The organism is Bordetella tumulicola (assembly GCF_054779135.1).
Map to the genome: position 1 here is coordinate 1 of NZ_BAAGYU010000003.1, position 450,393 is coordinate 450,393.

General features: G+C 59.6%; 412 protein-coding genes, 1 tRNA gene, 2 other RNA genes and 1 pseudogene. 142 read left to right on the forward strand and 274 right to left on the reverse strand.

Features of this window, described 5'->3' with window-relative positions:
* Positions 1 to 777 (forward strand): RNA-guided endonuclease TnpB family protein (locus ACYVDM_RS00015; protein WP_460475289.1); only part of this gene is annotated, 777 nt, incomplete at its 5' end.
* On the opposite strand, the gene cysD is transcribed toward ACYVDM_RS00015, so the two are convergent.
* From cysD to ACYVDM_RS00060, 9 genes are all read right to left on the reverse strand, one after another.
* A complete protein-coding gene (cysD, locus tag ACYVDM_RS00020; protein ID WP_415790892.1) occupies positions 695 to 1,603 on the reverse strand; it encodes a sulfate adenylyltransferase subunit CysD in 909 nt (302 codons plus the stop codon). The two genes, ACYVDM_RS00015 and cysD, sit on opposite strands and share 83 nt — an antisense overlap.
* Positions 1,604 to 1,612: 9 nt before the next feature.
* Entirely contained in the window at positions 1,613 to 2,365 is a 753-nt protein-coding gene (locus ACYVDM_RS00025; RefSeq protein WP_415790890.1) for a phosphoadenylyl-sulfate reductase, read from the reverse strand.
* 2 nt (positions 2,366 to 2,367) lie between these two features.
* Positions 2,368 to 3,429, reverse strand: coding sequence for a sulfate/molybdate ABC transporter ATP-binding protein (locus ACYVDM_RS00030; protein ID WP_415790888.1), 1,062 nt, complete (start codon positions 3,427 to 3,429; stop codon positions 2,368 to 2,370).
* A gap of 13 nt (positions 3,430 to 3,442) precedes the next feature.
* Positions 3,443 to 4,345 carry a sulfate ABC transporter permease subunit CysW gene (cysW, locus tag ACYVDM_RS00035; RefSeq protein ID WP_415790886.1) on the reverse strand — a complete coding sequence of 301 codons (903 nt, stop codon included), beginning with the start codon at positions 4,343 to 4,345 and terminating at the stop codon, positions 3,443 to 3,445.
* A complete protein-coding gene (gene cysT, locus ACYVDM_RS00040; RefSeq protein WP_415790885.1) occupies positions 4,342 to 5,226 on the reverse strand; it encodes a sulfate ABC transporter permease subunit CysT in 885 nt (294 codons plus the stop codon). The genes cysW and cysT overlap by 4 nt, the downstream gene beginning before the upstream one ends.
* Before the next feature lie 21 nt (positions 5,227 to 5,247).
* Positions 5,248 to 6,273, reverse strand: a complete 1,026-nt coding sequence (locus ACYVDM_RS00045; protein WP_415790883.1) for a sulfate ABC transporter substrate-binding protein — start codon at positions 6,271 to 6,273, stop codon at positions 5,248 to 5,250.
* 220 nt (positions 6,274 to 6,493) lie between these two features.
* Positions 6,494 to 7,135, reverse strand: a complete 642-nt coding sequence (locus ACYVDM_RS00050; protein WP_415790881.1) for a peroxiredoxin — start codon at positions 7,133 to 7,135, stop codon at positions 6,494 to 6,496.
* Between the two features lie 151 nt (positions 7,136 to 7,286).
* A complete protein-coding gene (locus tag ACYVDM_RS00055) occupies positions 7,287 to 9,113 on the reverse strand; it encodes an acyl-CoA dehydrogenase (RefSeq protein ID WP_415790879.1) in 1,827 nt (608 codons plus the stop codon).
* A gap of 48 nt (positions 9,114 to 9,161) precedes the next feature.
* Positions 9,162 to 10,511: an SGNH/GDSL hydrolase family protein gene (locus ACYVDM_RS00060; protein ID WP_415790877.1), complete on the reverse strand. Its 1,350-nt coding sequence runs from the start codon at positions 10,509 to 10,511 to the stop codon at positions 9,162 to 9,164.
* A 111-nt stretch (positions 10,512 to 10,622) separates the two neighbouring features.
* Between ACYVDM_RS00060 and ACYVDM_RS00065 the strand changes: the two genes are divergently transcribed.
* Positions 10,623 to 11,597 carry a LysR family transcriptional regulator gene (locus tag ACYVDM_RS00065; RefSeq protein WP_415790875.1) on the forward strand — a complete coding sequence of 325 codons (975 nt, stop codon included), beginning with the start codon at positions 10,623 to 10,625 and terminating at the stop codon, positions 11,595 to 11,597.
* Between the two features lie 45 nt (positions 11,598 to 11,642).
* Here the strand turns inward: ACYVDM_RS00065 and ACYVDM_RS00070 are convergent, their stop codons facing one another.
* The 3 genes from ACYVDM_RS00070 to ACYVDM_RS00080 all read right to left on the reverse strand — a co-directional run bounded on the left by ACYVDM_RS00070 (position 11,643) and on the right by ACYVDM_RS00080 (position 14,318).
* On the reverse strand, positions 11,643 to 12,572 hold the full coding sequence (locus ACYVDM_RS00070) for an electron transfer flavoprotein subunit alpha/FixB family protein (RefSeq protein WP_415790873.1): 930 nt from the start codon (positions 12,570 to 12,572) through the stop codon (positions 11,643 to 11,645).
* A gap of 1 nt (position 12,573) precedes the next feature.
* Entirely contained in the window at positions 12,574 to 13,323 is a 750-nt protein-coding gene (locus tag ACYVDM_RS00075) for an electron transfer flavoprotein subunit beta/FixA family protein (RefSeq protein WP_415790871.1), read from the reverse strand.
* A gap of 71 nt (positions 13,324 to 13,394) precedes the next feature.
* Positions 13,395 to 14,318 carry a histone deacetylase family protein gene (locus ACYVDM_RS00080; RefSeq protein WP_415790869.1) on the reverse strand — a complete coding sequence of 308 codons (924 nt, stop codon included), beginning with the start codon at positions 14,316 to 14,318 and terminating at the stop codon, positions 13,395 to 13,397.
* Positions 14,319 to 14,331: 13 nt separating this feature from the next.
* Here ACYVDM_RS00080 and mltB point away from each other — a divergent pair, with 13 nt between their 5' ends.
* Positions 14,332 to 15,468, forward strand: a complete 1,137-nt coding sequence (gene mltB, locus ACYVDM_RS00085; RefSeq protein ID WP_415790867.1) for a lytic murein transglycosylase B — start codon at positions 14,332 to 14,334, stop codon at positions 15,466 to 15,468.
* A 100-nt stretch (positions 15,469 to 15,568) separates the two neighbouring features.
* Here the strand turns inward: mltB and cysM are convergent, their stop codons facing one another.
* From cysM to gyrA, 15 genes are all read right to left on the reverse strand, one after another.
* The gene (gene cysM / locus ACYVDM_RS00090) at positions 15,569 to 16,489 is read right to left on the reverse strand and encodes a cysteine synthase CysM (RefSeq protein WP_415790865.1); all 921 of its coding nucleotides are present in this window, start codon (positions 16,487 to 16,489) and stop codon (positions 15,569 to 15,571) included.
* A gap of 75 nt (positions 16,490 to 16,564) precedes the next feature.
* Positions 16,565 to 17,050, reverse strand: a complete 486-nt coding sequence (locus ACYVDM_RS00095) for a ComEA family DNA-binding protein (RefSeq protein ID WP_415790863.1) — start codon at positions 17,048 to 17,050, stop codon at positions 16,565 to 16,567.
* Positions 17,051 to 17,225: 175 nt separating this feature from the next.
* The gene (gene rfaD, locus ACYVDM_RS00100) at positions 17,226 to 18,218 is read right to left on the reverse strand and encodes an ADP-glyceromanno-heptose 6-epimerase (protein WP_415790861.1); all 993 of its coding nucleotides are present in this window, start codon (positions 18,216 to 18,218) and stop codon (positions 17,226 to 17,228) included.
* Positions 18,215 to 19,156, reverse strand: a complete 942-nt coding sequence (gene rfaE1 / locus ACYVDM_RS00105) for a D-glycero-beta-D-manno-heptose-7-phosphate kinase (RefSeq protein WP_415790859.1) — start codon at positions 19,154 to 19,156, stop codon at positions 18,215 to 18,217. Before rfaE1 ends, rfaD begins: the two co-directional genes overlap by 4 nt.
* Positions 19,153 to 20,382, reverse strand: a complete 1,230-nt coding sequence (gene lapB / locus ACYVDM_RS00110) for a lipopolysaccharide assembly protein LapB (RefSeq protein WP_415790857.1) — start codon at positions 20,380 to 20,382, stop codon at positions 19,153 to 19,155. The genes rfaE1 and lapB overlap by 4 nt, the downstream gene beginning before the upstream one ends.
* Positions 20,383 to 20,420: 38 nt before the next feature.
* Positions 20,421 to 20,735, reverse strand: coding sequence for a LapA family protein (locus ACYVDM_RS00115; protein ID WP_415790855.1), 315 nt, complete (start codon positions 20,733 to 20,735; stop codon positions 20,421 to 20,423).
* Between the two features lie 189 nt (positions 20,736 to 20,924).
* Complete coding sequence (locus ACYVDM_RS00120; RefSeq protein ID WP_415790853.1) at positions 20,925 to 21,284, reverse strand: integration host factor subunit beta; 360 nt, start codon at positions 21,282 to 21,284, stop codon at positions 20,925 to 20,927.
* 2 nt (positions 21,285 to 21,286) lie between these two features.
* The gene (gene rpsA / locus ACYVDM_RS00125) at positions 21,287 to 22,999 is read right to left on the reverse strand and encodes a 30S ribosomal protein S1 (protein ID WP_415790851.1); all 1,713 of its coding nucleotides are present in this window, start codon (positions 22,997 to 22,999) and stop codon (positions 21,287 to 21,289) included.
* 147 nt (positions 23,000 to 23,146) lie between these two features.
* Positions 23,147 to 23,839 carry a (d)CMP kinase gene (gene cmk / locus ACYVDM_RS00130; protein WP_415790849.1) on the reverse strand — a complete coding sequence of 231 codons (693 nt, stop codon included), beginning with the start codon at positions 23,837 to 23,839 and terminating at the stop codon, positions 23,147 to 23,149.
* Between the two features lies 1 nt (position 23,840).
* The gene (gene aroA / locus ACYVDM_RS00135; protein ID WP_415790847.1) at positions 23,841 to 25,175 is read right to left on the reverse strand and encodes a 3-phosphoshikimate 1-carboxyvinyltransferase; all 1,335 of its coding nucleotides are present in this window, start codon (positions 25,173 to 25,175) and stop codon (positions 23,841 to 23,843) included.
* Between the two features lie 5 nt (positions 25,176 to 25,180).
* Entirely contained in the window at positions 25,181 to 26,086 is a 906-nt protein-coding gene (locus tag ACYVDM_RS00140; RefSeq protein ID WP_415790845.1) for a prephenate dehydrogenase, read from the reverse strand.
* Positions 26,083 to 27,204, reverse strand: coding sequence for a histidinol-phosphate transaminase (hisC, locus tag ACYVDM_RS00145; RefSeq protein ID WP_415790843.1), 1,122 nt, complete (start codon positions 27,202 to 27,204; stop codon positions 26,083 to 26,085). The genes ACYVDM_RS00140 and hisC overlap by 4 nt, the downstream gene beginning before the upstream one ends.
* 126 nt (positions 27,205 to 27,330) lie before the next feature.
* Positions 27,331 to 28,416: a prephenate dehydratase gene (gene pheA / locus ACYVDM_RS00150; protein WP_415790841.1), complete on the reverse strand. Its 1,086-nt coding sequence runs from the start codon at positions 28,414 to 28,416 to the stop codon at positions 27,331 to 27,333.
* Positions 28,409 to 29,539 (reverse strand): 3-phosphoserine/phosphohydroxythreonine transaminase, encoded by a 1,131-nt coding sequence (gene serC / locus ACYVDM_RS00155; RefSeq protein WP_415790839.1) that lies wholly within the window; start codon positions 29,537 to 29,539, stop codon positions 28,409 to 28,411. The genes pheA and serC overlap by 8 nt, the downstream gene beginning before the upstream one ends.
* Positions 29,539 to 32,193 carry a DNA gyrase subunit A gene (gene gyrA / locus ACYVDM_RS00160; protein ID WP_415790837.1) on the reverse strand — a complete coding sequence of 885 codons (2,655 nt, stop codon included), beginning with the start codon at positions 32,191 to 32,193 and terminating at the stop codon, positions 29,539 to 29,541. Before gyrA ends, serC begins: the two co-directional genes overlap by 1 nt.
* Positions 32,194 to 32,576: 383 nt before the next feature.
* Here gyrA and ompA point away from each other — a divergent pair, with 383 nt between their 5' ends.
* From ompA to ACYVDM_RS00180, 4 genes are all read left to right on the forward strand, one after another.
* The gene (ompA, locus tag ACYVDM_RS00165) at positions 32,577 to 33,158 is read left to right on the forward strand and encodes an outer membrane protein OmpA (protein WP_415790835.1); all 582 of its coding nucleotides are present in this window, start codon (positions 32,577 to 32,579) and stop codon (positions 33,156 to 33,158) included.
* A 122-nt stretch (positions 33,159 to 33,280) separates the two neighbouring features.
* A complete protein-coding gene (ubiG, locus tag ACYVDM_RS00170; protein WP_415790833.1) occupies positions 33,281 to 34,009 on the forward strand; it encodes a bifunctional 2-polyprenyl-6-hydroxyphenol methylase/3-demethylubiquinol 3-O-methyltransferase UbiG in 729 nt (242 codons plus the stop codon).
* Positions 34,006 to 34,692, forward strand: a complete 687-nt coding sequence (locus ACYVDM_RS00175) for an HAD-IA family hydrolase (RefSeq protein ID WP_415790831.1) — start codon at positions 34,006 to 34,008, stop codon at positions 34,690 to 34,692. The genes ubiG and ACYVDM_RS00175 overlap by 4 nt, the downstream gene beginning before the upstream one ends.
* A gap of 287 nt (positions 34,693 to 34,979) precedes the next feature.
* Positions 34,980 to 36,161, forward strand: coding sequence for an MFS transporter (locus ACYVDM_RS00180; protein ID WP_415790829.1), 1,182 nt, complete (start codon positions 34,980 to 34,982; stop codon positions 36,159 to 36,161).
* 89 nt (positions 36,162 to 36,250) lie between these two features.
* Here the strand turns inward: ACYVDM_RS00180 and ACYVDM_RS00185 are convergent, their stop codons facing one another.
* The 6 genes from ACYVDM_RS00185 to ACYVDM_RS00210 form a co-directional block, all read right to left on the reverse strand.
* The gene (locus ACYVDM_RS00185; protein WP_415790827.1) at positions 36,251 to 37,750 is read right to left on the reverse strand and encodes a M81 family metallopeptidase; all 1,500 of its coding nucleotides are present in this window, start codon (positions 37,748 to 37,750) and stop codon (positions 36,251 to 36,253) included.
* A 27-nt stretch (positions 37,751 to 37,777) separates the two neighbouring features.
* A complete protein-coding gene (locus ACYVDM_RS00190) occupies positions 37,778 to 39,490 on the reverse strand; it encodes a dipeptide ABC transporter ATP-binding protein (RefSeq protein ID WP_415790825.1) in 1,713 nt (570 codons plus the stop codon).
* A gap of 31 nt (positions 39,491 to 39,521) precedes the next feature.
* Positions 39,522 to 40,409, reverse strand: coding sequence for an ABC transporter permease (locus ACYVDM_RS00195; RefSeq protein WP_415790823.1), 888 nt, complete (start codon positions 40,407 to 40,409; stop codon positions 39,522 to 39,524).
* A gap of 10 nt (positions 40,410 to 40,419) precedes the next feature.
* Positions 40,420 to 41,361 carry an ABC transporter permease gene (locus ACYVDM_RS00200; protein WP_415790821.1) on the reverse strand — a complete coding sequence of 314 codons (942 nt, stop codon included), beginning with the start codon at positions 41,359 to 41,361 and terminating at the stop codon, positions 40,420 to 40,422.
* Positions 41,362 to 41,368: 7 nt separating this feature from the next.
* Positions 41,369 to 42,940, reverse strand: a complete 1,572-nt coding sequence (locus tag ACYVDM_RS00205; RefSeq protein WP_415790934.1) for an ABC transporter substrate-binding protein — start codon at positions 42,938 to 42,940, stop codon at positions 41,369 to 41,371.
* Between the two features lie 73 nt (positions 42,941 to 43,013).
* Complete coding sequence (locus ACYVDM_RS00210) at positions 43,014 to 44,354, reverse strand: D-serine ammonia-lyase (RefSeq protein ID WP_415790819.1); 1,341 nt, start codon at positions 44,352 to 44,354, stop codon at positions 43,014 to 43,016.
* 99 nt (positions 44,355 to 44,453) lie between these two features.
* On the opposite strand from ACYVDM_RS00210, the gene ACYVDM_RS00215 reads away from it, so the two are divergent.
* Positions 44,454 to 45,422 (forward strand): LysR family transcriptional regulator, encoded by a 969-nt coding sequence (locus ACYVDM_RS00215; protein WP_415790817.1) that lies wholly within the window; start codon positions 44,454 to 44,456, stop codon positions 45,420 to 45,422.
* Positions 45,423 to 45,560: 138 nt separating this feature from the next.
* Here ACYVDM_RS00215 and ACYVDM_RS00220 read toward each other — a convergent pair whose 3' ends face one another.
* Positions 45,561 to 46,745, reverse strand: a complete 1,185-nt coding sequence (locus ACYVDM_RS00220) for an RNA-guided endonuclease TnpB family protein (RefSeq protein WP_415790815.1) — start codon at positions 46,743 to 46,745, stop codon at positions 45,561 to 45,563.
* Positions 46,746 to 47,062: 317 nt separating this feature from the next.
* Between ACYVDM_RS00220 and ACYVDM_RS00225 the strand changes: the two genes are divergently transcribed.
* Positions 47,063 to 48,331 (forward strand): TIGR03862 family flavoprotein, encoded by a 1,269-nt coding sequence (locus tag ACYVDM_RS00225; RefSeq protein WP_415790813.1) that lies wholly within the window; start codon positions 47,063 to 47,065, stop codon positions 48,329 to 48,331.
* 41 nt (positions 48,332 to 48,372) lie between these two features.
* On the opposite strand, the gene ACYVDM_RS00230 is transcribed toward ACYVDM_RS00225, so the two are convergent.
* Together ACYVDM_RS00230 and pcaQ are read right to left on the reverse strand one after the other, a co-directional pair.
* On the reverse strand, positions 48,373 to 48,870 hold the full coding sequence (locus tag ACYVDM_RS00230) for a GNAT family N-acetyltransferase (RefSeq protein WP_415790811.1): 498 nt from the start codon (positions 48,868 to 48,870) through the stop codon (positions 48,373 to 48,375).
* A 58-nt stretch (positions 48,871 to 48,928) separates the two neighbouring features.
* On the reverse strand, positions 48,929 to 49,879 hold the full coding sequence (gene pcaQ / locus ACYVDM_RS00235; RefSeq protein WP_415790809.1) for a pca operon transcription factor PcaQ: 951 nt from the start codon (positions 49,877 to 49,879) through the stop codon (positions 48,929 to 48,931).
* Positions 49,880 to 49,974: 95 nt separating this feature from the next.
* Here pcaQ and pcaH point away from each other — a divergent pair, with 95 nt between their 5' ends.
* The 9 genes from pcaH to dbpA all read left to right on the forward strand — a co-directional run bounded on the left by pcaH (position 49,975) and on the right by dbpA (position 59,320).
* On the forward strand, positions 49,975 to 50,691 hold the full coding sequence (gene pcaH / locus ACYVDM_RS00240) for a protocatechuate 3,4-dioxygenase subunit beta (RefSeq protein WP_415790807.1): 717 nt from the start codon (positions 49,975 to 49,977) through the stop codon (positions 50,689 to 50,691).
* 3 nt (positions 50,692 to 50,694) lie between these two features.
* Positions 50,695 to 51,285, forward strand: coding sequence for a protocatechuate 3,4-dioxygenase subunit alpha (pcaG, locus tag ACYVDM_RS00245; protein ID WP_415790805.1), 591 nt, complete (start codon positions 50,695 to 50,697; stop codon positions 51,283 to 51,285).
* Between the two features lie 241 nt (positions 51,286 to 51,526).
* Positions 51,527 to 52,546 (forward strand): Bug family tripartite tricarboxylate transporter substrate binding protein, encoded by a 1,020-nt coding sequence (locus ACYVDM_RS00250; RefSeq protein WP_415790803.1) that lies wholly within the window; start codon positions 51,527 to 51,529, stop codon positions 52,544 to 52,546.
* A gap of 100 nt (positions 52,547 to 52,646) precedes the next feature.
* Entirely contained in the window at positions 52,647 to 53,966 is a 1,320-nt protein-coding gene (locus ACYVDM_RS00255) for a Rieske 2Fe-2S domain-containing protein (protein ID WP_415790801.1), read from the forward strand.
* 28 nt (positions 53,967 to 53,994) lie between these two features.
* On the forward strand, positions 53,995 to 54,984 hold the full coding sequence (locus tag ACYVDM_RS00260; protein ID WP_415790799.1) for an ABC transporter substrate-binding protein: 990 nt from the start codon (positions 53,995 to 53,997) through the stop codon (positions 54,982 to 54,984).
* 27 nt (positions 54,985 to 55,011) lie between these two features.
* The gene (locus tag ACYVDM_RS00265) at positions 55,012 to 55,983 is read left to right on the forward strand and encodes a PDR/VanB family oxidoreductase (protein ID WP_415790797.1); all 972 of its coding nucleotides are present in this window, start codon (positions 55,012 to 55,014) and stop codon (positions 55,981 to 55,983) included.
* Positions 55,984 to 56,001: 18 nt separating this feature from the next.
* A complete protein-coding gene (locus tag ACYVDM_RS00270; protein WP_415790795.1) occupies positions 56,002 to 57,189 on the forward strand; it encodes a Gfo/Idh/MocA family protein in 1,188 nt (395 codons plus the stop codon).
* Positions 57,190 to 57,271: 82 nt separating this feature from the next.
* The gene (locus tag ACYVDM_RS00275; protein WP_415790793.1) at positions 57,272 to 57,817 is read left to right on the forward strand and encodes a MarR family winged helix-turn-helix transcriptional regulator; all 546 of its coding nucleotides are present in this window, start codon (positions 57,272 to 57,274) and stop codon (positions 57,815 to 57,817) included.
* A 114-nt stretch (positions 57,818 to 57,931) separates the two neighbouring features.
* Positions 57,932 to 59,320, forward strand: coding sequence for an ATP-dependent RNA helicase DbpA (gene dbpA, locus ACYVDM_RS00280; protein WP_415790792.1), 1,389 nt, complete (start codon positions 57,932 to 57,934; stop codon positions 59,318 to 59,320).
* A gap of 142 nt (positions 59,321 to 59,462) precedes the next feature.
* Here the strand turns inward: dbpA and ACYVDM_RS00285 are convergent, their stop codons facing one another.
* Genes ACYVDM_RS00285 through ACYVDM_RS00295 form a run of 3 tightly spaced genes read right to left on the reverse strand, consistent with a single transcriptional unit; the run spans position 59,463 to position 61,688 of the window.
* Positions 59,463 to 60,359, reverse strand: a complete 897-nt coding sequence (locus ACYVDM_RS00285) for an alpha/beta hydrolase (RefSeq protein WP_415790791.1) — start codon at positions 60,357 to 60,359, stop codon at positions 59,463 to 59,465.
* 13 nt (positions 60,360 to 60,372) lie between these two features.
* A complete protein-coding gene (locus ACYVDM_RS00290; protein WP_415790789.1) occupies positions 60,373 to 60,771 on the reverse strand; it encodes a RidA family protein in 399 nt (132 codons plus the stop codon).
* A gap of 8 nt (positions 60,772 to 60,779) precedes the next feature.
* Positions 60,780 to 61,688, reverse strand: coding sequence for a ferritin family protein (locus ACYVDM_RS00295; RefSeq protein ID WP_415790787.1), 909 nt, complete (start codon positions 61,686 to 61,688; stop codon positions 60,780 to 60,782).
* A gap of 146 nt (positions 61,689 to 61,834) precedes the next feature.
* On the opposite strand from ACYVDM_RS00295, the gene ACYVDM_RS00300 reads away from it, so the two are divergent.
* From ACYVDM_RS00300 to ACYVDM_RS00310, 3 genes are all read left to right on the forward strand, one after another.
* Positions 61,835 to 62,785, forward strand: a complete 951-nt coding sequence (locus tag ACYVDM_RS00300) for a LysR family transcriptional regulator (RefSeq protein ID WP_415790785.1) — start codon at positions 61,835 to 61,837, stop codon at positions 62,783 to 62,785.
* Positions 62,786 to 62,909: 124 nt separating this feature from the next.
* Positions 62,910 to 63,887 carry a Bug family tripartite tricarboxylate transporter substrate binding protein gene (locus tag ACYVDM_RS00305; RefSeq protein ID WP_415790783.1) on the forward strand — a complete coding sequence of 326 codons (978 nt, stop codon included), beginning with the start codon at positions 62,910 to 62,912 and terminating at the stop codon, positions 63,885 to 63,887.
* 155 nt (positions 63,888 to 64,042) lie between these two features.
* On the forward strand, positions 64,043 to 64,465 hold the full coding sequence (locus ACYVDM_RS00310) for a hypothetical protein (protein ID WP_415790781.1): 423 nt from the start codon (positions 64,043 to 64,045) through the stop codon (positions 64,463 to 64,465).
* Between the two features lie 142 nt (positions 64,466 to 64,607).
* Here ACYVDM_RS00310 and ACYVDM_RS00315 read toward each other — a convergent pair whose 3' ends face one another.
* The gene (locus tag ACYVDM_RS00315; RefSeq protein WP_415790779.1) at positions 64,608 to 65,147 is read right to left on the reverse strand and encodes a helix-turn-helix domain-containing protein; all 540 of its coding nucleotides are present in this window, start codon (positions 65,145 to 65,147) and stop codon (positions 64,608 to 64,610) included.
* Positions 65,148 to 65,247: 100 nt separating this feature from the next.
* Here ACYVDM_RS00315 and ACYVDM_RS00320 point away from each other — a divergent pair, with 100 nt between their 5' ends.
* The 3 genes from ACYVDM_RS00320 to ACYVDM_RS00330 are packed head-to-tail and all read left to right on the forward strand — an operon-like array spanning position 65,248 to position 67,718.
* Entirely contained in the window at positions 65,248 to 66,237 is a 990-nt protein-coding gene (locus tag ACYVDM_RS00320) for a Bug family tripartite tricarboxylate transporter substrate binding protein (RefSeq protein ID WP_415790777.1), read from the forward strand.
* A 14-nt stretch (positions 66,238 to 66,251) separates the two neighbouring features.
* Positions 66,252 to 66,905, forward strand: coding sequence for a glutathione S-transferase family protein (locus ACYVDM_RS00325; RefSeq protein WP_415790775.1), 654 nt, complete (start codon positions 66,252 to 66,254; stop codon positions 66,903 to 66,905).
* A gap of 9 nt (positions 66,906 to 66,914) precedes the next feature.
* Positions 66,915 to 67,718, forward strand: a complete 804-nt coding sequence (locus ACYVDM_RS00330; RefSeq protein WP_415790774.1) for an aldolase — start codon at positions 66,915 to 66,917, stop codon at positions 67,716 to 67,718.
* A gap of 33 nt (positions 67,719 to 67,751) precedes the next feature.
* On the opposite strand, the gene ACYVDM_RS00335 is transcribed toward ACYVDM_RS00330, so the two are convergent.
* The 5 genes from ACYVDM_RS00335 to ACYVDM_RS00355 form a co-directional block, all read right to left on the reverse strand.
* Positions 67,752 to 68,726 (reverse strand): Bug family tripartite tricarboxylate transporter substrate binding protein, encoded by a 975-nt coding sequence (locus ACYVDM_RS00335; protein ID WP_415790772.1) that lies wholly within the window; start codon positions 68,724 to 68,726, stop codon positions 67,752 to 67,754.
* Between the two features lie 23 nt (positions 68,727 to 68,749).
* Positions 68,750 to 69,520 (reverse strand): enoyl-CoA hydratase/isomerase family protein, encoded by a 771-nt coding sequence (locus ACYVDM_RS00340; RefSeq protein ID WP_415790770.1) that lies wholly within the window; start codon positions 69,518 to 69,520, stop codon positions 68,750 to 68,752.
* Entirely contained in the window at positions 69,517 to 70,722 is a 1,206-nt protein-coding gene (locus tag ACYVDM_RS00345) for a CaiB/BaiF CoA transferase family protein (protein WP_415790768.1), read from the reverse strand. Before ACYVDM_RS00345 ends, ACYVDM_RS00340 begins: the two co-directional genes overlap by 4 nt.
* A 237-nt stretch (positions 70,723 to 70,959) precedes the next feature.
* Positions 70,960 to 71,877 (reverse strand): LysR family transcriptional regulator, encoded by a 918-nt coding sequence (locus tag ACYVDM_RS00350; protein WP_415790766.1) that lies wholly within the window; start codon positions 71,875 to 71,877, stop codon positions 70,960 to 70,962.
* 82 nt (positions 71,878 to 71,959) lie between these two features.
* Complete coding sequence (locus ACYVDM_RS00355) at positions 71,960 to 72,949, reverse strand: quinone oxidoreductase family protein (protein WP_415790764.1); 990 nt, start codon at positions 72,947 to 72,949, stop codon at positions 71,960 to 71,962.
* Between the two features lie 88 nt (positions 72,950 to 73,037).
* Here ACYVDM_RS00355 and ACYVDM_RS00360 point away from each other — a divergent pair, with 88 nt between their 5' ends.
* Positions 73,038 to 73,775: a GntR family transcriptional regulator gene (locus tag ACYVDM_RS00360; RefSeq protein WP_415790762.1), complete on the forward strand. Its 738-nt coding sequence runs from the start codon at positions 73,038 to 73,040 to the stop codon at positions 73,773 to 73,775.
* Positions 73,776 to 73,819: 44 nt separating this feature from the next.
* On the opposite strand, the gene ACYVDM_RS00365 is transcribed toward ACYVDM_RS00360, so the two are convergent.
* From ACYVDM_RS00365 to ACYVDM_RS00375, 3 genes are read right to left on the reverse strand one after another with little or no spacing between them, the layout of a single operon-like run.
* Positions 73,820 to 74,791, reverse strand: a complete 972-nt coding sequence (locus ACYVDM_RS00365; protein ID WP_415790760.1) for a Bug family tripartite tricarboxylate transporter substrate binding protein — start codon at positions 74,789 to 74,791, stop codon at positions 73,820 to 73,822.
* 50 nt (positions 74,792 to 74,841) lie between these two features.
* Positions 74,842 to 75,705: an amidohydrolase family protein gene (locus tag ACYVDM_RS00370; RefSeq protein WP_415790758.1), complete on the reverse strand. Its 864-nt coding sequence runs from the start codon at positions 75,703 to 75,705 to the stop codon at positions 74,842 to 74,844.
* A gap of 35 nt (positions 75,706 to 75,740) precedes the next feature.
* Positions 75,741 to 76,529: a class II aldolase/adducin family protein gene (locus tag ACYVDM_RS00375; RefSeq protein ID WP_415790756.1), complete on the reverse strand. Its 789-nt coding sequence runs from the start codon at positions 76,527 to 76,529 to the stop codon at positions 75,741 to 75,743.
* Positions 76,530 to 76,608: 79 nt separating this feature from the next.
* Here ACYVDM_RS00375 and gcvA point away from each other — a divergent pair, with 79 nt between their 5' ends.
* Positions 76,609 to 77,517, forward strand: a complete 909-nt coding sequence (gcvA, locus tag ACYVDM_RS00380; RefSeq protein WP_415790754.1) for a transcriptional regulator GcvA — start codon at positions 76,609 to 76,611, stop codon at positions 77,515 to 77,517.
* Here gcvA and ACYVDM_RS00385 read toward each other — a convergent pair.
* The 7 genes from ACYVDM_RS00385 to ACYVDM_RS00415 all read right to left on the reverse strand — a co-directional run bounded on the left by ACYVDM_RS00385 (position 77,486) and on the right by ACYVDM_RS00415 (position 82,629).
* Entirely contained in the window at positions 77,486 to 78,478 is a 993-nt protein-coding gene (locus ACYVDM_RS00385; RefSeq protein ID WP_415790752.1) for a Bug family tripartite tricarboxylate transporter substrate binding protein, read from the reverse strand. The two genes, gcvA and ACYVDM_RS00385, sit on opposite strands and share 32 nt — an antisense overlap.
* Positions 78,475 to 78,771, reverse strand: a complete 297-nt coding sequence (locus ACYVDM_RS00390; protein ID WP_415790750.1) for a DUF3303 domain-containing protein — start codon at positions 78,769 to 78,771, stop codon at positions 78,475 to 78,477. The genes ACYVDM_RS00385 and ACYVDM_RS00390 overlap by 4 nt, the downstream gene beginning before the upstream one ends.
* 133 nt (positions 78,772 to 78,904) lie before the next feature.
* Positions 78,905 to 79,213, reverse strand: coding sequence for a hypothetical protein (locus tag ACYVDM_RS00395; RefSeq protein ID WP_415790748.1), 309 nt, complete (start codon positions 79,211 to 79,213; stop codon positions 78,905 to 78,907).
* Between the two features lie 325 nt (positions 79,214 to 79,538).
* Positions 79,539 to 79,742 (reverse strand): cold-shock protein, encoded by a 204-nt coding sequence (locus tag ACYVDM_RS00400; RefSeq protein ID WP_415790932.1) that lies wholly within the window; start codon positions 79,740 to 79,742, stop codon positions 79,539 to 79,541.
* 132 nt (positions 79,743 to 79,874) lie between these two features.
* A complete protein-coding gene (locus tag ACYVDM_RS00405; protein ID WP_415790746.1) occupies positions 79,875 to 80,849 on the reverse strand; it encodes a Bug family tripartite tricarboxylate transporter substrate binding protein in 975 nt (324 codons plus the stop codon).
* 69 nt (positions 80,850 to 80,918) lie between these two features.
* On the reverse strand, positions 80,919 to 81,272 hold the full coding sequence (locus tag ACYVDM_RS00410) for an AtuA-related protein (RefSeq protein WP_415790744.1): 354 nt from the start codon (positions 81,270 to 81,272) through the stop codon (positions 80,919 to 80,921).
* A gap of 1 nt (position 81,273) precedes the next feature.
* Complete coding sequence (locus ACYVDM_RS00415; protein ID WP_415790742.1) at positions 81,274 to 82,629, reverse strand: acyclic terpene utilization AtuA family protein; 1,356 nt, start codon at positions 82,627 to 82,629, stop codon at positions 81,274 to 81,276.
* A gap of 117 nt (positions 82,630 to 82,746) precedes the next feature.
* Here ACYVDM_RS00415 and ACYVDM_RS00420 point away from each other — a divergent pair, with 117 nt between their 5' ends.
* A complete protein-coding gene (locus ACYVDM_RS00420; protein ID WP_415790740.1) occupies positions 82,747 to 83,640 on the forward strand; it encodes a LysR substrate-binding domain-containing protein in 894 nt (297 codons plus the stop codon).
* On the opposite strand, the gene ACYVDM_RS00425 is transcribed toward ACYVDM_RS00420, so the two are convergent.
* From ACYVDM_RS00425 to ACYVDM_RS00475, 11 genes are all read right to left on the reverse strand, one after another.
* Entirely contained in the window at positions 83,637 to 84,530 is an 894-nt protein-coding gene (locus tag ACYVDM_RS00425; protein ID WP_415790738.1) for an NAD(P)-dependent oxidoreductase, read from the reverse strand. The two genes, ACYVDM_RS00420 and ACYVDM_RS00425, sit on opposite strands and share 4 nt — an antisense overlap.
* A gap of 137 nt (positions 84,531 to 84,667) precedes the next feature.
* Positions 84,668 to 86,128, reverse strand: coding sequence for an aldehyde dehydrogenase (locus ACYVDM_RS00430; RefSeq protein WP_460475290.1), 1,461 nt, complete (start codon positions 86,126 to 86,128; stop codon positions 84,668 to 84,670).
* A gap of 1 nt (position 86,129) precedes the next feature.
* Positions 86,130 to 87,194, reverse strand: a complete 1,065-nt coding sequence (locus ACYVDM_RS00435) for an amidohydrolase family protein (RefSeq protein ID WP_415790734.1) — start codon at positions 87,192 to 87,194, stop codon at positions 86,130 to 86,132.
* Positions 87,195 to 87,275: 81 nt separating this feature from the next.
* A complete protein-coding gene (locus tag ACYVDM_RS00440) occupies positions 87,276 to 88,187 on the reverse strand; it encodes a TauD/TfdA dioxygenase family protein (protein ID WP_415790732.1) in 912 nt (303 codons plus the stop codon).
* Between the two features lie 89 nt (positions 88,188 to 88,276).
* Positions 88,277 to 89,233 carry a Bug family tripartite tricarboxylate transporter substrate binding protein gene (locus ACYVDM_RS00445; protein ID WP_415790730.1) on the reverse strand — a complete coding sequence of 319 codons (957 nt, stop codon included), beginning with the start codon at positions 89,231 to 89,233 and terminating at the stop codon, positions 88,277 to 88,279.
* Between the two features lie 61 nt (positions 89,234 to 89,294).
* Positions 89,295 to 89,741 carry a Zn-ribbon domain-containing OB-fold protein gene (locus tag ACYVDM_RS00450; protein ID WP_415790728.1) on the reverse strand — a complete coding sequence of 149 codons (447 nt, stop codon included), beginning with the start codon at positions 89,739 to 89,741 and terminating at the stop codon, positions 89,295 to 89,297.
* On the reverse strand, positions 89,738 to 90,919 hold the full coding sequence (locus ACYVDM_RS00455) for a thiolase C-terminal domain-containing protein (protein WP_415790726.1): 1,182 nt from the start codon (positions 90,917 to 90,919) through the stop codon (positions 89,738 to 89,740). Before ACYVDM_RS00455 ends, ACYVDM_RS00450 begins: the two co-directional genes overlap by 4 nt.
* A 58-nt stretch (positions 90,920 to 90,977) precedes the next feature.
* Positions 90,978 to 92,138, reverse strand: a complete 1,161-nt coding sequence (locus tag ACYVDM_RS00460) for an acyl-CoA dehydrogenase family protein (RefSeq protein ID WP_415790724.1) — start codon at positions 92,136 to 92,138, stop codon at positions 90,978 to 90,980.
* Entirely contained in the window at positions 92,135 to 92,983 is an 849-nt protein-coding gene (locus tag ACYVDM_RS00465; RefSeq protein WP_415790722.1) for a MaoC/PaaZ C-terminal domain-containing protein, read from the reverse strand. Before ACYVDM_RS00465 ends, ACYVDM_RS00460 begins: the two co-directional genes overlap by 4 nt.
* Positions 92,984 to 93,181: 198 nt before the next feature.
* A complete protein-coding gene (locus ACYVDM_RS00470) occupies positions 93,182 to 94,411 on the reverse strand; it encodes an amidohydrolase family protein (RefSeq protein ID WP_415790720.1) in 1,230 nt (409 codons plus the stop codon).
* Positions 94,412 to 94,502: 91 nt separating this feature from the next.
* A complete protein-coding gene (locus ACYVDM_RS00475; protein WP_460475291.1) occupies positions 94,503 to 95,786 on the reverse strand; it encodes a CaiB/BaiF CoA transferase family protein in 1,284 nt (427 codons plus the stop codon).
* A 291-nt stretch (positions 95,787 to 96,077) separates the two neighbouring features.
* Here ACYVDM_RS00475 and ACYVDM_RS00480 point away from each other — a divergent pair, with 291 nt between their 5' ends.
* The 3 genes from ACYVDM_RS00480 (at position 96,078) to ACYVDM_RS00490 (ending at position 99,275) form a co-directional block, all read left to right on the forward strand.
* On the forward strand, positions 96,078 to 96,782 hold the full coding sequence (locus ACYVDM_RS00480) for a FadR/GntR family transcriptional regulator (protein ID WP_415790718.1): 705 nt from the start codon (positions 96,078 to 96,080) through the stop codon (positions 96,780 to 96,782).
* A 184-nt stretch (positions 96,783 to 96,966) separates the two neighbouring features.
* Positions 96,967 to 97,848 (forward strand): alpha/beta fold hydrolase, encoded by an 882-nt coding sequence (locus ACYVDM_RS00485; protein WP_415790716.1) that lies wholly within the window; start codon positions 96,967 to 96,969, stop codon positions 97,846 to 97,848.
* Positions 97,849 to 97,874: 26 nt separating this feature from the next.
* Positions 97,875 to 99,275 (forward strand): MmgE/PrpD family protein, encoded by a 1,401-nt coding sequence (locus ACYVDM_RS00490; RefSeq protein ID WP_415790714.1) that lies wholly within the window; start codon positions 97,875 to 97,877, stop codon positions 99,273 to 99,275.
* Positions 99,276 to 99,333: 58 nt separating this feature from the next.
* Here the strand turns inward: ACYVDM_RS00490 and ACYVDM_RS00495 are convergent, their stop codons facing one another.
* On the reverse strand, positions 99,334 to 100,236 hold the full coding sequence (locus tag ACYVDM_RS00495) for a LysR substrate-binding domain-containing protein (protein WP_415790712.1): 903 nt from the start codon (positions 100,234 to 100,236) through the stop codon (positions 99,334 to 99,336).
* 202 nt (positions 100,237 to 100,438) lie between these two features.
* On the opposite strand from ACYVDM_RS00495, the gene ACYVDM_RS00500 reads away from it, so the two are divergent.
* Both ACYVDM_RS00500 and ACYVDM_RS00505 read left to right on the forward strand, forming a co-directional pair.
* Complete coding sequence (locus ACYVDM_RS00500; RefSeq protein ID WP_415790710.1) at positions 100,439 to 101,428, forward strand: Bug family tripartite tricarboxylate transporter substrate binding protein; 990 nt, start codon at positions 100,439 to 100,441, stop codon at positions 101,426 to 101,428.
* Between the two features lie 19 nt (positions 101,429 to 101,447).
* Positions 101,448 to 102,794, forward strand: a complete 1,347-nt coding sequence (locus tag ACYVDM_RS00505) for an MmgE/PrpD family protein (RefSeq protein ID WP_415790708.1) — start codon at positions 101,448 to 101,450, stop codon at positions 102,792 to 102,794.
* Between the two features lie 66 nt (positions 102,795 to 102,860).
* On the opposite strand, the gene nthB is transcribed toward ACYVDM_RS00505, so the two are convergent.
* The gene (gene nthB, locus ACYVDM_RS00510; RefSeq protein ID WP_415790706.1) at positions 102,861 to 103,481 is read right to left on the reverse strand and encodes a nitrile hydratase subunit beta; all 621 of its coding nucleotides are present in this window, start codon (positions 103,479 to 103,481) and stop codon (positions 102,861 to 102,863) included.
* 21 nt (positions 103,482 to 103,502) lie between these two features.
* Positions 103,503 to 104,081 (reverse strand): nitrile hydratase subunit alpha, encoded by a 579-nt coding sequence (locus tag ACYVDM_RS00515; protein WP_415790704.1) that lies wholly within the window; start codon positions 104,079 to 104,081, stop codon positions 103,503 to 103,505.
* Positions 104,082 to 104,366: 285 nt separating this feature from the next.
* Here ACYVDM_RS00515 and ACYVDM_RS00520 point away from each other — a divergent pair, with 285 nt between their 5' ends.
* The gene (locus ACYVDM_RS00520; protein ID WP_415790702.1) at positions 104,367 to 105,518 is read left to right on the forward strand and encodes a metallophosphoesterase; all 1,152 of its coding nucleotides are present in this window, start codon (positions 104,367 to 104,369) and stop codon (positions 105,516 to 105,518) included.
* A gap of 61 nt (positions 105,519 to 105,579) precedes the next feature.
* Here the strand turns inward: ACYVDM_RS00520 and ACYVDM_RS00525 are convergent, their stop codons facing one another.
* The 3 genes from ACYVDM_RS00525 to ACYVDM_RS00535 form a co-directional block, all read right to left on the reverse strand.
* A complete protein-coding gene (locus ACYVDM_RS00525) occupies positions 105,580 to 106,491 on the reverse strand; it encodes a LysR family transcriptional regulator (protein WP_415790700.1) in 912 nt (303 codons plus the stop codon).
* A gap of 123 nt (positions 106,492 to 106,614) precedes the next feature.
* The gene (locus ACYVDM_RS00530; RefSeq protein ID WP_415790698.1) at positions 106,615 to 107,376 is read right to left on the reverse strand and encodes an SDR family oxidoreductase; all 762 of its coding nucleotides are present in this window, start codon (positions 107,374 to 107,376) and stop codon (positions 106,615 to 106,617) included.
* Between the two features lie 172 nt (positions 107,377 to 107,548).
* A complete protein-coding gene (locus ACYVDM_RS00535) occupies positions 107,549 to 108,460 on the reverse strand; it encodes a LysR family transcriptional regulator (protein WP_415790696.1) in 912 nt (303 codons plus the stop codon).
* 137 nt (positions 108,461 to 108,597) lie between these two features.
* On the opposite strand from ACYVDM_RS00535, the gene ACYVDM_RS00540 reads away from it, so the two are divergent.
* The 7 genes from ACYVDM_RS00540 to ACYVDM_RS00570 all read left to right on the forward strand — a co-directional run bounded on the left by ACYVDM_RS00540 (position 108,598) and on the right by ACYVDM_RS00570 (position 115,536).
* The gene (locus tag ACYVDM_RS00540) at positions 108,598 to 109,329 is read left to right on the forward strand and encodes a maleate cis-trans isomerase family protein (RefSeq protein ID WP_415790694.1); all 732 of its coding nucleotides are present in this window, start codon (positions 108,598 to 108,600) and stop codon (positions 109,327 to 109,329) included.
* 112 nt (positions 109,330 to 109,441) lie between these two features.
* Positions 109,442 to 110,257 (forward strand): putative hydro-lyase, encoded by an 816-nt coding sequence (locus tag ACYVDM_RS00545; protein WP_415790692.1) that lies wholly within the window; start codon positions 109,442 to 109,444, stop codon positions 110,255 to 110,257.
* Positions 110,258 to 110,347: 90 nt separating this feature from the next.
* The gene (gene dctP, locus ACYVDM_RS00550) at positions 110,348 to 111,466 is read left to right on the forward strand and encodes a TRAP transporter substrate-binding protein DctP (RefSeq protein ID WP_415790690.1); all 1,119 of its coding nucleotides are present in this window, start codon (positions 110,348 to 110,350) and stop codon (positions 111,464 to 111,466) included.
* 62 nt (positions 111,467 to 111,528) lie between these two features.
* Positions 111,529 to 112,089, forward strand: a complete 561-nt coding sequence (locus tag ACYVDM_RS00555; protein ID WP_460475292.1) for a TRAP transporter small permease subunit — start codon at positions 111,529 to 111,531, stop codon at positions 112,087 to 112,089.
* A complete protein-coding gene (locus ACYVDM_RS00560) occupies positions 112,086 to 113,360 on the forward strand; it encodes a TRAP transporter large permease (protein WP_415790686.1) in 1,275 nt (424 codons plus the stop codon). Before ACYVDM_RS00555 ends, ACYVDM_RS00560 begins: the two co-directional genes overlap by 4 nt.
* A gap of 96 nt (positions 113,361 to 113,456) precedes the next feature.
* Positions 113,457 to 114,125: an RraA family protein gene (locus ACYVDM_RS00565; protein WP_415790684.1), complete on the forward strand. Its 669-nt coding sequence runs from the start codon at positions 113,457 to 113,459 to the stop codon at positions 114,123 to 114,125.
* 16 nt (positions 114,126 to 114,141) lie between these two features.
* On the forward strand, positions 114,142 to 115,536 hold the full coding sequence (locus tag ACYVDM_RS00570; protein ID WP_415790682.1) for an amidase: 1,395 nt from the start codon (positions 114,142 to 114,144) through the stop codon (positions 115,534 to 115,536).
* Positions 115,537 to 115,628: 92 nt separating this feature from the next.
* Here ACYVDM_RS00570 and ACYVDM_RS00575 read toward each other — a convergent pair whose 3' ends face one another.
* Complete coding sequence (locus tag ACYVDM_RS00575) at positions 115,629 to 116,768, reverse strand: winged helix-turn-helix domain-containing protein (RefSeq protein ID WP_415790680.1); 1,140 nt, start codon at positions 116,766 to 116,768, stop codon at positions 115,629 to 115,631.
* 314 nt (positions 116,769 to 117,082) lie between these two features.
* On the opposite strand from ACYVDM_RS00575, the gene ACYVDM_RS00580 reads away from it, so the two are divergent.
* On the forward strand, positions 117,083 to 119,083 hold the full coding sequence (locus tag ACYVDM_RS00580) for a PhoX family protein (RefSeq protein WP_415790678.1): 2,001 nt from the start codon (positions 117,083 to 117,085) through the stop codon (positions 119,081 to 119,083).
* Positions 119,084 to 119,390: 307 nt separating this feature from the next.
* Positions 119,391 to 121,511, forward strand: a complete 2,121-nt coding sequence (locus ACYVDM_RS00585) for an NHL repeat-containing protein (protein ID WP_415790676.1) — start codon at positions 119,391 to 119,393, stop codon at positions 121,509 to 121,511.
* 75 nt (positions 121,512 to 121,586) lie between these two features.
* Here ACYVDM_RS00585 and ACYVDM_RS00590 read toward each other — a convergent pair whose 3' ends face one another.
* The 8 genes from ACYVDM_RS00590 to ACYVDM_RS00625 form a co-directional block, all read right to left on the reverse strand.
* A complete protein-coding gene (locus ACYVDM_RS00590) occupies positions 121,587 to 121,841 on the reverse strand; it encodes a hypothetical protein (RefSeq protein WP_415790674.1) in 255 nt (84 codons plus the stop codon).
* A 183-nt stretch (positions 121,842 to 122,024) separates the two neighbouring features.
* Positions 122,025 to 122,675 (reverse strand): 3-oxoacid CoA-transferase subunit B, encoded by a 651-nt coding sequence (locus ACYVDM_RS00595; protein ID WP_415790672.1) that lies wholly within the window; start codon positions 122,673 to 122,675, stop codon positions 122,025 to 122,027.
* 7 nt (positions 122,676 to 122,682) lie between these two features.
* A complete protein-coding gene (locus ACYVDM_RS00600) occupies positions 122,683 to 123,363 on the reverse strand; it encodes a 3-oxoacid CoA-transferase subunit A (RefSeq protein WP_415790670.1) in 681 nt (226 codons plus the stop codon).
* A gap of 39 nt (positions 123,364 to 123,402) precedes the next feature.
* Complete coding sequence (locus tag ACYVDM_RS00605; protein WP_415790668.1) at positions 123,403 to 124,185, reverse strand: SDR family oxidoreductase; 783 nt, start codon at positions 124,183 to 124,185, stop codon at positions 123,403 to 123,405.
* 19 nt (positions 124,186 to 124,204) lie between these two features.
* Positions 124,205 to 125,383, reverse strand: coding sequence for an acetyl-CoA C-acyltransferase (locus ACYVDM_RS00610; RefSeq protein ID WP_415790666.1), 1,179 nt, complete (start codon positions 125,381 to 125,383; stop codon positions 124,205 to 124,207).
* Between the two features lie 26 nt (positions 125,384 to 125,409).
* On the reverse strand, positions 125,410 to 127,497 hold the full coding sequence (locus tag ACYVDM_RS00615) for a 3-hydroxyacyl-CoA dehydrogenase NAD-binding domain-containing protein (protein ID WP_415790664.1): 2,088 nt from the start codon (positions 127,495 to 127,497) through the stop codon (positions 125,410 to 125,412).
* A gap of 79 nt (positions 127,498 to 127,576) precedes the next feature.
* Entirely contained in the window at positions 127,577 to 128,389 is an 813-nt protein-coding gene (locus ACYVDM_RS00620) for an IclR family transcriptional regulator (RefSeq protein ID WP_415790662.1), read from the reverse strand.
* Between the two features lie 18 nt (positions 128,390 to 128,407).
* The gene (locus ACYVDM_RS00625) at positions 128,408 to 129,364 is read right to left on the reverse strand and encodes a tripartite tricarboxylate transporter substrate binding protein (RefSeq protein ID WP_415790660.1); all 957 of its coding nucleotides are present in this window, start codon (positions 129,362 to 129,364) and stop codon (positions 128,408 to 128,410) included.
* A gap of 229 nt (positions 129,365 to 129,593) precedes the next feature.
* Here ACYVDM_RS00625 and ACYVDM_RS00630 point away from each other — a divergent pair, with 229 nt between their 5' ends.
* A complete protein-coding gene (locus tag ACYVDM_RS00630; RefSeq protein ID WP_415790658.1) occupies positions 129,594 to 131,399 on the forward strand; it encodes an acyl-CoA dehydrogenase in 1,806 nt (601 codons plus the stop codon).
* A gap of 100 nt (positions 131,400 to 131,499) precedes the next feature.
* On the opposite strand, the gene ssrA is transcribed toward ACYVDM_RS00630, so the two are convergent.
* Together ssrA and ACYVDM_RS00640 are read right to left on the reverse strand one after the other, a co-directional pair.
* Positions 131,500 to 131,887, reverse strand: a transfer-messenger RNA (tmRNA) gene (gene ssrA, locus ACYVDM_RS00635).
* 42 nt (positions 131,888 to 131,929) lie between these two features.
* On the reverse strand, positions 131,930 to 132,925 hold the full coding sequence (locus ACYVDM_RS00640; RefSeq protein WP_415790656.1) for a LysR substrate-binding domain-containing protein: 996 nt from the start codon (positions 132,923 to 132,925) through the stop codon (positions 131,930 to 131,932).
* Positions 132,926 to 133,209: 284 nt separating this feature from the next.
* On the opposite strand from ACYVDM_RS00640, the gene ACYVDM_RS00645 reads away from it, so the two are divergent.
* The 3 genes from ACYVDM_RS00645 (at position 133,210) to ACYVDM_RS00655 (ending at position 136,601) form a co-directional block, all read left to right on the forward strand.
* Complete coding sequence (locus ACYVDM_RS00645; RefSeq protein ID WP_415790654.1) at positions 133,210 to 135,048, forward strand: gamma-glutamyltransferase family protein; 1,839 nt, start codon at positions 133,210 to 133,212, stop codon at positions 135,046 to 135,048.
* An 87-nt stretch (positions 135,049 to 135,135) separates the two neighbouring features.
* Positions 135,136 to 136,107 (forward strand): Bug family tripartite tricarboxylate transporter substrate binding protein, encoded by a 972-nt coding sequence (locus tag ACYVDM_RS00650; protein WP_415790652.1) that lies wholly within the window; start codon positions 135,136 to 135,138, stop codon positions 136,105 to 136,107.
* Positions 136,104 to 136,601, forward strand: coding sequence for a GAF domain-containing protein (locus tag ACYVDM_RS00655; RefSeq protein WP_415790650.1), 498 nt, complete (start codon positions 136,104 to 136,106; stop codon positions 136,599 to 136,601). Before ACYVDM_RS00650 ends, ACYVDM_RS00655 begins: the two co-directional genes overlap by 4 nt.
* A 75-nt stretch (positions 136,602 to 136,676) precedes the next feature.
* On the opposite strand, the gene ACYVDM_RS00660 is transcribed toward ACYVDM_RS00655, so the two are convergent.
* The 8 genes from ACYVDM_RS00660 to ACYVDM_RS00695 all read right to left on the reverse strand — a co-directional run bounded on the left by ACYVDM_RS00660 (position 136,677) and on the right by ACYVDM_RS00695 (position 145,955).
* Positions 136,677 to 137,387 carry an SDR family NAD(P)-dependent oxidoreductase gene (locus ACYVDM_RS00660; RefSeq protein ID WP_415790648.1) on the reverse strand — a complete coding sequence of 237 codons (711 nt, stop codon included), beginning with the start codon at positions 137,385 to 137,387 and terminating at the stop codon, positions 136,677 to 136,679.
* A 2-nt stretch (positions 137,388 to 137,389) separates the two neighbouring features.
* On the reverse strand, positions 137,390 to 138,424 hold the full coding sequence (locus ACYVDM_RS00665) for a histone deacetylase family protein (protein ID WP_415790646.1): 1,035 nt from the start codon (positions 138,422 to 138,424) through the stop codon (positions 137,390 to 137,392).
* A gap of 35 nt (positions 138,425 to 138,459) precedes the next feature.
* Positions 138,460 to 140,103 (reverse strand): dipeptide ABC transporter ATP-binding protein, encoded by a 1,644-nt coding sequence (locus tag ACYVDM_RS00670; RefSeq protein ID WP_415790644.1) that lies wholly within the window; start codon positions 140,101 to 140,103, stop codon positions 138,460 to 138,462.
* Entirely contained in the window at positions 140,066 to 140,902 is an 837-nt protein-coding gene (locus ACYVDM_RS00675; protein WP_415790642.1) for an ABC transporter permease, read from the reverse strand. Before ACYVDM_RS00675 ends, ACYVDM_RS00670 begins: the two co-directional genes overlap by 38 nt.
* Positions 140,899 to 141,876, reverse strand: coding sequence for an ABC transporter permease (locus tag ACYVDM_RS00680; RefSeq protein ID WP_415790640.1), 978 nt, complete (start codon positions 141,874 to 141,876; stop codon positions 140,899 to 140,901). Before ACYVDM_RS00680 ends, ACYVDM_RS00675 begins: the two co-directional genes overlap by 4 nt.
* Positions 141,877 to 141,886: 10 nt before the next feature.
* Positions 141,887 to 143,482 (reverse strand): ABC transporter substrate-binding protein, encoded by a 1,596-nt coding sequence (locus ACYVDM_RS00685; protein WP_415790638.1) that lies wholly within the window; start codon positions 143,480 to 143,482, stop codon positions 141,887 to 141,889.
* 50 nt (positions 143,483 to 143,532) lie between these two features.
* A complete protein-coding gene (locus ACYVDM_RS00690) occupies positions 143,533 to 144,828 on the reverse strand; it encodes an aspartate aminotransferase family protein (protein WP_415790636.1) in 1,296 nt (431 codons plus the stop codon).
* A gap of 65 nt (positions 144,829 to 144,893) precedes the next feature.
* Positions 144,894 to 145,955, reverse strand: coding sequence for a phosphotransferase (locus ACYVDM_RS00695; protein WP_415790634.1), 1,062 nt, complete (start codon positions 145,953 to 145,955; stop codon positions 144,894 to 144,896).
* Positions 145,956 to 146,254: 299 nt separating this feature from the next.
* On the opposite strand from ACYVDM_RS00695, the gene ACYVDM_RS00700 reads away from it, so the two are divergent.
* Together ACYVDM_RS00700 and ACYVDM_RS00705 are read left to right on the forward strand one after the other, a co-directional pair.
* A complete protein-coding gene (locus ACYVDM_RS00700; RefSeq protein WP_415790632.1) occupies positions 146,255 to 146,938 on the forward strand; it encodes a GntR family transcriptional regulator in 684 nt (227 codons plus the stop codon).
* A 96-nt stretch (positions 146,939 to 147,034) separates the two neighbouring features.
* Positions 147,035 to 147,943 carry a D-hexose-6-phosphate mutarotase gene (locus tag ACYVDM_RS00705; protein ID WP_415790630.1) on the forward strand — a complete coding sequence of 303 codons (909 nt, stop codon included), beginning with the start codon at positions 147,035 to 147,037 and terminating at the stop codon, positions 147,941 to 147,943.
* Between the two features lie 10 nt (positions 147,944 to 147,953).
* Here the strand turns inward: ACYVDM_RS00705 and ACYVDM_RS00710 are convergent, their stop codons facing one another.
* The 3 genes from ACYVDM_RS00710 to ACYVDM_RS00720 form a co-directional block, all read right to left on the reverse strand.
* Positions 147,954 to 149,228, reverse strand: a complete 1,275-nt coding sequence (locus ACYVDM_RS00710; RefSeq protein WP_415790926.1) for a lytic murein transglycosylase — start codon at positions 149,226 to 149,228, stop codon at positions 147,954 to 147,956.
* Positions 149,229 to 149,322: 94 nt separating this feature from the next.
* Complete coding sequence (locus ACYVDM_RS00715) at positions 149,323 to 150,306, reverse strand: Bug family tripartite tricarboxylate transporter substrate binding protein (protein WP_415790628.1); 984 nt, start codon at positions 150,304 to 150,306, stop codon at positions 149,323 to 149,325.
* 63 nt (positions 150,307 to 150,369) lie between these two features.
* On the reverse strand, positions 150,370 to 151,572 hold the full coding sequence (locus tag ACYVDM_RS00720) for a pyridoxal phosphate-dependent aminotransferase (protein ID WP_415790626.1): 1,203 nt from the start codon (positions 151,570 to 151,572) through the stop codon (positions 150,370 to 150,372).
* A gap of 172 nt (positions 151,573 to 151,744) precedes the next feature.
* Here ACYVDM_RS00720 and ACYVDM_RS00725 point away from each other — a divergent pair, with 172 nt between their 5' ends.
* Complete coding sequence (locus ACYVDM_RS00725) at positions 151,745 to 152,689, forward strand: LysR family transcriptional regulator (RefSeq protein WP_415790624.1); 945 nt, start codon at positions 151,745 to 151,747, stop codon at positions 152,687 to 152,689.
* Positions 152,690 to 152,722: 33 nt separating this feature from the next.
* Here ACYVDM_RS00725 and ACYVDM_RS00730 read toward each other — a convergent pair whose 3' ends face one another.
* Positions 152,723 to 153,541, reverse strand: a complete 819-nt coding sequence (locus ACYVDM_RS00730) for a ferritin-like domain-containing protein (protein ID WP_460475293.1) — start codon at positions 153,539 to 153,541, stop codon at positions 152,723 to 152,725.
* Positions 153,542 to 153,613: 72 nt separating this feature from the next.
* Here ACYVDM_RS00730 and ACYVDM_RS00735 point away from each other — a divergent pair, with 72 nt between their 5' ends.
* The 4 genes and pseudogenes from ACYVDM_RS00735 to ACYVDM_RS00750 all read left to right on the forward strand — a co-directional run.
* Complete coding sequence (locus ACYVDM_RS00735) at positions 153,614 to 154,747, forward strand: GNAT family N-acetyltransferase (protein WP_415790622.1); 1,134 nt, start codon at positions 153,614 to 153,616, stop codon at positions 154,745 to 154,747.
* 191 nt (positions 154,748 to 154,938) lie between these two features.
* Positions 154,939 to 155,139, forward strand: coding sequence for a CsbD family protein (locus ACYVDM_RS00740; RefSeq protein ID WP_415790620.1), 201 nt, complete (start codon positions 154,939 to 154,941; stop codon positions 155,137 to 155,139).
* Between the two features lie 43 nt (positions 155,140 to 155,182).
* Positions 155,183 to 155,347, forward strand: coding sequence for a DUF1328 domain-containing protein (locus ACYVDM_RS00745; protein WP_415790618.1), 165 nt, complete (start codon positions 155,183 to 155,185; stop codon positions 155,345 to 155,347).
* Positions 155,348 to 155,419: 72 nt separating this feature from the next.
* Positions 155,420 to 155,758 (forward strand): annotated as a pseudogene (locus tag ACYVDM_RS00750) (BON domain-containing protein); the annotation flags it as partial.
* Between the two features lie 238 nt (positions 155,759 to 155,996).
* On the opposite strand, the gene ACYVDM_RS00755 reads toward ACYVDM_RS00750, so the two are convergent.
* The 9 genes from ACYVDM_RS00755 to ACYVDM_RS00795 form a co-directional block, all read right to left on the reverse strand.
* Complete coding sequence (locus ACYVDM_RS00755; protein WP_415790616.1) at positions 155,997 to 157,376, reverse strand: 4Fe-4S binding protein; 1,380 nt, start codon at positions 157,374 to 157,376, stop codon at positions 155,997 to 155,999.
* A gap of 58 nt (positions 157,377 to 157,434) precedes the next feature.
* Complete coding sequence (locus tag ACYVDM_RS00760) at positions 157,435 to 158,271, reverse strand: FTR1 family iron permease (RefSeq protein WP_415790614.1); 837 nt, start codon at positions 158,269 to 158,271, stop codon at positions 157,435 to 157,437.
* A gap of 12 nt (positions 158,272 to 158,283) precedes the next feature.
* Positions 158,284 to 158,643, reverse strand: a complete 360-nt coding sequence (locus ACYVDM_RS00765; protein ID WP_415790612.1) for a cupredoxin domain-containing protein — start codon at positions 158,641 to 158,643, stop codon at positions 158,284 to 158,286.
* Entirely contained in the window at positions 158,643 to 159,179 is a 537-nt protein-coding gene (locus ACYVDM_RS00770; RefSeq protein WP_415790610.1) for an iron transporter, read from the reverse strand. The genes ACYVDM_RS00765 and ACYVDM_RS00770 overlap by 1 nt, the downstream gene beginning before the upstream one ends.
* 123 nt (positions 159,180 to 159,302) lie before the next feature.
* Positions 159,303 to 159,875: a polyhydroxyalkanoate synthesis repressor PhaR gene (gene phaR, locus ACYVDM_RS00775; RefSeq protein WP_415790608.1), complete on the reverse strand. Its 573-nt coding sequence runs from the start codon at positions 159,873 to 159,875 to the stop codon at positions 159,303 to 159,305.
* Positions 159,876 to 159,973: 98 nt separating this feature from the next.
* Positions 159,974 to 160,711, reverse strand: a complete 738-nt coding sequence (gene phbB, locus ACYVDM_RS00780; RefSeq protein WP_415790606.1) for an acetoacetyl-CoA reductase — start codon at positions 160,709 to 160,711, stop codon at positions 159,974 to 159,976.
* Positions 160,712 to 160,785: 74 nt separating this feature from the next.
* Positions 160,786 to 162,408, reverse strand: a complete 1,623-nt coding sequence (gene phaC / locus ACYVDM_RS00785; protein ID WP_415790604.1) for a class I poly(R)-hydroxyalkanoic acid synthase — start codon at positions 162,406 to 162,408, stop codon at positions 160,786 to 160,788.
* Between the two features lie 142 nt (positions 162,409 to 162,550).
* Positions 162,551 to 163,336, reverse strand: a complete 786-nt coding sequence (gene pgeF / locus ACYVDM_RS00790; RefSeq protein ID WP_415790602.1) for a peptidoglycan editing factor PgeF — start codon at positions 163,334 to 163,336, stop codon at positions 162,551 to 162,553.
* Positions 163,324 to 164,298: an RluA family pseudouridine synthase gene (locus ACYVDM_RS00795; RefSeq protein ID WP_415790600.1), complete on the reverse strand. Its 975-nt coding sequence runs from the start codon at positions 164,296 to 164,298 to the stop codon at positions 163,324 to 163,326. Before ACYVDM_RS00795 ends, pgeF begins: the two co-directional genes overlap by 13 nt.
* Positions 164,299 to 164,400: 102 nt before the next feature.
* Between ACYVDM_RS00795 and ACYVDM_RS00800 the strand changes: the two genes are divergently transcribed.
* Positions 164,401 to 165,201 (forward strand): outer membrane protein assembly factor BamD, encoded by an 801-nt coding sequence (locus ACYVDM_RS00800; RefSeq protein ID WP_415790924.1) that lies wholly within the window; start codon positions 164,401 to 164,403, stop codon positions 165,199 to 165,201.
* A 54-nt stretch (positions 165,202 to 165,255) separates the two neighbouring features.
* Here the strand turns inward: ACYVDM_RS00800 and ACYVDM_RS00805 are convergent, their stop codons facing one another.
* Positions 165,256 to 167,376 (reverse strand): ATP-dependent DNA helicase, encoded by a 2,121-nt coding sequence (locus tag ACYVDM_RS00805; RefSeq protein ID WP_415790598.1) that lies wholly within the window; start codon positions 167,374 to 167,376, stop codon positions 165,256 to 165,258.
* Between the two features lie 141 nt (positions 167,377 to 167,517).
* Between ACYVDM_RS00805 and tex the strand changes: the two genes are divergently transcribed.
* The gene (gene tex, locus ACYVDM_RS00810) at positions 167,518 to 169,911 is read left to right on the forward strand and encodes an RNA-binding transcriptional accessory protein Tex (protein ID WP_415790596.1); all 2,394 of its coding nucleotides are present in this window, start codon (positions 167,518 to 167,520) and stop codon (positions 169,909 to 169,911) included.
* A gap of 65 nt (positions 169,912 to 169,976) precedes the next feature.
* A complete protein-coding gene (locus ACYVDM_RS00815; RefSeq protein ID WP_415790594.1) occupies positions 169,977 to 171,326 on the forward strand; it encodes a tryptophan--tRNA ligase in 1,350 nt (449 codons plus the stop codon).
* A gap of 122 nt (positions 171,327 to 171,448) precedes the next feature.
* Here the strand turns inward: ACYVDM_RS00815 and ACYVDM_RS00820 are convergent, their stop codons facing one another.
* The 12 genes from ACYVDM_RS00820 to ACYVDM_RS00875 form a co-directional block, all read right to left on the reverse strand.
* Positions 171,449 to 171,772: a DUF3325 domain-containing protein gene (locus ACYVDM_RS00820; RefSeq protein ID WP_415790592.1), complete on the reverse strand. Its 324-nt coding sequence runs from the start codon at positions 171,770 to 171,772 to the stop codon at positions 171,449 to 171,451.
* Positions 171,772 to 173,457: a PepSY-associated TM helix domain-containing protein gene (locus ACYVDM_RS00825; protein ID WP_415790590.1), complete on the reverse strand. Its 1,686-nt coding sequence runs from the start codon at positions 173,455 to 173,457 to the stop codon at positions 171,772 to 171,774. Before ACYVDM_RS00825 ends, ACYVDM_RS00820 begins: the two co-directional genes overlap by 1 nt.
* Positions 173,454 to 173,759 carry a DUF3649 domain-containing protein gene (locus ACYVDM_RS00830; RefSeq protein ID WP_415790588.1) on the reverse strand — a complete coding sequence of 102 codons (306 nt, stop codon included), beginning with the start codon at positions 173,757 to 173,759 and terminating at the stop codon, positions 173,454 to 173,456. Before ACYVDM_RS00830 ends, ACYVDM_RS00825 begins: the two co-directional genes overlap by 4 nt.
* Positions 173,760 to 173,864: 105 nt before the next feature.
* Positions 173,865 to 174,956 carry a cell division protein ZapE gene (gene zapE, locus ACYVDM_RS00835; RefSeq protein WP_415790586.1) on the reverse strand — a complete coding sequence of 364 codons (1,092 nt, stop codon included), beginning with the start codon at positions 174,954 to 174,956 and terminating at the stop codon, positions 173,865 to 173,867.
* Positions 174,957 to 175,038: 82 nt separating this feature from the next.
* Positions 175,039 to 176,466, reverse strand: coding sequence for a dihydrolipoyl dehydrogenase (gene lpdA / locus ACYVDM_RS00840; protein WP_415790584.1), 1,428 nt, complete (start codon positions 176,464 to 176,466; stop codon positions 175,039 to 175,041).
* A 473-nt stretch (positions 176,467 to 176,939) separates the two neighbouring features.
* Positions 176,940 to 178,160, reverse strand: coding sequence for a 2-oxoglutarate dehydrogenase complex dihydrolipoyllysine-residue succinyltransferase (gene odhB / locus ACYVDM_RS00845; protein WP_415790582.1), 1,221 nt, complete (start codon positions 178,158 to 178,160; stop codon positions 176,940 to 176,942).
* 45 nt (positions 178,161 to 178,205) lie between these two features.
* Positions 178,206 to 181,076, reverse strand: a complete 2,871-nt coding sequence (locus ACYVDM_RS00850; RefSeq protein WP_415790580.1) for a 2-oxoglutarate dehydrogenase E1 component — start codon at positions 181,074 to 181,076, stop codon at positions 178,206 to 178,208.
* 355 nt (positions 181,077 to 181,431) lie between these two features.
* Positions 181,432 to 183,486, reverse strand: a complete 2,055-nt coding sequence (locus ACYVDM_RS00855; RefSeq protein ID WP_415790578.1) for an OPT family oligopeptide transporter — start codon at positions 183,484 to 183,486, stop codon at positions 181,432 to 181,434.
* 78 nt (positions 183,487 to 183,564) lie between these two features.
* On the reverse strand, positions 183,565 to 183,816 hold the full coding sequence (locus tag ACYVDM_RS00860) for a hypothetical protein (protein ID WP_460475298.1): 252 nt from the start codon (positions 183,814 to 183,816) through the stop codon (positions 183,565 to 183,567).
* Positions 183,785 to 184,948: a DSD1 family PLP-dependent enzyme gene (locus tag ACYVDM_RS00865; RefSeq protein ID WP_415790574.1), complete on the reverse strand. Its 1,164-nt coding sequence runs from the start codon at positions 184,946 to 184,948 to the stop codon at positions 183,785 to 183,787. The genes ACYVDM_RS00860 and ACYVDM_RS00865 overlap by 32 nt, the downstream gene beginning before the upstream one ends.
* A 29-nt stretch (positions 184,949 to 184,977) precedes the next feature.
* Positions 184,978 to 186,534, reverse strand: coding sequence for a M81 family metallopeptidase (locus ACYVDM_RS00870; RefSeq protein ID WP_415790572.1), 1,557 nt, complete (start codon positions 186,532 to 186,534; stop codon positions 184,978 to 184,980).
* Between the two features lie 14 nt (positions 186,535 to 186,548).
* Positions 186,549 to 187,523, reverse strand: a complete 975-nt coding sequence (locus ACYVDM_RS00875; protein WP_460475294.1) for a Bug family tripartite tricarboxylate transporter substrate binding protein — start codon at positions 187,521 to 187,523, stop codon at positions 186,549 to 186,551.
* Positions 187,524 to 187,659: 136 nt separating this feature from the next.
* On the opposite strand from ACYVDM_RS00875, the gene ACYVDM_RS00880 reads away from it, so the two are divergent.
* Positions 187,660 to 188,574, forward strand: a complete 915-nt coding sequence (locus tag ACYVDM_RS00880; RefSeq protein WP_415790570.1) for a LysR family transcriptional regulator — start codon at positions 187,660 to 187,662, stop codon at positions 188,572 to 188,574.
* A gap of 81 nt (positions 188,575 to 188,655) precedes the next feature.
* Here the strand turns inward: ACYVDM_RS00880 and ACYVDM_RS00885 are convergent, their stop codons facing one another.
* Entirely contained in the window at positions 188,656 to 189,126 is a 471-nt protein-coding gene (locus ACYVDM_RS00885) for an Lrp/AsnC family transcriptional regulator (protein WP_415790568.1), read from the reverse strand.
* 127 nt (positions 189,127 to 189,253) lie between these two features.
* On the opposite strand from ACYVDM_RS00885, the gene mdeB reads away from it, so the two are divergent.
* The 3 genes from mdeB (at position 189,254) to ACYVDM_RS00900 (ending at position 195,099) form a co-directional block, all read left to right on the forward strand.
* Positions 189,254 to 191,989 (forward strand): alpha-ketoglutarate dehydrogenase, encoded by a 2,736-nt coding sequence (gene mdeB / locus ACYVDM_RS00890; RefSeq protein ID WP_415790920.1) that lies wholly within the window; start codon positions 189,254 to 189,256, stop codon positions 191,987 to 191,989.
* 127 nt (positions 191,990 to 192,116) lie between these two features.
* Positions 192,117 to 194,408: an NADP-dependent malic enzyme gene (locus ACYVDM_RS00895; RefSeq protein WP_415790566.1), complete on the forward strand. Its 2,292-nt coding sequence runs from the start codon at positions 192,117 to 192,119 to the stop codon at positions 194,406 to 194,408.
* 238 nt (positions 194,409 to 194,646) lie between these two features.
* Positions 194,647 to 195,099, forward strand: a complete 453-nt coding sequence (locus tag ACYVDM_RS00900) for a DUF2214 family protein (protein WP_415790564.1) — start codon at positions 194,647 to 194,649, stop codon at positions 195,097 to 195,099.
* Positions 195,100 to 195,439: 340 nt separating this feature from the next.
* Here the strand turns inward: ACYVDM_RS00900 and ACYVDM_RS00905 are convergent, their stop codons facing one another.
* From ACYVDM_RS00905 to ACYVDM_RS00935, 7 genes are all read right to left on the reverse strand, one after another.
* Positions 195,440 to 196,750: a citrate synthase gene (locus ACYVDM_RS00905; protein WP_415790562.1), complete on the reverse strand. Its 1,311-nt coding sequence runs from the start codon at positions 196,748 to 196,750 to the stop codon at positions 195,440 to 195,442.
* Between the two features lie 21 nt (positions 196,751 to 196,771).
* Positions 196,772 to 197,032 (reverse strand): succinate dehydrogenase assembly factor 2, encoded by a 261-nt coding sequence (locus tag ACYVDM_RS00910; protein ID WP_415790559.1) that lies wholly within the window; start codon positions 197,030 to 197,032, stop codon positions 196,772 to 196,774.
* 22 nt (positions 197,033 to 197,054) lie between these two features.
* Positions 197,055 to 197,771, reverse strand: a complete 717-nt coding sequence (locus ACYVDM_RS00915; RefSeq protein ID WP_415790557.1) for a succinate dehydrogenase iron-sulfur subunit — start codon at positions 197,769 to 197,771, stop codon at positions 197,055 to 197,057.
* A 13-nt stretch (positions 197,772 to 197,784) separates the two neighbouring features.
* Positions 197,785 to 199,563, reverse strand: coding sequence for a succinate dehydrogenase flavoprotein subunit (gene sdhA / locus ACYVDM_RS00920; protein WP_415790555.1), 1,779 nt, complete (start codon positions 199,561 to 199,563; stop codon positions 197,785 to 197,787).
* Positions 199,564 to 199,566: 3 nt separating this feature from the next.
* On the reverse strand, positions 199,567 to 199,950 hold the full coding sequence (gene sdhD, locus ACYVDM_RS00925) for a succinate dehydrogenase, hydrophobic membrane anchor protein (RefSeq protein ID WP_415790553.1): 384 nt from the start codon (positions 199,948 to 199,950) through the stop codon (positions 199,567 to 199,569).
* The gene (gene sdhC / locus ACYVDM_RS00930) at positions 199,950 to 200,363 is read right to left on the reverse strand and encodes a succinate dehydrogenase, cytochrome b556 subunit (RefSeq protein ID WP_415790551.1); all 414 of its coding nucleotides are present in this window, start codon (positions 200,361 to 200,363) and stop codon (positions 199,950 to 199,952) included. The genes sdhD and sdhC overlap by 1 nt, the downstream gene beginning before the upstream one ends.
* Before the next feature lie 120 nt (positions 200,364 to 200,483).
* The gene (locus ACYVDM_RS00935) at positions 200,484 to 201,263 is read right to left on the reverse strand and encodes a GntR family transcriptional regulator (protein ID WP_415790549.1); all 780 of its coding nucleotides are present in this window, start codon (positions 201,261 to 201,263) and stop codon (positions 200,484 to 200,486) included.
* Positions 201,264 to 201,536: 273 nt separating this feature from the next.
* Here ACYVDM_RS00935 and ACYVDM_RS00940 point away from each other — a divergent pair, with 273 nt between their 5' ends.
* The 3 genes from ACYVDM_RS00940 to prpC all read left to right on the forward strand — a co-directional run bounded on the left by ACYVDM_RS00940 (position 201,537) and on the right by prpC (position 205,040).
* A complete protein-coding gene (locus ACYVDM_RS00940; protein WP_415790547.1) occupies positions 201,537 to 202,526 on the forward strand; it encodes a malate dehydrogenase in 990 nt (329 codons plus the stop codon).
* Between the two features lie 318 nt (positions 202,527 to 202,844).
* The gene (gene prpB, locus ACYVDM_RS00945) at positions 202,845 to 203,738 is read left to right on the forward strand and encodes a methylisocitrate lyase (protein ID WP_415790545.1); all 894 of its coding nucleotides are present in this window, start codon (positions 202,845 to 202,847) and stop codon (positions 203,736 to 203,738) included.
* A gap of 93 nt (positions 203,739 to 203,831) precedes the next feature.
* On the forward strand, positions 203,832 to 205,040 hold the full coding sequence (gene prpC / locus ACYVDM_RS00950; RefSeq protein ID WP_415790543.1) for a bifunctional 2-methylcitrate synthase/citrate synthase: 1,209 nt from the start codon (positions 203,832 to 203,834) through the stop codon (positions 205,038 to 205,040).
* A gap of 87 nt (positions 205,041 to 205,127) precedes the next feature.
* On the opposite strand, the gene ACYVDM_RS00955 is transcribed toward prpC, so the two are convergent.
* From ACYVDM_RS00955 to ACYVDM_RS00970, 4 genes are all read right to left on the reverse strand, one after another.
* Positions 205,128 to 205,760, reverse strand: a complete 633-nt coding sequence (locus ACYVDM_RS00955) for a LysE family translocator (protein WP_415790541.1) — start codon at positions 205,758 to 205,760, stop codon at positions 205,128 to 205,130.
* Positions 205,761 to 205,915: 155 nt separating this feature from the next.
* The gene (gene prpF, locus ACYVDM_RS00960; RefSeq protein WP_415790539.1) at positions 205,916 to 207,112 is read right to left on the reverse strand and encodes a 2-methylaconitate cis-trans isomerase PrpF; all 1,197 of its coding nucleotides are present in this window, start codon (positions 207,110 to 207,112) and stop codon (positions 205,916 to 205,918) included.
* A gap of 42 nt (positions 207,113 to 207,154) precedes the next feature.
* Complete coding sequence (gene acnD / locus ACYVDM_RS00965; protein ID WP_415790537.1) at positions 207,155 to 209,770, reverse strand: Fe/S-dependent 2-methylisocitrate dehydratase AcnD; 2,616 nt, start codon at positions 209,768 to 209,770, stop codon at positions 207,155 to 207,157.
* Positions 209,767 to 210,486: a GntR family transcriptional regulator gene (locus ACYVDM_RS00970; RefSeq protein ID WP_415790535.1), complete on the reverse strand. Its 720-nt coding sequence runs from the start codon at positions 210,484 to 210,486 to the stop codon at positions 209,767 to 209,769. Before ACYVDM_RS00970 ends, acnD begins: the two co-directional genes overlap by 4 nt.
* 335 nt (positions 210,487 to 210,821) lie before the next feature.
* Here ACYVDM_RS00970 and ACYVDM_RS00975 point away from each other — a divergent pair, with 335 nt between their 5' ends.
* The 11 genes from ACYVDM_RS00975 to ACYVDM_RS01025 all read left to right on the forward strand — a co-directional run bounded on the left by ACYVDM_RS00975 (position 210,822) and on the right by ACYVDM_RS01025 (position 222,027).
* Positions 210,822 to 212,273: a bifunctional 2-methylcitrate dehydratase/aconitate hydratase gene (locus ACYVDM_RS00975; protein WP_415790533.1), complete on the forward strand. Its 1,452-nt coding sequence runs from the start codon at positions 210,822 to 210,824 to the stop codon at positions 212,271 to 212,273.
* Between the two features lie 528 nt (positions 212,274 to 212,801).
* Complete coding sequence (locus tag ACYVDM_RS00980; protein WP_415790918.1) at positions 212,802 to 213,224, forward strand: CopD family protein; 423 nt, start codon at positions 212,802 to 212,804, stop codon at positions 213,222 to 213,224.
* 31 nt (positions 213,225 to 213,255) lie between these two features.
* A complete protein-coding gene (locus ACYVDM_RS00985; RefSeq protein ID WP_415790531.1) occupies positions 213,256 to 214,932 on the forward strand; it encodes a THUMP domain-containing protein in 1,677 nt (558 codons plus the stop codon).
* 246 nt (positions 214,933 to 215,178) lie between these two features.
* Positions 215,179 to 215,379, forward strand: a complete 201-nt coding sequence (locus ACYVDM_RS00990) for a hypothetical protein (protein ID WP_415790916.1) — start codon at positions 215,179 to 215,181, stop codon at positions 215,377 to 215,379.
* A gap of 385 nt (positions 215,380 to 215,764) precedes the next feature.
* On the forward strand, positions 215,765 to 216,067 hold the full coding sequence (copM, locus tag ACYVDM_RS00995; RefSeq protein ID WP_415790529.1) for a CopM family metallochaperone: 303 nt from the start codon (positions 215,765 to 215,767) through the stop codon (positions 216,065 to 216,067).
* Between the two features lie 59 nt (positions 216,068 to 216,126).
* The gene (locus ACYVDM_RS01000) at positions 216,127 to 216,636 is read left to right on the forward strand and encodes an RDD family protein (RefSeq protein ID WP_415790527.1); all 510 of its coding nucleotides are present in this window, start codon (positions 216,127 to 216,129) and stop codon (positions 216,634 to 216,636) included.
* Between the two features lie 93 nt (positions 216,637 to 216,729).
* Positions 216,730 to 217,578 carry a UDP-2,3-diacylglucosamine diphosphatase gene (locus ACYVDM_RS01005; protein WP_415790525.1) on the forward strand — a complete coding sequence of 283 codons (849 nt, stop codon included), beginning with the start codon at positions 216,730 to 216,732 and terminating at the stop codon, positions 217,576 to 217,578.
* 141 nt (positions 217,579 to 217,719) lie between these two features.
* A complete protein-coding gene (locus tag ACYVDM_RS01010) occupies positions 217,720 to 219,381 on the forward strand; it encodes an acyl-CoA synthetase (RefSeq protein WP_415790523.1) in 1,662 nt (553 codons plus the stop codon).
* A 19-nt stretch (positions 219,382 to 219,400) separates the two neighbouring features.
* Positions 219,401 to 219,922, forward strand: a complete 522-nt coding sequence (locus ACYVDM_RS01015; RefSeq protein WP_415790521.1) for a gamma carbonic anhydrase family protein — start codon at positions 219,401 to 219,403, stop codon at positions 219,920 to 219,922.
* Between the two features lie 116 nt (positions 219,923 to 220,038).
* Positions 220,039 to 220,956, forward strand: a complete 918-nt coding sequence (gene hslO, locus ACYVDM_RS01020; RefSeq protein WP_415790519.1) for an Hsp33 family molecular chaperone HslO — start codon at positions 220,039 to 220,041, stop codon at positions 220,954 to 220,956.
* 348 nt (positions 220,957 to 221,304) lie between these two features.
* A complete protein-coding gene (locus ACYVDM_RS01025; RefSeq protein WP_415790517.1) occupies positions 221,305 to 222,027 on the forward strand; it encodes a TadE/TadG family type IV pilus assembly protein in 723 nt (240 codons plus the stop codon).
* Positions 222,028 to 222,148: 121 nt separating this feature from the next.
* Here ACYVDM_RS01025 and ftsB read toward each other — a convergent pair whose 3' ends face one another.
* The 21 genes from ftsB to ACYVDM_RS01130 form a co-directional block, all read right to left on the reverse strand.
* Positions 222,149 to 222,517, reverse strand: a complete 369-nt coding sequence (gene ftsB, locus ACYVDM_RS01030; protein WP_415790515.1) for a cell division protein FtsB — start codon at positions 222,515 to 222,517, stop codon at positions 222,149 to 222,151.
* Positions 222,518 to 222,614: 97 nt separating this feature from the next.
* Complete coding sequence (gene eno, locus ACYVDM_RS01035; RefSeq protein WP_415790513.1) at positions 222,615 to 223,901, reverse strand: phosphopyruvate hydratase; 1,287 nt, start codon at positions 223,899 to 223,901, stop codon at positions 222,615 to 222,617.
* 50 nt (positions 223,902 to 223,951) lie between these two features.
* Complete coding sequence (kdsA, locus tag ACYVDM_RS01040) at positions 223,952 to 224,806, reverse strand: 3-deoxy-8-phosphooctulonate synthase (protein ID WP_415790511.1); 855 nt, start codon at positions 224,804 to 224,806, stop codon at positions 223,952 to 223,954.
* Positions 224,803 to 226,455 carry a CTP synthase gene (locus tag ACYVDM_RS01045; RefSeq protein WP_415790509.1) on the reverse strand — a complete coding sequence of 551 codons (1,653 nt, stop codon included), beginning with the start codon at positions 226,453 to 226,455 and terminating at the stop codon, positions 224,803 to 224,805. Before ACYVDM_RS01045 ends, kdsA begins: the two co-directional genes overlap by 4 nt.
* A gap of 188 nt (positions 226,456 to 226,643) precedes the next feature.
* A complete protein-coding gene (locus ACYVDM_RS01050) occupies positions 226,644 to 228,455 on the reverse strand; it encodes an aminopeptidase P family protein (protein WP_415790507.1) in 1,812 nt (603 codons plus the stop codon).
* A 159-nt stretch (positions 228,456 to 228,614) separates the two neighbouring features.
* Entirely contained in the window at positions 228,615 to 229,769 is a 1,155-nt protein-coding gene (gene ampC / locus ACYVDM_RS01055) for a class C beta-lactamase (protein ID WP_415790505.1), read from the reverse strand.
* A gap of 32 nt (positions 229,770 to 229,801) precedes the next feature.
* Positions 229,802 to 230,620: a M55 family metallopeptidase gene (locus ACYVDM_RS01060; RefSeq protein ID WP_415790503.1), complete on the reverse strand. Its 819-nt coding sequence runs from the start codon at positions 230,618 to 230,620 to the stop codon at positions 229,802 to 229,804.
* A 134-nt stretch (positions 230,621 to 230,754) separates the two neighbouring features.
* Complete coding sequence (locus ACYVDM_RS01065; RefSeq protein WP_415790501.1) at positions 230,755 to 231,828, reverse strand: DmpA family aminopeptidase; 1,074 nt, start codon at positions 231,826 to 231,828, stop codon at positions 230,755 to 230,757.
* Between the two features lie 97 nt (positions 231,829 to 231,925).
* Positions 231,926 to 232,825 (reverse strand): glutathione ABC transporter permease GsiD, encoded by a 900-nt coding sequence (gene gsiD, locus ACYVDM_RS01070; RefSeq protein WP_415790499.1) that lies wholly within the window; start codon positions 232,823 to 232,825, stop codon positions 231,926 to 231,928.
* A 7-nt stretch (positions 232,826 to 232,832) separates the two neighbouring features.
* Positions 232,833 to 233,753 (reverse strand): glutathione ABC transporter permease GsiC, encoded by a 921-nt coding sequence (gene gsiC, locus ACYVDM_RS01075; RefSeq protein WP_415790497.1) that lies wholly within the window; start codon positions 233,751 to 233,753, stop codon positions 232,833 to 232,835.
* Positions 233,754 to 233,809: 56 nt separating this feature from the next.
* Positions 233,810 to 235,360 carry a glutathione ABC transporter substrate-binding protein GsiB gene (gene gsiB, locus ACYVDM_RS01080; RefSeq protein ID WP_415790495.1) on the reverse strand — a complete coding sequence of 517 codons (1,551 nt, stop codon included), beginning with the start codon at positions 235,358 to 235,360 and terminating at the stop codon, positions 233,810 to 233,812.
* 77 nt (positions 235,361 to 235,437) lie between these two features.
* Positions 235,438 to 237,318 (reverse strand): dipeptide ABC transporter ATP-binding protein, encoded by a 1,881-nt coding sequence (locus tag ACYVDM_RS01085; protein WP_415790493.1) that lies wholly within the window; start codon positions 237,316 to 237,318, stop codon positions 235,438 to 235,440.
* Positions 237,319 to 237,360: 42 nt separating this feature from the next.
* Positions 237,361 to 238,341 (reverse strand): isoaspartyl peptidase/L-asparaginase family protein, encoded by a 981-nt coding sequence (locus tag ACYVDM_RS01090; RefSeq protein WP_415790491.1) that lies wholly within the window; start codon positions 238,339 to 238,341, stop codon positions 237,361 to 237,363.
* On the reverse strand, positions 238,338 to 239,219 hold the full coding sequence (locus ACYVDM_RS01095) for a MurR/RpiR family transcriptional regulator (RefSeq protein ID WP_415790489.1): 882 nt from the start codon (positions 239,217 to 239,219) through the stop codon (positions 238,338 to 238,340). Before ACYVDM_RS01095 ends, ACYVDM_RS01090 begins: the two co-directional genes overlap by 4 nt.
* A gap of 109 nt (positions 239,220 to 239,328) precedes the next feature.
* Entirely contained in the window at positions 239,329 to 240,234 is a 906-nt protein-coding gene (locus ACYVDM_RS01100; protein ID WP_415790487.1) for a LysR family transcriptional regulator, read from the reverse strand.
* A 35-nt stretch (positions 240,235 to 240,269) separates the two neighbouring features.
* Entirely contained in the window at positions 240,270 to 240,851 is a 582-nt protein-coding gene (locus tag ACYVDM_RS01105) for a DUF924 family protein (protein ID WP_415790485.1), read from the reverse strand.
* Complete coding sequence (locus ACYVDM_RS01110) at positions 240,836 to 241,084, reverse strand: hypothetical protein (RefSeq protein ID WP_415790483.1); 249 nt, start codon at positions 241,082 to 241,084, stop codon at positions 240,836 to 240,838. The genes ACYVDM_RS01105 and ACYVDM_RS01110 overlap by 16 nt, the downstream gene beginning before the upstream one ends.
* 7 nt (positions 241,085 to 241,091) lie before the next feature.
* Complete coding sequence (locus ACYVDM_RS01115; RefSeq protein WP_415790481.1) at positions 241,092 to 241,865, reverse strand: SDR family oxidoreductase; 774 nt, start codon at positions 241,863 to 241,865, stop codon at positions 241,092 to 241,094.
* Between the two features lie 255 nt (positions 241,866 to 242,120).
* Positions 242,121 to 242,771: a CoA transferase subunit B gene (locus tag ACYVDM_RS01120; RefSeq protein WP_415790479.1), complete on the reverse strand. Its 651-nt coding sequence runs from the start codon at positions 242,769 to 242,771 to the stop codon at positions 242,121 to 242,123.
* 12 nt (positions 242,772 to 242,783) lie between these two features.
* Entirely contained in the window at positions 242,784 to 243,482 is a 699-nt protein-coding gene (locus tag ACYVDM_RS01125) for a CoA transferase subunit A (protein ID WP_415790477.1), read from the reverse strand.
* Between the two features lie 131 nt (positions 243,483 to 243,613).
* Positions 243,614 to 244,084: an acyl-CoA thioesterase gene (locus ACYVDM_RS01130; protein ID WP_415790475.1), complete on the reverse strand. Its 471-nt coding sequence runs from the start codon at positions 244,082 to 244,084 to the stop codon at positions 243,614 to 243,616.
* 112 nt (positions 244,085 to 244,196) lie between these two features.
* Here ACYVDM_RS01130 and ACYVDM_RS01135 point away from each other — a divergent pair, with 112 nt between their 5' ends.
* Positions 244,197 to 245,843, forward strand: a complete 1,647-nt coding sequence (locus ACYVDM_RS01135) for an electron transfer flavoprotein-ubiquinone oxidoreductase (RefSeq protein WP_415790473.1) — start codon at positions 244,197 to 244,199, stop codon at positions 245,841 to 245,843.
* Between the two features lie 5 nt (positions 245,844 to 245,848).
* Positions 245,849 to 246,703, forward strand: a complete 855-nt coding sequence (locus tag ACYVDM_RS01140) for an NAD-dependent epimerase/dehydratase family protein (RefSeq protein ID WP_415790471.1) — start codon at positions 245,849 to 245,851, stop codon at positions 246,701 to 246,703.
* Here ACYVDM_RS01140 and ACYVDM_RS01145 read toward each other — a convergent pair.
* The 7 genes from ACYVDM_RS01145 to ACYVDM_RS01175 all read right to left on the reverse strand — a co-directional run bounded on the left by ACYVDM_RS01145 (position 246,700) and on the right by ACYVDM_RS01175 (position 255,622).
* Positions 246,700 to 247,476 (reverse strand): enoyl-CoA hydratase/isomerase family protein, encoded by a 777-nt coding sequence (locus tag ACYVDM_RS01145; protein WP_415790469.1) that lies wholly within the window; start codon positions 247,474 to 247,476, stop codon positions 246,700 to 246,702. The two genes, ACYVDM_RS01140 and ACYVDM_RS01145, sit on opposite strands and share 4 nt — an antisense overlap.
* A gap of 51 nt (positions 247,477 to 247,527) precedes the next feature.
* Complete coding sequence (ltaE, locus tag ACYVDM_RS01150; protein ID WP_415790467.1) at positions 247,528 to 248,538, reverse strand: low-specificity L-threonine aldolase; 1,011 nt, start codon at positions 248,536 to 248,538, stop codon at positions 247,528 to 247,530.
* Positions 248,535 to 249,458, reverse strand: coding sequence for a DMT family transporter (locus ACYVDM_RS01155; RefSeq protein WP_415790465.1), 924 nt, complete (start codon positions 249,456 to 249,458; stop codon positions 248,535 to 248,537). The genes ltaE and ACYVDM_RS01155 overlap by 4 nt, the downstream gene beginning before the upstream one ends.
* A 301-nt stretch (positions 249,459 to 249,759) precedes the next feature.
* Complete coding sequence (gene acs, locus ACYVDM_RS01160) at positions 249,760 to 251,739, reverse strand: acetate--CoA ligase (protein ID WP_415790463.1); 1,980 nt, start codon at positions 251,737 to 251,739, stop codon at positions 249,760 to 249,762.
* Between the two features lie 240 nt (positions 251,740 to 251,979).
* Positions 251,980 to 253,332 carry an MFS transporter gene (locus ACYVDM_RS01165; RefSeq protein WP_415790461.1) on the reverse strand — a complete coding sequence of 451 codons (1,353 nt, stop codon included), beginning with the start codon at positions 253,330 to 253,332 and terminating at the stop codon, positions 251,980 to 251,982.
* Positions 253,329 to 253,736 (reverse strand): heme-binding protein, encoded by a 408-nt coding sequence (locus ACYVDM_RS01170; RefSeq protein ID WP_415790459.1) that lies wholly within the window; start codon positions 253,734 to 253,736, stop codon positions 253,329 to 253,331. The genes ACYVDM_RS01165 and ACYVDM_RS01170 overlap by 4 nt, the downstream gene beginning before the upstream one ends.
* Complete coding sequence (locus tag ACYVDM_RS01175; protein WP_415790457.1) at positions 253,733 to 255,622, reverse strand: propionate--CoA ligase; 1,890 nt, start codon at positions 255,620 to 255,622, stop codon at positions 253,733 to 253,735. The genes ACYVDM_RS01170 and ACYVDM_RS01175 overlap by 4 nt, the downstream gene beginning before the upstream one ends.
* 260 nt (positions 255,623 to 255,882) lie before the next feature.
* Here ACYVDM_RS01175 and ACYVDM_RS01180 point away from each other — a divergent pair, with 260 nt between their 5' ends.
* Positions 255,883 to 256,506, forward strand: coding sequence for a C40 family peptidase (locus ACYVDM_RS01180; protein ID WP_415790455.1), 624 nt, complete (start codon positions 255,883 to 255,885; stop codon positions 256,504 to 256,506).
* Positions 256,507 to 256,583: 77 nt separating this feature from the next.
* Here ACYVDM_RS01180 and ACYVDM_RS01185 read toward each other — a convergent pair whose 3' ends face one another.
* From ACYVDM_RS01185 to ACYVDM_RS01200, 4 genes are all read right to left on the reverse strand, one after another.
* Positions 256,584 to 256,898 carry a DUF2325 domain-containing protein gene (locus ACYVDM_RS01185; RefSeq protein ID WP_415790453.1) on the reverse strand — a complete coding sequence of 105 codons (315 nt, stop codon included), beginning with the start codon at positions 256,896 to 256,898 and terminating at the stop codon, positions 256,584 to 256,586.
* Positions 256,899 to 257,088: 190 nt separating this feature from the next.
* Entirely contained in the window at positions 257,089 to 258,033 is a 945-nt protein-coding gene (locus tag ACYVDM_RS01190; protein ID WP_415790451.1) for a CysB family HTH-type transcriptional regulator, read from the reverse strand.
* 137 nt (positions 258,034 to 258,170) lie between these two features.
* Positions 258,171 to 259,664, reverse strand: coding sequence for a CoA-acylating methylmalonate-semialdehyde dehydrogenase (locus ACYVDM_RS01195; RefSeq protein ID WP_415790449.1), 1,494 nt, complete (start codon positions 259,662 to 259,664; stop codon positions 258,171 to 258,173).
* 52 nt (positions 259,665 to 259,716) lie between these two features.
* The gene (locus tag ACYVDM_RS01200) at positions 259,717 to 260,934 is read right to left on the reverse strand and encodes an ABC transporter substrate-binding protein (protein WP_415790447.1); all 1,218 of its coding nucleotides are present in this window, start codon (positions 260,932 to 260,934) and stop codon (positions 259,717 to 259,719) included.
* Positions 260,935 to 261,079: 145 nt separating this feature from the next.
* Between ACYVDM_RS01200 and ACYVDM_RS01205 the strand changes: the two genes are divergently transcribed.
* Positions 261,080 to 262,000, forward strand: coding sequence for a LysR family transcriptional regulator (locus ACYVDM_RS01205; RefSeq protein ID WP_415790445.1), 921 nt, complete (start codon positions 261,080 to 261,082; stop codon positions 261,998 to 262,000).
* 11 nt (positions 262,001 to 262,011) lie between these two features.
* Here ACYVDM_RS01205 and lptF read toward each other — a convergent pair whose 3' ends face one another.
* The gene (gene lptF, locus ACYVDM_RS01210) at positions 262,012 to 263,109 is read right to left on the reverse strand and encodes an LPS export ABC transporter permease LptF (RefSeq protein ID WP_415790443.1); all 1,098 of its coding nucleotides are present in this window, start codon (positions 263,107 to 263,109) and stop codon (positions 262,012 to 262,014) included.
* A 54-nt stretch (positions 263,110 to 263,163) separates the two neighbouring features.
* On the opposite strand from lptF, the gene ACYVDM_RS01215 reads away from it, so the two are divergent.
* The 4 genes from ACYVDM_RS01215 to ACYVDM_RS01230 all read left to right on the forward strand — a co-directional run bounded on the left by ACYVDM_RS01215 (position 263,164) and on the right by ACYVDM_RS01230 (position 266,623).
* Positions 263,164 to 264,660, forward strand: a complete 1,497-nt coding sequence (locus tag ACYVDM_RS01215; RefSeq protein WP_415790441.1) for a leucyl aminopeptidase — start codon at positions 263,164 to 263,166, stop codon at positions 264,658 to 264,660.
* A gap of 54 nt (positions 264,661 to 264,714) precedes the next feature.
* Positions 264,715 to 265,164 carry a DNA polymerase III subunit chi gene (locus tag ACYVDM_RS01220; RefSeq protein WP_415790439.1) on the forward strand — a complete coding sequence of 150 codons (450 nt, stop codon included), beginning with the start codon at positions 264,715 to 264,717 and terminating at the stop codon, positions 265,162 to 265,164.
* 117 nt (positions 265,165 to 265,281) lie between these two features.
* On the forward strand, positions 265,282 to 265,683 hold the full coding sequence (locus ACYVDM_RS01225) for a hypothetical protein (RefSeq protein WP_415790437.1): 402 nt from the start codon (positions 265,282 to 265,284) through the stop codon (positions 265,681 to 265,683).
* A 229-nt stretch (positions 265,684 to 265,912) separates the two neighbouring features.
* Positions 265,913 to 266,623 carry a Bax inhibitor-1/YccA family protein gene (locus ACYVDM_RS01230; protein ID WP_415790435.1) on the forward strand — a complete coding sequence of 237 codons (711 nt, stop codon included), beginning with the start codon at positions 265,913 to 265,915 and terminating at the stop codon, positions 266,621 to 266,623.
* 77 nt (positions 266,624 to 266,700) lie between these two features.
* Here the strand turns inward: ACYVDM_RS01230 and ACYVDM_RS01235 are convergent, their stop codons facing one another.
* A complete protein-coding gene (locus ACYVDM_RS01235) occupies positions 266,701 to 267,804 on the reverse strand; it encodes a vWA domain-containing protein (RefSeq protein ID WP_415790433.1) in 1,104 nt (367 codons plus the stop codon).
* 345 nt (positions 267,805 to 268,149) lie between these two features.
* Between ACYVDM_RS01235 and ACYVDM_RS01240 the strand changes: the two genes are divergently transcribed.
* The gene (locus ACYVDM_RS01240; RefSeq protein WP_415790431.1) at positions 268,150 to 268,818 is read left to right on the forward strand and encodes a PliI family lysozyme inhibitor of I-type lysozyme; all 669 of its coding nucleotides are present in this window, start codon (positions 268,150 to 268,152) and stop codon (positions 268,816 to 268,818) included.
* 14 nt (positions 268,819 to 268,832) lie between these two features.
* Here the strand turns inward: ACYVDM_RS01240 and recO are convergent, their stop codons facing one another.
* The 18 genes from recO to ACYVDM_RS01330 all read right to left on the reverse strand — a co-directional run bounded on the left by recO (position 268,833) and on the right by ACYVDM_RS01330 (position 284,792).
* Positions 268,833 to 269,420 (reverse strand): DNA repair protein RecO, encoded by a 588-nt coding sequence (gene recO / locus ACYVDM_RS01245; RefSeq protein WP_415790429.1) that lies wholly within the window; start codon positions 269,418 to 269,420, stop codon positions 268,833 to 268,835.
* Entirely contained in the window at positions 269,413 to 270,303 is an 891-nt protein-coding gene (era, locus tag ACYVDM_RS01250) for a GTPase Era (RefSeq protein ID WP_415790427.1), read from the reverse strand. Before era ends, recO begins: the two co-directional genes overlap by 8 nt.
* The gene (gene rnc / locus ACYVDM_RS01255) at positions 270,300 to 271,061 is read right to left on the reverse strand and encodes a ribonuclease III (RefSeq protein WP_415790425.1); all 762 of its coding nucleotides are present in this window, start codon (positions 271,059 to 271,061) and stop codon (positions 270,300 to 270,302) included. The genes era and rnc overlap by 4 nt, the downstream gene beginning before the upstream one ends.
* Before the next feature lie 5 nt (positions 271,062 to 271,066).
* Positions 271,067 to 271,948 carry a S26 family signal peptidase gene (gene lepB / locus ACYVDM_RS01260; protein ID WP_460475295.1) on the reverse strand — a complete coding sequence of 294 codons (882 nt, stop codon included), beginning with the start codon at positions 271,946 to 271,948 and terminating at the stop codon, positions 271,067 to 271,069.
* Positions 271,949 to 271,969: 21 nt separating this feature from the next.
* Entirely contained in the window at positions 271,970 to 273,763 is a 1,794-nt protein-coding gene (gene lepA / locus ACYVDM_RS01265) for a translation elongation factor 4 (RefSeq protein WP_415790423.1), read from the reverse strand.
* A 206-nt stretch (positions 273,764 to 273,969) separates the two neighbouring features.
* Positions 273,970 to 275,454 carry a DegQ family serine endoprotease gene (locus ACYVDM_RS01270; protein ID WP_415790421.1) on the reverse strand — a complete coding sequence of 495 codons (1,485 nt, stop codon included), beginning with the start codon at positions 275,452 to 275,454 and terminating at the stop codon, positions 273,970 to 273,972.
* A gap of 44 nt (positions 275,455 to 275,498) precedes the next feature.
* Positions 275,499 to 276,554, reverse strand: a complete 1,056-nt coding sequence (locus ACYVDM_RS01275) for a MucB/RseB C-terminal domain-containing protein (RefSeq protein ID WP_415790419.1) — start codon at positions 276,552 to 276,554, stop codon at positions 275,499 to 275,501.
* Positions 276,551 to 277,051 carry a sigma-E factor negative regulatory protein gene (locus ACYVDM_RS01280; protein WP_415790417.1) on the reverse strand — a complete coding sequence of 167 codons (501 nt, stop codon included), beginning with the start codon at positions 277,049 to 277,051 and terminating at the stop codon, positions 276,551 to 276,553. The genes ACYVDM_RS01275 and ACYVDM_RS01280 overlap by 4 nt, the downstream gene beginning before the upstream one ends.
* 12 nt (positions 277,052 to 277,063) lie before the next feature.
* Positions 277,064 to 277,663 (reverse strand): RNA polymerase sigma factor RpoE, encoded by a 600-nt coding sequence (rpoE, locus tag ACYVDM_RS01285; protein ID WP_415790415.1) that lies wholly within the window; start codon positions 277,661 to 277,663, stop codon positions 277,064 to 277,066.
* Positions 277,660 to 278,217 (reverse strand): hypothetical protein, encoded by a 558-nt coding sequence (locus tag ACYVDM_RS01290; protein WP_415790413.1) that lies wholly within the window; start codon positions 278,215 to 278,217, stop codon positions 277,660 to 277,662. Before ACYVDM_RS01290 ends, rpoE begins: the two co-directional genes overlap by 4 nt.
* 1 nt (position 278,218) lies before the next feature.
* Positions 278,219 to 279,448 (reverse strand): beta-ketoacyl-ACP synthase II, encoded by a 1,230-nt coding sequence (gene fabF, locus ACYVDM_RS01295; protein ID WP_415790411.1) that lies wholly within the window; start codon positions 279,446 to 279,448, stop codon positions 278,219 to 278,221.
* Positions 279,449 to 279,629: 181 nt separating this feature from the next.
* A complete protein-coding gene (gene acpP, locus ACYVDM_RS01300; protein ID WP_012248678.1) occupies positions 279,630 to 279,869 on the reverse strand; it encodes an acyl carrier protein in 240 nt (79 codons plus the stop codon).
* A 127-nt stretch (positions 279,870 to 279,996) separates the two neighbouring features.
* Positions 279,997 to 280,752: a 3-oxoacyl-ACP reductase FabG gene (gene fabG, locus ACYVDM_RS01305; protein ID WP_415790408.1), complete on the reverse strand. Its 756-nt coding sequence runs from the start codon at positions 280,750 to 280,752 to the stop codon at positions 279,997 to 279,999.
* A gap of 53 nt (positions 280,753 to 280,805) precedes the next feature.
* Positions 280,806 to 281,735: an ACP S-malonyltransferase gene (gene fabD / locus ACYVDM_RS01310; RefSeq protein ID WP_415790406.1), complete on the reverse strand. Its 930-nt coding sequence runs from the start codon at positions 281,733 to 281,735 to the stop codon at positions 280,806 to 280,808.
* Between the two features lie 104 nt (positions 281,736 to 281,839).
* On the reverse strand, positions 281,840 to 282,826 hold the full coding sequence (locus tag ACYVDM_RS01315) for a beta-ketoacyl-ACP synthase III (protein WP_415790404.1): 987 nt from the start codon (positions 282,824 to 282,826) through the stop codon (positions 281,840 to 281,842).
* Positions 282,826 to 283,890, reverse strand: a complete 1,065-nt coding sequence (gene plsX / locus ACYVDM_RS01320; protein ID WP_415790402.1) for a phosphate acyltransferase PlsX — start codon at positions 283,888 to 283,890, stop codon at positions 282,826 to 282,828. Before plsX ends, ACYVDM_RS01315 begins: the two co-directional genes overlap by 1 nt.
* A gap of 50 nt (positions 283,891 to 283,940) precedes the next feature.
* On the reverse strand, positions 283,941 to 284,123 hold the full coding sequence (gene rpmF, locus ACYVDM_RS01325; RefSeq protein WP_094820226.1) for a 50S ribosomal protein L32: 183 nt from the start codon (positions 284,121 to 284,123) through the stop codon (positions 283,941 to 283,943).
* A gap of 51 nt (positions 284,124 to 284,174) precedes the next feature.
* The gene (locus tag ACYVDM_RS01330; RefSeq protein ID WP_415790399.1) at positions 284,175 to 284,792 is read right to left on the reverse strand and encodes a YceD family protein; all 618 of its coding nucleotides are present in this window, start codon (positions 284,790 to 284,792) and stop codon (positions 284,175 to 284,177) included.
* 179 nt (positions 284,793 to 284,971) lie between these two features.
* Here ACYVDM_RS01330 and ACYVDM_RS01335 point away from each other — a divergent pair, with 179 nt between their 5' ends.
* The 3 genes from ACYVDM_RS01335 to ACYVDM_RS01345 are packed head-to-tail and all read left to right on the forward strand — an operon-like array spanning position 284,972 to position 287,141.
* Positions 284,972 to 285,598 (forward strand): Maf family nucleotide pyrophosphatase, encoded by a 627-nt coding sequence (locus tag ACYVDM_RS01335; RefSeq protein WP_415790397.1) that lies wholly within the window; start codon positions 284,972 to 284,974, stop codon positions 285,596 to 285,598.
* On the forward strand, positions 285,595 to 286,311 hold the full coding sequence (locus ACYVDM_RS01340) for an SAM-dependent methyltransferase (protein WP_415790395.1): 717 nt from the start codon (positions 285,595 to 285,597) through the stop codon (positions 286,309 to 286,311). The genes ACYVDM_RS01335 and ACYVDM_RS01340 overlap by 4 nt, the downstream gene beginning before the upstream one ends.
* Positions 286,308 to 287,141, forward strand: a complete 834-nt coding sequence (locus ACYVDM_RS01345) for an N-acetylmuramoyl-L-alanine amidase (RefSeq protein ID WP_415790393.1) — start codon at positions 286,308 to 286,310, stop codon at positions 287,139 to 287,141. Before ACYVDM_RS01340 ends, ACYVDM_RS01345 begins: the two co-directional genes overlap by 4 nt.
* Here the strand turns inward: ACYVDM_RS01345 and msrQ are convergent.
* The 4 genes from msrQ to ACYVDM_RS01365 form a co-directional block, all read right to left on the reverse strand.
* Entirely contained in the window at positions 287,116 to 287,754 is a 639-nt protein-coding gene (gene msrQ, locus ACYVDM_RS01350; RefSeq protein ID WP_415790391.1) for a protein-methionine-sulfoxide reductase heme-binding subunit MsrQ, read from the reverse strand. The genes ACYVDM_RS01345 and msrQ overlap by 26 nt on opposite strands.
* 13 nt (positions 287,755 to 287,767) lie before the next feature.
* Entirely contained in the window at positions 287,768 to 288,733 is a 966-nt protein-coding gene (msrP, locus tag ACYVDM_RS01355; RefSeq protein WP_415790389.1) for a protein-methionine-sulfoxide reductase catalytic subunit MsrP, read from the reverse strand.
* Positions 288,734 to 288,832: 99 nt separating this feature from the next.
* Complete coding sequence (locus ACYVDM_RS01360; protein WP_415790387.1) at positions 288,833 to 289,492, reverse strand: HAD family hydrolase; 660 nt, start codon at positions 289,490 to 289,492, stop codon at positions 288,833 to 288,835.
* Positions 289,493 to 289,494: 2 nt separating this feature from the next.
* Positions 289,495 to 290,463, reverse strand: coding sequence for an RluA family pseudouridine synthase (locus ACYVDM_RS01365; RefSeq protein ID WP_415790385.1), 969 nt, complete (start codon positions 290,461 to 290,463; stop codon positions 289,495 to 289,497).
* Positions 290,464 to 291,004: 541 nt separating this feature from the next.
* Between ACYVDM_RS01365 and ACYVDM_RS01370 the strand changes: the two genes are divergently transcribed.
* The gene (locus ACYVDM_RS01370; protein WP_415790383.1) at positions 291,005 to 294,289 is read left to right on the forward strand and encodes an Rne/Rng family ribonuclease; all 3,285 of its coding nucleotides are present in this window, start codon (positions 291,005 to 291,007) and stop codon (positions 294,287 to 294,289) included.
* Positions 294,290 to 294,495: 206 nt separating this feature from the next.
* On the opposite strand, the gene ACYVDM_RS01375 is transcribed toward ACYVDM_RS01370, so the two are convergent.
* The 6 genes from ACYVDM_RS01375 to ACYVDM_RS01400 all read right to left on the reverse strand — a co-directional run bounded on the left by ACYVDM_RS01375 (position 294,496) and on the right by ACYVDM_RS01400 (position 301,933).
* Positions 294,496 to 295,050 carry an acyloxyacyl hydrolase gene (locus ACYVDM_RS01375; RefSeq protein WP_415790914.1) on the reverse strand — a complete coding sequence of 185 codons (555 nt, stop codon included), beginning with the start codon at positions 295,048 to 295,050 and terminating at the stop codon, positions 294,496 to 294,498.
* A 275-nt stretch (positions 295,051 to 295,325) separates the two neighbouring features.
* Positions 295,326 to 296,204 (reverse strand): acetyl-CoA carboxylase, carboxyltransferase subunit beta, encoded by an 879-nt coding sequence (gene accD / locus ACYVDM_RS01380; protein WP_415790381.1) that lies wholly within the window; start codon positions 296,202 to 296,204, stop codon positions 295,326 to 295,328.
* Positions 296,205 to 296,238: 34 nt separating this feature from the next.
* The gene (trpA, locus tag ACYVDM_RS01385; protein ID WP_415790379.1) at positions 296,239 to 297,099 is read right to left on the reverse strand and encodes a tryptophan synthase subunit alpha; all 861 of its coding nucleotides are present in this window, start codon (positions 297,097 to 297,099) and stop codon (positions 296,239 to 296,241) included.
* 4 nt (positions 297,100 to 297,103) lie between these two features.
* Positions 297,104 to 298,354 (reverse strand): tryptophan synthase subunit beta, encoded by a 1,251-nt coding sequence (gene trpB / locus ACYVDM_RS01390; RefSeq protein ID WP_415790377.1) that lies wholly within the window; start codon positions 298,352 to 298,354, stop codon positions 297,104 to 297,106.
* Between the two features lie 100 nt (positions 298,355 to 298,454).
* A complete protein-coding gene (gene argE, locus ACYVDM_RS01395; RefSeq protein ID WP_415790375.1) occupies positions 298,455 to 299,609 on the reverse strand; it encodes an acetylornithine deacetylase in 1,155 nt (384 codons plus the stop codon).
* Between the two features lie 83 nt (positions 299,610 to 299,692).
* The gene (locus ACYVDM_RS01400) at positions 299,693 to 301,933 is read right to left on the reverse strand and encodes a RelA/SpoT family protein (RefSeq protein ID WP_415790373.1); all 2,241 of its coding nucleotides are present in this window, start codon (positions 301,931 to 301,933) and stop codon (positions 299,693 to 299,695) included.
* Positions 301,934 to 302,037: 104 nt separating this feature from the next.
* On the opposite strand from ACYVDM_RS01400, the gene ACYVDM_RS01405 reads away from it, so the two are divergent.
* Together ACYVDM_RS01405 and ACYVDM_RS01410 are read left to right on the forward strand one after the other, a co-directional pair.
* Positions 302,038 to 302,886 carry a M90 family metallopeptidase gene (locus ACYVDM_RS01405; RefSeq protein WP_415790371.1) on the forward strand — a complete coding sequence of 283 codons (849 nt, stop codon included), beginning with the start codon at positions 302,038 to 302,040 and terminating at the stop codon, positions 302,884 to 302,886.
* A complete protein-coding gene (locus ACYVDM_RS01410; protein WP_415790369.1) occupies positions 302,883 to 303,395 on the forward strand; it encodes a flavodoxin family protein in 513 nt (170 codons plus the stop codon). The genes ACYVDM_RS01405 and ACYVDM_RS01410 overlap by 4 nt, the downstream gene beginning before the upstream one ends.
* 145 nt (positions 303,396 to 303,540) lie before the next feature.
* Here ACYVDM_RS01410 and ACYVDM_RS01415 read toward each other — a convergent pair whose 3' ends face one another.
* Positions 303,541 to 303,894, reverse strand: coding sequence for a RidA family protein (locus tag ACYVDM_RS01415; protein ID WP_415790367.1), 354 nt, complete (start codon positions 303,892 to 303,894; stop codon positions 303,541 to 303,543).
* A 55-nt stretch (positions 303,895 to 303,949) separates the two neighbouring features.
* Positions 303,950 to 305,125, reverse strand: a complete 1,176-nt coding sequence (gene pncB / locus ACYVDM_RS01420) for a nicotinate phosphoribosyltransferase (RefSeq protein WP_415790365.1) — start codon at positions 305,123 to 305,125, stop codon at positions 303,950 to 303,952.
* Positions 305,126 to 305,318: 193 nt separating this feature from the next.
* Here pncB and fdxA point away from each other — a divergent pair, with 193 nt between their 5' ends.
* From fdxA to ACYVDM_RS01480, 12 genes are all read left to right on the forward strand, one after another.
* The gene (gene fdxA, locus ACYVDM_RS01425; protein WP_415790363.1) at positions 305,319 to 305,642 is read left to right on the forward strand and encodes a ferredoxin FdxA; all 324 of its coding nucleotides are present in this window, start codon (positions 305,319 to 305,321) and stop codon (positions 305,640 to 305,642) included.
* A gap of 49 nt (positions 305,643 to 305,691) precedes the next feature.
* Positions 305,692 to 306,489: a ferredoxin--NADP reductase gene (locus tag ACYVDM_RS01430; RefSeq protein WP_415790361.1), complete on the forward strand. Its 798-nt coding sequence runs from the start codon at positions 305,692 to 305,694 to the stop codon at positions 306,487 to 306,489.
* Between the two features lie 208 nt (positions 306,490 to 306,697).
* On the forward strand, positions 306,698 to 307,912 hold the full coding sequence (locus ACYVDM_RS01435) for a polyhydroxyalkanoate depolymerase (RefSeq protein WP_415790359.1): 1,215 nt from the start codon (positions 306,698 to 306,700) through the stop codon (positions 307,910 to 307,912).
* An 87-nt stretch (positions 307,913 to 307,999) separates the two neighbouring features.
* The gene (gene rsxB / locus ACYVDM_RS01440) at positions 308,000 to 308,653 is read left to right on the forward strand and encodes an electron transport complex subunit RsxB (protein WP_415790357.1); all 654 of its coding nucleotides are present in this window, start codon (positions 308,000 to 308,002) and stop codon (positions 308,651 to 308,653) included.
* Positions 308,650 to 309,288 (forward strand): endonuclease III, encoded by a 639-nt coding sequence (gene nth / locus ACYVDM_RS01445; RefSeq protein ID WP_415790355.1) that lies wholly within the window; start codon positions 308,650 to 308,652, stop codon positions 309,286 to 309,288. The genes rsxB and nth overlap by 4 nt, the downstream gene beginning before the upstream one ends.
* A 211-nt stretch (positions 309,289 to 309,499) precedes the next feature.
* Positions 309,500 to 310,273 (forward strand): ABC transporter ATP-binding protein, encoded by a 774-nt coding sequence (locus tag ACYVDM_RS01450; RefSeq protein WP_415790353.1) that lies wholly within the window; start codon positions 309,500 to 309,502, stop codon positions 310,271 to 310,273.
* On the forward strand, positions 310,270 to 310,983 hold the full coding sequence (locus ACYVDM_RS01455; protein ID WP_415790351.1) for an ABC transporter ATP-binding protein: 714 nt from the start codon (positions 310,270 to 310,272) through the stop codon (positions 310,981 to 310,983). Before ACYVDM_RS01450 ends, ACYVDM_RS01455 begins: the two co-directional genes overlap by 4 nt.
* 56 nt (positions 310,984 to 311,039) lie before the next feature.
* The gene (locus ACYVDM_RS01460; protein ID WP_415790349.1) at positions 311,040 to 312,254 is read left to right on the forward strand and encodes an ABC transporter substrate-binding protein; all 1,215 of its coding nucleotides are present in this window, start codon (positions 311,040 to 311,042) and stop codon (positions 312,252 to 312,254) included.
* A 92-nt stretch (positions 312,255 to 312,346) separates the two neighbouring features.
* A complete protein-coding gene (locus ACYVDM_RS01465) occupies positions 312,347 to 313,234 on the forward strand; it encodes a branched-chain amino acid ABC transporter permease (RefSeq protein WP_415790347.1) in 888 nt (295 codons plus the stop codon).
* A complete protein-coding gene (locus ACYVDM_RS01470) occupies positions 313,231 to 314,217 on the forward strand; it encodes a branched-chain amino acid ABC transporter permease (protein ID WP_415790345.1) in 987 nt (328 codons plus the stop codon). The genes ACYVDM_RS01465 and ACYVDM_RS01470 overlap by 4 nt, the downstream gene beginning before the upstream one ends.
* 692 nt (positions 314,218 to 314,909) lie before the next feature.
* On the forward strand, positions 314,910 to 315,911 hold the full coding sequence (locus ACYVDM_RS01475; protein WP_415793636.1) for an ABC transporter substrate-binding protein: 1,002 nt from the start codon (positions 314,910 to 314,912) through the stop codon (positions 315,909 to 315,911).
* A 49-nt stretch (positions 315,912 to 315,960) separates the two neighbouring features.
* Positions 315,961 to 316,809: a branched-chain amino acid aminotransferase gene (locus ACYVDM_RS01480; protein WP_415793634.1), complete on the forward strand. Its 849-nt coding sequence runs from the start codon at positions 315,961 to 315,963 to the stop codon at positions 316,807 to 316,809.
* Between the two features lie 433 nt (positions 316,810 to 317,242).
* Here ACYVDM_RS01480 and ACYVDM_RS01485 read toward each other — a convergent pair whose 3' ends face one another.
* The 7 genes from ACYVDM_RS01485 to ACYVDM_RS01515 form a co-directional block, all read right to left on the reverse strand.
* Complete coding sequence (locus tag ACYVDM_RS01485; protein WP_415792325.1) at positions 317,243 to 318,013, reverse strand: ABC transporter ATP-binding protein; 771 nt, start codon at positions 318,011 to 318,013, stop codon at positions 317,243 to 317,245.
* Positions 318,010 to 319,845: a branched-chain amino acid ABC transporter ATP-binding protein/permease gene (locus tag ACYVDM_RS01490; RefSeq protein ID WP_415792324.1), complete on the reverse strand. Its 1,836-nt coding sequence runs from the start codon at positions 319,843 to 319,845 to the stop codon at positions 318,010 to 318,012. The genes ACYVDM_RS01485 and ACYVDM_RS01490 overlap by 4 nt, the downstream gene beginning before the upstream one ends.
* A gap of 5 nt (positions 319,846 to 319,850) precedes the next feature.
* The gene (locus ACYVDM_RS01495) at positions 319,851 to 320,888 is read right to left on the reverse strand and encodes a branched-chain amino acid ABC transporter permease (RefSeq protein WP_415792323.1); all 1,038 of its coding nucleotides are present in this window, start codon (positions 320,886 to 320,888) and stop codon (positions 319,851 to 319,853) included.
* 114 nt (positions 320,889 to 321,002) lie between these two features.
* The gene (locus tag ACYVDM_RS01500) at positions 321,003 to 322,166 is read right to left on the reverse strand and encodes an ABC transporter substrate-binding protein (RefSeq protein ID WP_415792500.1); all 1,164 of its coding nucleotides are present in this window, start codon (positions 322,164 to 322,166) and stop codon (positions 321,003 to 321,005) included.
* Positions 322,167 to 322,324: 158 nt separating this feature from the next.
* The gene (locus ACYVDM_RS01505) at positions 322,325 to 322,888 is read right to left on the reverse strand and encodes a biotin transporter BioY (RefSeq protein WP_415792499.1); all 564 of its coding nucleotides are present in this window, start codon (positions 322,886 to 322,888) and stop codon (positions 322,325 to 322,327) included.
* Positions 322,889 to 322,956: 68 nt separating this feature from the next.
* Entirely contained in the window at positions 322,957 to 323,550 is a 594-nt protein-coding gene (locus tag ACYVDM_RS01510; RefSeq protein WP_415792498.1) for an energy-coupling factor transporter transmembrane component T family protein, read from the reverse strand.
* Positions 323,550 to 324,227, reverse strand: a complete 678-nt coding sequence (locus ACYVDM_RS01515; protein ID WP_415792322.1) for an energy-coupling factor ABC transporter ATP-binding protein — start codon at positions 324,225 to 324,227, stop codon at positions 323,550 to 323,552. The genes ACYVDM_RS01510 and ACYVDM_RS01515 overlap by 1 nt, the downstream gene beginning before the upstream one ends.
* Before the next feature lie 65 nt (positions 324,228 to 324,292).
* Here ACYVDM_RS01515 and msrB point away from each other — a divergent pair, with 65 nt between their 5' ends.
* The 4 genes from msrB (at position 324,293) to ACYVDM_RS01535 (ending at position 326,453) form a co-directional block, all read left to right on the forward strand.
* On the forward strand, positions 324,293 to 324,691 hold the full coding sequence (gene msrB, locus ACYVDM_RS01520; protein ID WP_415792321.1) for a peptide-methionine (R)-S-oxide reductase MsrB: 399 nt from the start codon (positions 324,293 to 324,295) through the stop codon (positions 324,689 to 324,691).
* The gene (locus tag ACYVDM_RS01525; RefSeq protein WP_415792320.1) at positions 324,691 to 325,275 is read left to right on the forward strand and encodes a septation protein A; all 585 of its coding nucleotides are present in this window, start codon (positions 324,691 to 324,693) and stop codon (positions 325,273 to 325,275) included. The genes msrB and ACYVDM_RS01525 overlap by 1 nt, the downstream gene beginning before the upstream one ends.
* A gap of 113 nt (positions 325,276 to 325,388) precedes the next feature.
* Positions 325,389 to 325,667: a BolA family protein gene (locus tag ACYVDM_RS01530; RefSeq protein WP_415792319.1), complete on the forward strand. Its 279-nt coding sequence runs from the start codon at positions 325,389 to 325,391 to the stop codon at positions 325,665 to 325,667.
* A 9-nt stretch (positions 325,668 to 325,676) separates the two neighbouring features.
* Positions 325,677 to 326,453: a peptidylprolyl isomerase gene (locus ACYVDM_RS01535; RefSeq protein ID WP_415792318.1), complete on the forward strand. Its 777-nt coding sequence runs from the start codon at positions 325,677 to 325,679 to the stop codon at positions 326,451 to 326,453.
* 199 nt (positions 326,454 to 326,652) lie between these two features.
* Here the strand turns inward: ACYVDM_RS01535 and ligA are convergent, their stop codons facing one another.
* Genes ligA through smc form a run of 3 tightly spaced genes read right to left on the reverse strand, consistent with a single transcriptional unit; the run spans position 326,653 to position 333,395 of the window.
* Positions 326,653 to 328,752, reverse strand: a complete 2,100-nt coding sequence (ligA, locus tag ACYVDM_RS01540; protein WP_415792317.1) for an NAD-dependent DNA ligase LigA — start codon at positions 328,750 to 328,752, stop codon at positions 326,653 to 326,655.
* Positions 328,752 to 329,819, reverse strand: coding sequence for a cell division protein ZipA C-terminal FtsZ-binding domain-containing protein (locus ACYVDM_RS01545; protein ID WP_415792316.1), 1,068 nt, complete (start codon positions 329,817 to 329,819; stop codon positions 328,752 to 328,754). The genes ligA and ACYVDM_RS01545 overlap by 1 nt, the downstream gene beginning before the upstream one ends.
* Before the next feature lie 45 nt (positions 329,820 to 329,864).
* On the reverse strand, positions 329,865 to 333,395 hold the full coding sequence (gene smc / locus ACYVDM_RS01550; RefSeq protein WP_415792497.1) for a chromosome segregation protein SMC: 3,531 nt from the start codon (positions 333,393 to 333,395) through the stop codon (positions 329,865 to 329,867).
* Between the two features lie 286 nt (positions 333,396 to 333,681).
* On the opposite strand from smc, the gene lplT reads away from it, so the two are divergent.
* A complete protein-coding gene (gene lplT, locus ACYVDM_RS01555; RefSeq protein ID WP_415792315.1) occupies positions 333,682 to 334,995 on the forward strand; it encodes a lysophospholipid transporter LplT in 1,314 nt (437 codons plus the stop codon).
* 102 nt (positions 334,996 to 335,097) lie between these two features.
* Here the strand turns inward: lplT and ACYVDM_RS01560 are convergent, their stop codons facing one another.
* Both ACYVDM_RS01560 and tsaB read right to left on the reverse strand, forming a co-directional pair.
* Complete coding sequence (locus ACYVDM_RS01560) at positions 335,098 to 336,099, reverse strand: uracil-DNA glycosylase (RefSeq protein WP_415792314.1); 1,002 nt, start codon at positions 336,097 to 336,099, stop codon at positions 335,098 to 335,100.
* Positions 336,072 to 337,388 carry a tRNA (adenosine(37)-N6)-threonylcarbamoyltransferase complex dimerization subunit type 1 TsaB gene (gene tsaB / locus ACYVDM_RS01565; RefSeq protein WP_415792313.1) on the reverse strand — a complete coding sequence of 439 codons (1,317 nt, stop codon included), beginning with the start codon at positions 337,386 to 337,388 and terminating at the stop codon, positions 336,072 to 336,074. Before tsaB ends, ACYVDM_RS01560 begins: the two co-directional genes overlap by 28 nt.
* Positions 337,389 to 337,541: 153 nt before the next feature.
* On the opposite strand from tsaB, the gene risA reads away from it, so the two are divergent.
* The 4 genes from risA (at position 337,542) to ACYVDM_RS01585 (ending at position 340,895) form a co-directional block, all read left to right on the forward strand.
* On the forward strand, positions 337,542 to 338,276 hold the full coding sequence (gene risA, locus ACYVDM_RS01570) for a response regulator transcription factor RisA (protein ID WP_415792312.1): 735 nt from the start codon (positions 337,542 to 337,544) through the stop codon (positions 338,274 to 338,276).
* 34 nt (positions 338,277 to 338,310) lie between these two features.
* Positions 338,311 to 339,705 carry a two-component system sensor histidine kinase family protein gene (gene risS, locus ACYVDM_RS01575; RefSeq protein WP_460475296.1) on the forward strand — a complete coding sequence of 465 codons (1,395 nt, stop codon included), beginning with the start codon at positions 338,311 to 338,313 and terminating at the stop codon, positions 339,703 to 339,705.
* A gap of 68 nt (positions 339,706 to 339,773) precedes the next feature.
* Entirely contained in the window at positions 339,774 to 340,322 is a 549-nt protein-coding gene (locus ACYVDM_RS01580; RefSeq protein WP_415792310.1) for a peroxiredoxin, read from the forward strand.
* 54 nt (positions 340,323 to 340,376) lie between these two features.
* Positions 340,377 to 340,895, forward strand: coding sequence for a carboxymuconolactone decarboxylase family protein (locus ACYVDM_RS01585; RefSeq protein WP_415792309.1), 519 nt, complete (start codon positions 340,377 to 340,379; stop codon positions 340,893 to 340,895).
* 621 nt (positions 340,896 to 341,516) lie between these two features.
* Here ACYVDM_RS01585 and ispF read toward each other — a convergent pair.
* Entirely contained in the window at positions 341,517 to 342,002 is a 486-nt protein-coding gene (gene ispF / locus ACYVDM_RS01590; protein WP_415793137.1) for a 2-C-methyl-D-erythritol 2,4-cyclodiphosphate synthase, read from the reverse strand.
* A gap of 16 nt (positions 342,003 to 342,018) precedes the next feature.
* Complete coding sequence (locus ACYVDM_RS01595; protein WP_415793136.1) at positions 342,019 to 342,774, reverse strand: IspD/TarI family cytidylyltransferase; 756 nt, start codon at positions 342,772 to 342,774, stop codon at positions 342,019 to 342,021.
* Positions 342,775 to 342,803: 29 nt separating this feature from the next.
* On the opposite strand from ACYVDM_RS01595, the gene mfd reads away from it, so the two are divergent.
* Both mfd and serB read left to right on the forward strand, forming a co-directional pair.
* Positions 342,804 to 346,265 carry a transcription-repair coupling factor gene (gene mfd / locus ACYVDM_RS01600; protein WP_415793135.1) on the forward strand — a complete coding sequence of 1,154 codons (3,462 nt, stop codon included), beginning with the start codon at positions 342,804 to 342,806 and terminating at the stop codon, positions 346,263 to 346,265.
* Between the two features lie 23 nt (positions 346,266 to 346,288).
* Positions 346,289 to 347,146, forward strand: a complete 858-nt coding sequence (gene serB / locus ACYVDM_RS01605) for a phosphoserine phosphatase SerB (protein ID WP_415793134.1) — start codon at positions 346,289 to 346,291, stop codon at positions 347,144 to 347,146.
* Positions 347,147 to 347,618: 472 nt separating this feature from the next.
* Here serB and ACYVDM_RS01610 read toward each other — a convergent pair whose 3' ends face one another.
* The 16 genes from ACYVDM_RS01610 to ACYVDM_RS01685 all read right to left on the reverse strand — a co-directional run bounded on the left by ACYVDM_RS01610 (position 347,619) and on the right by ACYVDM_RS01685 (position 364,014).
* Positions 347,619 to 347,945 carry a DUF2818 family protein gene (locus ACYVDM_RS01610; protein ID WP_415793133.1) on the reverse strand — a complete coding sequence of 109 codons (327 nt, stop codon included), beginning with the start codon at positions 347,943 to 347,945 and terminating at the stop codon, positions 347,619 to 347,621.
* 65 nt (positions 347,946 to 348,010) lie between these two features.
* The gene (gene nuoN, locus ACYVDM_RS01615) at positions 348,011 to 349,495 is read right to left on the reverse strand and encodes an NADH-quinone oxidoreductase subunit NuoN (RefSeq protein WP_415793132.1); all 1,485 of its coding nucleotides are present in this window, start codon (positions 349,493 to 349,495) and stop codon (positions 348,011 to 348,013) included.
* 9 nt (positions 349,496 to 349,504) lie between these two features.
* Complete coding sequence (locus ACYVDM_RS01620) at positions 349,505 to 351,007, reverse strand: NADH-quinone oxidoreductase subunit M (RefSeq protein WP_415793131.1); 1,503 nt, start codon at positions 351,005 to 351,007, stop codon at positions 349,505 to 349,507.
* Complete coding sequence (nuoL, locus tag ACYVDM_RS01625) at positions 351,004 to 353,037, reverse strand: NADH-quinone oxidoreductase subunit L (protein WP_415793130.1); 2,034 nt, start codon at positions 353,035 to 353,037, stop codon at positions 351,004 to 351,006. The genes ACYVDM_RS01620 and nuoL overlap by 4 nt, the downstream gene beginning before the upstream one ends.
* A 17-nt stretch (positions 353,038 to 353,054) precedes the next feature.
* The gene (gene nuoK, locus ACYVDM_RS01630) at positions 353,055 to 353,363 is read right to left on the reverse strand and encodes an NADH-quinone oxidoreductase subunit NuoK (RefSeq protein WP_012248610.1); all 309 of its coding nucleotides are present in this window, start codon (positions 353,361 to 353,363) and stop codon (positions 353,055 to 353,057) included.
* Positions 353,360 to 354,007: an NADH-quinone oxidoreductase subunit J gene (locus ACYVDM_RS01635; protein ID WP_415793129.1), complete on the reverse strand. Its 648-nt coding sequence runs from the start codon at positions 354,005 to 354,007 to the stop codon at positions 353,360 to 353,362. Before ACYVDM_RS01635 ends, nuoK begins: the two co-directional genes overlap by 4 nt.
* A gap of 17 nt (positions 354,008 to 354,024) precedes the next feature.
* A complete protein-coding gene (gene nuoI, locus ACYVDM_RS01640) occupies positions 354,025 to 354,513 on the reverse strand; it encodes an NADH-quinone oxidoreductase subunit NuoI (protein ID WP_415793128.1) in 489 nt (162 codons plus the stop codon).
* A 21-nt stretch (positions 354,514 to 354,534) separates the two neighbouring features.
* A complete protein-coding gene (gene nuoH / locus ACYVDM_RS01645) occupies positions 354,535 to 355,608 on the reverse strand; it encodes an NADH-quinone oxidoreductase subunit NuoH (RefSeq protein WP_415793127.1) in 1,074 nt (357 codons plus the stop codon).
* Between the two features lies 1 nt (position 355,609).
* Positions 355,610 to 357,937 (reverse strand): NADH-quinone oxidoreductase subunit NuoG, encoded by a 2,328-nt coding sequence (gene nuoG / locus ACYVDM_RS01650; RefSeq protein WP_415793126.1) that lies wholly within the window; start codon positions 357,935 to 357,937, stop codon positions 355,610 to 355,612.
* A 15-nt stretch (positions 357,938 to 357,952) separates the two neighbouring features.
* Positions 357,953 to 359,320, reverse strand: coding sequence for an NADH-quinone oxidoreductase subunit NuoF (gene nuoF / locus ACYVDM_RS01655; RefSeq protein ID WP_415793125.1), 1,368 nt, complete (start codon positions 359,318 to 359,320; stop codon positions 357,953 to 357,955).
* Complete coding sequence (gene nuoE, locus ACYVDM_RS01660) at positions 359,317 to 359,820, reverse strand: NADH-quinone oxidoreductase subunit NuoE (RefSeq protein ID WP_415793124.1); 504 nt, start codon at positions 359,818 to 359,820, stop codon at positions 359,317 to 359,319. The genes nuoF and nuoE overlap by 4 nt, the downstream gene beginning before the upstream one ends.
* 40 nt (positions 359,821 to 359,860) lie before the next feature.
* Complete coding sequence (locus ACYVDM_RS01665; RefSeq protein ID WP_415793123.1) at positions 359,861 to 361,117, reverse strand: NADH-quinone oxidoreductase subunit D; 1,257 nt, start codon at positions 361,115 to 361,117, stop codon at positions 359,861 to 359,863.
* 3 nt (positions 361,118 to 361,120) lie between these two features.
* Positions 361,121 to 361,747, reverse strand: a complete 627-nt coding sequence (locus ACYVDM_RS01670; RefSeq protein ID WP_415793122.1) for an NADH-quinone oxidoreductase subunit C — start codon at positions 361,745 to 361,747, stop codon at positions 361,121 to 361,123.
* A gap of 66 nt (positions 361,748 to 361,813) precedes the next feature.
* Positions 361,814 to 362,290 carry a NuoB/complex I 20 kDa subunit family protein gene (locus tag ACYVDM_RS01675; RefSeq protein WP_006217960.1) on the reverse strand — a complete coding sequence of 159 codons (477 nt, stop codon included), beginning with the start codon at positions 362,288 to 362,290 and terminating at the stop codon, positions 361,814 to 361,816.
* Positions 362,291 to 362,323: 33 nt separating this feature from the next.
* Positions 362,324 to 362,683 carry an NADH-quinone oxidoreductase subunit A gene (locus ACYVDM_RS01680; protein ID WP_415793121.1) on the reverse strand — a complete coding sequence of 120 codons (360 nt, stop codon included), beginning with the start codon at positions 362,681 to 362,683 and terminating at the stop codon, positions 362,324 to 362,326.
* A gap of 212 nt (positions 362,684 to 362,895) precedes the next feature.
* On the reverse strand, positions 362,896 to 364,014 hold the full coding sequence (locus ACYVDM_RS01685; RefSeq protein ID WP_415793120.1) for a porin: 1,119 nt from the start codon (positions 364,012 to 364,014) through the stop codon (positions 362,896 to 362,898).
* A 382-nt stretch (positions 364,015 to 364,396) separates the two neighbouring features.
* Between ACYVDM_RS01685 and ACYVDM_RS01690 the strand changes: the two genes are divergently transcribed.
* Positions 364,397 to 364,840, forward strand: coding sequence for a PaaI family thioesterase (locus ACYVDM_RS01690; RefSeq protein WP_415793119.1), 444 nt, complete (start codon positions 364,397 to 364,399; stop codon positions 364,838 to 364,840).
* A 25-nt stretch (positions 364,841 to 364,865) separates the two neighbouring features.
* Here the strand turns inward: ACYVDM_RS01690 and ACYVDM_RS01695 are convergent, their stop codons facing one another.
* Genes ACYVDM_RS01695 through ACYVDM_RS01705 form a run of 3 tightly spaced genes read right to left on the reverse strand, consistent with a single transcriptional unit; the run spans position 364,866 to position 367,402 of the window.
* Entirely contained in the window at positions 364,866 to 365,618 is a 753-nt protein-coding gene (locus ACYVDM_RS01695) for a phosphatase PAP2 family protein (protein ID WP_415793118.1), read from the reverse strand.
* 12 nt (positions 365,619 to 365,630) lie between these two features.
* Positions 365,631 to 366,452 (reverse strand): metallophosphoesterase family protein, encoded by an 822-nt coding sequence (locus ACYVDM_RS01700; protein WP_415793117.1) that lies wholly within the window; start codon positions 366,450 to 366,452, stop codon positions 365,631 to 365,633.
* Complete coding sequence (locus tag ACYVDM_RS01705; protein WP_415793116.1) at positions 366,449 to 367,402, reverse strand: diacylglycerol/lipid kinase family protein; 954 nt, start codon at positions 367,400 to 367,402, stop codon at positions 366,449 to 366,451. Before ACYVDM_RS01705 ends, ACYVDM_RS01700 begins: the two co-directional genes overlap by 4 nt.
* A 106-nt stretch (positions 367,403 to 367,508) precedes the next feature.
* Between ACYVDM_RS01705 and ACYVDM_RS01710 the strand changes: the two genes are divergently transcribed.
* Complete coding sequence (locus tag ACYVDM_RS01710) at positions 367,509 to 368,711, forward strand: MFS transporter (protein WP_415793115.1); 1,203 nt, start codon at positions 367,509 to 367,511, stop codon at positions 368,709 to 368,711.
* Between the two features lie 78 nt (positions 368,712 to 368,789).
* On the opposite strand, the gene ACYVDM_RS01715 is transcribed toward ACYVDM_RS01710, so the two are convergent.
* Positions 368,790 to 369,131: a hypothetical protein gene (locus ACYVDM_RS01715; protein ID WP_415793114.1), complete on the reverse strand. Its 342-nt coding sequence runs from the start codon at positions 369,129 to 369,131 to the stop codon at positions 368,790 to 368,792.
* Positions 369,132 to 369,525: 394 nt separating this feature from the next.
* Between ACYVDM_RS01715 and ACYVDM_RS01720 the strand changes: the two genes are divergently transcribed.
* The gene (locus ACYVDM_RS01720) at positions 369,526 to 370,935 is read left to right on the forward strand and encodes an APC family permease (RefSeq protein ID WP_415793113.1); all 1,410 of its coding nucleotides are present in this window, start codon (positions 369,526 to 369,528) and stop codon (positions 370,933 to 370,935) included.
* A gap of 144 nt (positions 370,936 to 371,079) precedes the next feature.
* Here ACYVDM_RS01720 and ACYVDM_RS01725 read toward each other — a convergent pair whose 3' ends face one another.
* Entirely contained in the window at positions 371,080 to 371,217 is a 138-nt protein-coding gene (locus ACYVDM_RS01725) for a hypothetical protein (protein ID WP_415793112.1), read from the reverse strand.
* Position 371,218: 1 nt separating this feature from the next.
* Entirely contained in the window at positions 371,219 to 372,424 is a 1,206-nt protein-coding gene (locus ACYVDM_RS01730; protein ID WP_415793111.1) for an MFS transporter, read from the reverse strand.
* 354 nt (positions 372,425 to 372,778) lie between these two features.
* On the opposite strand from ACYVDM_RS01730, the gene ACYVDM_RS01735 reads away from it, so the two are divergent.
* A tRNA-Arg gene (locus ACYVDM_RS01735) sits at positions 372,779 to 372,853 on the forward strand.
* 204 nt (positions 372,854 to 373,057) lie between these two features.
* Positions 373,058 to 374,236, forward strand: a complete 1,179-nt coding sequence (gene pbpG, locus ACYVDM_RS01740; RefSeq protein ID WP_415793110.1) for a D-alanyl-D-alanine endopeptidase — start codon at positions 373,058 to 373,060, stop codon at positions 374,234 to 374,236.
* On the opposite strand, the gene ACYVDM_RS01745 is transcribed toward pbpG, so the two are convergent.
* From ACYVDM_RS01745 to ACYVDM_RS01765, 5 genes are all read right to left on the reverse strand, one after another.
* Complete coding sequence (locus tag ACYVDM_RS01745; protein WP_415793109.1) at positions 374,237 to 374,617, reverse strand: ribbon-helix-helix domain-containing protein; 381 nt, start codon at positions 374,615 to 374,617, stop codon at positions 374,237 to 374,239.
* Positions 374,618 to 374,709: 92 nt separating this feature from the next.
* A complete protein-coding gene (locus ACYVDM_RS01750) occupies positions 374,710 to 375,288 on the reverse strand; it encodes a DJ-1/PfpI family protein (protein WP_415793108.1) in 579 nt (192 codons plus the stop codon).
* Between the two features lie 273 nt (positions 375,289 to 375,561).
* Positions 375,562 to 376,050, reverse strand: a complete 489-nt coding sequence (gene ybaK, locus ACYVDM_RS01755; RefSeq protein ID WP_415793107.1) for a Cys-tRNA(Pro) deacylase — start codon at positions 376,048 to 376,050, stop codon at positions 375,562 to 375,564.
* Positions 376,051 to 376,154: 104 nt separating this feature from the next.
* On the reverse strand, positions 376,155 to 377,084 hold the full coding sequence (gene xerD / locus ACYVDM_RS01760) for a site-specific tyrosine recombinase XerD (protein ID WP_415793106.1): 930 nt from the start codon (positions 377,082 to 377,084) through the stop codon (positions 376,155 to 376,157).
* Between the two features lie 459 nt (positions 377,085 to 377,543).
* On the reverse strand, positions 377,544 to 378,419 hold the full coding sequence (locus ACYVDM_RS01765; protein ID WP_415793331.1) for a LysR substrate-binding domain-containing protein: 876 nt from the start codon (positions 378,417 to 378,419) through the stop codon (positions 377,544 to 377,546).
* 202 nt (positions 378,420 to 378,621) lie between these two features.
* Here ACYVDM_RS01765 and ACYVDM_RS01770 point away from each other — a divergent pair, with 202 nt between their 5' ends.
* The gene (locus ACYVDM_RS01770) at positions 378,622 to 380,316 is read left to right on the forward strand and encodes a thiamine pyrophosphate-binding protein (RefSeq protein WP_415793329.1); all 1,695 of its coding nucleotides are present in this window, start codon (positions 378,622 to 378,624) and stop codon (positions 380,314 to 380,316) included.
* Positions 380,317 to 380,463: 147 nt separating this feature from the next.
* Positions 380,464 to 381,657, forward strand: a complete 1,194-nt coding sequence (locus ACYVDM_RS01775) for an acyl-CoA dehydrogenase (protein WP_415793328.1) — start codon at positions 380,464 to 380,466, stop codon at positions 381,655 to 381,657.
* A gap of 486 nt (positions 381,658 to 382,143) precedes the next feature.
* Here the strand turns inward: ACYVDM_RS01775 and ACYVDM_RS01780 are convergent, their stop codons facing one another.
* The 5 genes from ACYVDM_RS01780 to ACYVDM_RS01800 form a co-directional block, all read right to left on the reverse strand.
* Positions 382,144 to 382,587, reverse strand: a complete 444-nt coding sequence (locus ACYVDM_RS01780) for a MaoC family dehydratase (RefSeq protein ID WP_415793327.1) — start codon at positions 382,585 to 382,587, stop codon at positions 382,144 to 382,146.
* On the reverse strand, positions 382,587 to 383,870 hold the full coding sequence (boxA, locus tag ACYVDM_RS01785) for a benzoyl-CoA 2,3-epoxidase subunit BoxA (protein WP_415793326.1): 1,284 nt from the start codon (positions 383,868 to 383,870) through the stop codon (positions 382,587 to 382,589). The genes ACYVDM_RS01780 and boxA overlap by 1 nt, the downstream gene beginning before the upstream one ends.
* Before the next feature lie 12 nt (positions 383,871 to 383,882).
* Positions 383,883 to 385,310 carry a benzoyl-CoA 2,3-epoxidase subunit BoxB gene (gene boxB, locus ACYVDM_RS01790; RefSeq protein WP_415793325.1) on the reverse strand — a complete coding sequence of 476 codons (1,428 nt, stop codon included), beginning with the start codon at positions 385,308 to 385,310 and terminating at the stop codon, positions 383,883 to 383,885.
* Between the two features lie 139 nt (positions 385,311 to 385,449).
* Positions 385,450 to 387,108, reverse strand: coding sequence for a 2,3-epoxybenzoyl-CoA dihydrolase (gene boxC / locus ACYVDM_RS01795; protein ID WP_415793324.1), 1,659 nt, complete (start codon positions 387,106 to 387,108; stop codon positions 385,450 to 385,452).
* 113 nt (positions 387,109 to 387,221) lie between these two features.
* Complete coding sequence (locus ACYVDM_RS01800; RefSeq protein ID WP_415793322.1) at positions 387,222 to 388,130, reverse strand: helix-turn-helix transcriptional regulator; 909 nt, start codon at positions 388,128 to 388,130, stop codon at positions 387,222 to 387,224.
* A 234-nt stretch (positions 388,131 to 388,364) separates the two neighbouring features.
* On the opposite strand from ACYVDM_RS01800, the gene ACYVDM_RS01805 reads away from it, so the two are divergent.
* The 8 genes from ACYVDM_RS01805 to ACYVDM_RS01840 all read left to right on the forward strand — a co-directional run bounded on the left by ACYVDM_RS01805 (position 388,365) and on the right by ACYVDM_RS01840 (position 396,348).
* A complete protein-coding gene (locus ACYVDM_RS01805; protein WP_415793321.1) occupies positions 388,365 to 388,838 on the forward strand; it encodes a DUF4863 family protein in 474 nt (157 codons plus the stop codon).
* 112 nt (positions 388,839 to 388,950) lie between these two features.
* The gene (locus tag ACYVDM_RS01810) at positions 388,951 to 390,510 is read left to right on the forward strand and encodes a benzoate-CoA ligase family protein (protein WP_415793320.1); all 1,560 of its coding nucleotides are present in this window, start codon (positions 388,951 to 388,953) and stop codon (positions 390,508 to 390,510) included.
* A 96-nt stretch (positions 390,511 to 390,606) separates the two neighbouring features.
* On the forward strand, positions 390,607 to 391,770 hold the full coding sequence (locus ACYVDM_RS01815; RefSeq protein WP_415793337.1) for an ABC transporter substrate-binding protein: 1,164 nt from the start codon (positions 390,607 to 390,609) through the stop codon (positions 391,768 to 391,770).
* A 21-nt stretch (positions 391,771 to 391,791) separates the two neighbouring features.
* The gene (locus ACYVDM_RS01820; protein ID WP_415793319.1) at positions 391,792 to 392,673 is read left to right on the forward strand and encodes a branched-chain amino acid ABC transporter permease; all 882 of its coding nucleotides are present in this window, start codon (positions 391,792 to 391,794) and stop codon (positions 392,671 to 392,673) included.
* A gap of 12 nt (positions 392,674 to 392,685) precedes the next feature.
* Positions 392,686 to 393,789 (forward strand): branched-chain amino acid ABC transporter permease, encoded by a 1,104-nt coding sequence (locus ACYVDM_RS01825; RefSeq protein WP_415793318.1) that lies wholly within the window; start codon positions 392,686 to 392,688, stop codon positions 393,787 to 393,789.
* Complete coding sequence (locus ACYVDM_RS01830; RefSeq protein WP_415793317.1) at positions 393,782 to 394,540, forward strand: ABC transporter ATP-binding protein; 759 nt, start codon at positions 393,782 to 393,784, stop codon at positions 394,538 to 394,540. Before ACYVDM_RS01825 ends, ACYVDM_RS01830 begins: the two co-directional genes overlap by 8 nt.
* The gene (locus ACYVDM_RS01835) at positions 394,528 to 395,238 is read left to right on the forward strand and encodes an ABC transporter ATP-binding protein (RefSeq protein ID WP_415793316.1); all 711 of its coding nucleotides are present in this window, start codon (positions 394,528 to 394,530) and stop codon (positions 395,236 to 395,238) included. Before ACYVDM_RS01830 ends, ACYVDM_RS01835 begins: the two co-directional genes overlap by 13 nt.
* A gap of 99 nt (positions 395,239 to 395,337) precedes the next feature.
* The gene (locus tag ACYVDM_RS01840; protein WP_415793315.1) at positions 395,338 to 396,348 is read left to right on the forward strand and encodes a Bug family tripartite tricarboxylate transporter substrate binding protein; all 1,011 of its coding nucleotides are present in this window, start codon (positions 395,338 to 395,340) and stop codon (positions 396,346 to 396,348) included.
* Positions 396,349 to 396,464: 116 nt separating this feature from the next.
* On the opposite strand, the gene ACYVDM_RS01845 is transcribed toward ACYVDM_RS01840, so the two are convergent.
* From ACYVDM_RS01845 to phnG, 12 genes are all read right to left on the reverse strand, one after another.
* Complete coding sequence (locus ACYVDM_RS01845) at positions 396,465 to 397,487, reverse strand: L-threonylcarbamoyladenylate synthase (protein ID WP_415793336.1); 1,023 nt, start codon at positions 397,485 to 397,487, stop codon at positions 396,465 to 396,467.
* Positions 397,488 to 397,561: 74 nt separating this feature from the next.
* Positions 397,562 to 398,752, reverse strand: coding sequence for a 5-(carboxyamino)imidazole ribonucleotide synthase (locus ACYVDM_RS01850; RefSeq protein ID WP_415793314.1), 1,191 nt, complete (start codon positions 398,750 to 398,752; stop codon positions 397,562 to 397,564).
* A gap of 37 nt (positions 398,753 to 398,789) precedes the next feature.
* The gene (purE, locus tag ACYVDM_RS01855; RefSeq protein ID WP_415793313.1) at positions 398,790 to 399,314 is read right to left on the reverse strand and encodes a 5-(carboxyamino)imidazole ribonucleotide mutase; all 525 of its coding nucleotides are present in this window, start codon (positions 399,312 to 399,314) and stop codon (positions 398,790 to 398,792) included.
* A gap of 1 nt (position 399,315) precedes the next feature.
* Positions 399,316 to 400,197, reverse strand: a complete 882-nt coding sequence (locus tag ACYVDM_RS01860; RefSeq protein ID WP_415793312.1) for a phosphoribosylaminoimidazolesuccinocarboxamide synthase — start codon at positions 400,195 to 400,197, stop codon at positions 399,316 to 399,318.
* Between the two features lie 87 nt (positions 400,198 to 400,284).
* Entirely contained in the window at positions 400,285 to 401,349 is a 1,065-nt protein-coding gene (fba, locus tag ACYVDM_RS01865) for a class II fructose-bisphosphate aldolase (RefSeq protein WP_415793311.1), read from the reverse strand.
* Between the two features lie 206 nt (positions 401,350 to 401,555).
* The gene (locus ACYVDM_RS01870) at positions 401,556 to 402,740 is read right to left on the reverse strand and encodes an alpha-D-ribose 1-methylphosphonate 5-triphosphate diphosphatase (RefSeq protein WP_415793310.1); all 1,185 of its coding nucleotides are present in this window, start codon (positions 402,738 to 402,740) and stop codon (positions 401,556 to 401,558) included.
* A gap of 2 nt (positions 402,741 to 402,742) precedes the next feature.
* Positions 402,743 to 403,462 (reverse strand): phosphonate C-P lyase system protein PhnL, encoded by a 720-nt coding sequence (phnL, locus tag ACYVDM_RS01875; protein WP_415793335.1) that lies wholly within the window; start codon positions 403,460 to 403,462, stop codon positions 402,743 to 402,745.
* Positions 403,463 to 403,516: 54 nt separating this feature from the next.
* A complete protein-coding gene (phnK, locus tag ACYVDM_RS01880) occupies positions 403,517 to 404,293 on the reverse strand; it encodes a phosphonate C-P lyase system protein PhnK (RefSeq protein ID WP_415793309.1) in 777 nt (258 codons plus the stop codon).
* Entirely contained in the window at positions 404,290 to 405,192 is a 903-nt protein-coding gene (locus ACYVDM_RS01885) for an alpha-D-ribose 1-methylphosphonate 5-phosphate C-P-lyase PhnJ (RefSeq protein ID WP_415793308.1), read from the reverse strand. The genes phnK and ACYVDM_RS01885 overlap by 4 nt, the downstream gene beginning before the upstream one ends.
* Complete coding sequence (locus ACYVDM_RS01890; protein WP_415793307.1) at positions 405,189 to 406,406, reverse strand: carbon-phosphorus lyase complex subunit; 1,218 nt, start codon at positions 406,404 to 406,406, stop codon at positions 405,189 to 405,191. Before ACYVDM_RS01890 ends, ACYVDM_RS01885 begins: the two co-directional genes overlap by 4 nt.
* 1 nt (position 406,407) lies before the next feature.
* Entirely contained in the window at positions 406,408 to 407,028 is a 621-nt protein-coding gene (gene phnH, locus ACYVDM_RS01895) for a phosphonate C-P lyase system protein PhnH (RefSeq protein WP_415793306.1), read from the reverse strand.
* Position 407,029: 1 nt separating this feature from the next.
* Entirely contained in the window at positions 407,030 to 407,515 is a 486-nt protein-coding gene (gene phnG / locus ACYVDM_RS01900) for a phosphonate C-P lyase system protein PhnG (protein WP_415793305.1), read from the reverse strand.
* 214 nt (positions 407,516 to 407,729) lie between these two features.
* Here phnG and phnF point away from each other — a divergent pair, with 214 nt between their 5' ends.
* The 4 genes from phnF to phnN all read left to right on the forward strand — a co-directional run bounded on the left by phnF (position 407,730) and on the right by phnN (position 411,168).
* Positions 407,730 to 408,455, forward strand: a complete 726-nt coding sequence (gene phnF, locus ACYVDM_RS01905; protein WP_415793304.1) for a phosphonate metabolism transcriptional regulator PhnF — start codon at positions 407,730 to 407,732, stop codon at positions 408,453 to 408,455.
* A gap of 90 nt (positions 408,456 to 408,545) precedes the next feature.
* Positions 408,546 to 409,754: an alpha-D-ribose 1-methylphosphonate 5-triphosphate diphosphatase gene (locus tag ACYVDM_RS01910; protein WP_415793303.1), complete on the forward strand. Its 1,209-nt coding sequence runs from the start codon at positions 408,546 to 408,548 to the stop codon at positions 409,752 to 409,754.
* Between the two features lie 14 nt (positions 409,755 to 409,768).
* Positions 409,769 to 410,500 carry a DUF1045 domain-containing protein gene (locus ACYVDM_RS01915; RefSeq protein WP_415793302.1) on the forward strand — a complete coding sequence of 244 codons (732 nt, stop codon included), beginning with the start codon at positions 409,769 to 409,771 and terminating at the stop codon, positions 410,498 to 410,500.
* 86 nt (positions 410,501 to 410,586) lie between these two features.
* Positions 410,587 to 411,168: a phosphonate metabolism protein/1,5-bisphosphokinase (PRPP-forming) PhnN gene (phnN, locus tag ACYVDM_RS01920; protein ID WP_415793334.1), complete on the forward strand. Its 582-nt coding sequence runs from the start codon at positions 410,587 to 410,589 to the stop codon at positions 411,166 to 411,168.
* 80 nt (positions 411,169 to 411,248) lie between these two features.
* On the opposite strand, the gene phnE is transcribed toward phnN, so the two are convergent.
* The 3 genes from phnE to phnC all read right to left on the reverse strand — a co-directional run bounded on the left by phnE (position 411,249) and on the right by phnC (position 414,091).
* Positions 411,249 to 412,004 carry a phosphonate ABC transporter, permease protein PhnE gene (gene phnE, locus ACYVDM_RS01925; protein WP_415793333.1) on the reverse strand — a complete coding sequence of 252 codons (756 nt, stop codon included), beginning with the start codon at positions 412,002 to 412,004 and terminating at the stop codon, positions 411,249 to 411,251.
* Between the two features lie 223 nt (positions 412,005 to 412,227).
* Entirely contained in the window at positions 412,228 to 413,211 is a 984-nt protein-coding gene (gene phnD, locus ACYVDM_RS01930) for a phosphonate ABC transporter substrate-binding protein (protein WP_415793301.1), read from the reverse strand.
* Positions 413,212 to 413,245: 34 nt separating this feature from the next.
* Positions 413,246 to 414,091, reverse strand: coding sequence for a phosphonate ABC transporter ATP-binding protein (gene phnC, locus ACYVDM_RS01935; RefSeq protein ID WP_415793300.1), 846 nt, complete (start codon positions 414,089 to 414,091; stop codon positions 413,246 to 413,248).
* 191 nt (positions 414,092 to 414,282) lie between these two features.
* On the opposite strand from phnC, the gene ACYVDM_RS01940 reads away from it, so the two are divergent.
* On the forward strand, positions 414,283 to 414,696 hold the full coding sequence (locus ACYVDM_RS01940; RefSeq protein WP_415793299.1) for a GFA family protein: 414 nt from the start codon (positions 414,283 to 414,285) through the stop codon (positions 414,694 to 414,696).
* Between the two features lie 378 nt (positions 414,697 to 415,074).
* The gene (infA, locus tag ACYVDM_RS01945; RefSeq protein ID WP_415793298.1) at positions 415,075 to 415,341 is read left to right on the forward strand and encodes a translation initiation factor IF-1; all 267 of its coding nucleotides are present in this window, start codon (positions 415,075 to 415,077) and stop codon (positions 415,339 to 415,341) included.
* A gap of 59 nt (positions 415,342 to 415,400) precedes the next feature.
* Here infA and ACYVDM_RS01950 read toward each other — a convergent pair whose 3' ends face one another.
* Genes ACYVDM_RS01950 through mog form a run of 3 tightly spaced genes read right to left on the reverse strand, consistent with a single transcriptional unit; the run spans position 415,401 to position 417,303 of the window.
* Positions 415,401 to 416,228, reverse strand: coding sequence for a peptidoglycan DD-metalloendopeptidase family protein (locus tag ACYVDM_RS01950; protein ID WP_415793332.1), 828 nt, complete (start codon positions 416,226 to 416,228; stop codon positions 415,401 to 415,403).
* 44 nt (positions 416,229 to 416,272) lie between these two features.
* Entirely contained in the window at positions 416,273 to 416,611 is a 339-nt protein-coding gene (locus ACYVDM_RS01955; protein ID WP_415793297.1) for a hypothetical protein, read from the reverse strand.
* 56 nt (positions 416,612 to 416,667) lie between these two features.
* Positions 416,668 to 417,303, reverse strand: coding sequence for a molybdopterin adenylyltransferase (mog, locus tag ACYVDM_RS01960; protein WP_415793296.1), 636 nt, complete (start codon positions 417,301 to 417,303; stop codon positions 416,668 to 416,670).
* A gap of 121 nt (positions 417,304 to 417,424) precedes the next feature.
* Between mog and ACYVDM_RS01965 the strand changes: the two genes are divergently transcribed.
* Entirely contained in the window at positions 417,425 to 418,903 is a 1,479-nt protein-coding gene (locus ACYVDM_RS01965) for an inorganic phosphate transporter (RefSeq protein ID WP_415793295.1), read from the forward strand.
* A gap of 15 nt (positions 418,904 to 418,918) precedes the next feature.
* Here ACYVDM_RS01965 and ACYVDM_RS01970 read toward each other — a convergent pair whose 3' ends face one another.
* The 3 genes from ACYVDM_RS01970 to carA all read right to left on the reverse strand — a co-directional run bounded on the left by ACYVDM_RS01970 (position 418,919) and on the right by carA (position 424,277).
* Positions 418,919 to 419,677, reverse strand: coding sequence for an SDR family oxidoreductase (locus ACYVDM_RS01970; RefSeq protein WP_415793294.1), 759 nt, complete (start codon positions 419,675 to 419,677; stop codon positions 418,919 to 418,921).
* Positions 419,678 to 419,869: 192 nt separating this feature from the next.
* Positions 419,870 to 423,112 carry a carbamoyl-phosphate synthase large subunit gene (carB, locus tag ACYVDM_RS01975; RefSeq protein ID WP_415793293.1) on the reverse strand — a complete coding sequence of 1,081 codons (3,243 nt, stop codon included), beginning with the start codon at positions 423,110 to 423,112 and terminating at the stop codon, positions 419,870 to 419,872.
* Between the two features lie 10 nt (positions 423,113 to 423,122).
* Positions 423,123 to 424,277, reverse strand: a complete 1,155-nt coding sequence (carA, locus tag ACYVDM_RS01980; RefSeq protein ID WP_415793292.1) for a glutamine-hydrolyzing carbamoyl-phosphate synthase small subunit — start codon at positions 424,275 to 424,277, stop codon at positions 423,123 to 423,125.
* 256 nt (positions 424,278 to 424,533) lie between these two features.
* On the opposite strand from carA, the gene tal reads away from it, so the two are divergent.
* Entirely contained in the window at positions 424,534 to 425,490 is a 957-nt protein-coding gene (tal, locus tag ACYVDM_RS01985; protein WP_415793291.1) for a transaldolase, read from the forward strand.
* Positions 425,491 to 425,570: 80 nt separating this feature from the next.
* Here the strand turns inward: tal and ACYVDM_RS01990 are convergent, their stop codons facing one another.
* From ACYVDM_RS01990 to ACYVDM_RS02035, 10 genes are all read right to left on the reverse strand, one after another.
* The gene (locus ACYVDM_RS01990) at positions 425,571 to 426,098 is read right to left on the reverse strand and encodes a carboxymuconolactone decarboxylase family protein (RefSeq protein ID WP_415793290.1); all 528 of its coding nucleotides are present in this window, start codon (positions 426,096 to 426,098) and stop codon (positions 425,571 to 425,573) included.
* A 54-nt stretch (positions 426,099 to 426,152) separates the two neighbouring features.
* Positions 426,153 to 426,950, reverse strand: coding sequence for an ABC transporter permease (locus tag ACYVDM_RS01995; protein WP_415793288.1), 798 nt, complete (start codon positions 426,948 to 426,950; stop codon positions 426,153 to 426,155).
* A gap of 1 nt (position 426,951) precedes the next feature.
* Positions 426,952 to 427,761, reverse strand: a complete 810-nt coding sequence (locus ACYVDM_RS02000) for an ABC transporter ATP-binding protein (protein ID WP_415793287.1) — start codon at positions 427,759 to 427,761, stop codon at positions 426,952 to 426,954.
* Between the two features lie 3 nt (positions 427,762 to 427,764).
* Positions 427,765 to 428,793, reverse strand: coding sequence for an ABC transporter substrate-binding protein (locus tag ACYVDM_RS02005; protein ID WP_415793286.1), 1,029 nt, complete (start codon positions 428,791 to 428,793; stop codon positions 427,765 to 427,767).
* A gap of 135 nt (positions 428,794 to 428,928) precedes the next feature.
* A complete protein-coding gene (recR, locus tag ACYVDM_RS02010) occupies positions 428,929 to 429,537 on the reverse strand; it encodes a recombination mediator RecR (protein WP_415793285.1) in 609 nt (202 codons plus the stop codon).
* Positions 429,538 to 429,607: 70 nt separating this feature from the next.
* Positions 429,608 to 429,934: a YbaB/EbfC family nucleoid-associated protein gene (locus ACYVDM_RS02015; RefSeq protein WP_415793284.1), complete on the reverse strand. Its 327-nt coding sequence runs from the start codon at positions 429,932 to 429,934 to the stop codon at positions 429,608 to 429,610.
* A 78-nt stretch (positions 429,935 to 430,012) separates the two neighbouring features.
* Positions 430,013 to 432,277 (reverse strand): DNA polymerase III subunit gamma/tau, encoded by a 2,265-nt coding sequence (locus tag ACYVDM_RS02020; protein WP_415793282.1) that lies wholly within the window; start codon positions 432,275 to 432,277, stop codon positions 430,013 to 430,015.
* 125 nt (positions 432,278 to 432,402) lie between these two features.
* Positions 432,403 to 432,500, reverse strand: an RNA gene (gene ffs / locus ACYVDM_RS02025) — signal recognition particle sRNA small type.
* A 180-nt stretch (positions 432,501 to 432,680) separates the two neighbouring features.
* Positions 432,681 to 436,148, reverse strand: a complete 3,468-nt coding sequence (locus tag ACYVDM_RS02030) for a UvrD-helicase domain-containing protein (RefSeq protein WP_415793281.1) — start codon at positions 436,146 to 436,148, stop codon at positions 432,681 to 432,683.
* Positions 436,145 to 438,823, reverse strand: coding sequence for a PD-(D/E)XK nuclease family protein (locus tag ACYVDM_RS02035; RefSeq protein ID WP_415793280.1), 2,679 nt, complete (start codon positions 438,821 to 438,823; stop codon positions 436,145 to 436,147). The genes ACYVDM_RS02030 and ACYVDM_RS02035 overlap by 4 nt, the downstream gene beginning before the upstream one ends.
* A 198-nt stretch (positions 438,824 to 439,021) precedes the next feature.
* On the opposite strand from ACYVDM_RS02035, the gene fabZ reads away from it, so the two are divergent.
* A complete protein-coding gene (gene fabZ, locus ACYVDM_RS02040; protein ID WP_415793278.1) occupies positions 439,022 to 439,474 on the forward strand; it encodes a 3-hydroxyacyl-ACP dehydratase FabZ in 453 nt (150 codons plus the stop codon).
* Between the two features lie 167 nt (positions 439,475 to 439,641).
* Here the strand turns inward: fabZ and ACYVDM_RS02045 are convergent, their stop codons facing one another.
* Complete coding sequence (locus ACYVDM_RS02045; RefSeq protein WP_415793276.1) at positions 439,642 to 439,860, reverse strand: hypothetical protein; 219 nt, start codon at positions 439,858 to 439,860, stop codon at positions 439,642 to 439,644.
* 302 nt (positions 439,861 to 440,162) lie between these two features.
* On the opposite strand from ACYVDM_RS02045, the gene ACYVDM_RS02050 reads away from it, so the two are divergent.
* From ACYVDM_RS02050 to ACYVDM_RS02065, 4 genes are all read left to right on the forward strand, one after another.
* Positions 440,163 to 441,047 (forward strand): NAD(P)-dependent oxidoreductase, encoded by an 885-nt coding sequence (locus ACYVDM_RS02050; protein ID WP_415793275.1) that lies wholly within the window; start codon positions 440,163 to 440,165, stop codon positions 441,045 to 441,047.
* Positions 441,048 to 441,147: 100 nt separating this feature from the next.
* Positions 441,148 to 442,116, forward strand: a complete 969-nt coding sequence (locus tag ACYVDM_RS02055) for a Bug family tripartite tricarboxylate transporter substrate binding protein (protein WP_415793274.1) — start codon at positions 441,148 to 441,150, stop codon at positions 442,114 to 442,116.
* A 29-nt stretch (positions 442,117 to 442,145) separates the two neighbouring features.
* Positions 442,146 to 442,826: an RraA family protein gene (locus ACYVDM_RS02060; RefSeq protein WP_415793273.1), complete on the forward strand. Its 681-nt coding sequence runs from the start codon at positions 442,146 to 442,148 to the stop codon at positions 442,824 to 442,826.
* A gap of 5 nt (positions 442,827 to 442,831) precedes the next feature.
* On the forward strand, positions 442,832 to 443,887 hold the full coding sequence (locus ACYVDM_RS02065) for a hydroxyacid dehydrogenase (protein WP_415793272.1): 1,056 nt from the start codon (positions 442,832 to 442,834) through the stop codon (positions 443,885 to 443,887).
* A gap of 64 nt (positions 443,888 to 443,951) precedes the next feature.
* On the opposite strand, the gene ACYVDM_RS02070 is transcribed toward ACYVDM_RS02065, so the two are convergent.
* Together ACYVDM_RS02070 and ACYVDM_RS02075 are read right to left on the reverse strand one after the other, a co-directional pair.
* Positions 443,952 to 444,617, reverse strand: coding sequence for a GntR family transcriptional regulator (locus ACYVDM_RS02070; RefSeq protein WP_415793271.1), 666 nt, complete (start codon positions 444,615 to 444,617; stop codon positions 443,952 to 443,954).
* A 158-nt stretch (positions 444,618 to 444,775) separates the two neighbouring features.
* Positions 444,776 to 445,423 (reverse strand): helix-turn-helix domain-containing protein, encoded by a 648-nt coding sequence (locus ACYVDM_RS02075; RefSeq protein WP_415793270.1) that lies wholly within the window; start codon positions 445,421 to 445,423, stop codon positions 444,776 to 444,778.
* Positions 445,424 to 445,528: 105 nt separating this feature from the next.
* Between ACYVDM_RS02075 and ACYVDM_RS02080 the strand changes: the two genes are divergently transcribed.
* Both ACYVDM_RS02080 and ACYVDM_RS02085 read left to right on the forward strand, forming a co-directional pair.
* On the forward strand, positions 445,529 to 447,580 hold the full coding sequence (locus tag ACYVDM_RS02080) for a hydantoinase/oxoprolinase family protein (protein ID WP_415793269.1): 2,052 nt from the start codon (positions 445,529 to 445,531) through the stop codon (positions 447,578 to 447,580).
* Positions 447,577 to 449,589, forward strand: coding sequence for a hydantoinase B/oxoprolinase family protein (locus ACYVDM_RS02085; protein ID WP_415793268.1), 2,013 nt, complete (start codon positions 447,577 to 447,579; stop codon positions 449,587 to 449,589). Before ACYVDM_RS02080 ends, ACYVDM_RS02085 begins: the two co-directional genes overlap by 4 nt.
* A 168-nt stretch (positions 449,590 to 449,757) precedes the next feature.
* Here the strand turns inward: ACYVDM_RS02085 and ACYVDM_RS02090 are convergent.
* Positions 449,758 to 450,393 (reverse strand): RNA-guided endonuclease TnpB family protein (locus ACYVDM_RS02090; RefSeq protein ID WP_460475297.1); only part of this gene is annotated, 636 nt, incomplete at its 5' end.

The window sequence follows — 450,393 nt, forward strand, 5'->3', positions numbered from 1 at the left end:
CCGGCGTCGAGCTGTGTCGGGATCGATCTGGGGCTGTCTCATTTTGCGACCCTCTCAACAGGAGAAAAAGTCGATGCGCCACAGGTCTTTCGACAACACGAGGCGAAGCTAGCCAAGCTGCAACGTCGCTTGGCCAGGAAACATCGCGGATCGGCTCGCCGTGCCAAGGCGAGGCTAAAAGTCGCCAAACTGCATGCAAAGATCGCAGACATCCGCAGGGATTTCCTGCACCAGCTTTCTACCCGGTTGATCCACGAAAACCAAGTGATCGCCGTAGAAAGCTTGTCTGTGTCCAACATGCAGAAAAACCGCTGTCTGGCTAAATCCATCGGAGATGCCGGGTGGGCTGAGTTCGTGAGACAGCTTGAATACAAAGCGCGTTGGGTCGGACGAGACGTCGTGCGGGTGGATCGCTGGTACCCCTCCAGCAAGCGCTGCCACGCTTGCGGGCACGTTTTACCTAAGCTGCCGTTGAGCGTGCGGCAGTGGTCCTGTCCAGAATGTGGCACAGACCACGATCGTGACATCAACGCCGCGCATAACGTATTAGCCGCCGGGCTGGCGGTGTTAGCCCATGGAGAAACGGTAAGACCTGAGTGCATGAGTGTTGATGCGCAAATGGCTCGGTTCGGTGAAGTGGGAATCCCTTTCCCTTTAGGGAAGGGAGCAATCAAGTTGAAATCCGATAATCAGTTCAGAAATAACCTTCTTTCTTGCGGCGCTCCATCGAGGCCTCGGAAGTCTGGTCATCCATGCGCGTCGCGCCGCGCTCGGTAATGTCGGTAACGGCCGTCTCGGCAATGATGGCCAGCGGATCTGCAGCGTCGGACGCCACAGGGCAGGTGCAAGAGATATCGCCCACCGTGCGAAAACGCACCGATAGATTCTCGATCTGCTCGCCCTCTTGCGGCGGGGTCAAAGGCGTCACCGGCACCAGCAGGCCCTTGCGGCGAACCACATCGCGTTGATGGCTGTAGTAAATCGACGGCAAGGCCAACTGCTCGCGCTGGATGTATTGCCACACATCCAGTTCGGTCCAATTGGAAATCGGAAAGACACGCATGTTTTCACCCGGGTGCACACGGGTATTGAACAGATTCCACAACTCGGGACGCTGCGCTTTGGGATCCCACTGGCCAAACTCGTCGCGGAAGGAAAAAATACGTTCCTTGGCGCGCGCTTTCTCTTCGTCACGACGAGCGCCACCGATACACGCGTCAAAGCCGAATTCTTCGATAGACTCCAACAGCGTCACCGCCTGCGCTGCATTGCGCGAATCCGTCTCGCGTCGCAACACCACGCTGCCGCGACGGATCGAGTCCTCCACGCTGCGTACGATCAGCGTCTCGCCCAACTCGGCAGCACGCTGATCGCGAAAAGCAATCACCTCGTCATAGTTGTGGCCGGTGTCGATGTGCATCAGCGGAAACGGAAAGCGGCCCGGACGAAAGGCCTTTTCGGCCAACCGCAGCAACACGACCGAATCCTTCCCTCCCGAGAACAGCAGGACGGGCTTGGCGCATTCGGCGGCCACTTCGCGCAAAATGTAGATCGCTTCGGACTCCAGCCAATCCAGGTGGCTACGATTGATAACGACGGACATGATGTTCCTTTAAACAGAAGTCGATTTTTCGGTCGCCGCGACCACCGAAATCACACGATTGCCGGCATGCAGGCCGCATTCTTTAGAATCGGAGGATTCCCACCACCAACGCCCTGCCCGCACATCCTCGCCAGGGCGAACAGCGCGCGTACAGGGCTCGCAACCTATCGAGGGATAGCCTTGGTCGTGCAGCGGGTTGTAGTGGATGCCCAGCGCGCGGATGACGTGCCAGACATCCTCTTCACTCCAGGCGGCCAACGGGTTGTATTTGTACAAACCGAACACGGGATCGTGTTCGGCCTCCGGCAACTCGCCACGTGTGGCCGCTTGCGCACGACGTTGTCCCGTAATCCAGGCGCCGCGTCCCGCCAGGGCGCGCTTTAACGGGTCGACCTTGCGGATCTGGCAACAGGCTTTACGCAATTCCACGCTTTCATAAAATGCGTACGCACCATGGGCGTTGACATGCGCATCGACGGCCGCCGCGTCCGGACGATAGACCGTCAAGCTGCGGCCATAACGTTCACGCACGGCGTCCTGCATGCCCAGCGTCTCGGTATGCAGGCGGCCCGTATCCAGCGTAAAAATCTCTAGCGGAAAACCGCCCTCGTAGATCGCGTGCGTCAGGACCATATCCTCCGCGGCCAAAGACGAGGCCAGCGCGGCGTCGGGATAACGTTGAGCAATATCGGCCAATTGGCCTTGGAGTCTTTGCCAGAGAACATCCACGGCGGGTTCGAGAACGGAATCGACAGTCGTCATGGTTACGCATTGGCGAAAACACGAGCACGACGCGGTCGCGCCAGCAGGCTTTCGCCCTCCTTCAAGTTGAGTTCACGATAGAGATATTCGGGGACCTGGGCTTCGATGGTGGCCTGGGCGTCCTGGCGCTCCAGCTCCAGATAGGCGCTAGGCCCCGCCAGATACACATGATTCAAGCGCACGGGAATCCCCTGCCCCAGCCCATCATCACGAGCCACGTCAATCTCGTGAGGCCGCACGTAGGCGATCGCTTGCTGATTCTCGACCTTTGCCAGATCAGGCGCGGGCAGCTCAATACCATGCGCATGCCAAATGCCGCGCGTAGCGTGGCCGCTGACTTGATTCACGTCGCCCAGGAATCCATACACGAACGGCGTCGCCGGATGCTCCCACACCTCGCGCGGCGTGCCGACCTGCTCGATACGGCCGGCGTTCATCAACACGACGCGATCGGCGACCTCCAGGGCTTCTTCCTGGTCATGTGTCACAAAGACGCTGGCGACGTGTAGTTCGTCATGCAGCCGGCGCAACCAGCGGCGCAGTTCCTTGCGTACCTTGGCATCCAGCGCGCCAAAGGGCTCGTCCAACAACAACACCCGAGGCTCTACGGCCAAGGCTCGCGCAAGCGCAATACGCTGGCGCTGTCCTCCTGACAGTTGGGCGGGATACCGATCCGCCAACCAATCAAGCTGGACCAGGCTCAACAACTCATGCACTTTGGCGCGAATCTGCGCCTCGCTGGGCCGCAACGCGCGACGCTTGACCCGCAGGCCGAAGGCCACGTTTTCAAACACCGTCATATGCTTAAAGAGCGCATAGTGCTGGAACACAAACCCCACCTGACGATGACGCACGTCGACCTCGGTGGCGTCTTCACCCGCAAAGAGCACGCTTCCGGTGTCAGCCGTTTCCAGGCCCGCGATGATACGGAGCAAGGTCGTCTTGCCACAGCCCGATGGCCCCAGCAACGCAACCAGCTCGCCCGTTTCGATATGCAAAGACACATCGTCCAGGGCACGAAAATCGCCAAAGCGGCGCGAAAGATTCTTGACTTCGATACTCATACCTGGAGCTCCATTACGCCGTCGCCGGCCTCGGTACCACCACCGGCGCGCCCGCGGCTTCAATGGGTTGATCTGCACTATCGAGACGGGCGCTGCGCCACTCGACGACGTTTTTGATCACGAGCGTTACCAGGGCCAGCAACGCCAACAACGAGGCCACCGCGAATGAGGCGGCAAACTGATACTCACCGTAGAGAATTTCCACATGCAGCGTCAGCGTATTAGTCAGCCCGCGCACGTGACCGGACACCACCGAGACCGCGCCAAACTCGCCCATCGCCCGCGCATTGCAGAGAATCGCCCCGTAGAGCAGCCCCCATTTGATATTCGGCAGCGTCACGCGCCAGAAAATCTGCCAACCGTTGGCGCCCAAGGTCAACGCAGCCTGTTCTTCCTCGCTGCCTTGCGCTTGCATCAAGGGGATCAACTCTCGCGCGATGAACGGGAATGTGACGAACAAGGTCGCCAACAAAACGCCGGGCACGGCATAGACGATCTTGAGGTCGTAGACTTGCAACCACGGCCACAACCCGCTTTGCGAGCCAAACAGCAACACAAACACCAAGCCCGCCACGACAGGCGATACCGAGAACGGCAGATCGATCAAGGTGATCAAGAACTGCTTGCCCCGGAACTCGAACTTTGCAATGGCCCAGGCCGCCGACACGCCGAAAATCAGGTTCATCACGAGCGACAGCGCCGCGACCCACAGAGTCAGCTTGATTGCGCTCCAGGCATCTGGCTCGGTAATCGCCGCGAGATACAGCGCCCACCCCTTATTGAAGGCTTCGACAAATACCGTAATCAAAGGCAGCAGCAGAAACAACGCCAGAAATGCCAGTGCCAGCGTCAACAGTACGCCGCGTACCCAACGGGGCTCGGTCAGATGGTTGGCACGGTTCGTCACTGCACTCATGCGAACCTCCTGCCGCGACGGGCCTGCCAGCCCTGCAGTAAATTAATAAGCAGCAGCATGACAAACGAGATTGCAAGCATCACCGTGGCGATCGCCGCGGCGCCCACGTAATCGAATTGCTCCAGCTTGGACATGATCAGCAAGGGTGTGATTTGCGTCATCATCGGCCGGTTGCCCGCGATGAACACCACGGATCCATACTCTCCAATCGCCCGCGCAAACGCCATGGCAAAGCCCGTCAACAGAGCCGGCGTGATGGTGGGAAACAGGACGCGACGCAAGGTTTCCCATCGGTCGGCGCCCAGGCTGGCCGCGGCCTCTTCGATCTCGCGTTCGATGTCTTCCAGCACGGGCTGCACCGTACGCACGACAAACGGCAGGCCGATAAACGTCATGGCGACGATAATGCCCAGCGGGGTAAAGGCGACCTTCACGCCCAGCCAGTCATTCAGCGGTCCGCCCAACCAACCGTTCTTGGCATACAACGCGGTCAGCGCAATCCCTGCCACGGCCGTCGGCAATGCAAAGGGTAAATCGACCATCGCATCGACCACTTTCTTGCCGGGGAACTGATAGCGCACCAACACCCATGCCACCAACATGCCGAACACCAGATTCACCAGGGCGGCGATCAAGGCCGTGCCAAAGGTCAACTGGTATGAATACACCGCCTGAGGCGCGCTCACAACGCGCCAGAATCCGTCCCATCCCAAGCTCGCGCTTTTCAATGGCAGCATCGCCAGCGGCACCAACACCAACAGGCTCAGGTAAAACACCGTAAAGCCCATAGAAATACCGAAACCCGGCAGAACGCCGGGCCGTTTACGCTGCCGGCCGACGGGTGTTTGCGCACCTGGGGCCGCCATCATCGCTGAACTCATGATTGCATCCTGCTGTCTCGCCTATTTGCCGCCGGGCAGGTAGATCTGGTCAAACGTCCCCCCGTCGCTGAAGTGCGTTTTCTGCGCCTTTTGCCAGCCCCCGAAGATGGCATCATCTATCTGAACGAGTTTCACTTTGGGAAACTGATCAGCAAACTTCTCGGCCACTTGTTTGTCGGTCGGGCGGTAGAAATTGCGAGCGATAATTTCTTGCGCTTGCGGCGTGTAGAGAAACTCCAGATAGGCCTGCGCGGCAGCACGTGTGCCTTTGCGATCCACGTTCTTGTCTACGACAGCAACAGGCGGCTGGGCCAAAATCGACAAGGACGGCACCACAATGTCGAACTCGTCCGGCCCCAACTCTTTCAGCGCCAGGAACGCTTCGTTTTCCCAGGCCAGCAACACATCACCAACCTCGCGCTCGACAAAGGTCGTCGTGGAGCCGCGGGCACCCGTATCCAACACCGGAACGTGCTTGTAGAGCTCTCCGACAAAGGCTTTGGCCTTGGACTCATCGCCCCCGTTTTTCTCCAATGCATACGCCCAGGCAGCCAGGTAATTCCAGCGTGCGCCCCCCGACGTTTTGGGGTTGGGCGTGATGACCTCGATGCCGTCTTTGATCAGATCATCCCAATCATGAATCTGCTTGGGATTGCCCTTGCGCACCAGGAATACGATGGTCGAGGTATAGGGCGAGCTATTGAGCGGCAAGCGGGCTTGCCAGTCCTTGGGCAATAAACCGCGTTCGGCAATCGCGTCGATATCGTAGGCCAGCGCCAGCGTCACCACATCGGCATCCAGGCCGTCGATCACCGACCGCGCCTGCTTGCCCGAACCACCGTGCGATTGACGAACCGTCAGCGCCACACCGGTCTTATCCTGATAAGCCTTGACGAAGGCCTCATCCACCTCGCGATACAGTTCACGCGTCGGGTCGTACGAGACGTTCAGCAGCGTTTGTTTTTCTTGTGCCTGAGCGGGTAATCCCAAGATAAAGGTCGCGGCGACCGCGGCCAAGGCCGTCCAGATTTTTTTCTTGTGCAGCATCTTCACATCCCAAACAGGTAGACAGTGGATGCAAGTGTGCAGGCGGAAAGACCTAAATTAAACGAATCATTTTTTGATTGCTCATCGCGATTAGAAATAAAGAACAAGGCGGCGCACGAACAAGATGCAAAAAAAAGCGCGCTCTATCAATAAGATAGGGCGCGCAAGCGGCACCTGATGTGAGCCAGGCGCAATGCGCCTCACCCACACCACGGGTAATTTACTTATTCGGTTGGGGCGTAATACGCAGGTAGGGGCGTACGGCTTTGTAGCCTTTGGGGAATTTTTGCTGGATCACCGCCTCGTCCTGCAAGGACGGCACGATGATGACGTCGTCGCCGTCTTCCCAGTTGGCCGGCGTTGCCACGCTGTGGCTATCGGTCAGTTGCAGCGAGTCGATCACGCGCAGGATTTCGTTGAAATTACGCCCCGTGCTGGCTGGATAGGTGATGATCAAACGGACTTTCTTGGCCGGATCGATCACAAATACCGAGCGCACGGTCACAGTCGCGCTGGCGTTCGGGTGAATCATGTCGTACAGCTCGGCCACCTTGCGATCATCATCCGCAATAATGGGGAAATTCACCTGCGTGGATTGTGTGTCGTTGATATCGTCGATCCACTTGGTGTGCGAGTCGACATCGTCAACCGAGACGGCCAGCACCTTGACATTGCGCTTGGCAAACTCATCGGCCAATTTGGCGGTGTAACCGAGCTCGGTCGTGCAAACGGGCGTGAAATCGGCCGGGTGCGAAAACAGCACGCCCCAGCTATCTCCCAGATACTCATGAAAGCGGATCGGGCCGATGGACGTTTTTTGCTCGAAATCCGGGGCGGTATCGCCCAGACGAAGTTGGGTCATGGAAGGTCTCCGTGGCGGTTAGCAACGCCAGCCCGGCAAGGAGCTAGCGGTTAGCGAGGGAAATCTCGGGCTAATAACGAGATCATGCCCGATGATTCTTACATCAAATGCGTATCACTGGAAATACGTTTGTTGCATATGTTTAATAACTTTATGCAATATTGGATTGTGCGGCGCAACTATCGGCCACGTCACCCGCACGAACCGACGACGACAAAGCCAATGCACGCGGCAAGATCTGTGCACCATAAAACAGGGCCGTAGACAGCTTGCTGCGATAGAAAGGATCGGTCGTCCCCTCGGTCAATTTCTGTTGGCACACCAGCGCAGCACGAGCCATTTGCCAGCCGCCGTGCACAATACCCGCCAACATCAAATAGGGCACGCTGCCGGCAAAGACAGCGCGAATATTCGATTGTGCATGCTGCAAAATGAAAGCCACTGCAGCCTCATAGGCCTGAATACCCAGATCCAGGTTGTCACGCAGCAGATTCAGCCCGGCACGATCACTGGGCTCGGCACGCGCGGCGACAGTGTGCAGGGTCTGTAGCGTATCGCGCATGGCGGCGATGCAGGCATAGGCTGTCGCCCCCCCATCACGCAGGGTTTTACGCCCCACCAGATCGTTAGCCTGAATCGCCGTCGTTCCTTCGTAAATCGGCAGAATTCGGGCGTCGCGGTAATACTGCGCGGCACCGGTTTCCTCGATAAAACCCATCCCTCCATGCACCTGCACGCCCAACGACGCCACCTCGACCGCAGACTCCGTTGAAAAGCCTTTCACGATAGGCACCAAGTATTCGTAAAAAGCGCGGTTGCGCGACCTCACGGCGGCATCGGGATGATGCGTGCCCTTGTCATGCGCCGCTGCCGCCACAAACGACACGGCCCGCGCCGCCTCGGTCAAACCGCGCATCGTCAACAGCATGCGCTGCACATCGGGATGATTCACGATCGCCACCGGCCCGGCCGATCCCTCGATCGCCCGACCCTGGATACGCTCTTGTGCGTACGCCAACGCGTGCTGATAGGCGCGTTCCGATATCCCGATACCCTGTTGGCCGACCCCGAAACGCGCGGCGTTCATCATGATGAACATATACTCCAGGCCGCGGTTGGCCTCGCCCACCAGGTAGCCAACCGCGCCCTCACCGGCCTCGCCCTTGCCTGATCCATAGAGCAGAACGGCCGTGGGGCTGCCATGAATACCGAGTTTGTGTTCGAGCGACGCGCACCAGACGTCGTTGCGCGCCCCGAGACTGCCGTCCTCGTTGACCAGGAATTTCGGGACAATAAATAGCGAGATGCCCTTGACCCCCGCCGGGGCGTCAGGCGTGCGAGCCAACACCAAATGAATAATGTTCTCGGCCAGGTCATGATCGCCGTAGGTGATAAAAATCTTCTGCCCGCTCAAACGATAGGTGCCATCGCTCTGCGGTACCGCACGGGTGGTCACCTGAGCCAGATCCGAGCCGGCCTGTGACTCGGTCAAGTTCATGGTGCCCGTCCACTTGCCGGAAATCAGATTGGGCACATACGTCTGGCGCTGCGCATCGGAGCCCACCGTCAATAGTGCCTCGATCACGCCGTCGGTCAACATCGGACACAACGAAAATGCCAAACTGGCCGCCTGAAGGTTTTCACAAGGCGCGCACGCCACCAATTTAGGCAATCCCTGCCCGCCCCATTGCGGCGGGTGTTGCAGCCCCTGCCAGCCACTTGCCGCATAGTCGGCAAACCCCTGTTTGAATCCTGGGGTGGTGGTGACCTGTCCGTCGTTCCATTGAGGCGGTTGTGTATCACCCGGCACATTCAGCGGCGCAATCGCCTGCTCTGCAAAACGCGCGTTTTCATCCAGAATCGCGTCCACCAGGTCAGGAGTGACCTCTTCAAAACCTGGCAGCTTCAGGATTTCGTCCAGACCGGCCAGCGAATTAAGCGTGAAACGAAAATCCCGCAATGGGGTGACGTAGGACATGGGGTCTCCAGAATCGATTGGCGGTTGCTGTGCTCTATCAGGCCAATCTTAACCTTTGACACCCTCGTTGCGGGTGAACTCAGTGTCGAGTTCTGCACCGCCGGGCAGCAAGACCTCCAGATCGACGGCATCGGCCATCGCGCGGTTGCCCTCATCGCCGGGATGCAAATGGTCGCCGGAATCGTAACGAGAGTCGATGCGTGCGGGGTGCTGGGGGTTGCGCAGATGCGCATCCAAATCGATGACGGCATCGAACGCACCACTGTGCCGTATCCAATCATTCACCTGCCGACGCAGCGCATCCTTGTCGGGATGATAGTAGTCGGCCAGCGGGGTACCAGGCAGTGCGCCCTCGAATGGCGTAAGGGTCGCGCCAATGACACGAATGCCGCGGCTGTGGCCCTGTGCAATCAACTGACGGTAACCCGCCGTAAGCGCCTCCAGTGTGGGGCGCTGTGCTTCTCGTGCAAAAGCGGTGCCCGGCCAGGAAATGTCGTTGATGCCGAGCATGACGATCACGCTCTCTACACCCGGTTGCGTCAGCACATCATTATTCAGGCGCGCCAATGCATTGACCCCCATGCCGTCCGAGAGCAGTCGCGCCCCGGAAATACCCGCATTGACGACGGCCACGCCACGCGGCGCCAGGCGCGCAGCCAGGAAATCGGTCCAGCGATGGTCTTGATCCAGGCTCGCCTCGGCACCGTCCGTAATGGAGTCACCCATCACCACGACTGCGCCCGCGGCCTCCCCGGCCTCGACCTGGATTCCCGACAGCAACGCGCGAGCGGTCGTGACCTGTGCTTCACTGTCTTGTTTCTTGAGTGCCGCGACGGCCGTCTGGTCTCCAGGGACGATCCAGGCCGTTTGCCGACCATCCCAGTGGAAAGTCTGCAAAGGTGTTCTTTGCGGCAGATAGAGACTCACCACGAGCTGTTCCAGCACAGCCATCGACAATGCCACCGGGTCGCTGACCAGCGATGCGCCGGGCGGGATCGTGGCGGTAGCGTGCCCGCCAAAGGTCACCATGCGCACGCTATCGGCAACGACCGCGCCTTCATCACCCTCCTGAGGACGCGCCACCGTAGCCTTGCCCACGACGAGCGGCTGCCGGCCGTACGTATTGGATAACACGATACGCAGGCGCGGCCCACCCAGGCTGACGCGCGCGACCTGACGGACCGTCTGATTGAACAACTCGGCAGGCACGTTGGCCGGGAAGAGGAAATCCGGTCCCCAGACCGGCTGAGGGCTAGCCTGCCAAGTCGCCACCCATGGTGTTACGGAGACCGCCTGAGCGCTCAGCGCGGGCGACATAGACAGCATGCCCACCGAGAGGATCAAGGCTGACAACGCGGTGGCGATGATGTTTTGAATGGATGGGTTCGGCAGTTTCATAGTAGTGAATTCAAAATCCAAATGACACCGAATCATGAATTCAAAACCCAATTTGGAATAGACTAGCTGCACGAAATTCATTTATGAATTGAACTCACCGAAGAGGCAGACATGGCCCGAATGGAAGTCAACCGATCTCGCGAGCTAGAGGTCTTCGTGCGCGTGATCGAACTGGGCGGCTTCTCTGCCGCCGCTCGCGTTTGCGACATGACACCCTCGGCCGTGAGCAAGCTGGTCGCCCGCCTGGAACAACGCCTGGGCACACGCCTGATACATCGATCCACCCGGCAACTGCAACTCACGCCCGAAGGTTGCGTTTTCTATGAACGCGGTGTGCGCATCCTGTCCGACCTGGACGAGGCCGAACGCTGCGCCGGCGAACACACCGCGCCACGTGGCCGGCTTCGCGTCAATGCCAATGTCCCGTTCGGGCACAGTTTCTTGTTGCCCCTGGTACCCGAGTTCCTGGCGCGCCACCCGGACGTCACGCTGGATATCATGCTGACGGACGAAGTCATAGACATCCTGGAACAGCGCACTGACGTAGCAGTGCGTGCCGGCCCGATGAAAGATTCGAACTTGATGGCACGAAAGCTCGGTGCCACACGTATGGTTATTGTGGGTGCACCCGACTACCTGGCACGACACGGCACACCGCGCACGCCGCAGGAACTGCTGGCACACAACCGTCTGGGTGCAACGTACGTGCGCGCTCAACCCGGCTGGCCGCTAAGGCACGGCGACGAGGACATCGTGATACCCGTGACCGGCAATGCCCAGGCCAGTGATGGCGATGCGCTACATCGCCTGGCGCTAGGCGGACTGGGTCTGGCTCGATTGGCGGCCTTTCAGGTGCGCAGTGATCTCGCGGCGGGTCGGCTACAAGCAGTCATGGAAGACGCCAATCCGGGTATCTTGGAGGAAGTGCATGCCGTCTATGTTGGTCACGGCGGACTCATGCCGCAACGCGTACGGGCGTTCCTGGACTTTCTCGTCGAGCGCGTCGATATCAGCCAAGCCGGGTCGGAATCAAAGTCCCCGCTCAGTGGCTCGCACGCGACGGCTCCAAGAAAAACGGGTGTGTAAACCGGCAAAAGCCGGCTTACACACCCGTTGTAGCGCGTTGAGTACTTACAGCGCGCTGGTCAGCTCAGGTACCACCGTAAACAAATCGCCCACCAGGCCATAGTCGGCTACGCCAAAGATCGGCGCTTCGGGGTCTTTGTTGATGGCCACGATGACCTTGGAGTCCTTCATGCCGGCCAAGTGCTGGATAGCACCCGAGATACCCACCGCCACGTACAGTTGCGGGGCCACGATCTTGCCGGTCTGACCGACCTGCCAGTCGTTGGGCGCATAGCCCGCGTCGACCGCGGCGCGCGAGGCACCCAGGGCGGCGCCGAGCTTGTCAGCCAAAGGATCCAGGAGCTTGAAGTTTTCAGCACTGCCCAAGCCACGGCCACCAGACACGACAACGCGTGCACCGGCCAGCTCGGGACGATCGCTCTTGGCGACCTCGCGACCGACGAACGACGAGAGACCCGAATCGGCCACCGCGTCCAGCTTGTCGACAGCGGCCGAACCACCCGTGGCCCCGACCGCGTCAAAGCCCGTGGTACGCACGGTGATGACCTTGACGGCATCGGCGGATTGCACCGTCGCAATGGCATTACCCGCGTAGATCGGGCGCTGGAAGGTGTCCGCGGACTCGACCCCGATGATGTCGGAGATCTGGGCCACGTCGAGCTTGGCAGCCACGCGCGGGGCCACGTTCTTGCCCGAGGCCGTCGCCGGGAACAAGATGTGGCTGTAGTCTGAGGCCACGGCCAGCACCTGGGCCGCCAGGTTCTCGGCCAACCCATCGGCCAAGTGCGGCGCGTCGGCCAGCAGGACCTTGGCCACGCCAGCGGCTTGTGCCGCCTGGTCAGCCACAGCCTGGGCGTTGCTGCCGGCAACCAGCACGTGGACATCGCCACCGAGCTTGGCTGCAGCGGCAATGGTGTTCAGGGTGGCGCCCTTGAGTTGGGCGTTGTCGTGTTCGGCAATAACCAACGTCGTCATCTTAGACCACCTTCGCTTCGTTCTTGAGTTTGTCGACCAACGCAGCCACGTCGGCCACCTTGATACCGGCCTTGCGGGCAGGCGGTTCGGTGACTTTCAGCGTCTTGAGGCGCGGAGCGGGATCGACACCCAGATCTTCGGGGCTGACGGTATCGAGCTGCTTTTTCTTGGCCTTCATGATGTTGGGCAGCGTGACGTAGCGCGGCTCGTTCAGGCGCAAATCGGTGGTCACGATGGCCGGCAACTTGAGCTTGATCGTTTCCAGGCCGCCGTCGACTTCACGGGTCACCGTGACGCTGCCGTCAGCGACCTCAACCTTGCTGGCGAACGTGGCTTGCGGCCAGTCGAGCAGCGCGGCCAGCATCTGGCCAGTTTGGTTGGCGTCGTCATCGATGGCTTGCTTGCCCAGGATCACCAGTTCCGGCTGTTCCTTGTCGACCAGGCCCTTGAGCAGCTTGGCCACGGCCAGGGGCTGCAACTCAGCGTCGGTCTGCACCAGAATGCCGCGATCAGCGCCGATGGCCATGGCGGTGCGCAGGGTTTCCTGGCACTGTGCCACGCCGCAAGACACGGCGATCACCTCGGTGGCCCCGCCCTTTTCTTTCAGGCGAGTGGCCTCTTCGACGGCGATTTCGTCGAACGGGTTCATGGACATCTTCACGTTCGCGATATCCACGCCCGTTTGATCCGATTTCACGCGGACTTTGACGTTGTAGTCAACCACGCGCTTTACAGGTACCAGCACCTTCATCCAGCAGCCTCCTAGCTCTATGAAATAGTCGATCGGCAAAAGCCAATCCCGCATTGCACAATTTGTTGATTCTACAACTTTGTCAGCGCTCGCAAATGCGCCAGCACGCTACGACCCAATGCGGACAAGTTGTAACCGCCCTCGAGCATGCTGACAATACGCCCCTGAGCGTGTCGCTCGGCCATCTGCACGACTTGTTCTGTGATCCAGGTGTAGTCGGCTTCCACGAGTGCCATTTGACCCATGTCATCCTCGCGGTGTGCATCAAACCCCGCGGAAATCAGGATCAGCTCTGGCGCATGGGCATCCAGGCGCGGCAGCCAACTGTCTTGCACCAGGGCACGCACCGCCGCCCCGTCAGTATAGGCAGGAACCGGAACATTGACCATGTTGGCGGCGGGATCCGTGGCACCGCTATTCGGAAAAAATGGATGCTGGAAAAAACTGCACATCAGCACGCGCGAGTCGCCTGCAAAAGTTTCCTCGGTACCGTTGCCGTGATGCACGTCAAAGTCAATGATCGCCACGCGCTGCAGACCATAGACATGCATGGCATGCTGCGCGGCGATCGCGATATTGTTCAAAAAACAAAATCCCATAGCCTGACCGGACCGCGCATGATGGCCAGGCGGACGCACCGCGCAAAACGCATTCGCCGCCTGCCCCTGCATCACCGCGTCTACGGCCGCGATACCCGCTCCTGCCGCATGCAGGGACGCGTCGTAGGAGCGCGGATTCATCAAGGTGTCGGGATCGACGTGGTAGTACCCCTCGGCCGGCGTATTGGCCTGCAGACTATCGAGATAATCCGCGGAGTGCACGCGCAGAATCGCCTCGCGTGTCGCCGCGGGGGCTTGCCGCTCGGCCAGAAAAGGCAGCAGTCCGCTGACCAATAATTGATCAGAAATCGCATCCAGCCTCTGCGGGCATTCCGGATGCCAACTGCCCATTTCATGCAGCCTGCACGACGGATGGGTAAGATACATGGTCTCCATATAAGGGAAGATTATGTTCGTGTGTAGGCGTTTCGTGCAAATCGGTACGGTTTTCCTGGTCTTGACGGGTTGTGCGAGCACCGCGCCCTCAGGCCCCTCTCAGGCCTCAGGCGCCTCTGTAGCACCCTCTGGTGCGACGTCAACACGCATCGGCCCGGCCAAGCCCGCGGGCGAGCCTCCTGCCGCCCAGACGCCCGCCGGCACGCTCCGACCCGAGGCCCAGGCCTTTGCCGCGCAATTGGCGGCCGAGCGCAACTTGCCCTTGAGCCCCATCGTTGCGGCGCTCACCAGCGCCCGCTATAACGCGACAGTCGCTCGCCTGATTGCGCCTTCGCCGCCGGGTCGCAAAATATGGCGCAGTTGGAAAACCTATCGCTCCCGATTCGTGGAACCCAAACGCATCAAATGGGGGGTTGAATTCTGGCAAGAAAACCAGTCTCTGCTGAACCAGGCCGCGCAGCGCTACGGGGTCCCTGCTTCCGTCATTGCTTCCATCATCGGCGTGGAAACGCTGTATGGCCGGAATGTGGGCAATTTCCGCGTGCTGGATGCGCTGACGACGCTGGCATTCGATTATCCCGACCCCAGCCGACCCGAACGAGCCGACATGTTTCGCGGGCAATTGGGTGATTTCATCACTCTTGCGTTGCAAAACAAGCTCGATATGGAAGCCGTCGGCTCATACGCGGGCGCCATGGGCCTTCCCCAATTCATGCCCGGCAGCATTATGCGTTACGCCGTCGATGGCGACGGCGACGGTCACATCGACCTGACCCACAGCGTCAACGATGCGGTCATGTCCGTCGGTAATTTCCTGGTCGAACATGGCTGGTTACGCGGTCTGCCCGTCTTTGCCCCGGTAATGTTGCCAGCGGATCCGTCCGCATTGGCGACAGGCGGCCTCGAACCCACGCAAACCTGGAAAACCTTGCAAGCGGCGGGCGCACGCGTCTCGGCTGGCGCCAGCATCGAAAGCTGGCAGGATCGCCCCCTGGGCGTCGTCGATCTGGTCGAAGAGGCACGTGGCACCGTACAGTACCGAACCGCCACGCCCAACTTTTTTGCCTTGACGCAGTACAACCGTAGTTATTTCTATGCGACAGCCGTCGCAGATCTGGCGGCCGAACTCGAAGCCCGCATGGGTCGTTGAACGCGCGGCTTTACCTCGGTCTCCTGCCGGCCTCGTCTCATCAAGGTCGGCAGGAGACCGTCAACACTCTTGTAGCCAATGCGTCGCGACGACTGGGAGGCTAGCGCGTTTCGTTAAACACGCCCGTGGACAGATACCGGTCGCCACGATCGCAAACGATGAACACGATGGTGGCATTTTCGACCCGCTCTGCCACACGTAGCGCACCGACCAATGCCCCCGCCGACGAGATACCCCCAAAGATCCCTTCTTCGGCCGCCAATCGACGGGCCATGACCTCGGCGTCGGACTGCTCGATGGACTCATAGGCGTCGACCAGGCTGCGATCAAAAATCGCGGGCATATAGGCCTCGGGCCATTTACGGATCCCGGGAATCTGCGAGCCCTCGGCAGGCTGCGCGCCCACCACCTGCACGTCGGGATTACGGGATTTCAGGTAAGTCGACACCCCCATGATGGTGCCCGTGGTGCCCATGGCGCTCACAAAATGCGTTACGCGTCCTTCGGTCTGGGTCCAGATTTCAGGGCCCGTGCCCTCGATATGCGCGCGCGGATTGTCGGGGTTGGCAAACTGATCCAGGACTTTTCCTTTGCCTTCGTCCTGCATGGACATGGCCAGATCACGGGCGTATTCCATGCCGCCTTTGCTCGCCGGGGTCAGGATCAATTCAGCGCCATAGGCCGCCATGGCGGCACGACGCTCGACCGACAAATTGTCGGGCATGATCAACACCATGCGATACCCGCGCATCGCGGCCGTCATGGCCAGGGCAATACCGGTATTACCGCTGGTGGCTTCGATCAGGGTGTCGCCAGGCTTGATTTCGCCGCGTGCCTCGGCACGCAAGATCATGGACAGCGCCGGACGATCCTTGACGGATCCTGCAGGATTATTGCCCTCCAGTTTGGCCAGGATGACGTTGCCCCGTGACTGCACCGCCAAGCCTGGAATGCGTTGCAGACGGACCAGCGGCGTGTTGCCGACGGTTTGTTCGATAGTGGGATAGGAAATGGTAGCCATGCCGTCGATCATACCGCCGGACGTCGCGATGCGTTGGTAAAGCCTTGCTGACGCCAGGGAAAACCGGGACGCGCGCTATGGCGCCGGCGGCATGATGCCGGGAATCGTCGGCGCAAAGTGCGGCATCGCGATGGTATTCGGACTGAGTATGGCCACGCCTGCGCCTACGGACAGACCCGCCGCCTGCAGCCGCCCCAGCCGCTTGCGGCCGATACCGCGCACGCGATCAGAAAGGTCCTCCAGCGACTCAAAGGGCCCCGCGCGCTCACGTTCCTGGATGATGATCTTCGCGGTACGCGGACCGACGCCGTTCAGTGTCTCGAGCTGCTCCACCGTGGCCGCATTGGCATCGAGTGCCTGCGCGGGCATCACAGTCATGCCCAGCCCGCAGCCAATCACCAAACGGCTGGCCACGTGCGTCAAGCGACGTCGCGTCGCCGGCCAACCCGTGTATTCAGGCCGGAAATGCCCCACCACAGGCCAACGCGGCAGGCGACGCATCCTCGCAAGGGGCCGCGACATCTCGTTGCGCATAACAGGATCAGGTAAAAAGGGATTCATGGGCAGGCTCCGTAAAAGACGGCGGATCGAGCGATCCGCCTGCCTGCCATCATGCCTATCCCCTTCTGCGGCAAACCGCCGAGTGAACGGGAAAATCAACCTCGGAAACTACGCGGGACAAATCGCTGATTCGGTACGTAAAGCGCCCTGCCCGCAAGGCCCTTGCCCCCCCCGTTCAGGCCTGACGTGCGCGCCAGTATTTCACGTACTCGGAAACACCGGTCTGGACGTCCCGCATGGGCGCCATAAAACCAGCGGCACGCAATTGCGTCGTATCAGCCTGCGTGTAGCTTTGGTAACGGCCTTTCAGGTCGTCGGGGAACGGGATATAGCGCAGCAAGCCCTGTTCGACCAATTTTTCCAGCGGCAACGCCGTTTCTCCGCGCTCTTCGCGCAGGGTATTGACCACCGCCATCGCCACGTCGTTAAACGGTTGGGCACGTCCCGTTCCGCAATTGAAGATCCCCGAGGATTCCGGGTGGTCCAGAAAATGCAGATTGACAGCCACGACGTCTTCGACCGAAATGAAATCGCGGCTTTGTCCCCCATCGGCGTAACCATCCCAGCCGGCGAACAAGCGCACATGACCCTCGGCCAGAAACTGGTTCATATTGTGAAAGGCCACCGACGCCATACGACCCTTGTGTTGCTCGTGCGGGCCATAGACGTTGAAATAGCGCAGCCCCACCACTTGAGCGGTCAATGCATCCATCCGGGTGCGCAGCACCTGATCGAACAACAGCTTGGAATAACCGTAGACGTTCAGCGGCCGCTCGTTGGCCGGATCTTCGACATAAACCGACGCCCCCCCATAGACCGCCGCCGACGAGGCATACAGAAACGGGACACGCTGCGCCTGGCAATATTCGAACAACTCCAGCGTGACCCGGTAGTTGTTGTCCAACATATAGCGGCCATTGCGCTCGGTGGTGTCCGAACACGCCCCCTGGTGCAGGACAGCACGTAGCGGCGGCAGCGAACCCGTCGATACGCGGCGACGAAATTCGTCTTTATCGAGGTAATCAGCGATCTGGCAGTCGACCAGATTGAGGAATTTGTCGCCCTCGGTCAGATCATCAACGGCGATGATGTCCCGGACACCCCGTCGATTCAGACCCCGGACCAAATTGCTGCCGATAAAACCTGCGGCACCTGTAACGACGATCATAGCGAGTCTCCTGCAAGTTCCTCGGCGGTCACGGTCGAGGTGCCCAGTTTGCCCACGACGATACCGCCCGCACGGTTGGCCCACGCCATGGCTTGCACCCAGGGCAATCCGATGGCGCGCATCGCGGCCAATGTGGCCAGCACGGTATCGCCGGCACCCGACACATCAAAAACCTCGTGCGCCTGTGCGTCCACGTGTTCGCGCCCCGCTTCGGTGAAAAGTGTCATGCCCTGCTCGGACCGCGTCACCAGCAAGGCTTCGATATCAAGATCGGCACGCAGTCGCTGAGCGCGCTCGGTCAACTCGGATTCGGAGTTCCAGCGGCCCACGGCCTGCTGCATCTCGGATCGATTGGGCGTCATCAGCGTCGCTCCCCGATAACGTGTGTAGTTGTCCCCCTTGGGATCGACCAGCACGGGCACGCCCGCCCCGCGGGCCAATGCGATCAAGGCCTCGACGCGATCCAGTGCACCCTTGGCGTAGTCAGACACCACCATCACGTCATGCTGTGCCAAATGGCGAGCCACCCGCGCGTCCAGATCGTCCAGCGCCACACTCGCAGGGGGTTGCTCGAAATCGACACGCAGCAACTGCTGCTGACGCCCCAGGACACGCATTTTGAGCGTCGTAGGGTTCTCTGCATCGATGGCCATATCGGCATGCACGCCGCCCTGCGTCGCCAGGCGCGCAATGCTTTGACCGGCCTCGTCTGCGCCCACGATCCCGATCAACGTGGACTGCCCACCCAGCGCCACCACGTTGCGCGCAACGTTCGCGGCGCCGCCCAGGCGATCCTCGCGCCGTGCGACTCGCACAACGGGAACAGGGGCCTCGGGAGAGATGCGCTCAACTTCGCCAAACCAGTAACGGTCGAGCATGATGTCGCCCACAACCAGCACACGGCTGCGCGCTATCGCCTCAGTGGGGTATGCGTTCATTCGAGTTCTTCCAGGCGCCGCGGGGCGTAGGTTTCCCAACCATTGCATCCCGGACATTGCCAATAATAACGCCGCGCCTGAAAGCCGCAACTGCGGCAGGCATAGCGATCCAGCCGCTGCGTATGCTTGTGAATCAGACTGCGCAACAAGCTCAGGTCGGCACCGCGCACGGGGCCCCGCTCTTGCTCTTGCTGTGTGCCATCGGTGCTGCTCAACTCGGCTTCGAGCAGGCGATCCAGCCCGAGCAATGAAGGATGGTGGCGCAAGGCTCCGCGCGCAAACGCCCAGGCGAGCGCCGCGCCCTGCTGGACACGTAATTCACGAAACACCACATTGAAAAGATCAAGCGATGCATAGCGGGCGTATTGCCTTTGCAGCAGATCCAGGCCCTCTGCCACCTGCCCGGCGCCGCGGTAATTCGCCAGTAATTGCTCGGCAACCTGTCCCGCGAACTCGGGCGCGTCGGCCAGGATGGACTCCAGGTACATACGCTCACGCTTGGGATCGCCTTCGAGTTGAGCCAATCGGGCACGCAGCATGGCCGTGCGAACCCTCGCCGCCTTGCCCAGGCCGTCACGCTGGCCGACTTGTTTGGCGGCGTGATCCGCGGCATCCAGCGCGGTATGGGCGGCATCCGCGTCAAAGGGCTTGGCCACCAAGGCCGTTTGCGCCTGCTCGCAGTAGTAGTGAACGATCTGTGGCACGGGCTCATCAACCAGGCCCTGCAACGTCTTGACGGCCTCGATAGCGCGCGGCCAATCGTGCTCGGACTCGTAAATGCGAATGAGCGAGCGCAACGCAGGTAGCGCATGGCGGGTGTCCTTCAGTTGCTCAAATGCCGCTTCGGCGCGATCGAGCATACCCGCCTTGAGAAAATCGTGCGCCAGTTCGTGCTGGGCGTGCTCGCGCTCTGCGTCGGGCAAATCGGAACGGTTCAGCAGGCTCTGATGTACGCGGATAGCGCGCTCCATCTCGCCACGACGGCGAAACAGGCTACCCAGCGCAAAGTGCAACTCGGTCGTTTCGGGATCGAGCTTGGCCACCTCGACGAATGCATCGATCGCACGGTCGGGCTCTTCGTTAAGCAGGAAATTCAGCCCGCGAAAATAAGAATCAGGCAAGGTTCGCGTTTCGCGCAGCATCTGCCGAAAATCGAAACGTGCCGCCAGCCAACCCAGTGCAAACAGCACGGGTACAAAAATCAACCACCAAGGTTCAAAGTCCACGCGACAGGCTCTATAGCAGTAAAGAGAAAGGACGCGGCTTAGAGCGGCGACATGGGGGCAATGGCCTCGGGCGCGATTTCAGGCGTCGTGCCATTGGCCGCCGCCTGCAAGCGATCGAGCTCGCGGCGCAGGCGCACCGCCTCGCGGCGACGACGCATGGCTGCCGGCACGGTCAACAACAAACCGAACACCGTACCCACCACAAACGTCACCAACATCACCACAATCAGCGGAACCTCTTGCACGACGTAATCGGCATAGAAATTGACCGCAACAGGGCCGGTGTTCTTGAGAGCGAACATCAACACAGCAATAAAGACGAGCAATCGCAAAGCCCAGATTAGGTAACGCATGGCGCATGCTCCAGAATATTCGAGACGTTCAATTGTAAGCGGAAGCGGGCCGAATACGTGCATCTCCCCGACGCACTTCGATGACCCCCTCATGAATGCCAAAGCCCCTTGAACATCCAGAGACATTCAAGGGGCTCGGTCTATCTATCGGGACAGCCTGGCGCCAAATGGCGACGCACCTGACAAAAACTACATGACATGCATGCCGACTACCGCCGGCATGGAGTCGTCCGACACATCATCGGACGACGGTGTGTCTGCCATATCAGCCACCAGATCAACCCGCTCGCGCAACTCCTTGCCGGCTTTGAAGTGCGGTACCTGTTTACCAGGCACCAGCACCTGCTCACCGGACTTGGGGTTGCGTCCGATGCGGGGTGAGCGCTGCGACAAGGAAAAACTGCCAAAACCCCGAATCTCGATGCGCTGGCCCGAGGCTAACGCCTGGGCCATCGCGTCAAGCATGGTCTTGACCGCGTAATCCGTGTCGCGGGCAGCCAGCTGAGGGTAGCGGGCTGCCAGAGCGGCGATCAGCTCCGACTTGGTCACTATTAGCCGTCGTTACGCTGTTGGTCCAGCTTGGCCTTGAGCAACGCGCCCAGGTTGGTCGTACCCGTAGAAGCGCTGGCCTCGGACATACGGTGCAGCGTATCTGCGGTTTCGGCGTTGTCACGGGCCTTGATCGACAGTTGAATCGAACGCGTCTTGCGGTCGACGTTGACGATCATGGCTTCGACGTTTTGGCCCTCTTTGAGCACGGTGGTCGCGTCCTCGACACGGCCAACCGAGATTTCGGAAGCACGCAGGTAGCCTTCGACGTCAACCGACAACGTCACCACGGCGCCCTTGGGCTCGACTGACTTGACCACGCCCGGCACGACTGCGCCCTTGTCGTAGGTACCAACGAAGTTGTTGAAAGGATCGCCTTCGAGCTGCTTGATACCCAGCGAGATGCGTTCCTTGTCGGTATCGATGCCCAGAACCACGGCTTCGATTTCGTCGCCCTTCTTGAAGTTGCGAACGGCGTCTTCACCGGTCTCGGCCCACGACAGGTCGGACAAATGCACCAGGCCATCGATACCGCCAGGCAGGCCAACGAACACGCCAAAGTCGGTGATCGACTTGATGGCGCCACGGACCTTGTCACCACGCTTGAAGTTGGTGGCGAACTCTTCCCAGGGGTTTTGACGGCATTGCTTCATGCCCAACGAGATACGGCGACGATCTTCGTCGATCTCGAGAACCATGACTTCGACTTCTTCGCCCAGGGTCACGACCTTGCGCGGATCGACGTTCTTGTTGGTCCAGTCCATTTCGGAGACGTGCACCAGACCTTCGATGCCGGCTTCGACTTCGACGAACGAACCGTAGTCGGTCAGGTTGGTCACCTTGCCGAACAGGCGGGTGCCTTGCGGGTAACGACGGGCCAGGCCCACCCACGGGTCTTCGCCCAATTGCTTGACGCCCAGCGAGACGCGGCTCTTTTCCTGATCGAACTTGAGGACCTTGGCTTCGACTTCCTGACCCACTTGCAGGACTTCGGAGGGGTGACGCACGCGGCGCCATGCCATATCGGTGATATGCAGCAGGCCGTCGATACCGCCCAGGTCGACGAACGCACCGTAGTCGGTGATGTTCTTGACCACGCCCTTGACCACTGCGCCTTCGTGCAGGGTTTCGAGCAGTTTTTGGCGCTCTTCGCCCATGCTGGCTTCCAGCACTTGGCGGCGCGACAACACGACGTTGTTACGCTTGCGATCGAGCTTGATGACTTTGAATTCGAGGGTCTTGCCTTCGTACGGGGTCGTGTCCTTGACGGGACGCAGGTCGACCAGCGAACCCGGCAAGAATGCACGGATGCCGTTGGTCATGACGGTCAGGCCGCCCTTGACCTTGCCGGTGATGGTGCCGGTAACCAATTCGCCGTTTTCGAGGGCTTGTTCCAGTTGCAGCCAGGCCGACAGGCGCTTGGCGCGGTCACGCGACAGGATGGTGTCGCCGTAGCCGTTTTCCAGGGAATCGATGGCCACCGAGACGAAATCGCCAGGTTGTACCTCGAGCTCACCCTGGTCGTTCAGGAATTCTTCGAGCGGGATCAGGGCTTCGGACTTCAGGCCGGCATTGACGACGACGAAGTTATGATCAACGCGAACGACTTCGGCGCTGATGACTTCGCCAGACTTCATGTCCTGGCTCTTGAGGCTTTCTGCAAAGAGGTCGGCGAAGCTTTCGCTGCCGGTGGCGGGGGTGGAAACGGAAGACATGGGGTTGAAATCCATTGGGCCAAAATGGCCATTAAAAACACACCGAAGCGGATTGCCCGCGACAGTGGAGTGAATGAACCCGGCGGGATCCGATAGCCCCGGGCACATGCCCGTAAACCACGAACCGCCACCAGGGACGGAAAACTGTCAGGTACCCTTCCAAAAATCGAGCACCGCTTGCACCGTTTGCTCGATCGTCAACGAAGACGAATCCAGCACGTGGGCATCGGTGGCCGCCACGAGAGGCGCCACGCTACGCTGCGTATCACGAGCGTCGCGTTCGCGCATATCGCGCAGAAGGTCGTCAAGATTAGCAGAAATTCCCTTTTCGATCAACTGCTTACAACGTCTTTCTGCCCGTGCCTGAACGTCGGCCACCAAAAATACCTTGAGCGCGGCGTCCGGGAACACCACCGTACCCATGTCCCGGCCATCGGCCACGAGCCCAGGCGGCACGCGAAATACCCGTTGACGCTCAAGCAGCGCTTGCCGTACCGCGGGATAGGCGGCAATGCGCGACGCAAAATTGCCGACCTGCTCCTGGCGAATCGCGTCGCTGACCTCGTTGTTCTCGAGGAAAATCCGGCCGCCGTAAAAACGAACGTCCAACGCGCGCGCCACCTCCGCGACACCGGCTTCGTCGTCGGCGGACAAACTGCGATCCAGCGCCGCCAAAGCGGTCAGGCGATACAACGCGCCACTATCCAGTGTGGCCCAACCCAGCGCGGCGGCAACACGATGCGCGATCGTTCCCTTGCCGGAGGCAGTGGGGCCGTCAATCGCAATCACAGGCACTGGCGTCTTAGTGCTTTCAGGGGGCATGACAGCATGGGTCGTCATATCAATCCGTATCCGTACCGGACACCAGCCCGGCATAGACGTCAAAATAGTCCGGAAAGGTCTTGCTCACGCAATCCGGGTCCAGGATGCGCACCGCGGCCGGCCCAAAGGCCGCCAGCGAAAAGCACATCGCCATCCGGTGATCGTCCCATGTGCCGATGTGGGCATCACGCCACCCGTCCTGGGTCGGCGGCGTGATCTGCAACCAGTCTGGGCCCGACTCTACCGTCGCGCCCAATTTGGTTAATTCGGTATGCATGGCATGAATACGATCAGTTTCCTTGACACGCCAACTGCCGATGTTACGCAGCCGACAAGGGCCATCCGCAAACAGCGCCAGCGCGGCGGCCGTCATTGCCGCGTCGGGAATTAAATTGAAATCCGTATCAAAAGCCTTTAGCCGCTGGCCCTGCGCCACGCGGACCCCGCGTGCCTCGATCCAGTCAGGGCCGTATTCGATCCGGGCCCCCATCTCGACCAAGGTTTGCGCAAAGGCCACGTCGCCCTGGATACTATCGGCGCTCACACCGGTCACTCGTAGCGGGCCGCCCCCAATAGCGCCCAAGGCCAGAAAATACGAAGCGGACGAAGCGTCCCCTTCGACCGCCATCGCGCCCGGACTGCGATACGCCGAGCCCGCCTCAATCGTGAATCGCCGCCATCCGTCGCGACGCACCGGTACACCATAGCGCGCCATCAAGTTCAGGGTGATCTCGATATAGGGCTTGGAGATCAACTCGCCCGTCACCTCAATGACGACCGGGTGATCGCTTTCTTGTGCCAACACCGGCGCTGCCATCAGCAAGGCGGTCAAAAACTGGCTGGACACCGACCCTTGCACACTAATGGCCGCATCAGACCGGATCTCGCCAGCACCGATTTCCAGAGGGGGATACCCTTGCTGCCCGGCGTAGCGGACTTCCGCCCCCCATTGGCGCAGCGCATCAATCAGGTCACCGATAGGCCGCTCGTGCATGCGCGGCACACCCGACAAGCGATATTGACCGCCCATCAGGGCCAGCGCCGCCGTCAACGGTCGAAACGCCGTCCCCGCATTCCCCAAAAACAAATCGGCCTGCTTCACCGGAAACCGCCCCGCGCCTGTCACAGTCACGCAACCCGGGCCGGTGTCGGTCACCACGACACCCAACTGCCGCAGAGCGGCCAACATCACCCGCGTATCGTCCGAGTCCAGCAGACCCGAGATATCGGTACGTCCGGCCGCCAGCGCAGCCAGCAGCAGTACGCGGTTGGAAATGCTTTTCGAGCCCGGCAAAGCGAGCTGACCACGCGCGCGCCGGGCACGGGGCAAATCAAGAAATGGCTGTCCGGCCATGAAAACTACTCCTTACGCCAATTGCGGCGCGCCTGCGCGGCCCGCAACAGCAACGCTTCGAGCGCCTCACCGTCGCCCTGAACCATCGCGCGTTCCATCTCGTCCAACACCGCGCGCACTGAGCCCAGCTCGACGCGCAGCGCATCGCGATTAGACAGAAAAATATCACGCCACATCTCGGGCGAACCCGCCGCAATGCGGGTGAAATCCCGGAATCCCGTCCCCGCCAGCGTCAGTCGCAGCGCCGCATCGTCAGCGCCTGCCACCTGGGCCATATAAGCGGCCGCCAGCAAATGGGGCATGTGGCTGATAGACCCCAGCACGCGATCATGCGCCTGGGCCTCCATCTCGAACACACGGGCGCCACAAGCCTGCCATAGCTCGCGCACGCGCGCGACGCCACCTGAGGTATTTTCGGGCAACGGCGTCAATATGACCGTACGGTGACGATACAAGGTGGCGCTGGCTGCTTCGGGACCGCTGCGCTCCGCGCCTGCGATGGGGTGGCCCGGAACAAACTGTCCGATACGATCGCCCAGCACCGCTCGTGCGGCCTCGACGATCTCAAGTTTGGTACTGCCCGCGTCCGTCAGCAACGTCTCGGGGCGCAGGTGCGGACGCATCTGCGTCAACGCGGCCCGCACGCCCCCCACAGGCATTGCAAGCAACACGACATCCGCCTCGGCGGCCGCCTGCTCAGGCGTGGCCACCTCATCGATCAAGCCCAGGGCCTGAGCCCGGGTCAATGATTGTGCGTTGCGGCCTACGCCGAGCACCCGCCCGACCTGCCCCGCTTCGCGCAATGCCAAGGCCACCGAGCCGCCAATCAGGCCAACGCCGACCACCGCCAGGACAGGAATCAGGGGGCCATCGGCCCCCTGCGCAACACCACTTGCCGCGGTCAGCGTCATATCGCCAAGACTTCCGTCAACGCGGCGATGAACCGCTGGTTTTCCTCGGGCAACCCGATAGAAACACGCAGCCACTCGGGCAAACCATCGCCCCCGACCGGACGCACGATGACGCCACGCTTGAGCAACTCGACATTAATACGTGCCGCGTCTCCCACGTGCACCAACACAAAGTTGCCATAGCTGGGCACATAGCGCAGCGACAGGCGATCGAATGCCTCGCACAACTGTTGCTTGCCCGCCTTGTTCAAGGCGTAGGAACGCGCCAGAAAATCCGCATCTGCCAACGCCGCGATCGCGGCCGTCTGGGCCAGCGTATTCACGTTGAACGGCTGACGCACCCGATTCAGCAAATCGGTCAATGTCGGCTGAGCCACGGCAAACCCCACGCGCAACCCCGCCAGACCATAGGCTTTAGAGAACGTGCGCGACACGATCAGGTTGGGATACTGCCGCACCAACGCCACACTATCAAAACGCAACTCGGGTTCCAGATACTCGTTATAAGCCTCGTCCAGCACGACCGTGACACGGTCGCCGTGCGCTTGGTGCACACGCTCGAGAAACTCGGCGATTTCCGCCCCAGGTACGAACGTACCGGTGGGATTATTGGGATTGGCGATAAATACCAGACGGGTGTCGTCTTCGATCGCCGCAAACATGGCATCCAGATCGTGGCCATAGTCACGTGCAGGCACCTGGATATGACGTGCGCCTCGCGCCTGCGTCGCCAACCGGTAAACCGCAAAGGAATGCTGCGCATATACGGCTGAGGCGCCGGGCTCCAGCAAGGCCAACGCCGCAATTTCCAGGATATCGTTCGACCCGTTGCCGAGCGTGATCCAGTTCATCGGCACGCCATAACGATCAGCCAGCGCCGCCTTGAGATCAAAGCCGTTGGGATCGGGGTAGCGCCCCAGCGAATCGGCCGCCACGACCAGCGCCTCGCGCGCTGACGCCGGCATGCCCAACGGATTTTCGTTAGAGGCCAGCTTGATGATGTCGGCCGGATTCAGTCCGAATTCGCGAGCCAGTTCATCAATGGGTTTACCTGCTTGATAAGGCGCAATGGCGCTAACGTGGGCAGGGGCAGTTAACGGCTTGATAGCGGTAGTCATGAGGGCGTACGCGTGCGCAAAAAAGTGACTGCAAAATGACTGCAGCAAATTGCTGCAAAATCGATGATTAATACCTGAAAAACCAACACAGCAGGACGGCGGGCTCACCACGAACCCACCGCGACATCACTGCGCCGGATACGAGCCCAATACCTTGAGGAACGCCACCTGGGATTGCAAGTCGGCCAACGCGCGCGCCAATTGCGGATCATCGCGATGGCCCAGCATATCCACGTAGAAATAGTATTCCCACTGACCGGTACGCGCAGGACGCGACTCGAAACGGCTCATGGACACGCCATTGGCTGCCATCGGCGCCAACATGTCATAGACCGCGCCCGCCCGATTGGGCACGGCCAAAATCACGCTGGTCTTGTCCTTGCCACTGGCCAGTGGCTGGAAATCGCCGACCGCCAAAAAACGGGTGCGGTTGTTCGGGTCATCTTGAATACCCGCCTCGACAATCTGCAGCTTCCAGGCAGGCGCGGCCGTTTCGCCCGCGATCGCCGCGATCGCGGGATTCTCGGCGGCCACGCGCGCTGCCTCGGAATTGCTGGACTCCGCGACGCGCTCCAGCCCCGGATAATTGCGGCTCAACCAACCTTGGCACTGCGCCAGGGCTTGCGGGTGCGCGGCGACCGCCGTCACCCCTTCCATCGTGCCTGACTGTGTCATCAGACAGTGGCGGATGTCCAACGAGTGCTCACCCAGGATTTTCAACGGCGTGCTCAAAAGCAGATCCAGATTGCGGTTGACGGCGCCTTCGGTAGAGTTTTCCACCGGCACCATCCCCACGTCTGCCTGACCGGCCTCTACCGCGCGAAACACCTCGTCGAACGACGGGCACGGCAGCGGTTGCACCGAATGGCCAAAATGCTCAAACGCCGCCTGTTCTGAAAACGACCCCCGTGGCCCTAAATAAGCCACGGTCATGCCCCGTTCCAGTCCACGGCAGGCAGAAATCACTTCGGTCCAGACCGACGCGATCGCGTCACGGGGAAACGGCCCGCGATTGAGCTGTTGCAAACGTCGAATGACCTGGGCTTCGCGCTCCGGGCGCAGGACCGGGCCATCCACCGCCGCGGCGTGTTTGACCTCGCCGACGTCTTGCGCGGCACGGGCGCGCTGCGACAACAGCTCCAGAATCTGCTCGTCGATTGCATCAATACGCTCACGCAACGGCTTGAGCTTGGCCTGCAGGGAATCATCCATAACGGCGCTCGAATTCTTTCAAGTAATCAACCAACGCCTGCACGCCCTCAAGAGGCATTGCGTTGTAAATAGAGGCACGCATGCCCCCCACGCTCTTGTGCCCCTTGAGCTGCGTCAGCCCTGCAGCCTCTGCACCTTGCAAGAAGGCATCGTTGCGCGACTCGTCGCGCAAGACGAACGGCACGTTCATACGCGAACGCGCCGAAACGTGAACGGGGTTGCGATAAAAAGACGTGCTATCCAGATAGCCGTACAACAGGTCCGCCTTGGCGCGATTGGCGGCTTCGATGCCGACCACCCCACCCTGCGCCTTGACCCACTTGAACACCAGGCCCGCCACATAAATCGCAAATGCCGGCGGGGTGTTATAGCGAGAGTGCTCGGCCGCCACATTGGCGTAATCAAACGCCGAGGGGCAAATCGGCAGGGCTTTCCCGATCAGATCACGGCGAGCCACCACCATCGTGACGCCTGCGGGGCCCGCATTTTTCTGTGCCCCGGCAAACATCAGGCCGGTACGACCGACATCCATCGGGCGCGACAGGAAATGCGACGAAGCATCGACCACCAACGGAACATCCGGCGCACCCAATGCACCCAAATCCGGCCAGTCCGTGAACTCGACACCATGAATGGTTTCGTTGCTGCACAGATGAAGATAGGCCGCCTCGGAACGGACATTCCAGGTATCGACTGGCGGCACCCAGGTCCAGGGCGCGTGCTCTGCCCCATCGAGCTCGGCGGCCACGCCACTGCTGGCGGCAATATGCGTATCGCCGTAACGGCCGGCTTCTTTATGGGAGCGCGTCGACCAATGCCCCGTCAACACAAAATCCGCCGCCGCGTTACCACGTCGGCCGATCAGGTTCATCGGCACAATCGCGTTCTCGCCCAATCCGCCGCCCTGCATGAACATCACCGCGTAATCCGTCGGCACGCCCAGCAGCTCGCGAAGATCGGCTTCGGCGGTATCGCAAATTTGCACAAAGTGCTTGCCGCGATGGCTCATTTCCATCACGGACATCCCGCTGCCGTTCCAATCCAGCATCTCGGCAGCGGCCTGCTGCAACACCACTTCAGGCAGGGCCGACGGCCCCGCCGAAAAGTTCCAGGGACGAGCCATTATTGCTCCGTAGGTTCAGTCGGTTCGGACACGTCGGCATCGCCACTGGCGGCGTCGGCGTCCTCTTGCTCATCGCCGTCGGCATCGGCGTCGCTTTCTACCACGCGCCGCACACCCGACAAGGTGCTGCCGTCATCAACGCTGATCAACGTCACGCCCTGCGTCGCACGCCCCATCTCGCGGATCTCGCTCACGCGGGTACGCACCAGCACGCCACCCGTCGTGATCAGCATGATCTCGTCGGACGGCATCACCAGCACCGCCCCCACGACCTTGCCATTGCGCGACGAGGTCTGGATCGCGATCATGCCCTTGGTACCGCGACCATGGCGGGTGTACTCGACGATAGAGGTACGTTTACCGTAGCCGTTTTCGGTGGCGGTCAGCACGCTTTGCGACTCGTCGCCAGCGACCAACAGCGAAATCACGGTCTGGCCTTCCTCGAGCGTCATGCCGCGCACACCACGCGCATTACGGCCCATCGGGCGTACGTCGTTTTCGTCAAAACGCACGGCCTTGCCGGCATCAGAGAACAACATAATGTCATGCTTGCCGTCGGTCAGGTCGGCGCCGATCAGGTAATCCCCCTCGTCCAGGCCCACGGCGATAATGCCGGCCTTGCGCGGATTGGAGAAATCCGACAACGGCGTCTTCTTGACCGTGCCGCGCAACGTCGCCATAAAGACGTAAGTGTCCTCGCTGAATTCCTTCACGGGCAACACGACGGTGATCTTTTCGCCGTCGAGCAGCGGGAACATATTGACGATGGGCTTGCCACGCGAGTTGCGGGTCCCCTGGGGAACCTCCCAGACCTTGAGCCAATACACACGGCCACGATCGGAGAAGCACAACAGGTAATCGTGCGTGTTGGCAATGAAGAGTTGGTCGATCCAGTCGTTTTCCTTCATCGCTGTCGCCTGCTTGCCGCGGCCACCGCGTTTTTGCGAGCGGTACTCGGACAAAGGCTGGCTCTTGATATAGCCCGTGTGCGACAGCGTCACCACCATATCGGTGGGGGTGATCAGGTCTTCGGTATCGAGCTCGGTGGCATTGAGCTCGATCTCCGAACGGCGCGAGTCTTTGGCGCCAGTCGAAAACTCGGCTTTGATCGCCTGAAGTTCATCGCTGATGATGGTGGTAATACGCTCGGGCTTGGCCAGGATGTCGAGCAAATCGGCAATGGTGGCCATGATGTCTTTGTACTCGCCAACGATCTTGTCCTGCTCGAGGCCGGTCAAGCGTTGCAGGCGCATATTCAGGATTTCCTGCGCCTGCGTATCGCTGAGACGATACAGGCCGTCGCCCTGCAAACCGAAACTCTCGTGCAAGTCTTCGGGACGGAACGCGGCACTTCCGCCGATCTCATCGCTGTCCACACGCGACAACATTTCGCGCACCAGAGACGAATCCCAAGTACGCGCCATCAATTCCTGGCGCGCGACCGGCGGGGTCGGCGCAGCCTTGATGATGGCAATGAAATCGTCGATATTGGCGAGCGCGACGGCCAGGCCTTCGAGCACGTGCCCGCGTTCGCGCGCCTTGCGCAATTGAAAAACCGTGCGGCGCGTGACGACTTCGCGACGATGCTGCAGGAAATAGCTGATCAGCTGTTTCAGGTTCAGCAAGCGCGGCTGACCATCGACCAGCGCCACCAGGTTCATCCCGAAGGTGTCTTGCAGCTGGGTGTTCTTATACAGATTATTAAGAATGACCTCGGGCACCTCGCCACGCTTGAGCTCAATGACCAGACGCATGCCGTCTTTGTCGGACTCATCGCGAATATCGGAAATGCCTTCGATTTTCTTTTCGTTGACCAGCTCGGCGATGCGCTCTTGCAACGTCTTTTTGTTGACCTGATAGGGGATGGCATCGACCACGATGGCCTGCCGGTTGCCCTTTTCCATGTCTTCGAAGTGCGTCTTGGCACGCATGATCAAGCGCCCACGGCCCGTGCGGTAACCGTCGCGCACCCCGACCATGCCGTAAATAATGCCGCCGGTAGGGAAATCAGGCGCAGGAATAAGCTCGATCAGCTCGTCGATCGTGCATTCCGGATTACGCAGGCAATAGAGACAGCCGTCGACCACCTCCTGGAGGTTATGCGGCGGAATATTGGTCGCCATCCCCACGGCGATGCCCGAGCTGCCGTTGACCAGCAGGTTGGGCAGGCGCGAGGGCAACAGCAGCGGCTCTTGCTCGCTGCCGTCGTAGTTAGGGCCAAAATCGACCGTTTCCTGGTCGATATCGGCAAGCAACTCGTGGGCGATCTTGGCCAGACGGATTTCGGTGTAACGCATGGCCGCGGCGCTGTCGCCGTCGACCGAGCCAAAGTTACCCTGGCCGTCGACCAACATATAGCGCATGGAAAAATCCTGCGCCATACGCACAATCGTGTCGTATACCGACTGGTCACCGTGCGGGTGGTATTTACCGATTACGTCACCAACGATACGAGCCGACTTCTTATAAGCGCGGTTCCAATCATTGTTGAGTTCATGCATCGCGTAGAGCACGCGTCGGTGCACGGGCTTTAACCCGTCGCGCACATCTGGCAGCGCACGCCCCACGATCACGCTCATGGCGTAATCAAGGTAACTGCGGCGCATCTCTTCTTCCAGCGAAACCGGAAGCGTCTCCTTGGCAAAGGAATCCATATATATAGCGACTGAATCGTGTAAAGAGAGAAACCCGGGCTGGGTAAACAGGAAATTCTATCATCTGAATCCCAAGGACCCTTTACCTCGCTAACCCGCGCCCGCAGTCTGCCGTCTTGCACTGCCCTCCCTGCCTCTCTGTTGCCAAAAACCAACATCCCTGCCACCCCACAGAGAATAAAAGCTCATATCCAGCATTAATGCGCCCTTTCAGGGGAGCCAAAGCCCACCAAATCGCTTAACATTGCTTCCAGCACGCAGGAGACTCAGTAGCGATTCTTTGAACCTTTTCTGAGCGTTGCTATACTGACCCCGTTTCCTGATATGCGGCGGGGATTCGCTGCGAGTCTACTTATCCAGCTTCAAGCTCAACGAGGAGAAACATGAACAAACCCTCCAAATTCGCTCTGGCGCTCGCCTTCGCTGCCGTTACGGCTGCCGGTGCTGCTTCCGCGCAAACGGTGGACAACTGGCGCAATCCGTTTGGCGACGTGTGGATGAACGGCACGAATGAACTGTGCTGGCGCGATGCGTTCTGGACGCCGGCTACCGGCATCCCGGGCTGCGATGGCGTACCGGTCGCTCAGGCTCCCAAGCCCGCGCCCATGGCCACCAAGGTCGTATTCAACGCTGATACGTTCTTTGATTTCGACAAGTCCACCCTGAAGCCGGAAGGCCGTCAGTTGTTGGATCAAGTTGCCCAGCAAGCTCAGGGCATCAACCTCGAAACGATCATTGCCGTTGGCCACACCGACTCGATCGGCACCGAAGCCTACAACCAAGGTCTGTCCGAGCGCCGTGCTGCTTCGGTCAAGTCCTACTTGGTCGGCAAGGGTATCGACCCCAACCGCATCTACACCGAAGGCAAGGGCGAATTGCAGCCCGTGGCTTCGAACAAGACGCGTGAAGGCCGTGCCCAAAACCGTCGCGTAGAAGTTGAAATCGTGGGCAGCCGCAGCAACTAATTGCTGAGCTAACCGCTACAATGAAGGGCCTCGCTTGCGAGGCCCTTTGTTATTGTCGCGGGGGTTCGCTGCCTGGCCCCTTTTCATTTCGGCGTCATCGCGCGCCGCTACGCTTGTTGCCCATGACCCAATCCGCTGCCACTTCGACCCGCCCCGGCGTCAACGCCGACCAAGCCGAATTAGATAAATTCGCTGCTTTGGCCGCTCGCTGGTGGGATCCCGAAAGCGAATTCAAGCCACTGCATGCCATCAATCCCCTGCGTCTGAACTGGATTCAAGAATGCGCGGGCAGCCTGGCCGGCAAAAACGTGCTGGACGTCGGCTGCGGTGGCGGCATCTTGTCCGAAAGCATGGCCGCCGCGGGCGCCACCGTCACCGGCATCGACCTGGCCGAGCGTTCGCTCAAAATTGCCCGGCTCCATGGCCTGGAATCCGGCGTCAAGGTCGACTACCGCGCCGTTCCGGTCGAAGATCTCGCCGACGAGCAGCCCGGGCAGTATGACGTGGTCACCTGCATGGAAATGCTTGAGCATGTCCCCGACCCCGGCTCGGTAGTCCGCGCCTGCGCCGCCCTGGTCAAACCCGGTGGCTGGGTGTTCTTTTCCACGCTAAACCGCAACCCCAAATCTTTTTTGTTCGCCATTCTGGGCGCGGAATACATCCTGGGCCTGCTGCCGCGCGGCACCCATAGTCACAATCAGTTCATCAAGCCCAGCGAGCTGGCGGCATCCGCCCGCCAGGCCGACCTGCAACCGACCAGCATGCGAGGCATGGAATACAACCCGATTACCAAGGTGTACAGCTTGTCCAACGACACCTCGGTCAACTATCTAATGGCCACCCGCAAATGAGCGCCCTGATTCTGTTCGACTTCGACGGCACCCTGGCCGATACCGCCCCCGACCTCGCCGCAGCCGCCAATCGACAACGCACGCGTCGCGGCATGGAGCCTCTGCCCTACGAAGACCTGCGGCCCGTCGCGTCGCAAGGCGCCCGTGGCCTGATACGTGTTGCACTTGGCCTGTTGCCCGATCACCCCGACTACGAACCTGCCCGCCTGCAGTTTCTCGAAGACTATGCCGCCGAATCGACCGTCCATAGCCGGCTCTTTCCTGGTGTCGATGCCCTGCTCGACAATATCCGAGCGCGCGGCCTGGCCTGGGGAATCGTCACCAACAAAGTCACCCATCTGACGCTACCTATCGTCGAATTTCTGGGCCTGACTCGCCACAGTGCGGTGCTGGTCTGCGGCGACACCACCGAACACGCCAAACCGCATCCCTTGCCGCTACAGCATGCCGCCCAAGAAGCAGGTTACGCCACGGACCGTTGCGTCTATGTCGGCGACGACCTGCGTGATATCCAGGCCGCACACGCCGCCGGCATGCCCGCCGTGGCTGCCGCCTATGGCTACCTGGGACAAGACGAAGACGTCATCTCCTGGTCCGCCGACGCCTGCGCCACCACGCCCGGCGAACTTTGGGGCGCAATCGAGCCGTTATTACCCAAAGATCTATCCAGAGACGCGCGCTAAACCCGTCCCCCCATCCGATCTGATCCAGCCGCTTTTCACGATCAGTATTCGCTGGAGCATGACTGTTCGTTTCATTCGAATAGTCATGCCGAAAAAACCCTCTTTATTCGCTCGTCAGGCCAATATACGCTAGCGCCTGAATCTCCCCAACGTGCCGTTCGTGCGTTGTGCACGCCTGCCGTGTGCAACGCCGCGCCGTTACTTGCGTACCCCTGATATCCGGATCGACGCGACATCTGCCGTCGCCCGCCATTTCCGCCCTCATCGGCACAGCACACCGTATACCCATGCTCTTACCTATTCTGCTGCTTTCGACTGCAGGGTTCACTATCTTGACGACAGAATTTCTCATCGTCGGGATACTACCCCCGCTGGCACGTGACCTGCATATCACCGTCTCCCAGGCAGGCCTGCTCGTCACGCTGTTCGCCTTTACGATCGCCACCGCGGGGCCGTTTCTCACGGCGCTGGCCAGCAATGTCGACCGCAAACGGCTATTCGTCGGCACATTAGTGCTATTTGGCCTTTCCAATACCGTCGCGGCATTGGCACCCAACATCTGGGTCATGGCGCTGGCGCGTTTCGTCCCTGCCCTGGCGTTACCCGTGTTTTGGTCACTGGCCAGCGCTACCGCGATTGAACTCGCGGGTCCCGCGCGCGCCGGCCGCGCCATTTCAATGGTGGGATTCGGCATCGTCGCCGCAACGGTCTTTGGCATCCCGATTGGCGTCCTGATCTCCGATGCCTTTGGATGGCGCACCGCCTTTGGCGTGCTGGCTATCGTTGCCTTCGCCAAGGCATTGATGTTGTGGGCGCTTTTCCCTCGCCCACCGCAGCAAGCCCAACCCGTCAAACTACGTACGCAACTGCGCATCCTGCGCGATCCCGTTGTCGTGGGTCACGTCTTATTGTCGCTGCTGATCTTTACCGGCATGTTCACCGCCTACACCTATCTGGCCGATATGCTGGAACGTCTAGCGGGTTTCAACGGTCAATGGGTGGGTTGGAGCCTGATGGCATTCGGCGCGATCGGACTGATCGGCAATTTGGCCGCCGGCCGGCTCGCCGATCGCAGCGCATTGGGCGCCACCTTGTTGTTCTCCGGATTGATGACGATCGGTTTGATCGCATTGGGACCCAGCATTCACTCGCCGGGCCTACTGACACTGGCGCTAGGTGTCTGGGGGATCGCGCAAGCAGCGTTATTTACGGCATGCCACGTCCGCGTGATGAAATCCGCGCCCAATGCCCCGGCATTCGCCGCCGCACTCAATATTTCGGGCGCCAACATCGGTATCGGTCTGGGCGCCGTGGTCGGTGGCGCCATCATTGATCACTATGGATTGGCATGGCTGGGCTTCACCGCGGCTGGCATTGTGCTTGTCGCCATCGGCCTGGGTGCCATTCTGGCTATGTTCAGCCGACGACGCACACGGCATGCGCCGCAAACGTCCCGCGTCAGTGCCTGAATGTGAAACGGGGTGCGGCCGGCCAGCATACCGGTAGCCCCCCTTGTGTGGCGACAGGATACTTGTCGTCAACGCTTCAAAGACACGTTCTACTTCTCGCCAAACGGCCGTCCGCAGGGTCCCAAACGCATATCGGGCGCCAAATGCTTCCACGGCAATTGCTCAATAATCATCGGCATGGACCCTGGGGCCGCCGCCACAATGATTTCTTCGGCAATCGGCGTGAAATCCGCCCGGAAATGCACCGCGCTCTTCACGACCAAGATATTCTGTTCGGTCGGTTCGATACCCGCAAAGCGGAACATCGCCTGATCAGCCATTTGCACCTTGTAAGAAGACACCACCACACGCACGCCATCCAGACGCAGACACGCTGCCGGCCCGACATCCAGACGAAAGCCGCGATAGAAAGGACCGGTCGCATCGAATTTTCCGTCAGAAACATGCTCGATGAAAAAATCGCCCTCAAAAGGCTGGTCGTCAGGCAAGCCCGCATTACCACCGATGGCAACACGCATCGTCTTTCCTTGGCCGACCGCGTGTATTTTCTCAATCGCGGCAGGATCCACGATCAGACCGATGGCGGCGCGTTCCGCCCCATTGCGTAATAAGGCACGCAACATACCCGTCGTATCCGAGTTACTACCTGCCCCAGGATTGTCTTGGCCATCTGCGATAACGATCGGGCGTGAGGCCGACTTGGCAGCCTGCATCGCATACTGCACGGCCTCGTCCGGCGTGTAGAGTTTTCCGGCAAAAGTGGCCTCGGCCGCATTAACGGCGTCGGCCAGTTTGTCTGCCGCGGCGTCCGCACTAGCTTGATCGCTGCCATACGCCCACACCACCGGTGCGCATTCATCAAAATCCGCCGCCGGAAATCCCGTCGCGAACGACACATGCAACGCGTCTTTCTCGATGACCTCCAGCAAGTCATACAGCCCTCGCGCCGGCTCAATATCTGTGCACTGCCAACAGATCGGGATCAAAAACTTCAGCGGACGCATCGCCAGCACCGGTCGCTTGCCCGACGCCAGACGCACACCCAATAATGCATGAGCACGGCGCCCTGTCTCGGCCATGTCGACGTGCGGGTACGTACGATAAGCCACCAGTGCATCCACCTGGGCCAGCATTTGACGCGTCACATTGGCGTGCAAATCCAGCGTGGCAAACAAGGGCACATCCGGGCCGATCAACGCACGCGCCCGGCGCAAGAGCTCACCTTCGCCATCATCAAAATGCTCGGCCACCATCGCGCCGTGCAGATCCAGATACACCGCATCAACAGGCATGGCCGCTTTGATGCCATCCAGAATCATGCCGGCGATTTTTTCGTAAGCCGCTTTGGTCACATGAGCCGATGGGCTCGCCGCACACCACGTGGTGGGAATCACCGTATCGCCCGCATCCAACGCAGCCTGCACAAAACCTGCCGCGGGGATATTGGCGCCGCCAACGGCGGGCCATACGGCCTCTCCCGACACAATGCCCGGCCAACCACCGCCCAGCTCAAACGCGCGCCAGTCCGCCTTGTCCGGGGCAAATGTGTTCGTTTCGTGCTGAAAACCACCATACACAATGCGTGCCATGACGCTATTCTCCGATTTCTCTGAAATTCAATGTGAGGATGTCGCTGCTGCCGCGATGGATTGCGCGCAGAAGTTCTTAAAATCCCAGCCTCGACCGGGTGCCGCGTCAATCAAGGCGCGGGTATAGGCCTGCTGCGGTTGAGTCAATACCTTCTCTGCCGTGCCCGCCTCGACAATGCGGCCGTGCTGCATCACGACGATGGTGTCGCAAATTTGCGAGGCCACACGTAGATCATGCGTGATGAACAAGACGCCGATACCCACCCGCTGGCGCACCTCTTCCAGTAAGTCGAGCACCTGCGCCTGTACCGAGACGTCCAATGCGGAAACGGCTTCGTCGGCCACCAGGATATCGGGTTCCATCACGAGCGCGCGCGCGATGCAGATCCGCTGGCGTTGGCCGCCCGAAAATTGATGTGGATAGCGCTCGACTGAATCGGCAGGCAAGCCCACGAGTGCTAACGCGTTGGCGGCCTTTTCTACCGCGGCTGCACGGGTTGTGCCGTAGTTCAACAGCCCTTCGATAATGGACTCGCCCACTTTGCGCCGGGGGTTCAAGCTGCGATACGGATCTTGGAAAACAATCTGGATGCGCTTGCGCATGGGTGCCAACGCACTGCGCCCCAAAGTAGCAATATTCTCGTTGGCAAGCGTGACCGTGCCCGACGTCGGATCAATGAGACGCACAACGCAACGGGCAACCGTCGACTTGCCGGATCCCGATTCCCCCACAATGCCCACGATCTCGCCACGCTTGATATCAAACGCAATATCACTCGCCGCAGCGACGGGCTTTCCCTTCTTGAAGAAGCCACTTTTGCCGTAAATTTTATTCAGAGCTTCGACCTTTAATACTATCTCTCCGGTCGGCGCACTACGTGTCACGGGAATCAAACTAGGCACCGACGATACCAAGGTCCGCGTGTAGTCTTTCGTCGGCCGTGCCAAGATGTCATCACGCAGCCCCGTCTCGACGACGCGGCCCTGATTCATCACAACGATGCGATCCGCAATCTCCGCCACTACCCCAAAATCGTGGGTAATGAATACGACGGCCGTGCCGTTTTCCGACTGCAATTCGCGGATCAACGCAAGGATCTGCTTTTGCGTCGTCACATCCAGCGCTGTCGTCGGCTCGTCGGCAATCAATAGTTTAGGCTTCAGGATCAACGCCATCGCAATCACAATGCGCTGGCGCTGACCACCGGACAACTCATGCGGATAAGAGTCATAGATACGCTCGATATCGGGCAAATGCACCGACTCCAGCATGGCCATCACTTGCCGCCGCCGCTGCGCACGGCCGATCCTGGTATGCAAGCGCAGGACTTCGTCGACCTGCTCGCCCACCCGCTGTACGGGGTTCAAGGCAGTCATCGGTTCTTGGAACACCATCGCCATTTTCGACGCACGCAATTCGCGCAGGCGTTTGGGCGAGACCTTCAAAACGTCCTCGCCATCGATTTCGATCTTGCCGGCCGACGCGACGAGTGCCCCTTTGGGCAGCAAGCCCATCGTCGCCATGGACGTCACCGACTTGCCCGATCCCGATTCCCCCACAATACAAACGGTTTCGCCAGCATGAACATCAAAATCCAGGCGCTGCACCACGGCCCGGCCCGCTCGCTTGGCATCCTCAACGCCCTCGTCATTGTCATGACAGACGCGTACGGTCAGCCCGCTGATTTTCAGTACGGGGCTGCGCGACTGGGCGGCGCTCAATTCGCTTCGAGGGTTCATTACAGTATCCATCTCTTTTCGACTCCTCGCGTCACAGCCGACGCGACATGCGCGGATCGAGCGCATCGCGCATGGCATCACCCAGTACATTCACACTCAGTACGGTCAACGACAACAAGATGCCGGGAAACAAGACCAGACCGGGGAACAGCTGAAAGAACGAACGCCCCTCGGCCATGATATTTCCCCACGAGGACACCTCAGGCGGAACGCCGGCACCCAAAAAGCTCAGAATGGCCTCAGTCAAGATAGCGGAGGCAAACACATAGGTTCCCTGCACGATCAGCGGTGCGATGGTGTTGGGCACCAGATGACGCAGCATCAGCGTAAAGGTCGGTGTGCCCAGAGAGATGGCCGCCTCGACATAGGGCTCATTGCGTACGCCCAGAATCACGCTGCGCACCAATCGCACCACGCGGGGAATCTCAGGAATCGTAATGGCGATCAGCACCGTCGCCAGGCTTGCGCCGGACAACGACACCAGCGCGATCGCGAGCAGCACACCCGGAATGGCCATGAGGCCATCCATGATGCGCATCACAATCGCGTCCACCCACCGAAAATAACCCGCCACCACGCCGATAGCCAGGCCGACCACCATGCTGAATACCGCGACACCAATTCCGACCGTCAGCGAAACCCGGGCGCCATAAACCACGCGCGAATACACATCGCGGCCATAAGCATCCGTACCCAACCAGTGAGCGGCGGACATAGATTTCAAACGTTGCGTCGGATCGATCTGCATCGGATCGACGGTATGCAACCACGGTGCAAACAGCGCCATGATCACCACCAGGCACAACACCGCGAGCGCGATCATCACCGGACCACTTTTCAGGACACGCCGTAACGGAGATTGCGCTCCCGACGCAGCGGGTGCTGGCGCTACCAGCACAGCATTAGCTGAGTTCGACATAAGGGGCTTCTCAGTATCGGATACGGGGATCAAACACGGTATAGAGCGTGTCGACAACCAGGTTGATGAGTACGTAAACGAAGGCGAACAGCAGGATCAGCGCCTGAATCACTGGATAATCGCGTCCGAGCACGGCTTCGACCACCAGTCGTCCGAGTCCGGGCAAGTTGAATACCGACTCGGTCACCACGACGCCACTGATGAGCAGCGCGACTCCCACCCCAATGATGGTGACGATGGGAACCGCCGCGTTACGCAGGGCATGCCCCAGCAACACGCTTCGCTCGCGCAACCCTTTTGCGCGAGCGGTGCGGATGAAGTCCTCGCCCATGACCTCGATGATGCTGGTACGCGTGATCCGGGCGATCAATGCCACGTACACCGTACTCAGCGCCAGCGTAGGCAACACCAGTGATCTCATGAACGGCCAGATACCCTCTGACAAGGGCTTGTACCCCTGAACCGGAAACCAGCCGAGATTGATCGAAAAGAACAAAATCAGCACATAGGCGGTAACGAACACCGGTATGGAAAAACCCAGTACCGACGTCGCCATCACCAACCGGTCGAAGAGCTTGCCCTGACGCCAGGCCGCCAAGATACCCAGCGGCACCGCAATCAACACGGACAGCGTGATCGTGCTCAGGCACAGCGCCAGCGACGGCCCCATGCGTTGCACAATCATGTCCGATACAGCCGTCCCCGACAGCAACGACACCCCCAGATTGCCGCTGAGCAACTGACCCACCCAGATAAAGAACTGCACATAGATGGGCTGATCCAGCCCCATCACCCGACGGATCTGCTCGAGCTGTTCGGCCGTAGCCGCATCGCCCGCAATGATCGCCGCGGGATCTCCGGGGGTTAGACGCAGAATCGCGAACACAATCACTGCCACCATCGCCATGACGGGCAGGACAGCGAGCATCCGCCGCAGAATAAAGCTAATCATCGACGTCTCACTTATCGGTCTTTTTCATGCCCCAGAACACGGGAACGGAGGCCGTCATGGGATCCGACAGATTCTTGCGCAGCGCGGCAGGCACGTAGTACTCGCCCATCGGCAGCAACACGCCCTCACTGATCACCAATTCCTGGATGTCATTGGCCAGCTTCTTCTGTTCCGCCAAATCCGACGTCAGCGCGAACTTCTCGCGCAGCGCTTCGATCGCAGGTACATCCGGCCAGCCAAACCAGGCCTTCTTGCCGTTGGCTGCCACGCCAAATGCACGCAGCGGGTCGGAGGCCTCGGCCATAACGTTGTTGGTCGCAAAAATATTCCAGCCACCTTCGGACACCGGCGCCTGCGATGCGCGTCGCGTCACCAGCGTTTGCCAATCCATCGCTTGCATCTGTACGTTAAACCCCGCCGCCTTCAGGGCTTGACCGATCACCACAGGTTGCGGGCTGACCGACGCGGAGTCGGTAGGCTGCAGGATCACAATGGGCTTACCGTCGTAATTCGCCTGCTTCAACAAGGCCTTCGCCTTCTCCAGATTGGCCTTGACGGTCACATCCGCGCCGGCCTGGCTCTCATAAGGCAATCCACAACCAAACAGGGCCGCGCAGGTCTTGTAGTATTTGTCGTTGCCGATCAACGCCTGCAAGACGTCTTCCTGGTCAACAGCAAGCATCGCGGCCTGGCGAATCAACTTGTTATCAAACGGGGGATTCAGGAAATTCATACGCATCACGGTCTGATAACCGTGCGGGTCGAACACTTCCAGCTTGATGTCGGCGTTATTCTCGACCAGCGGCAGCATGTCATAAGGCATCTGCTCAAGATAATCGACCTCGCCATTGATGAGGGCATTCACCGACGTCATTGCATCGGGCATCGCCACCCATTTGACTCGATCCACGTTGACCACCTTGCCACCGGCCAACCCACTGGCGGGCTCACTACGCGGAACATAGTCGGTGTTTTTCTCATAGACAACTTGCAAACCCGGCTTGAACTCGGCCTGCACCATCTTGAACGGCCCCGAGCCGATGTACTCCTTGATCGGCTGGCCGGACGGCGTCTCGGCGATGCGCTTGGGCATCATAAATGGCGCGACACCGCTGGGCTTGGCCAACGCACGCAACGCGATATCCGTCGGTGCCTTAAACGTCATGACAAAACGCTTGTCGTCGATGACTTTCATCTCTGTCATCTGACTCGTCATCATCTGGCCCATCTTGTCTTGCTCGGCCCAGCGCTTGATGGACGCCACACAGTCCTCAGCATTGACAGCGGCGCCATCATGCCATTTCAGGCCATCACGCAACGTAAAGGTATAAGACTTGCCATCCGCCGATACCTCCCATTTCTCGACCATCTGCGGCTTGATCTCGTTCTTGCCATCAGTCGCCAGCAACGTGTCGTAAATCATGTATCCATGGTTACGCGTGATGTGTGCCGTGGTCATGATGGGATCCAATACCCGCAGGCTGGCATGCATGACGGCATTGATCGTTTGCGCTTGCAGGGCCGGCGCCGCGCCCAGGAACGCGCCACTCACCAACGCAGACAACGCGACCTTGCGCAATGAAAAACGAATACTCATCGACATTTATTTCCCCTTGAGTTCAATTTTGATAATGACAGCCGAGCATGGCCCGTTACGGCATGGTGACGACAGTCCGTCCATGCTCGAGAAAACCGCGGTATTCCTGATCGGGCACAAACAACCCGCCCGTACTCCAGGCAATGTGATTGGCCTGATTCATGAGATGGAGCAAACCCTGCTGCCGCAGGTAAGCCAGGCCGGCTTCGCTGGATAACAACATGCGCGGGCCGCTCAATGAGGCAGCGGCAGAAGGCTCTACCTTCATACCTTCCTGCTCATGCAGACGATAGAGATCCGCGAACATGGTGTCGTCGGTCGTCGTCATGACGCCCGAGAGCATGGGCCGCATCTGCGCCAACGCCAGTTCGGAAGCCACCGGCACTGCCAGCCCATCGGCCTCGGTCTGGTTATCCATGCCAACGTCATAGATCGAGATGCCCGGACGATCCGGATTCGACATACCGGCCAGAAAGCAAGCCGCCGCAGTCGGCTCCACAAAAAAGCAATGGACGGCATCACCGAAAATCAGTTTGCAACCGAAAGTGATACCCGCCGGCGCGCCGCCGACGCCACAAGGCAGATAGATAAACAGCGGGTGTGTCGCGTCGACCTGGATGCCTGATTCAACAAGCTGTCGCTGCAAGCGCAATGCCGCCACGCTATAACCCAAGAACAGCGACAACGAATGCTCGTCATCGACGAAATAGCTGAACTCGTCGCTCGCCGCACGTTGCCGGCCCGCCTCGACCGCTTGCGCGTAATCGCCTTCATACTCGAGCACGGCCACGCCGTTGGCGCGCAATTTGTCCTTCTTCCACTGTTTGGCATCAGAGGACATATGCACCGTCACCCGAAAACCCAGGGCGGACGCCATGATGCCGATACTCAAGCCCAAATTACCGGTCGAACCGACAGAAATCTCGTATTGTGCAAACAGGGTCCGCGCCGACTCACCGACCAGCACACCGTAATCAGGTGCGCCGTCCAGCAGACCATGACGATGCGCCAGGGACTCGGCAAATTCGAGCACCTCGTGAATCCCCCCACGTGCCTTGATCGAACCCGCAACCGGTAACGCGTGGTCCGCCTTGATCCACAGCGCGCCGGCGGCAGCGCCACCTGGCAACTGGGGTTGCTGCAGATGGTTCAACGGCAACAGCGCCGACTCGATCACTCCCTGCGTGGCACGCAACTCGGGAAACAGCGCCATCAATACGGGAGCGAAACGATCCAGCCGCTGCGCAGCGGCTTTCACATCTGCCATACTAATGTCAGACGACATTTTTCCATCGCTTGATTTGCAGACATCAGGGTTTACCCATACCTGAGGAGCATTAACCTCATGCTGCGTCTTTTTTCCGTTTATTAGTGATTTCCCTAGTATTTTTGGCATATTTCGTGTCTTGAAGCGCTGAATGACTCATTCCGCATTCTTCGTCAACCATGATGACGGCACAACTCATTTATTTTAATTTAATCATTAATAATACTAATGCGTTCGCTACTATCTTCCTCACTTCTGACTTGGCTTCGTTACTTCGACGCCGCCGCCCGCCATAACAGCTTCACGCTTGCCGCCGGGGAACTGCACGTCACGCAAGGTGCCGTCAGCCAACAAGTCAAACACCTCGAAGAATGGATAGGCACGCCGCTTTTTCATCGGACACCGCGCAAGCTGGTGCTGACTCAGGAAGGCCTACAACTCAAGCTGGCGGTCAAAGAATCCTTCCAGATTCTGGAATCCACCCTCTCACAAATACAAACCAAGGGCAAAGAAAGCGCACTCAACCTGAACTGCTCACCGTCGTTTGCAATGCGGTGGCTAACGCCGCGCATCAGTAATCTATTGCGCCAGCATCCCGACCTGACATTGCGGGTCTATGGAGAGTTTCATCTGCTGGATAGAATGCGCATGGAGCAAGAAAGTATTGAGGCCGCCATCCGCTTTGATCCCGGCGAGTATTCCGATGTCCGTGCCGTCGAATTTCTAGACGAGTGGCTCGTCCCCGTCGCCAGCCGCGCGTTCATGCAAACCCACCCGGAAATCCGCGTGGCCGCCGACATCCCCAGCCACCTCATGTTGCACGACGCCTCACCTTGGCAGCATGCCGAAGAATGCGTGGAATGGAATCACTATTTAGCCCGTATGGGATTACCTATCCCCGAGCACCATGACGGGCAACGATTCAACATGTCACAGTTGGCCGTCAGCGCAGCGGTCGCCGGGCAAGGTATTGCCATCGGCCGCCTTGCCCTGGTGCTGGACGACCTGATAGAGGGGAACCTCGTTCCTCTCTTCCGACTGGCCGTCGCCTCGCGAGCGACCTACCACTATGTGTGCCTGCCCACCAAAAACGCGCGATTAACGTTAATTCAAGCGTGGCTATTTCACGAAGGGCAAGTCTTCAGCAAACAGCGCAACGAATGGTGCAGAAAAGTGGGGCTTGAGTTTGTCCGGTGATCGACCAGCAATCCGCGACGCGCTGGCGGCCGGCGTTCGAGCGGGATAGACGCAACAAGGCTCGCCGCAACCAGTGACAGCACCAAGGCGATCGCGTACGACGTCGAACCGCCCACTGCACCTTGACTGCTCCCTTCCCTAAAGGGAAAGGGATTCCCACTTCACAGAACCGAGCCATTGCGCATCAACACTCATGCACTCAGGTCTTACCGTTTCTCCATGGGCTAACACCGCCAGCCCGGCGGCTAATACGTTATGGGCTGCGTTGATGTCGCGATCGTGGTCTGTGCCGCATTCCGGGCAGGACCAACGCCGCACGCTCAACGGCAACTTGGTCAAGACATGTCCGCAATGGCTGCAGCGCTTGCTCGACGGATACCAGCGATCCACGCGCACGAACTCACGCCCAACCCAACGCGCCTTGTATTCAAGCTGTCTCACAAACTCAGCCCACCCGGCATCGCCGATGGATTTAGCAAGGCAGCGGTTTTTCTGCATATTTGACACAGACAAGCTTTCTACGGCGATCACTTGGTTCTCGTGGATCAACCGGGTGGAGAGCTGGTGCAGGAAATCCCTGCGGATGTCTGCGATCTTGGCATGCAGCTTGGCGACTTTCAGCTTGGCCTTGGCACGGCGAGCCGATCCGCGTTGTTTCCTAGCCAAGCGACGTTGCAGCTTGGCCAGCTTTTCCTCGTGTTGTCGAAAGACTTGTGGCGCATCGACTTTTTCTCCTGTTGAGAGGGTCGCAAAATGAGACAGCCCCAGATCAATCCCGACACAGTTCGACGCGGGCGCCTTCTGCACCACGACGTCATCACACAGAAGGCTGACAAAGTATCGCCCTGCCGGGTCTTTGCTGACGGTGACGGTGGTGACCTTAGCGGCCTTCGGAATCTGACGGGACCAACGAATCGGGAGAACTTCAGCCATCTTCGCCAATTTGAGCGACCGGCCATCCCAGCGAAAGGCACTGGCGGTGTATTCGGCCGATTGCGGGCCGTCTTTGCGTTTGAAGCGCGCGTATCCCGTGCGTTTCGCGAAGAAATTAACAAACGTCGTTTGCAAATGGCGCAGCGTTTGTTGCAGCGGAACACTACTGACTTCGTTCAACCACAGGTAGTCGGACGTTTTCTTCAGCGCCGTCAGCGCGGCCGAGCTCGCGTGATATCCCAGACGCTCTTGTCGCTGGGCCCAAGCCGTCGAACGAAGGGCAAGCATGTGGTTATAGACCACACGTACGCACCCAAACGTGCGAGCCAGCGTCATCGCTTGCTCGGGCGTGGGATAGAACCGGAATCGGTAGGCACGTTTGGTTTGCATGCCCAAGATACTATCCGCGCCAAACCACATAACTGGATCTTCATCCGGATAGCAGCTCAAGTAAGACCAATCCTGCAGCCTGACGGCTGCGCGCCTTTCCTCCCCGGCGTGAATGCCGAGGTTTCTTGGAGCAAATGATGAAAACGTGGGCCGAGATTTTCTTTATTCGTCATGACAGGCAGCCATCCATTTCCGCATTAGCGCTGCGCTAGTGTCTTAGGTTTTTGAATGCTTCGCGCCCGGTTTCTTGCCTCTGAATTCCGTACCGTGATGCGCATCGTGAGACAATCACGTCGCGCCCCTCTTTCTACTTATCCATGTCCGACGCCCCCTCGCCCGCCTCTTCTGCTTCTGTTCGCATCGCCATCATCGGTGGTGGCCCCGCTGGCCTCATGGCAGCCGAAACCCTGACGCGTCAGGGCATACTGGCTGACGTCTACGACGGCATGCCGTCCGTGGGGCGCAAATTTCTTCTGGCGGGCCGCGGTGGGCTAAATCTGACACACAGCGAGCCCGCAGAACGCTTCAATCAACGCTATCGAGGACGTAGCTCCGCCGTCGCCGCCTGGTTGCGCCATCTGGATGCCCAATCCTTGCGCGACTGGGCCCATGGACTGGGCATCGACACCTTCATCGGTTCGTCGGGCCGCGTGTTTCCCCGTGAAATGAAGGCTGCACCCCTATTGCGCGCCTGGCTGTCGCAGTTGCGCGCCGTGGGCGTGCGCTTTCACATGCGGCACCGCTGGAACGGCTGGGCCGCCGATGAAACAGCCGGCCCGCACGCGCTGCATTTCGAGACACCGCATGGCGCACTGACTGTGCGGGCCGACGCCGCCATCCTGGCGCTGGGCGGAGGCAGTTGGGCCCGGCTCGGCTCAGACGGCGCTTGGGTAACCGGCTTGCAGGCACACGGTGTGAACGTGGCGCCGCTACGTCCGGCCAATGGCGGTTTTGAGATTGACTGGAGCACACACTTGCGCGAACGCAGTGCCGGCATGCCGGTCAAGTCGATCGCGATGGCACTGGACAATAATGGCGCTCCCGATACCTGGCGACGCGGCGAATTCCTGTTGACCGAATCCGGCATCGAAGGCAGCCTGGTCTACGCCCTGTCGGCAGGCCTACGCGATGCCATCGACGCGAACGGCACGACCATCGCATGGGTCGATCTGCTGCCCGACATGCCCGCTGAACGTGTCCTCGCCCAAGTTTCTCATCCCCGCGGCGCGCGCTCGATGTCCAGCCACCTACAAAGCCGGCTCGGACTCAAGGGCGCCAAGGCGGCGCTATTACGCGAATGCGCGGACACGCAAGCCTGGCAAGACACAACACTACTGGCCCGCAGCATCAAAGCGCTGCCGCTGCGCTTACTGCGCACGCGTCCGATCGACGAAGCCATCAGCACCGCCGGCGGCGTCCGCCTGGAAGCGACCGACGCAGCCTTGATGCTCACCGCTGCGCCGGGCGTTTTCTGCGCAGGCGAAATGCTGGACTGGGAAGCCCCAACCGGTGGTTATCTACTGACGGCCAGTATGGCCAGCGGCGTGATCGCGGCAGAAGGCGTAGGGGCATTCCTCGCGTCCTGATGAATCTTGGCGAAAGCTCGAGGCAAAACCGTCAATCCGACCTACGTAAGACGACTGACCATCATTAACTCGTCCACCTCTTTCCCGTCTTCCAGCGTCGCGGCGGGGATTCTGCCAATCTGACGAAAACCAAAGCGTTCGTAAAACCGAATTGCCTCTGCATTATTACCATTAACGTTCAGCTCCAACTGCCACACCCCTTCGTCCCGTGCGAACGCGATGGTTGTCTGCAAGAGATCGGCCGCGAGACCTCGCCCACGTTCGCTTTCGCGCACATAAACCATGATAATCGTGGCGCGGTGGGCTCTTTTGACGCCTTGCTGGCGGAGCAAACCCATAATCCCGACCGGCTCACCGCTCCTGAACGCGACGAACACCGGCTTTCTCACACGATTCAGCCACTCATCGTTCGGAAGAGACTCCCAGTCCGCCAACGTAGTCTGAAAAGCCGATGGCACGAGTCGCAAAGACTCCAGACGAATTGCCTTGAAGGCAGGCAAATCACTCTCTTGCAGCCGCCTAATCTGCACGTCACTCATTACTGCCGCCTCCTCGTATCAAAACCGTGAATGAAACTAACTGAATTTCGATGCTGCGTTAATGCGTCATCGGCATCGACTGTGCTCGCGCGAGTCCTGCTTGCCGAATGGCCTTGATGAGGCTCTCTGCCGCAGGTGAGGCATCGACGTCAGTCCGGCGCAATAGGCCCATGGGCTCGTCAGTCCCTGCCAGCGGCATATCCAGGCGAACCAATTCGCCCTGCTTGACCTGTTCGGCAACCAAGCTGTCAGGAACAAACCAGATCGCATCGGCAGTCCTCGTCAAGGCCAGATTCAACGAAACGGACAGGCTTTCGACTGTGCGCCCGTGAACCGTCGCGCCGAAACGCGCCAGAATGCTCTCGGCTGACTGACGAATCAACGTGCCGGCTGGCGGCAGCAGCAGCAATTGCGTGCCGATGGCGTCCGGCGTCAGGGCGCCGGCATCCAACAACGGGTGGTCTGCACGCACGACCGTGCTCAGGGGTTCGCGAAAGAGATGCTCAAAACTCATCCCGCTCATGGCTTCGGCCTCGCCCATACGAGCCACGGCAAAAACGATGTCCGCAGACCGCAGTCGTTCGAGCAGTTCGACATTGCGCCCCGTCACGACATCGAGACTCACTTGGGGCCATTCTGTATGAAAGGTCCGCAGAGCCGGAGGCAACAGGACACTGGCCACCGTGGGGAGTATTCCCAGTCGGATCATTTCTGGCATGCTTTCCTGATCGCTCGCCAATTTGCCAACGCCCTCGTCCAAGCTGGCCAGGCAAGCGTTCGCATACGGGGCGAACACGCGACCCTCGCTCGTTAGCTCCGCCCCCTGCCGGCCTCGATGAAACAAGCGCACGCCCAGCAAGCTCTCCAGTTCGAGCAAGGTCTTGGATACCGCGGGCTGCGTGATCGACAGCCGCTCGGACGCGCGCTGCAGGCTGCTCAGTTGCGCCACGGCCAAGAAACACTGGATATGCCGCAACTTAATGCGGCTGCTTGCCAAAGACTTTTCCATAACTTTTTGTGCGCGCCAATGCCATAAAACATCAATTTCAATAACTTTACATCTTAATTATCGTTCTCTTTCGTATAAAACAGACGGAGACTGCCATGGACGGTGCGAATCGCCGCAGCGCCATTCTTACCCCGAGGGACTGGAAAGAACATCCTCCTTATCAGTACGCGGGATACAAGTCATCAGTGCTACGCAGTCCATCGTTACCGCCTATTCCGCGGACAGATGCGTTAAGAAATCTCTATGCGCCCGTGTACGGCGCCGATCAACTGGGCTCCCAGGACGCCGACCTGACGGTCAATGCCGCCAAGAATGGCGCGCCGCTTGGCGAGCGCATCGTGGTAACGGGCCGCGTGCTTGACGAAGGCGGTCGGCCCGTACGCAACACGCTGGTCGAGATTTGGCAGGCGAATGCCGCAGGCCGTTATGTCCACAAAGGCGACCAGCATGACGCGCCTCTCGATCCGAACTTTCTTGGGGCCGGCCGATGTCTGACCGATGATCAAGGACGCTATCAGTTCCTGACGATCAAACCTGGCGCATACCCGTGGGGCAACCATAGCAATGCCTGGCGACCCGCCCACATCCACTTCTCGTTATTCGGCGAGTATTTTGGGTCCCGGCTGGTGACTCAGATGTATTTTCCCGGCGATCCCTTGCTGGACCTGGATCCCATCTATCAGGGTACGCCCACTCATGCCCGCGAACGCCTGGTGTCGCGTTTTACGCTGGACGCCACACAAGAAGGTTACGCGCTCGGATACGAGTTCGACATCGTGCTGCGCGGCCCGCGCCAGACACCCGCGGAGTGAGCCATGCATACGTTGAAACAAACTCCCTCCCAAACCGTCGGCCCGTTCTTTGCCTATGGACTATGCCCAGAGCAATACCACTTCGACTTGAAAAGCCTGTTTACCGCGACGGTCGCTGCGCCGCATGTGGCCGGCGAGCACATCCTGCTGGTCGGTACGGTGCATGACGGCGCCGGACAGGTCGTACCGGACGCCGTCATCGAGTTCCTGCAGGCAGACGCGTCGGGGCAATATGTGACATCAGCAGCGGATGCACAAAAAACGGGGTTCAAAGGCTTTGCGCGCGTGGGCACAGGCACCGACCCTGATCAACGCTACGTCGTCGAAACCATTAAGCCTGGCGCCGCTGCACCCGGCGCGGCCCCCTGTATCGATGTCATTGTCCACATGCGTGGCATGCTGCTCCATGCCTACACCCGCATTTACTTTGAAGACGAAGAAACGGCCAACGCCCAAGACGAGGTGCTGGCTACGGTACCTGCCGCGCGTCGTCCCACCTTGATCGCAAAACGGGAGCCAGGGTCATCACGAAAGGTATATCGGTTCGATATTCGCCTGCAGGGCCCAAATGAAACCGTATTTTTCGATGTCTGACGCGCTCGCGGCGCACCGGGTGATGCTCCCCAGGACGTGACCGAGTACGGCGCCGCGCTGACGCGTCAAACGCGTCAGCGCAAGGGCATTCCCCGACTAGGGAATGCCCTTGTTTTTTTTCACACTTCAGGCATTGAATTTTAATTAGATCTCTAATATTATTTTCTTGTGCGCAACCCGAAATGGCCGCGCACGCAGCATAAATCTCGTTAAAAAACATAAATCAGAGGACGGAGACAAGATGCAAAACCACCAAACGGCGCTGACCTATTCCATCAGTTCTCGCAAACTCATCGCGGCCTTCGGCGCGGCTGCGGCATCCCTGGCATTGACCTGTAGCGCGGTCGCCTCTGAAACGGCGTCGCAGTTCCCTAATCGCGCAATTCGATTCATCGTGCCCTATGCGTCCGGCGGTCTGCCAGACACGGTGGCCCGTGTTGTAGCCCAGCAGTTGACGACCACACTGGGTCAATCGGTCGTCGTCGAAAACAAGCCGGGCGCCAATGGCGTCATCGCGGCCCAGGCGCTGATGAGCAGCCCGCCCGACGGTTACACCTACCTGGTCACCGACGGTTCGATGATGTCGATCAACCCCTCGCTGTACAAGGATCTTCCGTACGAACCAAAGCGCGATTTCCTCCCCGTTTCGTTGATCGCCACGTCACCGCTGTTCCTGGCCACCAGCACGCAAACCGGCATAAAGACACTGCAAGAATTCGTGGACCGCGCCAAAGCCAATCCTGGCGATCTGGACTACGGGTCGTCCGGTATTGGCAGCTCTCACCACCTCAGTATGGAGGCTCTGACTCAAAGTCTGAACACCAAGCTCACTCATGTGCCGTTCCGAGGATCCGCCCAATCAGTACCGGCCCTGGTCGGCAACCAAGTCGATGTCGTGTTTGCAGCATTGCCTTCCATTGCCGGGTTCGAAAACAAAGGGCAGGTCAAGATCCTCGCGACCAACGCGGGAAAACGCTCGGCGCTGGCACCCAACATTCCAGCGATCGCCGAGATCATTCCTGGTTTTAATTTTGCGGTAACGGTAGGTGCCCTGGCCGCGTCAGGTACCCCGGACTACGCCGTGGAAAAAGTAAGCGCCGAAATCGCCAAAGCGGTGAAAACGCCCGCGGTGGTCAAGCAATTCAATACGCTGGGTATTGAACCCGTCGGTGGTTCGCCCAAGCAATACGCCACTGCCATCGACGAGGAAACACAGCGGTATGCAAGCGCCATCAAATCAGCAGGCATCAAAGCCGACTAAGCCCGCGTCGTCGTCATGAGGTTTGCCAGCGACAGCGGCATCACGAAATTTATATACCCCAGTCGCTGGCGCAGCGGTGGGAAGCAATCTGGAGGCCCCTATGTTGACCGTCGAAGAAAACAATCTGCTGTGCCGCGTCGAAGAAGACGCGCCTATGGGACAACTCATGCGCAAGCATTGGATCCCCATTTGCCTGACGGAAGAAGTGAGCGAACCCGACTGTGATCCGGTCAAGGCACGCGTGCTAGGTGAAGACCTCGTCGTATTTCGCGACACGGATGGGCGGGTGGGCGTCATGGACGAGTATTGTCCTCATCGCCGTGTGTCGCTTGTGTACGGACGCAATGAAGAATGCGGCCTGCGCTGCCTGTATCACGGCTGGAAGATGGATGTAGAAGGAACCGTGATCGAAATGGTGTCCGAACCCGCGGCAAGCACGATGGCGGACAAGGTCAAACACAAGGCATACAAGGTACAGGAATGGGGTGGCATGGTTTGGGCGTTCATGGGTCCCCAGGACGCCATACCCGAATTCACCCCTCCTCCCTGGGCGCCGACCCAGGACGCAAAAGTCAGTATTGCCAAAGTGCTCGTCCCCTGTAATTGGGCGCAGATCCTGGAGGGCGCTATCGATTCGGCCCATAGCTCCAGCCTGCATTCGTCGGATTTCGTGCCTGCCCGCGTCGGTGGCGCGCAAGCGACAGAGAAAAACTGGTTGCGACCGTCCACAGACAAGGCCCCCCGTATGCAGGTGCATAAGACCTCGTATGGCTTTCGTTACGCGGCGATTCGCAGACCCATTACCAACGCCGCCAAAACGGACTACATCCGCTCGACGGTCTTCGTCGCGCCAAACACCGTGTTGATCCCGCCAAACAACCTGTACAACGTCGCGAATGTGAACGTGCCGATGGACGATACGAACACGGCGTTCTATTTCATCGCATGGGGAGAACGGGCGACCACGCCCGACACCGAGACCTGGCGCAAGTTCCTGGGGACCAGCGTCGGAAAAGACCTGGACGAACGCTATCGCCCCTTTCGCAACGAAGAGAACCGCTTTTGGCAGGATCGCCAGGCCATGAAAGCCGGCAACTTTACGGGAATCAAGGGATTTCCGAACCAGGACATCGCCATGTGGGTCACCATGGGTCCTATTGCCGACCGATCAAACGACCGCCTTGGGGCCAGCGATCTGGCCGTCGTCGAGTTTCGCAAGCAAATGCTGGACGCCGTCCTGGCGTTCAAGGATGGTGCGCCGGCCATCGGCACGGGCGATCAGCGTATTCCGGCGCAGGTATGCGCATTCCAGGCGATCGTCCCCAAGGAAATCGATTGGCGGAATTTCGACGCCAAGCCCGTGGGTCGGCAAACGGAAGACACACCGGAACTCGAAACCAACTATCAAACAACCGCTTAACAGCGACAACCTGAGGACAACTCGCAACATGGCCAAACTACCGCTTTCCATTGCCATCGGCGACTACGACCGTAATCGCGCCTTGGTTGACGGCGCCGTGCAGATAGACGGCGTAGACCCCGCGTACATGCTTCTGAGTCCCGAGGAAATGTTCTTTCGTGCGTTTCGCTATCAGGATTTTGATATCAGTGAGCTGTCTTTTTCGAGCTATCTGGTGAAACACGCCAACGGCGACTGTCCGTACATCGCGCTACCCATCTTTCTGTCGCGCGCATTCCGACACACGTCGATCTATGTCCGCAAGGACAGAATCACGCGCCCCGAAGACCTGAAGGGAAAACGGATAGGTATCCCCGAGTATCAGTTGACCGCCAATGTATGGGCGCGCGCCATATTGCAAGACGACTATGGCGTGCGGCCATCGGATGTCACCTGGGTGCGCGGCGGCATCGATCAGCCGGGCCGCCCCGAAAAAATAAAGCTGAAGCTTCCCGCTGACGTAAAAATGATCGACGCCCCCGCCGACACGACCATCTCGGACATGCTGGACCGGGGTGAGATCGATGGATTCATGGCGCCACGCGCGCCGTACGGCGCCGCGCGCGAGAACCCCAACGTCGGCTGGTTGTTCGACGACCCGACGGCCGTCGCAAAGGACTACTTCAACCGCACACGCATTTTTCCCATCATGCATGTCTTGGGCCTGCGCAAGACCCTGGCCGAGCAGCACCCCTGGCTGGCCGCCGCCCTGGTCAAGGCATTCGATCGGTCGAAATCCATCGCATTGGAAAAACTGTCGGATACATCAGCGACGAAAGTCACTCTGCCCTTTGTTGAAGAGCAGCTCAAAGCCGCGCAAGAAACCATGGGACCCAACTACTGGGCCTATGGCGTGCAGGATAGCCTGGCCACCCTAGAGGCTTTTACGCGCCACCATCATGCGCAGGGTCTGTCGTCCCGTCATGTTCCGGTCGAAGAACTGTTTCATCCCAGCACTTACGAAACATACAAGATCTGAGTGTTACGCAGATTGCAGGAGATCGACATGACCCCGCCCAGCACGTCCATGGATACCGAAGTGCGTTTGAGGATCCAGAAAATCGAAGACGCCGCCCAGGGCATACGTGCATTTGAACTCGTTTCGGAAAACGCGGAAGACCTCCCGCCGTTCACCCCTGGTTCTCATATCAAAGTGCAAGTGCCCAACGGCGAGTTTCGCAAATATTCCCTCTGCAACGATCCCGGCGAACGGCATCACTACGTCATCACCGTCAAGCGCGAAGCGCAAGGACGCGGAGGCTCGATCAGCCTGGTCGACGAGGCTAGAGAGGGGCAAATCCTTTCGGCGACGATGCCCGATAACGCATTTGCGCTGGTCGACAATCCCGACAGTCTGATTTTCATTGCTGGGGGAATCGGCATCACGCCTATCCTGTCGATGATTCGCTCTTTCGGCGAGCTCGCCCCGTGTCCTTGGAAGCTTTATTACCTGAGCCAGGCACCCGAGACCACCGCATACTTGGACGAGTTGACTCACCCCGACATCAAGGCGCACGTCAAGATTCACCACGATTACGGTGATCCCGCGAATTCGTTTGACTTGTGGCCCGTCCTGGAAAAGCCCAATCGGGGGCACGTCTACTGCTGTGGTCCACGCGGCCTGATGGAAGGCGTGCGGGACATGTCGGGGCACTGGTCACCCGCGCGCATCCATTTTGAAAGTTTCCTGGAGGGTGGCGGAAAAAAACCCGACGATCAGCCATTTCGCGTCGAACTGGCCAAGTCCGGTCGAGAGTTCGAAATCCCGGTGGGCAAGTCGATTCTCTCGGTCTTGCTCGAGGCCGGCGTCAAGGTCAGTTATTCATGCGAGAGCGGCACCTGTGGTTCATGCCGGACCCGGATGCTGCAAGGATCGGCCGATCACCGCGATATGGTACTGATGCCTGAAGAGCAGGAAGCGGAAATCATGGTGTGTGTCTCGCGTGCCACTTGTGAAAAACTGGTGCTGGACCTTTAACCAACAGAAAGCCTGGACATGAATACACCAACATTGAGATTAGGCGTGGCCGGGCTGGGACGGGCGTTTTCACTGATGCTCCCCACCTTCCTGAACGACAGTCGCGTGCAGTTGGTTGCGGCAAGCGACCCTCGACCAGAAGCGAGAGCGCGATTCGAACGAGATTTCGCCGCGCCCACCTATTCGGATGTCGATGCGTTGGTCGCCAATCCCGACGTTCAGGTGGTCTACATCGCCAGCCCGCACCAGTTGCATGCCGAACACACGCGCATCGCCGCCGCTCACGGAAAACACGTCCTGGTGGAAAAGCCGATGGCACTGTCTTTGGACGAGTGCGACAGCATGATCCAGGCTTGCAAAGCATCGGGTGTCACGTTGCTGATCGGACACTGTCACAGCTTTGATACCCCGTACCTGAGGACGCACGAATTGATCTCGGGTGGAGAATTCGGATCGGTACGAATGGTGCACGCCTTGAACTACACCGACTACCTATTTCGTCCCAGACGTCCGGAAGAGCTCTCGACCCAGGACGGTGGCGGCGCCGTGTTCAGCCAGGCCGCTCATCAGGTGGACATTGTCCGCATGCTCGTGGGCGCGCGACCGGTACGGCTGCGCAGCGCGCTCGGACGTTGGAACACATCCCGGCCAACCGAGGGAGCGTATAGCGCCCTGCTTTGGTTTGCGTCAGGCGCGTATGCGTCGTTGAACTACAGCGGGTATGCCCATTTTGATTCAGACGAATGGATGGATTGGGTGGGAGAAATGGGCAATCCCAAGTCGGCACAGGATTATGGAGCCGCCCGGAAAAAATTAGCCGCGATCGCCAGCCCCGCTGCAGAAGCGACCCTGAAGGCAGCAGGAACCTACGGGGGAAGCGCATACGCCAGAGCGGCCGCACAGACCGCATTTGCGGAACCATCGCATCAGCATTTTGGCTCCCTCATTGTGTCATGTGACCATGCCGACCTGCGGCCCATGCCCAACGGAATCCTCATTTATGGCGACACGGGGCGCGAATTCCGGGCGCTGCCCGCACCGGTGATTCCGCGTTTTGAGGTCATCGATGAATTGCATGGGGCCATTTATAACGATCGCCCTTGCCTGCACGACGGCGCGTGGGCCAAAGCCACGCTCGAAATTTGTCTGGCCATGCTGAAATCGGACGATCACGCCGAGGACGTCTTGCTCAACAATCAGGTCTAGGCGGCCGCCACGGTCACCGGAGGGGTTGCCACCCGGTGGGAGTATCATTTCGGGCGATTTCGTGACTTTCTAATCTGCACCGATGACTAGCAAAGAAACCCTGAATGTGCTGGATCACTGGCGTGAGGCCGTGCCTGACGATCGTCTCGCGCACCTGATCAAGGACGCCACCCGAGCACTGGTACGAGGCCTGCAAATGCGGCTCGCCGAGCACAACGTGTCATTTGGCCACTGGACCTTTTTACGCATCCTTTGGGAACAAGATGGGCTGACTCAGCGCGAGCTGAGCGAGCAGGCCGGCGTCATGGAGCCCACGACCTTTGCGGCGATGCGGGCGATGGAGCAACTCGGCTATATCGAGCGCAAACACTTGCCCGGCAACAAAAAGAACATCCACGTGTTCTTGACACGCACTGGGCGCGCCCTGAAGAAAAAACTGGTTCCACTGGCCGAAGAGGTCAATGCTATCGGCACGCGTGGTCTCAAGGCGACGGAAATCAAGACCGCGCGCAAGGTGCTGCTGGCGATCATCACCAACATGGCAGAGGACGAGGCCTCGGAAGAAGGCGCCGAACGACGGATTCCGTCCACCCGCGAGCTATCTCGACGGATTAACGAAACATCTTGACCGGTTAAGGCGTCGGTACCCCGCTCATTAGGACCGCCGACAGCCCCAAAAGGGTGCAAGGGCCTACACTATCGGTTAATTCAGCTATTTGCGGTTTTTACCACCCGCCCTATTGTGACTAACACGCCCTTCTCTACCCTGCCCCTCTTGCCCGCCTTGCTGGAAAATCTGCAAAGCCTGGGTTTCGAAAAAATGACGCCGATCCAGGCGCAGAGCCTGCCACTGATCCTGGAAGGCCGCGATCTGATCGCGCAAGCCAAGACCGGCAGCGGCAAGACCGCGGCCTTTGGCCTGGGGGTGCTGCAGAATCTGGACGTGAACCGTCTGGTCCCGCAAGCGCTACTGGTCTGCCCTACCCGTGAACTAGCGGACCAAGTCGCCCAAGAACTGCGTCGGCTGGCTCGTCTGATTCCCAACGTCAAGATACTGACGCTGTGCGGGGGGGCCGCCGCACGCCCTCAAGTGGAATCGCTGGCACGTGGGGCACATTTGGTCGTGGGCACACCGGGTCGCCTGCAAGACCATCTAGAGCGCGGCAGCCTGGACTTGTCGGGCCTGAATACACTGGTGCTAGACGAGGCCGACCGCATGGTGGACATGGGGTTCTATGACGATATCGTCGCCATCGCCTCGCACTGTCCCACCAAGCGCCAAACCTTGCTGTTCTCGGCCACCTACCCCGACAACATTCGCAAGCTCAGTGCGCGCTTTCTGCGCAACCCGGCCGAGGTGAAGGTCGAGGCCCAACATGACGCCAGCCGCATTGAGCAGATTTTCTACGAAATCGACGACGCAGACAGGCTAAACGCCGTGGTCACGCTGCTGGCCCATTTCCGCCCGGCATCGACGCTGGCCTTCTGCAATACCAAAATCCGCAGTCACAATCTGGTCGAGCGCCTGCAGGCCGAGGGCATCAGTGCCCAGGCCCTCAATGGCGACCTGGAACAGCGCGAGCGCGACGAAATCCTGATCCAGTTCGCCAATCAAAGCTGCGCCGTACTGGTCGCCACCGACGTCGCCGCTCGCGGTCTGGATATCCAGAACCTGGGTGCGGTGATCAATGTCGACGTGACCAAGGACACCGAGGTCCACGTGCACCGCATCGGCCGCAGCGGTCGCGGCGACCAAAAAGGGTTGGCGCTGAGCCTGTGTTCGCCCAACGAAACGCGCTGGGCCAACCTGATCGAGGAATATCAAGGCACCCCATTGAAATGGGCCGATATCAAATCGCTGCGCCCCAAGGCCGACCGCCCCCTGCGCGCGCCGATGATTACCTTGTGCATACAAGGCGGCAAAAAGGACAAGCTGCGCCCCGGCGACCTGCTGGGCGCCCTGACCGGCGATGGCGGCCTGACATTCGAGCAGGTCGGCAAGATCAATATCACCGAATTCAACGCGTATGTGGCGTTGGACCGCCAGATTGCCAAACAGGCGTTTTCACGCTTGTCCAACAGCAACATCAAGGGACGCCGGTTCCGTATGCGCTTTCTGGAAGAGTTCTGATCGGCTGCTGGTCCATATCCATACTGGTGGTGCTTGAATCAACGTCCGTGCTTCGCCAGGGGTGATCAGACGGCCGAAGGGGTGAAATTGTTGGCCATCCAGTCGTGGCGTGAAAGGCCAGTAAGGCCCACCGTGCTGTTCGCTAGCGGCATGAGCGTTCGAAGAACGCCAGCACCTGTTCACCCAGCCACTGCTCGGGCGTATTGAAATGAGCCACGATCGATACATGATTGTGATCTGGCAAAGCGATGTGCAAAGGCGCTGATGCGCTAGCTTTGCCTAGCGCCAAGGCGAACTCAAGGCCATAGATGTCCAGCAACGGGTTTTCATATTCGGCGTTCACCACGAGCACCGGCACGCGCGCACGCGCGGCATGGGTTAGCGGCGACCCGCTTTCGTAGTGCGAGGGGTCATTGCCAAAATACGCCCTGACACCCGCTGCGTTGGGATTCACTGCAAGGATGTCTGCCTTGAGCCGTGCGGAAATCAGCACGACACCCTGCACATTGAGCGGCGCCGATCCGTAAAGCGGATCACAAGCCAATGTCGCGACATGTGTGCCCCCGGCGGAATGACCAATCAGGCAGATTCTATCGGGATCGCCATCAAACTCGTGGACATGGCGGGCGACCCATTCGCATGCCTGTGCTACGTCAGCAGCACCGCCGGGATAGGGAGCATCCTGCGCAAGCCGGTATTCCACATTGATGCCGATGTAACCCTGGCGCGCGAACCATGTCAGCACATTGCCGTACATCTCTGCGTTGATATTCTTCGCGCCCCTGATAAAGGCACCTCCATGCACGAAGAGAACCACTGGTGCGCGATGCGCGCCTGTAGGCCTATACACGTCCAGAATTTGTCGTGGGTGATCGCCATAAGCCAGGTTATCGATGATATCGACGCCTGCCTTGGGCGCCTGCGCCAGCAAGGGCACGTAGAGCGCCTTAGTCTCATCGCCGCCTTTGCGTATATCGTGCTGCCATCGCACACCTAGTTCGCGCAGTCGCTGCGTAAGCCGTTCAGGACGTTGGGACATCGTGCAGTCCGGATCAGGCGGATGCGGGCAGGAAGGCGATGCCCTCGATTTCTACCAACCATTCAGGTCGGGCCAGTGCTTGCACGACCACGACGGTGGATGCCGGCCGTGATTCACCGATGAATTCGGCCCGAACTGGGCCCAACTGCGGCAGATCCGACTGTCGGGTCAGGAACGTGCTGACTTTTACCAGATGCTCAACCCGCATACCGGCGCCCGACAAGACAGCCACCAGGTTAGCCCACGTCTGGCGCGCCTGTGCCTCAAAGCCATCCATCAGTTGGCCGCTTGGATCCACACCGACCTGGCCGGCGATATGCAGCCACGTTCCAGAACCCACCGAGGCGATAGCCAAGCTGTATGGACCTAATGGAGGGGCCACCTCGTTGGTAGCAATGATGCGATTCGACATGGAGTGGCTCACGATATGCAGTCGTCGATTTCGGACACACGGGGAATCTCGACCCCATACACACCCACATCCTCACGGATCTGGTTCAAACCCTTGCGAATAATGGCGATCTCGTCGTCCGGATGCGTCGCACCTAGACCGTATTCCGCGGCCAACGCACGGTTGCGCCCCGACCGGGCACGCTCTTCGTCCGGCAGATTAACGACCGCGTAGACGCCATTGAGCAGGCTGCCCTTGAGTTTCTTCGCTACCTTTTCCCCGATGGTGCGTTTCTCTGTCGCCGGTAGTTCGGAAAAAAAACGGCGCATGATAATGCGGCCAAATTGAATATGGCGTGCCTCATCGCGCAGGATGAGCCGACAGGCTTCGCGAATCGATGCGAACTTTGCATTTTCGTAGCGTGCTTGAAGCAGTTCGCCCGAAAGCTGTTCAAACAAGGTATTGACCGACAAGCTTGCATAGAAGCTCATTTCCTTTTCGTCTTTCTCGTCGTGAAAGCGCGGGATAATGTCTTTGAAGTAATCTGCCCGCGGGATGGCCTCATAGCCATGCAAATGGTCCGCGATTCGGAAACTGGCCTCGTGATGCCTCAACTCTTCGGCAATGAAGTTGGTGATGTGCTGCTTTATCTCGAAAGGTTGATGCGAAAAAATCGCTTCGCGCAGGCGTTCGGCGCCATACGGCGTTGCGCCGTGTTCCATCCAGGCACGCAAGCTCCACCATTCCGCTCCCGCGACGCGCACCTCATCGGGAATATCAGCGTCCTTCAATTCCGAATAATCAATGTCCACAACGGGATCCCAGGCCAACTCCCGCGCTTGCGTGCACAGGCGCCAAACTTCTGGATACTCAATCTTCGCAACCACCGGATACGGATTGGGAACTTGGGGGATTTCTTCGAGTAAGGACGGTTGCATCTGATCGGATCCTCAAGTTAGAACAAAGAAAGGGATTGAATATGTTCATGCTAGGGGCGCCACCTTGATACATCCAATACTATTTACATAGCCCCGTGATTCGTGTCAGATATTGCCAATCTGACTTCGCATAGTGGGTGACGCTCATGTTTGAACTCCGTCTGGTCCGCCAGTTTGTCGTGGTCGCTGAAGAATTGAATTTCCGCCGCGCGGCCGAGCGATTGCACATGTCGCAGCCGCCACTATCGACCGCAGTAAGGAATCTCGAGACCGATATCGGCACGACGCTGCTCGATCGAAGCAAGCATCACGTCAGGCTGACACCGGCCGGACAGGTCTTCTATAAAGATGCGGTACGACTACTACGGTTCATTGAACAGGCGCGCGAACGCGCCCGTCGAACGAATTGCGGCCTTGAAGGCACGTTGCGCCTATCTTTCGTACCCAGCGCGGCACTCGACGTACTGCCGGAAATCTTCAAACGATTCCAGCACAATTACCCGACCGTGCACCTAACGCTGACAGCGGAAACCACGCGACGGCAACTCGAAGATCTCCAGAATGGGCATACCGATCTGGCGCTGTTGGTCGGACCGGTTTATGACTCGCGCGGGCTGGAGCTTGTCGAGCTACGCCCCCAACGCTTCGTGCTTGCCGTTCCGAGCGGACATCCACTGGCCAAGCGCGAGAAAGTGAAAATGAAAGAACTGGCGGCAGAATCGTTTGTCTCGTTTCCCGCGGCCGAAGGAATGGGCTTTGTCAACGCGCTGCTGAGGGCTTGTCAGACGGCGGGTTTCATGCCCAGAGTCGTCCAGGAAGCCTCGCAGATGCAAGCCATCTTGACTCTGGTCGCAGGGGGACTAGGTATCGCCCTGGTTCCATCCGCCATGCGCCGCCTGCATATGGAAGACGTGTGCTTCCTCGACATTTCCGATACGAAGAACCCACCCACCTATCAACTGGTATTTGCCTATGCAAGTGGAAATGACAACCCTGTCATTCCCGCTTTCTTGGCAAACGCGTTGGGCTCAGCCCACCCCTTACATGACCGGAATGAACGCACTAAGTCAGTGCGAAAAATGCCCGAAACGGTGTGATTCGTCGGACGTATCAACACCTACATTGAACGGTATTAGACAAGCAGGTATTAACTTGGGAGCATCTGGAACGAACGACGGTCCTCGCCCAGCAATGGAAGCCCACCCATGATGGATAAATTGCATGCACCCACTGTGCCGACTCATTGCTCCTGTGGCGTCCTGTATCCTGCTCGCCGCGGCGGGACAGGCAACAGCTCAGGACTTTCCCACCCACTCTGTCACCCTGGTGGTTCCTTATCCAGCCGGGGGCTCCGCTGATATCCTGGCTCGCGCCATCGGGAAAATGCTGGGGGAAAAACTTGGCCAGCCAGTTGTCGTCGAAAATAAGAGCGGCGCAGGAACGGCCATTGGTTCGCGCTTCGTTGCAAAAGCACCCGCCGACGGCTACACCCTACTCTTGGGCACCGTCAGCTCGCACGCCATCAATCCGGCGATTACAAACGTCGGCTACGACCCGCTCAACGACTTCGCGCTGGTGGCGCCCGTGGCATCGACCCCCTTCGTTCTGGTGACACCCGTCGGGTCATCCCTTCGCACCTTAGCGGACGTCATCGAGGCAGCGCGTCAACAGCCGAACACGCTGGATTACGCCTCTGCCGGCCCTGGAACATCCAACCATCTGGCGGGTGAGATGCTAGCCAACGCCGCCAAGATCCAACTGGTGCACGTTCCGTATCGCGGCAGCGCACCCGCACTGGTCGATGTCATGGCCGGCCATGTGCCACTGATGTTCGACCTGCAAACCACGTCGGTTCCAAACATCCGCCAAGGTACCCTGCGCGCTTTGGCTGTCACCAGCCTGCAGCGCAGCACGCTGCTGCCCGATATACCCACGGTGGCGGAAAGCGGTATACCCAACTTCGAAGTCAGCGCCTGGTTTGCCGTGTTCGCGCCAGCGAAAGTTCCTCCACCGGTATTGAAACGCTTGCAAGACACGATGATCGCCGTCATGGAATCAGCGGACTTCAAGCAGCAACTTCGCCAGATCGGCGCAGAGCCAGACTCACGATCTCCGGAGGAGTTTTCCGTCTATGTGGAACAAGAAGTCAAAAAATACACAGGGGTCGTAAAAGCGGCTGGCTTGGCCGCCCAGAAATAGTTTTACTCCCTTGCGGCGCACCCATTTGCGAGCACCGAACGACGCAGTCAATGACGTAACAAAATCTGCAATTTTTGTTCCATTTTGTATGTCGAAATTGCGTTGCCCTGGGCGTCGGCGCTAGGATTAGGCACTTGGTTCAACCGCGGAACATCATGGCATCTGGCATCAGCAACGATCATCGAATTGACATGCATTTGAACAACGGCATGCTCAATGGACGCCCGCTTTATATTCATTACACGTCGCATAACGGCCACGCCAACATCATGATGCATCGGTGCATTATGGCCAGACCCAACGCGGACCGCCGGGGCACCAATGCCAAACCGGGCGTCTATCTCGCCTTAGCCAAAGACGCCATGAACAGCACGCTAGCGCATTACACGCTGTTTCTAGGCGAAGAGCGGTACGCTCAGAGCGCGACCCATTGCATCATTTTCACTTTCCACACGCATCCCTTCCTGGAACAGCAACTCGTTACCGAGGGCGGCATCGTGCATGAAGCCATTCATCGTGGAAACATCCCCTTTCACAGCATTGACGTGCTGTTCGATGGCCCGAACCCGTTTATTTGAACGCACAAACGGATATGACGTCAGTCCTGCATCGGGGCTGAGACAACCATAGACCTCGCGGTTACGCCGCTCGATCTATAGCGATCACTTGCTCATAGATCCATCAGCCCGGCTCGATCAGATCCAGCACGACGCCATGCACTCAGTCCGCCGCCACATCATCCTCGGCGATCACCAGCAGAACCGAGGCGGGCCGCGTGCCGATCGAGGTGATCTTGTGTGGAATGCTGGAGTTGAAATGCGCACTGTCGCCAGCGCGTAGAGTTTCGTTGCGCCGGGCAAGCTGCAAATTGACACTCCCCTTGAGCACGAACAGGATTTCTTCCCCCTTGTGGTGACTCATGGGATGGTTGCGGACCGGTTCGCTCGTAGGGGTCATCACGAACGCGACCATCTTGTGTCCCGGCAAGGTACCTGAGACGAGGCGCGGCATGTGGCCGGTGCTTCGATTACCGGGCGGCGCACGATTGATCACAATGGGATCGCCGTCGTGCGACTCGGAGAACAACTCCTCCACTTTGACGTCCAGGGCTTTCGCAATCCGCAATGCGGCGCCGATCGAGGGCGTGGAAACACCGCGTTCCAGCTTAGACACGTAGCTACGTGTGAGGTCTGCTTGCTGGGCAAGCTCCTCCAGCGTCAACCCCGCCTGCACACGCAACAATTTCAGTTTTACAGCCATTGCTTCCCTTTAGGACACTTGTGTCCTAGAATAAACTTGTTTCCTAACTCGAATCAAAACCTGAATGGGCTGCCACCCGTTCTTCACGTGGAGATCTGCTATGTCTTTGAGAGGACGCGTCCGCGCATTTTTCGCTATTGCTCTATGTAGCATCACCGCCGCCGCCCCGCAAATGGCATTGTCCGCTGATGCCGACTATCCGAACAAACCGATTCGCTTGATCATCCCCTTCGGGGCGGGCGGCATCACTGACGTAGCTGGGCGATTAATTGGACAGTATCTGGGCGAAGCACTTTCCCAGCAGATTATCGTGGAAAATCGGCCAGGCGCTGGCGGCTCCATTGCGGCCCAGACCCTGGTAAGTGCAAAGCCAGACGGCTACACGCTATTGCTGGGAACCGTCGGCACGCAAGTCGTCAACAAGATGCTTTATCGAAAGCTCAGCTACGATCCGGCGGTAATGACGCCTGTGTCGCTGGTCAGTAATTCTCCTTATGTCCTGGCGATCAACGGCATCGAAGGCGTCGAAGACCTCCAGGGGCTGGCCGCCTATGCCAAGCAGCATCCAGGAAAATTGAACTTTGGGTCAGCAGGCAATGGTAGTTCTCCTCACCTTGGCATGGAACTATTCAAGCTCTCTACCCAGACTGACATTGTTCACATCCCGTTCAAGAGCGGTGCCGAAGCCGTGAATGCGGCGGTCGGCGGCCAGGTAAATATTGTGATTGACGCATTACCCGTCATCAAGCCTCAAGCCCAGGCGCAACGTCTGAAAATGCTTGCCATCGCGGCACAGACGCGCAGCCCCGCCGCCCCGGATCTGAAAACCAGCACGGAACAAGGTCTGCCAAAATTTCAGATAGGCTCATGGAATGCGCTGGTCGCCCCGCCCGACACTCCCACCGCCTATATCGACGTGCTGAACAAGGCGCTGGCCCAGGCCATGGCTCGGCCCGAACTGCTGTCCCGACTGGCCGAGATGGGGATTCAGCCGCTGCCAACCGGTGTCGCGGCCTACCAGCAACATATCGCCAGCGAAAGCGAAAAATGGGGCCAGGTCATCCAGGCCGCAGGAACCCAACTCGATTGATTTTCGGTGCCAACATGTTGAAACTGTACGATACCCTGCGCTCGGGCAATGCTTGGAAGGTACGGCTGCTGGCCAGCCTGCTGGGCATTCCCCTGGAACGCCAAACACTGTCGATTGATCGCGGCGACTTGAAGCAACCTGAATTTTTGCGAATCGCGCCGATGGGCCATGTCCCGGTGTTGCAGTTGCCCGATGGCAATCATCTTGCCGAATCGCTGGCCATTCTTCATTACCTCGCCCAAGGCAGTGACTGGTGGCCGCAAGACACCTTGGCACAGGCGCAGGTATTAAGCTGGATGTCATTTGAACAAGATCGACACATGAAGCCGCTGGCGCAACTACGGCTGCACCTGGCGCTGCACGGGCATGGCAACCCTGACAGTGAACCCTTTGTCGGCCATGCCGCGGCGGCCCGGGCAGCACTACAGGTGCTGGACTCGCAGTTGGAGCGCCAGGGCGCGCGGGGATGGGTGGCAACGCTCGCCAAGCCCAGCATCGCGGACGTTGCGCTATATCCCTATACGCGCATGGCGCCCATGGGAGGCATCGGCTTGCAGCCCTATCCCGCTATCCGTGCCTGGCTCGAACGCATCGAGTCCTTGCCTGGATATCAATCACTTTTCCCGGGACAACCGGAACGTAATCTATCTACCGCTGAACTCGCGTGAGGCCCAGTCATGACTCAACCTGATACTTTTCAACTCGACAAAGCCACTCTGGTGTCGCAATCCACCAGCCAAATGGACCGCCAATTCCAGGACAGCGCCTACTCATTGCGCCAAAAGCTGGCGCTGACCTGCCGAATTCTGTTCGATAACGGCCACGATTCCGGATTGGCCGGCCAAATCACCAGCCGCACCGATACACCGGGGCAATTTCTGACGCAGCGGCTGGGTATGGGATTTGATGAAATATCCGAAGACAACCTGCTGCTGGTGGACGAGGACCTGAACGTCGTGGCGGGATCTGGCATACCCAATCCCGCCAACCGGTTCCACTCCTGGGTCTACCGTGCTCGGCCAGACGTGAATTGCATTATTCACACGCATGCCGCTCACACCGCGGCCCTGGGTATGCTCGAGCAGCCGCTCGTCGTCTCGCACATGGACAACTGCGTCCTCTACGACGATGTCGCTTTCGTGGCCAAATGGCCCGGCATCCCGGTCGGCAACGAAGAGGGGGAATTCATCGCCAGCGCACTAGGCAAGAAACGCGCGCTGATGCTGTCGCACCACGGCCTGTTGATCGCCGGCTCCACAGTTGAAGAAGCCTGCGTACTCGCCATTGCCTTCGAGCGGGCCGCGAAAATGCAACTACTGGCAATGGGGGCCGGGGAAATTCAGCCTATCGACCCGGTACTCGGTTCTGAAGCGCATGACTGGGTGCTCCGACCCAAGCGCAATACGATCGCGTTCGAATACTATGCTCGCCGTTCGCTCAAGAATCCGAAGAACGATGATTGTCTTACGCAGAAAGCGTAACGGCTAGCATACAGGGGCCAACGTCCATTGCGGCTAGTTCGGCCCCTGTACGCCTGCCGCCTCTGCTCGATCCACTACGAATTTCCCGTTATCTATGGCCCAACGCTCGAATTCGCCAGAGGATTTCATCGGGGACACTTCATTGCCCGCCGCCAAGAGCTTGGCTTGGACCTTTGGATTATCCAGGGATTCCGACACAGCCTCGAACAGCTTCTCCTGCACGTCTTTGGGGAGATTTCCCGGGCCGAAAAGACCATACCAAAAGCTGAATTCATAGCCTGGTATTCCAGTATCGGAGATCGTTGGCAGTTCGGGGGCAACAGGACTTTTTTGCTTGGTGGAGACACCCAGCATCCGCACAGCGCCCGCCGTGCCGAGCGGAAGCACCGATGCAGCTGTGCCAAACGAGAAGTCGACCTGCGCCGCCGCCACTGCCTGCAGCGCAGGCGCACCGCCTTTATACGGGATGTGGGTAACCTTGACCCCCGTCGCTTTCTCGAAGATCAGCCCGCTCATGTGTGGTGAACCACCGATACCGGACGACGAGTAATTCAGCTCTCCTGGACGAGCCTTCGCATAGGCAGCCAGCTCCGCAGCGGACTTGATAGGTAACTTTGGGTTGACCGCCAGTATCAGCGGCGAGATGGTCAATCGGTTGATGGGAGTAAAGTCTGTTCCCTTGTATTTCACCTTATAAAGATACTGATCAATACCGAATAAGGTACCGGATGCGAGCCCCAGCGTGTAGCCATCGGCTGGCGCATTCGCCAGCAGGTTCGACGCCAGCGTGCTTCCGGCGCCAGGCTTGTTTTGCACAATGATCGGCTGACCCAGCCTCGGGCCCAGATCGTCGGCCAGGATTCGCGCTATCAAATCTGCCGCTCCCGCGGGGCTATAGCCCACGAGCAGTTCAATAGGCCGATTGGGATACCCTTCGGCAAAAGCGCTGACCGCACCCGAGCTGGCACATACACAGGCGGTCAACAGAGCAAGTGTTCTACGGTTCATCTTTGTTTCCTTAAAGAGAAAACTCAACGGCCGACAAAGTTGGGGGCTCGCTTTTCTTGCCAGGCCGCGCGGCCCTCTTGCAAGTCTGCAGATGCGGCGGCCGCGGCAATATCGCGCTGTAGATCGGCCATATCGACGGTGCCACGAGCGATACGATTCAGGTGCTTCTTCATGGCCAGCAGCGGCAGTGGCGCCATCCCGGCAATCATTGCAGTGAGTTGCTCATCCGTCGCAGTCAACTCGTCCGCTGTCCCCAGATGGGTCAGGTAGCCGATGCGGAACATTTCAACGGCATCGATGTGCTCGGCCGTCAGAAAAAGCCGCAGCGCCGCGTTGATCCCCAAGCGAGCCACATACCGCTCCATACCACTCACGTAGTAGTGCAGCCCTAGACGCGCGGCGGGCATAAACATGTTCGTTGCCGGCGTGCCAATGCGGAAATCACACGCCAACGCCATATCCGTCGCGCCACCATACACACCACCATGAACCAGTGCAATCGTGACAGGTCGTGCGGCCTCTAGCGCATCGACGGTGCTCTCGAAACTGACGGCCCGGCCCGCGCCGATGCGACTGATGTCATAACCGCTGCAGAAATACTTCCCAGACGATTTCAGCTTCAAAACCAGAACCTCTGGCATGGCATTGACCGTCTCGATGTGGTCATAGATCGCGGCCAGATCATCGGGGCCAAGGCGATTGGCCTGCTCCGGGCGCTGTAGCGTGATGGTAGCCACCCGCTCCTGCACGCTGAGTTCTGGAATGGTCCCGGGCTTGTTTGCTGTCGAACTCATGCCACCACCTCCTCAGCCTTCATCCTATCGATCTCGTCATCGCCGTATCCCAGTTCGCGCAGCAGCTCAGCACTGTGCTCCCCAGGATCCGGACCCGCATATTGAAAATGCTCCGGATGCGGAAACGCCGATAGATTGATCGGCGAACGCACCAACTCCATATCGCCCATCACCGCGTGGCGGGCCGTCCGCGTCATGCGCAGATGCCGGGTCTGAGGATCCTCAAAGGCCTGTCCTATGTCATAGACCGGACCACAAGGTACGCCGACCGGGTTCAGGCGAGCGACCAGTTCCTCGACAGTAAAACCAGAGGTCAGCGTATTGATTTCGGCGTTCAACTGATGCCTATTTTCAAAGCGCGCAGTGCGGTCAAGGTATTCCCGCCTTTGCATCATGTGTGGCGCACCTAGCGCCTGGCAAAGGTTTTGCCACATGCGTTCTGTGCTGGCTGATAGATTCACCATGCCGTTGTTCGCGTCATAGGTCCCCATCGGCGCCAACGTGGGATGAAAATTGCCTTCTTGCACCGCCACTTCGCCCCGAGCGGTGTAGCGCGCCGCCTGGAAATCGAGCTTGTTCAGCATAGACTCCAGCAGCGAGGTGTGCACCCATTGGCCTCGCCCCGTATTCGTCCGGTGCAGCAGCGCCAGCAAAATACCTTGACCCAAGAACATTCCGGCAGAGGTATCCGAGATAGCGATGCCCACACGTGTTGGCTTGGTGCCTGGTTCGCCGGTCACCGACATCAGACCGCTCATGCCCTGCATGATCTGATCCACGCCAGGCCGTTCGCTATAGGGGCCACTCTGCCCAAACCCCGAAATACTGGCCAGGATAATGTCCGGCTTGACCTGACACAGTTGCTCGTAATCAAGCCCCAGGCGTCGTTTGACGACCGACCGAAAATTTTCCACCACCACATCGGATTGCATGACCAGTCGGCGTAGTACCTCGGCACCCGTCGGGGTCTTGAGATCCACGCATAGACTGCGCTTGTTGCGGTGCATGTTTTGCTCGTCGGGCGCGCGCCGCTTTCCCGTGACTGATCCTCGATCTTTCTTGGGAGGAGGCTCAATGCGAATGACGCGTGCTCCCCAATCTGAAAGCAATCGCACCGCGACGGGACCCGCTCTCGCGATAGACAGATCGAGAACGGTGTAGCGAGAAAGCGGTGCGGGTGGCGTATCGACGGTGCAAGCCATGCTACTCCTTGGAAGCAGGTTATAGGACACATGCGTTCAAAATCAGCTGTTCAGGCAGCCGTAGCCTTAACCCTTGACCGAGGCTACGCTCGAAATTGTCTCCAATCAGATATATTTATTTAAACAACTGATATTTTATGTAGATGCAGCACTACCTCGAACGCGAGGCATTTTATGCTGACGTGAGCAAGTGTAGTAGCGCGTCAGTCATATAGGAAATTGATTGTTTTGATCTACTTATAAATTTTCCGACCGTTGCCCGTTGCTGGAAACCAGTCGTGCCTTCAGTAGAAAGATGAAGCGTTGAGCCGCTATCGAAAGCGCCCGACAGCGTAGTGAGGCTGCATAGATTCGTCGTTCGACGACAGGCTCCATCAACCTTGAGGCGCGCAACGTTTGGGTCTGATGCAACTCGAGGGCATAGTGCGGTACCACGCAAACGCCCCTCATCGCGTGGGTCATCGAGACAACAGTCAGCCAGTGATGAGAACGCATCAGCGGTTGTAAACGCGTTTGGCATACCGACCACAACGTATCTTCCACCAACCGCCCGACGCTGCTCTCGCTAGCCATGCTGATAGGCCGGTGCTTGGCGAGTTCGGCCCATGTCATCTCGCCCGCCAGTCCCAGTGAGGGATGAGACAACGCAATCAGAGCATCGTCAAACAATGGTTCCAAAGCGATGTCTGGAGCCTTGCTGTCGAACGTTCCGATGGCTATCTCGATATCCCGTAACGACAACAGAGACAACAATTTTGTTGTCGATGCGTCTTCGAGGCGCAAGTCGATCTCGGGATAGTCGTCGTGAAATTGCGCAATCAGATCCGGGATCAGTATGCTGCCCAAGAGGGGCGTCACACCGATCGACAACTGCCCTCTTTCCAGCCGACCGACCGCCTGAACGTTGTGCACGGTCGCATCAAGCTCGTCGAGCAGCCGCCCGACGGTCTCAGAAAACTCCGTGCCAACCTCAGTCAGAGTGACCGTCTTGGTACTGCGATCAAAAAGGCGTACGCCCAGCAGCTTTTCGGCCTCTCGAATCGTAATGCTGAGGTTCGATTGCGTCGTGTTCAGCCGAGCCGCTGCAATCGTGAAGCTCTGAGCACCTGCCAATGTCTTGATCGCGGACAGTTGCTTGATCGTGAGCTTCGTCATCAGCGCACCCAGTCAACGATCAACCGACTATTCCAAACCATCCTCCAAGCTCCTATGCGGGCCATCTCGCGCTCTGCTGGGCTCAGGGCACCAGAATGCAGGCACCCGTCGTGCGGCGCCCTTCCAGCGCCTCGTGTGCGGCCCTCGTCTCGGCTAGCGCGAAACGCTGACTCACTTCGGGTGTGATCGCGCCACTGCGCACCGCGGCGGCAAAGGTGGCCACCGAGCCATGTAGCTCGTCGGTGCTAGCAATAAAACTCTTGAGCGTTGGACGGCAGACGGACAACGACTTGGCGTGCAAGCGTTGCAAGTCCACCCCTTCGACATCGCCAGACGCCGTGCCATAGCTGATCACTACGCCGCGCGTGGCCATGCAATCCAACGTCGGAAAAAATACGTCGCGGCCCACAGCGTCGTAGGCGACGTGCACGCCCGCAGCCCCGGTGATATCCAACACCTGCTGCGCGAAGTCGTCCTGTCGATAGTCAATGACATGGTGGCAACCATGGGACAGTGCCGCCGCGCGCTTGGCCTCGGATCCCACGGTGCCGATAACCTCGGCGCCCAGCGCACGTGCCCAGGCCGAAAGGATTTGTCCCATTCCCCCTGCAGCGGCATGTACCAGCACTCTGTGGCCGCGTTGCACGGCAAACAGGCGGTGCAATAGGTATTCGGCCGTCATGCCGCGCAGCAACGTGGCAGCCGCGGTCTCCAGAGTCAACCCCTCGGGCAGCGGCACCAAGCGTGCGGCAGGTACCAACCGTGCCTGCGCATAAGCACCGGGGTGCACATAGGCCACCGGCTGGCCTACGGAAAAACCCTGCACTTGCGGCCCTAACGACTCAACCACGCCCGCGCCCTGCGAGCCCAGAATGATCGGAAAAGGCTGCGCGGCATGCGGCCCGTGCGATCCACGCCGCTGATACACGTCGGCGAAATTCAGGCCGATGGCCTGTTGCACGATGCGCACCTCTCCGGGCCCGGGATCGGGAACCTCGATTTCGCCGTAATCCAGCACCTCGGGACCACCATGACGATGAATGAGAACGGCCGATGTGCGCAAAGCTGCCATATTCAGTACCCGAAAGTAAGGATGAAACGAATGAGTGTTTGTACGCCGTCAGTTGAATATTAATACCTAGAATTGATATATTAACGCGATGGATCTGGACCTGTCTCGCGAACCCTCCGCGCCTGCCTCGAGCAGTATGCAAGACCGAATACGCCTCTCGCTCGAGAAAGAAATACTCTCCGGCAAGCGGCCGCCGGGCAGCGCAATCGACGAAAAGGCACTCGCCGCCCGCTTTCAGGCCTCGCGCACTCCTGTACGCGAAGCACTGCTGGTGCTGGCCACTCAGGGATTGATCAGTATCGTGCCGCGCTCCGGTATCTTCGTACGGCGCGCCACCGCGGGCGAACTCATCGCGACGCTGGAAACGCTGTGCGAACTAGAGGCGGCCCTGGCGCGTTTGGCCGCCCGTCGAGCCACGCCCACACAGCACCGGGAACTGAAGGCCGCACTAGCCAAAGCCTCTGACCGCGCCGTCGCCGCCGATCGCCCCGGCTATCAGAAAGCCAACGCCGTCTTGCACGAAGCCATCTACCGCGCCAGCGGCAATAGCGTGTTGGTGGAACATGTGCGTAACGTGCGCCGCGCGTTGGCCGCCTACCGGCAGCGCGGCTTTGACCAGCCAGGCCGACTGGCAGCGTCCAATGCCGAACACCGCGAGATCGTCGCGGCAATCTGCGCCGGCAACCAGACCCGCGTGGATGAGGCGATGCGCCGGCACATCAACGTGGGCGGCGACGCCATGACCGCGCTGGTCATGGCGGCGGAGGCTGGAGCAGTCGCCTCGACATCCGGCGGCGCCCGTCGGCAAAAAAAGCCCGCCTATTGAAAGTATGAAGGCGTATCGTCACCGCAACGACAATACGCCTTTCCTTACGAACCGGCAGGACGCTGCGCAATACCGCTATATTTCTTCGCCGCCTGCTCCAGATAGCTCCCGAATGCTTCGGGACTATCGCTGACTTTCACTTCGATCCCCTGCCCGCTTAATTGGTCGCGAAGCGCGGGCTGCGACAGCACTTTGGCGATGGCCTTGTGCAACTGCGCCACGATAGGCTCAGGCGTTCCAGCCGGTGCCAGAATGGCATTGAAAGTCACATCCTCGTAGCCCGGTAGACCCGACTCCGCCACCGTGGGTACGTCCGGCAGCGACACCGCGCGGGTGGAAGTCGTCACGGCAAGAGCACGCAACTTGTTCGCCTTGATATAGGGGCCAGACGTACTGACCTGATCGAAAATCATCATCACCTGCCCGCCGACCACATCGGTCAGTGCCTGGGCATTCCCTTTGTAGGAAACGCTCAGCATCTTGATACCCGCTTGCCGGCTGAACAACTCTGCCGCGATGTAACCCGTAGAACCCACCCCGGACGATCCAAACGAGACCTCGCCAGGATGAGCGCGAGCATACTCAATCAGCGCCTTGACCGTATGCTGCGGCACCGAAGGATTCGCCACCAGCACCATGGGGATCTGGCATGTCTGCGTCACGGGCGCAAAATCTTTCAATGGATCATAGCCAGCATTCGGCACAAAGGCAGGCGCCGATACAAAGGTATTCGCCACCGCCAGCAGCGTGTATCCGTCGGGGTTGGCCTTCGCCACGTCACGCGTTCCGATCAGCCCGCTCGCGCCGGGCTTGTTCTCGACGATGACGGACTGCCCCAACTCTTCAGCGAGCCCTTTTGCAATCAGTCGCGACACCATATCTACCGTTCCGCCTGCGGCCAAAGGCACCACGATGCGAATCGATTTCTCTGGATAAGCCGCGGTGGCCTGCAATGGACCCACGGCACAAGCTGTACCCACAACCAAGGCTCCCAACACGCGTAGACGCATGATCATGATTTTCTCTCCTTGATGTTATAGATTTTTAATACGACGCCTATCGATGATCAGAAGCCATACAACCGCTCAGGGTTATCCGTCATGATCTTGCGCACGCGTTCTGGCGTTTCTGCCCACTCCAGGCAACGAGACAGCGCACGACGATTGTCTTCCTGACGAAAAGGCGTAATGCCATCAACGGATAGCGGGCCGCCTGCGGCCGAACCGGGATGCGGCCAATCTGTTCCCCACAGCACGCGATCAGGATTTGCATCAATGAGTGCACGAGCCAGCGGCGTCACGTCGGCATAATCCGGCTCGCGCGAGATGCGATAGGGAGCCGACAATTTCACGTACACATGGCCAGCGGCCACGGCGTCGAGCAAGCGATCCATGCCAGACTGAGCCGGGCCCAGACTCGCCTGCGCCCGGCCAAAGTGATCAACGACCAGCGCGGTGGGCAATTCGGACAAGCTATCGGCCAGCGCGGCGAAGGTAGCCAGGTTGGTAAAGGTTTGCACGTGCCAGCCCAGCGGCGCCACACGCTCTGCCGCCTGCCGCAGCTTTCGTCGCGCCACCGCCGGGTCGTGTTCACCCGCTGTTTCCAGATTGACACGCACGCCCCGTACACCGGCACGGTGCATGTCAGCCAACGCGGCATCGCTGATCGTGTCATCGATCACGGCCACGCCTCTGCCGGCATCACCCAATTCAGCTAACGCGTCCAGCAAGCAGCTATTGTCGGCGCCGTAGGGGCTCGGTTGCACGATGACGGTACGACTGATGCCCAATTCGCGGTGCCGCGAGACCAACTCCGTCAAGCTTGCATCCGCAGGGGTATAGGTGCGCGCAGGATCGAAGGCATACTGCCGTGCAGGGCCAAACACATGCACATGGCAGTCGCACGCGCCTGCCGGGATATCTAAAGGCATAAGCATCGTCTCTGGAAAGTCGTTAATGCAGGTTATCAACGGGTATATGGCGGATAGCCACCCGGCTCGGCATCCAGCAGACGCAACATGGCGTGCCATTCCAGCTCGCCATACGGTCGGCGTGTACCCGGCTGGTACAGATGAGCAGAGCGCTCCAGCACCCGCTCATCAGGCAACCGGACCTGATCGATGCCGGCCGCCATCGCGTCTACCTGTGTGCGGCAGGCCATTTCAAGTTGGTACATCAGGTTGAAAGCCTGCGCGATCGATGCACCGCACACCAGCAGTCCGTGATTGCGCAAAATCATGGCATTGTGTGTGCCTAGATCCGCGACCAGGCGCTCCTGTTCGGCCAAGTCGACGGCAGGCCCCTCGAACTCGTGATAGGCAATGTGACCATGAAAGCGCGAAGCGGTTTGCGTGATCGGCAGCAGCCCCTCGCGCATGGCCGACACCGCCATGCCCGCGCGCGTGTGCGTATGGATGACACAATGCACGTCTGGGCGGGCTCGGTGAATGCAGCCATGAATGACATAACCCGATTTATTGATGCCGTAGTCGGTGTCTGGCTTGCGGCAGACATTGCCGTCATAGTCGATATCGACCAGGCTGGATGCCGTGATTTCTTTGTACAACAGACCGTACAAGTTGATCAGCAGATGGTTGGGCTTGCCCGGAATCTGGGCGGTGATGTGGTTGTAGATCATGTCCGTCATGCCATAGCGGTCCATGAGCCGATAGCATGCCGCCAAGTCTTTGCGCGCCTGCCATTCGGCTTCGTCCACGTGGCTCTGCAACGATGGAAACTGAGTGCTGTATCGCATATTCACCTGCATACTCCTCGTCAGGCATAATTAAAAAAACAATCCATGAAACAACCTGCGTCTGTGCGGGAGTACGGTCATGAATCCGCAATTGCCTCCCCTGAATCCCCTACGTGTATTTGAAAGTGCCGCCCGACACCTGAGTTTCACTCGAGCCTCCCAAGAGCTGCACATTACGCAGGGCGCGGTCAGCCACCAGATCAAGGCGCTGGAATCGTGGCTCGGTTTCAACCTATTCGAGCGACGAGCAGGCCAATTGCAGCTCACTCGCGGCGGCGAACTGTATGGCGCGGCACTCAGTGGCGCCTTTGCGCAGATCGTGCGCGCCACGCAAGACTTGGTATCGACAGGTTCCAAGCAGGTGCTTACCGTGCGTGGGCATACCACGCTGTTTCTGCGTTGGCTGATCCCGCTACTACCCGCCTTCCAATCAGCGTATCCCGACATCAACGTGCGGCTGACCGCCAGCGTCGAGGGGGTCGACTTCAAACGCGACAACGCCGACATCGGCATTGTGTACGGCGACGGTCCCTGGGATGGCCTACGCGATGATCTGTTGTTCAGTGACGAGCTGACACCGGTGATGGCGCCCGAACTCGCCGGACGCCTGCCACGCCCCTGTACTACCGAGGCACTATTAGAACTGCCCTTATTGCACTCGAATCGGCGACCGCAACATTGGCCCGACTGGATCCAGTTGGCGGGTGCCTCGCGAAAATTAGCGGTGGGAGACATGTTCTACGAAGACCTCAGTGTCATCTATCAATGCGCGACCGAAGGCCTGGGTGTCGCGCTAGGCCAACTGCGGTACCTGGAAAAAGACTTGATCCAAGGCCGGCTGGTAGCACCACATCCGCTGGTGCTGCGCCGACGCCGGGGCTACCACCTGGTTTGCCCCGAGCCGCGCGCGGACGACGGCAAGATTGTCTGTTTTCGTCAATGGCTGCTAGCGCGCGCTACTGTGCCCGTACCCCTCGTTCCTGGATGATCCTGCCCCATTTGGTTCGCTCGTCTCGAATGAGTTGACCGAAAGCTGCTGGCGTCATCCCCGCCGGTACCGCCCCCATATCCGCCAAGCGTTCGCGCAGCGCAGGATCCTGCAACACCTGCTGCACCGCCGCATTGAGCTTGTCAATACGATCGGCGGGCGTACCCGCAGGTGCGGCCAAGCCGAACCAGTTGGTAAAGTTGTAGCCCGGCACCCCAGCCTCGGCCAGCGTAGGCACATCGGGCAGTAGTTCCGATCGCTGATTAGCCAGCACGGCCAGGGCACGCAGCTTGCCATTCTGTATATACGGCAGTGACTGCACCAGACTGTCAAACGTCAGTGACACCTGCCCGCCAAGCAGATCCGTGAAACTGGGGCCGCTACCCTTGTACGGAATATGCATGAGTTTCACGTCAGCCATATCATTGAATAACTCTCCCGCCAGATGCGGTGCCCCACCGACCCCCGACGATGAGTAGTTAATTTGATTCGGCTTCTGTTTGGCCAGCGCGATCAGCTCTTTGACGTTGCGCGCTGGAAACTTGGGATTGGCGACCAACACGAAATTCACGTCGACCACGTTCGATATGGGTGCCAAATCCGTAGCCGGATCCACACCCATCTTGTACAAATGGGGATTGATCGACAGGTTACCGAGCGTCGCCATAAAAATGGTATGGCCATCTGGCGCCGAACGTGCGGCGATCTCAGTACCTATCACGCCACCTGCCCCGCCGCGGTTGTCGACGATAACCTGCTGACCCCATAGCGTCGTCAACTTCTCAGCCAGCAAACGCGCCACAATGTCAGTCCCACCGCCAGCCGGAAACGCCACAATCATCCGTACCGGTTTTTCCGGAAAAACGGCTTCGGCCTGTACTACCGAAGCACAGGTCCAAACGCACGCGGCAAAGACCAGTTGCCCCATTCGCCGCAGTAAGAAACGGCGGCTGGCAGTCATGCCGCCCCCTCTGACTGAGTGGCCAGGAACGCCTTGGCAGAATCCTCATCCAGCAAGGGATAAACATCGAAATGCGCGGGAATGATGTCCGACCATTCGTTCATGAAACGATGCAAAGTCAGGTTTGAGTCGACATCGAATAACGCGACGGCGCCGCGACCCGCACGGGCATAAACGGATTTAGCCTGACCCGACTGCAACAATGGACGCATCCAGTCCCAATAACGACTACGTGAATCGACGAGAGAGGACGGATGATCGGGACGCGGGGTGCTGATGACGAGAAATAACATGGTGTCTCCTACTGTTGTTTTGCACAATAGTAGGAGCATGCTGCCTTTTGAGACAGCGACGATATCTCAAGTCGTCATGAAGAAAAATAATAGGGTCAACAACCCCCTCGGTTGATCATGTCGCTTCCGATTCTCACGGTTGCAGAAGCAGCGATACATCCAGATGGGTACTGCGATCCAGGTCCGCGGGCGCAATCACATATTCTGTGGATTGCGCCAGAGCGCGTTCAAGTTTGGATGCAGACAATTGCTCGGAAGCATCGGCCAGCAGCAACGACAATGATGAGCAAGGCCCGTGTTTACCGCCGGAATCCAGGTTGTATCTCATTGATGGGGCGGCACCCGCATAGGCCCCTATGCTGATAACGCGGCCCGTTTCTCCGCGCAGCAGTAAACGTGAGTCGACCGCGTACAGACGATAGATGCGCCACGGCGACTGCATGGGGTCTCTATGGCGTGACGAGGGCGACGACGCCGAGCCCCTACTATCCCGTGGGGGGTCATTGGCGTGCGGCAGCAGCTTCACGAAAACGTTCAGCACGCTTGCTAAGAAGCGCTTCAGGATTTTCATGACTATTCCCGCCTTGATGTATGTAGTCTGGCAACAAAAAGTGCACCGTACCGTGCACGCTTGCACTCAGCTTACTCCTGCGGCGCAGAAACAACGATAACTACCGGCGATGCAAAAAAGGCCGGATCCACATAAGCGGTTCCGGCCTTGCGACTCGCTACCAAATTGCTTGCCGATAAAGCAAGCAGCCTGGCTATTAAATCGGCTTAATCATTGTTGCCTGAGGACCTTTTTGTCCTTGACCAGCGACGTAGGAAACGCGCTGATTCTCTTCAAGGGACTTGTGCCCGTCGCCCTGAATTTCAGAGTAATGCGCGAAGAGGTCTTTGCCACCTAGCTCCGGCGAAATAAAGCCGTAGCCCTTGTCGTTGTTAAACCACTTCACAATACCAGTTTCGATCTTCAATGTAAGTCCTAGATAAACAGGGAAAAAGATATCCCGATCGCGACTATGGGCGCTTGGGCAGGATAAAGATACTGCTGTTTCAAAATAATACATTTATCAATGGGTGCATCGCTGGGCAACGGGCCGCTATAGTTTTTCCATATTGTTCTTTTCCACCACCTCAGTCCATTTCTGAACCTCGTCGGTAATCAGCTTGGAAAACTGCTCAGGCGTGTTCGGCGTATGCATCGCGCCCATGGTGGCCAGTTGCTTCTGGATGTCGGCATCGTCGGTGATGATGTCGGAAATGCTCTTATTCAATTTATTCACAATATCCGTGGGCGTACCGGCGGGCGCCAGAATACCGAACCACGCTTGTACCTCGTAGCCCGGCACCCCCGATTCGGCAATCGTGGGGACGTCCTTGAAAGAAGGCCACCGCTGCGGCGTCGTCACACCCAATGCCTTCAGATTGCCTGACTGGATATGCCCCGCGGATGAGGGCAGATTGTCGAAAGCCACGGGAATCTGTCCGCCAATCACCGCATTCAGCATAGGGCCTCCACCCTGAAATGGGACGTGCACGATATCAATACCGGCCTGCGCCTTTAGCAACTCACCCGACATGTGAGGGCTGCCGCCCATGCTGGTCGACCCAAAGTTGACTTCGCCGGGATGCTTGCGCGCGTATTCCAGAAACTCCGCAACCGTGTTGTAGGGCGCATTTTTATTCGCCACCATGACATTGGGTGTGGAGGCGATGATGACGACCGGATTGAAATCCTTGACGGTGTCGTACAACACGTTTTTGTACACGGCCGCATTGGTGCCATGGGTGCCGATGGTCCCCATCATGATGGTGTAGCCATCGGGCTTGGCTCTCGCCACGGCCTGCGTACCTATCATGCCTGACGCGCCAGGCTTGTTCTCGACGACAAACGTCTGACCTAACTTTCCGGTGAGTTTGGCCGACACGATACGGGCCAGAATATCGGTAGTTCCCCCTGGAGGATAGGGCACCACCACCGTGACCGCGCGATCGGGATAAGCCGCATGCGCAGCACCCGCGAACGCAATCAACAAACCAGCGCCCATCAAGCTCAGCGTCATTCTTTTTTTCATGTCCCCGTACTCCACTTTTAGAAAAATATTATCGGGCCTTGAACCTATGCGGAATAGCAACGCAGACACTCAAAGCAAGGGTTTTCCGTGCAATTTTTCGGTCAAATGATCCGGGACTTCCAGTTCGAATCCCAGAATGGCAGCAGAGAGTGCCTTGCCATAGTTGTCCAGGCACAAACTGCGCGATACTCCCCCGCCCAAAGCCCCATGCGCCACAAAATTCAGCGCATGAATGTTGTCGACCTCATACCTTTCGACTTTTCCCTGGATGGCCTTTCGATAAAACGCCTTGAAAGCATCGGCGGTCAATTGCTCTTTGATCAAGCCATAGAATTCAGGCTCGTAGGCAAAAACCGAGATATTGGATGTATTGCCTTTGTCGCCCGAACGGGTATGGGCAACATGCTGTAGTCGTACTTTCATCTCACGCCTCCAGATAGGTGATCGTGGCAGGCACATGCTCGCGCGGCACCAATGAAGACCACACACCGATGATCTCGCGTGTACGCTCCTGATGGGGCACACGTTTTCCGGTATGGCCGACACCCGATACCGCCATGCCGTCAACCTCCCGCCCTACCTTGGCCGCCTCTTCTCGCGTCGCGGTCCGCGCCGCCACGCGTACAGCAATCTCGTAGGGTTCTGGTGCATTATCCGGGGTGGCATCACCATGAATCGCATTCAATCCCAGAAAGTCGATACGAATCTCTTCGGCATCAAGTTTGACGATTTTGAATCGCTCTTCAAGAATACGTTTGGCCAACTGCGCGCGACGCAACGCGCCCGGTCCGGCATAGAAAAACATATCCTCGCCGATAAAACCCTCGGTACAACCGATCGAGACTTTCAGGGTAGGCGTGCGGGGCTTTCCCGTCAGGCCAGTCACACGCACGCGGTCAGGTCCGACTTGTTCGAGCTGGGCCTGGGTAAAGTCAACCACCACATCGGGCGTGATGTAGTTCGCCGGATCATGCACCTCGTAGAGCATTTGCTCTTTGACCGTCCGGATATTGATCGCCCCGCCAGTCCCCTCCACTTTGCATAGCACCGCCGAGCCATCGGCCTGTACCTCAGCAATGGGGAACCCAAAATTCCATGGATCGGGTACGTCTTTAAACCCGGGGTCCGTAAAGTATCCGCCGGTCACCTGGGCGCCACACTCAAGCAGATGCCCCAAGCCATTGCCGCTGCCCAACAAATGATGATCCAGCGGATCCCAGCCAAACTCATACATCATGGGTGCCATGAAAATAGAAGGATCCGCCACACGGCCTGTCATGACAATTTGCGCGCCCTGCCGTAATGCCTCGACAATCGGCTCAGCCCCCATATAGGCCTCGGCCGAAATCATGGTCGACTTCAGCGTATGGGTGGGTTCGTCATTCTCCAGAATCCGATCCGTCAGCTCCAGGACGTGTTCCGTAATGAGGCTGCCGTTGACAGCGGCCACCTTGACCCCGCTGATGCCCATTTCGCCCAGCAACTCCACAACGCGTTGCGCTGCCCCCTGGGGATTGATCCACCCCTGATTCGAAATGATTTTGACGCCCTGCTTCATGCAATGCGGCAACACGGCGCGCATGCGGTCGTCCAGGTAGGTGTCGTACCCCGGAAAGGACGGATCGCGGCGACTACGCACCTGTGCCGCCGATACGGTGGCTTCGGCCATGGTTTCGAAACATAAATAATCAAGCTGGCCTTTTTCGGCATTCAGCGCAGCCGGCTCTACACGATCGCCCCACCACGCTGAACCCGACCCCACGCGGATCGTTTTATTCATGGATTTCGTCTCCAGTTAGTCAAATTATTTTCCGTCTTCTAGTCTATTGACGCTTTCCTTGTATGCCCATACCCTGCCAGGAACAGGGGATGTGAATTTCATTCACAATCAGACACCATGGACAAGTACACCCAAATACAGGTCTTTCTGGCCGTCGTAGAAAATGGCAGCTTCTCGGCCGCGGCCCGTAAGCTGGGGCTCACTCCCTCGGCGGTCAGCAAGCTCATTTCCCGGCTAGAGACCCGTCTTGCGACACGCTTGTTCGATCGCATCGGCACGACCATCCGGCTCACCCAGGAAGGCAAGGCCCTGCAAATACGTGCCCAGCGCGTCGTCGATGCCATGCAGGAAGTCGAAAATGCGGTGATCCCCGAAGAAGACCAAATAGCAGGCCTGATCCGGGTACATACCAGCCTGACCTTCGCAAAGTATCAGCTTGCGCCCCTGCTTTCAGAGTTGCTGAATCATTTTCCAAAGCTGCGTATCGAATTTGTCATCGGCACAGATCGGGGCAGCTTTCTGGAGAGCGACATTGACGTCGCCATCCACAGCGGCAACCCCACGGAAATGTCGCTGATTGCAAAGCCCTTGTTTCTTCGCAGATGGGCGATCGCTGCATCACCAGCGTACTTGAAGCAGCATGGCACGCCACGATCGCCGGATGATCTGCTTCATCACCATTGCTTGAATTTCACAGTACGCACGCACTGGAATACGTGGTCATTTACCGAGCAAGGCACAAGCCGCGTGCTCACGATTCCCGAGGGCCCGGTGGGCGCCAACCAGGGCGAGCTCCTGCACAGTCTGGCCTTGCATGGCCTGGGTATCGTTCGCTTGGCCGAATTTCATATCGGTGCGGATATTCGGCAGGGAAAACTGGTGGAACTACTTAAAGCGTTCGAACCCAAAACCCAAGACACCATGTATGTGCTGTATCCGAAGGGGCGCTCTCTTGCCCCTCGTATTCGCGCGTTTTTATCGTTTATTGAAGCGCACTTTTCCAACTGCTAGTTTTTATCGTTCGCCGCTCGCCCAAGACTAAGGTAATAGTCCAGCATGGCAACGATGTCCTGCCCTCTGCGCCCACCCGCCATTCCCACCGAAATCATCTCCCGGACCAATGACGCGGCGGGCGTGGGTTGCGAGAGCTTGCGCCCCAGTTCGATACCCAGCGCGACATCCTTCTCGCCCAACTCGATCTTGAAACCTGGCGCGTAGTCTCCCGCGACAGCTTTGGGAAAGCGCTTGAGAAAATGGTGAGATCGGCCACCGCTCTGTGAGAGCACATTGAACAAGGTATTCGGGTCCACGCCTGCCGCGGTTCCTAAGGCAAAGGCTTCAGCGGCAATCACGATGTTCCCCATCGACATCATGTTGTTAACCAGCTTAACGGTTTTACCGGTGCCCACAGCACCCGTCATATGGCGCGAACTCGAGAGTGCGTCCAGGACGTCGCCAACCGAATCTATGTCCTCTTGCGTTCCGCCCGTCATCAAAACAAGCTGGCCGCAAGCCGACTCGACCGGCCCCCCACTCACTGGCGCGTCCACCATGCGCACGCCCTTTTTCTCTGCCTCGGAGGCAATCCTGCACATGGTGTCGGGATCGATCGAGCTCAGCTCAATACCGACGGCGCCTTTGGCCATATAGGTCAAAATACCGTTCTCGCCTAGCCAGGCCTCTAGCGCAATTGCCGAGTTCGGCAGACTGGTCAGCACGACGTTCCGCCCATGGACGGCGTCCCGCAGACTCTCGGTAACCTGAACACCCTCTTTGGCCGCCAGGCTACGACTAAGCTCGCTGGGGTCATAGCCCGTTACCGAAAAACCCGACCGCACGAGGTGAGCTGCCATCGCCCCACCCATTTGACCAATACCTACGAATCCTAGCTGCTGTTTCATAATGAGTTCCTAGTTGATTTCAGCGCAGCTGTAGACAGTCGCGCGTGATTGCATGCAACATGCGATCGCCAAAGCACAAACAAAACGGCCCGACCCGATTAGACTCGCTGCAGCGCTACGCCCTTGTTTCGATAAGCTCAGGTCTTCGCGGCGAACGGGTCTCGGTCTTCTCCCGAAAAATCCACCATAACGTTCTTGAGTACGCTGAATTCGAGCAACCCTTCGTCGCCTCTCTCTTTTCCGTACCCGCTGCCCTTACGACCGCCGAATGGCGCTTGCGCCGAGACCATGCGATAGGTGTTTACCCACACCACCCCCGAGTCCATGGCACGGATCATTCTCATCGCTCGCGAAATATCCTGCGTCCAGACGCCCGCTGCGAGGCCAAGTTTGGTTCCATTGGCGATGGCAATGGCCTCCTCCTCGGATTCGAAAGGGATGACGGACAGTACCGGGCCGAATATCTCGCTTTGCGCGACGCTCATGTCCGGATGCACATCACTGAAAATTGTCGGTTTTATGAAGAGGCCATTTTTGAGCGTGGGGTCCGTGGCGCCCCCTCCCCCTGCCTTTAAATTGGCCCCCTGCGCTTTCGCCTCGTCGATCGCGGCGATAATCCGCTCAAATTGAGGGCGATTCGCAGCCGTTCCCATCTCGGTGGCAGCATCCAGAGGGTTACCCAGTACGATTTTGTTCGCACGTTCCACCAATTGCGTCACAACCGTGTCGTAGACAGAACGTTGCACCAGCAGGCGCGATCCCGCGATACAGGTTTGCCCGGTCGCCGCGAAAATTCCAGCCAGTGCGCCGACGATAGCCCGCGGCAAATCGGCATCGCCAAAAATGATATTTGGCGACTTTCCTCCCAACTCGAGCGTCACGGGGATCAGCCTTTGCGCGGCAGCAGTCGCGACGCGCCTTCCCACACCCGGGCTACCCGTAAAACTTATCTTATCCACGCCCTCCAGTTCGGTCATGGCCGCGCCCACCTTGGCATCGCCGGTGACCACATTGATGACGCCCGGTGGAAAACCCGCCTCCTCGACATATCGGCAGAACTCCAGCGTGCTCGCGGAGGCGTGCTCGGAAGGTTTGATTACCACGCAATTGCCTGCGGCCAGAGCGGCCGGCAATTTGTTGGCCAGGAGCGCGATGGGCGAGTTCCAAGCCGTGATCAAAGCGACAACACCGTATGGTTCACGAAGGGTAAAGTCAAGAATATCAGGATTGTCCAGCGGAATGGTGCTGCCACGCAGTTTGTCCGCCAGGCCCGCAAAATACCGGAACACGCGCGCGGCATAAATCATCTGGGCACTCGTTTCCCGAATGACTTTTCCATTATCCGTCGATTCGATCACTGCAAGTGGCTGCGCCTCACGTTCGATGATTTCGGCCAGCCGTGTCATCAGAGCAGCGCGTTTCAAACCCGGCATACGACGCCATACCGAGTCGAACGCACCCCGTGCCGCCGCAATCGCGCCGCGCACGTCCTCTATCGAGGCCTGAGGAATAGACGCCCACGCCGTCTGCGTATAGGGGTTGAGCGTGTCGAATCGCTGCCGGTCGGACCCGGACGTCCAAGTGCCATTGATGAACATCTCATAGGATTTCATACTCGTCCTCTCTAATTATCGGTGGCGACAACTTGTACGTGGCTGCGGCCGTTCCATAGAACAGCGCCGAGCGCTCGGTCGGCGTCGCGGCCGCTGCGATACGTTTGAACGCATTCCAGAGCACGACATATTGCCCGACGCTTCGGTCCACAGGAAAATTGCTCTCGAACATGCAACGGTCAGCGCCAAAAGCGTCTATGCACGGCTCGATGTAGGGACGCCAAAGATCCGCGAGTTCCTCCGAGGTAGGCGGTCGAGCTGCTTTGGAAAAATCGAATCCGAATGTCGCGGTGCCGAGACCGCCCAGTTTGACCTTAACGTTCGGGCAACGAGCCAGAAGCCTCATGGCCGGTAACCACTCGCGACGCGCGGCCGCATCATCATGCGCATAAGGGCCAACGCCCAACACGCCACCGACGTGATCCAGAATCAGGGGAATATCAGGGAACGCCTGAGCCAACGCCACGACTTCCGCAATCTGCGTATGATAAATCCACGCATCGAACGAAAGCCCATACTTTGCCAGCCGGGCATAACCCTTCCGAAACGCCGGGTCGCGATATAAGCCCAGCGGCGGCCGCGGAAGAACGCCATGTTTGAATGCTTCATGGCGCGCGGCCGCATGCCGGATACCCTTGAACCGGCCCGATCCCGCGGCCACATGAGCCGAGAGAACGTCGTCGACCCCATCGCCCAGCGTCAAATCTGCGAAGCCAACGATGCCCGCAACCGCAGCGCCGTCCGTCTCCCCCAACGAACTCGCTTGGGCGACGACATATTCCGTCTCACCCACCGGCTTTAAATGATCAGGCCCGGTATTCCTGTACTCGTGTCCGCATTGGATATAGACGGTGGACAGGACCGCGTGGCCCGCATGCATGTCCTTGCAGAGATCCTTGATGAAGTACCCGCCCCAGTGCGCTGAGAAATGATGGTGCGGATCGATGATGGGCAGATCTGGATCGATAGCGACTTCGGCATACGACGCTCCGTTAGCAGGAAGACCCGCGTGCGGAATGACAAGCAAATCTTCTTCCGGGATTTCAGGCATTGCGACACTCCATTTCGGTCTGCTGGTCTCTCTACATACACGCACGTCTGCGGCTGTTCGAGGTGTTCATGGCCTGATGCGCTAGACAGGTTTTGTCCCGCGTATCTGGACCCTATGCATAAGGCGACGCTGGCCTTGATAATCATCTAGCGCTAGATGTTGCAAGCACCGGTTATCCCAGAACGCCACTGAACCCGGCGCCCAACGAAAGCGACACGTGAATTCTGGACGCGTGGAATGATCGTATAGGTACCGCAATAACGGGGCGCTTTCGGCAATCGTCATATGTTCAAAGCGCTCGGTATGCATCTCATTGACGAACAACGCTTTGCGGCCCGTCTCGGGATGCGTGCGGACAACCGGATGTATGGCGGACAGGGTCGTTTTATTGCTACCGACACCTTGCCCCTGCGCCAAGACATCATCGGCCTCGAGCGAAGAAAGAATGCGGCCATTGGAGTGAATGGCGTTCAACCCATTGAGCATGTTCTTCATACCGTCCGAAAGCGTTTCATAGGCAAGATACTGATTGGCAAAAAGCGTGTCTCCTCCTACCGTCGGCAATAACTTTGCCGCTAGCACTGAACCGAGTGGTGGAATTTCGAGATGAGTCGTGTCTGAATGCCACTCCCATCCGAACACGAGTTTTGTCTCTGGCTTCTTGTCGATGACCAATAATTCGGGCAGCGATCCGGGATGTTGACGATGCGGCGGCAAGACCGCCAATTCGCCGAAGTATTTGGCAAAACGCGCCAGGTCAAGATCCGACACTTGCTGATCCCGAAAGAAGATCACACCGAATCGATGATAGGCCCGTTTCACCTCTTCGAGTGTCTCATCGTTTATCTGTTCAGACAGATTGACCCCGAATACCTCCGCGCCTGCCGCTCCCGACAAGGGCAGGACATGAATGATTTTGAAATCCAGATGTTCACAGGATGGTTGAGTCATTTGTCGATCCATAATTTCGTTCACATAAGTGTTCGGGTTCAACGACCTTGATCGCCAAGGCGGCGCACTCACTAGAAAACGCGGCCCATGACAGGCCGCTGTCGCGGCCCGACCGCGAACAAGCGTGCAGATCAACGCGCCGCAATGCCCTCCCGCGCAATAATCTCCTTGTTTATCGCCGTTTCTTTCTTGATCTTCTCGGCGAATGCCTTGGGTCCGTTGATCTCGACACGGCCGATCGCCTCCAGTTTCTTGCGCAGCTCTACATTCGTAGATAGCCCACTGAGCGCATCATTCAGCTTGCTCAACACGTCAGGTGGTGTGCCCTTCGGTGCGAATACGCCAAACCACGGACTGATGTAAATCGACGGCAATCCCACTTCATCCATTGTCGGCACGTCAGGCAAATCTCGCCACCGCTCATGCTCAGTGACGGCCAAGGCGCGAACTCTGCCATCCTTTACGAGAGGTACGGTATCCAATGTATTAAAGGCGAAATCGATCTCGCCCGACAACAAGGCAACCCGCATAGGCGTGCCGCCACGATAGGGAATATGCGTTGCTTCTATGCCCGCTTCCTTAACAAACAGAGCCCCCGCAATATGAAATAAATTACCGATTCCCGCCGACCCATACGTCAATGGCTCTTTTTGCGATTTGGCCAGTTCCACGAGGTCTTTGACTGTCCGTACGTTTTTTGTTTTTTCAGCCGTTGCATTGATAGTCAGCACCAGCGGATAGCCCAGGAGAGTCGTGATGGGTTCGAGGTCCCGCTCCGGATCATAGGCAATATCCTTGTTAATCAAGGGGTTTACCGTAATTGAACTGGTATTCGATACCAGCAGGGTATATCCATCCGGCTTGGCCTTCGCAACCGTTTGTACGGCAAGCGAGCCGTTGGCTCCCGTTTTATTCTCCACAACGGCGGGTTGTCCGAGCTGCTCAGTCAGAATTTCACCCACAATGCGTCCGGCGGTGTCATTGCCGCTGCCGGCAGAGAATCCGACCAAAAGTTTAATGGGGTGATCGGGATAGTTTTCGGCGTACGCGTAAGCCCCCACTGTCGTCGATATTGCCAGCAAAGCCAACGAGCACACATACGTCATTTTGCGAGTTGATGCGCCAATCATTTTGTGTCTCCTAGTGTATTTACTTATATTCCCACTGCACCAATGTGTAGGGGACCGGCCCTTCATCATGCGGTTCGAACACGGCCTTGACCTCGGCACCCATTCTCACCTCCTGCAGTGGATCCCCCAGCAAGTTGCCCACCATTCGGACGCCACCGGCATGAGGCAAATCCACCAGGACGGTCAAATAAGGAACGCTCTCCTTTAACGTGGCCATGGGGGGATGCCACGTTCGTTCCCAGCTGTAAATGCGTCCTTGCGATGTGACTTCCTCCCACGCCACGTCGAATTTCCGGCAACGATGGCAGATCCATTCGGGGCCCCATTGCCATGTCTCGCAGTGCTTGCATCGTTGGATCATTAGGCGACCCTCGCGCGTACCCTTCCAGTAAGGTGCGTCCAGTCCGTCCGCCTCCGGCACAGGAGCAGGCAGATCGGTCGAAAGATAAAAGCGTTTGTCCGTCATAACGTTGCCGCCGTACCCAGTATCATGTTGGAGACGGGATTCACCATGGGTCCCGAGATAACGATGCCAAGGTCTGCACCGGCAACCTGAGCGGTCGACTGATTCCGAAGCTGCCGCACGGTCTCTATTTGCAGCTCCAAACCGTGCATATAGCATTCTGCCAAGTTACCGCCGCTGGTGTTCAATGGCAGCTTTCCCGTTGGCGCGATCAGATTGTCCAGAACCAGAAAATCGTTGGCTTCGTCCGGCTCGAAGAATCCATGCTCTGCCAAGCTCATGACCACCCCGCCCGTAAAGTTTTCGTAGGCTTGTACGACCTTGATATCTTTCGGCTTGACCCCGGCGTGTTCAAATAGACGCGGCGCCAATGTGCTGAACCCGGACGTCGCGTAAAGCGGTGCGTTGTGACACCGTGCGGCACCTCGATAGTCGCCCCCCTGCTCCGCCGCCAATATATAGACAGGCGATGCCGAGATATCTGCCGCACGCTCGGCTGGCATCAGGATCAATGCGGCCGCGCCATCGTTTTCCATGCAACAGTCAAATAGCCGAAACGGCTCGACGATCCAACGCGATTCGTCGTAGGCCTGAGGCGTCAGCGGTTTGCCGTGCATGACAGCTCGCGGATTCATTTGTGCGTGGTGATACGAAGCAAGCGAAATCGCCCGCAGCGCATCGCGCTCGATACCGTGGTCGTACATATAGCGCGTCACTTTCATCGCGAACTGCTGAGCCGGCGTAATCATCCCATAGGGCACCGTCAGCGCGTTTGCCCCGTCGACGGTGGACTGCATGGACCCCTGGCCGATTCGGCGAGACGCGCTCTGCACAAGCGAGCGATACACGACCACACACTCTGCCGTGCCCGCGGCAATAGCGGCAGCGGCATTCCCGATTGCCGCTGCACCGCCACCACCGCCGCCTCCCCACACAAGATTCGAGAAACGCAGCTCTTTGACGCCAAGTGCGCTCGCAAGCCGAATGGGTGTACTGCGCTCATCGTGAAAACTTGCAAAACCGTCGATCTCGGAGGGATCGACGCCGGCGTCTGCGGCAGCAGCCAGTATTGCCTCAAGCCCCATGCAGAACTCCGGATCGGGAGACGTCCCCCGTTTGTAATAGCGGGTTTCACCCACCCCGACAATAGCGACCTTTCCTCGTAGCGTGCGTGCGTTCATGTTGATGATTTCCAGTGTGCTGCGCCTATCATCCAGAGCATTGACGATCTACATCGACTTACGCGACGCGTTCGAATAGGTCATTGCTGATAATCTGCTTCATGATTTCTATCGTGCCCCCGCCTATACGCGTCAAGCGAGCATCGATGAACGCACGCGCGATGGGATACTCGAGCATGTATCCATAGCCACCAAAGAATTGCAGACACTGGTCCAGCACCTTTCCTTGCAGTTCAGTCGAAATCAGCTTGGCCTTGGCTGCCTCGATGGGGCTCAGCTCGCCCTCCATGAACCGCCTGATGCACCAATCGGTAAAGATGCGCGCCGACGTGGTCTCTGCATCAAGCTGGGCCAGTACGAATCGGGTGTTCTGGAAATCGGCGATGGTTTTACCGAACGCCTTGCGGTCACGGGTATAGCGCACCGTCCATTCAATCGCCGCTTCGCAGACTGTCGTGCTCCTGACGGCCTGGCACAAGCGTTCCTGAGCGAGCTTGGTCATCAGCATCTTGAAGCCACGATTTTCCTCGCCCAGCCGGTTGCTGATCGGCACATGCAAATCCGCGAAGAACAGTTCCGCAGTGTCCTGCGCATGGGTGCCCACTTTCCGAAGCGCCCTTGCCTTCTGGAACCCCGGTCGATCTGCCTCGACCAGAATCAGGCTGATGCCTTTTTTTCCCGCTGTAGAGTCGGTTTTTGCGGCCAAGATCAATAGGTCGCACTGGACCCCATTCGTGATGAAGATCTTCTGGCCATTGATCACGTATTCATCGCCGACCCGCTCGGCGCGAGTCGTCATGTTTTGTAGATCGCTTCCGCCACTGGGCTCTGACATGCCGATAGCGCCGATGACTTCTCCGCGAGCCATCTTTGGTAGCCAAGTTTTCTTTTGCTCGTCGGAACCCCAAGCGTAAATATACGAGGCGACCATTTCCGCATGAACCATGAAGGCACTGCCTGGGCCACTCATACCCGCGTGCCATAGTTCTTCGATCACAATCACATCGAATAGCCAATCCGCGCCAGAACCACCATATTCTTCCGGCAGGCTCGGGCACAGAATGCCGAGCTCGCCCGCGCGTTGCCATAGTTCGCGGGGCACCTTGCCGTCAATCTCCCATTGCGCATGATGCGGCGCAATCTCCTTCTCGATGAAGCGCCTGACTGTGTCACGGAACGCATCATGGGCTTCGGTAAAAAACGGTCTGGCTATAGTCATTTGATCTCCAATTGACCTCTGTCAATGACGATGATTTCACGAGCGGGGACACGGGCACGCCACTGCAACCCAATGTCAGATTTGAAAAATTCGAATTGAAGGCTGTCCCCTGGATAGACCGGGCTGACAAATCGGCCGGACATCGCCTTGATACGCAGCGGATCGCCATCGCAGACCGCGTCAATCGCCGCGCGGCATCCCATTCCAAAGGAGCAGAATCCGTGAAGAATGGGTTCTTTAAGGCCCATGGCTTGCGCGGTTTGCGGGTCGGCATGCAGCGGGTGGTAGTCACCGCTAAGCCGGTACAACAGCGCCGAATTACGCGCGGCGTCGAGTACCACTATCTGATCGGGGTCCCGGTCCGGCACAAGGGGTGCGACGGCCGGTGCTTCACCAAAGCCGCCTTGACCGCCGTCATTTCGCAGCATGACCGTTTGTGCAATGGTGGCGAGCCGCTCGCCAGCAGCCCCCATCAACACCCGCTCTGAATGAATCGTGGCGCCTTTTTCACGTCCCTTATCCTGCACCGCGACGATGCGGCTCGTGGACGTGACATTTCCCTCTGCGGGAACGGGTGCGTGGATCTCGAAGGAAACTTCACCGTTGAAGATATGTGACCAATCGATATCTAACGATGGATCACGAAGCCACAGCCCCGGGTAGGCCAATGCCAGGCAGTAGGATGGGACCACCTTCTGCTCTTTCTCATATACATAAGCCAGTTGTGCCGGGTCCACTGGATCCGCGCCGTAACCCAGTCCCAGGCTATACAACATCGAATCCCTTCGCGAGAAAGACTGGCTACCTGCCGGAATTGAAAACGCTTTGACACTTTTCAGGTTCATTATTTTTCCAAATCGGAACCAAAAACAGACTCAAGCAGTCCTGAGGAATCCGTCCCGCCAGCCATAGAGGACAGATCATTTAATGGACAGACCATTCTAAAATAGAATATTAGGCGTTAAATTGGGAGAAACCCTCACAGAATTGCCCTAGGTCGTATTGGCTCGCGTTGCCGTCGTAATCTGTTTTTTGAGCCAACCCTAGTCGTGATGTTCAGGCCCAGATTGCGCCTTGTATCGAGCGCTCATTTCCGAAAAACCGAAAATCCTGGCCGAGTTTTCTCCCAGTACCTTGCGCCGGCTGGACTCCGAGAGTCCTCCCATATGCCGCTCGATAGCCTGGGCAGAGTGAGGCCAGGTTCCCTCGTGGTGGGGATAATCATTGGCCCAAATGCAGTTGTCTTGAAGGTTGAACGTTTCCATGAGAGCCAAACCGGTCCTGTCTTCTCCAAAAGAAGCAAACCCGTTTGATCGGAAATAGTCACTTGGCATCCGCTTGAGCTTTGGCCTGACCCAAAAGTGATGCTTCAAGTAGGCTTCATCCATGGCATCAAGCGCCCAGGGCAGCCAGCCGATACCAGCCTCGACACTGCCGAACTTCAGATGGGGAAACCGTTCAATAACACCCGACGCACAAAGAGTGATCAACGGTTCAGCGGTGGGAGAGAGAGAATGAACGACATAGTTCACAACGGCGCCGCCCAAACCTCGCGTGGTCCGGGGGTCTTTGCCGGTGGAGACATGAAAGGTGATTGGAACGTTTGCCTCTTGAAACCTTGCCCACATTGGATCAAAAGCGACGTCGTTGTAATTAATATGGCCCGTTTTCGGTGGGCCGAACATCGGCTTGCAGGGAAGTGTGAAATGGCGAAAGCCCAATTTCAGGCAGCGATCAATCTCGCCTAATACACCCTCTATATCCCCTGTCGATAGCGCGGCCGCCGGCGAGAGTCGATCGACATACTGTCCAAACGTTTCCCAGGCCCAAGTGTTGTAGACCTCACATTGCGCGGCAGCAAAGATGGGATCAAACGTGTACCACATCCCCATCCCTTTGTTGGGGAAGATGACCTCGCCATCGATACCATCGAGCGCATGATCTTTCAGCCTGTCAAGAGGATCAGCACCGGACTTCGAGCGTAGGAAGTCTTCCCCCGTCAACCGAGAAAGCACTAATCGATCGGCTTGTTCGGACGCCTCCATCTTTCGCCACTGAACGCCCTTATCATCAATCCACACCTTTGGCAGGCGATCGCGGTATTTTTCATCAATGCGTTCCGCCCATAAATTCGCCGGCTCATTTGCATGGCAGTCCGCCGAAATCATTAGATATTTATTAGACGCCCCAGGTTGAACACTGCTCGCCCATCCGTTTGAACCAGGCGTAACGAGACGCCATTTATTCTCTTCGTTTACAGTCATTTCAGTCATGGCATATCTCCAGAGTCTTTACGGAATAAACAAACGACATATCCAGGCAGTTGATCTAAACAACGTCCGACGCACCTTAGGCAATTTGTCATCAAATTTGCGCAGCGCCATCTACGAGAGATTCGCCAAACGTACCTTCTTGGCGTAACTGCTCCACCACGTCATTCCCGTATCCCAAGACGGATTTCAGGACAATATCCGTGTGTTCTCCTACCGATGGAGATACTTGAGGATCAGCAGTCGGTGTCAATGAAAAACTAACTGGTGGTGCGAAATTGGGAATCCATCCTGCCTGGGGGTGTGGTATTCGAGAATGAATATTCAATTCCCTCGACTCTTTCGCCACAATTTGATCGGAGATTCGGCGAACCTCACCACATGGCACTCCCGATTTGCGGATCCTCGGCCCCCAATAGGACCAAGGTTGTTTTTCGAAATCCTGCTGCAAGATGCTCATTAATTCGTCTCTTCTCGCCAGCCGGTCCGATCCACGCTCATAATTCTTGTTTGTAGCCAGATCCTCACGGCCCATGACGTGCCCGACCAACTTTTTAAATTGGGCGTCATTGCCGCAATTGATATAGAAGGAACGGTCCTTGCACTTGAAAACCGCCGCGGGACAAATGTCGGGACTCACATTCGCATTCCGGCCAATATCTTTTCCTGTGAATAGATATTGCATTCCGGAGTAGCCAGTCATTTGCACCGCACTCTCGTACAAAGACATCTCGATATATTGGCCCTCGCCCGATCGCTCTCGGTGATATAGGGCGGCCAAAATAGAGCCATAGGCTAACGTACCTGTGTGGACATCGATGACGGGCGTCGTGGTTCTCACGCCGTCCCGATCACCGTATCCGTTAGTGGACATAAATCCACTTTCCGCTTGCGTAACGGGGTCGTAGCCGTTTCTGTCGGCGAACTCCCCTTTTCTGCCATATGCCGAGATCGAACAGTAAATGACAGCGGGATTCATTTTCTTGCACGCCTCGTAATCGAAGCCGAGTCTCTGAGTCACGCCCGTAGAAAAATTCTCTACAACGACATCTGCCTTGGCGATCAGATTTTCGATTATTTCCTTTGCTCCCCGAGCCTTCATGTTGAGCGCGATACTTTTCTTGTTCCGATTGCACCAGACAAAAGGAGCGCCCTGTTGCTGCAAGTCAGGATGCATCGGCGGGTAGTGCCTGAAATCGTCTCCTCGCCCCGGCTTCTCCAACTTGATCACCGTCGCGCCCAAGTCGGCCAGCATCATTGTCGCCAGTGGACCTGCTAGATAATGCGTAAAGTCGACTACCAGCACCCCCTCAAGAATATGTGGTGCCCCCACAGCGCGGGCTTTATGAGGTGGGAGAAGAGCTTCTATGTCTATCACTGGTTGCCTCTCTACTTATTGATATTCAAGCGGGTACTCGAATGCAATAGCACTTATCTTTTAAATGTCTTACCATTCTATGGTAATCATCAATCCGTGCAGTAGTAGGGTATACCCTTGTTCAACGTAGTAAAGAGGAGCTTGGCACCCTCGTGGTCACTAGGTGCCGTAGGTGCTGCCGGAGACAGCACACTGCCTGATTCGTGCGTAGAATTCGCACAGGGCGGGGTATTCTCGAGAACTTTCAGCGCTTGAACCGCAGATAATTTTCCACAATTGTGGGTCTATTCAATGCAGAACTTTGACTTTAGAGAGATCCGGACTTCACGAGTGTTCGAGGACATTTGCGAACAAATTCGCGGCCAGTTAGCGTCGGGGCAGTTGAAACCTGGCGCTAAACTGCCAGGCGAGCGCGATCTCGCCGCGGCCTTTGGCGTTGGACGGCCGGCTGTCCGCGAGGCGCTTAGAACCCTGGAGATTTCCGGCATCGTTTCCATTCAAAAGGGCGCGCACGGCGGCGCATTTATTTGCGAAGGCGACACGCAAATAATGACGAAGGCCCTTAGGGATTTCATGCTGCTGGGTCGAATCTCGATCGACAACTTGAAAGAAGCGCGCATCCAAATATGGAGCGTCGTCGTAAAACTTGCCTGCCAGCGTGGAACTCCTGAAGACTTCGACGCTATAGAACGGCATCTCGAATACATTGAGAGCCTAAGCGACCTGAAGCCACGCGCGGTGGCAGCCCTCGAAATGTTCAGTCTCATCGCGGCCGCCTCCCACAATGAAATTTTCGTCCTGTTAATGGATTCGCTTGGGAATATTATTTTCCAAGTTGTCGAGGAAGCCGGCCGCGTGCATTTCCCGGAACTCCCGGCGATTCGTATGCGCATTCTGCAATCATTGCGAGCAAAGGATGAGGCAGGCGCAACCCAGGCAATGGAAGAGTACTTGACCATCGTGCACGGAGTGTTGGATACCCCCACGTCCGCGTGAGACGCGCTGACCAGCGCACAACTACCACCCATGAATCCTTATCAGGGGAACGACAGCTCTTGTTATTTCGGGATCGGATAACTGTTAGCCGAATATTGTATTAGCCACCCTATTGTTAATTCTCTAGAGTGACGTGCCATAGAGCAGACAGCAATTTCATTTCGAACATCGCGCAGGAGCAATCATGGAGCCAGTTCCCTATTCCCCGTCTTCGGTAGACGGCACGGATGCCTTATGCAGCCCTGCCCCGGAGACGAAACGCTATAAGGTAAGGCGACCGAATGGGGTGGAACTGGAGGTCTATGCACAGGGCAGCGGCGATCTGATTGTGATGTTGCCCTCACTGGGACGCGGCGCGCAAGACCTGGCTGAAATTGCGGACCCACTGGCCCACGCCGGCTACCGGGTGTTGTGCCCCGAGCCACGAGGCAATGGCCAGAGTACTGGCCCCCTGGAAGGAAAAACGTTGCATGACTGGGCCGAGGATATCGCCTCGGTCATTGAGCATGATGCAAGCGGCCCCGCCTTCATCATCGGGCATGCCCATGGAAACTGGATCGCGAGAACACTCGCGTCCGATCGGCCCGAATTGGTACGCGCGCTGCTGCTCTTGGCGGGCTCTGCCGGCAAAGTTCCGGCAGGCGACGAGGGCATCCCTATCAGTCATGAAACCCGGGCACTGATCGAAGTATGCGGGAACATGGCGCTTTCCGAAGCGACGCGGCTGGAGAGTCTGCGGAAAGTTTTTTTCGCGCCGGGCAATGATGCGAGTGTCTGGCTCGGTGGATGGAATACCGAACTCATGACGATGCAAACGCTAGCGCAAAAAAGGACGCCCGTTGATGATTTTTTCGCGGGTGGTACAGCGCCGATACTGAATCTTCAGGCCGAATACGACGTGATTGCGCCCGCGCGCTTCGCGAACGTACTCAGGGATCATTTGGGTGAGCGGGTCACCAACAAGACGATCAAGAATGCGGCCCACGCGCTGTTGCCCGAGCAACCGGAAGCCGTCATACGGGAAATCCTCACCTACCTGGCTGCGCAAACGCACCACCAGCCCTAAACCGACGAGATCGCGACACGCAGCCTATGACTCAATCCAGCCCTTCTCTATTAGACAATGCCACGCGCGACCTGGCCATATTTGCCTCCAGCCTGCAATACCGTCAAATTCCAGCGAGCGTCATTGAAAGAATCAAGACCAGCGTATTGGACAGTATTGGATGCTGCCTGTTTGGCATGACATTGCCTTGGACACAGAAGGTCCAGGCGATGGTAGAAGAACAAGGCTGCCTCCCGGTAGCATCGCTATTCGGTTCCGAACGGAAAACCTCCGTGGCCGATGCGGTTCTCGTCAACGCCACCGCAGGTCATGCGTTCGAACTGGACGATATTCACAAAGAGTCAATCGTCCATCCCGGCTCGATTGCTCTGCCTGTCGCAATCGCTCTGTCAGAGAAAACAGGCAAGCGCCGTGGCCGAGATCTGTTGACGGCGATCGTGGCCGGCTATGAAATCGGCACGCGTGTTGGCAACGCGGCAACCATGGATCTGTTCTTCAGGGGCTTTCATCCCCAGGGAACGTCCGGCGTTTTCGTGGCGACGACGACGGCAGCCCGCATGCTCGAACTGGACGCGCATGCTATGCAGCATGCGCTAGGTATCGCCGGTTCGCAGGCCGGCGGACTGATGGCGGCGCAAGAAGGCGCAATGGTCAAACGGTTCCATTCCGGTCGCGCCGCACAAAGCGGGGTGTATGCCGCGCTGCTGGCTGACAAGGGCTTCACGGGCATCACGGATGTACTCGAAGCGCCCTACGGCGGCTATCTAAGTACTTATTCGGGCAAGCCCAATGCCGCTCGACTGACCGATGGCCTGGGCAGCATCTGGGAAACAGAAAAGATCGGCTACAAGCCACATGCCAGCGTCACCAGCATTCATGCGGCGCTCGATGCACTGGCACAACTGATGAAAGAACACCATCTACAGCCGGACGATCTGGTCGGGGTCGACATTGGCATCAGTCATATGACTTATGTGCACTGCGCCTGGGAATACAAGGCGCAGGGTGTCACCGCCGCACAAATGAACCTGTTCTACAGTCTGGCAGTGATGGCTTACGATGGCATGGCTTTCGTGGAACAGTATCACCAAGACCGCCTGAATGATCCCCGGGTCCTGGCGCTTATTGCACGCATGACGGCTCGTGTCGATTCCAAGATCGACGCCATGGGGCCTGCATTCCGGCACGCAGCCGTCGTAACAGTAACGTCGACATCCGGCTCCGTGTTCACTAAAGAAATACTACATCGTCGCGGAAGCCCCGAAAGTCCGCTCAGTCCGGCGGAGATCGAGTACAAGTTCCGCCATATCGTGAAGCCCTGCTTGTCGGCGGATAACGCCGACGCCGTAGTTGCGTTGACACGCAACCTCGATCAATTGGATGACATCCAGCCTCTGCTGGATATCCTGGCAATGTCACGAGTCTAATCGCCGGGTCGGACCGATGGTCCGGCGGTGATCACCGGTCGACCCAAGCTTTTTTGCATTATCCGCGCTCGACAAATGGCTCGTACATCACCTGCCGTATGACCTTCTTGATCAGCTCTGATGAAATCTCGTCTCTCCATACTGCGTAGAGATGCAGGTGACCAGCACTATTGTCGACGTCCTTAAAGACGATGCCGGGAAAAGGCAGACGCGCATAGGGCTTGGGAACGATGGAAATACCCAGTCCAGAACGGATCAACTGGAAAACGGTGAATGGTGTCCTTGCCTGGTGCACGAGGGTAGGCCGAAAACCCTTCGCCAGACAGCATGCCAATTGTGCGTCATAGAGCGACGGGGAGTGCTCGCGCGAAAATCCGATAATGCGGTATTTCTCAAGATCTGCTGCGGTAATTTTCTCTTCTTTCTCGAGCTCATGACCCTCTGGAATGGCCAGGATGAAAGGCTCGGAATAAATCGGCAGTTTGTTGAACGCAGCAATGGCCGGGATAGAATGAACGATTCCGATATCCAGGCGCTCTTGCATAAGCGCCTCGACCTGGTCTCGTGATGACATGTCGTAGACACTCAATTCGATTTCGGGAAAGCTCTTCGACATGCGGGCCAACAGGCTGGGCAGCACATCCAAGAGCGCCGATGTCACAAACCCGATTTTTACATTGCCGCCGTCAGCCTCGGCAGCCCTGATCGTGGCACCGACTGCGCTGCGTAAGCTCGCGAGAATCGTTCGGCTTTCATTCAGGAAGATCTTGCCCGCCTCGGTTAACCGAACCTCACGCCGGCTACGCTCAAGCAACTGTACACCCAGATCGTCTTCCAGCGCCTTTATTTGTTGCGACAACGGCGGCTGGGACATATGCAGACGCACCGCCGCCTTGCTGAAACTCAGTTCTTCCGCGACGGCCACAAAGTAGCGCAGATGTCTGATTTCCGGACCGTGCATGACTCACTCCCCTTGACAGTACCAATCATGCCAGCCCGGCATGGTATGCCGATCATAGCGTCGTTGGTTATATCCAAGACAAATAACTCGAGTATCGAAACAATATTGGACCGGCGGTACGATGAAGCCTAGATTGTCAGCGACGAATAAAGCGGTGCCGGGGAGTTATTTTCCGCGCCCCATTATCCCTACGGAGACAAAAATGAATCAGCTGAATCGATCACGACGCGTGTTGCCAATCGTTGCCATGGCAATGACCTCATTGATGGTAGCCCATGCGCACGGCGCCCCAGAGGCCTTTCCCTCTCGGCCCATTACGGTCATCGTGCCCTACACGCCGGGAGGCTCGGTCGACACGGTGGCACGTCTCGTTACGGCCCAACTGCAGAAACAATTAGGTCAGCCTATTGTGATCGAAAACAAGCCTGGCGCTTCGGGCATGATCGGGTCGGAACAGGTCGCGCGGGCCAAGCCCGACGGCTATACCCTGCTCTTGCACGCGTCCAGCCAAGTCTATCTTCCTTTGGTTAATGCAAACGCTAAATATGATGCGCTGAAAGACTTTACGCCGGTCGCACGCATCGGCACCGTGCCACTGCTGATCGTCACCGCAACGACGTCGCCGCTTAATTCACTAAAGGATATGCAAACGCAGGCTCAAGCGAATAAGAATTCCCTTACCTGGGCCACCTCGGGATACGGTACGTCTAGCCACTTGGTGGAAGAAATGCTGAATCGCGACCTGAAGCTCGGCATGCAGATCGTGGCCTATCGGGGTGCTGCGCCTCAACTGACTGATGTGATGGCCGGACACGTATCGGCCGCCGCCTCTCCCATGCCCGGAGCCTATCCCTACGTCGCGTCTGGCAAGCTCAAAGCAATTGCAGTGACCAGTGCGTCACGGATTGCCAAGCTGCCCGATGTCCCCACTGTAGCGGAAAGCGGCGTAAAAGGTTTTGAGTTCTCATCGTGGTATGGCGTCTGGGGCCCGGCGGGCTTGCCGGCCAATATCGCGAACCAGTTGGCCAGCGAAATCAACAAGGCGACTCACGCGCCCGAGGTGACCAAGGTTTTCGAGACGATGATGTTCCAGCCTGCCGACACTTCGCCACAGGACTTGGCAAAGGTGCAGCAAGATGAGCACGACAAAATAAGCCAGCTCGCGAAAGAAGCCAACATTGTCATCAAGTGATATCAAAAGGGACTTTGGCATGATTACCCGTAGTTTGGCGGCATGGCTCGCGAATTTGTCGCGAGATCAGATCCCTGGCTCTGTCCACAAAGAACTGCGTCATCTGGCGCTGGATACGTTCAGTGTGGGACTCAGAGGCAGGCATACCCCCTGGTCCGAAGCTATCCGCGACTGGGCCACCCAAGACAGCCACTTGCCACACGGCGCCTCGCTTTGGGGTGAAAATGGCTTACGGCTCAGGCCATCAGACGCTGCTCTGGTCAATGGCACGGCGGCCCATTCGCTGGAACTCGACGACTTTCATAATGCAAAGGTGCATCCGGGCGCCGTCATTGTTCCGACGGTATTCGCGGTGGCCGAGCACTACGGTGTCGACCCCGCGCGACTGGATATCGCCTTGGCAGCCGGCTACGAGGTAATGATACGTACCTCGCTGGCGCTATCGCCCGCCGAGACCCGTCTGCGAGGCTGGCATCTGACCCCCGTATGTGGTCCATTGGGGGCCGCGGCGGCTACGGCCGTCATGCTGGAATTGCAGCCGCACCAGATCCAATCCGCTCTAGGGCTGGCGGCGACGCAGTCCAGCGGTTTGTTCGCCTTTACCCTGGACGGCGCCGATTCGAAACGACTGCATGCGGGCATGGCTGCGCGGGCCGGAGTGGTATCCGCAGAGCTGGCCCGCAAGGGCGTGACGGGCCCCGCCTACGCCATCGAGGCGGAAGACGGAGGCATGATGAAGGCGTTTTCCGATCACTCGGATGCCTCACGCATGCTGCACGCACTGGGCGACACTTGGCACGCCGCCAAAACCAATTTCAAGCCCTACAGCTGCTGCGGCAGCGCGCATGCAAATGTGGACGCGGCGATTGAACTGCGCGCTGAATGGCCGCAGAACGGCCCTGTGCGAGTGGGCGTGCCAACACTCGTGGACATCCAGTGCGGCTATCAATACGAGCCCGGCTCCGAACTGCAGGCACAGATGAGCGTGCGATACGCCGTAGCCAGCGCGCTCCTGCATGGTTCTGTACTGCCCCAGGATTTCGAAGCGGCCCGGCGCCATGATCCCGCTATGGTTCGCCTCGCCAACGCCATCGAAATCGTCAGGGATACGGATCTGGATCAACGCTATCCCAAGGATTTCTGCGGCTGGGTCGAAATCATCGATCGATCCGGGGTGCCCCGCAAGGTCTTGAACATGAACCCGTCGGGGTCTGCCGACAATGCGGAACGCCATAAAAGACTGCGGGAAAAATCCAGTCTGCTGTTGAACCAGGATTGCGGCCCGGAAGCGTCCGAGGAAATCTGCGATTTGTTCTTGAAACCGGCGCAGCTGGATATTCAGAGGATTATCGCGACAAGTGTCTGAACATCAGCGCTCCTGCGGCATCGGACGCCAAGTCCGGCCGCAGACGCTGGCCTCTGCAAATCAAGATCAGCCCTCTACTTTCTCAAGGTAGGCATGAAACAACCCGACATGTACCTCTGCGGAATCACTTCCGTCTTCCCATAGGTCACTGGCCAGAAAACAGACGTCAAACGAGACCTGCCGGGCGCTTTCAAGACCATGTGCGGCGGCATCGGGATAGGGATAGGCGGGAGAAACGCCGACGATCGTCCCGACTTTGCCTCGAACATATCCAGGCATGCGAATGTGGCCGGGTGCAAACAGGTTGCGTACGCGAACCGTATCGCCGATCTTCAGATCCGGCAACGAACCCTGATGTGCACGCCCCGATTTGCTCGGCACGGATAAAGGGACCGCCTCCCCGATCGCTTGCTCGAGCTCCTGAGGCGTAATGACGCCTTTTTCGATACAGAGACTCGCAACGCCGGTAAAGACGCGCTCAAAATACGATGCCGAAAGGTAATGCGCAGGTGCCATTCGCTCAATGGCGTGGCGGTATTCATCCATATTGAAAACGCGCTGCCCCACCATCTGTCCCATTAACGAACCGGCTTTGATTTCCCAGTCCGCCTTGAAAGCGGTGCGCTTGCCTTCCTTATTGATGGGGCTAAAGCCTTGTTTCCCGCCCAAATCATGCATGCCGTCCATGTCGTCTCCCCTAAGCCATGATTAAACAGATGCCGCCGATGCACCGAACGGTGGCTCCAGGCGCTGGACACCGATCAGGCAATCTTGCGTAATCAGGCCGGCAAGCTGATCCTCCGTCCAGCCGTCGGTACCGGGGGGACGCATCGGCAAGATCATATAGCGCGTGTCCGTCGTGGTGTCCCAGATACGCAGCTTCATGTTTGCAGGAAGCGTCAATCCCATCTCGGCAAGCACGGTGCGCCCTTCTCGGACGATCCGGGCGCGATAGTTCACGTCCTTGTACCAGCCCGGCGCCATCCCGATGATGGTAAAGGCTGTACAGGAACACAAAGTGCAACAAATCACATTGTGAATCTCGTCGGTATTTTCTTTGACGACGAGACTGGCGTGGTGCTCCGGCATGGGGTAACCCAGCGAAGCAGCGACTGCCCTGCCATCCGTCAACAGGGCTTGCTTGAATTCTGGATCGAGCCAGGCTTTTGCGCAGAGCCTGGCGCCAATAGCAGGCGACCACTCCTCTGTAACCTTGTGCTCATAGTTCGACACGGTGTGTTCGTCGAACAGCCCTTTGGTTTGAAGCAAATCGATCAGCGCATCCACACGCCGACTCATATCTGGTGATGACATTTGGACCTCCCCTCCTATAGGCAGCACTGGCCGAACGGCCACCCGCACATTTAGTAGTACTGTACGCCAATTCGCCATTCGCCCGGTGTTTTACCTATACGTACACCCACGGTCGTCCACTAACGGAGACTCCCTGCTGTACGACTGGCGGGGCCGCATCTTGCGGCAAGCGCGTAATATTGCACACTGCCTCCAACCCTACCGTAGCCCTTGCACTCTCACATGGCGTACAAGGGCAGTACAAGACTCTGCCGATCAATGCCCGGATTCTCCTTTGTTCTACGTCTGATGGCCGTCTTGGCGGCGGCGCATGTCTATGTCGGTCTGCGCTTGATTCCCGATCTTGCCTTGACCGATAGCCAGCATGTGTTCGCCGTGGCGGCCCTGGTGCTTTCCTGCATCCTGATGCCCATGGCCCTGTTGGTCCGCCCCTTTTCCGCTCGCGCCTGGTCCGACTGGGTAGCCGGTATCGGGCTTGTGGTGATGGGCCTGTTCTCTTCGGTCTTCGTGCTGACCCTGCTGCGCGACGCAGTGCTGGCTGCGGTGCTGACAGTCAGTACGCTCTTTTCCATCACGCTATCGTTGCCTGCTCTGAAGGCCGACAGCGCGCTTGCGGTGTTGGTGCTGGCTTTGGGCGCCACGCTGCTGGGCGCGTTCAACGCCAGGCGACTGGCGCGCGTGGTGCGTGTCGACGTACCCATTGCCGGCCTGCCACCTGCGCTGCACGGGTTCACCATCGTCCAGATCAGCGATATCCATGTAGGCCCCACCATCAAGCGGGGCTATGTCGAGCATATCGTCAAGGCCGTTAATGCCCTGAAACCCGATCTGATCGCTATCACCGGAGATGTGGTCGACGGTCCGGTCGCCCGATTGGCGACCCACACGCAGCCGCTGGGTCAACTGACCGCACGTCATGGCGCGTTTCTGGTGACGGGTAACCACGAATACTATTCCGGCGTCGACCACTGGGTCGCCGAGTTTCGTCGTATAGGCCTGAGCGTATTGATGAACGAGCACGTGCTGCTGCACCACGACGACACACCACTGGTGGTGGCCGGCGTCACCGACTACAGTGCTGGCGTGTTCAATCCGGCACAAACCAGCAACCCCGCAGCGGCCCTGGACGGTGCACCAGCCAATGCCATCAGCCTACTCCTGGCACACCAGCCTCGCAGCGCCGCTGCCGCCGCCCCGGCCGGCTACAAGCTGCAGTTGTCGGGCCATACGCACGGCGGCCAATTTCTACCCTGGAATCTCTTCGTGCGCTTGCAGCAACCGTTTACCGCCGGCCTGCACCGCTTTGAGGATATGTGGGTCTACACCAGCCGGGGTACCGGTTATTGGGGGCCACCCAACCGGTTGGGCGCGCCGTCAGAAATCACCTTGCTGACATTGGTTGCCGGCTAATCTGGACGCAAGACCCCCCACCCGATAGTGGGGCGAGGTACTGAAGGCAGCGCTTCGGTCATTAGCTGCCGGGTATCGCGAATCGCTTGTCGTATAGTTCGCGCACCCAGTCTATGAAGACGCGCACTCTCGGCGAGAGCTGACGGTGAAATGGATAGAGGGCGCAGATCGGCAAGTCCGGACACTTCCATTGCGTCAGAACCTGGACCAGCCTACCGGCGTTCAGGTGCTCTTCCAGCCGAAAACGCGGCACCTGGATCAGCCCGCAGCCGGCAAGCGCAGCGCTCGTATAGCATTCCGCATCACTGACCGAAATCCAGCCCGTGGCCGGGAACTCTTGTACGTCCCCGTCCACGATCACGGAGAACGGATAGCGGGAGTCATTGCCTCGAGAGAAAAAACCAATTGCGTGATGCTGCGCCAACTCGCGCGGATGCTTCGGCGTTCCGTATCGGGCCAAGTATGCCGGGCTGGCACAGATGATCTCTGGCAGGTCCGCCAACTTTCTGGCGATCAACGACGAGTCGCGCGGCTGACCTGCCCTCACCACGCAATCGATGCCTTCTTTGACTAAGTCGACCAGCCGATCGCCGCTGCTGAGAATCACGTCGATATTGGGGTAGCGCTCCCGAAAGTCGGTGATATGAGGCAGGAGGATCGTCGTCGCATGTACCCCATGTACATCCAATCGCAGGGTTCCACGCGGATTGACGACTTGCGTACTTACCGAGGACTCGGCATCTTCGAGATCGGCCACAACACGCCTGCTGCGTTCGTAGAATGCCTGTCCGTCCAAGGTGGGCTTTACCTGACGTGTCGTGCGATCAAGTAGTCGAGCGCCTAACCGGCTCTCCATCTGCTTGATGGCGTGCGTCGCCGTCGCGCGCGGCACATTCAGCATTTCCGCAGCCTCAGTGAAGCTACCCAGTTCGACAATGCGGTTGAACAATTGCAACGCAAGAAAGCGATCCATGGAGAGCCAATATTTAGTTTTACGTGAATAAAAAAATTTTGCAGCACCTACCTGTTGTGTGCACTGTCGACGTCAATAGCGTACAACGGTACCCCACACAGGTTCCGTGCAGGGGCAGCGCATTTATGCGAACCCGCCATTCGCGCGCACGACTTGGCCGTTGACCCACTCGCCATCGGCACTCAACAGGAACGACACGACGCGCGCGATATCTTCGGGTTGTCCCAAGCGTTCCAATGGCGTCATTTTTGTTATCTGCGAGATCTGCTCTTCGGTCTTGCCGTCGAAAAACAATTCGGTGGCAACGGGGCCCGGCGCCACCGCATTGACCGTGATCCGCCGACCGCGCAACTCGTTGGCCAGCACACGTACCAGGCCCTCAACCCCCGCCTTGGATGCAATGTAGGCCCCGTACTGGGGAAAAGATCTAGCGATCACGCTTGTGGAAACGGCCACGATGCGTCCGCCGGCCTGCAAGTGCTGGGCGGCATGGCCCAACACCAAGAACGCGCCCCGCAAGTTGGTCGAAATGGTACGGTCAAAGGCGTCGATGTTTTCCGGCGCGATCGGTGCCAGCGACATGATTCCAGCGCTATGCACAACGGCGCCGATGGCTCCATAGGCTTGCAGCACCGTGGCGAAAAGCCGCTGTACGTCTTCGGTTTTGGACACATCTGCCTGCACCGCAATAGCTGTTCCGCCCGCGGCATGGATTGCGGCGACGACCTCATCAGCCTTGGCGGAATTGCCCGAATAATTGACGGCGATCTTGAAGCCATCGGCGGCCAAGCGCAAGGAAATGGCCCGACCGATGCCTCGGGAGGCCCCGGTAACGATCGCCGTCTGGGGCATCAATGATGCTAGGGAAGAATTGCTGGTGTTCATGATGATTTCCTTTAGGTAGATCGGTGACGACCAGCGTTCGCGCGTGTCGAGCACGCGGACGGACTGAGCCGTTTGCACCCGGAAAACATGATGACATTTGCTTCAGAATGAATAAATAGGGAAAAATTTACTTGTTAATTCAAAAATCATCAACAATCGTAGCGCAAAACCATCAACTCGTCGTGTGGCAACGCTGAATCAGTTGCGAATCCATTAGCGCCTCGCGTGCCATGTCGGCAATGGTTTCGAACACGCGCAAGTCGCCAATAAGCGGAAATGACGCATAGATGGCAAGTGGCGGCACCGGTCGGTCCACCTCGAGAATATCGATGCTGTCGTCGTCCAGCTCGCGCTGCAAAATGGCCCTCGGCAGGATCGCCACAGCCGTACCTGACGTCACCAGACGCAGCATGACTGCCAGCGAGTTGCACGAATTGATTCGGGGAGGCGATACACGTGCGCCGGCGAACCAGGACATATTCAGAGCATGCAACGCCGATGGCGCCGGCACCGTCAATACCGGCATGCCGGCAATGTCCCCTGCCGTCAATGGCGCGTTCTGTTTGATCTTCCCTTTGGCACTCACCCAGCTCATTGCCGAGTCGCCAAGTAGGACATCGCGAATATGCGGATGTGCGCCGGGATCCGTCGAAATAGCAAAGTCCAGCCCACCGGCACACAATCTGCCACGCAAAATCGATCCGACATCCACACTCAACTCGACTTGCAGCGAGGGATAGTGCTCGCTCAGGCTCGCAAGAAATGTCGCCAGACCGGAAAGGGCCGCAGACTCATTCGTGCCCAACCTCAGCAGACCGCGCATAGGCGTCGCGTCATCGGTCAGGACATCATCGGTCAGGTCAAGCAGCCGTGTGGCCTTATTCAGGAATGACGCGCCTTTCGGGGTCAGTGCCGCGCCTTTTGCATCGCGCTCGAGAAGCCGATAACCCAGCGCATTTTCCAGCTCGTGTATCCGCGCCGACACCGTGGGCTGCGTCAGGTGCAGGTGCCGGGACGCAGCGTGGAAACTTTTCAGCCGGGCTACCCAGTAAAACGTCTCTATCTGGGTTAGGGAAAGCCTCATGATAGAAATTGACCACAGTCCGCTTGAGAATTTTGATTACCTTCCCCTGGGATATGCCATATAGGATGGGGACGCATGTTGCATGAAAGTGTACCAAAGCGTTCATAGACGCCCAGAATCGCACAAAGAGAGAAGATATGAGCCCCAAGCGTATCGGCATCCTGATTCCCTCGACCAACACCTCGGTCGAAGCGGACTTTCAGCGCCTTCTTTTCGATGCCGTCACGGTGCATAGCGAGCGTCTGTACATTCCAGATGGCACGATGACCGAAGCGTCCCTCGACCTGATGAATGCAGACTTGCAGGAAAAGGCGGCGTTGCTGGCCACGGCCAAGATCGACGTGATTGCCTACGCCTGCACTTCCGGCAGTTTTTATCGCGGGACGGCCTGGGATGAGCAGGTCAGAGATACGATCGAACAGCGCACCGGCGTCCCCTGTGTAACCACGAGTACGGCGGTTTCGAAGGCATTCCAGGCATTGGATGTGCACACGATCTCTGTGATGACCCCCTATCCGGACTGGACGAATCAGAAGCTCGCTCAGTACTACGCCGCACAGGGATTGAGCGTCAAGGGAGTTCATGGCGACGCACGCGCCGCCGCGGATGGCCATCGCGCCATCAATGACCAGGACCCGGCGCAGATCGAGCAATTCGCCCATGAGCATTTCGATCGCGATGCGCAAGCCCTGTTTTGCTCGTGTACCGCGTGGCGATCATTAGAGTGCGTACAAGCGCTCGAGACATCATTGAACGTGCCGGTCGTCACGTCGAACCAGGCGACGATCTGGGCAGCTTTGCACACCATCGACAGTCTGGACAAGGCAAAACCAGTGGGACGCTTATTTAGCGTGCTGCCGGCGCAATAATGCAACGCAGTACGCACGCCAATGGTGCGCAAGCGCCATGGATTGCACCAAGCTTGACCGAGCGTACCGACCCGGGACACCGCATTCTCTTCATCAACAGAAGGCCCAAATCATGAACTCGCATGAGCATGTCGTTCCACTTCCGCAATGGGCCGCCACGCCCGCCGGCGTTCGAGCGCAGGCCCGCCTGGGTCTGTTCAACGGTAATACCAGTGGGATGGCACCTGGCTACGGTCAGGGCAATTTGGTGATTCTGCCCAAGAGCTGGGCCGAGGATTTCTACGGCTACTGCCAGGCCAACCCCACCCCATGCCCCTTGCTCGGCATGAGCGAACCGGGCAGCCCAATGGTTCCCATGTTGGGTAACGATATCGATCTCAGAACCGATTTGCCGCGCTATCGCCTGTGGCGCGACGGCGAACTGGTGGATGAAATCGACGATGTCGCCGCACTATGGCGTGACGACTTTGTGGGCTTTGTGCTGGGGTGCTCTCTCTCATTCGAGTACGCGCTTGAACAAGCGGGCTTACGCGTGCGGCATGTGGATGAAGGAAAAATCGTACCCATGTATCGCAGCTCGATCCAGACCCAGCGCGTGGGCGCCTTCCATGGCCCTATGGTGGTGTCGATGCGACCCTATACGCCTGAGCAAGCCAAGATCGCCTACGACGTATGTGCCCGTCTACCGGGCGCACATGGGGCACCCGTACACATCGGCGACCCTGCTCAAATCGGAATATCCGATGTCAGCCGCCCCGACGAAGGCGAACCCACGGAAATCCGATCTGGCGAAGTACCGGTGTTCTGGGGTTGCGGCGTAACACCCCAAGCAGCGGCCATCCTTGCCAAACCTCCGATTCTCATCACCCACGCCCCGGGACACATGCTGATCAGTGATGTCCCGGTCGAACAGTTGCGCCTGATTTAGGCGGTACGCGGGGCTCGTCGGCCCCCATTGTTATCCGTTTAATTTCGCCGCGATGCGCCCGGCACGTGGCTATACAACAGGGGAATAGAAATGAAGCAGACAAACAAACAACTTCTTTGCGCCATCGTGATGGCGACGGCTGCGCTGGCAACTGCCACCACGCATGCGCAAACTGACGCCAAGTCCGAATTGATTACCCTTGCGCAAGGAATGGAGCCGTTCTCGATGCGCGTGCTTGGCCCGCCAGTGGGCACCGCGGAATGGTTATTCGTCGTCAAGCCTTTCTGGAGCGAAACGGTCAAGGAGCTCGGGGCCGGCAAAGTGACGGCCACCTTGAACAGCGTGACCGACATCAATGCGCAACCCTCGGATGCTCTGCAACTGACTTCCCAGGGCACCTTCGATATGACCAACATGGTCGCCAACTACGGGTCGGGCGATATTCCGACCCTGGACGGCTTCGATCTGGCCGGTGTGGCCACCTCTGTCGACAGCATCAAGAAAGTGCTTGCCGCCTACGAGCCGGCGGCAGAAGCGGCCCTACAGAAGCGTTATCGCGTCAACCTGCTTGGCGCCGGCATGTCAGGCGCGCAGACGTTCTTCTGCAAGGGAGATATCAAGACCGTCGATGACCTCAAGGGCAAGAAGGTACGCGTCAGCTCGAGTACGCTTTCCGAACTGGTGCAGGGCCTGGGGGCTGCCCCCGTCACCATGGCGTTTGGAGAACTGGTTCCGGCCTTGCAACGCGGCGTGATTGATTGCGTGATCACGGGCACGATGTCCGGCAACACCGCCAAGCTCTACGAGGTATCCGACACGATGTTTACCCTGATTGCAGGCTGGGCGCCGACCATCCAGGTCATCAACAGCAAGAGCCTGGCCAAGCTGGATGATACCCAGCGAAAATGGCTGACCAAGGCGATCGATTATTACTACCGCGACATCAGCGACACAATCCAGACCAAGAACGTCAATGAGGGAATCTGGTGCAACACCGCCGACAAACGTTGCACCATGATCGGTAAAGCGGGTGTAACCGCGGGCAACATGAAGCTGGTCGAGCCCAGCACCGAAGATTTGGCCAAAGTCCGCCAGGTGGTCCAGCAGAACGTCCTGCCCCAATACGGCAAGGCATGCGGCAAAGACTGCGCCGCCGCATGGAACGATAGCGTCGGCAAGGTCGTAGATATGCAGATTCCCGTCAAGTAATTCAACACCACACTGGGTCAGGCCCAGCAACGCGCTGGGTCGGGCTCGGAACGGGAGCCATCATGCCTTTTATCACCAAAGCAAGAATTCGGTTCGAACGCCTCTCACGAAATGTCGCGTTAACCGGTTTGTATGTACTGTTTGTCACGGCACTACTCGTTAGCACCGATGTGGTGGTACGCAAAGTCTTCGGCATTGCGTTCGTCGGCGCCGACGAACTCGCGGGTTATGCGCTCGCACTGGCCACCAGTTGGGCTTTGTCCTACGCGTTCTTCGAAGGTAGCCATATACGGGTGAATGTGCTGCACCTGACGTTGTCGCCACGCGCCAAGGCCCAACTGGACGTCCTAGCCGTGCTGGTGACAACGGTCTTGATCGCTATCCTCGCGTGGCAAGTGTGGGTTCTTGCCTTCGATTCGTGGACGTTCGACGCGGTGTCCAATACGCCGCTGCGTATACCCATATGGATTCCGCAGTTCATTTTCCTGGCGGGTGTCCTGCTTTTCTTGATTTCCGCGGCGCTGGTGCTGCTGGAAAGCATCGGTCTTGTACTAAACGGCAAGTATGAAGAAACGATACAACTGATAGAAGAAAGCGAACAGTCTGGAGAGTACACGCTATGACGATCGGTATCGCTTTCATACTGGGCGCATTCATTCTTTTCTTTGCAGGCCTACCCATTTTTTCGGTCATCGGACTGGGAGCGTTGGCGGTGGGCTTGATCTCCCCGGTTCCGATTGTGGATTCATTAGGAATGACAGCCTGGGCCCAGGCACAAAATTATGTGCTGATCTCAGTACCTTTGTTCATCATGCTGGGCGAGATTTTCGTGCGCAGCGGTATCGCGGGCGAAATGTACGATGCGGTGGCTCCGTGGCTGAACAAGATGCCCGGCCGGCTGATGCAGACGAATGTCGCCACCAGCGCCATCTTTGCCGCCACGTCGGGATCCAGCCTGGCCACGGCCGCTACGATTGGGTCGATCGCCATTCCGCAGATCAAATTGCACGGCTACAACGAACGGTTGTTCCTGGGCACCATTGCGGCGGGCGGCACGCTGGGCATTCTTATTCCACCGTCCATCAATCTCATTGTGTACGGCAGCATCACCAACACCTCGATCCCTGAGCTCTACCTGGCCGGAATCGTGCCGGGCTTGATCCTGATGGCTTTGTTCATGCTGGTGACGACCGTTCTGTGCATCATGCGGCCGGAATGGAGCGGCAAAGAAATCAAGACCGACTGGCACATGCGTATCGCCACACTACCGAAATTGCTGCCGCCCCTGGGGCTATTCCTGGTGGTCGTGGGGTCTATTTACGCCGGTATCGCCACGCCGACCGAAGCAGCCGCGCTTGGCGTGATCGCAACGCTTGCGCTAGGACTGGCAAGACGCAAGATGTCTTTCAAGATTCTGAATTCGGCGCTTCTTGCCACGGCCAAGACCAACGCCATCCTGATGATCATCATCATCTTCGCAGCCTTACTCAACTTCGCCCTGGGAATGATCGGGTTTTCTCGCCTGCTCGAGAGTTTCGTGTTGGGACTGGACCTCAGTACGTATGCGATCGTGCTCATGGTCGTGCTGATCTATCTGATCCTGGGCTGCTTTCTGGAAGGCTTGTCGTTAACCGTGCTGACTGTGCCGGTCCTCGCGCCCATCATGGCCAAGCTTGGCTTCGATCCGGTCTGGTTCGGCATCATGGTAATCCTGGTCACCGAGGCCGGCTTGATCACACCGCCGGTCGGCATGAACTGCTATGTAGTGCAAGCCACACGCGGACGCGGCTCGTTGATAGATGTCTTCATCGGCGTATCACCCTATCTGCTCGCCCTGCTTACCTTGGTGGGGATCATTATTGTCTGGCCCGAAGTCGCACTCTGGTATCGATAGATCATTACCTTTGCAGGTTGGTCGAGGATAGTCACATCGCCGGCCAACCTGAATCGCACATCATCTGACTCACCCTTCACTCTAGAGACCACACTCATGTATCTACTGAAATCGCTCCCAGAGCAGATTGCTCCCGAACGCATCGAATTGCTGGCGCGAGCCGAACCCGCCACCATCGGCCATTTTCTTCATACCGGATTCATGGACAGCGGCATTCGCGCACTGTTGCCGCCTCAGCGCATTGCTGGCACGGCCGTCACGGTACGCTACCCGGGTGCGGACGGTGCCATGGCGCATTACGCGGTAGGCCAGGCTCGCCCCGGCGATATTCTGGTCATTGACCGTTGCGGCGACCAGCGCCACGCCAGCCTGGGCGGCGCCCTGGCCTATGCGGCGCGCGCGGCCGGCGTTGTCGGTATCATCGTGGACGGCGTCGTCACCGATATCGAAGAGCTGCGACGCTACGGCCTGCCGGTCTGGGCACGCGGTTTGACGACCATCACCGTCAAGACACTGGGCATCGGCGGGGAGTTCTGCATTCCCGTCTCCTGCGGCGGCGTAGCCGTGTCGGCCGGAGACGCCATTCTGGCCGACGAAAATGGTGTGCTCGTGCTGCGGCCCGAACTCATCGAATTTGCCGCCAACAAGGCCGTCGGCCTACAAACGGGTGAGAAACAGACATTGCAGCGCGTAGACGCAGGCGAGAAATACCCAGACATTCTGGGCACCTCGGCTGTCATCAAGGAACACCTGGCCCAGTACTGAAAAGGAAATGCAAACGATGTCATCGTCCCCTTCATTCATGACCGTGAAAGAGATAGCCGCCCAACTCGACGCGGGCAGCCTATCGTCTGCAGCGCTGGTAGAGCATTATCTGCAACGAATCGCCGGCCAGGATTCCCGTTTTCACGCGTTTACTGAGACGTATGCAGACGAGGCCCGGCAAGCGGCGCAGAGTGCCGACCTTGCCCGCAGCGCCGGATGCAGGCTTGGACCACTACATGGCATTCCCATCGCCCTCAAGGATCTAATCGAAATCGAAGGCCGTATTACGATGGGTGGATCCGCCGCCAACCGCGAGCGTCGCAGCCCCGTCACCGCGACCATCGTGCAACGCCTTCGGCAACAGGGTGTGATCATTCTGGGCAAAACACATACCGTCGAGTTCGCCACCGGCGGCTGGGGCACCAATACGCGTCTGGGCACGCCGCTAAATCCCTGGGATCTAGATGTCCCACGCACGCCGGGCGGCTCCAGCAGCGGGTCCGGCGTGGCCGTCGCCGCGGGCCTGGCGCCTTGGGCGATCGGCACGGATACGGGCGGCTCAGTGCGCATGCCGGCGTCGTGGTGCAACCTGACCGGATTGAAAGTCTGCACGGGACGCATCAGTACCGATGGCGTGCTGCCCCTGAGCACGACACTGGACACGCCTGGGCCCATGGCCCGCACCGTCGGCGATACCCGGCTGCTCTACCACGCGTTGCGGGAACCTGAACCCTTCGATATGCACAGCGCGTCGCCTGCGCGATGGTCAGGTCGGATGACCACACGTACCGACCTAGCGGGTCTGCGGCTGGCCCGCCTTCCCCAGAACGAGCGTGCAGTAGCCACGCCAGAAGTCCTGGCCGCTTATGATGCGTCGCTCGACGTATTGCGCGCAGCCGGCGCCGATATTGTGGACATCACCCTTCCGTACGGCTTTGCCGAGGTGGCCGAGCTCAATAGCCTGATCATGAATACCGAGGGCTATAGCTTCTATGCCCAGCTACTGGACGACGCGTCACAACCTCTTGATGAAGACGTACGCCCCCGTCTGCTGAAGGGCCGCGAGGTACGGGCGGCCGACTACCTGAACGCGCTACGCCGCCGCCAGGCAATGCAACAAGAACTGTACGCTATTTTCGAGCAGGTCGACGCACTGCTCACACCTACCACCGCGACAGCGCCGTTGCCGCTCACTGACGTCGACCAGAACGCGACCCCTGCGTACTACACCCGATTCGCGAATTTCTTCAATCTGGCTGCGCTAGCACTGCCCAATGGGGCCACGCAGGACGGCCTGCCGATATCGCTGCAGATTATTGGCCGCCCGTACAGCGAGGAGCAGATGCTCGACATCGGAGAGGCATACCAGTCGCGCACCCAATGGCATTTGCGCACACCGCCGGAGGTATGACCGACTCACCATCGCTTTCAATGAAGACGCACCCTGAAGACCGTCGATATCAACCCTGACATCGACGACGATTCTGGCGATGGCTTGCCCTGCTACACCGACGCCAATTGAAAACGCTCGAATCGGCCCAGAGCGTCTTCCACCGCCGCCTTTAATGTCTTGCTGCGCGGCGCGATCCAGGTCCACTTTTGCACCAGCAGCTTGCCCGCCTTTCGGTCGGTCTTCAGGTCCAATGCGGCGACGATACGATCGCCCGCCAATACCGGTAACGCGAAATATCCCAATACGCGCTTCGGAGGCGGCACATAGGCTTCGAACTTGTGGTCGTAGCCAAAGAACATGCTCAATCGCTTGCGCTGGATGATCAATGGATCGAACGGCGACAGGATGTGTATCAAAGGAGAAGCGTCAGTGGGGGGCAACAGGTCGAGCGTATCTGGCTCGACCCAAAAGGCGGCATTCGGGTGGCTGTCCATATGGACGGGCACCAGTCGTTTGCGGCGCACCTGCGCCGCGATCAGTTCGGCGACCACCTTCTTGGTGCCCAGATTGCCATAACAAATCGAGTCCAGACTGACCATGCCCTGTGCACGCAACGCGCGTGTCAGCAGGTACTGTGCGAACTGCATCTCGCTGGCGGGTCTGGGACGCTTGTCCCAGGCGAAATGGCGCGACGCAAGATCGTAGCTTTTCAGCATACCCGTGCGTTTCGCAATGGCCAGGTCGCCGGCAAAAAAACCGAACCGCAATGCACGACGGGAAGGCTTCTTGCTGTCCCACGGATGCGTCTTTTCGACCAGGTCTTCTTCTATGTCGCGAATGGAGATCGGCCCTTCCCTACGTATGCGCTTGAGCAACACCGCATAGTCGTCCGCGGTGACGGAGGCAAAGGAATCGCGTGGCGTATCACGATGGCGCGCCATCGCAGGCATGAAGTATCGATAGTCTGACGTGGGTACATACGAAAGCGCATGCGTCCAGTATTCGAAAGCCGACTTTTCGACCGACTGTACGTGCTCCAGGTCCGCTAGCGCGTAGTCCGGAATTCGGGTCTGCAGAATGTGGTGATGGCTGCGCTCGATCACGTTGATGGTGTCGATCTGGACGTAGCCCAGATGCGCGATGGCGTGCCGAGCCGCCTGCGGGCCGGCGCCAAATGGCGCGTACTGATCCAACCGCTGTGCCCGCAGCCAAACGGCCCGCGCCTGGGGCCCTGAAACGGGAAAGGACATGATTTTCACGTCTATTTTTCCATGCATCCAATACGTGCAGCGCATTCTGCACAAGATGTTTTAGCACACCGCGTAAACCCGACTGCGGCTATGCCCTGACAAATCACGACAGCGCTGCCGCGCACGCCTCGCGGCAACGCCTATGTCGACCGTTAACCCAGGTTTTCAGGAGATCGACAGGAAGTCATCACGACTGCGTCACAAGTGATTTCTATCATCGCACCGGCACACTTGGAATCTGTTTCGTCTTGCGATGCAGATTCCAAGAATTCGAACAGACCTTTCCCGCCAAGCCCCCTCTGAGATATCTTGCGATGACAAAACCTTCTTTCCCCGTATCGGCTTTGCCGGCTGTCCAGGCGACCCGCCGCCGACTGCTCAAGATGTTCGCGGGCGCGCCCATGTTGCCATTGGGAGGCGCCTTTGTGTCTGCCTCCGTGCTGAGCGCCTGTAGCAGCAGTGATGACGACTCCGATTCGCCGGCTCCCGGGACACCAGTTGCCAATTTCGTTTCAGCGTCGTTCATCGGCATGGCCGCGCCCTCGTTGAGCGATGCGGCCGCGATGGCAACGACCACGGTGGGTTCGAAGCTGCAAGTAAACTTCGATGACGGCAGCAACCAGACCTATTCATTAGCCTATGCTCCGTTCTTCACCACCGGTGATATCGTCAAGGATCTGCAAGGCAATGACGTCATTGCTGGCGGCTACTACGATATCAATAACGCCCCCATCATGGACAAATCGGGTACGGGTGCCGCACGCCAGCTCTTCTCAGATGCTCCGGACGGCACGTCGATGATTCACCTGCCGGATGCCAAGGTCGACGGCGTGGCCAACCCGGTGTTCGTTGTGGTTCAGTTCGAATACGTCACCAAGGACCTGGGTGGTAACGACACCTACGGCAAGCTGCCCTCGCCCATCGCCGTGTTGACGCTGGACCAGGATCCCGACACGGGCAAGCTCACGCTGGCCCGTTACCACAACGTCGACATGTCCCAGGCGCATGGCCTGTGGATCACCTGCGGCGCCAGTCTCTCGCCCTGGAATACACACCTGTCCAGCGAAGAGTACGAACCCGATGCGTTCACGGCGAAGAGCAATGACATGTTCTTGGGCTATAGCAACTACCTATACGGCGACTCGACCACCGCCAAGCCCTATCACTATGGCCATCTGCCCGAGATCACTGTCAACCCAGATGGTTCCGGCACGGTCAAAAAACACTATTGCCTGGGCCGCATTTCGCACGAGCTCATCCAGGTCATGCCCGATGAACGCACTGCATTGATGGGCGACGACTACACCAATGGCGGCCTGTTCATGTTCGTGGCCGACAACGCGCGCGACCTATCCTCGGGCACGTTGTACGTGGCGCACTATGATCAGGTTCTGACCGAAAAGTCGACCGCACGCATGAACTGGATCAAGCTGGGCCACGCCAACAGCGCCGAGATCGAAGCGATGGCCAACTCGCTCGAGCCGACCGACATTATGGACGTGCAGTACACCGATCCGGGCGACCCGACCTACACGTTGATGTACTGCGACGGCAAGGCGAACTGGATCAAAGTCGTCCCGGGCATGGAAAAGGCGGCCGCGTTCCTCGAAACGCACCGCTATGCCAACCTGGTTGGCGCCAGCATGGCATTCACCAAGATGGAAGGCACGACCGTCAACGCCAAGGACAAAATCGCCTACTCGGCGCTGGCCAACATCCAGGCCTCGATGGTGTCGGGCGATGCTTTTAACGCCGCGCACAACGTCCTGTTTCCGACGACCGTTGCCGGCGGCGTGCTGGCTCACGCATTGAAAGGCAGTGTGCTCGACACCGACGGCAATGCCATCAATAGCGAATGGGTGCCTGGCGACACGCACCTGGAATTGTCTGGCGAAGACCTTGATACCCCCGACGCACTGGGCAACACGGCAAATGCCGACAAAATTGCAAGCCCCGACAATCTGAAGTTCTCGGAAAAGCTGCGCACGCTATTCATCGGCGAGGACAGCGGTAACCACGTCAACAACTTCTTGTGGGCGTATAACGTCGACACCAAGGAATTGACGCGCATCCTGTCGACGCCCGCAGGGGCCGAGTCGACCGGCTTGCACGCGGTAGACGAAGTCAACGGCTGGACCTACATTATGTCCAACTTCCAGCACCCCGGCGACTGGAAAAAGACGGGCCTGCATTCGGTCGTATGGGAAACCCTCGATCCCCTCATCAACGCCAACTACAAGGACAAATATGGCGCTGCGGTGGGTTATGTAACAGGTGAATTGACCAGCATCAACCTAGTCAAGAAGACTGCTTGATAGGATAGCAGCGGGCCCGCACAGCGGGTCTGCTCTGCGCCCCAGGCGGCTTAAGAGTCGGAGACCGGCGGCACCGGCAAAATAATCATCTATTTTATAAAAATAATAAATTGATGAAAATCTAGCGTTTCCCCGTCGTTGCGCAGACACCAAAGAGAAAATCGGGCAAATAAAATTTAGGCCTATCATTTCGTCGATTCCATATGCATTTTCGTCGAAAAAAACTGGATAAATCGGTGCCGTTCAAGTAGCTTTCTTGCATTCCTCCAAACATCTCAATACATGTAGTCCGACGATGAGAGTAAGCATGAAACAGCTAACGAGCACCCAGCATTCCGCCCTAGGCAGAGGATGGCGGGCCATCGCACTGTCGGCCACCCTGATATTCACCTTGGCGGCATGCTCGGATGGAGGCTCGTCGTCTAAAGACGAAGAGAAACACCTGAAACTTTCGGGTCACGTCGAGAGCAACTCGACGGGGCTCGCGGATTACAACGTCAAGCTATATGCCAGCTTTTCCGGCGATGGCGGGTCGTGGGTGCCACTGGGTTCGGGATCGACCAACCGTGGCGGTGAGTTCACCATCAGGTACGCGCTATCCGAATCGCAGCAGGCTCAGCAGGCGGTCCTGTTCGTCGAAGCAACACGGGGCTCGGCCATGCTGGCCAGCGCGATCGGCAGCGACAACAGCAGAATCGACACCCCTATTGTGGTAAACGACCATACGACGGTCGCCACGGGTAATGCCTTCGCGCAGTTCATCAGCGCGTCGGGTATCGCGGGCGACGCTATCGGTATGTACAACGCGTCGCAGATGGCCACCAATTTGGCCGATCCCATTTCCGGATCCGTCGGGGCCGCACTGGCCTCCTCTCCCAATGGTGATGAAACGTCGACACTAGCGACCTTCAATTCATTGGCCAACGTCGTCGCGGCCTGCGTCGCGGAGGAAAGCGATTGTGCCGAGCTGTTCGCAGCGGCAACCCCTCCCGGCGGTACGCCAGCTAGCAATGTGCTAGAAGCGCTGTCCAATATCGTGAAATACCCGTCGTACCCCGGCTATCCGGATGATGCGGCTGATCCGATATTCGGCTTGTCAAAAGGCTCGCCAGCCCACTATCTGGGACTGGCTGCGCGCCCAACCAACTGGCTGTTATTTCTGAAAGTCACTGGCGGCGCCTACAGCGACCAGAGTCCGAGCAACTTGGTCAACGCCGTGGGCAACATCGCTTTCGACGCACTGGGCTACGCATGGGCGAACGACAACTATGAGCCGCAATACCCCGGTCAGCCGGCGTGCGCCGGCTTGCGCCTGATCAAGTTCTCGCCCTCGGCACAGGTCGTGCCTGGTTCGCCCTACTTTGGCGGCGGCCTCAGTGGCGCCGGCTTTGGCATTACGCTGGATCCCGTCGGGAACATCTGGACGGGGAATTTCGGTTTCGAGGACCCGCCCTGCATCGGCACGCCACAAGAGGCACCCCACAACAGCGTATCGGTATTTCAGCCCGATGGCACGCCAATTTCCCCAAGCACCGGCTTCACCCAAGGCAACATTTCATGGCCACAAGGCACGTCGTCCGATCGAGCGGGCAACATCTGGGTGGCCAACTGCGGCAATGATTCCGTCACCAAGATTCCAAATGGAGATCCGACGCAGGCGATCAATTTTCCATTGGGCCCGCTCGCACCCGGTGAACTGCCAAAACTCAAACCGTTCAGCACGGTGGTGGATCTGGACGGCAATGTCTGGGTCACCATGAACCGGGGCGACAGTATGATGATTATTGCGCCCGACGGCGCGATCCTGAAAACGCTGACCGCGGGTAGCGACCCGGCGCGCCCGCTGATTAACCACCCCATTGGTAACGCCGCCGACAGCAAGGGCAATGTCTGGATCGCCAATTCGAATTGGCTGGACGCCCCGTGTCCCGCCAGTCTGCGCGAAGGCCCGGCCACGAATCCGTCGATCACGCTGTATCAGGGAGATACGCACGAACCGTATCCGGGATCCCCCTTTACCGGCGGAGGCCTCACCGTACCATGGGGTATTTCGGTAGACGGCAATGATACGGTGTGGGTGTTCAACTTCGGGCCGGATGGCATCGAGGCCACGCCAACGACGGCATTAACCGGCATCAGCCGATTCTGCGGCGCGGACACGAGCAAGTGCCCGCCAGGAATGAAGGTAGGCGATCCCATCTCGCCCGCGACCGGTTATATGAGTGACGCCCTGGAACGCATCACCGGCGGCCAGATCGATCGATCCGGAAACGTGTGGGTAATGAACAACTGGAAGCAAAATCCCAATCCCGACCTCAACCCCGGCGGTAACTCGATCGTCATTCTGATCGGAGCGGCCGCACCGCTGAACACCCCGGTGATCGGCCCGCCGGTTCCGTTGGCTGCCGTGGCGGCTGGGAAGCGCTAAGCGGGAAATGGGTGCCCTTGTCTGGCACGTGCACCCACGTCCACACGAAAAACTACAGAAAGGTGACGTACACCATCACGATCTGATGCGTCCCCAAAGGTAGGCAACCGCGGCCACCACCGCGACGGACGCAAGAGGATTCGCGCGAATGCAATCCTTGGCGCAGGTCAAAGCTCCTTCGAGCGCGTCCTGCCCCTCATGCAGCGCATCCTCGGCCGCCGCTTTGGTCGAAGCGGCTCGCCTGGACACGGCGCCGACGGCCGCCTTTGCTTTCGCGGCCCCTTCGTCGATCAATTCTTCAGCCTTGTCTTCTGCCTGGGACGTTGCCATGATTTTCTCTCCAAGAGTGGGTTCGCTCCATACCAGTATTCACCAACTCGCCACGTATTGTCGATCGCTTGGTAACGAGATTTTCCGATTGACGTCGAGACAGCACGCTAGCGGGCCACTGACGATCCCGACTTTGGTCACATGGCGGTCATTGCGCAAGGTCGCGAACGAAGGCGCTTTCGTTCAGCCTTGCTGATGCGTGAACCGCAACGTTGCTCCCGTCTGCGCCTGCAACGCCTCGTCGCTGATATCAACCAGCTTGTCTAATACCAGAAACCCTTGAGGCGTGATTTCCACGACGGCCAAATCGGTGTACACGCGATGCACCACGCCCAAACCCGTCAACGGCAACGTGCATTTCTCCACTAATTTCGGCGTGCCGTCCTTGGCATTGTGTTCCATCAGAATGAAGACGCGCTTGGTTCCCACGGAGAGATCCATGGCCCCGCCTACTGCTGGTGGCTCGCCCTTGCGTCCCAGTGACCAATTCGCCAAGTCGCCCATGGGTGTCACTTGCATACCGCCCATGATGCACAGGTCAAGGTGGCCGCCGCGCATGATGGCGAATGAATCCACATGCTCGACGAAAGCGCCGCCGGTCAATAAGGTGACGGGATGCTTGCCGGCGTTGACCAGCTCCAGGTCTTCCTCTGCCTGGTTTGCGGCAGGCCCCATGCCAACGATCCCGTTTTCGCTGTGCAGCAAAATCTCGTCGGCCGGATCCAGATGGTTGGCGACCAGTTCTGGCATGCCGATGCCGATATTGACATAGCTGCCAGGCAATATATCCCTGGCCAGGCGAGCCGCCATCTGATTGCGCGTCAGTCGTTGCATGTCGCGCTCAACTGGAAAATTGTGGGTCGGAGACTTCGACCACGCGATCAACGAAGATGCCGGGCGTGATAATGGCCTCGGGATCGAGGTCTCCCAGCTCGACCTTTTGCTTGACTTGCACGACGGTCGTCTTAGCCGCCTGGCACATCACCGGCCCGAAATTACGGGCGGTTTTGTTGTAGACGAGATTGCCCCAACGATCGCCCTTCTGCGCCAGGACCAACGCAAAATCCGCATGCATCGGATATTCAAACACATAGTGATGGCCATTGATCTCGCGAACTTCTTTACCCGCGGCCAACTCGGTGCCATAGCTGGTGCGCGTATAGAACCCACCCAGGCCCGCACCCGCCGCGTGCAGACGTTCGGCTATCGTGCCTTGTGGAACGCATTCCAGCTCGATGCGCCCTTCGGCATAAAACTGGTTAAAGACATAAGAATGGCTGCCTCGCGGAAAGGAGCAGATCATTTTCTTGACTCGCTCGGCCTTGATCAGCGCCGCCAGCCCTACCTCGTGGTTGCCGGAGTTGTTGCTGACCATGGTCAGGTTACGCGCCCCCTGCTCCAGAAGCGCATGCAATAACTCAGTGGGGTGGCCTGCTCCACCAAACCCACCGACCAGCACGATGGCGCCGTCGTGGATGTCCGCCACCGCCTCGTGCACACTGCCCACGAATTTGTTGATCATGTTCTGTCTCGCCTCTATTGTCTTGTGTAAGCTCGCGCATCACGCGCCGACACTGGCACCGCCATCGACCAAAATCGCCTGACCGGTAATGTGGCGCGAGGCCTCGCTGGCGAGGAACACCGCGATGCCTTTCAAGTCATCTTCGTTGCCCACTCGTCCCAGGGGGATACGGTCCAGGAGCCCTTGACCCATACGCTGAATCTGCACATCAGCCATGCGCGACGAAAAATAGCCCGGGCAGATCGCATTGACATTGATATTGTGTGGCCCCCACTCACAAGCCAGGGCCCGCGTGAAATTCACGGCGGCCCCTTTTGAGGTGTTGTACGCAATCGTGGTCACGCCCTTTGCGGTGCCGCGCATGCCAGCCGCCGAGGCCACATTGATGATCTTGCCGCTGCCACGAGGAATCATCACCCGGCGGCCGATTTCGCGTGACAGATAGAACACCGCATTGATGTTCAGATCCATGACTTTGTGCCACGCGTCGTCGGGATAGGACTCGGCTGGCGCCCCCCATGTCGTACCGGCATTGTTGACCAGAATATCAATAGTGCCAAAACGCGCCAGCACCTGATCGACCAAGCCCGCTATGCCATCGAACTGCGACAGGTTGCCAGACACCGCCAGGACATCAACACCCTGGGCCTGCAGATGCTGATGCGCGGCGTCCAACTCTGACTGTTTTCGAGCGGTAATCGCGATTTTGCACCCCATCTCGCCTAATGCTTCGGCGATCTGCAGGCCCAAGCCGCGCGATCCCCCCGTAATCAGGGCGACCTTGCCCTCCAACTGAAACAATGCTCTGACGCTGGTGCTCATGGCTTTTCCTCGGGACCGATCAGACCACTTCGAACAAGCCGGCGGCACCTTGCCCACCGCCGACGCACATAGTCACGACCACATATCGCGCGCCACGCCGTTTGCCTTCGATGAGCGCATGGCCGGTTAGACGCGATCCCGACACGCCATAGGGATGTCCCACGGCAATGGCTCCGCCGTTCACATTGAGGCGATCATCCGGAATACCCAGCTTATCCCGGCAATACAGCACCTGGCAGGCAAAAGCCTCGTTCAATTCCCACAATCCGATGTCCGATACTTTCAGGCCGGCGCGCTCCAATAAGCGAGGCACGGCAACCACGGGGCCAATGCCCATTTCGTCCGGCTCGCAACCCGCGATGGCAAAGCCACGAAAGATGCCCAGTGGCTCGATGCCGCGACGCTCAGCCAGTTTCGCGTCCATCACGAGACAAGCCGAGGCACCATCCGAAAACTGACTGGCATTACCCGCCGTGACGACACCACCGGGCAACGCGGGACGCAGGCGCGATACGCCTTCGAGCGTCGTATCCGCGCGTATGCCTTCGTCAGCGGAAATCGTGATTTCGCGACGAGACAAGCGGCCAGTGACCTTGTCCTGTACCGCCATGACTGTCGTCATGGGAACGATCTCGTCATTGAACAATCCGGCAGTCTGCGCAGCGGCAGCACGCTGCTGGCTGCGCACGCCATAGGCATCCTGAGCCTCTTTGCCAATGTTGTAGCGCTTGGCCACGTTTTCGGCCGTCTGCAGCATACTCATGTATAGCGCAGGCTTGTGCTCAAGCAGCCACGGGTCGCGACGCATATGTTGATTGGCTTCATTCTGCGTGCAGGAAATGCTTTCCACACCGCCGGCCACGATCATCGGTGCGCCTTCGACCATCACGCGTTGTGCCGCGATGGCGATGCTCTGCAGGCCCGTCGAACAAAAACGGTTGATACTCATGCCGGCCGTCGTGACCGGCAAACCCGCACGCAACGCAATGCCGCGTGCAATATTGCCTCCGGTGGTGCCCTCGAGATAAGTCCCCCCCATGACGCAATCCTCGACTTCGGCCGGGTCCACGTCAGCGCGCGCCACGGCATGCCGCACCGCGTGCGCTCCGAGCGTAGCGCCGTAAGTCATATTGAATGCCCCGCGCCAGGATTTAGCCAAACCGGTGCGGGCCGTGGAAACAATGACAGCTTCTTTCATAATATCCTCGAGACGCGATACTGGAATTATTTAAGGGCTTCGCCAGACTCGGCGCACTGGACCAATAGATCAGCGGGCTGCCAAAATTCCGCGGCCTTGTCCGACTGGCGAGCAAACCGTCTCATCGCCCGCACGACGTTATACAGACCAAGCTGCTGGGCGTAATGCATGGGGCCGCCGCGATGCAACGGAAAACCGTAGCCGTTGAGGTAAACCACGTCGATGTCAGAAGCCCGCAGCGCAATACCCTCCTCCAGGATGTGCGCCCCCTCGTTGACCAAACCAAAGACGCAGCGCTCGACGATTTCTTTTGGCGAGAACTGACGAGGCTCAATACCTTTTTCCTTGCGATAGTCGGCCAGTATCTGTGTCACCACGGGGTCTTCCAACGCCTGCCGGTTGCCCGTCTCGTAGCGATACCAGCCTGCGCCGGTTTTTTGGCCGTAACGTCCGGCCTCGCAAATGCGATCGGCCACGGACGAAAAATCCAGATGGGGATTCTCTGCTTGGCGACGCTTGCGAACAGCCCAGCCGATATCCAGTCCCGCCAGATCTCCCATACGGTACGGGCCCATGGCAAAACCGAAGTCTTCGAGCGCGTGGTCGATCTGCGCCGGCGAGGCACCATGCAGCAGCAGCTCTTCGCCCGCCGCGCGATAGCCATTCAACATGCGGTTGCCGATAAAGCCATCGCATACACCGGACACCACGGGCTGTTTGCCGATGGTTTTGGCCAACGCCAGTGAAGTTGCCAATACCTCGGGCGAGGTCTGGTCCGCGCGCACGATCTCCAGCAGTTTCATCACATTGGCTGGGCTGAAAAAGTGCAGACCGACCACATCCTGTGGCCGATTGACAAAGCCCGCGATCGTGTTGACGTCCAATGTAGAGGTGTTGGTCGCCAAGATCGCGCCAGGCTTTAGTACCGCGTCCAGCGTACGGAAGACGTTTTCCTTCACGCCCATGTCTTCAAACACGGCCTCGATGACCAAATCCGCGCTGCTTAGATCGTCGTACTTGAGCGTCGTGCTCAATAGGCTCATCCGGTCATCCACCTGAGCCTGGGTCAAACGCCCCTTTTTCATGGTGTTTTCGTAGTTGCGGCGGATGATGCCTACGCCACGCTCCAGCGCGACCTGCTCGGCCTCCAGCAACGTCACGGGGATCCCGGCGTTCAGAAAATTCATACTGATGCCACCGCCCATAGTCCCCGCGCCGATCACACCCACGCGACGAATATCGCGTTTGACGGTAGCAGACGTGATACCCGGCACTTTCAACGCAGCCCGCTCGGCGGCAAATACATGACGCAGCGCGGCCGACTCGGGCGAGTTCATCAACTGCATGAATAACACGCGCTCTTGTTTTAAACCCTCGTCAAACGGCAGCAAGCAACCGGCCACCGCCTCCACGCATAAGGAGGGAGCAGGAAAGTGCTTGCTGGCAGCAGCCACGTTACGGCGGGCCACCTGCAGCAAGGCCTGCGCATCAGGCTCGGCGATCTTTATGTCACGAGTCCGTCTGAGGACGCTGCCGGCGCTCACGCATTCTCGTGCGTATGCGATAGCCGCCTCCTGCAAGGGCGTATCCACCACGCGATCAACCAATAGCGTGCCAGCCAGTTTGCCGGCCTCGACTTTGAGACCGTTGACGATCATATCCAGACCACGCTCCAGGCCCACTAAACGCGGCAGCCGTTGCGTACCACCGCCTCCTGGCAACAACCCGAGCTTTACTTCGGGCAGGCCCAACATGGCACGCTCGGTAGCAACCCGATAATGTGCCGCCATGGCCAGCTCCAACCCACCCCCTAGGCATACCCCATCAATGGCGGCAATCACGGGCTTGGTGTATTCATCCAGCGCCGTGATGACATCGCGCAATGTTGGATGCCAAGCTGCTTTGGGCGTACCGAATTCGGTGATATCTGCGCCGCCGGAAAACGCCCGGTCAGATCCTGTCATCACCACGACCTGCACCTCTGGTGCCGCCTCGGCCTGATCCAGCGCCTGCAGGATGGCCACGCGCAAACCGTGGCCCAGGCTGTTAACAGGGGGATTCTGAAAAACGATGCAAGCTACACCGTCTACCACTGCATAATTCACGTAGTTCATGGTATTTGAGAGTTCGTGTTTGACGTAATAGGTTTTCGGCTTCGATGTCGACAGGTTCGGTGCCGAGCAGACAGCGGGATCAGGTGCCTCCGGCCATTTTTTTGATTTCCGTGGCCAGATCAAGTAATCGAGGACGGACTTCGTTCATCAGGTATTCCGGTGACATGCGGAATGCCGGGCCGCCAAAGTTCAAAGCCATCATCGGAAAATTTCCTCCGAGGCGCAGCGCGACGCCGATGCTGTGCACATCAGGATTCCAATCCCCAAAGCAGCAGGTGCATCCTAGTGCGGCGTAGTCCTCCAATGCTTTGTCCAGGCCACGCACAATGGCTTGACCCGCACGCTCGTCCAGCTCGCCAGCTCGCTCAATGATTTCCTGCCGCTCGATCTGACCGGCCTCGACCAAATAGGCGCGTCCCATTGCGGTCACGGCAATGGGTACATGCGATCCCACGTTGAGGTTCAACGTCAGGGCGTCATGGCCCCGGCATGCCTCCAAATACAGCATGGAAAATCGGTCACGCACGCCCAGGGCGACCATCCCCTGGCACGTATCGGCCAAACGCTGCATACCCGGTTTGGCAATTTGCCGTATGTCTAGCTTGGCCAGCATGCCAGCGCCCAGGGCCAATGTGGCAACGCCTAGCCGGTATTTGCCGGTCTCCTCGCTCAAGGTCAGGTAATTCAGCTTGGCCAACGTCGCCGTCAAGCGCGAGACCGTAGACTTGGGCAAGCCGCAAGCCCGTGCAATCTCCTGGTTGCCAAGCGTGACATCACCGCCCTGAAAGCTGGCGAGAACCTCCAGGCCACGAGCGAGCGCGGTCACGAAATGGCGATCCTCGGGCTCTTTGCTTTTTTTAACGGACGTCGACGGAGATTGCACGGTGTTCATAGCTTCCAATAACGGGCCTTATAGGCCCAGGTTAGTAATCAGGTCTTTTTCGCTCGCGTAGTCTTTTTTCGCAAACGCGGCGTAGTCGTCGTGATCGAGATAATACGTACGCACCCCGAAGTTTTCCGCCACTCGCTTGACCTCAGGGTCTTCCAGCGCGACCTTGATGGCTTGATCGAGTTTGTCGACGATAGGTGCTGGCAAGCCCGCCGGGCCCGCTATCCCCAAGGGCGAAGGCACCACAACGTCGTAGCCCAATTCTTTGAGCGTCGGAACATCCGTGAAATAAGGGTTGCGTTCGGCGTCAGCCGTCGCCAACACGCGCACGGCTCCGGACTTGAAGTGAGGCAAAATGCTGTTAGTGACGACAGCGGCTTTTACGTGCTGGCCCAACAGCGCAGTTGTCGCATCAGCGTCCCCTTTGTAGGGGATGTGGGTGAAATCGACGTTCTGGTTTTTGCCCAGCGAAGCCATCACGACTTGGTTGCCGGTATATCTGCCAGGCGAGCTGTAGTCGATATCACCTGGGTGTTTCTTCGCGTAGTCGACCAGTTCCTGCACTGTTTTGAACGGCGAATCTGCCTTGACCGTGACGGCAAAATCATAGCTCAGCACCGTTGCGATGAAAGTCAGATCTCGGATGGGATCATAGGGTACAGACTGTAGATGCGGCTCGCGAAAAATCCCCATGGGCGCCATCGTCAGCATGTAACCGTCAGGCGCCGATGATTTCATCTGAATCACCCCCATGGCACCCGCCACGCCGGGCTTGTTTTCGACGACCACCGTCTGTTTAAGCTGACGCGACAGACTGCTGGCCAAGGCACGGGTCATCACATCGGTCGTGCCGCCAGGACCATAAGGCACGATGATCGTAATGGGCTTGCTGGGATAGTCCGCCTGCGCGAGCGCTGTCAGGGGCATAAGAGCCGCAACGCTAGCGATGGCCAGGATTCTGCCGAATTTTGATTTCATAGATGTCTCCTCCGTTTATAGAGAAAAGGCGATTACCCGTCTTGGGATGATTGCTCAAGCGGAGCGCGCGCCTATGTTTTTTGGATTATTTTTTTGGAATTCTATCCCGTTTTCAACGGAATTCAATTGAAATTTAGTGCTAGCATGACTTAAATAGACCGCTATGCAGTTTTTTGTTCTGCATTGCAGAACAAAAGTTGATGCACATCAACTCAAAAGAGACAACACCATGACGACCGATCTCCTTATCCATCGCGAGGACCTGGATTTCCTGCTCTACGACGTGCTCGATAGCGCAGCACTGGCGCAACGCCCACGCTACGCCGATCACAATCGAGCAACCTTCGATGCCGCCATCGACGCCGCGCACCGGTTGGCCAGTCAGTACTTCGCGCCTCACAACCGGATTTCGGACGAAAACGAACCACAGTTCGACGGCCAGACCGTCAAGACACTGCCCGCGGTAGGCGAGGCCGTACGGGCTTTCGCGCAAGGCGGTTTCCTGGCGGCGACCCACGACTACGAACTGGGCGGCATGCAGTTGCCGGTAACGATTTCACAATCGTGCCTGGCCCTATTCCGCGCCGCCAATGTGGGCAGTTCGGCCTATTGTTTTCTGACCGCCGCCAACGCCAACCTGATCCGCGCCTTTGGCAGCGACGAACAGAAATGGCGTTTTTTACCCCCCTTGCTGGACGGCCGATGGCTGGGCACGATGGCATTGACCGAGCCGGATGCGGGATCATCCGTGCCCGACCTGCGCTCGACCGCGATGCCGCTGCCAGACGGCCGCTATGCCATCAAGGGCCAGAAAATTTTTATCTCGGGAGGCGACCACGACATCAGTGAGAACATCGTTCATCTGGTGCTGGCCAAGACGCCCAGCGCGCCCGCCGGCGCCAAAGGGCTATCCCTGTTCATCGTCCCCAAGCGGCGAGTCGACATGGACGGCAAAGTCACGGACTCGAACGACGTGGCGTTGGCAGGACTGATTCACAAAATGGGTTATCGCGGTACGACATCCACCATGCTCAGTTTCGGTGAGAACGACGCGTGCATAGGTGAACTCGTTGGGGAAACCGGACAAGGCTTGCGTTATATGTTCCACATGATGAATGAGGCACGCATCGGCGTCGGCATGGGCGCCACGATGCTGGCTTACACCGGTTATCGCCACGCCTTGGCATATGCAAAAGAGCGTCGACAAGGGCGTCTGCCCGGTAATGGCGACCCGTCGAGCCCTCCTGTGACGATCATCGAACATGCTGACGTGCGGCGAATGCTGCTTACGCAGAAATGCTATGCAGAAGGTGCTTTGTCGCTCTGTCTATACGCAGCTCGCCTGGTCGACGATGAAAAGACCCATCCCGACGCCGCTCAGCGCGAACAAACTGCACAGCTGCTCGCGCTCCTCATTCCCATCGTCAAGTCTTGGCCCGCGCGTTATGGGCTGGCAGCCAACGATCTGGCCATCCAGGTGCATGGAGGCTATGGGTATACGCGCGAATACCCTGTAGAGCAGTTTTACCGTGACAACCGCCTCAATGCGATTCATGAGGGTACGCATGGCATCCAGGCGCTAGACTTGCTTAACCGCAAAGCGGGTATGAAGGAAGGACAAGCATTTGCCCGCTTGCACCAGCGCGTATTGGATACCGTCGGGCGAGCCAAGCACAGCGGCAATCCCGACTTGGCCGAGAACGCCACGAAATTGGAACACGCCTGGCAAGAGTTGCATGAAACGACCCAGACCTTGCTGCGCGCCGTTCGGGTAGATCCGATTTCAGGCAGTGCCAATGCGGCCTATTATCTGGATCTGTTTGGCCACCACGTCGTTGCTTGGCTATGGCTGTGGCAGGCCACGGCGGCTGACGCACAATTGGCAAAGCGCCCGCACTTGGGCGATTTTTACCGAGGAAAGTTGGCGGCGTGCGATTGGTTTTTCAGTACGGAACTGGCGCTGACGTCCCCTGTACATGTGTTGTTGCGCCAGGGTGAGCAGCACGCTTTGCGGACCGAGGTTGAATGGCTCTGACGGGCAATTGTCCTGCCATGAAATGGGACATTGACGGACAAAAAAAAGCCGGAAACCCTTGAAGGTTCCCGGCGTTCTGCGTACTTCAGCGGATAATAAGTGGTGGAGCCGGGGGGAATTGAACCCCCGTCCGCAAGCCCTCTGCAATCAGTTCTACATGCGTAGTCGGCCTATTTCGTTTTAACCCTGGACTTAGCCAACCGACAGGCCGGACCAAGGCGATTCACGTAATTTAAGCCTGAACCGTGTGACCCCAGTGCAGACCGATTCCTTGTGAATGTCACTGCTGCGGTTCGGGGTTGCCCCCTAGGAAGTTGCCTTCCTCCGCCTGACCCAAGGACAGATCAGTGCAGCGGCTCACCGCTTAAGCGGCGAGAGCGAAACGCTCGTCGTTGGCGTTTGTAGTGTTTCCAGTGGATTAACGAGCGAACTGGTGCTCGGCATGCCCTGAGTTGTTTCGCGACCCACGTCGAATCCGGATCGGCCCCAATAATGTTAATTGTACTCTAATTGGCCCCCTTCAGTTGGCGCTACGCCCCCTGCTCCGGCTGCATCAACGCGGCGCACACTTCGCGCACGATGTGCGCAAAACTTTCCTCGACATCCAGCGGCAGATCACGCACTTGGCGGATCAGGCTGACCGGTGGCAATTCCCAGTTCCAGTCCCATTTCACGCGCGCGACGCCCCCGGCTGACGCCATGTCGATCGCGATGTCTTCGGGCACGATAGACAGCAGGTTTTGGTTGTTGCGCAGCATGCCGGCGATCACGTCGATCGAATAGGTTTCCACGCGCGCGACAGGTGGGCGGACTTGTTCGCGCGTGAAGAGTTCGGTGACCATGTTGCCGATGGGTGTGGCGGACGATGGCAGTATCCAATCGACATTGGCCAATAGGCGCCAGTCAGGTTTGGTGCGTGCCATGCGCTTGGCGAGCGCGGGGTGGGCAATCAGGGCGGGACGCTGCGTGTAAAGCACTTCGTGCCACATATCGTTCATGCCAACGGCGGCCGCGGCTCGGCCGATCACGCAATCGATCTCGTGGCCGCGCAAGGCCTTTAGTAGCTGATCGGTGGTGGCGCGGTACAGGACTACGTTGATGCCCTGGGCGCACAGGCGTTCTAACGTGGGCGTCAGTACGCGTTCGGAGACAAAAGGGATCACGCCGACGCGCAGTTGGGCCGCCCGTCCGGATCGCACGGCCTCCATTTCCTGCCCCCAATGATCCAGGTCGAGCATCATGCGTTCGGCGCGCACGAGAGCCAGTTTGCCTAGGGGCGTGGGCTCCAGGCCCTGTCGCGAGCGGACAAACAAGGGGGCCTCAAAGATGTCTTCGATTTCGGCCAGGGCCTTGGTGGCCGCGGGCTGGCTGATGCCCATGGTGTCAGCGGCGCGCGTCAGGGAGCGTAGTCGTCCCAACCGCGTCAGCAGTGTCAGATGCCGCAGTTTGAGACGAGAAAGCAGCCGTGTGCCGGGACGACGAGCGGTGGGATCCACGGTAGAAGCGCGGGCAGCGGAAATGGGCATGATGAGAGATGAGCAAAGGGCCGAATGAGCAGCCGGGAACGGACGACCGGTGATCGCAATCTGCAACAGCAACAGCTACCAGCCGTCAGCAGCGAACAGCTGGCAATCAGCAACCAGTAACCAGTAACCAGTAACCAGTAACCAGTAATCAGTAATCAGTAATCAGTAATCCAACATTTTACATAACCAATTGGTTATGCATCTATCATAAATCCGCAGATTATCGTTATTCATAGCTTTTATACTGAAGATCACTCCTTAGCGCCCTCTTCTGGTATTCGTCTATGTCCACCCCCAGCTTTACGACTCGCCCGGAAATTCGCGGCACGTTTGGCGTTGCATCGTCTACGCATTGGCTCGCCACACAGGTCGCGATGAGCGTGCTGGAGCGAGGGGGCAATGCCTTTGATGCGGCCGTTGCGGGCGGCTTTACGCTGCAAATCGTCGAACCGCATTTGAACGGCCCAGGCGGCGAGGTCCCCATTCTGTTTTGGAACGAGAATGACCCCCGCGTGCAATCGATATGCGGTCAGGGCACGGCCCCGCAGTTGGCCACGCCGGCGTATTTTCGGAAGTTGGGTGTCGACCTGGTCCCGGGCGTCGGATTGTTGCCCGCGACCGTACCCGGTGCTTTTGGGGCCTGGCTGACCCTGCTGCGCGATCATGGCACGTGGGAGTTGGCGGACGTGCTGCAGCCGGCGATTGAGTATGCCCGCAACGGTTTCCCGTTGGTGCCGCGCATTGTGCAGGCGATTTATGCGGTGCAGGATCTGTTTCGCCAGGAATGGCATAGCTCGGCCCAGGTCTGGCTGCCCGATGGCAAAGTGCCGCACCCCGAGCATCTGATGCGCACACCTGTCATCGCGGATACGTACACCCGCATCGTCACGGAGGCCAACAACAAGGGCAGTGATCGTCGCGCCCGTATCGATGCCGCGCTGGAAATCTGGTATCGCGGTTTTGTTGCCGAGGCCATTGATGCCGCCTACCGTACGCCCATGCGCGACTGCACGGGCGAGCGCAATGCCGGTCTGCTGCGTCGCGAGGATATGGCGGACTGGCAGGCCACGTATGAGACGCCCGCGACGGTGGACTTTGGCAATTACACGGTGGCGAAATGCGGCGTGTGGTCGCAGGGGCCAGTATTCCTGCAGCAACTCGCCATGGCACGGCACCTGCAATTAGAGGGCCTGGCAGCGGACTCGCCCACGTTCGCGCACAAGATTGCCGAGGCGGCAAAACTGGCGTTTGCGGATCGCTTGGCTTGGTACGGGGACCCTCGCGTGACCGATGTTCCCTTGGCGGACCTGCTATCGGATGATTACGCGCGTGCACGGGCCGCGCTGATTAATGACCAGGCCTCGCGCGAGCTTCGTCCGGGGTCGCCGGCAGGGCGCACTGCCCTTTTGCCGGATCTGGATGCCGCGCGGCGCGCGCTAGCACAGGCCGATACGCGCTTTGGGGTTGGGGAGCCGACCTTCGCGCAACTGCCGCCCGTCGAGCAGTGGCTGGAACGCGAGCTATTCGTGGGTGATACCTGCCATATCGATGTCATCGACAAGGACGGCAATATGGTGGCGGCGACGCCGTCAGGCGGATGGTTGTCCTCCAGCCCCGCGGTGCCGGGGTTGGGATTCTCGATCACGACGCGCCTGCAGATGACGTGGCTGGACGACGATCTGCCCGGGCAGTTGCGCCCGGGTGCACGGCCATGCACCACGCTATCGCCGGGCATGGCCCTGCGTGACGGTCAACCTTATATGGCATTTGGGACGCCAGGCGGCGATCAGCAGGATCAATGGACGGTCTCGTTTTTCTTGCGTCATGCCTTATGTGGGATGAATCTGCAGGAAGCCATCGACGCCCCTTCTTGGCACATTGATCATTTTCCCGGTTCGTTCTGGCCGCGCACGACGACGCTGAATCGCATCACCATAGAGTCACGCATGCCCGAGAGCACGCTGGAGGCCCTGCGCAGCGCAGGTCATGACGTCAAAGTCGGTCCGCCCTGGTCCGAAGGTCGCATCAGTGTCTGCACTCGAGAGCCGGCGGGCAATGGCGTGCGACTGTTGCGCGCGGGCGCCAATCCGCGGGGGATGCAGAGTTACGCGGCGGGACGCTAGATCATCAGACGATTAACGACGGATCCCGCCCAAGCGGGACCACCATTCTGTATCGCGACGCCTGTCGCACATAACAAGGGGTTTCCTATGAAATTTTCTTTTCGCAGCGCATTACGCGCTCTTGTCTTGGCAGCCGGCATCGTGCCCGCTGTCGTGATGGCCGCGTGGCCCGAGAAGCCGATCACGCTGATCGTGCCGTGGGCCGCAGGCGGCTCGACCGATATTCTGGCGCGCATGCTGTCAGAACATATGACAAAAACGTATGGTCAGTCGGTGATCGTGGAAAACCGCTCGGGCGCCTCCGGCAACATCGGCTCGGCCTTGGTGGCCCGCGCTAAACCCGACGGCTACACGCTGCTGATCGGCTCGATGAGCACACACACCATGAACGACGCGCTGTACGACAACATGCCGTTCGATGGCGTCAAAAGCTTTACTCCTATCGCGGAACTGGCCCTGGTGACCAACACCATGGTGGTGAACCCGGCATTGCCAGTTAACAGCGTCGAAGAGTTCATTGCCTACGCCAAAGAGCGTCCGGAAGAAATCGCTTATGCATCGGCAGGCACGGGGTCGACCAACCACCTGAGCGCGGCCATGCTCGAGAAGGCTACGGGGATCAAGATGATCCACGTCCCCTATCGCGGCGGCGCGCCTGCCGTGCTGGACACGGTGGCCAATCGCACGCAAGTGCTGTTCAGTGCCGGCACGCAAACCCTGCCGCATGTGCAAACCGACAAGCTGAAGTTATTGGCCGTGACTGAGACGTCGCGTTCGCCCTTGCTGTCGGAAATCCCGATCGTCGGCGAAACCGTACCCGGCTATTCGATGGAAGTCTGGTACGGGGCGTTTGGCCCTGCGGGGATGGATCCTGCGCTGGTCGCGAACCTGAATGCGGAGATCAACCGTATTCTCGCGCTGCCTGACGTCAAGAAGCGAATGGGCGACATGGGCGTGCTGGTCATGCAGACGACGCCTGAGGAGTTTGCCAAGACGCTGGAGGCCGATGCCAAAAAATACAGCGCCATCGTGCGCGATCTGGGAATCAAAGCGGAATGACGGAACTTGATGCACGCATTGCAGGAGCCGTCAGCAACAATGTAGACGTCGCCAATGCCCTTGCCGGCCTCGACCGCCTTGCGGTCTTTGCGGCCATCGATACCTGGGCTCGCCCCGTACTGCAACAGGCGTTGTGCACCGTCAACCGTTTTGATGCCGAAAATATGGCGGTGATCCGACTGTATAGTTCAGACCCCGTGTCGTATCCTCCCGGCGGTTCAAAACAGAAACGGGGCATGCCCTGGGGCGAACACGTGCTGGTGCAGCGGCGCATCTACGTGGGCGAAGGCGCTGACGCGATTCGTACCTCATTTGACGACCATACCGCGATTTTGGGATTGGGCCTGCAATCCGTTATCAATGTGCCCGTGGTCGTGGGCGATGTGTGCCTGGGCACTGTCAACTTTCTGATGCGTGAACCCCGTATCCAGGATGCCCACGTCAATTTTGCACGTTTGGCCGCGTATATGGCCGCGCCGGGGTTTCTGGCTTGAACGTATGCCGCGGCAGTGTTGATGGTTGTGCCGCCCGCAGAGTACTGAGCAGGCCTAATCTCATTAAAGGCCCAGTCAGTACTCTGCCTCTACTTTCCAACTGACGGGAATCTCGGCAACGCTAGCGGACGCAGGCAGCTCTAATGCCATCCGCACGATTGTTGCGATCTCTTTGGGCTGAGTCAGTTGGGCTTTGATGCCCTCCTCCACCCCATCTGCCATATCTGTCGCAACAAAACCTGGGCAGACAGCGGTACAGCGTATGCCGTCGACATCGCCGGCATGACGTAGGCTATGCGCAAGCATCAGCGCCGCTGCCTTGCTCATGGAATACAACCCTCCTTCCGCCGCGCGCACGCGTTTGCCCGCTAGCGAGGCCACCACAATGACCTTGCCATTCTGCACCGCTTTCAGGTGAGGCCATGCGCATTGCGTCAAGCGCATCGGCGATTTGACATTGACTTCGAAAATTTCATCGAATTCCTGCGAGGTCGCGTCAATGACGGACTGACGGCTAAGAATGCCCGCGTTGTGCACCATCGCATCAATCTGACCGAAATGCGCACTGGCGGCTTGCACCCAGGCGGACTCCGTCGCAGGATCAAACGCATCGAAACGGGCCCAGTGATACCGATCGCTGGATTGGCCGGCAAGAGCCTCGATAGGCCCGCGCGTTCCGGCGCTGACGCGCCACCCATGCTCGAGGAGTTCTCGCGCGATCGCCAACCCTATTCCTCGGCTAGCACCACTGACGAGCGCCACTCGGGAAGACGTAGAGGTTTTCATGTTCAGCGCCCCAAGAAGCCTTCGAGTAACGCGCACACATTGCTGCGCAACGTATCTACCTTGTATCCGCCTTCTTGGACAAACAACGTGGGCAACTTAAGTTGAGCAATGCGATCCCCCAACACACGATAGTCTGCCGTGTCGATGCATATATTGCCAAAGGGATCATGGCGAAAGGTGTCGTAGCCTGTCGCGATAACCAGCGCGTTCGGCGCAAAATCCTGAATGCGTTGCAGGGCTTTGTCGAAATCCTTGAGGTACACGCTCAACTCGGTGCCGGGTTCCAGAGGGAGGTTCAGGTTAAAGCCCTCTCCTGCTCCCGTCCCCAACTCGTCGGCATAACCGGAAAGGAATGGGAACAACACCTCGGGTTTACCGTGTAGCGATATCGTCAGTACATCATCACGATCATAGAAAATCTGCTGCGACCCGTTTCCATGGTGCACGTCAATATCGAGAACGGCGACGCGACCCAGTTGCCTGCTTAAGCGTTGCACCGCAATCGCCGTATTGGCGATAAGACATCCTCCCAACCCCATATCGCGCATGGCGTGGTGACCTGCCGGGCGCAACAGAGCGTACGCGCTTTCAGCACCCTCGATGAGGGCCTGCGCAGCCTCGATGGCCGTATCCACACTCCCCGCCATATTGGACCAGGCGTCCTTGACGATGGGAGTGCCCCCGTCTCCCAGATAATGGCCTGCCATCACGACCGGCGTGCGTGTCCTGAGGTCAGGAAAATAGCGATTAACCGCGATATAAGGGCGAATCTCGAACGAAGCATCCGGTGCTTGTGACCATGCTTCCCACGCCGTCTCCAAGTATTGAAGATAGTCGGGGGCATGGACTTCAAGCATTTCTGACGGCCGTTGGGCAGCCCGCTGGACGTTGATGCAATCCAACTTCAGGTCATCCCGCAGGGCAGCAAGAATTTCGATACTGCGCTCAGCGCGATCATGATGGGGCTTGAGCACGCCGCGAATCATGGCATTGCCTGTCCAGACTGCATCGTGCGTAGGGGAGATGTACGCTTTCATAGCACAACCCTTTGTGTTTGGTAGGTAAAATCGATTTACTTCCAGTGGCGCCCGGGCACCGCGTCGATCAACTGACGCGTGTAGGCATGCGCTGGATCTTGCAAAATCCTGGCGGCAGGCCCTTGCTCAACGATCTGACCGTGTTTCAGCACGATGATGCGCTCGCACAACTGCGCGGCTACACGCAAATCGTGAGTAATAAAAAGCATGGATAGCTGAAGCTCTCGCCTGAGATCCTTGAGCATCTCCAGCACTTGATCTTGCACGGACACATCCAACGCGGATACCGGCTCGTCGGCCACGATGAACTCGGGTCGGACGGCGATCGCACGAGCGAAGCCTAAGCGCTGACGTTGCCCACCAGAAAACTCATGAGGATACCGATCCAGTGCAGAAGCATCCAACTGCACCAAACGCATCAGTTCACGTGCACGCGCCATCGCGGCGTCCTGCGTCATCCCGCTAAGCCGCATACCTCCAGTAAGAATTCTGGCCACGGTATGACGAGGATTAAGCGAGCCGTAGGGATCCTGAAAAATCATCTGCACGGATCGACGTGTGCCGGCGTCGTCGAAGGCGCCGGGCGCCAGGATATTCTTGGACTTCAACATGACCTTGCCGGCATCGGCATCAACCAGGCCGGCAAGAATACGGCCAATGGTAGATTTACCCGATCCGGACTCTCCGACCAATCCGACGATTTCTCCGCGACGAACGTCAAAGCTTACGTCCTGCACGGCAGGAAATGTCTGAGCCGATCCAAACAACTTGGCCTTGCGCACGTATGTCTTTTTCAGGCTGCTTACCGAAATCAAAGGCGTCGTCTGTTCAACCCCCGAAGACAGCGGCGGTGTAAAAGACGGTACAGCGGCCAACAAGCCTTTGGTGTATTCAGCCTGGGGCTGTTGCAGTACCTGCTCGGCCGAGCCGCATTCAACGACACGGCCTCCTTTCATGACCACAATACGATTCGCGATCTCGGACACCACGCCGAAGTCATGCGTAATGAACAGGACGGCCAAGCCTTTACGCTGCTGAATGTCTCGGACTAGTGCCAAAATCTGAGCTTGTGTGGTGACATCCAATGCCGTCGTAGGCTCGTCAGCGATGAGGACTTCCGGCTCTAGCGCCAACGCCATCGCGATCATCACACGTTGACGCTGGCCACCCGACAGTTGGTACGGATACGAATCGGCAATACGCTGATGATCCGGCAAACCCACCGATACCAACAGATCGCCAACCCGCTCATTGATCGAGCGAGACGCGTCCACACCGTGAGCACGCAATACCTCGTCGATCTGTTGTCCACAACGCATCAATGGGTTAAGGGCACTCAGCGGCTCCTGAAAGACCATGGCAATACGCTTGCCACGAATCTTACGCAGTCCAGCCAAAGGCAAATTGACCAGATCCTGATCATCGAACAGAATTTTTCCGTTCGCGACATTCAGACCGCGCGGCAACAAACCCAGCACGGCATGTGCCAACGTGGACTTACCCGAGCCGGATTCACCGACCACGCAGACGATCTCGTTGCGATTCAACGTCAGGCTGACATCATCCACGGCGAGCGCACGATCGCCTCCCGTCGGCAAGGCGACAGACAGGTTCTTGATATCCAGTAATGCCGTCATGACCTCAGCCTTTTCGATGCAAACGCGGGTTGAGCGCATCATTCAACCCCTCGCCTAACAGGTTGACCGCCAGCACCGTCACAAAAATAGCGAGCCCTGGAAATAGACACATCCACCAAGCCAGACGCAGGAACGTGCGGGAGTTCCCCACCATATATCCCCACGTCATGAGATTGGGATCACCCAGACTCAGAAAACTAATGGCGCTCTCAAGCAAGATGGCATTGGCGATCATCAAGGACGCCATGACAATCAGTGGAGAGATGCAGTTCGGCAAAATTTCCTGAAAGACTATGTGCCACCGAGAAAACCCTTGCACCCGTGCAGCCTCGACGAATTCGCTGGACTTGACCCGCATGAATTCAGCGCGAACCAGACGCGCAATCGGCGGCCAACTGACCAGCGCCACGGCCGTAATCACTGAGCCAAAAGAAGGTTGGAAAATGGCGACCAACACGATGGCGAAAAAGAAACTGGGGATCGTCTGAAAAATTTCTGTGAAACGCATCAACAGGCCGTCGCAGCGTCCGCCCAAGAATCCTGCGGGCACGCCAACCACCAGGCCGATAATCACGGCAACCAGCGTCGCCACGATGCCTACCTCCAGCGAGGCACGCGCTCCGTGGACAATACCCGCAGCGATATCACGGCCTAACGAGTCCGAGCCAAGCCACGCCTGACTGTCTTGAAATGGCTTGAGAAATGGCGCGACGGTGGGGTCCCAAGGGTTTCCCGGATAGACCCAATTTGCCGTGATAGCCATCACGACGATGATAACGAGAATACCCAGGCCCCATAGGGCTCCGGCGTTCTTGACGAATCGTTTCGTAAATTGATTCATACCTGACTCTGCATACGAGGATCCACAAGGCGATACACCAAGTCGGTCAACAAATTAAAGACAACCACGACAACCGAAGTGCAAAAGAACACGCCCAACAGAACCTGATAATCGCGTTGGAGCAATGCATCGAAGGCCAGTCGGCCAATGCCCGGCCAAGCGAAGACGGTCTCGACCAGCACCGACCCGCCGATTAATTGACCGGCCTGCATACCTGCCAGCGTAATCACCGGTAGCACCGCGTTACGCAACTGATGGACCCAGACCACACGGCCCGCACCCAACCCCTTTGCCCAGGCAGTTTTTACAAAGTCAGCTCCCTGAACCTCGTTCATGGAAGCGCGCGTCATCCGTGCATACACCGCCAGATTGAATCCTGCCAAGGTCACCACAGGCAACAAGGCATGCACGGCAATGTCCTTGATACGCGCCAGACCGGTCAGATCGGATCCCATCTTCTCGTAGCCAAACGGCGGCAGCCACCCCAATGTGACGGAGAACAACAACACCAGCAGCAGTCCTACCCAGAAGATGGGTGTTGCATAGAATGCCATCGAGCCTGCCGTAATGAGGGAATCCCACACCGAGTTTCGATGGCGGCTCGCCAACGCTCCCAGCAGGATTCCTCCCAATAGGGAGATGACGAAAGCAGGAATAGCCAGAACCAACGTGGCGGGCAACCGATCTGCAATCAAATCCCAAACCGGTTGTTGCTGGCGATAGCTATACCCCAGGTCTAGCTGAGCAATCGACTTCAGATAACTAGCCAATTGCACCCACACAGGCTGGTCTAGTTTGAACTCTTTGCGCAATTGTTCGACGAATTTTTGATCCGAAACGCCCGCCTCACCGGCCAATACACTGACCGGATCCCCAGGCGTCATCCGCACCAACGCAAAGTTGATGATGGCAACTGCGATCAGCACCGTGATCGACTTGCCCAGCACGGAGAAAAAAGATCGCAGTAGCCTCATCACACTATCCTCATTTTTCGATATAGGTCGTGGCAAAGCTTTCCGCGACACCAATTGCCGAGGTCGTCACGTTTTTGACCTTTTTATTGGTAATCGTCGGGAAAGCCAGTTCGACCAACCAAGCCGTCGGGGCGTCGTTGGCGACCTGGGTATAGGCTTGCGAGTACAACTGCTTGCGCTTGGCGGGATCGTTCTCGAGTTCGGCTGCACGTAGTGTCGCGTCAACATCCTTGTTGACGTAGCCCGACACGTTGGTACCATAGCCGCCTTGGTGAATATTGGTGGACAAATAAGTACGGTCCACGCCCAAGGCAGGATCGGAGTACTGATATAGGTACTCCACCACCGAGTCGAACTCCCAGTTCGAGAAGCGACGTGCCCAACTTCCCGCATCGGTGTTCTCTAGTACGACATCAACGCCTACCTTGGACAAGGCATTCTTCACGTATTCGGACACCTTGGTCCAAGTATCGCCGTACGGCAGACCCAACAACTTGATACTGGCACGTTTGCCGTTGGCATCGGGCTTCAAACCCATTTCATCCAACAGCGCGATCGCTTTTTTGGGATCGTAGTCATACTTGGGCAGGTTGGGATCATAGAATCGCGTGACCGAAGAGACCGGCCCCGTCGCTGGACGGGCTGCGCCAAAGAAGATACGTTCCGCGATGAACTTACGATCGATCGCATATTGAATAGCTTGGCGGAACCGCACATCATCCAGCGGCTTGACACGATGGTTCAGTTCGATCGCGGCATGCGGACCTGCAAACTCATAGCCCTTGGTCGTGACCTCGAGCTCGGGATTCGCTCTGACCTGTGGCAGGAAGGCAAAATCAATGTCGCCAAAGCTGGCGACCTGCACCGAACCATTCTCCAATGCCACCAATCGCGAATTGGCATCGGGAATCACCTGAAAGTAGATCTTGTCCAGATAAGGAAGATTGGGACGCCAGTATTTGTCATTGCGCTCCAGCAAGACATAGCGACCGCGTTGCCATTCCTTGAACTTGAAGGGCCCCGTACCAATGGGCGTCTGGTTGGCCGGGTTAGTGCGAAAGTCCGTTCCACGATAGAGGTGGGCAGGCACCATCGGCGCCGACGACATCTCGAACGCGTTGATGAACGGCGCGTAGGGTTCCTTGAGCTTGATGACAATCGTGCTCGGACTGGTGGCTTCGATACTGCTGACGTGGCTTAGGTTGTTGCGCGCGCGGGCGTGTACTTCGGGCAAGTACTCCTTGAGCGAAAACAGGACGTCGTCCGCCGTGAAGGGCTTGCCGTCATGCCAGGTCACGCCTTCTTGCAGCTCAAAGGTATAGGTCAGACCATCAGGAGAAACCGACCAGGATTTGGCCAGACTGGGTTGAGGATTCAGATCAAAATCATAGGTCAACAGACCTTCGTAGATTTTCCCGCCCACAATCTGTGTAGGCGTTTGCTGGTTAATACCCACCATCAGAACGGGCGGCTCTGGATTCAATATCACATTCAGCGTGCCGCCGCGCACTTGCGCCTGAACAGGGCTGGCAGCCAGAGCCATCAGACTGGCGCTCGCCAGCAGGACATTGAGTAAGGATTGTCTGAACAACAGGGAGATACGCATGGCTATTCCTTGCGAAAAATCGATTAGAAAACAGGACTGACGTCCGGTATTCACAAAACGGAAGTCAAGACAGCCTGGCACTGCCGGGCCAAGGCGGACAGGAGGAGGTCCACATGCTCCACCTGAAAAGTCAGAGGGGGTCGAATCTTCAGCGCATTCCCCTGGCGGCCAGACACACCAATCAATACGCCTTCCTGGCGCAGCCCATTCGAAATGGCCTGAGCAAGTCGCGCATGGCGAGAGGCATTTCCGTCGGGATCACGAATATCCACTCCCCAATACAACCCCTGCCCTCGCACGGTGCCAATGCAAGGAGCGGTTTGAGCCAAATGCGACAAGCCCTGCGCCATCACTTGGCCAACGCGTGCAACCTGTGCGGGTGCATCCATCCGCTCGAGTTCATTCAAAACGGCCAGGCCCACCGCCGCGGAAACGGTATTACCACCAAACGTGTTGAAGTAACGACAGTTCTTGCCAAAGGCTTCGACTAACGGCGCCTGCAGGACGAGGCCTGCCATGGGATGCCCATTGCCCATCGGCTTGCCTAACGACACCATGTCGGGCACCACGTTGTCGCGCCCGAAGGCCCACCAATGGTGGCCGATGCGGCTAAAGCCACCCTGCACTTCGTCCGCAATGAATATTCCGCCGTGTTGACGCACTTGAGCGGCGGCACGGGACAGCACGTCATCAACACCGATGTAAATGCCATCGCTGGCAAATACCGTATCCACCATCAAAGCCGCGACGGGCGTACCTGCCCGAGCCAGATCGCGCGCGGCCTCATCCACGAGCGCCGCGAATTGCGCAGCCACCTGATCGGGTGTGCCGACCAATTTACAAGGGGCTTCAATGGTGCGCACATGCGCGGCAACGGGCCGCAAAGAGGGAGATACATCGGCCAGGGCCTGCGTTACACCATGGTAGGCGTTACGCGTGACGATGATTCCTCGACGACCGGTGGCTTCGAATGCAATGCGCAGCGCCAGATCGTTGGCCTCGCTCCCCGTGCAAGTGAACATCACGGTATCGAGTGCTGAGGGGAAATGTTCCAGTAAGCGTTCTGCATACTCGACCACGCCTTCGTGCAGATATCGGGTATGCGTATTGAGTACCGATGCCTGACGTGCCAGGGCGTCGACGACAGCAGGATTGGCATGCCCCACCACAGGCACGTTGTTGTAGGCGTCCAGATACCGCTTGCCGGCAGCATCAAACAGCCAGACATCTTCACCGCGTACCGGATGAACAGGCTCGTCGTAAAACAAACGATAGGCCGGACCTAACACCCGACGACGCGCCAGCAAGTCGGAAACATCGGCAGCCGCATTAGGAGTTGAAGACATAGGAAATACCTCGTCGTTCAGAATGTGAAAAATTCAATGCAAAGCGGTGCGCAGGACACATGTCGTTATCGCGATATCTGCGCGGTTTTCCAATCTGCGTACAGATGATTGAACAAGGCCGTCGCGGTGGCATGACTACGCAGGATGTAAGCTCGATTGTCCGGAAAGCGCGCGGCCCGCCATGAGGTAATGACCATGCGCTGCGCCAGGCGTGCAAGGACCAGGTCCAGCACGTGCAGACGTTCTATCGAAGTCAGGGGCAAGACTTCGGTATAACCATCCAGCACACATGCCAGCACCGTCAGCGGATCGGATGAATACGTCATCAAATAAGACGCCGCGATAGCGACCTCGGCAATACGTGGGGCGTACACCATGTCACCAAAGTCAAGGATCCCGACTAAGTCCAAGCCATCGCTATCGATCAGAATATTGCTAGGTGACAGATCGTTATGAATGACTTGTTTGGGCAGCGAATCCAGGACTGGCACCACCTGACGCTCGAACAGCGTCAAAAACTCGGCAATCATCTGCCGTTCGGTATCGCTTTCCACGGCGCCCAAGAGCGGCTGTAAGTCCAGGACCTGGCAGGCATCCCAGAGAAATTTTCGATGTGCGGCGGGGTGATCAAACTGCAACAACTCTCGGTTCAGTGCGGCCGCGGCACGGCCAACCGCCGTCCAGGCGCGCGGATCCGCCTTCAGACCCGTACCGGGAGCCCCTTGCAGATAACCGTAAGCACGCACACGTATTGGTTCGCCGCCGGACAAGGGAATGTATTGAATCCAGTCTCTTGTTGAACCCGTATCCGTTTGGCCGACCTGCGCATCCGACAAGGCTGCCAAGCCTGCCGTATCGACAGTCTGGTGATGAGAGGCCTGCACGGACATGGCGCCCTGCAAATGCTTGAGTACCGCGACCTGCATCTCGGTCTCGGCCAATTGCTCCGCCGAATTGATGAATTTGAGCGTCAGAACCGAGCCGTCAACCCGCGTCACTCGAAAATTGACATCGCGTTCGCCGGTCAGGGGCGCGCAGGCCACACTGCCAGGAAAACAGGCGCGGGCCACCCGCTCGGCGTCCGCCAATAGGATCAGCGGCGGCGAAGTCGTAAACAACGTACCCACATCTTCCGAAACTCGTTTCCCTGCAGCGCCCTGAAATACCACCACACAACCTCGAATTTTGATGTTTGATGCATTATAAATATCCGAGGAAAAACTTCGTATTAGTACATTCCCTTGAATGGCCGTATAGAGCGCTCCCTGCAGTGGACGCATCTGCCTATGAAAACATACAATGGCCAGTACAAAATAGCGGGTTGACCTCTTGGATAATTTGCGCCCAGCGAGCAGCCCTCTCACGGAGACTATCCGTCTTGATGCATCATATTTAGCCTCTATCCACAACAGACCTAATAGAATCAATGACGCCTGAGCCTGAAATCGATGAGTCCCGTTTTTCCACAGTGCAGTACGAAAGCATGGGAGACCGGGTTTATACCCAGATAGCCACCGCCCTAATCGAAGGCAAGCTCAAACCGGGAGACCGGCTTCGCATTCGTGAACTCGCCGCCGAACTTGGCACGAGTGTCACGCCGGTACGTGACGCTATTTTGAGACTGGTGCAGGACGGTGCACTGGTCATGCGCAGTGCTCGTGACATCGGTGTGGCAAAAGTCAGCCTTGCGCAATACCTCGAAATTCGCGATATCCGCCTTGAGCTCGAGGGGATGGCCGCGGCCCGCGCGGCGATCACGGCGACGGACGAGGACGTCGCTCGCATCGAGGCGTTGATTGCCGAGAATGAGCGAGCCCTGGAAGCGGGCGACGTGAACAGCGCGATCGGACTGAACCAGCGCTTTCATTTCGAATACTGCCATATTGCCAATATGCCCGTTCTGTTGGACATCTTGGAGCGCCTCTGGCTTAAGATGGGTCCACTCATCGCCCAATCTTATGTACAAGGCGGCCGCGACATGATCGACGGCCACTACGCGCTACTGCGCGCGATGCGTCAACGTGATGGTCAGGCTGCCCGCATTGCGGTGCAAACAGACATCTTGCATGGAGGTCAAGCCATCTTGGAGCTAAAAAAACAAGAAACGTAAAAGTGCACGCTCAGCACATGCCTCTGCTTTCGTCAACGCAGGCTTGTGAATCACTCGCAACGCCAGTTAGCATGACATTTTTTCCAGGCATGGCTCATGACTCTGCACTCACGCATCGAACCCAGCGCGATCGGCGCGCTCTCAGGCTGGCGCATCAGCACGCCCTACGGCAGCGCCCTCATCGCCCAACAGGGGGCACAATTGCTGAGCTACACCCCGAACGGCGGCCGCCCGCTTGTCTGGCTGTCCGAGCAGGCGGAGTTCAAGCGCGGCGCACCGGTGCGCGGGGGAATCCCCATTTGTTGGCCGTGGTTTGGGGTTTACGAACGCAATCCGGCATCTGTGCGCGATAGCGTACAGGCACAAGGCAAAGCGTCGTCACACGGCTGGGTGCGTCAGGCCGACTGGGCGTTGACGGAACAACGCGTCGAACCCGAATCGGTTGAACTGCTCTTTGCTTTCACGGCCCCGCGCGACTATGCCGCAGGCTGGGCACATCACGCGCAGTTAACGCTGCGGATGCGATTCGGCAAGCGCATCGAACTGAGCCTGGCGGTTCATAATCAGGGGCAGGCCCCACTGACGACGGCCCTGGCGCTGCATACCTATTTGGCCGTGTCTGACAGTCGCCATGTCACCCTCCAGGGACTGGAGGGTCGCCAATATCTGGATACGACGCAAGACTGGACGCCGCATCAGCAGCGCGGCCCCGTCACGCTGAACGGTGAAACCGACAGGATCTACCTGGACACCACGGCCCCCGTCACCCTGCAGGATCCGGGTTGGCAACGCCATATCCGTTTGCAATCGCCCGACTCGCGATCGACGGTCGTGTGGAACCCTGGCCCTACGAAAGCCGCACACTTGAGCGATATGGCCGATGACGAATGGCTGCGCATGGTCTGCATCGAAACCGCGCGCGTACTGGACGATGCGCTTACGGTGGCGCCTGGCGACACTGAGACGGTGTCCTTGTCTATCAGTTGGAACGCGGCAGGCGCCTGACCCTGACGCGTTACTGCTGAGGGGCAGGTCTCGTCGCAGTGACGGGTTGCGCCGAGGTGTTCTGCCGCAGCCACTGCAAGGACTTCATTCCAGCGCGGCCATTTTCCGGGAATCCCGCCTCGCGCTGGATGTCTTGCAGGGCTTTGCGGGTGCGCGAGCCTATGATGCCGTCGGGCTCACCGATGTCGAACCCGCGCGCAATCAACAACGACTGCAATTCTCGTCGCTCGGCGCGCGAGATACCCGGATCATCGGTAGGCCAAGCCTGGACAAAAGGTCCACCACCACGCAAACGATCTGACAAGTGGGCAATCGCCAAGCCATAACTCTCGGCCGCGTTGTACGAGTACAGCGCATCGAAATTACGGGTCACCAAAAAGGCCGGGCCCGAGGCGCCCGCCGGCAACAGCAGCCCGACTTGCGTGTTGCCCGAGGGCAATGGACTGCCATCGGCCCGGGTGACGCCTTTTGCCGCCCAGGCCGACATGGCTTGCTTGTTGCGACGTCCTGCACCCTCGGTATTCATGCCATCAGGCAGGCGGACTTCGAAGCCCCAAGGCAGATCGGCTTTCCACCCGGCGCGCTTGAGAAAGTTGGCCGTGGATCCCAATGCGTCGGGCACACTGTCCACGAGATCACGACGCCCGTCACCATCGAAATCCACCGCGAGTCGCATATACGTCGAGGGCATGAACTGGGTTTGACCAAACGCGCCGGCCCAAGAGCCATTCAGCCGTTCGGGACCCAAGTGATCTTGCTGGATGATTTTCAGCGTGGCAAAGAACTCGCCACGAAAGTAGGTTTGTCGCCGTCCCATGCACGAGAGAGTCGACAAGGACGTCAACAAGGGACGGCCGCCGAGATTTTTGCCGAAATTACTTTCTACGCCCCACACCGCGACGACGGTGGCGGGGTCTACGCCAAACTGCGATTGCGCCCGGGTCAGCTCAGATTGCCATTGCTGCATGGCGAGCTTGCCATCGGCGACACGTTCGTTGTCGACCAACGCGGCGAGATAATCCCAGATCGGCGTTTTGAACTCGGGCTGTGCGTCCAGCAAAGGTAGGATGCTCAGGTCGGGCTCGAGCCCCTGGGTGTAGGTATCGAACGTGCTGGCCGATACGCCTTGCTTGATGGCCTGCCCGCGCAGTTGCGACAGGCATTGCGCGAAATCTGCAGAGGAGTCGGCCGTCGCGCCTGGCGCGGGCTCTGCCGCATAGGCAGCGCCCGCCCAGAGCGCGAGGGAAAGTACGGGCAAGGAGTATCGTGGTTTCATGCCCACGATTTTATAGGCAGGTGCGCCACATGCCGAGCGGCAATGTGCGTTCGTGGTATCGCGCTGTAACGAACCGTGCCATCCTGCCCTTACCCAGCCCCGGTCAAGTCGGAGGAATACCTGCGTTTTCCGCAGCACGCTTCCAGCGTGCACGATCCTCTTGCAGGAAGGTAGCGAATTCAGCCGACGTATTCCCCACGAGTTCCACCCCGTCACCGCTCAAACGCTTGGCAATCTCGGGTTTGGCCAGGACTTTGGTTACGGCCTGCTGCACCTTGTCGATGGCTTCCTGGGGCGTGCCCTTGGGCGCACACAAACCCGTCCAGGGGACTAAATCAAAGTTGGGCAGCGATGATGATTCCGATATGGAGGGGATATCCGGGAAAGCGGCCAGACGTTTGGGATTGACCGCCGCCAAGGCGCGCAATTGTCCGCTTTTCACGTACTGATAAGAACTGATGGGTTGGTCAAAAATCATTTTGACTTCACCCGACACCAGATCGGCCAGCGCCTGGCCCGTGCCCTTGTAGGGGATATGCAGAAACTCGACACCCGCCAGATGCTGCACGGCCTCGCCAACCAAATGCCCCGCCGCGCCGACACCAGAGGATGCATAGCTCAATTCACCGGGATGTTTCTTGGCATAGTCGATCAACTCTTGCATGGAATTAACCGGCACGCTGGCATTCACCAACGCGAGATACGGGGTCATTCCAATCAGGGTCACGGGCAAAATGTCCGTTGCCGGCTTGACCCGCAGACTGGGATACAAATACGGCTGGACCGACATGAACCCTGACGTGCAGATCAACAGAGTGTGCCCATCGGGCGTAGCCTTTAGCAACGCATCCGCGGCGATGTTGCCATTGGCGCCGGGCTTGTTCTCGATAACAATCTGCTGGCCCAGTTCTTTACTGAGTTCGGGTGCGATCAAGCGAGCAACCAGGTCATTAGAGCCACCCGGTGAAAAGCCAATCAGAATGTGTAAAGGCTGGCTGGGAAAGTCCGCTGCGAACGCGTTTACCGTCACCATGGACAGTGCTGCCACGAGTCCTTTGATACGCGGCAGTCTACGTTTTGTTTTCATGTAATCCCCTGGCTATCAACTATCAATGCGGTTATTGATCAACCGCGTGTAATCCAATTAACACTACGAAAGCGAAGCACGTGCCCGCGCGACACGGCTGCACCCTTGCAGCAATTGCTCTTCGCTTGCGGCAAAGGACAAACGGAAGTGCGACGGAATCCCGTAAGCACTGCCTTGCAGTACCGCGAGATTTTCCGAATCGAGCAAATGCATCACCCAATCGTCACTACTCTTAATGACGTGCCCATCGGGCGTCTTTAGGCCAAACAGCGCATCGCACGCGGCAAAAATATAGAACGCACCTTCCGGCCGATACGCGTGGATGCCGTCGATGCGATTCAGGGTTTCGACCACGAGATCGCGTCGCGTCTGAAAACTGTGACGGCTGGTCTGAATAAAGTCCTGCGGGCCATTCAAGGCCGCGACCGCCGCCGCCTGCGCCACCGAGTTCGGATTCGAGGTGCTTTGCGACTGCAGCTTGGTCATGGCTTTGCACAACTCGGCCGGTGCTGCCCCATAGCCAATGCGCCAGCCGGTCATGGCATACGATTTGGATACGCCGTTAATGGTCAACGTGCGTTCTTTCAGCTCGGGCACCGCCTGGGCGATCGTGACGAACTCTCGTCCGTCATAAATCAGATGTTCATAGATGTCATCGGTCATCACCCAAACGTGAGGATGGCGCTTGAGCACTTCGCCCAACGCGACCAGTTCTTCGCGGGTATAGGTGGCGCCACTAGGATTGTTGGGCGAGTTCAGCAGCAGCCAGCGGGTGCGTGGGGTGATCGCCTGCTCCAGATCGTCAGGCTGAAGCTTGAAGCCGTGTTCAGGCAAACCCGTCACCATCACAGGCTTGCCGTCGGCCAGCAAGGTGATGTCTGGATACGACACCCAGTAAGGCGCCGGAATGATGACTTCGTCGCCCGGCTCAAGCGTGCACATCAAAGCGTTGAACACGATTTGCTTGGCCCCGGTACCGGCGACGATCTCGTTAACGGCGTAGTCCAGCGCGTTTTCACGCAGGAATTTTTGGCGGATCGCCTCGCGCAACTCAAGTGTGCCACCCACATCGGTGTAGCGGGTCTTGCCCTGCTGCATTGCCTGCCAGGCGGCCTCCTGGATGTGCTGGGGCGTATCGAAGTCAGGTTCACCAGCAGTCAGGCCGACGATGTCACGCCCTTGGGCCCGGAGTTCTCTGGCGCGTGCCCCAGCCATGGAGCTCGGTGAAGGCTTGATACGTTGTAAACGAGAAGAAATAGCAATCATGGCCGAGCCACCGTCCGCTGTCATAAGAATGACTTGGATTATCTGGCACTGGCCGTCACGGATATAGCGAATAATCGGAACACCGGGGTATTCCTTTTTTTCTTGCCACATTCGATAATGGCTTGCGTCAAATTCGCCCCATTCGCCTAAGCCGGCCCTTCGGTTCGCCCCCATGAATCCTACTTTCAAGCAACTCGAAGCGTTTCATTTCAGCCTCAAACTGGGCAGCTTCAACGCCGCGGCGACCCGTCTGTACACCACTCAATCGGCGATTTCCAAGCGCGTCAGCGAGCTTGAAACCATGCTGGGGGGACGTTTGCTGCACCGACGCCCGACCGGCCTGAGCACCACGGGCCTGGGCCAACGTTTAGTGCCTGTCGCCGCCGAGGCGATGCAATTGCGTGCCCGCATTGAGAATCTGGCGAGCACACAGCACGAAATTCGAGGTGTGCTGCGCATTGGTGTCACGGAGCTGATCGCGCTGACCTGGTTTACCGATTTGATCCAGCAACTCCATAACAGCCACCCGGAATTGCGGCTCGAGCCCTTGGTGGAGTCGGGCATTACGCTGTTTCGCAACGTGGAATTGGGACGGCTCGACGTCGCGATGATGGCCGGCACCTATTGGAAAAATGGCTACACCACTGTCCCTGTCGGCAAGACGGAAGACTGCTGGGTGGTAGGCGCCCACGTTCCGATTCCCGACCGTCCATTGCAACCAGCGGAGTTCGCGGCCTATCCCGTGCTGGAACAAGTCGAGGACTCGGCCAAAACACGTTATTACTCCGACTGGCGCGCGGAAAGCGGCTTTGTATTTGGCCCGGTATTTACGACCAACAGTCTGGTGGTACGTCGTGAAATGGTCGCTTGCGGGGTCGGCATCAGTCAGATGCCATTTGATTATGTGAAACAGGATATCGACGACGGCCTGCTGAAAATCGTGCGCAGCGATCCCATGCCACCGACCGCGATCTATAGCGCAGTGTTCCACGAAGACAACCGGACGCCCGTCTTGGATCTGGTGATCAACAAGGCCATCGAGGTCTGCGATTTTTCTAGCCGCCCCACATTTCCCACGGCCGATAGTGCACTGAATCCGACGATTCCTTTAGATTAACGACGACCTGCCAAGGCCGCGATGAGCGCCGGCCTACGAGGGGGGCCGCTGCAATGCTTCCAGTTCCGCCTCGTCAAAACCTGCCTGACGGCGCGCCTCGAGGTTGAATGGCCCGCGCAGTCGTGGGGCGTTGTAGCGCTGCGCCAACTCGGCGTAGCAGGCGACCGGATCCAGGCTGCGCTGGGTGCACAAATGACGGTACCAGTGGTTGCCGATCGCCACATGACCGATCTCGTCGCGCAGGATAATGTCCAGGATGGCTCCACCCGCTTTGTCGCCCGCGCCGATCAGTTTGTCCCGAATCAGGGGCGAGGCATCCAGGCCCCGGGCCTCAAGGGTGCGCGGGACCAGTGCCAGTCGGGCCAGCAAGTCGTCCCGGGTTTTTTCTGCCATTTCCCACAAGCCGTTATGCGCCGGAAAATCACCGTAAGCATGGCCCAGGGTGCCCAGATGCGTATTAAGCAACTCAAAATGGTAGGCCTCTTCGCGCGCCACGCGCAGCCAATCGCGATAAAACGCCTCGGGCATACCGGCATAACGCCACACCGCATCCAGTGCCAGGTTCACCGCATTGAACTCAATATGTGCCAAGGCGTGCAGGAGCACCGCACGCCCCTCCGGCGATTGGACCGAGCGTTGCTTGACTTGCTGAGGTGGCACCAGTTCGGGCGCGTCCGGCCGCCCGGGTATCCGGGCGGGCTCCTGCAGGTTGGCATCCACCGCGATCATCGTATCGTCATCAATGGCTCGCACGGCGGCCAGTTTGTCCGGCCAGGCGCGGGCGGCCAACGCGGCGAGCGCCTGACGGCGCATCTCGATATGGGTTGCGGGGGAAAACGCGGAGTCGGTCATTGAGAAACAATCAGGGTGTAAAACACAACATCGTTGCAGGCAGCCTGCCAGCCAGACTTTATCATTACGCCCATGACCTCCTCTGCGCAGCTTGGCGTTGCACCCTCGTTATCCCAAATCGATCCGTCCGAGTGGAATGCTCTGGCGGGTGATCAACCTTTTGTACGCCACGAATTTCTGTCGGCGCTGCATGAGACCGGCTGTGCCGCCCCGGAGACGGGCTGGACGCCGTATTACCTGGTACTGCGGCGTGCGGGCCAATTGGTCGGCGGCGTGCCGCTGTATCTGAAGGCGCATTCGCGTGGAGAATACGTGTTCGACTACGCATGGGCCGATGCCTTTGAACGGCACGGACTGCGCTATTACCCAAAGCTGTTGACATCGATACCTTTTACACCGGTCAGCGGACCCAGACTGCTGGCCGGCAACGCGGCGGACCGATTGACGTTGGCGCGCGGTTTGATCGAACTGGCGCAAGGCCTGAAAGTCTCGTCACTGCATGTGCTGTTTCCTACCGACGACGATTTAGCCGCCCTGCACGAGGCGGGCTATATGGTGCGCGAAGGCATACAGTTTCACTGGTGCAATGCGGACTATGCCAATCTGGACGTATTCCTGGCGGCCCTGAATCACGACAAGCGCAAGAAGATTCGCCAGGACCGCAAAAAAGTACAGGCTGCCGGTATTCACTATCGCTGGCTGCGCGGTGCGCAGATTGATGCGCAATCGTTGTCGTTCTTTTATCGCTGCTACGAGCAAACCTATTTTGCGCACGGCAATGCGCCTTATCTAAGCGCCGAGTTTTTTGAACGTTTGCATCGAGAATTAAACGATTCCATGGTCCTGATTGTGGCGTTGCGCGGCGCAGAGCCCATAGCCGCCGCGTTAAACATGCTGGGAGGTCAAACCCTGTATGGACGATATTGGGGTGCCCTGGATTTTGTGCCGGGCCTGCATTTCGAGACCTGCTATTTACAATCTATTGACTACTGCATTCAGCACGGGCTAACGCGTTTTGAAGGCGGTGCCCAAGGTGAACACAAAATGGCGCGCGGCCTGCTGCCCACCCCTACATGGTCGGCGCACTGGATTTCCGATGCGCGATTTTCCGCCGCCATTGAGGATTATCTGCAACGAGAGACCCAGGCAATAGATGGCTATCTGGACGAACTGGAAACGCATACGCCGTTTCGCCGCGTGATGTAAATCGCCGTTACGATTGATTGTCTGAACGTTTCTTGACACTACTCAACCGTAACTAACCGAACAGGTATCACGCCCGCCTCTCTGCTGTAAACAAATCAAGACCTCAGTCGTTACATTTGTCTACAGCATCGTTTGACACTGTCCACGACCGCCCGTACGGTGATAACAGGCTCATCAACAAGGAGGTTCACATGAACAACGACATCGTTGCAGGAAAGTGGAAACAGTTGACGGGTAAAGCCAAGGCAGCGTGGGGCGAGCTGACCGATGATGAACTGACACGCGTTGAAGGTAACGCGGAACGTTTGACGGGCTTGATCCAAGAGCGTTACGGTAAGACACGAGAAGAGGCCGAAAAGGAAGTGCGTACTTTTTTCGACTCCAATCGCTAATCCTCGACTCCAATCGCTCATCGCGTAAAAGGAGGGATCCGAAATGCTGTACTACGCTGTTGTGTTTTTCGTCATCGCCATCATTGCTGCCGTATTAGGTTTCGGTGGTATCGCCGCCGGCGCGGCAGGGATCGCCAAGATTCTGTTCTTTGTATTCCTGATTCTGGCATTGCTGTCGATATTTAGTGGTGTATTCAGGAAGAAATAATCCGGGCGGCCCGTCACGGCGCCGCACGCCACCTAACCCACCGCGTCATCGCAACGTAGAAGGAGAATCTCTATGAACATGCGTAAACTGATCATTGCCACGGCCATCAGCACCGGTACCGTGCTCGGTACCGTCGGCACCGTGACGTACGCGGCTGAAACGGATACCAACAAGCAGTCCGTAGGCGAGTACGCATCGGATGCCATGATTACGACCAAAGTAAAAGCGGCATTCGTGGCAGACACCTCGCTCAGCGCGCTGGATATTTCGGTCGAAACACAAGACGGCAACGTTACGCTGACGGGTACGGTGGGCACTGATGCCGAAGTCAAGCAAGCGGCTGACACCGCGGGCGGTGTCGAGGGCGTCAAACAGGTGCAGAACAATCTCACCGTCGATCCGGCCAAGGCTGAACCAGCCAAGACCGATTCGACAACGACCGAGCCCATGACGAGCGAACCCGCCCCAACCCAAGCAAAGTAACGCGTATTAGCGCATTAAGTCAGTCTCAGTAAGTCAGTCTCAGTAAGTCAGTCTCGGGCCGCGGAAATGGCATATTTCCGCGGCCCGCTTTGATTGTGTCGCCACGAGCGTACATCGCACCGGGCTCAAGACCCGCCCCCGCACGAGTCGATCATCAAGCGCTTGATCACCACACCGCAAAAAACAGTACCCATGCGACGCAGAACGGTATCAAACCACTCGCCATCAACACCCACGCGACCAACTTGCGTAGCCCGGACACCGTACGTTGCGCCAGCAGCCGCCATCCCAAGCGCATCGACCAGCCGACGGCCAAGGTCAGCAAGGTAAAGCGCACGGGATCGGCCCAGCTCGTATTCAACCCCTCGTGTCCCAGCAAGGTAATCGTCGTGGCGGACAGGCCAAGAAATACGCCGATGCCTGCAGCGGGAATGAAGGCTTGCGCCAGTTTATGCACGCCAGCGAAACGTCCTCCCGACAGCTTGGCCGGCGCAACGAGATCGGCCAACCATAATCCGATCAGCGCCACACCGCCCACGCATACCGTACTGCCAACCACAAACAACAAAATACCTGCGCCATCCAACCACGAAAAGCTGTCGTTGAGTTCAGGGTAGTGGGTCAGGATGAACCACGGCGCGTTGTCCATCAACGGCCATAAGATGTCGCGTTCAACCAGCCACACAGCCGCCCATTGTTTTACCGTCACGAACCAGGGGCTGGCACTCCAGAGAAAAGCGCCGATCGCGATGCCCATCAAGCCAAAACAGATCAGCGCGGTTTGCCACGCATCACCGGTGGCCACGCGCACAATTTCTTCCTCGGGCGAACGAGGTGTCAAGGCAATCGCCCCCCGATAGCCGCTGCAACGTCCGCAGGCATGGCAATCGCCCGCGCCCTGCATATGACGCAGCGGTACCAGCGGCGCGCAGTTTATGGATTCGATACGAATGACGGGACGCCGCCAGGCCTCTTCGTCGACCTTGAAATGCCACGGCGCCAACTTGGCCAACAAATTGAACACACCATTGACCGGGCAAAGATATTTGCACCAGACGCGCTTGCTGCGACCATAACGCCAGCCAACGATCATGGCCGCGACGGTCGATCCCCCCAGCACGACCAGTACCGCCAAGGGATATTGATATACGCTGACCAGTTGGCCGTAAATGGTGGTCAAGCCAAATGCCACAAAGGGCCAACCGCCCCAACGCATCCATTTCGGGATGGCACGGCCCTGCCCATGTTCACTGGCCCATTCGGTCAACATGCCTTCCGGGCACAACCAGCCACACCAGGCTCGTCCCAACAACGGCATGGACACCAGCACGAAAGGCCACCATACGCCCCAGAACGCGAACTGCGCCACGATGGTTAAGTTGTTGAAGACGGACGCGGCATTGTCGGGAAGCGGCAACAAGACCGGCACAATCAACAGGAACGCATAAGCGCCGACAATGCCCCATTGCAGCTTGCGCAGCAGCGATGCGTGATCACGCAGAAAATCAGCGAAGCGAGTGGTATAGCGCCCGAGTGCGGCGGCCATGAATGAACCTTTAGTGCCATGGCCGGCATCAGCACCGACCCGTGTTGCTTGTTTCAGATCAGGCAGGAATGGGGGCTGGCTTGCGAGGCTGGTCTGCCCTGCGTAGCAAGGCCCACACCACGATCCAGTAGGCGACCCATAGCAAGACAGAGGTCAACGCCGGGTAAGCACGATAGCCGGCAAAATCCGCAAGTACTTTGCCCAGACCACTGCTATCGTCCAACAATGCGGAACTGTCCCAAACCGGATCAACCAGCGTCGGCAACACGCCCAGCGAAATCAGGCGATCCAGTCCGCCCACCAACAAAGCACTAGCCAGTAACAACAGCAAAATTTCAGTCAATCGGAAAAAGCGGCGCCAGGTAATCAGCTTGCCGCCCAGTTGCAACAGCCCAAACGTCAACAGCGCAATCGCAAAACCCGCGCTACCGGCCAGGGTGAGTTTCCAGATGTCGGCGCCCTGCACGGCGGACACGGTGCCATACAGAAACACGACGGTTTCACTGCCCTCGCGGGCGACGGCAATCATGACCAATATCAGCAGGCCCCACCAATTGTTGTCCGCTAAGGATGCGTTGGCCCCCGACTGCAACTCACTCTTGAGCGTACGGCCATGCGTCTTCATCCATACAATCATTTGCACGACCAGCGCGCACGCGGCCAATGACATGATGGCCTGGAACCACTCCTGGCCTTCGTCGCTCAGCCAGGACGAGACGCCCAACAACACCAGGGCGAGTGCCACCGCCAACGCCAAACCAGCGACAACGCCACCCCACAAGTAAGGCAGGCCGCGACGCCCTTCGGGCGCAGCACGCAGCCATGAATACAAAATGCCCACGACCAACAGGGCTTCGACGCTTTCACGCCAGACGATGAAAAGTACCTGTTCCATAAATATGCCGGATCAGTCCTTGGGAACGACCACCAGCGTGCCGCGCACGTCTTGATGGAAATCATCAAAGAACGGATATTCGCCCGGCCGCGAAATGGTGATGACAACGAAAGAGCTGACGCCTGGCCCCATGACTTTTTCTTTGCGCAAGGGGATGCTCTCGAACTCGACGGGTTCGTTGCTTTGATTAACGAGCTCGATCTTGAACCGCCCGGCAGGCACCTCAAGACGCGTAGGCTCAAAGGTGCCGTCTGATTTAAAGATCAGCTTGAAAACGGGCAGATCGGCCGCGCGCGTCATACCTGGCATGATGGCGGACAGACTGAGGCACAATGCCAGCGCCGTGGCCCCGACCGTACGGCCACGCACCATCAGTACCCACCCTTTTTACCGGTGCCGGCATAGACGAACTCGTAATCCAGTTCGAAGGGCTCGAACCACGGACCCACGCCGGTTTCCTTATCGATGTGGCGGCCGAAATGTGCGTCATGACCAGCCGTGGGCGGCAAGATGTTGTACTTCAGTTTGTACTTGCCGGGGCCTTCGAGCTTGACGTTGTCGCCATAGTGCGGGCCATCGTTGGCGACCATAGGCATAAAGGTGCCTTTTTGCACGTGCTCGCTGCCGACTTTCTGGATCTCGTAATTGACGACCAGATAGGGCACCCATTCGCCCTCGGGAAAACCGGTCTTGTTGTCAGCCATCGCGTGGATATCGGCCTCGAGGTGCACGTCGGAATCCTGTGCGGGCCGCATCATGCCGGCCGGGTCCATCTCGATGGGCTGCAGATACACTGCGCCGATCTCCATCCCCCCTTTTTCGGCTGGTTTACCGATGGGGTATTCGACGGCGATTGCCGAACCCGACAGTGCCAGGCCAGCGGCCAGCACCAAGACTTTTTTAAGCATGTGGCATCCCAAGTACAGTAAAAAACAAAACGGTTCTGTTAAACAAGAACCGTTTTCATTACTGTATCGTGGGTGCGCTGACAGAGGCCTGACGACTCTCTGACACGAACCTGAAGCAATCGGCTATTTGCGGCCGCTGCCACCCTGCCCGGGACCACCCGGCGTGAAAGGAAACGTGGAGAACATCGCGCGCGTTTGATCCTGCATCTGATCTTGCATCTGCACAAACAGATTTTTGCTTTGGTCAATATAGTTGTTCATCATGTTCTGCAGCATGGGGGTCTGGACATCCATAAACTGCGTCCAGGCCTCGGGGCCGAACTGACTGCCATACAGGCCTTTGGATTGCTCGGCCATGCGTTGCTGGATCTCCATGAACGCCTGGATGTTTTTTTCCAGGTACGAGCCCATGATGCCCTGCATGGCATGTCCATAAAAGCGAATGATCTGCGAGAGCATGTTCGACGAGAACATCGGCATGCCCCCGCTTTCTTCTTCGAGAATAATCTGCAGCAGGATACTGCGCGTCAAATCGTCGCCGCTCTTGGCGTCAATGACTTGAAATTCTTCGGTGGCCAACACCAGTTGTTTGACGTCAGCCAATGTAATGTAGGTACTGGTCTGCGTATCGTACAAACGACGGTTGGGGTACTTTTTAATCAGGCGCAGACTGGCGCCAGTTTGAGCTTGCGTCATGGTTGTCCCCGAGATCGGCTGATCTCTTTTAACTTTAAAGTATTCCTAGTGTAAGCCCGCCGGCCGAAAAGTCCGCAGACGTTCCGGCCGATCTGTCTTCAGCCCATGTGCAGGCCGCCATTGAGCGAAAAATCCGCCCCCGTCGAAAACCCCGATTCGTCAGAGGCCAGCCACGAGGTCATCGATGCGATTTCTTCGGGCGTACCGAGGCGGCGCACCGGAATCGTGGCGACGATTTTTTCCAGGACGTCGGGCCGGATGGCGCGGACCATGTCCGTGCCAATATAACCTGGCGAAATGGTGTTGACCGTCACGCCTTTGCTGGCGACCTCTTGGGCCAGGGCCATGGTAAAGCCGTGGATGCCGGCCTTCGCGGTCGAGTAGTTGGTCTGCCCGAACTGCCCTTTTTGCCCATTGACCGAGCTGATGTTGATAATGCGACCCCATTGGCGCTGGACCATGCCCTCGATGACTTGCTTGGTCACGTTGAACAAGCTGTTCAGGTTGGTATCGATCACGGCACGCCAATCATCGGCCGACATTTTGCGAAAGAGGCCATCGCGGGTAATCCCCGCATTGTTGACCAGCACGTCAACGGGCCCCAGCTCGTTGACGACGCGTTCAAACGCGTCCACCGTCGAATCCCAGTCGGACACATTGCCGACCGATGCATGGAAGGTATAGCCCTGAGCTGCCTGTTCGTCTATCCATTGTTGATAGTTGCGGCTGGGGCCGCAACCGGCGACCACGCGAAATCCGTCTTTAGCCAGCCGGCGGCAGATTGACGTGCCAATGCCGCCCATGCCACCCGTAACGTATGCCAGTTTCCCGCTCATTTGCCTTCCTCCTGCGCGCTGGGCGCGTCAATAACTGCGGCTGCTTGTTGCTTCATATTTGCAGGACTGTCTACTCAATCTGCCCGGACTTTTACATAGCTGCCCGGTGCCGGTTCGATAGGAGCATAGCGGGTATTACCGACGGACGTGCGTGCCTTGCGTTTTGCGCCAGCATGCCCGGCCAGCCAACGTGACCAATCAGGCCACCAACTTCCTGCGTGCTCTTGCGCATTCGCCAACCAGACACCAGGATCCCCCGGCAAGGCCGGATCCTCATTGACCCAGTAATTCCGTTTGCCTGCCTGCGGCGGATTGATCACGCCCGCAATGTGTCCCGACGCACCCAACACGAAACGCTGCGGCCCGCGCAGCAATTGCGTCGACGCATACGCGGACGTCCAGGGCACGATGTGATCATCACGCGAACCATATAGGTACGCGGGCATCTTCAGGCGTGTCAAATCCAGCGCGGTATCCCCGGCGCGTGCGCGACCGGGCACCTTGAGATTGTTTTCGAGATAGGTATTACGGAAATACCAGGTAAAGAAAGGTCCGGGTAAATTGGTGCTGTCGCCATTCCAGAATAAAAGATCAAACGCGGACGGCATTTGACCTTTGAGGTAGTTGCCGACGACGTAATTCCAGACGAGCTCATTGGGCCGCAAAAAAGAAAATGTCGTGGACAGGTCGCGACCGGGCATCAGCCCGCCCTGCCCGATTTGCTGGTCCCGCAGCAAGGCATGGGCCTCGTCGACAAAGACTTGCAGCACGCCGGTATCGTGAAAATCGAGAAGCGTCGTCAGCAGCGTCAATGACGCCACAGGTGTTTCGCCGCGCGCCTGCGCTAACGCCAGTGCCGACGCCAACATGGTGCCCCCGACGCAAAAACCCAAGGCGTTGACCTGAGGTTGATTGCTGATATCGCTGGCGATCTGCAAGGCCTTGAGGACACCCTCATCCAGATACTGGACCCAATTCGCCTGTTGCACGCCGTCCTGATCCGTGGAAAGCGGATTGCGCCACGACACCATGAAAACTGTCTGCCCTTGTTCGACCACATAGCGCACGAACGAGTTGGCGGGCTGCAAATCCAGAATGTAGTACTTGTTGATATTGGGCGGCACGATCACCAGCGGGCGCTCGTGCACGGTCGCCGTTTGCGGCGTGTACTGAATCAACTGGAATAGCGAATTCTGAAAAACAACCTGCCCAGGTGTGGTGGCAACGTTAGCGCCGATTTCAAACTGGCTGTCGTCGGTCTGGCTGATCCGGCCTTTGCGTATGTCGTTGGCCAGATTGGCCAGGCCATCGCTGAGCGCGCGACCCGCGGAATCGATCACGGCTTGTTGCGCGTCGGGATTGAAAGCCAGGAAATTAGAGGGCGATAGCGCATCGACCCATTGCATGATGGAAAAACGCAGACGATTGCGCAAGGGCTCGCCGACTTGGGCAGCATCGACCATCCGCGACAACACGCGGGCCGACAGCAGATAAGCATGCGCCATCAGCAGATGCTGAGGGCTGGCGGCCCAAGCCGCACCACGGAAACGGCGATCGGCTGGCGGCGCCAGTGTGCCGCGTTGGGCTTCGTCGCAGATGCGCTGCCACTCGCGCAAAAAGTCGGCCTGAATGTCTGCCAGCGCGTCCGGCGCCACGCTAACCGGAACAGGCCAAGCAGCGGAAATAGGGGCGTTCACTTCGACACCTTGTTATGGACAAAAGCAGGGGCATCATCATGGATATACCCTGCGGATTAACGGCGTGACATTACCGATGTTGCATTGCCCCCTGGTGACTGTCAATGCGGGTATACAAGGACTCGCGTTTATACGGAAAAACCTAGTCCCGCCACGCCAGCAGCGCCATACGACCGGTCGTGCCATCGCGCCGGTACGAAAAAAACCGCGCCGGATCAGAGACCGTGCACAGGCCGCAAGCATGGGCGTCCTCGACCCCCGCCCGACGCAGCCGCAACAGCGCCAGCGCAGGCAGATCGGCCAACCATTTACCGGAATGCTGCGGGCGCGGCGTAAAACACGCCAGCGCCGCCGGACCGTCTGCGGCAAAGGCGGCGAGCACGTCCTCTCCGACTTCAAAGTGATCCGGACCAATACCCGGGCCGATCCAGGCACGCCAGCCGCGCGCGGCGGGTGCTTTGGCGCGCAACTGCTGCAATGTGTTCTCCAGCACACCTCCCGCCAGTCCGCGCCAGCCCGCGTGCGCGGCGCCAACGACGGTGCCATCCAGATCGGTCATGATGACCGGTAAACAATCGGCCACCATAATGGCAAGCACCCGACTGCGCATCGCCGTCACGCTCGCGTCGACAGCCGGTTCAACCGGAAGTCCGTCCTGCGCCCCGGCAGAGAGGCTGCCCACACGATCGGCGTCAACTACCTCGGCGCCATGCACCTGGCGCAGCCATAAGGGATCGGCCGGCACCGCCGCACGTACGCGACGGCGATTTTCCCGCACTGTCTCGGGCACGTCATCCGCTCGTAGGCCCAGATTGAGCGTGTCATGCGGCGCAACGCCCACGCCGCCCGCACGCGTTGTACAAAAATACTGAACACCCGGCCATTGCGGGCCTGTGATGACGGGCAATCCGCCGATCAGTTGTTCCATTGTGTGGCTTCCTGCGCCTGGCGCATGTCGTTCGGCGGATCGGCACGAAAAGTGGCCTGCCCCCTGCCGCCCGGATCGTCAAAATGCAAGACGCGCGCATGCAGCATTTGCCGTGATGCGCCCGAGGCCGTCCGTCCGCCGTACAGCGTATCGGCGAGCAGTGGATGCCCCAGACTAGCCAGGTGCACGCGAATCTGATGCGTGCGGCCCGTTTCCAGGCGGCAAATGACTTCGGTGACGGGTTCGCCTGCCGGCGCGCGTCCCTGCCTCGAAGGAGAATAATGAGTAACAGCAGGTTTCGGCGCAATCGGGCGCTCGACGCTCATGCGCACGGGTACACGCGGGTCCCGGCCAATGGCGCGATCGACCGTGCCGGCGGCGGTGAACCAGCCGTGGGCCAACGCGATATATTCACGGCCCATGCTGCGTGCCTGCAATTGCCGCACCAAGTGCGTCTGCGCCAGGTCGTTGCGCGCGACGACCATCAGACCCGAGGTGTCCTTGTCCAGACGATGAACAATGCCGGCGCGTGCTACCCGGGAGAGCTCCGGATAGCGGTGCAATAGCCCATTGAGCAAGGTGCCGTGCCAATTGCCCGCGCCAGGATGGGTCACCAGCCCCGCGGGCTTGTTCACGACAATCCAGTCGGGGCTTTCGTCGACAACGCCGAATTCGACGGGCTCCGGGGTAAACGCCAGGCTTTCGGGCGCGGGCTGCTCCCAGACTGTCAGTACGTCACCCGGGCCTACGACCTGGCGGATCTTGGCGGCGCCGCCGTTGACCTGCACCCAGCCAGCCTCGATCCAGCCCTGCAGGCGGTTGCGGGAATGCCCGTCGAGCAGCGCCGCCAGGACCTTATCCAGGCGGTCGGCGCGCGTGCCGGGCGGTACAGTAATACACTGAGGTTCGTCATCCGCTGAAAGGTCAGCGCCATCAACGGCAGGGGCGTCTATATGGGACATGAAGCAAAATCATATAATTCAGCGTGCCATCCTAACACCAAGGAATTGAATCTCGTGATTTTCCGCACTGCAGCCCTCTCAAACCGTCTCAGTCTGCGCGCCCTGCTCCTGCGCTTGGCCGTGGCGTTGTCTGTCACTCTGGCTGTCGCAGGTTGCAGCGGCACCGACACAAAATACGACAAGACCGCTGGTTGGAGCGCCGAACAGTTGTACTCCGACGCCAAGGCCGAAATGGATGCCGGCGGGTGGGGCGACGCCCGCGATCGCCTCACCGCGATTGAAAGTCGCTACCCGTTTGGCGTGTACGCCCAGCAAGCGCTGATCGACCTGGCCTACGTCAACTGGAAAGACGGCGAAAACGAACAGGCGTTGGCGGCGATCGACCGTTTTCAGCAGATGTACCCCAACCACCCGGGAACCGATTACATGCTGTACCTGGAAGGGTTGATCAACTTTACCCCTGCCAGTGCCTTCATGAGCAATCTGACGGGCCAGGATCCGGCTGAACGCGATCCCAAGGGTCTGCGCGCGTCCTACGAAGCGTTCAATGAGTTGATTAAACGTTTCCCCGAGAGCAAATACACCCCCGACGCCCAGCAGCGTCTGACGTGGCTGGTCAATGCAATTGCGATGAACGAAGTCCACGTCGCGCGCTACTACTACGAGCGTGGCGCCTATGTGGCGGCGGTGAACCGCGCACAGACCGTGATTACTGACTTCGAAGGCGCCCCCGCCGCGGAAAACGCCCTGGTCATCATGTCCGCCTCGTATGACAAGCTCGGCATGGCCGACCTCAAGAACGACGCTGATCGAGTGCTGAAGACCAACTATCCCGACGGCACTGTCACCGAAAACGAATTGCTGACCGATAAGAGCTGGTGGAATCCGTTCTCGTGGAAGTAAGGCCGTTGTCCCGGACTTAAACGATGTGCCGCCCACTGGGCGGCACATTGCATTTCAGCCCTCGCCTTGTTCGCGACGGGCGTAAAACGCCAGCACTTCGTTCAGATCCCGGGTGCGGGAAAAGGGAGGCAATCCGCGCCACAGACGCTTGCCATAGGGCTTCTCGACCAGGCGCGCATCACCCACCATCAATACGCCCCAATCGCGCTCGGTACGAATCAGGCGCCCGGCCCCCTGCTTCAGGGAGATCGCCGCCTCGGGCAATTGGTATTCGGCAAAGGGGTTCCCGCCCCGTGAGCGGCAGGCACGCAACCGGGCTTCGATCACGGGATCATCAGGTGGCGCAAAAGGCAGCTTGTCGATGGCCACGAGGGTGAGCACATCGCCGGGCAAATCGATCCCCTCCCAGAACGTCGCACTCCCCACGAGGACGGGATGATCGAGTTTGCAAAAACGGTCCAGCAAATCGCCTCGCGTCGCATCGCCCTGCTTGAGCAGGGGCCATTCATAGCCCTGATCTTCAAACGCCTCGGCCAGCAAGGTGGCGACGCGATCAACGGCACGCAAGGTCGTGCACAAGACCAGCGCCCCCCCTGGGCTGGCCGCCAGCAAGGGGATCAACGTCTGTACAAAGCGTTCGACAAAGCGCGGCGACTGCGGCTCGGGCATATCGCGCGGGACAAACAGCAGCCCGTGCTGGGTGTAATCGAACGGGGATTCCCAGCGCCCGGTACGCGCGTCATCCAACCCCAACTGGCGGGTGTAGTACTCGAAGTCGGCCTGCACCGACAACGTCGCCGACGTGAGGATCCAGGCTTGTCCGGGTTTGCGGAACCGGGAAAAGGCCTGCGCGACAGATAACGGGGCTGAATGCAGCCGTATGTGATGCAGCCCGTGCTCTACCCAGCGCACCGCGGGCCCGGTGAACAAACTCGCCGCAGCGGCGCCTTGTAGCAGCGCCTGCGCGGTTGAGGGACCATCATCGGCATCCTGGACGGACGCGTCATCTGCGGTCCCTGCCAGGGCGTGCGTGTCTTTTCCCCAACCCTCTTCCGTCAGTGCCTTGACACGATCCGACCCGTCTCGTCCGGGCGTTGCCCAGCGCGCGAGACGCAGTGCGATGTCGGCGCCACTGCGAGCGACTGCGGCCAGGTCAGGGTGTTTTTCCGCCACGCCGGCCAAGGCCCGCGTCGCCGCCTCGATCGCCTCACGCAGGGCAGCCAGCGCGATGTCGAATTGCTCGGCGTCGGGCATGGCCTCAAAGGTCGCCTTGCGTCCCGGTAGTTGATCCAGCGCCGCACAGGATAAGCGCAACTCGCGAGCGGCGGTCTCCACGTGCCGGCTGACGTCGGCCCATTTGGCCGCCTCGCGCGCGTAGGCCAGGCCGGCGACCTCGAGGGCACGGCCAAAATCCAGCAACTGATGGGTTGACACGCTGCTGCCTAAAAAGCGCGTCGCAGTGTCGGGCAACTGATGCGCCTCGTCAAAGATCACCGTGTCGGCCTCGGGGAGCAAGTCGGTTACGCCTTCTTCGCGCAGCACCAGATCCGCCATGAACAGGGCGTGATTGACCACCACCACGTCGGCATCCTGGGCCTGTCGCCGGGCTTTGATCACAAAGCAATCCCGAATACGGGGACACTCTTGGCCCAGGCAATTTTCACGGGTGGACGTGACGCGCTGCCAGATATCGGCGTCCTCGGGGATTTTGCCCAGATCGGCACGGTCGCCTGTTTTGGAGATCCCGGCAAAGATCTGAATCTGGCGCAGTTGGGATATTTCGCTGCGGGACTTCAGCGCGCGCTCGTCGCCCTGCAGGCGATCCAGGTGATAGTGACAGACATAATTGCTACGTCCCTTGAGCAAGGCAGCAGTGACGGGCGCGGCCAGGGCGGCGCGCACGCGTGGCAAATCGCGGGCAAACAACTGGTCCTGCAGGGTACGCGTGCCCGTCGATATGACGACTTTTCCGCCTGCCACCATCGCCGGGACGAGATACGCCCAGGTTTTACCGATGCCGGTCCCGGCCTCGGCCACCAGGGTGGCGCGATCGGTAATGGCTTGGCCAATCGCCTGCGCCAACTCGACCTGGGCCGGGCGAGGGGTATAGCCCGGCAACGCCGTGGCCAAAGGGCCGTCAGCGGCGAAAAACTCGGAAATATCCAGATCTAGCATCAATGAAGTCAGGCGGTAAATTGGCCCAAATGATACCCCGAGCACCCTGGGGCGCGTGCTCGAAATAGCCCAGTCAACAACAGCGTGTCGCCACCTTGTGGCAAAATCCGCCCCTTGATTTCCCTTTGCAGCCGTATCGAGATGCCTGAAACTTCTGCCACCACGAGTACTGCGCCCAGCGTCGACCAAGCCCGTATCCTTGCCCAGCTTGCTACCGAACTGAATAGTCGCCCTTCCCAAATCGCCGCCGCGATTGATCTGCTGGATGACGGCGCCACCGTGCCGTTTATCGCACGCTATCGCAAAGAAGCCACCGGAGGCCTGGACGATACGGTGTTGCGTAATCTGGAAGTCCGGTTGGGCTATCTGCGCGAGCTCGAAGAGCGACGCGGCGCCATTCTGGAATCCATCACGCAACAGGGCAAGCTCACGCCCGAGTTGCAACAGGAAATTTCCACCGCCGAGACGAAACAGCGTCTGGAAGACTTGTACGCCCCGTACAAGCCCAAGCGCCGCACGCGCGCCCAGATCGCACGCGAAGCCGGCCTGGAACCCCTGGCGGATGCCATCTTGGCCGATCAGGCCTGCGATCCTGCCGTTCTAGCCGAGCAATACCTCAATCCCGAAGCCTCGATCAACGATACCAAGGCCGCCCTGGATGGCGCTCGCGACATTCTGGCCGAACGCTTTGCCGAAAATGCCGACTTGCTGGCGGACATGCGCGAGCATTTGTGGTCCACGGGCCTGCTGTACGCCAAGGTCGCCGAAGGCAAGGAAACCGAAGGCGCCAATTTCCGCGACTGGTTCGATTTCAACGAACCGCTGCGCACCCTGCCCTCACATCGCATTCTGGCGCTGCTGCGCGGTCGCCAACAGGGTATCCTGGAACTGCGCCTCGGCATCGACACCGAACTGGAAGCCCAGACTCCGCATCCCTGCGTCGCACGCATCGCCGGCTTTTTGAAACTGGGCAATGGCTTGTTTGCGCTGGATGCGTCGCCACGTGCCCGTTGGCTGGGCGAGGTTTGCCGCTGGACGTGGCGCGTCAAGCTCTTGACCGCCTTCGAAAGCGAATTGATTAGCCGTCTGCGCGAGGCCGGCGAAACCGAAGCCATCCGCGTCTTTGCTGCCAACCTGAAGGACTTGTTGCTGGCGGCGCCGGCAGGCCCCAAAAACGTGCTGGGGCTCGATCCGGGCATTCGTACCGGCTGCAAGGTCGCCGTCATCGACAGCACCGGTAAGGTCGTTGATACGACGACCGTGTACCCCTTCGAGCCGCGTCGCGACCGCGAAGGCACGATCGCTACGCTGGCCGCGCTGGTCGCGCGTCACAATGTCGAACTGATAGCCATCGGTAACGGTACCGCTTCACGCGAAAGCGAAAAGCTGGTGGGCGATATGATGACCCAGTTCCCCGACCTGAAAGTCACGCGCGTGGTAGTCTCCGAAGCCGGAGCCTCGGTGTATTCCGCCTCCGAAACCGCCGCTCTGGAGTTCCCCGACCTGGATGTCACGTTGCGCGGCGCGGTCTCGATTGCACGCCGCCTTCAGGACCCGCTGGCCGAGTTGGTCAAGATCGACGCCAAAGCCATTGGCGTGGGCCAGTACCAACACGATGTCAACCAGCGCGAGCTGGCGCGGTCGCTGGACGCCGTCGTCGAGGATTGCGTGAACGCCGTGGGCGTCGATGTCAACACTGCCTCGGCCGCCCTGTTGGCGCGGGTATCCGGGCTGAACTCGCTACTGGCCAAAAACATCGTGTCCTGGCGCGACGAAAACGGGGCCTTCCCCACGCGCGAACTGCTGCGCAAGGTGCCCCGTTTCGGTGACAAGGCCTTCGAACAGGCCGCCGGCTTTCTGCGCATTCCCCAGGGCGACAACCCGCTGGATGCCTCTGCGGTGCACCCCGAGGCCTACCCCGTGGTCGAGCGCATCGTGGCCAAGATCAAGGCCGACGTCCAGCAAATCATCGGTCAACGCGATGCCCTGAAAGGCATTTCGCCCGCTGACTTTACCGACGAGCGTTTCGGTTTGCCGACCGTGCGAGACATTTTCGCCGAGCTGGAAAAACCGGGCCGTGATCCGCGTCCGGAGTTCAAAACCGCCCAGTTCAAAGAAGGCGTCGAAACACTCAACGATCTGTACCCCGGCATGGTGCTTGAGGGTGTCGTGACCAACGTGGCCAATTTTGGCGCGTTTGTGGACATCGGCGTGCACCAGGATGGCCTGGTGCATATTTCGGCATTGGCCGAAAAATTCGTCAAAGATCCGCGCGACGTCGTACGCGTGGGCCAAACCGTCAGCGTGAAAGTGCTCGAGGTCGATGCGGCACGCAAGCGCGTTGCCTTGACGATGCGTTTGAATGACACAGCTCAAGCCGCCCAACCGTCCCGTCGTACCGGCAGCGAGGCGCCTCGTAGTGGTGGTGGTGCACGCGGCACAGGTGGTGGTCGTCGCCCTCAAGGCGATGCTGGCCGCAATAGCGAACCGCGCAACAGCGCCATGGCCGACGCGTTCTCCAAGCTCAAGCGCTGACGTTTAACGCCAGCGCGCTACACTGGACCCCTTCCAAAAACGCTTTTTTGCCCTCGCCCCCGCTCATGAGTACCCGCGTCCTTACCGGCATCACCACGACTGGCACCCCTCACCTTGGCAACTATGCCGGGGCTATCCGGCCCGCCATTGCGACCAGCACCCAGTCGAACACCGATGCGTTCTACTTCATGGCGGACTATCACGCACTGATCAAGTGCGACGATCCGGCCCGCGTTGCGCGCTCACGACTTGAGATCGCGGCGACGTGGCTGGCGGGCGGTCTGGACCCCGAGCGCGCGACCTTCTACCGACAGTCGGACATCCCCGAGATCCCCGAGCTGTGCTGGATACTGACCTGCGTCACGGCCAAAGGCCTGATGAACCGGGCACATGCCTACAAAGCCTCGGTCGACCAAAATACTGCCAAAGGCGTCGAGCCCGACGACGGCATCACGATGGGTTTGTTTTCCTATCCCGTGTTGATGGCGGCCGATATCCTGATGTTCAACGCCAACAAAGTGCCTGTGGGGCGCGACCAGGTCCAGCACCTGGAAATGGCGCGAGATATCGCACAGCGGTTTAACCATCTGTACGGGCGCGAGTACTTTGTGCTTCCCGAAGTCGTGATCGAGGAATCGGTCGCCACCCTGCCGGGTCTGGACGGGCGCAAGATGTCCAAGAGCTACAACAACACCATTCCCCTCTTCGAGGGCGATGCCGCCTCGCTGCGCGCGGCAGTCATGCGCATCGTGACGGACTCACGTCAGCCGGGCGAGCCCAAAGACCCGGATAGCTCGCACCTGTATACCCTGTATCGCGCCTTTGCCGCACCTGAGGAGGCCGCGGCGTTCCGCGAGCAACTCGAGGCCGGTATCGGCTGGGGTGATGCCAAGCAAGCCCTCTATGAGCGCCTGGAACGCGATATCGCTCCGATGCGTGAGCACTATCAAGCCCTGATGGCCCATCCCGAACGCATCGAAGACATTCTGCAGGCAGGCGCACAAAAGGCCCGTACGCTCGCAACACCGTTTATGGCGGAATTGCGCGACGCCGTCGGGCTGCGTCGACAAGTCGCCGTGCCAGCCACCACCAAGGCGTCGGGCAAAAAACCAGGCAAGGCAGCGCGCTTTGTCAGTTTTCGCGATGATGACGGTAAATTCCGTTTCCGTCTGCTGGGCACGGATGGCCAAGAGCTCTTGCTATCACGCAGCTTTGACAATCCGAAAGAGGCCGGTGCGCTCATGCAACGCCTGCAATCCGGCAGCGGCCTGGACGGCCTCCAAATCGACGGCCTGAGCTACAACATCGTGGTAGATGGACAAACCGTTGCTCAAGGCCCAACCAGTACCGATGACATGCAACGGGACACGCTGGTGGCACAAGTTCGCCAGGGATTGACTGCCCTCGCGGGATAACGGCCATACCGGCGCGATACGCCAGCGCGTTGCAATGCCGTTGGCAACGCGCCTGCAACGCCTGCACGACCCGTCACAACACAACGGACTTTACGCAAAGGCTCCCAAAACAGGAGCCTTTGTCACACCCACGCGAGCACGGGCGCCGCGACTGCGCATAGGCCGCCGGCCGCGAGCGCCGGCGCCGGTCGATAGCTCACAAACCAGATCAGCGTCAGGCCGGCCAGGGTGAGAATGCCGATCCATTCCACCGTTCCGTAGGACCATCCCCACACGTTCGCCGAAGCGAATAGCGACAGCGCCAGGGCGACCCAACCGAACACCCGCAAGGGGGTTCGATGCTGCCTTGGCAATTCCCGGTCGAACACCGCCTCATAGTGGCGGTCCATACCAAGACACAGCGCGGCAAAACCTGCGTAAGCCAGACAAAAAGCGGCAATACCCATCACGAAGTGACCTCCTTGATTGAACAGCTGCCGTTCATGGATTCCACGACCGGTTTACGAATCGTATCGACGGCTTGGTATCTGGACGGTTGACGGTCAGCCGGTGTCGAACGCGTCAACGCCGTTATGCTTTTTCGATAGGCCTTGTGCGCCTTGTGTGCCATCCAGGCCATCAACACGCCCCAGGCCAGGGCCGTCAGATCAAATCCGGCCATGATCCAATCTCCCGCCGGCAAAGACACCCCCAAATGACGCGTCGTCGTCACTGCATTGAGCACCGGCAACGCCAGTGCCAGTGCGGTTGCCAAGGACAGCAAATCACGCCACATCCTTGCGCGAAACGCGAAGGCATACAGGAAACTTAGCCCCCACGCGATGAAGAACGCCCGCGTCTCCCAAGTCGCGCGGCCCGCCAACTCAGCCGGCACCAGTCTGTTTGCCCAAAAGTACACACCGATGGCGACACACAGGCCCGCGATGGCACCGGCATTCAACGCGTCGACCAAGCGCAGCGAGAACTTTTCTTGTGCGGCGTTCCCGGCCTTTTGCCGGCGTTTGGCAACCCACAGCATCAACCCCGTGCCCACCATGGCCGTACCGGCCAGACTCACGAGGAAGTACAACCAACGCAGCATCGGCTCCGCAAAGAAACCCAGGTGCAAACCAATGATCGTATTGGCCGTCGTCACAGCGGCGCCATCGCCATCATGCCGCGACAGCAACGCGCCATCTGCGCCGTTGAATTGAATACTCGGCCCGCCGCGAGCATACGACACCCGTTCGCTCGGATCACGCTGCACTGACACCATGGCGCCTTCTTTGCCTGGCTTGATCACCGTCACCCCACCGGCTGTGCCACCTTGCCACAGGGCTTCAGCCTGCGTGACCAGGCTGCCCAACGGCAGTAACGGCGCCGACTCCGTACCGGCTGCCGCCTGTGTCAACGACGGAAAGCGCTCATTAAAATAGCTCTGTGGATTGTCATACGCCGCCGAAATGCCCGCAGGCAACACCATGGCCACGAAGAGCAGCACACCACTAAATGTGATCATCAAATGAAACGGTAAACCCAACACCGACAGCGCGTTGTGCCCGTCCATCCAGGCGCGTTGCCCGCCTTTGGCGGGGCGAAATGTAAAGAAATCCTTGAAGATTTTCTTGTGTGTGATGATGCCGCTGATAATCGCCACCAGCATGAACATCCCCGCGATAGTAGCCAGCCATCGTCCCCAGGGGTTCGCGATCTCCAGTTCGAAGTGAAAGCGATAAAGAAAATCGCCACCCCGCGTTTCACGAGCCTGGACAGCCTGTCCCGTCGCGGGATCTAACATAACCCGCTTAAAAGGTCGGGTACCTGGAGCCGGCTTGGCAACGCGGTAAATCAACCTCACATACGGCTCACGTGCAGTCGGTAGAGTGATGAACCAACGCTCGGAGTCCGATGCATGCTTAGCCAAATAACGCTGTGCCATATCGGCGGCTTGCGCCGAGGACAACACCTGCGGCTGTGCAGGTAGCTCGGGGCGCATCCAACTCGTGATCTCGGGCCGAAAAAACGCCAACGTACCTGTCAGAAACATGGCAAACAACACCCAGCCCAGCACCAGCCCGGACCAAGTATGCAACCAGGACATCGCCTGCCGCAAGCCCTCGCCCTGCGTCTGGGAAGATTGGGCCGCCTTCATGCCAGCCCCGCCAGTTTGCCCATGCCGTACAGGCCTGCTAACACGGTGGTCGGTATCACGATACCGAACCAGGCTCTCCAGGTATTGCGTGCCGCAAACACCCACATGACACCCACCGCATAGATCACAAACGCCAACATGCTGGCCATGACAACGGCCTCCACACGTGCCATGGGCAGCCAAATCGCCAAGCAGGCGGCCGTCGCCGAGGCTAGCGCATACCCGCCAAATATCGCTGCAACAGAGCGGGAAGCCACCGCCCATCGATAGCGCGTCAAGCCGGCACCCGGAATAGGTTTCACTGCTAATCCTGAAAATTCTAGTAATGCGAATTATAAGCATTACTAGAATAAATTATCTATCGAGGCGATAGGTAATTCATCTGTCCACGCGGTACGGTGCCCGCCCTACAGGCCCACTGTCATGCGTCGCTCGGACTCCAGGTACTCTCGCGACTGCATTTCCAGAATACGCGACACCGTCCGATGGAACTCGTTGGCTAGCGCGCCCTGGGTATAGAGCTCCTCGGGCGCACACTCAGCCGACATGATCAGCTTGATCTTGTGGTCATAAAACACGTCGATCAACCACGTAAAGCGACGCGCCTCGGAGGCCTGCCGCGGCCCCATGCGCGGCACGTCCGACAAAATTACCGCATGAAATCGGCTCGCCAGTTCCAGATAATCGTTTTGCGAACGCGGGCCGCCACAAAGCGTCGCGAAATCAAACCACACCACCGATCCCGCCAACTGCTGCGCGCGAATTTCACGATGTTCGATATGCAAAACAGGCTCTTGAGGGGGCGTATCGGCCAGTCGATCAAACGCATCCTGCAACGCCGTCTTGGCCACCTCATCAAGCGGCGAGTGATAACACTGCACCTGCTCCAACGAACGGCGCCGATAGTCGATCCCCGCATCAACGTTCAGGACATCCATGCGCTTTTGAATCAGATCAATCGCCGGCAAGATCCGATCACGATGCAAGCCATCCGGATACAGCGTCGACGGCTCATAGTTGGACGTCATGACAAACGACGTCCCATACTCAAATAACTTCAGCAGCAGCCGATACAAAATCATCGCATCGGCTACGTCGGACACGTGAAACTCATCAAAGCAAATCAAGCGATAGCGCTTGGCCACACGGCGCGCCACCTCATCCAGCGGATCTTGCATCCCCTTGACGTTTTCCAACTCGCGGTGCACACCGCGAATGAACTCATGAAAATGCAAACGCGTTTTGCGCACCACCGGCACCGTGGCATAAAACGCATCCATCAAAAAACTCTTGCCACGTCCCACCCCGCCCCACAGGTACACGCCGCGAGGCACATCGGGCCGATTCAACAGCTTCTTTAGCGCATTCGAACGCAAAGACCTGAAACGCACCCAATCATCGTAATAAGCCTGCAATCGATCAATAGCCTGCTTTTGCGCCACGTCAGGTTGATAACCCCGTTCCGCCAGGGATTGTTCGTAATATTCACGGACGTTCATGTCGCACCAGCAAACCTAAAATAGAAAAAAGACGGGCGCCAGGCATCTACATACCTGGCGCCCGTCGGCGTCTCGCTCAGAATCAGAAATTCAGCGCGCGCTTGTCAACGGCCAACGCCGCCTCTTTCACCGCCTCGGACAAGGTCGGATGAGCGTGGCAAATACGCGCAATATCCTCGGCCGCACCACGGAACTCCATGATCGTCACGGCTTCGGAAATCAGCTCCGATGCCATCGGGCCAACAATATGCACGCCCAAGACCTCATCCGTCTTGGCGTCCGCAATCACCTTGGCAAAGCCCGTCGTATCACCCAACGCACGTGCACGGCCGTTCGCCATGAACGGGAAGCTGCCCGCCTTGTACTCGCGGCCTTCGGCCTTGAGTTGCTGTTCGGTCTTGCCGACCCAGGCAATTTCCGGCGAGGTATAGATCACCCACGGAATCGTCGCAAAATTCACATGGCCATGCTGACCCGCAATACGCTCGGCCACCGCCACACCTTCCTCTTCGGCCTTGTGCGCCAACATCGGGCCACGCACCACATCACCCACCGCCCACACATTCGGCAAATTGGTCTTGCAGTCGCCGTCAACCTCGACAAAGCCGCGCTCATCCAGCTTCAGGCCCACGCCATCGGCATTCAGACCACCGGTGTAGGGCACACGACCGATCGACACAATCAGCTTGTCCACCACCAGCTTTTGCTCGCCGCCCTTGGCATCCACATAAGGCACCGTCACCGACTTCGCCGTCGCCTTGATCTCGCCGATCTTCACGCCCATCTGGACATCCAGGCCCTGCTTCGTGAAGGCCTTCAGCGCTTCCTTGGCCACCTGCTGATCCGCCGCGGCCAGGAACTCGGGCATGGCTTCCAAAATCGTGACTTCCGCACCCAGACGACGCCACACGCTGCCCATTTCCAGGCCAATCACCCCTGCGCCAATCACGCCGAGCTTCTTCGGCACAGCAGCGATATTCAGTGCGCCATCATTGGACAACACGACCTTTTCATCAAACGGCAGACCCGGCAACTCACGCGCCGACGAACCCGTCGCCACCACAACATGCTTGGCGACCAGATCTTCTTCGGACGTGCCGCTGACCTTGATCCCATAACCCCCCTCCACCTGGCCAGCAAACGCGCCCGTGCCATGGAAGAAAGTGACCTTGTTCTTCTTGAACAAATACAAAATACCGTCGTTATTCTGCTTAACCACCGTATTCTTGCGGCCAACCAGCGTATCGAGCTTCAGGCTCACACCCTTGAGCTCAATACCATGCTCGGCAAAATGGTGATTAGCCTGCTCAAAATGTTCTGACGACTGCAGCAACGCCTTGGACGGAATGCAACCCACGTTCGTGCAAGTGCCACCAGGCGCAGGGCCACCCTGGCCGTTCTGCCAAGCGTCAACGCAAGCCACCGACAACCCCAGCTGCGCAGCGCGAATAGCCGCGATGTACCCGCCTGGGCCGGCACCGATGACGACGACGTCAAATTGTTTAGACATAATGATCTCGAAAATTGGGATTTAAAGAAGCGCCAGCCGACGCAAAGATGTCTGATCTAAGCAAACCATCGGAACGACCCCACGATAAGGCACAAAAAACACCCTGCACCTTCGACGTACCCGCGCCAACGTACTGTGATCGTGAAACGACGCCTCAACAGCAAAGCGAACGTCGTCACGGCAAGGCACGAGCGCCAGCGATGTGCCGGGGTCAAAGGGCTTCGGTGTGGCGGGCCCGTTGAGGCCGCCGAGGGCTACCGAAGGATGGCGGGGGGCAGTCGGCTGGGCATGTTTGAGCGTAGCGTAGCGAAGCGAGTTTGCCCAGCCGCCTCGCCTGACGAGGTAGGCAACGGGAAGTCTGGCCGCGCAGGCGGCCAGACCGGCCGATAGGGCCCGCCACACCGAAGCCCTTTGACCCCGGCATAGCGCGACTAAAGAGCCCATCTCTACGCCCATCAACACCGACGCAAAAATTACAGGTCCAACAACAAACGCTGCGGATCTTCCAGCGCATCTTTCATCGCCACCAGACCCAACACGGCTTCGCGACCATCAATGATCCGGTGGTCATACGACAGCGCCAGATAGTTCATCGGACGGATCACGATCTGGCCGTTTTCAACGACCGCACGATCCTTGGTCGCATGCACGCCCAGAATCGCGGATTGCGGCGGGTTGATGATCGGGGTCGACAACATCGAACCAAACACACCACCGTTCGAAATCGAGAACGTACCGCCGGTCATTTCCTCAATGCCCAGCTTGCCATCCGCCGCACGCTTGCCGAAATCACCAATCGTCTTCTCGATCTCGGCAATCGACAACTGATCGGCGTTGCGCAGAATCGGCACCACCAGACCACGGGGGCTACCCACCGCAATACCGATATCAAAATAACCGTGATAGATAATGTCCTTGCCGTCGATCGACGCGTTGATCAGCGGGTACTTTTTCAGGGCAGCCACGGCCGCCTTGACGAAGAACGACATAAAGCCCAGCTTGACACCGTGGTCTTTCTCGAATTTCTCTTTGTACTTGTTGCGCAGGCTGATCACCGCCTGCATATTGACCTCGTTGAACGTGGTCAATATGGCGTTTTCTTGTTGCGACTGCAGCAGACGCTCCGCAATACGCGCGCGCAGGCGGCTCATCGGCACGCGCTGTTCCGGACGGCCATCCAGCGACATCGACGTCGGAGCGGGTGCCGCAGCGGCCTTGGCCGGCGCAGCGCTAGCGGCTTGCGCATCAGCCTTGGTCACGCGACCGTCACGACCCGTGCCTGCTACGTTGGCAGCGTCCACGCCCTTTTCGGACAGGATCTTGGCAGCAGCCGGCGAAGCCACACCAGCCGAAGCTGACGAGCCCGACGAAGCCGGTGCGGCGCCAGCCGGGGGAGGAGCCGCGGCAGCAACCTCAGCCTTGGCTTCAGCGGCCGGCGCGGCAGCCGCCTTGGCAGCCGTATCGATCTTGGCGAGCAATTGACCCGCAGTCACCGTTGCGCCGTCGGCTTCGACGATCTCGGACAACACGCCCGATGCAGGTGCCGGGACTTCCAGCACCACCTTGTCGGTTTCGACTTCGATCAGGATCTCGTCGGCTTCGACCGCCTCACCCGCCTTTTTCTTCCAGGTCAGCAGCGTCGCTTCGGACACGGATTCGGACAACTGGGGGACAACAACGTCAGTAATAGCCATGGTAATAAATTCCGTTGAATAAGAGTTCGATATCGGCGACTGAGCTTATTTAGCCAGCATGAAGCCTTTGTATTTCGCGGCGAAAGCTTGCTCCAGCAATGCCTTCTGTTGCTCTTGGTGCTTGGCCAGGTAGCCTACCGCAGGCGACGCCGAAGCCGGACGACCGGCATAACCGAGCTTTTGGCCGTCGGCCATGTTCTCGTACAGATGATGCTGGACATAGAACCACGGACCTTGGTTCTGGGGCTCGTCTTGCACCCAGATCACTTCGGTCACGTTGCCGTACTTGCGCAGTTCGGTTTCGAATGCTTTGTGAGCGAACGGATACAGTTGCTCAACGCGCAGGATGGCGACGTTGTTAGCCTCACGCTCGCGGCGAGCATGGACCAGATCGTAGTAAACCTTGCCCGAGCAAGCCAGAACACGCGTGACCTTGCTGGGGTCGATCGTGTCATCGACCTCACCAATCACGGGACGGAAGCTGCCACCCGCCAAGTCGGTCAGCGGCGAACCCGCATCCTTGTTACGCAGCAGCGACTTCGGCGTGAAAATCACCAGCGGCTTGCGGAACGGGCGAATCATCTGGCGACGCAGCAGGTGGAAAATCTGCGAAGCCGAGGACGGTTGAACCACCTGGATGTTGTTGTCCGCGCACAGTTGGAGGAACCGCTCGATACGGCCCGACGAGTGCTCCGGACCCTGGCCTTCGTAACCGTGCGGCAGCATCAGCGTCAGACCCGACTGACGGCCCCATTTGGCCTCGCCCGAACTGATGAACTGGTCGATCACCACCTGCGCGCCGTTGACGAAGTCACCGAACTGGGCTTCCCAGATGGTCAGCGTGTTCGGCTCGGCGCTGGAGTAGCCGTATTCGAAGCCCAACACGGCTTCTTCGGACAACACCGAGTCGATCACCGTGAACGGCGCCTGACCGTCAGAGACGTTTTGCAGCGGCACATAGGTGCCATCATCCCAACGCTCACGATTTTGATCATGCAGCACAGCGTGGCGGTGGGTAAACGTACCGCGGCCCGAATCCTGCCCAGTGATGCGAATGGCGTAGCCCGACGCCACCAGCGTCGCAAACGCCAGATGTTCGCCCATGCCCCAATCCAGGTTGATATCACCCTTGGCCATGTTGCGACGGTCGTTCAGCAGCTTGTTGACCAGCGGGTGCACCGTAAAGCCCTCGGGCACCGTGGTGATGCGCTCGCCGATGCGCTTGAGCTCAGCCAGCGGCACAGCGGTGTCCGCCTGATCTGTCCACTTGGCGCCCAGGAAGGGGGACCAGTCGATCGCGTACTTGCTCTTGTAGTCGGTCAGCACGGGCTCGATCGTGCGCTGGCCGTCTTCCATGAGCTGGCGATAGTCTTTCACCAATTGGTCGGCTTCGCCTTCAGCCAACACGCCCTGAGCCGTGAGCTTGTCGGCGTACAGTTTGCGCGTGCCGGGGTGATGACCGATGCGCTTGTACATCAAGGGCTGGGTCAGCGACGGGGTGTCTTGCTCGTTGTGGCCGAGTTTACGGAAGCAGACGATATCCAGCACCACGTCGTGGCAGAACTGCAAACGGTAGTCCAGCGCCAGCTTGGTTGCGAACACCACGGCTTCGGGATCATCGCCATTGACGTGGAACACAGGGGCCGCAATCATCTTGACCACGTCGGTGCAATACAGCGTCGAACGCGTATCGCGCGGGTCAGACGTCGTGAAACCGATCTGGTTGTTGATGACGATATGCAGCGTGCCGCCCGTACCATAACCGCGCGTTTGCGCGAGGTTCAGGGTTTCCATGACAACGCCCTGCCCGGCAAAGGCCGCATCGCCGTGCACCAGCACTGGCAACACTTGCTTGCCGTCGGTGTCGCCGCGACGCTCTTGGCGTGCACGGACGCTACCTTCGACGACCGGGTTCACGATTTCCAGGTGCGAGGGGTTGAATGCGAGCGACAGGTGAACGGGACCGCCACGCGTGGACAGATCGCTGGAAAAACCGTTGTGGTATTTCACGTCACCATCGGTCAGACCTTCGGCGTGCTTGCCCTCGAACTCGGCAAACAAGTCACCGGGCATCTTGCCCATGATGTTGACCAGCAGGTTCAGGCGACCACGGTGAGCCATGCCCACCACGATTTCCTGGACGCCGGATTCGCCGGCGTGGTTCACGACCTCGTCCATCGAGGCGATGAAGCTTTCGCCGCCTTCGAGGGAGAAACGCTTTTGGCCAACATACTTGGTGTGCAAAAAGCGCTCGAGGCCTTCGGACTCGGTCAATTGCTGCAGGATGTGGCGTTTTTCTTCGGTGCTATAAGCCGCCGCACCGAAGGTTTTTTCCAGACGTTCCTGGATCCAGCGCTTGGCGGCGGGATCGGGGATATGCGTGTATTCGGCACCGATGCTGCGGCAGTAGGTATCACGCAGCGCCTTCAGGATGTCGCGCAGCGTCATGGTGCTGGCGGTCGTGAAGTAGGTATTGGTGGCCGAGTAAGTTTGATCCAGATCGGCTTCGCTCAGACCGTAGAAGGCCGGGTCGAGCTCGGGGATCGCGGGACGTTCCTGGCGCTTGAGCGGATCCAGGTCGGCCCAGCGCGCGCCATACGAACGGTAGGCGGCGATCAGTGACTGAACCGAGACCTGCTTGCTGGCAACGGACAGATCGGGCTGGGCCGAATGCTGTACAAAGCCGTTGCTGCGGGCACGCAACGCAAAGGACTCGACGATGGGCGCATGCGCCTGATCGCGGGTGGCTTCTTGGCCGTCGGTAGCGGGGGTGTGTTGCAGCTGGTCGAAATAGTCTCGCCAGTTGTCAGGCACCGAGCCTGGATTGTCGAGGTAAGCCTCGTACATCTCTTCGACGTAGGGGGCATTACCACCAAATAGATAAGAGGTGGAAAGAGATTCTGATTCGGAAGACATTTTATTGCTTCACCTTGGCGAGTGCTTCACTCGATACGATGCAGGAAAACCTTCCGCAACACGGGCTTCCCGTTAGCGGATAGCAGGGGGCAGAAGGCACGTACAAGCCCTGAAAGCCTATGACGTGAAAGTATACTCCGGGGGCCTGTGCCTGTCTTGTCGCACTGCCACATATGCCTTGCACACGATTTCACCCCTCAAAATCGGCATAAACCGCAAACCTCAGGCAACATCCGTCATGATGCCCATTATGAGTATGGAGTTTTTGATGTCCGGCCCGAGAAAATTTTGTCCCAGGCCGTGACGAGAAAACCACGAAGTCATTACGGGTGGTTTCAGTAATACCGAGCGCAACCTATCGCCCCGGCTGTCCGGCTGCGGACATAATGCGTCGGTAGAACAGCACCGCCACCGTGGCAAACACCGCCAGGCCCAGCCAATCGGCGATCGGTTCGAATCCTTGCCCCACCAGGGCCAGCGGCGCCTCGTTGCCCGTGGCGCCAATGATCGCCGCCATCAGGACCCCGATCAGGCTTTCTCCCACAATCAGTCCCGAGGCGAGCAACGTACCGCGCCGGCTGGGAAGCTCGGCATAGGTGTCATAGGACTGATCGGCCTGCTGGGCACGACGCCGCAAGACACGTTCTATCAACCATCCCAGCACGGCCCCCACCACCAGCGGCGCACTGACTGTCGGCGGCAAATATATCCCGATTCCCACGGCCAGCACGGGTATCCGGGCAACTCGGCAAGTTCGCTCTAAAACCCGGTCCACAATAATCAGGGCGACGCCGACCGCCACGCCGATCAGAATCATGAGCCAGTTCAATTGATGGGTAAAAATTCCTTGGGCAATCGCCAGCATGAGGGTGGCCTGCGGCGCCGACAGCGCCTGCTCGGGATCCATCCCCGAACGCGGCAGCGCCCCGGAAAAACCGTAAGCGTTATAGAGCAGCTCGAGGATCGGGGAAATCACGATAGCTCCCACCACGCAGCCGATTAATAGCGCGATCTGCTGGCGCCAGGGCGTCGCCCCGACCAGCCAGCCGGTTTTCAGGTCCTGCAGGTTGTCATTCGCAATAGAGGCCACCGCAACAACTGCCGACGTGGTGAAAATCGCCAGGGCAATGGCCAACTGCACGCCCTCTTGGTTGCCCAACAAGCCCGTCGCACTCTCCAATCCCAGCATCAACAGTGACACCAGCATGATGGCGACGATCCCGACGCCAGAGATCGGGCTGGTGGACGACCCCACCAGGCCCGCCATATAGCCGCAAGCGGCCGCCACCAGAAAGCCAAAAATAAAGGCAAAGGCCACCGAGCACGCCACCAGCAACGCCACCACGCCCGCCGAAGCCGGCTCGGCGCGCAAAAACGAGGCGAACGTAAACACGAGGATGGCGACCAACACCAGGGTAACCACCGCAATCCAGCGCGCCGACAGATCTTGCTCGGTACGCGGCGCCGCCCCTTGCGCTGCGGCACCCGCCCGGCTAAAGGCCGAGAAGGATGTTTTGATCCCCCGCATCATGGGCATGAATAGCGTTCCCAGCGTCCAGATGGCGCCCACGCCAATGACCCCGGCCCCAATGAATCGAACTTGCGAGCTCCAGAGTCCATTGGCGTATTCGACTACCGACTGCCCGGCGGGCGGGTCACCCAAGGCCGTCAGCACCGGGACGGCCACCCCCCACGCAATCACCAACCCTATCAGCATCGCCAGACCGGCGACGATCCCGATCAGGTAGCCCGCGCCCATCAAGGCCAAGGAAAACCCCATGGGCAAGCGGAACACCGCGGCACCGATGGTGGGCCACACGCTGACTGCATCGCCCAGGACGCGCAGGCCGCTGGACGCAAAGCTGACCACGGCCGCGACCCCGGCACCGCTGACGATATCGGCCATACCCGTTGCGACGCGTTTGCCACTGTGCGTGGCATCGTCGGCCCCGCCACTCCCCACCCGCAAGATTTCCGCCGCCGCCACGCCCTCGGGATACGGCAAATCACTTTGCACGACCATGATGTGGCGCAGCGGGATCGTGAACATCACGCCCAGCATGCCGCCCGCCGCGCAGATACCAAAGGTTTGCCAAAACGGAAACCCTTGCCAATGTCCCATCATGACCAGCGCCGGCAAAATAAAAATAATGGCTGACAAGGTGCCCGCGGCCGACGCCTGAGTCTGCACCATGTTGTTTTCCAGGATGTTGGCGTTCTGGAACATCTTGAGCACCGACATGGAAATCACCGCGGCCGGGATGGCGGATGAAAACGTCAGCCCGACCTTCAGGCCCAGAAACACGTTCGATGCCGTAAAAACCACCGTAATCAAGGCGCCAATAATCACGCCACGCAGTGTCAGTTCGGGCAATATCGTCGAATCGGGCACGCGCACAGGCTGTGTCATGAGTCGAGAAGTCCTTGAAAAAAGTGGGGCGGAGTCAAGAGTGTTGCAGATTCTAGCGCCAAGCTCACGACACGACCATTATCTCAACGTTAACTCGATCTGATATTTCACCTGCTTTAACGCAAAACCTGAACGAATATTGCGAACGCCGAGAATGGGCGATAAGCAACTCACCACAAAGTGCTCCACCTCCTGGATGTCGGACACGGCCTCGGGCACCTGTTCCATGCCCCACAGCACCTTCACGGCATACATGTCGAGGACCGACAGCGTATCGTCTTCTCGAGTCGTCCTTCCTTTACCAACCGCGGAAACGCGGCCAGCATGCAAGCACCTCCGGCGAGGTGCCGCGCACGACGTGGTAGCTGTCGTGCTGCGCGCCGGTGGCGCAGGCATGATTGGGAAGGATGCGCAGGCGCGTGCCCAGCGGCAACTGCGGCAGTGGCGCGCTGGTGCCGGGGCGGCGCATAACGATGCCCTGCTCCTGGTTGGTCTGTTTGAGCACGAGGTCCGCAAATGGCCTGCCCTGCACGTCGCACACCACGCCATAGTATTGGTCGACAGGCTGGCCAGCGGTGCCGCGGTCGCGCGACATTGCCATCCAGCCGGCGTCGACCAGAATCCAGTCTTTCTCGGGCTGGTGGCCGATCACCGTGGTCAGGACCGACAGCGCGATGTCGTCCTGACGACACACGCCCAGGCCGGCCATGAACAGGTCGAAGAATACGAACACACCGGCTCGCACCTCTGTCACACCATCCAGATTCTCCGCAAACATGGCAGTCGGCGTCGACCCTACACTGACCACCGGGCACGGTAGGCCGCCCGCGCGCAGCGCCTGGGCAGCGTCAACCGCGGCGCGGCGCTCGCGCTCGGCCATGGTACGGATCGCATCCTCGTCAGGCGAGCTGTATGACTCTCCGGCATGCGTCAGGACGCCACGCAGCTGCGCGCCACCGTCTTCCAAGGCGCGGCCGATGGCGCACAGCAGCTCAGCCTGGTCAGGCCGCACGCCAGCGCGATGGCCGTCGGAATCGATCTCGATCAGCGCCGGAATCGGCGCGCCAGCCGCGCGCGACCGCGCCGCCACCGCCTGCGCACCGGCCACGCTATCAACGACCACCGTCAGGTCAGTGCCATAAGCGCGCAGCGCCAGCACGCGGTCCAGTTTGGCGGGCGACACCCCCACTGCGTAGAGGATGTCCCGCACGCCAGCGCGCGCGAACTGCTCGGCCTCTTGGAGCGTCGAGACGGCGGCTGGCCCTGCGGGGGTTTCCATTAGCAGCCGCGCCACGTCGATCGATTTGGGCGTTTTCAGATGGGGACGCAATGTCACACCCAGGCGCGCCATGCGCGTCTTCAGGCGCTCGATATTGGCTTGCATGCGCGGCTCGTCCAGCAGCAGGCAGGGCGTGTCAAGTGCTTCGAGGGTGGAGGCCGCAGCCGTCTTGTCGCTCGTCATCTTCCAGTATCTCCGGTAAGGCAGGAATTCTATGGCTGGCCCCGTAGCCGCGCGTGCGGCGACCAGTCGGCCAGCGCATCCAGCGGCACCACGGGCCGAGGTAGGTTACGGAAATCGAAGCGCGCCAGCATGGGCGATGTCAGCCCCGGCGCATCCACGTTGTAAATATGTTGCGGCGGGAAGAACTCGTCGAAGGCCGCCCGGAAATGCCCGCGCGATTTCACGACCACGGTACGAGCGGCGGCGATATCCAGGCCGAACATTTCAAAGAACATCGGCTCGTGACACTGATGCCGGTTAGTGATCACCACCACCTGCACGCCGCCCACCTGCAGTAGTGCGCTGGGCCCCAGATTGAAGCTGCAGCCGGCCAGTTGACCGCGCCGGCCCACACCACGACCACCATGCAACTTCAGCACCGTTGCCGGCGCCGTGTAGGCCTCGGAATACACCGTCGTCTCGTCGCGGTTGAAGTGGGCTTCGATCGCTGCGCCCTCGCCAGCGGCATGGGCTTCAGCCGCCAGGGCGGGATCGGTCACGACGCCTAGGATGGCGCCCTGCACTCCGCCCTCGATCAAGGCTCGTAGCAGAAACGGCGTGTTGCCGCGGGCGCCCCCGCCAGGGTTATCGGCCACGTCGGCCAACAACACCGCAGACGTGCCAGGCTCCACGCCCGCCCGGCGCGCGAGTTCGACCGCCCTGGGCAAAGACATTAGTTCGGGCGTGAAGGCTGCGCGCTCGCGCCAGGCATGCTCCGCCAGCGTGTGCGCCGTGGCGCGCGCGTAGTCGCCGTCACCCTTGGTGGTCACCAGTATCGTCAGCCCGTTCTTGCCTGTGTCGCCATAGGCGAAACCACCTACCACCGACACATTCACCAGACGCGGGTCATCCATGGCCTCGGCCGCATGAATCATGTCCGCGTACGGGCCGGTGCCGGGCGCCGTCAACAACTGCGTGGGCGGCGCCACCACCGGCATGCGTACGTGCGCCACCGCAACGCGCAGGCCCTCCATCAACGAACTCAGCACGTCGGCCGCCTCAGTGCCACGCTCGGCCATGTCAGTGTGGGGATTGCGGCGGTACGAGATCAGCACGTCCACCTCGTCGACCATCCGGTCCGACACATTGGCATGTAAGTCGACGGTGGCGACCACGGGCACGTCCGGCCCCACGATGGCCCGCACCCGCTGGAACACCAGGCCGTCGGGATCCTGCTCTTCGGTGGTGATGGCCGCACCGTGCTCGCAGAGATAGACGGCATCCACCGGCAGCGCGGCGCGCAAGCCCCGCTCGAACTGCGCTAGCGTATCCAGGAAGAACGCATGCTCCACTGGACCACCGGACTCGGCGTTGGCGAACAGAATGGGTACTGGGGTCCATGGCCCGCGTCGGTCCATTCGGCGCACGAAGGCGGGAATCTCCGGCGTCATGGCGGGCGCGGCGCTGCGAGCGTCGGCCAGCATCGATTCACCGGCCAGGTAAGCACGAGATTCAAAATCGTCGCGTCCTGAGACCGGCGCGAAGCGATTGGACTCGATGGCAAAGCCCAGGATGGCAATGCGGGGCGTGGCGGGAACGGCAGTCATAGCAGTCGCGACCATCAGTTCTGTTTTTCGATATGGGCAGTGTCGATCAAGTCGGCCCACTTCTTTTGCTCGGCGGCGATGTAGCGCGCGAAATCAGTGCGGTCGCCTTCGCCGGGTCGCGCGCTCAGCTTGCCCAAATCTGCACGCAGCGCGTCGCTAGCCAGCACCTTCTGTAATGCCCCGGACAACTTGTCCACGATGGCATCGGGGGTACCCTTGGGGAACACCAGACCACCCCAGGACACGTTCTCGTAGCCGGGCAGCCCCGACTCCGCCAAAGTCGGTAAGTCGGGAAAGAACGGCACGCGCTGGGCGCTGGTGATCGCCAGCGCGCGCAGCTTGCCGCCCTGCACCAGCGGCCAGGCCACAGAGGCATTGGTGAAAGAGTAATCGATGCGGCCGCCGGCCAAGTCCGCCAGCGAGGCGGGGTCGCCGTTGTACGGCACAAACATCGTATCGATGCCAGCCATATGCTTGAATAGCTCGCCGCCCATGTGCCCGCTGCTGCCGATGCCGGCAGCGCCGTACGACAGTCCGCCGGGCTTGGACTTCGCCAGCGCGATCAGGTCAGCCACGCTCTTGACGGGAGAGTCCGCGCCGACCACCAGCAGGTTGTAGACGTTGAACATGCGGCCGACCACCGTGAAGTCCTTGACGGGGTCGTAGGGCAGCTTGTTGAACAGGGCGGGATTGACGGCCATCGTATTGATATTGCCGTAGCCCAGCGTGTAGCCGTCGGGCTTGGCGCGGGCGATCTGCGCCATGCCGATGCCGCCAGCGGCACCCGGCCGGTTCTCGACGACAAAGTTGGCACCGGTGGCAATGGCTAGGTGGTTCAGAACCAGGCGGGTCAGCACATCGGCGGAACCACCCGCAGCCGATGCCACGATGACTGTGACCGGCTTGGCGGGCCAGCCGGTATCGGCGGCATGGACCGGGGCCGCGCTGGCGGCGAACGAGAACAGGAGGAATGAAAGCAGGCGTCGCAAGATAGTCTCCGGGAGTGACGGGATTCCGGCGGTGGACCCGGCACATTATTGAAAGAACGGCCTGTGCCGAGTATGCGGCAGCCATCGAGACTGGTGTTTAATGACAGCTTAATTCTTTATTTAGCTGATACTTACGATGTTGAGCAGCGACGATCTGCTTTTCTTCCTGGCGCTGGCCTCGGCCAACTCACTGACGGACGCGGCGCGAAAGCTGGACGTGACCCCATCGGCGGTCACCCAGCGCCTCGCCGGGCTAGAACGCCGGCTGGGCATCGGTCTGGTCGACCGCTCGGGGCGGCGCATGGCATTGACGGACGAAGGAGAACTGCTGGCCGAGCGGGCGCGTGGCATTTGCGCCGACCTCGGTGGCCTGGCCGACGCCCTGGCCAGCCGGCGCGGACAAGTGGCCGGCCACCTGCGCGTGCTGGCGCCGCTGGGCTTCGGGCAGCGCTACGTCGCACCGGCCATCGCGCGCTTTCGGCGCCAGTGCCCCGAGGTCACCGCCACGCTGACACTGTCCGACCGGCCGGGCAGTCTGGCCACACACACCTGGGATGTGCTGATCCACATCGGCGAACTGCGCGACTCGGCTCTCGTCATGCACCGTTTGGCACGCAACCGGCGTGTGCTGTGCGCCGCGCCTGCATACCTGAAGCGGCGTGGCGTGCCCGACCATCCGGAAGCGCTACACGAACACGACTGCATCGCGCTGCGCGAGAACGACGAAGACGTCACGCTGTGGCGCCTGCGCCATGACGACGGCGCTATGGCCACGGTACGCATAGACCCGGTACTGGCCTGCAACGACGGCGGCGCCGCGCGCCACTGGGCCTTGGCTGGCATGGGCGTCCTGGTGCGCTCCGAATGGGACGTCGCCGACCTGCTGCGCCAGGGCCGGCTGGTGGAACTGCTGCCGGGTTGGCACTTGCCCGACGCCAACATCGTGGCGCTGGTGGCGTCGCGCAAGGCCCGCTCCGCGCGGACCGAGCATTTTCTTCAGCACCTGCATGAGCTGGGCGGCCGTGCGCCCTGGCTGCAGGCGGCCTCGTAAGCGCCGCGTCTGGCGCCAGCGCCAGACGGCACCGTCACCGGGCCTGCGCGCCTCTCAACGCCCTCCTTTTCTCTGCACGGGTCAGCTCAGCGGCAGCGCGGTCTGGTATTTGACCTGCTTTAACGCGAACCCCGACCGAATATTGCGCACTCCCGGGATGCGCGACAAGCGGCTCACCACAAAGTGCTCCAACCCCTGGATGTCGGGCACCACCACGCGCAACAAATAGTCTGAATCGCCACTCATCAGATAGCACTCCATGACCTCGGGACATTCGGCCATGGCATTCTGGAAGCGCTCGAGTTCGGGCTCGATCTGCTTTTCCAAACTGACCTGAATAAATACATTCAAACTCAATCCCAACTGCAGGGGATCAGCCAGCGCCACATACCCCCGGATGACGCCCGCCGCCTCGAGAGCCTTGACGCGCGCCAGGCAGGGCGAGGGCGACAAATGGACGCGGCGTGCCAACTCAACATTGGTCAGGTTGGAGTCCGTCTGCAAAATACCCAAAATGCGACGATCAATGGCATCCAGCGCGGCAGTCAGCATATTTATCCTTTAATTTTTGAATTCCCCAATTATTATGCTGCCACAGGCGGTTTTATGGCGCATATTCGATGACTTATGCCAGCACGAACGCGCTAGGATGGACGTCTACACGGAGACTTCCATCGCCATGCTCGACACTGTGATCTCGCCCCTGATCGACGACCTCGACCCCGAAGAAACCACTGAATGGCGCGAGGCGCTGCTCTCGCTGGTCCAGACTGCGGGTATTGCCCGCGCCGCCTACGTACTGGATGCGTTGCTCGGCCAGGCGGCGACACTGGGGGTACGCGCCGGCGGGCAGACGCGCAGTGCCTATCTCAATACGATCGCGCTGCGCCACGAGCCGCCTTTTCCGGGCGACTTGGCCATCGAGGAGCGCATTGCATCGATCAATCGCTGGAATGCCCTGGCCATGGTGGTGCGTGCCAATCAGGCACATGGCGAGCTCGGCGGCCATATCGCCAGCTACGCCTCGGCCGCCGATTTGTTCGAGGTTGGCTTCAATCATTTTTTCCGCGCGCCGACCGACAACTTTGCCGGCGATCTGGTCTATTTGCAGCCACACTCGGCTCCGGGGGTGTACGCCCGTGCCTTTCTTGACGGCTTTCTAGGCGAGGACGATCTAGCCCATTTCCGCCAGGAGATCACTGCCCGCGAGCGTGGTTTGCGCGGCTTGTCCTCCTATCCGCATCCGTGGCTGATGCCCGATTTTTGGCAGTTCCCCACGGGGTCGATGGGCATCGGCCCCATCAATGCCATTTATCAAGCGCGCTTCATGCGATACCTTGAGCACCGTTCGTTGGCACAGCCATCCGATCGCAAAGTCTGGGGACTGTTTGGCGACGGCGAAATGGACGAACCCGAGTCCATTGCGGCGCTGACGCTGGCCGCCCGCGAAAAACTCGACAATCTCGTGTTCGTCGTGAACTGTAATCTGCAACGCCTGGACGGCCCGGTCCGAGGTAATGGCCGCATCATCGACGAACTGGAAACGCTATACGCCGGCGCGGGCTGGAATGTCATCAAGCTGGTCTGGGGCGGGGATTGGGATGCTCTGCTGGCACGCGACACGGATGGCGCACTCGCACGCGCCTTTGCCCATACCGTCGATGGACAATTCCAGACTTTCGCGGCCAATGATGGCGCCTATAACCGCGCCCATTTCTTCAATCAAAATCCCGAACTCGCCGCGTTGGTGGCGGACTGGTCCGACGAAGCGATCGACCGATTGCGCCGCGGCGGCCACGATATCGTCAAGATCTACGCTGCCTATCATCGCGCGGCACACCACCGTGGCCAGCCCACGGTCATTCTGGCACAAACCAAAAAGGGCTACGGGATGGGTACCGCCGGCCAGGGGAAGATGACCACGCACCAGCAGAAAAAGCTGGACGACCAAGCCCTGCTGGCCTTTCGTGACCGATTCGCCCTCCCCATTTCGGATGCCGACTGCCTAGCCTTGAAGTTCTACAAACCCACGGCAGACAGCGCGGAGCTGCGCTACCTGCAAGCGCGCCGAGCCGCGCTGGGCGGCCATTTGCCACGCCGCCGCACGACATCCCCTCGCCTGCCCACGCCTCCCATCGAACAATGGGCCCGATTCGCCTTGCAGGCCGATGGAAAAGAAATGTCCTCCACGATGGCTATCGTGCGCATGCTGGGCGGACTGCTCAAGGACGAGACGCTAGGCAAGCGCATCGTGCCCATCGTTGCCGACGAGGCCCGTACGTTTGGCATGGCCAACCTGTTTCGCCAGATCGGTATTTACTCGGCGCAGGGCCAGTTATACGAACCCGAAGACATCGGCTCGGTGCTGCACTACCGCGAAGCCCTGGACGGACAAATTCTGGAAGAAGGCATCACCGAGGCAGGCGCCATCTCGTCCTGGACGGCCGCCGGCACCAGCTATTCGGTCAATGACCTGCCGATGCTGCCTTTCTATATTTATTATTCAATGTTCGGTTTTCAGCGCGTCGGCGATCTGATCTGGGCGGCGGCGGATCAACGCACGCGCGGTTTTTTGATCGGCGCGACCTCGGGCCGCACGACGCTGGGTGGCGAAGGCCTGCAGCATCAAGATGGCGCCAGCCATTTAATCGCGTCCACGGTTCCCAACTGTCGCGCCTACGATCCGGCCTACGCCTACGAGGTCGCGGTCATTCTCGAGCACGGCACGCAGCGCATGCTGGACCAGCAATGCGACGAGTTCTATTACCTGACCGTCACCAACGAAAATCTTGCCCAACCCAACCTGCCCAACGAGCAAGCACGCGAAGGCATTTTGCGAGGCATGCATCGAGTTCGGGCTGCACAACCGGACGGACTAGCACAGACGAACCCGGGTGATGGGGAATCCTGCACCCAGGCGCCCGCCCATCTGCGGCTGCTTGCGGCCGGGCCCATGCTCAACGAGGCCCAACGTGCAGCCCAACGGCTGGAGCAAGACTTCGGTATCGCCACCGAGGTCTGGAGTGTCACGAGTTTCTCTGAACTGGCGCGCGATGGCCGAGCCTGCGAACGTGACCGGGCCCTGGGTCTGAGCTCCCCACCCCCACAAAGCTGGCTGGAACAATGTTTACCCGACGCCGTTCCCGTCGTTGCCGCCAGTGACTATGTCCGTGCGGTGCCCGAGCAGATCCGCGCCTGGGTCCACGCCCCTTTTCGCGTGGTGGGTACCGACGGTTTCGGCCGCAGCGATACGCGCGCCCGTTTGCGGGACTTCTTTGAAGTCAGCGCCGACTGGATCGCGTTGCACGCCCTGGATCTGCTCTGCGACCAGGACCCGAAGCATCAAGCGGCGCGCGATGTACTCCGCGAACAACTGGGTGCTTCGCTGCGCGTCGCGCCCCCCTGGTTAAGTTGATTCGCTGCACTGCAACAACCATCGCGCCTCGCTTTCTGTTGAAATATGTGCTTTCGCGATTCCCGGACGGGCCTGTTGCAGGCCCGTTTTTTACTTTGTTAGCAGTGCAGCATAGGCCTTCACCATCATGGACGAAACCTTAACCAAACGGGCGCTTGATTATCACGCCTATCCCACCCCCGGCAAAATCTCGGTCGTACCGACCAAGACACTGGCAAACCAGGACGACCTCTCGCTGGCCTATTCGCCCGGCGTCGCAGCCGCCTGCATGGCCATTTTCGACCAGGGTGAAGACGCCGCCTCGATGTACACGTCCCGCGCCAACCTGGTGGGCGTGATCACGAACGGCACTGCGGTACTGGGCTTGGGCAACATCGGCCCGCTGGCCGCCAAACCCGTCATGGAAGGCAAAGGCTGCCTGTTCAAGAAATTTGCCGGCATCGACGTGTTCGACATCGAACTGGCCGAGAACGACCCCGACAAACTGGTTGACATCATTGCGGCGCTGGAACCGACACTGGGCGGCATCAACCTCGAAGACATCAAAGCCCCCGAGTGCTTCTACATCGAGAAGAAGCTACGCGAGCGCATGAAGATCCCCGTCTTTCACGACGATCAGCACGGCACCGCCATCATCTCGTCGGCCGCCATTCTGAACGGACTGAAGGTCGTAGGCAAAGATATCGGCAAGGTCAAGCTGGCCGTGTCCGGTGCGGGCGCGGCCGCCATTGCCTGCCTGGACTTGCTGGTTAACCTGGGCATCAAGCTAGAGAACATCTATGTCGTGGACTCACGCGGCGTGATCTGGCAAGGCCGCGACGAAAACATGGAGCCCAACAAAAAGCGCTACGCGCAGAAAACCGACGCCCGCACCCTGGCCGACGTCGTGCGCGATGCTGACGTATTCCTGGGCTGCTCCGCCCCGGGCGTACTGACTGCCGACATGGTCAAGACCATGGCCGACAAGCCGCTGATCCTGGCACTGGCCAACCCCGAACCCGAGATCCGTCCCGAAGTCGCCCGCGCCGCGCGCCCCGACTGCATCATCGCCACCGGCCGCTCGGACTATCCGAACCAAGTCAACAACGTCTTGTGCTTTCCCTTCATCTTCCGCGGCGCCATGGATGCGGGTGCCTCGCGCATCACCGAGGAAATGAAGCTGGCTTGCGTCAAGGCCATTGCCGAGCTGGCACAGGCCGAACAAAATGACGAAGTCGCCCACGCCTATGCTGGCCAGGACCTGTCGTTCGGCCCGGAATACATCATTCCCAAGCCCTTCGATCCACGCCTGATCGTCCAAATCGCCCCCGCCGTCGCTCAGGCCGCCGCCGACTCCGGCGTCGCCGCTCGCCCTATCGAGGACATCGAAGCCTACCGCCAAAAACTGCTGGGCTTTGTGTACCACTCGGGCCAACTGATGCGCCCCCTTTTCGCCCAGGCCAAACAAGCACCCAAGCGCGTGATCTATGCCGACGGCGAAGACGAACGCGTCCTGCGCGCAGTGCAAACCGTTGTCGATGAAAAACTGGCGCAGCCCATCCTCGTGGGGCGCCCGTCCGTCATCGAAATGCGCATCAAAAAAGCCGGCCTGCGCCTGATTCCCGGCGAAACCATCGAGATCGTCGACCCCGAAGACGACAGCCGTTTCAACGAAACCTGGAACGCGTACTACCAACTGAAGGGCCGCGAAGGCGTCACCCCCGCCATCGCCAAAGCCATGATCCGCAAGCACAACACGCTCATCGGCGCCTTGCTGCTGCAACGTGGCGATGCCGATGCATTGCTGTGCGGAGTCGCCAGCCAATACGACAACCAGTTGAAGTACGTCGACGAGATCATTGGCCGCAAAGCGGGACAAACCTATGCCGCGCTGAACGTGCTCATGCTGCCCGACCAAACGCTGTTCGTCACTGACACGCATGTCAACGAAAACCCGTCGGCCGAACAAGTCGCCAACATCACCATGCAAGCCGCTCACGAAATGCGTCGCTTTGGCGTCGTGCCCAAGGCTGCCCTGCTCTCGCACTCCAACTTCGGCAGTCGCTCGACCGAATCGTCGCGCAAAATGTCCGAAGCACGCCGCATCGTGGCGCAACGCGCGCCCTCACTGGAAGTCGACGGAGAAATGCACGCCGACGCCGCCCTGTCGGAAAGCATCCGTCAACAGGCCTACCCCGACAGCCAACTCAAAGGCCGGGCAAACCTGTTGGTCATGCCCAATCTCGACACGGGCAACATCACCTACAACATGTTGAAAATGACCGGCAGCAACGGCATCGCCATGGGTCCCATCCTGTTGGGCGCCGCTCGCCCTGTACACATCCTGACCACCAGCGCCACCGTGCGCCGTATCGTCAACATGACGGCACTCGCCGTCGTGGATGCCCAGCAAGAGGCAGCCGAAAAGCACTCTGCGTAAAAGCCGATGTGCTAGCCTAGGCGGACCAGCGCTCCCTCTGGTCCGCCTTTTTTATTGCGGGGCCATCCCAAAATAAAAACACGCCTTGGGAGGCAGCAAAGCCACGCAGTGGCTGCCGCGTGGCTTTTTTTGCTCGCGAAAGCCTTGGACACATCGCTTGTCCAACAGCCTTCGGCGATTCGCTAATAGGCCCCGCTCCGTAGCACCCTCCTTTCATCTCAACCACCTCGAGGTATCGATGTTGCAAGACGCCCTGCTCGCCTGGATTCACTACCTTGCCATCTTCCTGCTGATCGTCGCCATGACCGCACAAACCGTCTTGCTGCGGCCCACTCTGACCACCCCCACCCTGCGCCGCCTCGCCATTTACGATCGCGTGTACGCCGCAAGCGCCATCGCCGTCCTGATCACCGGCGTCCTGCGCCTGATTTTCGGCGCCAAAGGCGCGGCCTTCTACATGGCCAACCCCTGGTTCCACGCCAAATTCGGCGTATTCATCCTCATCGCCCTCTGTTCCATCCCCCCCACGATCGCCTTCATCAAATGGAACAAACAGGCCAAACTTGACTCAACATATCTCCCGGCCCCGCTGCAAATCAAACGCGCCCGCCGCTGGGTCATGGTAGAAGTCCACCTGCTAGTCCTCCTCCCCCTATTCGCCGCACTAATGGCACGCGGCATAGGCATGTAATCCCAGGGCGAATCAATGCATCACGTGCCACCAAGAGCACCCGATGCAATGAACATTGCATAACACCACCAGGGCATGCAGTTAACGCGAGTCCCGGCCGCGCGCTTGGAAGCGATACCGGCGTGTTGAGCAAGGGCAGCCCGCGCGCAGCGCGGGCCGAGGCCCCTGGTTGGGCCGAGCCGCGGCGATTACGCCGGTATCGCTTCCAAGCGCGCGGCCGGGACGTCTTAATAGCGACACCCCCGCAGAAGCAAAAAAGCCACGCATCCAAAGACGCATGGCTTTTTAACAATGCAATCAATCCCTACCTCACTAACGAAGCAGAGACCGACGAAGCAAATTAACGGTTATCCATCGAAGGCACATCACGCGTGACCGAGCCAGTGAACAATTGGCGCGGACGGCCAATTTTGTAATCCGGATCCGACAGCATTTCGTTCCACTGGGCGATCCAGCCCACCGTACGTGCCAACGCGAAGATGGCCGTAAACAGCGACGTCGGAATGCCAATGGCGCGTTGAACGATACCCGAGTAGAAGTCCACGTTCGGGTAGAGCTTGCGCGACACGAAATAATCGTCTTCCAGAGCAATACGCTCCAGTTCCATCGCCAGCTTGAACAGTGGATCGTTTTCCAGGCCCAGCGACTGCAGGACTTCCTTGCACGTCTCTTGCATCAACTTCGCGCGCGGATCGTAGTTCTTGTAGACACGGTGGCCAAAGCCCATCAGGCGAACGCCCGAGTTCTTGTCCTTGACCTTCTCCATGAACTCGCCGACCTTGTCCACGCCACCATTGGCCTGGAGTTCTTCGAGCATCTGCAAGCACGCTTCGTTGGCGCCACCGTGAGCCGGGCCCCACAAGCAAGCCACACCCGCGGAAATCGCCGCGAACGGATTCGTACCCGACGAACCGCACAGACGTACGGTCGAGGTCGAGGCATTTTGCTCGTGGTCGGCGTGCAAGATGAAAATACGATCGAGTGCGCGCTCAACGACCTCGTTGACCTTGTACTCTTCGCAGGGCGTCGCGAACATCATGCGCAGGAAGTTGCCGGTGTACGACATGTCGTTCTGCGGGTAGATGAACGGCTGGCCTACCGAGAACTTGTAAGCCATCGCCACCAGGGTCGGCATCTTGGCGATCAGGCGAATCGCCGAGATATGGCGATGCTGCGGGTTGGTGATGTCAGTCGAGTCATGATAGAACGCCGACAGCGCGCCCACCAGGCCCGTCAACACAGCCATCGGATGCGCATCGCGACGGAAACCGCGCAGGAAAAGATGCAATTGCTCGTTGACCAACGTGTGATGCGTCACCTGCGAATCAAAGTCGGTTTTTTGATCACGGTTGGGCAGTTCGCCGTTCATGATCAGATAGCAGATATCGAGGAAATCGCAATTCACCGCCAACTGCTCGATGGGATAGCCGCGATACAGCAATTCGCCCTTGTCGCCGTCGATGTACGTAATAGCCGACTCGCACGCCGCCGTCGACATAAAGCCGGGGTCGAACGTAAACATGCCAGTTTGGCCATACAGCTTGCGGATGTCGATGACTTCCGGGCCGACCGTGCCCTTGTACACGGGAAACTCGATCGGCTTAGAGCCGTCCGAGAACGATAGAGTGGCTTTCTTATCAGACAGATTCATCGCATATTTCCTCAAAATTAATCAGAGCTCACGCATTTTTCCGATGATCTCTCGCAACCGTGGCGTATCGATTGCCCCTTCGGGCTCTGTGCGCGCCAACAGCAAATCGAGCAAGTCGTTGTCACCCAGATCGAACAACTGCGTCAACGCGCTGACGTCCTCATCGGTGAGCTGCGTTTCGTACGCATCCAGATAACGGGTAATGATCAAATCATTTTCGAGCAGCCCGCGGCGTGCCCGCCACCGAAGGCGTGCCCGTTCAAGTTCAGTCAAACCGCTCATATTGATCTCTTTACCGTATTAACTAGACAGTACGACGCACCATCAGTTCCTTGATTTTGCCAATTGCCTTGGTGGGGTTCAGACCCTTGGGACAGACGTCCACGCAATTCATGATGGTATGGCAACGGAACAGGCGGTACGGGTCTTCCAGGTTGTCCAGACGGGCACCCGTGGCTTCGTCGCGGCTATCCGCGATGAAACGATAGGCTTGCAACAGGCCGGCGGGGCCCACGAACTTGTCGGGGTTCCACCAGAAGGACGGGCAGGATGTCGAGCAGCAGGCACACAGAATGCACTCGTACAGACCATCGAGCTCTTCGCGGGCTTCGGGCGACTGCAGGCGCTCGCGCTCAGGCGGCGGCGCGTCGTTGATCAGATACGGGCGAACAGAGTGATACTGATTGAAAAAGTGGGTCATGTCCACGATCAAATCTCGGATCACCGGCAGACCAGGCAACGGCTTAAGCACGATAGGTTGTTTAAGCTCGCGCAGGTTGGTCGTGCATGCCAGGCCGTTCTTGCCATTGATGTTCATGGCGTCAGAACCGCACACGCCTTCGCGGCACGAACGGCGCAGCGACAGACTGTCGTCCACGTCGTTCTTGATACGCACCAGCGCGTCAAGCAGCATCTTGTCGGTCGGCTGGAGTTCGACGTCCAGCTTTTGCATGTACGGGCGCTCGTCCTTGTCCGGATCGTAGCGGTAGATTTCGAATTTGACGATTCTTTTAGTGCTCATCACAGAATCCTGCTTAGAAAGTACGCGCTTTAGGCGGGAAGGACTCGACCGTCATCGGCTTCATTTGGACGGGCTTATATTCCAGACGGCTGCCTTCGGAATACCAGAGGGTATGCTTGAGCCAGTTGTCGTCGTCGCGAAGGGGGTGGTCATCCAATGCATGGGCGCCACGGCTCTCCAGACGGCTCGCGGCCGATTTGATGGTGGCGCGCGCCACTTCAGTCATATTGGCAACTTCTAGTGCCTCGATGCGGGCCATGTTGAAAACCTGGGACTTGTCCTTGTAGTAAAGATGCTCGGCTTGCTTGGCCAGATCTTCGATCTGACCCACGCCTTCGTTGAGCAAGTCCAACGTACGGAACACGCCGCAGTGACGCTGCATCGACACACGGATCGCGTTGGCGACGTCTTGCGTCTTTTCGCCCGAGGTACGGCCTTCGAGCTTGGCAAGGCGATCCAGCGAGAAATCGACAGCCGCTTGGGGCACGGGCTGGTGCGCGTGCTGGCGTTCGGGATGCGAATTCACGATGTGGTTGCCGGTCGCACGGCCAAACACGATCAGATCCAGCAGCGAGTTGGTGCCCAGGCGGTTCGCACCGTGGACAGACACGGCCGCGCACTCACCCACCGCGTACAAACCATTGACGATCTTGTTTTCGCCATTGACGCGCGACAACACCTGACCATGATAGTTGGCCGGAATCCCACCCATCTGATAGTGGATGGTCGGCACCACCGGGATCGGTTCCTTGATCGGGTCGACGTTGCCGAACTTGATCGCGATTTCACGAATCGACGGCAAACGTTTGTTGATAACGTCAGCCCCAAGGTGATCAAGCTTGAGCACCACGTAGCTGCCATCGGGACCGCAACCCCGGCCTTCTTTGATTTCCTGGTCCATCGAGCGGGACACGAAGTCACGCGGGGCCAAGTCCTTGAGCGTGGGCGCATAGCGCTCCATGAAGCGCTCGCCATCCTTGTTCAACAGGATGCCGCCTTCGCCGCGCACACCTTCGGTAATCAAGACGCCCGCGCCGGCCACGCCGGTCGGGTGGAATTGCCAGAATTCCATGTCTTGCAAAGGGATACCGGCGCGCGCTGCCATACCCAGGCCATCGCCGGTATTAATGAAGGCGTTGGTGGAGGCGGCCCAGATACGGCCGGCGCCACCGGTGGCCAGCACCGTGGTCTTGGCTTCCAGGATGTAAATGTCGCCCGTTTCCATTTCGAGCGCCGTTACACCGACGACGTCGCCGTCTTCGTTGCGCAGCAGATCCAGCGCCATCCATTCGACGAAGAACTGCGTGCGGGCGGCGACGTTACGCTGATACAGCGTGTGCAACAGGGCGTGGCCGGTACGGTCGGCCGCGGCACAGGCACGTTGCACCGGTTTTTCACCGAAATTGGCGGTGTGTCCACCGAATGGACGCTGGTATATGGTGCCATCGGCGTTGCGGTCAAACGGCATGCCGAAATGCTCGAGTTCGTACACGGCGTTGGGGGCTTCGCGGCACATGAATTCGATGGCATCCTGGTCACCCAGCCAGTCCGACCCCTTGACGGTGTCGTACATATGCCAGTACCAGTTGTCTTCGCTCATGTTGCCCAACGAGGCACTGACGCCGCCCTGAGCCGCCACGGTGTGCGAACGGGTGGGGAAAACTTTGGACAGAACCGCAACCGACAGGCCGGCTTGGGCCAGTTGCAAGGAACAGCGCATGCCGGCTCCGCCGGCACCGACGACGACCACATCAAATTGGCGGCGCGGCAGGGATTTCGTGACAGAGACCACGGCTTAGATACTCCAGATGATTTGCGCGAAATAGACAATCGATGCGACCAACCAGAGGATAGTCAGCACTTGCAGCAACAGGCGCACGCCTGTGGGCCTGACGTAATCCATCCAAATGTCGCGCACACCGATCCAGGCGTGCCAGGTCAACGCAAAGAAAAACAAGGTGGCCAGCAATTGGCCAACAGGAAGTGCCCCAACGTGGAAGGTAAACAACGCCTTCCAGTTTTCGTAGGAGAACGACGGCATGACGAGCAGGCCGACGATCAGTACCAGGGTATACACGGCCATGATGACCGCCGTAATGCGTTGCGCGATAAAGTCGATCACGCCGTAGTGGGCCCCCACAACCAGGCGCTTGGGGCCATAGTTTTTGGTTTCAGCCATTACAGAACTCCGAATAGTTTGAGGGCGAAGACGACGGTCAGCGCCAGGCTGACACCAAAGGCGACGCCAGCGCTTTTCTGGGCCGAGATCTTGTCGATACCGATATGCAGATCCAGCACCAGGTAACGGATGCCGGCACAGAAATGGTGCAGATAACCCCACACCAATGCCAGGAACACCAGCTTGACTATCGGATTGCCTGCGTACTCGGCGATCTGGGCGTAACTTTCGGGCGAGGCCACGCTGGCCGCGAACAACGGCAGAATGACCAAGGGAAGACAGAGAAACAACAACGCGCCGCTGACGCGGTGCAAGATGGACAATTTTCCTGCCAGGGGCAGGCGATATTTGGCGATTTGCGCAATACCTATATTGCGAAACTGCGGGCGTGGCTTGGCAGCGGTGTCGGTCATGACGGCCTCGGTGTTACGGTGCTAGGGATTCGTGACAACGAAAGTGGAGCCGCCCTTTCGGGCAAACGCTCTATTTTCGCCTAGAGAACGGTTGGTATCAAATCGTAGGAAAAAAGCTCATCAATTCAAGTTATTGCGGTAATGGTAGTGATCAGTCAAGTAGAGTCCACGACGAATTTCCACTGGTCGGTCGCCATAGGTATAAGACACGCGATCGACCTGTAACAGCGGAGAGCCCGGCGTGACGCCCAACAATCCCGCGATCTCGGCGGGCGCCTCTACAGCGCGTAGTTTTTCGTCGGCGCGAACCATACTGACGCCGAATTCGGTCTCGAACAGACCATACAGCGGCGCCTTGTTGGCCTTGAGAACCTCGAGTGTCAGGCCCCGAAAGACTGGGCCAGGCAGCCAGATGTCATCAATGACCGTGGGGCGATGATTCATGGACAACTGGCGGCGGATCATGACAACGGTTTCGCCGGTGCGCAACTCCAGTGCCCGCGCGATTTCGGCAGGCGCACTCTGGCGGCGGCACTCGAGGATACGGCTTTCGGCGCGCCCGCTCTCGCCTTCGACATCAGCGGCGAGCCGGAGAAAGCGGTAACGGACACGGGCTTCGTGGTGGGTGGCAACAAAGGTACCCTTGCCTTGGCGACGCAGCAGCAGGTGCTCGGCGGCGAGCTCATCGACGGCTTTGCGTACGGTGCCCTGGCTGACCTGAAAGCGCGCGGCCAGGTCGATCTCGCTGGGGATCAACTCGCCGGGCTTCCATTCGCCACGCTCGAGGCCCTGCACCAGCAAGTCTTTGATCTGACGATACAGCGGACTGAAAGCGGCCCCCTCGCCCGCCGGTCGGGCGGCGCGATTGCGTAGCGGAGGTTCGGGCCTGGGGTCTGCCATGATCGTTGTTTTCGGTACTGTGTTTGTCGGCGGGCATGGCCGCTATGTGCCATGAATACAGGATGCCGGCCAAACGCCGCATTGTGGCATAACTGGCGCGCCACTGTCCAACGTCTTATGTCTTATATAAAACATAAGAGCAATTGACGTATACGTAAATTCGATCTAGGATTTACGCCACTTTAAACACCACGGACGGCGCATCCGGCGACGCCCTGCGATTAAACTGATTGCGAGATTGTTGTCTCACAGAACTCATCACGGAGAATCTTCATGTCCAAGCCTGCCTTGCGTGTCGCCGTCACCGGCGCCGCCGGCCAAATCGGTTACGCCCTCCTGTTTCGCATCGCCTCCGGCGAAATGCTAGGTAAAGACCAGCCGGTCATTTTGCAACTGCTGGAAATCCCCGACGAAAAAGCGCAAAAAGCCCTGCAGGGCGTCATCATGGAACTCGATGACTGCGCTTTCCCGTTGCTGCAGGAAATCACCGCTCACAGCGACCCCCGCACCGCGTTCAAAGACGCTGACGTGGCACTGCTGGTCGGCGCGCGCCCCCGCGGCCCCGGCATGGAACGCAAAGACCTGCTGAGCGTCAACGCCCAGATTTTCACCGCTCAGGGCAAGGCTTTGAACGACGTCGCCAGCCGTGACGTCAAAGTCCTGGTCGTCGGCAACCCCGCCAACACCAACGCCTACATCGCCATGAAGTCGGCGCCGGATCTGCCCGCCAAGAACTTCACCGCCATGCTGCGCCTGGATCACAACCGTGCCCTGTCGCAACTGGCAGCCAAGTCGGGCAAGGCCGTTGCCGATATCGAAAACCTGATCGTATGGGGCAACCACTCGCCCACCATGTATCCGGACTTCCGCTTTGCCACGGTGGGCGGTGAAAGCCTGACCAAGCTGATCAACGACGACGCCTGGAACCGCGACACCTTTATCCCCACCGTGGGCAAGCGTGGCGCCGCCATCATCGAAGCTCGTGGTCTGTCGTCGGCCGCTTCGGCCGCCAACGCCGCCATCGACCATGTGCATGACTGGATCCTGGGCAGCAACGGCAAGTGGGTCACCATGGGTATTCCGTCCGACGGTTCCTACGGCATCCCCGAAGGCATCATCTACGGCGTGCCGGTCACCACCGAAAACGGCGAATACAAGCGTGTCGAAGGCCTGGAAATCGACGCCTTCTCGCGCGAGCGCCTGGACTTCACGCTGAAAGAGCTGCTCGAAGAGCGCGACGGCGTGAAAGACCTGCTGAAGTAATTCCCGCAAGCTGCCAGGCTCCGGCCTGGCGGGCGGCGCGGTATTTTCCGCGCCGCAATAAATCTGTGTCTTTTCCATCACCATGCCTCATGGCGTGATGAAGGCGCCCTGTGTACAAGCCTGCCCGTCGTTGACAGCAGCGCAGATCCGCTGCCACCAAGGAAACAGATTTATTGCGCAGCCCAAGCGGCTGGTCGATGCATGCGGCAGTGCTACCCGAGCGCATCGTCAGAGTACGTAGACGGCATTTTCTGCACTATCAATCAGGCCACAGGGCGCCCGACTGAGCGTCCAGCCCTAATCCTCGGAGACTCGTCCATGACCCGCCCCACTTCTCCTGGTGCTCTCTTTCGCCAAGCCTTGGCCGAAGAAAATCCGCTACAAATCATTGGCACCATCAACGCCAACCACGCCCTGCTGGCCAAGCGTGCCGGGTACCGCGCCATTTACCTCTCGGGGGGCGGTGTCGCCGCCGGCTCGCTCGGTTTACCCGACCTGGGCATCAATACCCTGGACGATGTATTGACCGACGTACGCCGTATCACGGACGTATGCGACGTCCCCCTCATCGTCGACATCGACACCGGTTTTGGTCCGTCGGCGTTCAATATCGCGCGCACCATCAAAAGCCTGATCAAGTTCGGCGCGGCGGGTTGCCATATCGAAGACCAGGTCGGCGCCAAGCGTTGCGGCCATCGTCCGGGCAAAGAAATCGTCAGCACCCAGGAAATGGCTGACCGCGTCAAAGCGGCCGCCGATGCACGAATCGATTCCGATTTCTACCTGATTGCGCGTACCGATGCGATCGCCTCGCATGGCGTGGATGCGGCCATCGAGCGCGCCCTGGCGTGCGTCGAGGCCGGTGCTGACGCCATCTTTGCCGAAGCCGCCTACGACCTGCCTACCTATGAGCGTTTTGCCAAGGCGGTCAGCGTGCCGCTGCTGGCCAACATCACTGAATTCGGCAAGACCCCGCTGTTCTCCGTCGAGGAACTGGGCAGCGTGGGTGTCGGCATGGTGCTGTATCCGCTGTCGGCTTTCCGCGCCATGAACAAGGCCGCCGAGAACGTGTACCAGGCCATCCGCCGCGACGGCCACCAACAGAACGTGCTGGATACGATGCAAACCCGCGACGAGCTGTACGATCGCATCGGCTACCATGCTTTCGAGTCGCAACTGGATGCGCTGTTCCAGCAAGGTAAAGGCAAGTAATTTTCGCGCGGGTCGATACGTGTTGTCGCATCGACCCGCGTTGCAAGTCAACTTTCGCCCCATTCATGCCCATCAGGGCAAGGAGTCAGAGACATGAGCACGTCGCCCAAGAAGCAAAGCGCTGGAACAACACCCCAAACCGCCAGCGCCTCCACCGAAGAAAAAGCGGGCTTCAAGCCAAAAAAATCCGTAGCGCTGTCTGGCGTTGTCGCCGGTAATACAGCCCTGTGCTCGGTAGGTCGCACCGGTAATGACCTGCACTACCGCGGCTATGACATTCTGGATTTTGCTGGCGAAGCCGAATTCGAAGAAATCGCCCATTTGCTGGTGCACGGCAAGTTGCCCACCAAGGCCGAACTCAAGGCTTACAAAGAACGACTGCGCTCCCTGCGCGGCCTGCCGGCACAATTGCAAAATGCGCTGGAAAGCCTGCCGGCATCGAGCCATCCCATGGATGTGATGCGTACGGCCGTGTCGGTCCTGGGCTGCGTGTTGCCCGAGAAGGACGATCACAATATTCCCGGCGCCCGGGACATCGCCGACCGCCTGATGGCGAATCTGGGATCCGCCCTGTTGTACTGGTATCACTACAGCCATAACGGTCGCATCATCGACGTCCAAACGGACGACGACAGCATCGGCGGTCATTTCCTGCATTTGCTGCACGGCAAAAAACCGTCGGACGATTGGGTTCGCGCAATGCATACGTCGCTGATCCTGTACGCCGAGCACGAGTTCAATGCCTCGACGTTTACCAGTCGCGTGATTGCCGGCACGGGCTCGGATATGTATTCGGCGATCACCGGCGGCATCGGCGCTCTGCGGGGTCCGAAGCACGGTGGCGCTAACGAGGTGGCGTTCGAAGTGCAAAAGCGCTATGACAGCCCGGACGAGGCCGAGGCGGATATCCGCCGCCGCGTTGAAGCCAAGGAAGTCATTATCGGCTTTGGCCACCCGGTCTACACGGTTTCGGATCCGCGCAATAAGGTCATCAAGGACGTTGCCCAAAAGCTGTCAAAGAAGGCGGGCAGCACAAAGATGTTCGATATTGCGGAGCGTCTGGAAACGGTGATGTGGGATGTCAAGAAGATGTTCCCGAACCTGGACTGGTTCTCGGCGGTGAGCTATCACATGATGGGTGTGCCGACGGAGATGTTTACGCCGCTGTTTGTGATCGCGCGTACGGCGGGCTGGTCCGCCCACGTGATCGAGCAGCGTGTCGATAACAAGATCATTCGTCCTACGGCTAACTATGTCGGGCCGGATGATCAGAAGTACGTGCCGTTGGAAAAGCGGAAGTAAGCTCTTCCATTGGTTAGCTCGGACTCGGGGCGGAGAGGGTTCTTTTGGCGCCCTCGCCCTCCGTATCAAGCCGACACCGGCCGTTCACTATCTCCGGGCAGTGAGCATCATTCTGATGGCTAGGCCGGCCAGGACGGTGCCCATCAGCCATCGTTGGGCAACGGCCCAAGTGGGCCGGGTGGCGAGAAAGGAAGCGATGCTGCCGGCCAGGATGACGATCAGCAGGTTTATGCTGATGCTGATGGCGACTTGTACGGATCCTAAAGCCAGGGATTGCGTCAGGATGCTGCCCTTGTCGGGGTCGACAAACTGCGGCAGCAGCGACAGATACATGACTGCGATTTTGGGGTTCAGCAGATTGGTAAGAAAGCCCATCAAGAACAGCTTTTTAGGGCTGTCTGGCGGCAATTCCTTGACCTGAAAGGGTGAGCGGCCGCCAGGGCGAACCGCTTGCCAGGCCATATAAAGCAGGTACAGGGCACCGCCGTAGCATAGCGCTTCGTAGGCATATGGAACCGCGAAAAGCAGTGCCGAAATACCTAGCGCAGCACTGACCATGTAAAACACGAAGCCCAGCAATACGCCCAATAGCGACAGGACGCCTGCGCGCCGCCCCTGACAGATAGAACGCGAGACCAAATAAATCATATTCGGTCCGGGTGTCATGACCATACCCAGTGAAATAGCGGCAAAAGCAAGAATGGTGGCGGTTTCTGGCATGGCTGTTTCTTGTTCAGGTGGGCATATCTTGAATCGAATTGTACTGACGCTAGTCGTCTACCACCAGCAAACTATTCTGATATCTCACGCCACCTGAACATCTAAATCCCACCAACAAATAGGGGCTGATCTTGCTGCGCCTGCCTATCCAGCAATTACCCCCGATTCGGTGCCCACGGCACACGCACCCAGCCCTCCATCAGCACGCGCGCGCTGCGTGACATGATGGCCTTGGTGACGGTCCAGTTGCCATCGACCTGGCGGGCTTGCGCTCCGACGCGCAACGTGCCGGACGGATGGCCGAAACGCACGCCATCACGCGCGCCACCACCGGCGGCCAGATTGACTAAGGTACCCGGCACGGCGGCGGCCGTCGCGATCGCAACTGAGGCCGTCCCCATCATGGCGTGGTGCAATTTGCCCATGGACAAGGCGCGCACCAATACGTCAACGTCACTCTCCGAGATCGTTTTACCGCTGGAGGCGGTGTAGGCCTTGGGCGGGGACACGAACGCGACTTTGGGTGTGTGTTGACGACCTGCCGCCTGCTCCGGCGAACTGATCAATCCCATGCGCACCGCCCCATAGGCACGGATGGTTTCAAAACGCGCGAGCGCGGCGGGATCGCTATTAATGTCGTCCTGCAACTCGGCACCGGTATAGCCCAATGCGTCAGCATTCAGAAAGATCGTGGGAATGCCAGAGTTGATAAACGTGGCCTGGAATTTACCCACGCCCGGCACGTCGAGTTCGTCCACGATGTTACCGGTGGGGAACATGGAACCGCTATCGCCCTCGCCTTCATCGGCTGGATCCATGAACTCGAGCGTGACTTCGGCGGCCGGAAACGTCACACCATCCAGTTCAAAGTCGCCGGTTTCCTGGACCTGGCCGTTGGTGATGGGCACATGAGAGACGATGGTTTTGCCAATATTGGCTTGCCAGATCCGCACAATCGCGATGCCGTTCTCGGGCACGCGTTGTGCGTCCACTAGTCCATTTGCAATCGCAAACGGACCGACGGCGGCCGACAGGTTGCCGCAGTTGCCGCTCCAGTCGACGAAGGGCTGATCAATGGACACCTGGCCAAACAGGTAGTCCACGTCATGGTCCGGCCGGGTGCTCTTGGACAGAATCACGGTTTTGCTGGTGCTCGACGTTGCCGCGCCCATACCGTCAGTCTGCTTGCCGTACGGATCCGGGCTGCCGATCACGCGCAGCAAGAGCGCATCACGATCGGGGCCGGGCACCTGTGCGGCCTCGGGCAAATCGGTCAGCTTGAAAAATACGCCTTTACTCGTGCCGCCGCGCATGTACGTGGCGGGGATCTTGATCTGGGGTGCGTGAGTCATAGTCTGGTCCTGAAAACGGGAATGCCTGGTAGGGAGCCTTGTTTAACCCGCCTTAGCGGCGACGCCAGCGGACTCTGCCTCGAGAAAGTCCTGGGCAAAACGCTGCAGCACGCCGCCCGCCTCGTAAATAGAGACTTCCTCGGCCGTATCGAGTCGACAGGTCACGGGAACCTCCACTGTCTGTCCATCGCGACGATGCACGATCAGCGTCAGATCGACGCGCGGCTTGCGTTCGCCCGTGACGTCATAGGTTTCCGTGCCATCAAGCGCCAGCGTCTTGCGATCGGTGCCCGGCTTGAACTCGAGCGGCAACACGCCCATTCCAAGCAGGTTGGTGCGGTGAATGCGTTCGAAGCCTTCGGCCACGATGGCCTCTACGCCCGCCAACCGCACCCCCTTGGCCGCCCAGTCGCGCGACGAACCCTGTCCGTAGTCAGCCCCCGCCACAATGATGAGCGGTTGCTTGCGCTGCATATAGGTCTCGATAGCCTCCCACATACGCAATGTCTTGCCTTCGGGTTCGACACGGGCCAGCGAGCCTTGTTTGACGCTGCCGTCGTCGTTGCGCACCATCTCGTTAAAGAGCTTGGGGTTGGCAAATGTCGCGCGCTGCGCGGTCAGGTGATCGCCCCGATGCGTGGCATAGGAGTTGAAATCCTCTTCGGGCAAACCCATTTTTGCCAGGTATTCGCCAGCCGCGCTATCGAGCAGGATAGCGTTCGAGGGCGACAGATGGTCGGTGGTGATGTTGTCGCCCAGCACCGCAAGCGGACGCATGCCGCGCAACGTGCGTTCGCCTGCCAACGCGCCTTCCCAGTACGGCGGGCGACGAATATAGGTGCTTTGAGGACGCCAATCGTACAAGGGGCTCACGGCCTCGCGGCGTTGGTCGCGAATCCCGAACATCGGCGCGTAGACCTTGCGGAATTGCTCGGGCTTGACGGCCGTCGCGACGACGGCATCGATCTCTTCGTCGCTGGGCCAGATGTCTTTGAGGCGAATATCCTGGCCGTTGACGTCTTGCCCCAGTACGTCTTGTTCGATATCAAAGCGGATCGTGCCGGCAATCGCATATGCAACGACCAACGGGGGCGATGCCAGGAAGGCCTGCTTGGCATAGGGGTGGATACGGCCGTCAAAATTACGATTCCCCGACAACACGGCAGTGGCATACAAATCGCGGTCGATGATCTCTTGCTGAATCTTGGGGTCCAGTGCGCCAGACATGCCATTGCACGTCGTACAGGCGAAGGCGACGATACCAAAACCCAGTTTTTCCAGCTCTGTCGTCAGGCCGGCTTCGTCCAGATACAGCTCAACGGCTTTGGATCCCGGTGCGAGCGACGTCTTGACCCAGGGCTTGCGCGTCAAACCCGCACGGTTGGCATTGCGCGCCAACAGCGCGGCTGCGATGACGTTGCGCGGGTTACTGGTATTGGTGCAACTGGTGATGGCCGCGATGATGACCGCGCCATCGGGCATCAGATTCGGCTGGTTTTCCACGACACCCGCAATACCGCGCTCGGCCAGATCGGACACGGGTAACCGGCGATGCGGATTCGAAGGGCCAGCCATCGTGCGCACCACGCTCGACAGATCGAAATGCAGCACGCGTTCGTATTGCACCTGGCTCAGGCTATCGGACCACAAGCCCGCGACTTTGGCGTAGGTTTCGACCAGGCGCACCTGCTCATCCTCACGCCCCGTGAGCTTCAGATAATCGATGGTCTGTTGATCGATCGAGAACATGGCCGCTGTCGCACCATACTCGGGCGCCATATTGGAAATCGTCGCGCGATCGCCCAGCGTGAGGCTGGATGCGCCTTCGCCATAAAACTCCAGATACGCGCCCACGACTTTTTCCTTGCGAAGGAACTCGGTCAAGGTCAACACAATATCGGTGGCCGTGATACCAGGCTGACGACGCCCCGTGAGCTCGACGCCCACGATGTCGGGCAAACGCATCCACGACGCGCGGCCCAACATGACGTTTTCGGCTTCCAGCCCGCCCACGCCAATCGCGAACACGCCCAAGGCATCGACATGAGGGGTATGGCTATCGGTGCCCACCAGAGTGTCGGGATACGCCACGCCCTCCTGGGCATGGATCACCGGCGACATGCGCTCCAGGTTGATCTGGTGCATGATGCCGTTGCCCGGCGGCACGACATCCATGTTGTGAAACGCCTCGCGTGTCCAGTCGATGAAATGGAATCGGTCCTCGTTGCGACGATCCTCGACCGCGCGGTTCTTTTCAAACGCATCGGCTTCAAAGCCACCATGCTCGACGGCCAACGAGTGATCCACGATCAACTGCACCGGCACGACAGGATTGACCTTGGCGGGGTCGCCGCCCTTCTCGGCGATGGCATCGCGCAGACCCGCCAAGTCGACCAGCGCCGTCTGCCCCAGAATGTCGTGACAGACAACGCGGGCCGGAAACCACGGGAAATCGAGATCGCGGCGGCGCTCGATCAATTGACGCAGCGCGTCGTTCAACAGCGCGGGATCACAGCGTCGCACGAGGTTTTCGGCCAACACACGTGACGTATAAGGCAACGTGTCGTAGGCGCCAGGCGCAATCGCATCGACAGCGGCGCGCACATCAAAATAGTCCAGACTGGTGCCCGGCAGGGGCTTTCGAAATTGGGTATTCATGCTTCGGCCTCGGTGTGCTGCAGGTTGCCCTGCGCGATCTGATGTTCAATGTTGAGACGGGATGCACGGATGTGTCTGCGCATCAGGAGTTCTGCCAATTCGCCATCGCCATCGGCGATAGCGTCGAGAATGCGATGATGTTCGGTAAACGCTTGGCGGGGTCGATTAGGCGTAGCCGAATATTGAATACGATACATGCGGGCCAACTGATAGAGCTCATCGCACAACATGCGAATCAGCATCTGGTTGCCACTGCCCTGGACGATACGATAATGAAAGTCGTAGTCCCCCTCTTGCTGGTAGTAGCCGCGACCCGCCTGAAAAGCCTCGTCGCGCTCATGCGCCTCGAGCACCCGGCGCAGCTCGCTGACGGCGGCCGGCGTCATGCGCTCGGCGGCCAGGCGGCAGGCCATGCCTTCGAGCGACTCTCGAATCTGGTATAGCTCGCACAGCTCTTGCTGACTGAGCGACACGACACGCGCGCCCACGTGAGCCACGCGCACCAGCAAGCGCTGCCCCTCCAGCCGATGCATAGCCTCGCGCAGCGGCCCACGGCTAATCCCGTAGGTGCGAGCCAGCTCAGGCTCGGAGATCTTGCTGCCGGGCGCGATTTCGCCTTTGACGATGGCGGACTGGATCTTTCGGAACACATGGTCCGACAAGGTCTCTGTCTCAGTCGCGCCGTTCACCGGCAATGTCAGGATTTTTTCGGACATGTCGACAATCAAACTATTTTTACGAGGAAAATTATAGCCAAACTGTTTTTTATAAGCCAGATTGTCAACAATTAATCTTTTTCAGGCTATGATTTTTGAGGCTATCACTGACACCGTAATGCCACGTGGTTGATAATGTTCAGGCAAGCTATGCGCTCTGATTCACTCAAGCAGGCTATGTATCCTGCTCCGACTCGCGAGCCGGTTTCCATAACTCCCTCTGGATTGCGATGCTATTTGCCCTGCCTCTCATCTCCTGTCCCCGATAACGAGGGTACGCATTCACGCGTGCCCTCCACCGCGCCGACGCGCGGTCTGTACAGAAGGAGTTCCGCATGTCCGCTCACATCTCCAACGTCCGTCCGCAAGCCGATCAGGTCCTGACAGACATCGTCGACTACATCTTAGGCTACGACATTCAAAGCAGTCTCGCCTATGAGACAGCTCGCAATTGCCTGATCGATACGCTGGGTTGCGGCCTGGAAGCGCTGGAGTATCCCGCTTGCCGTAAATTGTTGGGCCCTATCGTGCCTGGCACCGTGGTTCCGAATGGCGCCAAAGTCCCCGGCACACAATTTCAGCTGGATCCGGTGCAAGCCGCCTTTAATATCGGCGCCATGATCCGCTGGCTGGACTTCAACGACACCTGGCTGGCCGCGGAATGGGGCCACCCGTCGGATAATCTGGGCGGGATTCTCGCCACCGCCGACTGGCTATCGCGCAATGCCGTTGCCACCGGCAAACCGCCACTCACCATGCGCGACGTCCTGACGGGCATGATCAAGGCCCATGAAATCCAAGGCTGCATCGCCCTGGAAAACTCCTTCAACAAGGTTGGCCTGGATCATGTCGTCTTGGTCAAAGTCGCCTCGACCGCCGTCGTCGCGCAACTGCTGGGCCTGAGCCGCGAAGAAATCATCAACGCCGTCTCGCTCGCCTGGGTCGATGGCCAAAGCCTGCGAACCTATCGTCATGCCCCCAATACGGGCAGTCGCAAAAGCTGGGCGGCCGGCGACGCCACCAGCCGCGCCGTGCGCCTGGCACTCATCGCCAAGACCGGCGAGATGGGCTACCCATCGGTGCTCAGCGCCAAAACCTGGGGCTTTTACGACGTTTTGTTCAAGGGCCAGCCCTTCACGTTCCAGCGCCCCTATGGCAGTTATGTCATGGAAAACGTGTTGTTCAAGATATCGTTCCCCGCGGAGTTCCATTCGCAAACCGCAGTGGAGTGCGCGATGGAGATCCACGCCCAACTCAACGCCGCGGGCAAATCCGCCGACGACATCAAACAGATCACCATCCGTACGCACGAAGCATGCATTCGCATCATCGATAAAAAGGGCCCACTGAACAACCCCGCCGATCGCGACCATTGCATTCAATACATGGTGGCCGTCCCGATCTTGTTCGGCCGCCTCACCGCCGCCGACTATGAAGACACGATCGCCCAGGACCCGCGCATTGACGCCCTGCGCGACAAGATCATCTGCGTCGAAGACCCCGCCTATACTCGCGATTACCACGACCCAGACAAACGCTCGATCGCCAACGCCCTGACCGTTGTCTTTAACGACGGCACCCGATTCGACGAGGTCACCTGCGAATATCCCATCGGCCACAAGCGACGCCGCCAGGAAGGCATCCCACTACTAGAGACCAAATTCCGCACCAATCTGGCCCGCATTTTCCCCGCGAAGCAACAAGCGCGCATTCTGGATGCCTCGTTAGATCAACAGCGGCTCGAAAACATGCCGGTACACGAGTATGTGGATTTGTACGTGATCTGACGTTTGTTTCTGTTGCGTCCGGTAGTAAGTGCTTTGGACGCCGGAGCAGCCGTGAGCCTGCCACCGCCGGCCCCTCACCTCGGCTCGGGCGCATACAGGCGCCCTCGACGCCGCTTGCGCGGCGTTTCCCTCGGATCGAAGGGCCGGCGGTGGCAGGCTCACGGCTGCTCCGGCTCGCAATATCTCTTATTGACGAGTGCTGTCGGTGCGTCATGCCTGGATAGTGTTGATGTCACCACGGGGTATAGATAGCGGTGTTTATTCCTAAAGCACGTCGGACCGTAAGCTGACAATCGACGACATACCTGGCTGTGAGTCCGCGTCGCCTGCTCTGTGGTGGCGCCGGCCAGTTTGAGCAAGGGAAGCCCGCGCGCAGCGCGGGCCGAGGCCCCTGGTTGGGCCGAGCCGCGGCGATCTGGCCGGCGCCACCACAGAGCAGGCGACGCGGACGTCTCAACAGAGACGTCCTACACACGACTACAATGCCCCCATATCCACCACTGAACAACAAACCAGCCCGCCATGCTAATGCTTTGGGTCAAGGCCTTTCACATCGTTTTCATTGCATCCTGGTTTGCCGGGCTGTTCTACCTGCCTCGTCTCTATGTAAACCTGGCACAGCAGCCTGACCCGGCGGTACAAGCCTGTTTGATCGCTATGGCGCGCCGGCTGTTTCGGTTTAGCACCCTGCTGGCGGTGATCGCCGTCGCGCTTGGGCTGTGGCTTTATGTGGGCTATGGTATTGGCATGGGACCCGGCAATGGCTGGATGCATGCCAAGTTATTCTTCGTGTTGCTCATCATCGGCTACCATCATGCCTGCTACGTGATGCTGCGCAAGTTTGAACTAGGCCGCAACACACGTTCTCACAAATTCTACCGTTGGTTTAACGAAGTGCCCGTCTTACTGCTCGTGGCAGTGGTACTGCTCGTGGTGCTCAAACCCTTCTGATCACACTGCCCGGCCTGCGGCCAGGATTCGTATGTCCTCTGATGAACAAGACCGCCGTAAAACACTGACGGTCAAAAAAACGGCGCGCGACGCACATGCGGCGGCCGACGATACTCAGCGCAAACGTAGTGGGGCGCGTGCGCGCACGGCTTCGCTGATCGAACGCGCCAAAGATCAGGCGCAACGTCTGCGCGGAGAACCCGCCAGCGATCCTGCGACATCGCGTGATACCGCAGTACGCGGCCGCGGCAAGCCTGGTTCGCGCACCTCCGATGAATTCCGTTCGCCCCGCCGTGAATCCGGCAAGCCCGATACGTTGCGTCGGCAACGCCGTGAATCCGCCCCACCTGGTGAGGCCCGTCCTCAGCGGCGCGACTCTGCCGCACCTGGTGAATCCCAGCAAAAGCGCCATGAATCCGCAGCACCGGACAAATTCCACGAACGGCGGCGTCAAGCCCCAGAGCCGGATGCATTTGTGGATCATGATGATTTTCCTGCCGAGACGGAATGGGTGCCCGAACCAGATGTTCAGCGCAGAGCGCCTCGCGCGCTACGCGAAGCGGAAATATTCGAGGTCTTCGCGCCCTGCCCTCAAGGTCTGGAAGAGGCCCTGACCGCCGAAATGCAGGCGTTGGGATTTACGGACGCCCAGGCGGGTCGTGCCGGTTGCCATTTCAGCACGGACTGGCCCGGTGTACAGCGCGCCAATCTGTATTCGCGCTTGGCGACTCGCATTCTGGTGCAGGTCGCACACGAGGAAATCTCGCACGAAGACGATATTCTGGATCTGGCCTACAGCGTGCCCTGGGAACGCTGGTTCGGCGCGGAGCATACGCTGCGGGTCGACACGTCAGCGATAAAAAGCCCTGTTCAAAGCCTGCACTATTGCAATCTGCGCGCCAAGGATGGGATCTGCGATCGACTGCGTGACCGTGAAGGCGAACGACCCAGTATTGATACCGTACGACCGGATGCCCGGGTACATCTGTTTTTGACTGGCCACACCGCAACCCTGTATCTGGACACATCAGGCGAGTCACTGTTCAAGCGCGGCTGGCGCCTGGATAAAGGTGAAGCCCCCCTGCGGGAGAATCTGGCGGCCGGGATGCTGGCGCTGGCTGGCTGGGATCCCGCCGCCGCGCTGCTGGATCCGTTCTGCGGTAGTGGCACGATTTTGATCGAAGCGGCCTGGATTGCATTGGGCGTACCCGCCGGGATCTCGCGGCCGCTGGGCTTTGAACGCCTGCGCGGCCATGATCCGCACCGTTGGCATGATCTCAAGGACGATGCTCGTGCCCGCATCTTGCCCGGCCTGGATGCCCCGTTGGTCGGCTACGACCTGGATCCGCAGGCTATCGAGTTCGCGCGCAACAACGCCGAACGCGCCTGGCTGACGCCGGACACGATCCGCTTTGAGGTGGGCGATGCTCGCGAGGTGCCTGCGCCCGCCGAACGAGGCTGGATCGTCACCAACCCCCCGTATGGCGAACGTTTGCCCGCCGACGAGACGGAGCTATGGCGTGCCTGGTCGGCCAACCTGAAACGGTCTTTCGCGGGTTGGCAGTTGCACGTGATCTCCAGCGACCGCGATCTACCCCAGCGCCTGAGGCTCAAACCCCTACGCCGCACACCCTTGCACAACGGTGCGCTGGATTGCCGCCTGTTCGGCTTTGAGCTCGTTGCCGCCGGCTACCGAGATCCCGTCTGATCAAGGAATGTTGTAAAAACACTGCAATATTGGGCCAGTAATGTGGCGACAAAGCCACAATATGCGCATTTAGCGCATTATCGGCACCATAGGTTTGCACTCTGCACCAAAGACTTGCATGTATTCAGGGTTAACCCTAAAATACGGGTTATCCCCAAGTGGCTTAGGTGGACTTTCGCACATAAGTGACGACACCCCTGGCTGACTTGAACGCATTACATAACGAATACGCGCAAGCTCTGGAACATCGTGCCCCACATTTATACCAACTCTTCTATTCGGTTGACCGACGAACTCGAACGCCAGTTGATGTTGCAAGCGATCGAAGAACAATTCCGCCCTCGCCCCCTACGCGCCCTGGCCCGCGGCCTGCGCCAGGTGGGTAAGGTCGTCAAGACCGTGATCGGTCGCCGCGTCGACGCGACATCCGCGCACTCGGCCGCCTAAGAACAACGACGTAACCGTTTTCCCCTTGGGGGCTGCTTCAGCCCCTTTTAAGACCCACTCTAAACCGGTGGGTTTTTTTTTTTGCCTTGGGCAGTGCTCCAAAAGAAAAAATGCTTCCCTGTGCGAGAAGCAAGCAAACCGAAATCAAAAAGATGAACTTCGACGCATGCGTAAAGCGCCGAGATTTATCGACACGTCCTTTACCTGAATGACTTGACCTTCCAACGATGGCAAGGATTATGATCGCCGGCCTATATCGGTTTTAACAACGCCAAAAAGTCTGATCTGTATGCATAAACGCGCTTTCTTTTTTATTGCTGCGGCCGTCTTCGCGATGAGTTCGGTTTACGCTCAATCGTCTGGCCACGCCGGTCATCAAACGGGTATGAGTCAGGACGCGCCTACGAGCCAAGGCGGCTATCAACCGGGCAAAAATCCGGTGGTTCAAGCCTATCAAGACGCGAATAATCGGATGCACGCGGACATGAATATCGCGTTCACGGGAGATCCCGATGTGGACTTCATGCTCGGCATGATTCCCCATCATCAGGGCGCAATCGACATGGCACGCGTGGAACTCAAATACGGAAAGGACCCTGCCGTACGCAAACTGGCCGAGGAAGTCATCGCCGCCCAGGAAAAGGAAATCGCGATGATGCGGAAATGGTTGGCTGATCGGGGGCACTGATAGGATCACCGGCACATCCCGGTAGCCAGTTTGAGAGATGCTCGGGATAATACGCCCCCATGACTGACGCTACCGCCTCTCTGACCCCCAGTCGGCTACGCCGATTTGCCTGCATGATGTACGAAGCCGTCCTACTGTTCGGCGTCGTTTTTCTAGCGGGCTACCTGTTCGACACCTTGACGCAAAGCAAGCATGCCTTGATGCTGCGACACGCGCGCCAAGTGTGGCTTTTTGTCGTCATCGGCATTTATTTTGTGCTGTGTTGGCGTAAAAATGGCCAGACGCTGCCCATGAAAACCTGGAATATCCGCGTGATGGACCGCGATGGTCAGCCGCCCTCGGTACCGAGGTTGATCTTGCGCTATGTCCTGGCGTGGCCGCCTGTGCTGGCCGCGGCGGGCTTGGTCGCAGTCGCCTCTACAGCCACGGGATGGAAATCGGTCGACCTGTTTATTGTGGTGGCGCCCTTCGCCATTTTTGTGTGGTCGTGGTTCGACCGCGATGGACAATTTCTGCATGATCGGCTGCTGGGCACTCGCCTGGGTAATGCTCCTGCGCGAAAAAAATAATCCTGCGTCACAACTGCGTCATTTTTTCGTCACGTAGACGTCACGGCACCATGGTTACATTCTCGTATACCGACAGCCGTAAGGGATGCACACGTGAACGAGACCCGACCCACTCACTGGCGCACGCTCTGGATTTCTGACCTGCATTTAGGCACTGCCGGGTGTAAAGCAGATTTCCTACTGGATTTTCTGGATAAGAACGAATCCGACACGCTGTATTTGGTGGGCGACATTATCGACGGCTGGCAGTTACGCAAACACTGGCACTGGCCCCGCGCACACAATGATGTCGTACAACGGATATTACGCAAGGCCCGCAATGGCACTCGCGTGGTATTTGTCCCGGGTAACCACGATGAGTTTGCCCGCGAATTCATCGGTTATGCCTTTGGGGACATCGAAGTTCTGGACGAGGATGTACACATCACGGCAGACGGCACGCGACTGCTAGTGCTGCACGGAGATCAGTTTGACGGTGTCATTCAGCATAGCAAGTGGCTGGCCCGTCTGGGCGACACGCTGTACCAGTCGGCTCTCTGGATGAATCACCATTTCAACCGGATGCGCCATCGCATGGGCCTGCATTACTGGTCGCTTTCGCAGTATCTGAAACACAAAGTGAAGAACGCCGTGGCCTTTATCACGGATTTCGAGGAAACCCTGGCGAGCGAAGCCCGGCGCCGCGGTCTGGACGGCGTCGTGTGTGGTCATATCCACAAACCCGAAATGCGCGATGTAGATGGCATTTTGTACTGCAATGACGGTGATTGGGTCGAGAGCCTGTCCGCGTTGGCAGAAAACCACGATGGGCAACTCAGCCTGCTTAACTGGGCCGAGCAGCATGCGCGTCGAGAGGCCGGTTCTCCCCCGACACGTCCGCGACGCCCCTTGTCGCTGCCCGCCCTGCCCTCGGCGCTGCGCCGCCAAAGCAAGCACCCGTAATAACCCTTATATGTCCCCGTTAGTGGCACGGGGATATTGCAGTTCGCGCCCCTCTAGGTCATGCTTGCACCTGTAGGGGGCATTCCGGCCCCCGGGCGGCATCCTCCAGGGTGATCGCCAGCGCGCTTACAAAATAGGGCTATGAACGACCAATATCAGTCGCTCTACCAATCATTCCGCTGGCTGGTTCCGACCCAATTCAATATTGCGGAAGCCTGCTGCCACCGTTGGGCGGCCAGTAGCTCGGACGCCCGGCGTATTGCCATTTACTACGAAGACGAAGCCGGCAACCGTGAAGTCTGGACCTACGCACGCCTGTCCGAGGCCGCGAATCAACTGGCGCACGGTCTGGTCAAGATGGGAATCGAACGCGGGGACCGAGTCGGTGTGGTTTTAGGACAACGCCCCGAAACGGTCGTTGCCCATATGGCGATCTATAGTGTCGGCGCGATTGTCGTGCCGCTGTCGCCGCTGTTCGGCCCCGAGGCACTGGAGACGCGATTACGAGATTCCGACGCTCGAATCGCGATTGTCGATTACGCCTCCAGCGCCAATTTGTTGGCCATTAGCGACAACTGTCCCAATCTCAACCAGATCATTGGCATCGGTTTTGTCGATGAGCAGGTCCTGCCGTGGCGCAGCCTGCTGGCGCGCCAACCGGGTGAGTTCAAGCAGGTCATCACGCGCGCCACCGACCCGGCGATCTTGCTCTATACATCGGGTACCACTGGGGCTCCAAAGGGCGCTTTGTTGCCCCATAGCGTGCTGATCGGCAATCTGCCGGGCTTTGTCGCCTCGCAAAACTGGTTTCCCAAACCCAACGATGTGTTCTGGTCGCCCGCTGATTGGGCCTGGACCGGCGGCATGATGGATGCGCTGTTGCCGACCTTGTACTTCGGGCACCCCATCGTGGGGACGCGCGGGCGTTTCTCGCCCGAGCGCGCCTTTGAGCTGATGGAGCGGTATCAAGTCACCAATACGTTCCTGTTCCCCACCGCGCTCAAGATGATGATGAAGACGGTGCCCGAGCCAGGGAGCCAGTATCGACTGGCGCTGCGCGCCATCATGAGCGCCGGTGAAAGTGTCGGCGAGACCGTCTTCGGATGGTGCCAAACAGCGTTGGGAATCACACCCAACGAGATGTTCGGCCAAACCGAGTTGAATTATGTCGTAGGCAATAGCCACCTGCGCTGGCCCGCCAAACCGGGCAGCATGGGCAGGCCCTATCCTGGCCACCAGGTCGCGGTCATCGACGACGAAGGACAAGCTGTCGCGCCAGGAGAGACTGGCGAGATTGCGCTCAACCGCCTGGATATCGTCGGCTTTCCCGACCCTATTCTGTTCTTGGGCTATTGGCGCAACGAAGCCGCGACGCAGGCGAAATTCACCGGCGATTGGTGCCGCACGGGAGATCTGGCCCGTGTCGATGATGAGGGTTACTTGTGGTACGCCGGACGCGCGGATGATGTTTTCAAATCGGCCGGTTACCGAATCGGCCCGGGTGAAATCGAAAACTGCCTGCTCGGCCACGATGCCGTGGCGAACGTCGCCGTCGTGCCCAAGCCCGATGCCGAGCGCGGCGCACTGGTAAAGGCCTATGTGGTCTTGACGCCGGAATACGTCGCGCGAGATCCCGACGTATTGATCCAAGCGCTACAAGCCCACGTGCGCGATCGCCTGGCGCCCTACGAATACCCGAAAGAAATCGAGTTCATTGCCGAACTCCCCATGACGACGACCGGTAAAATTCAACGCCGAGTGCTGCGCCTGCGCGAAGAAGCCCGCGCCGCCCACCAAGCCTGATACTACCCGAGACTGCTGTATGCCTATTTATCAACTCGACGACCTCATCCCCGACATCGATCCTAGCGTCTATATTGCTGACAGCGCCGACATCATCGGCAACGTCACCCTGCAAGCGGGGGTCAGCATTTGGTCGCATGTGGCGATCCGTGGCGACAATGCCCCGATCATTGTTCAAGCGGGGAGCAATATCCAGGAGTCGTCGGTACTGCACGTCGACGAGGGCTGCACATTGACGGTGGGGCCCGGCGTCACGGTCGGCCATCAGGCGATGCTGCACGGCTGTACCATCCACGAAGGCGCACTGATTGGCATGCAAGCCATCGTGCTCAATAATGCCGTCGTTGGGCGAAATTGCCTGGTTGGCGCGGGAGCCATTATTCCCGAAGGCAAAATCATCCCCGACAACTCGCTCGTGATCGGTATCGGCAAAGTCGTTCGCGAACTCTCAGCCGACGAAATCGCCAATATGCATAAAAACACGCGTGATTACGAGACACGGGCGCAGCAGTACAAACGGGTGCTCAAGCGGATCGGCTGACAGGGCTGGGATTCTGGATGCAGATAGGCCACCTGCTCCGGCGGATGCAATCGCCTGGCGTTACAGGGCGACGCCCGTCACACATCGGGTCAAGCTGATCGGCTAACATTCCAGCTATGACTGATCAACTCAAAAAATACCTCTTCGAAGACCACTCTGTGCGCGTACAAACTGTGCGGTTGCACGAGACTTGGTTACAAGCCCAGGAACACCATCAGTATCCGCCCGCCGTCCAGAAACTGCTCGGTGAGCTGGTGGCGGCGGCGGCATTGCTGGCCGCCAATATCAAGTTCGAAGGGTCGCTCGTACTGCAAATTCAAGGGGCCGGCCCCATCGCCCTGCTGATCGTCGAATGCCAGTCGGATCTGAGCCTGCGCGCGACGGTCAAGATCCGCGAGGGCCACGAAATGCCCACGGATGGCACCATGCAAAGCCTACTCAATGCCGATGACCAGGGCCGCTTTATCGTCGTTCTGGATCCGCGCCGCAAGGTACCCGGCCAACAGGCGTACCAAGGCATCGTTCCCCTGGAGGGCGATACGGTCGCCGAGGCCTTGCAACACTACATGAAGGCGTCGGAACAGCTCGACACCCGACTGTGGCTGCAGGCTGATGCTCAGCACGCCGCGGGCTTGCTGATTCAGCGCCTGCCTGATCACGGCGGCAGCACACAGGGCGATGCGGCCTCCGACACGATGCATCGCGCCATCACGTTGGCCGATACGCTGAAGTCGGACGAACTCCTGACCACGGACATCGATACCCTGATTCATCGACTGTATTGGGAAGAAACGCTGATTGCCTTTGAGCCGGCGACGGTACGCTGGTACTGCCCCTGCACGCGCGAGCGCGTCGCCAGCATGCTGCGCTCGTTAGGCGAGGTAGAGATCAACGACATTTTGGCCGAACAGGGCCGGGTGCAAATCACGTGTGATTTCTGCGGTAAACCTTATGAATTTGATCCGGTCGACTGCTCGGGCCTGTTCGCTGCCGCCAAGCCCATGCCCGAGCAAGATCCGCCGACCGTGCATTAAACGCCGCACGTCTTGCCCCGCTCGTATACAGCGGGGAGAGAGACGTAAGCACCTCCCTTACACGGACGCCAAGTGCGCCTCGGAAACGGGAGCCGCAGACACCGACGACACCCATCCCGCGTCAGTATCTTGCATGACGAAATGCAGCTAACGGCAGGGGTAGTCGCAATTACCGCAGTCGTAATTGCCACAATCGACGTGTTGGTCTTGGACGAGCACACTGCTGTATCTTCCAATACAACGTTGTGATTTCTGATGTATGCACCGCGAGACCTGCTGCCTACCTGTCACATGACGCTTCTCTTGCGTAGCGGTTTGGACAGGTCTACGTTGCCGCGCGGATCGCGGATGGCCAGACGTAATGAACCCGCAAAACAGCGTGAGACTGGCGCGGCGATGATCGAATTTGGCCTGCTGGCCTTGCCGCTGCTGTTAATGAGTCTGCTGATCATCGAGGCCGCACATTGGCAATTGGTGCGGCAGTTGGCATACGTGGCGCTGCTGGACGGTGCTCGCGCGGGTGCGACGCAGCATGGCCGCCCCAGTGCTATTGAGCAGGCATTTGCACATGCCTTTTTGCCACGTTTCATCCATGCGGGCAGCAATGCACGCGAGACGCAACGCCGCAATTGGGAACGTATTCAACAGCGCACAGATATGCCGGCGTGGAAAATTGAGGTTTTGCAGCCCGACGAGGCTGCATTTCGAATTCATGCCCAGCCGGGTCTACGAATCCCGGGTGTGACCGGGCGCCTCGTGATCAACAACGACTTTCAAGCAGAGCAACATGCTCGGACGCCTGCCACGCATCCTGATATTTTTGAGGCGAATACGCTACATGTCCGCCTGACTTATCTGCACGAACCGCTGACACCTTTGGTGCGCACGCTGTTGCGGCGCATCGCTGGACCAACGGACAATTGCGCCCGGCAGGCCTGGTCGCACGGATTGCTGGCGATGCGACTAGCGCTACGCGTGGAAATGCACTCACATCCCGTGGCGTGGCAGGAGACGCCACCCGCGCGCCACGATAAAGTCATCCACGGGACGTGGACCTGTATGGATGAATGATGAGAATCTGTGCTCACAACGATGAAGGGCCGTGTCAACACGAAGGGCTATCTCAACAATGGCTAAGGGTAGTGCCCACAACGACGCAGAGCCGTGCCAAGACGATGGAGAACCACGCCGTTTAACGATTCGGTCGAGGATTATTCGGCTTGGGATTATTCGCGGTGGCGTTATTCGACGAAGGGCTGTTTACCGCAGGGCTATTCGCAGCGGGACTATTCGGCGGCACGATCTGCACAAAAACTTCGCCTTCGCGCATCATGCCTAGCTCATTGCGAGCACGTTCTTCGATAGCCCCTACGCCGGTTTCCAGGTTGCGCACTTCGGCCTCCAGCGCCGCATTGCGCGCGCGCAGGCCTTCGTTGGTTTCATGTCGCTCGACGATCTGTTTCTGCAAGTCCCAGACCTTGAACCAGCCCCCTTTACCCAACCATAGCGGATACTGGATCAACACCACCAAAACCAGCAGCACCAGAAACAACAGGCGCATATGCAAAAACCCTTATGGGAAAACCTTGACGGTAATGGACCAAACCAAAGTGCCAGGCACCTGGCGTGCCGGTGCCTAGCCTTGCAACGCTACTAAATCAACGCAGATTGTAGAACGCATCCAGCCCCGGGTACGAAGCGACTTCGGCGAGTTCCTCTTCGATACGCAGCAACTGGTTGTACTTGGCCATACGATCCGAGCGCGACAGCGAGCCCGTTTTGATTTGCATGGCGTTCGTCGCAACAGCAATGTCGGCAATGGTCGAGTCTTCGGTTTCGCCCGAACGATGCGACACGACGGCGGTATAGCCGGCACGCTTGGCCATCTCGATGGCGGCAAAAGTTTCGGTCAACGTACCGATCTGATTGATCTTGATCAGGATCGAGTTGGCGACACCCTTTTGGATGCCTTCGCGCAGAATGCGGGTGTTGGTGACGAACAGATCATCGCCCACCAGTTGGACTTTTTTGCCCAACTGATCGGTCAGCAGCTTCCAGCCGTCCCAGTCGTTTTCGGCCATGCCGTCTTCGATGCTGATGATGGGGTACTTGTCGCACCACGTGGCCAGCAGGTTGGCAAACTCTTGTGACGACAGCGACAGGCCGCCCTCGCCTGCCAGCGTGTACTTGCCGTCACGGAAGAACTCCGAGCTGGCGCAATCCAGACCCAGTGCGATCTGCGAACCTGGCTCGTAGCCGGCTTCAGTGATGGCCTTGAGGATCAACTGGATGGCCGCCTCGTGATTGGTGACGTTAGGGGCAAAACCGCCCTCGTCGCCCACGGCGGTGGACATACCCTGATCGTTGATGATCTTCTTCAGGCTGTGGAACACCTCGGCGCCCCAGCGCAGGGCTTCGCGAAAGCTCGTCGCGCCCACCGGCAAAATCATCAGTTCTTGCAGGTCGAGCGAGTTATTGGCATGCGCGCCACCGTTGATGACGTTCATCATCGGCACGGGCATGCTCATCGGGCCACTACCGCCAAAATAGCGATACAGCGACAGACCGGACTCGTCAGCCGCGGCGCGTGCCACGGCCATGCTGGCGGCCAACAACGCGTTGGCGCCCAGGCGTTCTTTGCTATCGGTACCGTCCAGCTCGATCAGCGTGCGGTCAACAAAGGTCTGCTCTTGCGCGTCCAGGCCCATCAGGGCTTCGGAAATCTCGGTGTTGAGGTTTTCGACAGCACGCAGCACGCCTTTGCCCAGATAGCGGGATTTGTCGCCGTCGCGCAGCTCGATGGCTTCGCGTTGGCCGGTGGACGCGCCCGACGGAACGGAGGCGCGACCCATCGCGCCGGATTCCAGCAACACATCACATTCGACCGTGGGGTTGCCACGCGAGTCGAGAATTTCACGACCGATGATATCGACGATTGCACTCATGATTTCTTGATTCCCTGAACGATAGACAAATTCATGACAGCTACATCAGCTCAGATGAACTGATTTTCGATGAAGCCGTTGCGTTTGGTCACGCGATCGAGCTCTACCAGCGACTCGAGCAGCGCAGGCATCAAGTCCAGCGGCACGGCATTCGGGCCATCGGACAATGCGCAAGCGGGATTGGGATGGGTCTCCATAAAGAGGCCCGATATCCCCACCGCCACCGCCGCACGCGCCAGCACAGGCACGAACTCGCGTTGCCCGCCTGACGACGTGCCCTGCCCACCCGGTAACTGTACCGAATGGGTGGCATCGTAGACAACGGGACAACCGGTTTCTCGCATGATAGCCAGCGAACGCATGTCGGACACTAAGTTGTTGTATCCGAAAGAAGCACCACGCTCACAGACCAGGATGTTGTTGCCGTCGCCACCCGCCTCGATAGCGGCGTCGCGGGCCTTTTGAGCGACCTGCACCATATCGTGCGGCGCCAGGAACTGGCCTTTTTTAATGTTGACCGGTTTGAGCGAGGCTGCGCAGGCACGGATGAAGTCAGTTTGCCGGCACAGAAATGCCGGCGTCTGCAACATGTCGACCACTGCGGCCACCGGCTCCACGTGCGCGGTTTCGTGCACATCGGTCAGCACACGTACACCCACCTGGTCCCGGACATCGGCCAGAATTTTGAGCCCCTCGTCTATGCCCAAGCCACGAAACGACTTGCCGGAACTGCGATTGGCCTTGTCGAACGAGCTCTTGTAGAAGAATGGGATGCCCAGCGCCGAGGTCATTTCCTTGAGGCGCCCCGCGGTATCAAAGGCCAGTTCGCGCGACTCGATGACGCACGGGCCCGCAATCAGAAAAAACGGGTGTTCCAGACCAATATCGAAACCGCAGGCTTTCATTCGCTTTCCTTGCGTTTGTCGTGACGAGCGATAGCTGCCTCGATAAAGCTGGAGAACAGCGGGTGCCCATCACGTGGTGTGGAGGTGAATTCCGGATGGAACTGCACGCCGACGAACCACGGATGATTCGGCAACTCCATGATTTCAGGCAGGTTTTCGGTGGGCGTACGCGCACTGATGACCATGCCGGCCTCTTCGAGTCGCGGCACATAAACGTTGTTGACTTCGTAGCGGTGACGATGGCGTTCGTTGACCTCGTCGCCGTAGATAGCCTGGGCGCGGGTGCCTGCCTTGATCGGGCAGCGCTGCGCGCCTTTACGCATGGTACCCCCCAGATCGGAGGTCGTGTCGCGCTTTTCGACCCTGCCTTCGCGGTCCATCCATTCGGTGATAAGGGCCACCACGGGATGCGGCGCGGACGGGTCGAATTCGGTACTGTTTGCGCCACCCAGGCCGGCCACGTGGCGAGCAAACTCGACCACTGCCAACTGCATGCCCAGGCAAATCCCCAAATAAGGGACGCCGTTTTCACGAGCGTAACGAATCGCGGCGATCTTGCCCTCGGTGCCACGCTTGCCGAAACCGCCCGGCACCAGAATGGCGTCCAGGTGCTTGAGCTGATCTGTGCCCCGCGTTTCGATGTCTTCGGAGTCGATGTACTCGATGTTGATCTTGGAGCGCGTGTGTATGCCGGCGTGCACGAGGGCTTCGGACAGGGACTTGTACGACTCGGTCAGATCGACGTACTTGCCCACCATACCGACGGTCAGCTCGTGCTTGGGGTTCTCCAGCGCGTCGACCAGGTTGTCCCACATGGACAGGTCGGCCGGCGGCGGAGTCAGGCCCAGAGCCTCGCAGACGATGTTGTCGACACCTTGCTTGTGAAGCATGGCGGGGATCTTGTAGATCGAGTCGGCATCCCAGACCGAAATAACCGCGTCAAGCGGCACGTTCGAGAACATCGAGATCTTGGCGCGCTCGTCGTCGGGAATACGACGGTCGGCACGGCACAAGAGCGCGTTGGGATAGATACCGATCTCGCGCAGCTTTTGTACCGAATGCTGGGTGGGCTTGGTCTTGAGCTCGCCGGCCGACGCGATGAACGGCACCAGCGTCAAGTGCACAAAGGCCGCGTTGTTGCGGCCCAGGCGCAGGCTCATCTGGCGAGCGGCCTCGAGGAACGGCAGCGACTCGATGTCGCCGACCGTACCGCCGATTTCAACAATCGCCACATCGGTCGCGCCCTTCCAGGCGGCATCGGCCCCACGGGCGACGAAATCCTGAATTTCGTTGGTAATGTGCGGAATCACCTGCACGGTCTTGCCCAGATAGTCGCCCCGGCGCTCTTTGCGCAGTACGGACTCGTAAATCTGGCCGGTGGTGAAGTTATTCACCTTGCGCATCTTGGCGGAAATGAAGCGCTCGTAGTGACCCAGATCCAGATCGGTCTCAGCGCCGTCTTCAGTGACGAACACCTCACCGTGCTGAAAAGGACTCATCGTGCCCGGATCGACGTTGATGTAGGGGTCGAGCTTGAGCATGGTGACCTGCAAACCACGCGACTCAAGAATCGCGGCGAGCGAGGCAGCGGCGATGCCCTTGCCCAGGGAAGACACCACACCGCCGGTGACAAATACGTATTTGGTCATCGTAATGAGCACCCGGGACGAGCGGGCGCGTGCGGGAAATTTGGATTATAGCCGGGAGGATGAGGTTATTTGGGTTTTCCCCTAGCTTTGTCCACGTAACATTTGGCTGCATGATCGACGCCAGGGCCTGGGCCGAGCCCTGCCAGCCGGTTTCATGCCGTCAAGAACCGCTCATCATGGCAAAGGGGTCAAATCGGCGCGGTACGAAGCGCCAGCCAGGCCAGCGCTTCGCCCTCGACCAACGGCGATAAACGCACTCGGACCGTCTTGTGATAGTCGTTGAGCCACTCGATTTCATCTTTGCGCATCAGTGCGGGTTCGATGCAACGGGTGTCGATCGGGCAAAGCGTCAGCGTTTCAAAGCAGAGGAATTCCCCCAGCTCGGAAGTCAGCCAACTCCGGTTGGCCACCAGGTTTTCGATACGCACGCCCCAGCGGCCGGGACGATAGATGCCGGGTTCGTTTGAGGTAATCATGCCGGGCTCCATGCCGGTATGCGGGCCCGGCACGGCGCGGTACGAAATGACCTGTGGCCCTTCGTGGACGTTCAGGAAATAACCGACGCCATGGCCGGTGCCGTGACCGTAGTCGGCGCCGCCCTGCCATATCGGCGCACGTGCGATCGCGTCCAGCATGGGTGATGGCGTGCCGCGCGGGAAGGAGGCGAGCGACAGCGCGATCATGCCCTTGAGCACGAGCGTAAAGTCGACCTTCTGGTCCGCGTTGGGCGTGCCCACCGCCACCACGCGGGTGATATCGGTCGTGCCGCCCAGATACTGGCCGCCGGAGTCGATCAATAGCAAACCGTCGCCTTCGATGACGGCGTGCGCCTCTGGCGTTGCGCGGTAATGCGGCATCGCGCCGTTGGCATTAAAGCCGGCAATCGTGCCAAAGCTGGGGCACACGTACCCGGGTCGACGCGCCCGGGCCGCGGTGATCTGCTTATCAATCGTCAGCTCGGTGATGGCCTCGGCAGGGGTATCACCGCCCTCTTTGCTCATGGCTCGTTCGAACCATGCAAAAAACTCGCACAACGCCGCGCCATCTTGCTCCATGGTCATCCGCACCTGAGCCAGTTCGGCATCGGTCTTGGTCGACTTCAGCAAGGTAGAGGGATTGATGGCCTCGACGCGCGGCACCGCCGGATTCATGGCATGAAATACGCCGCAGGTCACGCGCGCAGGATCGATCAGCAGGGTTTGATCGAGTTCCAGCGAGCCCAATGCCTCGGCAGCCTGCGTATAAAGGGCCACATCGATACCATCGGCGGCCAATACAGCACGCAGGTTGTCGTCGATCTTGCCGTCGCCGACAAACAGCGTGGCGTAGTCCACGCCAATCAGGGCATACGCCAGAAACACCGGGTTGTACGACACGTCGGCGCCGCGCAAGTTGAACAACCACGCGATGTCGTCCAGCGTGCAGAGGAAATGCACGTCGGCGCCGCTGGCCTGCATGGACTGACGAACCTGGGCCAGCTTGTCCGCACGGGTTACGCACGCCTGCGGTGCGACGTGTTCGTAAATCGGCGCATTCGGCAGTCCCGGACGATCCGACCAGATTTCAGATAACAGATCCGTCTGAATATCGAGTTGCACGCCCGCCGGCGCCAGCGCCGCAGACAAGGCGCGAAACGCCGCCAGGCCCAACACCTGCCCATCGACCCCGACGCGCTGCCCTGCTTGCAACTGTTTCGCCAACCAGTCGACATGGCCGGGCGTCCCGGCGGCACCGAGTTTCATCAACTGCACGTCGGTGCCGGCCAACTGCGCCTCGGCCTGCATCCAGTAACGGCTGTCCACCCACAACCCTGCAAAATCGGTCGTCACGACCAACGTGGCCACCGACCCGGTAAAGCCGCTGAGCCATTGGCGCCCCTGCCAACGCCCGGGCAGGTATTCCGACAAATGAGGATCGGCGGATGGCACGATGCAAGCATCCAGGCCCAAGCGGCGCATGGCCTGCCGTAGCTGGGCAACGCGGGTATCGGTGAGAGACATGAGATTCCTTAAGGCAACATGGACGGCGTGCAAAACAGATCGGCCAATGCCACAGTCTGTCTGCAAGCCGCATTTTATAGGCTCGGCCACGTGAGCGGGAGCCGTACGGCCGGCGTCATCTCACCTCACGCAACAGCTAGCATCCTCGTGGGCCGGCCATCAACGCGTCAAAATACGGTAGGCAAGACGAATGCGCGCCTCAATGGGAAAATTCTTGTTTGCCAGTATGACGATGCCCTTGTCCTGAGCCGGCAGAAATGCAACGTAGGCGCCGAATCCATTGGTCGATCCGGTTTTGTTGACCCAGACCGCCGATGCAGGTGCGCGAGGCGGCACGATGGCCTGAATCGGATGCGTTTCATACGCGACCTTGGCTGAGTTTCCCTCGAGCAGGTCATCGAGCCGGACGGGCGCATCGTACTGTTCCCAGACCAGGTCCTGCGTCATGGCGCCGAGCTTGTAGTACCCGACACGAGTGTCGCGCAGCGCTTTGTCAAGATTACCTTCGCCCCCGGACGACTCAATGTTCAACTGCACAAAGCGAATCAGGTCTCTAGCAGTGGCTTTGACACCGTAGGCCTCGTCCGCCAGAACGCCCGGGGTCACACGCACTGGCGCGTCGGTTTTGTCATAGCCCTGGGCATAGTCCTGCATTTTTGCCCGCGGCACATCGATATAGCTGTCATGAAGCCCCAGCAGGGGAAAGAGCTGCCGTTCCATGATCGCCTTGTATGGGTGTCCCAACGCCTCGGCGGCCACCATGCCCAACAATCCGATACTCGGGTTAGCGTAGGTCCGCGCCGAGCCTGCCTCATACTGAGGCGTCCAGGCCGCGAAATAACGCATCAACTGTTTCGAATTGGTGATCGCGTCTGGCACCTGCAGCGGAAACCCACCCGCGGTGTGGGTACCGAGATGCACGAGACTGACCTTGCTCAGATTGCTGCCGCGCAGAGTCGGGAGATAGCTGGCGGGACTATCGTCCAGGGAAAGCCGTCCAAGCGTCTGGGCGTATGTGGCCAGGGTCGCGGTGAATGTCTTGCTGACAGAGCCGATCTCGAACAACGTATCGCTAGTGACGGACTGGTTTGTCGCCTTTGAGGCAACGCCAAAGTTATAGAACGTTTGTCGCCCATGGTCAGTCACAGCGATGGCCATACCCGGCACGTTGTATTCGCGCATCACATGTTCGGTCGCCTGACTGATCTCGACAGCTAGGCCGGGGGTGGATTCCTCAGCCGAGGCGTGGTTCGCGATGGTAACCACACACACACAGCAAAGAGTTTGAAGAAAGCGTCTATTTGTCGAATACATAGGCCCGTCACGGACGAGTGAAAAATGAAGACTTAACGCAACATGGACGACATGGCGGACAAGCTATTAAGCGTGCGAATAGCAGCCTGCATGGTATCTACCGTAAAACGCAAGGTCACACCGTCCACGCGCTCCAGCGTGGGCCACATACAAAACAAATCGGCCAACGCCGTTGTCTGTATCTGCAACCGGCATTCTATAGGCGCCGCGATTTGAAATGGAGCCGCGCCCGCTGCCTGACGTACGGCAGTTTGCGCCGCAGCGGTGATGGCTTCACGCGCGGCGGCAGGCGATAAGGTCGCACCACTGCCCTGGCCATGCGCGACTTTGGTCTGCACCCATTGCGCATGCGGAAACAAGGGTCGGGTTTCTTCGATGAATACATCATCGCCGCTAGCCATGATGACCGGCACGCCCAGTTCGCCGGCCAAGGCGCCATACAAACCGGCTTCGCCAAGTTCCGTGCCATTGATAAAGACGCGGGCGAAGGCAAAACTGTTGATAGTGTGCGCCAGAATTCCGCGTGCTTGCGAACGTGCGTGGTAGCCGATCATGAACACCGCGTCGCAAGCCTCTTCCAGCCCGCCCATCATGCCCAGGTAGCGCGGTTTACCCAACACCAAACGCGCGCGCGGATCTAGCTGATCGGGCAGCAAATTACGGAAACCGCCGTGCGAGTCATTGACCAGCACCTCGGTGGCCCCGCCGGCGAACGCCCCGATGACAGCGGCATTGGCTTCGCCCGTCATCCAGGCGCGGGCGCGTTCGTATTCACCGTTGCCGGCTCGAACCTGCTCGGCATGAAAGACACCGGCGACGCCTTCGATGTCAGTGGAAATCAGAATTTTCATGGGCTATCCGCAAAAAAAGAACCAAAAAATTCGCCCCTTGTTCAGCAAAACTTTGGGGGCAGACCTGTTGTCTAGTGGGGTCATGGCCGGTGCATCGCAACGCGGCGTACATCGGGCACGGCACCCGCTACATGTCAGTCATCCAGATCGGCCAGCCATTGTCGCCAATCCGGAATCATCTCAGTGATGGCGTGCCGCACGTGGCCGTCGCGACCCCGCACGGTTACGGCGCGCCATAGGGCCGCCACAATCGCCTGCTCGCAGGCTTCGGCAGCCGCCTCGAACAACACATCGATGAGCCCCTCGTGCAACATGGCTTGTGCCGGCATGGCGCGCTCGGCTTGATGTGGCACGGTATAGGCGGTGGAAAAAGCTAACGCAATATCACCGCTGCCATGGCCAAAAACCGAGCCGGTCCGCGCCAGTCCCGCGCCGGCGCGCAACGACAGGCGACCCAGTTGGCGCGCATCCAGAGGCGCGTCCGTCGCGAGCAAGAGAATGATGGATCCTTTTTCAGGTCCGTTTTCATGCGTCTGTTGTTGGACATAACGCTGACCAAATGGTCGACCCGCAATCGTCATGAGCGGCAATCGCCCAAAGTTCGATAACACCAGCGCGCCGACGGTATAACGCTCTACTGACGACACATCGGCCTGCCGGGATGCCGAGCCGATGCCGCCTTTGAAGGAGAAACAGGACATGCCACGCCCCGCGCCGACGGCACCTTGTGTGAAGTCTGCGACGGCCGCATCATGGGCGGCCAGATAGTCCTTCTCGGTGACGGCCAGTGCCTGGATATCGTTCAAGTAACCGTCATTGCACTCGAACACCAACGGATTGACGGTGGCCCATTCGCGGCCGATCTGCGGGTTGGCGGCAATCGCCTGGCGGATCTGCGCGTTCGCGACCGTGCCCACACCAAACGTGTTGGTCAAGGCAATGGGGGTTTCCAGCACGCCGAGCTCGCGTACCTGCACCAGCCCTATGCTTTTGCCAAACCCATTGATGACACTGGCCGCGGCTGGCACCTTGTCGAGATAAGGGTCGCCGGCGTGCGGTCGCACTACTGTTATACCGGTCTGACAAGCGCCTTGTGCCAAGGTCGCATGCCCCACCGTTACGCCAGCCACGTCGGTGATGGCATCGCGTGGTCCGCTTGGCAACCTGCCCACGCGCGGCATCGGAAAAGCAGAATCAATTTTCGTCATGACAATGCCGCCTGCCGGCAGCCTCCTTGTTCCACAGGAAAAAAGGGCACAGCCTGCGCCGCGCCCTTTCATACTCACTGCTGGTCACGCGCCCCGTTCAACGTCGATCGATCTTGGGATCCAACGCGTCACGCAAGCCATCGCCCAGCAGGTTGAACGCCAACACGGTCAGGAAAATGGCCAGCGCGGGGAAAATCGCCACGTGTGGTGCCAACACCATATCGGCGCGGGCTTCGTTCAACATCGCCCCCCATTCCGGCGTCGGCGGTTGCGCGCCCATGCCCAGAAAAGACAGGCTAGCCGCTGTGATGATCGACGTGCCGATACGCATCGTGCCATAGACCACGATAGGCGAAATCGTACCAGGCAAGATATGGCGCATGATAATGGTCCAATCAGAGGCCCCCACGCTGCGCACGGCTTCGACATAGGTCATTTGCTTGATGGCGAGGGTATTGCCACGCACGAGTCGCGCAAAGGCCGGAACGCTGAACACCGCCACCGCGATGATCACGTTGATCATGTTCGAGCCCAGGATAGCCACGACGCCGATCGCCAGGAGCATGCCGGGAAACGCCAGCAGCACATCCGAAATGCGCATCGTGATGCGTTCCCACCAACCTTGGTAATAGCCCGCCATCAACCCCATAAAGGTACCGACAATCGCCCCCATCGCGACGGACAACAAACCCGCCGCCAACGAAATCTGCGCCCCCATGACGATGCGACTGAAGATGTCTCGACCCAGCGAGTCCACCCCTAGCCAATGTTTAGCCGATGGGCCTTCATTCAAGGCATCGTAGTCGAAGAAATTTTCCGGATCGAACGGCACGATCCAGTGGGCGAAAATCGCGACAACGACCAACAACAGGACGAAGAGTCCCGCGCCCACGGCGAGTTTCTGTTTCTTGAATTTGCGCCAGAATTCGGTGACCGGCGTACGCACTGCATTCTGCCTGGAGGCCGGAACCGTCGCGGCGGTAGTCGTATTGCTCATGCCCGCCTCACTTATAACGGATACTGGGATTGATAACGCCATACAGCACGTCGACAATCAAGTTGATCAAGATAAATTCCAGCGAGAACAGCAGCACCAAGCCCTGGATCACGGGATAGTCACGCTGTGTCACAGCATCAACCAACAGACGTCCGAGACCGGGCCAGTTGAATACTGTCTCGACCACAATGGAGCCGCCCAGCAAAAAGCCAAACTGCAAGCCCATCATCGTGATCACGGGAATCAGTGCATTGCGCAAGGTGTGTTTGATTACTACACGGCGCTCGCTCAGGCCCTTGGCGCGCGCGGTGCGTACGAAGTCCTCCTGGATGACTTCGACAAATGATGCGCGGGTAAATCTCGCCATCACGGCCGCCACGGCGGCGCCAAGTGTGATGGACGGCAGAATGTAGTGTTTCCAACTGGATGCCCCGACGGTGGGCAGCCATCCCAGATTGACCGAGAACACCTGCATCAGCACCATCCCCAACGCAAAGGCAGGGAAAGAAATGCCGGACACGGCCAGCGTCATGAGTACCCGATCCGGCCAACGATTGCGCCAGACCGCCGAGACAATCCCGAAGATCATCCCAAAGCCCACTGACCAGATCATGCTGGCGATCGTCAACCATAGCGTGGGCATGAAGCGCTCGGCGATCTCCGTCGAGACGGGGCGCTTGGTACGCAACGAGTTCCCCAGGTCGCCCTGCAGCATATGGCTGAAATAGCGCACGAACTGCTGCGGCAACGGCAGATCCAGTCCGAGTTCCTGGCGCACCAGTTCGACCGTAGTCTGGTCGGCATCCTGCCCAGCGGCCAGACGCGCCGGATCTCCCGGGAGCATGTGTACGAACAAGAACACGACGACCGAGACCAACAACAGGGTCGGGATCATGCCCAATAAACGTTTGACGATATAGGTCAGCATTGAAATTCCTGAGACATCGGCGGGCACACCATACGCCCGCCGCGCCTTGCTTGCGATTACTGCTTGAGATCGATATCACCGAACCAGAACGAGGTGTCGGGTTCGACATAGACACCGCTCAGGTTCTTCGACTTGACGTACACATTGTTCTGGGTGACCAGGAAAGCCCAAGGGGCATCATTCCAGATCGTTTCCTGAACCTTGCTATAGATCTCCGCCTTTTTTTTGCGATCGACCGTCGTCAGGGCCTCCTGGATACCGTCATCGACCGACTTGTTCGAGTAATACGACACGTTGTTCAACACGGGTGGGAAAGCGGGCGTGCTCAGCAAGGGACGCAGTCCCCAGTCGGCTTCGCCGGTCGAGGACGACCAGCCGGCGTAGTAAAGGCGAACCTTGGCGTCCTCGGGTTTTTGGACTTGTTGGACACGTTGCACGCGCTGGCCCGACTCCAGCACTTCGACCGACGCCTTGATACCGACCTGAGCGAGTTGCTGCTGCAGGAACTGGACGACTTTGACCGACGTACCGTCGTTATAGGCGGACCACAACTGCGTTTCGAAACCCTTTTCGTAGCCGGCTTCTTTCAGCAACTGGCGAGCCTTGGCGGGATCGTAGGGCCACGGGCCGGTTTTGTGCGCGAAGTCCACACCCTTCGGCACCACACCATCCACAATCGTGGCGTAGCCGTTGTACGCGACTTTGATCAACGCTTGCTTGTTGATGGCGTAATTGATGGCCTGACGAACCTTGATGTTGTCAAACGGCTTGACCTGGGTATTCATCGACAGATAGCGGGCCATGATCGAGTTTTGGTGATCGACCACGTCCAGCTTGTCGTTCTTGGCCAGGATGGCTGCCTGTTCGTACGGCACGGGAAAAGCAAAATGCGCTTCACCGGTTTGCACCACGGCGGCACGCGTGTTGTTGTCGGTCACGGTACGGAAGGTGATCGAATCCACCTTCGGCTTGCCTTGATTCCAATAGCCGTCGAACTTCTTGACCTTCAGGTATTCGGCGGGCTTCCACTCGACGAACTCAAAGGGTCCGGTACCCACGGGATGAAAACCAATTTCCTTGCCGTACTTGGCCAGCGCGGCCGGCGAAATCATCATGGCGGCCGGGTGGGCCAGCGCATTCAGGAATGCCGAGAACGGTTTTTTCAGCGTGATATTGACGGTCAAGGGATCGACCACGTCGACATGGTCAATGACGCTGAACTGAATGTAGCGCGACAGGCGGTTATCCGGATTAGCCGGACGTTCAAAATTGATCTTGACGGCTTCAGCGTTAAAGTCGGTGCCGTCCTGGAATTTCACACCCGGACGCAGCTTGAAGGTATAGATCAGGCCATCGTCGCTGATGCTGTAGTCGGTCGCCAGGACTTTCTGAATCTTCAGGTCTTTGTCGAACTCGAGCAGGCCTTCGTAGTAGGCCTTGCCAACAGCCTGGTTCAGCGTGCTGTTGGTGTTGTACGGATCAAGCGTTTCCAGTGCGATCGACACCGCAAAGGTCACGTCCTTGCTGGCGTGAGCCAGCGGCGAAGCAATGACGCCAAAGGCCAGCGCGGCGGCCGCCATCAGCTTGGTGGGACGCAGTACATGCATTTTGACAACTCCTAAATCAGAGAGGAGACAGCTTTAGTGGATAAAAACGGGCCAGCGACGTCATGCCGCCGGTCTTCTCAATAAGCGCCACCCACGGCGTGGCGCGCAACAAAATGCTCTGAACCCACTTGCATCAACGGTTCGACGACGGGCTCATCGCCAACCCTGCGAATCGGGCTCGGGATTTCTTCGGTCAGCAGTGTGCGCTTAAGATGGCGCCGCGCCGGATCGGCGATCGGCACCGCCGACATGAGCTTCTTGGTATAGGGATGCTGGGGGTTTTCAAAAATGGCGCGACGCGGACCGATTTCGACAATCTGGCCGAGATACATCACCGCCACACGATGGCTGACGCGTTCAACCACCGCCATATCGTGCGAGATAAACAGGAACGACACGCCCAGGTCGTGCTGCAAATCGATCAGCAGATTGACGATCTGCGCCTGAATGGACACGTCCAGTGCCGACACGGATTCGTCAGCGATCACCACTTTGGGATTTAACGCCAAGGCGCGTGCGATACACACGCGTTGACGCTGCCCCCCCGAGAATTCATGCGGATAGCGCTGCGCCATCTCTGGCGCCAGGCCGACACGCTCGAGCAACTCGGCGACACGGGCTTCGGCCTCACGATTCGAGGCGACGCCATGTACCAGCAGCGGCTCCATAATTGAAAAACCCACGGTGACGCGCGGGTCGAGCGAGGCAAACGGATCCTGGAATACGAATTGAATATCGCGGCGCAGGGCCTGCAATTCCGTGTTTTTGAGTTTGACGATATCGCGACCGCCAAACAAGATCTCGCCGCTCTGGCTATCGACCAAACGCAGCAACGAGCGCCCCGTCGTCGACTTGCCGCAACCCGACTCGCCCACCAGCGATAGCGTCTCGCCCGGATAAAGATCAAAGCTGACTTTTTCAACGGCATGCACGCGACGCCGCACGCGACTGAGAATGCCGCTGCGCAAATCAAAACGCGTCACGAGATTACGCACACTGAGAACAGGCTCCCGCCGGACCGGCATGCTTTGCGGGTCATCTTTCATCGGCTCGGTGGCCGGCGTGCCATCAGTCACATGCAACAGCGGAAAACGCGCCGGCATGTCGGTACCCTGCATCGCCCCCAGACGCGGTACGGCAGAGAGCAAGGCCTGGGTGTAGTGATGCTGGGGTGCCGCAAAGAGCTGATCGGACGGTCCTTCCTCGACCTTGTCGCCACGGTACATGACCAACACGCGGTCAGCCACTTCGGCCACGACGCCCATATCGTGCGTGATGAACACCACGCCCATCTGCATGTCATCTTGCAACTGACGGATGAGCTGCAGAATCTGCGCCTGAATCGTGACGTCCAACGCCGTGGTCGGCTCATCCGCGATCAGCAAGGCGGGCTTGCACGCCAACGCCATGGCGATCATCACGCGCTGACGCATACCGCCCGACAATTGGTGGGGATAGCGATCCAGCACCGATTTCGCCTCGGGGATGCGCACTTGCTCCAGCATGCGCAAGGCTTCGGCCCGTGCCGCGGCCGCGTCTTTGCCCTGGTGCAGATGAATCGTTTCGGCAATCTGGTCACCCGCCGTGAACACCGGGTTCAGCGATGTCATCGGCTCCTGGAAGATCATCGCCATATCGGCGCCACGCACGCTGCGCATCATGCGCTGCGAGGCATTGGCCAAATCGACGATGGCATGGTTGCGACGACGCAGCGCCATGCGGCCCTGGGCGATGCGCCCGCCGCCGTGTTCGACCAAACGCATCAAGGCCAGCGAAGTCACCGATTTGCCCGAACCCGACTCTCCCACGATCGCCAGGGTTTCGCCCCGATCGACGTGAAAAGACAGATTGCGCACGGCCTCGACCGTTCGTTCCGAGGTCACAAAGCGTACCGTCAGATCATCGACCTGGACCACGCGGTTTTCCGGCAGCACCAAGGTCTGGGCACGATCAACCATATTGAATTCCGTTTCCGACTTGAATACGCAATGACACGAAGGTCATCGGTAAATGGCGACGACAGCGTCCTCGCCGACTCGGCCGTAGCCGCGATACATGCCTTCAGTATTGAAGGGCAGCGTGACGTTGCCCTGACCGTCCACCGCGATCAGACCGCCCTTGCCCTCGATCGTGGGCAATTTTTCGTGCACCACACGCTCGGCGGCCACCTCGAGCGACGCACCCTGATATTCCATCTGTGCCGAGATGTCATAGGCCGCCACCATCCGGATAAACATCTCGCCGGTACCAGTCGTCGACACTGCGCACGTGCGATTGTTGGCATAGCAGCCCGCACCGATCAACGGCGCATCGCCGATGCGTCCCACTTGTTTGTTGGTAATACCGCCTGTGGAGGTTGCCGCAGCAAGATTGCCTTGTGCATCCACGGCTACGGCGCCCACCGTACCGAATTTACGGTCCGAATCGAGTGGATCCGCCGGTGCCGGTTGACCCTGTGCCACCAGTGCCTGGCCGTCGTGGTCCAGCACGGCCGCGTCGGGATGATCGTGCTGCACGCGCAGCAGTTGCTCACGACGAGCTTCGGTCGAGAAATAAGCTGGGTCAACGATATCCAGGCCCTCGCCGCGAGCGAACTCAATGGCCCCCTTGCCCACGAAAAACACATGCTTGCTGTTTTCCATGACTTTGCGCGCGGCCAACACCGGATTGCGTACGCAATCGACGTTCGCGATGGCCCCGGAGCGCAAGGTGGCGCCATCCATGATGGAAGCATCCAGCTCATGCGTACCGGCACTGGTAAACACCGCACCGTGGCCCGCGTTAAACAAGGGGCAGTCTTCCAGCAAGCGTACGGCCTCGGTCACCGCGTCCAGCGCGCTGCCGCCCTGCGCCAGCACGGTTTGGCCTGCCTGTACGATGCCATGCAACGCCGACAGGTATTCCTGTTCTTTTTCGGGTGACATTGCGGCACGCGACATCGCTCCTGCGCCACCGTGAATGGCGATCACTGGCTGAATCATCTTTTTCCTGCTCCTGCACCATGAAATAGCCACGGCATGATTGACTGTGTCACGCCGGCCGCGGCCTGAATTGAATTTTTGGCTCGATGAGCCACCGCTGCGGACAGACCCTCTACCAGTCCAAGCGCCGCCGTCTCCGAGTTCGACGACAACTGGCGCGAGGAATGCGCATACAGCGCCACGGTTGCCAATGGCGCCAGCGGCGAGGTCGCTTTGTCAGTCAATACCAGCACCGGCACACCGGCCTGCTGAGCCGCCTGGCTCAAGGTCACGGTGTCGGCCAAATAGCGCGGAAAACCAATGGCAATCACCAAGTCACGCGAGGTCATTCGAGCCATCTGGCGCGCCGCGTGCGATACCCCGCCGGGGCCGGCCAGCGACTCGCAGGTATGCAAATGCATACACAGGCTACGCTGCAGCAGTCCTGCCAGGAAACCACTGGCGCCAAAACCGATGATAAAAACGCGCTCGGCGCCCAGCACAATATCCACGGCCTGTTCGCAAACATCTGCATCCAGATCCTGCAACGTGCGCTGCGCATTGCGAATGTCTTCTTCTAGCGCCGCGGCCATGATTTGCACCGCCGTGGCCGAGTGCGCTAACTCGACCCGCAGCTTTTCGATGGGCTCAAGCGCGGCCTCAAAGCCACGCGCGAGTTCGGCACGGAATTGCGGATAGCCCGGCAGATCGAGCGCGCGAGCAAAGCGATTCGCCGAGGCCACCGACACACCCACTGCGGCAGCAAACTCGTCGATCGTCATGGTCGCCACGCGGAATTGATGCGCAAGCACATATTCCGCCATGCGATGCTGGATACGGCTAAACGTGGGCTGCGCGCGGGCAATCCGGGCGGCAAGAGACGGGGGTGTCCGGGTCATGAACGATGAGAACTGCGCTGGATGTGTACGACGGCGAGCCGGTGCGGTGCAATGTAAATTTGTTTACATCGCAATTGTAATTAAGAAAATTAATTTTCATATTCAGGGTTTACCCCAAATACGGTTGCATCAGGGACTCAAACCATTCCAGGAACACGGCCAGCCGCCGCGAACGCTGGCGCCGGTGCGGGTAAAGCAATGAGACGGACATGGCGGCGGCACGATAGCCGGGCATGACCTCGACCAACTCGCCGCTGTCCAAGAGATGCTGCACATCAAAACGGGGAATCTGGATCAGTCCCAATCCTGCCAGGCAGCAGGCGATATAGCTCTCGGCATTGTTCGCGATCACTCGGCTGGGTATGGCGATCATGTACGCCTTGCCATCCGGCATCAAATACTCCCAGGGCACCTCCCGACCCGTCACGGGAGACGCGTAGCCCACCGCCCAATGCCCGTTCGAAAGATCATCAGGATGCCCAGGCTCATCGTGCTCCCGTAAATAAGCCGGACTGGCGCAGTTGATCAGAGCGATATGGCCGAGCCGCCGTACCACCAGGCTGCTGTTATCCAGGGTGCCAATGCGCACGGCACAATCCACACCTTCCTGAATCAGGTCGATCGCACGATCGGTCGAGCCCAAGGCCAATTGCAAACGAGGATGTTGACGCAGCAAGCCAGGTAAGGCGGGGGCAATCAATCGTCTGGCGATGCGGCTGGGCACGTCAATACTGAGACGCCCGGAGACTTGGCGCTCGCTGAGCTGAAACAACTGATCGATGCTTTCGGCTTCGGCCAGCAATGGGCGCACGCGCTCGAGCAACTGCTCGCCATCCGCGGTGAGCCGCACACGTCGAGTGGTCCGATGCAACAAGCGCGCGCCTATCTGGGTTTCCAACTGCTGCACCGCGGCGGACACAGAGGCTCTGGGTAGATCCAGCGCGTGAGCGGCCTTGATAAAGCTCCCCATTTCCGCGACGTGGACAAACACACGATACTGATCGAATCTATCCATGAGCCTCATCCGCCGGTACCAGCGGCGCGGAAAAGTCAGCCCGCAAAACCGCCTTGATCCAGAAAAGCGCGCTCTGGTTCCGTCATGTCGCGTCCGAGCAAGAGATTACGGTGCGGAAAACGGCCAAAACGCTCGACGATATCGGCATGCTGCAAGGCATGCGCCAACCAAGGCTGCCCTATTCGCTGGTTCAGCAAGACGGCACGGCGTTGGTCATTCATTTCCTCGGAATGAGAAAACGGCAGGTAAAAGAAGACCCGCAGTTCGCGCTCTACCTGTTCGTCCAGTCCCGCATCGACCGCTTGATCCGCGATCTGCCTGGCTCGCGCATCGGTCTCGTACATCCTGGCAGTGCCTCGAAAGGCATTACGAGGGAACTGGTCCAGCAGAATCAAGAGCGCCAGGCCACCCTCGGCGCAATGCACCCAGTGGTCGAGTTCGCCGCGCGCGGCAGCTTCGTGCAAGGACAGAAAGCGCTCACGAAATTGACGATCAAACGCCTCGGACTTGTTGAACCAGCGATCGGCCCCCGCTTCGCGCCAAAAACGCACCACACCCAAGGCCTCGTCTGGCGCCGCAGCCTCGTCGCCCTGCCTCGCATTTAACGTCGTAACCACCACCAAACCCCCCAAGCCACGGCAACAGGAATGCCGAATAGCGCCACATGAATAGGTAATTCTTCTGCCAAGGTATAGCCGTGCGACAAGCCGGTACGCAGGTTCCACGCCGAAACGGCCAACCAGGCCGCGGTAAATAGCCCCGCGACCCATGTGCGATACGGCATCGGAATCCAGCGCAGCAGCGCCGCCGCCAGGACCACCCCAACCACGATGAAAATTACCGTTCGCATGACAGCCTCACTTGGTGGTGTAACCACCGTTGATCAAGATCGTTTGACCCGTAATCCACCAGCCATCACTCACCAAATGACGAATAAAAGGCACGACGTCTTCGATGTCGGTCAATCCCGTCTTGGAAAATGGCGATAGGGCCGCAGCGGTCTTGTGATAAGCAACCGCGTCGGCGCCTTCGGCAGGATAAAAGAACGGGGTATCCATCGGCCCGGGACCGACTGCCGTTACCGAAATCCCTCGCGCGCCGAACTCTTTGGCGGCAGCACGCGTGAAGTGCTCGACCGGCGCCTTCGTCCCCGCATACGAGGCATAAAAAGGCGTAAACGCCCCAAGCAGCGAGGTCACCAAGGTCAGGACCTTGCCATTGTCGTTGACATGCTTGCCGGCTTCTTTCAGAAAGAAAAACGCCGATTTGGCATTTACGGCGGACATCTCGTCATACTCGGCCTCGGTGATCTCCGCGAGCGGCTTTTTCAGGACTTTGCCCACCGTGTTGATCGCAATATCGGGCTTGCCCACGGCGGCGATCGTGTCGACGAACAGCTTTTCAACTGCCCCGGCGGTGGTCAAATCCGCCTGAATGGCGACCGCCTGCGCGCCTGCGGCCTGGATAGCCGCCACAGTCGCCTCGGCATCCGCTCGGCTGGCCTCGCTGTTGTAATGAATCGCCACGGCTTTGGCACCCTGTTGTGCCAAATCTCGCGCTACCAAGCCGCCGAGGTTTTTAGCGCCGCCGGCGATCAATACGACTTTGCCCTGGATGGAATGGTCTGCCATGGAAAATCTCCTGTACGAATAGAAAGGAGTTTCAGCATAGGCTTCGGGATCGTTCTGATAAACCCGTCGCCTCTAGATAGATTATCCAGAAAAAGCGCCCAATTGAATACCTATTGGGCAATGATCGCAGCTCATTTAGCCCGACAGGATATGTCCTTATGTAGGCAGACCCTGCGTGCGTATCATCCCGCTACGCGTTTTCATGCAAAAAACCCTGCCATGGCAGGGTTTTGTATAGCCATACGCCGAAGAAAGCTACACGCCGGAGACGTCCAGCTTGACCCCTGTCTTGGATTGAATTTCCTCAACGGTGACCCCGGGGGCCAGTTCCAATAGCTTCAGGCCATTGTCACCGACTTCCATCACGCCCAGATCGGTGATGATCAGATCGACCACGCCCAGGCCGGTCAACGGCAAGGTGCATTCGGGCAACAGTTTGATGTCTACGGTGCCGTCTTTTTTCTTGGCCACGTGCTCCATCAGCACAACCACCTGACCAACACCCGCCACCAGATCCATGGCGCCGCCCATACCCTTGACCATCTTGCCCGGAATCATCCAGTTGGCCAGATCGCCCTTTTCCGAGACCTGCATGGCACCCAGAATAGCCAGATTGATCTTGCCACCGCGAATCATCGCGAAGGAGTCCGCCGAAGAAAAGATCGACGAACCCGGTAATGTGGTCACGGTTTGCTTGCCAGCGTTGATCATGTCGGCATCGATCTGATCTTCGGTGGGAAACGGACCAATGCCCAACAGGCCATTTTCGGATTGCAGCCATACTTCGATGCCCTCGGGCACGTGGTTAGCCACCAGGGTAGGCAAGCCGATACCCAGGTTCACATAAAAACCGTCTTGCAGTTCGCGCGCGGCGCGAGCCGCCATTTCATCGCGGGACCATGCCATGTCGTCTTCTCCTTAGGCCGAGCGAGTGGTGCGTTGTTCGATGCGCTTTTCCGGGTTCTCATTGAGCACAATGCGCTGCACATAGATGCCCGGAAGATGGATCTGATCGGGATCCAGCGCGCCCGTGTCGACGATCTTCTCGACCTCGACGATGGTGATCTTGCCCGCCATGGCCACGTTGGGATTGAAGTTACGTGCGGTCTTGCGAAACACCAGGTTGCCACTGCGATCAGCGACATAGGCCTTGACGATCGAGACGTCAGGCACCAGGGAGCGTTCCATCACGTATTCATGTCCATCGAACTCGCGCAGCTCTTTGCCGTCAGCCACGATGGTGCCCACGCCCGTCCGGGTGAAAAATGCCGGGATACCCGCGCCGCCCGCACGCAGTTTTTCCGCCAGCGTTCCTTGGGGGGTGAACTCCAGCTCGAGCTCGCCGGCCAGGTATTGGCGCTCGAATTCCTTGTTTTCGCCCACGTACGAGGCGATCATCTTGCGTATCTGGCGGGTATTGAGCAATTGGCCCAGCCCAAAACCGTCCACCCCGGCGTTGTTGCTGATGCAAGTCAGGTTTTTAACGCCCGAGTCACGCAATGCCGCGATCAGAGCCTCGGGAATACCGCAAAGACCAAAACCGCCGACCGCGATCATTTGGTCGTCTTTGACGACCCCTGCCAGCGCCTCGGCGGCGCTTGCATATACTTTGTCCATCTCTCCAGCTCCTAATAACGAAAACGAATGTTCGGGTTTGGATGGGCGCGGCTGCAAGGGGTGGCGCACCCAGTATTGCGTCTTGCGCGATATTGTTTGAATAGATTGTAGCGGCTAGGCGAAACGGTGCATCACCCCTGCTCGTCGCTAGCGGGCACGCACTGGGTTGCCAGGCCCTGCAGCACAGCGGGCGGCAGCGGTATCGAACGGTTGGCGGTATAGTCCATCCAGACCATCACCGTGCGTCCACGGGCATATGGGCCGGCATCGTCGCCCACCTTGTCCAGGATCAGCTCGGTCTCGAGACTGGATCGCCCAATACGGGTTACTTTGTGTGTCACGCGTACGTCGCATGGATACGTAAACGATCGCACAAAATCGCAGGATGCGTGCGCCAGCATAAAACCCTGGCCCTCTGCAACGACGGGCACCTGCAATTGGCATCCCTGCAGCATCTGCATGCGCGCCTCTTCCATCAGACGGAAGTAGACCGTGTTATTCATATGATTCAGCGCGTCGCTATCGCCCCAGCGCATGGGGAGATCGATTTGGTGACAATCGCCCACCGCAAGGGTGCGCGCAGCGGAAGTAGTCTGATTCACAAAGAGGCTCCTGGCAAAATTCGGGCGCTGCAGCGTACAACCGTCCGCTGCAATACAATCGCCGATAATACTTCCTTGCAACACCAGAAGACACCTAGAGGGGATTGGAGTAATGTCCGAACGCGAGTCAATGGAATATGACGTGGTCATTGTGGGTGGCGGGCCCGCCGGCTTGGCTGCGGCGCTGCGTCTCAAGCAGCTAGCTACCCAGAAAGATCACGACCTGAGCGTCTGTGTCCTGGAAAAAGGCGCCGAACTCGGTGCCCATATCCTGTCGGGCGCCGTCATGGACCCCCAGGCGCTGACCGAACTGATCCCCGACTGGAAAGACAAAGGCGCGCCCCTGAACGTGCCTGTCACCGAAGACCGGTTCCTGTTCCTGACCAACAACGGCGCGCGCAGCACGCCCAACTGGATGCTGCCCTCCTGTTTCCAGAACCACGGCAACTACATTGTGCGTCTGGGCGACGTGGTGAAATGGTTGGGCGAGCAGGCCGAAGCCGCGGGCGTCGATATTTTCCCCGGCTTTGCCGCTTCCGAGGTGCTGTACGACGAGAATGGCGCCGTCCGTGGCGTAGCCACCGGCGATATGGGCGTGGCGCGCGACGGCTCGCATACCGAGCACTATCAGCCCGGCATGGAACTGCTGGCGCGCTACACGATCTTTGCCGAAGGCGCGCGCGGGCAACTTGGCCGCCAACTGATCGAGCGCTACAAGCTGGATGACGGTCGCGATCCGCAAGCCTACGGAATCGGCCTGAAAGAGATGTGGGAAGTCGACCCGGCACAATCGCGGCCTGGTCTGGTCGTGCACACCGCGGGCTGGCCGCTGGATGCGGACACCTATGGCGGCTCGTTCCTGTATCACCTGGATAACAATCTGGTGGCCGTGGGCATGGTGGTGGGATTGGACTACGCCAACCCCTGGTTGTCGCCGTTTGATGAGTTTCAACGCTACAAGACCCATCCCAACATTCGCAGCACCTTCGAAGGTGGCAAGCGCATCGGTTACGGCGCCCGTGCCATCACGGCAGGCGGCCTGTTGTCCTTGCCCAAGCTGACCTTCCCCGGTGGCGCGTTGATTGGCTGCGAGGCCGGCTTTTTGAACGCCTCGCGCATCAAGGGTAGCCACGCCGCCATCAAGAGCGGTATGTTGGCCGCCGAGGCCACGTTCGACGCGGTCGTCGCCGATCGCAAACAAGATGAATTGTCGGCCTACCCCGCCGCCTTTGAATCGTCGTGGCTGCGTACCGAGCTCAACAAGGCGCGCAACTTCAAGCAATGGTTCAAAAAAGGCCGCACCGTCGCCACCCTCATGACGGGTATCGAGCAACTGGTGCTCAAGGGCAATATCCCCTGGACCCTGCATCACAGCAAGCCCGATCACGCCTGCTTGCAGCCGGCCTCGGAATGCGCACGCATCGACTATCCCAAACCCGATGGCAAGCTCACGTTCGACAAACTGAGTTCGGTCTTCATCTCGAATACCAATCACGAAGAAAACGAGCCCGTCCACCTGACGCTCAAAGACCCTAGCGTGCCGGTATCGGTCAATCTGGCCAAATACGGCGGCCCTGAAGCCCGCTATTGTCCGGCCGGCGTCTACGAGTTCGTCAAAGACGACCATGGCGCAGATCGTCTGCAGATCAACGCACAGAACTGCGTGCATTGCAAAACCTGCGACATCAAAGACCCCACGCAAAACATCGTCTGGGTGGCGCCACAGGGTGGCGAAGGCCCCGTCTATAGCGGCATGTAAGACCGATGACCCGGCGCGTACTGCTGGCAGGCTGCGGTGACTTGGGTTTACGCCTGGCGCACCGCTTGCTGGCAGACGGCGCAGAGGTCTGGGCATTACGCAGACATCCCCCCGTTGATGAGAGACAGGTTTCTTCATCAACGTCGCCCGCCCGGATCCACTGGCTGCAGGGTGACCTGACTCGGCCCGACACGCTCTCCGGCTTGCCCCCTGGTATCACCCACCTGGCCTACCTGCCCGCGCCGGGCGCACGCGATCCGGCGGTATATCGCGCCGTGTTTCAAGAGGGTTTGCCGGCGCTGCTGGCTGCGCTGGACGACACAGCATTAAGCCGGATCCTGTTTGTTTCGTCGTCCGCGGTCTATGGCGAACATCATGGCGACTGGGTCACTGAAACAACGCCCGCCGATCCGCTGGGATTTAACGGCCGCATTCTGCTCGACACGGAAACCTGGCTGGCGGCTCAGCCGATCTCGTCGGTCAGCCTGCGACTGGCGGGCCTCTACGGCCCCGGACGATTACAACTGATCGACCGTCTCCGTGCGGGCAGCGCGCGCGCGCCGCAACATCCACCGCACTGGGCCAATCGCATTCATATCGATGACGCGGCCGCCGCGGCGTTCCATTTATTAGGTCTGTCGCAACCCGATGCCGTGTATATCGGGTGCGACGACACGCCGCTGCCGCTGCATGTGTTGTACGCTCACCTGGCCGAACAGGTCGGGGCCGCCGCCCCGGCCGATGGCCCCGCGCCCGCGATGGTAGGCAGCAAGAGGCTCAGCAATGCGCGATTGCGGGCCAGCGGCTTGACATTGCAATGGCCCGACTCACGCGCTGGCTATGCCGCGCTGTTGCGCTAGCGTCCCGTCCACACGGGACGTTGTTTAGCCAGGAACGCCTCGATACCGATGCGAAAATCGCCGCTGCCATAGCACTCACGTACCAAGTCATCATTACTCGGCAGACCGTCGGTCGTTAAGCGCCGGATGGTTTCCTTGGCCGCCTTGATGGTCAAGGGCGCATGACCCGCGAGTCGCTTGCACAGGGCCGCCACGGTGGTATCCAGCGCATCAGGCTCGACAACCTCGTGCACAAAACCGCACTCTCGCGCCTCGGCGGCATCGATGGTCTCGGCCAGCAGCAACATCCGTTTGGCACGAGCGGCACCAAAGCCCGCCACGACCCGCGCCATATTGGCGCTGGACAGGCAATTGCCCAACGTGCGGGCGATCGGCACGCCGAACGCTGCGTTGGGCGTTGCCACACGAAAATCACACACGGCCGACAGCGCCAGGCCCCCACCAATCGCATAACCGTCAATGACGGCTATCGTCGGAAACGGCAGGCCCTCCAGCAACTGCACACGCGCATCGATCGTCGCTTCGTACCGGATACCGTCGTCCCCCGACTCGAAGGCCAAGAACTGCTCGATATCCGTGCCGGCCACAAAGGCCTGCCCGCCCACGCCACGGAACGTGGCCACGCGAATATCGTCTCGCTGCTGCAAGTCTAGGCAAATCGCAGCCAGCTCGTCGTACATGGTCCATGTCATCGCGTTGCGCGCCTCGGGGCGGTCAAACACCACGGCAGCTACGCCATCCTGAATAGTCAAATGAACTTTACCGTCGCTCATGATGCGGTTCTCATTTCTAGATTGAGGGAGGCTTTATGCCCTTGCAAACGCTCAGCCGAAATACGCACGAATGGCCGAGAGCACTTTACGAATATCGTCCTCTGATACATCGAGATGGGTCACGAGGCGCGTGGGGCCGCTATATACGGCACGAATCATGATGTCATCGGCTTGCAAGGCGTTGGACAATTTTTCAGCATGCGCCGGGTCGAACTCCGCAAAGACCATGTTGGTGTTTTGTGCCAGGACCTTGACGCCTTCGATGCCACGCAACCCTTCGGCCAGCAATGCCGCATTGTCGTGGTCCTGTGCGAGGCGCTCAACGTGATGCTCAAGGGCATATAAACACGCGGCGGCCAGAACGCCCGATTGCCGCATGCCGCCCCCCAATACTTTGCGCCAACGCCGAGCCTCGTCGATGATTGCCTTGCTGCCGACCAGCACAGAGCCGACCGGCGCCCCTAGCCCTTTTGAGAAGCAGATCGACACGCTATCAAACGGCGCGCAAACTTCGTGCGCGGTCCGGCGCGATGCCACAGCGGCATTAAAAACACGTGCGCCATCCAGATGCAGCCCCAAGCCGTGTTGATGCGTAAACGCGGCGGCTTGCTCGATATACGCGGCAGGAATGACTTTGCCCTGAAAGGTGTTTTCCAGCGCCAGTAACCGCGTGCGCGCATAGTGCGGATCGCCCTTGGGCTTGATAGCGGCAGCCAGTTTTTCCAGGGGTAGCGTGCCGTCGTCAGCATGCTCGATAGGCTGAGGCTGAATGCTGCCCAGCACCGCCGCCCCACCGCCCTCGTATTTGTAGGTGTGTGCCAGTTGGCCGACCAGATACTCATCACCTCGGCCACAGTGGGCCATCAGTGCAGCCAGGTTGCTCTGCGTGCCCGACGGAAAAAACAGGCCCGCCTCTTTACCCACGCGCTCGGCGAGCGTTTGCTGCAGACGCTGCACGCTGGGGTCCGCCGCCATCACATCATCGCCCACCGGCGCAGTGGTCATTGCCTGCAACATAGCCGCGGTGGGCCGCGTGACGGTATCACTACGCAAATCAATCATGAATGCTCCTGGTGCTGTGATGGTTGAACCAAATTTTCCTGCGGGCGGGCCCTCGGCCGGCGACTCACGACCCAAAGCCCCACCATGATAAGCGCCATACCCAGTACTTCAACGAACGTCGGTCGCTCGCCCAACATCCACCAGGCAAACAATGTCGCGACGATCGGCACGCCCAGGCTGGACAACCCCGCAATCGACGCCGGCACGCGGCGCACGACGGATAACCACAGCAACCAGCCCATCACGGTGGCCACCAAACAAGAGTACGCCAATCCGACCGTGAGTTGCCATCCCCACACGATGGGATCATGCGGCACCAGGATGGCGGCTGGCAACGTCATCAACGCGCCCAGAAGCATCTGCCATGTCGTAAAGGTCATGAGATCGGGCGCATGAAGATCGAACATGCGTTTGGACAGCACGGTGCCCAACCCCCAGAACAGTCCACCCGCCACCGCGCAAACCGCGGGAAACCAGTCGCCCAGCCCCTGCCAGGGCTCCAGAAAGCAAACGAGCCCGGCGGCGGCCAACACAAAACCCACGCCATGGCGCGCCGTCGGCCGATCGCCGAGCAAGGCCCAGGCAAACAGAATGACCCAGAACGGCATGGTGTAGGCCAGCACCGAGACTTTGCCCACCCCGCCCTGGACCAGTGCCAACTGCACCAGAGCCTGAAACCCGGCCGTTTGTGTCAACCCGGTCAGCAGCGTCAATTTCCACGGCGTCATGGCAAGCGGACGCCGCAAAATGATCAGCAATCCAAACAGCAAGACCGCGCCGATCAGATATCGGGCCGCGGTCATTTGAAATGGCCCGATATACGACACCAGCGCCTTCATTGCGATCCAGCTTCCCGCCCACACCATAATCGTGGTGAACATCAGGGCGAGGCCAGTTCGATCGAAGTTGCTACCAGTCACGAGGAAATTCACCTAAAAAAACAAAAAGCGCCCCCACGCCGCGCCTTCGGCTTGCTGTCCACCTCGCGGCTAGTACGCCGCTCGGATTCGCCAGGCACAGAACAGTCCGCAGGGACTGTTCTGTGTCCGGGCTCATCCCCCAAGGGGGCGTTTTTGCCTTGGGGCGGCCCGGCGGCAAAAAAAGCGCTCGAACCGATATGGATCGGAACGAGCGCACTCGATGATACTCCTGCGGCGCCTGGCCCTGCCCCATCACCCTATGCGTGACGGGGTCACGTGTTGACACCGCGCCATCGGATCATTACACGGGCTTTGATAACTGATCGAGAATGGCGGGGTTTTCGAGCGTGGAAACGTCCTGCGTGACTTCCTCGCCCTTGGCCACGACGCGCAACAGGCGACGCATGATTTTGCCCGAACGCGTCTTGGGCAAGTTTTCGCCGAAACGTATGTCTTTGGGCTTGGCGATCGGGCCGATTTCCTTGCCCACCCAATCACGCAATTGCTTTGCAATGGCCCGTGCGTCATCACCGTCGGGCCGAGGACCCTTGAGCACCACAAAAGCCACGACAGCCTCGCCGGTCGTGTCATCCGGGCGGCCCACGACTGCAGCCTCGGCCACCAGTTCGTGCGAGACCAGCGCGGACTCGACCTCCATGGTGCCCAAACGATGGCCGGAGACATTGAGCACGTCGTCGATACGGCCCATGATCCAGAAATAACCATCGGCGTCGCGCTGCGCGCCATCGCCCGCCAAATAGCAGCCGTTCAACTCGGGCGGGAAGTAGCTTTTCTTGAAACGCTCGGGATCGCCCCAAATGGTGCGAATCATGGCAGGCCAGGGACGCTTGATCGCCAGGAAACCGCCGGTGCCCGGCGCTGCCTCATTGCCCGTTTCGTCGACCACGGCAGCGGCAATGCCCGGCAGTGGCAACGTGCACGAGCCCGGTTTGGTGGGTGTCGCGCCCGGCAAGGGGTTGATCATGTGGCCCCCGGTTTCGGTTTGCCACCAAGTATCGACGATCGGGCAACGCTCTTGACCAACGTTTTTGTGATACCAGATCCAGGCTTCGGGATTGATGGGCTCGCCCACGGTCCCGATGATGCGCAAGCTATTCAGATCGTAGTTGCTCGGATGCGTGGACGGCGTGGCGTCGGCGGCCTTGATCAGCGAACGAATCGCCGTAGGCGCGGTATAGAACGTCGTGACCTTGTGACGCGCGATCATGTCCCAGAATCGGCCCGCATCGGGATAGGTCGGCACGCCCTCGAAGACGATTTGCGTCAGGCCGGCGGCCAGCGGACCATAGGTGATGTAGGTGTGCCCCGTGACCCAACCCACGTCGGCGGTGCACCAATAGACGTCGTCTTTGCGTGCGTCGAAAGTCCACTTCACTGTCATCAGGGCCCACAGCAGGTAACCCGCTGACGAGTGCTGCACGCCCTTGGGTTTGCCGGTGGAGCCAGACGTATACAGGATAAACAGTGGATGTTCGGCATTGACCGGCACCGGCTCGCACGTATCGGCCTGACCGGCCTCGACATCATGCATCCACAGATCGCGCCCTTCGGTCCAGGGCACATTGCCGCCCGTGCGTCGATAGACGATGATTTTGGTCACGGCGTCGCAGCCGCCCATCGCGATGGCTTCTTCGACGGCGGGCTTGAGGGGAATCGTCTTGCCGCCACGAACCTGCTCGTCGGCGGTAATCACGACCGATGCGCCGACATCGCCGATGCGCTCTTGCAGGCTTTTAGCCGAAAAGCCGCCAAACACCACCGAGTGCGTCACGCCCAGACGTGCGCACGCCTGCATGGCCACGACCGCCTCGATCGACATGGGCATGTAGATAATGGCACGATCGCCCTTCTTGTAGCCCAGGGATTTCAGGCCATTGGCAAAGCGGCACACGCGCGCGAGCAATTCGCGATAAGTGATCTTGTTGACCGTGGCATCATCGGACTCAAAGATGATGGCCGTCTTGTCGGCGTTGCCGTTGGTCAGGTGTACGTCCAGACAATTGGCCGAAACGTTCAATTCACCGTCGCCAAACCAGCGATAAAACGGCGCATTGGACTCGTCGAGGACTTCGGTGAAGGGTTTGGTCCAGGTCAGATTTTCACGTGCATGACGGGTCCAGAAGCCATCGAAATCCTGTTCGACTTCCTGACACAGGGCACGATAAGCATCCAGGCTATCGATGCGCGCGCCTTTTGTGGCCCGTTCCGGCGGCGGAAAAACACGCGTTTCAACCAGGACGGACTCGATAGAATTGGACATGCTTGTCTCCGGATTCATGATGTTTTGAAATTGCGTTTGCGGCTATACCCAACCGTATCGCCGCGCTCTTACGAGCACCTTACGATGCGCGCCTGCGCCGGGACGTCATCGTCCACATTGCGTAGAGGCTCACGGCTACTAACGTAAGGATACCAGCCCAAACATCCCGGTTTTATTGCGGCGCACCATCGCAGAACGTCAATGCGCTGGCGTCCACACAGGCATTTGCAGTTAGCCGCATCAGACCGCCTCTTGAGCGCGACGCGCCAGGCCACGTCGCACATCGACACGGGCCAGCAGCAACAGGCCGCCGACGAAGAATATGCCGGTGACCAGAATGGCCAGGCGGTGATTGCCGGCCGTCACCCAGGTTACCAGGCCATAGGTCAATGGGCCGACCACGGCGGCCAATTGCACGGCGAACGTCCAGAGCGCAAAGAACTCCGCCAGTCGCTTGGCGGGCGCCATCGCACCCACCATAGCGCGGCCCGCGCTTTGGCTGGTACCCATGCACAGGCCCGCCAAAATCGCCGCCACCCAGAATACCGCGACGGTGACGGCGGCATAGGCGACGAGCACCATCACGATCCACCCCACCAGGGTGATACCCAACGCCCGCTTGTGACCGATACGGTCTTGCACATAGCCGAAGCTGAACGCCCCTACCGCCGCACCGATGTTGACAGTGAAGACCAGCAACATGATCTGCGGCATGGTGAATCCCATGACCTGATCGGCGTAAATCGCGGCCAGTGTCACGACAACGGCAATACCCGCCTGATAACACGCTCCACACATCAACAACCTGCGGAATTCGGGATAATGCGTGCCGGTATCACGCCAGACGGCAGCCAGTTGGCTCAGCATGCCCGGCGCATTCAACGCCATGCCTTGCGGCACAGCACGCTCACGCAACAAGAAAAACGAGGGTAACGCGGCCAGCGCAAAAACCAGGGCGGTGATGACGATCACCCAAGGCACATATTGCGGCGCGGTCAGTCCGCGCGATTCCCCGATCGTCACGACGGCCAGAGACAAGCCAAGGGTCAGCATGCCGCCGCAATAACCAAAGCTCCAGCCCCATCCCGATACCCGTCCCAGCGCCTCGGGGCGCGCCAGCTCTGGCAAAAATGCCCCCACCACGGACTCACCGATGCAATAGCAGTAGTTGGACACCGCCAACGCCACCAACGCCAACCAGACGTCTCCCGGCCCAGCCTGTGTCAGGACCAGCGTCGCCACCACGCAGCCCGCCGTACTGCTATAGAGCAACCGCCGCTTGGCCGCGCGTGCGTCGGCCCGGGCGCCCAATCGCGGCATGGTCAGCATGATGAGGAGATACGATAGTGAGAGCGCCGCCGTCCAGGCCAATGTCGCCCAATGTGCGCGCTGCCCGACCACGCTGACAAAATACGTACTGAACACCGTGGTCAAAATCACGGTGGTATAGCCGGAATTGGCGAAATCGTACATGGCCCACGCCCAGACTTCGCGGCGGGCAACGCCGGGATTCAGCGCGCCCGACACACGGTCTGTCGTGGGCAATGTGACGGACTCCGCCGCCTCGGTATCCGGCGGCAGAGGCTGTGTCACAGACCTAGAGCCGCGATGCCCGCACGCGCGATTTCGACGTCTTCGGTCGATTTCACGCCCGACACGCCCACTGCGCCAACCACCTCGCCATCGGCAATGATGGGTACACCGCCTTCCAACATGCCCTCAAGAACCGGCGCGGACAGGAACGCAATACGGCCCTTGTTGATGAGTTCCTCGTAGCCACCGGACTCGCGACGACCCAGCGCGGCGGTCTTGCCCTTGGCCGGCGCAATATGGCTGGAAATCGGCGCTGCGTTATCCAGTCTCAGCAGACCCAGCGTATGGCCGCCATCATCCACCACGGCGATGGTCACCGCCCAGCCATTCTTGACCGCATGGGCCTCAGAGGCGGCCAAGATTTTCTTGACGTCTTCGGCGGTCAACACGGGTTTGCTCTTCATTGCAGTGACTCCTTGATTTGTTCGAGAGAAGTGGGGTCTTCGATGGTGGTGAGATCTCCGGGATCGCGACCTTCGCATACGGCAACAATCGCACGACGCAGGACTTTGCCCGAACGCGTCTTGGGCAAAGTGGACACAAACCGGATGCGCGCCGGACGCGCAACCGCGCCCAACTGCTCCTCCACCACACGCATGATATCGCCTTCCAGCGTGCGTGCGGATTCCGGCTGATCGGCCAGCGCCGAATTTTTGAGCACCGCGAAGGCCATCGCCACTTGCCCCTTCAACGCATCGGCCACTCCCACGACGGCACACTCCGCAATCCCGGCGTGGCTATTGATGGACTCTTCGATCTCACGCGTGCCCAAACGATGCCCGGCCACGTTGATCACGTCATCGGTGCGGCCCAGAATGAACCAATAGCCGTCCTCGTCGACCTGACCCCAATCAAACGTGGAATACAACTGACGACCCGGGATCGAGGTGAAATACGTCTGCACGAAACGTTCGTCGTCGCCCCATATGGTCGACATCGCCCCCGGTGGCAACGGCGGCGCAATCGCGACCACGCCTTTCTCACGAGGCCCGAGATCCTCGCCCGTCTGCTCGCTCACAATGCGTGCGTCAAAGCCATATACGGGGAACGACGGGCTGCCAAAGCGCGTCGGCACGCGTTCGACGCCGGGTTGGGCTGACAGGATGGGCCAGCCCGATTCCGTTTGCCAGTAGTTGTCGATGATGGGCTTGCCCAATGCCTGAGAAATCCATTGTGCCGTGGGCTCATCCAGTGGTTCACCGGCCAGATACACCGCACGCAACGACGACAAATCGTGCCGCGACAGCAACTCGGGCGCCTGTCGCTTGAGCACGCGCACCGCAGTGGGTGCCGAGAACAAGGTGTTGACACCAAAGCGTTCGACCAGTTTCCATAAAATCGCCCCATCGGGCCGCACGGGCGTGCCCTCGTACAGAATCGTTGTCTGACCACCGATCAACGGCCCATACACGATGTAGGAGTGTCCCACGACCCAACCGATATCGCTGGTACAAAAATAGGTATCGCCGGGCTTGCCATCGAAGAGGTACTCCATGGACGACGCCAGCGCTACGGCATATCCCCCCACGTCGCGTTGCACCCCCTTGGGTTTGCCGGTCGTGCCCGAGGTGTACAGGATATAGCTGGGCTCCGTGGACTCGAGCCATTGCACGGGGACTCTGGCCCCGTCGTGACGTTGACGCAGCTGCGCATAGTCCAGATCGCGTCCCGCCTGGCGCTCGCATGGCGCCAGGCCACGATCCAACACAATGACGGAACCGGGCGGATGCGCGCACAAGGTCAACGCCTTGTCGAGCAGGGGTTTATAAGGCACGACCTTACCAGCGCGCGAGCCCGCCTCGGTCGACACAATGACCTTGGGCGTCGCATCATCAATACGCTGGGCCAGATTCACCGAGGCAAATCCGCCAAACACGACCGAGTGCACCGCCCCCAAGCGTGCGCAGGCCAGCATCGTAAACACGGCCTCGGGCACCATGGGCATATAGATCAGTACTCGGTCGCCATGACCCACGCCCTGCTCGCGCAGCATGGCTGCCACGGCGTTGACCTCGTCGTAAAGTTGTCGACGGGTATAGGTAATTTCGCGATCCACCTCGGTCGAAACCCAGATCAGCGCCGGCTGATCCGCCTGCTGAGGCAGCCAGCGGTCCACCGCGTTGTAGCAAAGATTGGTCTGCCCGCCCACGAACCAACGTGCAAAGGGAGGACGGGAAAAATCCAGAACTTGCGAAAACGGCGTTTCCCAGTGGACGCGCTCGGCCTCGGCACGCCAGAAGGCATCCCGATCCTCAATCGAACGGCGATGAAAATTGCGGGTCTTTTCCATGCGGGTCTCCGGATATGCGCAGGATGATGCAGGCGCCATAGCATTGTTTCCCCTATTGTCGCGGGCAAAGCTTGCGTCAGACTTGCCAATAAACCTGGGGAATTCCCGTATCCGGTGCCTGAAATACGCGGTCTCTCGCTGGAAATGTCGCTTTTGTGGAACAAGGTCTCATATGAAACAAGGTGTTTGCTAGAATCGCAACATCCCCTTTTCTCATCAGCGCTTGGCCCTGTGTCTTTCGGGCATGCACACACCTGCTCATGACGCGCGCGCACGACACGCAAAACGATGGATTGACTTACCGAATGCCGGGTTTGCTGGCAGTCGTCCTGTGCCTGTTGCTGGCCGGCTGCGCGGGTAGCGGTACGTACCGCGATGCGGATGCCGATACGCTAGACCCTGCAGACTTGGCTCTGGCGTCCTTGTCAAAGGACCCGATCGGCGCGTTGGTCTCGCGCAAGCACAGTGCCCAACGACGTCAAGCCATCGGGAATCCAATGATCAGCGAGGCGTTGGATCAACTCGGCATACGCTACCGCTACGGCGGCACGTCACCCGATACGGGTTTTGATTGCAGCGGCCTGGTGTTTTATTCGGCTGAACGCGCATTGGGTCTGAAGCTGCCACGTGACTCCTCGTCCATGGCATTGGTAGGCACGGCCATCGACAAGCCCGAACTCCAACCCGGTGACCTCGTATTCTTTAATACCTTGGGGCGGCGTTATTCGCACGTGGGGATTTATTTGGGCGATGACCGCTTTGTACATTCACCCAGTTCGGGTGGCGTCGTCCGAATCGAAAAAATCACGCTGGCCTATTGGGCCAAACGCTATAACGGCGCCCGCCGTCTCGATGGCGATCTGCTGGCATCGGCCGGCCACTAGACCCCCTCCCAGTCCCGGCCCCGAATAAGCAGACTGCGTTCACGTCAAACGCAGTCTGTGTCTGGCACAGCGACGTATTAATGCAACCCGCACAACCCACACTGTTGCAAAGCCTGTTGCATGCTGCACACCGAGCGACGGCATGCCACCACCCGGATACCGCCACGCTGAGCCGCATTGCGGAACGTCTTCATCACGTTGTGGCCGAGAAAATCGGTCAGCAAAATGACGAGTTGGGTGCCTGACGGTAATTGCAAGGTTTTCTTTTGATGCGATGGATCACGCCCACTGATGTGATGCGTGATCGAAATGTTATGCCCCTTCAGCAGGTCCGGAATATTTCCCAGCCTGTCTGCGCCGACGACTACTGCGCTAAGCGCTGCTGCTGTCATGATGTGAACTCCAGATCGTTGAGACATGGAGTTAATGATAATGATTCCTATTTTTTAGTCAACACAAATGAGATCGGTTCTTATTTAATTATTTAATCGGCCTCAGTCCTGACATAGCAAGGCTCTTCATGACCACAGCCCATGAAGGCGCCGATTGGTCATCGACACCGCAGGGACTGCGCACGGCGATCTAGTCGCGGCTGCCCTGAACCGCCTCGGTGACCACCTTGCGGGTGAGGCTCGGCGCCATCATCTCCAGGAAGGTGTACACGTAGTCGCGCAGGAACACCCCTGCCTTGACCCCTACTCGGGTCGTGTGCGTGCCAAAGAGATGCCCTACCGGCAGGCCGACCAGGTTGCCATCGCGACGAGGGTCGTACGCCACGCCGGCAATAATGCCGATGCCGAGACCCACATCGACGTAGGTCTTGATCACGTCGGCGTCGATGGCTTCAAGCACGATGTCGGGATGAATGTTCTGGCTGGCAAAGACCTCGTCGATGGTGCTGCGACCCGTAAAGGCACGGTCATAGGTGACGATGGGATATTCCGCCAGTTGCTCTAGCGACAAGTTTCGGGCGGCGCTGGAGGTCAGCTCGGCCAATGGATGATCGGGCCGCACCACCACCGTATGCTCCCACGTATATACCGGCAAGGTTGCCAGGCCCGGCGTCAACGCCAAGGACTCAGTCGCCAGGGCCAGGTCCGCCTGCTCGTGCAGCACCATTTCGGCCAATTGTGCCGGACTGCCTTCGGCCAGCGACAGATGGACTTTGGGAAACTGTTTACGAAAGCCCGGGATCACGCGCGGCAGCAGATAGCGCGCCTGCGTATGGGTGCACGCAATCACCAGGCCGCCTTCATCACGGCGGGCAAACTCGTCACTGACTTTTTTGAGATTGTCGACTTCGCGCATGATGCGGTCGATCACCTGAGACACGGCCAAACCCGGCTTGGTCAGCCCCTTGATGCGCTTGCCGTGCCGTTCGAAAATCTTGATACCGAGCTCGTCTTCAAACTCGATAATGGCTTTTGATACACCTGGCTGCGAGGTGTACAGCATGCGGGCGGCTTCGGTGAGGTTGAAGTCACGGCGAATTGTCTCGCGCACAAAGCGAAATTGTTGCAGGTTCATAATGGCCCCGAATAGATGGGCCATTATAAGTAATATAGAACCTATTTTATATAACTTATATTTATAAACTTAGAGGAAGCGAAGAGGGAACGGTCCGCCGCCAACCGGCCAGCGCCAGACCATTCCCTTGGCCATGCTCAACGCATCGAGATGGTGGTATTCACCGTCCGCCCGTGGGAAGACCAGCGAGCCGTGACCGTCTTGGTTTGTGTCCAGAATTGCACGGCTTGCTTGCCGTTCGGGCCCAGGTCACCCCGCTTTGAGCCGCGCGAACCCGTGAAACTGAACCACGCCACCGGCACGGGGATGGGGATATTGATCCCCACTTGGCCGACATCGATGTTGTTCTGGAAGTAGCGCGCCGCGCCGCCATCCTGCGTAAACAGGGCCACCCCATTGCCGTTGGGATTACGATTGATAAACGCGACGGCTTCTTCCAGGGTTTCGACACCGACCACGCACAGCACGGGGCCAAAGACCTCCTCGGTGTAGATGGTCATGTCTTCGGTCACGCCCTCAAACACCGTCGGGCCCACGAAGTTGCCTTGCTCGAAGCCTGAAACGGTCAAATTGCGTCCGTCCAGCAGCAGCTTGGCGCCCTCGTCCACCCCTTTTTGAATGAGGCTTTCGACCCGTTTCTTTGCATTGGGCGAAACCAATGGCCCCAGATCGGCCCCACGGTCCGTACCGGCATTGACTTTCAGGCGCTTGGCACGCTCTACGAAATCGGGCAACCAGTTACGGGCTTCACCCACCAGCACCGCCACCGACGCTGCCATGCAACGCTGACCCGCGGCGCCGAATGCGGCGCCAATGAGCTGATTGAGAGCCACCTCGGGATCGGCGTCGGGCAAGATCACGCAGTGGTTTTTGGCACCCATCATCGCCTGGCAACGCTTACCGGCATCAGAGGCACGTTGGTAAATCTCGGAACCCACGCGGGTCGATCCGATAAACGACACGGCCTTGACATCGGGATGCTCGCACAAGCCGTTGGCAATTTCAGGCCCGCCATGCACTACGTTCAGCACCCCCGGCGGCAGCCCCGCCTCTAGCGCCAATTGCGCCAGGAACAGGGACGAGGTGGGATCTTGCTCGGATGGCTTGAGCACAAACGTATTGCCGCAAGCGATGGCCAACGGGAACATGAAGCACGGCAACATGACGGGGAAATTGAAAGCGGTAATCCCCGCGCAGACGCCCAACGGCTGGATCAAGGTATAGACATCAATGCCGCCCGCCGCATTCTCGGCATATTCGCCCATTTGCAGGCTGGCGATCGAGCACGCGTGCTCGACAACCTCCAGGCCGCGCCCGACTTCGCCTTCGGCATCGGGCAGCGTTTTGCCGTGCTCACGCGTGATCATCTCGGCCAATTTGCCGGTGTTCTCGCGCAGCAAGTGCTGCAGCTTCAGCATGACGCGCATGCGCGCGCCCTGCCCTGCATTGCGCCAGGTCTGAAAAGCCTCTTTGGCATTGGCCACGGCCAGATCCAGTTCCTCGCGTGTGGCAAAGGGCACACGCGCCACGACCTGCTGCGTCGCCGGATCAATCACGTCGCGCCACTCTGTCGTCTTGGACTGCACGAGCTTGCCGCCTATCAATAGCGGAACGCTGGGAACTTCACTCATGATGACTCCTTTTGCCTGATGAATTACCGCCATGTGGCGGAAGAATTAAGCGTTACTTTTTAAGCAGCGGACAACTGGATTCGGCCAGCGGCTGAAAAGCCTCGTTCGCCGGGATCGTGGCGATCAGTCTGGAATAATCCCAACCGCCCTTGGACTCGTCCGGTTTTTTGACTTCGTACAAATACATATCGTGAATCACACGGCCGTCAGGACGGATGCTGGCGTTGCGCATGATCGGATCCTTGATGGGCAATTCGCGCATCTTGTCGGCAACGGTATGCCCTTGCGTACTGCCGGTCGCGGCCACCGCACGCAAGTAATGCAATACGCTGGAATACACCCCGGCCTGCGTCATCGTCGGCTTTAGACCGCGAAACGCTTTTTCGAAACGCGCCGCCCAAGCGCGTGTGTCGTCGTCGTAGTCCCAATAGAAGCCATCGACATAGGACAGGCCCTGCGCATTTTCCAGACCCAGGGCGCGTAGATCCGACAAGAAGATCAACAGCGACACCAGACGCTGCCCACCCTCGACAATCCCAAATTCGCGCGCCTGCTTGACGGCATTGACGGTGTCTTGGCCGCCGTCAGCCAAAGCCACGACTTGCGCTTTGGAGCTTTGGGCTTGCAACAGATACGAGGCAAAATCAGGCGCATTCAAGGGATGGCGCACCGACCCCGCAACAGTGCCGCCGAGCGCTTTGACGGCCTTGGCGGTGTCGGCCTCCAGCGAATGCCCAAAGGCGTAGTCCACCGTGATGAAGTACCAGGATTTGCCGCCCGCCCGCACGGTGGCTTTGGCCCCGCCCGCAGATTGCGAATACGTGTCGAACATCCAGTGAAAACCGACCGGCGAGCATTCCTTGTTCGTCAGGGCGGTGGTGGCCGGCCCCGAGAACATCACCACTTTATCTTTTTCGCGTGCGATGCCTTGCACGGCCAACGCCACAGCCGAATTGGTCAGATCGGCAATCGCCGTCACGCCATCGCGGTCAAACCATTCCCGGGCGCGAGCAGCGCCCACGTCGGCCTTGTTTTGATTGTCTGCCGAGAGCAACTCGATCTTCATGCCCTTGCACTCAGCCGCCAGGCAATCGTCGATCGCCATTTGCGCCGCCGCGACGGAACCCGCGCCGCCCATCGCCGCATACGTGCCTGACATATCCGTCAAAACACCGATTTTGACTGGGGGTTTATCCGCGGCCACTGCTTGGCCGACCCACATAGCGCCCAGGCACAAACCGGCGGCCAAGCCGCGAGCGTGCAATGTCATGATGATGTCTCCGGTAGTTATTGATGTTGTGAGCGACCCGTCGTTGTGTTCCGCGGATCTGCCGATCTAGTGTAGATGTGTAAAAATCATCAAGCAACCGGACAAAATGCACATTCGTTGTGCATAAATACACAAAGGGATTTTCATGCTGGATTGGGACAGCCTACGCTACTTCCTGGAGGTCGCGCGCACCCAGCGCGTCAGCGCCGCGGCACGCAAGCTGGGGGTGGAACACACCACGGTCTCGCGGCGTATCCGTGCCCTGGAAGCCGAGCTGGATTCCTTGCTGTTTGAAAAATCGCGCAATACGGGGTTCCTCTTGACCGACGACGGGCAACGTCTGTTCGTTTATGCCGAACAGATGGAGAGCGCGGTTCACAGTGCACGAGAAAATTTGTCCGGCATCGGCCAGGCCCTGTCAGGCCATTTACGCATCGGCGCCACAGAAGGGTTCGGCAGTTATGTGCTGACCCCACTGGCGGCGGATTTTCAGCGGCGTTATCCCCACATTACTCTGGACATCCTGCCGGTACCGCGATTTGTCAGCCTGTCTAAACGCGAAGCCGACCTGGCCATCACGATTGAACGCCCGCAACGCGGCCCCTATATCTGCACCAAACTGTGCGACTACACCCTGCGTTTATACGGCACGCCCGGCTACCTGGCCAACCATGCACCGATTCACGAACGGGCCGATCTGGCCGGCCACACGTTTATCGGCTATGTGGACGAATTGCTGTTCAGCGAGCGCCTGCGCTACCTGGAAGACCTGCTGCCCGAGAGTCGCGTCGTGCTACGCAGCACCAGCGTGATTGCGCAGTATCACGCGACGTTGCAAGGGCGCTCGCTGGCAATTCTGCCGTGCTTTATTGCCGCCCAGGATCCGCGATTAGTGCCGGTACTGGAAGACGAGATCGCGATCACGCGCAGCTTTTGGATGTATTGCCACGAAGACCTTCACAAACTCAAACGGATGGCGATTTTGTGGGATTTCATGCGCCGCTCGGTGACACGTAATACCAGGCTATTGGCGGGCAAACAGGGCACGATGCGCTATTTGCCCTGACTCGGTAGGCGTTATGGTTGCTTGGGCGACTTGACCCGCAAGCGTCGCATCAGCAGGTAGGTGGCGAGCAGCAGTACCACCAGATGGACGGCCCAGACACCGATGCCAAATGGCAGCTTGCCGCCGCTGATCCAGGCCCGCGATAGATTGATCATGTTCATGTAGAGCAAGCCGACGAGCCCCGCAATCAGCAGATCTCCGGAACGGCCTAACCGCGGATTCACGGCGCCCAGCGGAATGGCGAGGAACGCCAGATTCAGCGCCGCCAAAGGCATGGATATCCGCCACATGATCTGTGACCACGAGCTATCCGTGTCGTCGGCCACCAATTGCAACGTAGGACGCGCCTTGGTGGAGCGTTCCGCAGCGGCGCGAGCTTCGGCCAGGGGGTCGCCCGATTTGCTCTCGAGCCGCATGCCGTATTTATCAAAATCCACCAAGCGGATTTCCGGCGTACCCGGCTTCAGGTCATAGCGATGGCCACGGCCCAGCACGAGGAAGCGATCGCCGTTGGGCTCGGTCGTGATGCGCGCGCTGCTGGCCGTCATGACGCTATGCCACTCGGGACCGGTTTCGCGAGCAAACACGTTGCCCAATTCATCCTGAGGGTTCGTCGGTTCCTCAGCAAAAAACACACGCTCGCCGTTGTTTGATTCGGCAAACTGGCCTGCCGTGACTTTGGACAAATCCGAACGCTGCTCGAAGCGCTCGCGGTATTCGGCGATTTGCCGATACGCCCACGGGGAAGCCACCAACGTCAGGACCGCGATCAGCCCGGCCGTCGGCACCGCCACGCGCAACACCGGGCGCAACCAGTCGGCCAGCGACAAGCCGCTGGCGAACCAGACCACCATTTCGGATTCGCGATAATTGCGGGTGACCGTCGTCAACACCGCGATGAATAACGACACCGCCAACACAGTCGGCAGCGCGGTAATCGTAGAGAATGCAGCCAGGCCCAGTACCACGTCGGCACCGATCGAGCCCCCTGCGGCTTCGCCGAGCAAGCGCACCAATAGCACACTGAGCCACACGACCACCAGCGTGGAAAACACAACGCCAGCATGGCTGGTGATCTCGGCGACGACAGACCGTTTGAATAGAGACATGTGAGAATATGCGGGATAATCAACCGCACTGCACCACGCACACGGGAACCCTCCATGGAATTTAGCACACACACTACCGCTTCCCTGCATCAAATCAAGACGGCCGCGCTGGCGATCGGCATCTACGCCGACGGCGAGCTCAGCCCCGCGGCCGACGTGATCGACCGTGCCAGCGATCATGCCGTTCGAAATGTCGTCAAAACCGAGTTCCGTGGCCGCGCTGGCGCCACCCTCGTACTGCGCTCGCTACCCGGCGTAACGGCGCAACGGGTGGTGCTCGTCGGCCTGGGTAAGCAAAGTGAATACAACGCGCGCGCGCATGCGGCAGCCGAGCAAGGTTTTGCCGCGTATTGCGCCACGGCCCGCCTCACCGAGGGGGCCTCGACCCTGGTGGCCAATCCCGTCGCCGACGTCGATCTGCGCACCCGTGCCCGTAGCGCCGCGATTGCCGCGGGCGCTGCCACCTATCATTACGACACGACCTTCAGCGCCCCCGACCGCGACGCTCGCCCGAAACTGAAGAAAATCGTACAGGTGGTCGACCGCGCCGATGTCGCGCAAGTCCAGCAAGGTCTGCGCGAAGGCGCCGCCATTGCGCACGGCATGGAATTGACCCGCAACCTGGGCAACCTGCCCGGCAATATCTGCACACCCACCTATTTGGGCGATACCGCAAAAAAACTGGCGCGCGAATTTGGGTCGCTCAAGGTCGAGGTCCTGGATCGCAAGCAGGTCGAAGCCCTGGGCATGGGCTCATTTTTGTCCGTCGCGCGCGGCTCCGAAGAACCGCTGCGTTTCATTGTCTTGCGCCATCAAATCAAGGCGGCAAAGAAATCCAAATCGGGTCCGGTCGTGCTGGTCGGCAAAGGCATCACCTTTGACGCGGGCGGCATCTCGCTCAAGCCGGCCGCCACCATGGATGAAATGAAATACGACATGTGCGGCGCCGCCAGCGTGCTGGGGACGTTCCGCGCCCTGGCCGAATTGGAGCTGCCGGTCGAGGTCGTAGGCCTGATCGCGGCCTGCGAAAACCTGCCCAGCGGCAAGGCCAACAAGCCGGGCGACGTGGTGACCAGCATGTCTGGCCAAACCATCGAGATCCTTAATACCGACGCCGAAGGCCGACTGGTATTATGCGATGCCCTGACCTACGCCGAACGATTCAAGCCGTCGGCCGTCATCGATATCGCGACGCTGACTGGCGCCTGCGTCGTCGCGCTGGGCCACGTCAATACCGGTCTGTTCTCGACCGACGACAGCCTGGCCGACGCGCTGCTGTCGGCCGGCAAGCAGTCGCTCGACACAGCGTGGCGCCTGCCGATGGACAGCGCCTACCAAGATCAGTTGAAGTCCAATTTCGCTGATATTGCCAACATCGGCGGACCTGCAGCCGGTTCGGTGACGGCAGCCTGCTTCCTGTCGCGCTTTACGAAGGCTTATCGCTGGGCTCACCTGGATATCGCCGGCACCGCTTGGCGCGGCGGTAAAGACAAGGGTGCGACGGCCCGCCCCGTACCCATGCTGATGCAATTTTTGCTGGACCAGGCCTGAGGGTCGTTCATTGATAATGACCTTTGACGCCCCCTCTCGCACCCTCGTTCGCTCATGACGCGTATCGATTTCGCCTTTGGTGCGGGTGATCGCTTGCGAGCCGCCTGCCAGGTGGCCCGCAAGCGCTATCAGGCAGGTCAACGACTGATTGTGTACTGCGCCAATGGATCGCGCCTGACGGCGTTTGACCGTATGCTCTGGGCATTTGATGACATCTCGTTCGTACCGCACGTCCTGGTTACGGATCCGCTCGCCGCGCAGACGCCCGTGCTGTTGACTGCCGCCGCGCCGCAGGCCTCGACGGTCACGGCCGAGGGAGGCGACCCTCCCTGGCTGCTGAATCTGGATGACGATTGCCCCCCCGGTTACGATGGCTTTGCGCGACTATTGGAAATCGTCTCGGACGATCCCGACGACCGGCAGGCGGCGCGTCAACGCTGGCGCACCTATCAGGCCGGCGGGCATGACCTGCATAGTCACGACTTGGCCGGTCGCATTGGATAACGGGGTATCGACTGCGCCGTCGGGCCGCCCTGACGGTGGCGATCTCCCTGATGGTCGACACGATTCCGAGCCCGTTTAGACGTTTACCTTCACGAGCAAACTCCCAATGGAGCCACCATGCCTCACCCCTCTGATCCCGGCATCCCGACCTTGACCCAGCGGGCCGAACCGACGCTGGCGCCCGCCACACCGGCGCCGCCTCGTCAAATCCGGCCCGAACGCGACGATCTGCCCGTATTAACCGAGGTGGCTGACCCTGACGCGCCAGTTCTCGCCCCGGGCACCGCAAATGCGCACGCCCCTCAGGCCGCCGGCGGCGCGCACTCGCCACAGGCCGCATTCAGCACGGCAAGCCAATCCGACGCCAATACCGCGGTGTTACGGGCGGCTCTGCAAGCCGAGCTGGAGCAAACGCTGCAGCGCGCCTTGGATGACGCTACGGCGCAGTTGAGAGCGCGCCTGGAGGCCGAGCTGCCTGCCCTGATCGACCGCGCAGTGAAAAGTGTGCGTCCGGGTTGACCTACCCCTTGTGCCCAAAGAATTTTCCCCCATCTACAAGCGGAATCCGTCCGGCACGAATCCGCCGGAGCGGTCATAATGATTCAGTTTCCACGCAAAATTTGCGTACATATTGACCAAAACTAGAGTGGCACGCCGATTAAGTAGATATTTCAGGGAACTGTAAGGTATTCTATCCCTCTAAATACATTGGTTAGGCAACCCCGTTTGCCACACACAGGAGCCGTCCATGAACAATTACCGCCCTTCCCCCTTCAACCGCACTGGCGCCATTGCCGGCGCGCCGGGCGAGGTCGTCCGTAACAAAGTCTTGCGCAATACCTACTGGCTGCTGGCGCTGTCGTTGATCCCCACAGTGCTGGGTGCGGCGGTTGGGCTGTATACGGGCATCAACCAAGTCATGATGACCAGCCCCGGGCTGTCAGCGATCGTGTTTCTGGTCGGTGCTTTCGGCTTGATGTTTGCTATCGAAAAGAACAAAAACAGCTCACTGGGCGTCGTCCTGTTGCTGGCCTTCACGTTCTTCATGGGCATCATGCTGTCGCGCCTGCTGGGTTTTGTGCTGGGCATGGGCAACGGTGCGCAACTGGTCATGATGGCCTTCGGTGGCACTGCGGTGGTGTTCGGTACGATGGCAACACTGGCCACCAGCATCAAGCGCGATCTGTCCAACATGCAGAAATGGCTGTTTACCGGTGCAATCGTCATCCTGCTGGCGGCAGTGGCCAACATCTTCCTGCAGTTGCCCGCCCTGATGATCACCATCTCGGTGTTGGCGATCGTGATCTTTTCGGCCTTTATGCTGGTTGATCTGCAGCGCGTAGTAAACGGCGGCGAAACCAACTATGTGTCCGCCACGCTGGCCATCTACCTTGATGTCTACAACGTGTTCTCTAACCTGTTGATGCTGCTGGGCATCTTCGGCGGCAATCGCGAATAAACCCGATCAGTACTGCGTACTCCTGAGGCCCGCCTTTGTGCGGGCCTCATTCTTTTTATCCCAGTGACATTGGGTCTCTATGGCAGGTCCGTGTACGCCGACATGACCCGCCGGCGATCACGATCAATCCGATTATTGATGCGCTCGAGTTCCGCCCTCGCTTGATCGACAAACGCGTGCATCTCGGTTTCCAGCTCCTCATGCCAGCCTTTTAAAAAGCCATGTGCCTCAAGTGCTGTAGCCGCATCGATCTGCCCGGCATTCACCATGCTCTGGGTAACGGCGAGGAATTGGTCTGATTCATGGTGCACGATGTCCTGCACACAGGTAGTGGCATGATTGGCGGCGCCCATCGCCTGGGATGTATTTTCTTTTTTGATCTTCAACGCCGCCGCATCATAGGCCTGCGCGCCGTCCCGATCGACGTAGGTCACCCGCAGATGCGCTGCCAATTCGTGTTCGTTGGCGGCGTGCACGAAGACCCCGCCACCCGCCTGTGCCACTTTGGCCAGCACATCGCGTTCCGGCAATGACACATCAAAACCAATGATATTGACGATGGTCTCGCTCTCCGACTCATGCACGGTCTTGGCCGCCGCGACAGGGTCCCCGCCACAGGTCTCCAAGCCATCGGACACGACTAACACGATGGGCGGTTGTCCGTCTTTAGCCAATGAATCCAGACTTTGGCCCGCGGCCATAATCGCACCGGCCAGCGGCGTCCAGCCCTTTGCCTGCAAGCTATCGAGCACCTTGGACAGGGGTTTGCGCGTAGCGGGCGTCGGCCCGGACAACATTTCTATGCCCGCACAGGACAGGGCCTTTTCGCTCTCGTTATTGTTGCCCTGATGGCCAAAGGCGAGCACGCCAACTTGAGCCCCCCGGGGGGCAGAACGCACGAACTGGCGTACCGCCGTTTTGGCCATCATGATCTTGCGCGTGCCATCAAGGTGGCGCTGCATGGATCCCGACGCGTCAATAGCCACAACGGCGGCGCTACTCCATGGTTTTCCCAAGACCTTGGGTGTACCGGGTAACGGCGGCGCACCGTGCAGTCGATAATTGGAAAAACAGGCTTCGACGCCCTGACCGAACTCGGCCAGAAAATCGTCATAGAGTTCCTCGGACGTCCATGATGTCCGCTTGGGGGACAGCGTCGGCGCGTCGGCACTGATTGCCATCGCAGGAATCAACCACACGCAAAGCGTGGCCCATCCGATCCATCGGCGATCCCCCGCGCGATGGTTATTATTAAGTATTGTGCTGTCCAATTTTCGCCTCTTTCAGGGCGCGACGGGAAACGATCTCCCGCCCACACCCCGCGCCAACGATACCATCACAGCAGAAGAAAACGAGAGGGAAAACCTTGGCAAGCCTGTTACAAGCGATACCGCCTATAACTGCAGCAAATCCAGCAACACCCGTCGAGGGCACATCGACACGACCCCACCCTACGGCCAATGGCATGGACATCCGGGCCCGACGTGTGCTACATGATAGGCTGCCGCCCAACCCAAGAGCCCCGGATGACACTCCACCCCCTACGCCCTACCCTGGCTTGTTTCTCGGTCGTCGCGGCGCTGGCCGTGCACACGGCTGACGCCAGCTCACCCGCCGCCTGGCAACAACAAGAAGACAAGGCGCTGCGCCTATGCGCGCAAGCCTCGGGGCTGGGGCAAACCGAGCAGGTCGGCATGCCCATGCAGTTCGACGACCAATCGGGCCAGACCGCTCTGCTGATCCGCGGCCGAGCGCCCCAAGCCCACATGCAGGGAGCGGCACTGACCATGCTGTGCCTGGTCGACCGCCGCAGCAACCGCGCCAGCGTCGTCGAATGGACCGGGTCCGCCAGCCCAACCGATGCCGCCGCGCCAGCCCCTATCGTGGTGCCGCTGTCCAAGGCCCCGGCAGCGCTGGTGGTGGCCCAGGAAGCGGGCGAACCCGCGTCCATAGGCACCTACAGCGTGCGCCTGTATCGCGACCTGTCGGTCGGCGACTATGCCGACGGCCTCATTCGCTCGCGCAACGGCGAACTGCGCCAGGCAAAACTCGAAGATGTCGATGGCGACGGCCAGCCCGAGTTGGCCGTGACCCTGGTTACGACGGGTTCGGGTAACTACGTGACCCGGGATGTATACAAGGTGCGCGACGGCCAGCGCCTGGAATGGATGCCAGCGCTGTCCAAAAGCCCCTGAGGTGCGCCGCGACGCTATATTTTTTGCAGATCCAGCAGCACTCGCCGGGTAGCCAGCGGACGCCCCGCCAAGTTGGCGGCCAAGCGTTCGCGCAGATCGCGTCGCAGGCCGGGCTCGATCACCGGGTCGTCGAAATCAGGAGGATCCTGGTCAACGCCATAGCCGGTTTCGCGCAACAAGGTCCATTCAAACCGCCGCAACGCGCCGGCCGCACGGGTGCCGCCCGCCAATTGCTGCAAGGCGGTGTCGTAGGCATCGAACAACGCCGGGTGCGCGTCCTCGCGAGGCAGCAAGCGCAGCAACAATTCGTTCATATACCAGGCCGACATCAGCGCCGTGCCCGTCAGCGGTCGCAGCCCCGCGACCTCGGCACGCGTCAGTGTCTTGACCTCGCCAGCCCCGCTCCAGGAGAGCAAGAGGGGCTGAAAGGCGGACAGTACCGGCCGCAGCACCGAATAAGGGCGCTTGGCACCCTTGGCGACCAGGGCTACACAGCCATGTTCACGGGAAAAGCTCTGGACGATCAATGAGGTTTCGCGCCACGCGGTTGCGTGGAGCATAAAAGCGGGGCAATCCTGGACGCGGTTTGCCCGTCTACTCATAGCCCAAATCGCGTAAAGCACTTTCGCGATCAGACCAGCCCTTGCGCACCTTGATATAGACCTCCAGGTGCACCGGTTTGTCGACCAGCTTAGCGATATCCTGGCGCGCTTCGGTCGCGATGCGCTTCATGTGCTCGCCGCCGGACCCAAGCAGGATAGGACGATGGCTTTCACGTTCGACCACGACGCAGGCCGCCACACGCAACCCTTGATCGTTCTCTTCCCATTGCTCGATGACGACCGTGCAGGCGTAGGGCAACTCGTCGCCCACCAGGCGGAAGATTTTTTCGCGCAGCAACTCGGCGGCGATGAATCGCACGGGCCGGTCAGTCAAAGTGTCTTCTTCGAAGAGGGGTTCGCCCTCTGGCAGCCGCGTGGCAATCTCTTGCAATAGTTGATCCAGTTGCTGAGATTTTTGTGCACTGACAGGTACCACCGCATCGTAGGGATGCAGGGCCATGATTTTGGAGACAAAGGCGAACAAGTCGTCGCGATGCTTGATGGCGTCGATTTTGCTGACCACCAGGATCGTCCGCTTGGGATCGGGCAGCAACGGCAAGAGCTTAGCGTCACCGTCCGTCCATTTGCCGGCCTCGACCACGTGCACCACCACATCGACGTCGGCGAGCGCCTGTGTCACGACCCGGTTCATCATGCGGTTCATCGCGCCACCGTGGCGCGTCTGAAATCCGGGCGTATCTACGAAAACAAACTGTTCGTGTTCTTGTGTCAGTACGCCATGAATACGATGGCGGGTCGTCTGCGCCTTGCGCGAGACGATGGAGATTTTCGAGCCGATCAAGGTATTGGTCAGCGTGGATTTGCCGACATTGGGGCGGCCAACCACGGCCACAAAGCCGGTTCGGAAAGGGGTATCGCTCATTTGACCTCTTGGGCAACTGCCACGGGCAGTGACAATTGCGCTGTTTTGCGGGGCTTGCCCGATTTGCGCCCAGAACGCCCGGTAGGGCTGGCGACCTGGGCTGCTTCTAGTGCCAGTTTGGCGGCAGACTGCTCGGCGGCGCGCCGACTGGCGCCCGGGGCTATGACTTTAATCTCCAGCGAGGGAATCGCGCATTCGACCTCGAATTGCTGACTGTGGGCGGCGCCATGCGTGGCCACGACCGTATAGATCGGCAAGGCTAATTTGCGTCCCTGCAAAAACTCTTGTAACAGCGTTTTGGCGTCTTTTCCCAGGGTTTTGGGATCCATGGTGCTCAGCACGGGCTGATATTGTCGCGCGATGACTTTGCGCGCCACCTCAAAGCCCCCATCCAGGAAAGATGCACCAAAAATGGCTTCGACCGCGTCGGCCAAAATCGAGGGCCGGCGAAATCCGCCGCTTTTCAGTTCGCCCTCGCCCAGGCGCAGGTATTGCGATAACTCCAGGCGCTGCCCGATTTCCGCTAGCGACGCCTGCTTGACCAGATTGGCCCGCAAGCGGGACAGGTCCCCCTCATCCAGTTTGGGGAAACGCTCGAACAGCAAGGCCGCGACGACAAAGTTCAGCACGGAATCACCCAGAAACTCCAGGCGCTCATTGTGATGAGCACTATGGCTGCGATGCGTCAGCGCTTGCTCAAGCAAGGCAGCATCGCTAAAGCGATAGTCCAGGCGGGTTTCCAGCGTGGCAAGTGACATGTCAGTTAAAAGCTGCCAATGCGGCCAAGGTTGCTGAAGTTCATCCAAATGAAGAATGCCTTTCCGACCACATTCTCATCCGGGACAAATCCCCAATAACGGCTATCGGCGCTGTTATCACGGTTGTCGCCCATGGCGAAATAATGGCCTTCGGGTACTTTGCAGCGTACTCCATTACGGGCGTACTGGCAGTTACCGATGTTGGGAAACTGCCATATCGGACCGATCATCTGGTTTTTGTTTTCATCTAACAGTATCTGATGATCAATTTCGCCCAATTTTTCCTTATATTGGGAAATATAAGTCACACGGTCGGGCTCGAAATATTCTCCGTCGCGAACGTGCGGCACCAGGGTGCCGTTGATGTAGAGTTTTTTGTCCAGGTAGGCAACCTCGTCACCCGGCAGCCCGACGATACGTTTGATGTAATCCACGTCCGGATCGACGGGATAACGGAAAACGACCACATCCCCACGCTCCGGTGCGCCGACGTCGATGATTTTCTTATCGACGATGGGCAGGCGAATGCCGTAGCTGAACTTGTTCACCAGGATCAAATCGCCGGATTGCAGCGTGGGCAACATGGAGCCAGACGGAATGCGGAACGGCTCGACCACGAACGAGCGCAGCAGAAACACGAACACAATGACGGGAAAAAAACTGACGGCGTATTCGACCCACCATGGCACGCGTGTCGCGGATTCGAGGGCCGCTTGACGCATACGCGTGGCCTCTTGGGGGTCTGTCACATAGCGGGTGTCGACGGCGTCGACGGCCGCCCGGCCGCGCGCTGCACGCCGCCGCCGCAATACCGTCACGTCCAGCACCCAGACAATACCTGTTACTACCAACAGCACAAAAAGTATTAGCGCAAAATTCCAACTCATGAGGGTGTCGCCTTTTCCTTACTATTTGTCGTCGACTTGCAAGATAGCCAGGAAAGCTTCTTGGGGAATTTCCACGGCGCCTACCTGCTTCATACGTTTCTTGCCGGCTTTCTGTTTTTCGAGCAGTTTTTTCTTGCGGGAAATATCGCCGCCATAGCACTTGGCCAACACGTTCTTGCGCAAGGCCTTGACGTTTTCGCGCGCGATGACTTCGGCGCCAATGGCCGCCTGAATCGCCACGTCAAACATCTGGCGCGGAATCAGGCCCCGCATCCGTGTCACCACGTCGCGGGCTCGGTAGCGTGCATTGGCCCGGTGCACAATCAAGGCCAGCGCATCAACCCGATCGCCGTTGATCAGCAAATCAACCTTGACGACGTCAGCCGAGCGGTACTCGAGAAACTCGTAATCCATCGACGCATAGCCGCGCGAGACGGATTTCAGCTTGTCGAAGAAGTCCAGCACGATCTCTGCCAGCGGAATCTCGTAGGTCAGATGCACCTGGCGGCCGTGGTAGTTCATGTTGATCTGGACACCGCGCTTGTTGTTGCACAGCGTCATGACCGCTCCCACGTACTCTTGGGGCATGAACAGAGTCACCTTGACGATAGGCTCGCGAATATCGAGGATCTGGCCGACCTCGGGCATGCGCGCCGGGCTGTCGATGATCGCAAAGGAGCCATCGCGCTGTTCGACCTCGTACACCACCGACGGCGCGGTGGTGATGATGTCCATATCGAACTCGCGTTCCAGGCGTTCTTGCACAATTTCCATGTGCAACAAGCCCAGGAAACCGCAACGAAAACCGAAACCCAGTGCTTGCGAGACCTCGGGTTCGAACATCAGGGCGGAATCGTTGAGCTTGAGCTTTTCGAGCGAATCGCGCAGTTGATCGTATTCGGAGCTCTCGACCGGATACAGGCCTGCAAACACCTGCGGCTTGACCTCTTTGAAGCCTGGCAACGCCTTGGCAGCGGGCTTGCCGGCCAAGGTAACGGTATCGCCGACCTTGGCATCGGCCAGCTCTTTGATGCCGGCGATGATGAAACCCACCCCACCCGCCGAGAGCTCGGTACGCGGCTGTGATTTCGGCGTGAACACGCCCAGTTGCTCGCAAAAATGCGTCGCCCCCGACGCCATCAACAAGATCTTGTCTTTCGGACGCAGCTTACCGTTGACGATACGCACCAGCATGACCACGCCCACATAGTTATCGAACCAGGAGTCAATAATCAACGCCTGCAGAGGCGCGGCAGGATCGCCCTTGGGCGGTGGCACGCGAGCCACGATGCTTTCCAGGATCTCGTCGATCCCCATGCCGGTCTTGGCACTGGCCAGAACGGCGTCATCGGCGTCAATACCGATAACGTCCTCGATCTCCTGGCGTGCTGACTCGGGATCGGCCTGCGGCAGATCCATTTTGTTGAGCACGGGCAACACCTCGACGCCGAGGTCGATGGCGGTATAGCAGTTTGCGACAGTCTGCGCCTCTACACCCTGCGAGGCGTCAACCACCAACAGGGCCCCCTCGCAGGCCGACAGCGAACGGCTGACCTCGTACGAAAAGTCGACGTGGCCCGGGGTATCGATCAAGTTCAGGTTATAGACCTTGCCGTCTTGGGCGTGATATTCCAGCGCGGCGGTCTGGGCCTTGATAGTAATGCCCCGCTCGCGTTCGATGTCCATAGAATCCAACACCTGAGCCGACATTTCGCGCGCAGCCAACCCGCCGCAACGCTGGATCAGGCGGTCGGCCAAGGTCGATTTGCCGTGATCGATGTGAGCGATGATGGAAAAATTGCGAATATGCTGCATAGAGTGAATTTATTAGGGACAGAATACGCGTGAACACAATACGCGCAAAACAGGCACAAAAAGCGCCGAAATACAGGCAAAAACGGATATTTGGCCGCCTGCACACACACAAAACCCCGCGCAAAACGCCGGGCGGCCAGCCAAAAAGAGGGGGCGCCATGCGCCCCCTGCTCGCGGCAACCAGCCATTTTAGCTGGTCTTGCAGCTTATTTGGACGGTTCGACCGCCACCCACTGCGCCTGATCGCCACGACGGACCAACAAACCAGCCGCCTTGCCCTTGGGCAGCTTGCTGACCAGTGTGCCGAATTGGCTTGCATCCGTCACGTCAGTGTTGTTGACTGCCAGCACAATATCGCCCGGCTGCAGGCCGGCTGCCTGGGCAGCTCCGGTCACCGTACGAACTTGCACGCCACCTTTGATCCCCAGCTTGCGCTGCACGTCGGCAGCCACATCCACCACGCCCAACCCCAGTGCATTGTCTGCGTGTTCCGGTTCGGCTTTCGCCTTGGATTCGCTCTCGCTGGACTGGCTGGTGAGCTGGGCAACCTTGACCGACAACGTGACGGTCTTGCCTCGACGCCATACTTCCATGTCCGCACGCGAGCCCGGCTTGGTTTCACCAACGATACGGGGCAGATCAGACCAGCGCTTAATAGTTTCGCCCTTGAACGTGAGGATCACATCTCCCGCCTTGAGACCGGCGTCGTCTGCGGGACCATCGGGCTCGACATTGCTGACCAATGCACCCTCGGCCTTGGGCAAGCCGATGGCGTCCGCCACGTCCTTGCCTACCTCACCGATCTGTACACCAATGCGACCACGGGTGACTTTGCCATCCGCGCGCAACTGATCGGCCACGCGCATGGCTTCGTCAATAGGAATGGCCAGCGAGATGCCCATGAAGCCGCCGCTGCGCGAAACGATCTGCGAGTTGATGCCGACCACCTCGCCCTTGAGGTTGATCAGCGGGCCACCCGAGTTGCCCGGGTTGACGGCGACGTCGGTCTGGATGAAAGGCAGATACTCACCCGTGTCGCGGCTGATTGCGCTGACGATACCCGCGGTGGCGGTCGAGTCCAGCCCGAACGGCGACCCGATGGCCAGCACCCACTGACCTTTTTTGAGCTGCTTGGGATCGCCCACCGTCAGCGGCGTCATATCTTTGGTATCGATCTTGATCAACGCCACATCCGTGCGCTCGTCAGTCCCGATGACCTTGGCCTTGAACTCGCGCCCATCCGTCAGGGTGACATAGATGTCCGCGGCGTCGCTGACGACATGATTGTTCGTCAGAATGTAGCCGTCAGCCGAAATAAAGAAACCCGAGCCAACACCGCGCGGCACCGTACGCTCTTCGGGCGCCTGGCGGGGCGAAGGCTGGGGTTGTTGCGGCATCCCCGGCGCCTGGAAATCCGGGCCGAAGAACCAGCGGAACAATTCGTAGGGATCGGCCCCACCGCCCGGTCCGCTACGTACGGGTACGCTAGCGGTCGTGCGGATATTGACCACCGCCGGATCTGCCTTGGCGATGATGTCGCTGAAATCAGGTAACACTACCGCCGGGTTGGCCGTGGCCGTCGACGTTTGAGCTTGGGCAATAGGCCCATAAGCCCCCGTCAGCATAGCGGCCGACAATAGAACGGGAGCAAAGCGCCGGAAAAAAGGTTTCGACACTGAATGCGATTTCATAAGAGAACTCCGAAAATTCCCCAGGCCTTTTGCAGACCCTGTTGTTATTTAGAAGAAACAGGTACGTATTCGGTAGAGGTCGCCAACTGCTCAAGCGTGACGGCGGGGACTTCGCCCAGCGCGGTCAGCCAGAAATCAGCAATGCGCGTGCTATAGATGTTGATGGCGCCGCGCCGCCCTGACCCACCGGACATCGGCTGATGCTGACTATCATAGGGCTCGATGAATACCGAGATCGCCGCCAAGCCATCAGACAGTACCAACTGATTGACGTTGCTGCGCCCCATGGAACGCGCCACCTGCATTACAGCCACAAAGCCCGCGGGCGCAGGAATGCGCCATCCCTGGGCGGCCAGATCGATGGTATCGATTCGAGGCTGCACGACTTTCCAGTCACGCGTATTCCAGCGCGACTGCAACTCATTGGACTCGACCTTGTCGCCCAGGCGAATCGACGTAAACGAAACCTGCTCGACGACACCGAACTCGCTATCGATGGTCTGGGCCCGAAGCAACAAATTGGTGTCGACATCGGCGCACAGTCGATAGCCATAGCGCTGGCTATCACGCGGATTGATCGCGATAATGCGGCACTGACGGTCGGCCACGCGGTGCAACTTGTCTTGCACGCGGATCTCGTAGTACTGCGCCAACTCGGTGGGATTGCCCAGCAACAGTCCCGGGAACCGATCGCCGCGACGCGGCTCCATCAGCACGGTCTTGCGCTCGGGAATCAGGCACTGGATATCGTCGTTGTGGCGCAGGTATTCGCGCGGCTGACCATCAAGTATCTCGAGGCGCTCGCGCTCACCGGTACCATCAATGACGTGCACCAACCGCGACGACTGGATCGCCTCGCCCTGCTGATACATGAAAACGCCGGCATAGTCCTGCTTACGGGCTGCCTGCTGGATATCGTAGAGCAGTTGCACCGCGCCATCGGACGAGGATGGCTCCGCGGCCTGGGCAGTGTCGTGCATGGCGGACAGCGCGACGAGCAACATCGCGGTCAACGCCCATCCGGCGCTTTGTCCGGGCAGGCGATTCAAGCCTGCACGGGTCAGAACGGGTCGACAGAATTGTTGCAGCTGCGCAATCAACGTCCCGCTCCAGCATCAAATGAGACCTGGCGCACCGCGCCAGGACCCGTCATCTGGCGATGGGCTTCGAGGTAGTCGTGCAGCACCGGCGTTTCGTTGATCGAGGCATCCGCCAAGGTTCGGGTCTCCATAGGCTGGCTGCCACCCCCCATGATATAGGGCTGGGCGACCCATGCCACCGTCGCCACGGCAGCGGCTACCGCCAAGCCGGACAATCCCAGGCGCAATGGCGAACGTCGTCGTTGAGGCGCCACAATGGGCAACTCGGCATCCAGGGCGCGCGACAGCCGGGCATGGAACCCGGCGCTGGGGCTGACGGCCAGATCGGCATTGCGCAGGGCATCGCCTATCAAATGATAGGTATCCCAGGTTCGGCGGCCTTGCTCAGTGGAAAGGTCGGGAAAATCGGCATCGGACGACTCACCGTCCATCCAGGCCGACACAGACTCCTCGAAAGAGATGTCGGTTTCTACCACTGTTTTAGCTGATGACTGCATGACTGCCGCTCCTTACCAACGACGCTCGGCATCGGTGTCCAGCAATGGACGCAACCGGGTGGCGATAGCTTCGCGCGCACGAAATATGCGCGAACGTACCGTACCAATCGGGCAGTCCATGCTTTGGGCGATGTCTTCGTAACTCATACCTTCGATTTCACGGAGCACGATAGCGGTCCGAAGCTCTTCGGGCAAACCTTCGATCACGGCGTTGACCGTTTCGGCGATTTCCCGACTGGCGAGCATGGATTCTGGCGTGCTGATATCAGTTAGGTTGTCTGTTTCGTTAAAAGTTTCACCATCTTCTGTTTCAATGGCATTTGGTGCGCTGGGACGGCGTGCTGCCGAGGCCAGCCAATTACGGGCGGTATTGACCGCGATGCGGTAAAGCCACGTGTAAAAGGCACTTTCGCCACGAAACTGGGGGAGCGCCCGATAGGCCTTGATGAAGGCTTCCTGGGCAACGTCCTCGATCTCGGAGGGGTCACGGATCATGCGCCCCAGCAGGCGCAGAATTTTGCGCTGGTACTTGAGCACCAGCAGGTCAAAGGCCTTTTTGTCGCCTCGCTGTACGCGGGCGACTAATTCGGCGTCGATATCGCGTTCGCTCATGACGCCCCCCCGTGCTCCGGTGCATTCAGACGTTGCGCCGCCCCTGCCAGCAGGCAAAGCCGGCGCCAGCAGTCCGTAGACATGCCGGTCTGCCAAATGGAAATTTTGTAACTGGCAAGCGGTACCTCACCGGCCGCGCGATCCGCCTGCAGGCGCAATTCCAGCCAGCACGGCCCTCGCCGGCTATCGTGCAGCGTCACCGGGCGCCAATAGCCACCCTGGCGGACCTGCCACTGCCGACTGCCTGCGCTGGCTCGAAGGGCGCGCACAGGCAGCGCGCGATGCCCGGCGCCACGCAAAGCCTGATGCTTACGCCGCGACCGTCGCACTGCGATCGCCCCAGCTCCGGCTACGATAGCCAACCCTGACGGCCAGGCCATCCGACCCGCCGCAGTAGCGAAATCAGAGGATGAGGCCCTGACCTGCCACCACACGGCTGTCGCCGTGCAGAGCGCCGCGCTGGCCATGGCCGTACGGCTGAGCAGGGTCAGGTGACGCGGACGGCGCACGGGCACGCAGAGCGTCCGCAGGCCGGTGTCCCGAGGGAAGGCCAAATTAGATCCGGCGAACGGCCATGGAGCCGTTCGTGCCACCAAAACCAAACGAATTGGATAGCGCCACGTCGATCTTCATATCGCGCGCCTGGTTGGCGCAATAGTCCAGATCACATTCGGGATCCTGGTTGAAGATGTTAATCGTGGGTGGCGATTTTTGGTTGTACACCGCCAACGTCGTGAACACGGCTTCGATGCCGCCGGCCGCACCCAGCAGGTGACCTGTCATGGACTTGGTCGAGTTAACGACCAGCTTCCTGGCATGGTCACCGAACGCCAGCTTGAGCGCCTCGGTTTCGTTCTTGTCACCCAATGGGGTCGATGTGCCGTGCGCATTGACGTAATCGATCTCGTCGAGATTGATACCGCCGTTGCGCAATGCGTTGATGACCCCGCGACGCGGACCGTCTTTGTCGGGCGCGGTAATGTGATGCGCGTCCGAGCTCATTCCGTAGCCGGCAAACTCGCCATAGATACGGGCGCCGCGTTTCTTGGCATGCTCGTACTCTTCGAGCACCAGCACGCCGGCGCCCTCGCCCAGCACGAAACCGTCACGATCGATATCCCAGGGACGCGATGCTGTGGCAGGGTCATCGTTGCGCGTGGACAAGGCACGCATGGCAGCAAAACCCCCGATACCCAACGGCGACACGGTGGCCTCCGCGCCCCCTGCCAACATGACGTCGGCATCACCGTATTCGATCAGACGGGCCGCATCGCCGATGGAATGCAGGCCGGTCGTGCATGCCGACACCACCGCATAGCTGGGCCCCTTCATGCCGAATCGAATCGTCAACTGACCCGAGATCAGGTTGATCAGCGAAGCCGGCACAAAAAAGGGTGAAATCCGCCGCGGGCCCTTGGCCAGCAGTTCGGTTTGGGTTTCTTCGATGCGGGGCAAGCCACCGATACCCGAACCTACAATCACGCCGATGCGATCGGCATTGGCCTCTGTCACGTCCAGCCCGCAGTCTTGCCAGGCCTGAATGCCTGCGGCCACGCCGTAATGAATGAAAGTATCCATTTGACGGGCTTCTTTGGCAGGCATGTACTGCGTGACGTCGAAATCTTTGACCTCACCGGCAATATGCGTGGTGATGGCTGACGGATCGAAACGGGTGATGCGGCTGATGCCGGAACGTCCGTTGACGATATTGTCCCAGGCGCTGGAGATGTCGTTGCCCACGGGCGATACGATGCCCAGGCCAGTAATGACGACTCGTCGCTTCACGGAGGACTCCTAAAACAGACAAAAGAAAGGCGGCTTTCGGACGCGCCATGCGAACGGCTCGCTCACCGGTATATCACTATGATATCCGGCAGACGAACCGCACGACACTCCTGAAACCGCCCCGGTCCCCGGGCCCACTCCCGCACGCGGGAGGAAGGCACGGAACAAATACAGGCTGCGCTTACTGCTTACCGTGCGAGTTGATGTAATCAACCGCTTGTTGCACGGTGGTGATCTTTTCGGCCTCTTCGTCGGGAATCTCGGTCTCGAATTCGTCCTCGAGTGCCATGACCAGTTCAACCATGTCGAGCGAATCGGCACCGAGGTCGTCAAGGAAGGAGGACTCGTTCTTGATCTCGGCTTCGTTAACGCCAAGTTGTTCAGCGACGATCTTCTTGACGCGCTGTTCGATGCTTTCCATGCAGATCTCCAATTGGGAAAAATCCCGCGAATTATAGCCAAGCGCGGAGGAAAGCCAACGCCTGACCGTGACAAAAGTGACTGTACGCCTTTCAGCGCACCCCGACCGACCCCTTTTGGGACCGACCTTATTGCATATACATGCCGCCGTTCACGTGCAGCGTAGTCCCGGTAATGTAACCTGCTTGAGGGCCAGATAAAAAGGCCACCGCGTTTGCGATGTCTGCCGGCGCTCCCAAACGGCCCAGCGGAATTTGCTGCAGCAGTGCTGTGGTTTGATTCTCGCCCAAGGCACGGGTCATGTCAGTATCGATGAAACCCGGGGCCACGCAATTAACGGTGATATTACGGCTACCGAGTTCGCGAGCCAGTGCACGCGACATCCCGGCCACACCCGCCTTGGCGGCTGCGTAGTTGGCTTGCCCAGCGTTGCCACTGGCGCCCACGACCGATGTCACATTGATGATACGGCCCCAGCGGGCCTTCATCATGCTACGCAACACCGCGCGGGAAAGCCGGAATACCGACGCCAGGTTGGTATCAATCACGGCCGACCAGTCCTCGTCTTTCATGCGCATGGCCAAATTATCACGCGTAATGCCTGCGTTGTTGACCAAAATGTGCGGGCCGCCCTCGGGCGCCTTGCTCAGGGTATCAATCAGTGCGTCACAGGCCTGTGCGTCCGTGACGTCCAGCACCACGCCGCGTCCGCCTGACGGGGCCAGCGCTTCGCTGATGGCCTGTGCGCCGGATTCGCTGGTGGCCGTGCCAACGACCACCGCGCCGCGCTGCGCAAGCTCTAACGCAATGGCCTTGCCGATGCCGCGCGTCGCGCCGGTCACCAGGGCCACTTTACCTTGCAATTCTGCCAATTGAGTTTCCATATCCATTTCCGTTATGGCGGTCTTTTAGGTGGGTGCCGAAACCGGCCTCAAACCTACCCCAAGGTCGCCATCGCCGCCTCGAGCGAAGCCGGATCGGTGATCGAAAGCCCGATCAACTCGCCATCAATGCGCTTGGTCAAGCCTGTCAGTACCTTGCCGGGACCACATTCAACCACATGCGTCACGCCCTGGGCTTTCATGGCGCGCAACGTTTCGACCCAGCGCACAGGATGCCATGCCTGACGCACCAATGCATCCCGGATGGCTTGAGGCTCGGCGGGCGAGGCCACGTCGACATTATTGACGACGGGGACTTGCGGAGCCGCGATAGCTACCTGGGACAGTGCCCCTGCCAGCACCTCGGCGGCAGGACGCAGCAAGCTGGAATGAAAGGGAGCCGACACGGGCAACGGCAAAGCACGCTTGGCGCCCGCAGCCTTGGCCGCCTCGCAAGCACGCTCGACCGCCGCCTTATGGCCCGCAATGACGACTTGCGAGGGCGCATTGTAATTGACCGCTTCGACGATTTCGCCTTGAGCGGCCTGTGCACACGCGTCACGTACGGCGTCGTCGTCCAGCCCCAGGATGGCCGCCATCCCGCCGGTACCCACCGGCACGGCTGCCTGCATGGCGTCGGCGCGCACACGCACCAGACGTACGGCGTCTTCGAGGGTCAGTGCACCCGCCGCCGTCAAGGCCGCGTATTCGCCCAAGCTGTGACCGGCCATTATGGCGGGCAACGGCCCGCCCGCGGCGCGCCACGCGGCGAACACAGCCACGCCTGCCGTCAGCATGGCTGGCTGGGTATTGGTGGTGAGGTTGAGTTGATCGGCCGGTCCGTACGCGATCAACGCGCTCAGGTCTTGGCCCAGCGCCTGATCCGCACGTGCCAAGGCGTCGGCCACGGCGGCATTGCCGGCCCAGGCATCGAGCATGCCAACAGACTGGGACCCTTGGCCAGGGAAGACAAACGCGATTTTCATGATAAATGCATCAACTGATTTCAGAATTGGGAGGATACCCGACATCGAGCTATCGCAAACCCTGTCGCCGAGCACGGCATAAACAGGGCACAAAGAGTGCGGCGCTACATCCGGGCCAGTACCGAACCCCAGGTAAAACCGCCGCCCACGCCTTGCATCAACACCAGTTGACCAGCCTTGATCCGACCGTCACGACGGGCGACGTCCAGCGCCAACGGTACGCTGGCTGCGGAGGTATTTGCATGCGAATCGACGGTAATCACGACCTTTTCAGTCGGGACGTGCAATTTGCGTGCCAGGAAATTCAAAATACGGACATTGGCCTGATGAGGGACCAGCCAATCGACGTCCGATACCTCGATGCCTGCTTCGGCGCACACATCTCGAGCGGAACGATCCAGCACCGTGACGGCCTGCTTGAACACCGCCTGGCCATCCATGCGCAAGAACGGGTCACCTACGACACTGCCATAAGCCACATTGCCGGCCGCACACAAAATATTGGTCTGCGAGCCATCGGCATGCAACTGCGCCGCCAGGATGCCTGGCTGGTCAGAAGCCTTGAGGACGACGGCGCCCGCTCCATCACCGAACAGGACACATGTGCCGCGATCACTCCAGTCGAGAATCCTGGAGAAAACCTCGGCGCCGATGACCAGCGCGCACCGCGCACGCCCTGCCCGTACAAAGGCGTCGGCCGTACTGAGCGCATAAACGAAGCCGCTACAGACCGCCTGCACATCAAAGGCAGCGCCGCCCTTGGCGCCCAGCTTGGCCTGGACCAGGCAAGCGGTGCTCGGGAACACAAAATCGGGAGTCGAGGTCGCAACGATGATGAGATCAACATCAGCGGCCTGCACGCCGGCATCAGCCAATGCGCGTTTGGCAGCCTCGGTCGCCAACTCACTGGTCGTCGCGCCGCGCTCGGCCAAATGGCGCTGGCGTATGCCTGTACGCTCGACGATCCATTCGTCGGACGTGGAAATATTGCGCGTTGCCAGTTCGGCAGCCAACTCATCGTTGGACACGATACGTTCTGGCAAAAAACTACCCGAGCCAACGATCATGGCATATGTCATTGCGTTACCCATCAAACCGTATTCCCCGATACTTCGGGTGCGCTGGAAGCCGCCTCACCCATCTGGACACGCTGATTGATCAGCGCCACGATCTCGGCAGTGCGTTCCTGGAGTTTACTGATCACAGCCTCGCGTGCGCGTTGCAAAGCGAATCCGTACCCGTAGACATCCGCAGAACCGTGGCTTTTGATCACCACGCCGCGCAATCCCAACAGGGCAGCGCCGTTGTAGCGACGGTTATCGACACGATTACGCAGACGATTCAGGACGGGCTTGGCGATAGCGCCAACCAACAGCGTGACCAGGTTACGCTTGAATTCCTGGCGGATCACGCTGGACAGCATTTTAGCCAGGCCTTCGACGGATTTGAGCACGACATTGCCAACGAAACCGTCGCAGACGACAACGTCGACGGTGCCCTTGAAAATATCGTTGCCTTCGACGTTGCCATAGAAGTTCAGGGGGCTGCTACGCAGCAGCTCCGCGGCCTCTTTGACGACCTCGTTGCCCTTGATGACCTCTTCGCCGATGTTCAGCAGACCCACCGACGGGTTATCGCGGTGGTCGACCGCCTGGGTCAACGCCACGCCCATGATGGCAAACTGAAGCAAATGCTGGGCCGTGCAATCCACGTTGGCGCCAAGATCAAGGACTGTCGTCGCCCTGCCTGTCTGATTGGGAATAGACGTGGCGATAGCTGGACGATCGATGCCATCCAGCGTTTTGAGGACGTAGCGCGAAATCGCCATCCAGGCGCCGGTATTACCCGCTGAAACGCAGGCATCAGCGCGGCCATCTTTGACGGCCTGGGCCGCCAAGCGCATGGACGAGTCTTTCTTGCGACGCAGGGCGACCTCTACGGGGTCGTCCATAGCGACAACCTCGGTAGCAGGGACGATCTCCAGGCGATCAAGCGGGACGTTGCGGTGCTCGGCCAACGCCGCCTCGATAGCGTCAGGCAGCCCGACCAGCAACAACTGGGAATCGGGAAACTGCCGGGCGAACTCGATCGCGGCCGGAATCGTGACGGGCAGACCGAAGTCGCCGCCCATGCAGTCAATAGCGATGCGTATCACAGGTGCAGTTCAGCGGCTGCCTTGAGTGCAAAGTGTGCGTCCGCAGCGACTTATTCGTCGGCCTTGGTCTTGAGAACCTTGCGGCCACGATAAAAGCCGTTGGGGCTGATGTGGTGACGCAAATGGTTTTCGCCAGTGGTGGGCTCGATCGCGGTCGGCGGGTTGACCAGAAAATCGTGCGAGCGGTGCATACCGCGCTTGGAGGGGGACTTCTTGTTTTGTTGAACAGCCATGATGACTCCTAGAGACGGGCCGCATTGTACGCGATGCGACCCGAAGTTGATCTAATCTTTACGCTTTAGTTGTTCGAGCACCGCGAACGGCGACGGACGCTTGGTGGCCAACGCGTGTTGCGCGTCGCCGTCCTCGGCCTGCGCGCCCGGGCATACTGGATGCTTGGGCACAAATGGAATGCTTAAAATAAGCTCGTCTTCGACCTGGGCCAACAGGTCAAAACGATGCGAACCTACGACCTTTTCGGGCAGTAAATCCGCGTCTTCCGGGTCTTGCGTGTCAAAGGACAGATCGTCGTCGAGCTCGTCTTCCGACTTGACCAACTGCAATACTGCCCGGGAATCTACTGCAAAAGCAAACGGGATATTGCAACGCTGACAGATCACAACAGGATGAGCCTGCACATGCAGATGCAAGAGCGGCTGTCCCGACGCGATGGCAGTCCTGGCTACGCCCTTGCCGGTTTCGCCCTGGACCGACCACCTGACCAGCCCGGCCTCGCCCGCGGGCTGTTCGGGCAAGCCCTCGACAACCCGGGACAACCGTACCAGCGGCACCGTGCCCTGAGCCACACCACCCTGCCTGGCGAGCGCAAACGCATCGACCACGGTATCCGCCGACACGGACCTGCGCGACGCCGCCGCCCCTGCCCGTTCTTTGTTGCTCATGCGAACTCCGTACTCTGGTTTGAACTATGCCGACCGAGTGGGCGTGAACCCGGGCGTGAACCCGGGCGTGAACCCCGGTTTAAAACCCCGGGCATAAACCCGACGTAACCCCGTGCCGTGCAAAAATCCCGCAAAACGTTAGATAATACTGTGACTTACGCCCAACCGTCAAACAACGCATGCCCAAATTACCCCCTCGCCTGATCCTGGCCTCGAGCTCCCCCTATCGCCGGGAATTACTGTCGCGACTGCGACTGCCATTTGAGGCGATTTCTCCGGACGTCGACGAAACGCCCCGCCCAGGAGAATCCCCCGCCGAATTGGCCCTGCGCCTGTCTGTCGACAAGGCTATGGCGGTGGCCGCCAATCACGCCGGCTCTATCGTAATTGGTTCTGACCAGGTTGCCACTATCGATGGGAGCCCCATCGGCAAGCCGGGCGACTTTGACCGTGCCCGGGCCCAACTACGAGCCCTCGCGGGCCACACGGTGGAATTCCACAGCGCTCTGGCCGTGACCGACGGCCAGCGTGTCGAAAAAACCGGCGTGATCACGCTCTGCCGCTTTCGCCCGCTTCCCGATGCGATGATCGATGCCTATTTGCGGGCCGAGGAGCCCTACGACACGGCCGGCAGCGCCAAAGCGGAAAGCCTGGGCATCGCGCTGATGGAATCCATCCGCAGCGACGACCCCACGGCCATTATCGGCCTGCCCCTGATCGCGTTGACGCGTATGCTGATGACGTTTGGCCTGGATCCGCTCACCCACGCGGCCAGCCTCCACGCCACCAAGGACACCTCACAATGAGCGGCACCCTGCACCTCATTCCCGTCAGTCTGGGACCTTCCGCCCCCGAGCGCTGGCTGCCCGCGGATGCCCGCGCCCTGGCCGGTACGCTGGATACTTACGTCGCTGAAAACGCCAAGACGGCGCGTGCCTTTCTGAAGCAAATCGGCACAGTCCGCCCGCTGCAAGAGATCACCATCCATACACTAGGGCCCAAGACGGATGTCGGCCAGATCGAGCAATGGCTCAGGCCTATGCGCGACGGACAAGACATTGGCCTGGTTTCCGAGGCCGGGTGCCCGGCGGTGGCCGACCCCGGCGCAACTGTCGTCGCCGTCGCCCATCGGCTGGATATCCCTGTGCGGCCCTGGGTGGGTCCATCATCTATTTTGCTGGGCCTGATGGCGAGCGGCCTGGACGGACAGCGCTTTGCCTTTCATGGTTACGCCCCGGTAGACCCGGCCGAGCGCGCCAAACAATTACGAGCCTGGGAGCAACACTCCGCCCGTCACCACCAGACCCAGCTCTTGATCGAAACGCCCTACCGGAATGCGGCCATGTTTGCTACCCTGCTCTCGGCCCTGCGTGGCGACACGCGACTGTGTGTCGCCCGGTCGCTGACCACCGACCAAGAGTGGGTACGGACCTACAGCATCAGCGACTGGAAAAAAGCACCCGCCCCCGACCTGGACAAGCAGCCCACGCTGTTCCTGTATCTCGCTCAACGCGCATGATTCGATACCTATCCTCCCGGCTATTTGCACGACTGGCCACTCTCGCGGGCCTCGCGCTCACGCTGGGAGGATGTACCGGCACCCAGGCGCCGTCGCCCACAACGCTGCATATCGATGACTCCATCACCGCCGTCAGCCACGACAGCCGGGTACGTTATATCGTGCTGCACTACACCAAGACCGCGGCCCAGGATTCACTCAAGCTGCTGTCACAAGGCCAGGTCAGCACCCACTACCTGATCACCAACGACACGCCTGCTAAGATCTATCGCCTCGTCGACGAAACGCGCAGCGCCTGGCATGCAGGACAAAGCCGCTGGCATCAGCAAGTCTCGCTAAACCCCGTCTCGATCGGTATCGAATTGGTCAACAGCGGCCGCAAAGACCTGCCGGGCGGCAAAACAAGCTGGGAGCCCTACGCTGCCCCTCAGATTCAGACGCTGATATTGTTGCTGCAAGACTTGATCGCGCGACACGGTGTGCGGCCTGAGAATATCGTGGGGCACAGTGATATCGCGCCTCAGCGCAAGACCGATCCCGGACCACTCTTTCCCTGGAAACAACTGGCGCAGGCCGGCATCGGGCGCTGGTATGACGAGACGCTGGTTGCCTCAAACTGGGTCACACTCCAACAAGAGGGCACCCCCGACGTGGCCTGGTTCCAGCAGCAATTGGCGCGTCTGGGCTATGCGGTGCCGCAACACGGCCGACTGGATCGCGACACACAAAATGTGATCGCCGCGTTTCAGATGCACTACAGACCCGCCCGCTACGACGGGCGGCCAGACGCAGAAACCGCCGCCATCATGATGGCGTTGCCGGGGGCCTGAGTGATGGTGTTGCTGGGCGCCTGAGCCGCCACACAAGCCGCCAGCCCAACAACGCCGCCAGAATGGCTCCATAGATCAGCGGCTGCTCGAAATCATTCTTGCCCGCTTTGTGCCACCACAAATGCACGATGGCCAGGATTCCAATCAGATACACCAAGCGATGCAAGGTTTGCCAATGGCGCCCCATCTTGCGCATTGCCCACTTCGTCGACGTCACCGCCAACGCGGTCATACACACAAAAGCGGCAAAACCGACGGTAATAAAAGGCCGCTCCCCGATGTCCTGCACCATGGAGGCCAGATCCAGGCCGCGATCCCACCAGAACCAGGCGGTGAAATGCAAAGCCCCGTAAAAAAACGCGAACAGCCCGCACGGGCGACGCAAGCGCACCAATGCGGGCTGCTTCAATAACCGCCGTACGGGCGTAATCGACAGCGTTACCAGCAAACACACCAATGCCCACGTACCCGACGATCGCGTCAAGAACTCCAGTGGATTGGCCGTCAGACCATCGTTAAACCCCAACCAGAACCAACGCGCAAACGGCAATAAACCCGCAATGAACAATATTGGTTTGAATCGCCCTACCGCCACCGCCGACCATTGCGACATACGTGCGGCAACCTCAGTAATTGGCCTTCAAGTCCATCCCCTGGTACAGCGAGGCGACCTGATCGGCATAACCATTGAAAATGACGGTCTTACGCTTGGGCGCGAAGAAACCGCCTTCGCCAATACGACGCTCGCTCGCCTGGCTCCAGCGCGGATGCGGGACATCGGGATTCACGTTGGCATAAAACCCGTACTCGTTAGAAGCGGCCTGCATCCAGGAACTGGTCGGCTGGCGCTCTACCAGGCGAATGCGTACCAACGATTTAGCCGATTTGAAGCCATATTTCCAGGGGACTGCCAGACGTAGCGGTGCGCCGTTCTGGTTGGGCAAGACCTTGCCATACAAACCGAACACCAGCAGCGACAACGGATGCATCGCCTCATCCATCCGCAACCCTTCGACATAAGGCCAATCCAGCACCGGGTAACGCAGGCCGGGCATGTTTTCCCGTTGTTCGACAGTAGTGAATTCGACGTACTTGGCATTGCCCGTGGGCTCCACCTGCTTTAACAAAGCCGACAACGAATACCCCACCCACGGGATCACCATCGACCATCCCTCGACACAACGCAGCCGATAGACGCGCTCCTCAAGCGGGGCGAGCTTGAGCAAGGTGTCAATATCAAAGGTCTTCGGATGCTGAACCTCGCCCTCGACCGAGACGGTCCAGGGGCGCGTCTGCAACTTGCCGGCATTTTCCGCCGGCTGGTCTTTATCGACCCCAAACTCGTAGTAGTTGTTGTAGGACGTGATGTCTTTTAGCTCGGTCGGCTTGTCCATCACCGAATACTCGCGGCTGGGCTGACCCGGTAGCTCGTCCGCGCCTTGGGCAAACGCGCGACGCGACGCCCAGGCAGGCAACCCGGCTGCCGCCGCGACCATCGAGGCACGCGCCATCCATTCGCGGCGAGACTGCCAGACCGCCTCGGGGGTGATTTCAGACGACAGCGGCTCGGGGCCGGACTTGCGTATCAGCATGACGAAGCTCTCCTGGTGCCGTACCGTTACGCACGGTGTGGCGCACGACGGGCAAATTGCAGCAAATGAACTACGACAGAATACGCCCAGGACTTAAATTCAACCACTCACGCGCGATAACAACCACTCGCGCAAGGCGACCACATCGTCGACCAAAGCCTGGGGCGTACATGCCTGCAATTCCTGTGGGCTATGAGCACCATAGGTGACACCTAACCCATGTACGCCAGCATTGGCCGCCATATTAAGGTCGTGCGATGTATCACCCACCATGATCACGCGTTCAGGTTCGACATCCAACTCGCGCATGAGTTCATTCAACATGGCCGGATGCGGTTTGCTGAATGTTTCGTCGGCCGTGCGCGTGGCGTCAAAGACGTCGCGCAGCCCTGTCGCGGCCAACACCCGGTTCAATCCGACGCGACTCTTGCCGGTGGCCACCGCCAAGCGGATTTGCTGACCTGCCAGATCCGCCAGCAACGGCTCAATCCCCTCGAACAACCGCAGATCCGGGTCCCGCAGCAAATAATGCGTCCGGTAGCGCTCCAGGAAACGCGGCACCATAGCCTGGGTCAGATCGGGCACCGCCCGGCGCAACGCGCTTTCCAGCGACAGGCCGATCACCCAGCTCGCCTCCGATGTGGATGGCACCGGTAGATCCATATCACGACAAGCCGCCTGAATGGCAGCCACGATGCCATTCGTGGAATCCATCAGGGTTCCGTCCCAATCGAACACCACCAGCGAATACGACGACATATTTATTGAGACTCCAACTGCTGTAGTAGCTTCTGGCAGGCTGGCGGCAGGGGTGCGACCAGCTTCAGGGTTTCGCCGGTCAGGGGATGCGGCAGGGTCAACTGGTGAGCGTGCAAAAACATGCGGTTGAACCCGCGGCGCACGAACTCGGCCCGTGTCTCATCCGTCCCGTATTTATCATCCCCAATGATCGGGAACCCGCTCGCCGCCAGATGAACACGAATCTGGTGCGTCCTGCCGCTGCGCAACTCGGCGTCAACCAAACTGTAACGCCCCAAGCGCTGCTGCAGTGTGACGATGGTGTGAGCCGGTTGCCCGTCCGGATCGGGACGCACGCGCCGCTCGCCGGATTGTGTCGTCCATTTGGTCAACGCCAGCCGAATATGCTGCCGGTCGTTGACCCAATCACCCTCGACCAGCGCGAAATAATGCTTGTCACCCTTGCCTTCGCGCAGCATGGCATGCAGGGCCAGGAGCGCATTGCGCTTCTTGGCGATCATCAGCAAGCCCGACGTGTCGCGATCCAGGCGATGGACCAGCTCCAGAAAGCGCGCGTCCGGACGCGCGGCGCGCAGCTGCTCGATCACACCGAACGACACTCCGCTGCCGCCATGCACCGCGACCCCCGCAGGCTTGTCAATGACCAGTAACGCCTCGTCCTCGTACACCACGGGGAACTCGATCCCGGGCACGGGCTTGGGTTGACCGGGATCTGGCAGCCGCAGGGGCGGCACGCGCACGATATCCCCCGTCGCGACACGGTAGTCGGCCTGAATGCGTCCCTTGTTTACTCGCACCTCGCCGCCGCGAATGGCCTTGTAAATATGGCTCTTGGGTACCCCCTTGCACAGGCGGACCAGAAAGTTATCGATGCGCTGGCCCTCGTGCTCGGCGTCGACCTCTACGAGGCGGACGGTGGGCGGGGTTTTGGCAAAAGCGGGGGTTTCTTTGCGCATTACGGAAAGCGACATATAATCGGGACAGCCTTGAGGGGCTGAACATCGGGGGCTGAACAACGGGGCTGAACAAGCCGCCCGACGTAGAGATGCAGGTACGCGTCTCCGTCGAGCGTGTGGGCCGTCATTGTACCGCCGCCTGCCGGTTCAGTTCCGGGGTCTCTCGGTCGCCGGCGCAACCGCGCTCTGCCGGATGGTGGTGTGGCACTTTTTGCCCGCTGTCCTGGCTGAGTCGTTGCCTGCCGCAAGTGGCTCTGAAGCACTGCAAGAATATCGCGTAATTTTAAAGCACCAGGTGCGTGCAGACTGATCGTTCGCCGCACCTGTGTTCACAGCAACCCTTTCCGTCAACCACACTTAGTGATACTGACTCTCCTGCTGACAGAACCCCGTGCCTACTGGCACGATGTGCCCGCCTAAACGGCGGCGGCACCGCCTGGGCGCAGCCCGGCCGCCGTTTAACGTTTGATTTTCTAGCGCTGCTACAGTCCACAGCCCGAGTGACCCGGGGTCACGCGCCGATATCGGCGCGTCATGACAACGGAGAACACCACTCATGAAGCGCATGCTGTTCAATGCAACGCACCAGGAAGAACTGCGCGTTGCCATCGTCGATGGGCAAAAACTCATCGACCTCGACATCGAAACCGCCGGCCGCGAACAGCGCAAAGGCAACATTTACAAAGGCGTCATCACCCGCATCGAACCCGGGCTGGAGGCCTGCTTTGTCAACTACGGCGAAGACCGCCATGGCTTCCTGCCCTTCAAGGAAGTCGCCCGCAGCTTCTTCAAAGAAGGCGTCGACGTACGCAGCGCCCGTATCCAGGACGCCCTGCGCGAAGGCCAGGAACTGATCGTTCAGGTCGAGAAAGAAGAACGGGGCAACAAGGGCGCCGCCCTGACCACGTTCATTTCGCTGGCCGGCCGCTATCTGGTCCTGATGCCCAACAACCCGCGTGGCGGCGGCGTCTCTCGCCGCGTCGAAGGCGAGGATCGCCAGGAACTGCGCGACACCATGGAGCAACTGCACGTGCCGCAAGGCATGAGCATCATTGCCCGCACCGCTGGCATCGGCCGCAACGTCGAAGAGCTCCAGTGGGACATGTCCTACCTGATGCAGCTCTGGACGGCCATCGACTCGGCCGCCCGCGACAACGCCGCGCCCATTCTGATTTACCTGGAATCCAGCCTGGTTATCCGGGCGATCCGTGACTACTTCTCGCCCGAAATCGGTGAGATCCTGATCGACACCGACGAAATCGCCGATCAAGCCACCGCGTTCATGAGCGTGGTGATGCCGGACAATGTACAGCGCGTCAAACGCTACCGCGACGATATCCCGCTGTTTTCGCGCTTCCAGATCGAACACCAGATCGAAACCGCCTATTCCCGTACGGTGCAGTTGCCGTCGGGCGGCTCCGTGGTCATTGACCACACCGAGGCCCTGGTGGCGGTAGACGTCAACTCGGCTCGCTCGACTCGCGGCGCGGACATCGAAGAAACCGCCCTGCGCACCAACGTCGAAGCCGCCGACGAAGTCGCCCGCCAGTTGCGCTTGCGCGACCTGGGTGGCCTGATCGTCATCGACTTTATCGACATGGAGGACAACAAAAACCAGCGCGCCGTCGAACAGCGCCTGCGTGATGCCCTGCATTTCGACCGTGCCCGCGTACAAATGGGCAAAATCTCCCGTTTTGGCCTGATGGAGCTATCTCGCCAGCGCCTGCGCCCTGCCCTGAACGAAGGTTCGCACATCACCTGCCCGCGCTGCACCGGCACCGGCGTGATCCGCGACGCCGAGTCCAGTGCGCTGCAAGTCCTGCGCCTGCTCCAGGAAGAAGCCATGAAGGAAAACACCGCGGCGCTCCACGCTCAGGTGCCGGTGGACGTGGCGACCTTCCTGCTCAATGAAAAGCGCGCCGACATCACCAAGATGGAAGCCCGCCTCAAGGTCAACATGGTGCTGATCCCCAACAAGCACCTGGAAACCCCCCACCACCACATCGAACGCCTGCGGCACGATGATCCGCGCCTCGAAGAAGTCAAAACCAGCTTCGACCTTGCTGAGGCACCCTCTACCGACATGGCCTGGACGCCGACCGACCAAGAGGTCAAGACGCGCCCCGAAGCCCTGGTCAAGGGCATTACTCCCTCGCAACCGGCCCCCGTGTCGGCCGCGCCCGCTGCGGCCCCGGTATCGTCCGGCTTCAGCTTGGGTAACCTGTTCAAGCGCCTGGTTGGCTGGCTGAGTGGCAGCACCCCCCCTGCCGCGCCGGTCGAAACCAAAGAAGAACCCAAGCGCAACGGTGCCTCTCGCGGCAAACGCGGCCACGACGGCCAGGAGCGTCGCGGTGACCGCCACGGCTCCGATCGCAATCGTCAGCGCCGTAACGATGCACGTCCGACCTCAGACAACGGGGATGGAGCCGAAGGCGCGGCCCGCCATCACGTCCGTGGCAACCGTCGCCAAGAGGACCGCAATGATCGCCCGGCACGTACCGAACGCGACAATGCGCGCGATCTTGACACGTCGGGTGCCGAGCGCGCTCAGACGGCCGAGGCCGCCGCAGACGACGCCCCGCGCGGTAATCGCAACCGCCGTGGCCGAGGCCGCAACCGTCGCGATGACAGCCACTCGCAAGACAATACGTTCGTCAACGAGCAGGACAACGCCGTGGCAAGCGCCGCAGCCGTAATCGGGCTTCCCGCGGTATCCCAGGCAGCCGCCACGTCCCAGTCCGCTGACGGAGCCAACATCGAAGCAACCGCCGACGACACCCAACGCAACGACTTGCCCGGTAGCGACGACAACGCCGAGGGAACAGGCGATCCGGAGCGCAAGCGTCGCCGTCGTCGCAGCCGTCGCGGCCGCCGCAGCCAGGACGAACAAACCCTGCAAGGCGCCGACGAGCAGTCGGGCGATCAAGCCGATGCCACCGCGGAGGCCTCCCCGGAAGCTCAGGCCGAACCCGTCGTGACACCGATCTTACCCGTTGCCTCGCAGGCTGACGTGCCTGCCGTCGTCCCCCAAGCGCAGGACACACACGTGGACACCGTGGCACAACCGCAGGCCGCCACGGCAGGCATTGTTGCCGCAGCCGCCAGCGCCGCTTCGCTAACCCAAACGGCAGATACGGACGCCGAAACGACTCCCCGCCCGACGGAAACCCCGGCGAGCACCGAGTCCGCATCGACGCCGGCCTCAGCAACGCCTGTCGCACCTGCCGAGTCCACCGTTACCGAACCTGCCAGCACCGAGTCGATCAACGCCGAATCTGCCGGCACGGAATCTACGGACACAGCGCCCGCCCAGGCCGAACCCGTGACGCCCGCTGCTACCGCGGTAGAACAGGCCGCGCCGTCGACCGTCGCTGCCATCACGCCCGCCGCGGTGGAAACGGCATCGACGCAGCCAGTGAGCACGGCAGCCGAAACGGTAACGCCGCCAACAGCCGAAGGCGCTGCGCCGACTGAGACGGCCCCGGAAACCGCCTCAGCGACGCCTGCCACCCCGGCCCCCAGCGCCGAGCCGGCTGTTCCGGCACAGGCTGCGCCTTCGGCGGTCTCTCAAGCACCCGTGACCAACCCCGTGCCGGCCGCTGAACCCGCAACCGCTACGCAGCCCATCGTCATGCCGGCCGCCGCCCCTACGGCCCAAGCCTTGCATGACGTGGTCGGCGCCGCGGGCCTGAAGTGGGTGGAAACCGACCCAGAGCGTCTTGCGCAAACGCAGCAACGCATCGCTGCCGACCGTGCGCCGGTACGTCTGGGCCGCGAACGCAAGACCGTTGCTCCCGTGTCAAACGCACCTTTGGTGCAAGTCGAAACGCAACATTCCTAAGCGTTTCGCTTAAAGCAGTCCCTACAAACGCCGGCAGCATTTGCCGGCGTTTGTTTTTGGGCTCAATCGCCGTCATGGCCATTGCCAATCTGGCCATGGCGCCCGGCAACATTGATCGCACCCAAAATAAAACCCCGGCCAAGGGCCGGGGCGAGATGCTCACTTTTGCATAGACCTGGGTGGCGACTAGTCCGTCCCCTGCAAGCTCAGAACTGATATGTGTACGTCAACTGCAGCACGTCAAGGCCCGGATTCGGGCGCTTGATGCTGGCATTGGAAAAATGCGAGTAACGCAGACCCAGGCGGTTGTTCGGCGTAATCATGAAGCCCAAACCCAAGTGATCGCCAAACTGGAAAGCCGTGCTGATCTGCTCGTCGGCAAAGGTCGTGTGCGTAAATGCCGTCGCGCCGATACCGGCCTCGACGTAAAAACGATCGTTCATCCACCAGCGGAACATCGGGATCGCATTAAATTGCCAGACGTGGCTGGGAGAACGTGAACCGTCGGCCATCCAATAGGCCGCGCCAAATTCACCATTCAGCTCAATATGGCCCCAATTACCACCAAACCGAAACAACTCAATGCCTGGGGTTTCGTATACCAACTCAAGGCGTTGATAGTGATCGCCGACGCCATAGTGCAGGCCAACGCCACCTTGACTCGTTTGAGGTTGAGTTTGGGCCTGAGCCGAAAAAGCCAGCCCAGTAAACGACAAAGCAGCTAAAACTGCCCGGATGTTTTTATTATGAAAACTCAGCATGAAAACTCCTGTATTCCGTGTACTGCCAAAGTTATCAGAAATTAATCGATATCTGCAGGCGTTGTATAAGCTAGGCAACAGTTCTGTCGTAAAACTCGACATCGAGTGGTGAATCGGCGGGGGATTCCCTTCGAAAATGGAAGAATCATTCTGATTTTGCCGGACATGGTTGTCATGAACCTGACGTGGCAAAGCCCCCGAAGGGGCCCTGAGATCACGCACTGAACAAGGTCACACGACCAGAGATCGGGACCAGCCCCAGGATCAGGCGTTAATCAGGCTGCTACGACATCGGCAGGCTGGTCTGTCAGCAGGGCCAACAGGCGGGCGATTTCCTCACGTAGTTGTCGGCGATCGACCACCATGTCGATGGCGCCTTTTTCCAGCAAAAACTCGGCGCGCTGAAAGCCTTCGGGTAATTTTTCGCGTACGGTTTGCTCGATCACGCGTGGGCCGGCAAAGCCGATCAACGCCTTGGGCTCGGCAATCACGACGTCGCCCATGAAAGCAAAACTGGCCGACACGCCACCCATCGTCGGATCGGTCAACACACTGATGAATGGCAAGCCCGCTGCCGACAAACGCGTCAACATCGCATTGGTCTTGGCCATCTGCATCAGGGACAGCAGACTTTCTTGCATCCGTGCGCCACCCGAAGCGGCAACGCAAATAAAAGGCGTCTTGTTATCCAGCGCAGCCTGGGCACCCCGGGCAAAACGCTCACCCACGACCGATCCCATCGAGCCGCCCATAAACTCGAACTCAAAACAGGCCAATACGGCGGGCACCCCGCGAATCGCACCACTCATGACCACCAGCGCATCGGTCTCACCCGTTTGCTTGATAGCCTCCTGGACGCGCTCGGGGTACTTGCGCGTGTCTTTGAACTTCAGCGAATCGACCGACCGCGTGTTGTCGCCGATCTCGACCCGCCCTTCGACGTCCAGCAGCGAATCCATTCGGGCACGAGAGCCGATGCGCATGTGATGATCGCATTTCGGACACACATGCAGATTGGCGGCCAGATCCTCGCTATACAACACCGACTCGCACGACGGGCACTTGACCCACAGGCCCTCGGGCACGCGCCGCGCGCCGCTGTCGTTGGTCGTCTTGTTGATGCGGGGTGGCAGGAGTTTGTCAATCCAGCTCATTATCTATTTCCATAAAGAAACCGTGCATCTGCCCTCAGGCAGACACACCATCTCGTTTGACTTGGTCGAGTGCCTGGCGAATACCGCTGAGCCACTGGCTAGCGGCCGCGACGGCAAGTTCGGTATGTTGGTCGGCGGGCGCGTTTGCCACGGCCTGCTCCATGGTTTCGATCAGCTTGCTGCCAATCACCACGGCGTCGGCCTGACGAGCAATGTGTTGGGCAGTCTGCGCATCGCGGATCCCAAAACCCACGCCCACGGGAATGCTCACGTGTTGTTTGATCAACGCCACGCGCGCAGCCACGTCGTCGGTATTCAGACTGCCCGAACCCGTGACGCCTTTGAGCGACACGTAATAAACATAACCCCGTGCAACATCGGCAATGGCCTCAATACGGGCCTGTGTCGACGTGGGCGCCAACAAGAAAATCGGTGCGATACCGCAGGCCTCGAGATGACCGGCAAAGTCTTTGACTTCTTCGGGTGGGTAATCCACCACGAGCACGCCATCGACACCGGCAACCTGCGCGGCCTGCGCAAAAGCCTGCTGGCCGATGCGTTCGATCGGATTGGCATAACCCATCAACACCACGGGCGTGTCAGCGTCGTCGCGCCGAAACTGGGCGACCATCTCCAACACCCGACGCAGCCCCACGCCCTGGGCAACGGCCCGCTCGGCAGCTCGCTGAATGACGGGGCCGTCGGCCATCGGATCGGAGAATGGGACGCCTAGTTCGATGATGTCTGCCCCGGCTTTCGTCAAGGCGTGCATCAGCGGCACAGTGGTCTCGGGCGAAGGGTCACCCGCGGCAATATAAGGGATCAGCGCTGCGGCGCGACCGGCTTCGGCCACACGGGAAAACGCAACAGCGATACGGTCGGTTCGGCTTGTCATGGTGTCAGAACTGAATGCCCGCGCGTTCCGCGACGGTGTGCATGTCTTTGTCGCCACGGCCCGACAAATTGACCAGGATGATTTTGTCCTTCGGCAACGCAGGCGCCATTTTTACGGCCTGGGCAATGGCATGCGACGACTCCAGCGCCGGCATGATGCCCTCGATGCGGCAGCAGTCATGGAATGCCGCCAGCGCCTCGTCATCGGTGATACCGATGTATTCGGCGCGGCCGCTGTCTTTCAGCCAAGCGTGTTCGGGGCCGACACCAGGATAATCCAGACCGGCCGAGACCGAGTGCGTCTCCAGAATCTGGCCGTCCTCGTCCTGGATGATATAGGTACGGTTGCCATGCAGCACCCCGACCTGCCCGGCGGCCAACGACGCCGCGTGACGACCGGTCTCCATACCGTCGCCGGCAGCCTCGACTCCGATCAGTTTCACGTCGTCGTAGGGGATGTAGGGATGGAAAATACCCATGGCATTCGAACCGCCCCCCACCGCGGCGACCACGAAGTCCGGCTGACGGCCAGCATCCTGCGGCATTTGCTCCAGGCACTCGTTACCGATGACCGTCTGAAAATCACGGACCATGCGGGGGTAAGGATCCGGCCCCGCGACGGTACCAATGATGTAGAACGTGTCCTCGATATTGGTCACCCAGTCGCGCATGGCCTCGTTCAGTGCGTCTTTCAGTGTGCGCGATCCGGACTCGACCGCCACGACCGTCGCCCCGAGGAGCTTCATGCGATAGACATTGGAAGCCTGGCGCCGCATGTCCTCGCTGCCCATGAACACCACGCATTCCATGCCATAGCGGGCCGCCACAGTCGCCGTCGCCACGCCGTGCTGGCCCGCACCCGTTTCGGCGATCACGCGCTTTTTGCCCATACGGCGGGCGAGCAACGCCTGACCGATGCAATTGTTGACCTTGTGTGCCCCCGTGTGGTTCAGGTCTTCGCGCTTGAACCAGATCTGGGCACCGCCCAACTCGCGCGACCAGCGCTCGGCGTGATAGACCGGGCTCGGGCGCCCGACAAAATGCTTGAGCTCGTAGTTGAACGCCTCAATGAACGAGGGATCAACGCGGCAGTTGTCGTACGCAGTACGCAACTCGTCAAGCGCGTGCATCAGCGTTTCCGCGACAAACACGCCACCATAGGGGCCAAAGTGGCCCTGTGCATCCGGAAGGTCGTAAGAAGTCACCAGTATCTCCTGGGCAGGCGGCAAACACGTCGTTGGCCACTCAACCCACATCGCAACTTATCATTTTACCCGAGCGCGCGATGCAAGCGGACCGACACCAGTTCACCCCTGGCCAACGACACCGGCACCCCCGCCGGCAACGCCATCCTCGTTACGTCAGCGACTGCCCCAGACGCCGCAGAAACCTCTCGCAGTCGGCCAGTTGGTCCAGCGCGACATACTCGTCAGGCTTGTGCGCCTGCTCGATATGCCCGGGCCCACACACCACTGTGGGAATGCCCAAATTGTGAAACAGGCCCGCCTCAGTGCCATAAGCCACCTTGCGTTTGGCATGGTCGTTCGTCAATGCACGAGCCAATTGGGTGATCGCGGCCTCTTCGGAAGCATCCATCCCCGGAGCCCGCGCCCCCATCACGATATCGATGCGAGCGCCGTCGTACTCCGCGCGCATGGCAGGCAACAGTGTTTCTTGCACGTAGCGATCAATCTCGGCCTGAATTTCGTCAGGCGGATTGCCGGGCAGGTTTCGGAACTCGTACGAGAACTCGCAACGCTCCGGAATCGTGTTGACCGCGATTCCGCCCTGAATCAGGTTGGTCGTCAACGTGGAAAACGGCACATCATAAAGCTCGTCATAAGGGCCCTGCGCCTTGAACGCGTCGGCCACATCGCGAATCCGGCAAATCAGGCGCGCCGCGTATTCAATGGCATTGCACCCTCGCGGTGTCAACGACGAATGCGCCGCCTTGCCCTGCACGCAGCAGCGAAACAGATTGATTCCCTTGTGCGCGACCACTACCTGCATCCCGGTCGGCTCGCCCACGACGCAGCCCTCAGCCTGAATACCGCGATCACGCAGTTCGGCCAGCATCACCGGCGCACCCACGCAGCCCACCTCTTCGTCATAGGAAAACGCCAGATGAATCGGTTTTTTGCGCGGCATGGCCAAAAATTCGGGCACCAGGGCCAGCGAGGTCGCGATAAAGCCTTTCATATCGCACGACCCACGGCCGTACAGCCGACCTTCGGACTCGGACAAAGCAAAGGGGTCCGTTGACCAATTTTGTCCATCTACCGGTACCACGTCCGTATGGCCCGACAACACAATGCCGCCCTGCTCGCCACCATCACTGGCCGGCAAGGTGGCAAACAAATTGGCCTTGTTGCCCTCTGTGTTGTGCGTCAGCCAAGCCTGCACGCCTTGCGCCTTGAGGCTGTCCCGCACTGTTTCGATCAGACCCAGATTCGAATCACGACTCGTGGTATCAAATCCCACCAGCGTTTCCAGCCAAGTACGCGTGTCCATGTGATGACTCTTTAGGTGTAAACCATCAGTGTAGGCGAGAAATTACAGACGCCACAGTAGCGAAAACACTGCCCGGCACCCGCCTAATAGCGCACCGCCGAACTCACGCCCGGCACCTCGGACAGCGCGGCCAAGGCCTTGCCCAGCGACTCTCCGCCACGCACTTCGACGGTGAAAATCATATGCGCCAGCGACTGGCGGCTTTGTGTATTTACGCCCACGACATTGAGTCGGAGCCGGGCGAAGACCTCGGACAAGTCCCGCAGCAACCCCGAGCGATCCCGGGCATGCACACTCACGGCGACGGGATAAAACGTCTCCGAGGTCTCGCCCCAGGCCACATCGATGATCCGTTCGGGCTCGCGCGCGGCCAGCGCTCGATAACTGTGACAGCCCGTACGATGAATCGACACCCCGCGCCCGCGGGTCACAAATCCCGCAATCTCATCCGGCGGTGCCGGACGGCAGCAGCGGGCCAACTGTGTCAACAACGACCCCACTCCCACCACCAGCACCCCGCTTTTTCCGCTGCGGGTCGCACTATCCACACTGTGCGCGTGCGCCAAATCCGCCGCCTCGGGCTCGACCTCCGGTGCCGGCCGCTGAAACACGGTGTCGATCTGACGCAAACTGAATTCGTCTTTCGCCACCGCCACATACAGGTCATCCGCCCGCGCAAAACCCAGATTTTGCGCCAACTGCTCGAGATTGACTGCTGTCTTGCCCAAGCGTTGCAGTTCCTTTTCGACCAGCGCCTGACCCGTCGTGATACGTTGCTGCAGCTCAATGGCGTTAAACCACATGCGCACCTTGGCGCGCGCACGCGGACTGGCCAGAAATCCTAACTGCGCATTCAACCAATCCCGCGACGGCCCTCCGGATTTAGCGGAAATAATTTCCACGGTCTGGCCAGTGGCCAAGCGGGTCTGCAACGGCACCATCTGGCCATCGACACGCGCTCCACGGCAGCGATGCCCCAAATCCGTATGCAGGTGATAGGCAAAATCGACCGGCGTCGCGCCCTCCGGCAACTCAATCACCCGCGCTTGCGGTGTCAGCACATAAATACGCTCGCCGGGCTTCTTATTGTCGGGTTTCGTCGCACCGGACGGATCCAGGGCATCACCCGCTTCCATCTCCGTATTCCAGGCCAGCAATTGGCGCATCCAGGACAACTGACGGTCGTATTCGCTCGATGCCGCGACCTGACCGCCCTGGACGCCCGCCTCTTTGTAGCGCCAGTGCGCCGCCATCCCGTACTCGGCGAACTGATGCATCTCGCGGGTACGGATCTGTACCTCGAACGGCTTGCCGTCCTCGTCGGTCACTACCGTGTGCAGCGAACGGTAGCCATTGGGCTTGGGGCGGGAAATATAGTCGTCGAACTCCTCCGAGACAGGGCTCCACATATCGTGGATCATGCTCAACGCGGTGTAGCAGTCGCGCACGTCATCCACGATGACGCGCAACGCGCGCAAGTCATACAACTGTGAAAACTCCAGCCCCTTGAGGCGCATCTTGTTCCAGATGCTGTAGATATGCTTGGGCCGGCCACTGACATCGGCCGCAATCCCCGCCTTGGCCAGCGTCGTCTGCACGCGCTCGATCGTGCGCTCGATGAAGGCCTCGCGTTCGACTCGCTTTTCTTCGAGAAGTCGCGCGATCTGCTTGTAGCGATCAGGATCGAGAAAGCGAAACGAGAGATCCTCCATTTCCCATTTGACTTGCCAAATACCCAAGCGATTGGCCAGGGGCGCGTACAAGTCCATCGTCTCGCGCGCGAATGCCGGTGAGCAAGGTTCTTTGGAGGCCGCGTACCACCGCAACGTCTGCAACCGCGAGGCCAGGCGCATCAGGACAATGCGCAGGTCGGCGGCCATGGCCAGCAGCATCTTGCGCTGCATTTCCTTTTGGTCGCCGCTGTCCGACTCGCTATCGCTGGCATGCCGCGCCACCAGCCCCAGCCGCAACAGGGCACGCGTGCCCTGCACCAAGCGTGCAATTTCCGTGCCGAACTCGGCGGCGACCGGATCATTACGCAACGACGGTGCGGGTGCCGACAAATCCACCGGTAACGCCGCCACTAACGCAGCAATGCGGGTCGCCACATCCGTTTGCAACCCAGCCAGAATACGCACCACGTTGGCCGCATGAAAAGCGACCGGCTCGCCAGTCGCCGCACGCTGTCCGGCAAACCGGGGCAACACCCAGGCCACGGCGTGCTCAATACGCGCGCGGGTGTCGGGTTCGAGGCCGGCCCCAGCTATCTGGTGCCACGCGTCGTCAAAAGGCGAGAACGCATCAGTATCGGGTATCACGGACATCGCAAACGAAACGGGCCAACAGGAAAGCGAAATTTTCCTACACTCTACACTAAGCGCAAACGGGACGATGCCCGCACAGCACGGTATATGAGGAATTCTGAATCATGTTGCGATGGCTCAAAGGCCGCGGCGCAGGCGCTTCGGCGATCGCCCAGATGCAAGCCCGCATCTCACCCGAACTCTGGGGTCTCGTCTTGCAGTCATACCCCTTTCTGGCGACGCTCGGCGCCGACGAAGCTGCCCAGCTACAAGCCCGGGCCGCCTGGCTGCTGGCCAGCAAGACCATGAACGGCGCGCGCGACCTCGAACTCACAGACTTTATGCGCCTGTCCATTGCCGCCCAGGCCGCGCTGCCTATCCTGAATCTCTCTCCCAAGCTGTACGAGGGCTGGGACGAAATCATCATTTATCCCTACGGCTTCACCATCCCTCGCATCCTGCAAGACGACGCCGGGGTCGTTCATGAATACGACGAAGACGCTGCCGGCGAGGCCTGGGATGGCGGGCCGATCATTCTGTCCTGGATGGACGCGCTACCCGGCGACACCGCCTTTAACGTCATCATTCACGAATTCGCCCACAAACTGGATCTGTCCTCCGGTAGCGCCAACGGCATCCCGAGCCTGAGCGCGCACCCGGGCCTGTCCGTACATACGTGGCGCCGCATCCTGAACAACAGCCTGGACCAGTTCACCGCCGCCCTGGAGGCCGTCGAAGCCGCCATCCCCCACGACATTGACCCAGAAAGCGACGCCGCGACACACTGGTACCGTCAACTCCCCCTGGATCCCTACGCAGCCACCGACGAAGCTGAATTCTTTGCCGTCAGTTCCGAACACTTCTTCGTCGACCCCGAGCCTCTCGCGCAAGCCCTGCCCGACTGGTACGAATTACTCCAGACCTACTACCAGCAGGACCCGTTGGCGCGATCGAAAAGCGAGCCACCGATATGAAACACCTGCTCATCATCTGGCACTCTCGCACCGGCGCGGCAGAGCAAATGGCCCAGGCTCTCGTTCGTGGCGCCACTGACGCCGCCCGAGCCCTGGAACAAACCGCCAGCCTGCAAATCCACCTGCAACCCGCGCGCGCCACCCAGCCTGCAGACCTGATCGCCGCTGACGGCTACCTCTTTTGCGCCCCGGAAAATCTGGCCAGCCTGACTGGCGAAATGAAAGAATGTCTGGACCGCTGCTACTACCGCGTCCTGGATGAGCTGCAGGGCCGCCCCTATGCCGTGGCCATCAGCGCCGGCACGGATGGCGCCGGCGCCGCCCGCCAACTCGAGCGCATCTGCACCGGCTGGCGCCTGCGCGCCATCGCCCCCGCCCTCATCGAACGCAACGGTGCGCAAACGCCCGAAGCGATCCTGGCCCCCAAGACCGTCCCGCCCGACGCCTTGGCCCGGTGCCACGAACTGGGTGGCCTGCTCGCCGCCACCCTGCTGGTCACGGGAAGCTAACGATCAGTGGCGCCCCACGCCGTCCTCAAGTGAAAAAAACGCCGTGCTCTCATGAAAAACCCCTGAAGGTTGGATCTACATCCAACTTTCGGGGGCCGTTCACTCAAGCACAGCGGTTTTTCAGTGCGGCGCCAAGCAGCGTTATTTACGCTACAGCGGCCGTGACGACGATCTCCACCTTGAAATCGGGATTCGCCAGACGCGCTTCCACGGTCGCGCGCGGCGGGGCATTGCCATCGGCGACCCACGCGTCCCACGCCCGGTTCATCGCGTCGAACTCTTTCATATTGGACACAAAGATCTGGGCCATCAATATCTTGCTTTTGTCCGACCCAGCTTCGGCCAGCAAACGATCGATCGTCGCCAGCACCTGAGCCGTCTGACCCGCCATATCCAGCGACCCATCGTCAGGCACCTGACCCGCCAAATAGGCGACACCGTTATACACGGCCATATCGGACAGACGCTTCTCTACATTGACGCGCTTGATGCTCATCAAATATCCCCAAAAAGAAATAAGTTAACTAAAGAATCAACACTGCCACCGACCGCACTCAGGCCGGAGGCAACTGAAACACCTGACGTAAGTACGCCAAATAAGCCGGGTCGTCGCACATGGTTTTTTCCGGGGCATCCGACACCTTGGCCACCGGCTGACCATTGCAACGAACCATCTTCATCACGATCTGCAACGGCTCATGGCCCAAGTCATTCGTGAGGTTGGTGCCGATCCCGAACGAGACCTTGCAGCGGCCGGCAAACTGCCGGGCCAACTCAATCGCGCGCGGGAATGTCAGCGAATCCGAGAACACCAGCGTCTTGGCGCGCGGATCGACACGATTATCGCGATAGTGCTGCAGCAAGCGCTCGCCCCACACAAACGGATCACCCGAGTCATGGCGCGCGCCATCAAACAGTTTGCAGAAATACATGTCGAAATCGCGCAGGAAGGCATCCATCCCGTACACATCCGACAGGGCAATACCGAGATCCCCCCGGTACTCCTTGGCCCAGACCTCGAGCGCAAACACCTGGGAATCCCGCAATCGCGGCCCCAACGCCTGGCAAGCCTGCAGATACTCGTGGCCCATCGTACCCAGTGGCGAAACATTGTGCTGCATAGCCAGCAAGACATTGCTGGTGCCCGCAAAATGCTTGCCCATCTGCGCTTTCATGGTCGAGACGATTTCCTGGTGCCACAGCTTGGAAAATCGTCGCCGCGTGCCGTACTCGGCCACCCGAAAATCCGCCAGCGCCGGATCATCCAGCACCAAATGCATTTTCGACTGCAACCGCTGGCGCCCTTCTTCCCAGTCGGGATTGCGGCTCGTATTGCGGAAATACACCTCGTTGACGATCGCCAGCACCGGGATCTCGAACAAGATCGTGTGTAGCCACGGCCCTTTGACGGTGATCTCGATTTCGCCGGGCAACGCGCCCTCGGTAATCGAGATACAGCGCTCGGGCATGTGAAACAAGCCCAGAAAATCCACGAAATCGCTTTTGATAAACCGCAGGCCGCGCAAATACTGCAATTCAGGCTCGGTAAAGCCCAACTGGCACAAGTCGTGCACCTCGGCACGGATCTCATCCAGATACGGCTGCAAATTCGCACCTGGTGTACGGCATTTATACCGATATTCAACCTGGGCAGCCGGAAATTGATGCAACACCACCTGCATCATGCTGAATTTATACAGATCGGTGTCAAGCAGTGAAGTAATGATCATGATGACGCGCGTTGCGCGCGGATTGGTTTGTCATACCTGATTTTCTCCACACCATAGCACAAGCAAGGCGGCCTTTCGCCCCGGCGCCCCCGTGTCAGCACTACCGCGGCCAGGGTTATCAACGCCTCGATGGGCCGCATATGAGTAAAATCTTGGAAATTCAAAAAGTTGTTGCTTGTCTGCGGAGTCCCGAATGACCCACGTCGTTACCGAAAACTGTATCAAATGCAAGTACACCGATTGTGTCGACGTGTGCCCAGTGGACTGTTTTCGTGAAGGTCCCAACTTCCTGGTCATTGATCCAGACGAATGCATTGATTGCGCGGTGTGTATCCCCGAATGCCCTGCCAACGCCATCTATGCAGAAGAAGACGTCCCGCAAGATCAACTGCAATTCATCGCGATCAATGCCGAACTCACGCCCGAATTCGCACCCATCAGCCGCACCAAAAAGCCGCTGGACGATGCCGACGACTGGAACGGCAAAGAAGACAAACTGCAGTTCCTGGAAAAATAGGCCTGGGCCAGGCCGGGCTCGCCATCGCGAAACGCCCCCACACCCCTAGATGACCGATTTAAAGTACACGCGCCAAACCATCACCCACGTACACACCTGGGTGGCTGACAAACTGTTCTCGGTACACGTTACCCGCGACCCGGCCTTCACGTTCCAGGCGGGCCAGTTTGCGCGTGTTGGACTGCCGGACGCCAGCGATCCTGATGGCGCGCCGACCCTGTGGCGTGCTTATTCCATGGTCTCGGCGCCCCAAGAATCCGGGCTGGAGTTCTACTCCATCGTGGTGCCCGACGGGCTCTTCAGCCCACGTCTGGCTCAGCTCAAAGCCGGCGATGCCCTCTATGTCGAAAAAAAACCGTTTGGCTTTCTCACCATCAATCGTTTCGCCCCCGGCGGCGATCTCTGGTTGCTGGCCACGGGCACGGGCTTGTCCGCCTATCTGTCCATGCTGCGCGATCCCGCGACATGGCAAGCTTTCCGACGCATTATTGTGGTCCATGGCGTGCGGTCGGCGACCGAATTAGCCTACCGCCAGGAGATCGAAAACTGGCACCAGCGCCCCGAGCTTGCCGATCACGTCCAACAGGACCCGTGCAAGTTGATCTATCTGCCTATCGCCACGCGTGAAGCCCTGCCCGGCATGCCCCAGGCGCGACTGACCACCCTCATCGAGGATGGCGGACTCGAGCAACTCGCCGGTATCCCCCTGGATGCCCAGCAATCCAAAATCATGCTTTGCGGGAATCCGGCCATGCTGACCGACGCACGCAAACTGCTATCCGAACGCGGTTTTGCGCCGGGACGACGCGGTATTCCCGGCAATCTGGCTGTCGAAAATTACTGGTAATACGCGCACATCACGGCAAGAAGTTGTTTTTTGGGCACACAAAAGCCGCAAATAACGCCAAGCATCCAGACAAATTAGATATATCCTTACTCGAAATGGTAATAATCAAACCCGAGAAATTCGACTTTTTTGACGAATTTCCCGGCTGACGGATCTCTAGTTCTGGCCAGCCCGCCTGGCCCCGTCCAGATAAAGGAACATCGCCTAGATGCTGTATCACCTACATGAAATGCAGCGAGCGTTCCTCACGCCGCTTGCCGCCTTCACCGACGCGGGCTCACAGCTTTTTTCCAATCCCTACAGCCCGCTGGCCTACACCCCGCTATCACGCCAATTAGCCGCCAGCTGCGAGCTGGTGCACCGCCTGGGCAAGGAATACCAAAAGCCCGCCTGGCTGTTGCCCACGACCCACATCGACGGACAAGACGTCGCCGTGACGGAAACCGTTGCCCTGGCGCGGCCCTTTTGCCGTCTGCTGCATTTCGAACGCGACACGCGTCGCAACGATCCTCGCGTGCTGCTGGTCGCCCCGTTGTCGGGTCACCATGCCACCCTGCTGCGCGACACGGTGCGCGCGCTGCTGCCCAACCACGACGTTTATGTGACCGACTGGATGGATGCCCGCATGGTGCCGCTGGCCGAGGGTCCGTTTCACCTGAACGACTACGTCCGCTATATCCAGGACTTCATCCGCCACCTGGGCGCCGATGTGCACGTTATTTCGGTCTGTCAGCCCACCGTACCCGTGCTGGCGGCTATCGCCCTGATGGCGGCTGAGGGCGATCCCAAACAACCTCGCAGCATGGTCATGATGGGCGGCCCGATTGATCCGCGTCAATCTCCGACCCAGGTTAATCGACTCGCCACGACCAAGCCCTATTCCTGGTTCGAAAGCCAATTGATCAACACTGTGCCGGCCCGCTATCCGGGCGCCAACCGGCAGGTGTATCCCGGCTTTCTGCAGCACATGGGTTTCGTGGCCATGAACCCGGACCGGCATCTGAAGTCCCATTACGACTTCTATCTGGACCTGCTGCGCGGCGACGATAGCGACGCCGAGGCCCACCGACGTTTCTACGATGAATACAACGCGGTACTGGACATGCCGGCCGAGTTCTATCTGGACACCATACGCATGGTGTTCCAGGAGTTCCAGTTACCAAACGGCACCTGGAAAATCGATGATCAGCTCGTCAGGCCCGCAGCGATCAAACAAGTCGCCCTGCTCACCATCGAGGGCGAACTGGACGACATTTCCGGCCAGGGCCAGACGCGCGCGGCGATCTCGCTGTGCCGCGGCATCCCGGCGGCACACAAACAGCATTACACCGCGCCGGGCTGCGGCCACTACGGCATTTTCTCCGGCCGGCGCTGGCGCGAGATGATCTGTCCTAAAATTGCGGAATTCATCCGTCAGGCCTAGGCCGGACGTCTACCGGATCATCCCGGTCCCAGCCGCACCGAGCGCCGTGCTCCGAAAAGGGCACGGCCTGTTTTCGCATTCTCTGTCATGTCCTGTCCCTCCCTTGCCGACCGTATCGATGCCCTGCTGCCGCAGACACAGTGCACCAAATGCGGCTACGACGGCTGTCAACCCTATGCCGAGGCAATTGCCGATGGCACCGCATCCATCAATCGCTGTCCGCCGGGTGGCGATGAGGGCATCGCGGCGTTGGCCGCATTGCTGGACACTGCCACGCTACCCCTCGATCAAACCCGCGGCCTGCCCGGGCCCCTCTTGGTCGCGCGCATCGATGAAGCGCATTGCATCGGCTGTACGCTGTGCATTCGCGCCTGTCCGGTCGACGCAATCATCGGCGCCAACAAAAAAATGCATACCGTCCTGAGCGACTGGTGTACCGGCTGCGATCTGTGCGTCGCGCCCTGTCCCGTCGACTGCATCGATATGGTGCCCGCCAATCGCGCCTGGACACCCGCCGATACGCAAATCAGCCGCCAGCGCCATCGTGCCCGCCAAGCACGTCTGACGCGCGAAACCGCCCACAACGAGCGACTGATGGCCACCACCATCGATGCTGATGCGCCAACCGCGTCGTCGCCCGCGGCCCCTCCTGTGATGAGCGCTGACGACGAAGCACGCAAGCGCTCTGCCATCGAATCTGCCCTGGCACGCGCCCGGGCACGCCGAACGACCTCCTCATGAACGCTGCCAAACGCCGAGCCATTTTTCAACGCCTGCAAGCTGCCAATCCGCACCCCACGACCGAACTGGAATATGGCTCGCCGTTTCAGTTGTTGATTGCCGTATTGCTCTCGGCCCAAGCGACCGACAAGTCCGTCAACCTGGCGACTCGCAAGTTTTTCCCTCAGTACGTGACGCCCGAGGCGATGGTCGCGCTGGGCGAAGAAGGCCTCGCCGATTACATCAAAACCATCGGTCTTTATCGCACCAAAGCCAAAAACGCGATTGCCACCTGTAGGCTCTTGATCGAGCGTCATGGCGGCGAGGTACCGCAAACACGCGAGGCCCTAGAGGCGCTACCCGGCGTCGGCCGCAAGACCGCCAACGTCGTGCTCAATACCGCGTTTGGCCAGCCCACCATGGCCGTCGATACGCATATTTTTCGGGTATCCAATCGCACCGGCATCGCACCGGGCAAAAATGTACTGGAAGTGGAAAACAAATTGGTGAAATTTGTACCCTCTGAATACATGCAGGATGCTCACCACTGGCTGATTTTGTTAGGCCGCTATATTTGCGTGGCGCGTACACCCAAATGCCCACAATGCGGCATTGCGGATCTGTGCGAATACAAGCCCAAGACCCCACTGCAATAATGGCGAAGTAACACGCTATTTTTCCATCGTCGCCGACCTGCATGTTGCAATGCGATGCGACGATCCCTGGCATTTACGCCCTCACATTGTCAGCTAGCCGACAATGCGACATGTCGCAATGCAATACCTATGAAAAACCCTCATGGAATTTTCAGCCATACGTGCGCATACTCGCCGCAACTCTTAAAAAGATAGCGCTGGTGCCGCAGACATGGATGACATAATCCTGGAGACAAAAGGCCTCACGAAAGAATTTCTTGGCTTCGTTGCCGTGAACGGGGTCAACTTGCGTGTGAAGCGTGGACATATCCATGCCTTGATTGGCCCTAACGGCGCAGGAAAGACGACCTGTTTCAATCTGCTGACAAAATTTCTGGCGCCTACCAAAGGCCAAATTTTGTATAACGGCGTCGACATCACTCGCGATCGCCCGGCGCAAATTGCACGACGCGGCATTATTCGCTCATTCCAGATTTCAGCCGTATTTCCGCATCTGTCTGTGCTGGAAAATGTACGCATTGGCCTGCAGCGCAAAACGGGAAAATCGTTTCATTTCTGGCGCAGCACCAAACAGCTGGAATCCCTCAATCCCGCGGCACTCGCGCTACTCGAAGAAGTCGACCTGGGCGCGTTTGCCAACGAGACCACCGTCAACCTGCCTTATGGTCGTAAACGTGCGCTGGAGATTGCCACCACGTTGGCAATGGAACCCGAACTGATGCTGCTTGATGAGCCCACGCAAGGCATGGGTCACGAAGACGTAGACCGCGTCACTCAACTGATCAAACGAGTCAGCCAGGGACGCACGATTTTGATGGTTGAACACAATATGAATGTCGTCTCATCGATTGCCGATACCATCACCGTACTGGCACGCGGCGCCGTGCTGGCAGAGGGGCCTTATGCAGAGGTTTCGCGTCACCCGGCGGTGATGCAAGCCTATATGGGCACCACCGAGGGGGAACTGGAAGGAGCGCACGCATGAGTACCCCCGCACTCGAAATTTCCAATCTGCAGGCATGGTATGGAGAGTCACACATTCTGCATGGTGTCGATCTCCAGGTCAGCCAGGGCGAAGTCGTTACCCTACTGGGCCGTAATGGCGCCGGCCGCACCACGACCTTGCGAGCCATTCTGGGATTAACGGGCTCGCGCAAAGGCTCGGTACGCATACATGGCACCGAGGCCATCGACCTGGCCACCTACAAGATCGCTCATTTGGGTGTCGGCTACTGCCCCGAAGAGCGCGGTATCTTCGCCAGCCTGTCGTGTGAAGAAAACCTGTTGCTCCCGCCGGCCGTGGGTGGCGCATTGGGCGGCGGCATGTCGCTGACAGAAATCTACGACATGTTCCCCAACCTGCAAGAGCGCCGCAACTCGCCGGGTACGCGCTTGTCGGGCGGTGAACAACAGATGCTGGCCGTGGCCCGTATCCTGCGCACCGGTGCGAACCTATTGCTGCTGGACGAAATATCCGAAGGCCTCGCACCGGTCATTGTGCAGACACTGGCGCGCATGATCACAACGCTGAAACAACGCGGCTACACCATCGTCATGGTTGAACAGAATTTTCGCTTCGCAGCGCCATTATCCGACCGTTTCTATGTCATGGAACATGGTCAGATTGTCGAGCACTTTGAGGCCAGCGAACTTCAAGAGAAGCAGGATACGTTGAACGAACTGTTAGGCGTATAAGAATCCTGTCATTCGCCGTATAGCGGCACCCACAAGAGAAGTGAAGGAGTCGTCCCATGAAGCTGCAACATATCACTGCCGTGCTAGCCTTGGCTGGCCTGGGATTATCTGGACTACCCGCCCAGGCCGCCGGCATCTCCGACGATGCCATCCGCATCGGTTTCATTACTGACATGTCGGGCGTGTACTCCGATATCGATGGCCCCGGCGGAGTCGAAGCCATCCGCATGGCCATTGCCGACGCCGGCGGCGTCATCGACGGCAAGAAAATCGAACTGGTCACGGCCGACCACCAAAACAAGGCCGACATTGCCTCCAGTCGCGCACGCGAATGGTTCGACCAGAACCATATCGACGTCCTGATCGGCGGCACCAACTCTGCCACCAACCTGGCCATGGCGGCTGTCGCGGCGGAAAAGAAACGTCCCTTCATTTCCATCGGTGCGGGCGCATCGGACCTGACCAATGCACAGTGTACGCCCTACACCGTTCACTATGCCTACGACACCGTGGCGCTCGCACGCGGCACGGGTTCAGCAGTGGTGAAAAATGGCGGCAAATCCTGGTTCTTCCTGACCGCGGACTACGCGTTCGGCCACGCCCTGGAGCGTGACACCAGCGCCGTGGTCAAGGCCGCGGGCGGCGAGGTCAAAGGCAATGTGCGCGCACCGCTGGCCACGTCCGACTTCTCATCATTCCTATTGCAAGCACAAGCCTCTGGCGCCCAGATCCTGGGCCTGGCCAATGCCGGTGGCGACACCGTCAACTCGATTAAAGCCGCCAATGAATTCGGCGTCACTCAAACCATGAAGATGGCGGGTCTGCTGATCTTCATCAACGACATCCACTCGCTGGGTCTGCAAGCCACCCAGAACATGTACCTGACCGACAGCTGGTACTGGGACCAATCCGACGAGGCTCGCGCCTGGTCCAAGAAGTTCGAAGAAAAGATGAAGCGCAAACCGTCCAGTCTGCAGGCCGCCGACTACTCGTCGGTCGCCTTCTACCTGAACGGCGTCAAAGCCTCCGGCACGGATGACCCCGACACGTTGATGAAATGGATGAAATCCAACAAGGTCAACGACTTCTATGCCAAGGATGGCTATGTCCGCGAAGACGGCCGCATGGTACACGACATGTACCTGATGCAAGTCAAAACGCCCGCCGAGTCCAAAGGACCTTGGGACTACTACAAAGTCGTAGCCACTCTGCCCGGCGACGAGGTCTACACCAAGCCCTCGGAATCGACCTGCAAAGTCTTCAAAAAGTAATCCGTTAGTCTGCGCGGCGCCCACTCTCCTACCCGGACCCGGGCACCGCGCACTAGCACGCCTCCATCCGAACGCGCAGGATTCTTCCCTACATGACTGACCTATTCGGCATACCAATACAGGCCCTACTCGGCCAACTGCTTCTGGGCCTCGTAAACGGGTCGTTCTATGCCATGCTGTCTCTGGGCCTGGCCGTCATATTCGGGCTGCTGAACGTCATCAATTTCGCGCATGGCTCGCTCTACATGCTGGGCGCATTCGTGGCCTGGATGGGCCTGTCCTACCTGGGCCTGAACTATTGGGTCATGCTGATCCTCGCCCCGCTGGTCGTGGGCCTGTTCGGCATCGTGATAGAAAAACTGCTGCTCAAGCACCTCTACAAACTCGACCACCTGTACGGCCTGCTGCTCACATTTGGCCTGACCCTATTGATCGAAGGCCTGTTCCGCAGCTTTTACGGCGTATCGGGCCAACCTTACCCCACACCTGACGCGCTGCGTGGCGCCACCAATCTGGGCTTCATGATCTTGCCCAACTATCGCGCCTGGGTCGTCGTCGCCTCCGTCACCGTCTGTGTAGCGACCTGGTTCATCATCGAGCGCACCCGCCTCGGCGCCCTGCTGCGCGCCGGTACCGAGAATCCAAGACTCGTCGAGTCCTTCGGCGTCAACGTGCCGCGCATGGTGACCCTGACCTACGGTTTCGGTGTCGCCCTAGCCGGCTTTGCCGGCGTGCTCGCGGCCCCCATTCTGCAAATATCGCCATTGATGGGCTCGAACCTGATCATCGTTGTCTTCGCCGTCGTCGTGATCGGTGGCATGGGCTCCATCCTCGGGGCCATCGTCACGGGTCTCGGACTAGGCGTCATCGAAGGGCTGACCAAGGTCTTCTGGCCCGAAGCCTCCAGCACCGTCGTGTTCATCATCATGGCCATCGTCCTGTTGGTTCGCCCCGCCGGACTGTTCGGGAAAGAAAAATGAATCGCCAACTACTCTGCTACGCGGCGGCGGCCATCGTCGTGGCCCTCTTGCCCTTTATCGGCGTGTATCCCATCTTTGCCATGAAGGTGATGTGCTACGCCCTGTTTGCCTGCGCCTTTAACTTGCTGCTGGGCTATACCGGCCTGCTCTCATTTGGCCACGCTGCCTTCCTGGGCAGCGCTGCCTACGCGGCTGGACATGCCATCAAGATCTGGGGCTTTCCTACCGAGCTCGGCCTCATTTTCGGCACTGCCGTCGCTGCCGCTCTCGGCCTGGTCATGGGCCTGTTCGCCATTCGACGTAGCGGCATCTACTTCGCCATGATCACGCTGGCCCTGGCGCAGATGGTCTTCTTCTTCTTTCTGCAAGCCCACTTTACTGGCGGAGAAGATGGCCTGCAACGCGTCCCCCGCGGCACGCTGCTGGGCTTCATCGACCTGAGCGACGACCTGAACCTCTACTACATGGTGATGGGCATCTTCGCGATCGGCTATTTCATCATCTGGCGCACCGTCCATTCACCTTTCGGCCAGGTCCTGCAAGCCCTGCGAGAAAACGAACCCCGCGCCCTTTCCCTAGGCTACGACGTCGATCGCTTCAAACTACTGGCCTTCGTCCTCTCTGCCGCCATTGCAGGTCTAGCCGGCGCCACCAAGACGCTCGTCTTCGTCTCGGCCACCCTCTCCGACGCTACTTGGCAAATGTCGGGCTTGGTCATCCTCATGACCCTCGTCGGCGGCCTTGGCACCTTGACCGGCCCCATCCTTGGTGCCTTCATCGTCGTCCTCCTCGAAAACAAAGTCGGCGACTTCGGACGCTTCATGGCCCACGCCACCGGCAGCGACTGGTTTTTGCGCCTGGGCGAATCCGTCACCATCGTCATCGGCCTCATCTTCATCATCTGCGTCCTGGCCTTCCGTAGAGGTATCGTCGGCGAACTCCAAGCCTTCGTCCAACGCCGTCGGGCACGAGTGGCGTCGTAGAGAGTTGAGTCCTTTTGGGGCGGTGTTGTTGCTTGCTGTTGCAGGGTTTCTCTATGGTGACGTTCGGGGATCGTGCCAGGGCGTGGGGGTGGCCAAATCACCTCGGCTCGGGCGCATGCAGGCGCCCTCGGTCCCGCTGCGCGGGACTGCCCGAGGCTCAAAAGGCCACCCCCACGCCCTGGCACGATCCCCGAACTCGCGATAGGGTGTCACCTTGGATGTTGGGCTTGCAACGATCTCGTTTTACATGAACGCTCGTGATCTACGATCGAGCAGTCGTCGACGACATCTCTTGTGTAGATGCTGATCGCATCAAAGCGACGGCGGTATTGATCTATTGCGAGCATGGGAGCCGAGTCTAAACGCCCCGCCGGCCTTTTGAGGATTGGGCAGTCCCGCGCAGCGGGACCGAGGGCGCCTGCATGCGCCCGAGCCAAGCCGATTAGGCCGGCGGGGCGTTTAGACTCGGCTCCCATGCGCCAAAAGAACCAACTACCCCCGCAAGAACTCAACCCTAACGCGAAAGGATGCTCTTCCGACGACGAGGTTTGTCCGTCAAGGAGGGCACGTCACGTCAGACGTTATATCCCTCTATGATAAGGGATGGTCCCCCAAAAACATGACGCAATCATAGGCGTCATTTTCTCTTTCACCATTAATCCGCCTCCAAGGGAAATTTACCGATGAGAGTGATGAAAGCCCCCCAACGGCTGCTAGTTGCCTTGGCCACAATCCTGTTTCTGTGGTCTCCCATGACACATGCAGCGAGCACTGCTCAATGCGAAGTCAGCACACCGGTTCGCTTCAGTGGTCTGAATTGGGAATCCAACTTACTACTGGCAGGTATCGAACGCTTCATCGTCGAACATGGCTACGGCTGCAAGACCTCGGTGGAAATTGGCGAAACGCTGGCCATGCTGGCGGCGCTGCAGCGCGGCGATGTCGACGTCACACCAGAAGTCTGGCCCAGCCAGATCGGCGAGGCCTGGGAAAAGGCGCAGAAAGCCGGCAAGGTCTTGGCGGTTGGCCACGTCTTTGATGCGACCGAGGGTTGGTATATTCCCCGCTATACCGCCGAGCGCTATCCCGACCTGAAAAGCGCGACGGATCTGGCGCGCTACGCCAAGGCGTTCGCGGATCCCGAGGACCCTGAAAAGGGCCGAGTCCTCGGCTGCCCAGCAGGCTGGACCTGCGGCACACTGAATACCAACATGCTTAAAGCATTGAAACTCGAAGATCAGTACACGATGTTCGCTCCAGGCTCAGGCGCCGCACAAAAGGCCGCGATCGTATCGGCCTACAAACGAAAGCGCGACATCGTGTTCTATTACTGGACTCCCACGCCGTTGGTAGGATCGCTGGATCTGGTCAAGCTGCAGCTACCGCCGTTCGATCAGGCGGCCTACACTTGCATTACCGATCCTAAATGCGCGAATCCTGTCCCGACCGAGTTCAAACCGAGCAAGGCAGTGACCGGACTAAACGCTCAATTCGCCAAGCAGGCTCCGCAGTTGCATGCCTTCTTCGAAAAACTTCACCTTCCTAGCGCGGTCATCGACGACACGTTAGGTTGGCTGGAGAACGAAGGGGCCGAACCGGAAGAGGCGGCGCTGTACTTCTTGCGCACGTACCCAAAGGTATGGCACACGTGGGTACCCGCGGATGTGGCCGAGCGCGTACAGGCCAAGCTATAAATCAGCCCGCGGCAGTACGCCGCGTGTAGTCAAGCTAAGGAATAACAACATGGATGCAATCTTCTGGCACGATGACCAATGGGTCACGGAAAACCCTAAACTACTTGGCCCGGCCGACCACGCCTTCTGGATGGCCAGCATGGTGTTCGACGGCGCCCGTGCCTTCGACGGCCTGACGCCCGACCTGGACCTGCACTGTCAACGTGTGATCCGGTCTGCCGAAAAAATGCTGATGAAGCCCCAGCTATCCTGGCAGGACATCCGCGACCTATGCTTGCAGGCCGTCGCAAAGTTTCCCGAGGGCGAGGCCCTCTACATCAAGCCCATGTTTTTTTGCGCCGATGGCTTTCTGCTGCCCGACGCCGCGAAGACCCAGTTCGTGCTGCACGTGTTCAAAGTCCCTATGCCGGGCGAACAAGGCTTTTCTGTGTGCTTCTCCAGCTTTGTGCGCGCCTGGCCCAGTATGGCCCCGACCGATGCCAAGGCCTCCTGCCTCTATCCCAACAGTCAACGCGCCATCCGCGAAGCCAACGACAAAGGCTTCGATAACGCCATCATGCTGGACGGCGATGGCCACGCCGCCGAGTTCGCCACAGCCAATCTGTGGATCGCCAAGAACGGTGTTGTCTCTACCCCCGCCGACAATGGCACCTTCCTTAATGGCATCACCCGCCAACGCGTCCTGGGCTTGTTGCGCGCCGATGGCATAGATGTCCAGGAACGCGCCATAACCCGTGCCGATGTCGAACACGCAGACGAAGTTTTTTCCACCGGCAACTACGGAAAAGTCGTCCACGTCAATCGCGTCGAAGGCCGTGAGCTTTCTTACGGACCGGTTGCCCGTCGGGCGCGCCAGTTGTACATGGAGTATGCGCGCAAGGGTGTTTCCTCGCGTTAGGGTTGAGTTCTTGCGGGGGTAGTTGGTTCTTTTGGCGCATGGGCATTGTGTTTAAACCCCCCGCCGGCCAAATCGGCTTGGCTCCCATGCTCGCAATAGATCAATACCGCCGTCGCTTTGATGCGATCAGCATCTACACAAGAGATGTCGTCGACGACTGCTCGATCGTAGATCACGAGCGTTCATGTAAAACGAGATCGTTGCAAGCCCAACATCCAAGGTGACACCCTATCGCGAGTTCGGGGAGCGTGCCAGGGCGTGGGGGTGGCCTTTTGAGCCTCGGGCAGTCCCGCGCAGCGGGACCGAGGGCGCCTGCATGCGCCCGAGCCGAGGTGATTTGGCCACCCCCACGCCCTGGCACGCTCCCCGAACGTCACCATAGAGACACCCTGCAACAGCAAGCAACAACACCGCCCCAAAAGAACACCCAACATCAACCGTCGGTGTTCTTCCCGAGCCCGAGATAACTTTCGATGACTCGAGGGTTCCCCGCCAGTTCGCGCGCCGGGCCATGCAAGATGACCTCGCCGGTTTCCAGTACATAGCCGTAGTCGGCGACCTGCAGGGCTGCGCGGGCGTTTTGTTCGACGAGGAGGATGGCGACGCCTGTCTCGCGTAGACGCGCGATGATATGAAAGATCTCGCGGACGATAAGGGGTGCAAGGCCCAGGCTGGGTTCGTCGAGCATGAGCAGACGAGGCTTGGCCATGAGGGCGCGACCGACGGCAAGCATTTGGCGTTCGCCGCCAGATAATGTGCCGGCCTCCTGGTGGCGGCGTTCTCGCAGTCGGGGGAACAGCGTGAAGACTTCGTCCAGTGTATTGCGCCAGCCGCTCTCACGGGCTCGATAGCGACGGAAACCGCCCAGCAAGAGATTGTCCTCGACGGACATGCTGCCGAATAACTCGCGGCGTTCCGGTACGAGGGACATGCCTGCGGCGACGCGGCGCTCTACGCTCCAGCCGGATACCTCGGCGCCGGCGTAATGGATGGGGCCCGACGCATGGCCTGTCGTGGGCAGCGAACCCATCATGGCATTGAGCAGCGTGGATTTGCCGGCCCCGTTGGCGCCGATGACCGTCACGATGCTGCCGGGCGCCACAGTTAAGGTTGCTTCGTTGAGCGCGCCGACTTTGCCGTAGCGGGCGCTGAGTGCGCAGACGTCGAGGATGGCATTTTGCGTCGGGTTTTGTTGGGGGGTCATTGCACGCTCCCGGTGACAGGCGTGGCCTGATCGGTGCCGGGCAAATCGTCGTCGATGCCGCCCAGATAGGCCTCGAGTACAGCCGGATTCTGTTGAACCTCGGCCGGGACGCCTTCGGCCAGCTTGGTGCCGAAATCCATCACCACCAGGTGGTTAGTCAAACGCATCACGAAATCCATATCATGCTCTACCAACAGGATGCTCATGCCTTCGGCACGCAGTTGCTCAAGCACCTGGGCCAGTTCTTGTTTTTCTTTGTAGCGCAGGCCCGCGGCAGGCTCATCCAGTAATAACAGAACGGGGTCGCTGGCCAGGGCACGTGCAATTTCCAGGATGCGCTGCTGGCCCAGAGCCAGGTTGCCCGCTTGCTCGTACAGATAGTCGCCCAGGCCGACACGCTTGAGTTGAGTGGCGGCCTCGTGCAACAGGCGGGCTTCTTTTGCGCGTTCGCTGTGCAGGGCGCCCGCGATCACGCTCACGTCGGCGCGCATGTGTGCACCCAAAGCCACGTTTTCCAGTACGGACATACCGGTCAATAACTGGACGTGCTGAAAGGTCCGTCCGACGCCGCGTCTGGCGATCTCGCGTGCGCTGCAGCTATTGATGTGTTCGCCAAGAAAGCGCACTTGACCGCGCGTCGCGGGCAGAACGCCGCTGATCAGATTGAAGGTCGTGCTCTTGCCCGCCCCGTTCGGACCGATCAGCCCGACAATCTCGCCCGCGCGCACATTGAACGTAATGTCGTTGACTGCCACTAGGCCGCCGAACTCTTTGCGAATCGCGTCGACCTCCAGGACCAGTTCGCCACGTTGCGGCCGCCCGCGTTGCGGCAAGGCTTCGGCACTGGGTGGCGGCGCGAGGTGACGGCGCGAGCCGGCGCTGCCGGTCAAGCGCGCCCACGCCGAGGACAAGATCGGCCACAAGCCATTGGCGGCATATTGCAGCATCAAGATCAGCAACACCCCGAAAACGATGAGCTCAAAGTTCGCGTTGGTGTTCAATAATTTGGGCAACAGATTTTGCAGTTGATCTTTCAGTCCCAGAATCACCGCCGAGCCCACCACGGCGCCCCAAACATGACCTGCACCGCCGACGACGGCCATGAACAAATATTCGATGCTGTAGTTGATACCGAATGGACTGGGGCTGACGGCGCGTTGCATGTGTGCGTAGATCCAGCCCGACAGGCAGGCCAGCAAAGCAGCCCAGATAAAGATGATGGTCTTGTACGAAGCGGTGTTGACCCCCATCGACTCCGCCATGCCCGCGCCGCTTTTCAGGGCGCGAATGGCACGGCCGGGACGTGAGTTCAGCAAGTTGCTGGTCGCCCATATCGACAACAGCATGAACACCCAGATCAGATAGTAAATATGGCGACCGCTGGCCAATGAGAATCCAAACAGACTGATGGGTTCCAGGCCGGCAATGCCGTCATGCTTGCCCAGCCAATCCAGATTGCCGAACAGAAAATACAGCGATAGTCCCCAGGCGATGGTGCCCAAGGGCAGATAGTGCCCCGACAGGCGCAGCGTGATCAGGCCCAGCAGATAGGCCACCACGGCGGTCAGCGACAATCCGGCTACCAAGGCCAGCCAGGGCGAGGTGTCGTATTGGCTGGTCAACACGGCCGTCGTATAGGCCCCCAGGCCCACAAAGGCCGCCTGGCCGAACGAGGTCAAGCCTCCCACGCCCGTCAGCAACACCAGGCCCAGCGCCACCAAGGCGGCCAGTCCGATGTAGTTAAGCTGCGTGATCCAGAACTCCGGCGTAAATGGCAACATCGGAAGAATGGCCAGTACGACAATGAATGCGATTAACAGAATACGGTTCATGGCGATTATTCCTCGTCATCCGTATGATGGCTGCTGAACGATCGCCACACGAGCACGGGAATGATCAGCGTGAACACAATGACTTCCTTGTAGGCGCTGGCCCAGAATGAAGAAAAAGCCTCCAGTATCCCGACCAGCACGGCGCCCGCCGCGGCAATCGGGTAGCTGACCAGGCCGCCGATAATGGCGCCGACGAATCCTTTCAAGCCAATCAAAAAGCCGGTGTCGTAGTACACCGTGGTGATGGGTGCGATCAACATGCCCGACATGGCGCCGATCGCGACCGCCAGGGTAAAGGTCAAGCTGCCGGACATCGTGGTGCTGATGCCCACCAGGCGCGCGCCGCGACGGTTGACTGCCGTGGCGCGCAATGCGCGACCGTACAGGGTTTTGCCAAAGAACAGCGCCAGCGCCACGATCAACAACGCACATGTTCCGACGACGAACAAACTTTGTGCGGACCAGGTCGCCGCACCCAGCGTGAATTGCCCGCTGACAAAGGCCGGCGTACGCCATCCCTCTGCGCCAAAGAACACCAGGGCCAGGCCCGTCAACGCGAAGTGCACCGCGACCGAGACAATCAACAGCACCAGCACGGAGGCTTCTGCCAAGGGTTGATAAACAATGCGATAGATCATGGGGCCCATCGGGATAATCAGCACGAGGGCGAGCAGCATGTTCAGCCACAAGGAGTTCTCCGGTCCCGCGTAGGCCTTTGTCAGCCACAGCAGTGCCAGGGGTATGACCACGCAGGTCACCAGCACTTTGGGCAACGCGCTTGCATTGCGAATCCGCACGGCGCGCAGTAGTTCCAGCACCAGCACCATCGCGCCCAGCAGGGGCAACAGGTAGGCAGTGCCAGGCACGCGGCCATTGACCAGCATCGCCAGGGTCAACGCGCCAAATGCGACGAACTCACCCTGCGGAATAAAGATGACGCGGGTAACGGTGAACACCAGGACCAGCGCCATGCCCAGCAAGGCATAGATGGCACCGTTGACGATGCCGTCCTGCAGCAGGATGAGCGCAATTGAAAAATCCATGAAACTGCCTTATGGGGTTGGCGGATGGAGCTGCCTCAAATGACGCACCGGCCCTCGGGCCGGTGCGTAGATAGATCGGCGAGCGATCATAACGCTACGCCAACAGCATGCACATTACAGATCGGGCTGATAGACCCACTTGCCCTTTTCGACCTTGACCATCACGCGCGAACGCTCATCGAAGCCGGCATGATCGGTGGGGCTCATATTGAATACGCCTTGCGAGGCGGCCAGGTTCTTGATGCCCTCAATGGCATCGCGCAACGCAGCCCGGAACTCCGGCGTACCGGGTTTGGCACCCGTCTTTAAGGCGACAGGCAATGCGGTCACGACCAGTTGACCGGCATCCCACATATGGCCGCCAAAGGTATTGGTCGTGCCAGCGCCGTATTTGTCCTCGTAGGCCTTGGTATAGGCCATTGCCGATTTTTTCACGGGATTGCTGTCGGGCAACTGCGCAGCGACCAGGAGGGGGCCGGCCGGCAACAGCATGCCTTCGCAATCAGCGCCGCAGACACGCAGCACATCATTGTTGGCGGCGCCGTGGGTTTGGTAAATCGTGCCTTGATAGTTGCGCGCACGCAGTTCCTTCTGAGGCAGCGCGGAGGGCGTACCTGCCCCGGCGATCAGAATCGCGTCGGGCTTGGCGCTGACCAGTTTCAGTACCTGGCCGGTCACGCTCGTATCGGTACGACCGTACTTTTCGACAGCCGTGATCTCGATGCCCTTGGCCTTGGCGGCATCACGCATCACCGTCAACCAACTATCCCCATAGGCATCGGCAAACCCGATAAAGCCCAGCGTCTTGACCTTGGCCTTGGCCATGGCGTCCGCTAACGCGCTCGCCATCAGGACGTCATTTTGCGGCGTCTTGAATACCCACTTGCGCTTGTCATCGACGGGCTCGACGATCTTGGCGCTGGCGGCCACACTGATCATCGGGACTTTGGTTTCCGCCACCACATCGACCATCGCCAGCGAGCCCGGCGTGATGGAGGTGCCAATCAGAACGTCGACCTTGTCGTCCGAGATCAGTTTGCGTGAGTTTTTCACGGCCTGGGTCGTATCGGTCGCGTCATCGAGCACGATCCATTCGATCTTCTGACCCGCGACCTCGGTGGGCAGCAACGCGACAGTGTTGCGCTCGGGAATACCCAGCGAGGCAGCCGGGCCGGTGCTGGCGACGGTCACACCTACCTTGACCTGTGCGCTGGCGAGCAACGGCAGGCTCAGAGCAACCGCGGCTGCGGCTACGGACAAGCTGAAATGCTTGCGCATCATGTTTTGTCTCCTGTTTAGGCTCTTGTTATGGCCCCGGATGAGGAAAAGTGAGCCCAGCTAATGTTATACAGAAAATAGGGATTTATCTTGATAAGTGTATCAAATACATCTCAAATCGACCCCCGTGACTTCCCTAGTTTGCGCAAGCGGCGCCATTAAGGGGATTCCCGGAGCATCGGCCACACCCGCTCCACGCGCCAGGCCACCCAAGCGGCAATCGCGGCCTTGATCAAGTCGCCCGGCACAAAAGCCGTCATCGCCAATGCAGCCTTGCCCCACCCCATTTGGGTGACGACAGCCAACCAGGGAATGCCGATCGCGTACACCACCACAATCCCCCCGGTGATGCAAGCCAGCCAATACATCAGTGCGGCCATGGCGCCACCGCTAGATGAAAGGACCAAACGGCGAGCCAACCAACCCGTCACGACGGCGCCAAGCGCCATGCCTACCAAGAAACCGCCCGTCGGCCCAAAAAACACCCCAAGCCCTCCTCGCCCGCCAGGCAAGACGGGCAAGCCAATCGCCGCCAGCAGCAGATACAACAGGCACGCCAGCCCGCCCCGCACGGGGCCCAGCATCGCCCCCGTCAGCATGACCCCCAGCGTCTGCAGCGTGATAGGCACAGGAACCACGGGCATCGGGATCGGGGGCATCAAGCTCAGCACCACGATCAGCGCGGCAAACAGTGCAATCAGCACAGTGTCTTGGGTTTTCATCATTTGCTCCGGGACGAAGTGTCAGAAATCATGAAGGACATGCATGCCACGCCGTATGTGGTGATGGATTAGCTGCGCGCGTCGATAGCCTGTGCCACCTGCTGCGCCCGTTTCAGCGTGCGCACGACCAGCGGCACGATCAGCGCCAACGGATGCCGGGCAAGGCCACGCGCAGCCTGTGCCTCGCGGATTTCCTGATAGTGGCGCCAGATTTCGGGCACGAAACGCAATGTCAGCGCCATTGCCAGCGAGATCTTGCCGGCATTCACCCACCCTAGGCGTTCCAGGGGCAACAAGGCGCGCTCGCAGGCCGCTATCAGGTCCGACGTTCGGGTCGATAGCGTGACGGCCAAGGCCAGGCCCACCAGCGCCGCAATGCGCAACAAGACGGCTGCCGCCTGCTGCCAGCTCTGGAAAACCACGGCAAAGACGCCGATCAACACCAATATCCAGACCAGACCGCGAACCTGGCGCCACAAGGCCGCGGCGCTGACACCTGTCGACCTGATCAGCACGCCCGATACGACCGCCGCCGTACCCAGTAGCCACACATTGTGCATGGCAAACAGCGCAATGCCGGCGATCACCAGTGCGGCCAATTTGGGCGCGGCCGGCAGCCGGTGCAACAGGCTATTGCCCGGTAAATATAAGGGTTCGATCATCATGCGCAGTGCTCTCGGTACCAGCGCAATGCAGCGCCGGGCGTATCGTCGACGGCAATGCGGCCATCGACCACGACCAGGACACGATCGAAGTCTTGCAATAACTCCAGGTCGTGACTGACGACGATCGCCTGCTGCGTCAATCCGGCGATTGCCCGACTGACGCGATTGCGATTACGCAAATCCAGTTGCGTCGTGGGCTCGTCAAAGACCACCAGTGCCGGCTGCATCACCAATACCGAGGCCAGCGCGACCAACTGGCATTCGCCGCCCGAGAGCATATGGCTGGCTCGGTCCGCCAAATGCCCGACACCCAGACTGTCCAGGCTGGCCTGTATGCGGCGGGCGCTTTCGTCGGCCGGCAGGCGCTGTGCCTTCAGGCCAAAAGCCATGTCCTCCCGCACGATGGGATACACGATCTGGTTTTCGGGGTTCTGGAAGACGAATCCCACCTGTCGGCGTATCGCCTTGAGATCGCGACGGGTATCCAGCCCGTCGAGCGTCACCCGTCCCGCCGTGGGCAACACCAAACCATTGAGCAGTTTGGCAAACGTGCTTTTGCCCGCGCCATTGGGGCCAACCACGCCCACACGGCGCTGATCAATAGCCACACTCACGCCCCGCAGGGCTTGGGAATGCGGCGTGGCAACAACGGTCTGATCAAACTCGATTAACATGGGGCGAAATTATGCCCGAAGCCGTTGATCGAACCTATTCCTATACGCGGACTCAAAGAGTAGATATGGACAAAGTCAACAAAACTGACGCCGAATGGCGTGCGCAACTCACCCCCGAAGAATACGCGGTGGCCCGTCAAAAAGGGACCGAGCGTGCCTTTACGGGGCGTTACTGGAATACCACTACGCTGGGGATCTACCGCTGTGTCGGCTGTGGTACCCCGCTATTCGCGTCGGACACCAAGTTCGATGCGGGTTGTGGCTGGCCGAGCTATTTCGAGCCGATCGACCCCGCTCGTGTGCGCGAAGAGCGCGACACGGCCCACGGTATGGTCCGGACCGAAGTACTGTGCAATATCTGCGATTCCCACCTGGGCCACGTATTTCCGGATGGCCCCGAGCCCACCGGGCTGCGCTATTGCATTAATTCGGTATCGCTCAAATTCGAACCCATCGAAGACTGATGAAGAAATTTCTGTTTGACCTGTTCCCGCTGATTCTTTTCTTTGTCGCGTATCGCTACGCCGATATCTATACGGCGACGGCGGTGGCCATTGCGGCCTCGGTTGCCCAACTGATTTGGTTACGAGCCACAGGCAAGCGTATCGAAATGACACACTGGGTCAACATCTCGGTGATTGTCATTTTTGGTGGTGCGACCTTGTGGCTACACAGCGATGTCTTTATCAAGTGGAAACCCACCGTCTTGTACTGGCTATTTGGTGCGGCGTTATTGGGCGGAAAATTATTTGGCCGCAATATCATGCGGCGCTTGCTGGGCAGTCAAATTGAACTTTCCGACGCCGCCTGGGACAAACTGAACCTGAGCTGGGGTTTGTTCTTTTTAGCGGCAGGCGCCATCAATTTGTACGTGGCGTTTTCCGGCCATTTCACCGAGTCCCAGTGGGTGAATTTCAAGGTCTTCGGATTGATGGGGCTGTTGCTGGTTTTCGTGATTGGCCAGTCGCTGTGGCTGAGCAAACATATGCAGCATCCCACTCAGCCAGAGGCTGGCGAGACACCCCCGCGCGAAATCGGCAAGGACTGATTTCCCGCCCGGCATGCCGGGCGTTTTACGGCTGACTCGCCTGTTTGGGTTTGACCTGCTTAGGTTCGGCCCCTCATGTTTGGCCATTTTTCCCGTGCTTGATTGCTCTACTGATGACTGACACCACTGACCGCATTGCACTGATACGTACCCGCCTGGCGCCGCTGGCACCCACGGCGCTGGACATCCGCGACGACTCACATCTACATGCGGGACATGCAGGTGCCGAGGGCGGCGCGGGGCACTACCATGTGCGTATCGTTTCCGTACGCTTTGCCGGCTTGTCGCCGGTGGCGCGACACCGCCTGGTGTATGATCTTTTGCAAGATTTGATCCCTTTTCCCATCCATGCGCTTGCGCTTGATGCCCAAGCTCCTCTGACAAATCCCTAAAGGAAACCCATGAAACGCATCGTGATGCTGGCCGCCGCTTGTGCGGTCGCCATTCCCGCCTTTGCGCAGAACGTCGCTACCGTTAATGGCAAGGCAATCTCTCAGCAAAGTCTGGATCAATTCGTCAAACTGCTGGTCAGCCAGGGCGCGACGGATTCGCCCCAATTGCGCGAACAGGTCAAGCAGGAAATGATCAATCGCCAGATCTTCGTCCAGGCCGCCGAAAAAGCCGGCATCGCCAAACAGGCCGATACCGAGACCGAGATCGCGCTGGCCCGCGAAGGCATTCTGGTACGCGCCCTGATGGCCGACTACCTGCAAAAGCACCCCGTCACCGACAAGCAAATCCAGGCTGAATACGACAAGGCCAAGAAGCAACAGGCCGGCCAAGAGGAATTCAAGGTTCGCCACATCCTGGTCGAAGACGAAAAGACCGCCAACGATCTGCTCGCCCAGATCAAGGCCGACAAAAGCAAGTTCGCCGATCTGGCCAAGAAAAACTCCAAGGATCCCGGCAGTGGCGCCAAGGGCGGCGATCTGGGTTGGGCTGCCCCCACCAACTACGTCAAACCGTTTGCCGACACCGTCAGCAGCCTAAAGAAGGGGCAATTAGCCGACAAACCCGTACAGACGCAGTTCGGCTGGCACATCATCGAGGTCGAAGACACCCGTCCGGTGGAGTTCCCGCCGCTGGATCAAGTTCGCCCGCAACTCGAAGAAATGCTGCGTCAACAGACGTTGGGCGAGTACCAGAAAGAACTGCGCGAAAAAGCCACGATCAAGTAAAGCGGCGATATGCCTGGCTGCGGCCAGGCTTGAACCTGCACCCCAAAGGTTGGATATTTGTCCGATTTTTGGGGTGTTTTGTTTGATGGTTGAGGCGAGGCGTGATTGATTGCATTCAATCAAAAGCCAAGCCGATATCTCGCTCAGAAGACTTGCGCAAAACGATAGAATTTCAAAAAACAACGATGATTCAGAAAGCTCAAACGCCCAGCAAGGCTTTCAGGGCATCCTCGTCCAACACCGTCACACCTAATTCCTGCGCTTTGGTGAGTTTGCTGCCGGCGTCTTCGCCCGCCACCACGTAAGCGGTTTTCTTGGAGACAGAGCCGCTGACCTTGCCGCCTGCGGCCAGGATGTGACGGGTGGCTTCGTCGCGTGTCCAGTTGGGCATCGTGCCGGTCAAGACGAATGTCTTGCCCGCTAGAGCGTTGCCCTGCGGTCCTGCTTCGGCAACAGGGTGTACGCCCTGCTTTGTGAGCAGATCGATGATTTCGCGGTTGTGCGCCTCGGCAAAGAATCGGCGGATAGAGGCAGCCACAACGGGCCCCACATCGGGTGCGCCGACTAGGGCCTCCTCGTCAGCATCCATGATGCTCTCGATGCTGCCAAAGTGACGCGCCACATCGCGCGCGGTCGTCTCGCCTACGTGACGGATGCCCAGGGCAAACAGCAAACGCCCCAGCGAAGGCGTACGCGCCTTGTCAATGGCCTGCACCAGATTCTCGGCAGACTTCTTGCCCATACGATCCAGGGCGGCCAACTCAAAAGCGGTCAGGCTATAGAGATCGGCCAACGATTTCACGCGCCCACTGTCGACCAATTGATCGACCAGTTTTTCACCCAGACCATCGATATCCAGTGCCTTGCGGCCGGCCGCATGCCAGAGCGTTTGTTTGCGTTGGGCGGCACAAAACAGGCCCCCGGTACAACGGGCGATCGCCTCGTCTTCCGTACGCTCGATCGCCGAATCGCAGATGGGGCATCGGGTCGGCATGACGAACTCACGTGCGTCCTCGGGCCGTTGACTGAGCACCGGCGCTACGACTTCCGGAATCACGTCGCCAGCGCGCCGTACGATCACGGTGTCACCTATGCGTACGTCTTTGCGACGGATCTCGTCTTCGTTGTGCAGGGTCGCGTTGGTCACGGTAACGCCCCCGACGAACACCGGCTGCAACCGAGCCACCGGCGTGATCGCACCCGTACGGCCTACCTGGACCTCGATATCCAGCAACCGCGTGGAGGCTTCTTCGGCGGGGAATTTGTGCGCCACGGCAAAGCGCGGTGCACGCGCGACGAAACCTAGTACCTTTTGGGCCGGCAGGGAGTCGACCTTGTAGACGACCCCATCGATGTCGTACGCCAGACCGGGCCGTTCGCGGCCGACCTGCTCGTAGAACGCCAGCAAGCCTTCGGCCCCGGTGACGCGGTGATTGTGTTGCGTATTGACGGGCAAGCCCAATGTCGCCAACCAGCTCAGCATGGCGCCATGCGTGTCGTATGGCAGCGTCGATTCCCGACGGGCGTTACCCGTGGATTCTTCGAACCGCTCTGCCTGCGTTTCGGGCAAACCCTGGACTTCGCCCCAGCTATAGGCAAAAAACCGCAAGGGGCGTTGCGCCGTAATGCGCGGATCCAATTGACGCAAGCTACCGGCCGCGGCATTGCGTGGATTGACAAATACCTTGTCGTCCCGCGCTGCCTGGCTACGATTCAGGCGCTCGAACTCCGCGCGATTCATCAGGACCTCGCCACGCACTTCCAGCACACGCGGCGCGGCGCCCTTCAGGCGCAGAGGGATCGTGCGTATCGTACGAATATTGGCGGTGACGTCTTCGCCCGTCTGACCGTCACCCCGGGTGGCGGCCTGTACCAGCACTCCGTTCTCGTATCGCACGCTGATGGCCAAGCCATCGAGCTTCAATTCACAAAAATAGGCGGGTGATTCGTCTGGCCGCAACAACCCCGCGCCGCGCAGCGTATCGGATACGCGGCGGTCAAACGCGTGCACGTCATCCGACTCGAAGGCGTTACCCAGCGACAGCATCGGCACGGCGTGCCGTACGCTGCCAAACGCCGCGACGGGCGCCGCCCCCACGCGCTGCGTGGGCGACTCGGGTGTCACTAATTCGGGGTGATCTGTTTCGAGCTGGACGAGCTCGCGCATCAGCGCGTCGTAGTCCGCATCGGAAATGGCGGGCGCATCGTGCACGTAGTAGCGCACGTTATGCTGTTCAATCTCGTGACGCAGCTCGCTCGCCCGCTGCGCCGCTTGTGTGGCGCTGGCGTGCTCAGCCATCAAGCAAACACCCGTTGTGCGCGCACGCTGCCTGCAGGCAGTCCAGCCTGATCCAGCTTGCTGAACAACGTTTGCAGTTGCTCGTCAATGCCCGTTTCCATGCCGTCGACGACGGGTCTGCCTTGATCGTCCACCAACTCGGCTTGCAACCGCGCGGCCAGATCCCGGCCCACATCGACCATACGCCCAAACGCGCGCGAATCGGCCGGGCTGCACGGCACATCAAGCAGCAGCACAAGACGACTGACGGCAGCCATGCCATCGTCAAAACCTGCCCCATCGCCACGCGACAACGTAAAGCGTGTCGCGCCAGTATCAGTCAGCCAGAGCAAACGCGTATTGTCCACGGCGAAACCCAACTCTCGTGCCACGCTGATTACGTCGATCGTGGATCGCGGCTCGCGCAGCAACAACGTCAGTCCAACCTGGGCATCCAGTGCCGCACAGAGTTCGTCCAGCTTGACGGCGCGCTCGAGCACGACTTGCTGATCCGGCCCTTCGATCGTAGCCTCGAAACGGTCCGCCAATTCTTGGGCACGCGCCCAGAGCTGCGACCACTCGATCGCCGTCAAAGGCCCGCTGCGATTGGCCAGGAGTGCCGCCAGTTGCAACGACGCGTACGACTCTTCGGGATGAATACGGGCACGATGACGACCCGCCTCGGTGGTGGCAAACACACGCACGGGTTTGGTCCCCACCTGATGCACGCCCTGTATGGCCGGCAGCAACTCGGCGCCAAGCATCGGCTCGCCGAGGTGAATCTCAATCACCACTTCGCAACCGGGATCGGGCTCTTCGGTGTCGTCCACGTCATTCGCAGGTGCAGCGGCGGCGGCAGTCGCGGCTGCCGCGACATGCTCCGGACCCATACCGGGTTCCCGACGTTTGGCGTCTGCGCTCGAACGTACCGCCCCCTCACCGTCACTCAGTAAGGGATCCTGTTCCGAGGTGGGGAACCGTGCCTGCATACGACTGCGCGCACGACGGTCTTGCCACCAGTTGAAACCCAATACCAGTAGTATCAGAAGTACACCCAGGACAATCAGACCGATCTGCAAATTACTCATGTGTCAATCCTGCGCCAGCAAGCAGCGCCATTCCGTTATTAGTGGTTATGCGGCTTCGGAGGCCATTTGCACGGCCGAGTCAATATCAACAGCAACGATACGCGAAACCCCTTGCTCTTGCATGGTAACGCCCACCAGTTGCTTTGCCATCTGCATGGCAATCTTGTTGTGCGAGATAAACAAGAACTGCGTCTGCTCGCTCATGCTTCTGACAAGATTGGCATAGCGCTCGGTGTTAGCGTCATCCAGCGGGGCATCCACCTCGTCCAGCAGGCAGAATGGGGCGGGGTTGAGCTTGAACAGGGCAAATACCAATGCCGTCGCGGTCAGGGCTTTTTCCCCACCCGACAGCAAATGAATCGTACTGTTGCGCTTGCCCGGGGGCTGCGCCATGACCTGCACGCCGGCGTCCAGGATTTCGTCGCCCGTCATGGAGAGCTTGGCCTCGCCACCCCCGAATAACCGAGGGAACAGTTCACCAAAATGGCCATTGACGGTATCGAACGTGGCCTGCAGCAACTCGCGTGTTTCGCGATCGATCTTGCGGATAGCGTCTTCGAGGGTATCGATGGCCGTCAGCAAGTCTTGTTGCTGAGCAGCCAGAAACTCCTTGCGCTCGCGAGACGCATTCAACTCGTCCAGGGCGGCCAGGTTGACGGAGCCCAGGCTCTCGATCTGACGCGAAATGCGACCGACCTCGGACTGCAGCCAGTTGGCCCGGCGCCATTCTTCCGGCTGATTGGACAATTCTCGGGCCAAGGTTTCGCGATCGACCTCGCGGGCATTGAGCTGCTCGGTGAATTGTTCTTCGGCCAGGCGAGCGGCCTGCTCCTGTAATTGCAATTCAGTGATACGCGCACGCAACGGCTCGAGCGTACGCTCTTGTTGCATCCGGTCTTCGTCAGCCCCGCGCAGCAAGGCCGCCAAATTATCGAGCTCCTGGCGTGCGAGCGTCAGGGATTCCTCGCGCTCGGCCCGGGCTTCGAGCGCGTCCTGCAGGCCGGTTTGCGAAGCGGTCTCGTCAAACTCGGCCAGCTCGGCCTGCAATTGCTCGAGCTCGATGGCTCCGCGCTGGCTTTGATCAATGGCCAATTGTCGATTGCGCTGCAGATCCGCGATGCGCGACTGCACGCCGCGCTCGGCGAACTCGGCCTCCTGAGCGGCACGTTCGAGCTCACGCAGTCGGGCGCGCGCCGCCTCGGCTTGTGCCGCCAGGTCTTCACCGGCGATCTCGGCATCGGAAAAACGCGATTGATGGTCGGCCAGTTCCTCGTCCAGTGTCTCGAATCGGGCTTCGGCCTCTTCGCGAGTCGCGCGCAGGTCTTCTTCATGCGCCGAGATTTCTGCGAGATCCTGACGCAGGCGTTCGGCACGCTCACCGGACTGCTGGGCCTGTTGCTGCAAGCGTGAATGCTCAAGCTGGATGTCATGCACCCGACGCGTGACTTCGGCCACACGCTGACGTGCCGGCGCGATCGCTTGCGAAACCTGTTGCCAGATGCTTTCCGCACGCGCCACGGCAGCACGCGCCTGATCGGAGATCAACTGGTGCGCCTTGATTTCGCGCTGCAGGTTCTCGATTTCGTGTTGGCGTGCCAACATGCCGGCCTGCTCGGAGTCTGGCGCATAAAACCGCACACTATGGGCATCGACCAAATGGCCCGCCGGCACCACACATACCGCGCCGGGCGGCAAAGTGGCGCGCAGGGCCAGGGCCTGGCCGATATCGTCGGCGATATACACGCTGCCCAGCCACGCGTTAAGCATGGTGCGCAGATCGGGATCCGTCACGCGCAATAGACTCGACAGCGGCGTCAGGCCCGATGGCGCGGCCGGCGCGGGGGCCGCGACCGGCACCTGGTAAAACGCGAGGCGTGCGGGTGGTGCGTCCTCGGCAAAGGCACGCGACCAGTCCAGGTTGCGCACCTCCATTGCCGTCATGCGCTCGCGCAACACGGCTTCGAGGGCGTTTTCCCAGCCCGGCTCGATATTCAGTTTTTGCCACAAGCGCGCCAGACCGGTCAGCTCGTGCTTGGTCAGCCAAGGCTCGAGCGTCCCCTGCTTCTGGACGTCTTCCTGGAGTTTGGCCAATGCGGCCAAACGAGCCTCGAGTCGTGACAGGCTTTGCGCGTCTTGCTGGGCGGCGTTCTGGGCGCGGCTACGCTCGGCGTCCGCCTCAGGTACCTGACCCTCCAGCGTCGCCAACGCTTCCTGGGCCTCGTCGAGTTGGTCCTCGCCCATGGCACGGTCGCCGGCCAGTTGCTCCAGCCGGACAGGATCCGGCGCCTGCAGTTCGCGTAATTCCTGCTGCAAGCGCTCTCGGCGCTGCTCCAGGTTTTGCAACTGGCGGTCGGCATCGCGCTGGGTTTGCGCCGCCAGCGCCAGGTGTTGCTCGACGCGTGCCAACCCGCTGCGCATCTCGTCGCGCGAGGCGGCGGCATCCCGTACCCGGGACTCGGTATCGGGCAGGCTGGCCTGGGCCTCCTCGGCTAGCGCGCGGGCCTCTTCGGTGCGGGCCGCGCCGGTCGCCAGGTCGTCTTCGGCCTGTGCGATCTGCTCGATACAGTGCGCTTGTTGGGACTCCCATTCGGCAATCTGTTGCTGCAATTGATCCCGGCGTGCTTGCAGACGGTTGCGCGAATCCACGACGTGACGAATTTCGGCCTCGAGGCGGCTGACTTGCGCGTTCGCCTCGTATAGATGCCCCTGTGCCGTGTGCACGGCGTCACTGGCCGCGTAATGGGCCTGGCGACGTGATTCCAGCTCGAGTTCGCCCGCGCGCAGCCCTGCGATGGCCGCCTCCAGGTTCGTCTGGGCCTGGGCCATCTCCTGGTTTTTGCGCTGGCGCTCATCGCGCGCACCGGTTTCTTTCAATAGCCACAGGGCGAACTGCTTCTTTTCGCCATCGGCCTGCAATCCACGGTATTGCCGAGCTACCTCGGCCTGAGCCTCGAGTTTTTCCACCTGCGAGCCCAGCTCGCGCAGGATATCTTCGACCCGTGTCAGGTTTTCGCGGGTATCGGACAAACGGTTTTCGGTTTCGCGGCGCCGCTCTTTGTAGCGCGAGACGCCCGCAGCCTCTTCGAGGAAAACGCGAAGCTCTTCGGGGCGCGCCTCGATCAGGCGGTTGATCATGCCCTGCCCGATGATGGCGTAGCCACGCGCACCCAGGCCGGTGCCCAGGAAAATGTCGTGAATGTCGCGACGCCGAACCTGCTGATTGTTGACGTAATAGCTGCTGGTACCGTCGCGCGTCAACACGCGACGCACCGCGATCTCGGAATACGCGCTCCATTGGCCAGCGGCACGCCCTTCACTATTGTCGAATACCATTTCGACCGATGCGCGCCCGGCGGGTTTGCGATGGCCCGATCCGTTGAAAATCACGTCCTGCATGGACTCGCCACGCAACTCGGAGGCCTTGGCCTCGCCCAGCACCCAGCGCACGGCATCGATAATATTGGATTTACCGCAGCCATTGGGACCCACCACGCCGACCAACTGACTGGGGACGGGGATCACGGTAGGATCGACGAATGATTTGAATCCGGCGAGTTTTAGTTGTGTAAGGCGCACTGTACGATGACGGACGGGTGGGGTTAAACGAAACGCGTTGAACAGACCTGCCGTACCCATGACAAACCCGGAATGGAAAACCGGGAATGCCAGACTGGCCCGCAGGGCCAAAAATGGCGAATCAGATGTGGTTCGTATGATACCCCAGCCCGTCGATGCGCTTAGTCAGGAATCGACAATAACGCCCGGCCTCACGCGCCAGACGCTATACTCGCTGACACTTTTTTCCATACGATACAGATTTTTCACCGCTGCCAGCAGACCGGCAGCCACCGGGGATTGTCTTTTGAAACGTGGGTTTTATCTGGTCATGGCTGCTCAGGCCTTCTCGTCTCTGGCGGACAATGCGCTGTTCATTGCAGCGATCGCCTTGATACTGGAATTGCATGGCCCTGACTGGATGGCGCCGCTGATGAAGTGGTCATTCGCACTGTCCTACGTGGTGCTGGCCGCTTTCGTTGGCGCACTGGCCGACTCCTTCCCCAAAGGGCGGGTGATGTTCGCCACCAACGCCCTCAAGATCTGCGGCTGCCTGATGATGTTCCTGTATGCCAATCTAGGGGTTTCCGAGCAATACCAGACCTATTTGGTCTGCTTGGCGTATGGGCTGGTCGGCGTGGGCGCCGCGGCGTACTCCCCGGCCAAATACGGCATCGTCACCGAAATGCTGCCGCCCGAAATGCTGGTCAAGGGCAATAGCTGGATCGAGGGCCTGACGGTGTTCTCCATCATCCTGGGTACCGTCCTGGGCGGCGTCCTGATTTCTCCTGCTGCTTCGCTCGTGTTGCTGGATCACCAATTTATCGGCAAATGGGTGCACACGCCGGCAGAGGCGGCCATTTTGGTCATTGCCTTTGTGTATCTGCTGGCGTCGCTGTGCAACCTGCTGATTCCGCACACACACGTGCGCTACCCGCCGCAACAAAAAAACCCCATCAAACTGACCAGGGCCTTTGCCAGCTATGTGCGAGTCCTGTGGAATGACAAGCTGGGTCAAATCTCGCTCGCCGTCACCACGCTCTTCTGGGGCGCCGGCGCCGTCTTGCAATTGATCGTCATCGAATGGGGCAGACGCCACCTGGGATACCGCCTGGATGAGGCCTCGATGTTGATGGGCGTGGCGGCAGTCGGCACGGTTGTGGGCTCTATTCTGGCCGGGCGCATCCCGCTGCGCAAAGCCTTGTGCGTGCTGCCAGTGGGCGCCTTGATGGGCCTGGTGGTGCTGTTGATGCCACTGGTCAAAGCGACCTGGGCCGTCTACGCTCTCCTGTTGCTGACAGGCGGGCTTGCCGGATTCTTTGTCGTGCCCATGAACGCCCTCTTGCAGCACCGCGGCCATGTCCTGCTATCGGCCGGGCACTCCATTGCCGTTCAGAACTTCAATGAACAGCTCAATATTCTGCTGATGGTGGCCATGTACACCCTGATGCTGTGGCTGCAAATCCCGATCAACACGGTGATCGTGCTGTTTGGCCTGCTGGTCGCCATCCTGATGGTGCTGTTCATGCGCTGGAGTCGCCGCAACATGTCTGCCAATCCCGCCCTGCAAGAGCAAATTGGCCAGGAAGGTCACGGCCGGGCGCTCGACACCCCGCATTGAACCGCAAAACGCGCTATGCGCCACGACGCCCCTGCATGGGGAGTCAACCCGCATGAACACACGCCAAATACCGGACAGAGCCGACACACCTTGTGCCGGGCGTCAGCCCGAGGTCGCGGCGAGCCTGAGGTCTTGCCAGGCCCGTGCCTTTTCGGTGGGGCTGCGCAGCAAATACGCGGGGTGATAGCTGACAATCACCGGAATACTGCGCCCGTCATCCGTCGTCAGTGCGTGCTGACGCCCGCGCAGATTGCCAATCGTGGCATCCGTTCCCAGCAGGGTCTGGGCCGCGAAACGACCCAGCACCAAAATACGTTCGGGCTGAATCAGCTCAATCTGCCGCTTCAGGTAGGGGCTGCAGGCCGCGATTTCCTCGGGCTTGGGGTTGCGATTGCCCGGCGGACGGCATTTGATGACGTTGGCGATAAAGACGTCTTTTTCACGACTCATCCCCACCGCGCTCAACATGGCGTCCAGCAACTGGCCGGACCGCCCGACAAAGGGTAGGCCCTGGCGGTCTTCTTGTTCGCCCGGCGCCTCACCTACGACCATCCAGCGAGCGGGCCGCGCACCCATGCCAAACACCGCGTGACGACGCCCCTGGCACAAGCCACAAGAGGTGCATTGCTGAACCTGGTCGCGCAGCGCGTCAAAATCGGTCGCGGGAATCACCGGCTCGGTGACCGAACGAGACTCTGCCGCAGGTTGAGGCTGCTTAATGGAAGGCGAGGATCGAGGCGGCCGGGGCGCCGCGACAGGGGCCGCAGGGACCACAGAAACGTTGAGCGGCCCCTTGGCCACCGCGCGCTCGCCTTTTGTAGCATCGGCGGCCCGCACCGCACTGAGCGCCGCGGCTGGGCCATCCGCCGTTCTGGCGGCCCCGCCTACTCCGACCGAATCGTCGCCTGCCGGGGCGTTCGCCCCCCTGGCCTGCGTCGACTCGTCATGGAACGATTCCGCCTGGGTCGACGCCTGCGGCACCACTACCGGCTCGGCAACCTGCAGCCAGGTCTTTTCAATGCCGATTTCGCGCAGCCAGAGCTTCTGCAACGCATTGATGCGGGGCGCCACCATCGTCACGACGGTTCCTCTTCGTCCACCCATATTTTCTGCATCACCAAAGCATCCTCGCGTTGCCCCTGACCGGTCGGATAATAGCCCCGACGCACGCCGATACGCTGAAATCCGCGCTTTTCATAAAAACCCACAGCCGGCTGATTCGAGGGCCGAACCTCAAGCATCACTGCCGGCAAATCCTGGGCGCGTGCGAGCTTCACGCACCAGTCCAGCAGCATACTGCCCATACCCTGGCGATGGTGCGCGCGAGACACCCCTATCACCAGCAAATGCGCCACATCCGGGGCCAGCATGACCAAGCAAAATCCGACGACCTTGCCCGCCTGGCGCAAAACGCAGGCCTCGTAGCCCGACGCCAGCGCATCGGCAAAATTGCCCCGCGTCCACGGAAACGCCTGCAGATTCGCCTCGAGGTCAGCCACCTCGTCCAGATCGGCTTGCGCCATCGGCTCGAGCACAGGAGCAGACCAGGTCGGCGCGGCCTTGGGATTGCCCCCTAACCCGCGATCACGCTCGGCCGTCGTAAATGCCACCTTGTCGCGCACGTAGAGCGGCGCGGCCAGCTCCGGCGCGGCGCCTTCGCCACGCAGCCAGGCTTGCCGGGCCAAATAGGCCACGTCACGCGCCTGGGGACGCGTCGCCGCACTGCGGCGCCAGTCCGACGGCGCCGCCATCTCGGCCGCATAGACATCCCAGGCATCACCCGCCAAGACCGGCGTGGCCACTGTCAGCGAGGACGCGTCGCCGCGCACCAGCCCATCGCCAACGCCATTGGCCAGACCAATGGCCAAACCCCTCACCGGCTCGCTGGCCGACCAGATCGACAGGTGATGGGCAGCCCAAGGCACCACCTCAGCCGCCGCGATCAACATCGGGGCCTGAAGCGTCACCCAGGGATTATCCGCATCCCGGCCAAGCGCATAGGCCGCCAGATAGACCTCGTTCATTCGTGCATCCAGGGCCACCAAGACGACATCCCCGGGTTCGGCGCCCGTCTCGTGCGCCACCGCCAGGTGAGACACCACGGACACCACAGGCACCCCCAAGGCCAATCCCATGCCCTGTGCGACCCCGCAGGCGATCCGCAGCCCCGTAAAGCCGCCTGGCCCCTGGCCAAACGCCACGGCGTGCAAGTCCGTCGGCGCCAGCCCAGCCCGCGCCAGTAGCTCGCCCGCCATGGGCAGCAAGCGCTCGGCGTGCTCTTGTGCACCCTCGTGTTCGAGCACGCAAACCGTGCTGCCCGCATCGGTTTCGCGCAAAAGGGCCACCCCGCAACGCGAGGAGGACGTCTCAAGAGCCAACAGGTTCAAATCCATAGATGACGATTGTACGAAATCACAAGAACGGCCCATTAAGTCACAAGAATGTCTCTTGAACGTGTAAGGGGGATTTCAACCTTATCTCGCAATGTGTAATATCTTGTGAATGGCTACTAGCCGTTGATTCTCGTCACTGTTACATTTCGGGCCATGAACACGCAAAACACCAACCCCATCCGCAAAATCCTTGTCGTCGATGATGATCCGCGTCTGCGCGATCTGCTACGGCGGTACTTGTCGGAGCAAGGGTTCAACGTCTTTGTCGCCGAAGACGCGAAAGAAATGGGCAAGCTCTGGCAGCGCGAGCACTTTGATCTGCTCGTACTCGACCTGATGCTGCCCGGCGAAGACGGTCTGTCGATCTGCCGCCGCCTGCGTGGCGGCCACGACAACACGCCCATCATCATGCTGACGGCCAAGGCCGAGGAAATCGACCGTATCGTTGGCTTGGAAATGGGCGCCGACGACTACCTGTCCAAGCCATTCAACCCCCGTGAACTGCTGGCTCGCATCAATGCCATTTTGCGCCGCCGCGGTACCGAAGAACACCCGGGTGCTCCCAGCCAGGAAAACGAATCCATCGTCTTTGGGCCGTATGTGCTCAACCTGTCGACCCGTACGCTCACGCGCAATAATGAGCAGGTTCCCATCACCACGGGCGAATTTTCCGTCCTGAAAGTTTTCGCACGCCACCCCAAGATCCCGCTGTCGCGCGACAAACTGATGGAACTGGCCCGAGGCCGAGAATACGAAGCCTTCGATCGCAGCCTGGACGTGCAAATCTCGCGCCTGCGCAAGCTGATCGAACCCAATCCGTCCAAACCGGTCTTCATCCAGACGGTCTGGGGTCTGGGCTACGTGTTTGTTCCGGATGGCGGCAGCTGATCACGCCACAGGACCTCGACACGCACGACGTCTCGTGCCCGGTTTACGCAGGATCCTTCGCAATCTGACCTCTCGCCTCAAATTGGGGCTGTTCGGCCGCACTTTTTTGCTGCTGGCAGCCCTGATGCTGGTGAGTCTGGGCGCATGGCTGCAAGTTTTCTTCAGCATGGAGCTCGGCCCGCGCGCCAACCAAATGGCGCAGCGGGTGATCACTGCCGTCAATATCACCCGGACGGCGCTGATCTACGCTGACGGCACCGAACGCAGCAAGCTGCTGCTCGACTTGGCCACCAACGAGGGGATCCAGGTCTATCCCCGCGAAGTCACCGACTTCACCGAGGCCCTGCCCGAGGACGACTACTGGCAACGGGTCGCCCAGCACATCCGCACGCGTTTTGGTCCTGAAACCCAGATCATGTGGGGCGTCAATCAAGTACCGGGCTTCTGGGTCAGCTTTCAGATCAACCAGGACCTGTACTGGCTCGTCTTCGAGCGCGAGCAAATCGGCCTGACCGGTGGTATCGAATGGCTAGGCTGGGGCGCCACCGCCCTGCTGCTCTCGCTCGTCGGCGCGGCAGTCAGCGTGGGCTTCGTCAACCGTCCACTCTCGCGCCTGGCGCGCGCCGCACAAGTCCTCTCCCGCGGCGATACCCCCGCCCCACTCCCTGAAAACGGACCACTCGAGATCCGCGACCTGAACGCGTCCTTCAACCGCATGTCCAAAGACCTGCGTCGAGCCGAAGCGGACCGCGAACTGATGCTGGCGGGCATCTCCCATGACCTGCGTACCCCTCTGGCACGCATGCGGCTCGAAATCGAAATGAGCGGCGTATCCGAAGACGCCCGCCAAGCCATCGACGACGACCTGGGCCAAATCGATCACAGCATCGGCCAGCTCATGGAATACGCCCGCCCGGCTGGCTCCCTGCCCCAAACCGCCACCGACATTTCCGCCGTCCTCAACGAGCTCTACGAACGCGAGCGCAGCCACACCGCCTCGCTGGGAGGCAATCTCGACGCCTCGATCGAGCCCGACCTGCTCGCCCGAGTGACTGCTCTTGACCTCAGGCGCGTCGTCAGCAACCTCATCGAAAACGCCCGTCGCTATGGCCGCTCCACCGATGGCCAGGCCCACCTCAGCATGAACCTGCACACCGAGGGCAATTTCCACATTATCGAGGTCTCCGACCGTGGTCCCGGCATCGCCCCCGACGACGTCGACCGCCTGCTTCGCCCCTTCTCCCGCGGCGAAGCCGCCCGCACCGGCGTCAGTGGCGCCGGCCTGGGTCTGGCCATCGTCGAACGCCTGCTCAAACACGTCGGCGGCTCACTCAAAATGCTCGAACGCCAAGGTGGCGGCCTGACCGCAAGGATAGAGATTCCTAAAGCCCGTTTTAGAAATTATCAATTAGACACCGATAGCCAATAGCGTAAAATTTGGGTCTTAGCGCACGATATTCAGTGCCTTTTTCCACCCAACAACTTACGGGAGCATTCATGAAAACTGTTGGCGACAAGCTCGAGCCCTTTAAGGTTTCCGGCGTCAAACCCGGCTTCAATCAGCACGAAGAAAACGGCGTGTCGGCTTTTGAAGACATCACCGAAAGCTCCTTCCCCGGCAAGTGGAAGGTGATCTACTTCTACCCCAAAGACTTCACGTTCGTGTGCCCCACCGAAATCGTCGGCTTCAACAACCTGGCCAAAGACTTCGAAGACCGCGACGCCGTCCTGCTGGGTGGTTCCGTGGACAACGAATTCGTCAAGCTGGCATGGCGCCGCGAGCACCCGGACTTGAACAAGCTGGGTCACTACCAATTCGGCGACACCACCGGCGCCCTGGTTGACCAACTGGGTATCCGCGACAAAGAAGAAGGCGTCGCCCTGCGCGCAACCTTCATCGTTGATCCGGACAACACGATCCAGCACGTTTCGGTCAACAACCTGAACGTCGGCCGTAACCCTGAAGAAGTGCTGCGCTTGCTCGACGGTCTGCAAACCGACGAGCTGTGCCCTTGCAACCGTACGGTTGGCGGCGCAACGCTGTAATTTCTTAGCCCGGCCCTGCCGGGCTTTTCCTGATCCAGATTATAGGTAAAAACTATGGAATTCCTCTCAGCAATCAAGGAACAACTGCCAGACTGGGCCAAAGACATCCGCCTGAATCTGGACGGAGTTATCGCACGCTCCACCCTGGCCCCCGAAGACGCCGTCGGCGCCGCCCTGTCGGCCGCTTTTGCCGCCCGCAGCCCGGTCCTGATCGAAGCCTTCAAGAGCGGCCTGTCGGAAACCGACGCCAACGCCGCCCTCACCGCCTCGGCCCTGATGGGCATGAACAACGTCTGGTACCCCTACGTTGAAATGACCGGCGACGCGCAACTCAAGACCCTGCCCGCCCAATTGCGTATGAATGCCTACTCGACCCATGGCGGCGTGGACAAAAAACGCTTCGAACTGTTCGCATTGGCCGCATCAATCATCGGTAAATGCCATTTCTGCGTACAGTCCCACTACGAAAACCTGAAGAAAGACGGCTTCAGCGTCGAACAACTCCGCGACGTCGGCCGTATCGCTGCGGTAGTCAACGCCGCTGCCTTGTCTTTGGCGGCTCAGGGTAAGTAATACGTTTTTTGCACTCGATTTTCGGTCGGGTGCGTTAGGTTCTTAAGAGGCGCTTTCGTTTATTCGAGGGCGTCTCTTTTCTTTTGCTGCACCCTTGTTTGCGTTCCGGCTGCCTGCTTGCACGCTGCCTTGTCTTGCGTGTAGGGGGTTGTTGAGTTCTTTTGGGTGGTTTGGGGGAGCCGGGGGGTGAAAGGAAGAAGATCTTGCAGGGCTGCGATGATTGGGCGCCTACGGGCGCGCCCAATCATCGCTATCGGGATCTGCAATGGGTAGCTTGGGTACCTGTGTGCAGGGGAGGATCTGCTTGGCTAGGCTGTCCGAAAATTGCAATGACGTTAATGAATGATGAACTTGCAATGGCGTTAACCAGTGGTGATAAACAAGCCGTGTTCCCATAACGGCAAACTACTCTCACGGCCAGCCCCTAATGAGAGTCCCTGTCGCGTGGCTGTGCGTGGCGCCAGCCTTTTGAACCGCGGGCAGTCCCGCGAAGCGGGGCCGAGGCCCCTGGTTGGGCCGAGCCGCGGTGATTAGGCTGGCGCCACGCACAGCCACGCGACAGGGACGGCTTCAATAGCGACACCGTACGCCAGCAAACGCTCTCAAGCGCCACGCAAGAACCTACCCCTTGGCAAGCAAAACCACAACGGTAGCAGCGATGCCTTCTTTGCGGCCGAGATAGCCGAGGTGTTCGTTGGTTTTGGCTTTGATGTTAACGACGTCTGCAGTGATGCCAACATCGGCGGCGATGTTGGTCACCATGGCGGGCGCGTGGGGGCCGATTTTGGGGGCCTGGGCATGGATGGTGGCGTCGATGTTGACAGGAGTCCAGCCGGCCTCGCGGACTTTAGCTACGGCATCGCGAAGCAAGACACGGCTGTCGGCGCCCTTGTAGGTGGGATCGGTGTCGGGGAAATGACGTCCGATATCGCCCAAGCCGGCAGCGCCCAGCAACGCGTCGGTGATGGCGTGCAGGAGGACATCGGCGTCGGAGTGTCCCTGTAGGCCGTGGGTGTGTGGGATGGTGACACCGCCGATAATCAAGGGACGACCGGTGACCAAGGCGTGGACATCAAAACCTTGCCCGACACGGAAAGGAAAACTCATCAGATGCTCCTGGCTGTTAGAGCCATTTTTCCATTAATTCGAAATCTTCGGGCCAGGTTACTTTGAAATTGAGTAAAGAACCGGACACCAACAAGGGCTTGTGACCTGCAGCCTCGACCGCTGACGCTTCGTCAGTGACGGCTACGCCGCTGGACTGTGCACTGGCAAGCGCAGCGCGTAGCAGGCCCGCACGGAACATCTGGGGCGTCTGGGCCAGCCACAGGCCATCGCGATCCAGTGTGGCACGTACACGAGGCCTCTCTGAGGATTCGGCGGGCACCACCGTGTCACCGGCGGCATCGGACGCATCTGGCTCCCTGTCTGCTCGTTCAGACTTGACCGTATCGGCGACCCGCAAGGCCAGCAGGCCGCCCACCGCGTCGGTCAGGCAGACATCAATCAGACGAGCCAACGCGTCGGCAGGCAAGCCGGGACGGGCCGCATCGTGGACGAGTATCCAGTCATCGTCCGATGCGCCGCTATCGGCCAATGCGGCGGCGACTGTGTCGGCGCGGGTGGGGCCACCACAGGGGCGGCATTGCACGCGTGGCAGGCCTGTCAGGGCCACTGCGGCCCACGTATCGTCGGCCGACACCGCAACGCGCACCTGGGCAATGCGAGGATCGGCCAGCAACGCCAGCACCGCGTGACGAAGCATAGGTTGCCCCGCCAATTGGCGATATTGCTTAGGCAAGGGACACGCTTCGCCCGCTCGGGAAGCGCGTTGGCCGACACCGGCGGCAGGTACGATTGCAATTAGGGAATCAGTCATGGCCGAGAGATTTTATAATCTTTGGCCTAATGCCTGATTCCTCTCTCACTCAAGCGGCCTCGCGGACCCCCGCCACTGCCGCCACACTGTCCGCCCTCAAACCCGGCGCCCGCTATGCGCAGCCACGTCCGCCGGGTTCGGCCGACGCCTGGTTACTCGCGGATCTGGCCCGACAAAGCGCGCGGCCGTTAATCGTTCTCACGGCCGCTCCGCTCGAAGCGCAGCGGCTCGCCGACGAAATTCCACCATTCGCGCCCGAACTCCGTGTACGGCAACTCCCCGACTGGGAAACACTGCCCTACGACGCGTTCTCGCCACACCAGGACCTCGTATCGGAACGCCTGCATACCTTGCACGCGCTGATGCAAGAGGCCGTAGACATCTTGCTCGTCCCCGTGACGACAGCCCTCTATCGCCTGGCGCCGCCGGCATTCCTGGCCGCCTATACGTTTTCCTTCAAACAAAAAGACAAGCTCGACGAAGCCGCCTTGCGCGCTCAATTGACGCTGGCCAACTACAGCCACGTCACACAGGTCACGGCGCCGGGCGAGTTTTGCATACGAGGCGGGTTGATCGACTTGTTTCCCATGGGGTCCGCGGTACCTTATCGCCTGGACCTATTTGACGACGAAATCGAATCCATCCGCGCCTTTGACGTCGACACACAACGCAGCCTGTATCCAGTACGCGACGTACAACTGCTGCCCGGCCGCGAATTCCCCATGGACGAGGAAGCCAGAAATCGCTTTCGGGCACGCTTTCGCGAGGAATTCGAAGGCGACCCGTCGCGCGCCCTGCCCTATAAAGACATCGGCAACGGTATCGCCTTTGCCGGCATCGAGTATTACCTGCCGCTGTTCTTTGACGAGACCGCGACACTATTCGACTATGTCTCGCCCGATGCCATCACTGTCACGTTGGGCGACATCGAAGACGCGATCCAGCACTTCAACCAGGACACCCAGAGCCGCTATACCTTTCTGAAAAGCGATCGCGAACGCCCGGTATTGCCTCCCGCCGCGCTATTTCTGGATAGCGAAGGCCTGCACGCGCGATTCAAGACATTTCCTCGCCTGGTCCTGACAGATGGCGCACCGCATCCCGACTTTTCCATTGCGCCCGATGTCAGCGTCAGCCGACGCGCCGAAGACCCGATCGCCCGCCTGCGGGCATTGTTAGCGCGCGGCGAATCACGCGTATTGCTGTGTGCGGACTCGGCGGGCCGCCGCGAAACTTTGGCGCAAATGCTGACGGAATTCGGACTGCCCCCCGACGCGCAACCCGATTCTGTCCAAGAGTTTCTCGCCAACCAGGCCACGTTCTCGCTCACCGCCGCCCCACTGTCGTCGGGCTTCGGAATCCCCTCGGCCGAACTGCTCTTCCTGACCGAAAGCGATCTGTATCCCGGCAATGCGGGAATCAGCCGACGCGGCCGGCGCAATCAGGAACGCGCCAGCAACGTCGAAGCCATGGTACGCGACCTGTCCGAGCTGCGCGCCGGCGATCCCGTCGTGCATGCACAGCATGGCATTGGGCGTTATCACGGTCTCATCAACATGAACATGGGCGACGGCGAGATGGAGTTCCTGCATCTCGAGTACGCCAATGGCAGCACCCTGTACGTGCCCGTGTCTCAATTGCACGTCATTGCTCGCTACAGTGGCGCCGACCCCGAAGCCGCGCCGCTGCATCAGTTGGGATCCGGCCAATGGGACAAGGCACGCCGCAAGGCCGCCCGCCAAGTGCGCGACACCGCCGCCGAATTGCTGGCGTTGTATGCCCAGCGGGCCGCACGCGAAGGCTATACCTTCAATCTGCCCCTCAACGACTACGAGGCCTTTACCGAAGGCTTTGGCTTTGAAGAAACGGCGGACCAAGCCGCTGCGATTCAGGCCGTCATCAGCGACATGACCTCCGGCCGCCCCATGGATCGCCTGGTGTGTGGCGATGTCGGCTTCGGCAAAACCGAAGTCGCCCTGCGTGCCGCCTTTTTGGCCGTGGCCAATGGCAAACAAGTGGCGCTGCTCTGCCCCACCACGCTGCTGGCCGAACAACACGCTCATACCTTTTCGGATCGTTTTGCCGACTGGCCCGTGCGCGTCGTGGAGCTCTCGCGGTTTCGCTCCTCCAAAGAGGTCACTGAGGCCGTCCAAGGCATTAACGATGGCCGCGTCGATATCGTGATCGGCACGCACAAAATTCTCTCGAAAGACGTGAATTTCAAGCGTCTGGGTCTGGTCATCATTGATGAAGAGCACCGCTTTGGCGTGCGCCAAAAAGAAGCCCTCAAAGCCCTGCGCGCCGAAGTCGACGTGTTGACGCTGACGGCCACGCCGATCCCCCGTACGCTGGGCATGTCCTTGGAAGGCATCCGCGACTTCTCCGTCATCGCCACCGCCCCGCAAAAGCGGTTGGCCATCAAGACCTTTGTCCGGCGCGAAGACGGCAGCACCATCCGTGAAGCCTTGCTGCGCGAACTCAAACGCGGTGGCCAAGCTTATTTTCTGCATAACGAGGTCGAGACCATCCACAATCGCCGTGCGCGCCTGGAAGAGCTCGTCCCCGAGGCACGCATCGCGGTCGCGCACGGTCAAATGCCCGAGCGCGAACTCGAACAGGTCATGAAAGGCTTTTATCAGCAGCGCTTTAATGTGCTGCTGTGCACCACCATCATCGAGACCGGCATCGATGTGCCCACGGCCAACACCATCGTCATCCATCGTGCCGATCGTTTTGGGCTGGCCCAATTGCACCAGCTACGCGGCCGTGTCGGTCGCTCTCACCACCAAGCCTACGCCTACCTGCTGACGCCCGGCGAGGACGCCATCACCTCCAATGCCAAAAAGCGGCTGGAAGCCATTCAGGCTATGGAAGAACTCGGCTCCGGGTTTTATCTGGCCATGCATGACCTGGAAATTCGCGGCACCGGTGAAGTCCTGGGTGAATCCCAGTCCGGCAACATCCACGAAATCGGCTTCTCGATGTACAACGAGATGCTCAACGAAGCCGTACGCGCCCTCAAAGCCGGCGAAGAACCCGATCTGGATGCCCCCTTCAACCTCGCCTGCGAAGTCAATCTGCACGCTCCGGCCCTACTGCCGTCCGACTACTGCCCGGACGTACACGCGCGCCTGGCGATCTACAAACGCCTGTCCCACGCCGAGGACGAGGATGATCTCATCCGCATCCAGGAGGAACTCATCGACCGTTTTGGCAAGCTGCCGGAGGCCGCACAGGTACTCCTGACCACGCATCGGCTGCGACTGGCGGCACAACCGCTTGGCGTCATCAAGATCGATGCCAGCGAAAATCAGGCCTTGCTGCAATTTGGGCCCAAAACCACGGTTGATCCCGCGCGTATCATCGAGCTGGTACAAAAGCAGCGTCACATTAAATTGGCAGGCCAGGACAAACTACGTATCGAGTTCACTGTCGTCAAAATTTCCACCCGCGCCGACGCAGTGCGGGCCGTGCTTCGCTCACTGAAATAGTCAACATCGCCCCCCTCTCTGCCATGTCCACCACTCATCTCGTCATTCAATCCCCGGCGCTCAGCGCCGCCCAGGTCGAACAGCTAGCCGCCCTGGCACAAGCCCAAGGCGTTGTGCACCTGAGCGCCACGGCCTCTCGCTTGCTCAACGTCGTCCAAGACGCAGACACTCACGCGCAAGTCACTGCCTGGGGCGAACAACACGGCGTCGACACCGCCTTTGTCCCCGCAGGCGTGCGCCTGTCGCAATGCAAGGTACTGGCCATGGACATGGACTCCACCTTGATCAACATCGAATGCATCGACGAAATCGCAGGCGTGGCCGGCGTCAAACCCAAGGTCGCCGAAATCACCGAAGCCGCCATGCGGGGCGAGATCAAAGATTTCTCGGAAAGCCTGCGCCGCCGCGTCGCCCTCCTGCAGGGCACTCCCGCCTCGGCCCTGGAACAAGTCTACGCAGACAAACTACGCCTGAATCCCGGCGCAGAACAGTTAATCTCCACCGCCCAAGCCGCAGGCATCAAAGTCCTGCTCGTCTCCGGCGGCTTCACCTTCTTTACCGAACGCCTGGGCCAACGCCTCAACCTCGACAGCGCTCACGCCAACACGCTTGAAATCCAGGACGGCAAACTCACGGGCAAAGTCCTCGGCAACATCCTCGACGCCGATGCCAAGCTCATGCACCTACGCGCCTTCGCCCAAACCCACGGCGCCACCCCCGACCAAATCATTGCCCTGGGCGACGGTGCCAACGACCTCAAAATGCTGGGCTTCGCCCGCTACGCCGTGGCGTATCGCGCCAAACCCATCGTCCGCGAGCAAACGCCATACGCACTCAACGTCGCAGGCCTGGACGCCGTCCTCAACTGGTTCGAAGGCTGATTTCTGCTGTCGTAGTTTTTTTGCTGCGAAAGATCTTTTTCTGCAGCAGTCGTCATACTTGCTGACCCAGGCAATCGCCACGCTGACGACCGAAGGTCGTTTGCTGGCGTAGGTCATCGCAATTGACGCGTCCCTGCAGCGTGCCTGTGCGTGGGGCCAGCCTAATCACCTCGGCTCGGCCCAACCAGGGGCCTCGGTCCCGCTACGCGGGACTGCCCGAGGTTCAAAAGGCTGGCCCCACGCACAGGCACGCCGCAGGGACTCACAATGGTGAAATGTCTTGGATCCAGGCGCGCGATAAATGCATTCACGACATGCAGACAACGCGAACTGGGGGTCTGTGTGTAATGGCCACGCCGGCCTTTTGAAAAACGGGTAGCTCCGCGCAGCGGAGCCGAGGCCCCTGGTTGGGCCGAGCCGTTTTGATTAGGCCGGCGTGGCCATTACACACAGACCCTCAGCGCCTTAGTACTCATGACCCCCGCAATGCAGGATGCCGCTTAAACAGATACCGGTAGACGAATCCTGGGTAGGCCAGGACGAGGTACAGACTAAAGGTAATAGCGTAAAACTCCCAACCTTGGACAAACGGATTACCCAAGGCGGCTTCGAAGGCGAAGCCCAGTGCGATAACCAAGGCGTAGTACAGCAGGAGTTCTACGAGGCGCAGCCAGAACGGCTTTGCAACGCTGCCCCGTTTCCAGGGCACGACCGTCAGCACACGTTCGGTCAGGAAAGGGAGATTCGCGCTGACCAGTGCCAGAGCGATTAACAGCCAAACGGCCAAGGTTTGGTTCATGACCTGGCCCCGACTGTGTTTGACTGTATCACTACGCGATTCCGTGTGCTGATGGGACGTAGGTCTTAGAGACCTAGCGACGTTTGAATAGCATGCACGCACAGCGCCATCAGGCCACCCGGCAAGATGCCCAGGACCAAGATGAGTGCGCCATTGACCGACAACACGCCGTGGTGGCTGCTGGGTGCCGTGATCTTGCCTGCGTCGGCGGCGGGTTCGTCGAAGTAGACGACTTTGACGACGCGCAGGTAGTAGAAGGCACCAATCAGCGAGAACATCACGGCGACGACGGCCAGCCATACGTAGCCGGCCTCGATCAGGACTTGCAGCACGGCGAGCTTGGCATAGAAACCGACCATCGGCGGAATGCCGGTGAGCGAGAACATCAACAGCAACAGCAGTGCGGCGTGCCATGGACTGCGGCGGTTCAGACCCTTGAGATCATCGATCTGTTCGCACTCGAAACCCTGGCGCGACAGCAGCAGGACCATGCCAAAGGTGCCCAGCGTCGTCAGCACGTAGATCAGCATGTAGAACAACGATGCGCCGTAGGCATTGACCGAGGCGTCCGGGTTGCCGGCGACGGCGCCGGACATCAGGCCCAGCAGGACGAAGCCCACGTGCGAGATCGTGGAGTACGCCAGCATGCGTTTGAAGTTGGTCTGGGCGATGGCGGTCAGGTTGCCGATGGCCAAGGACAGGATCGCCAGGATCATCAACATGGGCTGCCAGTCGGCGGCCAACGCGTGCAGGCCTTCGACAAGCAGGCGCAGCGTGATCGCAAAGGCGGCCAGTTTCGGCGCAGCGCCCAGGATCAGGGTCACGGCGGTGGGCGAGCCTTGATAGACATCGGGCACCCACATATGGAACGGCACGGCGCCCAGCTTGAATGCCAGGCCGGCGACCAGGAACACAATGCCGAACACCAGCGCCATGTTTTCGTGCTGACCCGCCGCGATGACCTTGGAAATCTCGACGATGTCCAACTGACCGGTGGCGCCGTACACCATGGACATGCCATACAGCAGGAAGCCGGAGGCCAACGCGCCGAGCACGAAGTACTTCATGGCGGCCTCGGTGGCGACGACGTCATCGCGACGCAGGGCGATCAGGGCATAGAGGGCCAGGGACATGAGTTCCAGGCCCAGGTATACGCTGATCAGATTGCCGGCGGAGATCATGACCATTTGGCCCAACAAGGCCATCAGCGTCAGAACGTAGAGCTCGCCGCCGCGCAGCATGTCACGCTCTTGCGCGTAGATACGGCCGTAGATCAGCGTCACGGCGACGGCGATATAGGACGCGACCTTGAGCAGGTGCGAGAGGTTGTCGGCGACGTACAAGCCGTTGAACGTGCGGCCTACGGTGCCGCTATTCCATTGCAGCAGCGATACGACGGTCACCACACCCAAGGCCAGCAGCGCGAGCACAAACGTGGGCTTGCGCGAGGGATGTGTGCTGACGGCATCGATCAGCAAGATTGCCAGACCGAATACCAGCAACAGAATCTCGGGCGTAGCCAGTGCGAAATCAATGTGAGATTGCATCATGAGTCAGTCTTACAGTTTCGAGATGGCAACGTGTTGCAGCAGGGCCTCGACCGAAGCATGCATAACGTCGGTGAAGGGCTTGGGATAGATCCCCATGTACAGCACGGCGATTGCCATCACGCCAAGAATCAGGAACTCGCGGCGGTTGATATCAGTGAGTTCGCGCACGTGGTTATTGGTGATTTCACCGAAGGCCACGCGCTTGACCATCCACAGCGAGTACGAAGCGCCCAGGATCAGTGCTGTCGCGGCGAGCAGGCCGATCCAGAAGCTGTGTTCGACCGCACCCATGATGACCATGAATTCGCCCACGAAACCACTGGTGGCGGGCAAGCCGCTGTTGGCCATGGAGAACAGAACGAAGAAGGTCACAAAGCGCGGCATGACGTTGATGACGCCACCGTAGTCGGCAATACGTCGCGAGTGCATGCGATCGTACAAGACGCCGATACACATGAACATGGCGCCCGACACGAAACCGTGCGAGATCATTTGCACGATGGCGCCTTCGACGCCGGCCGTGTTGAAGATGAAAAAGCCCAGCGTCACGAAGCCCATGTGGGCCACCGATGAATAGGCGACCAGCTTTTTCATGTCGTCTTGCACGATGGCGACGAGGCCGATGTAGATCACGGCAATCAGCGACAACGCGATCATCATGCCCGCCAGGCTATGCGAGGCATCCGGGGCGATCGGCAGCGAAAAACGCAGGAAGCCGTAAGCACCGAGCTTGAGCATGATGGCCGCCAGCACGATCGAACCACCCGTGGGCGCCTCGACGTGGGCATCCGGCAGCCAGGTATGCACCGGCCACATCGGCACCTTGACCGCGAAGGCCGCCAGCAAGGCCACGAAAATCAGGATCTGCGGCGTTTGGCCCAGCTTGACTTGGTGCCAGGTCAGGATGTCGAACGAACCGCCCGAGGCATTCCACAGATAGACGAACGCCACCAGTGTCAACAGCGATCCCATCAGGGTGTACAAGAAGAACTTGAACGCGGCGTAGACCCGGTTGGGTCCGCCCCACACCCCGACGATGATGTACATCGGGATCAGCGTGGCCTCGAAGAACACATAGAACAGCATGCCATCGAGCGCGACGAACACGCCGACCATCAACCCGGAGAGGATGAGGAAGGCGGCCATGTACTGCGCCACGCGACTGGTGATGACCTCCCAGCCCGCCAGCACCACGATGATGGTGATGAAAGCGGTCAGCAGGACGAACCACAACGAGATACCGTCGATACCCAGGTGGTAGTTGACGTTGAAGGCTTCGATCCAGGAGGCTTTTTCGACGAACTGCATGGCAGCGGTCGAAGAGTCAAACCCGGTGTACAGCGGAATCGTGACCAGAAAGCCGGCGATCGCGCCGACCAGCGACAAGCCGCGTGTCAGTCCGAGGCGGTCGTCGCGGCCCACGGCCAGCACCAGCAAGCCGAATACGATCGGTACGAAAATCGCAAGCGTTAGCCAGGGAAAAGTGTTGGTTGCCATGTCGCTTGCCGTCATTGGGGAATCAGCACAAAGAAAGTAATCAGCGCCATGATGCCGATGATCATCGCGAACGCGTAGTGATAGATGTAGCCGGACTGCAGGTGACGACTGATCGTGGCCACCCAGCCCACCAGGCGAGCGCTACCGTTGACGAGCACACCATCGATCAGGCCGCGGTCACCGCGTTGCCACAAGCCGTGGCCCAGGCAGCGCGCGCCGCGTGCAATGATCTGCTCGTTGACCCAGTCGACGAAGTACTTGTTCTCGAGCACTTTGTTGACGCCCGACAGGCTGGATTTGATGGCGGCAGGCACCTTGGGATTGATCAGGTAGCAGTACCAGGAGATGACGGCGCCGGCCACGACCAGCCAGAACGGCACGGTCTGGAAGGCATGCAGGCCGAAAGCCACCCAACCATGCCATTCTTCTTTCAATTCGTGCATGGCCGGATGTTGCGGCAGGACCTTGATCACGCCATCGAAGAAGCTGCCGAACAGCATCGGATCGACGACCCAGGCACCGATCACGACCGACGGGATGGCCAGCAGCACCAGGGGCAGCGTCACGACCCACGGCGACTCGTGCGGCTTGCCGCCATGGTGGCCATGGTCGTCGTGGCCGTGAGCGTCATGTGCATGGTCATCATGACCATGGCCGTGGCCATCGCTGGTATCGAAGCGTTCTTTGCCATGGAAGACCAGGAAATACACGCGGAACGAATATAGCGAAGTCACGAACACGCCGATCAACGTCGCATAGTAGCCAAACGAAGCACCCCATACACCGGCGGCGCCAGCCGCTTCGATGATGTGTTCTTTGGAGTAGAAGCCCGAGAAAAACGGCGTGCCGACCAGGGCCAGCGTGCCCAGCAGGAACGTGATCCAGGTAATGGGCATGTACTTGCGCAGACCACCCATGTTGCGGATGTCCTGGTCGTGATGCATGCCGATAATGACGGAACCCGCCCCGAGGAACAACAGCGCCTTGAAAAACGCGTGCGTCATCAGGTGGAAGATCGCGACCGAGTAGGCCGATGCGCCCAGCGCCACCGTCATGTAGCCCAGCTGCGACAGCGTGGAATATGCCACTACGCGCTTGATATCGTTCTGAATGATGCCAAGGATGCCCAGAAACAACGCGCCGATGGCGCCAATGATGATGATGAACGACAACGCGGTGTCTGACAGTTCAAACAGCGGCGAGAAACGCGCCACCATGAAGATACCGGCCGTCACCATGGTCGCCGCGTGGATCAACGCCGAGATCGGGGTGGGACCTTCCATGGAATCGGGCAGCCAGGCATGCAGCGGCACCTGGGCTGATTTACCCATCGCACCGATAAACAGGCAGATACATGCCACCGTCAGCAGCATCCAGTCCGTACCCGGCAGGGTTTCGCCGGCCAGCCGATCGGCTTGGGCAAAGACGTCGCCGTAGTGCATGGAGCCGACATAGGCAAACAGCAGACCGATACCCAGCACAAAACCGAAGTCACCGACCCGGTTGATCAGAAAGGCCTTCATGTTGGCAAAAATCGCCGTGGGACGGGTGTACCAGAAACCAATCAGCAGGTACGACACCAACCCCACTGCTTCCCAGCCGAAGAACAGCTGAACCATGTTGTTGGACATGACCAGCATCAGCATCGAGAACGTGAACAGCGAGATGTACGCAAAGAAACGTTGATAGCCGGGGTCATCCGCCATGTAGCCGATGGTGTAGATGTGCACCATCAGCGACACCGACGTGACCACGACCATCATCATGGCCGACAGCGAATCGATCAGGAAGCCGATCTCGAGTTTGGTGTCGCCGATCAGGCTCCAGGTATAAACCGAGCCATCGTAGGTGTGGCCATTGAGCACATCGAGCAAAACGATGACCGACCCGACCGTGGAGATCAGAACCCCCAGGATGGTAATGACGTGGGAGGCCCGGCGACCGATCGGCCGACCGAGGAACCCGGTGCCGAACAGCCCGGCAAGGATCGCGCCGGCCAGCGGAGCCAGCGCGATCAGCAAGTACAGATTGGGTGAGCTAGACATTTTTTTCCAATACCCCGTCAGCCCTTCAGGCGATCGAGTTCGTCAACGTTGATCGTGTTCAGGTTGCGGAACAGCAGCACCAAAATCGCCAGTCCGATGGCGGCCTCAGCAGCGGCTACCGTCAGGATGAAGAACACGAACACCTGGCCGGCGGTATCGCCAAACCAGCTGGAAAACGCCACGAAGTTCATGTTGACCGCCAGGAGCACCAGCTCGATGGACATCAACAAAATGATCAAATTGCGGCGGTTCAGAAAAATGCCGAAGATACCGATGGCGAACAGGATCGCCCCGAGCACCAGGTAATGAGCCAGCGTCAACGTCATTGTTTTTCTCCTTGGGCGTCGCCGTTCGGCGCGGCAATGCCGCCTTGAGCGCGAGTGCTTTGTGACGGCATGCTGACCAAGCGGACACGGTCTTTGGCGCGCACGCGAACGGCGGCAGCGGGATCGTTGTACTTGGCATCGCGACGGCTGCGCAGCGTCAGGGCGATGGCAGCGACCATACCGACCAGCAGCAACGCGGCACCGACTTCTACGGCATACACGTATTCGGTGTACATGGCTTCACCCAGCGCGCGGGCGTTGTTGAAGTCACCGGCGACCGGGGCTTGCGGGCCCGCGCCGTGCCACGTAGTGGCCAGCACAAAGGACATTTCGAGCACCAGCACGAGGCCGATGATCAGGCCCAGCGGCAGATAGGTCTTGAGCCCGCGGCGCATGGAGTCGATACGGATATCGAGCATCATGACGACAAACAGGAACAACACCATTACGGCGCCGACATACACGAGCACCAGCAAGAGCGCCAGGAATTCGGCGCCAAGCAACATCCAAAGCATGGCGGCATTTGCGAACGCCAGAATCAAGTGCAGGACGGCCGTAACCGGGCTACGGGCCGTAATGACCCGGAACGCCGCGATCACGAGGACCGTGGCCAGTATGTAGAACAGTACAGTAGTAAAAGTCATGAGTCAGACCTTGGGCGTCAACGGTATGGCGCGTCTTCGGCCCGGCGGCGGGCGATTTCGGCTTCGTAGCGGTCGCCGACGGCGAGCAGCATGTCTTTGGTGAAGTAAAGGTCGCCGCGCTTTTCACCGTGGTATTCGTGGATATGGGTTTCCACGATAGAGTCCACGGGGCAGCTTTCTTCACAGAAACCGCAGAAAATGCACTTGGTCAGATCGATGTCGTAACGCGTCGTACGGCGGGTGCCGTCTTCGCGCAGATCCGATTCGATCGTGATGGCCAGGGCGGGACATACGGCTTCGCATAGTTTGCAAGCGATGCAGCGCTCTTCCCCATTGGGATAGCGACGCAACGCGTGCAACCCTCGGAAACGCGCCGACGTCGGCGTCTTTTCCATCGGGTAGCGCAAGGTGACTTTGCGTTTGAAAAAATACTTGCCCGTCAGGCGCATGCCCTTGAGCAACTCGGTCAGCATCAAACTGCCGAAAAAATCTTTGATCGCTTCCATTTCCTGCCTCAGCTTGACGTACTAGCGCCAAATGTTCCAGGGCGTCTGCATCCAGATCGCCACCACCACCAGCCAAACGCCGGTCAGCGGAATGAAAATTTTCCAGCCCAATCGCATGATCTGGTCGTAGCGGTAGCGCGGGAACGACGCCCGGAACCACACAAACAGCGACACCACGCAGAAGGTCTTGATACCCAGCCAAACCCACCCCGGAATCCAGGTCAGCGGCGCGATATCGATCGGCGACGTCCACCCTCCCAGGAACATGATCGCCGCCAAGCATGACAACAGAATCATGTTGGCGTATTCGCCCAGGAAGAACAGCGCGAACGCCATCCCCGAGTACTCGACCATGTGACCAGCGACGATTTCGGATTCGCCTTCGACCACGTCAAAAGGGTGACGGTTGGTTTCCGCGACAGCCGAAATCACGTAGATCACGAACAACGGCAACAACGGTAGCCAGTTCCAGGACAGGAACGTCAATCCCTTGTCGGCAAACCAGCCTCGCGTCTGCACCAGCACGATCTCGGACATATTCAGACTGCCCGAGACGAGCAGGACCGTGACCAGCACGAAACCGATCGCCAACTCGTACGACAGCATTTGGGCCGATGCACGCAAGGCACCCAGGAAGGCGTACTTGGAGTTTGAGGCCCAACCCGCCACGATCACGCCATAGACGCCGACGGAGGTGATCGCCATAACGTAGAGCAGGCCCGCGTTGACATTGGCAAGCACCACATCCGGGCCAAAAGGTATTACGGCCCAGGCAGCCAGTGCCGGCATCAGCGTGACGACGGGCGCCACCACGAACAGGATCTTGTTGGCCTGCGTGGGCACCACGACTTCTTTGGTGAGCAACTTGAAGACGTCGGCAAAAGGTTGCAGCAGCCCCCTGAAACCGACGCGGGTCGGTCCCAGACGCGCGTGCATCGCCCCAATCATCTTGCGTTCCCAGTACGTGAGGTAAGCCACGCACAAAATAATGGGGACTGCGATGATGACGATTTTGATGATGGTCCAGACAACCAACCAGACCGTCGGACCCAGCAAAGCCTGCCCGTGGCTTTCAAGAACATTGAGCCATTCCATGTCAGGCACGCTCCACACTGATTTCACCGAATGCGCCGCCCAGGGCAGCGGTTTGTTCGAAGGCCGCCGAAATGCGGACCGAGCGATCGGCCACCGCGTCATCCTGCACGGTTTCGAGTTCGACCGAACCGGTCGCGCCCGCCACCCGGACCTTGACGCCCGCGGCCAAATTCAGCCCGGCCAGCGTCGCACCATTCATCCGTGCCGTGGGTGCCTGTGACGCCGGCGTGTCTTGCAGGGGCCACGAGCGACGCACGATGGCATCAGTACGATAAATGGGCACGTCAGTGACGCGCTCCAGCGTCGTACCGGCTTGGCCCAAGCCACGTGAGGCCTTGATTTCGTTGGACAAACGGCTTTCGATCCCGCCGGCCAGCGCGGTATCGCGCACGGATTCGGAGGTCTCGTCGTCGAACCCTTGCAGTTGGAGGACATTGCCCAGCACGCGCAAGACTTTCCAGGCGGGACGGGTCTGACCCAACGGGGTAACCGTGCCCTTGAAGCTCTGCGGTAAACCTTGCGCATTGACAAAGGTGCCGGAGGTTTCAGTGAACGGCGACACCGGCAACATCACGTCGGCCCAATCTTGAGCCGCCGAGGCATACGGCGTCAGCGCAACGGCGAACTCGGCGCCACGCAGTGCCGCCACGGCCTGCGGACCGTTGTCGGCGTCCAGCGACGGCTCGGCGTGCAGCACGATGTAGGCCTTGAGCGGCTCGGCCAGCATGGCAGCAGCGGTTTTGCCACCCTGCCCCGGCACGGCGCCAGCCAGATAGCCGCCTACCGTATTGCCACCAGCCGTGAGGAAACCAAAACGCGCACCGGTCAGATCGGCCACACCGCGCGCATTCGCGGCCAGCAAGGAAGCTTGCGGCGAGGCGACGGCCATGTTGCCCATCAGCACGGCGGCGTTGCTGCCCGACGCCAGGCTGGCGGCGATAAGCTTGGCGTTTTCGTCCGGCGTCACATTCGCGAACTCGGCCGGAACGGCTTGCTCTTTGGCCTGGGCCAGCGCCACGGCGACTTGGGCCAGAGCCAACGGCAAGCCGGACGGCGCGACCGTCATGCGCGCGGTCACGGGCATCAACGGATCGTCGGCAGCGCTGTCGACCAGCAGAATCTGCGTGCCGCGCTTGGCCGCCTGACGCAGGCGTTGTGCCATCAGCGGGTGATCTTTACGCAGGAACGAACCCACCACCAGCACGCGATCCAGCGTGTCGAGGTCTGCCACCGGCATGCCCAACCACGGTGCGCCGGACAATGCGGCGTCAAAGCCCGCATCCGTTTGACGCAGACGGAAATCGATATTCTCGGAACCCAGGGCACGCGCCAGGCGGCCCAGCAGCGCAAATTCTTCGGTGGTGGCGTACTCGGCAGCCAAGGCGCCGATCTGGCCCGCGCCGTGGCTCTCGCGTACACGGGACAAGCCCTGCGCCACGGCCTGCAACGCGTCGGCCCAGGAGACCTCTTGCCATTGGCCGTCGGCACCCTTGACCATCGGTGCGGTCAAACGATCCTGGCTGTTGAGGCCCTCGTAGGAAAAGCGATCGCGATCGCTAATCCAGCATTCGTTGATCGCTTCGTCTTCGAAGGGCACGACGCGCATGGCGCGTTCGCCCTTGACCTGCACGACGAGATTGGCGCCCAGGCTGTCATGCGGGCTGACCGTGCGACGACGCGCCAATTCCCAAGTCCGGGCGGTATAGCGGAACGGCTTGGAGGTCAACGCCCCGACGGGACAGAGATCGATCATGTTGCCCGACAGTTCGGACTCGACCGAGCGACCCACAAAGGTCGTGATCTCGGAGTGCTCGCCACGACCGAGCATGCCGAGCTCCATGACGCCGGCGATTTCCTGGCCGAAACGCACGCAACGCGTGCAGTGAATGCACCGCGCCATTTCTTCGGCCGACACCAGCGGGCCGAGATCCTTGTGAAAGACCACACGCTTTTCTTCGCGATAGCGCGAGGCCGAGCCACCATAGCCCACGGCCAGATCTTGCAGCTGACATTCGCCGCCCTGATCGCAAATCGGGCAATCAAGCGGGTGATTGATCAGCAGGAATTCCATGACCGACTGCTGGGCGGCCTTGGCTTTTTCCGAGCAAGTATGCACCACCATGCCATTGGTCGCCGGAGTGGCGCAGGCGGGCAGCGCTTTGGGCGCTTTTTCCACTTCAACCAGGCACATGCGGCAATTAGCCGCGATGGACAGTTTCTTGTGGTAGCAGAAATGGGGCACATACAAGCCAATCTTTTGGGCAGCGTGCATCACCATGCTGCCCTCGGGGACTTCGACCTGATTGCCGTCGACGGTTAATTCAACCATTGCTGTTCCTGAAACCTACAGATAGTGCGGGACCACACACGACTTGTGCTCGATGTGGTGCGCGAATTCGTCGCGATAATGCTTAATAAAACCGCGGACCGGCATAGCAGCGGCATCACCCAGGGCACAAATCGTGCGACCCATGATGTTGCCGGCCACGTTGTCGAGCAGATCGAGGTCCTCCTGGCGACCCTGGCCGTGCTCGATACGGTGGACCATGCGATACAGCCAGCCCGTGCCTTCCCGGCACGGCGTGCACTGGCCGCAGCTTTCTTCGAAGTAGAAATACGACAACCGCAGCAGCGACTTGACCATGCAGCGAGTTTCGTCCATGACGATCACCGCCCCGGATCCCAACATCGATCCCGCCTTGGCGATCGAATCGTAATCCATGGTTGTGTCCATCATGATGTCGGCAGGCAGCACCGGAGCGCTGGAACCCCCCGGGATGACGGCCTTGAGTTTTTTGCCACCGCGCATGCCGCCCGCCAGCTCCAGGAGCTTGGAGAACGGCGTACCCATCGGAATCTCGTAGTTGCCCGGACGCTCAACGTCGCCCGAGATGGAGAACAGTTTGGTGCCGCCGTTATTGGGCTTGCCAACCTCGAGGTACGCCTGGCCGCCGTTGCGGATGATCCAGGGCACCGCCGCAAAAGTCTCGGTGTTGTTGATCGTGGTGGGCTTGCCGTACAAGCCAAAGCTGGCCGGGAACGGCGGTTTGAAGCGCGGCTGGCCCTTTTTGCCTTCGAGGGACTCGAGCAACGCGGTTTCTTCACCGCAGATGTAAGCGCCGTAGCCGTGGAAGGCGTGCAACTGGAAGCTGAAATCGGAGCCCAGGAGCTTGTCGCCCAGGAAACCGGCGGCACGTGCTTCTTCGAGGGCCTCTTCGAAGCGTTGGTACACCTCGAAAATTTCGCCGTGGATATAGTTGTACCCCACGCTGATACCCATGGCATAGGCCGCGATCGCCATGCCCTCGATCACGATATGCGGGTTAAAGCGCAGAATATCGCGATCTTTAAAGGTGCCCGGCTCGCCCTCGTCGGAGTTGCAGACCAGGTACTTTTGGCCTGGGAACGCGCGCGGCATGAAGCTCCACTTCAGGCCGGTCGGAAAGCCCGCACCGCCACGGCCACGCAGGCCCGAGGTCTTGACTTCGGCAATGACGTCTTCGGGCTTCATGCCCGTAGACAGGATCTTGCGCAGGGCCTCGTAGCCACCACGCTTGACATAGTCTTGCAGATGCCAGTTGTCGCCGTCGACGTCAGCCATGATTTGCGGCGCGATGTGCCGACCATGCAGACACATGGAGTTCGACAAATCATTCACAGGGTTGGGATCCAACCCCTGGGCCAGATGTTGGTATAGGTCGGGCGCGTTCATGCCGGTTCTCCTTGTGCCCCTTGCGCTTTCAGGCCCTGAAGCAGCGCGTCCAGCTTTTCTTCGGTCATGCGCACACACATATGCTTGTTGTTGACCAACAGCACGGGCGAGTCGCCGCAAGCCCCCATGCATTCGCCTTCGACCAGGGTGAACTGACCGTCGGGCGTGGTTTCGCGGTAATCGATCCGTAGCTTACGCTTGAGGAAATCGCCCGCTTTTTCACCGTCGCGCAAGGCACAGGGCAAGTTGGTGCACACCGAAATCTTGTGCTTGCCTACGGGGCGAGTGTCGAACATGTTGTAGAACGTGGCGACCTCTTGTACTGCGATGGGAGGCACGCCGATGTAATTGGCCACATCTTCGAGCACCTCGGGAGGCAGCCAGCCTTTTTCTTCTTGCGCAATAGCAAGTGAAGCCATGATGGCCGACTGGCGCTGGTCGGCCGGGAACTTGGCGAGTTCCCGATCGATTTTCTGATAGGCCTGTGCGGAAAGCAGCATAGTTTGAATCCGGGTTATGCGGGGCGTTCGGGCTGAGGGTTCAGCGGTCGATTTCGCCGAAAACGATATCCTGCGTGCCGATGATGGTGACGGCGTCGGCAATCATGTGGCCGCGCGCCATTTCATCGAGCGATTGCAAATGAGCAAATCCTGGCGCCCGAATCTTCAGGCGATAAGGCTTGTTGGCGCCATCGGACATAAGGTAAATGCCAAATTCGCCCTTGGGGTGTTCTATCGCGGCGTAGGCTTCGCCAGGCGGGACGTGAAAACCTTCGGTAAAGAGCTTGAAGTGATGGATCAGCTCTTCCATGTTGGTTTTCATGTTGGTACGGCTAGGCGGCGCAACCTTGTGGTTCTCGACCATGACGGGACCGGGATTGTTGCGCAGCCACTCGACGCACTGGCGAATGATGCGATTGCTCTCGCGCATCTCGGCCACGCGCACCAGATAGCGGTCGTAGCAGTCGCCGTTGACACCCACCGGCACATCGAACTCGACCAGGTCATAGACCTCGTAGGGCTGCATCTTGCGCAAATCCCACTCCACGCCCGAGCCTCGCAGCATCGGACCCGTAAAGCCCAGTGCCTTGGCGCGATCGGGATCCACGACGCCGATGCCCACCAGACGCTGCTTCCAGATGCGATTGTCGGTCAGCAGGGTTTCGTATTCGTCGACGCAGCCCGGGAAACGGTTGGTGAAGTCCTCGATGAAATCGAGCAGCGAGCCGGAACGCGCGTCGTTCATGACGCGCATGTCTTTTTCGCCACGGTATTTGCTGCTCTCGCCGTATTGCGGCATCACGTCCGGCAGGTCGCGATACACGCCACCGGGCCGGTAGTATGCCGCGTGCATGCGGGCACCCGAGACCGCCTCGTAGCAGTCCATCAGGTCTTCGCGCTCGCGAAAGGCATACAAAAACACGGCCATGGCACCCACGTCGAGCGCATGCGAGCCCAGCGACATCAGGTGATTGAGCAGGCGCGTGATCTCGTCGAACATGACGCGGATGTACTGCGCGCGCAGCGGCGGTTCGACCCCCAGGAGCTTTTCGATGGCCATGACGTAGGCGTGCTCGTTGCACATCATGGACACGTAGTCCAGGCGATCCATGTAGGGCAGCGCCTGGATATAGGTCTTGTGTTCGGCCAGTTTTTCGGTGGCGCGATGCAGCAGGCCGATGTGCGGGTCGGCACGCTGGATGACCTCGCCATCGAGCTCGAGCACCAGACGCAGCACACCGTGCGCAGCCGGGTGCTGAGGGCCGAAGTTCAGGGTGTAGTTTTTGATTTCTGCCATGATTTAACGCCCCACGCCGTAGGAGTCTTCGCGTACGACACGCGGGTTGATTTCACGCGGCACGATGGTCACCGGCTGGTAAACCACGCGTCGTTGCTCGGGGTCGTAACGCATTTCGACATTGCCCGACAAGGGGAAGTCTTTGCGGAAAGGATGGCCGATAAAACCATAGTCCGTGAGGATGCGGCGCAAGTCGGGATGGCCTTCGAAGACGATGCCATACAGGTCGAACGCCTCGCGTTCGAACCAATTGACGCCCGGCCAGCACTCGAGCAGCGAAGGCACGATGGGAAATTCGTTGTCGGACGCGAACATACGCACACGCAGACGCCAGTTGTGAGCGATCGAAAGCAGGTGCACCACCACGGCAAAGCGCAAAGGCTGCGCGCCGCTGGCGCTTGCTTCGGCCTGACGGCTGCCATTACCCCAGGTCAGGTAATCGACACCGCACAGGTCGATACAGGATTCGAAGCTCAGACCGGCATCGGTACGCAGCTTGTTGCAGACCGTGATCCATTGATCGGCCGGTACTTCAAGCGTGAGCTCGCCGTATGCTTCGGTGAGCGCGATATCTGCGCCCAACGCGGCCTGCAGGTTGTGTTTCAGGGTTTCGAGCCTGGTCATCGTCATGGTCACTTAGGTAAACCGATAGGCTGACGGGCACCGCCGACGCAACGCATCGCGCGGCGGCGTGCGTCAACGGGCAATAGTATTGGTAAGGCGGATCTTGTTCTGCATTTGCAGCAGCCCATAGACCAACGCCTCGGCCGTGGGCGGACAGCCCGGCACATAAACATCGACCGGCACAATACGATCGCAACCGCGCACCACCGAGTAGGAGTAGTGGTAGTACCCCCCTCCGTTCGCACACGACCCCATGGAAACCACCCAACGCGGTTCGGGCATCTGGTCGTAGACCTTGCGCAGTGCGGGCGCCATTTTATTACATAGCGTGCCGGCCACAATCATCAGGTCGGATTGACGGGGACTGGGGCGGAAGATGATGCCGAATTGGTCCAGATCGTAGCGCGCCGCGCCGGCGTGCATCATTTCCACCGCACAACAGGCCAGACCAAAGGTCATGGGCCACATCGAGCCCGTTTTTGCCCAGTTGAGGAACTTGTCGGCACTGGTGGTGATAAAGCCTTGCTTGAGGATGCCGTCTATAGCCATATTCGTCTCTGATAGCGTGCAAAAAGACTTGGGTTATTCCCAGTCTAGCGCGCCCTTTTTCCATTCGTAAATGAAGCCAACTGTCAGAACCGCCAGGAACACCATGACGGTCCAAAAGCCGACGAGGCCAACCGTGCCCTGAGCGATGGCCCACGGAAACAGGAAAGCGATTTCGAGGTCAAACAGGATGAAGAGAATGGCTACCAGGTAGTAACGCACGTCGAACTTCATACGTGAATCACCGAAGGCCTCGAAACCACACTCATATGCTGAAAGCTTCTCGGCATAAGGACGCCGAGGCCCCAAGAGCGAACCCGCCGTCAGCAGTGCAAACCCGATCAGGGTCGCAACCACGATAAACATCAGGACAGGGAAATACTGTTGCAAATTCATTTTGGCGTCCGTCAAATGCGCAAACCTTCAGATTGTAGCATTCGCAAAGTGACTATCTGCTGAACCCACTCCACCAAAAACAGGAAACCAGGGACAAATTTCAGAACCCGCACGCCCATGAAAAAAGCCACCCCGAAGGGTGGCTTTCTGTAAGCCGGCCGAAGCCGGCTTACACGCTGAAAATCGAAGCGAGGCTTGCACCCCGCAGCCGATTAGAAGCGGTGACGGATACCGACACCAACAGCGGTGCTCTTAACGCCGTCCAGGAACGCGTAGTCCTGAGCGTACGAACCGTAAGCGTACAGGTTGGTGCGCTTGGACAGGTCGTAGGTGTAACCCAGGCTCCAGACGTTCATCGTTTCGTCGCCGCCGGTCAACTTGTCGTTGCTGGGGTCAACCATTTGCCATGAACCGAAGAGCTTCGAGGCGCCACCGATGGGGGCGCTCAGGCCGACCATGTAGGAGTTAGCCTTGAAGCCGTCGCGGAAGTGGTTCGAGGTCAAGCCATTTTCGCCAATGTCGTAATCAACACCGTTGATACCCTGACCACCAAACCAGCCATCAGTGGTACGAGCGTAGGCCAAGGACAACTTCAGAACTTCGAAGTCGTACGCACCGGCGATGCCATATTGACGCGGGGTGGCGTCAACTTCTTCTTGGAATTGGTTGTTGCTGGCGTTCAATTGATCGAACGTCAGGGCAACATTCAGAGGACCATTGTTGTAACGCAGACCGGTGGTGATACCACGGACATTGTCAGCGGTGCGGAAGCCGACACGGTCAGCATCAGCATTGTCATCCACGCTGAACGAGTAGCCAACGCCGAATTGGAAGCCGCTGAAGGACGGGGTTTGGTACATGACCATGTTGTCCCAGCGAACGGTGTTAGCCGCGCTGATGCCCATACCGATGTTGGCTTGGCCGAAACCAGCGCCAAACGGATCGATCGAACCGAAGTACTTCGACGTGATGTTGGTTTGACGACCGAAGTCCAGACGGCCCCAGCTGTCGCTTTGCAGACCGATGGTGGCTTGACGACCAAACAGGCGATCACCTTGGCTGGAAGTGCCGTTGGCGGAGCTGAAGCCACTTTCCAGTTGGAACACAGCTTGCAGGCCATCACCCAGGTCTTCAGTACCACGCAGACCCCAACGCGAGCCGTTTTGCACGCCATTGATCATGCCGATGCGGCTTGCGCTGAAACCGTCGCCCTTCACCTTGTTGTAGCCGATACCGGTATCGATGATGCCGTACAGCGTCACCGAGGTTTCTGCCTGGGCTACGCCGGCGAAGCCAGCGAGCAGGGCGGCAGCGAGCAGAGTCTTTTTCATTTAAGAAATCTCCGTTGATTTGAGTGACAAGGGCAGATGGTTATACAAAACCTGTGCCCCCCTAACTCCGCGAAGGGAAGTTGACGCTATTGCATCAAAAATCCCACCTACTGGCTATGGTTACCCCCAGAAAAGTGAAGGATCGGCGTCGAGGCTGTTGGTATCTCACAACAGTTCATCGATCCAGACGGAATTGACTACGCGTTTACCCTATATCACTAAAAGGGGGCCAATATTCGCGCTACTGTCCGCCAATCTCCCCTGCTTTGTCACCACTGGCGTGAGTGTTTTTTGGTAACGTCGATAAATAATCGATACAGCTCTGCATAGACTCGATACATTGCCCACCCAGGGCACCACCGCCTTTCCAAGCGATATCGCCATGACCTCTCTGCCTGACGCAACGCCTGCCCCGCAACCCCGCATCAGCGTGGTCGACTTTCACCGCCTGCTGGCGGAGCAGCACCCCTTTGCGGAAATATTGGGAATAGAAATCACCGACATCGGTTACGGGACTGCGCGCGCGGTGTTGCCGCCACGCGATAGCCACCAGCGCCTCGGCGGTATCGTGGCGGGCCCCATGTTGATGGGACTGGCGGACCTGGTGCTCTATGCGGCCATCGTGGGTGCGACGGGCCAGGCCAATGCGGTCACGGCCAGCCTGACGATCAACTTTTTACGCAAGAGCCCGGCGGGCACCATCGTGGCCGACGCCCGTTTTCTGAAGATCGGCCGTCTCTCGGCAGGCGAAGTCATCCTGCACGGCGAGCATTCGCCCGAGCCCGTGGCACATATTGTCAGCACCTGGTCGGTGCCGGCCTCCTGACCCGCCATTCACGGCGACCCGCCGCCTAGGCGCGTCGCACGCCCATGCGCTGATGCTCCAGGATCGCGACACACAGCGACAACCAGACCAGACTCAACGCAAAACCGGCCACCACATCACTCAGGTAGTGCACCTGTAGCAGTACGCGGCTGACACCAATCGCGGCGATCAACGCCGCGGTGCCAGCCAGGCAGGCCCCTCGCCACGGGGCCCGCAACATCCGCAAGACCAGATAACAGGCGAAACCATACACGGCGAACGAGGCCGAGGCGTGCCCGCTGGCGAAACTCCAGCCCGTTTCACTCACGTAGCCATGCACATGCTCGGGCCGGACACGCTGAAACGCCTGTTTTACGATCTGGCTCAATATGCCGGCGCCCCCCGTCGCAATGGCACATGCCAGCGCAAGCCTCCACTCGCGCCGCCACAATAGCCAAACAGTCATCCCAACGGCAACGACTGTCAGCCAGTCACGGTCACCCAGGCGGGTAAACCATGACAGCACCCATAATAGAGAGGATGGCATTGACAAGCCGAGCGCCGCAGCCAGGCGCGTATCAATAACCACCACGCCACGATCCAGACTGACCGCCAGCGCCAACAACAGGAAAACCGCGCCCGCCGCAGCCGCCATGCCCAGGCAACGTCGAACCCGAGCCCGGGCGGGTTGTGCCTCGTAATAACGCCCCAGCCACACTGCACCCCCACCTGCCGCAGCGGACATCGCCAGCCATACGAATAGTGGATAAGTCGCCACCCAGTGCGCGAAAACTTCCATTGGGACGGTCGCTCAGCGCAACGGCGGGCGGCGATGCCAATCCAGCGTCTGCACGCTGGCACGGCGAAACGCCTGGACATCGGCCAGGTAATCCCAGCGCTGGACAGAACAGTGGTGCTGGGCATCACCGGCCGAGTGCTCAATCACATTGATCGAGTTTGATATCCCTCCTCGCACCCGGTGCGACACGGCCGTCCCGGCCTGGACGGCCCAGGCCTGGCGGGCGGCGGCCTGCGCCTCCCCCTGAACCGGCAACACATAGGGCAAATGGATGTGTCCGCCCAGGACAAGATCGACCCCGGCGTCGATCCACGCCGGCACGGCCTGTTCGCGCCCTATCAGTAAATTGCGCTGATCGCTGTCGACGAGCGCCCGTACCGGATGGTGCAGCAACACCAGCCGCAACGCGTCGGGGTCGGCCTTGCGCAGGCGCTGCGCCACCCGCGAGATCTGCGCGGCATCTACCTGACCGTTCTTGTGCCGGCCCGGTCGGGTTGAATTCACGCCGATCGCCAGCAGGCCGGGTATCTCGACCACGGGTTCGAGCACGGCGCCCATCGCCCGACGATAGGCGCCATAGGGGTTCACGAGCCGCGCCAACACGTTAAACAACGGAATGTCGTGGTTGCCCGGCACCGCCAGCACAGGCCGCTGCAGCGACTGGACAAATCGGCGGGCCGCTGCAAACTGACTACGCCGCGCGCGCTGAGTGATGTCGCCCCCCAGCAGAACCAGATCGGGCTGCAATTCACCCACCAAACTCAACACTGCTTGTACGACTGGCTCCCGCTCTGTACCAAAATGCGTATCGGAAAGATGGACAATTCTGGTCATACGCGTTCCGAGCGGTGAGATGCAGGCGGCACCAGCAACTGCAGCGGTTGCTCAGACACCCGAAACTCCAACGGCGTGTCGAGCCATTGAATCTCGCCGTCGAGAGCGACCTTGATACGTCGCCGGCTGCGCTTGACGTGCACGGTCAGATGCTCGAAATCAAAGCTGAAGACATGATCCGCATCGCCCAGGCGACTCAACCAGCCGCGCAACAGCAGCCCGTACATCGCCCAAGTCCCGATAGGTCTCGCCCCCATGGCAACCAGCCGCCCCTGCTCTAGTGCAGACGCCTGGACGATGCCGATTTGCTCCAATTGCAACGCGTTGTTGCCCACCACGATCGTCGGCGTACGTAAGATACGGGACTGCCCCTCATGCTCTAGCTGCACCGTCAACTGCCGATGCGCACGCCCCATCGTCACCAACGCGGACCACAGCGCCACATACCGGCTACGACCGTAACGCGACTTGTACGCCTCGCGGTCCTCAAGCAACTGCGGATACAGTCCAAGACTGGCATTAATCAGAAATAATCGGTCATTGACCAGCCCCACCTGCACGGGCTGCGGTTGCGCCGCCAGCAGGCACTGAGTGGACAGCTCGGTATCCTGGGCGATGCCGTAGGTACGGCCAAAATAGTTAAAGGTGCCCTGCGGCAAAATGCCAAACGGCAGGCCGCTGCCCAATACGACCTGCGCCACGGCACTCAGTGTGCCGTCGCCTCCCGCCGCTACCACAATGCCGCCCTGCTGGCGCGCTTGGTCGACGGCGGCCTGGGCCGTCGCGGGCAGTTTTTGCCCATCATCGACCGGCATCACTGTGTAGCGGCGCCCGGCCTGATCGAGCACGCGCTGAATCGTCGCCTGCACCTCGCCTGCATCACCACGCCCGGAACCGGTGTTCAGAACAATGAAAAATGGCTCTTGGTCAGTCAGTGATAGAGGCGTCATGCTGCAAATTGTAGGGGCGTCATGCTGCAAAGATAGCGTGTCACACTACCGGCAAGCAAGCGGCAAAAGACTAAACTAGCGCCTCACCCGACTTCTTTGCCTCATCGTGCAGACCCCCGACGCACCGTTCAGCTTCAAAAAAATCGCCGTTCCCGCATTTGGCCCCTCAGTGCTATACGGTGTCAGCAACGGTGCGATTCTTCCAGTGGTGGCCCTGAGCGCACGCAACCTGGATGCCTCGGTCGCCACATCCGGACTCATCGTGGCGTTGATCGGCATCGGCTCACTGGTCAGCAACATTCCTGCCGCGCTGATGACCTCGCGCTTTGGCGAACGACAAGCCATGGTCGCTGCGGCCATCCTGAGCATTTTGGCGCTATTGCTCTGCATTACAGCCAGTCACGCCTGGATGCTGGCGATCGGCGTCTTTTTCATCGGCATGGCGTCTTCGGTGTTCATGCTGGCCCGGCAGTCCTACATGATCGATGCCGTGCCCGTCTATATGCGAGCGCGCGCGTTATCCACCTTGGCAGGCACCATGCGGATCGGCGCGTTCGCCGGCCCTTTTTTAGGAGCAGGCCTGATTCATTTCATGGGACTACAGGGTGCGTATTGGGTAGCGGCCATTGCCATGCTTGGGGCGGGGCTGATTGCCTATCGGGCTCCCGATATGGCTCCCCCCGATCGACGTCCCGGGCAACCGACCCACGCCAAACCCCGCATCCTGGACATTGCACGCTCACACAGCCGGACACTGCTGACCCTGGGCCTGGGTATCTTGCTAGTCAGTGCGGTACGTGCCTCCCGACAAGTGGTCATCCCTCTCTGGGCAGACCATCTGGGGATCAATCCCAGCACCACGTCCCTGATCTACGGCCTGATCGCCGCCATCGACATGTCCGTGTTTTATCCCGCCGGCACGCTGATGGATCGGCGCGGACGCCTTTGGGTCGCAGTACCTTCGACGCTTTTGATGGGTATTGCCCTGATCGGCACGTCGCTCACGACCGGCATTCTCAGTTTTATCCTGGTATCCATGTTGTTGGGCCTGGGCAATGGCATTGGCTCGGGTATCGTCATGACACTGGGCGCAGATGCCGCCCCCACCAAAGGACGTACCGAGTTTCTCGGGATTTGGCGGCTAGTCGCGGATATGGGCTCCAGCGTGGGGCCCGTCGTGCTATCGGCGATAACGGCACTGGCGTCCCTGGCCGTCGGCGTCGGCGTCATGGGGATATTCGGGCTGAGTGCGGCGGCGGTCTTCTGGCGCTGGTTGCCTCGCGACAATCCGTCGGCAAAGGCCCAATAAGTCCGCTGTCCAAAAACCAACACGCCGGTGCTGGGCTTTCATGCCCAACACCGGCGTGCGTAGAACGTCCTGAAAATTCTATTTCTGAGTATGGTGGGCGTGATCCGCCTCATGCATGGCCAGGCGCAATAGCAAGAGCACACAAGCCAACATACCGATTCCGGCTATTACCCAGCCATGGGGCTCGCCAATAAGAGGCACCGCCAACAAAGGCGCGGCCAATCCCGCCAGAGGAGCCAGGATGAGGATCATCCAGAAAATCGCTCCGCCTTGACGGACGTGAGGGGGTGCTGCCCGCACGCTGCTCTGGGCAGTCGCGCGTTGATAGGCCTTTGCCCGCTGCGTTTTGGCGCGATGGGTCTGAACAGTGCGAACCGCCCTGCTTCGATCACGTGCAAAATCCGCATATACCACTGCCATAAGCCCCTCCTAGCTTTTACTTCCGTGAAGGCGAATCACCTGCACGGATACTGGCCCGATGCTTCAGCAGGCTGGACTATGCTGTCCCGGTCTCGCTGAAACATCAGTGTGTTGTGTCACGAACTGCTGTTACCCATAGAGATACTCCTATCTCGCACGAATCGCAATAGGAATTTGCATAGAAAATACTAAAAATTGCAATGCGACCGATTGACGCACATCTTTTGTCCCTTATTTGACCGTTCCTTTGCCTTTTTAGTAGGAGGTTCGCGGCAAAAACACGGCCTGTCAGCAGAAACTTTTAGAAAACAATATTGAGGCGCTCGCTCGTGCACAGGCACGTATCCGGGGACATACTTTCATCCGGAGCAGAAATACTTAGAGGAGTAGTTAAATGTCGACACAAGATAGCCCAGAACACACGCCATTGAAACGGGTGATGGGCCCCAAGCTGCTTTTATTGTTCATCATCGGAGACATTCTGGGTACAGGGGTTTACGCGCTGACCGGGCAAGTTGCCGCGGAAGTCGGTGGCGCGGCATGGGCGCCCTTTCTGGTGGCGTTCCTGGTGGCATTGCTGACGGCCTTCTCTTATCTGGAACTTGTGACGAAATACCCCCGGGCCGCTGGGGCCGCACTCTATGTCCATAAAGCCTTCGGCGTCCATTTTCTGACGTTTATCATTTGCTTTACGGTCATGTGCTCGGGGCTGACCTCCGCCGCGACGGCCTCACGCGCCTTTTCTGCCAACTTATTTGTGGCACTCGGCATTGAGGGCGATCCCATGATGATCACCCTCGGCGCACTCGGGTTCATGCTGCTGGTGATGGTGGTGAACTTCCGCGGGGCCTCGGAAAGCGTCAAGGCGAACGTGGTACTGACCCTGGTCGAGTTGAGTGGCCTGCTGCTAGTGATTATTTTGGGGTTTTATGGCATCAGCAACGGGCAAGCGGATTTTTCTCGCGTCGTAGCCTTTGAAACGCCAGAGAACAAAAGCGTATTCCTGGCCATTACATCGGCCACCGCTTTGGCGTTCTTTGCCATGGTGGGCTTTGAGGACTCGGTGAACATGGCCGAAGAAACCCATGCCCCCCATCGTATTTTTCCCAAGGTCATGCTGACGGGCCTGGGAATCACTGCCGTGATTTATGTGCTGGTCTCCATTTGCGCGGTCGCCCTGATTCCGGTCGGGGAGCTGGCAGCCAGCTCTACGCCTTTGGTATTGGTCGTTCAGCGTGCTGCGCCGAACTTGCCGATGGATACCATCATGCCAATCATCTCGATGTTTGCCGTCGCGAACTCGGCGCTGATCAACATGATGATGGCCAGCCGACTGCTCTACGGCATGTCGCGCCAGGGCGTATTGCCGAAGTTTCTCGCCAAGGTCCATCCGCGCACCCAAACGCCCTGGTCGGCCATTCTGTTCACTACCTTTCTCGCACTTGGACTGATCGTGCTGGTATCGACCAGCAACTCCAAGGCCATCAGCGCCCTCGGCGGCACCACCGCATTGCTGCTGCTGGCCGTCTTTGCCTTCGTCAACATCGCCGTCCTGGTGCTGCGCCGCGACCGTGTCGAACACGAGCATTTCCGGACGTACACACCAGTGGCGTGCCTGGGCGCGATCGCATGCATATTCCTCGTGACGCCGATGACCGGCCGTGATCCGATTCAATATCAGGTCGCCGGATGGCTACTGGTGTTGGGCGTGGTCATGTGGGGCATCACGGTGCTGGTGAATCGCAATGAACCGCATCGTCTGGATCCGGAACGCCTGGACGCGGAGCTCCTGAAAGAGGAGTAACAAAGGAGCCGGGTGGTATGAACAGCCCCTGAAAGTTGGAGATTGATCCAATTTTTGGGGGGATTTGTCGTGACGACGTACGCCGAGCCGTTAAAGCGGGAGACGGCCTGGCGGCATGAAACACGGAAGCCTAGGGACGCGCCGCTAAAACCCGCACATCGCGGCCAGCGTCTCCCAGTTCAGGCGGATTTCGGGCAAGGTATATCCCAGGAACCCTAGCGCCAGCACCGCCACCAGGGCGATACCCCCCAGGATGCGCCAGACGATACGGCGCGTCTCCATCTCAGGCCGCCGCTTGCGGCATCGGCCGCGGTTCCAGCGACTGTTCGCGCACAGGCAGGCACAGCAACGCCGCGATGATGGCCAGGGCGATCCCTATCCACCACATCATGTCGTAGTTGCCGGTGGTCGCGTACACGTAGCCACCCAGCCAGACGCCGATAAAGCTGCCCACTTGGTGCCCCAGAAAAGCAATACCCGACAACGTGGCGGCATAGCGCAACCCGTAAATCTGCCCAATCAATCCCTGAGTCAGCGGGACGGTGCCCAACCAGAACAATCCCATCCAGGCGGCAAAGGCATAGAGCACCCACGGCGATAGCGGCAGGATCAGCAACAACATCATGCCAAATGCGCGCAGTCCATATACCCCCGCGAGCAGCATTTTTTTGCTATGCCGCCCCCCGAGTTTGCCGGAATAGTACGACCCCACCACATTAAATAAGCCGATCAGCGCAATGGCGATGGCGCCGTGCCCGCCCGTCAGACCCGAATCGATGACATAGGCGGGTAAATGCAGCGTGATAAACGCCGTATGAAACCCGCACACAAAATAGCTGGCCGCCAGAAAATGAAACGACGGATGCCGCAACGCCTGTTGTATGGCGGACAACATCGACTGCCCACCGGCGTGCGTCGCGGGCTTGCCACGCAAGAAATAAGCCAGCGGCATACCGGCCGCCACAAATAGAGACATCGCCCACAGCGCACCCGTCCAGTCCAACCCGGTGATCAGGAGCTGCCCCGTAGGCACAACCAAAAACTGCCCCATGGAGCCGCCCGCACTGGCAATTCCCATCGCCGTACTGCGAAACTCAGGCGGCACCGAGCGCGCGACGATGGGCAAAATGACCGGGAAAGTCGTACCCGCCTGTCCTAGTCCGACCAACACACCGGCCGTCATATAGAGGCTGAACTCATCCGTCGCCAGGCGCGTACCGATCATGCCCGCGGCGTAGAGCAAGGCCCCCAGCGCCACCGTACGGCCAGAGCCGAACCGATCGGCCAGCATGCCCATGAAAATACAGGACACCCCCCATACCAGGTTTTGCAACGCAAAGGCCATCGAAAATACGTCGCGCCCCCAACCCTGGGCTAGCCCCATAGGCTGCATGAACAGGCCAAACGTCGCACGCACGCCCATGGCAAGCAAGACGACCAGCGTACCTATCCACAGCGTACGAGACAAAGGAGAGAGCGAATTGGACATCGAATCGGCCCGGGCCAGGAGTTAGGTTTCACGGGTGTCGCCCAGCCACGCAGGCGCCCCGTCAGACATGCATAAACGGTGATAGGCGCAATCATATACAACGCGCACCGCGAAGTGGCGTTAGCCCCTGATTCGGGCTCGGGTATCCCCATCGCGCGAGTTCATCACGGCGCATTGAACGGGGGAAGTCAAGACCTGCCAGCGCAAACGCTGAACGTATTTGTCAGGCGCACTGGGGACGCACCTGGGACGGACTAAGGCTGTACTTATTCGGGTGATAGAATTCCGCTCTTGCAAAGTGCTGGCCCTGCCGACGATACGCTTTGTTATCAGGGGCTTGCACGTTCCCCCTGCCTCGCCGTAGTTAAATGGATATAACAGACCCCTCCTAAGGGTCAGTTGGTGGTTCGATTCCACCCGGCGAGGCCATCACAAGAAATTCACGATTTCCGCCCCCGATTGGGCTCAAACTGTGTTTCTTGCGCGCTGTTGCAATCTTACGCTTGCCCCACAGTTAAAAAAACTGTTTAAATTCGGCACGTAAGCCTATAATTCGTCTGACTTTTCCCGACTCCGCTCCAGTCGATTTCCTGACCAATCCGGTCGCGTACCCTTTTTTGCTTGGCTAGTCTTATGGTGTCTTTTTGGAAACGCGCCGTTGCAATCACCTTGGTGCCCATGGCTGTGGCACTGATCGGCTTGCTGCCTGGCACTTCGTACGCGGCGAAAGCCGATCCGTGCAAGACCAACGCCAAATCCTCGGCGTGCAAGGCAGTCAAATCCAAGACCGCCGGCAAGACATCCACCGCAAAAGCGTCGACCAAAACCTCCAGCAGCGCCAAGTCGACCTCAAAAAAGACCAGCGCCACAAAGCAGACCGCCAGGACATCCACGAAGTCGGCTGCCAAGAAAAGCACCCAAAAGACCTCGAAATCGCGTAGCGCGTCGCGCAAAAAGAGCAAAATCATCTCTCGTCAGCGCACGGCGCCCGCCGCTGTGGCCAGCGCGGCGGCCCTGCCGGCCGCTGAAGCCTCGATCCGCGACGAGATCCGGGCACTGCGCTCCAGCACCGCCTACGCCCAGGACCTGGAAACGTCTACCGTCCTGTTTGCCAAGAACGAAGACGTGGTACGCCCGATCGCCTCGATATCCAAGCTGATGACCGCATTGGTCGTCGTAGACGCCAATCAGCCCATGGATCAAATGCTGGAAATCACCGAAGACGACGTGGACAAGCTCAAGCACACCACCTCTCGCCTGCGCGTGGGCACCCAGCTGACCCGCGGCGATATGCTGCACTTGGCGCTGATGTCATCCGAAAATCGGGCGGCCCACGCCCTCGGGCGCAACTACCCGGGCGGTATCCTGGCGTTTGTCCGTGCCATGAACGAAAAAGCCCGCGGCCTGGGTATGACCAGCACATACTTCATCGAGCCCACCGGACTGTCCAGCCAGAATGTATCGTCGCCACGCGATCTGGCTCGCCTTCTGCGGGCCGCCGCACAGCGCCCACTGATCCATCGCTATTCCACCGATGACGAATACGAAGTCGACGTGGCCAACCGCACGCAGGTTTTCCGCAACACCAACCTTCTCGTGCGCAAACCCGATTGGGATATCAAAGTCTCGAAAACCGGTTTCATCAACGAAGCCGGTGAATGCCTGGTCATGATGACCCGCATCAATGGTCGCGACGTGGCGATTGTGCTGCTGGACTCCCAGGGCAAATACTCCCGCATCGGCGATGCCGTACGGCTGCGACGCATCCTGCAAAATGACGTCGCCATGATTGAGCGAATGGCCCAGCTGTAATCACGCAACAGCGCGCTGCAACGGCGCGCCATCGTTCAGCGCCCCCGGCAAGCCCGCCAATACGGCCCGTGCATCCAATGACCGAATCGGCACGTCGAGATCCGCCGGAATACGGCCGTCGACTTGCAACAACTCATAGCGCAGGCAGCACACACGTAAAAACGACGTGAAATTCGCCGCCTCGCCGCGATATTCGATCAGTTCATCGTACAGTCGCTCGATTAGTTGCGTCACACGCATGTCGTCACGTGCGGCGATTTCCTCTAGCACCGACCAAAACAGGCGTTCGAGCCGAACGCTCGTGGCGACGCCATGCAGCCGCAACGAGCGGCTTTCGGGCGCATAGGAATCAGGATGGGCACGGATAAATATTTCGCACATGACGGGGCTCCGGATAAGCTAGCCTCACTGTACGATTGCAGTGAGCACACGGCAAGCGCGCCCGGTCGCGCGGACAACGCGACGCAGGCGCATCAATGCGTAATTTTGGTGCCCAACACCGCCAAAAACTGTGCCAGCCACGCTGGATGGGCCGGCCAGGCGGGGGCCGTCACCAGATTGCCATCCGTATGCGCCTGATCGATAGCGATTTCCGCGTACGTCCCGCCAGCCAGACGGACCTCCGGTGCGCAGGCCGGATACGCCGAGCAAGTACGCCCTTTTAAAATGCCCGCCGCCGCCAACAACTGTGCACCATGGCAAACTGCGGCAATGGGTTTGCCCGCATGATCGAACTGCTGAATGATCTCAAGGACACGCTCGTTCAAACGTAAATACTCCGGAGCGCGTCCACCGGGAATCACCAGTCCATCATAAGACGCCACATCGACCTGCTCGAAGTCGTGATTCAGCGCAAAATTATGGCCCCGTTTTTCGCTATAGGTTTGCGCACCCTCAAAATCGTGAATCGCCGTCGCAACGCTGTCGCCAGATTTTTTGCCCGGGCACACGGCGTGCACCGTATGCCCTACCGCCAGCAGCGTTTGAAACGGCACCATGGTTTCATAGTCTTCCGCGTAATCACCCACCAGCATCAGCAGTTTTTTGCCCATTGTCGTCTCCGGATATCCTTGGTTGTCATTCCACATCCCAGCCCCGACGCGCGCTACGAATCGACACTTTCCAGGCTGATACAGAACATTGTGCGACAGGAGACTTCGTCGCAGGTAGTAATGGAATACCGCCAGACGAGGGAATGCTGCCACATGGCAAAACACGCAGACCAGCGAGCCTTAATCCAGATCACGGGCCACAACCGCACAGACTTCGGGCAATAGGCGACGCAGACCACAGCAACGGCCGACGCAGCCGAACAGCGAGCAGACCTATTCCAACGCCACCGACACAGGCTTGGCGCCCAACAAAGTCACCAGCACATTGGGATCAATCCCAATCAAGTACCCGCGCCGCCCACCGTTGATATACACGACCGGATACGTCAAAACCTGCTCCTCGACCCAGACGGGCATGCGCTTACGTGTACCAAACGGCGATGTCCCACCCACCTGATACCCGGAATGGCGCTGTGCGACCTCGGGATGGCAGGGCGCGACCTTTTTCAGCCCCGCCTGGCGAGCGAGGTTCTTCGTCGACACCTCGCGATCGCCATGCATCACCACCACCAATGGCCGCGCCGCCTCATCCTCCATGATCAACGTCTTGACCACCGCATGAGGATCCAGCGCCAACTGACGCGCAGCCTCGCCCGCGCCACCATGGTCGACATAATCGTAAGTATGCTCGGTGTAGGCCACCTTATGCTGTTTCAGCCATTGCGTGGCAGGCGTTTCGGAAACATGACGAGTTTTAGCCATAGCACCAGACCAACCGCGACGCGGTAATCAGACAAATTCGTAGTGTAGAACGGCCCTGCTGTAAAACGCCCCCAATAAGGCGCCCGCACGCCCGCCCTATTCCCTCAAGCGCGAGGATGATGCGTCGCATGCAACGCCTTGAGTCGCTCACGCGCGACATGCGTATAAATTTGCGTCGTCGAAATATCGGCGTGCCCCAGCAGCATCTGCACCACCCGCAAATCCGCGCCGTGATTCAGCAGATGCGTTGCAAACGCATGCCGCAACACATGCGGCGACAACGGCGCCCGCACCCCCGCAATCAGCGCATATTTCTTGATCAACTGCCAGAATGCCTGCCGGGACATAGGCTGTGCCCGCGCTGTCAAAAACAACGCATCACTCACCCGAGCCCCCGTCAATTCCGGGCGTGCAGATTGCATATATCGCTCAATCCAGTGAGCCGCCTCCGCCCCCAAAGGCACCAGGCGATCCTTGCCCCCCTTGCCCATCACCACCCGCACCACGCCCTCATTCAAACTCACTTCCAGTACCTTGACGCCCACCAACTCAGACACCCGCAATCCCGTCGCATACAGGGTCTCCAGCATCGCCCGATCACGCACCCCACGCGTCGTATTCAAATCCGGCGCCGCCAGCAACGCCTCCACTTGCGCCTCGGACAACGTCTTCGGCAATCGCGGCGGTTGCTTCGCCGCGCGGAGCGTCAAACAAGGATCCCGCTGCGCCCGATGCTCACGCAGCGCCCAGGCATAAAACCGCCGCAAAGTCGCCAACCGCCGATTCGCCGTCGTCGCCCGGCTCTCCTCATGCCGCGCCGCAAACCAGGCCTCAATGTCCCCCGCCGCCACCTCTCGCAACTGCCCCGCCATCGCCGCCCCACCATGCTCCGCGGGATTCTCCAGCCACTGCGCAAACGCCGTCAGATCACGTCGATACGCAGCCAACGTATTCTTCGCCAGCCCATCTTCCAGCCATACGGCGTCGATGAATGCGTCGATATCTGCTTGGGACGTTAAGGGTAGTTTGCTCATTGACGTTGATCTCTATTGAGACGTCCCTGTCGTCTGCTGAGTGGCGGTGCCGGCCAAATCGCTTCGGCTCGGGCGCGCCAGGAGGCGCCCTCGGCCTCGCTGCGCGAGGCTGCCCTACGCTCAAAAGGCCGGCACCGCCACTCAGCAGACGACAGGGACTCACAGCAGGTGCACGCTCCCGATGCTGAGTTGCCTTGACCTGCGTTCGCACGATGCCATGCCGACAACCCAACGATTGTGGAGCGGCGCAAAAGAGACAGTGGACATAGGGAGACATTGCGAGCCAAGGTCCGGCGTGTGTAGGCCAGGCCGGCCTTTTGAGAAGCGGGCAGCCCCGCGCAGCGGGGCCGAGGCCCCTGGTTGGGCCGAGCCGTTTCGATTAGGCCGGCTTGGCCTACACACGCCGGACCTTGGCGCGTAAAGAACCCGAACACGTCACGCAATAGCATCGCCATCACGCTAAGCCACCGTCTGCAGCCAGCGTTCAAAGACTTTCAGCGCTTCGGAACGCTCGTCGCGTTGTGAGTAGCCGAAGTAGTAGCCTTGGCTGACGGTCAGGACCTGAGGAACCGGCCGTACGAGAACGCCGGCCTCTAGCGCGGCATAGGCGAGAAAAGCGGGTACCAGGCCTACGCCCAGGCCAGCCTCGGCGGCGGCGAGCATCATGGTGAAGAGTTCGTAGCGAGGGCCGCCTGCGGCTTGGGGACCGTAGGGTTGATCGTTGGCGGCATACCATTGGCGCCAGGCGTCCGGGCGAGAACTGAGGTGCAAATGGGTGAGGCCTGCCAGGCCGTCTTCTTCGCGACGCGGTAAATGCGGGGCGCATACAGGCACGAGTTCTTTCTCGGGAAAGAGCAACGCCCCCTGGGTGCCCGGCCAAAGGCTGCTGGCGTGGTACAGCGCACCATCAAAGGGCTGGTCCTTGAATTGAAAGGGCAACGTGCGTACGGACAGGCTGACGGTGATGTCGGGATGTTGATGTTGAAATCCCGGCAGGCGTGGAATCAGCCAGGTGGTGGCCAGAGTGGGGACCACCGCGATGTGGATACTGCGGCCCATGCCGGTGCGGCTGACCAGGCCAAACGTGTCTTTCTCGATCTGATCCAGATGATGGCGGATCCGGCCCGCGTACTCGGCGCCGTGCTCGGTCAAGACAATGCGCCGGCGCACGCGCGTAAATAGCTGTACGCCCAGGCGCGACTCGAGGCTGGCGACCTGGCGATAGACGGCGCTATGCGTGAGCGCGAGCTCTTCGGCGGCACGGGAAAAGCTGCCTAGCCGGGCCGAAGCCTCGAAAGCCTGCAAGGCGCTAAGGTTTGGGATGCCATTACGCATATAAATCCGCTCATTAACCGCTATGCTCACAGTGAACTAACGGGCCTGTCGTATGTTGCGACGCAGCATTGCGTACAACGTGCTGGCAGGTCACTATATTGTGCAATTTTATCAATTGCGTTGTGCGAGCCAGGAACATTATGCTCAAAGGCTTGCTTTCTGGTTGTTTTTGCCTGTTTGCTTATCGGATGACCGCCTAATTATGACTATCGAGACACCCTCTTCCCATGCCCGTCTGGGCGGACACATTCTGGTCGACCAACTGGTCGCCCAAGGTGTCAAGCACGTATTCTGCGTACCTGGCGAAAGCTATCTGGCGGTGCTGGACGGGCTGCATGACGGCCAGATTGATGTCACGGTTTGCCGCCAGGAAGGTGGCGCGTCCATGATGGCTGACGCCTATGGCAAGCTGACGGGCGAACCCGGCATCTGCATGGTCACGCGTGGCCCAGGCGCCGCCAACGCCATGGCAGGTGTCCATATCGCCAAGCAGGATTCGAGCCCGATGATTTTGTTCGTCGGCCAGATCGAGCGTGGCATGCGCGAACGCGAGGCCTTTCAGGAAATGGATTACCGTGCCGTGTTCGGCACGCAGGCCAAGTGGGTGACCGAGATCGATCAGGTCGAGCGTATCCCCGAGATCATCTCTCGCGCCTTTCATATTGCTACGTCGGGTCGCCCAGGCCCTGTCGTGATCGCACTGCCCGAAGACATGCTGACGGAAACCGCCAGCGTCCCCGATGCGCCCCATTACGAAGTCATCGATAGCGCGCCCACGGCCGATCAGTTAAGCAACCTGGAACAATTGCTGGCCCAGGCCCGTTCGCCGATTGCCATTCTGGGCGGCACGCGTTGGGATGCCGACGCCGTCGCACAATTTGCGGCCTTTGCAGAGCGCCTGTCGCTGCCCACCGCCGTCTCGTTCCGCCGCCAAATGCTGTTCCCGGCGGATCACCCCTGCTTCGTCGGCGACGTCGGACTGGGTATCAATCCGGCACTGCTCAAGCGCGTCACTGAGGCGGACTTGATCCTGCTGGTGGGTGGCCGCATGTCGGAAAGCCCCAGCCAGGCCTATACCCTGCTGAACATCCCGGTGCCGAAGCAAAAGCTCGTACACGTGCATCCCGACAGCGCGGAACTGGGTCGCGTCTACCGCGCCACGTTGTCCATCAACACCTCACCCATCTCGTTTGCCCAATCGCTGGCTGGCGTACAAGTCCCCGCGCAACCCGTCTGGGCCGCCGATACCGCAGCCGCACGCGACTCGTACCTGGCCTGGAGCGACCCCGCCCCGATACGCACGCCGGGTGAATTGCAGTTGGGCGAAGTCATGGCCTATCTGGAAAAAACCTTGCCCGCCGATGCCATCATGACCAACGGCGCCGGCAACTACGCCACCTGGCTGCATCGCTTCCACCGCTTTACCCGCTATGGCACGCAGCTGGCCCCGACGTCGGGCTCGATGGGCTACGGCCTACCTGCCGCCGTCGGCGCGAAACGTGTCGAGCCCGAAAAAACCGTCGTGTGCTTTGCAGGCGACGGGTGCTTCATGATGCATGGTCAGGAGTTTGCGACCGCCGTTCAGTATGACTTGCCCATCATCGTGCTGCTGATCGACAACGGCATGTACGGCACCATTCGCATGCACCAGGAAAAACACTATCCGGGCCGCGTCTCTGCCACCCAATTGAAGAATCCGGATTTCGCCGCCTATGCCGAAGCTTTCGGCGGCTATGGCGAACGCGTCGAAACCGCCGAGCAATTTGGACCGGCATTCGAACGCGCACTGGCCAGCGGCAAGCCGGCCATCCTGCACTGCCTGATCGATCCGCAAACCATCAGCCCATCGACTACGCTGGACAAGATCCGCGACGCGTCGCTGAAAGCACAACAATAAACCGCCCACCCCGGCGTCACGACGCCGGGGCGACTTAACGCCGTCGAGCGTCCGCGTCTTGCGCATTGGCAATTCGACGCGCTCGCCCCGCTTACGCATTAACCAGATTTACGAATTTCCGTATCTCGCTTCACACCGGAGACCCTAATGTCCTCGAACCCCTCATTTCACTGGCAAGATCCGCTGTTGCTCGACCAGCAACTGACCGACGAAGAGCGCATGATCCGCGACGCAGCGGCTGCTTATGCCCAAGACAAGCTGGCCCCGCGCGTACTCGACGCGTTTCGCAACGAACAAACCGACCCGAAGATCTTCGCTGAAATGGGCGAACTGGGCCTGCTGGGCGCCACCATCCCCGTGGAATACGGTGGCGCTGGCCTGAACTACGTCAGCTACGGCCTGATCGCCCGTGAAGTCGAACGCGTCGACTCTGGCTACCGTTCGATGATGAGCGTGCAATCCTCGCTGGTGATGGTGCCCATCAATGAATTCGGCAGCGAAGCCCAAAAGAAAAAATACCTGCCTAAGCTCGCCGCTGGCGAATGGATCGGCTGCTTTGGCTTGACCGAACCCAACCACGGCTCGGACCCCAACGGCATGGAAACCCGCGCCGTTCTGACCGACGGCGGCTACAAGGTGTCCGGCAGCAAAATGTGGATCACCAACTCCCCGATCGCTGATGTGTTCGTGGTGTGGGCCAAGTGCGTGGGCGGTGAGTTTGATGGCAAGATCCGCGGTTTCATCCTGGAAAAAGGCATGAAGGGCCTGTCGGCCCCTGCCATCCACGGCAAAGTCGGCCTACGCGCCTCGATCACCGGCGAAATCGTGATGGACGAAGTCGAAATATCGGCCGAACAAATGATGCCCGGCGTCTCGGGCCTGCGCGGCCCGTTCACCTGCCTGAACTCGGCCCGTTTCGGTATCGCCTGGGGTGCCCTGGGCGCCGCGGAAGACTGCTGGCACAGGGCCCGCCAGTACACCCTGGATCGTAAACAGTTCGGTCGTCCCCTCGCCGCCAACCAACTGATCCAAAAGAAACTTGCCGACATGCAAACCGAAATCACGCTGGGCCTGCAAGGCTGCCTGCGTTTGGGTCGCATGAAAGACGAAGGCACCGCCGCAGTCGAAATCACCTCGATCATGAAGCGCAACTCGTGCGGCAAGGCACTGGACATCGCCCGCCTGGCCCGCGACATGCTGGGCGGCAACGGCATCTCTGACGAATTCGGCGTCGCTCGCCACCTCGTCAACCTCGAAGTCGTCAACACCTACGAAGGCACCCACGACGTACACGCCCTGATCCTGGGTCGTGCGCAAACGGGCATCCAGGCGTTTAGCTGATCGTAGAGACTGTCTTGCTCTTGGGCACCGTGGCTTTTTCAGTATTGATGCGGTGTTTGGGAGTGTGATGGGGTTGTTCTTTTGACGCGGGCGATCCCCGCATAAGTCCCCCGCCGGCCCATCGCCGCGGCTCGGCCCAACCAGGGGCCTCGGCCTCGCTGCGCGAGGCTTCCCTTGCTCAAAGGGCCGGCGGGGGACTTATGCGGGGATCGCCCGCTTGCAATAGTTGAAAGCCCTTACGCTGCTCTCGCGCATCGAATGTATTGCTCAGGGTTGTCATGACTAGATGTGAGTCCGGTCAGCGTGGCGGGGATTGCCGCACCGGCCCATTGAGGCGAGGGTAGCCCGCGCGCAGCGCGGGCCGAGGCCCCTGGTTGGGCCGAGCCGAGGCGAACAGGGCCGGTGCGGCAATCCCCGCCACGCTGACCGGACGCCTACATAGCGACAACCCTCATCAGCAAAAACAACGCTGAAAAGAACCAGCAACTAAGCTGTTTCGGCAAGATCAAACAGGCTGGTCGCATCAAGCTCCAGCACGGCTTCGTTGTGCTGATTCAGGATGGTCCAACTCCAGGTGATGATACCCAGATCTGCGCGCGAGGTAGAACGTCGGACGGCCTGGACGCGTGCGTCTAAGCGCAAGGTGTCACCCGGCCTGACAGGGACTTTCCAACGGACTTCACCTAACCCAGGAGAACCGAATGATTCGGAATCATGGAGTGCGGCATCGACGGCCATCCGCATGGCGAGTGCGCACGTGTGCCAGCCGCTCGCGATGAGGCCACCCCAACGGCCCTGTTTCGCACGCTCGACATCGGCATGAAACCATTGGGGGTCGTACTGACGGGCAAATGCCAGGATCTCGGGCTCTGTGACCGTTACGGGCCCACCCTGGATCTGCATGCCTTCTTTGAACTCTGCAAATTTCATTAATACGTCTCGAAATGCAGCCGCCCCTCGCGGCGCAAAATGTCATGCAGGATAGTCCAATCTTGGCCGCCTTGCACAACTACGTCACGCAGGGCATCGAGGACGCCGGTTTCCATGCCCTTGAGACCACAAACGTAAATACAAGTGTTGGTATCGTGCAATAGCGTCAGTACGTCAGAGGCGCGCTCTCGTATCAGGTCTTGCACGTATCGGCGGGGCTGCTCGGTATCGCGCGAGAGTGCCAGGTTGATATCGATAAAGTCGCGCGGCAATTTCATCAAGGGACCGAAGTACGGAAGTTCGCGCTGGGTGCGTGCGCCGAAGAACAGCATCAGGCGACCATTGGTGCCGCGCGCAATACGGCGACGGTAGCGTTCGGTCATGGCGCGCATGGGCGCGGATCCGGTGCCTGTGCAGATCATCATCAGGTTGGCGCCCGCGTGATTCGGCATCAGGAAGGTATTGCCAAAGGGGCCTATGACTTGCACCGTGTCGTTTTTGGCCAAGTCACAGAGGTAGTTGGAGCACACGCCTTTTGCGGGCTGACCCTGATGGTCTTCGGTCACGCGTTTCACGGTCAGCGACAGATTGTTGTAGCCGGGACGCTCGCCGTCGCGCGGACTGGCCAACGAGTATTGGCGTGCGTGGTGCGGCCGGCCGTTTGCATCTGTGCCTGGCGCTAGTATGCCGATGGACTGTCCTTCCAGTACGGGAAAGGGTGCGTTGCCGAAGTCCAGCACGATGTGATGAATATCGCTGTCGGTATCGTCATCGGTCACGCGATAGTTGCCGACCACCGTCGCGGTCACGGGGGTTTTGTGGGCGTATAGATTGACGTACGGATGCGCGGCCGACCACGGGGGAATGGTGGCGCCTGCCACAGAAATCGCTGGCGCTATCGGGGTGCCGGTATCAATCTCGACGGCTGTGCTCGTATCGACACCCGCCTCATCGGCGGACGGCGGAATCACATCACCTGCGACTTCGGTGGAGGCGCTGTCGGGCAACGCCTTTTCGCCCGGCAACTCATCCCATCCGAATTGTTCATCCAAGGTATAGGGCTCGGCTTTGAGCACTAGCCGCCAATTATCGATCGACCCCGTGGGGCACGGCGGCACGCATGCCATGCAACCATTGCAAATGGCGGGATCGACCACATAGTTGGTGCCGTCATGAGTGATGGCATCAACGGGGCAGGTTTCCTCGCAGGTGTTGCAGCGAATACAGATCTCGGGATCGATCAAGTGCTGCTTTAACACCTCGGGCGGCAAAGGTGCGTTCATTGCCAGCTCCTCCTAGTTGAAGCGGACGTACTCAAAGTTCACGGGTTGACGATTCACGCCCATGACGGGCGGTGCAATCCAGTTGGCGAACTTGCCGGTCTCGACCACGCGACCCATCAGCGATGCGACAAAAGCACGGTCTTCGGGTGTGGGCAGCCACTTGTGCTGATTGGCCTGCCATTGTGCTTCGCTGAGCACTTCGCCATCGGGCGCCAGACGGATACCCGCCAGGGTACCGATCTGACGATTAAAGGCCTTGTGCGGTACGGATAGACGGAAGGGCAATCCGTTTTTCTCGATCACTTTGTTCCAGCGCCCCACCCCAGCCATGGAGTCGCGAATGAAGTCGTCGCGCAAGACTTCATTCAACGCGTTCAACATGGGGACTTCGATTTCGCGCAGTTTGCCGCCGTCGACCGTCAGTACGCGATAGGTATCATTTTTAAGTTGATGATCATCCGTGCGCTTGCCCTCTTCGTAGCGGCCCTTCAAGCCCGCGCTGTAAAAAATGGCGGCGTTGGACGATTGATCGGCGCCGAACAAATCGATCGTGACGCTGTAGTGGAAATTCAGATAACGCTGAATGGTCGGCAGATCAATGACACCCGCGGCGCGGATCGTCGCGGGATCGTCGGTTTTCAGTTCGCGCATGACTTCGCAGGTACGCTGGATGATCCGCGAGACACCGGACTCGCCCACGAACATGTGATGCGCTTCTTCGGTCAGCATGAATTTGGTAGTGCGGGCCAACGGATCGAAACCCGACTCGGCCAAGGCACATAACTGGAATTTTCCGTCACGGTCGGTGAAGTACGTGAACATATAAAACGCCAGCCAGTCGGGGGTTTTTTCGTTGAACGCGCCGAGAATGCGAGGGTTGTCTTCGTCGCCCGAACTACGCTGCAACAAGGCATCGGCCTCTTCGCGGCCATCGCGCCCGAAATAGCGATGCAGCAGATAGACCATGGCCCACAGATGACGGCCTTCTTCGACGTTGATCTGGAACAGATTGCGCAGGTCGTACTGCGACGGCGCGGTCATGCCCAGATGGCGTTGCTGCTCGATCGAGGCCGGTTCGGTATCGCCTTGCGTCACGATGATGCGGCGCAGGTTGGCGCGGTGTTCGCCCGGCACGTCTTGCCAGACATCGCGTCCCATGTTTTCGCCAAAATGCATTTTTCGTTGACCGTCCTGCGGCGCCAGAAAAATACCCCAGCGATAGTCGGGCATCTTCACGTGATCGAAATTCGCCCAGCCATCGGGCTCAACGCTGACCGCCGTACGCAAGTACACGTCGAAACCGTGCGAGCCGTCAGGGCCCATGTCTTGCCACCACTGCAGATAATTCGGCTGCCAATGCTCCAGCGCCCTCTGCAACGCGCGGTCGCCAGACAGGTTGACGTTGTTGGGAATCTTTTCGTTGTAGTTGATGCCTGACATGTCTGCTCTCCAGAACCGACCGCTCGGGGCGACCGGATAGTTTTATGAGGTTTGCGTTTCGGCCCGAATCCACCAGGCCTTGAATCTGCCGAAGCACCGGGCCGCCCTGAGACAGACGTGCCCCGATGCATCACACTCGCTACACGCGATTCCAATCAAACGACGTTTGTTCGCCTTTGCCATAGAGTTTCAGTGCGCCCTTTTCACCCGACGCATTGGGACGATTGAAGATCCAGTTTTGCCACGCCGTCAGTCGGCCAAAGATGCGGGTTTCCATCGTTTCGCGGCCACCAAAGCGCAAATTTGCTTCCAGTCCGGTCAAGGCGTCGGGCGACAAGGCGCGGCGCTCTTCAAGTGCCATACGCACCTCATCGTCCCAATCGATGCTGTCAGGCGCAAAAGTCACCAAGCCCAACTCCAGTGCACGTGTCGCGGACAACAGTTGACCTCCCGCGGCGCGCACGGCTTCCAGGGGCAAGGTTTCTTCGTAAAAGCGGCGTTGCAAGCGGCTTTGTCCGTTCACCAGCGGATAGGCGCCAAAGTTACGCTCGCCCACGATGATTTGCGCAGGCGCGTCGGCATCCTCGTCGTCGAGCATATAAATACGATCGGCGGCCAGGGCCAGTTCGAACAGCGTGCCCACAAAGCAAGAGCCCGGCTCAATCAACGCAAAGATCGAACGCGACGTCACATCCAGACGTGCCAGCGTACGGCGCAGCATCCCCGCCGTCTCGCGCACGAACCAATGGTCGGCGTGCTGTTGCAACGCCGCGTCGGCAACCAGTACCGATTGAATATCGCCTTCGGTCTTGAACACCCACGTCCCCAGATCCGGTTCGTTGGTGCGCAGATTGAGAATCGCGTCGTCCAGCTCGCGTGCCATCTGCAAAGGCCACCACGCCGCGCCGGCGGCCATGATGGCATCGATCTCTTGCTCGACCTCGGCCTGCGGGCCACGGATGGTCCAGGTGGCCAGGCGCTTTTCGCGATCGTAGGCGACGTCCACGTACTGATACGACAAACGATCGCGGGTCTCCGTGCGAGACAGGGACACCAGCTTGATACCCTGCGCCTGCGCCGGGCGATCGCTATCGGCCGCCAGTTCAGCGGCGCGCGCCTGCACGGCGTTCTGGAACTGGGCCGGCTTGACCACCTCATCGACCAGACGCCAGTCTTTAGCGCGCTGCCCGCGCACGCCTTCGACCAGCGTGCAGAAAATGTCAGCGTAATCGTGCCGCACGCGGCGCTTGTCGGTCACACGGGTCAGTCCGCCGGTGCCGGGCAGCACGCCTAGCAAAGGCACCTCGGGCAAGGACACCGCCGAGGAACGATCGTCCACCAGGAAAATCTCGTCACACGCCAGCGCGAGCTCATAGCCGCCGCCGGCGCACGCGCCGTTTAGCGCGGCAATGAATTTCAAACCGCTATATCGACTGGCGTCCTCGATACCGTTGCGGGTCTCGTTCGTGAACTTGCAGAAGTTCACTTTCCAGGCATGCGAGGACAATCCCAGCATAAAGATGTTGGCGCCCGAACAGAAGATACGGTCCTTCATGCTCGTGACGACGACCGTACGCACCTCCGGGTGCTCGAAGCGTATGCGTTGCAAGGCATCATGCAGCTCGATGTCGACGCCCAGATCGTAGGAATTGAGCTTGAGCTTGTAGCCCGGGCGCAAACCACCATCCTCCGCGACATCCATGGCCAGGGTGGCCGTCGCGCCCTCAAAACTCAGTTTCCAGTGGCGGTACTGGGACGGATCTGTTTGAAAATCCACACGGGATTCGGAGCTGCTCATGGTTCTGTCTCCTGATCGGTCTTGATATGAACAATACTGCAGTTAATGAATTAAAGTGCAGATTAATGCTCAATATTCTCCCAGTCAAGCGGAAGATGCATAAAAATGCAGTTTTACAGAGGCAGGCCGCACGCTTTGCGTACCTGGGCACGCAAACCGCCAAAGCTTTCCTGCAAACTCAAGCCACTGGTCATCCAGGTCAGATCGGCCTTGGCATAAAAAGCCTCGCGCCCAGCCAGGATGCGTTTCAGATCGGCCATGGCCTCGTTGTTACCCGACATCGGACGGAAATCGCCCTGCGCCATGACACGCTCCATGTGCTCGTCAGGCGTTGCGCGCAGCCAGACGGTATAGCAATGCGCCAGCAAGAGATTCAGGGTGGCGGGCTCGGACACCAGGCCACCGGGGGTCGCCAGCACCATTTCCGGATAAAGCTGTACGGCTTCTTCCAGGGCCCGGCGCTCATAGCGGCGGTAGGCATTGGGACCATACAGGTTATGGATTTCCAAAATGCCGCAGCCCGCCACCCGCTCGATTTCGCGATTGAGCTCGACAAAGGGATAACCCAGATCGTCCGCCAGCATGGGCCCCAGCGTAGATTTTCCCGCGCCGCGCAAGCCGATCAGGGCGACACGCTGAAAACGGTTGGGACGCTGCGCCCCGCCCCCTATCCCGAACAACTGCGTCAAGGCCTCGCGGGCACGCTGTAGATCGGATTCCGTACGGCCACTGAGTAATTCCCGGATCAGCAGCCAGTCGGGCGACTCGGTCGTAACGTCACCCACCAACTCGGCCAGGGCGCAGTTAAAGGCCTTGGCAATCTGCAGCAGCACCAGGATGGATGCATTACCAACGCCATGCTCCAGATTCGCCAGGTGCCGCTCGGACACGCCCGTGCTCTGCGACAGGCTTTTCCGTGTCATGCCCCGTATCGCGCGCAAGCGCCGCACCCGCTCCCCAAGGGCGATTAGAAATGGCTCCCGGCGTGATTCCAAAGAGTCCTTGTCTAACGGTTGGATCATAGTGATGTGCGCTCCGAGAAAACCCTGATATCCATATTTTTATGCACTATAGTGCTTGACTTGCCTTGTGTGAAGCACTATTTTTCCATTAACTCGACTCGCGATGCAACGATCACGCCACTCCAAAGCGCAATCCATTGCCTATGTGCAGCCGAGGCACCGCAGTGTAAAGGACGAGACAACGAGTCCGTCCCCTTTTTCACCCTGGCATACCCAGGGTTATCGGAGCCTCTGATGAGCAGTACGCCAGCCGCCTTCCACGATTTGATGCGTCGCATCACCGCCCCCATCGCCGGTCAGCCCCTGGACGATACCCTGCAAGCCCGTTTGAATCAGGAAGCCGGGCCGGACAGCGTGCTCTATCAGGACGTCTTTGCCGCCTGTAGACAGGGTGTGGCCGACGGCTGGATGTGCAATCGCGAGGGTGCCGGCATCCGTTATGGCCGCGTCATCAAGCCCGATAGCGGCCTGGACGGATTCTCGGTCGATGTCGTGGACATGACCAGCTTGGCCGGCCCGCACCATGCCCACCCTCAGGGCGAGATTGACCTGATCATGCCCCTGGATGACACCGCGCAGTTTGATGGCCATGGCGCCGGCTGGCTGGTCTATGGTCCCGGCAGCGCCCATCGCCCCACTGTGACAGGAGGGCAAGCGCTCGTGCTGTACCTCTTACCTAATGGCGCGATTGAATTCACCGCCGCCTGATTCCCGCGCGTCGAGATCCAGGGATCGTTTCTCCGGCGACAGGCGCTGACCCGCCCCCAAGAGGCTGACCGGCAGCACCGTCATCGAGCTTATAAAAAATTGGAGACAAACCATGACCCCTTGCCCCACTGAGCTGAATTTCGCCAGCCACTTGGCCGCGCTCAATGCGCCGCGTGCCGCCAAACTGGCCTATATCGACGACACGCGGCGCATGACGTATGGAGAGCTTGCCGAGCGCGTCGCCCGATGCGCCGGTGCATTACGCCGATTGGGGATACGCCGCGAAGAGCGCGTATTGCTCCTGATGCAGGACAATGTGGACTGGCCTGTCGCATTTCTGGGCGCCTTGCATGCGGGTGTTGTACCCGTGGCCGTCAACACCTTGTTGACGCCCGACGACTATGCCTACATTGCCGGTCACTGTCGCGCGCGGGCAGCATTTGTGTCGGGCGGGCTGATCGAGACTCTGCAGACGGCGTTGCGCAAAAGCGTGCACGAGATTGAACACTTCATTGTGTCCGAGCCTACCGCCGTCCTGCCCGATCGAGGTCATGCATTCAGTCAATGGCTGACCGATGCGCCCGTGGTGCCCGCGGTGCGCACGCTGGCTGACGAAATCGCCTTCTGGTTGTATTCCTCCGGCTCCACCGGCAAGCCCAAGGGTGTCGTGCATACCCACGGCAACCTCTGGAACACGGTCGAGCTCTATGCCAAGCCCGTGCTGGGCATCCGTGAAGACGATGTTGTTTTTTCCGCCGCCAAATTGTTCTTTGCCTATGGCCTGGGCAATGGCCTGACGTTTCCCCTGTCGGTCGGCGCAACGGTCGTCGTCATGAGCGAGCGCCCCACGCCGCAGGCGGTGTTCAAACGGCTGACCGAGTACCACCCCACGGTGTTCTACGGCGTGCCCACGCTATACGCCACTATGCTGGCCAGTCCCGATCTGCCCTCGCGCGAAGACGTCGCCATGCGCATCTGTACGTCGGCCGGCGAAGCTCTGCCGCGCGATATCGGCGAGCGTTTCACGCGCCATTTTGGTTGCGAAATTCTGGACGGTATCGGTTCGACCGAAATGCTGCACATCTTTTTGTCCAACCAACTGGGCAGCCTGCGCTATGGCACGACCGGTAAACCGGTACCGGGCTATGAGGTTGAACTCCGCGACGACGACGGCAATGTCGTGCCACCGGACGTGATCGGCGATCTATACATTAAAGGCCCCAGTACCGCGCTGATGTACTGGAACAATCGCGACAAGACGCGCCAGTGTTTTCAGGGGGAATGGCTCAAAAGCGGCGATAAATACATCTGCGATGCCGATGGCTATTACACGTACGCCGGCCGCAGCGACGACATGATCAAGGTCAGCGGCCAATATGTCTCGCCGATCGAAGTCGAAAACGTGCTGATCCAGCACGAGGCCGTACTTGAAGCCGCGGTCATCGGTGTACCCGATCACGACGGCCTGACCAAAACCAAGGCCTACGTCGTGTTGCGCCCTGGCTATCAACCCAACGCGGACACCGGCGCCCTCCTGCAGAACTATGTCAAGGAACACCTGGCGCCGTTCAAGTATCCGCGTCAGATCAACTTTACCGACGACCTCCCCAAAACAGCGACCGGCAAAATTCAGCGTTTCCGGTTGCGACAACTGGAAGACGGTTCGCTATAAGATGACCGCATTAGGCCGTCGCTGATTTTATCGGCGGCCTGAATAAGCCTGATTGAGCCAATAGGCCAGTCAATAATAACTAGGAGACAAACCATGATGCATCACGCCCTGAATCGGGTTCTGCTGGCCGGCGCCCTTGCGCTCGTGGCCGGCCACGCAACGGCCGCCGACAAGATCAAAGTCGGATTCATGCTGCCCTACAGCGGCACCTATGCCGCGCTCGGCACAGCCATTGAAAATGGCTTCAAACTCTATGTCGCCGAACAAGGCGGCAAACTCGGCGGACGCGAGCTGGAATATTTCAAGGTCGATGATGAATCCAATCCGGCCAAGGCATCGGAAAACGCCAACCGCCTGATCAAACGCGATCAAGTGGATATCCTGATTGGCACGGTGCACTCGGGCGTCGCCATGGCGCTGGCCAAGGCCGCCAAGGGCAGCGACACCACGCTCATTGTCACCAACGCGGGCGCGGATGCGATCACGGGCCCCATGTGCGGCCCCGGCATTTTCCGTACCTCGTTCTCGAACTGGCAGCCCGGCTACGCCATGGGTCCGGTCGCGGCCGCCAAGGGGCACAAGACCGCCGTGACCATTACCTGGAAATACGCGGCGGGCGCAGAGCAAATGGAGGGCTTTCGCGAAGGCTTTGAAAAGAACGGCGGCAAGATCGTCAAAGACCTCACCTTGCCCTTTCCCAATGTGGAATTTCAATCGCTCTTGACCGAGATCGCATCGATCAAGCCTGACATGGTATTCGCGTTCTTTGCAGGCGGCGGCGCGGTGAAATTCGTTCAGGACTATCACGCCTCGGGCCTGCAAAAAACCATCCCGCTCTACGGCACCGGCTTTCTCACCGATGGTACCCTGCCCGCTCAGGGCGCCTCGGCGCAGGGTATTCTGACCACGCTGCACTACGCAGACGGTCTCAATACCCCACGCGACAATGACTTCCGGGCCCACTATGCCAAGACCTACAACAACGTACAGCCCGACGTCTATGCCGTGCAAGGCTACGATGCCGCACAGCTCATGCAAAGCGGTCTAGCCGCCGTACAGGGCAATATCGACGACAAGGCCAAGTTCCGCGATGCCATGCGCGGTGCCACCATCGATAGCCCACGCGGCAAATTTACCCTGTCCGCCGCCGGCAACCCGGTGCAGGATTTTTATCTGCGTAAGGTCGATGGCCAGAAGAACAACGTGGTCGAGGTCGCGGTCAAGCAATTGGCCGACCCGGCACGCGGCTGCAAACTCTAAAGCGCTCACGCGAACGCAGATATGGATATCAGCACTTTTCTCATTCAGTGCCTGAATGCGCTGCAACATGGTCTGCTGCTCTTTCTGGTCGCCAGCGGGTTGACCCTGATCTTCGGCATCATGGGCATCATCAATCTGGCGCATGGCAGCTTTTACATGATCGGTGCCTATATGGCGTTCGCGTTGAACCCGCTGGTAGAGCGCTGGCTGGGGGGTGGTTTCGTCACCACCCTCTTGCTGTGCGTGCTGTTGGCCACCGCGTTGGGATACCTGCTTGAGGCGGCGTTTTTCAGCTACTTGTATCGACGCAATCACTTGCAGCAAGTGTTGATGACCTATGGCCTGATCCTGGTGTTCGAAGAAATCCGCAGCCTGTTGCTGGGCAACGATGTCCATGGCGTGCCGGTACCGGCGTGGCTTTCGGGCACCGTGCCATTGGGTGATGTCATGACCTATCCGGTCTATCGATTATTCATCTCGGCGATCGGTATCGGTGTCGCGCTGTTGCTGTATTGGGTCTTGACCCGTACCCGCCTGGGCATGATGGTGCGCGCAGGAGCCAGTAATCGGGAAATGATTGGTTCATTAGGCATCGACATTAATCGCCTGTACCGCATTGTGTTTGCGGCAGGGGTCGCCCTGGCCGCGCTCGCGGGCACTATTGCCGCGCCCGTGTCATCGGTCTATCCAGGCATGGGCAACAGTGTGCTGATCATGTGCTTTGTCGTGGTGGTGATCGGTGGCATCGGATCGATCCGTGGCGCCTTTCTGGCGGCCATGCTGGTGGGGACGGTCGAGACTTTTGGCCAGGTATTGTTTCCCTCGGTCGCCGGGGTCTTGGTGTACGTCCTGATGGCCATCATTCTCCTGTGCAAGCCCGAAGGGCTATTCAAGCAGGGTTAGCACGGGAAGCATATGAATCACCTCAGCAAACTCCTCCCCGTTGTCGTTCTCATCGCGCTGGCGGCCTTTCCCCTGGTCGGTGACGCCTACTACATCGGGTTGGCGATCAAGGTCATGATCTACGCGATGTTTGCGCTCAGCCTGCAATTACTGGTGGGCGGTGCAGGCTTGATCAGCCTGGGACATGCAGCGTTCTTTGGCATCGGCGCCTATGCCGCGGCATTGCTGTCGCCAGAGTCCGAAGCGGGCGGGCTGATCTGGCTGCTGGCGGCGGCCCTGGCGTTCGCCGCCCTCTATGCCCTGATCACGGGTGCCCTGGCGTTACGAACACGCGGCGTGTATTTCATCATGGTGACGCTGGCGTTTTCACAAATGGCCTATTACGTCTTTCACGATACCGACATCGGTGGCGGCAGTGACGGGATTTACCTGTATTTCCGTCCTCAGGTTTCGCTTGCCGGCTGGATGCCCTTTGATCTCGATGAGCCTGGCACCTACTACATGTTTGTGGTGATTTGCCTGGCTTTGACGTGGGGATTTCTGGCCCTGCTCGCACGCTCGCCATTCGGCGCGGCCCTGACAGGCATCCGTCTGAACGAACAACGTATGCGGGCCGCCGGCTACTCCACCTTTCCCTACAAGCTCACCGCCTACGTCATCGGGGCCACGCTGGCGGGACTGGCCGGCTTTCTCTATGCCTTGAAAGACGGCTTCGTCACCCCCGAACTGCTGACATGGGAACAATCGGGGCTTGTCTTGCTCATGGTGATCCTGGGCGGCATGCACAGTCTGGGAGGTGCCGTACTCGGCACGGTCACCCTCATCCTCCTGCAAGAACTATTCCAGTCGCAAGCCCTGTTTGGCGACTACGCCAAGCACTGGCACCTGCCACTGGGGTTGGCGATCATCGCGTTGGTGGCCCTGCTGCCCAATGGTTTGGCGGGAATCCCCGCGCAATGGCGAGCCAGGCGCGCGGCACGAGATCCTGCCACAACATCCGAGGCCCTGGACACCGAAGAGGCATCGGACGACCGCGCGGCCACGATTTCTGCCGGATCTCCGGACCCGGTTGCCCGACATACATCTATTCCCCAACCCGGAGGCCCCCATGTCTGAAGCCATGCTGGCCGCGCGCGGCATTACGCGTCGATTTGGCGGACTTGTCGCCGTCAATGACGTCTCGCTGGATTTGCATCGCGGCACGGTACATGCCGTCATTGGCACCAATGGCGCGGGAAAATCCACGCTCATTAATATCCTGTCCGGGGAATTGCTGGCCAGCGAAGGCCAAGTCTTAATGGAAGGCCAGGACATCACCGCCTGGCCGCAACCCCAGCGCGCCCGCCACGGCCTGGGCCGCAGCTATCAACGTTCGACCATTTTTCCCGAGCTCAGCGTCTTCGAGAACTGCCGACTCGCGGCACAGGCCGACAACCCAAGATTCTGGCATTGGTGGCGGCATGCCAACGAATGCACGCCCAGTCGTGACCGGGCCTACCATGCACTGGAACGCACCGGCCTGGAGGGTCGCGCGAGTACGCCGGCCGGCCTGCTGCCACACGGTCACAAGCGTCAACTGGAAATCGCCATGTGCCTTGCTGGACACCCGCAGGTTCTCCTGCTGGACGAGCCCCTGGCAGGGATGGGCGCCGAGGAAACGGAGCGCATACTCACGCTGCTGCAGGACCTGAAAGCCGAGCACGCCATCTTGCTGGTCGAGCACGATATGGATGCCGTGTTCGGCAATGCCGACATCATCACCGTGATGGTCAATGGCAGCGTTATTGCTTGCGGCAACCCCGTGGATATTCGTGCCAACCCACAAGTACAAAGCGCCTATCTCGGGGACGGCACATGCACGCATTAATCGACGCCACCGGTTTGCACAGCTATTACGGCGCCAGTCATGTCCTGCGCGGCGTCGATCTACGCATCACGCCGGGCGAGTCTGTCGGCTTGGTCGGCCGCAACGGCATGGGCAAGACCACACTCATCCGCACGCTGATGGGACATGTGCGCAGCCGCCAGGGCAAGCTCTCGGTCGTCGGCCAGGACTGCACACGCGCACAACCCCATACCATCGCCCGTCTGGGCGTTGCCTATGTTCCCGAAGGCCGCGGCGTTTTTCCTAATCTGAGTGTGCGCGAAAATCTGCTCGTCGCCGCGCGTACCGGTACCCGTGGCCAAACGGATTGGACCTATGACCGTGTCCTCGCAACCTTCCCCCGTCTGGCCGAACGGCTCGACCACGGCGGCCAGCAGCTGTCAGGCGGCGAACAGCAGATGCTGGCCATCGGCCGCGCTCTGACCACCAATCCCGATCTGCTCATTCTGGACGAAGCCACCGAGGGCCTGGCTCCGCTCATCGTGGCAGAAATCTGGAAAATCGTCGCCACCATTCGTTCCAGCGGGATATCGACGCTCATCGTCGACCGCAACTACCGGGCTGTGCTTTCCCATACCGACCGCTGCCTCGTCATGGAAAAAGGACGCATCGTTCACGAAGGCGCCAGCCCAGCATTAGCGGCACAACCCGAGCAATTGGCTCGATACCTGGGAGTTTAAAAGCTTAAAAGAAGCAATAAGACCAACCCGCAGATCCAGGGGCATTGGACAGCGCAGCGTCGTGCGTTCTGGTTTCTGTCCACCAAGTGGAGACAAGGTATGACATTCCCTCTTTCCGGCGTCCGCGTCCAACTATCCCGCCGGTCTACGCTGATCGCCCTATTGTCGGCGACCCTGGCAGGTGGCGCCCTATCAGGCGCCCTGGCTCACGCCGCCGAGGACTGGCCCTCCAAGGCCATCAAGGTCATCGTGCCCTATACCCCGGGTGGCGCGACCGACACCGTAACGCGCACCGTGATGGACAAGTTGTCGACCCGACTGGGTCAAAACATCATCATCGAGAACAAGCCGGGGGCCAACAGCACACTGGGCGCGGCGCAGGCGGCCAAGGCCGACCCCGATGGCTATACCTTCCTGGCCATGCTGCCCGCCTACGTGATTAACACCCATCTGTACAAACTGGCGTATTCGCCCTCGCAACTGGTGCCGGTCGTACACATGGCCGACCTGCCGCTGTTCCTGTTCGTGGCCAAAGACCTACCCGTGAACTCTATGAAGGAACTGGTGGAGTACGGACGCAAGAATCCCGACAAACTGACGTATGCATCCAGTGGCACGGGCTCCAGTGCGCACCTGACTGGTGCCGACTTCGCACTGCAGGCCAAGCTCAAGATGACACACGTCGCCTACAAGGGCAGCGCCCCCATCCTGACCGACTTGCTGTCCGGACGCGTGTCCATGGTGTTCGACCCGGTGCTGGTCCCCATGCAATACGTCAAACAGGACAAATTGAAAGTCGTGGCCTTCACAGGCAAGAAACGCTGGCCCGACGACCCCGATGTCCCCACCATGGAGGAAGTCGGCTTTCCGGGTTTCGTCACCGGTTCGTGGGCGGGTCTGCTGGCACCCGCCGGTACGCCCAAGCCCATCATCGATCGCATGGCCAAGGAAATCAGTGAAATCGTGCACGAGCCCGATGTCACCAAGAAATTCACCGACGCGGGTTTCTTACCCGCCGGCGGCACGCCCGCGGAATTCGCCGAACTGATGCGTTCCGACTCTGAGCGCTACGCCAAGATCATCAAAGAAGCCCAAATCACTGTGAACTGATCCTGCGTGCTCGCGTGCGAGCGATGCTAAATCACCGCATGCTGGAAGGGCGGCAGTGGTGCGCTGGCGCGCCGCTGCGCACCGCCCCATACACAGCATCGCCACTACCACCGCGATTACGCGTTGGAGAATCCGGTCGTATCCAATGCGAAGGCTGCCGCAGCGCGGCCGATACGATCGTTGACCGCTCGCCATGCCGCATCGCTTGGCGGCGCTTGGACCAGAATGCGGGCATATCCTCCGTCATCGAGCTCGCGCAGCATCGCATACAAGACTTGCGCGTAACGATCGGGATCGGCCTCGACCTGCCGCCAGACAATCTCTGGGGCCAGATCGGCAGGCGCCTTGGCAAACGCCACCACGACGACGCGCCCATTCTGCGCATTCTGCCCGCGCGCGACCTCTATCAGGCGCTGGGCCGACACGAGCTCCAGCGGCGTGTGCGGCGCATAGTGTGCTTTCAGCGTGCCTGATGCACGCGGCGCGGCGGCATCGGGCATGCTGACCGGTTGGCCCAATATCGCCTCGATCTGCGCTGGCGTCACGTGGCCCGGGCGCAGTAGCACCGGTCCGACCCCCTGCCTCAAGCGCGACAAATCCAGGATGGTGGACTCGATGCCGACCTCGGACGGCCCCCCATCAAGTACCGGCATGCCCTGCGCGACCTCATCGGGAAATTCGTAGCGCACATGATCCGCATGAGTCGGAGAGACTTGACCAAATTTATTGGCCGACGGTGCCGCCACGCCCCCCTGTCCGCCGGGCTTGCCCGCCGCAAAGGCGCGCAGCAACGCTTGCGCAACAGGATGCGAAGGACAGCGCACGCCGATGCTGTCTTGTCCACCGCTGACCATCTCTCCGCGAGGCAAGGCGCGCGGCAAAATCAGCGTAAGCGGCCCCGGCCAGAACGCCTCGATCAAGCGTTGTGCCTCTGGCGGGATCTCACGGACCCAATAGCCCAGGTCCGCACCGGGCGCGACGTGCACGATCACGGGATGATTGGAGGGCCGACCTTTGGCGGCATAAATGCGCGCCACCGCCTCGGGATTGTCGGCATCGGCGCCGAGCCCATAGACCGTTTCCGTAGGAAACGCCACCACCTCGCCCGCCAGCAGCCGGGCGGCGGCAGCAGCGATCATGGCGCTGTCAATAGTGTGCCCGGCGTCGGTATCGATAAGGGCAGGCGGGACCACAGGTGAAGATGGCATGATGCTTAGTCGGGTGCGGCCATGCCCAGGGCCGCGGCCACCTGGGCAGCGTCCATGCGTGCCTGATCCAGGGTCGCGGCGACGATCGTCACATGGCCCATCTTGCGGCCACGGCGTGCCTCGTGCTTGGCATACAAATGCAGTTTGGCAGAGGGCACCGCCAGCGCGGTCGACCAGTCCGGTTCGCGTGGCGCGCTCGCGCCGGGCTCGAACCAAATATCACCCAGGATATTCAACATAATGGCCGGCGCGAGCAAGGCGGTGCTGCCCAGTGGCAAGCCGGCCATGACACGCGCTTGCTGTTCAAACTGGCTGCTGACGCAGGCGTCGATCGTGTAGTGGCCGCTGTTGTGCGGACGCGGGGCGATCTCGTTGACAACCAGACTGCCGTCGGTCAACACAAAGAACTCGACGCACAGCACACCGTGGTAGTCCAACCCCCGGGCAATGGCGCGCGCGGCCTCGGTCGCCTGGTTCTGCCGCTGTACATGTCCAGGGTCGCTATCGACCGCGGCGACCGTCGACACGGCCAGAATCCCGTCGAGGTGCAAATTACGCGCCACAGGGAACACAACATCACTGCCATCGAAACCCCGCGCCAATACCACCGAAATCTCATAATCCAACGGCATGAGGGCTTCGAGTACGCAAGGCACACCGTCAAACTCGGCGAAGGCGGCTTGTGCGGCCTCGCGCGTGGTGACTCGCGCCTGGCCTTTACCGTCGTAGCCCAATCGGGCCACCTTCAGAATACCGGGAAACAGCGTGTCGGGAGCGTCGAGCAGATCTTGCGGCGTTCGGATCGCGACGTACGGCGCCACGGAGATGCCTTGCGAAGCGATGAACATCTTTTCGGCAATGCGATCCTGCACGATCGCAACGGCATCGCCAGCAGGGCTGACGCGGCATTGCGCGGCCAACGCACGCAGGCTATCGGCCGGAACGTTTTCGAACTCGGTGGTCACGGCTCGGCAGGTCCGGGCGAGCTCGGCCAACCCTGCCGCATCGTCATACGCCGCCTGGATATGGTGATCCGCCACCACCGCCGCAGGCCCATCAGCGTCCGGATCCAGTACCGCGACGCGATAGCCCAGGCTCTGCGCAGCGTGGCAGAACATGCGGCCCAGTTGGCCACCGCCCAGCATTCCGAGCCAGTCGCCCGGCGCAATTGTGAAAGAGTCAGTCGAGGAAGTCATACACATAGCGCACCCGGCACGCGGGCACGTCGCAAAGTCAGGGCTGCGGGGGAACGATCATGTTGCGTGCCGCGTCGGTCTGACGGGCACGGAATGCCAACAATTGGCGGTGTAAATCGTCGTCGGTCGTGGCCAGAGTGGCAATAACATGCAACGCCGCATTCGCGGCGCCCGCCTCGCCAATGGCAAAGGTGGCGACCGGCACCCCCTTGGGCATTTGCACAATAGACAACAGAGAGTCCTCGCCACGCAGATAGCGCGAGGGGACGGGTACGCCGAACACGGGGACCTCGGTCAGCGCGGCCATCATGCCGGGTAAATGCGCGGCGCCCCCGGCTCCGGCGATAATGCCACGCAAGCCACGCGAGCGCGCCGCGGCGCCATAGTCTGCCATGTCTTGCGGCATGCGATGGGCGGAGATGACACGGGCCTCGTAGGGCACGCCGAATGCTTCCAGCATGTCTACGGCGTTTTTCATGACATCCCAGTCGCTGGAAGAACCCATGATGATGCCCACCACGGGGGTGGCCGGCGTCGCGGCGGAAGAAGTCGTCGTCGTCATCTCACGCCACCAAACGGTCCAGCGCCTCGCGGTACTTGGCTGCAGTTTTTTCCAGGACCTCTTGTGGCAGGCGGGGAGCCGGCGGGGTCTTGTCCCAGGTCTGGGTTTCGAGCCAGTCGCGCACGAATTGCTTGTCGAACGACGGCGGGCTGATGCCTTCGCGATAGCCATCAGCGGGCCAGAAACGCGAGGAATCGGGCGTCAGGACTTCATCCATCAGGTACAGGGTGCCATCGTCATCCAGGCCAAATTCGAACTTGGTATCGGCAATGATGATGCCCTTGGTAGCCGCGAACTGGGCCGCCTCGGCATACAACCGCAGGGTCACGTCGCGAATGCGCTCGGCCATGTCCTGACCGACTTCGTTGACCACGTGAGCAAAGTCGACGTTTTCATCATGCATGCCGAACTCGGCCTTGGCCGCGGGCGTAAAAATGGGTTCGGGCAACTTGCTGGCCTGCTGCAGGCCGGCCGGCAACGCAATGCCGCACAGCGAGCCGGTCGCCTGGTAGTCTTTCCAGCCCGATCCAATCAGATAGCCGCGCGCCACAGCCTCGACCAGAATGGGCTTCAGACGCTTGACCACCACCGCACGGCCCCTCACCTGATCCAGCTCGTCAGACGCCACGACGTCTTCCGGCTTTACGCCGGTCGAGTGGTTCGGCAGGATGTGTGCGAGCTTGCCCAGCCAAAAATCGGTCAACTCGGTCAACACCTGGCCTTTGCCGGGGATGGGATCATCGAGAATAACGTCAAAAGCGGAAATACGATCCGACGCAACGATCAAGAGCTTGTCGTCGCCCACGGCGTACATGTCGCGTACTTTGCCGCGACCCAAAAGCGGCAAGGATTTGATGGTGGATTGGTGCAGAGCGGAAGTCACGGATCGACCTATGGCGAAAGAAGCATAGATTACTGCAAAAGCAGACGCCGCCCCTGTGGGCGGCGCCTGAAACGAACAACGGCAGGCTTATTGCACGACTTGCGTGAGCTTGCCCGTCGCGTACCGCTGTGCCATTTCGGTCAAGGGAATCGCCTTGATCTTGCTGGCGTTACCGGCGGTGCCGAACTCGGTATAGCGCTGGACACAAATTCCCTTGGCGGCGGCGCGGGCCGGCTTCAAGTATTCGCGCGGATCGAATTTGCCGGGGTTTTCAGCAAAGAAACGGCGGATCGCACCGGTCATCGCCAGGCGGATGTCGGTATCGATGTTGATCTTGCGTACGCCGTACTTGATGGCTTCCTGGATTTCTTCGACAGGCACGCCGTAGGTTTCTTTCATGTCGCCGCCGAATTCGCGGATCTCGGCCAGCAGTTCTTGGGGCACGCTGGAGCTACCGTGCATCACCAAGTGGGTGTTCGGCAGGCGAGCGTGGATTTCCTTGATACGCGAGATCGACAGAATGTCGCCCGTGGGCTTGCGGCTGAACTTGTAAGCGCCGTGGCTGGTGCCGATGGCGATGGCCAGGGCATCCAGTTGGGTCTTGCGCACAAAGTCGGCGGCTTGCTCAGGGTCGGTGAGCAATTGCTCGCGCGTCATCGTGCCCTCGGCGCCGTGACCGTCTTCCTTGTCGCCCATCATGGTTTCGAGCGAACCCAGGCAGCCCAGCTCGCCTTCGACGGTGACGCCCAGCTTGTGCGCGGTATCCACGACGGTCTTGGTAACGTCGACGTTGTAGTCGTAGTCAGCAATGGACTTGCCGTCTTCTTTCAGAGATCCGTCCATCATGACACTGGAGAAGCCGAGATCGATCGCGCCCTGGCAAATCTTGGGCGATTGACCGTGATCCTGGTGCATCACCACGGGAATATGGGGGTAGGACTCGACGGCAGCCTGAATCAGGTATTTCAGGAAGCCTTCGCCTGCGTACTTACGCGCCCCGGCCGAAGCCTGCATGATCACCGGGCTGTCGGTTTCGGCAGCGGCTTCCATGATGGCCTGGACTTGTTCCAGGTTGTTAACGTTGAACGCGGGAATGCCGTAACCGTGCTCAGCAGCATGATCAAGCAACTGGCGCATGGAGACTAGGGCCATGGGATGGTCCTCCTGAGTGATGAATGATAGGGTGGAGCCTTGCTGAATAGGGGGATTTTAGCTGGGATTAAGGCAATCGCCGCGCCAAGCGTGTCACGGGAGGTGTCAGAGCCTTGAAATTGTCGTTATTACCGGCTCTGATGACCCCATATTCCCCACAAATTTTGCAATTTGTTGCCGATATTGCCCTCCCCCTTCCCCAGGACTCAGGCTGCCACGGCCTCCGGCACACGCTTGGCCGCGGTACGGTAATGCGACGAAAACACGAGCCGCCCTGCTGACCAGGCATGACTGACCAATGGCAACTCGCCCAGCAGCGTCACTGCCACCAGATCCGCGCGCAACCCCTTCTTCAAGCGGCCGCGATCATTCAGTTTGCACGCATCGGCCGGGTTGGCCGTCACCAGCGCCACTGCCTGGGACAAGGTCAAATCGGTATGTGCCGCGACGACAAACGCGGCGGCAATCAGCGTAGACGGTTGATAATCCGAACACAGGCACCCCGCCACGCCCGCGCGCACCGCATCGATCGCACGCATGGATCCACTTTGGCTTTGGCCGCGCAGGATGTTGGGCGCTCCCAGGATGGTAGGCAGGCCGCACGAGACCGCTGCCGTGGCCGTATCCAGATTGATGGGAAACTCGCTCATCGACACCCCCAGATTCCGCATGGTGGCAATACGCTGCACCGAGTCGTCATCATGGCTAGCCGTCGGCACGCCCAGACGGTGAGCGTCGGCCAGCAAGGCTTCCACGCGCTGCACAGCGCCATCCCGGGCCCGCAGTTTGGCGCTCGCGGCCAGCTCGGCCTCGTCGCGGCTCATGGCGTGGTTGCCCATCATGTACTGCAGATAGGCCTCCAGTGTCTTGAACTGCCCCTGTCCGGGCGAATGGTCCATGACAGAAAGGAGGTCCACGACGCCCTCGGCCATCAGCGCCTGCAACACCGGCATCGCCGCGGCGTCAGTTACCTCGTAGCGGCAGTGCACCCGGTTGTCCACCAGACTATGTTCACGAAAGGCATGCAAGGCACGCGCAATCTGCGCCGCGGTCTCGTTATTACGCACGCCCCACTCATTGTTCGCAAACGACAGCGCATGAAACGGTGTCGTGATCCCCGCGGCGGCATTGCGTCGATCCACCTGGGCCACCGCAAAGTCCAACGGAAACAGCACGCGCGAGCGCGGCTCTGCCTCTTTCTCAATCGCATCGCAATGCACGTCGATCAAACCGGGCAGCAAGGTTTGGCCTTGCAGATCGATGATCTCGGCATCGGGTATGCCTTCGGGTTCGATGGCCGCGATGAGATCGTCTTCAATCAAAATCGCGCTATCGGTTAATACCGTGTCCGGCAACACGATATTGGCATGTGTCAGATACAAGGCAGACATGGCTACTCCAGTGCACCGGCCGTGACGGCCGGTTCAATAGGCAGAATGCGCGTCGCGACTTCGTCGCGTACGGCTTCATCGTGAAAAATACCAATCAGGCAACGTCCTTCTGCGACCGCTTCGCGGATCAACGCGATCACGACCGCGCGGTTGTCCGCGTCCAGCGAGGCCGTGGGTTCATCCAGTAACAGCACAGGGTGGCCGCCAATGAATCCGCGCGCGATATTGACGCGCTGCTGTTCCCCACCGGAAAACGTGGCGGGCGGCAGGCCCCACAAACGTTGTGGCACATTCAGACGATGCAATAATCCGGCCGCCCGCTCACGCGCCGCCTCGGCCTCCATGCCACCCGCGCGCAAGGGTTCTGCGACCACATCGAGTGTGCTGACGCGGGGAATGACACGCAAAAACTGACTGACATACCCAATAACATTCCGGCGCAGTCGCAGAATCGTCTGCTCAGAGGCACCAGTCAACTCCACCCAGCCCTGCGTGTCCCGTATGCGAATACTGCCTTCGGTCGCCAGGTAATTGCCATAGAGACAACGCAGCAAGGTACTTTTTCCTGTTCCCGACGGGCCCGAGAGGACTAGGCAATCACCACGGCCGGCCTCGAACGTCACATCTTGCAGCACAGGCAAGCGAATGCCGCCCTGGTTATGCAAGGTAAACATCTTGCCTAGACCGCTGACCTGAACCAACGTCTGGGCCCGGCTATCCATGGCGGATAACGTCGCCGCCGCTGTCGAAACTAAAGAGTGTGATGCGTTCATGGGTCAGCTCTGCAAAATAGAAGACACCAGCAACTGCGTGTACGGATGCTGAGGATCGTCCAGGATCTGGTCGGTAAGACCACTTTCGACCACGCGACCGCCACGCATGACCAAGGTGCGATGCGCGAGCAATCGGGCCACTGCCAGATCGTGGGTCACCACAATGGCCGCCAGCCTCAGGTCCGCCACCAGTTGACGCAACAGATCCAGCAAGCGCGCCTGCACCGATACGTCCAGCGACGCCGTAGGTTCGTCCATGAACACCATGCGCGGATACGTCACCAAGTTGCGGGCAATCTGCAAGCGCTGCTGCATACCGCCCGAAAACGCCGACGGTGTGTCATCCAGCCGGCTCGCATCGATTTCCATTTTTTCCAGCCAGGAACTCGCCGTGCTGCGCAGATCACCATAGTGACGCTGGCCCACAGCCATCAGGCGTTCGGCAATATTGGCGCCTGCGCTGACCTGCATACGCAAGCCATCACGTGTGTTCTGACGCACAAAGCCCCAGTCAGTGCGCGCCAGCAAGCGCAACTGTGCCGCCGACAGCGCGGCCAGATCCACGAAACCGCGATCACGCGTGTCGTAACAGACACTCCCCGAATCGGGTTGCATCTGCCACGATACCGCCTGCAGCAACGTGCTCTTGCCTGAGCCCGACTCACCCACGACGCACAGCACCTCGCCGGGATGCAAATCAAAATTAATATCGCGGCAGCCGTGCACACCATCCCAAGTGCAGGTCATATCACGCACGGAAAGCAGAGCCTGGTTATTCATGCCGAAGCCTCCGCATCCGTCGTCGCCGCCGCACTGGTATGGCCATTGGCCTGGCGCTCTGAACAATATTCGGTATCCGAGCACACAAAGCGGCGCGTGCCTTGATCATCCAGAATGATTTCATCGAGATAACTGTGCGTCGAACCGCACAGATCGCAACACTGATCCCATTGCTCGACGCGGAACGGATGATCCTTGAAATCCAGGCTCTTGACACGCGTATAGGGCGGGACCGCATACACGCGCTTTTCTCGACCCGCGCCAAACAGCATCAGGGCCGGGCTGGCATCGAGTTTCGGATTATCAAATTTGGGAATAGGCGAAGGACGCATCATGTAGCGGCCATTCACGATCACGGGATAATCGTAGGTCGTCGCAATATGACCATGCTGTGCAATATCTTCGTACAGCTTGACGTGCATGCCGCCATATTCGGCCAGGGCATGCATCGTGCGTGTCTCGGTTTCACTGGGCTCGAGCCAGCGCAGCGGCTCGGGGATCGGCACCTGATACACCATGATCTGGCCTTCGCGCAGCGGCGTTTCCGGGATACGGTGACGCGTCTGCACAATCGTCGCCTCACGCGTGGACTCAGTCGTCTGCACACCCGTCACGCGGCCAAAAAAGCGGCGGATATTGATTGCATTGGTCGTATCGTCAGAACCCTGATCGATCACTTTCAACACGTCCTCGGTGCCGATAATGGCTGCCGTCACCTGAATGCCACCCGTGCCCCAGCCATACGGCAACGGCATCTCGCGACTGCCGAACGGCACCTGATATCCCGGAATCGCCACCGCCTTTAACAACGCACGACGCAGCATGCGCTTGGTAGATTCGTCCAGGTACGCGAAGTTGTAATGGTCATCGCGCTCGACCGTCGTATTCACAGCATTCATGTGGACAGTGCCTCATCAGCGAAAACAGGAGATGCCCCAGCGGGTGCAGCAGGTGTGGGAGTCGTGGCAGGCGCCGACCCCTGCGCAGACGACGCTTGCGCGTGTTCAGCCTGTGCCGAGACCGCAGCCTCTCGCCATGCGGTCCGATCCTGGCGCATATGACGCAACAGTTCCAGATTGGCCTGGAAATCGACGTAATGCGGCAACTTCAAGTGCTGGACAAAGCCCGATGCTTCGACGTTATCGCTGTGATACAGCACAAACTCATGATCGTTCGCGGGTGCCGTCGCCGCCTCGCCCAACTCTTCGGCCTTGAGCGCGCGATCCACCAATGCCATCGACATGGCCTTGCGTTCGCCGTAGCCAAATACCAATCCATAGCCTCGCGTGAACTTGGGAGCCTCCTTGGCATTACCACTGAACTGGCTGACCATTTGGCACTCCGTCAGCTCAATCTCGCCCACCGTGACTGCAAAGCCCAGCTCTTCGAGGAACATTTCCACTTCCAGCGATCCATAGCGAATCTCGGCCGCAAACGGGTGCGTATTGCCATAGCCGCGTTGCGTGGAATACCCCATCGACAGCAGGAACCCTTCGTCCGCGCGGGCCAGATTCTGCAAACGCGCATCGCGCCCGGCGGGAAAACCCAAGGGCTGGCGCGTCAAATCAAACGGCGCCGGATCGCCCGGGGGAATCGGCTCTTGATCGATCAGATCGTCATGCTGAAGCAGATCGGTCACCCGCGGCATGGAGGCCGCCACCGGCTGTGCGGCTGGCGCCAACGGCTCGGCGCGTGCATCGTCACCGTCAGCCTCAAGCGTAAAGTCCAGCAGGCGCTGGGTATAGTCATACGTCGGCCCCAGGATCTGTCCACCCGGCACGTCTTTGAACGTCGAGGAAATGCGGCGCGACAAGCGCATCTTGGCCGTGTCGGCCGGCTGCGTATAACCAAAACGCGGCAAGGTCGTGCGATAGGCCCGCAGCAAAAACACCGCTTCGAGGACATCGCCCGCGGCCTGTTTCATCGCCAATGCCGCCAAGTGCGGATCATAAAGTGCCCCCTCGGCCATGACGCGCGAGACGGCCAACGGCATCTGCTCGCGAATCTGCGCCAGGCTCAACTCGGGCACGCTCGTATCGCCACGCCGATAGGCATCAAGCATGCGATAGGAATTCAGGATGGCGCGTTCGCCCCCTTTGACCGCTACATACATATCAACCCTCCACCATCACGGTACGAGGCAGCCCGCACACGCGGTTACCTTGAATCAAAAACACATCGACACCCAACGGGAAAAGCTGCTGGTTGGCACGCCACTGCGTCCAGAAATCCGTCCGCAACCCGCTCACGGAGAGCACGCGCTGACTGGCGATACCGGGCCCAGACAACACCACCGACGCCCCGCCGTCCGCGTTATCCAGAGACTCAACCTCCAGCAATAAGGTCGTCGACGTATCGGGATACGCGGGATCACCGGGATGGCATTGCGTCAGATCGGGCGCGGCATACCCTGCAGGCACGACCGCAAAGCGCGCCTGCGCCGGCTCACTCACCAACGGACACCCGCAATGAAATCGCAGGTAATGATGCACACGCTCATCGACGTCGGCCGGCAACCATACCGGCGCGTCCACGTCGGCCAGCGCCAGCAGGATCGCGGTCATCCCCACGGACAGACCTGGCGGTACGCCGCATGCCACGTCAAGCTCGTAAATACTGCCGGGATGGGCCAAGGCCTCTAACGCACGGCGGAAGGTCTGCTGTGATTGCATCACCGCATCGCCAAACCCCGCGGCCGGTGGCGCGCTGAACGCAGAAATCGTTGCTGCCGTCATCTCAGTCCTCTCCTCGCACCATCGTGAAAAATTCCACCTGCGTCTGCGCGGCGACGTGCGCCTGACGCCGCGCACGCTCGCTATGCGCTTGCGCCAACGGCGTGATTACCGTCGCCTGAATGCGATCGTGCCAATCATCCTGCTGCAACAGCGCATCCAGCACCGCGGCCTGCTCGGCATGGCGGCGTCCGCGTCCCTGGACATACGCCACGCCCATGGCGCCGCCATCGAGCGTGACCGCGCAGCGCGTCACGCTCATTTCACCCAGGTTGAATTGCGCACCGGTGCCGCCACTGCGCGCGCGCACCATGGCCATGCCACTTTCTGGTGCACGTAACGGGTGATGGGCCGGCAAAGGACCCAACGCCTTGACGGCCTGTTCTAGCGCCGCGGGCTCGGCCAGTGCCAACACGCGCATCCACGCCGCGCGACGGGCCCCCGTGTCAGCGGGAGGAGAAGTTGTGGACGGTCTGCTCAAAGGGGACATAGGAGTGGGATGCCAAATCGAGTAAGAGTTGAATTTTATCTATACGTCTAGACGACCGTATGAAGTATGATGCCAAACAGACGCCAATACAATACTCAACGCGTGAACTTTTCATGACACGCCATCGCCACGCCGTCATTGCATCCGGGCGTAACTGATGCACAATCATGGCCGTCCCAAATGAAGCTGTTATTACCGAAAACGGATTATCACCATGGTTGAACGAGGCTCAGGTGTCGCGGTATGGCGACAAATCGGCGAACAACTGGCGGAAGACATCCGCAACAAACTCTATGCGCCCGGCGAGCGCCTGCCGACCGAGCCTGAACTGGCGGCCAAGTTCACCGTCAATCGCCACACCATTCGGCGCGCCATGAGCGAGTTGGAGCAACTCGGCCTGGTCCGTATCGAACAAGGCCGCGGCACGTTCGTCCAAGAGCATGCGATCGACTACGCCATCGGCCGGCGCACCCGCTTTTCCGAAAACTTGCTTAATCAGGGCGTGCTCGGCTATATCGAGGTCGTTGCCTGCCAGAGTCTGCGCGCCGGCGACATCGCCGCCCATCTGGGGCTCGCGCGGACGGCGTCACTGTTGCGCGTACAGGCACAGGGCAAAGCAGAGGACCGCTGCATTGACGTCTCTGAGCACTATTTCGACGAAGCACGTTTTCCCGACTTTGCCGAGCAGGTCCGCGAACGGCGCTCGATCTCGCGCGCGTTCGCCCACTATGGGGTGACGGACTACACACGCCAATGGTCGCGCATTACCGCGGCATTGCCGACCCCTGAGGTCGCCCGCCTGCTCGGACAACCGAAAACCCGCCCCATCCTGCAAGTAGAGTCACTCAATGTGGATGGAAATGGCACTCCCCTGCAGTACAGCCTGACTCGCTTCGGCGGTGACCTGGTACAGCTGGTGGTCGCGAGCGACACTCCCTGAGCATGACTGACCCACTCTGTATCGGATGAGTATTCACCAATAATTCATCTAGACATCCGGTTGTAATAGAACGCCGATAAGGTAGCGTGCATGAACTCCCAACCCCCCTCTTGCGCCACGCTGGCAGGTATTTCCGGACAGCGTCTTCTGACCCCCACTGGGCTGACCAGCGGCCAACTGACCTTTCATGACGGACGTGTCGCAGAGGTGGACGCCCCGTCGCCCACAGCGGGCGCGACCTGGTTGAACGCCGATCATCTGCTCGTGCTGCCTGGCATTATCGATTTGCATGGCGATGCCTTCGAGCGCGCCATCATGCCGCGCCCGGGAGTGACCTTTCCCTACGACGCGGCGCTCCATGATGTAGACCGGCAATTACTGGCCAATGGCATCACGACCGAGTTTCACGGCGTCACGGTGTCGTGGGAAGGTGGCCTGCGCGGCGAGCCTTATGCCGAACGCATGTTCGAGTCGCTGGAGCGCATGCAAGCACGCGAAGCGCTCGGCGCACGCCACCACGTGCATCTGCGTTTTGAGACGCATCACATTAACGGTGTCGAAATTGCGCAGCAATGGATACGCGCCGGCCGTGTGCAGTTTTTAGCGCTCAACGATCACCTGCCCAGCATGGCCCGCCGCTTGGGCGATGACCGAAAGCTATTGCAATATGCTGATCGCGCCGAATGCGATCTGGATACCTTTCAGGCCCGTATTCGCCTGGCGCTGTCATCCGCGGACGATGTCGCCGACGCGATGCGAGAGCTCACGCTCTGCGCCCGCGCAGCGGGTCTGAGTGTCGCATCGCATGATGACCCCGACGCGGCGACCCGCCGGTACTATCACCAACTGGGTTGCCGTATCGCCGAATTTCCGTTGACGTCCGACGTGGCGCGCCTCGCGCATGATCTGGGCGATGTCACGGTATTCGGCGCGCCCAACGTCGTGCGTGGCGGCAGCCACACTAACGCCCCCAATGCGACCGACATGGTCCGCTCGCGCCTGTGCGACATTCTGACCTCTGACTACTATTACCCCGCCCCGTTGGCGGCCGCCCTGCGCTTGGCCGAACAAGGCATTCTGCCGCTGGAACAAGCCTGGCGCCTGGTGTCGGCCAACCCTGCTCGCGCCGCCGGCCTGAGCGACCGAGGCAGTTTGGCGGCGGGACAGGCTGCCGATGCCATCATCGTCGATGACAGCGTGCCAGGCCTGCCACGCGTCTGCGCCGCGATTGTGGGTGGCGTGCTGCGCTATGCCACCCGCAACTTCGACACGCATCAAGCCCAGAGCCTGGCCGCCTGAGGACGGAGGCCACTATGCCGCAAGCGCATCGTTATGCCGTCTATCTGGCGCCAGTCGGTCCCTGGCGTGATCTCGGGAGTCAGTGGTTGGGACGCTGCGCAGACACCGGCGCCCCAATGCCCCCATCGACCGACGTCGATCCCCGTCAGCGCGCCTGGACACAGGCCCCTCGCCGCTATGGTCTGCATGCCACCCTGAAGCCCCCTTTTCGGTTGCGCGACGACACCACCGCCGACGCCCTGGATCACGCCATGCGTGCCCTGGCCACGCAGCAGCAGCCGTTTGCCGTGCCGCTCCAGTGCCAGTCGCTGCGCGGATTTCTGGCTTGGTGCATCACAGATCCCGACGCTCTGTCTCAGATGAACAGGCTGGCTGGGGTCGCCGTCAGCGATCTGGACGCGTTTCGCGCACCACCCGATCCGGCCGAGTTGGCACGCCGCCAACCGGAACGCCTCAGTCCCGCCCAGCGCCAGATGCTCGACCGCTGGGGGTATCCGTACGTGTTTGACACCTTCACGTTTCACATCACGTTGACGGGACAACTAGATCCGCTGGAGCTCTGTGCGGCACAAAGCCGGCTTGATGCGCTCAACGCCTGTCTGCCGCCCGCATCGATGCCGGTGAACGCAATCAGTCTTTATGTCGAACCCGAGCCCGGCGCCAATTTCGTCGTGGCCCGCCATTATGGATTCGATGGCACCACGCGCGATGGCGCGGGTGCACGCTTTCTGCAGAGTCACACGTGAATAGCCCTCACGCCACCCATTGCGATCAAACACCGCCATCCATCCCGAACATCGCGGCGACGCAGACACTGTCGGCGACGCCCGCAATGCCAGTCACGCGTGCAACAAATACCGGACGCCGCCTGCTTTACTTGATGGGCCCGTCCGGCAGCGGCAAAGACACCTTGCTGCGCCACCTCCGTGCGATGTTGCAATCCGACGAACCCGTGCTGATTGCCCATCGCTACATCACTCGTCCCAGCGGCGCGGACGAAGCGTCGATATGCCTCACTGACGCGGAGTTTCAACGCCGCATCGATCTCGGGTGTTTTGCGCTGCACTGGCACAGTCACGGCTTGCATTACGGCATCGGGGTCGAAATCGATGCCTGGCTGGCGGGCAATGCCGTCGTCATCATCAACGGCTCTCGCGCCCACCTGGCCCGCGCCCATGCGCGCTACCCTGACCTGATGGCCATCGAGGTCACGGCCGACCCGAACGTCCTGGCCGCACGGCTTGCCCAGCGCGGCCGCGAAACCGCCGAACAGATCCGCGCCCGCCTGCAACAGGCCGTGCAACGCTACCCTGTACCCACTGACTGCGTGATCCAGTCACTACCCAACAACACCGCGCCCGAAGATGCCGCCCACCGGTTGCTCGCCATGGCGCGCCATCGCTTGTCTGCCTGAAAGCAAAAAATCCCGTTTACTGTTTACACAGGCAAACGGGATTTCTGATGGCTCGCCGTGATCGGCGCGCCCGCCTCACGTTAGATCAGTGTCTTGCGAATCTGCGCGGAAAACAGGTCGATCACCACCACGAAAATCACGATGATGATCATCACCGCACACGTCTCGGCATACTGAAAACTGCGGATGATTTCCCACAGCACCGTGCCGATCCCCCCCGCGCCGACAATCCCCACGACCGACGCGGAACGGACATTCGACTCAAAGCGATACAGCGCAAACGACGTCCACAGCGGCAACACTTGCGGTATCACGCCATAGACAATTTCCTCGACCGCATTCGCGCCAGTGGCCCTTACCCCTTCGACAGGACGGGGATCAATCGCCTCGACCGCCTCGGAAAACAGCTTGGCCAAGACGCCGGTCGTATGCACCCACAACGCCAACACACCCGCGAAAGGTCCCAGCCCCACGGCAACGATGAACAACATGGCGAACACCATTTCGTTAATCGCGCGGCAGGCATCCATCAAGCGGCGTACCGGCTGATACACCCAGGCCGGAACAATGTTGGCCGAACACAGCAAGCCCAGGGGCACCGCAACCACGATGGCCAGAAAAGTGCCCCACAGCGCAATCTGTACCGTGATCAGCATCTCGCTCAGGTACATACGCCAATCGCGGAAATTCGGCGGGAAAAAGTCCGCCGCGTACGTCAGCATATTGCCGGATTGAGTCACCAAATCCATCGGACGCATGTCTGCGCCGCGCCATGACAGCATCAACAGCGCCAACAACACCGCCCACATCATCAGCCGGGGCAAAGAGGACCGCATCCCGACAGGGTGCCGGGCGGGGGAAAAAACAGCGCTCATAAACGAAGAGTCCGGTGAAAAAATCCGTGCATGGAAAGCATGCAAAAGACAAAAATAACCGCGGCGCTACACAGCCGCTTAACACCACTACAGCACCACTGCAGCACTAAGGCGCTACAGCGCACCTACGCTGTAGCGCCATGCACCGGCTTCTCGCGAACACAAGCCGACGCACGTCAAATGGTTATTCCGACTTGGCCGCCAGCTTGTCCAGCTCAGCCAGTTGGCGATCCATTTCGGCCAGCTTGGCCTTTTTATCGGCTTCGCTCAGGGTCGTATCACGCTCGACGCTGAGCTTGTCCTTGGCCAGCGCCATCTGACGAATCGGAATCAACTGGGCATTGGACGAATCGCGAAAGCCTTTGTAAGTCAGCTTGGCCAGCACTTTCAGCTGACGCTCGGCATCCGGACCCGTGCCGTAGTTCACAAAAAATTCTTTAATGCGTTTTTTGGTCTCGGCCGGCAAATCACTGCGCATCACCATAGGATCGGCGGGGATCAGCGGCGACTTCCACAGAATACGCACGGACTCCGTCGCGTCCTTGCCGGTGTTGCGCTCGTAACGCGCCAACATTTCGGTGTTGTTGATCGCCACATCCACCTGCTTGTTGATAACCGACAGCAGGTTGGCTTCGTGATTGGCGGCACGCACCGACTTGAAGAACGTCTTGGGTTGGATGCCCTTGGCGCCCCACAGGAAATAACCCGGCACCAAGGTGCCCGAGGTCGAGTTGGGGTCACCCGCGCCGTAGCTCAGTTCCTTGCCGTTTTTCAGCACATCTTCCAGCGTCTGCAACTTGCTGTCTTTGTTGACCAGCAGGATGGACCAGTAGCCCGGATTGCCGTCCTTGTCGATGACCGAGGCAAAAACCTCGCCCTTCGCGCGATCGACGGCTTCCATGGCCGATTTGTTACCGAACCAGCCCAACTGCACTTTGTCAAAGCGCATCCCTTCGATAATGCCCGCGTAGTCCGACGCGAAGAACGGCTTGACGGGTACGCCCAACTCCTTGCTCAGGTCATCGATCAGGGGCTGCCAGGCCTCCTTCAAATTGGTGGAAGACTCGGTAGAAATAAAACCGATGTTCAATGGCTTGGCGTCCTGCGCCGAAGCAGCGGACGACATCGCGGCAACCGCGGCCAAGGCAAGAAAAGTTCTGCGTAACATGCGTGAAAACTCCGTGAGGAAATGGGGGTACTGCTCAGGCTGCGGCGGCCAACGGCCGTGGTTCAATCAAAGTGGGGGGGAGCTCAACGACTGGCTCACCTGCCTGGGGAAGCAATTCGGCGACATCGGCGCCGTACAACTTGTGCAACATGCCATCCGTCAGGGCGGCAGACGGGCCGTCGTAGACCACGGCGCCTTGACGCAGCGCCACCACGCGCGCGCAATATCGCAGCGCCACATCGACCTGATGCAACGACACCAGCACGGTCACTTTCCGGCTGCGGTTGATCTGCGCCAATGTATCCATCACCCGACGCGACGACTCGGGGTCCAACGAGGCAATCGGCTCGTCGGCCAAAATCACGCCGGCGTTTTGCACAAGCGTGCGAGCAATGGCCGCACGCTGCTGCTGCCCGCCCGACAGGGTCGAGGCACGCTGAAAGGCATAGTCGTCTATACCAACTTGGGCTAAAGCATCCAGCCCGACTTGCACTTCATCCTGGCGAAAATAGCGCAACAGGCTGCGCCACAAGGGCACACGTGGCAACATCCCGGTCAATACATTGGTGACCACTGGCAAACGTCCCACCAAATTAAATTGCTGAAAAACAAAACCAATACCGGCGCGCACACTGCGCACCTGCGCATTGATACGGCCATTACGCTGTACCTCACGGCCATTGACCATGACCGAGCTGTCACCGCGATCAGCCGCCACGAAGCCCGCCAGATGACGCAGCAACGTCGACTTGCCTGACCCGGATGCGCCTAACAAGGCCACCATTTCACCGGGGGCAACCGTCAAACTGACATTGTCCAGGGCCTTGATGCCGTCGCGGAAGGATTTGCTCAGGCCGCGAACTTCAATCGCATCGTTCATATCGAATCCCTTTATCGAACCAATGCCGGCATTTTGTGCAGCGGCAGTGACAGCGTGATGACTGGAAAACGTCAGGTCACATCAAGAAATCGGTCGGGGAAGACGTCTTGCAATGAAATAGTCATATTGCGGCGAGACGCTCTCGGCGCCCCGGTATATATTTGAGCTGTCATCTAATGCTAGGGCGCACCATGCTCAAAGGTTCTTGCTTGTGTAGTCGCGTGGCCTACGAAATCTCCGGGCCGCTCACTCAGGCCGTCCATTGCCACTGCCTCATGTGCCGCAAAGCGCACGGTGCGGCGTTCCGTACCCGGGCCACGGTCCAAGCCAAAGACTTCACCTGGACACGCGGGGAAAACGACGTCACTTGGTACAGCTCGTCACCGGGCAGCTACCGGGGTTTTTGTGGCGCTTGCGGCACCCCTCTGCTGTCACGTTTTGACCAAATACCTGACATTTATGGCCTGCCATTGGGGGCGCTGGACGACGATCCGGGCATCAAGGCCGAAAGCCACGTTCATGTGGCCAGCAAGGCCTCCTGGTACGACATTACGGACGATTTACCGCAGTATCCCGAGGCAGGTCCGGTCGGCACAGGGCTTTAAAGTCCAATAAATACAACAAATAAGGGAAAACCCTGTTCAAATAAACAGGATCGGGGTATGATGTTTCGTTGTTCTGTGCATAAACTCCGTGCAAGGCATGGCACTATAAGTACAGCACACACTATTTCTGCTTCTTCCGGTGCCGCGCACGTTGTGCGACATCGCGACCAAGCCGCGCCTTGCGCGCATTTCGCCCCTGTGGCGTGAGTACCCGCCCCGGCCCCTACCAGGGAGCCCGGTTCGTACCCAAACCTGCCGGAACATGTGTTTATGTTCCACCGCGGCCCAAGCCCGCTTGGGCTCCCGCGTTTACCGCCTTCGGGCGGAGCGTAAGCCACAAAAACCGGCGCGCGCGCATCGACCAAGGAGAGTCAATATATGGCGAAAGAAGAACTGATCGAACTCGACGGCATTGTGGACGAAGTGCTGCCTGACAGCCGCTATCGTGTCACCCTGGACAACGGCATCGAAGTCGGCGCCTACGCGTCCGGCCGCATCCGCAAACACCGCATCCGCATTCTGGCGGGTGATCGTGTCACGCTGGAAATGTCCCCCTACGACCTGACCAAGGGTCGCATCAATTTCCGTCACAAAGACGAGCGCGCCCCGAGCACGCCGCGCCCCCCGTACCGCAATCACCGCTAAAGCCGCAGTGCTGCTGAGCGCGGGCCCGCAGGCGCTTTAGCGCCCGGCCCTGGCACGACTCAGCGCGTCGCTGTCCCGATGAAAATCGCGGGGTCTACCCGCGCATCGTTCAAGCTGACGTTCCAATGCAGGTGCGGCCCGGTCGCACGACCCGTCGAGCCCACTTTGCCGACGACTGCGCCACGCTCAACATCGTCGCCTACTTTCACATCGATCGCCGACAAGTGGCAGAACATGCTGATAAAGCCCTGCCCATGGTCGACGAACACGGTGTTGCCATTAAAAAAATAATTGCCTACCAGAACGACGCGCCCGGCGGCTGGCGCTTTGATAGGCGTGCCCGCGGGCACGGCAAAATCCAGGCCAGAGTGCGGATTGCGCTCCTCGCCATTGAAAAAACGCCGTAAGCCAAAGGGGCTGGACAAGCGCCCATTTACCGGGCGATCCAGCATCACATTGCTGGGTGTAATGCCTGCTCGGTAGGTACGATACGCCGCAATTTGTTCGTCAAGCTCGCGCTCGATGCGCTTGAGGTCATCGGGATTGGGAGAGACCTGGCGCTTGTTTTTCAGCTTGATATGCTGCGCCTTGTACTCTTTAGTACCAACGTCGAATCCGGCGGTCTCTCCGCCCTGTACCTGCAACGCCTGGCGACCAGGCTTAGTGCTCAGCGGGATCCCCACCACTGCGATCCACTGCTGATCACTATCGCGAATGACCATGACGCGGTGGCCATTAAAGCGGGCTTGCGGGGCCTGCTCGGCCACCCCTAGCGGCACCACCGCCACGCCGCCCGGTACCGGGTGATCAAGCGTGCGGCTGATATAACCCTGGGCCTGCGCCACCGTAGCACCGCAAACCGCTGCCCATAACATCACGTGGCCCATCAGGCGCGCCAGCCGCTGCCGTGTCGAACGACGTTGCATCACATCTACAGGCACAGATTCGCCGCCTCGGACAACGCCGTGCTATAGCGTGCGATACGACTCGTCAGGCGAGCATCGGTTTTGCCTTTCCACGTCGTGGCAGTCAAGACGGCCTCGACACCCATCGTGCCCCCAACGACCAACTCATAGCCGTTATGTACCTCGTGGCGCTGCGCCACGGTACCCTGCCCTTTCCAGGCCGAGTCGACACACTGCACATATTCCGCGGCAGTACGCGTCGTAGAACCAAAAAATATCGGCTCACGCTCGCGGATATCTTTGGCCGAGGCACAACCGGCCAGCACGCCGACGCAGGCCAACAACGCAGCAAACTTTACATTCATCAGACAGACTTCCAAAAAAATGGGAAAAAACCCGTAAGACTATAGCGCAACCCACCTCAGGCGGTCGGCTTGCGCAGCGCCGATTTCGGCCGGAACGCCTTGACCACTGACTCGTGGGTTTCCGCATAGGGACCGCCGATCAAATCAATGCAATAAGGAACGGCGGCAAACACACCCTGCACCACCACAGCGCCCGACGCATCACGCAGCCCCTCCAGGGTTTCGCTGATCGCTTTGGGCTGTCCGGGCAAATTGATAATCAGGGCGGCACGATCGGCGGTTTCGCGAATCACAGCGACTTGCCGCGACAAAATCGCGGTAGCTACGAATTTCAAGCTGACCTGACGCATTTGTTCGCCAAAGCCCGGCATCTCTTTGGTGGCCACCGCCAGCGTGGCCTCGGGCGTCACATCGCGGCGTGCCGGCCCGGTCCCTCCTGTCGTCAGCACCAAATCGCACCCCGCGACATCCACCAATTCGATCAGGGCAGCAGAGATCGCCTCGGCCTCGTCGGGAACCAGACGCTCGACGGCCTGCCAGGACGATGACAGGGCCTTGCCCAGCCACGTCTGTAGCGCGGGCAACCCCTGATCCTGGTAAGCCCCGGACGAGGCGCGATCAGAAATGGAAACCAGCCCCACGATCAGATCGTCGGGATGGCGGCGGGCGAGAGGCGACACAGTGGATGACATGACAATGATCACAGAGGAAAACGTCGATGCTATCGCATTCAAGAGCGCTTGGCTGCCTGATCCGTGAGTCGTCATAAATCTGTAATAATTGCACCTGCGCTCACCGACTCTCCCCTCCCCCATGCTTCATCTCTTTTCAGGTCTGGACTTCTGGATCGGCCTCAGCTTGGTCTTGGCACTCACCTTCGTCCTGGCCTTCGAATTCATCAATGGCTTTCATGACACAGCAAATGCCGTCGCCACCGTCATTTACACCAAGGCGATGCCGCCTCACCTGGCAGTGATGCTATCGGGGATATTTAACTTCCTCGGCGTATTGCTGGGCGGTGTAGGCGTGGCCTATGCCATCGTTCATTTGCTGCCCGTCGAACTCCTGATCAACGTCGATACCGGCCGTGGGCTCGCGATGGTCTTTGCGATGCTGGCGGCCGCCATCACGTGGAATCTGGGCACCTGGTACTTCGGGATTCCCGCCTCCAGCTCCCACACCCTGATCGGATCGATTCTGGGCGTAGGTCTAGCCAACGCCTTGCTCACCGATCTGCCACTGGCCGACGGCGTCAACTGGAACAAAGCGATCGATATCGGCCTGTCGCTCGTCGTGTCGCCGCTTGCGGGCTGCCTGGTGGCCGGTTGTCTGCTCCTGCTGTTCAAACGCTGGTGGCCGGCCTCCAAGATGCACACAACGCCGGAGCAACGCCGCGAAATCAATGCCAAAAAGCACCCGCCGTTCTGGAATCGGCTGGTGCTGGTGCTCTCGGCCATGGGCGTCAGTTTTGTCCACGGTTCGAACGATGGCCAAAAAGGCATCGGCCTCATCATGCTGGTTCTGATCGGCATTGTGCCTGCGCAATTTGTGCTCAACGAAAACAGCACGACCTATGAAATCGACCGTACTCGCGATGCGGCCACGCACCTGCGCACGTTCTACATACGCCACCAAGCCACGCTGGATGACTTCCTGGCGCTGTCAAAGAACCGTCACGACAGCAGTGACCTACCCAAGCAATTCACCTGCCATCCCGAACTCACGCTCGCCACCATTGACGCCCTGCAAGAAGACCTGCTGGGCGTGACGCGGTACCAGGACCTGTCGCCGGCCAAACGGATCAGCGTTCGTCGCTATCTGCTGTGCCTGGACGATACCGCCAAGAAAGTCGCCGCGATAGACGGCCTGGAGGACAGCGATCGCAAAGACCTGAGCCAACTGCGGGCCGACCTGACCGCCACCACGGAATACGCCCCATTCTGGGTCATTGTGGCCGTCGCACTGGCTCTCGGTATCGGTACCATGGTCGGCTGGCGACGCGTGGTGCAAACCGTCGGCGAGAAAATCGGCAAACAAGGCATGACCTATGCTCAGGGTATGTCGGCACAACTGACGGCCGTCGCCGCCATTGGCATGGCTAATGTCTTTAGCCTGCCAGTCTCGACCACGCATGTCTTGTCCTCGGGCGTGGCCGGTACCATGATTGCCAACAAGAGCGGACTGCAAAGCAGCACCATCCGGACGATCTTGCTGGCATGGGTACTGACCCTGCCCGCTTCGATGACACTGGCGGCCGGGCTGTTCTGGATTGGCGTGATGATCGCCGGCTAGGCGATCAGAGGCGGTTCAGCGACGCGGTTTGCGTGGCGCATTGTGCGCCGCGCGATCGTAAACCCAGTTCGGCAACCCCCGCATCAAGCGCGCGACGATCCCCATTTGCCACGGGATCACGGTATAAGACACGCCTCGCTCAATGGCCACCTGGGCGCGCGCCGCAAAATCGTCTGCCTCCATCAAGAATGGCATCGAATACGGGTTTTTCTCGGTCATGGCCGTTTTGATGTAGCCCGGCGCAATGGTGACGACCTTGACACCCGCACTTGCGAGCTCCAGCCGCAAGCTTTCACAGTAGCTGATGACTGCGGCTTTAGAAGAGCTATAGGCGCCCGCCCCCGGTAATCCTCGCATACCCGCAACACTCGCAATCCCGACCAGTCGACCCGCGCCGGCTTGCCGCATGGGTTGGATGAACGGCTCGAAAGTGGCCACGGTGGCCAGCAGATTAGTGTCGACGATGGCCTTGAATACCTCGAAATCCTCGGCATGCTCGGTCAACGTGCCGACACTGATGCCCGCACTGGCAATGACCACATCCACCCTGCCCTGATTCGCCGCCAGAAAATCGCGTGCGGCGGCATGTAAGGCATCACGGTCACGCACATCCAGGGCATAACAAAGAGGTTCACCGGGCAACGCGTCGGCCAGCTCGCGCAAGGCATCGCCGCGACGCGCGACGAGCCCCAGCCGGGCACCCGCGCGCGCATAACGCCACGCCAACGCCCGACCCAGACCACTCGAAGCGCCCGTAATAAAAACCGTCGTCATGACCCCTCACATCGTGACCCGGCAGAGAGGCCGGGATAACCATCATCATATCGCCTGGATCCTGCTGTGTTCAGGCGAAAAAAAGCCTGAGTTCGGCGCAATACCGAGCTCAGGCCTTCAGGCCCTGGCGTCTGACCATCTCTCGTCTGAGGGTCAGTTCACCAGGCTCACTTTTCCGACGCAGTGGCGTGCTTACTGTTTCGGCAAGCTGGCGTGCAGCTCTTGCAACGAATACACCTGCAGGCCCAGGCCCTGACGCAGGTATTGCATCCCTTCGACAGCAGCGCGGGCGCCCGCGATGGTAGTAAAGAACGTCACACGTCCGGCCAGAGACTGGGTACGGATCGTACGCGAATCGGCAATCGCATTACGACGCTCTTCGACGGTGTTGATCACCAAGGAGATCTCGCCGTTCTTGACCATGTCCACAATGTGCGGGCGGCCTTCGGTGACCTTGTTCACGGTCTGCACCGGGATGCCCGCGCCCGAAATCTGCGCGGCCGTGCCGCGTGTTGCCACCAGCTTGAACCCCAGGTTATGCAAACCTCGCGCCACCTCGACGGCACGGAACTTATCCTGGTCTTTCACACTGATAAAGACGGTGCCGTCTTCGGGCAAACGCACGCTGGCAGCCAACTGCGATTTGACGAAAGCCTCGCCAAAACTCATGCCCACGCCCATGACCTCGCCCGTCGACTTCATTTCAGGGCCGAGGATGGTGTCCACGCCCGGGAACTTCACGAACGGGAACACGGCCTCTTTCACCGAGAAGTACGGCGGCACCACTTCGTGCGTGATCCCTTGATCCGCCAGCGTGCGACCCGCCATGGCACGCGCAGCGATCTTGGCTAACTGCAAGCCCGTCGCCTTGGAGACATACGGCACCGTGCGCGAGGCACGCGGGTTGACCTCCAGCACGTAGACGTCGCCGCCTTGAATCGCGAACTGCACGTTCATCAGGCCACTGACGTTCAGCGCACGCGCCATCATCGAGGTCTGGCGCTTGATTTCGGCAATGACCTCGGCCGACAACGAATACGGCGGCAGGCTGCACGCCGAGTCGCCCGAATGCACGCCGGCCTGTTCGATGTGTTCCATCACACCGCCGATGAAAACGGTCTCGCCATCGGCGAGGCAATCCACGTCGACTTCGGTGGCATCGTTCAAGAAGCGGTCCAGCAGCACCGGCGAGTCGTTGCTGACCTTGACCGCCTCACGCATGTAGCGCTCGAGGTCTTGTTGCTCGTGCACGATTTCCATGGCGCGGCCGCCCAGCACGTAGCTGGGACGCACTACCAACGGATAACCAATGTCGGCGGCATGAGCCAGGGCCTCGCCTTCGGTGCGCGCGGTGCGATTGGGCGGCTGACGCAAGCCCAGCTTGTTCAGCAGTTTTTGGAAACGCTCGCGGTCTTCGGCAATGTCGATCGACTCGGGGCTGGTGCCAATGATGGGCACCCCGTTCGCCTCCAGCGCACGCGCGAGCTTGAGCGGCGTCTGACCGCCGTATTGCACAATCATGCCCACGGGATTTTCTTTGTGGACGATTTCCAGCACGTCTTCGAGCGTCAACGGCTCGAAATACAAACGATCAGACGTGTCGTAGTCGGTCGAGACGGTCTCGGGATTGCAGTTGACCATGATGGTTTCATAACCATCCTCACGCAACGCCAGCGCGGCATGCACGCAGCAATAGTCGAACTCGATCCCTTGTCCGATGCGGTTCGGGCCACCGCCCAGCACGATGATTTTTTTGCGATCGGTGGGCTGCGCCTCGCACTCGTCCTCGTACGTGGAGTACATGTAAGCGGTGTGAGTGGAAAACTCCGCCGCGCAAGTGTCCACGCGCTTGTAGACCGGACGCACATTCAGCTGATGACGCAGCTTGCGAATCTCGGACTCCGACGAATCCAGCAAAAATGCCAGGCGACGATCCGAGAACCCCATGCGCTTGAGTTGCCACAGCGTTGCGTAGTCCAGATCGGCCAGCGTCTTTTGTTCGAGCGCCAGCTCGATATCGACGATTTCCTTGATCTGGGACAGGAACCAGGGATCAATGCTCGTGAGCTGATGAACCTCGTCCAGGCTGAATCCCTGCGCAAACGCATCCCCCACGTACCAAATACGTTCGGGACCGGGCTCGCCCAACTCGATCTGCAATTTCTCGCGATCGGTCGTTTTCTGGTTCAGGCCATCGACACCGACCTCAAGGCCACGCAGCGCCTTTTGGAAAGACTCTTTAAAGGTGCGGCCGATCGCCATGACTTCGCCCACCGACTTCATCTGCGTCGTCAAACGGGAATCGGCTTGCGGGAATTTTTCGAACGCAAAACGCGGCACCTTGGTGACCACGTAATCGATGGAGGGCTCGAACGATGCCGGCGTTTCACCTCCGGTGATTTCGTTGCGCAACTCGTCCAGCGTGTAGCCCACCGCCAAGCGCGCGGCGACCTTGGCGATCGGAAAGCCGGTGGCCTTGGACGCCAGCGCCGACGAACGCGACACGCGCGGGTTCATCTCGATAACGATCATGCGACCGTCATTGGGGTTGACGGCGAACTGCACGTTCGAGCCACCGGTGTCCACACCGATTTCGCGCAGCACCGCAATGGATGCGTTGCGCATGATCTGATATTCCTTGTCGGTCAGCGTCTGGGCAGGCGCCACCGTGATGGAGTCACCTGTGTGCACTCCCATGGGATCCAGGTTTTCGATCGAACAAATGATGATGCAGTTGTCGGCCTTGTCGCGCACGACCTCCATCTCGAACTCTTTCCAGCCCAAGAGGGATTCCTCGATGAGCAGTTCGTTCGTCGGCGATGCCTCGAGGCCGCGACGGCAGATGGTTTCGAACTCTTCGGCGTTGTAGGCAATACCGCCACCCGAGCCGCCCATCGTAAAGCTGGGGCGGATGACGGCCGGAAAACCCGACGTACCGGTGTCGCCGGCGATACGGCGCTGGACTTCCCAGGCCTCGTCCATGCTGTGGGCAACGCCCGACTTGGCCGACTCCAGGCCAATATCGGTCATGGCTTGCTTGAATTTCTGGCGGTCTTCCGCCTTTTCGATAGCGTGCTCGTTGGCGCCGATCAGCTCGACGTTGTGCTTTTTCAGCACGCCGTGATGGGCGAGGTCCAACGCGCAATTCAGCGCGGTCTGGCCGCCCATGGTGGGCAACAACGCATCGGGCTTTTCGCGCTCGATGATTTTTTCCACCGCCTGCCAGGTAATGGGCTCGATGTAGGTCACATCGGCCGTTTCCGGATCGGTCATGATGGTGGCGGGGTTACTGTTGACCAGGATGGTACGGTAGCCCTCGGCCTTGAGCGCCTTGCACGCCTGGGCGCCGGAGTAATCGAATTCGCATGCCTGCCCGATGATGATGGGGCCGGCACCGATGATGAGAATGCTTTTTAGGTCTGTACGCTTGGGCATAATGCGATAGTTATTTTTGGCCGGCCATCAGGCTGATGAATTTGTCGAACAGCACGATGATGTCGTGCGGGCCCGGGCTGGCCTCGGGATGGCCCTGGAAGCAGAAAGCGGGACGGTCGGTCAGCTCGAAACCCTGCAGGGTGCCGTCAAACAGCGACACGTGCGTCGTGCGCGTATTGGCCGGCAACGTGGCCGCATCCACGCCAAACCCGTGGTTCTGGCTGGTGATGAAGACCCGCTTGGATTCGAGATCCTGCACAGGATGGTTCGCGCCATGGTGGCCGGTTTTCATCTTGACCGTCTTGGCGCCAACGGCCAACCCCATGATCTGGTGACCCAGGCAAATACCGAAGGTCGGGAGCTTGCGCTCCAGGTACACCTTGGTGGCGGCGATGGCATAGTCGCAAGGCTCTGGGTCGCCCGGGCCGTTGGCCAGGAACACCCCATCAGGATTGAGCTTGAGCACGTCGTCGGCCGACGTTTCAGCTGGTACCAGGGTGATGCGGCAGCCACGATCAGCCAGCAAGCGCAGAATGTTGTACTTGACGCCAAAATCGTACGCCACGACATGGAAACGGTCCTGGGCCGGCGAGGAAAAGCTCTCGCCCAGTTGCCAAGTACCTTGTGTCCAGTCTTGCGGGGACTTGATGGAAACGACCTTGGCGAGGTCCTGTCCCACCATGCCGGGAAAGCCACGCGCCAATTCGACGGCACGCTCGGCGTCGTCGCCCACCAAAATACATGCGCCCTGGGCGCCACTGTCACGCAAGATACGGGTGAGCTTGCGGGTGTCTACGCCCGAGATCGCGACCACGCCTTGGTCAGCGAGATATTCGGGTAATGAATGGGTCGCGCGAAAATTCGACACTCGCGACGGGCAGTCACGCACCACCAGGCCCGAAGCCAGGATGCGCGACGTTTCGACGTCTTCGGCGTTGACGCCCGTATTGCCGATGTGCGGATAAGTCAGCGTGACGATCTGGCCGTTGTAGCTGGGATCGGTCAGGATTTCCTGATAGCCGGTCATCGATGTGTTAAACACGACCTCGGCGACAGTATGTCCTGGCGCGCCTATAGACACGCCCCGGAAAATGGTACCGTCCGCCAAAGCCAGAATTGCAGGAGGGAAGCGATCAGCGCCCTCGGGAAAAAGTTGCGGCAGCACAGTAAACCCCGGTTTCAGAATCGATAATCAAACCTTCGAATTATACCTCGAAAGGCCATTCCCCCCCGAGAACCGCGCCAACTCAGGTCGAATGCGGTGTTTTTTGACGCCGGGCCGCCCCAAGGCAAAAACGCCCTCTCGGGGGGCAGCAAGCCGAAGGCGCGGCGTGGGGGCTTTCTTTTGTGTCAAAACCCTGTCGCGCATAGTGATAACCTAGGCCTTTATCGTGAACCTTAGCCTACGTTGATCCGTCCCTATGTCCAGCCAGCTTGAAGCTCTGCGTCACCATACCACCGTTGTTGCCGATACCGGTGATTTCGAAGCCATGCGGGCGTTACGCCCGACCGACGCAACGACCAATCCGTCGCTCATCCTGAAGGCCGTCCAAAAAGACGCCTATCGGCCGCTGCTGCAGCAGGTCGTGCACGACCATCGCGGCGCGTCGCCCGCCGAGCAGACCGATCGCCTGCTGGTCGCCTTTGGCCGCGAAATCCTGAATATCGTGCCGGGCCGGGTCTCGACCGAAGTCGACGCCCGCCTGTCGTTTGACACTCGCGCCACCGTGGAACGCGGCAAAGGCCTGATCGCGCTCTACGAGGCCGCCGGCATCGCGCGCGACCGCGTGCTGATCAAAATCGCCTCTACCTGGGAAGGCATCCAGGCCGCCCGTGTCCTGCAGGCCGATGGCATTCGTTGCAACCTGACCTTGCTGTTCTCCCTGCCGCAGGCCATGGCGTGCGCCGACGCGGATGTGCAGTTGATTTCGCCATTCGTTGGCCGTATCTACGACTGGCACAAAAAGGCCGCCGGCGCCGACTGGGTCGAAGCCGATCGCACTGGCGTCAATGACCCCGGCGTGCAATCAGTCACCGAGATCTACCGCTACTACAAGCATCACGGCATCACAACCGAGATCATGGGCGCCAGCTTCCGTAATGCCGGCCAGATCCGGGCCCTTGCGGGTTGCGATCTGCTCACTATCAGCCCCGAGCTCCTGGCGGAACTGGACCAGGCCTCTGGCGATGTCCCGGCACAACTCAGCCCGGCCACCATCGGCGATGATGTGCCCGCACATCGCACGGCAGACGAGATCTGGTTCCGCACCGAGCTCAATGCCAATGCGATGGCGACGGAAAAACTCGCCGAGGGTATCCGCCTGTTCTCGGCGGATGCGGTCAAGCTTGACACCTTGCTCGCCGCTGCCGCAGGCTAGGTCGCCCGCCAAGACGAAAAAAAAGCTCAACAGATCACTCCGTTGAGCTTTTTTAATCAGGCTGTATTGCCCCCGATGGCTCAGCGATCGTCGTGCGAATGCACCTGCAGCGCCTCGAGGAAACGAGACACCATGTTGTAGGCGGCCACTGTCGCCGTCAACTCGACCATCAATTTGTCCGTGCCCATGGCCTGACGGGCCGCTTCGAAAACGGGTTGTGGGACCTGGACGTGACGCGTCATTGTGTCGGTGTAGGCCAACACGGCACGCTCGGCCTGCGAAAACAGATCTGAGGACTCCCACTCATCCAGCGCATCGAGCTGAGCCTGGCTGATGCCCTCTTTCAGGGCGATCGGCGCGTGTTGATCGGCCTCGTACGGTGCGCCGTTGATCACGGCAACGCGCATGATGACCAATTCGCGCAGGTCGCCCGGCAAGGTGCTGAGCTGGCGTATAGACGTCAGGTAATTCAGCCATCCGCTCGCCACGGCCGGGCTGTGCAACAGCATTTGGTACAAATGCAGTACACCGCCACGTTCGGCAACGATGCGATCGACCAACGGTTTGGCTTCGGGGTGCGAGAGATCAGCGTAAGAAAGACGTGCCATGATGGAATTTCCTAAAAAACGCTTCGGCCTGCTACAGCCGGAGCAGATCGATAGTTAGAGCTTCTCGGTTTCGCCCGTCTTGGGCTGCCACTTCATCAAACGTTTTTCGCCCAATCCCACGATGTAGTCGAGCAACAAGGCAAAGGCGGTCAGCACCACAATCCCGGCGAACACGGTATTGACGTCAAACGTGCCTTCGGCCTGCAGGATCAGATAGCCAACGCCGCTGGCCGAACCCAGATATTCGCCCACGACTGCGCCCACGAACGCCAGGCCCACCGAGGTATGCAAACTCGAAAACACCCAACTGGTCGCCGAGGGCAAATACACGTGACGTAGCAATTGACGGCGTCCTGCCCCGAGCATGCGGGCGTTATCCAGCAACGTCGGGCTGACTTCGCGCACGCCTTGATAGACGTTAAAGAAGACAATAAAGAACACCAGCGTCACGGCCAGCGCCACCTTGGACCAGATGCCCAAGCCAAACCACATGCCGAAAATAGGCGCCAGAATCACGCGCGGCATCGAGTTTGCGGCCTTGATATACGGGTCGAGAATCGCACTGGCGGTATTGGACAGGCCCAGCCACAACCCAAAACCCAGGCCTGATATCGTACCAATGAAAAACGCCAGGACGGTCTCGGACAACGTCACCCACAAGTGCCGATAGATATCCCGGTTCGCGATGAACCAATCCCAAATCCGGCCCCATACCTCGAGAGGTTGGCCAAAGAAGAACGCCACTTTAGGATCCTTCGATGCGACGTACCAGACCACCAGGATGATCACCAGCAACAACAGTTGCCAAAACCGCAAGCCGAATGACGAACCCGGCTTAAATAATTTCAACATATCAGGCTCGCTTTTGCTGGGCATAGCCCTTGAGGACTTCGTCGCGCAACACGCCCCAAATGGCTGCATGCAATTCAACAAAACGCGGATGGGTGCGCACTTCGGCCACGTCGCGAGGACGCGGCAGATCGATGGCAAACTCGCCGATGGGGTGCGTGCCCGGTCCGGCCGACAGCACCACCACCCGGTCGCTCATGGCAATGGCCTCGTCCAGATCATGCGTAATGAACAACACAGCCTTGCGCTTGGCCATCCACAACTCAAGCACCTCGTTTTCCATCAGCTGACGCGTCTGGATATCGAGTGCCGAGAACGGCTCGTCCATCAGGATGATGTCGGGATCGCGGATAAGCGTCTGCGCCAGCATGGCGCGCTTGCGCATGCCGCCAGACATCTGATGGGGATAGCGATCTTCGAAACCGCCCAGGCCGACCCGACGCATCCAGTCACGACCCTGCTCGAGCGCCTCGGCGCGCGCCACGCCGGCAAACTCCAGCCCGGCGATGACGTTTTCCAGGGCGCTGCGCCACGGCAGCAACGCCTCGCCCTGAAACATATACCCCGCGCGGGTGTTGATACCCTGCAAGGGTTGACCAAAAACCTTCACCTGCCCCGACGACGGCCCCAGCAGGCCGGCCCCCACATTGAGCAATGTGGACTTGCCACAGCCCGTAGGCCCGACTACCGAGACAAACTCTCCCGGCGCGATAGCAAGTGTCGTGTCCTGAACGGCGGTGTAGCGTTTGCCCCCGCCATCGCGGGACACGAAAGTGCAGGTGATATGGTCAAGTAAAAGTGCTGCGTCAGACATTGATTACTTCTCGTTGGCGCGGCGCGTATATTCATTGGTCCAGCTTTTCGCCGGATCGATCTTTGCCGCATCGAAACCCTTGACGTAAGCAGCCAATGCCTTGATGGCCGTGGCCGCACCGTCTTCGGGAATCATGCCATCGGGAGACAGGCCATCCATGCTCTTTGTCAGAGCGGCCTTGTAAACCTCGGGTTCGCCCAGCAAGTATTGCGTTGGCACCGTCTTGGCGATTTCTTCGATGCTGACCTCGTGAATCCATTTGTCGGCACGCACGATCGCATTGGTCAGTGCCTGCACCGTGTTGGGATTGGCATCAATGAACTCCTGCGGCGCGTACAGGCAGCCCGCAGGCATATTGCCGCCAAAAATTTCCAGCGTGTCTTTCAACGTGCGGGTATCGACGATAATGTCCATATCGCCAGACTCCGTCAGCATCGATACCACGGGGTCCGTATTGGACAGGGCGTCGATCTGGCCGCTGCGCAACGCCGACACGGCGCCCGCGCCCGCGCCCACGCCGATGAAAGAAACATCGCTGTCTTTCAGGCCATGCTTGGACAAGAAAAAGCTGACCACCATATTGGTCGACGAGCCAGGCGCCGTCACACCGATTTTCTTGCCTTTCAAGTCTGCCGGGGTCTTGTAGTTGGGCATCGTCTTTTTCGAGACGCCGACGCCGATCATGGGCGCACGGCCCTGCTGCACAAAGGCGCGATAGAACTGCCCCTTGGACTGCATGTGCAGCGTATGTTCGAATGCGCCGGACACCACATCGGCGCTGCCCCCCACCACGGCCTGCAGGGCCTTGGAGCCACCCGCGAAGTCCGCAATGCGAAGATCCAACCCTTCGTCCTTGAAGAAACCTTTTTGCTCGGCGATGGTCAGCGGCAGGTAATAGATCAGCGCCTTGCCACCTACTGCGATCTGCACATCGGCTTTTTCAAGCTTTTGTGCCCGCACAATGGCTGGCGCCAGGCTCATCACACCGGTTGCACCGGCCAGTTTCAGCAATTCACGACGAGTGATTGACATGGAGCGTCTCCTTTGCCGCCAAGCGGCCTGTGTGTCTGTTGTGCGGCCTGATTGGCCGTCGTCTAGTCCTTGGGCGAGCCTGAACCAAACGGCCAGGCAACGCGAGGGATCATACTCCAGTGATTTCACGACACGCTAGGCTGATTTGCGCTCCATCAATGCCCAGGCAATCGTCCCCGCATCCACGTACTCCAGCTCGCTACCGGCCGGCACACCACGCGCCAGGCGCGTCACGTTCAGCCCCTTGTCGGCCAGGGCCTCTCCCAGAAAATGCGCCGTCGTTTCCCCTTCGGCCGTGAAATTCGTCGCCAGGATGACTTCCTGTACCACGCCATCGGAAACGCGTGCCAGCAGCCGCTCGAAATCGAGCTCGCGCGGGCCGATCCCCTCGAGCGGCGCCACACGGCCCATCAGCACGTAATACAAGCCACGGTAGCCGTGGCTGGCCTCGATCATATTTTGATCGGCTGGCGTTTCGACAATGCACAGCAACGACGGATCACGCTTGGGATTGGCACACGTCGCGCAGATCTCGTTTTCGGTAAAGCTGTTGCAGCGCGAGCAATGACGCAAATTTTGCACCGCCCCCGCCAGCGCCCGGCCCAGCATATCGGCCCCCTGCAGATCATGCTGCATCAGGTGATACGCCATGCGCCGAGCCGAGCGCACGCCCACCCCGGGTAAGCGGCGCAAGGCCTCGATCAACGAGATCAGAGGCTCGGGTTCAGGCAGTTGAGAATCCATCTCGATAACGAAAACAACAGAAAGAAACGACTAAAAGCAGCGGACCGACACGGCGGCCCACCGCGCGCACTCAAAAGGGCAGCGTCATACCCGGCGGCAACGGCATACCGGCGGTCACACCAGCCATTTTCTCTTGTGCCGTGGACTCTGCCTTGCGCAGGGCATCGTTAAAGGCTGCCGCGACCAGATCTTCGATCATGTCTTTGTCGTCCGTCAGCAGGCTGGGATCGATGGAAACACGCTTGACGTCATGGCGGCAGGTCATGGAGACCTTGACCAAGCCCCCGCCCGAAGCGCCTTCGACGACGATATCGGCCAGCGCATCCTGGGCCTTTTTCATGTTTTCCTGCATCTGCTGCGCTTGCCGCATCAAACCGGCCAATTGTCCTTTCATCATGATGGGAACGTCCTTGAATGAGGGTAAAAATTCAACAAAAAATGGGTTCAAAAAGCGATCGCAGACACATTTCGTCGCTCATGCGGAGGGATCAACCGCACGCACTAGGCGGACCTGCCCGCCAAAATCGTTTTTCAACGCCAGCACAAAGGGATCAACTGCCGCTGCCTCTTCTGCGGCCTGTTGTCGAGCGGCCTTTTCAATCTGCGCCACCGCGTGGGCTGTGCCATCGCCCGTGGCGCCGACCTCGATTTCCAGTCGCAGCCCCTGTCCAAAATGCTCGCACAATACCGTTTGCAGGCGCACACGGCTTTCGCTCTCGGCCAGGGTTTTGACCGCAACGCGCAACACGACCGCATCGCCCTGCACGCCACTCCATTCACTTTGACGCGCCAACTCGGCAGCCAGCCCCGTGACCGGCAACTGCGCGGCCAAGGCCGGCCACTGCGCCGCCGACATATTCTTGAGGCTCGCGCCAGACCGACGTGCACGGCGCGAAGGCGCAGGCTGATTACGCGGAGCAGGCACCGGTGCAATCGCGGGCTCAGATGTCGCCAGCGTCTCAAACTCATCATCCGGATCGGTGGTGAACTGCGCCGTGGGAAAGTAACCGCCCTCAACCTCGTCCGGGATATCCTCATCCACCCACGCCGGCGGTTCGTCCGCGTGGACGGCAGACGCTGACTTCGTTGACGTATGAGTGGACGCGGGCGTGACAGCCAGCGCGGCCGCAGGCGGCGTTTTCCCCTCGGATCGCGAGGCGGAATCCGACGCCGCCCCGGGGGGAATATCCTCCCAAGGCGGAATATCATGCGCTGCGGAAGCAGACTGATCATGCGCCGTCGAGGCGGGTTCGACCTGCGCGGCGCCGGGGGACTGCGACGCTACGGAACCCGACTGGGCAGGCCCGACGCCGGCAGCCGGCGAACGATCTGCAGCATGGCTCCCTTCGGCCACGCTTGCCTCAACGGCAGTCGTATTCGCCGCAGGATGCCCTTCGGCCGCCCCGGACGCCGACGCTTTGGGAGCAGATACGCTGGAGCCCGTTGCCGTTACAGGCGTCGACGCCGCGGCAGCCAACGCCGGCTCGCTCTGCACCGCAGCGCCAGCCGGCCCACCCGAAATCGGAGCCGCATCCATTGTTGCGCTCGCAGCGGCACCAGACGCCACGGACGGAGTCACGCCTCCTGCCTGAGTCGCCACCTCCGCTTGAGCCGGCGGCACCGCCACCGGCGTTTGCAAGGCCGTCTGCGGCCCCGCCTGGCCGTTCAGCGCCAGCATGCGCAAACAAGCCATGACAAAACCCGCATACTCATCGGGCGCCAGAGACAATTCACTGCGGCTATGTACCGCCACCGAGTAAAACAACTGCACCGCATCCGGATGCAGCACCGTCGCCAAGCGCGCAGTATCCGCCGCAAGCGGATCCTCGGCCAACGTCGCACCCGGCACGCGCTGCTCAATCGCCACGCGCGACAACAACACCGCCAAATCCGCCAACGCCCCCGCGTACGACAAACCACGGGTCGATAACTCGTCCGCCACTGCCAACACGCCAGCCGCCTCACCCGCCGCCAGCGACTCGAGCAAACGCACCAGATGCCGTTGGTCAATCGTGCCCAACATGCCGCGTACCGCGTCTTCGGTGAGATTACCGGCGCTATAAGCGATCGCCTGATCCGCCAGGGACAACGCATCGCGCATCGACCCGCCCGCTGCCTGCGCAATCAAACGCAACGCGGGCAACTCATTCGCAACGGACTCGTCGGCCAACACCGTCTGCAAATGACCAACAATGGCATCCGGCGGCATTTGCTTGAGATTGAACTGCAGACAACGCGACAACACCGTCACCGGAATCTTCTGGGGATCCGTTGTTGCCAAAATAAACTTCACATGCGGCGGCGGCTCCTCCAGCGTTTTCAGCATCGCATTAAACGCATGCCCCGTCAGCATGTGGACTTCGTCGATCATGTAGACCTTGTAGCGACCCGAGCCGGGCGCATACACGGCCTGCTCCAGCAACTGTGTCATATCCTCGACACCCCGGTTTGAGGCAGCATCGAGTTCAAGGTAATCAACAAAGCGACCCGCATCAATCTCGGTACACGCGCGGCACTCACCGCAGGGCCGAGACGTAATGCCCGTCTCACAATTCAACGATTTGGCCAAAATGCGCGACAGCGTCGTCTTGCCCACACCGCGCGTGCCCGTAAACAGCCAGGCGTGGTGAAGGCGCTGAGAATCAAGCGCATGCGTCAGCGCACGCACAACGTGATCCTGGCCTACCAGGGTATCAAACGAACGCGGACGCCACTTTCGGGCCAGTACCAGATAAGTCATGGGCGGATTGTAGAGCCAGTTAGACGGGCCGGCGCGCCGGAAATACAAAGGGGCGCCGCAACCAGGGCGCGAACCGCCAAAATACTGACAATTCGTCCGATTACGGCGCCCCATTGGGGAAACCGGATGACGAGCCTTACTCCGGCACTGATCCTAAACGACTGTGGCTGCTTCGTTCCCGACCTGACCAGGTTCACCGCCGAACCATGCGAAGGGGCCCGTCAAATGAGATTCTAGCAGAGCGGCCGGGAGGCCGCTTGCTTGACTCTCATTTGGCGAGCCCCAGGGGGCCTGCATGCGCCCAAGCCGAGCCGATTAGGCCCACGCGACCACTGCCCCTGACGGCGACATCAGAAGAACACCGATTCCTGACAGCAAAACAACCTCAACTAAGCAGCAAAAACTACAAATCCATCCAAAGCTGCGCCCGCGGAAAGTACAAAGCGGCCCGCGCCGGGCGGGTATCCAAGGCCGTGACCTGAGTGCAGTAGCGCAGCAGTTGATCCGCATGGCGCTGGCGCATGCGGGTGGCGAAATGTTCCGTGGACTCGCCGGAGTGTGGACGGGTAGTTTTGTAGTCGACGATCAGCCAGCCGTCTTCGGTGCTGAGCGCTAGATCAATGACGGAAACGCGGCCGGTGGCATCGATGAGAGGCCACTCGCGGCGAGCGGAGGATTGGGAGAGCAGCCAGCGGCCGCGATCATGATCCAGCGTGGCCAGCAGCGTGTCCAGCACGGATTGAGCGGCATCGGGCGCCTGGCCGGCAGGCAGGCCGGCGCGGGTCAACTGCTTTTGCATGACCGGGAGATAACGGCGTAACGTATCGGTGGGCCACGCCGCTAGGCCGTCCTGGCCAATACGGGCCAACCACGCGTGTGCGAGCGTTCCGATAGCAGCGTCGTAGCCTGTTTCCAATTGCCAGGCGGGATGCTCCGCCCCCTGCCCCACCGCTGCACTCTGGCCGCCGACAGCAAAGCCCGGCCCGCTCATGCGGGGCTGCCGGGTGCGCAAAATCTCGATGGCCTCATTGGCCAAACGATGTAACGGCTCGCCGCCCTGCTGACCCGCCAGACCCTCGTCCGCCAACGCAGTCTCTTGCCAGTCTGCGGGCGGCATCCTCTGATCGGCGGGTAGCCATTCCCACAACCGACCCAGCAGACTATTGGCCGCCGGCGGCTTGGCCTGCCCAGTAGCGGGATCTATCGCCACATTGCCCACGAGGCACAGACGATGGCGCGCACGCGTGGCGGCCACATACAACAAGCGATCGGTCTCATAGTCCGCGCGACGTCCTTCGCGCAAACTCAAATAGCGCGAAATCGGATCGGCCTCCTTGTCCGCGCGCGGCTTGACCGGGCCAAACAACACGCGCTCGCCGCTTTGCTCAAAGCTCACCAATGGCGCGCGATCGGCCCGAGACGACTTGTGCAGACCATACAAAATGACCGTATCAAACTGCAAACCCTTGGACTTGTGCATGGTCATAATCTCCACCACACCCTCGCCATCGGCGCCGCCGTCCGGAGCCGCATAGAGTCGTCCCAGCGCCGTATCCAGTTGTGCAGGATCGAGTCCGCCGTGGGGCGCCAGGCGTTCAATCAAGACAAACAGACTTTCCGCGTCCTCGGCCGCGCTAGCGCTCGCGTACAACGCCTCGCCGCCCAGGCGATGCCAGAGTGACTCCAGCCAGGCTGCCAACGGCATCGCGCCACTGGCATTGCGGGCATCGCGCAAAATCGGCGCAACCTGACTCAAGCGGGCGTACTCATCGGCGGGCAAAATTTGCTGTGCCAGGCACGGCGCCGCGGACACTGGCTCATCCCAGAGGGACAAGCTTTGGCCCGCAGGTTGCCCGGCTACCTCCTGCACCTCACCTTCGGACACCCGCAACGCCGCATCCAGCAACGTGGGAATAGGCGTGGTCAAGTCGTGACCAAACAAGGCATGCAATGTCGTCAGTGTCAGTCCGCACCACGGCGCGCGCAACACAGACAGCCACGCCAGACGATCAGCCGGATGCGCCAAGGCACGTAATAGCTGCACCAGATCCGACACGACCTGACGCTGCCCCAGCGGCACCAAGTCCACAGCACGACACGCGATACCCGCTTGCGTTAAACGACGCACCAATTGCCCTAAATGCCCCCGTGCACGCACCAAAATCGCCACGGGATGCCGGCTGGCAGGATCACGATCGTGCAACGCCTGACGAACCAGATCGACCGTCAGCACCTCGGCAGCCGCATTGGCCGCAGCGGCCCCATCCGCACTAAAAGCCCCATAAAAACGCACCGGATCACCCGGCAACGACGGATTAAACGCCGCCGAATCGGTATAAGCAATGGCCCCGGCAGCGGCATCATTGCGCGCGGGCAACAACCCACGGAACGTCGCATTCACCCATTCGACCACGCCCGCTTGTGAGCGGAAGTTGTCCGTCAGTTGCAGGAAACCCGGCGTGATTTCGCCTACGCCATGCTCGGCTGCTTGCAAGAACAACCCCACCTCGGCCTTGCGAAAGCGATAAATCGACTGCATGGGATCGCCCACTAAAAACAGCGTCCGCCCATCACCCGACTGCCAGCCCGAAGTCAGCGTATTCAACAAATGGATTTGCGTCAGGCTGGTGTCCTGAAACTCATCGATCAACAAATGCCGGATCGAGGCGTCAAGTTTCAGTAGCAACTCACCCGGATCATCGGCCGATCCCAACGCGAACGAGGCACGTTGCGCGATCTCGATGAAATCCACTTCGCGCGTTTCGGCAAAACGCAAATGCAATTGGGCCACCGCCAACTTCAGCGTGGTCAACTGTGCGCTTAGCACCCGCCACTGCGCCTCGCTGAATTCGGCCGGAGGCACTTTATCGATCGCGTCCAGCATCCACACCCAGGCCGCATTGGGATCCGCATCGCCCAGCCACTGTGCAAACCCCTCTTTGTGCTCGCACTTAGCCGGAAAGCCAAGATTTTTATTCACACCGCGCGGGCTACGCAATCCCCCTGTCGAGGTCAACAACAGGTGGCGCACGGCTTTCCACTGATCCAGATGGGCAGCATCAGGCTCCAGGGGCTCATCCCAGTCACGCAACGCGGCCAACGGATGGTCCGTGCCCGCCTCATCCAATACCGCCACCGCCATACGGGCCGGCCAACACAGCGCTTCGTCCCACCCCATCGGCATGGCGTTCGTCAAGGCATCCAGATCTTCGCCAATGGCCTCGGCCAACGCATCCTGCAAGGACTCGCGATCGCTTGCGCTGGCCAGCAGAGGCAACCATTGATCGCGCTGACCCAGCATGGCAGAGATCGCCTCGACCGCCGCCTGCGTATCGACATCCAGGTGTTTGAGCAAAACACGCACATCCTCAAACTCATCCGCCATTGCCAATGTCGCACGTGCGGCCGCTTGGTAATGGACCTGTGCATCGTCGGCAATGTCGGGCATACCGCCCAACTCCGACAACCACGGCATGCCGCGCACCAGGCCAGCGCAAAACGAGTCGATCGTCCGGATCGCCAAGCGGGCGGGATGCTGCAGCACCTTCCAGCCCAATGCTGCATCGCGTGCCAACGCTTCACGTGCCAAATGCCAACTGCGCTGGCCGTGCTCGGTCTCGGGCATCGGCCCATTGCCGTCGCGCAATTTGCTGAGCACCCGTGCGTGCATTTCCGAGGCCGCTTTGCGGGTAAACGTAATTGCGACGATTTCTTCCGGTCGATTGACCGTCGCCAGCAACGCCAAAATACGATCCGTCAGCAACTCCGTCTTGCCCGACCCCGCGGGGGCCTGTACCAAAAACGACGCGGCAGGATCCAGCGCTTGTGCACGCGCCACATAATCAGAAGGTTGGCGGCTCGATCCACTCATGCTGCGTCGTCCTCGTCTTCTAGATGCAACCGCAGAAATGGCATGGCATCACAATACTTCAGATCATCCTGGCGATAGACCACATTGGCGGCATAACCCGACGCATACTCATCGGCCAGACTCTCGACGGCGCCTCGCCAACGCAGCAAAATGTCGCGCCACGCCTGCCCGTCAAACGCCTTGCTCTTGTCCGCCGCCGTTACCCCCGTGATACCCAAGTCCGTATCGGTCAATCCGGTCGCAGTGACTTGGCGTGCATGCACCTGAGCCAACACCAATGCAGCTACATCCGCGTCCGGCGTATCGCCAGACAACACCGCGGCATAAAACGGCAACTGTAAATTCACAGGACGCACGCGCGCCCAATCCGACTCGGGATTGCCCGGCGCCATGCCCGTCTTGTAATCAACAATCACCGCCCTGCCATCGGGCAGCCGATCCAGGCGATCCAAACGCACCGTCAGAGCCAATGGCCCGCGCGACCAGTGATGCGACTCTTCGACCTGAGCCACCTCAAACGGCAAACGTTGCGCCTCCAGATCAAACCAATCCGCCAGCACTTTTCGTGCGCGTTCGCATTCCAGATCGCGCAATGCCGTGGGATACGTTTTCAGCTCGGTGCTTGCGGCTTCGTCAACGGCCTGATCAATCAGGGCCGACAATTTTCCTTGTTCTATCGCCGTGTGCAAGGCTTCCTGGCAAGAGAACATACGCCACACCAACTCCAACGCACGATGCAAAAATTGTCCGCGTACATTCTGGCTGGCCATCTGCGCATAATCAGCAAGCGCTCTGCCCCCCAACCGGTGACGGACAAACGCCCAAAGCGGATTGCGCGCCTGCGTATCCAGCACATCCAGGCCGCCCGTCGCACCCGCCGCACCGGCCAACGGCAATGCGGGACCGCTATCGTCCACCAATATTTGTTGCGGCAAAATCTCTGGCACCCCTGCAGCAGGCATTTGCCAATCCATCAATGGCACCTGCGCGATCAACGGCGACGGCCTGAGTTCGCGCTCACCCTCCAGATGTGCATGACTCACCACCACCTCGGGTGCACAGCGACACAGCGCCGTATACATGGATTCCGCCCACTGCCGCTCGCGCTCAGGCGTCGCGCGAGGCGCCCCTGCCTGACGCAGCACCACCAACGGCAATAGCGGGTTGGGTTGGGGCGTCGCGGGCAAGACATCATCGGTCAACCCCAAAATCCACACACCATCCCAGTGCCCCCCCTCGGCCTCCAGCAAGCCCAGCACATCCAGACGTGCCGACGGGTCGCGCTGCGGCTGAAATGACGACGATGCGGCGGCACGCTCCAACAACCGCACCGCGCTGCGGCCACTCAACCGCCCGGCAGCCGGTGCTAGCGCCGCGTAGCGACCCAGCAACTCGCCCAACGCGCCCATCACCTGATAGCCCACACTATCCAGTGGTCGCTCGCCCGGGAAACCCAGAGTCACCAATGCTGCGCGTATCGCGGGCATCCACTCGTCACAGGTGGCGCGCTCACCGACGTGCCGCCAGCCCGCCAATGCAGCGGTCCATGCGGCCGAGAGGGCGAGCTCTCGCCCCCCTTCATTGACCAATTCCCGTCGCCAACGTCCCGCGTCAATGCGGCTAAGCTCTTTACGACGCCATCGCGCGTCAATCGCGGCGAACATCGCGCCATCACCGCGGTCGCCCGCGCAATGGCCGGCCAACAACGCTGCGCCCAGTACCGCGGTATCCACGGCCTCGACCTCGGCCATTGTGGCCAAAGCATGCAGCCAGGCCAGTGCCGCGCGTACCGCCGGCCATTCCGTCAGCGGCCGCCCCACGGCAACGTTAAAAGCATGTTCACCCGGCGCCAGCGCCTGGCCCACCACCCGGCGCGCAAATGGCGACTCCGCCTGCAATTGCGCCGACACAATGGCATAGCGCCCTGACGGGTACGCGTCCAGCCGCTGTGCCGCCCAGGCCGCCGCCGCTCGCCATTCACCGCCGCCATCGTCGGCGCAATAGCGGGTCGGTAAAGCCACATCCGCCTCGACATCGCGCAGCCACGCCAATTCCGATCCGCCCTCCTGAAACGCATTCAGTAGCGCGGCGAAACGCGGCGAAACATCGGTAAATCCCGCCAGCACCAGATACCGCGGCGCGGCCACGTCGCTTTGCTGCAACGCCGCCAGCACGCGCGCATAGCCCTGATTCGCGTCTTCGGCATCAATCGACCGCAACCGTTCGCGATAAGACTGCCGCCAACGCGCAAAACCTCGATACTCGTCCGTATCCGCGCCGCTCGGCACCTGCAATGCCCACTCATCCATCAACGTGTCGGCGTCCATCGCCAGGGCGGCCGCCTGGGCGGTATCCAGCAACACCCGATCGCCCTCTTCGGCGCTGATCGCATCCACCCAGACCATTTGCGCGGCAAATGTATCCAAACGATGCGCGGGTAAATCGACATCCGCCACAAACGCCAAATCTGCCGCGGCCTCGACCAGCCAAGCGGCCAACGGCAACACTCGTGGTAACTCGCTGACCTGCCGCTCGCGGCGCAACTGGCCCGCCAGATCCAGCGTCAATCGACGGGCCAACCGGTTGTTGACGGTCAGGAGCAACGTCTGCGCCGCCGGTAACTGTCCAGCCTGCTCCAGCGTAATCAGACTGCGGGATTCTGCGTCGTAGTTCATGCCAAGCGGGTTAACCGAGAATTTTGGGTGTTAAAAGCCGCTAGGATACCCGCATCATTTGGTGACTTGTGTGCCATTTTCGCTGGAGTTGACTTCCCGTCAGGTGCAACAGCCTACACTGTGTCACACTGGACGACGGACGACAGCCAGTGAAGTAAACCCAAGCACGGGCTCCGGTGCAATCACAGAGGTAACTATATGAGCCTGGACATTAAATCAATCATGGAGCGCCTACCCCATCGCTACCCCATGCTCTTGATCGATCGCGTGACTGAGGTCATTCCTCAGAACAAGATCATCGCCATCAAAAACGTTTCCGCCAACGACCCGTTCATGTCCGCCGGCCACTACATGCCAGCCCCCCTGATCGTAGAGGCCATGGCGCAGGCCGCCGCATTGTTTTCCTTTGCAGACGAAGGCACGCAAAGCCGGCCCGAACAAGGCAAGGCGGTTTATTATTTTCTAGGTATTGATGACGCGACCTTCATCAAACCCGTCGTCCCAGGCGATCAACTGCGCATCGAGGTCCAGGCCGTGCGACTCAGTCGCGCGATTTGCAAGTATCGAGGCCAGGCATTTGTCCAGGACGAACTCGTCGCCGAAGCCACCATTCTGTGCGCTGTACGGAATTCGCCAGAATCCCCGATATAACCGTCGCTAGCGCGCGAGGGCACTCAGCCCTGCCATCCCCACCGTCATCTTGAAAGTGAGACGACTCAGGCCGCAAGTGCGGATTCGGTCTCATCACTCGATTGCGCTGCTCTCAAGAGGATTCGCTGCCTGATAGAAGCGACCACGCCGACACGCGCCGAACCTGGCTACCAACCAGTTTGTGCCTTGTTAAGGCGCGCCGCCTCTTCTTCGGCGTACTCTTCTTCGTCAGGCTCATACGAACCTTCGTAAAGGCATTCCTCACGATCCCACGTGCACGAGTTAAACAGGCGGCTGGTCGTTCTGGAACTCAGTGTGGAGCATCCCGCCGTCAGCGCAACCAGACATAGCACGACGCCGCAACGGCTCAACGTGTGAATAGACATTTCCTCGGGTCCTACAGAGAGTGTTATCGCTTGGTCGTAATCAGCCGACAAATGATACCCCTACGTCCATCTCGCGCTGTATAGACCAAGAGAAAACGAGCGCCGATATGACGCATGCTGTCTTTGCTGCAGGCTCAATATCTCAATGTCCCATCGCACCTGAGGACATTTATTGATTCGTCGCTTTGTACTAATTACGCTTCAAATTACCAAGGGATTACCCTTATTAAAAGGGAACAAAAAATGAGTTCTACTCTTTTTTGTATTTTTTTTGTATTTTTATCCCTAAGTGCGGAGCCAGAATGAAAATCGCGTTAATCGGTTGTGGTGAGGTCGGAAGCTGCTATGCGCAAGCGTGGCGAACCGCCGGACATACTGTCTTCGCCGTATGTGAACTACGCCAAGATGCCGAGATACAGGCTCAGGTACAAAGCTATGGCGCCACGCTGCATGCGACGCCCGGCGCTTGGTTGGCCCAAGCCGATCTGGTGGTATCGGCCGTCTTTGGCTATGCGGCAGAACAGGTCGCCGCCCAGGCATTGCCGCATCTGCGCCCCGACGCGCTGTATGCTGACTTCACGACCGCCAGCGCGGCCGACATGCGTGCCGCCGCCGCTATCGCGGCCAGCCACGGCGTCCCCTTTGCGGACGTCGCCATCATGGGTGCCATTGCCCTGCTGGGCGCACGCACATCACTGCTCACGGCCGGGTCCGGCGCGATGGCCGTTGTCGAATTTGCACAAACCTGTGACATCCCCGCCCAAGCCATCGAAGGTCAGGCGGGCGATGCCGTACAACTAAAGCTCTTGCGCAGCATCATGACCAAGGGCATGGAAAGTCTTTCCGTGGAATGCCTGGTCGCTGCGGAAAAACTGGGGTTGCGCAATGCGCTGTACGACGTACTGAGCGACATTGATCAGACACCGTTGACGACGTTCATCGATTCCTTTGTCCGCTCGCACGTGCTGCATGCACCGCGCCGTTTGGCCGAAGTCCGCGAAGCGCGAGACCAATTGACGCAAGCGGGTCTGGAACCCCTGGTGCTCGATGGCGTCGAGCGCCTGTTTGCACGCACGGCCCAAGGCATCGCCGCGGCCCGCGAGGCACAGAATGGCGCGCCCCTGGATCTGCCCAATACCGTTGAAGCACGTTTGGCCTGGCTGACGCCACTGGCCCAGAACACTTGATTTTTATCCCCGCGCATTGAAGTAGCATACGCGGCAATGTGTATGACACCATCGTGCCGAATCCGGCCAAGGTGACCATATAAAAATGATGAGGAAGACGATGCAACTCGTAAAAAAAATGATGGCAGCCACGCTGCTGATGTCCTGCTCAGTGGCTATCGCGGCCACCAATATGGCTAGCGCGCCGATCACGTTCATTTCCCCGTTCCCGCCAGGCGGCGGTACGGATACCCTGACACGCATGATGGCGACCGCCATTGGCACAGAGCAGGGCTGGAACATCGTCGTCGAGAACAAGCCGGGCGCCGGCGGAAACCTGGCACTGGACGCGACCGCGCGCGCAAAACCCGATGGCCATACGCTGGTCATGGCCCAGACCGACAACATCGTGCTCAACCCATGGCTTTACAAAAAGCTGACCTATGACACTTTCAAGGACTTCAAGCCAGTTGGCTTGGTCGCCTCGTCTCCCAGCGTATTTGTGGTGGTGCCGGACTCTCCCTATAAAACTCTGGACGATGTCGTCAAAGCCGCTAAAGCCAAACCCGGCGAAGTCTCCCTCGGCATTCCCGGCATCGGGGGCAGTGGCGATTTGATTGGTTATTTGTGGCGCGAAGCGGCAGACATTGAGCTGATGCACGTGCCCTATCGCGGCTGGTCGCAAGCGTTCCCTGATCTGATGAGCGGTCGCATCGCCCTGTACACCGGTTCGGTAGCGTCGCTGTTGCCGCAGATCAGCAGCGGCAAGGTTCGCGCGCTGGCCGTCGTGGCCGATGAACGCTCGCCCGCATTGCCCGACGTGCCGACATTTGTCGAAAGCGGCTTCAAGACCATTAACCAAACCATCTGGTGGGGCCTGATGGCGCCGGGTAAAACCCCTGACGACGTCATCGCGACGCTCAATGGTGCACTGAACCAGGCACTCGAGAACCCCGAAGTTGCACAAAAACTCCAAAAGGCCGGCTATAACGTCATGAAGGGCACGCCCGACGATCTCGCCAAACGCCATCGCGCGGATCACGATGTGTTCGGCAAGGTCGTACAACAAGTCGGGATTCCTCAACAATAACCTTCTCCCCCTACACCCGGAGCGCTTTTATGATTGGTTTTGAAATTCTTTCTCGCAAACGTGCCATCAGTGCCGAGATGGTCGAGAAATTCCGCAAGTTGCCTGTAGCCAATATCAGTGATTGCATGTCGCGCATGACGGCCGGTGGCGCCCGCCTGCGCCCCATGCACGACGGTACCCTGTTGGCCGGGCCGGCGCTGACCGTCAGCACGCGTCCCGGTGACAACCTGATGGTGCACAAGGCGCTGAACCTGGCCCAACCCGGCGACGTCATCGTGGTAGATGCCGGCGGTGATCTGACCAATGCGATCATCGGCGAAATCATGACCTCGTATGCTGAGTCGCGCGGTATCGCCGGCATTATCATCAACGGTGCCATTCGTGATTCCGGTACCATTCGCCGCAGCGCATTTCCCGTCTACGCCGCGGGCGTCACGCATCGTGGCCCGTACAAGGACGGCCCGGGCGTCATCAACGGCACGATCGCACTGGACGGCATGACCATCGAACCGGGCGACCTGATCCTCGGCGACGAAGACGGCTTGCTGTGCATTCCGTTCGATCAAGCCGAAGCCATCTACGAGCAAGCATCCGCCAAGCACGCAGCCGAGGAAGTCACCCTGGCAAATATCGCCGCGGGCAAACTCGATACGTCGTGGATTGATGCACGCCTGAAGGCCTTGGGCTGCACGGTGCCCACTCAGGGATAAGCAACATGCCGGCCTCGAATCACAACGCATTGCGCGTGGCGCGCCTGGATCTATGGGTCAATCCCGTCTTCGACCAGGTCATTACGGCAAACGCCGGCCTGGCGCTCTGCGTGCTGTCACGAGAGGCCGGCCGCCCAGACACCTGGGCGGCACTATCTCAAGCGCATGCCTATCACGTGTCGCCCGCCAAAGACGAGCTACCGTCATGCTGGTGGGTCAACAATGCGCTGCTGGCCCGCTGCCCGGACCTATTGTGTGTCTCGGCGGGCGGCGCGGGCTACGATACCGTGGACGTCGACGCATGCACACGCGCAGGCGTTGCGGTCGTCAACCAGGCGGGCGCCAATGCCGCGTCAGTTGCCGAGATGACCTTTGCGTTGCTGCTGGCTCTGGTCAAGCGACTCAACGCATCCGACGCGATGCTGAGATCCGGCACCGCCGTGAGCCGCGAGGCCCTGATGGGCAACGAGATCGAGGGGCGTGTATTCGGTCTGGTCGGAATCGGCGCCATTGGACTCAGGGCGGCACGCATCGCCGCAGGCTTTGGGATGCGCCCGATCGCGTATGACCCTTTGCTGAGCAACGACGAGATTCGCGCACGAGGCGCGGAACCGGTCTCGTTTGCGGACCTGCTACGACAAGCCGATGTCGTGAGCTTGCATTGCCCGTTAGACACCAGCACGCGTGGCATGATGAACGCGCAGGCCTATGCCGCAATGAAGCCCGGCGCCTTGTTTCTAACGACCGCCCGCGGAGGTATTCACGACGAGACCGCCTTGCAACAAGCCCTGGAAAGCGGCCATCTGGGCGGCGCAGGACTGGACGTTTGGCAAGTCGAACCTCCGCCGTCTGCACACCCTCTATTGCAACGCGACGATGTGGTCGCCACCTTTCATACGGCGGGCGTGACTCACGAGGGCCGCCGCAAAGTCGCTCAAGGCTCAGCGTCCCAGATCGTCACCATGCTGTCGGGGGAACGTCCTGCACAACTGCTGAACCCGGCGGTTTGGCCACGCTTTCAAGAGCGCCTGGCTCAAACAAAGCGTATCGAATTGGTCTGACGGTCTTTTGCGCTTTCGTCGCACTATCTATCGTTCAGGCCTTGCACCTTGCAACGGCCGTCTTTCAGGCAGATCGCTCCTTCTCCGCAGGGGAGCGCTGATTGCGGAACAAGCGGTGCGTCGCGGTCAAGTGCAACCGCATCGCGCTTTCTGCGTAATCGGGATCGCGGGCACGCAGCGCGGCAATGATCTGCTTATGCTGTTCGACGCTGCTCAGCATGTCGTCACGGCTATAAAAATAGAACGAGCCAATAATAATCGGCATATCCAGCAAACTATCCACCAGCGAACGTACACGCGCTGACTGAGCCGCCGCCAGCAACGCGTGATGAAAGCGGTTGTTGTAGTGCTGCACCTGCGCGACATGGTCCTCGTCATCCGAGAGCACCGCACGCAACATACTGGCGTTGATCTCCGCGAGTGCTTCGATTTGTGCTTCGCTAGCGCGGTTGGCGGCCACACGCGCGGCATAGGGCTCAAGCAAGAGGCGCAACTCAAAGGCCTCGTTGATGTCGCGATCCAGCCAACCCAGCACCACGGCGCCACGCCGCTCTTCGCGCGAGACCAAGCCATCGTCGATCAGTCGCTCGATCGCGCTACGGACCGGTGTGCGGCTCACGGCGAGCTCGGCGGCGATATGTTCTTCGCGCAAGCGCTCGCCAGGCAAAAATGCCCCAGACATCAATCGGCGACGCAGTTCCGCATAAACCAGATCCCGTGCGCTAGACATGCAGCCCCACCTCTTTGCTCATCGAACCTGAATTATCGCCTGATATGGGCTGGCGAGATAGCATTCCGATGCGGCGATAGTTATTCGTTGTGAGTGCGAAATCTTCGCAGCTATCGCAAGTCATTGCCAGCATGAGGAACCACGTGCGATGCCACTGCCTACACTTCGCCAAGGTTCATCAATCGCCGAATCTCGTCGCGCTTCGCACGCAAGTCATGGACGAGTTCGCTTTCTATCTGCTCCCGGGAATAATCGTCGTCATTGACGGAAAGCCCGAGCGCCAGACTGCGCACCGGTCCCGAAAACAGCGAGATGCCAATCGTGGTGACATTACGCCGAGGATACAGCGCAATCGACCACTGATCCTCTGGCAGATCGAGAGCCGAATACAAGGCGCTGTTTGAGTCCATGGAATTGCCCACTCGCAGATTCACGACCAGAATCTTGCGGCGCTCGGTTTCCGACGTGGCGCGCGCGATGATGATGACCTCATCTTTGCCCTTCTCGCCGATATTCACCGCACCTGAACAGCGATCGGCCAGCGCCTGCAGCGACGCCTGTATCAGGTCGTTCACACCCGTATTGGCCAACGCGGCGAATCCAATCTCAAGTAATTGCGGTGTCAACGACCAAAGCGTGCCTTCTTGACGCACATAGCCTTCGCCCTGCAGCGTCTTGAGCAGGCGCAACACCGTCGAGTGCGGCAAATCGACGGCCTTGGACAAGGCCGTTAGGGATTGCCCAGGGCCACTGCGAAAACTGCGCAGAATCGCTAGACACCTTTGGACCGACCTATTATCATTCATTTGACCACTACATGAAATATTTGTTCATCTAGTGAACATATTAGCTGGCTTCGGGCAAGTCTGCAAGCCTGTCTCGAATTCGTCGGCACAGATTTGGGAGCACTCATGGGGTACAGAGTTGGTGTCGATATCGGTGGGTCATTTACCGATTTCGCTGTGTTTGATGAAGATAGCGGCGAAATCAAAAGTCTGAAGGTATTCTCCCGCCCAGACCAACCGGGCGAAGAAGTCATCGCCGGCCTGCGCATGCTGGGCGAACGCTACGGCATCCAGCCTGGCCAAATCAACTACTTCACGCACGGCACCACGGTAGGGATCAACACCGTCATCCAGCGCAAGGGTTTGAAGCTAGCCCTCTTTGCCACCGAGAACTTCTGCGACGTGCTCGAGCTTGCGCGTCTCAAAACGCCCGACATGTACCATTTGTTGTCGCGCCGCCCCGAACCCTTGATCAAACGCAGCATGGTTTTCGGCATCGCCGAGCGTATGGGGCCCGATGGAACCGTGCGCTCTCCACTCGACGAGGACAGCGTCAAGCGCGCCGTCCAACAAGCACGCGACGCCGGCGCCGAAGGCGTCGTCATTTCCTTGCTGCATGCCTATCGCAATCCCGCCCACGAACTGCGAGTGAAAGAAATCGTGGAGTCGATAGCCCCGGAGTTGCCGGTGACCTGCTCCAGTGAAACGTGGCCCATCATCCGCGAATACGAACGCACTGTCACGGCAGTCATCGGTGGCTACGTGCAACCTCGTGTCGCGCATTACCTGGGCTCGCTGCAAAGCGCCTTGAAGAATGCGGGCGTCCGGCCTGAACCTCGCCTGACCAAATCGAATGGTGGTGTCATGACCGCCGAGCAAGGCAAACGCGATTGCGTACAGATGATTTTGTCTGGCACGGCGGCCGGCGTCATCGGTGCCAGTCACGTTGCCGCGACGGCAGGCGTATCACGTTGTCTTAGCCTGGACATTGGCGGCACCAGCGCCGATATCGCAGTAATCGTCGACGGCAAGCCACAATATGGCGTGGGTGAGTTAATCGGCGATTTCCAGATTCATATCCCGTCGGTCTCGGTGTCGTCAGTGGGCGAAGGCGGAGGCTCCATCGCCTGGGTCGACCCGCTGGGTGTCCTGAAGGTCGGCCCTGAAAGTGCGGGATCCAGACCCGGACCAGCGTGCTATCGGCGCGGTGGCACACGCGCCACCATTACTGACGCATTCGTATGCTGCGGCCTGGTCGGGCATTCCGACCTGGGCTACCGGGCCGTCGAGGTCGATATCGACGCATCGCGACAGGTGGTCGGCGAGCTTGCCGATAAACTAGGACGCAGCATTGAAGAAACCGCCGAAGCCATCATCCAGATCGCTGTGTCCGGCATGTATACGGAAGTCAGCGGACTCATTTCCCGCTACGGGATCGATCCGCGTGAATATGCAGTACTGGCCTTTGGCGGCGCAGGTCCCATGTTGGGCTGCTTTCTTGCACGAGAGATCAAAGTCAAGGAAATCATCGTCCCGCCCTCGCCCGGGACACTCAGTGCACTTGGCGGCCTGATCGCCGATTTAAAGAGCGACTTTCTGAAGACTGTCTACACAGACCTGAATCCGACCAACCTGCAGACAGTACGTGAGGAATTCGCCGTGCTGCGCGAACGTGCAGAGCAATGGTTAATACAAGAACAGGGCCACATCGACCAAGCCGAATTGGTGTATTCCGCCGAAATGCGTTATCGCGGACAGTCGTATGAAATCGACACCGCGCTAGATCCGGCGCACATAGCGTCCGGTAACGTCAAGGCCATTGCAGAGGCGTTTCACGACACGCATCAACGCCTATATGGACATGCGGATCCGCAAGCCCCCGTGCAACTGGTGAGCCTTCGTGTGGTGATCTCGGGAAATAGCGACAAACCCCGCTTTCCGCGCCACGAGCTATGTCCCGGTACGCCTGACGCCGAGCGCTCCCTGCGCGTGTGGCTAGATGGCGGGTTCCGCGACGTAGAGCTGTTCAGCCGCGTGGCACTGGTCGCAGGCCAGCGCCTGTCGGGGCCGGCCATCGTCACGCAAGACGACTGCACCACGGTCATTCCCAGTGGCTACGTTTGCGACGTCGACGAATTCACCAATCTGCGCATCACTTCCGAAGGAGCCGCGTCGTGACCAAGACCATCGACAATTTCCGTCTACAAGTGCTTGCCAATCATTGCACGGCCGCCGCGGAGGCCATGGGCTACACGCTGATGCGCACGGCCTATTCCACCTTTGTCAAAGAAACCGAGGATTTTTCCGCCCAGTTATTGACCCCATCGGGCAAGACCTTCGCGTCGCCCAAAACCTTCGGCGCCACCTGGTACACGGGACTGGACTACGGCCGGGTTATCGCCATGTTCGATGACTATCGCGAAGGCGATATCTACCTGACCAACGATCCCTACAGCGGGCACGTGGCCACACATACCCCCGACATGCACGTGTGGAAACCCGTTTTCCGAGACGGCACGCTGGTATGCTTCGTGGGCTCGCACATTCACAATACCGACATGGGCGGCGCCGTACCCGCCTCCTTGTCTCGTACGCTGACCGAAGTTCATCAGGAAGGACTGCGGATCCCTCCGATGCTCTTGATGCGCGACGGTGTCATCGACGAAAAACTACTGCGCATCATGCAGGTCAACGTGCGCATGCCGGACCAGAACCATGGCGACCTCAATGCCCAGATCGCCGCCCTGAACGTCGGCGAACGCAAAGTGCACGAAATCATCGACCGCTTCGGTGTAGAGGAATTCATGCAAGGCGCAGAGGCGATTCTGGATTACGCCGAGCAGCAAACACGCGCCCTGATACGTGATATTCCGGACGGAGAGTACGAGTTCTCAGAGTATGCCGACGAAGACTCAGTCGGCGGATACCCCTGCCGCATCCACATCACACTACGAATCCGCGGGGATGAACTAGAGCTCGACTTCACGGGCAGTGATCCCCAGGTGGCATCCTCGCTGAACGTTCCCACCGGTGGCGACGGACACCACTCCGTGATCACCGTAGGCCTCGTCTATGTGATGCACACGCTGGCACCGCGTAATGTTCTGAATGCGGGTTCAGTACGCCCAATGCATGCCGTCTTGCCCGAGGGCTCCGTGGTGAATCCGCAGGCTCCGGCAGCGGTAGGCATGCGCAGCCTGATGGCCGCGGTGATTCAGGCATGCACCTTCGGCGTGTTCAGCCAGGCCCTACCTGATCGCCTACCCGCCTGCCCGGCCGGCGGTTCCACGCTGCTCAATGTCAAGACAGCTACGCGTGAAGGCCGCCAGGTGCTCTCATCCATCGGCCCTTGCGGCGGTGGCGCTGGCGGTGGTCCGGCGTTCGACGGCGTGGAAGGTTGCGGTGCGAATAATGCTTTCCTGAAGAACACGCCGGTTGAAATCAACGAAGCGGAAGTACCCATTGAAATCATCCGCTACGGCCTGGTTCCCGATACCGGAGGCGCAGGTCGATTCCGCGGTGGCAATGCGGCAACCATGGAATTCAAGCTGCTCGCCCCGAACGGCGTGGTGACCGCACGCAATCGTAATCGATCAGAACTGGCGGCGTGGGGCGTCGTGGGCGGCAAGGCAGGCGCCAACTCGCGCTTCATCAAAAATCCCGACACCGAGCAATCTGAAGAACTACGCAATACCGATCTGGTCAATTGCGCACCCGGCGACATCATTCGCCTTCAAGGCCCGGCCGGCGGCGGCTACGGTCATCCGTACGAACGCCCGATCGAGGACGTTCTGGAGGACGTGCGCTGCGGATTTGTCTCGAGACAGCGGGCCCGCGAAGCATACGGCGTCGTGGTGCGCGATGATCTGACAATTGACGAAGCCGCCACTGGCGATCTACGCCGAGGCGAGTCCGGCAACCCGGACCATTTTGATTACGGTCCGGGTCGGGCCCACTTTGAAAGTATCTGGACCAAGGGGCGCTATGACGCCATGACTCGGATTATGGCGGCACTTCCTATTAGCTGGCGGCATTTCATCAAACATCAGATGTTTGCCGCACTGGCCGGCACGACGCCCCCTGAGGATGATGGCGCAGCGGACATTAACCGGCTCTATGAGCAATTGAGCCAACGTTACGCTGATCTGCCATCGCTTTCAGAAATACGCGGTTCTTGTTTGCAATAGGCAATTGGTACCAAACGCGAGACGCCTACGATCATTGGAGGACGCGCTGACGCTTTGCGCCGTCCAATGCTGACTCTGGCCGAGCGCCACAGTCGCTATCAAAAAAGGGCCTGACATGATTCTTTATACATTTATACATACAGGGGAAAATCTTGACTGCTCCCTTCCCTAAAGGGAAAGGGATTCCCACTTCACAGAACCGAGCCATTGCGCATCAACACTCATGCACTTAGGTCTTACCGTTTCTCCATGGGCTAACACCGCCAGCCCGGCGGATAATACGTTATGGGCTGCGTTGATATCGCGCTCGTGGTCTGTGCTGCATGCAGGACAGGACCACTGCCGCACGCTCAACGGCAGCTTTGGTGACACATATCCGCAAGCGTGGCAGCGCTTGCTGGAGGGGTACCAGCGATCCACCCGCACGACGTCTCGTCCGACCCAACGCGCTTTGTATTCAAGCTGTCTCACGAACTCCGCCCATCCGGCATCACCGATGGATTTAGCAAGACAGCGGTTTTTCTGCATATTTGACACAGACAAGCTTTCTACGGCGATCACTTGGTTTTCGTGGATCAACCGGGTGGAGAGCTGGTGCAGGAAATCCCTGCGGGTGTCTGCGATCTTGGCATGCAGTTTGGCGACTTTTAGTTTCGCCTTGGCACGGCGAGCCGATCCGCGTTGTTTCCTGGCCAAGCGGCGTTGTAGCTTGGCCAACTTGGCTTCATGTTGTCGAAAGACCTGTGGCGCATTGATTTTTTCTCCGGTTGAGAGGGTCGCAAAATGAGACAGCCCCAGATCGAT

Bases quoted from the DNA above. Each gene is read 5' to 3' on its own strand.
- ACYVDM_RS01665 (WP_415793123.1), bottom strand. From the start codon at position 361,117: ATGGCAGAAATCAAAAACTACACCCTGAACTTCGGCCCTCAGCACCCG.
- ACYVDM_RS01560 (WP_415792314.1), bottom strand. From the start codon at position 336,099: ATGGGTGGACGAAGAGGAACCGTCGTGACGATGGTGGCGCCCCGCATC.
- ACYVDM_RS01775 (WP_415793328.1), top strand. From the start codon at position 380,464: ATGTCCTCGAACCCCTCATTTCACTGGCAAGATCCGCTGTTGCTCGAC.
- ACYVDM_RS01530 (WP_415792319.1), top strand. From the start codon at position 325,389: ATGACTGACACCACTGACCGCATTGCACTGATACGTACCCGCCTGGCG.
- ACYVDM_RS00185 (WP_415790827.1), bottom strand. From the start codon at position 37,750: ATGGCACGCATTGTGTATGGTGGTTTTCAGCACGAAACGAACACATTT.
- phnC (WP_415793300.1), bottom strand. From the start codon at position 414,091: ATGAACGATGCGATTGAAGTTCGCGGCCTGAGCAAATCCTTCCGCGAC.
- ACYVDM_RS00585 (WP_415790676.1), top strand. From the start codon at position 119,391: ATGAAACAGCTAACGAGCACCCAGCATTCCGCCCTAGGCAGAGGATGG.
- ACYVDM_RS00605 (WP_415790668.1), bottom strand. From the start codon at position 124,185: ATGAGCACCAGCGTCAGAGCATTGTTTCAGTTGGAGGGCAAGGTCGCC.
- ACYVDM_RS00070 (WP_415790873.1), bottom strand. From the start codon at position 12,572: ATGACGACGTTGGTTATTGCCGAACACGACAACGCCCAACTCAAGGGC.
- cysT (WP_415790885.1), bottom strand. From the start codon at position 5,226: ATGAGTTCAGCGATGATGGCGGCCCCAGGTGCGCAAACACCCGTCGGC.
- ACYVDM_RS01025 (WP_415790517.1), top strand. From the start codon at position 221,305: ATGGCCAGACGTAATGAACCCGCAAAACAGCGTGAGACTGGCGCGGCG.
- ACYVDM_RS01430 (WP_415790361.1), top strand. From the start codon at position 305,692: ATGACCGATTTAAAGTACACGCGCCAAACCATCACCCACGTACACACC.
- ACYVDM_RS00905 (WP_415790562.1), bottom strand. From the start codon at position 196,750: ATGAATCTGTCTGATAAGAAAGCCACTCTATCGTTCTCGGACGGCTCT.
- ACYVDM_RS00275 (WP_415790793.1), top strand. From the start codon at position 57,272: ATGACTAGCAAAGAAACCCTGAATGTGCTGGATCACTGGCGTGAGGCC.
- ACYVDM_RS01125 (WP_415790477.1), bottom strand. From the start codon at position 243,482: ATGGACAAAGTATATGCAAGCGCCGCCGAGGCGCTGGCAGGGGTCGTC.
- ACYVDM_RS02030 (WP_415793281.1), bottom strand. From the start codon at position 436,148: ATGAGTGGATCGAGCCGCCAACCTTCTGATTATGTGGCGCGTGCACAA.
- ACYVDM_RS00895 (WP_415790566.1), top strand. From the start codon at position 192,117: ATGGACGAAACCTTAACCAAACGGGCGCTTGATTATCACGCCTATCCC.
- ACYVDM_RS00250 (WP_415790803.1), top strand. From the start codon at position 51,527: ATGCAAAACCACCAAACGGCGCTGACCTATTCCATCAGTTCTCGCAAA.
- ACYVDM_RS00060 (WP_415790877.1), bottom strand. From the start codon at position 10,511: ATGAAACTGCCGAACCCATCCATTCAAAACATCATCGCCACCGCGTTG.
- cysW (WP_415790886.1), bottom strand. From the start codon at position 4,345: ATGAGTGCAGTGACGAACCGTGCCAACCATCTGACCGAGCCCCGTTGG.
- nuoH (WP_415793127.1), bottom strand. From the start codon at position 355,608: ATGGAATGGCTCAATGTTCTTGAAAGCCACGGGCAGGCTTTGCTGGGT.
- fabD (WP_415790406.1), bottom strand. From the start codon at position 281,735: ATGAAAATCGCGTTTGTCTTCCCTGGCCAAGGGTCCCAGTCTGTTGGC.
- tex (WP_415790596.1), top strand. From the start codon at position 167,518: ATGCCTGAAACTTCTGCCACCACGAGTACTGCGCCCAGCGTCGACCAA.
- ACYVDM_RS00455 (WP_415790726.1), bottom strand. From the start codon at position 90,919: ATGAACGCACGCACGCTACGAGGAAAGGTCGCTATTGTCGGGGTGGGT.
- ACYVDM_RS00630 (WP_415790658.1), top strand. From the start codon at position 129,594: ATGACGACCGATCTCCTTATCCATCGCGAGGACCTGGATTTCCTGCTC.
- gsiC (WP_415790497.1), bottom strand. From the start codon at position 233,753: ATGCTGACCTATATCGTCAAACGTTTATTGGGCATGATCCCGACCCTG.
- ACYVDM_RS00915 (WP_415790557.1), bottom strand. From the start codon at position 197,771: ATGAGCACTAAAAGAATCGTCAAATTCGAAATCTACCGCTACGATCCG.
- ACYVDM_RS00480 (WP_415790718.1), top strand. From the start codon at position 96,078: ATGCAGAACTTTGACTTTAGAGAGATCCGGACTTCACGAGTGTTCGAG.
- gsiB (WP_415790495.1), bottom strand. From the start codon at position 235,360: ATGCATGTACTGCGTCCCACCAAGCTGATGGCGGCCGCCGCGCTGGCC.
- ACYVDM_RS01770 (WP_415793329.1), top strand. From the start codon at position 378,622: ATGACTATCGAGACACCCTCTTCCCATGCCCGTCTGGGCGGACACATT.
- ACYVDM_RS01955 (WP_415793297.1), bottom strand. From the start codon at position 416,611: ATGAATGTAAAGTTTGCTGCGTTGTTGGCCTGCGTCGGCGTGCTGGCC.
- ACYVDM_RS01940 (WP_415793299.1), top strand. From the start codon at position 414,283: ATGCTCAAAGGTTCTTGCTTGTGTAGTCGCGTGGCCTACGAAATCTCC.
- tal (WP_415793291.1), top strand. From the start codon at position 424,534: ATGTCCAGCCAGCTTGAAGCTCTGCGTCACCATACCACCGTTGTTGCC.
- ACYVDM_RS00855 (WP_415790578.1), bottom strand. From the start codon at position 183,486: ATGACACAGCCTGTGCGCGTGCCCGATTCGACGATATTGCCCGAACTG.
- ACYVDM_RS01400 (WP_415790373.1), bottom strand. From the start codon at position 301,933: ATGTCCGTGATACCCGATACTGATGCGTTCTCGCCTTTTGACGACGCG.
- nuoK (WP_012248610.1), bottom strand. From the start codon at position 353,363: ATGACGTTGACGCTGGCTCATTACCTGGTGCTCGGGGCGATCCTGTTC.
- ACYVDM_RS01800 (WP_415793322.1), bottom strand. From the start codon at position 388,130: ATGATCCAACCGTTAGACAAGGACTCTTTGGAATCACGCCGGGAGCCA.
- ACYVDM_RS00910 (WP_415790559.1), bottom strand. From the start codon at position 197,032: ATGAGCGGTTTGACTGAACTTGAACGGGCACGCCTTCGGTGGCGGGCA.
- ACYVDM_RS01095 (WP_415790489.1), bottom strand. From the start codon at position 239,219: ATGACCCGGACACCCCCGTCTCTTGCCGCCCGGATTGCCCGCGCGCAG.
- ACYVDM_RS00465 (WP_415790722.1), bottom strand. From the start codon at position 92,983: ATGAACCTGAAAAGTGTCAAAGCGTTTTCAATTCCGGCAGGTAGCCAG.
- ACYVDM_RS01215 (WP_415790441.1), top strand. From the start codon at position 263,164: ATGGAATTTAGCACACACACTACCGCTTCCCTGCATCAAATCAAGACG.
- ACYVDM_RS00115 (WP_415790855.1), bottom strand. From the start codon at position 20,735: ATGCGTTACCTAATCTGGGCTTTGCGATTGCTCGTCTTTATTGCTGTG.
- nuoG (WP_415793126.1), bottom strand. From the start codon at position 357,937: ATGGTTGAATTAACCGTCGACGGCAATCAGGTCGAAGTCCCCGAGGGC.
- ACYVDM_RS01915 (WP_415793302.1), top strand. From the start codon at position 409,769: ATGCCGCAAGCGCATCGTTATGCCGTCTATCTGGCGCCAGTCGGTCCC.
- ACYVDM_RS01500 (WP_415792500.1), bottom strand. From the start codon at position 322,166: ATGCGCAAGCATTTCAGCTTGTCCGTAGCCGCAGCCGCGGTTGCTCTG.
- boxB (WP_415793325.1), bottom strand. From the start codon at position 385,310: ATGTCAGGCATCAACTACAACGAAAAGATTCCCAACAACGTCAACCTG.
- ACYVDM_RS00230 (WP_415790811.1), bottom strand. From the start codon at position 48,870: ATGAGTGACGTGCAGATTAGGCGGCTGCAAGAGAGTGATTTGCCTGCC.
- ACYVDM_RS01240 (WP_415790431.1), top strand. From the start codon at position 268,150: ATGACACTCCACCCCCTACGCCCTACCCTGGCTTGTTTCTCGGTCGTC.
- ACYVDM_RS00485 (WP_415790716.1), top strand. From the start codon at position 96,967: ATGGAGCCAGTTCCCTATTCCCCGTCTTCGGTAGACGGCACGGATGCC.
- mog (WP_415793296.1), bottom strand. From the start codon at position 417,303: ATGTCATCCACTGTGTCGCCTCTCGCCCGCCGCCATCCCGACGATCTG.
- ACYVDM_RS00310 (WP_415790781.1), top strand. From the start codon at position 64,043: ATGGCATCTGGCATCAGCAACGATCATCGAATTGACATGCATTTGAAC.
- ACYVDM_RS00590 (WP_415790674.1), bottom strand. From the start codon at position 121,841: ATGGCAACGTCCCAGGCAGAAGACAAGGCTGAAGAATTGATCGACGAA.
- ACYVDM_RS01180 (WP_415790455.1), top strand. From the start codon at position 255,883: ATGACGCGCGCGCACGACACGCAAAACGATGGATTGACTTACCGAATG.
- prpB (WP_415790545.1), top strand. From the start codon at position 202,845: ATGACCCGCCCCACTTCTCCTGGTGCTCTCTTTCGCCAAGCCTTGGCC.
- ACYVDM_RS01780 (WP_415793327.1), bottom strand. From the start codon at position 382,587: ATGAAATTTGCAGAGTTCAAAGAAGGCATGCAGATCCAGGGTGGGCCC.
- ACYVDM_RS01230 (WP_415790435.1), top strand. From the start codon at position 265,913: ATGAACAATTACCGCCCTTCCCCCTTCAACCGCACTGGCGCCATTGCC.
- ACYVDM_RS00345 (WP_415790768.1), bottom strand. From the start codon at position 70,722: ATGGCTTGCACCGTCGATACGCCACCCGCACCGCTTTCTCGCTACACC.
- ampC (WP_415790505.1), bottom strand. From the start codon at position 229,769: ATGTATTCGACAAATAGACGCTTTCTTCAAACTCTTTGCTGTGTGTGT.
- ACYVDM_RS00305 (WP_415790783.1), top strand. From the start codon at position 62,910: ATGCACCCACTGTGCCGACTCATTGCTCCTGTGGCGTCCTGTATCCTG.
- ACYVDM_RS02065 (WP_415793272.1), top strand. From the start codon at position 442,832: ATGCCGGCCTCGAATCACAACGCATTGCGCGTGGCGCGCCTGGATCTA.
- ACYVDM_RS00255 (WP_415790801.1), top strand. From the start codon at position 52,647: ATGTTGACCGTCGAAGAAAACAATCTGCTGTGCCGCGTCGAAGAAGAC.
- pgeF (WP_415790602.1), bottom strand. From the start codon at position 163,336: ATGGAACAACTGATCGGCGGATTGCCCGTCATCACAGGCCCGCAATGG.
- ACYVDM_RS00195 (WP_415790823.1), bottom strand. From the start codon at position 40,409: ATGTCGAACTCAGCTAATGCTGTGCTGGTAGCGCCAGCACCCGCTGCG.
- ACYVDM_RS01495 (WP_415792323.1), bottom strand. From the start codon at position 320,888: ATGGATTTTTCAATTGCGCTCATCCTGCTGCAGGACGGCATCGTCAAC.
- ACYVDM_RS00375 (WP_415790756.1), bottom strand. From the start codon at position 76,529: ATGCGATACAGCACTCAGTTTCCATCGTTGCAGAGCCACGTGGACGAA.
- ACYVDM_RS00740 (WP_415790620.1), top strand. From the start codon at position 154,939: ATGAACAACGACATCGTTGCAGGAAAGTGGAAACAGTTGACGGGTAAA.
- ACYVDM_RS00715 (WP_415790628.1), bottom strand. From the start codon at position 150,306: ATGAAAACAAAACGTAGACTGCCGCGTATCAAAGGACTCGTGGCAGCA.
- ACYVDM_RS01115 (WP_415790481.1), bottom strand. From the start codon at position 241,865: ATGGCAGACCATTCCATCCAGGGCAAAGTCGTATTGATCGCCGGCGGC.
- ACYVDM_RS01135 (WP_415790473.1), top strand. From the start codon at position 244,197: ATGTCCGAACGCGAGTCAATGGAATATGACGTGGTCATTGTGGGTGGC.
- ACYVDM_RS02060 (WP_415793273.1), top strand. From the start codon at position 442,146: ATGATTGGTTTTGAAATTCTTTCTCGCAAACGTGCCATCAGTGCCGAG.
- ACYVDM_RS01365 (WP_415790385.1), bottom strand. From the start codon at position 290,463: ATGTCGCTTTCCGTAATGCGCAAAGAAACCCCCGCTTTTGCCAAAACC.
- pbpG (WP_415793110.1), top strand. From the start codon at position 373,058: ATGGTGTCTTTTTGGAAACGCGCCGTTGCAATCACCTTGGTGCCCATG.
- boxA (WP_415793326.1), bottom strand. From the start codon at position 383,870: ATGAACGCACCTTTGCCGCCCGAGGTGTTAAAGCAGCACTTGATCGAT.
- ACYVDM_RS01060 (WP_415790503.1), bottom strand. From the start codon at position 230,620: ATGAAAATTCTGATTTCCACTGACATCGAAGGCGTCGCCGGTGTCTTT.
- cysM (WP_415790865.1), bottom strand. From the start codon at position 16,489: ATGGCTACCATTTCCTATCCCACTATCGAACAAACCGTCGGCAACACG.
- accD (WP_415790381.1), bottom strand. From the start codon at position 296,204: ATGAGCTGGATTGACAAACTCCTGCCACCCCGCATCAACAAGACGACC.
- ACYVDM_RS01970 (WP_415793294.1), bottom strand. From the start codon at position 419,677: ATGACGACGGTTTTTATTACGGGCGCTTCGAGTGGTCTGGGTCGGGCG.
- trpB (WP_415790377.1), bottom strand. From the start codon at position 298,354: ATGTGGGTTGAGTGGCCAACGACGTGTTTGCCGCCTGCCCAGGAGATA.
- phnK (WP_415793309.1), bottom strand. From the start codon at position 404,293: ATGAATAACCAGGCTCTGCTTTCCGTGCGTGATATGACCTGCACTTGG.
- ACYVDM_RS00705 (WP_415790630.1), top strand. From the start codon at position 147,035: ATGACTCTGCACTCACGCATCGAACCCAGCGCGATCGGCGCGCTCTCA.
- ACYVDM_RS00680 (WP_415790640.1), bottom strand. From the start codon at position 141,876: ATGAGGCTACTGCGATCTTTTTTCTCCGTGCTGGGCAAGTCGATCACG.
- ACYVDM_RS01315 (WP_415790404.1), bottom strand. From the start codon at position 282,826: ATGGGTAACGCAATGACATATGCCATGATCGTTGGCTCGGGTAGTTTT.
- rpsA (WP_415790851.1), bottom strand. From the start codon at position 22,999: ATGTCTTCCGTTTCCACCCCCGCCACCGGCAGCGAAAGCTTCGCCGAC.
- ACYVDM_RS00300 (WP_415790785.1), top strand. From the start codon at position 61,835: ATGTTTGAACTCCGTCTGGTCCGCCAGTTTGTCGTGGTCGCTGAAGAA.
- zapE (WP_415790586.1), bottom strand. From the start codon at position 174,956: ATGAACGTCCGTGAATATTACGAACAATCCCTGGCGGAACGGGGTTAT.
- ACYVDM_RS01410 (WP_415790369.1), top strand. From the start codon at position 302,883: ATGAAACACCTGCTCATCATCTGGCACTCTCGCACCGGCGCGGCAGAG.
- ACYVDM_RS00270 (WP_415790795.1), top strand. From the start codon at position 56,002: ATGAATACACCAACATTGAGATTAGGCGTGGCCGGGCTGGGACGGGCG.
- ACYVDM_RS00175 (WP_415790831.1), top strand. From the start codon at position 34,006: ATGAGCGCCCTGATTCTGTTCGACTTCGACGGCACCCTGGCCGATACC.
- ACYVDM_RS00030 (WP_415790888.1), bottom strand. From the start codon at position 3,429: ATGAGTATCGAAGTCAAGAATCTTTCGCGCCGCTTTGGCGATTTTCGT.
- nuoN (WP_415793132.1), bottom strand. From the start codon at position 349,495: ATGATGCAATCTCACATTGATTTCGCACTGGCTACGCCCGAGATTCTG.
- ACYVDM_RS00050 (WP_415790881.1), bottom strand. From the start codon at position 7,135: ATGACCCAACTTCGTCTGGGCGATACCGCCCCGGATTTCGAGCAAAAA.
- ACYVDM_RS01725 (WP_415793112.1), bottom strand. From the start codon at position 371,217: ATGGAGACGCGCCGTATCGTCTGGCGCATCCTGGGGGGTATCGCCCTG.
- ACYVDM_RS00425 (WP_415790738.1), bottom strand. From the start codon at position 84,530: ATGAAACAGCAGCTAGGATTCGTAGGTATTGGTCAAATGGGTGGGGCG.
- ACYVDM_RS01845 (WP_415793336.1), bottom strand. From the start codon at position 397,487: ATGATCGCTGCTGCCGCCGCCCGGCTGCTGGCGGGCGAGGTGGTGGCG.
- ACYVDM_RS00815 (WP_415790594.1), top strand. From the start codon at position 169,977: ATGAGTACCCGCGTCCTTACCGGCATCACCACGACTGGCACCCCTCAC.
- lepB (WP_460475295.1), bottom strand. From the start codon at position 271,948: ATGAGTTGGAATTTTGCGCTAATACTTTTTGTGCTGTTGGTAGTAACA.
- ACYVDM_RS01200 (WP_415790447.1), bottom strand. From the start codon at position 260,934: ATGACATTGCACGCTCGCGGCTTGGCCGCCGGTTTGTGCCTGGGCGCT.
- ACYVDM_RS01045 (WP_415790509.1), bottom strand. From the start codon at position 226,455: ATGACCAAATACGTATTTGTCACCGGCGGTGTGGTGTCTTCCCTGGGC.
- ACYVDM_RS01175 (WP_415790457.1), bottom strand. From the start codon at position 255,622: ATGGAAAAGACCCGCAATTTTCATCGCCGTTCGATTGAGGATCGGGAT.
- ACYVDM_RS00765 (WP_415790612.1), bottom strand. From the start codon at position 158,643: ATGGTGCGTGGCCGTACGGTCGGGGCCACGGCGCTGGCATTGTGCCTC.
- lpdA (WP_415790584.1), bottom strand. From the start codon at position 176,466: ATGTCTAAACAATTTGACGTCGTCGTCATCGGTGCCGGCCCAGGCGGG.
- ACYVDM_RS01140 (WP_415790471.1), top strand. From the start codon at position 245,849: ATGACCCGGCGCGTACTGCTGGCAGGCTGCGGTGACTTGGGTTTACGC.
- ACYVDM_RS01910 (WP_415793303.1), top strand. From the start codon at position 408,546: ATGAACTCCCAACCCCCCTCTTGCGCCACGCTGGCAGGTATTTCCGGA.
- boxC (WP_415793324.1), bottom strand. From the start codon at position 387,108: ATGAGCAGCTCCGAATCCCGTGTGGATTTTCAAACAGATCCGTCCCAG.
- ACYVDM_RS01680 (WP_415793121.1), bottom strand. From the start codon at position 362,683: ATGAATTTGCAACAGTATTTCCCTGTCCTGATGTTTATCGTGGTTGCG.
- ACYVDM_RS02045 (WP_415793276.1), bottom strand. From the start codon at position 439,860: ATGTCTATTCACACGTTGAGCCGTTGCGGCGTCGTGCTATGTCTGGTT.
- ACYVDM_RS00575 (WP_415790680.1), bottom strand. From the start codon at position 116,768: ATGTCCTTTCCCGTTTCAGGGCCCCAGGCGCGGGCCGTTTGGCTGCGG.
- ACYVDM_RS00730 (WP_460475293.1), bottom strand. From the start codon at position 153,541: ATGACCGACTCCGCGTTTTCCCCCGCAACCCATATCGAGATGCGCCGT.
- phbB (WP_415790606.1), bottom strand. From the start codon at position 160,711: ATGAGCGGGAAACTGGCATACGTTACGGGTGGCATGGGCGGCATTGGC.
- serB (WP_415793134.1), top strand. From the start codon at position 346,289: ATGTCCACCACTCATCTCGTCATTCAATCCCCGGCGCTCAGCGCCGCC.
- ACYVDM_RS01335 (WP_415790397.1), top strand. From the start codon at position 284,972: ATGCCCAAATTACCCCCTCGCCTGATCCTGGCCTCGAGCTCCCCCTAT.
- phnL (WP_415793335.1), bottom strand. From the start codon at position 403,462: ATGGATAGCCGGGCCCAGACGTTGGTTCAGGTCAGCGGTCTAGGCAAG.
- prpF (WP_415790539.1), bottom strand. From the start codon at position 207,112: ATGACTCACGCACCCCAGATCAAGATCCCCGCCACGTACATGCGCGGC.
- ACYVDM_RS00025 (WP_415790890.1), bottom strand. From the start codon at position 2,365: ATGACGACTGTCGATTCCGTTCTCGAACCCGCCGTGGATGTTCTCTGG.
- eno (WP_415790513.1), bottom strand. From the start codon at position 223,901: ATGAGTGCAATCGTCGATATCATCGGTCGTGAAATTCTCGACTCGCGT.
- ACYVDM_RS01805 (WP_415793321.1), top strand. From the start codon at position 388,365: ATGAGCAGTACGCCAGCCGCCTTCCACGATTTGATGCGTCGCATCACC.
- ACYVDM_RS01225 (WP_415790437.1), top strand. From the start codon at position 265,282: ATGCCTCACCCCTCTGATCCCGGCATCCCGACCTTGACCCAGCGGGCC.
- ACYVDM_RS01810 (WP_415793320.1), top strand. From the start codon at position 388,951: ATGACCCCTTGCCCCACTGAGCTGAATTTCGCCAGCCACTTGGCCGCG.
- ACYVDM_RS00140 (WP_415790845.1), bottom strand. From the start codon at position 26,086: ATGACGCTGACCGCGGCAAGTGGTGTTGCGCAGGGGGCCGATGGCCCC.
- nuoL (WP_415793130.1), bottom strand. From the start codon at position 353,037: ATGTCTAGCTCACCCAATCTGTACTTGCTGATCGCGCTGGCTCCGCTG.
- ompA (WP_415790835.1), top strand. From the start codon at position 32,577: ATGAACAAACCCTCCAAATTCGCTCTGGCGCTCGCCTTCGCTGCCGTT.
- ACYVDM_RS00570 (WP_415790682.1), top strand. From the start codon at position 114,142: ATGTCATCGTCCCCTTCATTCATGACCGTGAAAGAGATAGCCGCCCAA.
- ACYVDM_RS01525 (WP_415792320.1), top strand. From the start codon at position 324,691: ATGAAGAAATTTCTGTTTGACCTGTTCCCGCTGATTCTTTTCTTTGTC.
- rfaE1 (WP_415790859.1), bottom strand. From the start codon at position 19,156: ATGAACGCATACCCCACTGAGGCGATAGCGCGCAGCCGTGTGCTGGTT.
- ACYVDM_RS01455 (WP_415790351.1), top strand. From the start codon at position 310,270: ATGAGTACCCCCGCACTCGAAATTTCCAATCTGCAGGCATGGTATGGA.
- ACYVDM_RS01515 (WP_415792322.1), bottom strand. From the start codon at position 324,227: ATGTTAATCGAGTTTGATCAGACCGTTGTTGCCACGCCGCATTCCCAA.
- ACYVDM_RS00405 (WP_415790746.1), bottom strand. From the start codon at position 80,849: ATGAAAAAAAGAATGACGCTGAGCTTGATGGGCGCTGGTTTGTTGATT.
- infA (WP_415793298.1), top strand. From the start codon at position 415,075: ATGGCGAAAGAAGAACTGATCGAACTCGACGGCATTGTGGACGAAGTG.
- ACYVDM_RS01465 (WP_415790347.1), top strand. From the start codon at position 312,347: ATGACTGACCTATTCGGCATACCAATACAGGCCCTACTCGGCCAACTG.
- ACYVDM_RS00600 (WP_415790670.1), bottom strand. From the start codon at position 123,363: ATGATCAACAAATTCGTGGGCAGTGTGCACGAGGCGGTGGCGGACATC.
- ACYVDM_RS00655 (WP_415790650.1), top strand. From the start codon at position 136,104: ATGACGGAACTTGATGCACGCATTGCAGGAGCCGTCAGCAACAATGTA.
- ACYVDM_RS01110 (WP_415790483.1), bottom strand. From the start codon at position 241,084: ATGCGAACGGTAATTTTCATCGTGGTTGGGGTGGTCCTGGCGGCGGCG.
- ACYVDM_RS00385 (WP_415790752.1), bottom strand. From the start codon at position 78,478: ATGACTGCCAGCCGCCGTTTCTTACTGCGGCGAATGGGGCAACTGGTC.
- ACYVDM_RS02035 (WP_415793280.1), bottom strand. From the start codon at position 438,823: ATGAACTACGACGCAGAATCCCGCAGTCTGATTACGCTGGAGCAGGCT.
- rsxB (WP_415790357.1), top strand. From the start codon at position 308,000: ATGTCCTGTCCCTCCCTTGCCGACCGTATCGATGCCCTGCTGCCGCAG.
- gcvA (WP_415790754.1), top strand. From the start codon at position 76,609: ATGAATCCGCAATTGCCTCCCCTGAATCCCCTACGTGTATTTGAAAGT.
- prpC (WP_415790543.1), top strand. From the start codon at position 203,832: ATGAGCACGTCGCCCAAGAAGCAAAGCGCTGGAACAACACCCCAAACC.
- ACYVDM_RS01765 (WP_415793331.1), bottom strand. From the start codon at position 378,419: ATGCGTAATGGCATCCCAAACCTTAGCGCCTTGCAGGCTTTCGAGGCT.
- ACYVDM_RS01270 (WP_415790421.1), bottom strand. From the start codon at position 275,454: ATGAAATCGCATTCAGTGTCGAAACCTTTTTTCCGGCGCTTTGCTCCC.
- ACYVDM_RS01360 (WP_415790387.1), bottom strand. From the start codon at position 289,492: ATGTCGTCGTATTCGCTGGTGGTGTTCGATTGGGACGGAACCCTGATG.
- ACYVDM_RS00560 (WP_415790686.1), top strand. From the start codon at position 112,086: ATGACGATCGGTATCGCTTTCATACTGGGCGCATTCATTCTTTTCTTT.
- ACYVDM_RS00360 (WP_415790762.1), top strand. From the start codon at position 73,038: ATGGATCTGGACCTGTCTCGCGAACCCTCCGCGCCTGCCTCGAGCAGT.
- ACYVDM_RS01435 (WP_415790359.1), top strand. From the start codon at position 306,698: ATGCTGTATCACCTACATGAAATGCAGCGAGCGTTCCTCACGCCGCTT.
- ACYVDM_RS01715 (WP_415793114.1), bottom strand. From the start codon at position 369,131: ATGGCAGTGGTATATGCGGATTTTGCACGTGATCGAAGCAGGGCGGTT.
- ACYVDM_RS02050 (WP_415793275.1), top strand. From the start codon at position 440,163: ATGAAAATCGCGTTAATCGGTTGTGGTGAGGTCGGAAGCTGCTATGCG.
- ACYVDM_RS01450 (WP_415790353.1), top strand. From the start codon at position 309,500: ATGGATGACATAATCCTGGAGACAAAAGGCCTCACGAAAGAATTTCTT.
- ACYVDM_RS00395 (WP_415790748.1), bottom strand. From the start codon at position 79,213: ATGCAGTCGCCGTGGCGCATCTATCGTCTGTACGCGGTCGACTCACGT.
- phnN (WP_415793334.1), top strand. From the start codon at position 410,587: ATGCCAGTCACGCGTGCAACAAATACCGGACGCCGCCTGCTTTACTTG.
- ACYVDM_RS01345 (WP_415790393.1), top strand. From the start codon at position 286,308: ATGATTCGATACCTATCCTCCCGGCTATTTGCACGACTGGCCACTCTC.
- ACYVDM_RS00430 (WP_460475290.1), bottom strand. From the start codon at position 86,128: ATGTTCATCAATGGCACTTGGACGTCCGGGTCCGACCGGCAGCGATTC.
- ACYVDM_RS00315 (WP_415790779.1), bottom strand. From the start codon at position 65,147: ATGGCTGTAAAACTGAAATTGTTGCGTGTGCAGGCGGGGTTGACGCTG.
- ACYVDM_RS00320 (WP_415790777.1), top strand. From the start codon at position 65,248: ATGTCTTTGAGAGGACGCGTCCGCGCATTTTTCGCTATTGCTCTATGT.
- fdxA (WP_415790363.1), top strand. From the start codon at position 305,319: ATGACCCACGTCGTTACCGAAAACTGTATCAAATGCAAGTACACCGAT.
- ACYVDM_RS01235 (WP_415790433.1), bottom strand. From the start codon at position 267,804: ATGGCAATCAGTGCCGACGCGCCGACGCTGTCCCCCAAGCGGACATCA.
- ACYVDM_RS01820 (WP_415793319.1), top strand. From the start codon at position 391,792: ATGGATATCAGCACTTTTCTCATTCAGTGCCTGAATGCGCTGCAACAT.
- trpA (WP_415790379.1), bottom strand. From the start codon at position 297,099: ATGACAAGCCGAACCGACCGTATCGCTGTTGCGTTTTCCCGTGTGGCC.
- ACYVDM_RS00820 (WP_415790592.1), bottom strand. From the start codon at position 171,772: ATGGGTATTGCCGCTTTTTGTCTGGCTTACGCAGGTTTTGCCGCGCTG.
- nuoI (WP_415793128.1), bottom strand. From the start codon at position 354,513: ATGGAAGCGATCAAAGATTTTTTCGGCAGTTTGATGCTGACCGAGTTG.
- ACYVDM_RS00190 (WP_415790825.1), bottom strand. From the start codon at position 39,490: ATGAACCCTCGAAGCGAATTGAGCGCCGCCCAGTCGCGCAGCCCCGTA.
- ACYVDM_RS00755 (WP_415790616.1), bottom strand. From the start codon at position 157,376: ATGGCCGCCGCACTCGGGCGCTATACCACTCGCTTCGCTGATTTTCTG.
- ACYVDM_RS00565 (WP_415790684.1), top strand. From the start codon at position 113,457: ATGTATCTACTGAAATCGCTCCCAGAGCAGATTGCTCCCGAACGCATC.
- ACYVDM_RS02070 (WP_415793271.1), bottom strand. From the start codon at position 444,617: ATGTCTAGCGCACGGGATCTGGTTTATGCGGAACTGCGTCGCCGATTG.
- ACYVDM_RS01950 (WP_415793332.1), bottom strand. From the start codon at position 416,228: ATGGGCCACGTGATGTTATGGGCAGCGGTTTGCGGTGCTACGGTGGCG.
- ACYVDM_RS01190 (WP_415790451.1), bottom strand. From the start codon at position 258,033: ATGAACCTGCAACAATTTCGCTTTGTGCGCGAGACAATTCGCCGTGAC.
- ACYVDM_RS00545 (WP_415790692.1), top strand. From the start codon at position 109,442: ATGAACTCGCATGAGCATGTCGTTCCACTTCCGCAATGGGCCGCCACG.
- ACYVDM_RS00325 (WP_415790775.1), top strand. From the start codon at position 66,252: ATGTTGAAACTGTACGATACCCTGCGCTCGGGCAATGCTTGGAAGGTA.
- ACYVDM_RS01610 (WP_415793133.1), bottom strand. From the start codon at position 347,945: ATGAACCAAACCTTGGCCGTTTGGCTGTTAATCGCTCTGGCACTGGTC.
- ACYVDM_RS01330 (WP_415790399.1), bottom strand. From the start codon at position 284,792: ATGAGCAACAAAGAACGGGCAGGGGCGGCGGCGTCGCGCAGGTCCGTG.
- ACYVDM_RS00795 (WP_415790600.1), bottom strand. From the start codon at position 164,298: ATGTCCCATATAGACGCCCCTGCCGTTGATGGCGCTGACCTTTCAGCG.
- ACYVDM_RS00745 (WP_415790618.1), top strand. From the start codon at position 155,183: ATGCTGTACTACGCTGTTGTGTTTTTCGTCATCGCCATCATTGCTGCC.
- phnF (WP_415793304.1), top strand. From the start codon at position 407,730: ATGGTTGAACGAGGCTCAGGTGTCGCGGTATGGCGACAAATCGGCGAA.
- ACYVDM_RS01000 (WP_415790527.1), top strand. From the start codon at position 216,127: ATGACTGACGCTACCGCCTCTCTGACCCCCAGTCGGCTACGCCGATTT.
- ACYVDM_RS01145 (WP_415790469.1), bottom strand. From the start codon at position 247,476: ATGAGCGACGGTAAAGTTCATTTGACTATTCAGGATGGCGTAGCTGCC.
- ACYVDM_RS01220 (WP_415790439.1), top strand. From the start codon at position 264,715: ATGACGCGTATCGATTTCGCCTTTGGTGCGGGTGATCGCTTGCGAGCC.
- ACYVDM_RS00340 (WP_415790770.1), bottom strand. From the start codon at position 69,520: ATGAGTTCGACAGCAAACAAGCCCGGGACCATTCCAGAACTCAGCGTG.
- ACYVDM_RS00505 (WP_415790708.1), top strand. From the start codon at position 101,448: ATGATTACCCGTAGTTTGGCGGCATGGCTCGCGAATTTGTCGCGAGAT.
- sdhC (WP_415790551.1), bottom strand. From the start codon at position 200,363: ATGACCGACACCGCTGCCAAGCCACGCCCGCAGTTTCGCAATATAGGT.
- phaR (WP_415790608.1), bottom strand. From the start codon at position 159,875: ATGACGCAAGCTCAAACTGGCGCCAGTCTGCGCCTGATTAAAAAGTAC.
- ACYVDM_RS00970 (WP_415790535.1), bottom strand. From the start codon at position 210,486: ATGTCCGAAAAAATCCTGACATTGCCGGTGAACGGCGCGACTGAGACA.
- ACYVDM_RS00220 (WP_415790815.1), bottom strand. From the start codon at position 46,745: ATGCAAACCAAACGTGCCTACCGATTCCGGTTCTATCCCACGCCCGAG.
- ACYVDM_RS00985 (WP_415790531.1), top strand. From the start codon at position 213,256: ATGTCCTCTGATGAACAAGACCGCCGTAAAACACTGACGGTCAAAAAA.
- fabG (WP_415790408.1), bottom strand. From the start codon at position 280,752: ATGGAAACTCAATTGGCAGAATTGCAAGGTAAAGTGGCCCTGGTGACC.
- ACYVDM_RS01370 (WP_415790383.1), top strand. From the start codon at position 291,005: ATGAAGCGCATGCTGTTCAATGCAACGCACCAGGAAGAACTGCGCGTT.
- ACYVDM_RS00075 (WP_415790871.1), bottom strand. From the start codon at position 13,323: ATGAAGGTGCTGGTACCTGTAAAGCGCGTGGTTGACTACAACGTCAAA.
- lptF (WP_415790443.1), bottom strand. From the start codon at position 263,109: ATGTCTCTATTCAAACGGTCTGTCGTCGCCGAGATCACCAGCCATGCT.
- cmk (WP_415790849.1), bottom strand. From the start codon at position 23,839: ATGACGACCCATGCTGTCATGCCCCCTGAAAGCACTAAGACGCCAGTG.
- ACYVDM_RS01120 (WP_415790479.1), bottom strand. From the start codon at position 242,771: ATGGCATGGTCCCGCGATGAAATGGCGGCTCGCGCCGCGCGCGAACTG.
- fabZ (WP_415793278.1), top strand. From the start codon at position 439,022: ATGAGCCTGGACATTAAATCAATCATGGAGCGCCTACCCCATCGCTAC.
- rfaD (WP_415790861.1), bottom strand. From the start codon at position 18,218: ATGATCGTCGTTACAGGTGCCGCAGGTTTTATCGGCAGCAATTTGGTC.
- ACYVDM_RS01685 (WP_415793120.1), bottom strand. From the start codon at position 364,014: ATGAAAAAGACTCTGCTCGCTGCCGCCCTGCTCGCTGGCTTCGCCGGC.
- ACYVDM_RS01375 (WP_415790914.1), bottom strand. From the start codon at position 295,050: ATGCTGAGTTTTCATAATAAAAACATCCGGGCAGTTTTAGCTGCTTTG.
- ACYVDM_RS01965 (WP_415793295.1), top strand. From the start codon at position 417,425: ATGCTTCATCTCTTTTCAGGTCTGGACTTCTGGATCGGCCTCAGCTTG.
- ACYVDM_RS01750 (WP_415793108.1), bottom strand. From the start codon at position 375,288: ATGGGCAAAAAACTGCTGATGCTGGTGGGTGATTACGCGGAAGACTAT.
- ACYVDM_RS00460 (WP_415790724.1), bottom strand. From the start codon at position 92,138: ATGACTATAGCCAGACCGTTTTTTACCGAAGCCCATGATGCGTTCCGT.
- risA (WP_415792312.1), top strand. From the start codon at position 337,542: ATGAACACGCAAAACACCAACCCCATCCGCAAAATCCTTGTCGTCGAT.
- ACYVDM_RS00760 (WP_415790614.1), bottom strand. From the start codon at position 158,271: ATGGAACAGGTACTTTTCATCGTCTGGCGTGAAAGCGTCGAAGCCCTG.
- lepA (WP_415790423.1), bottom strand. From the start codon at position 273,763: ATGCAGCATATTCGCAATTTTTCCATCATCGCTCACATCGATCACGGC.
- ACYVDM_RS01505 (WP_415792499.1), bottom strand. From the start codon at position 322,888: ATGAAAACCCAAGACACTGTGCTGATTGCACTGTTTGCCGCGCTGATC.
- ACYVDM_RS01460 (WP_415790349.1), top strand. From the start codon at position 311,040: ATGAAGCTGCAACATATCACTGCCGTGCTAGCCTTGGCTGGCCTGGGA.
- ACYVDM_RS00520 (WP_415790702.1), top strand. From the start codon at position 104,367: ATGCCCGGATTCTCCTTTGTTCTACGTCTGATGGCCGTCTTGGCGGCG.
- ACYVDM_RS00330 (WP_415790774.1), top strand. From the start codon at position 66,915: ATGACTCAACCTGATACTTTTCAACTCGACAAAGCCACTCTGGTGTCG.
- ACYVDM_RS01745 (WP_415793109.1), bottom strand. From the start codon at position 374,617: ATGTGCGAAATATTTATCCGTGCCCATCCTGATTCCTATGCGCCCGAA.
- ybaK (WP_415793107.1), bottom strand. From the start codon at position 376,050: ATGGCTAAAACTCGTCATGTTTCCGAAACGCCTGCCACGCAATGGCTG.
- sdhD (WP_415790553.1), bottom strand. From the start codon at position 199,950: ATGGCTGAAACCAAAAACTATGGCCCCAAGCGCCTGGTTGTGGGGGCC.
- ACYVDM_RS01635 (WP_415793129.1), bottom strand. From the start codon at position 354,007: ATGACTTTTACTACTGTACTGTTCTACATACTGGCCACGGTCCTCGTG.
- nuoF (WP_415793125.1), bottom strand. From the start codon at position 359,320: ATGAACGCGCCCGACCTATACCAACATCTGGCCCAGGGGTTGGATCCC.
- ACYVDM_RS00615 (WP_415790664.1), bottom strand. From the start codon at position 127,497: ATGAACTACGTGAATTATGCAGTGGTAGACGGTGTAGCTTGCATCGTT.
- nth (WP_415790355.1), top strand. From the start codon at position 308,650: ATGAACGCTGCCAAACGCCGAGCCATTTTTCAACGCCTGCAAGCTGCC.
- ACYVDM_RS01490 (WP_415792324.1), bottom strand. From the start codon at position 319,845: ATGAACCGTATTCTGTTAATCGCATTCATTGTCGTACTGGCCATTCTT.
- ACYVDM_RS01405 (WP_415790371.1), top strand. From the start codon at position 302,038: ATGTTGCGATGGCTCAAAGGCCGCGGCGCAGGCGCTTCGGCGATCGCC.
- ACYVDM_RS01890 (WP_415793307.1), bottom strand. From the start codon at position 406,406: ATGTATGTAGCGGTCAAAGGGGGCGAACGCGCCATCCTGAATTCCTAT.
- ACYVDM_RS01670 (WP_415793122.1), bottom strand. From the start codon at position 361,747: ATGACGATGACCAGGCTCGAAACCCTGAAACACAACCTGCAGGCCGCG.
- ACYVDM_RS02055 (WP_415793274.1), top strand. From the start codon at position 441,148: ATGCAACTCGTAAAAAAAATGATGGCAGCCACGCTGCTGATGTCCTGC.
- ACYVDM_RS01065 (WP_415790501.1), bottom strand. From the start codon at position 231,828: ATGACGAAAATTGATTCTGCTTTTCCGATGCCGCGCGTGGGCAGGTTG.
- ACYVDM_RS00390 (WP_415790750.1), bottom strand. From the start codon at position 78,771: ATGTTATTTCTCGTCATCAGCACCCCGCGTCCCGATCATCCGTCCTCT.
- era (WP_415790427.1), bottom strand. From the start codon at position 270,303: ATGAGCGATACCCCTTTCCGAACCGGCTTTGTGGCCGTGGTTGGCCGC.
- ACYVDM_RS00650 (WP_415790652.1), top strand. From the start codon at position 135,136: ATGAAATTTTCTTTTCGCAGCGCATTACGCGCTCTTGTCTTGGCAGCC.
- ACYVDM_RS00975 (WP_415790533.1), top strand. From the start codon at position 210,822: ATGTCCGCTCACATCTCCAACGTCCGTCCGCAAGCCGATCAGGTCCTG.
- ACYVDM_RS01815 (WP_415793337.1), top strand. From the start codon at position 390,607: ATGCATCACGCCCTGAATCGGGTTCTGCTGGCCGGCGCCCTTGCGCTC.
- aroA (WP_415790847.1), bottom strand. From the start codon at position 25,175: ATGGCCGGACAGCCATTTCTTGATTTGCCCCGTGCCCGGCGCGCGCGT.
- hslO (WP_415790519.1), top strand. From the start codon at position 220,039: ATGACTGATCAACTCAAAAAATACCTCTTCGAAGACCACTCTGTGCGC.
- ACYVDM_RS00450 (WP_415790728.1), bottom strand. From the start codon at position 89,741: ATGACGGACAAACGCTTTTATCTTTCGACCGATCTGCCTGCTCCTGTG.
- ACYVDM_RS01870 (WP_415793310.1), bottom strand. From the start codon at position 402,740: ATGTCTGCCTTGTATCTGACACATGCCAATATCGTGTTGCCGGACACG.
- mfd (WP_415793135.1), top strand. From the start codon at position 342,804: ATGCCTGATTCCTCTCTCACTCAAGCGGCCTCGCGGACCCCCGCCACT.
- pncB (WP_415790365.1), bottom strand. From the start codon at position 305,125: ATGATCATTACTTCACTGCTTGACACCGATCTGTATAAATTCAGCATG.
- ACYVDM_RS02020 (WP_415793282.1), bottom strand. From the start codon at position 432,277: ATGACTTATCTGGTACTGGCCCGAAAGTGGCGTCCGCGTTCGTTTGAT.
- rpmF (WP_094820226.1), bottom strand. From the start codon at position 284,123: ATGGCTGTTCAACAAAACAAGAAGTCCCCCTCCAAGCGCGGTATGCAC.
- ACYVDM_RS01850 (WP_415793314.1), bottom strand. From the start codon at position 398,752: ATGACTTCCTCGACTGACTCTTTCACAATTGCGCCGGGCGACTGGCTC.
- ACYVDM_RS00350 (WP_415790766.1), bottom strand. From the start codon at position 71,877: ATGACGAAGCTCACGATCAAGCAACTGTCCGCGATCAAGACATTGGCA.
- ACYVDM_RS00660 (WP_415790648.1), bottom strand. From the start codon at position 137,387: ATGAAAACCTCTACGTCTTCCCGAGTGGCGCTCGTCAGTGGTGCTAGC.
- purE (WP_415793313.1), bottom strand. From the start codon at position 399,314: ATGACGACGACGACTTCTTCCGCCGCGACGCCGGCCACCCCCGTGGTG.
- ACYVDM_RS01720 (WP_415793113.1), top strand. From the start codon at position 369,526: ATGTCGACACAAGATAGCCCAGAACACACGCCATTGAAACGGGTGATG.
- ACYVDM_RS00290 (WP_415790789.1), bottom strand. From the start codon at position 60,771: ATGTCGAATCGCATCATTGCTACCAACGAGGTGGCCCCTCCATTAGGT.
- msrP (WP_415790389.1), bottom strand. From the start codon at position 288,733: ATGCTGATACGCAAGTCCGGCCCCGAGCCGCTGTCGTCTGAAATCACC.
- ACYVDM_RS00095 (WP_415790863.1), bottom strand. From the start codon at position 17,050: ATGAATCCCTTTTTACCTGATCCTGTTATGCGCAACGAGATGTCGCGG.
- ACYVDM_RS01825 (WP_415793318.1), top strand. From the start codon at position 392,686: ATGAATCACCTCAGCAAACTCCTCCCCGTTGTCGTTCTCATCGCGCTG.
- ACYVDM_RS00370 (WP_415790758.1), bottom strand. From the start codon at position 75,705: ATGCCTTTAGATATCCCGGCAGGCGCGTGCGACTGCCATGTGCATGTG.
- ACYVDM_RS00080 (WP_415790869.1), bottom strand. From the start codon at position 14,318: ATGGAGACCATGTATCTTACCCATCCGTCGTGCAGGCTGCATGAAATG.
- gsiD (WP_415790499.1), bottom strand. From the start codon at position 232,825: ATGAGCAATACGACTACCGCCGCGACGGTTCCGGCCTCCAGGCAGAAT.
- ACYVDM_RS00700 (WP_415790632.1), top strand. From the start codon at position 146,255: ATGACGCCTGAGCCTGAAATCGATGAGTCCCGTTTTTCCACAGTGCAG.
- ACYVDM_RS01885 (WP_415793308.1), bottom strand. From the start codon at position 405,192: ATGAATGCTGTGAATACGACGGTCGAGCGCGATGACCATTACAACTTC.
- ACYVDM_RS00470 (WP_415790720.1), bottom strand. From the start codon at position 94,411: ATGACTGAAATGACTGTAAACGAAGAGAATAAATGGCGTCTCGTTACG.
- ACYVDM_RS00335 (WP_415790772.1), bottom strand. From the start codon at position 68,726: ATGAACCGTAGAACACTTGCTCTGTTGACCGCCTGTGTATGTGCCAGC.
- gyrA (WP_415790837.1), bottom strand. From the start codon at position 32,193: ATGGATTCCTTTGCCAAGGAGACGCTTCCGGTTTCGCTGGAAGAAGAG.
- ACYVDM_RS00770 (WP_415790610.1), bottom strand. From the start codon at position 159,179: ATGCTTAAAAAAGTCTTGGTGCTGGCCGCTGGCCTGGCACTGTCGGGT.
- ACYVDM_RS00870 (WP_415790572.1), bottom strand. From the start codon at position 186,534: ATGACTGCCGTTCCCGCCACGCCCCGCATTGCCATCCTGGGCTTTGCC.
- ACYVDM_RS00365 (WP_415790760.1), bottom strand. From the start codon at position 74,791: ATGATCATGCGTCTACGCGTGTTGGGAGCCTTGGTTGTGGGTACAGCT.
- ACYVDM_RS00640 (WP_415790656.1), bottom strand. From the start codon at position 132,925: ATGCCCATTTCCGCTGCCCGCGCTTCTACCGTGGATCCCACCGCTCGT.
- ACYVDM_RS00495 (WP_415790712.1), bottom strand. From the start codon at position 100,236: ATGCACGGTCCGGAAATCAGACATCTGCGCTACTTTGTGGCCGTCGCG.
- ACYVDM_RS01545 (WP_415792316.1), bottom strand. From the start codon at position 329,819: ATGAGTAATTTGCAGATCGGTCTGATTGTCCTGGGTGTACTTCTGATA.
- mltB (WP_415790867.1), top strand. From the start codon at position 14,332: ATGTTCGTGTGTAGGCGTTTCGTGCAAATCGGTACGGTTTTCCTGGTC.
- rpoE (WP_415790415.1), bottom strand. From the start codon at position 277,663: ATGAGCGAACGCGATATCGACGCCGAATTAGTCGCCCGCGTACAGCGA.
- ACYVDM_RS01050 (WP_415790507.1), bottom strand. From the start codon at position 228,455: ATGTCTCTCACCGATACCCGCGTTGCCCAGCTACGGCAGGCCATGCGC.
- ACYVDM_RS00690 (WP_415790636.1), bottom strand. From the start codon at position 144,828: ATGTCTTCAACTCCTAATGCGGCTGCCGATGTTTCCGACTTGCTGGCG.
- ACYVDM_RS00665 (WP_415790646.1), bottom strand. From the start codon at position 138,424: ATGAAAGCGTACATCTCCCCTACGCACGATGCAGTCTGGACAGGCAAT.
- ACYVDM_RS01475 (WP_415793636.1), top strand. From the start codon at position 314,910: ATGAAAGCCCCCCAACGGCTGCTAGTTGCCTTGGCCACAATCCTGTTT.
- argE (WP_415790375.1), bottom strand. From the start codon at position 299,609: ATGGACACGCGTACTTGGCTGGAAACGCTGGTGGGATTTGATACCACG.
- ACYVDM_RS00620 (WP_415790662.1), bottom strand. From the start codon at position 128,389: ATGAACACCGTGCAATCTCCGTCGACGTCCGTTAAAAAAAGCAAAGAG.
- dctP (WP_415790690.1), top strand. From the start codon at position 110,348: ATGAAGCAGACAAACAAACAACTTCTTTGCGCCATCGTGATGGCGACG.
- copM (WP_415790529.1), top strand. From the start codon at position 215,765: ATGAGTCAGGACGCGCCTACGAGCCAAGGCGGCTATCAACCGGGCAAA.
- ligA (WP_415792317.1), bottom strand. From the start codon at position 328,752: ATGGCTGAGCACGCCAGCGCCACACAAGCGGCGCAGCGGGCGAGCGAG.
- odhB (WP_415790582.1), bottom strand. From the start codon at position 178,160: ATGGCTATTACTGACGTTGTTGTCCCCCAGTTGTCCGAATCCGTGTCC.
- ACYVDM_RS01195 (WP_415790449.1), bottom strand. From the start codon at position 259,664: ATGAGTGAAGTTCCCAGCGTTCCGCTATTGATAGGCGGCAAGCTCGTG.
- pcaH (WP_415790807.1), top strand. From the start codon at position 49,975: ATGGACGGTGCGAATCGCCGCAGCGCCATTCTTACCCCGAGGGACTGG.
- phnH (WP_415793306.1), bottom strand. From the start codon at position 407,028: ATGACGGCAGCAACGATTTCTGCGTTCAGCGCGCCACCGGCCGCGGGG.
- ACYVDM_RS00735 (WP_415790622.1), top strand. From the start codon at position 153,614: ATGACCTCCTCTGCGCAGCTTGGCGTTGCACCCTCGTTATCCCAAATC.
- ACYVDM_RS01100 (WP_415790487.1), bottom strand. From the start codon at position 240,234: ATGGATAGATTCGATCAGTATCGTGTGTTTGTCCACGTCGCGGAAATG.
- rnc (WP_415790425.1), bottom strand. From the start codon at position 271,061: ATGTCACTTGCCACGCTGGAAACCCGCCTGGACTATCGCTTTAGCGAT.
- ACYVDM_RS01830 (WP_415793317.1), top strand. From the start codon at position 393,782: ATGTCTGAAGCCATGCTGGCCGCGCGCGGCATTACGCGTCGATTTGGC.
- kdsA (WP_415790511.1), bottom strand. From the start codon at position 224,806: ATGAAAGCCTGCGGTTTCGATATTGGTCTGGAACACCCGTTTTTTCTG.
- ACYVDM_RS01535 (WP_415792318.1), top strand. From the start codon at position 325,677: ATGAAACGCATCGTGATGCTGGCCGCCGCTTGTGCGGTCGCCATTCCC.
- msrB (WP_415792321.1), top strand. From the start codon at position 324,293: ATGGACAAAGTCAACAAAACTGACGCCGAATGGCGTGCGCAACTCACC.
- ACYVDM_RS00675 (WP_415790642.1), bottom strand. From the start codon at position 140,902: ATGAATCAATTTACGAAACGATTCGTCAAGAACGCCGGAGCCCTATGG.
- ACYVDM_RS00900 (WP_415790564.1), top strand. From the start codon at position 194,647: ATGTTGCAAGACGCCCTGCTCGCCTGGATTCACTACCTTGCCATCTTC.
- ACYVDM_RS00805 (WP_415790598.1), bottom strand. From the start codon at position 167,376: ATGCTAGATCTGGATATTTCCGAGTTTTTCGCCGCTGACGGCCCTTTG.
- ACYVDM_RS00355 (WP_415790764.1), bottom strand. From the start codon at position 72,949: ATGGCAGCTTTGCGCACATCGGCCGTTCTCATTCATCGTCATGGTGGT.
- ACYVDM_RS01185 (WP_415790453.1), bottom strand. From the start codon at position 256,898: ATGACAGCAGCAGCGCTTAGCGCAGTAGTCGTCGGCGCAGACAGGCTG.
- ACYVDM_RS00725 (WP_415790624.1), top strand. From the start codon at position 151,745: ATGAATCCTACTTTCAAGCAACTCGAAGCGTTTCATTTCAGCCTCAAA.
- phnG (WP_415793305.1), bottom strand. From the start codon at position 407,515: ATGTCCCCTTTGAGCAGACCGTCCACAACTTCTCCTCCCGCTGACACG.
- ACYVDM_RS01675 (WP_006217960.1), bottom strand. From the start codon at position 362,290: ATGGCTATAGACGGCATCCTCAAGCAAGGCTTTATCACCACCAGTGCC.
- ACYVDM_RS01580 (WP_415792310.1), top strand. From the start codon at position 339,774: ATGAAAACTGTTGGCGACAAGCTCGAGCCCTTTAAGGTTTCCGGCGTC.
- ACYVDM_RS01700 (WP_415793117.1), bottom strand. From the start codon at position 366,452: ATGACCAGAATTGTCCATCTTTCCGATACGCATTTTGGTACAGAGCGG.
- ACYVDM_RS00880 (WP_415790570.1), top strand. From the start codon at position 187,660: ATGTTGAGCAGCGACGATCTGCTTTTCTTCCTGGCGCTGGCCTCGGCC.
- ACYVDM_RS01995 (WP_415793288.1), bottom strand. From the start codon at position 426,950: ATGTTGAAATTATTTAAGCCGGGTTCGTCATTCGGCTTGCGGTTTTGG.
- ACYVDM_RS01510 (WP_415792498.1), bottom strand. From the start codon at position 323,550: ATGATCGAACCCTTATATTTACCGGGCAATAGCCTGTTGCACCGGCTG.
- ACYVDM_RS00210 (WP_415790819.1), bottom strand. From the start codon at position 44,354: ATGCCAAAAATACTAGGGAAATCACTAATAAACGGAAAAAAGACGCAG.
- ACYVDM_RS00180 (WP_415790829.1), top strand. From the start codon at position 34,980: ATGCTCTTACCTATTCTGCTGCTTTCGACTGCAGGGTTCACTATCTTG.
- ACYVDM_RS00435 (WP_415790734.1), bottom strand. From the start codon at position 87,194: ATGCCTGAAATCCCGGAAGAAGATTTGCTTGTCATTCCGCACGCGGGT.
- ACYVDM_RS00410 (WP_415790744.1), bottom strand. From the start codon at position 81,272: ATGAAAGTACGACTACAGCATGTTGCCCATACCCGTTCGGGCGACAAA.
- ACYVDM_RS01340 (WP_415790395.1), top strand. From the start codon at position 285,595: ATGAGCGGCACCCTGCACCTCATTCCCGTCAGTCTGGGACCTTCCGCC.
- ACYVDM_RS00720 (WP_415790626.1), bottom strand. From the start codon at position 151,572: ATGATTGCTATTTCTTCTCGTTTACAACGTATCAAGCCTTCACCGAGC.
- ACYVDM_RS01585 (WP_415792309.1), top strand. From the start codon at position 340,377: ATGGAATTCCTCTCAGCAATCAAGGAACAACTGCCAGACTGGGCCAAA.
- ACYVDM_RS00885 (WP_415790568.1), bottom strand. From the start codon at position 189,126: ATGCTGACTGCCGCGCTGGATGCCATTGATCGTCGCATTTTGGGTATT.
- ftsB (WP_415790515.1), bottom strand. From the start codon at position 222,517: ATGCGCCTGTTGTTTCTGGTGCTGCTGGTTTTGGTGGTGTTGATCCAG.
- ACYVDM_RS01690 (WP_415793119.1), top strand. From the start codon at position 364,397: ATGACCTCTCTGCCTGACGCAACGCCTGCCCCGCAACCCCGCATCAGC.
- ACYVDM_RS01205 (WP_415790445.1), top strand. From the start codon at position 261,080: ATGCTGGATTGGGACAGCCTACGCTACTTCCTGGAGGTCGCGCGCACC.
- ACYVDM_RS00645 (WP_415790654.1), top strand. From the start codon at position 133,210: ATGTCCACCCCCAGCTTTACGACTCGCCCGGAAATTCGCGGCACGTTT.
- ACYVDM_RS00265 (WP_415790797.1), top strand. From the start codon at position 55,012: ATGACCCCGCCCAGCACGTCCATGGATACCGAAGTGCGTTTGAGGATC.
- ACYVDM_RS00500 (WP_415790710.1), top strand. From the start codon at position 100,439: ATGAATCAGCTGAATCGATCACGACGCGTGTTGCCAATCGTTGCCATG.
- acnD (WP_415790537.1), bottom strand. From the start codon at position 209,770: ATGAATACCCAATTTCGAAAGCCCCTGCCGGGCACCAGTCTGGACTAT.
- ACYVDM_RS02080 (WP_415793269.1), top strand. From the start codon at position 445,529: ATGGGGTACAGAGTTGGTGTCGATATCGGTGGGTCATTTACCGATTTC.
- ACYVDM_RS00225 (WP_415790813.1), top strand. From the start codon at position 47,063: ATGTCCGACGCCCCCTCGCCCGCCTCTTCTGCTTCTGTTCGCATCGCC.
- ACYVDM_RS00850 (WP_415790580.1), bottom strand. From the start codon at position 181,076: ATGTCTTCCGAATCAGAATCTCTTTCCACCTCTTATCTATTTGGTGGT.
- tsaB (WP_415792313.1), bottom strand. From the start codon at position 337,388: ATGGATTTGAACCTGTTGGCTCTTGAGACGTCCTCCTCGCGTTGCGGG.
- ACYVDM_RS00045 (WP_415790883.1), bottom strand. From the start codon at position 6,273: ATGCTGCACAAGAAAAAAATCTGGACGGCCTTGGCCGCGGTCGCCGCG.
- ACYVDM_RS01470 (WP_415790345.1), top strand. From the start codon at position 313,231: ATGAATCGCCAACTACTCTGCTACGCGGCGGCGGCCATCGTCGTGGCC.
- ACYVDM_RS00685 (WP_415790638.1), bottom strand. From the start codon at position 143,482: ATGCGTATCTCCCTGTTGTTCAGACAATCCTTACTCAATGTCCTGCTG.
- hisC (WP_415790843.1), bottom strand. From the start codon at position 27,204: ATGACTACCGCTATCAAGCCGTTAACTGCCCCTGCCCACGTTAGCGCC.
- ACYVDM_RS00595 (WP_415790672.1), bottom strand. From the start codon at position 122,675: ATGCAACGACTGACGCGCAATCAGATGGCGGCTCGCCTGGCCAGGGAT.
- ACYVDM_RS00535 (WP_415790696.1), bottom strand. From the start codon at position 108,460: ATGAGGCTTTCCCTAACCCAGATAGAGACGTTTTACTGGGTAGCCCGG.
- ACYVDM_RS00490 (WP_415790714.1), top strand. From the start codon at position 97,875: ATGACTCAATCCAGCCCTTCTCTATTAGACAATGCCACGCGCGACCTG.
- xerD (WP_415793106.1), bottom strand. From the start codon at position 377,084: ATGAGCAAACTACCCTTAACGTCCCAAGCAGATATCGACGCATTCATC.
- ACYVDM_RS00580 (WP_415790678.1), top strand. From the start codon at position 117,083: ATGACAAAACCTTCTTTCCCCGTATCGGCTTTGCCGGCTGTCCAGGCG.
- recO (WP_415790429.1), bottom strand. From the start codon at position 269,420: ATGAGTAGACGGGCAAACCGCGTCCAGGATTGCCCCGCTTTTATGCTC.
- ACYVDM_RS00295 (WP_415790787.1), bottom strand. From the start codon at position 61,688: ATGCAACCGTCCTTACTCGAAGAAATCCCCCAAGTTCCCAATCCGTAT.
- ACYVDM_RS00540 (WP_415790694.1), top strand. From the start codon at position 108,598: ATGAGCCCCAAGCGTATCGGCATCCTGATTCCCTCGACCAACACCTCG.
- ACYVDM_RS00625 (WP_415790660.1), bottom strand. From the start codon at position 129,364: ATGAAATCAAAATTCGGCAGAATCCTGGCCATCGCTAGCGTTGCGGCT.
- ACYVDM_RS00525 (WP_415790700.1), bottom strand. From the start codon at position 106,491: ATGGATCGCTTTCTTGCGTTGCAATTGTTCAACCGCATTGTCGAACTG.
- ACYVDM_RS00065 (WP_415790875.1), top strand. From the start codon at position 10,623: ATGGCCCGAATGGAAGTCAACCGATCTCGCGAGCTAGAGGTCTTCGTG.
- ACYVDM_RS01840 (WP_415793315.1), top strand. From the start codon at position 395,338: ATGACATTCCCTCTTTCCGGCGTCCGCGTCCAACTATCCCGCCGGTCT.
- ACYVDM_RS00555 (WP_460475292.1), top strand. From the start codon at position 111,529: ATGCCTTTTATCACCAAAGCAAGAATTCGGTTCGAACGCCTCTCACGA.
- ACYVDM_RS02000 (WP_415793287.1), bottom strand. From the start codon at position 427,761: ATGTCTGACGCAGCACTTTTACTTGACCATATCACCTGCACTTTCGTG.
- ubiG (WP_415790833.1), top strand. From the start codon at position 33,281: ATGACCCAATCCGCTGCCACTTCGACCCGCCCCGGCGTCAACGCCGAC.
- ACYVDM_RS02005 (WP_415793286.1), bottom strand. From the start codon at position 428,793: ATGTCAATCACTCGTCGTGAATTGCTGAAACTGGCCGGTGCAACCGGT.
- ACYVDM_RS00940 (WP_415790547.1), top strand. From the start codon at position 201,537: ATGTCCAAGCCTGCCTTGCGTGTCGCCGTCACCGGCGCCGCCGGCCAA.
- phnD (WP_415793301.1), bottom strand. From the start codon at position 413,211: ATGTTACGCAGAACTTTTCTTGCCTTGGCCGCGGTTGCCGCGATGTCG.
- ltaE (WP_415790467.1), bottom strand. From the start codon at position 248,538: ATGATTGATTTGCGTAGTGATACCGTCACGCGGCCCACCGCGGCTATG.
- ACYVDM_RS00825 (WP_415790590.1), bottom strand. From the start codon at position 173,457: ATGAAGGCGGCCCAATCTTCCCAGACGCAGGGCGAGGGCTTGCGGCAG.
- acpP (WP_012248678.1), bottom strand. From the start codon at position 279,869: ATGGAAAGCATCGAACAGCGCGTCAAGAAGATCGTCGCTGAACAACTT.
- nthB (WP_415790706.1), bottom strand. From the start codon at position 103,481: ATGGACGGCATGCATGATTTGGGCGGGAAACAAGGCTTTAGCCCCATC.
- ACYVDM_RS00260 (WP_415790799.1), top strand. From the start codon at position 53,995: ATGGCCAAACTACCGCTTTCCATTGCCATCGGCGACTACGACCGTAAT.
- serC (WP_415790839.1), bottom strand. From the start codon at position 29,539: ATGGCTCGTCCCTGGAACTTTTCGGCGGGGCCGTCGGCCCTGCCTGAA.
- ACYVDM_RS01990 (WP_415793290.1), bottom strand. From the start codon at position 426,098: ATGGCACGTCTTTCTTACGCTGATCTCTCGCACCCCGAAGCCAAACCG.
- ispF (WP_415793137.1), bottom strand. From the start codon at position 342,002: ATGAGTTTTCCTTTCCGTGTCGGGCAAGGTTTTGATGTCCACGCCTTG.
- ACYVDM_RS00610 (WP_415790666.1), bottom strand. From the start codon at position 125,383: ATGAAAGAAGCTGTCATTGTTTCCACGGCCCGCACCGGTTTGGCTAAA.
- ACYVDM_RS01695 (WP_415793118.1), bottom strand. From the start codon at position 365,618: ATGGAAGTTTTCGCGCACTGGGTGGCGACTTATCCACTATTCGTATGG.
- ACYVDM_RS00420 (WP_415790740.1), top strand. From the start codon at position 82,747: ATGGACAAGTACACCCAAATACAGGTCTTTCTGGCCGTCGTAGAAAAT.
- ACYVDM_RS01085 (WP_415790493.1), bottom strand. From the start codon at position 237,318: ATGGTTGATCGTGCCCAGACCTTGGTGCTGCCGGAAAACCGCGTGGTC.
- ACYVDM_RS01480 (WP_415793634.1), top strand. From the start codon at position 315,961: ATGGATGCAATCTTCTGGCACGATGACCAATGGGTCACGGAAAACCCT.
- cysD (WP_415790892.1), bottom strand. From the start codon at position 1,603: ATGTCCGTCGTTATCAATCGTAGCCACCTGGATTGGCTGGAGTCCGAA.
- recR (WP_415793285.1), bottom strand. From the start codon at position 429,537: ATGGATTCTCAACTGCCTGAACCCGAGCCTCTGATCTCGTTGATCGAG.
- mdeB (WP_415790920.1), top strand. From the start codon at position 189,254: ATGCTCGACACTGTGATCTCGCCCCTGATCGACGACCTCGACCCCGAA.
- ACYVDM_RS01485 (WP_415792325.1), bottom strand. From the start codon at position 318,013: ATGACCCCCCAACAAAACCCGACGCAAAATGCCATCCTCGACGTCTGC.
- ACYVDM_RS01595 (WP_415793136.1), bottom strand. From the start codon at position 342,774: ATGACTGATTCCCTAATTGCAATCGTACCTGCCGCCGGTGTCGGCCAA.
- ACYVDM_RS00935 (WP_415790549.1), bottom strand. From the start codon at position 201,263: ATGGCAGACCCCAGGCCCGAACCTCCGCTACGCAATCGCGCCGCCCGA.
- ACYVDM_RS00670 (WP_415790644.1), bottom strand. From the start codon at position 140,103: ATGATGCGCTCAACCCGCGTTTGCATCGAAAAGGCTGAGGTCATGACG.
- ACYVDM_RS01730 (WP_415793111.1), bottom strand. From the start codon at position 372,424: ATGTCCAATTCGCTCTCTCCTTTGTCTCGTACGCTGTGGATAGGTACG.
- ACYVDM_RS01620 (WP_415793131.1), bottom strand. From the start codon at position 351,007: ATGACGGCAAGCGACATGGCAACCAACACTTTTCCCTGGCTAACGCTT.
- pheA (WP_415790841.1), bottom strand. From the start codon at position 28,416: ATGGATGATTCCCTGCAGGCCAAGCTCAAGCCGTTGCGTGAGCGTATT.
- ACYVDM_RS01280 (WP_415790417.1), bottom strand. From the start codon at position 277,051: ATGCAGTCATCAGCTAAAACAGTGGTAGAAACCGACATCTCTTTCGAG.
- pcaG (WP_415790805.1), top strand. From the start codon at position 50,695: ATGCATACGTTGAAACAAACTCCCTCCCAAACCGTCGGCCCGTTCTTT.
- ACYVDM_RS00285 (WP_415790791.1), bottom strand. From the start codon at position 60,359: ATGTCCCAACGTCCTGAACGGCTTACGCAGCGACTGCGCGAACTAGGT.
- ACYVDM_RS01835 (WP_415793316.1), top strand. From the start codon at position 394,528: ATGCACGCATTAATCGACGCCACCGGTTTGCACAGCTATTACGGCGCC.
- ACYVDM_RS00530 (WP_415790698.1), bottom strand. From the start codon at position 107,376: ATGAACACCAGCAATTCTTCCCTAGCATCATTGATGCCCCAGACGGCG.
- ACYVDM_RS00215 (WP_415790817.1), top strand. From the start codon at position 44,454: ATGCGTTCGCTACTATCTTCCTCACTTCTGACTTGGCTTCGTTACTTC.
- ACYVDM_RS02075 (WP_415793270.1), bottom strand. From the start codon at position 445,423: ATGAATGATAATAGGTCGGTCCAAAGGTGTCTAGCGATTCTGCGCAGT.
- ACYVDM_RS00200 (WP_415790821.1), bottom strand. From the start codon at position 41,361: ATGATTAGCTTTATTCTGCGGCGGATGCTCGCTGTCCTGCCCGTCATG.
- ACYVDM_RS02015 (WP_415793284.1), bottom strand. From the start codon at position 429,934: ATGATGAAAGGACAATTGGCCGGTTTGATGCGGCAAGCGCAGCAGATG.
- fba (WP_415793311.1), bottom strand. From the start codon at position 401,349: ATGGCCCTAGTCTCCATGCGCCAGTTGCTTGATCATGCTGCTGAGCAC.
- ACYVDM_RS00980 (WP_415790918.1), top strand. From the start codon at position 212,802: ATGCTTTGGGTCAAGGCCTTTCACATCGTTTTCATTGCATCCTGGTTT.
- ACYVDM_RS01010 (WP_415790523.1), top strand. From the start codon at position 217,720: ATGAACGACCAATATCAGTCGCTCTACCAATCATTCCGCTGGCTGGTT.
- pcaQ (WP_415790809.1), bottom strand. From the start codon at position 49,879: ATGGAAAAGTCTTTGGCAAGCAGCCGCATTAAGTTGCGGCATATCCAG.
- acs (WP_415790463.1), bottom strand. From the start codon at position 251,739: ATGTCCAATTCTATCGAGTCCGTCCTGGTTGAAACGCGTGTTTTTCCG.
- carB (WP_415793293.1), bottom strand. From the start codon at position 423,112: ATGCCCAAGCGTACAGACCTAAAAAGCATTCTCATCATCGGTGCCGGC.
- phnE (WP_415793333.1), bottom strand. From the start codon at position 412,004: ATGCGGTCCTCTTTGCCCCGGCTGATGATGTGGGCGGTGTTGTTGGCG.
- ACYVDM_RS00055 (WP_415790879.1), bottom strand. From the start codon at position 9,113: ATGTCCTACGTCACCCCATTGCGGGATTTTCGTTTCACGCTTAATTCG.
- ACYVDM_RS00415 (WP_415790742.1), bottom strand. From the start codon at position 82,629: ATGAATAAAACGATCCGCGTGGGGTCGGGTTCAGCGTGGTGGGGCGAT.
- ACYVDM_RS01170 (WP_415790459.1), bottom strand. From the start codon at position 253,736: ATGAAGAGCAAACCCGTGTTGACCGCCGAAGACGTCAAGAAAATCTTG.
- ACYVDM_RS01015 (WP_415790521.1), top strand. From the start codon at position 219,401: ATGCCTATTTATCAACTCGACGACCTCATCCCCGACATCGATCCTAGC.
- ACYVDM_RS01090 (WP_415790491.1), bottom strand. From the start codon at position 238,341: ATGATTCAGCCAGTGATCGCCATTCACGGTGGCGCAGGAGCGATGTCG.
- ACYVDM_RS00955 (WP_415790541.1), bottom strand. From the start codon at position 205,760: ATGCCAGAAACCGCCACCATTCTTGCTTTTGCCGCTATTTCACTGGGT.
- msrQ (WP_415790391.1), bottom strand. From the start codon at position 287,754: ATGTCGCAATGGTCGGCGGTGGCGGTAGGGCGATTCAAACCAATATTG.
- ACYVDM_RS00865 (WP_415790574.1), bottom strand. From the start codon at position 184,948: ATGACGAGCGACAAGACGGCTGCGGCCTCCACCCTCGAAGCACTTGAC.
- nuoE (WP_415793124.1), bottom strand. From the start codon at position 359,820: ATGCTGCTTTCCGCACAGGCCTATCAGAAAATCGATCGGGAACTCGCC.
- ACYVDM_RS01705 (WP_415793116.1), bottom strand. From the start codon at position 367,402: ATGACGCCTCTATCACTGACTGACCAAGAGCCATTTTTCATTGTTCTG.